This window comes from Nocardia sp. NPDC050435, assembly GCF_040655395.1.
GTDB lineage: Bacteria > Actinomycetota > Actinomycetes > Mycobacteriales > Mycobacteriaceae > Nocardia.
The window spans coordinates 115,012-568,774 of record NZ_JBFAJW010000005.1 but is presented as its reverse complement, the minus strand read 5'-3'; the positions used below and the strand labels follow the sequence as shown (position 1 = coordinate 568,774).

Annotated in this window: 448 protein-coding genes and 2 pseudogenes (1 of these 450 cut by a window edge); 224 read left to right on the top strand and 226 right to left on the bottom strand. The window is 69.4% G+C overall.

Annotation, left to right across the window (positions count from 1 at the left end):
* Positions 1–565 precede the first annotated feature (565 nt).
* Positions 566–973 (top strand): ATP-binding protein, encoded by a 408-nt coding sequence (locus tag AB0I43_RS18705; RefSeq protein ID WP_356981010.1) that lies wholly within the window; start codon positions 566–568, stop codon positions 971–973.
* Entirely contained in the window at positions 958–1,611 is a 654-nt protein-coding gene (locus AB0I43_RS18700; RefSeq protein ID WP_356981008.1) for a response regulator transcription factor, read from the top strand. Before AB0I43_RS18705 ends, AB0I43_RS18700 begins: the two co-directional genes overlap by 16 nt.
* 200 nt (positions 1,612–1,811) lie before the next feature.
* On the opposite strand, the gene AB0I43_RS18695 is transcribed toward AB0I43_RS18700, so the two are convergent.
* On the bottom strand, positions 1,812–2,891 hold the full coding sequence (locus tag AB0I43_RS18695) for a hypothetical protein (protein ID WP_357432462.1): 1,080 nt from the start codon (positions 2,889–2,891) through the stop codon (positions 1,812–1,814).
* Between the two features lie 377 nt (positions 2,892–3,268).
* Here AB0I43_RS18695 and AB0I43_RS18690 point away from each other — a divergent pair, with 377 nt between their 5' ends.
* From AB0I43_RS18690 to AB0I43_RS18675, 4 genes are all read left to right on the top strand, one after another.
* The gene (locus tag AB0I43_RS18690; RefSeq protein ID WP_357432461.1) at positions 3,269–4,537 is read left to right on the top strand and encodes a hypothetical protein; all 1,269 of its coding nucleotides are present in this window, start codon (positions 3,269–3,271) and stop codon (positions 4,535–4,537) included.
* A gap of 208 nt (positions 4,538–4,745) precedes the next feature.
* Entirely contained in the window at positions 4,746–5,318 is a 573-nt protein-coding gene (locus AB0I43_RS18685) for a dihydrofolate reductase family protein (protein ID WP_356981002.1), read from the top strand.
* A gap of 73 nt (positions 5,319–5,391) precedes the next feature.
* Entirely contained in the window at positions 5,392–6,285 is an 894-nt protein-coding gene (locus tag AB0I43_RS18680) for an alpha/beta hydrolase (RefSeq protein ID WP_356981000.1), read from the top strand.
* A gap of 217 nt (positions 6,286–6,502) precedes the next feature.
* Positions 6,503–7,459: a hypothetical protein gene (locus AB0I43_RS18675; RefSeq protein ID WP_356980999.1), complete on the top strand. Its 957-nt coding sequence runs from the start codon at positions 6,503–6,505 to the stop codon at positions 7,457–7,459.
* Positions 7,460–7,547: 88 nt separating this feature from the next.
* On the opposite strand, the gene AB0I43_RS18670 is transcribed toward AB0I43_RS18675, so the two are convergent.
* Complete coding sequence (locus AB0I43_RS18670; RefSeq protein ID WP_356980998.1) at positions 7,548–7,766, bottom strand: DUF5708 family protein; 219 nt, start codon at positions 7,764–7,766, stop codon at positions 7,548–7,550.
* A 78-nt stretch (positions 7,767–7,844) separates the two neighbouring features.
* Between AB0I43_RS18670 and AB0I43_RS18665 the strand changes: the two genes are divergently transcribed.
* The gene (locus AB0I43_RS18665; RefSeq protein WP_356980996.1) at positions 7,845–8,429 is read left to right on the top strand and encodes a TetR family transcriptional regulator C-terminal domain-containing protein; all 585 of its coding nucleotides are present in this window, start codon (positions 7,845–7,847) and stop codon (positions 8,427–8,429) included.
* A 216-nt stretch (positions 8,430–8,645) separates the two neighbouring features.
* On the top strand, positions 8,646–9,302 hold the full coding sequence (locus AB0I43_RS18660; protein ID WP_356980994.1) for a nitroreductase family protein: 657 nt from the start codon (positions 8,646–8,648) through the stop codon (positions 9,300–9,302).
* Between the two features lie 138 nt (positions 9,303–9,440).
* On the opposite strand, the gene AB0I43_RS18655 is transcribed toward AB0I43_RS18660, so the two are convergent.
* The 4 genes from AB0I43_RS18655 to AB0I43_RS18640 all read right to left on the bottom strand — a co-directional run bounded on the left by AB0I43_RS18655 (position 9,441) and on the right by AB0I43_RS18640 (position 15,279).
* A complete protein-coding gene (locus tag AB0I43_RS18655; RefSeq protein WP_356980993.1) occupies positions 9,441–11,768 on the bottom strand; it encodes a heavy metal translocating P-type ATPase in 2,328 nt (775 codons plus the stop codon).
* Between the two features lie 17 nt (positions 11,769–11,785).
* Positions 11,786–12,694: a universal stress protein gene (locus AB0I43_RS18650; protein ID WP_356980992.1), complete on the bottom strand. Its 909-nt coding sequence runs from the start codon at positions 12,692–12,694 to the stop codon at positions 11,786–11,788.
* Positions 12,695–12,740: 46 nt separating this feature from the next.
* On the bottom strand, positions 12,741–14,123 hold the full coding sequence (locus tag AB0I43_RS18645; protein ID WP_356980991.1) for an aspartate aminotransferase family protein: 1,383 nt from the start codon (positions 14,121–14,123) through the stop codon (positions 12,741–12,743).
* A 271-nt stretch (positions 14,124–14,394) separates the two neighbouring features.
* Positions 14,395–15,279 (bottom strand): patatin-like phospholipase family protein, encoded by an 885-nt coding sequence (locus tag AB0I43_RS18640; protein ID WP_356980989.1) that lies wholly within the window; start codon positions 15,277–15,279, stop codon positions 14,395–14,397.
* Positions 15,280–15,397: 118 nt separating this feature from the next.
* Between AB0I43_RS18640 and AB0I43_RS18635 the strand changes: the two genes are divergently transcribed.
* Positions 15,398–16,942, top strand: coding sequence for an alanine/glycine:cation symporter family protein (locus AB0I43_RS18635; RefSeq protein ID WP_356981036.1), 1,545 nt, complete (start codon positions 15,398–15,400; stop codon positions 16,940–16,942).
* A 137-nt stretch (positions 16,943–17,079) separates the two neighbouring features.
* Positions 17,080–17,850 (top strand): hypothetical protein, encoded by a 771-nt coding sequence (locus tag AB0I43_RS18630; RefSeq protein ID WP_357432460.1) that lies wholly within the window; start codon positions 17,080–17,082, stop codon positions 17,848–17,850.
* Between the two features lie 126 nt (positions 17,851–17,976).
* On the opposite strand, the gene AB0I43_RS18625 is transcribed toward AB0I43_RS18630, so the two are convergent.
* Together AB0I43_RS18625 and AB0I43_RS18620 are read right to left on the bottom strand one after the other, a co-directional pair.
* The gene (locus AB0I43_RS18625) at positions 17,977–18,516 is read right to left on the bottom strand and encodes a hypothetical protein (protein ID WP_356980986.1); all 540 of its coding nucleotides are present in this window, start codon (positions 18,514–18,516) and stop codon (positions 17,977–17,979) included.
* A 360-nt stretch (positions 18,517–18,876) separates the two neighbouring features.
* Positions 18,877–19,452 carry a VOC family protein gene (locus AB0I43_RS18620; protein WP_356980984.1) on the bottom strand — a complete coding sequence of 192 codons (576 nt, stop codon included), beginning with the start codon at positions 19,450–19,452 and terminating at the stop codon, positions 18,877–18,879.
* 81 nt (positions 19,453–19,533) lie between these two features.
* Between AB0I43_RS18620 and AB0I43_RS18615 the strand changes: the two genes are divergently transcribed.
* Both AB0I43_RS18615 and AB0I43_RS18610 read left to right on the top strand, forming a co-directional pair.
* A complete protein-coding gene (locus tag AB0I43_RS18615) occupies positions 19,534–20,505 on the top strand; it encodes a YafY family protein (RefSeq protein WP_356980983.1) in 972 nt (323 codons plus the stop codon).
* Positions 20,506–20,621: 116 nt separating this feature from the next.
* Positions 20,622–21,044, top strand: a complete 423-nt coding sequence (locus tag AB0I43_RS18610; RefSeq protein ID WP_356980982.1) for an ATP-binding protein — start codon at positions 20,622–20,624, stop codon at positions 21,042–21,044.
* A 147-nt stretch (positions 21,045–21,191) separates the two neighbouring features.
* On the opposite strand, the gene AB0I43_RS18605 is transcribed toward AB0I43_RS18610, so the two are convergent.
* From AB0I43_RS18605 to AB0I43_RS18595, 3 genes are read right to left on the bottom strand one after another with little or no spacing between them, the layout of a single operon-like run.
* Positions 21,192–22,259 carry a DUF3068 domain-containing protein gene (locus AB0I43_RS18605; RefSeq protein ID WP_356980981.1) on the bottom strand — a complete coding sequence of 356 codons (1,068 nt, stop codon included), beginning with the start codon at positions 22,257–22,259 and terminating at the stop codon, positions 21,192–21,194.
* Entirely contained in the window at positions 22,256–22,432 is a 177-nt protein-coding gene (locus tag AB0I43_RS18600; RefSeq protein ID WP_356980980.1) for a DUF2613 domain-containing protein, read from the bottom strand. The genes AB0I43_RS18605 and AB0I43_RS18600 overlap by 4 nt, the downstream gene beginning before the upstream one ends.
* 30 nt (positions 22,433–22,462) lie before the next feature.
* The gene (locus AB0I43_RS18595; protein ID WP_356980978.1) at positions 22,463–23,158 is read right to left on the bottom strand and encodes a hypothetical protein; all 696 of its coding nucleotides are present in this window, start codon (positions 23,156–23,158) and stop codon (positions 22,463–22,465) included.
* A 492-nt stretch (positions 23,159–23,650) separates the two neighbouring features.
* On the opposite strand from AB0I43_RS18595, the gene AB0I43_RS18590 reads away from it, so the two are divergent.
* From AB0I43_RS18590 to AB0I43_RS18545, 10 genes and pseudogenes are all read left to right on the top strand, one after another.
* Entirely contained in the window at positions 23,651–24,382 is a 732-nt protein-coding gene (locus AB0I43_RS18590) for an aminoglycoside adenylyltransferase domain-containing protein (protein WP_356980977.1), read from the top strand.
* Positions 24,383–24,584: 202 nt separating this feature from the next.
* Entirely contained in the window at positions 24,585–25,553 is a 969-nt protein-coding gene (locus AB0I43_RS18585) for a pyridoxal-phosphate dependent enzyme (RefSeq protein ID WP_357432459.1), read from the top strand.
* Positions 25,554–25,684: 131 nt separating this feature from the next.
* Positions 25,685–25,954, top strand: a complete 270-nt coding sequence (locus AB0I43_RS18580; protein ID WP_356980973.1) for a Rho termination factor N-terminal domain-containing protein — start codon at positions 25,685–25,687, stop codon at positions 25,952–25,954.
* 122 nt (positions 25,955–26,076) lie between these two features.
* Positions 26,077–27,180 (top strand): XdhC/CoxI family protein, encoded by a 1,104-nt coding sequence (locus tag AB0I43_RS18575; RefSeq protein ID WP_356980972.1) that lies wholly within the window; start codon positions 26,077–26,079, stop codon positions 27,178–27,180.
* A gap of 140 nt (positions 27,181–27,320) precedes the next feature.
* Positions 27,321–27,842, top strand: a complete 522-nt coding sequence (locus AB0I43_RS18570) for a 2Fe-2S iron-sulfur cluster-binding protein (RefSeq protein WP_356980970.1) — start codon at positions 27,321–27,323, stop codon at positions 27,840–27,842.
* Positions 27,839–28,831, top strand: a complete 993-nt coding sequence (locus AB0I43_RS18565; RefSeq protein ID WP_356980968.1) for a xanthine dehydrogenase family protein subunit M — start codon at positions 27,839–27,841, stop codon at positions 28,829–28,831. The genes AB0I43_RS18570 and AB0I43_RS18565 overlap by 4 nt, the downstream gene beginning before the upstream one ends.
* Positions 28,828–30,921, top strand: coding sequence for a xanthine dehydrogenase family protein molybdopterin-binding subunit (locus AB0I43_RS18560; protein ID WP_357432458.1), 2,094 nt, complete (start codon positions 28,828–28,830; stop codon positions 30,919–30,921). The genes AB0I43_RS18565 and AB0I43_RS18560 overlap by 4 nt, the downstream gene beginning before the upstream one ends.
* A gap of 1,365 nt (positions 30,922–32,286) precedes the next feature.
* Positions 32,287–32,595: pseudogene (locus AB0I43_RS18555) on the top strand (IS21 family transposase); the annotation flags it as partial.
* 488 nt (positions 32,596–33,083) lie between these two features.
* Positions 33,084–34,673 carry a glycosyltransferase family 39 protein gene (locus AB0I43_RS18550; RefSeq protein ID WP_356980965.1) on the top strand — a complete coding sequence of 530 codons (1,590 nt, stop codon included), beginning with the start codon at positions 33,084–33,086 and terminating at the stop codon, positions 34,671–34,673.
* Between the two features lie 123 nt (positions 34,674–34,796).
* Entirely contained in the window at positions 34,797–35,261 is a 465-nt protein-coding gene (locus AB0I43_RS18545) for a DUF4189 domain-containing protein (RefSeq protein ID WP_356980963.1), read from the top strand.
* Positions 35,262–35,390: 129 nt separating this feature from the next.
* Here AB0I43_RS18545 and AB0I43_RS18540 read toward each other — a convergent pair whose 3' ends face one another.
* Together AB0I43_RS18540 and AB0I43_RS18535 are read right to left on the bottom strand one after the other, a co-directional pair.
* On the bottom strand, positions 35,391–35,579 hold the full coding sequence (locus AB0I43_RS18540) for a hypothetical protein (protein WP_356980962.1): 189 nt from the start codon (positions 35,577–35,579) through the stop codon (positions 35,391–35,393).
* A gap of 198 nt (positions 35,580–35,777) precedes the next feature.
* Complete coding sequence (locus AB0I43_RS18535) at positions 35,778–36,056, bottom strand: hypothetical protein (protein ID WP_356980960.1); 279 nt, start codon at positions 36,054–36,056, stop codon at positions 35,778–35,780.
* 276 nt (positions 36,057–36,332) lie between these two features.
* On the opposite strand from AB0I43_RS18535, the gene AB0I43_RS18530 reads away from it, so the two are divergent.
* Complete coding sequence (locus tag AB0I43_RS18530; protein WP_356980958.1) at positions 36,333–37,190, top strand: alpha/beta hydrolase; 858 nt, start codon at positions 36,333–36,335, stop codon at positions 37,188–37,190.
* A 120-nt stretch (positions 37,191–37,310) separates the two neighbouring features.
* Here AB0I43_RS18530 and AB0I43_RS18525 read toward each other — a convergent pair whose 3' ends face one another.
* The 4 genes from AB0I43_RS18525 to AB0I43_RS18510 form a co-directional block, all read right to left on the bottom strand.
* A complete protein-coding gene (locus AB0I43_RS18525; RefSeq protein ID WP_356980956.1) occupies positions 37,311–40,883 on the bottom strand; it encodes a DUF3856 domain-containing protein in 3,573 nt (1,190 codons plus the stop codon).
* A 47-nt stretch (positions 40,884–40,930) separates the two neighbouring features.
* Positions 40,931–41,260: a trypco2 family protein gene (locus tag AB0I43_RS18520; RefSeq protein WP_356980954.1), complete on the bottom strand. Its 330-nt coding sequence runs from the start codon at positions 41,258–41,260 to the stop codon at positions 40,931–40,933.
* 318 nt (positions 41,261–41,578) lie between these two features.
* Positions 41,579–42,211, bottom strand: a complete 633-nt coding sequence (locus AB0I43_RS18515; protein ID WP_356980952.1) for a hypothetical protein — start codon at positions 42,209–42,211, stop codon at positions 41,579–41,581.
* Positions 42,212–42,282: 71 nt separating this feature from the next.
* Positions 42,283–42,774 carry a hypothetical protein gene (locus AB0I43_RS18510; protein WP_356980950.1) on the bottom strand — a complete coding sequence of 164 codons (492 nt, stop codon included), beginning with the start codon at positions 42,772–42,774 and terminating at the stop codon, positions 42,283–42,285.
* A 594-nt stretch (positions 42,775–43,368) separates the two neighbouring features.
* Here AB0I43_RS18510 and AB0I43_RS18505 point away from each other — a divergent pair.
* The 7 genes from AB0I43_RS18505 (at position 43,369) to AB0I43_RS18475 (ending at position 50,019) form a co-directional block, all read left to right on the top strand.
* Positions 43,369–44,409 (top strand): iron-containing redox enzyme family protein, encoded by a 1,041-nt coding sequence (locus AB0I43_RS18505; RefSeq protein WP_357432457.1) that lies wholly within the window; start codon positions 43,369–43,371, stop codon positions 44,407–44,409.
* A 31-nt stretch (positions 44,410–44,440) separates the two neighbouring features.
* Positions 44,441–45,139: a 2OG-Fe dioxygenase family protein gene (locus AB0I43_RS18500; protein WP_356980946.1), complete on the top strand. Its 699-nt coding sequence runs from the start codon at positions 44,441–44,443 to the stop codon at positions 45,137–45,139.
* 62 nt (positions 45,140–45,201) lie between these two features.
* Positions 45,202–47,238 carry a molybdopterin-dependent oxidoreductase gene (locus AB0I43_RS18495; protein WP_356980944.1) on the top strand — a complete coding sequence of 679 codons (2,037 nt, stop codon included), beginning with the start codon at positions 45,202–45,204 and terminating at the stop codon, positions 47,236–47,238.
* Positions 47,239–47,249: 11 nt separating this feature from the next.
* The gene (locus tag AB0I43_RS18490) at positions 47,250–47,870 is read left to right on the top strand and encodes a LysE family translocator (RefSeq protein ID WP_356980942.1); all 621 of its coding nucleotides are present in this window, start codon (positions 47,250–47,252) and stop codon (positions 47,868–47,870) included.
* Entirely contained in the window at positions 47,870–48,673 is an 804-nt protein-coding gene (gene dapF, locus AB0I43_RS18485; RefSeq protein ID WP_356980940.1) for a diaminopimelate epimerase, read from the top strand. Before AB0I43_RS18490 ends, dapF begins: the two co-directional genes overlap by 1 nt.
* A gap of 42 nt (positions 48,674–48,715) precedes the next feature.
* The gene (locus tag AB0I43_RS18480) at positions 48,716–49,156 is read left to right on the top strand and encodes a DUF2000 domain-containing protein (protein WP_356980938.1); all 441 of its coding nucleotides are present in this window, start codon (positions 48,716–48,718) and stop codon (positions 49,154–49,156) included.
* 68 nt (positions 49,157–49,224) lie between these two features.
* Positions 49,225–50,019: an LLM class F420-dependent oxidoreductase gene (locus AB0I43_RS18475; protein ID WP_356980937.1), complete on the top strand. Its 795-nt coding sequence runs from the start codon at positions 49,225–49,227 to the stop codon at positions 50,017–50,019.
* Positions 50,020–50,072: 53 nt separating this feature from the next.
* Here AB0I43_RS18475 and AB0I43_RS18470 read toward each other — a convergent pair whose 3' ends face one another.
* From AB0I43_RS18470 to AB0I43_RS18445, 6 genes are all read right to left on the bottom strand, one after another.
* Positions 50,073–50,846 carry a GAF and ANTAR domain-containing protein gene (locus AB0I43_RS18470; RefSeq protein ID WP_356980935.1) on the bottom strand — a complete coding sequence of 258 codons (774 nt, stop codon included), beginning with the start codon at positions 50,844–50,846 and terminating at the stop codon, positions 50,073–50,075.
* A gap of 31 nt (positions 50,847–50,877) precedes the next feature.
* On the bottom strand, positions 50,878–51,642 hold the full coding sequence (locus AB0I43_RS18465) for an ANTAR domain-containing protein (protein ID WP_356980933.1): 765 nt from the start codon (positions 51,640–51,642) through the stop codon (positions 50,878–50,880).
* Positions 51,643–51,679: 37 nt separating this feature from the next.
* Positions 51,680–52,018, bottom strand: coding sequence for a hypothetical protein (locus AB0I43_RS18460; RefSeq protein WP_356980931.1), 339 nt, complete (start codon positions 52,016–52,018; stop codon positions 51,680–51,682).
* Positions 52,019–52,229: 211 nt separating this feature from the next.
* A complete protein-coding gene (locus tag AB0I43_RS18455) occupies positions 52,230–53,663 on the bottom strand; it encodes a DUF1254 domain-containing protein (protein ID WP_356980929.1) in 1,434 nt (477 codons plus the stop codon).
* A gap of 11 nt (positions 53,664–53,674) precedes the next feature.
* A complete protein-coding gene (locus tag AB0I43_RS18450; protein ID WP_356980927.1) occupies positions 53,675–55,210 on the bottom strand; it encodes a DUF1254 domain-containing protein in 1,536 nt (511 codons plus the stop codon).
* 111 nt (positions 55,211–55,321) lie between these two features.
* Complete coding sequence (locus AB0I43_RS18445) at positions 55,322–55,978, bottom strand: alpha/beta fold hydrolase (protein WP_357432456.1); 657 nt, start codon at positions 55,976–55,978, stop codon at positions 55,322–55,324.
* On the opposite strand from AB0I43_RS18445, the gene AB0I43_RS18440 reads away from it, so the two are divergent.
* The 3 genes from AB0I43_RS18440 to AB0I43_RS18430 all read left to right on the top strand — a co-directional run bounded on the left by AB0I43_RS18440 (position 55,979) and on the right by AB0I43_RS18430 (position 57,518).
* Positions 55,979–56,590 (top strand): helix-turn-helix domain-containing protein, encoded by a 612-nt coding sequence (locus tag AB0I43_RS18440; protein WP_356980923.1) that lies wholly within the window; start codon positions 55,979–55,981, stop codon positions 56,588–56,590.
* A gap of 119 nt (positions 56,591–56,709) precedes the next feature.
* The gene (locus AB0I43_RS18435) at positions 56,710–56,946 is read left to right on the top strand and encodes a hypothetical protein (RefSeq protein WP_356980921.1); all 237 of its coding nucleotides are present in this window, start codon (positions 56,710–56,712) and stop codon (positions 56,944–56,946) included.
* Positions 56,947–57,047: 101 nt separating this feature from the next.
* Entirely contained in the window at positions 57,048–57,518 is a 471-nt protein-coding gene (locus tag AB0I43_RS18430) for a hypothetical protein (protein ID WP_356980919.1), read from the top strand.
* Between the two features lie 51 nt (positions 57,519–57,569).
* Here the strand turns inward: AB0I43_RS18430 and AB0I43_RS18425 are convergent, their stop codons facing one another.
* The gene (locus AB0I43_RS18425; RefSeq protein WP_356980917.1) at positions 57,570–60,074 is read right to left on the bottom strand and encodes an arylsulfatase; all 2,505 of its coding nucleotides are present in this window, start codon (positions 60,072–60,074) and stop codon (positions 57,570–57,572) included.
* Positions 60,075–60,141: 67 nt separating this feature from the next.
* Positions 60,142–61,053, bottom strand: a complete 912-nt coding sequence (locus tag AB0I43_RS18420) for a formylglycine-generating enzyme family protein (protein WP_356980915.1) — start codon at positions 61,051–61,053, stop codon at positions 60,142–60,144.
* Positions 61,054–61,284: 231 nt separating this feature from the next.
* On the opposite strand from AB0I43_RS18420, the gene AB0I43_RS18415 reads away from it, so the two are divergent.
* The gene (locus AB0I43_RS18415; protein ID WP_357432455.1) at positions 61,285–62,193 is read left to right on the top strand and encodes a DUF2268 domain-containing putative Zn-dependent protease; all 909 of its coding nucleotides are present in this window, start codon (positions 61,285–61,287) and stop codon (positions 62,191–62,193) included.
* A gap of 38 nt (positions 62,194–62,231) precedes the next feature.
* Here AB0I43_RS18415 and AB0I43_RS18410 read toward each other — a convergent pair whose 3' ends face one another.
* From AB0I43_RS18410 to hxlB, 4 genes are all read right to left on the bottom strand, one after another.
* On the bottom strand, positions 62,232–62,879 hold the full coding sequence (locus AB0I43_RS18410; protein ID WP_356980911.1) for a hypothetical protein: 648 nt from the start codon (positions 62,877–62,879) through the stop codon (positions 62,232–62,234).
* Between the two features lie 40 nt (positions 62,880–62,919).
* Complete coding sequence (locus AB0I43_RS18405; protein WP_356980909.1) at positions 62,920–65,199, bottom strand: hypothetical protein; 2,280 nt, start codon at positions 65,197–65,199, stop codon at positions 62,920–62,922.
* Between the two features lie 88 nt (positions 65,200–65,287).
* Positions 65,288–66,034 carry a triose-phosphate isomerase family protein gene (locus AB0I43_RS18400; protein ID WP_357432478.1) on the bottom strand — a complete coding sequence of 249 codons (747 nt, stop codon included), beginning with the start codon at positions 66,032–66,034 and terminating at the stop codon, positions 65,288–65,290.
* A gap of 19 nt (positions 66,035–66,053) precedes the next feature.
* The gene (hxlB, locus tag AB0I43_RS18395) at positions 66,054–66,677 is read right to left on the bottom strand and encodes a 6-phospho-3-hexuloisomerase (protein WP_356980905.1); all 624 of its coding nucleotides are present in this window, start codon (positions 66,675–66,677) and stop codon (positions 66,054–66,056) included.
* A gap of 292 nt (positions 66,678–66,969) precedes the next feature.
* Between hxlB and AB0I43_RS18390 the strand changes: the two genes are divergently transcribed.
* The 3 genes from AB0I43_RS18390 to AB0I43_RS18380 all read left to right on the top strand — a co-directional run bounded on the left by AB0I43_RS18390 (position 66,970) and on the right by AB0I43_RS18380 (position 68,876).
* Positions 66,970–67,704, top strand: coding sequence for a histidine phosphatase family protein (locus AB0I43_RS18390; RefSeq protein ID WP_356980903.1), 735 nt, complete (start codon positions 66,970–66,972; stop codon positions 67,702–67,704).
* 135 nt (positions 67,705–67,839) lie between these two features.
* Positions 67,840–68,169, top strand: a complete 330-nt coding sequence (locus AB0I43_RS18385) for a metalloregulator ArsR/SmtB family transcription factor (RefSeq protein ID WP_356980902.1) — start codon at positions 67,840–67,842, stop codon at positions 68,167–68,169.
* Positions 68,169–68,876 carry a cation transporter gene (locus tag AB0I43_RS18380; RefSeq protein ID WP_356980900.1) on the top strand — a complete coding sequence of 236 codons (708 nt, stop codon included), beginning with the start codon at positions 68,169–68,171 and terminating at the stop codon, positions 68,874–68,876. Before AB0I43_RS18385 ends, AB0I43_RS18380 begins: the two co-directional genes overlap by 1 nt.
* Positions 68,877–69,108: 232 nt before the next feature.
* Here the strand turns inward: AB0I43_RS18380 and AB0I43_RS18375 are convergent, their stop codons facing one another.
* The 3 genes from AB0I43_RS18375 to AB0I43_RS18365 all read right to left on the bottom strand — a co-directional run bounded on the left by AB0I43_RS18375 (position 69,109) and on the right by AB0I43_RS18365 (position 73,012).
* Positions 69,109–70,812 (bottom strand): SMI1/KNR4 family protein, encoded by a 1,704-nt coding sequence (locus AB0I43_RS18375; RefSeq protein WP_356980898.1) that lies wholly within the window; start codon positions 70,810–70,812, stop codon positions 69,109–69,111.
* Positions 70,813–71,054: 242 nt separating this feature from the next.
* Positions 71,055–71,540: a hypothetical protein gene (locus AB0I43_RS18370; protein ID WP_357432454.1), complete on the bottom strand. Its 486-nt coding sequence runs from the start codon at positions 71,538–71,540 to the stop codon at positions 71,055–71,057.
* Positions 71,541–71,704: 164 nt separating this feature from the next.
* The gene (locus tag AB0I43_RS18365; protein WP_356979392.1) at positions 71,705–73,012 is read right to left on the bottom strand and encodes a cytochrome P450; all 1,308 of its coding nucleotides are present in this window, start codon (positions 73,010–73,012) and stop codon (positions 71,705–71,707) included.
* A 137-nt stretch (positions 73,013–73,149) separates the two neighbouring features.
* Here AB0I43_RS18365 and AB0I43_RS18360 point away from each other — a divergent pair, with 137 nt between their 5' ends.
* Together AB0I43_RS18360 and AB0I43_RS18355 are read left to right on the top strand one after the other, a co-directional pair.
* Positions 73,150–73,800, top strand: coding sequence for a helix-turn-helix domain-containing protein (locus AB0I43_RS18360; protein ID WP_356979391.1), 651 nt, complete (start codon positions 73,150–73,152; stop codon positions 73,798–73,800).
* A gap of 331 nt (positions 73,801–74,131) precedes the next feature.
* Positions 74,132–75,088, top strand: coding sequence for a hypothetical protein (locus AB0I43_RS18355; RefSeq protein ID WP_357432453.1), 957 nt, complete (start codon positions 74,132–74,134; stop codon positions 75,086–75,088).
* Between the two features lie 104 nt (positions 75,089–75,192).
* Here the strand turns inward: AB0I43_RS18355 and AB0I43_RS18350 are convergent, their stop codons facing one another.
* Both AB0I43_RS18350 and AB0I43_RS18345 read right to left on the bottom strand, forming a co-directional pair.
* Positions 75,193–75,912 (bottom strand): GNAT family N-acetyltransferase, encoded by a 720-nt coding sequence (locus tag AB0I43_RS18350; RefSeq protein ID WP_356979374.1) that lies wholly within the window; start codon positions 75,910–75,912, stop codon positions 75,193–75,195.
* Between the two features lie 406 nt (positions 75,913–76,318).
* Positions 76,319–77,122: an alpha/beta hydrolase gene (locus AB0I43_RS18345; protein WP_356979373.1), complete on the bottom strand. Its 804-nt coding sequence runs from the start codon at positions 77,120–77,122 to the stop codon at positions 76,319–76,321.
* A gap of 254 nt (positions 77,123–77,376) precedes the next feature.
* On the opposite strand from AB0I43_RS18345, the gene AB0I43_RS18340 reads away from it, so the two are divergent.
* On the top strand, positions 77,377–78,120 hold the full coding sequence (locus AB0I43_RS18340; RefSeq protein ID WP_356979372.1) for a MarR family transcriptional regulator: 744 nt from the start codon (positions 77,377–77,379) through the stop codon (positions 78,118–78,120).
* A gap of 72 nt (positions 78,121–78,192) precedes the next feature.
* Here AB0I43_RS18340 and AB0I43_RS18335 read toward each other — a convergent pair whose 3' ends face one another.
* Positions 78,193–79,197 (bottom strand): WYL domain-containing protein, encoded by a 1,005-nt coding sequence (locus AB0I43_RS18335; protein ID WP_356979371.1) that lies wholly within the window; start codon positions 79,195–79,197, stop codon positions 78,193–78,195.
* A gap of 228 nt (positions 79,198–79,425) precedes the next feature.
* On the opposite strand from AB0I43_RS18335, the gene AB0I43_RS18330 reads away from it, so the two are divergent.
* Positions 79,426–80,295, top strand: coding sequence for a VOC family protein (locus tag AB0I43_RS18330; RefSeq protein ID WP_356979370.1), 870 nt, complete (start codon positions 79,426–79,428; stop codon positions 80,293–80,295).
* Between the two features lie 12 nt (positions 80,296–80,307).
* Positions 80,308–81,255, top strand: a complete 948-nt coding sequence (locus AB0I43_RS18325) for a Gfo/Idh/MocA family oxidoreductase (RefSeq protein WP_356979368.1) — start codon at positions 80,308–80,310, stop codon at positions 81,253–81,255.
* Positions 81,256–81,341: 86 nt separating this feature from the next.
* On the opposite strand, the gene AB0I43_RS18320 is transcribed toward AB0I43_RS18325, so the two are convergent.
* The 9 genes and pseudogenes from AB0I43_RS18320 to AB0I43_RS18280 all read right to left on the bottom strand — a co-directional run bounded on the left by AB0I43_RS18320 (position 81,342) and on the right by AB0I43_RS18280 (position 87,498).
* Entirely contained in the window at positions 81,342–81,557 is a 216-nt protein-coding gene (locus AB0I43_RS18320) for a hypothetical protein (protein ID WP_356979366.1), read from the bottom strand.
* A 112-nt stretch (positions 81,558–81,669) separates the two neighbouring features.
* Positions 81,670–81,846, bottom strand: a pseudogene (locus tag AB0I43_RS18315) (hypothetical protein); the annotation flags it as partial.
* A 201-nt stretch (positions 81,847–82,047) separates the two neighbouring features.
* Entirely contained in the window at positions 82,048–82,494 is a 447-nt protein-coding gene (locus tag AB0I43_RS18310; protein WP_356979364.1) for a nitroreductase family deazaflavin-dependent oxidoreductase, read from the bottom strand.
* Positions 82,491–83,021, bottom strand: a complete 531-nt coding sequence (locus tag AB0I43_RS18305) for a hypothetical protein (RefSeq protein WP_356979362.1) — start codon at positions 83,019–83,021, stop codon at positions 82,491–82,493. The genes AB0I43_RS18310 and AB0I43_RS18305 overlap by 4 nt, the downstream gene beginning before the upstream one ends.
* Before the next feature lie 184 nt (positions 83,022–83,205).
* Complete coding sequence (locus tag AB0I43_RS18300) at positions 83,206–83,808, bottom strand: helix-turn-helix domain-containing protein (RefSeq protein WP_356979360.1); 603 nt, start codon at positions 83,806–83,808, stop codon at positions 83,206–83,208.
* 29 nt (positions 83,809–83,837) lie between these two features.
* A complete protein-coding gene (locus tag AB0I43_RS18295) occupies positions 83,838–85,061 on the bottom strand; it encodes an FAD-dependent monooxygenase (RefSeq protein WP_357432477.1) in 1,224 nt (407 codons plus the stop codon).
* A gap of 292 nt (positions 85,062–85,353) precedes the next feature.
* Entirely contained in the window at positions 85,354–85,989 is a 636-nt protein-coding gene (locus AB0I43_RS18290; RefSeq protein WP_356979359.1) for a hypothetical protein, read from the bottom strand.
* Positions 85,990–86,199: 210 nt separating this feature from the next.
* The gene (locus AB0I43_RS18285; protein WP_356979357.1) at positions 86,200–86,988 is read right to left on the bottom strand and encodes a CPBP family intramembrane glutamic endopeptidase; all 789 of its coding nucleotides are present in this window, start codon (positions 86,986–86,988) and stop codon (positions 86,200–86,202) included.
* 159 nt (positions 86,989–87,147) lie between these two features.
* On the bottom strand, positions 87,148–87,498 hold the full coding sequence (locus tag AB0I43_RS18280) for a DoxX family protein (protein WP_356979355.1): 351 nt from the start codon (positions 87,496–87,498) through the stop codon (positions 87,148–87,150).
* Positions 87,499–87,576: 78 nt separating this feature from the next.
* Between AB0I43_RS18280 and AB0I43_RS18275 the strand changes: the two genes are divergently transcribed.
* A complete protein-coding gene (locus AB0I43_RS18275) occupies positions 87,577–88,137 on the top strand; it encodes a TetR family transcriptional regulator (protein WP_356979353.1) in 561 nt (186 codons plus the stop codon).
* A gap of 546 nt (positions 88,138–88,683) precedes the next feature.
* Here AB0I43_RS18275 and AB0I43_RS18270 read toward each other — a convergent pair.
* On the bottom strand, positions 88,684–89,580 hold the full coding sequence (locus tag AB0I43_RS18270; RefSeq protein WP_356979351.1) for an alpha/beta hydrolase: 897 nt from the start codon (positions 89,578–89,580) through the stop codon (positions 88,684–88,686).
* Between the two features lie 114 nt (positions 89,581–89,694).
* On the opposite strand from AB0I43_RS18270, the gene AB0I43_RS18265 reads away from it, so the two are divergent.
* Positions 89,695–90,330 (top strand): TetR/AcrR family transcriptional regulator, encoded by a 636-nt coding sequence (locus AB0I43_RS18265; protein WP_356979349.1) that lies wholly within the window; start codon positions 89,695–89,697, stop codon positions 90,328–90,330.
* Here AB0I43_RS18265 and AB0I43_RS18260 read toward each other — a convergent pair whose 3' ends face one another.
* Positions 90,331–91,218, bottom strand: coding sequence for an MBL fold metallo-hydrolase (locus tag AB0I43_RS18260; RefSeq protein WP_356979347.1), 888 nt, complete (start codon positions 91,216–91,218; stop codon positions 90,331–90,333).
* 509 nt (positions 91,219–91,727) lie between these two features.
* On the opposite strand from AB0I43_RS18260, the gene AB0I43_RS18255 reads away from it, so the two are divergent.
* Positions 91,728–92,873 (top strand): hypothetical protein, encoded by a 1,146-nt coding sequence (locus AB0I43_RS18255; RefSeq protein WP_356979345.1) that lies wholly within the window; start codon positions 91,728–91,730, stop codon positions 92,871–92,873.
* Positions 92,874–93,059: 186 nt separating this feature from the next.
* Positions 93,060–93,722 carry a hypothetical protein gene (locus AB0I43_RS18250; RefSeq protein WP_356979344.1) on the top strand — a complete coding sequence of 221 codons (663 nt, stop codon included), beginning with the start codon at positions 93,060–93,062 and terminating at the stop codon, positions 93,720–93,722.
* Positions 93,723–93,740: 18 nt separating this feature from the next.
* On the opposite strand, the gene AB0I43_RS18245 is transcribed toward AB0I43_RS18250, so the two are convergent.
* From AB0I43_RS18245 to AB0I43_RS18230, 4 genes are all read right to left on the bottom strand, one after another.
* Complete coding sequence (locus AB0I43_RS18245) at positions 93,741–94,178, bottom strand: hypothetical protein (protein ID WP_356979342.1); 438 nt, start codon at positions 94,176–94,178, stop codon at positions 93,741–93,743.
* Positions 94,179–94,291: 113 nt separating this feature from the next.
* Positions 94,292–94,963 carry a class I SAM-dependent methyltransferase gene (locus AB0I43_RS18240; RefSeq protein ID WP_356979340.1) on the bottom strand — a complete coding sequence of 224 codons (672 nt, stop codon included), beginning with the start codon at positions 94,961–94,963 and terminating at the stop codon, positions 94,292–94,294.
* Positions 94,964–94,992: 29 nt separating this feature from the next.
* Entirely contained in the window at positions 94,993–95,481 is a 489-nt protein-coding gene (locus AB0I43_RS18235) for a hypothetical protein (protein ID WP_356979338.1), read from the bottom strand.
* Positions 95,482–95,517: 36 nt separating this feature from the next.
* Complete coding sequence (locus AB0I43_RS18230; RefSeq protein WP_356979336.1) at positions 95,518–96,234, bottom strand: Sir2 family NAD-dependent protein deacetylase; 717 nt, start codon at positions 96,232–96,234, stop codon at positions 95,518–95,520.
* A gap of 270 nt (positions 96,235–96,504) precedes the next feature.
* On the opposite strand from AB0I43_RS18230, the gene AB0I43_RS18225 reads away from it, so the two are divergent.
* Both AB0I43_RS18225 and AB0I43_RS18220 read left to right on the top strand, forming a co-directional pair.
* Positions 96,505–97,251, top strand: coding sequence for a helix-turn-helix domain-containing protein (locus AB0I43_RS18225; RefSeq protein WP_356979335.1), 747 nt, complete (start codon positions 96,505–96,507; stop codon positions 97,249–97,251).
* Positions 97,252–97,614: 363 nt separating this feature from the next.
* Entirely contained in the window at positions 97,615–99,282 is a 1,668-nt protein-coding gene (locus AB0I43_RS18220; protein ID WP_356979334.1) for a hypothetical protein, read from the top strand.
* Here the strand turns inward: AB0I43_RS18220 and AB0I43_RS18215 are convergent.
* The 3 genes from AB0I43_RS18215 to AB0I43_RS18205 are packed head-to-tail and all read right to left on the bottom strand — an operon-like array spanning position 99,260 to position 100,635.
* Entirely contained in the window at positions 99,260–99,865 is a 606-nt protein-coding gene (locus AB0I43_RS18215; RefSeq protein ID WP_356979332.1) for a GNAT family N-acetyltransferase, read from the bottom strand. The two genes, AB0I43_RS18220 and AB0I43_RS18215, sit on opposite strands and share 23 nt — an antisense overlap.
* A gap of 6 nt (positions 99,866–99,871) precedes the next feature.
* Positions 99,872–100,198, bottom strand: coding sequence for a transcriptional regulator (locus AB0I43_RS18210; protein WP_356979330.1), 327 nt, complete (start codon positions 100,196–100,198; stop codon positions 99,872–99,874).
* Positions 100,186–100,635 (bottom strand): hypothetical protein, encoded by a 450-nt coding sequence (locus AB0I43_RS18205; protein ID WP_356979328.1) that lies wholly within the window; start codon positions 100,633–100,635, stop codon positions 100,186–100,188. The genes AB0I43_RS18210 and AB0I43_RS18205 overlap by 13 nt, the downstream gene beginning before the upstream one ends.
* Positions 100,636–100,760: 125 nt before the next feature.
* Here AB0I43_RS18205 and AB0I43_RS18200 point away from each other — a divergent pair, with 125 nt between their 5' ends.
* Positions 100,761–101,297 carry a DUF6882 domain-containing protein gene (locus AB0I43_RS18200; RefSeq protein WP_356979326.1) on the top strand — a complete coding sequence of 179 codons (537 nt, stop codon included), beginning with the start codon at positions 100,761–100,763 and terminating at the stop codon, positions 101,295–101,297.
* Between the two features lie 20 nt (positions 101,298–101,317).
* Here AB0I43_RS18200 and AB0I43_RS18195 read toward each other — a convergent pair whose 3' ends face one another.
* From AB0I43_RS18195 to AB0I43_RS18180, 4 genes are all read right to left on the bottom strand, one after another.
* Positions 101,318–102,280: a lipase gene (locus tag AB0I43_RS18195; RefSeq protein ID WP_356979324.1), complete on the bottom strand. Its 963-nt coding sequence runs from the start codon at positions 102,278–102,280 to the stop codon at positions 101,318–101,320.
* Positions 102,281–102,408: 128 nt separating this feature from the next.
* A complete protein-coding gene (locus AB0I43_RS18190; protein ID WP_356979322.1) occupies positions 102,409–103,764 on the bottom strand; it encodes a DUF1254 domain-containing protein in 1,356 nt (451 codons plus the stop codon).
* Between the two features lie 30 nt (positions 103,765–103,794).
* Positions 103,795–105,345 (bottom strand): DUF1214 domain-containing protein, encoded by a 1,551-nt coding sequence (locus AB0I43_RS18185; protein ID WP_356979321.1) that lies wholly within the window; start codon positions 105,343–105,345, stop codon positions 103,795–103,797.
* 189 nt (positions 105,346–105,534) lie between these two features.
* Complete coding sequence (locus tag AB0I43_RS18180) at positions 105,535–106,353, bottom strand: alpha/beta hydrolase (protein WP_356979319.1); 819 nt, start codon at positions 106,351–106,353, stop codon at positions 105,535–105,537.
* Positions 106,354–106,442: 89 nt separating this feature from the next.
* On the opposite strand from AB0I43_RS18180, the gene AB0I43_RS18175 reads away from it, so the two are divergent.
* Genes AB0I43_RS18175 through AB0I43_RS18165 form a run of 3 tightly spaced genes read left to right on the top strand, consistent with a single transcriptional unit; the run spans position 106,443 to position 108,391 of the window.
* Positions 106,443–106,577: a hypothetical protein gene (locus AB0I43_RS18175; RefSeq protein WP_356979317.1), complete on the top strand. Its 135-nt coding sequence runs from the start codon at positions 106,443–106,445 to the stop codon at positions 106,575–106,577.
* A gap of 9 nt (positions 106,578–106,586) precedes the next feature.
* Positions 106,587–107,744, top strand: coding sequence for a histidine kinase (locus AB0I43_RS18170; RefSeq protein WP_357432452.1), 1,158 nt, complete (start codon positions 106,587–106,589; stop codon positions 107,742–107,744).
* Complete coding sequence (locus tag AB0I43_RS18165; RefSeq protein WP_356979313.1) at positions 107,741–108,391, top strand: response regulator transcription factor; 651 nt, start codon at positions 107,741–107,743, stop codon at positions 108,389–108,391. The genes AB0I43_RS18170 and AB0I43_RS18165 overlap by 4 nt, the downstream gene beginning before the upstream one ends.
* A gap of 19 nt (positions 108,392–108,410) precedes the next feature.
* Here AB0I43_RS18165 and AB0I43_RS18160 read toward each other — a convergent pair whose 3' ends face one another.
* The 7 genes from AB0I43_RS18160 to AB0I43_RS18130 all read right to left on the bottom strand — a co-directional run bounded on the left by AB0I43_RS18160 (position 108,411) and on the right by AB0I43_RS18130 (position 115,600).
* Positions 108,411–109,928, bottom strand: a complete 1,518-nt coding sequence (locus tag AB0I43_RS18160; protein WP_356979311.1) for an alpha/beta fold hydrolase — start codon at positions 109,926–109,928, stop codon at positions 108,411–108,413.
* 97 nt (positions 109,929–110,025) lie between these two features.
* Entirely contained in the window at positions 110,026–110,553 is a 528-nt protein-coding gene (locus AB0I43_RS18155) for a hypothetical protein (RefSeq protein ID WP_357432451.1), read from the bottom strand.
* A gap of 99 nt (positions 110,554–110,652) precedes the next feature.
* Positions 110,653–111,285 (bottom strand): ATP-binding cassette domain-containing protein, encoded by a 633-nt coding sequence (locus AB0I43_RS18150; protein ID WP_356979307.1) that lies wholly within the window; start codon positions 111,283–111,285, stop codon positions 110,653–110,655.
* On the bottom strand, positions 111,285–112,178 hold the full coding sequence (locus AB0I43_RS18145; RefSeq protein WP_356979306.1) for an ATP-binding cassette domain-containing protein: 894 nt from the start codon (positions 112,176–112,178) through the stop codon (positions 111,285–111,287). Before AB0I43_RS18145 ends, AB0I43_RS18150 begins: the two co-directional genes overlap by 1 nt.
* Positions 112,175–112,999 carry an ABC transporter permease gene (locus tag AB0I43_RS18140; protein ID WP_356979305.1) on the bottom strand — a complete coding sequence of 275 codons (825 nt, stop codon included), beginning with the start codon at positions 112,997–112,999 and terminating at the stop codon, positions 112,175–112,177. The genes AB0I43_RS18145 and AB0I43_RS18140 overlap by 4 nt, the downstream gene beginning before the upstream one ends.
* Positions 112,992–113,945, bottom strand: coding sequence for an ABC transporter permease (locus tag AB0I43_RS18135; protein WP_356979387.1), 954 nt, complete (start codon positions 113,943–113,945; stop codon positions 112,992–112,994). The genes AB0I43_RS18140 and AB0I43_RS18135 overlap by 8 nt, the downstream gene beginning before the upstream one ends.
* A 53-nt stretch (positions 113,946–113,998) precedes the next feature.
* A complete protein-coding gene (locus tag AB0I43_RS18130; RefSeq protein ID WP_356979304.1) occupies positions 113,999–115,600 on the bottom strand; it encodes an ABC transporter substrate-binding protein in 1,602 nt (533 codons plus the stop codon).
* 81 nt (positions 115,601–115,681) lie between these two features.
* Between AB0I43_RS18130 and AB0I43_RS18125 the strand changes: the two genes are divergently transcribed.
* From AB0I43_RS18125 to AB0I43_RS18115, 3 genes are all read left to right on the top strand, one after another.
* Positions 115,682–116,017 carry a metalloregulator ArsR/SmtB family transcription factor gene (locus AB0I43_RS18125; RefSeq protein ID WP_356979303.1) on the top strand — a complete coding sequence of 112 codons (336 nt, stop codon included), beginning with the start codon at positions 115,682–115,684 and terminating at the stop codon, positions 116,015–116,017.
* A gap of 101 nt (positions 116,018–116,118) precedes the next feature.
* Complete coding sequence (locus tag AB0I43_RS18120; RefSeq protein ID WP_356979302.1) at positions 116,119–117,507, top strand: PQQ-binding-like beta-propeller repeat protein; 1,389 nt, start codon at positions 116,119–116,121, stop codon at positions 117,505–117,507.
* A gap of 248 nt (positions 117,508–117,755) precedes the next feature.
* A complete protein-coding gene (locus AB0I43_RS18115) occupies positions 117,756–117,980 on the top strand; it encodes an Imm53 family immunity protein (RefSeq protein WP_357432450.1) in 225 nt (74 codons plus the stop codon).
* Between the two features lie 16 nt (positions 117,981–117,996).
* Here the strand turns inward: AB0I43_RS18115 and AB0I43_RS18110 are convergent, their stop codons facing one another.
* On the bottom strand, positions 117,997–119,433 hold the full coding sequence (locus tag AB0I43_RS18110; RefSeq protein WP_356979300.1) for an MFS transporter: 1,437 nt from the start codon (positions 119,431–119,433) through the stop codon (positions 117,997–117,999).
* A gap of 112 nt (positions 119,434–119,545) precedes the next feature.
* On the opposite strand from AB0I43_RS18110, the gene AB0I43_RS18105 reads away from it, so the two are divergent.
* Positions 119,546–120,202, top strand: a complete 657-nt coding sequence (locus tag AB0I43_RS18105; protein WP_356979298.1) for a helix-turn-helix domain-containing protein — start codon at positions 119,546–119,548, stop codon at positions 120,200–120,202.
* 30 nt (positions 120,203–120,232) lie between these two features.
* Here the strand turns inward: AB0I43_RS18105 and AB0I43_RS18100 are convergent, their stop codons facing one another.
* The 6 genes from AB0I43_RS18100 to AB0I43_RS18075 are packed head-to-tail and all read right to left on the bottom strand — an operon-like array spanning position 120,233 to position 128,279.
* A complete protein-coding gene (locus AB0I43_RS18100) occupies positions 120,233–121,744 on the bottom strand; it encodes a serine/threonine-protein kinase (protein WP_356979296.1) in 1,512 nt (503 codons plus the stop codon).
* A gap of 4 nt (positions 121,745–121,748) precedes the next feature.
* On the bottom strand, positions 121,749–122,948 hold the full coding sequence (locus AB0I43_RS18095; RefSeq protein ID WP_356979295.1) for a hypothetical protein: 1,200 nt from the start codon (positions 122,946–122,948) through the stop codon (positions 121,749–121,751).
* 16 nt (positions 122,949–122,964) lie between these two features.
* Entirely contained in the window at positions 122,965–124,086 is a 1,122-nt protein-coding gene (locus AB0I43_RS18090) for a hypothetical protein (RefSeq protein WP_356979293.1), read from the bottom strand.
* Positions 124,087–124,101: 15 nt separating this feature from the next.
* Entirely contained in the window at positions 124,102–125,598 is a 1,497-nt protein-coding gene (locus AB0I43_RS18085) for a serine/threonine-protein kinase (protein ID WP_356979292.1), read from the bottom strand.
* A gap of 4 nt (positions 125,599–125,602) precedes the next feature.
* On the bottom strand, positions 125,603–126,829 hold the full coding sequence (locus AB0I43_RS18080; RefSeq protein WP_356979291.1) for a hypothetical protein: 1,227 nt from the start codon (positions 126,827–126,829) through the stop codon (positions 125,603–125,605).
* Entirely contained in the window at positions 126,816–128,279 is a 1,464-nt protein-coding gene (locus AB0I43_RS18075; protein ID WP_356979290.1) for a serine/threonine-protein kinase, read from the bottom strand. The genes AB0I43_RS18080 and AB0I43_RS18075 overlap by 14 nt, the downstream gene beginning before the upstream one ends.
* A gap of 184 nt (positions 128,280–128,463) precedes the next feature.
* On the opposite strand from AB0I43_RS18075, the gene AB0I43_RS18070 reads away from it, so the two are divergent.
* On the top strand, positions 128,464–129,303 hold the full coding sequence (locus AB0I43_RS18070; protein WP_356979289.1) for a methyltransferase: 840 nt from the start codon (positions 128,464–128,466) through the stop codon (positions 129,301–129,303).
* Here AB0I43_RS18070 and AB0I43_RS18065 read toward each other — a convergent pair.
* The 3 genes from AB0I43_RS18065 to AB0I43_RS18055 form a co-directional block, all read right to left on the bottom strand.
* Positions 129,291–129,584, bottom strand: a complete 294-nt coding sequence (locus AB0I43_RS18065; RefSeq protein WP_356979288.1) for a hypothetical protein — start codon at positions 129,582–129,584, stop codon at positions 129,291–129,293. The genes AB0I43_RS18070 and AB0I43_RS18065 overlap by 13 nt on opposite strands.
* Positions 129,585–129,684: 100 nt before the next feature.
* On the bottom strand, positions 129,685–130,452 hold the full coding sequence (locus AB0I43_RS18060) for an MIP/aquaporin family protein (RefSeq protein ID WP_356979287.1): 768 nt from the start codon (positions 130,450–130,452) through the stop codon (positions 129,685–129,687).
* Entirely contained in the window at positions 130,449–130,808 is a 360-nt protein-coding gene (locus tag AB0I43_RS18055) for a metalloregulator ArsR/SmtB family transcription factor (RefSeq protein ID WP_356979286.1), read from the bottom strand. The genes AB0I43_RS18060 and AB0I43_RS18055 overlap by 4 nt, the downstream gene beginning before the upstream one ends.
* Before the next feature lie 79 nt (positions 130,809–130,887).
* On the opposite strand from AB0I43_RS18055, the gene arsM reads away from it, so the two are divergent.
* The 5 genes from arsM to AB0I43_RS18030 all read left to right on the top strand — a co-directional run bounded on the left by arsM (position 130,888) and on the right by AB0I43_RS18030 (position 134,857).
* Positions 130,888–131,676 carry an arsenite methyltransferase gene (gene arsM / locus AB0I43_RS18050; RefSeq protein WP_356979285.1) on the top strand — a complete coding sequence of 263 codons (789 nt, stop codon included), beginning with the start codon at positions 130,888–130,890 and terminating at the stop codon, positions 131,674–131,676.
* 137 nt (positions 131,677–131,813) lie between these two features.
* Positions 131,814–132,701: an LLM class flavin-dependent oxidoreductase gene (locus AB0I43_RS18045; protein ID WP_357432449.1), complete on the top strand. Its 888-nt coding sequence runs from the start codon at positions 131,814–131,816 to the stop codon at positions 132,699–132,701.
* Between the two features lie 21 nt (positions 132,702–132,722).
* Positions 132,723–133,058 (top strand): YciI family protein, encoded by a 336-nt coding sequence (locus AB0I43_RS18040; RefSeq protein ID WP_356979282.1) that lies wholly within the window; start codon positions 132,723–132,725, stop codon positions 133,056–133,058.
* Positions 133,055–134,272: a DUF6596 domain-containing protein gene (locus tag AB0I43_RS18035; protein WP_356979281.1), complete on the top strand. Its 1,218-nt coding sequence runs from the start codon at positions 133,055–133,057 to the stop codon at positions 134,270–134,272. Before AB0I43_RS18040 ends, AB0I43_RS18035 begins: the two co-directional genes overlap by 4 nt.
* Positions 134,273–134,362: 90 nt before the next feature.
* On the top strand, positions 134,363–134,857 hold the full coding sequence (locus tag AB0I43_RS18030) for an SRPBCC domain-containing protein (RefSeq protein WP_356979280.1): 495 nt from the start codon (positions 134,363–134,365) through the stop codon (positions 134,855–134,857).
* On the opposite strand, the gene AB0I43_RS18025 is transcribed toward AB0I43_RS18030, so the two are convergent.
* Both AB0I43_RS18025 and AB0I43_RS18020 read right to left on the bottom strand, forming a co-directional pair.
* The gene (locus AB0I43_RS18025; protein WP_356979279.1) at positions 134,845–135,411 is read right to left on the bottom strand and encodes an ABC transporter permease; all 567 of its coding nucleotides are present in this window, start codon (positions 135,409–135,411) and stop codon (positions 134,845–134,847) included. The genes AB0I43_RS18030 and AB0I43_RS18025 overlap by 13 nt on opposite strands.
* 17 nt (positions 135,412–135,428) lie before the next feature.
* Complete coding sequence (locus tag AB0I43_RS18020; RefSeq protein ID WP_356979278.1) at positions 135,429–135,908, bottom strand: hypothetical protein; 480 nt, start codon at positions 135,906–135,908, stop codon at positions 135,429–135,431.
* A gap of 103 nt (positions 135,909–136,011) precedes the next feature.
* Between AB0I43_RS18020 and AB0I43_RS18015 the strand changes: the two genes are divergently transcribed.
* The 3 genes from AB0I43_RS18015 (at position 136,012) to AB0I43_RS18005 (ending at position 139,602) form a co-directional block, all read left to right on the top strand.
* The gene (locus AB0I43_RS18015; RefSeq protein ID WP_356979277.1) at positions 136,012–136,896 is read left to right on the top strand and encodes a hypothetical protein; all 885 of its coding nucleotides are present in this window, start codon (positions 136,012–136,014) and stop codon (positions 136,894–136,896) included.
* 78 nt (positions 136,897–136,974) lie between these two features.
* On the top strand, positions 136,975–137,427 hold the full coding sequence (locus AB0I43_RS18010) for a T6SS immunity protein Tdi1 domain-containing protein (protein ID WP_356979276.1): 453 nt from the start codon (positions 136,975–136,977) through the stop codon (positions 137,425–137,427).
* A 111-nt stretch (positions 137,428–137,538) separates the two neighbouring features.
* A complete protein-coding gene (locus AB0I43_RS18005) occupies positions 137,539–139,602 on the top strand; it encodes a hypothetical protein (RefSeq protein WP_356979274.1) in 2,064 nt (687 codons plus the stop codon).
* 11 nt (positions 139,603–139,613) lie between these two features.
* On the opposite strand, the gene AB0I43_RS18000 is transcribed toward AB0I43_RS18005, so the two are convergent.
* Positions 139,614–141,890 carry an MDR family MFS transporter gene (locus AB0I43_RS18000; protein ID WP_356979272.1) on the bottom strand — a complete coding sequence of 759 codons (2,277 nt, stop codon included), beginning with the start codon at positions 141,888–141,890 and terminating at the stop codon, positions 139,614–139,616.
* Positions 141,891–142,064: 174 nt separating this feature from the next.
* Between AB0I43_RS18000 and AB0I43_RS17995 the strand changes: the two genes are divergently transcribed.
* Together AB0I43_RS17995 and AB0I43_RS17990 are read left to right on the top strand one after the other, a co-directional pair.
* On the top strand, positions 142,065–142,289 hold the full coding sequence (locus AB0I43_RS17995) for a hypothetical protein (protein WP_356979270.1): 225 nt from the start codon (positions 142,065–142,067) through the stop codon (positions 142,287–142,289).
* A gap of 72 nt (positions 142,290–142,361) precedes the next feature.
* Complete coding sequence (locus tag AB0I43_RS17990) at positions 142,362–143,168, top strand: helix-turn-helix domain-containing protein (protein WP_356979268.1); 807 nt, start codon at positions 142,362–142,364, stop codon at positions 143,166–143,168.
* Positions 143,169–143,186: 18 nt separating this feature from the next.
* Here the strand turns inward: AB0I43_RS17990 and AB0I43_RS17985 are convergent, their stop codons facing one another.
* Positions 143,187–143,408, bottom strand: coding sequence for a hypothetical protein (locus tag AB0I43_RS17985; RefSeq protein WP_356979266.1), 222 nt, complete (start codon positions 143,406–143,408; stop codon positions 143,187–143,189).
* 225 nt (positions 143,409–143,633) lie between these two features.
* Between AB0I43_RS17985 and AB0I43_RS17980 the strand changes: the two genes are divergently transcribed.
* Complete coding sequence (locus tag AB0I43_RS17980; protein WP_356979385.1) at positions 143,634–143,936, top strand: HNH endonuclease signature motif containing protein; 303 nt, start codon at positions 143,634–143,636, stop codon at positions 143,934–143,936.
* On the opposite strand, the gene AB0I43_RS17975 is transcribed toward AB0I43_RS17980, so the two are convergent.
* Positions 143,933–144,433 (bottom strand): ATP-binding protein, encoded by a 501-nt coding sequence (locus AB0I43_RS17975; RefSeq protein ID WP_356979264.1) that lies wholly within the window; start codon positions 144,431–144,433, stop codon positions 143,933–143,935. The genes AB0I43_RS17980 and AB0I43_RS17975 overlap by 4 nt on opposite strands.
* A gap of 238 nt (positions 144,434–144,671) precedes the next feature.
* On the opposite strand from AB0I43_RS17975, the gene AB0I43_RS17970 reads away from it, so the two are divergent.
* The gene (locus AB0I43_RS17970; RefSeq protein WP_356979262.1) at positions 144,672–145,088 is read left to right on the top strand and encodes a hypothetical protein; all 417 of its coding nucleotides are present in this window, start codon (positions 144,672–144,674) and stop codon (positions 145,086–145,088) included.
* A 33-nt stretch (positions 145,089–145,121) separates the two neighbouring features.
* Positions 145,122–145,463 (top strand): hypothetical protein, encoded by a 342-nt coding sequence (locus AB0I43_RS17965; protein WP_356979260.1) that lies wholly within the window; start codon positions 145,122–145,124, stop codon positions 145,461–145,463.
* On the opposite strand, the gene AB0I43_RS17960 is transcribed toward AB0I43_RS17965, so the two are convergent.
* Both AB0I43_RS17960 and AB0I43_RS17955 read right to left on the bottom strand, forming a co-directional pair.
* Positions 145,460–145,879 carry a response regulator gene (locus AB0I43_RS17960; protein ID WP_356979258.1) on the bottom strand — a complete coding sequence of 140 codons (420 nt, stop codon included), beginning with the start codon at positions 145,877–145,879 and terminating at the stop codon, positions 145,460–145,462. The two genes, AB0I43_RS17965 and AB0I43_RS17960, sit on opposite strands and share 4 nt — an antisense overlap.
* Complete coding sequence (locus AB0I43_RS17955) at positions 145,867–147,504, bottom strand: PP2C family protein-serine/threonine phosphatase (RefSeq protein WP_356979256.1); 1,638 nt, start codon at positions 147,502–147,504, stop codon at positions 145,867–145,869. Before AB0I43_RS17955 ends, AB0I43_RS17960 begins: the two co-directional genes overlap by 13 nt.
* Before the next feature lie 104 nt (positions 147,505–147,608).
* Here AB0I43_RS17955 and AB0I43_RS17950 point away from each other — a divergent pair, with 104 nt between their 5' ends.
* From AB0I43_RS17950 to AB0I43_RS17940, 3 genes are all read left to right on the top strand, one after another.
* The gene (locus tag AB0I43_RS17950; protein WP_356979254.1) at positions 147,609–149,936 is read left to right on the top strand and encodes an ATP-binding protein; all 2,328 of its coding nucleotides are present in this window, start codon (positions 147,609–147,611) and stop codon (positions 149,934–149,936) included.
* Positions 149,937–150,085: 149 nt separating this feature from the next.
* The gene (locus AB0I43_RS17945) at positions 150,086–150,466 is read left to right on the top strand and encodes an STAS domain-containing protein (protein ID WP_356979253.1); all 381 of its coding nucleotides are present in this window, start codon (positions 150,086–150,088) and stop codon (positions 150,464–150,466) included.
* A gap of 23 nt (positions 150,467–150,489) precedes the next feature.
* Positions 150,490–150,894: an ATP-binding protein gene (locus AB0I43_RS17940; RefSeq protein ID WP_356979252.1), complete on the top strand. Its 405-nt coding sequence runs from the start codon at positions 150,490–150,492 to the stop codon at positions 150,892–150,894.
* 6 nt (positions 150,895–150,900) lie between these two features.
* On the opposite strand, the gene AB0I43_RS17935 is transcribed toward AB0I43_RS17940, so the two are convergent.
* From AB0I43_RS17935 to AB0I43_RS17915, 5 genes are all read right to left on the bottom strand, one after another.
* Positions 150,901–151,209, bottom strand: coding sequence for a hypothetical protein (locus AB0I43_RS17935; protein WP_356979251.1), 309 nt, complete (start codon positions 151,207–151,209; stop codon positions 150,901–150,903).
* 162 nt (positions 151,210–151,371) lie between these two features.
* Positions 151,372–153,336: an FAD-dependent oxidoreductase gene (locus AB0I43_RS17930; RefSeq protein WP_356979249.1), complete on the bottom strand. Its 1,965-nt coding sequence runs from the start codon at positions 153,334–153,336 to the stop codon at positions 151,372–151,374.
* A gap of 122 nt (positions 153,337–153,458) precedes the next feature.
* Positions 153,459–154,031 (bottom strand): TetR/AcrR family transcriptional regulator, encoded by a 573-nt coding sequence (locus AB0I43_RS17925; RefSeq protein WP_356979247.1) that lies wholly within the window; start codon positions 154,029–154,031, stop codon positions 153,459–153,461.
* Between the two features lie 64 nt (positions 154,032–154,095).
* Positions 154,096–155,097 (bottom strand): LLM class flavin-dependent oxidoreductase, encoded by a 1,002-nt coding sequence (locus AB0I43_RS17920; protein WP_356979245.1) that lies wholly within the window; start codon positions 155,095–155,097, stop codon positions 154,096–154,098.
* Between the two features lie 72 nt (positions 155,098–155,169).
* Positions 155,170–156,387 carry a cytochrome P450 gene (locus AB0I43_RS17915; protein WP_356979244.1) on the bottom strand — a complete coding sequence of 406 codons (1,218 nt, stop codon included), beginning with the start codon at positions 156,385–156,387 and terminating at the stop codon, positions 155,170–155,172.
* Between the two features lie 514 nt (positions 156,388–156,901).
* Here AB0I43_RS17915 and AB0I43_RS17910 point away from each other — a divergent pair.
* From AB0I43_RS17910 to AB0I43_RS17900, 3 genes are all read left to right on the top strand, one after another.
* Complete coding sequence (locus AB0I43_RS17910) at positions 156,902–158,146, top strand: amidohydrolase family protein (RefSeq protein ID WP_356979242.1); 1,245 nt, start codon at positions 156,902–156,904, stop codon at positions 158,144–158,146.
* 402 nt (positions 158,147–158,548) lie between these two features.
* Positions 158,549–159,070 carry a transglycosylase SLT domain-containing protein gene (locus AB0I43_RS17905; RefSeq protein WP_356979240.1) on the top strand — a complete coding sequence of 174 codons (522 nt, stop codon included), beginning with the start codon at positions 158,549–158,551 and terminating at the stop codon, positions 159,068–159,070.
* Positions 159,071–159,192: 122 nt separating this feature from the next.
* On the top strand, positions 159,193–159,918 hold the full coding sequence (locus AB0I43_RS17900; protein WP_356979239.1) for a TetR/AcrR family transcriptional regulator: 726 nt from the start codon (positions 159,193–159,195) through the stop codon (positions 159,916–159,918).
* 13 nt (positions 159,919–159,931) lie between these two features.
* Here the strand turns inward: AB0I43_RS17900 and AB0I43_RS17895 are convergent, their stop codons facing one another.
* Positions 159,932–160,933 carry a diiron oxygenase gene (locus AB0I43_RS17895; protein WP_356979384.1) on the bottom strand — a complete coding sequence of 334 codons (1,002 nt, stop codon included), beginning with the start codon at positions 160,931–160,933 and terminating at the stop codon, positions 159,932–159,934.
* Positions 160,934–161,087: 154 nt separating this feature from the next.
* Complete coding sequence (locus AB0I43_RS17890; RefSeq protein ID WP_356979237.1) at positions 161,088–161,630, bottom strand: YbaK/EbsC family protein; 543 nt, start codon at positions 161,628–161,630, stop codon at positions 161,088–161,090.
* Positions 161,631–161,772: 142 nt separating this feature from the next.
* Here AB0I43_RS17890 and AB0I43_RS17885 point away from each other — a divergent pair, with 142 nt between their 5' ends.
* Both AB0I43_RS17885 and AB0I43_RS17880 read left to right on the top strand, forming a co-directional pair.
* Positions 161,773–162,192, top strand: a complete 420-nt coding sequence (locus AB0I43_RS17885; RefSeq protein ID WP_356979235.1) for a YciI family protein — start codon at positions 161,773–161,775, stop codon at positions 162,190–162,192.
* Between the two features lie 7 nt (positions 162,193–162,199).
* On the top strand, positions 162,200–163,471 hold the full coding sequence (locus AB0I43_RS17880; protein WP_356979234.1) for a DUF6596 domain-containing protein: 1,272 nt from the start codon (positions 162,200–162,202) through the stop codon (positions 163,469–163,471).
* A gap of 19 nt (positions 163,472–163,490) precedes the next feature.
* Here AB0I43_RS17880 and AB0I43_RS17875 read toward each other — a convergent pair whose 3' ends face one another.
* Positions 163,491–164,945, bottom strand: a complete 1,455-nt coding sequence (locus AB0I43_RS17875; RefSeq protein WP_356979233.1) for a dihydroorotase family protein — start codon at positions 164,943–164,945, stop codon at positions 163,491–163,493.
* 154 nt (positions 164,946–165,099) lie between these two features.
* On the opposite strand from AB0I43_RS17875, the gene AB0I43_RS17870 reads away from it, so the two are divergent.
* The 3 genes from AB0I43_RS17870 to AB0I43_RS17860 are packed head-to-tail and all read left to right on the top strand — an operon-like array spanning position 165,100 to position 168,535.
* Positions 165,100–166,287, top strand: a complete 1,188-nt coding sequence (locus AB0I43_RS17870) for a CoA transferase (protein WP_356979231.1) — start codon at positions 165,100–165,102, stop codon at positions 166,285–166,287.
* A complete protein-coding gene (locus tag AB0I43_RS17865) occupies positions 166,284–167,111 on the top strand; it encodes a cyclase family protein (protein ID WP_356979229.1) in 828 nt (275 codons plus the stop codon). Before AB0I43_RS17870 ends, AB0I43_RS17865 begins: the two co-directional genes overlap by 4 nt.
* Positions 167,108–168,535 (top strand): MmgE/PrpD family protein, encoded by a 1,428-nt coding sequence (locus AB0I43_RS17860; RefSeq protein WP_356979228.1) that lies wholly within the window; start codon positions 167,108–167,110, stop codon positions 168,533–168,535. The genes AB0I43_RS17865 and AB0I43_RS17860 overlap by 4 nt, the downstream gene beginning before the upstream one ends.
* Positions 168,536–168,546: 11 nt before the next feature.
* Here AB0I43_RS17860 and AB0I43_RS17855 read toward each other — a convergent pair whose 3' ends face one another.
* Positions 168,547–169,440 carry a hydroxymethylglutaryl-CoA lyase gene (locus tag AB0I43_RS17855; protein ID WP_356979227.1) on the bottom strand — a complete coding sequence of 298 codons (894 nt, stop codon included), beginning with the start codon at positions 169,438–169,440 and terminating at the stop codon, positions 168,547–168,549.
* Between the two features lie 131 nt (positions 169,441–169,571).
* On the opposite strand from AB0I43_RS17855, the gene AB0I43_RS17850 reads away from it, so the two are divergent.
* Positions 169,572–170,786, top strand: a complete 1,215-nt coding sequence (locus tag AB0I43_RS17850; protein ID WP_356979225.1) for a CoA transferase — start codon at positions 169,572–169,574, stop codon at positions 170,784–170,786.
* Positions 170,787–170,799: 13 nt separating this feature from the next.
* Positions 170,800–171,417 (top strand): isochorismatase family protein, encoded by a 618-nt coding sequence (locus AB0I43_RS17845; RefSeq protein WP_356979224.1) that lies wholly within the window; start codon positions 170,800–170,802, stop codon positions 171,415–171,417.
* A 23-nt stretch (positions 171,418–171,440) separates the two neighbouring features.
* Here AB0I43_RS17845 and AB0I43_RS17840 read toward each other — a convergent pair whose 3' ends face one another.
* Positions 171,441–172,328, bottom strand: coding sequence for a hypothetical protein (locus AB0I43_RS17840; protein WP_356979223.1), 888 nt, complete (start codon positions 172,326–172,328; stop codon positions 171,441–171,443).
* Positions 172,329–172,427: 99 nt separating this feature from the next.
* Here AB0I43_RS17840 and AB0I43_RS17835 point away from each other — a divergent pair, with 99 nt between their 5' ends.
* A complete protein-coding gene (locus AB0I43_RS17835) occupies positions 172,428–173,135 on the top strand; it encodes a hypothetical protein (RefSeq protein WP_356979221.1) in 708 nt (235 codons plus the stop codon).
* A gap of 2 nt (positions 173,136–173,137) precedes the next feature.
* Here AB0I43_RS17835 and AB0I43_RS17830 read toward each other — a convergent pair whose 3' ends face one another.
* A complete protein-coding gene (locus AB0I43_RS17830) occupies positions 173,138–173,923 on the bottom strand; it encodes an IclR family transcriptional regulator (protein WP_356979219.1) in 786 nt (261 codons plus the stop codon).
* A 165-nt stretch (positions 173,924–174,088) separates the two neighbouring features.
* Here AB0I43_RS17830 and AB0I43_RS17825 point away from each other — a divergent pair, with 165 nt between their 5' ends.
* Genes AB0I43_RS17825 through AB0I43_RS17805 form a run of 5 tightly spaced genes read left to right on the top strand, consistent with a single transcriptional unit; the run spans position 174,089 to position 179,777 of the window.
* Complete coding sequence (locus AB0I43_RS17825) at positions 174,089–174,571, top strand: flavin reductase family protein (RefSeq protein ID WP_356979217.1); 483 nt, start codon at positions 174,089–174,091, stop codon at positions 174,569–174,571.
* Entirely contained in the window at positions 174,568–175,839 is a 1,272-nt protein-coding gene (locus AB0I43_RS17820; RefSeq protein ID WP_356979215.1) for an acyl-CoA dehydrogenase family protein, read from the top strand. The genes AB0I43_RS17825 and AB0I43_RS17820 overlap by 4 nt, the downstream gene beginning before the upstream one ends.
* A complete protein-coding gene (locus AB0I43_RS17815) occupies positions 175,836–177,218 on the top strand; it encodes an aldehyde dehydrogenase family protein (protein ID WP_356979213.1) in 1,383 nt (460 codons plus the stop codon). Before AB0I43_RS17820 ends, AB0I43_RS17815 begins: the two co-directional genes overlap by 4 nt.
* On the top strand, positions 177,215–178,372 hold the full coding sequence (locus AB0I43_RS17810) for an NAD(P)/FAD-dependent oxidoreductase (RefSeq protein WP_356979212.1): 1,158 nt from the start codon (positions 177,215–177,217) through the stop codon (positions 178,370–178,372). Before AB0I43_RS17815 ends, AB0I43_RS17810 begins: the two co-directional genes overlap by 4 nt.
* Positions 178,356–179,777 carry an aldehyde dehydrogenase family protein gene (locus tag AB0I43_RS17805; RefSeq protein ID WP_356979210.1) on the top strand — a complete coding sequence of 474 codons (1,422 nt, stop codon included), beginning with the start codon at positions 178,356–178,358 and terminating at the stop codon, positions 179,775–179,777. Before AB0I43_RS17810 ends, AB0I43_RS17805 begins: the two co-directional genes overlap by 17 nt.
* Before the next feature lie 40 nt (positions 179,778–179,817).
* On the opposite strand, the gene AB0I43_RS17800 is transcribed toward AB0I43_RS17805, so the two are convergent.
* Genes AB0I43_RS17800 through AB0I43_RS17785 form a run of 4 tightly spaced genes read right to left on the bottom strand, consistent with a single transcriptional unit; the run spans position 179,818 to position 182,531 of the window.
* Complete coding sequence (locus AB0I43_RS17800) at positions 179,818–180,108, bottom strand: Dabb family protein (RefSeq protein WP_356979208.1); 291 nt, start codon at positions 180,106–180,108, stop codon at positions 179,818–179,820.
* Positions 180,105–180,689, bottom strand: a complete 585-nt coding sequence (locus AB0I43_RS17795; RefSeq protein WP_356979206.1) for a neocarzinostatin apoprotein domain-containing protein — start codon at positions 180,687–180,689, stop codon at positions 180,105–180,107. Before AB0I43_RS17795 ends, AB0I43_RS17800 begins: the two co-directional genes overlap by 4 nt.
* 19 nt (positions 180,690–180,708) lie before the next feature.
* Positions 180,709–181,293, bottom strand: coding sequence for a neocarzinostatin apoprotein domain-containing protein (locus AB0I43_RS17790; RefSeq protein ID WP_356979204.1), 585 nt, complete (start codon positions 181,291–181,293; stop codon positions 180,709–180,711).
* Entirely contained in the window at positions 181,290–182,531 is a 1,242-nt protein-coding gene (locus tag AB0I43_RS17785) for a hypothetical protein (RefSeq protein ID WP_356979202.1), read from the bottom strand. The genes AB0I43_RS17790 and AB0I43_RS17785 overlap by 4 nt, the downstream gene beginning before the upstream one ends.
* Before the next feature lie 329 nt (positions 182,532–182,860).
* On the opposite strand from AB0I43_RS17785, the gene AB0I43_RS17780 reads away from it, so the two are divergent.
* Genes AB0I43_RS17780 through AB0I43_RS17740 form a run of 9 tightly spaced genes read left to right on the top strand, consistent with a single transcriptional unit; the run spans position 182,861 to position 191,124 of the window.
* Positions 182,861–184,471, top strand: coding sequence for a carbon-nitrogen hydrolase family protein (locus tag AB0I43_RS17780; RefSeq protein ID WP_356979200.1), 1,611 nt, complete (start codon positions 182,861–182,863; stop codon positions 184,469–184,471).
* 13 nt (positions 184,472–184,484) lie between these two features.
* Complete coding sequence (locus AB0I43_RS17775) at positions 184,485–185,306, top strand: oxidoreductase (RefSeq protein WP_356979198.1); 822 nt, start codon at positions 184,485–184,487, stop codon at positions 185,304–185,306.
* Positions 185,303–186,247, top strand: coding sequence for an alpha/beta hydrolase (locus AB0I43_RS17770; RefSeq protein ID WP_356979197.1), 945 nt, complete (start codon positions 185,303–185,305; stop codon positions 186,245–186,247). The genes AB0I43_RS17775 and AB0I43_RS17770 overlap by 4 nt, the downstream gene beginning before the upstream one ends.
* 10 nt (positions 186,248–186,257) lie before the next feature.
* Positions 186,258–187,379 (top strand): aromatic ring-hydroxylating dioxygenase subunit alpha, encoded by a 1,122-nt coding sequence (locus tag AB0I43_RS17765; protein ID WP_356979194.1) that lies wholly within the window; start codon positions 186,258–186,260, stop codon positions 187,377–187,379.
* Positions 187,376–188,065: a hypothetical protein gene (locus tag AB0I43_RS17760; RefSeq protein ID WP_356979192.1), complete on the top strand. Its 690-nt coding sequence runs from the start codon at positions 187,376–187,378 to the stop codon at positions 188,063–188,065. The genes AB0I43_RS17765 and AB0I43_RS17760 overlap by 4 nt, the downstream gene beginning before the upstream one ends.
* Complete coding sequence (locus AB0I43_RS17755) at positions 188,062–188,970, top strand: hypothetical protein (RefSeq protein WP_356979191.1); 909 nt, start codon at positions 188,062–188,064, stop codon at positions 188,968–188,970. Before AB0I43_RS17760 ends, AB0I43_RS17755 begins: the two co-directional genes overlap by 4 nt.
* The gene (locus AB0I43_RS17750) at positions 188,967–189,737 is read left to right on the top strand and encodes an SDR family oxidoreductase (RefSeq protein WP_356979189.1); all 771 of its coding nucleotides are present in this window, start codon (positions 188,967–188,969) and stop codon (positions 189,735–189,737) included. The genes AB0I43_RS17755 and AB0I43_RS17750 overlap by 4 nt, the downstream gene beginning before the upstream one ends.
* The gene (locus AB0I43_RS17745) at positions 189,734–190,384 is read left to right on the top strand and encodes a hypothetical protein (protein WP_356979187.1); all 651 of its coding nucleotides are present in this window, start codon (positions 189,734–189,736) and stop codon (positions 190,382–190,384) included. Before AB0I43_RS17750 ends, AB0I43_RS17745 begins: the two co-directional genes overlap by 4 nt.
* Positions 190,381–191,124 carry an arylmalonate decarboxylase gene (locus tag AB0I43_RS17740; RefSeq protein WP_356979185.1) on the top strand — a complete coding sequence of 248 codons (744 nt, stop codon included), beginning with the start codon at positions 190,381–190,383 and terminating at the stop codon, positions 191,122–191,124. The genes AB0I43_RS17745 and AB0I43_RS17740 overlap by 4 nt, the downstream gene beginning before the upstream one ends.
* A gap of 2 nt (positions 191,125–191,126) precedes the next feature.
* On the opposite strand, the gene AB0I43_RS17735 is transcribed toward AB0I43_RS17740, so the two are convergent.
* Positions 191,127–191,957: a CoA ester lyase gene (locus AB0I43_RS17735; RefSeq protein WP_356979183.1), complete on the bottom strand. Its 831-nt coding sequence runs from the start codon at positions 191,955–191,957 to the stop codon at positions 191,127–191,129.
* A 196-nt stretch (positions 191,958–192,153) separates the two neighbouring features.
* On the opposite strand from AB0I43_RS17735, the gene AB0I43_RS17730 reads away from it, so the two are divergent.
* Both AB0I43_RS17730 and AB0I43_RS17725 read left to right on the top strand, forming a co-directional pair.
* Positions 192,154–193,098, top strand: coding sequence for an alpha/beta hydrolase (locus AB0I43_RS17730; protein WP_356979181.1), 945 nt, complete (start codon positions 192,154–192,156; stop codon positions 193,096–193,098).
* A 33-nt stretch (positions 193,099–193,131) separates the two neighbouring features.
* Complete coding sequence (locus AB0I43_RS17725) at positions 193,132–193,842, top strand: hypothetical protein (RefSeq protein ID WP_356979179.1); 711 nt, start codon at positions 193,132–193,134, stop codon at positions 193,840–193,842.
* A gap of 3 nt (positions 193,843–193,845) precedes the next feature.
* Here AB0I43_RS17725 and AB0I43_RS17720 read toward each other — a convergent pair whose 3' ends face one another.
* Both AB0I43_RS17720 and AB0I43_RS17715 read right to left on the bottom strand, forming a co-directional pair.
* Positions 193,846–194,589, bottom strand: a complete 744-nt coding sequence (locus AB0I43_RS17720; protein ID WP_356979177.1) for an arylmalonate decarboxylase — start codon at positions 194,587–194,589, stop codon at positions 193,846–193,848.
* Between the two features lie 28 nt (positions 194,590–194,617).
* Positions 194,618–195,172: a TetR family transcriptional regulator gene (locus tag AB0I43_RS17715; RefSeq protein ID WP_356979176.1), complete on the bottom strand. Its 555-nt coding sequence runs from the start codon at positions 195,170–195,172 to the stop codon at positions 194,618–194,620.
* 82 nt (positions 195,173–195,254) lie between these two features.
* On the opposite strand from AB0I43_RS17715, the gene AB0I43_RS17710 reads away from it, so the two are divergent.
* Positions 195,255–196,148 carry a DUF4437 domain-containing protein gene (locus AB0I43_RS17710; RefSeq protein WP_356979174.1) on the top strand — a complete coding sequence of 298 codons (894 nt, stop codon included), beginning with the start codon at positions 195,255–195,257 and terminating at the stop codon, positions 196,146–196,148.
* Positions 196,149–196,160: 12 nt separating this feature from the next.
* Here the strand turns inward: AB0I43_RS17710 and AB0I43_RS17705 are convergent, their stop codons facing one another.
* Genes AB0I43_RS17705 through AB0I43_RS17640 form a run of 14 tightly spaced genes read right to left on the bottom strand, consistent with a single transcriptional unit; the run spans position 196,161 to position 208,267 of the window.
* Positions 196,161–196,928, bottom strand: coding sequence for a ThuA domain-containing protein (locus AB0I43_RS17705; RefSeq protein WP_356979172.1), 768 nt, complete (start codon positions 196,926–196,928; stop codon positions 196,161–196,163).
* A gap of 15 nt (positions 196,929–196,943) precedes the next feature.
* Positions 196,944–197,708, bottom strand: a complete 765-nt coding sequence (locus AB0I43_RS17700) for an SDR family oxidoreductase (RefSeq protein WP_356979171.1) — start codon at positions 197,706–197,708, stop codon at positions 196,944–196,946.
* Between the two features lie 36 nt (positions 197,709–197,744).
* The gene (locus AB0I43_RS17695; protein WP_356979169.1) at positions 197,745–197,975 is read right to left on the bottom strand and encodes a biotin/lipoyl-containing protein; all 231 of its coding nucleotides are present in this window, start codon (positions 197,973–197,975) and stop codon (positions 197,745–197,747) included.
* A 10-nt stretch (positions 197,976–197,985) separates the two neighbouring features.
* Positions 197,986–198,207: a ferredoxin gene (locus AB0I43_RS17690; protein ID WP_356979167.1), complete on the bottom strand. Its 222-nt coding sequence runs from the start codon at positions 198,205–198,207 to the stop codon at positions 197,986–197,988.
* Complete coding sequence (locus AB0I43_RS17685; RefSeq protein WP_356979166.1) at positions 198,204–199,352, bottom strand: thiolase family protein; 1,149 nt, start codon at positions 199,350–199,352, stop codon at positions 198,204–198,206. Before AB0I43_RS17685 ends, AB0I43_RS17690 begins: the two co-directional genes overlap by 4 nt.
* Positions 199,352–199,780 carry an OB-fold domain-containing protein gene (locus tag AB0I43_RS17680; RefSeq protein ID WP_356979165.1) on the bottom strand — a complete coding sequence of 143 codons (429 nt, stop codon included), beginning with the start codon at positions 199,778–199,780 and terminating at the stop codon, positions 199,352–199,354. Before AB0I43_RS17680 ends, AB0I43_RS17685 begins: the two co-directional genes overlap by 1 nt.
* Positions 199,777–200,169: a 2Fe-2S iron-sulfur cluster-binding protein gene (locus tag AB0I43_RS17675; protein ID WP_356979163.1), complete on the bottom strand. Its 393-nt coding sequence runs from the start codon at positions 200,167–200,169 to the stop codon at positions 199,777–199,779. The genes AB0I43_RS17680 and AB0I43_RS17675 overlap by 4 nt, the downstream gene beginning before the upstream one ends.
* Positions 200,162–201,379, bottom strand: a complete 1,218-nt coding sequence (locus AB0I43_RS17670) for an acyl-CoA dehydrogenase family protein (RefSeq protein WP_356979161.1) — start codon at positions 201,377–201,379, stop codon at positions 200,162–200,164. Before AB0I43_RS17670 ends, AB0I43_RS17675 begins: the two co-directional genes overlap by 8 nt.
* Positions 201,369–202,469, bottom strand: coding sequence for an acyl-CoA dehydrogenase family protein (locus AB0I43_RS17665; protein ID WP_356979159.1), 1,101 nt, complete (start codon positions 202,467–202,469; stop codon positions 201,369–201,371). Before AB0I43_RS17665 ends, AB0I43_RS17670 begins: the two co-directional genes overlap by 11 nt.
* Positions 202,466–204,007 (bottom strand): AMP-binding protein, encoded by a 1,542-nt coding sequence (locus AB0I43_RS17660; protein WP_356979157.1) that lies wholly within the window; start codon positions 204,005–204,007, stop codon positions 202,466–202,468. Before AB0I43_RS17660 ends, AB0I43_RS17665 begins: the two co-directional genes overlap by 4 nt.
* A gap of 10 nt (positions 204,008–204,017) precedes the next feature.
* Complete coding sequence (locus AB0I43_RS17655) at positions 204,018–205,067, bottom strand: alpha-ketoacid dehydrogenase subunit beta (protein ID WP_356979155.1); 1,050 nt, start codon at positions 205,065–205,067, stop codon at positions 204,018–204,020.
* Entirely contained in the window at positions 205,064–206,050 is a 987-nt protein-coding gene (locus tag AB0I43_RS17650; protein ID WP_356979153.1) for a thiamine pyrophosphate-dependent dehydrogenase E1 component subunit alpha, read from the bottom strand. The genes AB0I43_RS17655 and AB0I43_RS17650 overlap by 4 nt, the downstream gene beginning before the upstream one ends.
* An 8-nt stretch (positions 206,051–206,058) precedes the next feature.
* The gene (locus tag AB0I43_RS17645) at positions 206,059–207,462 is read right to left on the bottom strand and encodes an aromatic ring-hydroxylating dioxygenase subunit alpha (protein ID WP_356979151.1); all 1,404 of its coding nucleotides are present in this window, start codon (positions 207,460–207,462) and stop codon (positions 206,059–206,061) included.
* A gap of 43 nt (positions 207,463–207,505) precedes the next feature.
* Complete coding sequence (locus AB0I43_RS17640) at positions 207,506–208,267, bottom strand: SDR family NAD(P)-dependent oxidoreductase (RefSeq protein WP_356979149.1); 762 nt, start codon at positions 208,265–208,267, stop codon at positions 207,506–207,508.
* A gap of 143 nt (positions 208,268–208,410) precedes the next feature.
* On the opposite strand from AB0I43_RS17640, the gene AB0I43_RS17635 reads away from it, so the two are divergent.
* The 12 genes from AB0I43_RS17635 to AB0I43_RS17580 all read left to right on the top strand — a co-directional run bounded on the left by AB0I43_RS17635 (position 208,411) and on the right by AB0I43_RS17580 (position 221,017).
* Positions 208,411–209,676: a cytochrome P450 gene (locus AB0I43_RS17635; RefSeq protein WP_356979147.1), complete on the top strand. Its 1,266-nt coding sequence runs from the start codon at positions 208,411–208,413 to the stop codon at positions 209,674–209,676.
* 26 nt (positions 209,677–209,702) lie between these two features.
* The gene (locus AB0I43_RS17630) at positions 209,703–210,536 is read left to right on the top strand and encodes an ABC transporter permease (protein WP_356979382.1); all 834 of its coding nucleotides are present in this window, start codon (positions 209,703–209,705) and stop codon (positions 210,534–210,536) included.
* An 88-nt stretch (positions 210,537–210,624) separates the two neighbouring features.
* The gene (locus tag AB0I43_RS17625) at positions 210,625–211,392 is read left to right on the top strand and encodes an ABC transporter permease (protein ID WP_356979380.1); all 768 of its coding nucleotides are present in this window, start codon (positions 210,625–210,627) and stop codon (positions 211,390–211,392) included.
* A 3-nt stretch (positions 211,393–211,395) separates the two neighbouring features.
* Positions 211,396–212,664 carry an MCE family protein gene (locus AB0I43_RS17620; protein ID WP_357432448.1) on the top strand — a complete coding sequence of 423 codons (1,269 nt, stop codon included), beginning with the start codon at positions 211,396–211,398 and terminating at the stop codon, positions 212,662–212,664.
* The gene (locus AB0I43_RS17615; RefSeq protein WP_356979143.1) at positions 212,661–213,701 is read left to right on the top strand and encodes an MlaD family protein; all 1,041 of its coding nucleotides are present in this window, start codon (positions 212,661–212,663) and stop codon (positions 213,699–213,701) included. The genes AB0I43_RS17620 and AB0I43_RS17615 overlap by 4 nt, the downstream gene beginning before the upstream one ends.
* A 6-nt stretch (positions 213,702–213,707) precedes the next feature.
* Positions 213,708–214,745, top strand: a complete 1,038-nt coding sequence (locus tag AB0I43_RS17610; RefSeq protein WP_356979142.1) for an MCE family protein — start codon at positions 213,708–213,710, stop codon at positions 214,743–214,745.
* Positions 214,742–215,881, top strand: coding sequence for an MlaD family protein (locus AB0I43_RS17605; protein ID WP_356979140.1), 1,140 nt, complete (start codon positions 214,742–214,744; stop codon positions 215,879–215,881). The genes AB0I43_RS17610 and AB0I43_RS17605 overlap by 4 nt, the downstream gene beginning before the upstream one ends.
* Positions 215,878–216,972, top strand: a complete 1,095-nt coding sequence (locus AB0I43_RS17600) for an MlaD family protein (protein WP_356979138.1) — start codon at positions 215,878–215,880, stop codon at positions 216,970–216,972. Before AB0I43_RS17605 ends, AB0I43_RS17600 begins: the two co-directional genes overlap by 4 nt.
* The gene (locus tag AB0I43_RS17595) at positions 216,969–218,240 is read left to right on the top strand and encodes an MlaD family protein (protein ID WP_356979136.1); all 1,272 of its coding nucleotides are present in this window, start codon (positions 216,969–216,971) and stop codon (positions 218,238–218,240) included. The genes AB0I43_RS17600 and AB0I43_RS17595 overlap by 4 nt, the downstream gene beginning before the upstream one ends.
* 20 nt (positions 218,241–218,260) lie before the next feature.
* Positions 218,261–218,830, top strand: a complete 570-nt coding sequence (locus AB0I43_RS17590; protein ID WP_356979134.1) for an Mce protein — start codon at positions 218,261–218,263, stop codon at positions 218,828–218,830.
* A 30-nt stretch (positions 218,831–218,860) separates the two neighbouring features.
* A complete protein-coding gene (locus AB0I43_RS17585) occupies positions 218,861–219,553 on the top strand; it encodes a hypothetical protein (RefSeq protein WP_356979133.1) in 693 nt (230 codons plus the stop codon).
* A 27-nt stretch (positions 219,554–219,580) separates the two neighbouring features.
* Positions 219,581–221,017 carry a carotenoid oxygenase family protein gene (locus AB0I43_RS17580; RefSeq protein WP_356979132.1) on the top strand — a complete coding sequence of 479 codons (1,437 nt, stop codon included), beginning with the start codon at positions 219,581–219,583 and terminating at the stop codon, positions 221,015–221,017.
* 39 nt (positions 221,018–221,056) lie between these two features.
* On the opposite strand, the gene AB0I43_RS17575 is transcribed toward AB0I43_RS17580, so the two are convergent.
* From AB0I43_RS17575 to AB0I43_RS17550, 6 genes are all read right to left on the bottom strand, one after another.
* Positions 221,057–222,580 carry an aldehyde dehydrogenase family protein gene (locus AB0I43_RS17575; RefSeq protein WP_356979378.1) on the bottom strand — a complete coding sequence of 508 codons (1,524 nt, stop codon included), beginning with the start codon at positions 222,578–222,580 and terminating at the stop codon, positions 221,057–221,059.
* Positions 222,581–222,636: 56 nt separating this feature from the next.
* Positions 222,637–224,085 (bottom strand): carotenoid oxygenase family protein, encoded by a 1,449-nt coding sequence (locus AB0I43_RS17570; RefSeq protein ID WP_356979131.1) that lies wholly within the window; start codon positions 224,083–224,085, stop codon positions 222,637–222,639.
* 154 nt (positions 224,086–224,239) lie between these two features.
* Positions 224,240–224,866 carry a TetR/AcrR family transcriptional regulator gene (locus AB0I43_RS17565; RefSeq protein ID WP_356979130.1) on the bottom strand — a complete coding sequence of 209 codons (627 nt, stop codon included), beginning with the start codon at positions 224,864–224,866 and terminating at the stop codon, positions 224,240–224,242.
* Between the two features lie 63 nt (positions 224,867–224,929).
* A complete protein-coding gene (locus tag AB0I43_RS17560) occupies positions 224,930–226,909 on the bottom strand; it encodes a hypothetical protein (RefSeq protein ID WP_356979128.1) in 1,980 nt (659 codons plus the stop codon).
* 37 nt (positions 226,910–226,946) lie between these two features.
* On the bottom strand, positions 226,947–228,191 hold the full coding sequence (locus AB0I43_RS17555) for a carboxylate--amine ligase (RefSeq protein ID WP_356979126.1): 1,245 nt from the start codon (positions 228,189–228,191) through the stop codon (positions 226,947–226,949).
* A gap of 168 nt (positions 228,192–228,359) precedes the next feature.
* A complete protein-coding gene (locus AB0I43_RS17550) occupies positions 228,360–229,805 on the bottom strand; it encodes an FAD-binding oxidoreductase (protein WP_356979124.1) in 1,446 nt (481 codons plus the stop codon).
* A 173-nt stretch (positions 229,806–229,978) separates the two neighbouring features.
* Between AB0I43_RS17550 and AB0I43_RS17545 the strand changes: the two genes are divergently transcribed.
* Positions 229,979–230,869, top strand: a complete 891-nt coding sequence (locus tag AB0I43_RS17545) for an NmrA/HSCARG family protein (protein ID WP_357432447.1) — start codon at positions 229,979–229,981, stop codon at positions 230,867–230,869.
* 3 nt (positions 230,870–230,872) lie between these two features.
* Here AB0I43_RS17545 and AB0I43_RS17540 read toward each other — a convergent pair whose 3' ends face one another.
* Positions 230,873–231,847 (bottom strand): amidinotransferase, encoded by a 975-nt coding sequence (locus tag AB0I43_RS17540; protein ID WP_356978266.1) that lies wholly within the window; start codon positions 231,845–231,847, stop codon positions 230,873–230,875.
* 261 nt (positions 231,848–232,108) lie between these two features.
* Here AB0I43_RS17540 and AB0I43_RS17535 point away from each other — a divergent pair, with 261 nt between their 5' ends.
* Positions 232,109–233,461, top strand: a complete 1,353-nt coding sequence (locus tag AB0I43_RS17535) for a cytochrome P450 (RefSeq protein ID WP_356978268.1) — start codon at positions 232,109–232,111, stop codon at positions 233,459–233,461.
* 40 nt (positions 233,462–233,501) lie between these two features.
* Positions 233,502–234,746: a cytochrome P450 gene (locus tag AB0I43_RS17530; RefSeq protein ID WP_356978270.1), complete on the top strand. Its 1,245-nt coding sequence runs from the start codon at positions 233,502–233,504 to the stop codon at positions 234,744–234,746.
* A 19-nt stretch (positions 234,747–234,765) separates the two neighbouring features.
* Here the strand turns inward: AB0I43_RS17530 and AB0I43_RS17525 are convergent, their stop codons facing one another.
* A complete protein-coding gene (locus tag AB0I43_RS17525; protein ID WP_356978272.1) occupies positions 234,766–235,257 on the bottom strand; it encodes a MarR family transcriptional regulator in 492 nt (163 codons plus the stop codon).
* A 111-nt stretch (positions 235,258–235,368) separates the two neighbouring features.
* On the opposite strand from AB0I43_RS17525, the gene AB0I43_RS17520 reads away from it, so the two are divergent.
* On the top strand, positions 235,369–235,995 hold the full coding sequence (locus AB0I43_RS17520) for an NAD(P)H-binding protein (protein WP_356978273.1): 627 nt from the start codon (positions 235,369–235,371) through the stop codon (positions 235,993–235,995).
* 30 nt (positions 235,996–236,025) lie between these two features.
* Here the strand turns inward: AB0I43_RS17520 and AB0I43_RS17515 are convergent, their stop codons facing one another.
* The 4 genes from AB0I43_RS17515 to AB0I43_RS17500 all read right to left on the bottom strand — a co-directional run bounded on the left by AB0I43_RS17515 (position 236,026) and on the right by AB0I43_RS17500 (position 239,375).
* Entirely contained in the window at positions 236,026–236,583 is a 558-nt protein-coding gene (locus tag AB0I43_RS17515) for a DUF3558 domain-containing protein (RefSeq protein WP_356978274.1), read from the bottom strand.
* On the bottom strand, positions 236,580–236,969 hold the full coding sequence (locus AB0I43_RS17510) for a hypothetical protein (protein WP_356978275.1): 390 nt from the start codon (positions 236,967–236,969) through the stop codon (positions 236,580–236,582). Before AB0I43_RS17510 ends, AB0I43_RS17515 begins: the two co-directional genes overlap by 4 nt.
* Positions 236,970–237,069: 100 nt before the next feature.
* Positions 237,070–237,807, bottom strand: coding sequence for a thioredoxin domain-containing protein (locus AB0I43_RS17505; protein ID WP_356978277.1), 738 nt, complete (start codon positions 237,805–237,807; stop codon positions 237,070–237,072).
* 143 nt (positions 237,808–237,950) lie between these two features.
* A complete protein-coding gene (locus AB0I43_RS17500; protein WP_356978279.1) occupies positions 237,951–239,375 on the bottom strand; it encodes a PLP-dependent aminotransferase family protein in 1,425 nt (474 codons plus the stop codon).
* Between the two features lie 64 nt (positions 239,376–239,439).
* On the opposite strand from AB0I43_RS17500, the gene AB0I43_RS17495 reads away from it, so the two are divergent.
* The gene (locus AB0I43_RS17495; protein ID WP_356978280.1) at positions 239,440–239,778 is read left to right on the top strand and encodes a cupin domain-containing protein; all 339 of its coding nucleotides are present in this window, start codon (positions 239,440–239,442) and stop codon (positions 239,776–239,778) included.
* A gap of 206 nt (positions 239,779–239,984) precedes the next feature.
* Here the strand turns inward: AB0I43_RS17495 and meaB are convergent, their stop codons facing one another.
* From meaB to AB0I43_RS17480, 3 genes are read right to left on the bottom strand one after another with little or no spacing between them, the layout of a single operon-like run.
* Positions 239,985–241,019 (bottom strand): methylmalonyl Co-A mutase-associated GTPase MeaB, encoded by a 1,035-nt coding sequence (meaB, locus tag AB0I43_RS17490; protein WP_356978282.1) that lies wholly within the window; start codon positions 241,017–241,019, stop codon positions 239,985–239,987.
* Complete coding sequence (scpA, locus tag AB0I43_RS17485) at positions 241,019–243,280, bottom strand: methylmalonyl-CoA mutase (RefSeq protein WP_356978284.1); 2,262 nt, start codon at positions 243,278–243,280, stop codon at positions 241,019–241,021. Before scpA ends, meaB begins: the two co-directional genes overlap by 1 nt.
* Positions 243,280–245,130: a methylmalonyl-CoA mutase family protein gene (locus AB0I43_RS17480; protein WP_356978286.1), complete on the bottom strand. Its 1,851-nt coding sequence runs from the start codon at positions 245,128–245,130 to the stop codon at positions 243,280–243,282. The genes scpA and AB0I43_RS17480 overlap by 1 nt, the downstream gene beginning before the upstream one ends.
* Before the next feature lie 172 nt (positions 245,131–245,302).
* On the opposite strand from AB0I43_RS17480, the gene AB0I43_RS17475 reads away from it, so the two are divergent.
* Positions 245,303–246,067: a TVP38/TMEM64 family protein gene (locus AB0I43_RS17475; RefSeq protein WP_356978288.1), complete on the top strand. Its 765-nt coding sequence runs from the start codon at positions 245,303–245,305 to the stop codon at positions 246,065–246,067.
* Here AB0I43_RS17475 and AB0I43_RS17470 read toward each other — a convergent pair.
* Positions 246,064–246,993, bottom strand: coding sequence for a trypsin-like peptidase domain-containing protein (locus AB0I43_RS17470; protein ID WP_356978290.1), 930 nt, complete (start codon positions 246,991–246,993; stop codon positions 246,064–246,066). The two genes, AB0I43_RS17475 and AB0I43_RS17470, sit on opposite strands and share 4 nt — an antisense overlap.
* A 181-nt stretch (positions 246,994–247,174) precedes the next feature.
* Between AB0I43_RS17470 and AB0I43_RS17465 the strand changes: the two genes are divergently transcribed.
* Both AB0I43_RS17465 and AB0I43_RS17460 read left to right on the top strand, forming a co-directional pair.
* Positions 247,175–248,050, top strand: a complete 876-nt coding sequence (locus AB0I43_RS17465) for a metal-dependent hydrolase (protein ID WP_356978292.1) — start codon at positions 247,175–247,177, stop codon at positions 248,048–248,050.
* A gap of 9 nt (positions 248,051–248,059) precedes the next feature.
* Entirely contained in the window at positions 248,060–248,950 is an 891-nt protein-coding gene (locus AB0I43_RS17460) for an SDR family NAD(P)-dependent oxidoreductase (protein WP_356978294.1), read from the top strand.
* A gap of 63 nt (positions 248,951–249,013) precedes the next feature.
* Here the strand turns inward: AB0I43_RS17460 and AB0I43_RS17455 are convergent, their stop codons facing one another.
* From AB0I43_RS17455 to AB0I43_RS17440, 4 genes are all read right to left on the bottom strand, one after another.
* The gene (locus tag AB0I43_RS17455; RefSeq protein ID WP_356978296.1) at positions 249,014–249,655 is read right to left on the bottom strand and encodes a DUF6636 domain-containing protein; all 642 of its coding nucleotides are present in this window, start codon (positions 249,653–249,655) and stop codon (positions 249,014–249,016) included.
* A gap of 133 nt (positions 249,656–249,788) precedes the next feature.
* Complete coding sequence (locus tag AB0I43_RS17450) at positions 249,789–251,468, bottom strand: tetratricopeptide repeat protein (protein ID WP_356978298.1); 1,680 nt, start codon at positions 251,466–251,468, stop codon at positions 249,789–249,791.
* Positions 251,468–253,345 carry a hypothetical protein gene (locus AB0I43_RS17445; RefSeq protein WP_356978300.1) on the bottom strand — a complete coding sequence of 626 codons (1,878 nt, stop codon included), beginning with the start codon at positions 253,343–253,345 and terminating at the stop codon, positions 251,468–251,470. Before AB0I43_RS17445 ends, AB0I43_RS17450 begins: the two co-directional genes overlap by 1 nt.
* Entirely contained in the window at positions 253,342–254,664 is a 1,323-nt protein-coding gene (locus tag AB0I43_RS17440; protein WP_356978302.1) for an ABC transporter substrate-binding protein, read from the bottom strand. The genes AB0I43_RS17445 and AB0I43_RS17440 overlap by 4 nt, the downstream gene beginning before the upstream one ends.
* Before the next feature lie 176 nt (positions 254,665–254,840).
* Here AB0I43_RS17440 and AB0I43_RS17435 point away from each other — a divergent pair, with 176 nt between their 5' ends.
* Complete coding sequence (locus tag AB0I43_RS17435) at positions 254,841–255,944, top strand: 4Fe-4S binding protein (protein WP_356978304.1); 1,104 nt, start codon at positions 254,841–254,843, stop codon at positions 255,942–255,944.
* Here the strand turns inward: AB0I43_RS17435 and AB0I43_RS17430 are convergent.
* Positions 255,941–256,390 carry an ATP-binding protein gene (locus AB0I43_RS17430; RefSeq protein ID WP_356978306.1) on the bottom strand — a complete coding sequence of 150 codons (450 nt, stop codon included), beginning with the start codon at positions 256,388–256,390 and terminating at the stop codon, positions 255,941–255,943. The two genes, AB0I43_RS17435 and AB0I43_RS17430, sit on opposite strands and share 4 nt — an antisense overlap.
* A gap of 173 nt (positions 256,391–256,563) precedes the next feature.
* On the opposite strand from AB0I43_RS17430, the gene AB0I43_RS17425 reads away from it, so the two are divergent.
* The gene (locus tag AB0I43_RS17425) at positions 256,564–256,929 is read left to right on the top strand and encodes an STAS domain-containing protein (protein ID WP_356978308.1); all 366 of its coding nucleotides are present in this window, start codon (positions 256,564–256,566) and stop codon (positions 256,927–256,929) included.
* A gap of 1 nt (position 256,930) precedes the next feature.
* On the opposite strand, the gene AB0I43_RS17420 is transcribed toward AB0I43_RS17425, so the two are convergent.
* The 5 genes from AB0I43_RS17420 to AB0I43_RS17400 all read right to left on the bottom strand — a co-directional run bounded on the left by AB0I43_RS17420 (position 256,931) and on the right by AB0I43_RS17400 (position 262,044).
* The gene (locus AB0I43_RS17420) at positions 256,931–257,377 is read right to left on the bottom strand and encodes a response regulator (RefSeq protein ID WP_356978310.1); all 447 of its coding nucleotides are present in this window, start codon (positions 257,375–257,377) and stop codon (positions 256,931–256,933) included.
* Entirely contained in the window at positions 257,374–258,954 is a 1,581-nt protein-coding gene (locus tag AB0I43_RS17415) for an ATP-binding protein (protein WP_356978312.1), read from the bottom strand. The genes AB0I43_RS17420 and AB0I43_RS17415 overlap by 4 nt, the downstream gene beginning before the upstream one ends.
* A complete protein-coding gene (locus AB0I43_RS17410; RefSeq protein WP_356978314.1) occupies positions 258,951–260,186 on the bottom strand; it encodes a fused response regulator/phosphatase in 1,236 nt (411 codons plus the stop codon). The genes AB0I43_RS17415 and AB0I43_RS17410 overlap by 4 nt, the downstream gene beginning before the upstream one ends.
* Before the next feature lie 163 nt (positions 260,187–260,349).
* Positions 260,350–261,612 carry an SPFH domain-containing protein gene (locus AB0I43_RS17405; RefSeq protein WP_356978316.1) on the bottom strand — a complete coding sequence of 421 codons (1,263 nt, stop codon included), beginning with the start codon at positions 261,610–261,612 and terminating at the stop codon, positions 260,350–260,352.
* Positions 261,613–262,044, bottom strand: a complete 432-nt coding sequence (locus tag AB0I43_RS17400; RefSeq protein ID WP_356978318.1) for an NfeD family protein — start codon at positions 262,042–262,044, stop codon at positions 261,613–261,615.
* A 118-nt stretch (positions 262,045–262,162) separates the two neighbouring features.
* Here AB0I43_RS17400 and AB0I43_RS17395 point away from each other — a divergent pair, with 118 nt between their 5' ends.
* Both AB0I43_RS17395 and AB0I43_RS17390 read left to right on the top strand, forming a co-directional pair.
* On the top strand, positions 262,163–262,990 hold the full coding sequence (locus tag AB0I43_RS17395; protein ID WP_356978558.1) for a DUF3097 domain-containing protein: 828 nt from the start codon (positions 262,163–262,165) through the stop codon (positions 262,988–262,990).
* Positions 262,991–263,061: 71 nt separating this feature from the next.
* A complete protein-coding gene (locus tag AB0I43_RS17390) occupies positions 263,062–263,877 on the top strand; it encodes a hypothetical protein (protein WP_356978320.1) in 816 nt (271 codons plus the stop codon).
* 6 nt (positions 263,878–263,883) lie between these two features.
* Here AB0I43_RS17390 and AB0I43_RS17385 read toward each other — a convergent pair whose 3' ends face one another.
* From AB0I43_RS17385 to AB0I43_RS17350, 8 genes are all read right to left on the bottom strand, one after another.
* Positions 263,884–264,414, bottom strand: a complete 531-nt coding sequence (locus AB0I43_RS17385; protein WP_356978321.1) for a hypothetical protein — start codon at positions 264,412–264,414, stop codon at positions 263,884–263,886.
* Positions 264,415–264,534: 120 nt separating this feature from the next.
* Positions 264,535–265,584, bottom strand: coding sequence for a ferrochelatase (locus tag AB0I43_RS17380; RefSeq protein ID WP_356978323.1), 1,050 nt, complete (start codon positions 265,582–265,584; stop codon positions 264,535–264,537).
* Positions 265,585–265,588: 4 nt separating this feature from the next.
* Positions 265,589–266,428, bottom strand: a complete 840-nt coding sequence (gene inhA, locus AB0I43_RS17375; protein ID WP_356978325.1) for an NADH-dependent enoyl-ACP reductase InhA — start codon at positions 266,426–266,428, stop codon at positions 265,589–265,591.
* Positions 266,429–266,483: 55 nt separating this feature from the next.
* Positions 266,484–267,203, bottom strand: a complete 720-nt coding sequence (fabG1, locus tag AB0I43_RS17370; RefSeq protein WP_356978327.1) for a 3-oxoacyl-ACP reductase FabG1 — start codon at positions 267,201–267,203, stop codon at positions 266,484–266,486.
* 99 nt (positions 267,204–267,302) lie between these two features.
* Positions 267,303–268,304 (bottom strand): VWA domain-containing protein, encoded by a 1,002-nt coding sequence (locus AB0I43_RS17365; protein WP_356978329.1) that lies wholly within the window; start codon positions 268,302–268,304, stop codon positions 267,303–267,305.
* On the bottom strand, positions 268,301–269,251 hold the full coding sequence (locus AB0I43_RS17360) for a DUF58 domain-containing protein (protein ID WP_356978330.1): 951 nt from the start codon (positions 269,249–269,251) through the stop codon (positions 268,301–268,303). The genes AB0I43_RS17365 and AB0I43_RS17360 overlap by 4 nt, the downstream gene beginning before the upstream one ends.
* A 17-nt stretch (positions 269,252–269,268) precedes the next feature.
* A complete protein-coding gene (locus tag AB0I43_RS17355; protein ID WP_357432446.1) occupies positions 269,269–270,423 on the bottom strand; it encodes a MoxR family ATPase in 1,155 nt (384 codons plus the stop codon).
* 167 nt (positions 270,424–270,590) lie between these two features.
* Complete coding sequence (locus tag AB0I43_RS17350; protein WP_357432445.1) at positions 270,591–271,196, bottom strand: TetR/AcrR family transcriptional regulator; 606 nt, start codon at positions 271,194–271,196, stop codon at positions 270,591–270,593.
* A gap of 85 nt (positions 271,197–271,281) precedes the next feature.
* Here AB0I43_RS17350 and AB0I43_RS17345 point away from each other — a divergent pair, with 85 nt between their 5' ends.
* The gene (locus AB0I43_RS17345) at positions 271,282–271,680 is read left to right on the top strand and encodes a nuclear transport factor 2 family protein (protein WP_357432444.1); all 399 of its coding nucleotides are present in this window, start codon (positions 271,282–271,284) and stop codon (positions 271,678–271,680) included.
* 61 nt (positions 271,681–271,741) lie between these two features.
* Here AB0I43_RS17345 and AB0I43_RS17340 read toward each other — a convergent pair whose 3' ends face one another.
* The gene (locus AB0I43_RS17340) at positions 271,742–272,137 is read right to left on the bottom strand and encodes a pyridoxamine 5'-phosphate oxidase family protein (protein ID WP_356978337.1); all 396 of its coding nucleotides are present in this window, start codon (positions 272,135–272,137) and stop codon (positions 271,742–271,744) included.
* Positions 272,138–272,385: 248 nt separating this feature from the next.
* On the opposite strand from AB0I43_RS17340, the gene AB0I43_RS17335 reads away from it, so the two are divergent.
* From AB0I43_RS17335 to AB0I43_RS17300, 8 genes are all read left to right on the top strand, one after another.
* Positions 272,386–272,787 carry a helix-turn-helix transcriptional regulator gene (locus tag AB0I43_RS17335; RefSeq protein ID WP_356978339.1) on the top strand — a complete coding sequence of 134 codons (402 nt, stop codon included), beginning with the start codon at positions 272,386–272,388 and terminating at the stop codon, positions 272,785–272,787.
* Entirely contained in the window at positions 272,787–273,572 is a 786-nt protein-coding gene (gene modA, locus AB0I43_RS17330) for a molybdate ABC transporter substrate-binding protein (RefSeq protein WP_356978340.1), read from the top strand. Before AB0I43_RS17335 ends, modA begins: the two co-directional genes overlap by 1 nt.
* A 132-nt stretch (positions 273,573–273,704) precedes the next feature.
* On the top strand, positions 273,705–274,514 hold the full coding sequence (gene modB / locus AB0I43_RS17325) for a molybdate ABC transporter permease subunit (RefSeq protein ID WP_356978342.1): 810 nt from the start codon (positions 273,705–273,707) through the stop codon (positions 274,512–274,514).
* Entirely contained in the window at positions 274,511–275,560 is a 1,050-nt protein-coding gene (locus tag AB0I43_RS17320) for an ABC transporter ATP-binding protein (protein WP_356978343.1), read from the top strand. The genes modB and AB0I43_RS17320 overlap by 4 nt, the downstream gene beginning before the upstream one ends.
* A 118-nt stretch (positions 275,561–275,678) precedes the next feature.
* Positions 275,679–276,821: a hypothetical protein gene (locus AB0I43_RS17315; RefSeq protein ID WP_356978345.1), complete on the top strand. Its 1,143-nt coding sequence runs from the start codon at positions 275,679–275,681 to the stop codon at positions 276,819–276,821.
* A 103-nt stretch (positions 276,822–276,924) separates the two neighbouring features.
* Positions 276,925–277,407 (top strand): hypothetical protein, encoded by a 483-nt coding sequence (locus tag AB0I43_RS17310; protein ID WP_356978347.1) that lies wholly within the window; start codon positions 276,925–276,927, stop codon positions 277,405–277,407.
* Positions 277,408–277,413: 6 nt separating this feature from the next.
* The gene (locus AB0I43_RS17305) at positions 277,414–278,145 is read left to right on the top strand and encodes an ATP-binding cassette domain-containing protein (protein WP_356978348.1); all 732 of its coding nucleotides are present in this window, start codon (positions 277,414–277,416) and stop codon (positions 278,143–278,145) included.
* Positions 278,142–278,933: an ABC transporter permease gene (locus AB0I43_RS17300; RefSeq protein ID WP_356978349.1), complete on the top strand. Its 792-nt coding sequence runs from the start codon at positions 278,142–278,144 to the stop codon at positions 278,931–278,933. The genes AB0I43_RS17305 and AB0I43_RS17300 overlap by 4 nt, the downstream gene beginning before the upstream one ends.
* Here the strand turns inward: AB0I43_RS17300 and AB0I43_RS17295 are convergent, their stop codons facing one another.
* The 3 genes from AB0I43_RS17295 to AB0I43_RS17285 all read right to left on the bottom strand — a co-directional run bounded on the left by AB0I43_RS17295 (position 278,934) and on the right by AB0I43_RS17285 (position 282,652).
* Positions 278,934–280,481, bottom strand: coding sequence for a UDP-N-acetylglucosamine 1-carboxyvinyltransferase (locus AB0I43_RS17295; RefSeq protein WP_357432443.1), 1,548 nt, complete (start codon positions 280,479–280,481; stop codon positions 278,934–278,936).
* A 113-nt stretch (positions 280,482–280,594) separates the two neighbouring features.
* Complete coding sequence (locus AB0I43_RS17290) at positions 280,595–282,013, bottom strand: NlpC/P60 family protein (RefSeq protein ID WP_356978351.1); 1,419 nt, start codon at positions 282,011–282,013, stop codon at positions 280,595–280,597.
* Positions 282,014–282,193: 180 nt separating this feature from the next.
* A complete protein-coding gene (locus AB0I43_RS17285) occupies positions 282,194–282,652 on the bottom strand; it encodes a DUF6676 family protein (protein ID WP_356978353.1) in 459 nt (152 codons plus the stop codon).
* A 22-nt stretch (positions 282,653–282,674) separates the two neighbouring features.
* Here AB0I43_RS17285 and AB0I43_RS17280 point away from each other — a divergent pair, with 22 nt between their 5' ends.
* From AB0I43_RS17280 to AB0I43_RS17255, 6 genes are all read left to right on the top strand, one after another.
* Entirely contained in the window at positions 282,675–282,821 is a 147-nt protein-coding gene (locus tag AB0I43_RS17280; RefSeq protein WP_356978355.1) for a hypothetical protein, read from the top strand.
* Positions 282,822–283,065: 244 nt separating this feature from the next.
* Positions 283,066–285,882, top strand: coding sequence for an aconitate hydratase (locus tag AB0I43_RS17275; RefSeq protein ID WP_356978357.1), 2,817 nt, complete (start codon positions 283,066–283,068; stop codon positions 285,880–285,882).
* A gap of 113 nt (positions 285,883–285,995) precedes the next feature.
* Positions 285,996–286,562, top strand: a complete 567-nt coding sequence (locus AB0I43_RS17270; RefSeq protein WP_209891591.1) for a TetR/AcrR family transcriptional regulator — start codon at positions 285,996–285,998, stop codon at positions 286,560–286,562.
* A 116-nt stretch (positions 286,563–286,678) separates the two neighbouring features.
* Positions 286,679–286,891, top strand: coding sequence for a DUF4351 domain-containing protein (locus AB0I43_RS17265; protein ID WP_356978359.1), 213 nt, complete (start codon positions 286,679–286,681; stop codon positions 286,889–286,891).
* 112 nt (positions 286,892–287,003) lie between these two features.
* Positions 287,004–288,071, top strand: coding sequence for a LacI family DNA-binding transcriptional regulator (locus AB0I43_RS17260; RefSeq protein WP_356978361.1), 1,068 nt, complete (start codon positions 287,004–287,006; stop codon positions 288,069–288,071).
* Positions 288,072–288,073: 2 nt separating this feature from the next.
* Complete coding sequence (locus AB0I43_RS17255) at positions 288,074–288,283, top strand: hypothetical protein (protein WP_356978363.1); 210 nt, start codon at positions 288,074–288,076, stop codon at positions 288,281–288,283.
* Here AB0I43_RS17255 and AB0I43_RS17250 read toward each other — a convergent pair.
* On the bottom strand, positions 288,280–288,777 hold the full coding sequence (locus AB0I43_RS17250) for a GNAT family N-acetyltransferase (protein WP_356978365.1): 498 nt from the start codon (positions 288,775–288,777) through the stop codon (positions 288,280–288,282). The genes AB0I43_RS17255 and AB0I43_RS17250 overlap by 4 nt on opposite strands.
* A 69-nt stretch (positions 288,778–288,846) precedes the next feature.
* Between AB0I43_RS17250 and AB0I43_RS17245 the strand changes: the two genes are divergently transcribed.
* Together AB0I43_RS17245 and AB0I43_RS17240 are read left to right on the top strand one after the other, a co-directional pair.
* Positions 288,847–289,740, top strand: a complete 894-nt coding sequence (locus AB0I43_RS17245; RefSeq protein ID WP_356978367.1) for a LysR substrate-binding domain-containing protein — start codon at positions 288,847–288,849, stop codon at positions 289,738–289,740.
* A gap of 80 nt (positions 289,741–289,820) precedes the next feature.
* A complete protein-coding gene (locus AB0I43_RS17240) occupies positions 289,821–290,306 on the top strand; it encodes an SRPBCC family protein (RefSeq protein ID WP_356978369.1) in 486 nt (161 codons plus the stop codon).
* Here AB0I43_RS17240 and AB0I43_RS17235 read toward each other — a convergent pair.
* Positions 290,303–290,809 (bottom strand): MarR family transcriptional regulator, encoded by a 507-nt coding sequence (locus AB0I43_RS17235; RefSeq protein WP_356978371.1) that lies wholly within the window; start codon positions 290,807–290,809, stop codon positions 290,303–290,305. The two genes, AB0I43_RS17240 and AB0I43_RS17235, sit on opposite strands and share 4 nt — an antisense overlap.
* Before the next feature lie 158 nt (positions 290,810–290,967).
* On the opposite strand from AB0I43_RS17235, the gene AB0I43_RS17230 reads away from it, so the two are divergent.
* From AB0I43_RS17230 to AB0I43_RS17215, 4 genes are all read left to right on the top strand, one after another.
* Positions 290,968–291,381, top strand: a complete 414-nt coding sequence (locus AB0I43_RS17230; RefSeq protein WP_356978560.1) for a cupin domain-containing protein — start codon at positions 290,968–290,970, stop codon at positions 291,379–291,381.
* Positions 291,382–291,459: 78 nt separating this feature from the next.
* Complete coding sequence (locus AB0I43_RS17225) at positions 291,460–291,876, top strand: acyl-CoA thioesterase (protein ID WP_356978372.1); 417 nt, start codon at positions 291,460–291,462, stop codon at positions 291,874–291,876.
* A 331-nt stretch (positions 291,877–292,207) separates the two neighbouring features.
* Complete coding sequence (locus AB0I43_RS17220; RefSeq protein ID WP_356978373.1) at positions 292,208–292,594, top strand: hypothetical protein; 387 nt, start codon at positions 292,208–292,210, stop codon at positions 292,592–292,594.
* A 6-nt stretch (positions 292,595–292,600) separates the two neighbouring features.
* Positions 292,601–293,563: a hypothetical protein gene (locus AB0I43_RS17215; RefSeq protein WP_356978375.1), complete on the top strand. Its 963-nt coding sequence runs from the start codon at positions 292,601–292,603 to the stop codon at positions 293,561–293,563.
* Between the two features lie 3 nt (positions 293,564–293,566).
* On the opposite strand, the gene AB0I43_RS17210 is transcribed toward AB0I43_RS17215, so the two are convergent.
* On the bottom strand, positions 293,567–293,797 hold the full coding sequence (locus AB0I43_RS17210) for a helix-turn-helix domain-containing protein (protein ID WP_356978377.1): 231 nt from the start codon (positions 293,795–293,797) through the stop codon (positions 293,567–293,569).
* An 83-nt stretch (positions 293,798–293,880) separates the two neighbouring features.
* Positions 293,881–295,512, bottom strand: coding sequence for an ABC-F family ATP-binding cassette domain-containing protein (locus tag AB0I43_RS17205; RefSeq protein ID WP_356978379.1), 1,632 nt, complete (start codon positions 295,510–295,512; stop codon positions 293,881–293,883).
* Between the two features lie 276 nt (positions 295,513–295,788).
* Here AB0I43_RS17205 and AB0I43_RS17200 point away from each other — a divergent pair, with 276 nt between their 5' ends.
* On the top strand, positions 295,789–296,661 hold the full coding sequence (locus AB0I43_RS17200; protein ID WP_356978381.1) for a 3-hydroxyacyl-CoA dehydrogenase: 873 nt from the start codon (positions 295,789–295,791) through the stop codon (positions 296,659–296,661).
* Here the strand turns inward: AB0I43_RS17200 and AB0I43_RS17195 are convergent, their stop codons facing one another.
* The gene (locus tag AB0I43_RS17195; RefSeq protein WP_356978383.1) at positions 296,662–297,753 is read right to left on the bottom strand and encodes a saccharopine dehydrogenase NADP-binding domain-containing protein; all 1,092 of its coding nucleotides are present in this window, start codon (positions 297,751–297,753) and stop codon (positions 296,662–296,664) included. It lies immediately after the preceding gene.
* A 100-nt stretch (positions 297,754–297,853) separates the two neighbouring features.
* On the opposite strand from AB0I43_RS17195, the gene AB0I43_RS17190 reads away from it, so the two are divergent.
* The 4 genes from AB0I43_RS17190 to AB0I43_RS17175 all read left to right on the top strand — a co-directional run bounded on the left by AB0I43_RS17190 (position 297,854) and on the right by AB0I43_RS17175 (position 302,580).
* Positions 297,854–298,699, top strand: a complete 846-nt coding sequence (locus AB0I43_RS17190) for an AraC family transcriptional regulator (RefSeq protein WP_357432442.1) — start codon at positions 297,854–297,856, stop codon at positions 298,697–298,699.
* A 107-nt stretch (positions 298,700–298,806) separates the two neighbouring features.
* The gene (locus AB0I43_RS17185) at positions 298,807–299,934 is read left to right on the top strand and encodes an agmatine deiminase family protein (RefSeq protein WP_356978387.1); all 1,128 of its coding nucleotides are present in this window, start codon (positions 298,807–298,809) and stop codon (positions 299,932–299,934) included.
* A 49-nt stretch (positions 299,935–299,983) separates the two neighbouring features.
* Entirely contained in the window at positions 299,984–300,544 is a 561-nt protein-coding gene (locus tag AB0I43_RS17180; protein ID WP_356978389.1) for a TetR/AcrR family transcriptional regulator, read from the top strand.
* 194 nt (positions 300,545–300,738) lie between these two features.
* Complete coding sequence (locus AB0I43_RS17175) at positions 300,739–302,580, top strand: ABC-F family ATP-binding cassette domain-containing protein (RefSeq protein ID WP_356978391.1); 1,842 nt, start codon at positions 300,739–300,741, stop codon at positions 302,578–302,580.
* Positions 302,581–302,730: 150 nt separating this feature from the next.
* On the opposite strand, the gene AB0I43_RS17170 is transcribed toward AB0I43_RS17175, so the two are convergent.
* Positions 302,731–303,735 carry an LLM class flavin-dependent oxidoreductase gene (locus AB0I43_RS17170; RefSeq protein ID WP_356978393.1) on the bottom strand — a complete coding sequence of 335 codons (1,005 nt, stop codon included), beginning with the start codon at positions 303,733–303,735 and terminating at the stop codon, positions 302,731–302,733.
* A 134-nt stretch (positions 303,736–303,869) separates the two neighbouring features.
* On the opposite strand from AB0I43_RS17170, the gene bla reads away from it, so the two are divergent.
* On the top strand, positions 303,870–304,775 hold the full coding sequence (gene bla, locus AB0I43_RS17165; protein ID WP_356978395.1) for a class A beta-lactamase: 906 nt from the start codon (positions 303,870–303,872) through the stop codon (positions 304,773–304,775).
* A 9-nt stretch (positions 304,776–304,784) separates the two neighbouring features.
* Here bla and AB0I43_RS17160 read toward each other — a convergent pair whose 3' ends face one another.
* Positions 304,785–305,756, bottom strand: coding sequence for a LysR substrate-binding domain-containing protein (locus AB0I43_RS17160; RefSeq protein ID WP_356978397.1), 972 nt, complete (start codon positions 305,754–305,756; stop codon positions 304,785–304,787).
* Between the two features lie 48 nt (positions 305,757–305,804).
* Between AB0I43_RS17160 and AB0I43_RS17155 the strand changes: the two genes are divergently transcribed.
* Entirely contained in the window at positions 305,805–306,707 is a 903-nt protein-coding gene (locus tag AB0I43_RS17155) for a serine hydrolase (protein ID WP_356978399.1), read from the top strand.
* On the opposite strand, the gene AB0I43_RS17150 is transcribed toward AB0I43_RS17155, so the two are convergent.
* A complete protein-coding gene (locus AB0I43_RS17150) occupies positions 306,686–307,039 on the bottom strand; it encodes a helix-turn-helix domain-containing protein (protein ID WP_356978401.1) in 354 nt (117 codons plus the stop codon). The genes AB0I43_RS17155 and AB0I43_RS17150 overlap by 22 nt on opposite strands.
* A gap of 75 nt (positions 307,040–307,114) precedes the next feature.
* Between AB0I43_RS17150 and AB0I43_RS17145 the strand changes: the two genes are divergently transcribed.
* Both AB0I43_RS17145 and AB0I43_RS17140 read left to right on the top strand, forming a co-directional pair.
* Entirely contained in the window at positions 307,115–307,744 is a 630-nt protein-coding gene (locus tag AB0I43_RS17145; protein WP_356978403.1) for an NAD(P)H-dependent oxidoreductase, read from the top strand.
* Positions 307,745–307,867: 123 nt separating this feature from the next.
* Positions 307,868–308,806, top strand: a complete 939-nt coding sequence (locus AB0I43_RS17140; RefSeq protein ID WP_356978405.1) for an alpha/beta hydrolase — start codon at positions 307,868–307,870, stop codon at positions 308,804–308,806.
* A 19-nt stretch (positions 308,807–308,825) separates the two neighbouring features.
* On the opposite strand, the gene AB0I43_RS17135 is transcribed toward AB0I43_RS17140, so the two are convergent.
* Positions 308,826–309,692, bottom strand: a complete 867-nt coding sequence (locus AB0I43_RS17135; protein ID WP_356978407.1) for an SDR family NAD(P)-dependent oxidoreductase — start codon at positions 309,690–309,692, stop codon at positions 308,826–308,828.
* A 165-nt stretch (positions 309,693–309,857) separates the two neighbouring features.
* Here AB0I43_RS17135 and AB0I43_RS17130 point away from each other — a divergent pair, with 165 nt between their 5' ends.
* Complete coding sequence (locus AB0I43_RS17130) at positions 309,858–311,183, top strand: deoxyribodipyrimidine photo-lyase (RefSeq protein ID WP_356978409.1); 1,326 nt, start codon at positions 309,858–309,860, stop codon at positions 311,181–311,183.
* An 84-nt stretch (positions 311,184–311,267) separates the two neighbouring features.
* A complete protein-coding gene (locus AB0I43_RS17125) occupies positions 311,268–311,849 on the top strand; it encodes a lipocalin family protein (protein ID WP_356978410.1) in 582 nt (193 codons plus the stop codon).
* Positions 311,850–311,854: 5 nt separating this feature from the next.
* On the opposite strand, the gene AB0I43_RS17120 is transcribed toward AB0I43_RS17125, so the two are convergent.
* Positions 311,855–312,697, bottom strand: a complete 843-nt coding sequence (locus AB0I43_RS17120) for a MerR family transcriptional regulator (RefSeq protein ID WP_356978412.1) — start codon at positions 312,695–312,697, stop codon at positions 311,855–311,857.
* A 98-nt stretch (positions 312,698–312,795) separates the two neighbouring features.
* Between AB0I43_RS17120 and AB0I43_RS17115 the strand changes: the two genes are divergently transcribed.
* The 4 genes from AB0I43_RS17115 (at position 312,796) to AB0I43_RS17100 (ending at position 317,371) form a co-directional block, all read left to right on the top strand.
* Positions 312,796–314,268, top strand: a complete 1,473-nt coding sequence (locus tag AB0I43_RS17115) for an SDR family oxidoreductase (RefSeq protein ID WP_356978413.1) — start codon at positions 312,796–312,798, stop codon at positions 314,266–314,268.
* A 58-nt stretch (positions 314,269–314,326) separates the two neighbouring features.
* On the top strand, positions 314,327–314,890 hold the full coding sequence (locus AB0I43_RS17110; protein ID WP_356978415.1) for a TetR/AcrR family transcriptional regulator: 564 nt from the start codon (positions 314,327–314,329) through the stop codon (positions 314,888–314,890).
* A gap of 88 nt (positions 314,891–314,978) precedes the next feature.
* Positions 314,979–316,013, top strand: coding sequence for a medium chain dehydrogenase/reductase family protein (locus AB0I43_RS17105; protein ID WP_356978417.1), 1,035 nt, complete (start codon positions 314,979–314,981; stop codon positions 316,011–316,013).
* Positions 316,014–316,039: 26 nt separating this feature from the next.
* A complete protein-coding gene (locus AB0I43_RS17100; protein ID WP_356978419.1) occupies positions 316,040–317,371 on the top strand; it encodes a carotenoid oxygenase family protein in 1,332 nt (443 codons plus the stop codon).
* An 8-nt stretch (positions 317,372–317,379) separates the two neighbouring features.
* Here the strand turns inward: AB0I43_RS17100 and AB0I43_RS17095 are convergent, their stop codons facing one another.
* Positions 317,380–318,618 (bottom strand): helix-turn-helix domain-containing protein, encoded by a 1,239-nt coding sequence (locus AB0I43_RS17095; protein WP_356978421.1) that lies wholly within the window; start codon positions 318,616–318,618, stop codon positions 317,380–317,382.
* 168 nt (positions 318,619–318,786) lie between these two features.
* On the opposite strand from AB0I43_RS17095, the gene AB0I43_RS17090 reads away from it, so the two are divergent.
* Positions 318,787–319,695: an oxygenase MpaB family protein gene (locus AB0I43_RS17090; protein WP_356978423.1), complete on the top strand. Its 909-nt coding sequence runs from the start codon at positions 318,787–318,789 to the stop codon at positions 319,693–319,695.
* 9 nt (positions 319,696–319,704) lie between these two features.
* Here the strand turns inward: AB0I43_RS17090 and AB0I43_RS17085 are convergent, their stop codons facing one another.
* The 11 genes from AB0I43_RS17085 to AB0I43_RS17035 form a co-directional block, all read right to left on the bottom strand.
* On the bottom strand, positions 319,705–320,319 hold the full coding sequence (locus AB0I43_RS17085) for a hypothetical protein (RefSeq protein ID WP_356978425.1): 615 nt from the start codon (positions 320,317–320,319) through the stop codon (positions 319,705–319,707).
* Positions 320,320–320,350: 31 nt separating this feature from the next.
* Positions 320,351–321,535, bottom strand: a complete 1,185-nt coding sequence (locus tag AB0I43_RS17080; RefSeq protein ID WP_356978427.1) for a hypothetical protein — start codon at positions 321,533–321,535, stop codon at positions 320,351–320,353.
* Position 321,536: 1 nt separating this feature from the next.
* Positions 321,537–322,253, bottom strand: a complete 717-nt coding sequence (locus AB0I43_RS17075) for a class II aldolase/adducin family protein (protein WP_356978429.1) — start codon at positions 322,251–322,253, stop codon at positions 321,537–321,539.
* 5 nt (positions 322,254–322,258) lie between these two features.
* Positions 322,259–322,951, bottom strand: coding sequence for a dihydrodipicolinate reductase C-terminal domain-containing protein (locus AB0I43_RS17070; protein WP_356978431.1), 693 nt, complete (start codon positions 322,949–322,951; stop codon positions 322,259–322,261).
* Positions 322,948–323,211 carry an acyl carrier protein gene (locus AB0I43_RS17065; protein WP_356978433.1) on the bottom strand — a complete coding sequence of 88 codons (264 nt, stop codon included), beginning with the start codon at positions 323,209–323,211 and terminating at the stop codon, positions 322,948–322,950. Before AB0I43_RS17065 ends, AB0I43_RS17070 begins: the two co-directional genes overlap by 4 nt.
* Positions 323,211–324,641, bottom strand: coding sequence for a class I adenylate-forming enzyme family protein (locus AB0I43_RS17060; RefSeq protein WP_356978435.1), 1,431 nt, complete (start codon positions 324,639–324,641; stop codon positions 323,211–323,213). Before AB0I43_RS17060 ends, AB0I43_RS17065 begins: the two co-directional genes overlap by 1 nt.
* A gap of 5 nt (positions 324,642–324,646) precedes the next feature.
* On the bottom strand, positions 324,647–325,741 hold the full coding sequence (locus AB0I43_RS17055) for an acyl-CoA dehydrogenase family protein (RefSeq protein WP_356978437.1): 1,095 nt from the start codon (positions 325,739–325,741) through the stop codon (positions 324,647–324,649).
* Positions 325,742–325,767: 26 nt separating this feature from the next.
* Positions 325,768–327,978, bottom strand: coding sequence for an MMPL family transporter (locus AB0I43_RS17050; protein WP_356978438.1), 2,211 nt, complete (start codon positions 327,976–327,978; stop codon positions 325,768–325,770).
* A 44-nt stretch (positions 327,979–328,022) separates the two neighbouring features.
* Positions 328,023–328,463, bottom strand: a complete 441-nt coding sequence (locus tag AB0I43_RS17045; RefSeq protein WP_356978439.1) for an SRPBCC domain-containing protein — start codon at positions 328,461–328,463, stop codon at positions 328,023–328,025.
* A gap of 19 nt (positions 328,464–328,482) precedes the next feature.
* A complete protein-coding gene (locus AB0I43_RS17040; protein ID WP_356978440.1) occupies positions 328,483–329,721 on the bottom strand; it encodes an aminotransferase class I/II-fold pyridoxal phosphate-dependent enzyme in 1,239 nt (412 codons plus the stop codon).
* A gap of 320 nt (positions 329,722–330,041) precedes the next feature.
* A complete protein-coding gene (locus tag AB0I43_RS17035; RefSeq protein WP_356978441.1) occupies positions 330,042–330,815 on the bottom strand; it encodes an oxygenase MpaB family protein in 774 nt (257 codons plus the stop codon).
* Between the two features lie 188 nt (positions 330,816–331,003).
* Here AB0I43_RS17035 and AB0I43_RS17030 point away from each other — a divergent pair, with 188 nt between their 5' ends.
* Positions 331,004–331,291, top strand: a complete 288-nt coding sequence (locus AB0I43_RS17030) for a hypothetical protein (RefSeq protein WP_356978442.1) — start codon at positions 331,004–331,006, stop codon at positions 331,289–331,291.
* A gap of 1 nt (position 331,292) precedes the next feature.
* On the opposite strand, the gene AB0I43_RS17025 is transcribed toward AB0I43_RS17030, so the two are convergent.
* A complete protein-coding gene (locus tag AB0I43_RS17025; RefSeq protein WP_356978443.1) occupies positions 331,293–332,123 on the bottom strand; it encodes a SigB/SigF/SigG family RNA polymerase sigma factor in 831 nt (276 codons plus the stop codon).
* 148 nt (positions 332,124–332,271) lie between these two features.
* Entirely contained in the window at positions 332,272–333,375 is a 1,104-nt protein-coding gene (locus tag AB0I43_RS17020) for a helix-turn-helix domain-containing protein (protein WP_356978445.1), read from the bottom strand.
* 166 nt (positions 333,376–333,541) lie between these two features.
* Between AB0I43_RS17020 and AB0I43_RS17015 the strand changes: the two genes are divergently transcribed.
* Positions 333,542–337,333, top strand: a complete 3,792-nt coding sequence (locus AB0I43_RS17015; RefSeq protein WP_356978447.1) for a hypothetical protein — start codon at positions 333,542–333,544, stop codon at positions 337,331–337,333.
* 322 nt (positions 337,334–337,655) lie between these two features.
* Here AB0I43_RS17015 and AB0I43_RS17010 read toward each other — a convergent pair whose 3' ends face one another.
* Positions 337,656–338,393, bottom strand: a complete 738-nt coding sequence (locus tag AB0I43_RS17010) for a phosphotransferase (RefSeq protein ID WP_356978449.1) — start codon at positions 338,391–338,393, stop codon at positions 337,656–337,658.
* Entirely contained in the window at positions 338,390–341,695 is a 3,306-nt protein-coding gene (locus AB0I43_RS17005) for an MMPL family transporter (protein ID WP_356978451.1), read from the bottom strand. The genes AB0I43_RS17010 and AB0I43_RS17005 overlap by 4 nt, the downstream gene beginning before the upstream one ends.
* 219 nt (positions 341,696–341,914) lie before the next feature.
* On the opposite strand from AB0I43_RS17005, the gene AB0I43_RS17000 reads away from it, so the two are divergent.
* A complete protein-coding gene (locus AB0I43_RS17000) occupies positions 341,915–342,250 on the top strand; it encodes a hypothetical protein (RefSeq protein WP_356978453.1) in 336 nt (111 codons plus the stop codon).
* Positions 342,251–342,274: 24 nt separating this feature from the next.
* Here AB0I43_RS17000 and AB0I43_RS16995 read toward each other — a convergent pair whose 3' ends face one another.
* Positions 342,275–342,928 (bottom strand): maleylpyruvate isomerase family mycothiol-dependent enzyme, encoded by a 654-nt coding sequence (locus AB0I43_RS16995; protein WP_356978455.1) that lies wholly within the window; start codon positions 342,926–342,928, stop codon positions 342,275–342,277.
* Between the two features lie 315 nt (positions 342,929–343,243).
* On the opposite strand from AB0I43_RS16995, the gene AB0I43_RS16990 reads away from it, so the two are divergent.
* Positions 343,244–343,483, top strand: a complete 240-nt coding sequence (locus AB0I43_RS16990; protein WP_356978457.1) for a transposase — start codon at positions 343,244–343,246, stop codon at positions 343,481–343,483.
* Between the two features lie 118 nt (positions 343,484–343,601).
* On the opposite strand, the gene AB0I43_RS16985 is transcribed toward AB0I43_RS16990, so the two are convergent.
* On the bottom strand, positions 343,602–343,766 hold the full coding sequence (locus tag AB0I43_RS16985; RefSeq protein WP_357432441.1) for a hypothetical protein: 165 nt from the start codon (positions 343,764–343,766) through the stop codon (positions 343,602–343,604).
* 74 nt (positions 343,767–343,840) lie between these two features.
* Here AB0I43_RS16985 and AB0I43_RS16980 point away from each other — a divergent pair, with 74 nt between their 5' ends.
* The 4 genes from AB0I43_RS16980 to AB0I43_RS16965 all read left to right on the top strand — a co-directional run bounded on the left by AB0I43_RS16980 (position 343,841) and on the right by AB0I43_RS16965 (position 346,645).
* Entirely contained in the window at positions 343,841–343,978 is a 138-nt protein-coding gene (locus tag AB0I43_RS16980; protein ID WP_356978459.1) for a hypothetical protein, read from the top strand.
* Between the two features lie 71 nt (positions 343,979–344,049).
* The gene (locus tag AB0I43_RS16975) at positions 344,050–344,727 is read left to right on the top strand and encodes a HEAT repeat domain-containing protein (protein ID WP_356978562.1); all 678 of its coding nucleotides are present in this window, start codon (positions 344,050–344,052) and stop codon (positions 344,725–344,727) included.
* The gene (locus AB0I43_RS16970) at positions 344,721–345,719 is read left to right on the top strand and encodes a HEAT repeat domain-containing protein (RefSeq protein WP_356978460.1); all 999 of its coding nucleotides are present in this window, start codon (positions 344,721–344,723) and stop codon (positions 345,717–345,719) included. Before AB0I43_RS16975 ends, AB0I43_RS16970 begins: the two co-directional genes overlap by 7 nt.
* A 179-nt stretch (positions 345,720–345,898) precedes the next feature.
* Positions 345,899–346,645 (top strand): ankyrin repeat domain-containing protein, encoded by a 747-nt coding sequence (locus AB0I43_RS16965; protein WP_356978462.1) that lies wholly within the window; start codon positions 345,899–345,901, stop codon positions 346,643–346,645.
* 107 nt (positions 346,646–346,752) lie between these two features.
* Here AB0I43_RS16965 and AB0I43_RS16960 read toward each other — a convergent pair whose 3' ends face one another.
* The gene (locus AB0I43_RS16960) at positions 346,753–347,007 is read right to left on the bottom strand and encodes a hypothetical protein (protein ID WP_356978464.1); all 255 of its coding nucleotides are present in this window, start codon (positions 347,005–347,007) and stop codon (positions 346,753–346,755) included.
* Between the two features lie 232 nt (positions 347,008–347,239).
* On the opposite strand from AB0I43_RS16960, the gene AB0I43_RS16955 reads away from it, so the two are divergent.
* From AB0I43_RS16955 to AB0I43_RS16940, 4 genes are all read left to right on the top strand, one after another.
* Positions 347,240–348,808, top strand: a complete 1,569-nt coding sequence (locus AB0I43_RS16955) for an ATP-binding protein (protein WP_356978466.1) — start codon at positions 347,240–347,242, stop codon at positions 348,806–348,808.
* A gap of 117 nt (positions 348,809–348,925) precedes the next feature.
* A complete protein-coding gene (locus AB0I43_RS16950; RefSeq protein WP_356978468.1) occupies positions 348,926–349,717 on the top strand; it encodes an LLM class flavin-dependent oxidoreductase in 792 nt (263 codons plus the stop codon).
* A gap of 38 nt (positions 349,718–349,755) precedes the next feature.
* Positions 349,756–351,009 carry an SGNH/GDSL hydrolase family protein gene (locus tag AB0I43_RS16945; protein ID WP_356978470.1) on the top strand — a complete coding sequence of 418 codons (1,254 nt, stop codon included), beginning with the start codon at positions 349,756–349,758 and terminating at the stop codon, positions 351,007–351,009.
* 83 nt (positions 351,010–351,092) lie between these two features.
* Positions 351,093–351,533, top strand: a complete 441-nt coding sequence (locus AB0I43_RS16940; protein ID WP_356978472.1) for a VOC family protein — start codon at positions 351,093–351,095, stop codon at positions 351,531–351,533.
* Here AB0I43_RS16940 and AB0I43_RS16935 read toward each other — a convergent pair.
* A complete protein-coding gene (locus tag AB0I43_RS16935; protein ID WP_356978474.1) occupies positions 351,502–352,854 on the bottom strand; it encodes an MFS transporter in 1,353 nt (450 codons plus the stop codon). The two genes, AB0I43_RS16940 and AB0I43_RS16935, sit on opposite strands and share 32 nt — an antisense overlap.
* 166 nt (positions 352,855–353,020) lie before the next feature.
* Between AB0I43_RS16935 and AB0I43_RS16930 the strand changes: the two genes are divergently transcribed.
* The 4 genes from AB0I43_RS16930 (at position 353,021) to AB0I43_RS16915 (ending at position 357,541) form a co-directional block, all read left to right on the top strand.
* The gene (locus AB0I43_RS16930) at positions 353,021–354,322 is read left to right on the top strand and encodes a hypothetical protein (RefSeq protein ID WP_356978476.1); all 1,302 of its coding nucleotides are present in this window, start codon (positions 353,021–353,023) and stop codon (positions 354,320–354,322) included.
* Between the two features lie 42 nt (positions 354,323–354,364).
* Positions 354,365–355,588: a glutaminase A gene (gene glsA, locus AB0I43_RS16925; protein ID WP_356978478.1), complete on the top strand. Its 1,224-nt coding sequence runs from the start codon at positions 354,365–354,367 to the stop codon at positions 355,586–355,588.
* Positions 355,589–355,677: 89 nt separating this feature from the next.
* Positions 355,678–356,433 (top strand): hypothetical protein, encoded by a 756-nt coding sequence (locus AB0I43_RS16920; protein ID WP_356978479.1) that lies wholly within the window; start codon positions 355,678–355,680, stop codon positions 356,431–356,433.
* Positions 356,411–357,541, top strand: coding sequence for a lanthionine synthetase LanC family protein (locus AB0I43_RS16915; protein ID WP_356978481.1), 1,131 nt, complete (start codon positions 356,411–356,413; stop codon positions 357,539–357,541). Before AB0I43_RS16920 ends, AB0I43_RS16915 begins: the two co-directional genes overlap by 23 nt.
* 6 nt (positions 357,542–357,547) lie before the next feature.
* Here AB0I43_RS16915 and AB0I43_RS16910 read toward each other — a convergent pair whose 3' ends face one another.
* The 7 genes from AB0I43_RS16910 to AB0I43_RS16880 all read right to left on the bottom strand — a co-directional run bounded on the left by AB0I43_RS16910 (position 357,548) and on the right by AB0I43_RS16880 (position 366,828).
* Positions 357,548–358,735: a cupin domain-containing protein gene (locus tag AB0I43_RS16910; RefSeq protein WP_356978483.1), complete on the bottom strand. Its 1,188-nt coding sequence runs from the start codon at positions 358,733–358,735 to the stop codon at positions 357,548–357,550.
* On the bottom strand, positions 358,728–362,129 hold the full coding sequence (locus tag AB0I43_RS16905) for a type 2 lanthipeptide synthetase LanM family protein (RefSeq protein ID WP_356978485.1): 3,402 nt from the start codon (positions 362,127–362,129) through the stop codon (positions 358,728–358,730). Before AB0I43_RS16905 ends, AB0I43_RS16910 begins: the two co-directional genes overlap by 8 nt.
* A gap of 69 nt (positions 362,130–362,198) precedes the next feature.
* Positions 362,199–362,435 carry a hypothetical protein gene (locus tag AB0I43_RS16900; RefSeq protein ID WP_356978487.1) on the bottom strand — a complete coding sequence of 79 codons (237 nt, stop codon included), beginning with the start codon at positions 362,433–362,435 and terminating at the stop codon, positions 362,199–362,201.
* A gap of 197 nt (positions 362,436–362,632) precedes the next feature.
* The gene (locus tag AB0I43_RS16895; RefSeq protein WP_356978489.1) at positions 362,633–363,550 is read right to left on the bottom strand and encodes a methyltransferase domain-containing protein; all 918 of its coding nucleotides are present in this window, start codon (positions 363,548–363,550) and stop codon (positions 362,633–362,635) included.
* 26 nt (positions 363,551–363,576) lie between these two features.
* The gene (locus AB0I43_RS16890) at positions 363,577–364,605 is read right to left on the bottom strand and encodes an AraC family transcriptional regulator ligand-binding domain-containing protein (protein WP_356978491.1); all 1,029 of its coding nucleotides are present in this window, start codon (positions 364,603–364,605) and stop codon (positions 363,577–363,579) included.
* Positions 364,606–364,717: 112 nt separating this feature from the next.
* Complete coding sequence (locus AB0I43_RS16885; RefSeq protein WP_356978492.1) at positions 364,718–365,929, bottom strand: glycosyltransferase; 1,212 nt, start codon at positions 365,927–365,929, stop codon at positions 364,718–364,720.
* Positions 365,930–366,072: 143 nt separating this feature from the next.
* The gene (locus AB0I43_RS16880) at positions 366,073–366,828 is read right to left on the bottom strand and encodes an IclR family transcriptional regulator (protein ID WP_356978493.1); all 756 of its coding nucleotides are present in this window, start codon (positions 366,826–366,828) and stop codon (positions 366,073–366,075) included.
* 204 nt (positions 366,829–367,032) lie between these two features.
* Here AB0I43_RS16880 and AB0I43_RS16875 point away from each other — a divergent pair, with 204 nt between their 5' ends.
* Genes AB0I43_RS16875 through AB0I43_RS16840 form a run of 8 tightly spaced genes read left to right on the top strand, consistent with a single transcriptional unit; the run spans position 367,033 to position 374,643 of the window.
* Positions 367,033–368,070, top strand: a complete 1,038-nt coding sequence (locus tag AB0I43_RS16875) for an NrtA/SsuA/CpmA family ABC transporter substrate-binding protein (protein ID WP_356978495.1) — start codon at positions 367,033–367,035, stop codon at positions 368,068–368,070.
* Between the two features lies 1 nt (position 368,071).
* The gene (locus AB0I43_RS16870; protein WP_356978497.1) at positions 368,072–368,914 is read left to right on the top strand and encodes an ABC transporter permease; all 843 of its coding nucleotides are present in this window, start codon (positions 368,072–368,074) and stop codon (positions 368,912–368,914) included.
* Entirely contained in the window at positions 368,911–369,663 is a 753-nt protein-coding gene (locus AB0I43_RS16865; protein ID WP_356978499.1) for an ATP-binding cassette domain-containing protein, read from the top strand. Before AB0I43_RS16870 ends, AB0I43_RS16865 begins: the two co-directional genes overlap by 4 nt.
* Positions 369,660–370,685, top strand: coding sequence for an ABC transporter substrate-binding protein (locus AB0I43_RS16860; protein ID WP_357432440.1), 1,026 nt, complete (start codon positions 369,660–369,662; stop codon positions 370,683–370,685). Before AB0I43_RS16865 ends, AB0I43_RS16860 begins: the two co-directional genes overlap by 4 nt.
* Positions 370,682–371,776, top strand: coding sequence for an LLM class flavin-dependent oxidoreductase (locus tag AB0I43_RS16855; RefSeq protein WP_356978503.1), 1,095 nt, complete (start codon positions 370,682–370,684; stop codon positions 371,774–371,776). The genes AB0I43_RS16860 and AB0I43_RS16855 overlap by 4 nt, the downstream gene beginning before the upstream one ends.
* The gene (locus tag AB0I43_RS16850; protein ID WP_356978504.1) at positions 371,773–372,942 is read left to right on the top strand and encodes an LLM class flavin-dependent oxidoreductase; all 1,170 of its coding nucleotides are present in this window, start codon (positions 371,773–371,775) and stop codon (positions 372,940–372,942) included. The genes AB0I43_RS16855 and AB0I43_RS16850 overlap by 4 nt, the downstream gene beginning before the upstream one ends.
* 15 nt (positions 372,943–372,957) lie before the next feature.
* Positions 372,958–373,665, top strand: a complete 708-nt coding sequence (locus AB0I43_RS16845) for a class II aldolase/adducin family protein (RefSeq protein ID WP_356978505.1) — start codon at positions 372,958–372,960, stop codon at positions 373,663–373,665.
* 30 nt (positions 373,666–373,695) lie between these two features.
* Positions 373,696–374,643 (top strand): ABC transporter substrate-binding protein, encoded by a 948-nt coding sequence (locus tag AB0I43_RS16840; RefSeq protein WP_356978506.1) that lies wholly within the window; start codon positions 373,696–373,698, stop codon positions 374,641–374,643.
* 41 nt (positions 374,644–374,684) lie between these two features.
* Here AB0I43_RS16840 and AB0I43_RS16835 read toward each other — a convergent pair whose 3' ends face one another.
* A complete protein-coding gene (locus AB0I43_RS16835) occupies positions 374,685–375,359 on the bottom strand; it encodes a phosphatase PAP2 family protein (RefSeq protein WP_356978508.1) in 675 nt (224 codons plus the stop codon).
* Positions 375,360–375,493: 134 nt separating this feature from the next.
* The gene (locus tag AB0I43_RS16830; protein ID WP_356978510.1) at positions 375,494–377,581 is read right to left on the bottom strand and encodes an MMPL family transporter; all 2,088 of its coding nucleotides are present in this window, start codon (positions 377,579–377,581) and stop codon (positions 375,494–375,496) included.
* Positions 377,582–377,667: 86 nt separating this feature from the next.
* Here AB0I43_RS16830 and AB0I43_RS16825 point away from each other — a divergent pair, with 86 nt between their 5' ends.
* Positions 377,668–378,159 carry a MarR family winged helix-turn-helix transcriptional regulator gene (locus AB0I43_RS16825; RefSeq protein WP_356978512.1) on the top strand — a complete coding sequence of 164 codons (492 nt, stop codon included), beginning with the start codon at positions 377,668–377,670 and terminating at the stop codon, positions 378,157–378,159.
* Between the two features lie 42 nt (positions 378,160–378,201).
* Here AB0I43_RS16825 and AB0I43_RS16820 read toward each other — a convergent pair whose 3' ends face one another.
* The gene (locus AB0I43_RS16820) at positions 378,202–379,728 is read right to left on the bottom strand and encodes an NAD(P)/FAD-dependent oxidoreductase (protein WP_356978513.1); all 1,527 of its coding nucleotides are present in this window, start codon (positions 379,726–379,728) and stop codon (positions 378,202–378,204) included.
* A 251-nt stretch (positions 379,729–379,979) separates the two neighbouring features.
* Between AB0I43_RS16820 and AB0I43_RS16815 the strand changes: the two genes are divergently transcribed.
* Positions 379,980–380,177, top strand: coding sequence for a hypothetical protein (locus AB0I43_RS16815; RefSeq protein ID WP_356978514.1), 198 nt, complete (start codon positions 379,980–379,982; stop codon positions 380,175–380,177).
* 11 nt (positions 380,178–380,188) lie between these two features.
* Here the strand turns inward: AB0I43_RS16815 and AB0I43_RS16810 are convergent, their stop codons facing one another.
* Positions 380,189–381,307 carry a serine hydrolase domain-containing protein gene (locus AB0I43_RS16810; protein ID WP_356978516.1) on the bottom strand — a complete coding sequence of 373 codons (1,119 nt, stop codon included), beginning with the start codon at positions 381,305–381,307 and terminating at the stop codon, positions 380,189–380,191.
* Positions 381,308–381,364: 57 nt separating this feature from the next.
* A complete protein-coding gene (locus AB0I43_RS16805; RefSeq protein WP_357432439.1) occupies positions 381,365–382,213 on the bottom strand; it encodes a helix-turn-helix domain-containing protein in 849 nt (282 codons plus the stop codon).
* A gap of 280 nt (positions 382,214–382,493) precedes the next feature.
* Between AB0I43_RS16805 and AB0I43_RS16800 the strand changes: the two genes are divergently transcribed.
* Both AB0I43_RS16800 and AB0I43_RS16795 read left to right on the top strand, forming a co-directional pair.
* Positions 382,494–383,540: a mechanosensitive ion channel domain-containing protein gene (locus tag AB0I43_RS16800; RefSeq protein WP_356978518.1), complete on the top strand. Its 1,047-nt coding sequence runs from the start codon at positions 382,494–382,496 to the stop codon at positions 383,538–383,540.
* Positions 383,541–383,629: 89 nt separating this feature from the next.
* Positions 383,630–385,189, top strand: coding sequence for an FAD-binding protein (locus AB0I43_RS16795; RefSeq protein ID WP_357432438.1), 1,560 nt, complete (start codon positions 383,630–383,632; stop codon positions 385,187–385,189).
* On the opposite strand, the gene AB0I43_RS16790 is transcribed toward AB0I43_RS16795, so the two are convergent.
* Both AB0I43_RS16790 and AB0I43_RS16785 read right to left on the bottom strand, forming a co-directional pair.
* Positions 385,186–385,812 carry a hypothetical protein gene (locus AB0I43_RS16790; protein WP_357432437.1) on the bottom strand — a complete coding sequence of 209 codons (627 nt, stop codon included), beginning with the start codon at positions 385,810–385,812 and terminating at the stop codon, positions 385,186–385,188. The genes AB0I43_RS16795 and AB0I43_RS16790 overlap by 4 nt on opposite strands.
* Positions 385,809–386,171, bottom strand: a complete 363-nt coding sequence (locus AB0I43_RS16785) for a PEP-utilizing enzyme (protein ID WP_356978523.1) — start codon at positions 386,169–386,171, stop codon at positions 385,809–385,811. The genes AB0I43_RS16790 and AB0I43_RS16785 overlap by 4 nt, the downstream gene beginning before the upstream one ends.
* A 51-nt stretch (positions 386,172–386,222) precedes the next feature.
* Between AB0I43_RS16785 and AB0I43_RS16780 the strand changes: the two genes are divergently transcribed.
* Complete coding sequence (locus AB0I43_RS16780) at positions 386,223–387,398, top strand: FAD-dependent monooxygenase (RefSeq protein ID WP_357432436.1); 1,176 nt, start codon at positions 386,223–386,225, stop codon at positions 387,396–387,398.
* Positions 387,399–387,438: 40 nt separating this feature from the next.
* Here the strand turns inward: AB0I43_RS16780 and AB0I43_RS16775 are convergent, their stop codons facing one another.
* The gene (locus tag AB0I43_RS16775) at positions 387,439–388,407 is read right to left on the bottom strand and encodes a glycoside hydrolase family 43 protein (protein WP_357432435.1); all 969 of its coding nucleotides are present in this window, start codon (positions 388,405–388,407) and stop codon (positions 387,439–387,441) included.
* Between the two features lie 223 nt (positions 388,408–388,630).
* Between AB0I43_RS16775 and AB0I43_RS16770 the strand changes: the two genes are divergently transcribed.
* Entirely contained in the window at positions 388,631–389,749 is a 1,119-nt protein-coding gene (locus AB0I43_RS16770; RefSeq protein ID WP_357432434.1) for a metallophosphoesterase, read from the top strand.
* On the opposite strand, the gene AB0I43_RS16765 is transcribed toward AB0I43_RS16770, so the two are convergent.
* Together AB0I43_RS16765 and AB0I43_RS16760 are read right to left on the bottom strand one after the other, a co-directional pair.
* Complete coding sequence (locus AB0I43_RS16765) at positions 389,730–391,208, bottom strand: serine hydrolase domain-containing protein (RefSeq protein ID WP_357432433.1); 1,479 nt, start codon at positions 391,206–391,208, stop codon at positions 389,730–389,732. The genes AB0I43_RS16770 and AB0I43_RS16765 overlap by 20 nt on opposite strands.
* A gap of 200 nt (positions 391,209–391,408) precedes the next feature.
* Complete coding sequence (locus AB0I43_RS16760; protein WP_356978532.1) at positions 391,409–392,626, bottom strand: helix-turn-helix transcriptional regulator; 1,218 nt, start codon at positions 392,624–392,626, stop codon at positions 391,409–391,411.
* A gap of 309 nt (positions 392,627–392,935) precedes the next feature.
* Between AB0I43_RS16760 and AB0I43_RS16755 the strand changes: the two genes are divergently transcribed.
* Positions 392,936–393,085, top strand: a complete 150-nt coding sequence (locus tag AB0I43_RS16755) for a hypothetical protein (RefSeq protein ID WP_356978534.1) — start codon at positions 392,936–392,938, stop codon at positions 393,083–393,085.
* 47 nt (positions 393,086–393,132) lie between these two features.
* Here AB0I43_RS16755 and AB0I43_RS16750 read toward each other — a convergent pair whose 3' ends face one another.
* Positions 393,133–393,522, bottom strand: coding sequence for a hypothetical protein (locus AB0I43_RS16750; RefSeq protein WP_356978536.1), 390 nt, complete (start codon positions 393,520–393,522; stop codon positions 393,133–393,135).
* Between the two features lie 325 nt (positions 393,523–393,847).
* On the opposite strand from AB0I43_RS16750, the gene AB0I43_RS16745 reads away from it, so the two are divergent.
* Entirely contained in the window at positions 393,848–394,702 is an 855-nt protein-coding gene (locus AB0I43_RS16745) for a virginiamycin B lyase (protein ID WP_356978564.1), read from the top strand.
* A gap of 2 nt (positions 394,703–394,704) precedes the next feature.
* Here the strand turns inward: AB0I43_RS16745 and AB0I43_RS16740 are convergent, their stop codons facing one another.
* The 3 genes from AB0I43_RS16740 to AB0I43_RS16730 form a co-directional block, all read right to left on the bottom strand.
* Positions 394,705–395,601, bottom strand: a complete 897-nt coding sequence (locus AB0I43_RS16740) for an NADP-dependent oxidoreductase (RefSeq protein WP_356978539.1) — start codon at positions 395,599–395,601, stop codon at positions 394,705–394,707.
* A 140-nt stretch (positions 395,602–395,741) separates the two neighbouring features.
* Complete coding sequence (locus tag AB0I43_RS16735; protein WP_356978541.1) at positions 395,742–396,944, bottom strand: lipid-transfer protein; 1,203 nt, start codon at positions 396,942–396,944, stop codon at positions 395,742–395,744.
* On the bottom strand, positions 396,937–397,359 hold the full coding sequence (locus tag AB0I43_RS16730; RefSeq protein WP_356978565.1) for an OB-fold domain-containing protein: 423 nt from the start codon (positions 397,357–397,359) through the stop codon (positions 396,937–396,939). Before AB0I43_RS16730 ends, AB0I43_RS16735 begins: the two co-directional genes overlap by 8 nt.
* A 156-nt stretch (positions 397,360–397,515) precedes the next feature.
* On the opposite strand from AB0I43_RS16730, the gene AB0I43_RS16725 reads away from it, so the two are divergent.
* A complete protein-coding gene (locus AB0I43_RS16725) occupies positions 397,516–398,223 on the top strand; it encodes a GTP-binding protein (RefSeq protein WP_356978543.1) in 708 nt (235 codons plus the stop codon).
* Here the strand turns inward: AB0I43_RS16725 and AB0I43_RS16720 are convergent.
* Positions 398,217–398,498, bottom strand: a complete 282-nt coding sequence (locus AB0I43_RS16720) for a hypothetical protein (protein WP_356978544.1) — start codon at positions 398,496–398,498, stop codon at positions 398,217–398,219. The genes AB0I43_RS16725 and AB0I43_RS16720 overlap by 7 nt on opposite strands.
* 98 nt (positions 398,499–398,596) lie before the next feature.
* Positions 398,597–400,762: a catalase gene (locus AB0I43_RS16715; protein WP_357432432.1), complete on the bottom strand. Its 2,166-nt coding sequence runs from the start codon at positions 400,760–400,762 to the stop codon at positions 398,597–398,599.
* Positions 400,763–400,902: 140 nt separating this feature from the next.
* Here AB0I43_RS16715 and AB0I43_RS16710 point away from each other — a divergent pair, with 140 nt between their 5' ends.
* The 5 genes from AB0I43_RS16710 to infA all read left to right on the top strand — a co-directional run bounded on the left by AB0I43_RS16710 (position 400,903) and on the right by infA (position 404,065).
* A complete protein-coding gene (locus tag AB0I43_RS16710) occupies positions 400,903–401,226 on the top strand; it encodes a metalloregulator ArsR/SmtB family transcription factor (protein ID WP_356978548.1) in 324 nt (107 codons plus the stop codon).
* 2 nt (positions 401,227–401,228) lie between these two features.
* Positions 401,229–401,780 carry an SRPBCC domain-containing protein gene (locus AB0I43_RS16705; protein WP_356978550.1) on the top strand — a complete coding sequence of 184 codons (552 nt, stop codon included), beginning with the start codon at positions 401,229–401,231 and terminating at the stop codon, positions 401,778–401,780.
* A gap of 61 nt (positions 401,781–401,841) precedes the next feature.
* Complete coding sequence (locus AB0I43_RS16700; RefSeq protein WP_356978552.1) at positions 401,842–402,915, top strand: MAB_1171c family putative transporter; 1,074 nt, start codon at positions 401,842–401,844, stop codon at positions 402,913–402,915.
* Between the two features lie 146 nt (positions 402,916–403,061).
* Positions 403,062–403,841, top strand: coding sequence for a GNAT family N-acetyltransferase (locus tag AB0I43_RS16695; RefSeq protein WP_356978554.1), 780 nt, complete (start codon positions 403,062–403,064; stop codon positions 403,839–403,841).
* On the top strand, positions 403,838–404,065 hold the full coding sequence (gene infA / locus AB0I43_RS16690) for a translation initiation factor IF-1 (protein WP_356978556.1): 228 nt from the start codon (positions 403,838–403,840) through the stop codon (positions 404,063–404,065). The genes AB0I43_RS16695 and infA overlap by 4 nt, the downstream gene beginning before the upstream one ends.
* A gap of 68 nt (positions 404,066–404,133) precedes the next feature.
* Here infA and AB0I43_RS16685 read toward each other — a convergent pair whose 3' ends face one another.
* Entirely contained in the window at positions 404,134–405,633 is a 1,500-nt protein-coding gene (locus AB0I43_RS16685) for a molybdopterin-dependent oxidoreductase (protein ID WP_356979394.1), read from the bottom strand.
* Between the two features lie 36 nt (positions 405,634–405,669).
* Positions 405,670–406,317 (bottom strand): fasciclin domain-containing protein, encoded by a 648-nt coding sequence (locus tag AB0I43_RS16680; protein ID WP_356979396.1) that lies wholly within the window; start codon positions 406,315–406,317, stop codon positions 405,670–405,672.
* 297 nt (positions 406,318–406,614) lie between these two features.
* Between AB0I43_RS16680 and AB0I43_RS16675 the strand changes: the two genes are divergently transcribed.
* The 8 genes from AB0I43_RS16675 to AB0I43_RS16640 all read left to right on the top strand — a co-directional run bounded on the left by AB0I43_RS16675 (position 406,615) and on the right by AB0I43_RS16640 (position 414,018).
* Complete coding sequence (locus AB0I43_RS16675) at positions 406,615–407,232, top strand: alpha/beta hydrolase (protein WP_357432431.1); 618 nt, start codon at positions 406,615–406,617, stop codon at positions 407,230–407,232.
* Positions 407,216–408,517 carry an FAD-dependent oxidoreductase gene (locus AB0I43_RS16670; RefSeq protein WP_357432430.1) on the top strand — a complete coding sequence of 434 codons (1,302 nt, stop codon included), beginning with the start codon at positions 407,216–407,218 and terminating at the stop codon, positions 408,515–408,517. The genes AB0I43_RS16675 and AB0I43_RS16670 overlap by 17 nt, the downstream gene beginning before the upstream one ends.
* Positions 408,514–409,242 carry a DUF1365 domain-containing protein gene (locus tag AB0I43_RS16665; RefSeq protein WP_357432429.1) on the top strand — a complete coding sequence of 243 codons (729 nt, stop codon included), beginning with the start codon at positions 408,514–408,516 and terminating at the stop codon, positions 409,240–409,242. Before AB0I43_RS16670 ends, AB0I43_RS16665 begins: the two co-directional genes overlap by 4 nt.
* On the top strand, positions 409,239–410,504 hold the full coding sequence (locus AB0I43_RS16660) for a class I SAM-dependent methyltransferase (protein WP_357432428.1): 1,266 nt from the start codon (positions 409,239–409,241) through the stop codon (positions 410,502–410,504). Before AB0I43_RS16665 ends, AB0I43_RS16660 begins: the two co-directional genes overlap by 4 nt.
* Positions 410,501–411,775 (top strand): cyclopropane-fatty-acyl-phospholipid synthase family protein, encoded by a 1,275-nt coding sequence (locus tag AB0I43_RS16655; protein WP_357432427.1) that lies wholly within the window; start codon positions 410,501–410,503, stop codon positions 411,773–411,775. The genes AB0I43_RS16660 and AB0I43_RS16655 overlap by 4 nt, the downstream gene beginning before the upstream one ends.
* Positions 411,772–412,584, top strand: a complete 813-nt coding sequence (locus AB0I43_RS16650) for a DUF1295 domain-containing protein (protein ID WP_356979408.1) — start codon at positions 411,772–411,774, stop codon at positions 412,582–412,584. Before AB0I43_RS16655 ends, AB0I43_RS16650 begins: the two co-directional genes overlap by 4 nt.
* 86 nt (positions 412,585–412,670) lie before the next feature.
* On the top strand, positions 412,671–413,327 hold the full coding sequence (gene sigK / locus AB0I43_RS16645; protein ID WP_356979410.1) for an ECF RNA polymerase sigma factor SigK: 657 nt from the start codon (positions 412,671–412,673) through the stop codon (positions 413,325–413,327).
* Entirely contained in the window at positions 413,320–414,018 is a 699-nt protein-coding gene (locus AB0I43_RS16640) for an anti-sigma factor (protein WP_357432426.1), read from the top strand. The genes sigK and AB0I43_RS16640 overlap by 8 nt, the downstream gene beginning before the upstream one ends.
* A gap of 60 nt (positions 414,019–414,078) precedes the next feature.
* On the opposite strand, the gene AB0I43_RS16635 is transcribed toward AB0I43_RS16640, so the two are convergent.
* Both AB0I43_RS16635 and AB0I43_RS16630 read right to left on the bottom strand, forming a co-directional pair.
* The gene (locus AB0I43_RS16635; RefSeq protein ID WP_357432425.1) at positions 414,079–414,684 is read right to left on the bottom strand and encodes a helix-turn-helix domain-containing protein; all 606 of its coding nucleotides are present in this window, start codon (positions 414,682–414,684) and stop codon (positions 414,079–414,081) included.
* Between the two features lie 22 nt (positions 414,685–414,706).
* Positions 414,707–415,987: a hypothetical protein gene (locus AB0I43_RS16630; protein WP_357432424.1), complete on the bottom strand. Its 1,281-nt coding sequence runs from the start codon at positions 415,985–415,987 to the stop codon at positions 414,707–414,709.
* A gap of 171 nt (positions 415,988–416,158) precedes the next feature.
* Between AB0I43_RS16630 and AB0I43_RS16625 the strand changes: the two genes are divergently transcribed.
* On the top strand, positions 416,159–416,338 hold the full coding sequence (locus AB0I43_RS16625; RefSeq protein WP_357432423.1) for a hypothetical protein: 180 nt from the start codon (positions 416,159–416,161) through the stop codon (positions 416,336–416,338).
* Here the strand turns inward: AB0I43_RS16625 and AB0I43_RS16620 are convergent.
* From AB0I43_RS16620 to AB0I43_RS16575, 10 genes are all read right to left on the bottom strand, one after another.
* Positions 416,290–416,931, bottom strand: coding sequence for a hypothetical protein (locus AB0I43_RS16620; RefSeq protein WP_357432422.1), 642 nt, complete (start codon positions 416,929–416,931; stop codon positions 416,290–416,292). The two genes, AB0I43_RS16625 and AB0I43_RS16620, sit on opposite strands and share 49 nt — an antisense overlap.
* A gap of 6 nt (positions 416,932–416,937) precedes the next feature.
* Positions 416,938–417,954, bottom strand: coding sequence for an XdhC family protein (locus AB0I43_RS16615; protein WP_357432421.1), 1,017 nt, complete (start codon positions 417,952–417,954; stop codon positions 416,938–416,940).
* Complete coding sequence (locus AB0I43_RS16610; RefSeq protein ID WP_356979423.1) at positions 417,947–418,420, bottom strand: (2Fe-2S)-binding protein; 474 nt, start codon at positions 418,418–418,420, stop codon at positions 417,947–417,949. Before AB0I43_RS16610 ends, AB0I43_RS16615 begins: the two co-directional genes overlap by 8 nt.
* Entirely contained in the window at positions 418,420–419,298 is an 879-nt protein-coding gene (locus AB0I43_RS16605; RefSeq protein WP_357432420.1) for an FAD binding domain-containing protein, read from the bottom strand. Before AB0I43_RS16605 ends, AB0I43_RS16610 begins: the two co-directional genes overlap by 1 nt.
* 5 nt (positions 419,299–419,303) lie before the next feature.
* The gene (locus AB0I43_RS16600) at positions 419,304–420,290 is read right to left on the bottom strand and encodes a GTP-binding protein (RefSeq protein WP_356979427.1); all 987 of its coding nucleotides are present in this window, start codon (positions 420,288–420,290) and stop codon (positions 419,304–419,306) included.
* Entirely contained in the window at positions 420,283–421,686 is a 1,404-nt protein-coding gene (locus AB0I43_RS16595) for a UbiD family decarboxylase (RefSeq protein ID WP_357432419.1), read from the bottom strand. The genes AB0I43_RS16600 and AB0I43_RS16595 overlap by 8 nt, the downstream gene beginning before the upstream one ends.
* Positions 421,683–422,306, bottom strand: a complete 624-nt coding sequence (locus AB0I43_RS16590) for a UbiX family flavin prenyltransferase (protein WP_356979430.1) — start codon at positions 422,304–422,306, stop codon at positions 421,683–421,685. Before AB0I43_RS16590 ends, AB0I43_RS16595 begins: the two co-directional genes overlap by 4 nt.
* A complete protein-coding gene (locus AB0I43_RS16585) occupies positions 422,303–423,661 on the bottom strand; it encodes a nucleobase:cation symporter-2 family protein (RefSeq protein WP_357432418.1) in 1,359 nt (452 codons plus the stop codon). Before AB0I43_RS16585 ends, AB0I43_RS16590 begins: the two co-directional genes overlap by 4 nt.
* Positions 423,662–423,668: 7 nt before the next feature.
* On the bottom strand, positions 423,669–425,075 hold the full coding sequence (locus AB0I43_RS16580) for a nucleobase:cation symporter-2 family protein (protein ID WP_356979434.1): 1,407 nt from the start codon (positions 425,073–425,075) through the stop codon (positions 423,669–423,671).
* Between the two features lie 71 nt (positions 425,076–425,146).
* The gene (locus AB0I43_RS16575) at positions 425,147–426,553 is read right to left on the bottom strand and encodes an amidohydrolase (RefSeq protein WP_357432417.1); all 1,407 of its coding nucleotides are present in this window, start codon (positions 426,551–426,553) and stop codon (positions 425,147–425,149) included.
* Between the two features lie 442 nt (positions 426,554–426,995).
* Between AB0I43_RS16575 and AB0I43_RS16570 the strand changes: the two genes are divergently transcribed.
* The gene (locus tag AB0I43_RS16570; RefSeq protein ID WP_357432416.1) at positions 426,996–427,991 is read left to right on the top strand and encodes an amidohydrolase family protein; all 996 of its coding nucleotides are present in this window, start codon (positions 426,996–426,998) and stop codon (positions 427,989–427,991) included.
* Between the two features lie 31 nt (positions 427,992–428,022).
* Here AB0I43_RS16570 and AB0I43_RS16565 read toward each other — a convergent pair whose 3' ends face one another.
* Entirely contained in the window at positions 428,023–428,778 is a 756-nt protein-coding gene (locus AB0I43_RS16565) for a GntR family transcriptional regulator (RefSeq protein ID WP_356979440.1), read from the bottom strand.
* Between the two features lie 22 nt (positions 428,779–428,800).
* The gene (locus tag AB0I43_RS16560) at positions 428,801–429,796 is read right to left on the bottom strand and encodes a LacI family DNA-binding transcriptional regulator (RefSeq protein WP_357432415.1); all 996 of its coding nucleotides are present in this window, start codon (positions 429,794–429,796) and stop codon (positions 428,801–428,803) included.
* A gap of 185 nt (positions 429,797–429,981) precedes the next feature.
* Between AB0I43_RS16560 and pucD the strand changes: the two genes are divergently transcribed.
* The gene (pucD, locus tag AB0I43_RS16555; RefSeq protein ID WP_357432414.1) at positions 429,982–432,333 is read left to right on the top strand and encodes a xanthine dehydrogenase subunit D; all 2,352 of its coding nucleotides are present in this window, start codon (positions 429,982–429,984) and stop codon (positions 432,331–432,333) included.
* Complete coding sequence (locus AB0I43_RS16550; RefSeq protein WP_357432413.1) at positions 432,333–432,893, top strand: NTP transferase domain-containing protein; 561 nt, start codon at positions 432,333–432,335, stop codon at positions 432,891–432,893. Before pucD ends, AB0I43_RS16550 begins: the two co-directional genes overlap by 1 nt.
* Positions 432,894–432,901: 8 nt before the next feature.
* Here AB0I43_RS16550 and AB0I43_RS16545 read toward each other — a convergent pair whose 3' ends face one another.
* On the bottom strand, positions 432,902–433,384 hold the full coding sequence (locus AB0I43_RS16545) for a hypothetical protein (protein WP_357432412.1): 483 nt from the start codon (positions 433,382–433,384) through the stop codon (positions 432,902–432,904).
* Between the two features lie 353 nt (positions 433,385–433,737).
* On the opposite strand from AB0I43_RS16545, the gene AB0I43_RS16540 reads away from it, so the two are divergent.
* Positions 433,738–434,157, top strand: a complete 420-nt coding sequence (locus AB0I43_RS16540) for a GtrA family protein (RefSeq protein WP_356979625.1) — start codon at positions 433,738–433,740, stop codon at positions 434,155–434,157.
* 8 nt (positions 434,158–434,165) lie between these two features.
* Here AB0I43_RS16540 and AB0I43_RS16535 read toward each other — a convergent pair whose 3' ends face one another.
* On the bottom strand, positions 434,166–434,843 hold the full coding sequence (locus AB0I43_RS16535) for a hypothetical protein (protein ID WP_356979450.1): 678 nt from the start codon (positions 434,841–434,843) through the stop codon (positions 434,166–434,168).
* Positions 434,844–434,966: 123 nt separating this feature from the next.
* Between AB0I43_RS16535 and AB0I43_RS16530 the strand changes: the two genes are divergently transcribed.
* Positions 434,967–435,554 (top strand): HdeD family acid-resistance protein, encoded by a 588-nt coding sequence (locus AB0I43_RS16530; RefSeq protein WP_356979452.1) that lies wholly within the window; start codon positions 434,967–434,969, stop codon positions 435,552–435,554.
* Positions 435,555–435,672: 118 nt separating this feature from the next.
* Positions 435,673–436,995, top strand: coding sequence for an APC family permease (locus tag AB0I43_RS16525; RefSeq protein ID WP_356979454.1), 1,323 nt, complete (start codon positions 435,673–435,675; stop codon positions 436,993–436,995).
* Here the strand turns inward: AB0I43_RS16525 and AB0I43_RS16520 are convergent.
* The 3 genes from AB0I43_RS16520 to AB0I43_RS16510 form a co-directional block, all read right to left on the bottom strand.
* A complete protein-coding gene (locus AB0I43_RS16520; RefSeq protein WP_356979456.1) occupies positions 436,989–437,492 on the bottom strand; it encodes a nucleoside deaminase in 504 nt (167 codons plus the stop codon). The genes AB0I43_RS16525 and AB0I43_RS16520 overlap by 7 nt on opposite strands.
* Positions 437,493–437,647: 155 nt before the next feature.
* Positions 437,648–439,009: an aldehyde dehydrogenase family protein gene (locus AB0I43_RS16515; RefSeq protein WP_356979457.1), complete on the bottom strand. Its 1,362-nt coding sequence runs from the start codon at positions 439,007–439,009 to the stop codon at positions 437,648–437,650.
* Complete coding sequence (locus tag AB0I43_RS16510; protein WP_356979458.1) at positions 439,009–440,067, bottom strand: AMP-binding protein; 1,059 nt, start codon at positions 440,065–440,067, stop codon at positions 439,009–439,011. The genes AB0I43_RS16515 and AB0I43_RS16510 overlap by 1 nt, the downstream gene beginning before the upstream one ends.
* Before the next feature lie 261 nt (positions 440,068–440,328).
* On the opposite strand from AB0I43_RS16510, the gene AB0I43_RS16505 reads away from it, so the two are divergent.
* The 9 genes from AB0I43_RS16505 (at position 440,329) to AB0I43_RS16465 (ending at position 452,079) form a co-directional block, all read left to right on the top strand.
* Positions 440,329–440,793 (top strand): SRPBCC family protein, encoded by a 465-nt coding sequence (locus AB0I43_RS16505; RefSeq protein WP_356979460.1) that lies wholly within the window; start codon positions 440,329–440,331, stop codon positions 440,791–440,793.
* Between the two features lie 25 nt (positions 440,794–440,818).
* A complete protein-coding gene (locus AB0I43_RS16500) occupies positions 440,819–441,787 on the top strand; it encodes a hypothetical protein (protein ID WP_356979462.1) in 969 nt (322 codons plus the stop codon).
* Positions 441,784–442,866: an FAD-binding oxidoreductase gene (locus tag AB0I43_RS16495; RefSeq protein WP_356979464.1), complete on the top strand. Its 1,083-nt coding sequence runs from the start codon at positions 441,784–441,786 to the stop codon at positions 442,864–442,866. Before AB0I43_RS16500 ends, AB0I43_RS16495 begins: the two co-directional genes overlap by 4 nt.
* A gap of 16 nt (positions 442,867–442,882) precedes the next feature.
* On the top strand, positions 442,883–444,667 hold the full coding sequence (locus AB0I43_RS16490; RefSeq protein WP_356979465.1) for a carbamoyltransferase C-terminal domain-containing protein: 1,785 nt from the start codon (positions 442,883–442,885) through the stop codon (positions 444,665–444,667).
* Positions 444,664–445,284, top strand: coding sequence for a histidine phosphatase family protein (locus tag AB0I43_RS16485; RefSeq protein WP_356979468.1), 621 nt, complete (start codon positions 444,664–444,666; stop codon positions 445,282–445,284). Before AB0I43_RS16490 ends, AB0I43_RS16485 begins: the two co-directional genes overlap by 4 nt.
* 423 nt (positions 445,285–445,707) lie before the next feature.
* On the top strand, positions 445,708–447,177 hold the full coding sequence (locus AB0I43_RS16480) for an FAD binding domain-containing protein (protein ID WP_357432411.1): 1,470 nt from the start codon (positions 445,708–445,710) through the stop codon (positions 447,175–447,177).
* Positions 447,174–449,717 carry a xanthine dehydrogenase molybdopterin binding subunit gene (gene xdhB, locus AB0I43_RS16475; protein WP_357432410.1) on the top strand — a complete coding sequence of 848 codons (2,544 nt, stop codon included), beginning with the start codon at positions 447,174–447,176 and terminating at the stop codon, positions 449,715–449,717. Before AB0I43_RS16480 ends, xdhB begins: the two co-directional genes overlap by 4 nt.
* A 1-nt stretch (position 449,718) precedes the next feature.
* Positions 449,719–450,531: a xanthine dehydrogenase accessory protein XdhC gene (gene xdhC / locus AB0I43_RS16470; protein WP_357432409.1), complete on the top strand. Its 813-nt coding sequence runs from the start codon at positions 449,719–449,721 to the stop codon at positions 450,529–450,531.
* 684 nt (positions 450,532–451,215) lie between these two features.
* On the top strand, positions 451,216–452,079 hold the full coding sequence (locus AB0I43_RS16465) for a hypothetical protein (RefSeq protein ID WP_357432408.1): 864 nt from the start codon (positions 451,216–451,218) through the stop codon (positions 452,077–452,079).
* On the opposite strand, the gene AB0I43_RS16460 is transcribed toward AB0I43_RS16465, so the two are convergent.
* A protein-coding gene (locus AB0I43_RS16460) for an AMP-binding protein (protein ID WP_356979477.1) crosses the window boundary here: on the bottom strand, positions 452,042–453,763 show its 3' portion. The gene runs 234 nt beyond the window's last position; only the last 1,722 of its 1,956 coding nucleotides appear in the window; its start codon lies off the right edge, out of view; it ends in the stop codon at positions 452,042–452,044. The two genes, AB0I43_RS16465 and AB0I43_RS16460, sit on opposite strands and share 38 nt — an antisense overlap.

Here is a 453,763-nt window from a genome sequence, read left to right as displayed (position 1 = left end):
GATCCAAGCCGGCATTTCTGCGGCGACCAGGGGTGGCTGCCCTCGGATCGGCGTAGGCCGGCAGCCGGTATCCGGGGTCGATCCTGATGTTGAACCAGCGGGCGAGAAGACGGCGGAACAGGTCGCCGAGAAGCGGCGCGAACAGCAACGTCAGCAAGACGAAGTTGATCAGCAACCAGGCCCAGGACCACAGGTTGTGCCACACCCACCGTGACCCGAACAAAGCCGAAACATGCGCGCCGATCAGTGCCAGGGTCGGAACGAGCAGGGCCGCCGCCACCAGCGCCGACGCTTTGGCGAACCCGCCGAGAGTCGCCGAGAACCAGGAGCGAGACTGTCGCATGAACTCAACCTCACCGTGACGGAGTGGACGCGCCATTGCGTCACCCATCGAATCACGACGGACCAGCGGCTTCAGGGAAGTTGTTGCTGATGTCGGCTCGAGGTCGACGATGTCGGCGAGCCTGCGATGGTGCGGTGCACTCGCCACCGCGGCCGGTGCCGACGAGCTGATCTTCGCACTCACCGCCTGGGGTCGGCGCAGGACGAGGAGCGAACCTGGGCGTTGCTCGGCGAGCTGAGCAACGCCGGAACCGTGGTCGAACGAGGCATAGTCGAAGCCATCCGCGCCCTCGCACTCGACAGCCCCGTCGACGTCAGGGTCGATGCCCCCGACCAGATGAACTTGACCCTCCCGGTAGGGGCGGCGATCTACTTCGCTGTCGCCGAGCTGCTCGCCAATGTCGCGAAGACGGCCCCCGCGGCATCGGTAATCGTGCGCCTGCGCAAGCGTACGAACGGTGTCGAGGTGGAGGTCGAGGACAACGGACCAGGCGGAGCGAAGATCGTGCCCGGCGGCGGGCTGGACGGGATCCGCCAACGTCTGGCAAGTTTCGACGGCACACTCGCCCTCACCAGCCCGGTAGGCGGTCCGACCAAATTTCGATTGGAGGTACCGTGCGCATTGTTGTAGCCGAGGACCTATACCTTTTGCGTGACGGCCTCGTACGATTGCTCGAGGCCTACGGCCATGAGATCGTCGCGACGGCGACCACAGGTCCGGAAACCCTGGACATTCTGCTCGAACACCGGCCCGATGTGGCGATCATCGACATCCGCATGCCGCCCACGAATACCGACGAGGGCTTGAAGGCGGCGCTCGCCGCACGCAAGCAGATTCCGGGTCTGCCGGTGCTGATCCTGTCGCAGTACGTCGAACAGATCTATGCTCGCGAACTCCTCGGTGACAGCGCGGGAGCTGTCGGATATCTCTTGAAGGACAGTGTGTTCGACGCCGACCAGTTCATCGACACCCTGGAACGCGTCGCCGCCGGCGGCACCGCGCTCGACCCGGCCCTGGTATCGAAGCTGTTCGCCCGGCCGAAAACCGCGTCCAAAATCGCTCGCCTGACCGCGCGCGAACGATCGATACTCGCGCTCATGGCCGAGGGGATGTCCAATAGCGCTATCGCGCAACGCCTTTCACTCAGCAAAGGTGCGATCAGCAAGTACACCACGACTACATTCGACAAACTGGGTATCAGCCCCGACGAGACCGCCAATCGGCGAGTTCTGGCCGTCCTGGCCTACCTCGATGACGTCCGGCAGTAGGTGGCGTACCGGTCGACAACAGCAATTCTGGGTCCAGACCTGTAACCAGGTGACGGTGAGCCGGGAGCGTTCGGCCCAGCAGTCGAGAACGCCGGTGACCTTGTCCGGTGCCGATTCCCGCAGTGGCCTTCAGTGATGTTCGAAGTGCTCTTCCTCTGGCACGGAGGGTTTCGGGCATGCGAGAAACCTGTTGTGGCCGGCTAGCCCATCAGCTCGATGTGGGCGTGCTCCGGCGCCGTCCGGCAGACGTAGAGCTGCTGGCTGTAGCCGCTGCCTATTTGGACCGCAGTGTGGTTGAAGCCGAGGGAGGGATCGTGCGCCGGTTCCCGGTGTGGGAACCAGCTGCTGTTGGTGGCGCCCTCGAACGTGGCGATGGTCAGCAGGGCATCCATGTCGCTGTCGCAGGTAGGACAGCGCAGGGGGCTGGGATCGGCGGCGCCCCAGCGAGGCCAGCCGCCGACTCTCCAGCCGGGAGCGACGGACAACTCGAGGTCGTAGAACTCCTGCGGGTACGGCGCGTAGGCGCTGTCCACACCCGTCTGGGCTGCCTGCCACAGGCTCCAGTCGCCGATCTGCTGCTGAAGTTCTTTGCTCAACTCCCTGCGATCGGGGTATTCGGTGACCCGCTCCGGGTTGAGTAGGCACGGCTCGGGCAGGTAGCCGTCGAACTGCATCGCGGGCGGTTCGGGGGGCGCGGGGAGGATGTCGGTGACTGAAGCGGCCGAGCGCCAGAACAGCGCGGTCTTGGGCATGCCCGCCGTGTGGTCGAAGGGGCACCACAGGACCTGGAGCAGGTCTGCGCCCGCAGGTGTATGTAGATCGGGCACGTCTCGCGCGTAGAGCTGTGCGACCGGCAGCATCGCTATGGGACCCTCATAGTGGGTGATCGCCAGTGTGACCGGATACTCCTGCGGGGGGCGGATTTTGTCGAGGGTCTCTTGTTCCTGCGGAGTCAGGGTCCTGCCGCGCGAGGCGGCACGGATACGTCGTTCCAGCCGCACCTCCGCTGGGGACAGGGCCGGGTTGATTCCGTCAACCTCATGAGGTTCGTCGCAATGTGGCCACGGCTCGTCGGCGGGCCAGAGCAGCGGTCCGCCGATAGAACTTTCATGCGGTGAGGGCGCCCCGGGGCGGGGGTGCAACCGGGTTGCCGTGCGTGCCAGCGGAGCCAGTGCGGGAAATACGGTGGTGACGTCGAACGGCCTCGGCGGAGTGGTGGGGGTGCTGGTCATGGCCGCGATCTTGCCAAGGCGCTGTGCGCGCTGCCAGTCGGTCTTCACCCACTCCAACTCTGGGTCCAGACCCATACCACCAGCTTCCAGAACTTTCTACGCTCGGTGCTTGTTGTCGGGCACGCCACCAGAAGGAGGGTCATGTTCACTCGGCTGTTCGCACTCCTGTCCTCTGCTGGGCGCTCTGTGCCATTCCATCGCGGACACGTCGGCCTGAGTAGTTGCTGTCCGGACCAGGTGCGCTCTCCGCGCGCGAAGCGCAGGTAACCGGCGCCCGCAGCACGAGATTCGTGCGCGAACGATGCCAACTGGTCGCCGGAATCGGCTCTGCCTGCCGGTCGGCGTTCATGCTCGCACCGGTCAACCCCCGAACTGCGTAGGAAACGCGGGCCGGACCTCACTTCGATCCTGAACGGACAGACACAGTGCACGACGCGGAAAAAGCCGACGGAACTGTCAGCCACTGGAAAGTGGGTCTGACCTGTGCAGCGGTCGTCGCAGCCGCCTACCTGGCCGCCGGGTTGCTGTTCGACCCCGCGCCGAGCACACCACAGTCCGGCGACTCCTATGTCACCCCACCCGTACAGTTTCCGGTGCAGATTCCGGGGTGTGAAACCGTCGAACCACCACGGAACGGGAGCCCGTCCAGCGTGGTCTTCCTCGACAAGTACGGATACGACAATCCGTTCTATCCGTGGTTCTCCGGACCCAAGGCGACAGCAATGACAGAGGCACTGCACGCGGCGCTACCAGAGGATGTCGAGATCGCCTACGCCTCGCTGCAGCAGTCGCTGCTGTTCGAGCCGATCCTCGGCGAAGACCCGAAACAGGAGAACTACGGCAGCGACACCGCCGCGCACGCCACGCTGCTGCGCGGCGACCGCGCGGGCGCGCTGCGGGTGAGTGTGCGCCAGTCCGCCCAGCCGGTACCGCCGTGCGTCGCGGGCGATCTCGACGAAAGACGCACGCTGGCCGACGGCACGATCGTCGACACCCACGACACCTGGCACGAGATGAACCGGGTTCGCACACTGTCCCGGACCGCCACCGCCTACCTGCCCGACGGGACGGTCGTGCGCGCGCACGCTACCGACGAGGTCACCGGCCGGGCGGCGGCTGTCCCTTTGACCGTCGAGGAACTCGTCACGATCGTCACCACCCCGGGACTTCGCGTCACAGCGCCGATTCCGCCCGCAACGTTCGCTCCGCCCCGCTGGTGCATCACCGGAGTGAAGCAGTCCCCGCCGATCGCCGAGGCCCAGGCCCGCCGCTGGAACGCCGTGCTGGTGGGGATCCCGCTCGACGGATTGACCCTCTCCCCTCCGCTGGGTGCGCTGCTGCCTGCCTACATGGGCGGGGGTGTCTGCCAGATCGTCGGACTCGGGATACCCGAGCAGGACTCGCTGCTGAGCATCAAGATCATCATCGGACAACCGTTCCCACAACAGGATTCGCCGGACAACGACGCGACCTCGCGCCGCCTCGCCGACGGTGCGGTGCTCACGACCGAGGAATCGCAGTACACGGCATCGGGGCCGACGAAGTCCACGGCGCGTAGATCGCGCACGGTGACCGTTACCCGACCCTCCGGGACACAGATCACGGTCGACTCCAGCGTCACCGCTGCCGACGAGCCGGTCTCGCAAGCCCTGCTCGAGGCGATCGCCTCGAACCCAGGGCTCGACGTGTCGTGAGAACGGGATCATGCGACCAGCCGTCATACTCCCGGGGGTCAGCGGCGGGTCGCGGATGTGGTGTCGCTCACGCGGGCGCACCCTGATCGGCACAGTTTCTGTACATCGTTCAGATTACTTCTGGACAGTGTCCAGAAGTTATGTATTCTCGTTCTTGGACCAACGTCCAGCTAATAGCAAACCATCCGCAACACAGAAGGAAATCCTCATGCGCACTCTGATCAGCTCCGCTTTCCTCTCCCTCGATGGCGTCATGGAGGCCCCCGGCGGCGAGCCCGGCTACCGCAACGCCGGGTGGACTTTCAAGAACATCGACTTCGTCCCGGAGGCGTTCGAGATCAAAGGCCGCGAACAGGGCGAAGCCACCGCGATGCTGCTGGGACGGGTCAGCTACCAGGCCTTCAGCCCGGTATGGCCCGACATGGCGGAATTCGCCGACTACAAGCAGATGCCGAAGTATGTCGTCTCCAACACGCTGACCGAGGACGATCTGGTCACCAACTGGGGCGAGACCACGATCCTGCGCTCGCTCGACGAGGTCGCCGCGCTCAAGGAAACCGAGGGCGGCCCGATCATCGTCCACGGCAGTGCCTCGCTCAACCACGCCCTGTCCGACGCGGGCCTGATCGACCGCTACCACCTGCTGGTGTTCCCGCTGCTGCTCGGCGCCGGCAAGCGCCTGTTCTCCACCGCCGACACCGATACCCGCAAGCTCGAACTCGTCGAGTCCGCGGCGTTCTCGAACGGCGTGCAGCTCAACGTCTTCGACGTCATCCGGTGACGAACGCGCCTGGAGGGCGGCACCTCTTCGCAATCCGACCCGCCTATCACCTGCCCTCGAGAGAGACCCAGAGATGAAGATCGCCCCATTACTCGCCGCAGCCGCCCTGGCCGCAACCACACTGTTGGCCGCGTGCGCCACCGACTCCGAGGCATCGGCCCCAGGCCATTACGCCGACGTCAACGGCCTGCACATGTACTACGAGATCCACGGAAAGCCCTCCAGCGCGCCACCACTGGTACTGCTGCACGGCGCGCTGTCCGGTATCGACACCGACTTCGGTCAGCTCATCCCGGAATTGTCCGAGACCCGCCAGGTCATCGCCATCGAGCAGCAGGCCCACGGCCGCACCGCCGATATCGACCGACCCCTGCGCGACGCCCAGATGGCCGAGGACACCGCGGCCCTGCTGCACTCGATCGGCGTGCGGAATGCGGACATTTTCGGCTACAGCATGGGCGCGGGCATCGCCCTGCAACTCACTCTCACCCACCCCGACCTGATCGGCAAACAGATCCTCGCCGCGGGCAGCCTCGATCCCGACGGGCTCCGGCCGGGCCTGCTCGACGGAATCGCCGAGCTGAAGCCGGAAATGCTGCACGGAACCACCTTTCACACCGACTACCTGAAGAACGCGCCCCGCCCGGAGGATTTCCCGCAGTTGGTCGCCAGGATCCGTGAGCACGACGTGAACGCCATGACCACCTTCCACACCGAAGCGGTGCGCGCCGTCACCGCGCCGACCCTGACCGTCATCGGCGACTCCGACGCGGTCCGGCTCGACCACGGAGTGGAGATGTTCCGCGTCTTCGGTGGCGACGTCTCAGGCGACACTCCCGCCGGTCTGCCCAAGGCGCAGTTGGCAATTCTGCCCGGCACCTCTCACGTCAGTCTCGTCCATCGCCCGGAGCTTTTGCTGCCGGTCATCGAGGCTTTCCTCGATCGGCCATCGGAACCCACCACATGACATCGAAAGATCGGCATCTCCCTGTGGTCCGGCCGTCGGGCAGAGTGCTAGACAGACCATGCAAGCCGGATCTCACTCGATCCTGAAAGAAAGTGCGAGCAGTGTTCAGACTCGACGGCGAAGTGCATGTCCACTACGGCCAGCTCTATGTCGAAAGCGACCCCATGAACAACAACCCGGGCATGCGAGAGGCGTTCGCCGGGCAGAGCGTCGGCCTGTGCGGCGCCGCAGTACCCGGCGCACTTTTCTCCGCACCGGTCTGCACACCGGCCACGTCGGCTTCACCGTCGAAGTGCGCGGCCAGGCCCCCGCGCTGGACCCGGCCTGGGAAGACGTGGTGGAGGTCTCGTTCTACCCGCTCTCCGAGCAGAGCTTCCTGATGCAGTGGGCCGGTGAGGACTCCTGGGAATTGGACTTGAAAGAGGGACTCGACTACCGGGTCCGGTACTGCGCGCGCGGCATGGACCAGGCCCGCGAGAAAGACACCCGACTCGACGATGAGCCACAACTGGACCGCTACCTGCTCCAGTTCTGGCCCGCCCCACCCGAACCCGACCGCGTAGTGCGCCAAACCTCTCGGTACGCGGCCACTGCCAGCGACTGGGCCCGACAGGAACCTGATACCGAGTTCCGCGCGCGGTCCCTCATGGCCCAGCGGCGGGCACTGCTCATACCGGAGGGATCCGAATCGTCCCACGACGCCGAGACACCGGATATCGCGGCTATATCTCGTGAGGCCGAACTCCGTTCTGTCCGCGCGCAATTGACCGCGCTGAGCTCCTCTCCCGCAGCACTGTCCTGGGATTGGGTCGCCGGCTTCGTCCTGCCGGCCGACCGGCCCGGTCATGTCGAAGCGTTCCTCGAGCACGTCGGTGAGCGCGCTTTCGCCCTCGGTACCGTTCTGGCGTCACTGGAATCCGGGCAGGACTTCTACTTGGCTTTCGTGACACCGACCGAGTTCGAACAGCTCTCGCGACTTCTCACCGCACACGGGATGAGCGCGGAGAGCATTCGGGATGGCCACTGGGCGCCCCTGGCGAGTGGGTATGTCGACAAATCCGCGACTGACGCGATCAGAGCCTGGGCCGTGGCCAACGGCCACATCATCGATGCGGCAGCCTCCGGAACGGCGATCACGTACATCCAGAGTTCCGAGCCGGACCAACCCGCCTGACGCCATTCGTTCTGCTCCGGCAACCCCTCCAATGGTGTCTCATGTGCATCAGCCAGTGCGGGAAATCTCTCAGCGCGTCAAGGTTCGACTACGCCGACCGGCTCGATGTGTCGGCGTTCGCGAACCGCCGCCGGACCATGGCGAACCCGGAACTCACGACGTCGAGGCCACCGATGATGGCAACCACCACCCCTACCTTGGGCAAAGAAATCACAGGCGTCTCGATATGGCCGGCGAACAACCACAGCGCCAAACCGATAGCCAGCAGTGCGACGCCGATGAGGATCGAAATGACATGGTTGCGCATGCTTCTCCTTCCAGCTGCGGTGATCGGGCCGGCCCGCCGAGCTGTCTTTGCTAGTACGACTGTACTACCATAACCTAGGTGCCCAAACTCATCGACCATGCGCAGCGACAGCAGGAGATCGCCGAGGCGGTCTGGCGGGTGATCCAGCGCGACGGTGTGAGCGCGGTATCGGTCCGGGATGTGGCAGCGGAGGCCGGGATTTCGACCGGGTCCCTGCGCCACGTGTTCGCCAGTAAGGCAGAACTGCTGGCTTATTCGATGCGGCTGGTGCAGAAGCGAGTTCGCGAACGGGCCGAGGCGCACGTGACGATCACCGACCCCTGGGAACGAGCCCTCGCCGTCATCGCCGAGTTTCTCCCGCTCGACGCCAATCGGCGCTGCGAGATGGACGTCAATCTCGCACTGGTCGCCGAAAGTCCGGCCCACCCGCTACTGAAAGAAATCGCACTGGACGCCTACCGGGAACTGCGCGCGGGCTGTGTGACGGTGCTGACCCGACTGGCCGAATACGGGCTGATCAGGCCCGCACTCGACATCGATGCCGAGGCGATCCGGCTGCACGCGCTGATCGACGGAATAGCGCTGCACGCACTGCTCGGCGATGCCGGCGCCGTGCACACGGCCGAATCCGTCATTGTTCAACACCTGCGGAGTCTCGCCTGAAGCCCGAACCCCTGATGATGCAGTGGGGCGACACGTACGCCGCCGACCCCGAGGGCACCCTTCTGGATGTCCGCCGGGCCAGCTGCGGCGCCCCCATCCGGGCAATGGTCGAATGTAGTTACCACCACGAAGCGATCGCCCACGATCAGATCGTGGTCAGCGCGGGAGCATCGGCCCGCGAACGCTAGTCCCGCCCACCATTCGAAGGAAACAGCCATGGCCGAAGATTTCCCGCATCTGGATCTGTCCGCCGACGAGGTACTGACCACCACCCGGTCGGTGCGCAAGCGCCTCGACTTGGAGCGACCCGTGCCACTGGAGGTGGTGACCGACGCGCTCGAGGTGGCGTTGCAGGCGCCGTCGGGCAGCAATACGCAGGGCTGGCATTGGCTCGTGCTGACCGACCCGGAACCGAAGAAGATCGTGGCGGAGTACTACCGCAAGTCCTACTTCGCCTACGCCGAGGCAGGCGCGGCCGCCCGGGCGGCAAAACCGCCGAAAGACCTCGAGACGGCGGAGAAGGTGGCCTCCAGCGCCACCTACCTGGCGGAGATCATGGAACAGGTACCGGCCCTGGTGATCGGAGCCATCCACGTCCCGGGTGGCCAACTCCCGGAAGGGAATCAAGCCGGACTGTGGGGTTCACTGTTGCCGGCAGCGTGGAGTCTGGCATTGGCGCTGCGGGAGCGCGGACTGGGGTCGGCGTGGACGACGTTGCATCTCGAATACGAGCGTGAGGTCGCGCAGGCGTTGGGCATCCCCGCGAACATTCGGCAGGGCGTACTGCTGCCGGTGGCGTATACGAAGGGCACGGAGTTCAAGCCCGCCAAGCGCGCTCCACTCGAAACGGTGCTGCACGTCAACGGGTGGTAGCTATCCCCGAATCCAGGGGCGCCATGCGGGTCAGGCGGTCGCAGATTCGGATCCTGTCAGCCCGACCAGGTCGGGGGCGGTTTCCGCCCCATCTCCACCCTCGGCCGGCGATCGAGTGATCGATCGCCGGGGCACAGGTCACAGGTCCCCGAGGGTGAAGTAGTTCTCCTCCTGCTGGACAAAGTGCAGTCGCAGCACGGCATTCAACCCGTAGAGGCAAGCCAGCAGATCATCCCGCTGACCGAGACCGATCCCGCCATCGGCATCGGCCTGCTCCAGATGCGCGTGCAAACGCCTTGCGAGACGGTCGATTTCGGTATGCGACCGGACCATGGTGGCGGTCGCTTCGGCACCGCCGAGGGGGGCGGCCAGCGCCGGATACAGTTCGCGTTCCTCGGCGTCCTCGTGCGGCAGCAAGGTGTCGGACAAGAAGCTGTCCACGCGGCGCAACGCAGCGTGTGCGGCGTTCAGGTCACCGTCTGCGAGCAGGCCCGCGGTCTCGCGCAGCAGCGCCAGGTCCTCGCGCATGTCGTCGTGCTCCTCCGAAAAGCGTTGCAGCAGTTGGGTGGTGGCCTGAGGTAGCCGCTGGTTCTCCTCTCGTCCGCCGCGCAAGGCGCGCAGCGCGTTGAGGATTACCGCGATGTCGATGACCTCCTGCAGCAGCGCGCCCGCGGCGGGCGGTAGCAGTCCGAAGGCGGCGAAAACCATGGCCACCAACGACATTCCCATTCCGGCGACCGCGCTCTGTGTGGCGATCGCACGGGATCGGCGGGCGATGGTCATGGTGTCGGCGAGGTGGTCGAGGCGGTCGGTGAGGAGAATGACGTCGGCGGCCTCCGAGGCCGCGGTGGAGCCGCGCGCGCCCATCGCCACGCCGACCGTCGCCGCGGCCAGCGCGGGTGCGTCGTTGATGCCGTCGCCGACCATCACGGTCGCGGCGCGCGCGGTTTCGGCGCGCACCCGCCCCACCTTGTCGGCAGGACTCTGCTCGGAGTAGACCTCGTCGATGCCGAGGACCGCGCCGACTTCCTCGGCGGGTTCGCGCCGATCTCCGGTCAACATGACCAGGCGATTCAACCCCGTCTCGCGCAGCCGGCGCAGGGTTCGGGCGGCATCACCGCGGATCGGATCGGTCAGCAGGACAGCGCCGGTCAGCTCGGAGCCGACGGCGACCCAGGCCACGGCCGCACCATCGAGTGCGGCGCGCGTGCGCACCGCGCGGGCCCATCCCGCATCATCGCCGGGCATCCGCAGATTGCCTACTTCGACGACCCGCCCGTCCACGACGGCGCGCACCCCGGTACCCGCTTCCTCGTGCACGTCGGCGGGAACCGAGAGCACCAGATCGCGCTTGCCGGCTTCTTCCACAATCGCTTCGGCGAGCACGTGGGCCGAGAGCTGATCGGCCGAGGCGGCCATACGCAGGACCTCCAGCGGGTCGCCGCCGGGCGCGGTCAGCACCTCGATGCCCGTGGGCCGTCCGGTGGTCAGCGTTCCGGTCTTGTCCATCAGCAAAGTCGTTGCGTGCCCCAGGTTCTCGAGCGCTCCGCCGTCGCGGATCACGACCCCGAGCCGGGAGGCGCGCGAAAGTCCCGACACGATCGCCACGGGCACGGCCAGCAGCAGCGGGCACGGTGTCGCCACCACCAGCACTGCGACCGCTCGGACCGCGGACCCGCTGAACACCCAGGCCGCCCCGGCCACCACGAGTGCCAGCGGCAGGAACCAGCCGGCGATCCGATCGGCGACGCGGACCATCGGCGCGCGTTCGGAAGCGGCGTTCTGGGCCAGTGCCACGATGCCGGCGTAGGTGCTGTCCTGTGCGCTGGCGCGTGCCCGCAGCTCGAAAGCCGTTCCCGCATTGACGATTCCGCTGCGCAGCAGTTCGCCGTGCCCCCGGGTGACGGTGAGCGGCTCGCCGGTGAGCGCGGATTCGTCGAGTTCGGCGTTATCGGCGCTGAGCCAGCCGTCGACCGGCACGACCTCGCCAGGACCGACGAGCAGGATGTCGCCCGCGGCCACCGCATCCAGCGGCACCACCTCGATGCTCTCGCCGAGGCGACGGCGGGCGGTGCGCGGCGCCCGATCCAGCAGCACGCGCAGATCCTTGGCGGCGCGCCGTTCAGCTGCCGCGTCCAGCGCCGCACCGGTTGCGAGCATGACGCCGATCAGCGCGCCGGCCAGGTACTCCCCGACCAGCAGGGTGCCGATCAGCGCCAGCCACGCGATCATGTCGACGCCGAGCCGGCCCTTGCGCAGCGCCGCCACCACTTCCTCCGTCGCGGCCAGCCACGCGATGACGGTGCCGGTGATCCAGAAGACGTCGGCCGCCTTGTGCGCCCCGATCAGCCACATCAGCCCACCGAGTCCGAGCGCCAGCAGGCAGTTGGTCAGCAGGACAGCGGTTTTCGCTCGCCGCAGCCGGTCCCGTATCCGCCGGAGCCGTCCGGATGTGTTGCCCGCCATGTCGATCGTGCCCGGGCTCACTGTGGCGGAGGGACGACGACAATCGGACACTGCGCCCGGTCGAGCAGTGAACTGCTGGTCGAACCCAGCAGCAGCCGGGCGAACCCACCACGACCGCGGCTGCCGACCACGATCAGCTGGGCCGATTCCGACCTGGACAGCAGCTCGTCCTGGGGCGCGTTCTCGGACAGCTCGGGTTCCACGGTCACTCGCGGATACTCTTCCCGCCACCCTGCCAGTCGCTCGGACAACAGCGCCCGTGCCTGCGCGCCGGAATCGATGGCCTCGTCCGCGGATTGGAGCAATCGCGCGAACTTCCCGGCGAACGGGTCCGACCAGCAGTGCACGGCGACCAGTGCGGCGTTGCGCGAGGCCGCGACATCGAAGGCGACGGCCGTCGCGGCCTCGCTGACCGGGCTTCCGTCGACGCCGACGACGACCGGCCCGTCGACAGTGGGTCCGTTACGGCCTCCGCGTACCACCGCGACCGGGCCCTGCGCACGACTGGCCACCGAGAGCAGTACCGACCCGAGCCGCCCGAGACCGAGCCGGTCCTCGGGACCGCCGAGCACCACCAGGTAGGCACTGCGGGAATGCTCGATCAGCAACTCGACGGGATCTCCGGGCTCGATCTCGTGCCGGATCCGAAGTTCCGGGTCTACTTTGCGCGCGTGCGCTGTCGCTTCGGCCATGGCCTGTTCCGCCATGTCATAGACCGCTTCACGCAGCCATCGCGGCCGCGTCTTCGGTGGCCCATAGAGGGCGTCGAGGTTCAACCCACGGACGAGCAGCAATTCGCGGTTTCGCCGGGCGGCGACCTCGGCTGCCCACCGCGCCGCCAGATTCCCGGCCGGGCTTCCGTCGACCCCTACCACCACACTCGCCGAGGCCGGCGTGTGCGCCGCGCTGCCATCATCGTGGATCAACTGGTCCATCCCTTCGCTGACGTCGCCAGGGCACGCCTCGCCCGGATCAGAGGAGATCGACCGCGCCCGAGAGCGCGTATCGAAGCGCCTGTTCCATCTCGTCGAAATGCGCCTGACCACAGATCAGAGGCGGCGCCAGCTGAATGACGGGCTCGGCTCGATCGTCGGCGCGGCAGTGCAGCCCGGCTTCGAACAGCGCCTTGGAGATGTGGTCCTTCAGGACGCGCGTGGCCTGCTCGTCGGTGAACCGCGCCTTGCCGGCTCGGTCCTGCACCAGCTCGATGGCCCAGAAGTATCCGGCACCGCGCACCTCACCGACGATCGGCAGGTCGTAGAGCTTTTCGAGCGTCGAACGGAATGCCGCCTCGTGGCCGCGGACACGGCCGTAAAGATCCTCGTTTCCGATGACGTCGAGGTTGGCCATGGCCACCGCGCAGCCGACCGGGTGCCCGCCGTAGGTGGAGCCGTGCATGAAAGTCGCACCGCGGGAGAAGGGTTCGAAGATTCGATCACTGACCAGCACTGCGCCCAGCGGCGCGTAGCCCGAGGTGAGACCCTTGGCCGTGGTGATGATGTCGGGCTGGTAGCCGAACTTCTGGGCGCCGAACTCGTATCCGAGCCGGCCGAAGGCACAGATCACCTCGTCGGAGACGAGCAGCACGTCGTGGCGGTCACAGATCTCCCGGACGCGCTGGAAATACCCCGGCGGTGGCACGAAGCAGCCACCGGTGTTCTGAACCGGTTCGAGAAACACCGCGGCCACCGATTCGGGGCCTTCGAACAGGATCGCTTCCTCGATCCGGTCAGCCGCCCACAGTCCGTAGGCTGCGTAGTCGTCGGCGTGCTCGGTGGCCCGGTAGAAATTGGTATTGGGCACGCGCTGGGTGCTCGGTATCAGTGGCTCGAATTGCGTTTTGGCACCGGGGATTCCCGTGATGGACAGAGCACCCATGGAGGTGCCGTGATACGCCATGGACCGGCTGATCACTTTGTGTTTCGTCGCCTTACCGGTCAGCTTGAAGAATTGGCGGATCAGCTTCCACGCGGTCTCCACCGCCTCACCGCCGCTGACCGTGAAGAACACCCGATTGATGTCGCCGGGCGCTGCTGCCGCGAGTCGCTCGGCCAGTGCCAGCGCGGGCGGCGTCGCGTATCCCCACAGCGGGAAATAGGCGAGCTCGCGGGTCTGCCGGGTGGCGGCTTCGATCAGCTCCGCACGTCCGTGCCCGACCTGGACCGCGAACAGGCCCGCCAGGCCGTCGAGGTAGCGCCGGCCGGTTTGGTCATAGATGTAGGCGCCTTCACCACGGACGATGACCGGGACCTCATTCTCGCTCCCGGCTCCTTGCGGGGTGAAGTGCATCCATAGGTTGTCACGCACGATGCGCGCTGCCTCCGAGGCGGACATCGACCGAGCGCTCGCGGACATGCTCTCCTCCTGAGTTCTCATCGCACCGCCGCAGCGATCGCAGTGCCGGGTCACCGGGGCACGGATATTCACAGTTCAGCAACCATGCGATGCGAGCCTAAGCAGCCGAATCGGCGGCTGTCCAGCACGGACAAAGGCGGCCCTGCCTCCCGAAATCGGCTTCCGAGCAGGCCCGACCAACGCGCTCGGAGAATTATCGCAATCGAATAGCAACCAATCACGAGTCGATCGTTACCCGGTGAACGGCGCGAAGAATCGAGACGCAGATTCGTCACCGGTTGTCGGCGACAGCGAGCTTGTCCAGGGCAGCGGCGGCGAAGGAACGGCCGGCCGCGATGATCGGCGCGGCGCGATGGAAATCCATCGTGCCGCAGATGTTCAGGGGAATTTCGATGACGAGGTCTGGCGGGTGCGCGGCCAGACGCGTACGAGTCAGCGCCGCCAGCATCAAGTCGATGGCGCGTTGTGCCACGTCGATGGCGCCGACACCGGCGAGGGGGTGCACTTCGGCGGGCGAGCGAGCATGGCGATGCGCGGGCATGCGCCACCACTGACCGAGCCAGGTGGCCGGTGGCGGTTCGCGGTCGTAGGCCGGGTCCGGAGCGGCGGTGAGATCCACGCCGATGATCATGTCCGCGGGGCCGAGCGCCATGGTGGCCACGACGGGTAGCGGGTCCAAGACGCCCCCGTCGACGAGAACGCGGCCGTCGATGAGCACCGGGGTGATGAAGCCGGGGATGGCGATAGAGGCCCGGATCGCCGAATCGAGATCACCGTCCTGGAACCAGATCGAACGCCCCGCGCCGAGATCGGTGGCGACGGCGACATACGGAATATCGAGGTCTTCGATCCGGACGGAGCCCAGTAGTTCGCGAATTCGGTCGAGCACCTTGGTCGCGCGGATCACGCCGGGTTCGGTGAGCGCCGGATCGAGCAGACGAACGACTTCGAACTGCCCGAGAGTGGTTGCCCACTCGGCGAATTCGTCCAGCCGACCGGCCGCGAGCAAGCCGCCGACCAGGGCGCCCATCGAGGAACCCGCGACCCCGACGATCTCGTATCCCCGGTCCCGCAGTTCGGCGATCACGCCGATGTGGGCATAGCCGCGCGCACCGCCGCTCCCCAGCGCGAGCTTGACACGCTTACTAGTCGCCATCTCGGCCTCCTGCGGATGATCCGGATCGGTTTTCCACAGTTGTTGCTCCGAGTCCCGATCTTATCGAAGACTGCGTGTCGAGTACGGGGTTCGAAAATTCACTGGGATCGTGACCGATATGAATTCCGGCTCACCGCTCCCAGCCGCCGCAGCGGCGGTATTCGCCGCGGACTTCGAATGGTTCCGTCACGACTGGCTGACCGGTCTGTCCGACATCGTCTATCTCTGGATCGTCGCGCCACTGCTCATCGCCGCGGGCGCGTACTTCACCATCCGCACCTGCGGCGTTCAATTCCGTCGATTCCTCGCTGCCGCGCGTCTTTCGATGCATACCGGACTCTTCGCCGACGACAACGATTCGGCCCGCGACGACGCCCAGACCATTTCGGGCTTCGCCGCATTCTGTGTCGGATTGGCCGCCCGCACCGGCACCGGAAACATTGCCGGGATGGCGGTCGCGCTCGTAGTGGGCGGGCCCGGGGCGATTCTGTGGATGTGGGTGGTCGCCGCGCTGAGCATGGCGTGCTCGGTGGTCGAGAATACGCTCGCGCAAATCTACAAGGAACCGCTCGCCGACGGTTCCTTCCGCGGCGGTCCGGCCTTCTACCTGCAGAAGGGCCTCGGAACGGCACGGGTGGCGCGCGTCTTCGCCGTGCTGTTCCTCCTCGCGGTCGGCTTTGCGTTCGTCATGGTGCAGGCGAACACGATTACCGATGCGATCAGTGGTGCCACCCAGGTGGACGCCCGGGCGGTAGCGGTGCCCATGGCCGCGTGCACCGCGTGGATCATCTTTCGCGGCGCCAGTCACGCCAGCCGCTTCCTGGGCACCATAACCCCGTGGGTGGCCGGGGCATACATCGTTTTCGGCCTGACCGTCCTGTTCATCAATATCGGGCAGTTGCCGGACGTGCTGCGCGTGATCGTGGAATCGGCGTTCGGTGTCGGCCCGATGGCCGCGGGCTTGGCGGGCGGCATGATGATCGCGGTTACTACCGGTGCACGCCGTGGATTGTTCTCCAACGAAGCGGGAATGGGGATGTCACCCAACGCCGCAGGCAGCGCCACGGGCCCTCATCCTGCCGATCAGGGATTCGTGCAAGCGTTCGGTGTCTTCATCTCCACCTACGTCATCTGCACCCTGTCGGCGCTGGTTATCCTCCTTGCCGCAGGTGCGGCCTACACGCCCGGGCAGGAGGGCGGTCTGAACGGGGCGCAGTTGGTCGGGGTCGCGGCCGGTAACCAATTCGGCGCGGCCGGTGAGGTTTTCATCGTGCTGGCGCTGTTCCTGTTCGGATACCAGTCGATCATCGCCAATTACACGATGTGCGAAGGCAATATCACCAATATTTTCGGATGGGGCGCGCGTCGGCTGTTCGCATTTCGCGCTCTTCTCATCACGGCGATTCTGACCGGGTCCGTCCTGACACTGGAAACAGTGTGGGCGGTCGGTGACATATTCGTGGCCGCGATGGCGGTCATCAACTTGACAGCGATCGTTGCGCTGTTCTCCCGAGCCCGCGTAGTGATTGCCGACTGGGATACCCAGTGCCGCGCGAAACAGCGGCCGATTTTTCACGAAAGCACTCTGCCACAGCCCGTTCCCGGTGGGGTCTGGAGCGTGCCGGGCGGACACAATCCCCTGCGCAAGAGCCCTGCGAGCTGACCTCGACCTGGGAGCGGCGACGCACGACAACCTGCCGTTGTCGTGGTCAGCGAGAATTTCCCGTGCGGATTCGGCGGCGAACGGCGACACTGATCGCACCGGGCCCGAATCATGGTCCGCTGGGGAGCGAGGGTCGAATGCGTACTGCGGCAGTGATATCGGCGGCGCTGTTGGTGCTGCTCACCGTCGGATGTGGCGTTGTGGAGGAGGCGGGCAAGTCTGCCGTGCAGAAAGGTGATTGCCTGACCCAGGAGGGTACCGAGTTCAAGAAGGTCGACTGCGGGGGCGCGGCCTACGTGGTGGTCGGGCGGGCCGGAACGGGGCAGCCGCAGAAGGGGTGCATCGACGTGGCGGGCACCCAGTACGTCTACTACGAGGACGGCAGCGACGTCTGCGTCGGAACCAAGGGCGCCGACCATGCCTCCGCGGTGAACGTCGCTCAGGTCGGCGAGTGCCTGACCGAGGCCAGTGGCGACCCGAAGCGGGTGGAATGCACGGATCCGACGGCCCGGTACCGAATATTGGCCCGCGAGACCGCGAGCACCATCGGCCCGGACATGGCGTGCCAGAAGGTGTCCGGGACCGAGCGGAGCTACACCTTTCTCTTGAAAACCACCGCGGGGATCGGCAAAGGGTTGGGCTCGGATATCGCATTCTGCTTGGCGGGCAAGGACACTGACACCTCGAAGACCGTCGACAACGCCAAGAAGGGAAGTTGCTTGCAGAAAACCGGGAGCAACACCATGACGATTGTCGACTGCGCCAGCCCGGAAGCCGACTACAAGGTGCTGCTTTCCGGCATGGACCAGAGCTGGTGCAATCCCGTGTCCGGTGTGATCGCCACCTACAGCTTCAAACGCCCGGGCGAAATCTTCACCACCTACCTCTGCCTGGGCTCGCCTCGCTGAGCAGCGATCCCACGTCAGCGCGGGAGCTTCGGCCGGCCGGTGCTGGATAGGACCGGGACGCGCCGGTCGCGAAATCGCGCAACCTTGCGAGTTCGCGGCTCCTCGCGGACAGCCACGAGGGTGGCGCTACATCGCGGCTTGGAGGGAGTCCATCTCCGCGCGCAGGGCGGCGATCTCGGCGGCCAGCTGCGCGCGGAGGTGTTCTCGTTCGTGCAGGCTCGCCCGCATGCTCTCGATGGTGTCGTCCATGCCCGCGAGCTTGCGGTCCGCGCCGGTGAGGTGCCACTCGATGACGGCCCGCCGGTCCACGGAAACGCTGGCGGTGCTGACCCAGTTCAAGGCGTAGTCGAGCCAATTCGGGGCCTTGGGCATTTTCTCGGTGTCCCAACCGCGACGGTTCGCGAGCTTGGTGGACAGGATGCGATCCCCGCCCGCGTCCATCATTCGGACTTCGCCGAGTTTGCCGACACTGGTCACCATCGCAGCGAACCGGTAGCAGCCCGCCAGGTGCATGCGCAGTTCGGCGGTGCCGCGGCCGTCGACATCCAGGTCGCCCAGCCATGGCCCGTCTGCTACCTCGAGGATCGCTTCCAAGACGCTGGTCTGGCCTGCCCCACCGCGCAGCCGCGTCGTCCGAGTGCGCAGGTCCTCAGGTGTGGCAGCCATCTGATCCCAATGCATCCCACGTCACTCCACATCTACCCGGCATACGAACAGCAACCCTACGAAGATAGCGACACAGTCGGGCACAGCCCAATTCCGCCGCACCCACGGCGTGGTCGATCCGCCCACCACCCTGGCGGGCTGCTGCAGCATCCACCGACAACCTAGTCGGGACCTTCAGGCCACATATCCCTGCTCGGATCGGAGCGTACGCGGCGGTTCCCGCCGGTGAGACGATCGCGGCGATCGGTATCACGCGATCGAACCGCTCCCGGTGCCCGCGGAGACCAACTCACCGAGTATCCAGTGGAATCCGCCGGATGCCTGCGGCGCACCACGAAGCCGCAGGACATCACCGACAGGTCAGCGGGTGCGCGGATCCCGCAGCGCCGCCATCGCTTCCATGAGCGAGGAGTGAACGGCGGTCAACTCCGGTGTCGCGAACGACTCCCAGGACTGGTCCTCCCCGGCGGACTCGGCCTGCCCCCAGTCACTTTCGCCGGTGCCGTCCGCCGATTCCTCTTCCCAGGACGCGTTGCCCGGGTTGTGCTTGTACACCCACCACAGGTGGCCGAACGGGTCGGCGAAGCGGGAGAGCACGTCGCCCCAGAAATCTGTCGGCTCGGTCACGATCCGCGCACCCCGCGCGGCGGCCCGTTTCAACGTGGCGGATGGATCGTCGACGTAGACGCGGACGAAGGACGGCATATACGGCCAGTCCGGTTTGCGATCGGCGATCGTCACCGTCGAATCGCCGATCCGCAGTTCGGAATGCAGGATCAGGCCGTCGGTATCGGCGGTCCGCGTGCCGGGGACCTCGATCGCCCCGAACACATCGACGAGGAAGTCGAGCAGACCTGCGGCATCGTCGGTCCAGATGAAGGGATCTACCGTCGCGGATCCGGCGGGCGCGGCGGGGACGGCGGGAGTGGTGGACATTCTGTCTCCTTAAGTTGGTGGCCCCCAGCTTCGCCGTAGTTGCGGACAGTATGTGGCCACAAGTGCGCCTAGTCTCGAAGTGTGTCCACCAGCACCCGCACCCTGGCACTTCTCGGTCTCCTGCAAAGCCGTCGCCATTGGTCGGCCGGCGAGCTGGCCCGCCGGCTCGAGGTCAGTGAACGAACCGTCCGGCGTGATGTGCTCGGTCTCCAGCGGATCGGCTATCCGATCGTCACGACGCGCGGAACCGGCGGCGGCTATCAGCTCAGCGCAGGTGCGTGCCTGCCGCCACTGGTGCTGGGCGAGGAGGAGGCCGCCGCGACGGTGCTGGGGCTCAAAGAGATCGCCACCGGCGTCCATCCTGCCTCCGCGGAAGCCGCCATGAGCGCCATGGCGAAGATCGTCCAGGTCCTTCCCGCCGGGATCCGCCGCCGGATCGATAGTCTCCGTACCGTCGCGACCCCCGTCGGCGAGGGGTACAACCGAGCCGGGATCGACGATGTCACCGCACTGACCACGCTCGCACTCGCCTGCCGGGACGCCGACACCGTCTCGTACTCCTACCGTGGCGGCGCCACGTCACATCGCACCGTGCAACCGCATCGGATCGTCAATGTCGACGCCCGCCTCTACCTGGTGGCCTGGGATCTCGATCGCGCAGACTGGCGAACTTTCCGCATCGACCGCATCACGCAGCCATGCCGCACCGGCACCCGATTCGCACCGCGCCGACTGCCCGGCAGCGATCCGGTGGAATACGTCCGGGACCGGATCGGCTCGATGCCGTCACGATACCGGGTCCACGCCACCATCGAGGCTCCCGTCGAACGAGTCAGAGCCGAGATCGCCCGCTACGGCACCGTCACCGCCATCGACTCCGGGGCGTGCGAGGTCCACATCGCCGCGGAATCCCTGGACTGGGCGGCATTCTGCCTCGTCTCCATCGGAGCGCCTTTCCTCGTGCACGGGCCACCCGAAGCCATCGATCTCATGCGGGATTGGGGGTCCAGGCTCCGCACCGCCACATCGACCACCGGAAACGGAGTCGGCTGACACGGCCCGATCGACATCCTGCCCGCCCGAGTCGCGGGAGCGGTGTGTTTGCTGGCGAACGGGTCCGGGTAGCGCTGTGATGTAACCGTAATTCGGCGAAGGTGAGGTGATCGGCGATGACGACACTCGAACAGCACTCTCGCGAAAGCGACAGCGCGGCTCTGGAATTCGACCTCGACCTGACATTCGACCACGAGATCCGCCAGGGCGTGCGCGAGTTGCTGGCGGCCGAGGACAACGCCGTGGTCAACGATGCGGTGTTGTGTACCGACGAGTTGGTGACCAATGCGCGACGGCACGGGGATCCCCCGCGTAGTTGCCGGATTTTCCGGCGCAGCGGCCCTGACCGGCTGCGGATCGAGGTCGAGGACACCGGGGCCGCCACACCGCGAGTGCGGGCGTCCGATGATCACGGCGGACGTGGCCTGCTGCTGCTGGACCGGCTGGCGCTGACATGGGGAGTGCTGACCGGCCCGGAATTCAAAACGGTCTGGGCAGAGTTGGCGCTGAGCCCGTCGGCCGTGCCCACGAGCGCGTGACCGCAGCCCGAAGTCGCGAACTCCGACTTCTGGCCGGTGCCTGCGGAATTCATCGCGAGGCGAGCCTGTTCGCGCCCGAGCCCGATCACGGACCCGGGCCGGTCGCCGCAGTAAGCACCGGTCCGGCGCTGCGGGGGCTGGAGTGACCTACAGGTTCGACGAACGAATCCGCCTGGTCGGGGGATCGAACCGCCGGCCCGAGCCCGCGCTCCTGAATCCGAGAACCGCGCCGCCGATGAGCAGCAAGGCTGCGAGGATGCCCAGGATGATCGGCAGGGTCTTGCCGAACAGGCTGAGCTTGTCCAAGCTCTCCCGGGTGACGGCCATCTGGGCCTCGATGGTCTCCTCGTCGAAGACGAGGTGCGACTTCAGAATGTCGACGTCGACCTGGCCCGCGCTGCGACCGTAGTACATATGGATCTTCTCGCCGCCCTTGAGGATGGCGCCGGTCTTCGGCTCCACCCACACGTCGCGGGTGTTGGTGTAGAAGCGGGTCATGGTGACCGGCTCGGTGCCCTCGAGGCCCCACTTGGCGGCGGGCAGCGCGAGCTGGTGGGCCGGGTGCTTGACGACGTCCCACATGTTCGTCACCGGGATGGTCTGCCGGAAGTGATACACCGGCACTCCGTTGATCTCCGACTCCTCGACGAAGTCGATGTCGTGGGTGGCGCGGGCGTTGAGGTCGAAGTACGGGTACGTCTTCTTCTCGGTCCCGATCGGGAAGCGGTACTGCAGGCCGCGGCGCTGCTGCTCGGTGGGGATCTCGGCGCCCGATTTCGGGTCCTGAGCCACGGCGATCGAACCATTGGGCGAGGCATCGATCGGCGCGCCGGTGACGCGGTCGATGGTGACGCGGTCGACCGAGGCGGTGAGCAGACCGTCCTTGGGGTCCTGGTCGTCGCGACGCAGCGTCTGGCCGGCCTGGAGGGTCATCTCGTCGGCGTCCGAGGGTTCCTCGATCGTCAGGAAACGCTGCGACACGAGCGGCACATTGGTGTTCACCTTGGCGGCCCCCTCGGGGGCGGTGAGCGACTTCGCTTCGAGCACAAGGCTTTCCTCGCCCGGAACGCTCTTGGCGATGGTGGTGACGCGCAGGTCGAGCGGGGTCTTGGCCACCTTGCCGACCGTGTAGGTGGGGATCATGACGGCGGCCGCGAGCAGCAGCGCGCCGAGTCCGACGAGGAGGCAGGCGATGAGCCTGCGCACGTTGCTCATCGCGCGCCGTACTGCACGCTGCCGAGCAGCGACGAGCCCGGATCACCGGACTCGGAGCCGGTGGGTGCCGGGATCGAATTCTGTTGCGCGCCCGCGGTGATGCCGAGAACGGCAATCACCCCGAGGACCGCGCCGGCGAGGCCGCTGACCAAGCCGGGAACGGCAATCTTCATAGATCGAACTCCAATTGCGTGGTGCGAAAGTCAGCCGACGGAGAAGAACCCGAGGGTCGGGGCGAACGAACAGGTGCGGTCACCGTCGGCGGCGGCCGTGGTGAGCGAGCCGGTGATCACGGCCGCGACCCGGCCGGGGCCGGTGTCGGCGATCGCGGACAGGGTGACCGGGCCGTCGGAGTTGATGCCTGCCGCGTTCGTGAGCGGCTGGGTGCCCGTGCGCCGGTTGTCGAGGTTGACCCACTGCACCGTCAGCGGCCGATTCTGCACGGCGGTAGCGCTTTTCGTGCCGAGCGCGGTGAACACGAAGCCGGTCTGACCCCCGGCCGGCCCAGGCGGGGGCAGCTCGGCCGGGCCGGGGACCGCCAGCGCGGTGCCGACGGAATCCGAGGTCGGGCCGACGCAGCCCTTACCGAGGGTCGGATAAAGAAACTGCGCGATGCGCGGGCCGTCCGACGGGGGCAGGTCCGGTCCGCCGCCGCCGCTGCCGTCGAGAAAAGTGATCGCCTTCTCGAGGGTGGCCTTGACCTGCGCTGGGATGCCGGGCGTTGCCAGCAGCACACGGACTTGGGCCAGGATCGCAGCCTGTCCACCGTCGGCGATCGGGCGAGGCGCGGAAACGACGCCTACGACCGTCGGCGCCAGCGCCGCGAGCGCGTCCGAGGGGACGTTCTCGGCGATGGCCGGGACACCCGGCCGCGGCGCGGCAGACTGAGGCGCAGCCATCGTGGGCGTGGATGCCACGATGGCCGCCCCCGCCGCTAGTACGAGGGCAGGCAATGCGGTTCGCGATGCTCGAGTGCTCAGCACTGGTCGGCCATCCTTTGTTCGCTGGGTAGATGAAGCGACCCGAAAAGGTCAGTGTTATCTCGAGTTTCGTCTAATGATGTCCCGGGCCACTGCCGACGTGCTTCGTCCGCCAAGTAATGTCGTGGCCGCCGTGATCTCGATCAGCCTCGCCACCACCGAAAACGTTCCTTCGGTGACAGATAGATGCTGCATTCCAGCGACCCCGGCTCGGGACGAGCCAATAACACCATGCCATCGCGTATGGGCATCGCCATCCGGACGATTTTTGATTAAACATCAACCGCTACAACCAACTTCGTAGAAGTCTACAATTCACGATGACCACATGCGTGCGATAGTCCCTCGGTGCACCCCAAACACCTGCCATCATTCAACTCGCCAGCGATTCCCCCAGAGTTGCGTCCGTACTTGGAGGAACTCGTTCAACGCACACGCACTATCTGCGGCCCCCGTCTCCGCAGCGTTTTCGCGGTCGGGTCCATCGCGCTCGGCGATTATCGGCACGGGCGCAGCGACATCGACGTGAACGTGGTCGTCGATTCGTCGCTGCCCAGCGGCGCGGTGCACGAACTGGCCGAGTCGCTGTCGCACAGTGCATTGCGTTGCCCCGCCGCAGGTTTGGAACTTGTCGTGTACGACTCGGCATTTGTCGAGCAGGCTTCCGACCAAGCTGGGTACCTGCTGGATCTCAATACCGGACCATTGCTGCCGGAGAAGGTTGGCTTCGATCCGGCGGCGTCCCCCGCTTTCTGGTACGTCATCGATCGCTCCATCGCGTACCAGGCCGGGCGTGTCCTTTACGGGCGTCCCGTGCGCCAGGTGCTCACCGCACCCTCTCGACGTCAACTCACCGCGGCGATACTGGACTCGGTACGCGAGCACGCCACCGGCGTCGGCCATCTGACCGACAACCGAGTTCTCAACGGCTGCCGCGCTGTCGCCTACTGCCGCACCGGCCGGTGGGCAGCCAAACGTGCTTCTGCACAGATGATCTCGGAATCGGAGCCGCGGTTTCGGTCACTCATCGAAGCCGCGGTGCGCAGTTTCGAGCGTCCACGCGGGGCTGCGTTGGCGCTGCCGGCAGCGGACGTCGGAGCGTTCTCGGCATGGGTCCGCGAACGGGTCGAGGAAGCCGCCTGACATGACGAGGACCGTCTAGCGTGTTGGCGTGAGTGTGTATCAGGATCCTGTGGACGGCAGCGAATATCGCTTGGCTGAGCCGCGGTGGCGGTCCGAATCCGGTCGTCCGCTGTGGATCGCCCCGGGACCGGGAATCGGCCGATCCGATATCGATGTCTCCGTTCGATCGGTGTGGCGGTACCGCGCGGCACTGCCGGTCGCCGTGTCGGATCCGATCTCGCTCGGCGAGGGGTGGACGCCGCTGCGCGAGCAGGAGTGGGACGGCGGGCGGCCGCTGTTCAAGATGGACTTCTTGAATCCGACAGGCAGTTTCAAGGACCGCGGCACGAGCGTGATGCTGTCCTACCTGCGAAATTGCGGAATCCGGTCGGTGCTGGAGGACAGCTCCGGCAATGGCGGCTCCTCGGTCGCGGGATACGGGGCCGCGGGCGGTCTGCGGGTGAAGATCTTCGCCCCCGCGTCCACCTCGCCGGCGAAGATCGCGCAGGTGCGCGCCTATGGCGCGGAGTTGCAGTTGGTGGAAGGTTTGCGCGAGGAGTCACAGAACGAGGCGATCCGTCAGGCCGAGGGAGAGGCGTTCTACGCCAGCCACAACTGGCAGTCGTTCTTCCTTCAGGGCACCAAGACTCTCGCCTATGAATTGTGGGAGGACCTCGGGTTTCGCGCTCCCGACAACGTGATAGTCCCGGTCGGCGCGGGCAGCAGCCTGCTGGGATGCTGGCTGGGATTCCGTGAACTGCTGCACGCGGGGCAGATCGAGCGCATACCGCGCCTGTTCGCGGCCCAGCCGCTGAACTGCTCGCCGGTGGACGCGAGCTTCACCGCGGGTACGGACGGGCCGGTCGAACGCCCGGTGTCGCCGACGATCGCCCAGGGCACTTCGATCGCCCGTCCGTTGCGGTTGCCGCAGATGCTCGCGGCGCTGCGGGACAGCGGTGGCGCGACGGCCGCGATCGCCGAGGAAGACATCGTGCACGCGCTGGACAGGCTGTGCTCGACCGGCCTGTTCGTCGAGCCGACCAGTGCCTGCGCGGCCGCAGCCTACTCGGCCCTGTTGTCGTCGGGGCACATCACGCGGGCGCAGGAGACCGTGGTCCTTCTCACCGGCTCGGGTTTGAAGGCAGCGCCCGAGGTGGCCGATCTGCTGGGCGGGATGGCATCGAACGGCTGACCGGCCTCAGCCCGCGCGCACAGCGCTCTCCCCCACCACCGAGGGCCTGCTCGGAGGGGTCCGCGCGCACTCGTTTGCCCGAAAACGCCGCGGGTATGGCCGATGCGAGACCCACCGACCGAGGAGCGCGCATGCCCAAGTCAGGATCGGATCCGCATCTGAAGGATCAGGAGCTCTACGAGGATCTCCGCGAACAGGGTGATTCCAAGGAGAAGGCAGCCCGGATCTCCAACGCCGCGGCGGCCGAGGGACGTGACGCGGTCGGCAAGCGCGGCGGACGCGCGGGCAGCTACGAGGACCACACCGTCGAAGAACTTCGCGATCGCGCCAAGGAACTCGGCCTGCACGGCTATTCCGACAAGACGAAAGACGAATTGATCGATCTGCTCCGCAACCACTGACTCGCCGCCGGCCGGCTCAGGAGGGCTCCGGCGACCAGAACCCGCAACGCCGCTCACCTCGCGCGGCTGCTGAAGGCCGGGCATACCCAGCCGGTCCCGGCATGCGATGAAGGGCAGGGTGGATGGCATATCCGGACGAAACAGTCTGGCCCACTATCGAACGCTGGCATCGGGACGGTGCGGCGGTCGCCTTGGTGCGGGTGGTCGCGAGGTCGGGCTCCGCCCCGCGTGCGCTCGGCGCGGCGATGGCGGTTTCGCAGTCCGGACAGGTGGTCGGCAGCGTCTCCGGGGGTTGCGTCGAGGGCGACATCTTCGCGGTGGCGCAGCAGGTGCTCGACTCCGGAATTCCGGTCACCTGCACCTACGGCACCAGTCCAGATCCGATAGCGCCCGGCCTGCCGTGCGGGGGCACGGTCGAGGTGTTCATCGAGCCGGTCGATTCGTCGTTGATCGCGATCCTGCCCGCGTTGGCGGCCGCGCTGCGCGACGGCGAGCCGGTGGCGCTCGTCTCGGTCATGGCGGCGGCCGCGACCAGCCGCCATCTGCTGGTCGCACCGCACCGCTCTCACGGCTCGCTGGGCGACGCCCACCTGGATCACGCGGCGCTGGACGACGTGCGCGGGCTGCTGGCCCACGGAACTACCCGGGTGCTGCATCTGGGTTGCGCGGGCGAGCGCCGCCACGACGAATTAGCAGTATTCGTACACTCTTTCGCCGCTCCCCCGAGGATGCTGGTCTTCGGCGCCAACGATTTCGCGGCTGCGCTGACGAAGGTCGGAAAGTTCCTCGGCTATCGCGTCACCCTGTGTGATGCCCGGCCGGCGTTCGCCACGGCGGATGGTTTCCCCGACGCCGACGAGGTCGTCGTGCGCTGGCCCCACGAGTACCTCGCCGAGACGCCGGTGGCCGCCTCCACCGTGATCTGCGTGCTCACCCACGATCCGAAATTCGACGTGCCGGTGCTGGAGGTCGCGCTGCGCACCGACGCCGGTTACGTCGGCGTGATGGGCAGCCGCAGCACCCATCACGATCGACTGGCCCGATTACGCGCCACCGCGCTGACCGAGGAGCAACTGGCGCGCCTGGCAAGCCCGGTCGGGCTGGACTTGGGCGCGCGCACGCCCGAAGAAACGGCAGTGTCGATCGCGGCGGAGATCATCGCCGGACGCTGGGGCGGAACCGGCGCGCGGCTGAGCGAGCTCGACGCACCGATCCACCATGGATGACCGAGCCGGGGGGCGACCGGAGTGGTCCTCGCCGCACACGCTTCGGCGGCCCCAAAGCGCTCGACGGTCCCTGTGATGTGGACACTCCCCAGGATCGCGCCTGCCAGGTTCGACCATCGGTTGCCGGGTACACACCGCAAATGGATGCCACCGGAACCCAGACCGAGATCAGCCTCGAAGTCGACGGTGAGCGGCGTTCTCTCCGGGTCGACAACCGCACCACCCTGCTGGACGCGCTGCGCGAACACCTCGGTGTGACCTCGCCGAAAAAGGGCTGCGATCACGGGCAATGCGGCTCGTGCACCGTGCTGCTCGACGGCCGCCGCGCCACCAGCTGCCTCACCTTCGCCGTCGCCCAGGACGGCGCCCGGGTCGTCACTGCGGCCGGTCTGGCCGACGGCGCGCAGTTGCATCCGATGCAACAATCGTTCCTCGACAACGACGGCCTGCAATGCGGCTATTGCACGCCCGGCCAGGTGTGTTCGGCGGTCGGGATGCTCGAGGAGCTCGCGTCCGGCCACCCCAGCCACGTCACCGCGGACCTCGACGCGGACCCGGAGCCGACCGACGACGAGATCCGGGAGCGGATGAGCGGCAACCTGTGCCGCTGCGCCGCCTACCCCAACATCCTCGCCGCCATCCGGCAGGCGGTGACGTCATGATCCCGTTCGAATATCACCGCGCCACCAGCGCACGCGACGCGGTCGCCACCGTGACCGCCCGGCCGGATGCCGCGTATCTGGGCGGCGGCACCAACCTCGTCGATCACATGAAGCTCGGAATCGCGACCCCGCGGCTGCTGGTGGACGTCAGCCGCCTTCCCCTCACCGATATCGAAGAGCTCCCGGACGGTGGTCTGCGCATCGGCGCGGGCGTGCGCAACAGCGACCTCGCCGCGCACCCGCAGATCCGCTCCCGTTATCCCGCGCTGTCGCGCGCGCTGCTCGCCGGAGCGTCCGGGCAATTGCGCAACCTGGCCACCACGGGCGGCAATCTGCTGCAACGCACGCGGTGCCCGTACTTCCAGGACATCACCACGCCCTGCAACAAACGCGCGCCCGGCACCGGCTGCTCCGCGCTCGGCGGCTATCTGCGCTACCACGCGATTTTCGGCGCTTCGGACCAGTGCGTGGCGACGCACCCGTCGGACATGGCGGTGGCGCTGGCCATGCTCGACGCTCGCGTGATCGTGCACGACGGCGACGGCGCGAAATCCGTCCCTCTCGCCGACTTCTACCGGCTGCCCGGAGATCGCCCCGACCTGGACACCGTGCTGACCCACGGCCAGCTCATCACCGGAGTCGAACTGCCCGCCCCGATCCCCGCGGCGCGCTCCACCTACCGGAAGGTGCGCGACCGGGCCTCGTTCGCTTTCGCCCTCGTTTCCGTGGCCGCCGAAGTGGTTCTCGACGGTGCCGAGATCACCGCCGCCCGCATCGCCGTCGGCGGCGTCGCGCACCGCCCCTGGCGCGCGCGATCGGCCGAGGCCGCGCTACTCGGAGCGCCCGCCACCACCGAGACGTTCAACCAGGCGGCAGCGGCCGAACTCGCACAGGCCCAGCCCTTGGCGGGCAACGAATTCAAGGTCGCCCTGACTCGGCGCACGCTCGTGGCCGTCCTGCGCTCCCTGACCGAGGAGGTCCGGCGATGACCCCGATCCGAGCCAAGACGATGGGTGCGCCGCTGACCCGGCTCAACGGCCCGGCCAAGGTCACCGGCACCGCGCCCTACGCGTTCGAGCATCAGGTGCAACGGCCGACCTACGCGCATCCGATTCAGGCCACCGTCGCTCGTGGCCGGGTCCGCGAAATGGACACCGCCGCAGCGGAAAAGCTCGACGGCGTGGTCGCCGTCCTGACGGTGTTCGACGCACCCGAGCTCTCCGACACCTCCGACGGCGAGCTGAGCATCCTGCAGGACGACCGCGTGCATTTCCGCGGCCAGCTCATCGGCGCGGTGATCGCCGAATCGCTCGAAATCGCCCGGCACGCGGCAGGTCTGGTTCGAGTCGACTACGCCGAGGAACCGCACGACGCGGAACTGCGCGCGGATCACCCCCGGCTGTACGCACCCGAGACCATGCTCGAAGACAAGCCCACCGATACCGAGGAGGGCGACGTCGACGCCGCCCTCGCCACCGCGGCGGTGACGGTCGACCAGACCTACACCACTCCCCTCGAGCACAACAACCCGATGGAGCCGCACGCCTCGATCGCGATCTGGGACGAGACCGCGGGCACGCCGCAGGTGACACTGTACGACTCGACGCAGGGCGTGCACGTCGTCCGCAAGACACTCGCACCGATCTTCGGCCTCGAACCCGACCAGTTGCGTGTCATCGCACCGCACGTCGGCGGTGGTTTCGGCGCCAAGGGCGCCCCGCACGCCCACAATGTCCTGGTGCTGCTCGCCGCCCAGCGCAGCGGCGGCCGGCCGGTCGAGTTGGCGCTCACCCGCCAGCAGATGTTCGCCCTGGTCGGCTATCGCACCTCGACCATCCAGCGGGTCCGGCTCGCCGCCGACCCGTCCGGAACGCTCACCGCGCTCTCCCACGAGGTCATCGAACAGACCTCCGCGGTCAAGGAATTCGCGGAACAAACCGCGGTCGCCTCCCGGATGATGTACGCCACGCCGAACCGCCGCACCACGCATCGCCTTGCGCCACTGGATGTTCCGGTGCCGTTCTGGATGCGCGCGCCCGGCCTCTGTCCCGGCATGTTCGCCACCGAGGTCGCGCTGGACGAATTGGCCGGAGCCTGCGGCGTCGACCCCCTCGAGCTGCGCGTCCGCAACGAACCCCGCACCGATCCGGAAACCGGCAACCCCTGGTCCGGACGCCGCCTGATCGATTGCCTGCGCACCGGCGCGGAACGATTCGGCTGGGCGGATCGTGATCCGCTCCCGCGCAACCGGATCGATGGTCGCTGGCTGCTCGGCACCGGCGTCGCGGCGGCCACCTACCCGGCCTCGGCGAACCCCGGAAACGCCGCGCGGATCGCCTACCGGCCCGATCACCGGTACACCGTGCAGATCGGCGCCGCCGATATCGGCACCGGCACCTGGACGGCGCTCACCCAGATCGCCGCCGACGCGCTCGACCGCGACACCGATGCCATCGACCTGCAGATCGGCGACACCGACCTGCCCGTCGCGACGGTGGCCGGCGGGTCCAGTGGGCTCAGTTCCTGGGGCACGGCGATCGTCGCCGCCGCCCGGGCGTTCCGCGACCGGCACGGCGAAAATCCCTCTCCTGGAGCGGAAGTGACGGTCGAAGCGCCGGAGAACAAGGATGCCGACAGGTTCGCGATCCATTCGTTCGGCGCCCAATTCGCCGAAGTCGCCGTGGATCGGGACACCGGCGAGATCCGCGTCCCGCGCATGCTCGGCGTCTTCTCGATCGGCCGCGCCGTCAATGCCCGCACCTTGCGTTCGCAGCTGATCGGCGGCATGACCATGGGCCTGTCGATGGCCCTGCACGAGGAGAGCGTCCGCGACCCACGCTTCGGCCACATCGTCACCCAGGACCTGGCCACCTACCACATCAGCACGCACGCCGACGTCCACGATATCGACGCCACCTGGCTCGAGGAAACCGACGAGCACGCCAACCCGATGGGCGCCCGCGGAGCCGGCGAGATCGGGATCGTGGGAGCCGCCGCCGCGATTGCGAACGCCGTGCACCACGCCACCGGCGTCCGAGTCCGAGATCTGCCGATCACGGGGGACAAACTCCTCGACTGACTTGCCAGGTCCGGTTCTCTAACTCCAATGCCAGCGATCCGGGCCGGTCCGATGCCGCTGCACCGCCAGCACCACGGCCGCCACAACGTGCCCCCACGCGCGTTCGGGCCACCGAAAACTGCGGCAGCCCCGCCTATTTGGTTGCGCCGCCATTGCGCAGGAACGACGTATCCGGCGCATCTCCCACCAATAACTGGCCGCCACCGTAACGTAAGCGGCCACAACCCCGACGGCCGGCACCACGACCGCCACCAGCACCATGCCCGTCACCGACATCCGGCCCACACTTTCTCCAGCCGCTTCCCCGCCTCGATGCGGCTTGTAGGGCGCGCATACCCCGCCGCCGGGCAGTGGAACGCGACGGAAACCTACCGAGAATGTGACCCGCCCCACCGCCATGCGCCTCGGGTTGCCCCCGCCCCCGGCACGCCCGTTCCGAGATCGACTCCCCGCGGCCGCGTTTCACCGCCCGCTGTGCAGGGCGCACCGGGAGGGCTGTTCGGGATAGAGCAAGCGGTAGCGCGCGACTTCGCTGCCGCGACGGCCCATACCTGCCGTTCGTACCACTGTCGCGACACGTGAGTTCTGCGGGCTTTGCTGACATCGACATGAGCGAAAACTCGAGAATGGCTGTTCCGAACAGGTGTGGGAAAGTCCGCGTGCCCCCTCTCATCGCTGAGAGTACATGACGCGAGAGAAAGCATTTCATGGGAACTGCAATTCTGTCCACTAGCGGAAAAGCTTTGGTGGGTAGCCGATCCAGAAAGCTATGATAGCTAGATGAATGCTAGATAGCTTTGGATGCCAACGGCGACGTTCGGTATACCGAAGTCCGGAGTCCGCTAGCAGCAGCTGGTCCACCCTCGGCCAGAGTTAGCTACACCAGGGCCAAACATGGCTCATCTAAACCTAATAGAGATGCATAGCACTGTAATTCGATGCGCGCATCAGTCAGTGCCTAACTTGAACAGGCCATTGTCATACCCACCGACTCCAAAGCAAGCCCCGAAAACTAGTGAGAAGGTTAAGGATCGGTTAATACCGAGCGCTCACCAGGTGGACGGTTCAGGGCCCCTAGCTCGACTCACATCTGACCGGGAGAGCGACGGTCTAGCTACTTTGCCTACCGGTTGCGGCCATGATAGAAATGCGCAGCCCGGATTGGTACAGCTGCCGGGCCGTCGAACCCTGGGGACAGCCGGGGCCCGACGCAGAAGAGATGGGACACAACGGATGGAGCGAGTGATTGCCACTTCCGGGCTGTTTCCAGAATCCCCCATCAGGTGCCGTCGCGCCCTGTCCAGTTCACGGCGATTCGATATCGACCATCGTGAGTATTGGCTGTCGTGCCGGGGAGGGCGAAGAATGCTTTCTGTGCAAGATTGGGAAGAAATCCATCGTTTACGTCGATCCGAGGGTCTTCCGATTCTCACGATCGCGCGAACCCTGGGCTTCTCCCGTAACACTGTGAAGGCAGCGCTGGCCTCGCCGGTACCACCGAAATATGTTCGAGCGCCGCGAGGTTCGATCGTCGACTTCGTCGAGCCACAGATCCGCAATCTTCTGCGCGAGGATCCTCAGATGCCTGCGACCGTGATCGCGGAGCGAATCGGCTGGAAACGCTCGATTCGCACACTGTCGGCGCGGGTCGCGCAATTGCGGCCGTTGTATCTGGGCGCGCAACCTGTCCAGACCGTAACCGTCCAGGGCGACGAGGAGGGTGCGGAGCATTTCGCGCACCCCTCCGAGCGCATCGCTTGTTGACCGTCGTCCACGCATCCGCGCAACGACCGAGACTGGAAAGACTGGATCTGCCAGGCGCGCAACAGCGCACACCTTCCGGCAATCGAATAATGACCACTTCGACGGCAATCGAATTATGACCATCTTGCCAGCAACCCAAAACTGACCATTTTCTCGACACGGCAGCACAGTTAGAGTTGAGCGGTCGCGAGAACGGTTGCGCACATCGGCCGGAGCCGAAACCCGAGCCTCTTGACGCGACATCGAGCAGACTTCCAACTCCGCTCTCCTGGCAGCCGCCGTCGGTTGCCGCAACCCTTCCGCTCTGGCGGACACTATCGCCGCGCCCCCGTCCCGGGTGGCACCCCCCAAACAGAGGTAGCGCCGGGAACGCCTGCCGGAAAGTGCAGGAGCAGTTCATGACCGCGGTCTTGGAGACACCCGACGCGGCGAATCGGGTAACGGAGCCCGCTCCGAGATTCGCGCTCGGCGGAGTCGCATTGCTGGCCGCGTTCACCGCTGTCGTTCTGACGGTGACGGCCGCACGCTACGACTATTTCGGCGACGAACTCTACTTCCTCTCCGCCGGGCGACGCCTGGACTACACCTTCGCCGATCAAGGCGCGCTGGTTCCGCTGTTCGCGAGGCTTGCCGACCTTCTCGCCCCCGGATCCCTGACGGCGCTGCGGTTCCCGGCCGTCGTGATGGGTGTCGGCGCGGTGATCGTGGCGGCGCTGATCGCGTACGAACTGCGCGCCAGCGCGCGGGTGCAATTGCTCGCCGCGGGCACCTACGCGACCTCGTATCTCCTGGCCACCCAAGTCATTTTGAGCACGTTCTCCTTCGACGCCACGCTCACCGCCGTGATCACCTGGCTGTTCGTACGCTGGATCCGCACCCGCCAGGACCGGCTGCTGGTGATCGCGGGACTCGTTGCCGCGCTGGACCTGCAGGTGAAATGGATGATTCCGCTGGTCTGGGCGTGTCTGGGTTTGGCGGTGATCCTGTGCGGGCCACGCGAACTCCTGCGCCGCGGCGCACTGTGGGTGGCGACCGGCATCCTCACCGCTTCCCTGATACCGATTCTGATCTGGCAGTCCCAGCACAACTGGCCGCAGCTGGCCATGGGCAAGATCATCGGCGCCGAGCAGGACGCTACCGGCTACGGGCCGCCCGGCTTTCTGCCGCAATGGCTGGGGTTGGCCGGCTTGCTGGGCACCCTGCTGATCGCGATCGCGTTCTGGGGCGTGTACAAGCAGGAAGCGTTGCGGCCCTACCGTTTCATCGCCGTCGCGCTGGTCTTGATGACCGTGTTCGTCATCCTCACCCATGGCCGCCCCTACTACCCCACGGGCTTCTTTCCCGCCATGTTCGCCCTCGGCGCGGTCGCCCTGTGGCGGTATGACCGCAAGCGGTGGATGAACCTGGCCCTGATCCCCACGGTGCTCGCCACGGTGGCGCTGTTCGTCGCCTCGCTCACCGTGCTGCCGCTGCCGGCGGACTGGCGCATCCAGACCTACGATGCCATCGATCTCGGTCTGCGGTCGGGACTGTGGGGCACCACCAACTGGACGCACATGGTCGACGGCGTCGGCACGGCGTACCGCATGCTCCCGGCCGAGGAACAGGCGAACGCTGTCGTGGTCGCGCAAGGTTATTGGCAAGCCGGCGCGGTCGAACAGTTCGGTGCCAGCCGTCAATTGCCGCCCGTCTACAGTCCGAGCAGGGGCTTCGGGTTCTTCGGCCCGCCACCGGATTCCGCCGGCACCGTGGTGTTCGTCGGTCTGGATACCGCCGAAGACGAGTTGCGCGCCCGCTTCGCCGACGTGCAGCGGGTGGTCCGGCTCGACGACCGGATGGGCATCCCCGGCATCGACCGCATGGTCAGCGTGTGGACCTGCCGCGAGCCGAAACAGCCGTGGTCGGTGATGTGGGATTCGATGACCACGTTGTACTTCGATCTCGGGCTCTGGCAGGACCCCCGCGCCACCACCCGACCCACCCACTGAGTTCTCTTCTGCGCCTGCGGAATCGTCGGAGAGGCGCAATCCATCGCGGCCGGTTGGACGAATCCGGCCGCGATCAACAATGATTTCTCGAGTTCGAACTGAATAGTGCACGGAGGAAAGTACTTGAAGAATTTGATGGGCAAGGCTGTTGTCGCACTGGCGGCGGCGGGCCTTGCGGCCGGATCGGTGATCGGGGCCGGTGCGGCGAGTGCGGCAGAGGAGAACGGCTCGAGCCTGTTCGGCGCGATCGCTTTCAGCGAGCAGCAGTGGTTCTACGGGAGCAGCGTCGACGCGGTGAGTCCCGAGGCGGCGATCAGCGAGGCGCTCGACAATTGTGCCTGGGACGGCGCTTCGGATTGCGTTGTCATGGTGACGTGGGCCGACGGCTGCGGCGCGCTGATCTACATCGACGACGCCGATGACTTCTACGGTGTCGGCACCGGCGCGGGCCCGGACCGCTCGGCAGCACTGTTCGCCGCCCACGCGAGTCTGGGCAGCGCCTACCCGCGGGCGCTGCTGGCTAATGTCGGTTCCGCGGAATGGTCGAACACCGGGGTCACCGAGGTAATCTGCACGGCCAACGCGTAATTGGAAGATCAACGGCCCGATCCCCTCGGGCCGTTGCTCCGCACGCTGAACCGTGCGCGGGGCCGCCGCTACGTCTCGGTTTAGACCTGATTGGGGCGTGTCCAGTCCCGTCAGCTCGACACGGCGACCTCAGGAATCCAGCCAACTCTCGATCTGCGCGGGATCTCCGGCGGTCACCTCGGCCGAGTCGTCATCGATATCCAGCAGAACCCAGCGTCCGGCCCCTGCGGCGATCATCCGATAACCGGCACGACGCGCGCGCTCGATCAGTCTGCGCACACGCCGGGCCTCCAAGTCGGCAGGCGCGGGCAACCGCATGCCCAACTCCTCAGCTGTCATATCGCCGAGGACCCCGTCACTACGTCACTCGACACTAGGGATGACGCCGAGTCCGGGGAAGCGGTCAGCCGGATCGTGGCGAGGGCGCGGCCGGCGCGAACGATATCCATGACGAGCTCCTACGGCGACCGCCGATCAGAGACTGCCAGCTCGACGACGACCATCAGGTAGTGCGGTTCAGATCTGATCGCCGTGCTGGTGGATGGCGCGGCGTAGCTCTGACAATACCCGAAAACGATGCATGAACGTTGCAATGATCGCGAAGTTGACGCCGTCAGCGACCAACGGCCAGTCGATGACGTGGATGCGATGGTTCGGAATATCGGCGCTCGCCTCCGACAGCTCGCCGACCCACTGCCGCATCTCCTCGTTGGATGTGGTGATGACGCGGCGCACCAAGCGGCGACCGGGCCGCGACGCCCACGCGACGATCTGCTGAAACCGGCTCGGCCGCAACAGATCCGAAGCCGCACATCGCGATCAAAAGCACAGCCGGAACCACGGCGGCCTTCCCTCTGAGCGGCACACGACGACGATAACCGACTCCGGCCCGTACCCGGCATCACCGCGCGTGCGCAGATCTAAACAGGTTGCGGTTCAGTCGAACCAGACGTATCAAGAGTGAAGATCTGGCACGTGTACTGCCAGCTGCGGTGTCCGGCTCCGGGCACCACGTGCTCTACAAGACCGATCACGCGGCGAACTTTCGACACGACCTGCCCCGGGGGAAACATGACGCTGAATATTCGCGACCACAAGGGAGGCGGTACGCCGCTTGTGCTGCTGCACGGCGCAGGCCGTTCGCTCGCCGATTGGGATGCCGTAGGCAGTCAATTACTCCGCGCCGGCCACCGCGTCCTCGCCGTCGACCTTCCCGGGCACGGTCGCTCTCCCGGCATCGCTCCGTGGACTGTTCGCACCGTGGTGCGGCAGCTCGCGGCGGCGATGGACGCGCTCGGTGTCGGCGAGCCGGTGGTCGTAGGCCATTCGCTGGGCGGATTGGTCGCGGTGCAGTACGCGCGTGCCCACCGAGTTCGTGCCGCGGTGAATCTCGATGGATTCTGGTGGGGGCGACCAGGAGAGTATCCCGATGCCGAGCGTGTAGGAGCGCTGCTGCGATCGAGCGCTGGAGCAGTTGTTGCGCCCCAGCACATCCAGGAGGAGGTCACCCAGGCAGCCCGGTATGGGATCCCCTCAGAGAGGGCCGAGGCGGCGGCTCGCGCGGCCATGCGGCCCTTGCCCGATGGGCGCTGGCAGACACTGCCGGAAAAGGCCGCGGCGCTGGAGATGTACGACGAGCTGGACCGGCTGGGCGCACTCGGCGTCACCGCCTGGCTGGACGAGGTGAGATGCCCTTTGCTGCTCGTGCAGGCCGGCAGGCAGCCCCCGAGGTCAGTGGACTGGCTCGATGATTTGTTCGCCAGCTTCGCGCGCGGGCTCGCCGCCGAACTGGCCGCCCTTGCGCGCGAACGGGATTCGATCACCGTGGTCGAGATCGACGCCTCCCATGAAATGATTCTGGCAACCCCGGACGCGGTGGCGGCGTTGATCGCAACATTCGTCCGCGATTTGCCCGCGAGCGCGAAGTAGAAGACGAACATGCGCGAAGGGGCACTCATGCCCAGCTGGCGTCGATACCGCGGGTTACACTGCGGTGCAACCTCATTGGGCCAGTCACCGAAGTCGGCGCATCTGCTCTCCGGCGATGATTCAATCCCCGGGCTGGTCACGGTAGCCACGATCGCCTCGTTCGAGTTCTTCGTCGAGTTGCGCTGCGAGTAGCCGCAAGGTTGTCACCCGACCTTCAGCAGCACCGGGGTTTCGATCCGCCAGCAGCTTCGCATTCGCCAGTCCCTCGCTCACCACGGAACGCGCGGCTGCGTACCGATCGAGATCGCGTAACCACGAGCCACGTGTCTCGAGCAGATCGATGAGTTCCGGCAGATACGGCCGTGGTCTCGAAAGCGCCAGTGCACGCTGGATATCGATTGCTTCCGACAGTGCCTGCAGTGCCTCGTCCCGGCGTGCTGCGTGCCAGAGAATGTCGGCGTAGCCGTGCAGAGATTTCGCCAGGTCCGGCTGGATCGCTTCGGGCCGCGTCATCGCCAGTTCACGATGCAGGTCGACCGCTTCGGTCGCTGCCGCCAAAGCCTCGTCTCGGCGACCGAGGGCAGCGAGTTGGAGGGCATAATTGTCCAGCGTTTTCGCCAGGTTACGCCGAAAAGCCTCGGGATGATCTGCGACTCGATTCCGAAAGATGTCCAGCGCGTCTGCTGCGGCAGCGGCGGCTGATTCGTATCGGCCAGCGACGTTCAGCTGCGTCGCGAGCGTGTTCAACGCGCTGCCTCGCTCCGCCACATACAACTCGGGGCGACTGCGCGCTTGTTCACCAATGATCTCCACCGCCTCGACTGCCGCGGCCAGCGCTTCCTCGGACCGGCCGAGGGCGTGCAGTTGCCGTGCGGTGCAGTCCAGGGCCAGAGCGACGGCTGGAGCATAGTAGTCCGGATGCCGGCGCGCGAGTTTGCGCTGGAGTGTCAAGGCCTCGGTCGCCGCCTGCAATGCCTCGTCGTTTCGGCCCGTCTGGCCGAGCCAGATCGCGAGGTTGTTCAAGCAGGTCGCCAGATTCTGTTGTACGCCATCGGTCCTGGTTTCGACCATGCGCCGGTGCAACTCCACCGACTCGATCGCGGCGGCCAGACATTCGTCCCATCGCCCGAGCTCGTCCAGTTGCGCGGCAAGATTGGTCAGGCACACCGCCAAGCGGCCGCGATGCTCGACGGGATCAGCTGCCTCGAGGCGGCGGTAGATGTCGACGGTTTCGGTCACTGCCGCGAGAGCTTCGTCCGGTCGCCCGAGCGCGTGCAGGCGGGTGGCCATCGCGTACAGGCAGGAGCCGAGCAGCATGGGATAGACGTCGGGATGAGTGTCGTGCAGGGTTCGCGCGATGGCGACGGCTTCCGACGCGGCCGCCATTCCTTCGTCTCGCCGACCCACATCCCCGAGTTGCTGGGCGAGGCTGCCGAGCGCGATGGCAAGGTGCGAGGAGAGGTTGTCGTGGCGCCCACGTAGCTCGCGGAACAGGGTGACCGATTCGGTTGCCGCTGTCACAGCGTCGTCCCTACGGCCGACTCGGTGCAGCCGATTCGCCCACTGACTGAGAGCGCCGGCCAGATTCGCCAGGTCGAGATCGGTCTTGTCCGGTGTCGATCGGTGTCGATCGACAATCGCGTTCAGAAGGCAGACGGCGGCCGAGGCGAGGACCTGTGTCTCGCCCGGCAGCGCTTCGCGCAGAGCCGTCAACAGTGCGAGATCGGCCTCGGTGTCCGCGGCGTAGCCCTCGAGCCCAGCCAGGAGCGGATCGGGCGCTTCGACTTGGAGGGCCACCCGCAGCGCAGCGGGAAGCAGCGCGTGCGCGTGCTCCACGCACCATCGGGTGAGGTGGGCGGCGGCGGGGCCGAGGTCGGTGTGTGCGACGGCGCGGGTGCAGACGGTCAGCAGATGGTCGACACGGTCGTCGGACACGGTGGCGATGAGGGCATCGACGATGCTGCGACGATGGTCTTCCAGCATGCTGCGGCCGACTAGTTGTTCCGCGACTCGGTCCGGCGCCAAACCGACGAACACACCAGAGCGATCACCGGGGTAGAGGTTCATCAGCCAATCCCGAACCGTACTGACGACCAACGCGGTCTGATCGGCGAACTCCGGCACCTGCCGGATCGCGGCGGTGACCGAGTCGGCGTCGGTGGGCGCCAGCAACACCGACGCCGTGACGACATCGCTGAGGATCGTCAGCGGTACGTTGGGCGTGATCCCCACGGATCGGGCGGTCAGCTGCCAATAGTCTCGTTCGTGGCGCAACACACGGTCCTCGAGCCTGGCGCCTTTGTGCCCCGGGGGCACCGAACTCGCGCCGGCGGCGTCGAGGAGATCGACCAATGCGCGCATTTGCACCGACAACACCGTCAGGTCTTCCGCGAACCGCGGGATCGCCTGCCCGAGCAGTCGCGCGACGCCTGACCAGTCGGTCCTCGGCAGAGATTCGACCCGTGGGAGCGTGTCCGCGAACGCCTGTACCGCCCGTCGGTAGCTGGCATCCTGTTCATCACGCGTCGCGTCGAGTGACTGAAGTTCGTGACTGCCTGCGGTTTCCACGATCTCGGCCAGCGACTCCCCACCGGCCAGTTCCTGCCACCACGCCCCTGCGGTGCGGGCAAGCAGCAACAGCTTCACCGGATGCTTCAACAGTCGACGTCCGCACAGCTTGAATAGTTCGGTGACCTGATCGGGCCGACTCTCCGCGTAGTCGAGCACGAGCAGCAGTCTGCCCGCTACCTGCGTAAGGATCCGCAGTGGCTCGCCCCGGACAGCCGGGTCGAGCCACAGCACCGTCCACCCTGTGGCGGTCAGTGACTCGCCGAAATGGTGGGCCAGACGAGTCTTGCCCTGCCCCCCGGCACCGTACAGCAGATATGCCCCGACGCCTGGCCGGCCGACCCATCCATGCAGTTCGCGCAGTTCGTCGTCGCGACCGTGGAAGTCGACCACGGCGCGACGGGCAGTGAGCAAACTGGCCGGTGTGTTGATTGCTGTCGAACTGTTCAGTGCGGACTGTCTGTCCATCAACTGCTGGAGTTCGATCGGCTCACATCGCAGGGAGTCCTCACCCGCGTACCGCGTTATGGTGGAACAGAATTCGGGATCGAGTAGCAGTACATAGGCGGGAACGGCGCCCAGTGTCGCGTGCCCGCGGGCGGCGGGGTCGGTCGCGACCACTCCGGTCAGCAGGTCACCGCAGTACATGGCGGCACCTGACATCCCCGCCCACGGCGTGCCGTCTCCGTTGCCCGTCGGCGGGTGCGTGTCCAAGCGCATGAGGTAGCGGTCGGAAACGATCTGATCACCGGGGTTCAGCGTTCCCCGAAACTGTTCCAAGTCCATCGGCTCGCCGGCTCGCTGCGACAACGTCGGCAACCCCCAAGATCGGCAGGGAGTTCCGGGTACGTAGGTAACCGTCTTTCCCCACACAACCGGCGCCATCGTCGCCGATATCCAGCCCGGGTCATCGATCTCGACAAGCGCGGCATCTGCGCGTCCGCCGGGACGGCCGCACCACACCACCGTTCCCGTGAACGTCCCGGCACGGCCGGGCCGAAACACGTTGACAGGCTTGCCTGCCCGCCCCACCACATGAGCCGAGGTCAGCATCAACCGCGGGGCAATGAGATACCCCGATCCAGCGGTAACCGCGGACACCCCCAAGACCTGGTCGCGCTCCATACCTCACCTCGGGTCCGTGCTCTGCCACTCCTCGGCTCGGTCGGTGCTCAACGGCCGATATGCTCGGAAACGTCGCCCGGGCCCGCGTCATCGGGCACCGTTCTACCGACCAGCCAGTCCTCCCCACCTGGCTTGCGAGGGGTCAAGGTCAGCGACACCCGCTGCCGGTGCACGCGCGACCCGCTGGCCTCCACCTCACCGCTGACCACCCACGCCTTGAATCCGCCCTTGGCTTTGGCATCGGCTCGCAATTCGACCTCGAATGCCATTTCGATCGGCCCGACCACGAACTCGACCTCCGCGCCTGCTCCCCGCGCGGCCGCATTCAACAACTCGCCCCGAATCACTGCGACAGCATCCCCGAGTTCGATATCCATGACCACCTGCCCAAACCGATCGAAAGTAGCTCGAGAGACGAACGAATTCCCGGTCCTGCCGTCCGACTCGACCGGATTGCCCAACAGGACCCGGAACCATCGTGCCGTACCGATCGACGCGACGAAAGAGTCTCCACCGCAATTGGTTTCACAGCTGATGAGTCCGGGGGTTTCGAGGCTTTCCAGATCAGGTCAACTAGGGTTGAAACCGACCCTGTGTCGGGGTGGCATGAGAGTGGATATGACAGCTGACCCGCCGGACGGTCTCGCGGCCATCCTCTGGCCTACGACATGCGCCGAACACCGGCTCGCTGACACTCACACCGCCGCAGGCACTCGGCGACGTCGGCGACTCAGCCAATCGTGAAGCACCGCCTGCACTTCCGCTTCCAGTTCCACAGCTTCAGAAGAACCCGGGATCAGATCCTCGGAGAGCCCGCACCCCCAATGGAGCAGAAGCTTTCGCAGACCAGCCGACCCTTTTGCAGGTGTGACGAGACGGTGTCGTCCGCTGCGCAATTCAGATCCCAGGCCTAACAGATTGCGCCCCTCACCGAGCTCGGGTCCGCGTACCCGAAATTTTGCCTCGATCCCCAGGATCAGGGCCCGCCATGACGGATACCGGCGGTGTCCCAGGCGAACGCGACGCGCTTCCGCGTGGGTGAGGATCGCGATGTCGCACTCGTGGCATACGCCGGAACGGCCGGGGAAGACGATTCCCAAGTGCACTTCGAGCTTCTGTTCGTATCGCTGGTCCGTGGAGGGGAACGTCACCAAGGCATATGTGTACTCGGTGCCAGCGGCGAGGATGCCCGGCGCGGTCCGAAACCTGATATCGGTAGCGGGCTTCCGGCCGTCGTTGGTCAGGAGTACGCCACCCCCCGCCTGTTCGGCAGCACGCACCACGATCGCGAACAACGCTGCCTCGTAGAGGTCGTCCGGTTTCGCCACCAACGAGTACCGGCCCGACAGTGCTCGAGACAGTGCTGCCTCAACTGTGTCTCTCAATTCCTGAGCCGAGATCATCTGTCCTCGCTGAATCCGTCGAGAAGGTCGCGCAGGCGACGCAGGTCCGCGCGCACGGCGGCCCTGTTGCTGGGCAGTTCTGCGGTCTCGGGGACCGCTATGCGCTCGGGTCGAACTGCCGCAGCACCGAAGGCCACGGACCGGCTCCCCGCTCTGTACAGGAACCTCGTCAATTCCTGTTCCGACCCTTCGACCGCCTCGAGCAGCGTGATCAGGGCATCCAGGATCGTGTGCAGACTTCGATCTCCGGAAAGTCGAGCCATAAGATCAGGTTGTGGACCGGTCTTGAACGGCGGCAGGTTCGGATATCTCCTCGGGTCGGTCTTCCACGCCCAGTCGACCGGAAGTTCGCCACTTTCGGTATCGTCATACAGCTCGACCTCCGTGCCACCTCGGTCGACTTCACGCCGGATCTCGGCGGCAACTTCGGGCAGCGTTGCCTCCACGAGAGTCAGCAATTCGACATACAACTCTGCGCTGTTTTCCACCGCACCCCTCCTCTTGCAGTCTGATCGGCCGCACAGCGCTGTTCATGCACCGTCGATGCGATCTGACGATCAGGAGAATGCGCTATCGCCTTCCAACGAACCACTAAGGTGTACGTACTCGGCCGCCGCCCGGCAAGTTCACCAGCGAGTCGCTCGCTCACGGCGTGGCTCCCGCTTCCCGGAACGGCACCGAATTCGGCGGGAATCGGCCGACCTCGCGTGACCCGACCTCCGCAGCATCTTCCAAGCATGATCACGAGCGCGGACCGCCCACGCCGACGATCGGTCGGGTGACTTCGGTTGCCCGGCCGGCTGTTTCGCCGCGCCGTGCAGCAACTGTCCTGGTAGCGGGCTTACGCTCCACTGTCGCCAAACCCCTACCGAAAATCTGGCTTGCCCGAAATGCCCCCGACGCCGCGCGTGAAAATCGCAGGCAAGGCAACAAATTGGTTAAGAAGGCATTTCCGATCAGTCAACTCAGAGGGTGGCGTCCCACATGTCGAGCGTGTTACTTTTTCTCCGCGAGATCCTGAAGAGCGGCCACGCCGGGGTGATTCCGCTCGATATTCTGTACATCCTACGGGGGTTCCGACGATGCCAGAAAATCGCTTGAACTTTGCTGTCGATATCAATTCTTCCGAGCTGGTGGTAGAGACCGTCAGCGAATGGCTGCACCATCCGGCGAGCGAGGTCGATCGCCTGATGAACTCCAGCCGCGAAACGGTACTGCGCGCCATCTATTTGTTGAACGCCAAGGCGTCCGAAGGTGAACAGGAGGCGTCGTATTACCAACAGCTGCTCCTGTCCAGGATCTATAAGATTCTCACCCAGCTCCCCACCGGGCCCACCGCGGAGGGCTCGGTGCTGATCGCCGAGATCACGCGGCGACTGGAGGAGCACACGATTGCCGCCGAGGACGCCGCGATTCCCGAAAGCCTCTACGACGAGGCGCCCACGGCGCCCCGGGAATACCTGTCCTGGCTGAAAAGCCTGGCGAAAGAACACCGGGTCTACAAACACCCGTACTACGTCGATTTCATTCGCAACGACGCCACGGCCGAGGATCTGCGGCGCTACACGATCCAGGAATCGGTGGTGGACGGGCGATTCGACGATCTCCTCGCGATGATGCAGGTGGGCACCACGGGCGCGGCGAAGATGGAGATCGCCGGCAACTTCTGGGACGAGATGGGCAACGGGAACGACGCCGAGGTTCACACCCACCTCTTCGGCAAGATCTACGAGGTCTTCGACATCAGCGAAGCCGAAGTCGAGGCCGAGATGACGACCCTGGATCTGCTCTCGGGCAACCTCGCGGTCCTGGTGTCGAAGTACCGCCATCTCTACGGCGAAGCGGTCGGCCTGCTCGGTATGACGGAGTGGCTGGTTCCCGACAGATTCACGAATGTGGTCACCGGCTGGGAACGGCTGGGATTACCGGATGTCGGCATCACCTACCACCGGCTGCATATCACCGTCGATTCCCGGCACGCGGCGGGCTGGTTTCACAATGTGGTGATCCCGGCCGTGCACGATCCGGCGATGCGGCGCAGCATCGCGCGCGGCGCGATGTGGCGGCTGAATTCCTCCGCCCGCCATCTCGACGAACGACTGGCCCGCGCCGTCCACGCCTGACCGGTCGAATTCGAACGAAAGGTGAACGACAATGGAAACATTGGCACGTGAAGGCTTCAAGTTGATCGAGCTGCCGCCGGTGCCGCAGGACGTTCTGCGCAGCTACGAAAAGGTGGAATTGGATCCGTATATCGCGGGCGGCACGCGGTACAAACGCTTTTCGCAGTACCGGCTTTCGTCGGACCCGGTCGCGGGGTGGCAGTTCCAGCTCCTGCCGCATCGCGCCTATTCGGCCTACAAGAAATTCAACCCGGTCGCGGGCGGCATGTTGCGCGAATATCAGCCCATCGCGGTCGATTTCCGCCCGATCATCAAATCGGTGCTCGACGAGCACGACTTCCTGGATCGCACGGTCGATTGGCAGATCAACGTGCACCAGAACAGAAGTGTGGCCGCGAAGAACGCGGCGGCGTCACTGACCCCCGAGGGCAAGCATCAGGACGGGCACGAATTCGTGATGATCGCGGTGCTCGCCCGCACCGATGTCGAGGGCGGCCGGATGCGGCTGTGGCGCGCCCCGGCCGATACCGAACCCGTCTGGCAGGGAACGCTGCAGCCGGGCGATGCCGCCCTGCTCGACGACCGGGCGCTCTACCACGATGTCACCGATATCGTGGCCGGCCCGGGGGTCGACGCCGGGTCGCGGGACATCCTCATCGTGTCCTTCTCCCGCTGGGCCGAGAAGTGGTACGGCGAAGAACACGACCGAGCCGTCCTCACCGAATCGTGACGGGCCACCGACCGCCGCTCGAACCCGGTGCGCCGGTTTCGAGCGGCGGCACACGAGCACCCTTGCGGCTGGTCAACGGCGCCTGCCCGCTGGATTGCCCGGACGCGTGCAGTTGGACCGTCACCGTCGACCGCGACCGCGCCGTTCGCCTGGCCGGCCGCAAGGACCATCCGTTCACCGCCGGCACCTTGTGCGTCAAGGTCAATCGGTATCTCGAACAGACCAGGGCACCTGATCGGTTGCTGCGGCCGCGACGGCGGGTGGGGCCGAAGGGGTCGGGGTCGTTCGAGACCATCGAATGGTCCACCGCGATCGACATGATCAGCGACCGGATGGGCGAGGCGATCGCCCGGTGGGGCGCGGAATCGATCTGGCCCTACCAGGGCACCGGGAACCTGGGCCATCTGCAAGGTCTGCAAGGCAATGCCGGGCGGCGACTGTGGAACGTGATCGGCGCTTCCCGGCACGACATGACGATCTGCTCGATCGCGGGCCAGGAGGGCCTCATCCAGTCCACCGGCACCTCGCTCGGGATCGATCCGGAGTCGTTGGCGTCGGCACGGCTGGTCCTGCTCTGGGGCGTCAACACGGTCACCTCGGGACACCACCTGTGGCGGTTCGTCGCCCAGGCGCGGGCGCGCGGCGCGTGGGTGGTCGCCATCGATCCGCTCCGCACCAGGACGGCGAAACTCGCCGACGAGCACATCGCGCCGCGCCCGGGCACGGACGCTCATCTCATCCTGGCGCTGATCCATGAACTCCTCGAGCTGAGCGCGGAGAACACCGCGTATCTCGAGGCGATGACCAACGGCTGGAACAATTTTCGTGCCCGCGTCCGCGACTTCACGCCGGCGGTGGCCGAACGCTCCACCGGCGTGCCGGCCGCGGTGATCACCCGCCTCGCCCAGCGGATCGCCGGCACACCGCCGGTCGGCATCCGCGCGGGAATGGGCTTGCAACGGCACGCGGGCGGCGGCAACGTGCTGCGATTGCTGGCCTGCCTGTCGGCCGTCACCGGGGAGTGGAGCCGCTACGGCGGCGGCGTGTCCTATTCGACCGACGGCTATTTCGGGCTGAATCGCGAAGCCCTGGAACGCAATGACCTGCTGCGGCAGCCGGTCCGGAGTCTGTCGATGACCCGACTCGGCGACACGCTGACCGATCCGCACCTGTCGCCGCCGGTGCGGGTGCTGTTCGTCTACGGGGCCAACCCGGTCGCCAGCGCGCCGGGGCAGGCCGATGTCATCGCGGGCCTCTCCCGCACCGACCTGTTCACCGTCGTCGTCGATCACTTCCAGACCGACACCTGCGACTACGCCGACCTCGTCCTGCCCGCGACGATGCAGACCGAGCACCTCGACATCCACGATGGCTACGGCCACCTGTATCTGGCCTGGAACGAACCGGCGGTTCGCCCTGCGGGAGAGGCACTTTCGACCACGGAGATCTTCCGGCGCATCGCCCGGGGGCTGGGCCTGACGGAGCCGAGCCTCTACGACAGCGATCTCGAGCTGGCCGAACAGCTGATGGACTCCACCCATCCCTCGCTGGACGGCGTCACCGTCGATTCGCTGCGCACACGGGGCTGGCAGCGACTGAACTACCCGCGCGATTTCGTGCCGTTCGCGGACGGATTCCCCACCACCAGTGGGAAGTTCGAGTTTCCTGACGCGGCAGGATTCAGTGCCCGGCTGGCCGAGGAGTTGCCGGAGCCGGACGCGAGCTACCCGCTGACACTGCTGGCGACGGCCTCGCACTACACCCTCAACTCCACGTTCTCCAACAATGACCGCCTGGCCGGCAAGTCGGGCGGTACGGCGGTCACCATGAGCGCGGCGGACGCGGCCGCGCGCGGCATCGCCGACGGCGCCCGGGTGCGCGTCTTCAACGCGCGGGGCGAGTTCCGCACCCACGCTACGATCAGCGACGCCGTCCCGGCCGGTGTGGTCGCGATGGTGAAGGGGAGCTGGCTGAAAATCGTCGGCGGTCCCACCGCGAACGCGACGGTGCCGGAGCGGGACGCCGACCTCGGCGGCGGAGCCGTCTTCCATGACAACAGCGTGGATGTACGACCACTCGATGCGACGGAGGTCCGATGATTGACTGGAACTTGTTCTGGCCGTTCCTGCTTGCCGCGGTCGTCCTGGTGATCGTGCCCGGCCCCGACATGATCCTGATCGTCACTTTGGGAAGCCAGCACGGGCGCAAGGCGGGGCTCGCGGCCGCCGCCGGTGTCGCGGCCGGGCTCGCCGTGCACGTCACCATCGCGGTGCTCGGGCTGGCGGCGCTGCTGCACAGGTTCCCGGCGGTGTATCAGGTCTTGAAGTGGGTCGGCGTCGCTTACCTTGTCTACCTTGCGATTTCCTCGTACCGCGCGCGGTCGGAACCGCTGTCCGGTGACGGCGCCGCGGTGTCCGCGCCCGGCAACGCGGTGCTCTCGGCGTTTCGCAGCGCCGCGATCACGAACGTGCTCAATCCCAAGGTGATTCTCTTCAACGTCGCCTTCCTGCCGCAATTCGCCAACCCGGACCTGGGGCGGGTGCCCCTCCAGCTGGCGATTCTGGGCCTCGTCCTCGTCGTCGTCGATTTCGCCATCGACGGACCCATCGGCTATTTCGCCGGGGTATTCGGCAGTCGGGTCGTCGGCGCCAACCAGAACGTCAATCGTCGAATAAACGCCGGCGCGGGGGCAATTTTCCTCGGACTGGCGGGCTGGCTGGCGGTGAGCTGATGACGCGCTTCACGAAGATGCAGGCACTGGGCAACGACTATCTCGTGATCGAACCGGCCCCGCGGGATGCGACGATGGACGCGGCGCGGGTCCGCCGGCTCTGCGACCGGCATTTCGGTATCGGCGCCGACGGAATACTGCTCGGTCCCACGCGGCCCGTCGCCGATCCGCAGGCGGCGATCGGGCTGCGCATCTTCAATTCCGACGGTACGGAATGCGAGAAAAGCGGCAACGGTCTCCGAATGTTCGCCGCCTACCTCCGTCGCCACCATCTCGCGGCGGACGAATTCGTCATCGACGTGCCGGCGGGCGAGTGCGCGATTCGGATACTCGGCACCGATCCCTGGGACGTCGCGGTGGATATGGGGAAAGCGCAGCCGCTGGGTGAAACGCGACTGGTCACGCCCGACGGCGCCGATTTCGTCTTCCACCGCGTCGATCTCGGGAATCCGCACGCGGTCACCTTCGTTCCGGAGCCCACCGCGGATTTCGCGCGAACGCTCGGCCCCTGGACCGCGCACCATTCCGCCTTCGATTCCGCCGGCACCAACGTGCAGCTCTGCGCGGTGCTGGACCGCCGCACCGTGCGGCTCGAGATCTGGGAGCGCGGCGCGGGATACACCCTGGCCTCGGGCAGCAGCGCCTGTGCCGCGGCCTACGCGGCGTGCCACGCCGGATACGTCGAGGAGGAAGTAACCGTGCGGATGCCTGGTGGTACCGTCGCCGTGTCCCTGCGCGGTGACCGGGTGAACCTGCGCGGCGGTTGTGCGTTCATCGCCGAGGGGCGCGCCATCGACGGGTAAACGGCAGTCCGCGTGCGAATTTCGAGAAGTCTGCGAGGTTTGATGTCGACCGGCGACATGAAGATGTGTGTCGTGCTCAACCGCGTGCTGCGCGAGGATCCGGGGCGGGCGATCAACGTCGCGGGGCACGCGATGGCCGGACTGGTCGCGAAAGCCGCGAGCCAGTCGCCCGAGCGATTCCGTGCGATGGAGTTCATCGACTATCCCGACGCCTCCGGCGTATCGCACGACTATATCTCCGCGCACGGCCTCATCGTGTTGTCCGCCAAAGCCGGGCAGCTGCACACCTTGCGGCGCGTATTCAACCAACTGGACGTCGTCTCCGTCGATTTCTGCGCCGCGATGATCGACGGAACGACCGCGGAACAATTGGCTCGGGTCGCGGCTACGACCACGAATGATCTGGAACCGCTGTGCGTCGCAGTATTCGGCCCGGCCGAAATCATCGATCCGCACACCCGGCGATTGTCGCTGTGGCGCTGAGCCTTTCGGAATCCAGATGTCCGAATAACGCTACCCCGGTGCGGCCATTTCTTGGGTAGGCTTTATTCATGAGCTACCCGATAAGAATCGGACTACATCTCCAACCGGAACATTCTCCCGATTACGGTCCCATTCGCGACGCGGTATTGCGAGCGGAAGACGCCGGTGCCGACATCGTCTTCAACTGGGATCATTTCTATCCGCTGCACGGTGACACCGACGGCGCGCATTTCGAATGCTGGACGATGCTCGGCGCCTGGGCCGAGCAGACGGAGCGGGTCGAGATCGGCGCGCTGGTCTCCGGTGGCGGCTACCGCAATCCGGACCTGCTCGCCGATATGGCCCGCACCGTCGACCACCTCAGCGGCGGCCGGCTCATCCTCGGGCTCGGCGCGGGCTGGTACGAAAAGGACTACGCCGAGTACGGCTACGAATTCGGTTCAGCCGGTTCGCGATTGGCGCTACTGGAGACCAACCTCGCCAGAATCACCACGCGGCTGGACCGGCTCAACCCGCCGCCGTTCCGCCGCATCCCGATCCTGATCGGCGGTGGCGGTGAACGCAAGACGCTGCGGCTGGTGGCGCGGTACGCCGATATCTGGCACAGCTTCACCGAGCTCGACGGGCTGCCACACAAATCGGCGGTGCTCGCCGAGCATTGCCGCGCGGTGCGCACCGATCCCACCGCGATCGAACGCTCGACGGAGTGGCCGGGGCCCGCAGCGGCCCCGGCCTACGTCGACGCGGGCGTCTCGCTGTTCACCGTCGCAAGCGCCGGCCCGGCCTACGATCTGACCGAACTGCTCGAGGCCGTGCGGTGGCGGGATTCCCGTCGCGCGGAAGACATGTCCCGCTCGGCGTAGTCGCCGGTGGACGCGTCAGCCACGCCGCGTCCACGTTCGGGCGCCCGCACTCGTCAAGCACGGGCTGACGGGTCTCCCCGGTCAGGCTTTCCCCCGGTCGGGTGGGCGAGAACAGCGGTGACGTCGGCGGTGCGCTCGATGATCGCGCGGGCGAGATCCAGCAGGCGAATGTTGGTAGCGCGGGCGTACGCCCGCAGCACGGCGAACGCCTCGTCCATGTCCACGCCACCGTGCTCACTGAGCACGCCCTTGGCCTGCTCGATGATCACGCGACTGTTCAGCGCGCCCTGCAACTGCGCCGAGACCGTCACGGAATCGGCGAGCATGCGGGCATGCACGATCCCGATCGTCGCGACGTCCGCCAAGGCCCGTGCGACCGCGAGATCGTTCTCATCCGGCCGCTCGTCCGACCCGGTGGCGAAGAGATTGATCGCCCCGATCCGGTTCTCACGCAATCGCATCGGCAGCGCGTACACCGAGGACCAGCCATCGGCCCGGGCCCGGTCGCAGAAGGCGGGCCAGCGGGCGTGCTCGGCGCCCAGCTCGGGCACCAGAACCCGCTGCCCGCTGTGATAGGCCTCGACGCACGGCCCGGCCGCGGCCTGGATCTGGAACAGTTCCAGCAGCCGGGTCGCCTCGCTGGTTGTGGCCAGCACCTCCAGCCGATCGAGGTGATCGGCCAGCATCACACCGGCCGCCTGCACCGGCAGCAACCGCACCAGGACATCGACGAGTTCCTGCGCCAGCTCGACCGGGTCGTAGTCCGCGACCAGGGTGTCGGCCATGTGCACCAGGGAGGTGATCAACACCCGTTCCCGACTCTCCATATCTTCGTGCCCCTTCACGCATCGCCGATCGTCAAGGCCGCGACCGGCCGGGTTCTGTACTGCCGGGATCGAAACGGATTCGGCGCGCGACGATGTCGGCGGCGAACTCTACGACCGGCCGTTCCTCGGCCAGTGCTCGGGCGATCAGCCGGGCATACGCGGTGGCGATATCGACACCCAGCTGGGCCGCGACCACTCCGGTGGCCTGATGGATCTCCCGGGTGGACACCGCGACCTCCCACCACGACCCCAAACCTTCTTCGTGCGAGTGCAATCGGGTGCCGTTGCGTTCCGGAGTGCGGACCGCCGCGAGCAGCACCACGGTCACCACGTCGGAGACCTGCACCGCCGTGGCGAACCCGGCCCGGTCCAGGGTGGCGGGAGCGTCCCGGTACAGATCCAGGGTGCCCACCCGGATCGCCCCCCTGCGCAACGGGAACGAGAACACCGCGCCCTCGCGGCGACCGAGCCCCGAGGCCGCCAGCAGCGGCCACCGGTCACCGGCCAGCGCCGCACCGAAATCGGGCACCAGCACGGGCGCGTCGATCCGATACGCCTGCGGCCCGGGCCCTTCCGCGGCGGCCACCTGGATTTGCGCCCAGTCCGCCGCGGTGTCGTCGGAGGCCCCCAGCATCTCCCACTCGCTGCCGCCGACGCACACCATGATCGCGGCGTGATCGACCGGCAGCAGCCGGACGCATACCGCGCTCAGCAGATCAGCGCCACGCTTGCACGCCGGATCGGCCTCCGCGCTGCGCACCGCGGCCATGAACCGCACCCCGATCGCCTCGCTCATGCGAGCCTGGCCGGCATGGCGACCGGATCGTCGGTGGCTACCCAGTACCCGTGGGCGGCGACCCGGCGGCGGCGTCCCAGCGCACCCGCGCCAGCAACCGCGCGGAAGTCCGCTGTTCGCCCTGCTGGATGCCGACCGCGTCACGGGTGGCCAGCAGATAGCATCGCCCGGTGTCGGCGAGCGCTTGTTCGAGATGGGTACAGAGTTGCGCCGCGGCCAGATCCAGGTCCGCGGCGACCACCACGCCGCCGCCCGCCACCGGCTGGGCTCCCTCGGCCATGACCGCCGTCACCGACCACACCCGGCAGCGGACTGCGCCGGAACCGTGCTCTGCCGCCGGACTTCGGCCCTGGGCGCCGCGCCGGTCGTTCGTCATAGGGACCGCCAAACCTCGAGGAATTCCATCGGCCAACCAGGGTCCGGGGATGGCGCTCTAACCAATCGCATGATCCCGCACCGGCGAAATCACCAGGCCACCAATGATATACGCGCCGAACACCAGGATGAAGCCCCGAACCGGCATCGATCTGGCGTCCGGACGAATCAGCGATGCCGAGAACGTCTTTCGAAACCGGTATCTGTCAGGGTTACTCGACCGGTTCGAGGTTGCCGGGGATCCAGGTCTGATCGTAGAAGGATTGCCCCGGACCGTAGAGGCGCACGATGACGAAATAGCCCTTACCCGGTACCGTTCGCAGCCAGTTCTTCTCGTCGACACCCGCCGGAAGCTCGGGACCGAACGAGATGGTGTGGGAGCCATCGGAATTGGTGGCGGGCTTGTCCATGGCGTTGATGGAGGGGAACCGCTGGCCGTTGTCGAGCCCGGAGGCGGTGATCGGGTCGTAGACCGCGACCGACCAGAACAGTTTCGCGGGGATCCCGGCGGGCAGGTTCAAGGTGTAGGTCTTGGCGCCGTCGAGATAGGCGCCGTTGCTGTCACGCATCGTGACCGGGTACTTGGCGCCCTTGTCGACCAGGTTGACCACCATGCCCGGCGAATCGGAGTAGGCGGAGCTGAAGTATCCGGTGCGCTGTTCGAGGTTGGTGTAGCTGCCGGAGGCCTGGAATTCGGTGTCCTCCCCGGCGAAGACGTTCAGCCACGGCTGCCCGGAGAAGTAGGTGCCGCCGGGTTCGTCCGGGAGCAGGTCGGTGACGGTGATCTTGCTGATCGCGAACGCGGTGCGCGCCGCCTTGTCGAGCAGTTCCCGCAGCGGCGGCTCGGGGGCGAACGTCGCGCCCTTCTCGATGCCGATGGTGTGCAGAAATCCGCGCATGTCCAGGTCCTGCGGGTCGACGGCCTCGGCTTGGACGAAGCGGTCGAGCATGTCGAAATAGCTGCCGTCGCGCGGGAACAGCATGTCGAGTTCGACGCCGGAGGCATGCGGGAATTGCATGGGCTGTGCCTGCTCGCGCCGGCCGAGCGGATAGATGACGGTGGATTCGATGCGGGCGGCGGTTTCGGTGAGGTCGGCCGGGTCACTGAAGAACGAGCGCCAGAACAGGAAGACATTGTGGGTGCGGGAGCGGTAGACGAATCCGTCGCCGGGTTCGGGTCCGTCGTAGTCCGGCCCCAGCAGGATGTAGCGGCCCCCGGCTCCGGCGTCGGGTCCGACCAATCCGACGTCGCCGGTGTGCAGGTGACCGTCGATGACCGGTCCGTGGATCGGCCGCTGCCAGAAGTCGTCGAGGATGCCCTGCACCCCGGGCGGCGCTTCCACCACGAGCGGCCCGTGCTCGGCCAGGTCGAGGTAGCCCATGGCGTAGACGACGTCGAAATTCGGTGTGGTGACCAGGGTTTTGGCGTCGATGCGATCCTGCCACACCGGTAGCACGTGGTAGCCCGCGCCGAAGCGGCGCTCCGAGGCTTCCTTCATCGCCCAGATGTTCACCGCGGGCAGCGACCACAGATAGGCCTGCACCGCGCGCTGGAACAACAATTCCTCGCGCAGGGTGCGCACGGTGTCCGCGGTGGCGAAGCCGCCCTCGAAACCGGAGTCTGCGAGCTCGTCGTACCGGGTCATGGGCGTCTCCCTCAGGCCGGGGTGATGGCGGGCGGTTTCCAGCTGCCGTCGAGGATGGCTTGCTCACCCCAGTACGCGCGGATATAGAGCGAGAACGGTCCCGAAGGCGAAGGGAGCCAATTGGATTCGTTACCGTCTCCGGGCGCCTGCGGGCCGACGTAGAGGGTGAGCGAGCCGTCGGGACCACGGGTGAGGTTCTTGTTCTTGGTGCCCAGCGAATACCGGTTGAGCGGGTTGGGGTGGAACAGGTGCTTGTCGTTGTAGAGCGTCATCGACCAGAAGCCCTTGACCGGCGGTTCCTGCCCGGCGGCGAAAGTTACCTTGTAGGAGCGGTTCCCGTCCAAGGCCGCGCCGGTGGCGTCGTTGTCGGTGTAGAAGTATTGGGTTTCGGTGGGCCGGTTGTCGAACATGTTCGATTTCGCGGTGCCGGTGCGGTTGAAGTAGTCCAGGCCGAACTGGGCGTTGTTGGTCGAGCGGTTCCAGCCGTTGCCGGCGGGGCGGCCGTTGTGTTTCCACTCGAAGAACGGCTTGATCACCTCGGTCTCGGTCGCGACCGCCGTATCGACCAGCACCTTCTTGATCGCCTCGTCGTTCTTCGCGGCGTCCAGGATGCTGCGGAACTGACCGTAGAGCCCCTCTTCCCCGGGCAGCGGCGGCACCTGATCCAGCACCGAGCCGAACTCGTCGAAGAACTTCTCCGGCACGACCCATTTCGTTTCTCCGCCACCGTCACTCGGCGGCGCCGGAACCTCGGGCAGCTTCGCCCACTCGACGGTTTTGGCATTGCCGTCGAAATCGGTCAGCGGATAGATGTCGATCTGGTTGATCACCGCCTGGATCGCGGCGCGATCCTCGGGGGTGTCGTCCATGAACACGCGCGGGATGGCGTTCGCGATCGTGGTGGGACAGCGGATGACGCCGTCGATGCCCTTCGGTGTGTCCTGGTCCCATTTCGGCCCGGCCAGTAGATAGAAGCCGGGTTTGGTGCCGTAGGCCTTGCCGAGTTCGCCGAACTGGTCGGTGCGCTGGTCATAGAGCGCGTACACCCAGAAGCGCTCGCCGAAGTCGGGCACCTGCACGACGACCGGTTGCGCGTCGAGATCGAAATAGGCCAGCCCGTAGACCACGTCCTGGTTCGGGCAGGTCACGAACGTCTCGGCGGGGTCGATGTAGTCGGCGAGCATGCCGAGGCGGCCCTGGGGCGCGACCGGCAGAATTCCGCCCAGCAGCGCGGGAGCGGGCGCCGCGGTGATCTGGTCGTGGCGATTGCGCATGTTCACCAGCGGCCAGCCCCACACGTACGCGGTGCGCGCGATGGTCGCGGCATAGGAGTCGAACATCTCGATTCCGGTCGCGGGTTTGGTGAGGTCCGCGGCGGATCCGGTCGCGGTGTCGGGCTCGTTCGCGCCGGTGCCGGTCGGTGTGGTGGAACTGGTCGCGCTACCGGATCCGGAGTCGTTCGAGCAGGCGACCACCGCCATGCCCGCCCCCAGGGTGAGGGCGGCCAGACTCGTGCCGCGCAGTGCCGAACGGCGGGAAAAATCCATGATCGCTGCTCCCTCGCCCGATCGGTACGCCCGGCGGTCGCCTGAACGACGCGACGCTGGTTGTCGCGGTTCGGCTCCACGCTAATGGCCTGATCCGGCGGCTCCTTCGCCCTATGCGGGACAATCGCCGCCCGGAGACGATCCGCCCGGATGCCGCGCGACGAACTCGGCGATGGTGGCCGCGACGAGTTCCGGATTCTCCAGCGCGGGCACATGCCCGACCCCGGGCAGCATCCGCTGCTCGGTCCCGGCGGGCAGACCGCGCTGATAGAACACGCCGTAGCGCGCGATCGGCAGGAAGACATCGCGCTCGCACAGCGCCAGCATGATCGGGACCCTGATCCCCGCGAGGTTCTTGACGCCGCCGTAGCGCAGGCCCATCAACAGGACTCGCAGATAGGCGGCACAGTGCGTGGTGGCGTGCATTAGATCCATCGCTCCGGCCGGCGGCACGGCGTCGACGTCGTGGACGAGACGGCGCAGCACCTGACGCTGGATCGGGCGCACCCCGAGCACGCGCTCGCCGAGCAGATTGCCCGCGACGGCGAACGGGAAGTACGCCAGAAAACGCAGGCCGATCGCGATGCTGGCCACGGAGATGTGCCGCCAGCCACCGGCGGGAGCGAGGGCCAGCAGCGATCGGGCCCGGCCGCGCCGCGCCAATTCCAGTGCCACCCAACCGCCCAGCGAGTTGCCGACCAGATGGGCGGTCGCGAATCCGGCCTCGTCCATGGCCCGTTCGACAGCGTGAACTGGGCTGGAGGGCATATGGCAGACGTCGGCACGAAGAAGATGCCGCGGCCGGAACGCGAACGGCTCATCCTCGACGCCGCCACCCGCGGGTTCGCCGAGGACGGCTACGCCGCGACCTCACTGGCGTCGATCGCCGCCGCGGCGGGGGTGACGAAACCGTTGATTCACAGCTACTTCGGCCCCAAGGAAGCCTTGTTCGAGGCGTGTTCGGATCGGGCCAGCGCCAATATCGCCGCCCATGTTCGCGGCCGGCTGGCCGATCCGACGCCGGGCTTCACGGTGACGGAGACCGTGCTCGCCGCGCTGTTCGACGCGCTCGCACCCCGCCCCTACGACTGGCCGCTGCTCTACGACACGGTGGTCCCGGCCGACTCCGGGCTCAACCGCACGCTGCGCGAACATCGGTGGCGGGTGGCCGAACTCGCCGTCGACGGGGTGGCGCGGACCGCGACCACCATGCGCCTGAGCGCGACCGACGACATCGACGTCGCGACCCGGATCTGGATGGGCACGCTGTCGACCCTGGTGCGCTGGTGGCTCGATCATCCCGAGAACACGGCGGCCGACATGGTGGCGCGCTGGCGGCGCTTGACGACGGGCCTGGCGTTCCTGGTGCCGCGCCGCTGACGAGCGCGGATATCAATCGGATCAACGATCGGTGTGTTTGCTGGACAGATGCTAGCGTGAGCACTCGTTGCACTTTCCGGAGTCGACAGCCGTGGTCTCGATTCGAAGGAGTGAATAACATGCTCGCAGGAATCGCCCGCTCCACAGCGATCGCCGCGATCGCGGTACCGCTGGTCACTCTCGCCGCGCCCGCCGCGTTCGCCGATCAGCCCGCCGTAACCCCCACCGAGCAGCACAGCGTCTCGCGAGTGGATCAACCGCTGCGAAAGAACGTGGACGCCCCCTATATCTGGATCAATATCTGCGTTCATATCCCGACGCCGGGTTCGGCCACCCTCGACTGGTGCTTCCCCTGATCCGTAGCCCGCTCGCTGACCAGCGGCTGCCCTGAATTCATCGACGAAGTCCGGGGTCCCACCATGCCCGATGCATCCCGAATCATCCGAAGGAGCAACGCATGAGCTATCTCGCACGCGTCGCGGCCACCACCACACTCGCCGCAGGCACCCTGCTGTCGAGCGGTGTCGGCCATGCCGACCCCGAACCGGCCCTGCCGCCGCCGTCGTGCTCGGTGCCCGACGAGGTGGTGGGCAAGTTCCTGATCCTGCGCGGCACCACCCCGTCGGTTCCGCTGGCGCCGCCGGATCACTCGATGGTCGTGGTCCGGTTCCCCACCGCGGACATGTTGCAGTACATGGTGGTCGGGACCGGGGTCTGGCACGACGGCAACTACACCTACACCGTGCCCGAGCCGGGCCAAGCCGTCATCGACAGCACCCAGATCGACACCCCGGAACCCATCAGCTACTCGCTGCGACTGTGGTGCCGGGACAACGTCTCCGGTGACTACCGCTACATCATCGGCGACTCGCCGGACCCGGGGCCGGAGCATCAGGCGACCTACCGGTTCCAGAACACCAGGCCCTGAGTCCCGACCGGCCGGTGCGAGCCCGAGCGCTCGCACCGGCCGCACGGAATGCTAGTTCCTGCTCAGTGCCGCGGCCGCGTCCTTCTGCAGATCGGCATAGGAGTCCTTGCCGGTGTCGATGGTGACGCTCTGGATGGTGCCGCCGGCGAAGGTCCCCGGCGTCCGGTATTGCGAGGACACCGCATCCCCGCTGTCGTAGCCGACGCACAGTCCGTCACCGGCCAGGGTGAATTTGCCGGTCTGGGCCCGCATCGGACCGTCACCGACCGGGTTCCCGTCCAGATACAACTTCGTGGTTCCCACGGATTCGCCGTTCTCCCCGGCCTTTTCGCGGGTGAACTCCATGCCCACGGTGTGCTTGCCCGGCGTCAACGGCGCCGAGGCGGTGAAATCCTGTTCCGGGGCGATGCCGAGGAAGTTGTAGACGTAGTGCACCTGGCCGTCCTTGACGAACAGGCTGTGGCCACCGAAACGCGAACCGTGGGCGAAGATCACGCCTTCGGCGTTGTCCTGCACGTCGAGGCTGGCCAGCACCTTGTAGGACTTGCCGCGAATATTCACCGCCACGCCCTCCGGCACGGGAGATGCGTCCGGATAGTAGACGTAGCGATCGCGTGGCGGCTCGGCCTGCGGGCGTTCGACGCCGAGTTGCTCGACGGCGGTCCGGTCATCGAGTGGCAGGACATAGTTGTTCTTGGCTTCCTCGTTCCAGGCGTCGATCAGTTCTTTCAGCTTGTCCGGATTGTCGTCCGCCAGGTTCTTGGATTCGGAACGGTCCTCGTCGACGTGGTACAGCTCCCACTTGTCGTCGTCGAAGTGGCCTTTTCCGCTGATCGCGGCGTGCACCGCCGATGCTTTCCAGCCGTTCACCCAGATGCCGCGCGTGCCCAGCATCGCGTAGTACTGACGTTCCTTCTTGGTCGCGGCATCGGCGTCGTCGAAGCTGTAACGCATCGAAACACCGTTCAGCGGATACTGCTTCACGCCCCGGAACGTTTCGGGCATTTCCACACCGGTGACGTCATAGATCGTCGGCACGATGTCGGTGCAATGGTGATACTGGTGGCGGAACTCGCCCTTGGCCTTGATCCCCTTGGGCCAGTGGATCACCAGCGGGTCGGCGGTGCCACCGGCGAACTGGGCGTAGCGCTTGAACATCTGAAACGGGGTCGAGAAGGCCGCGGCCCATCCGGTCGGGTAATGGTTGTAGGTGTCCGGCGTGCCGAGCCTGTCGATGTATTTCATGTTCTCGGCCAGATCGTCGGGGTAGCCGTTGAAGAATTTGTTCTCGTTGACCGAACCGTTGGGTGAGCCTTCGCCGGAGGCGCCGTTGTCGGCGGCGTAGAAGATGACGGTGTTGTCCATCTGGCCGGTCTGCTCCAGGAAGTCGATCACGCGGCCGACCTGAGCGTCGGTGTACTCGGAGAACCCGGCATACACCTCGGCCATGCGCGCGAACAGACGCTTCTCGTCGGCGTTGAGCGAATCCCAAGGGCGCACCGCGTCGTCATCCACCGCGACGTCCTTCGGCAGCGGATTGAGCGGAGTCAGCTGTGTGCCCTGCGGCATGACGCCCTTGTCGATCATCCGTTTCAGCACCCAGTCGCGGTAGGCCTCGTAGCCGTCGTCGAACTGACCCTTGTATTTGTCCGCGTACTCGGCCGGACTGTGGTGCGGAGCGTGATTGGCACCCGGGCAGAACCACAGGTACCAGGGCTTGGACGGGTTGCTCGAACGCTGATCGCGCAGCATCTTGATCGCGTTGTCGGCCAGGTCTTTCGACAGGTGATAGCCGTCATCGGGGCTTGCGGGCTGGTCGATGAATCGGTTGTCCTCGGTCAAGTCCGGGTACCACTGGTTCGTTTCGCCACCGAGGAATCCGTAGAAGCGGTCGAACCCTTTCGCGAGCGGCCATTCCGACTTCGCGCCGCCGCTCGAGACGTCTTCCTCGGGAACGTTGTGGTTCTTGCCGACCCAGAAGGTGCTGTACCCGTTGTCTTGCAGCACCTGGCCGACCGTCGCACACTGGGCGGGTAGACGGCCCGCCGCGCCGGGAAAACCGTTGGTGGCCTCGGTGATCGCCGCGAACCGGTTCACGTGGTGGTTGCGGCCGGTGAGCATCGTGGAGCGGGTCGGCGAGCACAGCGCGGTGGTGTGCCACTGGGTGTAGGTCACGCCGTTGTCGGCCAGGCGCTGCATGACCGGCATGTTGATCCGGCCGCCGTAGGGAGACCAAGCCGCCAGCCCGGTGTCGTCGTAGAGCACGACCAGCACATTGGGTGCACCGTCCGGAGCCTTCTTGACCTCGAAGGGTTTCCAGTCCGGTTTCGAATCGCGAACATCGAGTTCGATATCACCGTCGAACCCCTCGTTGATGCCCGTCCCGTAGTCGGGCGGACCATTCTTGTCGTCGTTGCCGCACGCGCCGAGCAAAGGCAGCGCCGCCGCGCCGACACCTGCCGCCGCGAAGCCGCCCAGGAGCGAGCGACGCGACCACCGCTCCCCTGTGGGCTGACCGGACGCTTGCCCCGAATCCTGCTCATCGGACGTTGTCATAGCCGAAGACTATGATTCTGGTGTCCGGTTGGTCCGGTGCCACACCGTGCCCAAGAGGTTTCGACCCTCACGCCGGTGTGACGCAACGGAAGCCGAGATGACAGGTCGCGGTGTCCTCGGATTGGCTCTGCCGCGCGGCGGGCCGGTAGCGCAGGCAGTAATTCGGCGCGCACAGAAACGACCCGCCTTTGATCACCCGGCGCGGGAACCGTTCGCCCGGCACCAGTGGCGGCGCACAGCACGAACTCTTCGGCCCCTGGCGGTCGAAGCGGTAATAGTCGGTGGTCCACTCCCACACGTTTCCGGTCATATCGAACAGTCCGTACCCGTTGGGCGGATAGGCGCCGGCCTTGGTGGTACCCGGCTGTGCGACTTGACCTTTGCCGGGCAGGAATTCCCACGGAAAGCGGCCCATCCACGTATTGGCCATCCGCCGACCGCGTGGTGCGAACTCCGCACCCCAGACATACGTCGCAGCCTCGAGCCCACCCCGCGCGGCGAACTCCCATTGCGCTTCACTCGGCAGCGCCTTGCCCGTCCACGCCGCATACGCCGCGGCATCGGCATAGGCGATGTGCACGACCGGATGCTGGTTGCGCCCATCCAGATTCGTCCCCGGCCCACCCGGACGACGCCAGCAAGCACCCGGCACATAGGACCACCAGCGCCGCCAATCATCCAGGGGCACAGGCCCTGTCGTCGCTCGGAACACCAGCGCCCCTGGGCGCAGATCCGCGGGATCGGCCCCGGGATACTCGGCCGGGTCCAAGTCGCGCTCAGCAACGGTCAGGTACCCGGTCTCGCGCACGAACCGCGCGAACGCCGCGTTGGTCACCGCGTGGGTGTCCATCCAGAACGGTTCCACCGCCTCGGTTCGGACGGGCCGTTCCTCGGGAAAGAACTCCGCGGAGCCCATCGAAAAGCGGCCGCCCGGAACCAGCGCCATGCCCTTGCGCACGGCCACCGCCACACTGCTCATCGGCGCCACTCCCCCGGACCCGCGGATCGTTTCGGTACGCGCGGCGTCTCAGGCTGTACCGTCCACGGCCACAGCGGGATCGACGCACCAGCCCGGCGACGTGCGGAGCGCCCGAGGTTCCACGACATGCCCGAAGGGTAGTAGCTCCGAGCTATCAATCACGAGAGCGACATCACTCTCGGCGGAAAACGGTTGACCTTGTCGTAACGGCAATGTTTACGGTCGCTTGCCATGACCATTTCAGTGATCGACAGCGCCGCAGGCATGAACCGGATCCTCAGCGCGCACCCGGAGGAGCGCGCCGACCTGATCCGCGACCTGTGGGCTCCCATGGCGGGGATGTACCACTTCATCCCCGGCGGCGTGGACCTGGCGGCGGTGCACGAGCAGAACTTCGGCTTCCGTCCGGATTCCGCGATCGAAGACGTCCGCGCGGGTCTCGACACCCTGGTCGAGGCCGACGCGTGGGGTCGCATCCAGCGGGCGCTCGAGGCGGGTGTCGCCGCGCTGGCAGCCGCCGATCCCGATGTGACGGTTCCCGACCTGACGGTACTGCTGATCCTGGGCGATCCGACGAACAGGCACTTCGTCGACGAAGTGCAGGGGCTCTCCGGATTCGGGGGCATCAGCGGTTACATCGCCCTCACCGTCTGGCCTTCCGCGCGCGTCCTCGAGCGCCTCGACGCGATCGCGGTCCACGAACTGCACCACAACCTCCGCTACTCGCCCGGCGGAGTCGTGTGGGACCCGCGGACGGTGACGGTCGGCGAACACGTCATCGCCGAAGGGCTCGCCGACGTCTTCGCCGCCGAGTTGTACGGCGACGCCGGTCACACCCACTTCGTGAGCGAGGAAACCCGTTCCGACGACGCGGTTCTGGCCAAGGTCGCCGGCGGACTCGGCGTCACCGGAATGGCGGACTTCGCCGCCTGGGTCCTCGGCGACACCAGCGCCCGCCTGTTCGGCGCCACTCCCGTCGGCCTGCCCACCGGGGCGGGTTACGCCGCCGGCGCCCGGCTCGTTCGCGCGTATCTCGAGGCCACCGGCACCACGGCGGCACGCAGCGTCCGGACTCCCGCCGCTGAGATCTTGAACATCGCGCTGCCGCGACTGGGTTTGGCGGCGGGCACCGCACGGTGATCGGCGCAACGGCTGTGTAGAGCGCCTGGGGACCGAGATCAGCCGAACGAGATCAGTGTCCTGTTCGCGACCGAGACGCGGGCACTCTCGAACAGGGCCAGCCAGATTTCGCGTTCCCGTTGGAAGGGGTGGTCCTCGTCGTACCTGTGCAGAGCGGCCGCCGCCGCGTCGGTGAGGTTGCCGTCCTCGAGCTCGATACCGATATGCGGTGCGAGATAGATTAATTCACGCAGCAGCGCCACCGAGGAGCCGAGTAGGCCGCCCGCCAGCTTGATGCCGGGATCCTCCGGCACCAGCACTTGGTCGAAATCGATGGGAACGTAATAACCTTCGGCGTCCGAATGACAGATGAGGTGGGATTCGAACCCGTACATCACCTCTTCGAGCAATGGATCTTCCGTGGGCTGTCGGCCCTCGGCCAGGGGCGTGAGCGGCTGCCCGGGATGGGTGTAGGCGTGTGCGTAGGCGCGACGCAGGTAGTGCACGAAGCTGTAGGGGAAGCTGCCCGCGTGCTTCCGCATGGTGGCGGGGCCCTCGGTCTCCGCCTCCGTGTGCGGCGGTAGACCGTTGTCGGCCAGCACCCGATTGATGGTGTCGATGTCTTCCCGGAGATACTCGAGGTATTCGGGATCATCCGCGTAGGTCAGCGCGGACGCGTAGGAATGAACTGAAATCGCAAGCCCCATAGGGCCAGAGCATACGAATGCCCGGTGACAGGTTCGCCGGTCAGACTCGAACCAGCTCGAACTGCTCCCACTCCTTCGCCTCGACGCGATCACACAGCAGCCAGGAGTTACCGCCCTGGGCCGACCAGTAGTGCCCGCCCAGCGCCATCAATGTGACGAGATTGCCCGGGGCGACGGTCATTACGAAGGTTTCCCAGGGCCCGAGGTTGGTCGCACCCACGCGCAGCCATCCGCCGCCACCGTCGACAGCTTGCAGGTAGCGGCCGTCGTGGGCCTGAATGGACACGACCGTCCGGGCTCCCCACGAGTGGTAGTAGGCCAGCTCGGTGACCGTGAACACCGTTTCCGGCCCGGCGACGTACTCGTCGGCGATCAACAGATCGCGGACGAGGAAGTCGCTCCCGGTGCGGACGAAGCGCCCGCCCGAGGCCACCAACCGTACTCGGTACTGCGTGATCGCCTGGCGATCGGATTGCACCACGTCCGGGTCGAGCGAGCGGGTGATGCGGTGCACCTTGCCGTCGGCGATCGCGAACACGTCGAGCGTGGTGGCCGTGCGGCAGACCGCCGCGACACTGCGATTACGGGTGCCAGGGGGTTGGCCGGGCACCCCGATCGGCGGCCCGGCCCAGGCACCGGCGGCATACGAGCGGGCCGTCAGCGGATCGGAGGCGGCCACCAGTTCGCCGCTGCCGGGGGCGGGCCGGGCAGCCGCGACGCCGGCGTCCACCGCGATACCCGTATCCGGGTGCGGTTCCCACACGCCGGGCCAGCGCTCGGGCTGACCGACCGTGGACCACAGCCGCCCGTCGGCGGGCCCCGAGGTCACCGCGTGAACCTGAATCGTATTGCCCTGCAATGTAATAGCCGAGACACCACCGGCGTTCTGCAGCCCGGACAGCACGTCCCAGGTTCCGGCGTCCTCGGTGACCGGTGTATGGACGACGCGGCCGTCGGCATCGGAGGCGAACAGCTCGAGTCGCCCCGGCTCGGTCGCGGTGGCCGCCAGCGCCGAGCGTTCTCCCAGACCACCGCCGGTCAGCATCTGCCAGCTCGGCTCCCACTGCCCCTCGGCCGCGCGTCGCCTGCGCACGAGCTGGTCCTGGCCGAGCACGAACAGATCGATCGAACTGGGCGTGGACGACGCGGCGGCGAGGCCGGCTCGGGGGTCGAAGGACGCGCCGTCCAGCGGTCGCCACGGTTGCCACACCCCGCCGGTGAACGTGGCCTGATACACATTCCCGTCCAGCGCGATGACGAACAGGTCGATGACCTCGCCGCGCGCGACGGCCGCGATGCGGGCGGAGCGGTGCAGCGCCGGAGACTGCAGAACCGACCACAATCGCCACGGATCGACGACGACATTGACCTCGGCGACGGCGTCACCGCCGCCCAGCACATCGACCCGCAGCGGCGCCCGCCCCAACCGCGCCGACGATCCCGAACGCACCGCCAGCTGTGCGAGCAGATAGGTGGAGCCGCTACGGGCGAGTTCCTGAGCGACGACCTGCCGCTGCAGATCCTGGGCGGCCAGTTTCCGAAAACCGCGGTCCCACACGCGCGGTGACCGCAACGAGACGTAGACCGCGGCTCCGCCCGGCGCCATCCCGTAGCCGGCGATCACGACCGGGGGGCCGTTGTGGGTGTCGCCCGGTGCGCCGGCCCAGCGGGCCAGTTGCGTGCCGTTCGGCCCGAGCCGCGCGACGTCGGCGACGGCCGTCGGATGACGCGGGTCCAGCCAGCCGGTCTGCACCGTCGCCGCCGGGCACATGGCCGGGCCGGTCAGGTCGTGCCCCGGTCGCTGGTGCGCGAGACCGGCCTCCTGCGCCGCCAGGGTTCCGGTCACGCCCATGATGCAGGTGGGGTCCGAATAGTCCAGCGACAGATAGCCGTTGAAGGTGCTGGCATGTCCGCCCGGTTGATGATTGCGGCGCTGGTAGTAGTGCCCGAGCTCGTGGCAGAGCAGCGCGGGGCTGAGGCTGACGGCGGCGAACTGCCCGTCCTGCCCGAACTGTCCACCTGTCGCACCATCCCAGTCCTGAATGACGACGAGGACCTCCCCCGCCGGGAACGCCGCACCGTCGGCGGCCGCGCGCGCCCGCACCGCCGCGGCCAGCTCGTCGGCGTCGAAATACCGCTTGTCGAGTTCCACCGGGGCGTGAATCGACCAGACCAGATCCTCCCGGAACCCCGACATGTCCTGCCAGAATCGCCGCACCTCATCCCCGCAGGCCAGCAGCCAGGCGTCGGTGAAGTCGTGACCCGAACGGGCGACACCCCGGGCCGTGGCCACCACGTATACGAACCTCGTCGTCGCCATCGCTTCGATTCCTGTCGTCAAGCGCCGCACACCCGATGATGGTCAATATTGTGACCCAGAACACACCGGCGTGGGTCCTGATCGAGGTCTAATCTCGACCGGCAAACCTCGCGGCCTCGTGCAACTCCGCGAGCACCTCGGCCAGCAAGCTCTTCTCTTTGACGACGTGGCCGAGACCGAGACCGGCTATGTCCGCCCCTGCCGCCACCAGCGCGCTGTAGGTACCGGGTTCGACCCCGCCGCCATAGAGCAGCGAGACCGAGGACCGAGACCGCGCGGCGAGGTGACCTCGCACCGTTTCGCACACGCCCGCAACGTGTTCCGGCGCCGCCGCGCGGGCGCCGATCGACCAGCCAGGCTCATACATCACCGCGAATTCGGTGCCTGGATCGACCGCGTCCAGCACCGGCGCCAACTGCGCGACCACATACGCCCCGGCCTCGTCCGTCGACACGCGGTCGACCTCGCCGACACAGACCAGCGGCATCAGCCCGCCGGCGAGGGCGCCCACGACCTTTCTGGCTGTCAGCTCGTCGGATTCACCCCGGGCGCGCCGGTCGGCGTGACCGAGCATGACGTGGGTGCATCCGAGTTCGGCGAGCAAGGACGCCGGGGATTCGCCGGTGTAATCCCCCGCCTCGTACCACGCGTCTTGCGCGCCCACACCGATGGCGCTATCGCGAAGCAGGGCCCGTGTCGCCGATATCAGCGGATCCGGTACACACGCGAAGAAACCGGCGTTCGCCAATTCGTCCGAGAGTGGAAGAACTACGGACTCGAGCCATACCCGATGGTCGGCGGCACTCATCGCCGCTTTGGTGTTGGTGCACGTCATCAATTTCATCGCTGTCATTTCATTCGAAATTGGTATGCCGCTCGAGCATTTCATGCCGGTCAGCGCCGCCCAAGCGCTCCATCAGCAGGACGATGGCGTCCAGATATGCAAGAGCTGTCTGTTCGAACAGGGTTCCGATGAATTGCGTCGACTGGCCGATGGATCCGTCGGCGGAACGCTCGGGAATCGTTACCAGAGTATGGGCGAGCCGCGCCAGTCTGGACTCCGCTGTGGCAGTCACGACCACGATGCGGGCTGCGGCTCTGCGCGCTGTTTCGGCATGCTCGACAACTGTCGGCGTTTCGCCGGATCCGCTACACGCGATCAGCAGATCCGGAGCGCTGCCGATGGCCGGAGTGGTTGCGTCGGAAGTGATGTAGGCGCGGTATCCGAGGTGCACGAGCCGCATCGCGAAAGCATCCGCCATCAGTTTCGAGCGCCCGGCGGCGACCACGAATATTCGTTCGGCCGCGGCGATTTCATCGACCAGTGCCGCGGCGGAGTTGGTATCGACACGCCGGAGCGCGGCGGCGATTTCGGTCGATACTTCCCATAGTGCGCGCTCGACCTCGCCCGCTGTGGATTCCTCGGTTCGTTCCGGCCGGCCGAGATCAACCGGCGTGTCGTCATTTTGGTCGACCATAGCGTGGCTCTTCTCCAAATCTCGCAGAACGAATTTCCGGATCAGCCCCAAAACAACGATAGCCGTTGGCGATCACGGCAGCACAGCGAATTCTGGAAGTTGTGTCTCCGTTACAGGGAACCCGACGGTTCGATTCGATGGATGTCTACCGGCGGTTTCGCCCGTCCCGATGACCGGGATGCCCCGTAGTCGATCCGCGCGGATAGCTGCTTCTGTGAGACGCGACACTCCGGGTACCGATTCTTCGACATACCTGAAGTGGTGTCCGCCACGATGAAAGGCCTTCCCACCCATGCGAATCCGCTCTCTTCGCGTATCCCTCGCGCTGGCCGCGACCGCGCTCGCGGCCAGCACCGCCACCACCGGCATCGCCGCCGCCGACATCGACCTCGGCAGCTCGGGTAGCGCCGGCGGCGACATGGTCATCACCCTGGTGCGCCACACCGAGTCCGCCGGCAACGCCTCCGGCCTGATCGACACCAAGGTCCCCGGGCCCGACCTGACCGCGCGCGGCCGGGCACAGGCCGACAAACTGGCTGTGCAGCTGGCCGATAAGGACTTCGACTGCGCCTACGCCTCCAATATGGTGCGCACCGAGCAGACCGCGGCGCCGACCGTCGCCAAGAAGGGCCTGAATGTCAAGGTAGAGCCCGGTTTCCGGGAGATCGAGGCGGGTCAGTACGAGGGCACACCGGAGGCCGAGGCAATGTCCGGGTACCTCCAGGCGCCGATCAAGTGGCTCTCCGGTGACCTGAGCGCACGGATTCCCGGATCCATCGACGGCAACGAATTCGACGGCCGCGTCGATCAGGGGCTGCTCGAGGTGCAGCGCCGCAACTGCAGCAAGCCGGTGATCTTCGCGCACGGCGGCACCATCATGTTCTGGTCCATGCTGAACGCCGACAACGCCGACAAGAGCAAGCTCGGCACCGATCCGATCCGCAACGGCGGCCGCGTCGTCCTGAAGGGCAGCCCGAAGAAGGGCTGGACGATCGTCGAGTGGGTCGGCCACCCGGATCTCGGCTGATCTTCCCTTTTCCGCGCCCCGGATGTCACCGACGCTCTCGATGACACCGGGGCTGTGGTGTATCTCGACCGGGGACCACAGGGCGATATTGATTCACGGTTTTCTGAATACAGACTTACATGTACAGTCCGTGCCGTGGACACCCTGCTGTACCGTGACGCCCTGACTCGCTTCGGCCACGCCCTGTCCGACCCCACCCGCACCCAGATCCTGCTCAGCCTGCGCCAGGCCCCCGGCTACCCGTCGGATCTGGCCGAGCAGATCGGCGTCTCGCGCCAGATCCTGTCCAACCACCTCGCCTGCCTGCGCGGATGCGGACTGGTGGTCGCGGTGCCCGAAGGTAGGCGCGCCCGCTACGAACTCGCCGACGCCCGCATCGCGCGCGCCCTCGAGGACCTGACCGGTCTCGTGCTGGCGGTCGATCCCGCCTGCTGCCCGGACTCGGCGACCGAGGAGTGCTGCTGATGCCGCACTCACTCGGCATGCCTTCGGCGGTGACGCTGGGCCCGTCGCCGGATCGGCAGGCGCTGTTGGCGCGGCGGATACGGTGGTTCGTCGCGGCGACCATTACCTACAACGTCCTCGAGGCGATCATCGCCCTGACCGAGGGCGCCCGCGTGTCCTCGACCGCGTTGATCGGATTCGGGCTGGATTCGGTGATCGAGGTGTCCTCCGCGGCGGCCGTGGCCTGGCAGTTCGCCGGCCGTGATCCGGAGCGGCGGGAAAAGGTCGCGCTCCGGATCATCGCGTTCTCCTTCTTCGCTCTGGCCGCCTACGTCACCGTGGACTCCGTCGGCGGACTGGCCGGCGTCGGCGAAGCCCAGCACTCTTCCGTCGGCATCACCCTGGCCGCGGTGAGCCTGGCCGTGATGCCGGTACTGTCGTGGGCGCAGCGCCGTGCCGGTCGCGAACTCGGATCCGCCTCAGCGGTCGCCGATTCCAAGCAGACCCTGCTGTGCACCTACCTCTCGGCGGTGCTGCTGGTCGGGCTGGTGCTCAACAGCCTGTTCGGCTGGTCGTGGGCCGACCCGGTCGCCGCCCTGGTCATCGCCGCGATCGCGGTCAAGGAAGGTCGCAACGCCTGGAAGGGCGACACCTGCTGCCCGTCTCCAGCCGCACTCGGCGCGAAACCGCCTGCGGCCGAGCATGATTGCGCCTGCTGCGAGGGCTGACGCCGCTCCCGCCACTAGCCGCGTTCACGCCGGGCTGTGCGGCGCCAGCCCGTTGAGCATGCGGGTCAGCAAGGGAATACGCCGCTCGCGTTGCGCTCTCGATCGTGGCGGGACCCACGTCGGCCATCGTGTGCCGCATGGCACCCCGCGCGCGCTCGTCGGTGCGAGCGGCGACGGTCAGCTCGTATCGACTGAAGTCAGCGCTGGTTCGTGGTCGCTCGCGGGACCGGAATCAGTTGTCGGCCAGTTGCCGACGAAACTCCTTCCGCCACTGCGGGTCCTGACGGAGCACCACAACCAAGCCCAAGGCTTCCCGAACCGGCAGGCTGAGCGCGTCGGCCAGGGCGCGGGCGGCCATGGCGCGGTTCTGCCAGACGACTTGGTCGTCGTAGACGGTGCGCATCACCCGGGACTCGGCATGCACACGGCGCAGCCGTAGCTCCAAGGCTGAATCCTCGTCGATGCCGGGGCGGTCATCCTCGCCGAGCAGGGGCAGTGCGTCGATGACCTCGGCGTAGGTGTCGAGCCCGGTCTCGGCGGCCAGCGAGGCCATCTGTGTGGCGAGTACGCGGCGTAGGTGCTCGGGTGTCGCAGCGTCGACCAGTGCGGCGAACTGGTCAGGCACCGAGACCCGCTGGCTACCGTCGGCGGGGAGCAGGGGAAGAATCTGCGCGCTGTCGAGGTACCCGTCCAGGCCGGGTGGGGGCAGCGGGATGCCGCAGCGGCCAACGACCGCCGCACACACCGCCAGCAGCTGTTCCCGACGCTGCTCGGGTGTGTATGTCTGACCGAGCGGCGGCATCGGGCTGACCACGCATTGCCCGTCCGGATCCCACCGCGCCGCCCACTCGTCGTGCGGCGGCAGGCCGGGGAAGACCTCGAACGGTTCGCACGCGCCCTCGGGCACAACGGCCGAGCGAGTGTCGTAGCTCGTCACGATTTCACCGTTGTCGAAAAGGGATACCTGGATCGAGCCGGTCTGGCTCGAGTAGCTCACCGATATCGCGCGTGTGCTACGGGATACACGGCGCAGGACTTCCGCGCGCGTGCCCTCGAAACCATAGAAACCTTCCTGAAAGCCGAAGGCCCAACCGTCGTGCGTGCCCACGCAGACGACCGGCAGCTGTGCGCTGTTCCCACCCCCGGCCTTACTGCGCCCCCGCGGCTGCCGGGTCTCGGGCAACGCCCCGAACCGGCGCAACAATTCGGCCTCGTCCAAGCCATGGGCGAAAGTCAGGCAGAACGAGTCGAATCCGCCGGGCCAGTTCTTCGTCGGCGCCGCACGGGGGATCGGTCGCTGCGATGCGGGGGCACCCTGGTCAGCAGGGGCAGACGCGAGGCCGAGCCGGGGTTCCGGTCTGGACTCGGGAGCGATCTCCCACAGCAATATCCCGTCGTCGGCGACAGGCACATACGACAGTCCCACAGTCATGGCCGTTCCGTCGTCGAGCGAGTCGGCGACCTGTTCCAAGAAGGCGGCGAGGCTTTCCCAGTTCCCGAAGCTCGCGCCCTCGGATTCCTCGTACTCGCCCACCGCACCGAACGTTTCGCCGCGACGGCAGTCCACCACGACTGCGTCCACACTGGAGGTGCGGGCGATCGTGACGAAATCCTGGTGCCAGTAGTCCTCGAATGGCAGGTTCTCGCCGTGCCGGCCCCAGAGTTCGTGGTGCATCCGGCTCGAGGAGAGGATTTCGGCGAGGGCATAGGGCTGATGGCCGGGGAAGCTGAAACTCCCCTCGCCGGGTGTGACGCCGTCGTGGTGGCGCAGATAGGTGACCAGATCCGCGGGGAACTCCACGCCCAGTTCGGTAGCTGCGGCCTCGATCGCCTCCGGCGCGGCCGGCGGACGCAGGGAGGCGAAGGTCCGCGGTGCGTGTGTGGCGAGCCAGGAGTCGATCCGTCGCAGGGTTTCTTCGATCGGGGTGGCGGGCATGGTCTGATCATCACCTTCACCCCCGACATCGTTACCCTCTGTAAAGATCGCCCTGGCTGTCTCCACCCTGGTGGCGGCTGATCGGCGCGAGGCCGGACCCGCTGACGGTCGAGAACTACTCAGCCTGAATTCGAGGCATCAGGCTGGCGGGTTGGGTCGTGGCAAGACCGGACGTTCGTGAGGCGCCGAGCCGCTGTCACTGAGCATGGCGACACCCGGCTGCCGGTTGCGTCGCGGCCACGCTAGCCAGTCGCGGGCTCCTTGGGCCGGTGCTGCCGTTGGCTCAGCACGAGCGCGCCCGCTGCCAACAGGTAGAACGGCGACGGGAGCAGCAAATCCCAACCCGCCGTGTCGTTGTGCTCGAGCGCCTTCAACCCGAGATACCCGTCGACCGTGCCGAGAACAGCCAGAATCGCCGCGGCCCAGCGCGTTCCGGCCCGGACACACCTACGCGGCAACGCGAAGACGACCGCGGGCACCAGCACCACCAGGCCGGACTCCGCGACGAACACGAGCAATTGCTCGACCAGCGGCCGCGCCGGCGGATAACCCACCCCGACGACGGTCTCCGACAAGACCACCGCGGTCTCGCTGCGGTCCGCCCCGGCGTCACTGCCGGACAGCACCGGGAAACGCGTGTCCAACACCCGCGGTAACGCGACCAGGACCAGGCTCACCACACGCCAGCAGGTGACACCGCGCCACCACCGCCCCAGCGACACCACCATGCCTACATCCCCTCCGACCGAACTCCGCGCGGGCGAGGCTACCCGCGCAGCCCATCCACAGCGAATCCGGCCACGCCCCGATCGGAAACCCACAGACCGACAACGGATCCTGTGGGAAGGCAAGCCGGGATGGCGAAGCTGGAGTAGTACAGGCCGTGACGATCTCAGTTTCTTGTGGCGGCCGGCGCTTTTGCGCCGAGGTGGGCTGGTAGCCGCCGGTAGCCGTTGAGGGTGACCAGTTCGCGTTTCTCGGGTGCGGTGGTGAGGCGCAGGGCAGGGAATGTGTCGAACAGGGCGCGCAAGGCGGTGCCTCCTTCGACGCGAGCGAGTGCGGCGCCGATGCACGCGTGGACGCCGGTTCCGAAGGCGAGGTGGTCGGCGGCGTTGGGGCGTGTGATGTCGAAGCGATCCGGGTCGGTGAAGACGTGCGGGTCCCGGTTCGCGCCCGCGGGAAGGAGGATGACCGTCTCACCGGCAGCGATATGGTGCCCGGCGATCTCGATGTCGTGCAGGGCGATCCGAACCATTCGTTGTACCGGGGGGTCGTAGCGGAGGATTTCCTCGATGGCGTTGGGCCACAAGCTGGGATCCTCGTGCAGCCGGGCCAGCTGTTCGGGGTGGTCGAGCAGTGTCACGATTCCGTTGCCGATGAGATTGACCGTGGTCTCGAAGCCTGCCCCGATCAGCAGTGCCGCGTTGGCGGCCAGTTCGCGGTGGGTCAGCGTGCCGTCGAGGGCGAGTCGGGCGAATGGGGTGTCAGCGGAGTCGCGGTGGCGGATTCGGTCGAAGTGGTCGCCTAGATAGTCGTCGAGGTCGCGCAGACCTTCGACTGCCTGGCGGTAGGTAGTCCATTTGATGCCGACGTCCAACAGTGGAGCCGCTCGGTGACCGCAGGTAAGCAGGCGCGGGCGAGCCTGTACGGGTAGGCCGAGGATCTCGGCGATCACCGCCACCGGTAGCTGTTCGGCGAAGGCCGACAGCAGGTCGACCTGTTGACCTGCTTCGAAGGTATCGAGTAGTTGTGTGGTCATCTCGGTGACCCGGTCGCCGAGCCGGTCGATAGCTCGCGGGGTGAAGCTGTGGGCGACCAGTCGCCGGTAACGGGTGTGTTCGGGCGGGTCGACCATCAACATGGCCGGCGGCTCCACCGGATTGGGCAGGCCGGGATCGACGCGGGCGATCAGCGCCGTCAGCGGTTTGGGCAATCCCGACTTCGCCGGGTCGACAGCACCGAATCGGTTGTCCCGCAGCATTGTCCGGCATAATTCGTGGTCCGCGCTGACCCACACGAACGGGGTGCGGACCAGCCGCCCTCGTTGCCGGATGGCCTCGATCACCCGGTAGTGCTCGGCACCGGCGGCGCCCTTCAGCAGAAACCGCGCCAGCGGATCGCCGCGGCGCGCCTGTACCGCGAGGAAGGCGCCCGGCACGGCGTGCATGGCCGCCCACCGAATCCAGATACGTACGTCCATGGCAGCTGTTCCCCCAGCTCTCTGATACAAACATACTCGATATGTCTCTAGAGTCTCTGGACTACGATACGTTCGGCACAAGCGTTGGGCAAGAAAGGATTTCCGGAGTGACGGCAACGGAGGAGTTTCTGCGACGCATGGTCGAGCCCGACCCCGCGGTGCTCGCCCAGGTCCTCGAGCCCGATGAGATCGCGACCCGCGTGCTGCGCGGCGCCCGGGAGCAGTTCGAGCTGGTCGGCATTCGGCGCACCACCATGGAAGATGTTGCCCGGCATTGCGGTATCGCTCGGGCGAGCCTGTATCGCAGGTTTCCGACCAAGTCGCAGCTCGTCGATGCCGTGGTGCTCGCCGACGTGCGCCGCTACTTCGAGGGCAGCGCCCGCGCCCACGAGTCCGGCCATACCATCGCCGAAAAGTTGGTCAACGGGACAGTTTTCAATGTCCGGTTCCTGCGCGAGCACACGCTGTTGCAGAAGTTGCTTCGGACCGAACCCGAAGCCCTGCTACCGGGCCTGACCATCGGGGCCGCCGCTCTCCTCGACCTCGCCATCGATCGCGGCGCCGCGCAACTGGCGGAGTTGCTGCATGGTTCGCGGCCTGCGAGCGCGGCTCAGCAACGTCACCTGCGCACTGTCGCCGAACTGCACACCCGCCTCACCCTGTCGTTCGCACTCACCCCCCACACCGGAATCGACCTCGACACCGTCGACTCGATCCGGGCGTTCGCCCACACCTATCTGCTCCCGCCGATCATCGGAAACGACAGCCGGCCGACCGAAAGTTCCTGACGCGCTTGCGGTCCGGTGCAACGCGGCGAACTCGCCCGCCGCGCAGCGTGTGCGTGACCGGCATGAGCGCGCACCAGGCGATGCTGTCGGGCCGATCGGCTTGGACGGCCGTCGACGCGCGGGTCACCGGAAATAGGGCTGGCGCCAGAAGCCTCGGCCCGAAACCTTCACGCTCCGGCGTTGATCGGCTCGGAGTGCGCGGGTCGCGGCAATGCAGTGTGTTCGTCGGCCAGCGCCGCAGCTCCCAGACCAGGGCGGTCGCGGCCTTCAACTCCCCGGCTAGGGTTCCGAGCAGGATCGTTTCGGAGGGGACCTGTTGTACCGCAAATTCGTGTTGATCGCACTTGCCGTCCTCGCCATGACAGCAGTGCTGTCGAGCTGTTCCGGCGTTGACTCGTACCGCGGAGAGAAGATCGCGGCGATCGAGGCGGCGATCAAGGTGATGCCCGGGGTGGAACGCGTCGAGGTGAAGAACTCGGACCAGGACGTTTTCGAGCTGAAGTTCAGGCTGATCGTGACCATGCCTCAGGCATCGGAGCAGCAGATCGCCGACGTGGCGGTCCGGCTGAACGGAGCCAGGAAAGAGCATGTCGTCGAGGGCGATCATTCGACGACCGTGCACATCGGCGACAGATCAGCGGTCGGCTATTACGGAACGAGGCTGGAACCGGCGCTGGCCGTCGCCGACGCGCGGAGACTCAGGGCTATCCAATCTGCGCTTTCCACAGGGACGATCGGCGCAGGCCGAACACCAGATCGTGACTGGCTACTACGTGTCGAAATCACCAGTGAAGAGCCGGCCGGTCACGCAGTAGAGGCTGCCCGGACCGGCCTCGGCGACGAACCCGCAGAGCTGACAATCCCAGCCGCAGGTGGAACCGGGCCCAATTGGGCGATCATGTTCCCCTACACCGCTGTCCAGGAGCAGACCGTCCGAGAGAAGACCGATCGTCTGCCACCGAATGTCGTATTCGAGATCGCCGTCGAGGGCGGCGCGCTGTCGAAAATCTGGCTGGTGTTACCGAACACCGCGACGACAGAGATCGACCTGCGATCGGTGATCACCGAGATACACCCGACAACGAACCATCCGCTGGCGCTGGCCTGGACAGATAAGACTGGTGTTCGGGAAAAGGATGCCGTCGCTGTGTACTCAGAATTTCACGGCCTTGTGATCGTCGGCGGATGCGATTACAACGCCGAAGGAAACGGCGGAAAGAGCCCCACACCGGAGGCCGATGCTCTGGAGATGAAGCTGCGCAAAGAGTTCGACACCTGCCCTCGATAGTTACGACAGGTCGACCGGCCGGCATGATCACTGCCATGCTCGGCGGCCCGGCTCATCGGCAGATGCGTGCGTTCCTGCCGGCGGCGGAGGACACCTGCTGAGCGTCAGCTCCGACGGCCACCGCTCAGCTCGACACTCAACTGCGAGCCGAGCTCGCGGAAACCGATCGAGCGGGCAACATGCCTGGATTCCCGGGAACGGGCACGCCACTGCGGCGTCAGCTCTTGTGTAAGTGCGTGTTTCACGGCGGCCGTGGCGACCATCGCGGCCAATCCCTGCCCCCGCCACTCGGGTGCGGTCAAAACCGAGACGTGCGCGGTGCTGCTGGGCCAGCGTCGGTAGCCCGCTGCGGCGATCACCTGGCTTCCTGCCCGCAGCGTGAATGCGGGTGAGGTGATTTCGTCCAATCCACTCTCGTCCGCATCCGCCGTTCCTGCCGATCTCATCAGGGCGCGCATTCCAGGATCGGTCGAAGCCAGTTCCTCGATTGCCCGAGCTCCGACCGGAGCCGGTCGAAAACACTCACTATCGGCGTAGGCCAACGCGGCAGGGCCGAGAACCTTCCCGATAGGCAGGATCCCGCGGAGCAAATCCGGGTCCGTGACATGCTCAACCGGCAGTGACTCCAGAACGGCCTGCACCTGTTCTGCCCCAGCATAATTCGGCGCCGTCGCGATTGCCGCCCCCTGCAAGGCCACGATCCCGACCCACCCCGGCGGGCACATCAGCGATCTGGGCGAAACCACCACGCGGACGTGGCCCGCTTCGAAGGACACCGGGACGGCCGCAAGCCCCTCCCACAACGCACAAGCCTTGGCCAGCATCAACTGCTCCGCGTCTCCCCCGTCGGAATTTCTATCAGCTCCGACGGTAACCGCACCGGCAGATCAGTGCGTTCGTGGCCGACCGCGCTTGGCTTCGGGATCGCGGGTCGCGGCATGCCGTGCGTTCGAAGAGCCGCGGCAGACCGCACGATTCGGAGTTTCGTCAGGTGGTGTACTCCCCTACGAGATCGCTGCTTTGACGGGAGGCGGCATCGTTGACTCCGATGATGTAGCCGTCGGAGTCTGCGAAGTAGAACTCGCGGGTGCGTTTGCGCAGCCGCTTCGATCACTTGCTGCTGACCGTGCACGAACACCTGGGCTGATGTTCGTGCACGTCGCGAGCGGCCGATCCGGGCCTCGACCGCGGCCCAGGGGTGCGTTATTCGGCCTCGGCGCTTGACCGCCGTCAGCGTCGCGTGCGCTCGGCGCGGGCGACGACCCGGATGGCTTCGGCGATCGTCGGATAGTCCTTGCGCAGAATGCTGCCGTGGTTGCTCGGGACCTTGGCGTGGATCTCGATGTTCGGATTGCGCTCGACCACCTTGGTCAGGCTGGCCCGGATGCGTTCCTGCTCATCGCCTTTGCTGCCGAACGAGGCACCCGAAGCGTTCACGTACCGGGTCGGGACGACGATGTTGTCCATCACAGGCCCCAACTCCCGCTCACGCGCGATCTCGCCGGCCTCGATGTTGCTGTCGGCCATCTGTGCCGCGGTCATCCGCGGCGCCATCCCGAGCGGGCGCAGCACCGGCATCACCCAGCTCAACCGCCGCCACAACTTTCGCATCCCCTCGATGTCGACCTCGTCGATCCAATCGTGAGGCTGGGCGCCCTCGACCAGGACCGCGCCCACCGCGCGCTCGGGGTTGCGGCTGGTCCAGTGCGCGGCGACGAACGCTCCGTAGGACCAGCCCACCACCAGCGCCCGATCGACACCGCGCGCCGCGAGCACGGCATCGATGTCGGCGACGTTGGTCGCGAACGAATAGTCCTGCGAGGTCTTGGATTTGCCGCGTCCTCGCATGTCGTAGGTGAGGTGGCGCCACTGCGGGCCGAGTTCGCCGATCACGCGCCGCCAATTGTGCTGGGAGGCGACGTGGCCGTTGACGTAGAGCACCGGGATCCCGGTGCCGCCGGTGTCGGTGACGGCCAGCGCCGTGTCATCGACGGCCACCATGCCGGTCCACGGGGTGATGCTGTTGTGACTCATGTGTCCTGCCTTAAGTCGTCCTCGGCGTTGCACCGCCGGGATATTTCCTGATGGCAGAAACGCTACGTAGCTTTCCAAAGTTCGACAATCAGCAGATCTGGCCGCTTTCAGGATAAGACCAGTTCAAGACACATTATGTGTTGCGATGACCTTAGAGATAACGCAACGAGCACAGGCCGCCTCGTTGCGTTGATCCGCCTACGGACGCTACCGTGAGCGCACGAGGACCACCCCGGAACACTGAGGAGATCGTCATGTCGGGAGGCCGGCTCACCCAAGCCGAACGCAAGCAGATCGCGCTCGGCCTGGCCGACAACCTCCCCTACGCCGCGATCGCGCGCCGATTGGCCCGCCCGACCTCGACGATCACGCGGGAGGTGCTGCGCAACGGCGGGCCGGGGTCCTACCGCGCCGACCTCGCGCAACGTGCCACCGAACGCCGCGCCCAGCAGCGCGCACAACCCGCCACTCGCCCGAAGCCGCTCCCGGCGCCCGGCCGCGGGCGTGACGTGCGGGCGGTCCGCCGGTACGAGGAGACTTTCACCGCGCTGCTCATGCAACAGGGCATGCCCAGAACGACAGCGCGAGTACTGACATGCCTGTTCACCGCCGACACGGGCAGCCTCACCGCCTCCGAACTCGTTGCGCGCCTGCAGATCAGCCCACCGTCGGTGTCCAAGGCGATCAAATCGCTGGAAACCCAGGGGCTGGTTCGCCGGGAAACCGACGAACGCCGCCGAGTCCGCTACATCGTCGACGACAACGTCTGGTATCAGGCGACAATCGAAAGTGCGCGCGGGATGGCCGAGGTCGCCGAGGTCACGCGCCGGGGTGCCGGTGTCTTCGGTCCCGGCACCCCCACCGGTGTGCGTCTGGAGAACATGGCCCGCTTCAGCGACTTCATCAGCGAAGCCATTCTGCGGGCGGCCGCGCAGAGCCGCGAAGTTCTGCGCGCGACGCCCCGAAGCGACACGGAGCCGGTAGATCCGCATCGCTAAAACTGCCGATCGACGGCCGCCCGTTCTCGAGCGACTGTGTGCTGGAGACTTCGGGATGGCATCGCCTGCCGATTACCGCGCCGCGCGGGACTTCTCGCCCTTGGCTGCGGCACTCTCGGACGACTCGGTGGCAGCGAGGGCGCGTTCGCCGAGCCGGCGCAGCAGCGGTGCGAGTTCGGGTGGATCGAGCAGGGTGTAGGCCACCGGCAACACGGCGAGTTGGGCGACGAGATAGTCGGCGGCGTCGGGAAAGGTGGTCAGCACGCAGGTGTTCTCGTCACGGGGCTCCAGCAAGCCTTGGCGGGCGCTGAGGCGGCGTTGCGCCTCGGCCATCGGGGCGTGTAGTACGACCTTGGCCTGGCGGGTGCCGGCGGCGCGGCGCAGGGAGCGCGTCAGCCACGTCGCGGCGTCCATCCCGTCGGGCAGATCCCGGGCCGCAACGAGCGCGCCGGTGCGGTGCAGCGCGGTGATGCGGTCGAGCCGGAAGGTGCGCCAGTCGCCGCGCTCGTTGTCGAACGCGATGAGATACCACCGGGCGCCCGCGGCGACCAAGCGGTGGGGTTCGACCACCCGTTCAGTGGCCTCGGCACCGGCCTTCGTGTAGGCGAATCGCACCTTTTCGTGGGCACGGACCGCGGCCGCGAGCGCGGCGAGCGTTTCGGGGTCGACGGGCGCGCCCGTCTGCGCGGCCACCACCTCGGTGGCCGCCAGATCGGTCACGCGCCGGCGCAGGCGCGCGGGCAGGACCTGTTCGAGTTTGGCCAACGCGCGCAGACACGCGTCCTCGATTCCAGCGACCGGGCCGGTGGCCGCGGTGCGCAGGCCGAGCGCGATGGCCACGGCTTCCTCGTCATCGAGGAGCAGTGGTGGCATCGCCTTGCCCGCGACCAGCCGGTAGCCGCCGATGTTGCCCTGCAGGGCGTGCACCGGATAGCCCAGATCGCGCAGTCTTTCGATGTCGCGGCGGATGGTCCGCGGCGTGACATGCAAACGTTCAGCAAGCTCCGCTCCGGTCCATTCGCGCGGGGACTGCAACAGCGACAACAGCGCCAGCAGTCGAGCCGATGGATCACGCATAGCGTCCATCCTGGCACGCATATAGGTCTTTCGATGACCTATATGGATCGTAATGTCGAGCGCGGCAATCAGGCGGCGGCCGCTGAGGGTCGACACCTTCCTGCCGCGTGATCTGCAACGCACTACCAGCAGGGACGCCTAATAGGACATTCATCGACCTATTGGTTTCTACCGTGGCGGTAGCCGACAGAAAAGAAGAGATCCACCGATACGCGAAGGAGAATCGTCATGGGTTTCATGGACCCCGGCAACGTCGTATGGTTCGAGATCAGCACCTCCGATGCCGAACCGGCACAGAAGTTCTACGCCGAGCTGCTGGGCTGGAAATACGAGATCGACCCGGACTCCTCGATCGAGGGCCGCCGCTACATCCGCGTCATCGCTCCCGGCGCCCCGTTCCCGATGGGTGCGATCCAGCAAGCCCCGGGGTCACCGCAGCGGATGAACCTCTCGATCGTCTCTGCCGACGTGGCCGCCGATGTGCGGCGGCTGGAGAAGCTCGGCGCCGCCGTGCAGGTGCCGGCAACCCAGGTCTCCGATGTCACCTGGTTCGCGGTGCTCACCGACCCACGGGGCAACCCTTTCTCGTTGTTCTCCCGATCGCAATCCGAACGTTTCGCCGAACGCATGGAACAAGGCGAGAAGGCAATGAGCGAAGCCGCATTCGCGCCGACGCCCGGAGCGATGGGCTGGTTCGAGCTGGGCACCGCCGACCGAGAGTCCACCGAGAAGTTCTACAGCGCCGCGTTCGGCTGGAAGTTCGTTCTCGACGACACCGCCGGCGGCAAGCCTTACTACAACATCTTCATCACCGGCGAGCACCCCTCGGGCGGCCTCAGCGATCAGGGCCGTGACGGCGCCGACTACCTGATGCCCAGCTTCCTGGTCTCCGATGTCGCCGCGACCACAGCGGCAGCCGAAAAGCTCGGCGCCACCCTCGCCGCGCCACAGGACGCCGATCCCGACGGGTTGGTGTACTCCTATCCCGTCGATCCCTTCGGAAACCGGTTCGGATTGTTCTCGCTGCCGACAGCGACGAGGTCTCTCGCACCACCGAGTTCGCAGTCATCCCGAAATCGACTCACCCCGAAGGCATAAGAGGAGAGAATCATGAAGATCGCTTTGCTGGGCACCGGATTCGGGCAAGCCCACGCCGCGGTGTACGCCGCCCGCAAGGACGTCGAGGTGGTGATGTTCGGTCGCGACCCGGACAAGACCGCAAAAGCCGCCGCGCAATTCGGCTTCGCCCATTCCACCGACATCGACAGCGCGTTCACCGACCCCTCGTTCGATCTGGTCGATATCTGCCTGCCGATTCCCCTGCACGCCGAGTTCGTGCTGCGGGCACTGGACGCGGGCAAGCACGCGCTCGTCGAGCTTCCGCTCGCCGACAACCTCGACGATGCCCGCCGCGTGGTCGAGGCCGCCGAACGCAGCGACCGGCAGGTGTTCGTGGACATGTTCGAACGGTTCATTCCCGCCAACCAAGCCCTTGTCGAGGCTGTAAACGCGGGCACCTACGGTCGCCTCGAACAGCTCACCCTGTGGAATCGGACCGCGCCGCTGTGGCCGGGGGCCTCACTCGGACTGGCGGCATTACCGCTCGAGGCGATGCACAGCGACATGGACATCCTCACCCGGATCCTCGGGCTGCCGGAATCGGTTCAGGTCGCCACCGTGGCCCGTGACGACGACCACGCTTGCGTCGAAGCCACTTTCACCTACCCGGACGCGTTCGTCCGCGACACGGTGTCCGCGCTGATGCCGATGTCGTGGGGCGCGCGCGGAGGCTACACTGCCACCTTCACCGACGGCGTGCTCGAAGCCACCGCCACAATGGGTTTCGACGGCAAACCCGTTGGTGCGGTAACCGCCTACACCGCCGAGGGTGCCCAGGAACTCGATCTCCCGGCAGCCGACCAATACGCCGCCATGATCGACCACGTGCTCGCGGTGACACGCGGTACGACCGAAAATCGGATCACGCCGGGCAGCACGATCGACGCCCTGCGCCTCACCCTCGAGCTCGATCGGGTCGTCAACAAGCAGCGGCCGTAGGGGTGCGGTAGTGCCGAAAGCGTACGGGGCCAACAGGTCTGGTGGCCCCGGGCAGTCCCGACGAGGTAGTACTGCCTACCCCTCAGTCAGTTCCAGAAGCCGTCATGAACGGCCCGCGCTTCAGGAAGATCAACCGGGCCGAGGACGATCAGCTCGCGCTGGCCGCTGGCGAAGACCTGCCGGCACGGCAGTGCCATGGTGGGGTTTTCCGGGTTGGCGCCGGTGAGGGCGAGCAGCTGGTCCTCGCCGAGGGCATAGACGACGCGGCCGATACTGCCCCAGTAGATCGCGCCCGAGCACATCGCGCACGGTTCGGTGCTCGTGTACAGGCTGCAGCCGCGGAGGAACTCGGCGTCGTATTCGGCGGGTCGCCAGGCGGACCAGGTTGGTTTCGGCGTGGCCGGTCGCGTCGCGCATGCTGGTGACCGTGTTCTCGGCCTCCAGGAGAACCTGCCCGTCGGGTCCGGCCAGCAGTGCGCCGAAGGGGTGGTTGCCGTTGGCTCGGGAACGCCGCGCGATCGCGATGGCGGCGTGCAGGTGCTCGGTGTCCTGGTCGGTCAGAGCGGGTGCTGTGATCGGGACGGTGCTCATGCGGTGCGCTCCTCGCGGGGTTTGATGGTCGACGTGCTCGGCGGCTTGGGTAAGGGTGGAATGGACGAGCCCCGCGGTCGCGAAGCAACTGCGGCGGACAGAGAACCGTGGCGTTCGGCGATCGGACCGACAAGTCCTCGGTACTCCCCGTGCTCTACCTCGTTCCCGTCGGCGTTGCAGTTGGCGAGGTGAGACGCCTGGCTATCGTAGGTCGAGTGCGAGCAACGGCACGGTGTCGATCCCGCGCCCGGTGGATTCCTCGATCAGGCCGCTAAGCTTGCGGTAGGCGCGCGGGTGACGAATCCTGTACTCCGCCAGCACCTGTGCGCTCTCCGGCGGCTCCATGACCCGCGCCACCGCGGGCACGCGCCGCCGGGCCCCGATCCATACATGACACCTCGGGGTGACGCGCAGATTGCGATACCACTGGGAGGTGGCGCCGAAGCCGGAGGCGATGACGACGCGGTCGCGGCTGATATGGGCGACGGTCTCCAAGGCGACGTAGCGTGGTTCGCCGGACTTGCGACCGATGTGCTCCAGCAACAACAGTCGTGATCCGAACACGAAGCCGAGGCCGGCTCGGAACAAGCCGATCGGGGCGCGTACGAACCAGCGAGTCCGCAGCAGCCGTGCTCCCAGGCTGGTCATCCGGCTACGCTAGCAGCCTCGAACGGCGCGCCGCGCAGGAGTCGGGTGCGGTAGATCCGGAGGGCGGCCACTACGGCGAACAGGGCGGTGAGCGCACCCAGGATGATCCGGATGGAGTGCGCGACTTCGATTTCCTGGACGGTGCGGTGCAATTCCTCGACGGTATACCGGTCGCGATCGTCGAACAGGATGGTCCAGCGCTCCCACAGGTACAGCGCCGACAGCAGGAACAGTCCGGACACCAGCGCCGCCAGCGAAGCGAGCGTCCATGCCCGCGCGGTGCGAGCCCACAGGCTCGCCGCTGTCGCCACGACCGCACTCAGCGTCAGCACCGCGCCGAGCGGGCGCATCACGCTGCCGACCGAGACCGCCGCGGTGAACTCGTCGGCGACGATCAGCGAATGCGGTATGTCGTGAAAGTAGTTCGGGTACAAGAAGACTGTCTCGGCGATCATGGTGCAGAACACCAACGTGGCGAGCGCGGCATAAACAGTGGCGGCAGACAGTGCGACGGTCAGCTTCGGCAAGGGATTCCCTCTGCAATTCCGGTGAAGGGGGCTTCAGGAAAAGCTAGGCCGCACCGCCCCCGGGCACATCCGGGCTCGACCCTGACCCGAGACCGGGGTGTCCCCGAGACGGGGCTTCCGAAGCCGCGAACGACCCGGGCGCGTCAAAGCGCCCAGCGGGCAGCGAAACCCACGGATTCGCGCCTCAGATCCCGTGTTCGACGGCGTCGAAGGCCTGGTTCAGGCGCTGACGGTGCGACATGGCGATGCCGGTGAGGTCATCTCCGGCAAGTCGACGCCGCACCGTCTCGACCGCGACCGTCCGGTACGCGGCCACCAGCAAGGCCGCGGCCAAGGTGCCGTCGCCGGAAAACGTGGCGTCCGTGTCGAGTTCGGCGGCCAGCGCCGTCTCGACCTCGTACGCGAAGGCCCGGAGCCGCGCGATCAGGGCGGGCGAAGCCGTGATGGTCCGCATCATCGGCTCGATGTCCCCGTCCAGGCCCGAGAGCACGTGCCGCTCCCCCGCGAGCGCGAGGGCGGTCCGGCGGAGCGTCTCGACGGCGCCGATGTCGTCGGTTCGCTCGCGCAGTGCGGTGCGCACGATGTCGACGACGTCCGGAAGACGATCGAGCAGGAGATCTTCCTTCCGCTCGAAGTGTGCGAATACCGTCACCTTGGACACGCCGGCGGCCGCGGCGACCTCGGCGATCGTGACGTCCTCGAAGCCGCGCTCCAGGAACAGTTCACTCGCGACCTCGGCGATGCGCGCTCGCGTCTTCGACCCTCCGCGATCTCCTCGATTCGGCATGTAAAAATTGCTCCTCGCTGTGCTGATCTCTATCCACTATTTCTCACGGACACGGCGGCCGGGCTTTCGGGGAGCCGCCCGCCGCCACCTCGATCCTCCTTGGCGAACCGCGCGACGAGGTCGGGGATGCGCAGGAACGTGGCCAGTCCCGTGACGGCGAGAAAGGCGTCGATTCCGAACCGGCTCATGGGCATACCGAGGCGCAGCAGACGCGGATTCACCTCAGCCTGGCTCTCGTCGACGAACGGCCGCAGTGTCGTGTCGTAGTTCGCGAGCGCACGCGGCAGATCGGCAGGGTGCGCGTTGATCGCACCGGCCAGAACGTAGGCGCCGACCAGACCGCCGGAGACGCCCATGCCGCTGTAGGGGGATGCGCAATGCGCGGCATCTCCGACAAGGACGACGCGTCCCTGGGACCAGGTATCCGTTCGGACCTGGACGACCTCCTGGGAGTAGAAGCTAGAGGTCGTCTCCATGCCCTCGAGGAAGCGGTCGGTCTGCCATCCCGCGCCACGGAAACGCCCGGCCCAGAACTCTTTCTGGCGCTCGATCGGTTCGCGATGGATCGCCGAGGCTTCCTCCGATGCCTCCCGCAGCACGAAATACACCTGGGTCTCGTCCGCGTTGTGGCTCCTGCGCATGACCATGCGGCCGCCGGGAGCGTTGTAGGTGTCGCGGATATTGCTGTCCGAGGCGATGCGTGGAACGAACCAGTACGCCATGTGCATCCCCATTCGCCAGTACGGCTCCGGAGCCCCGTTGGGCAACAGTGCCCGGCGAATCCGCGACCCCTGCCCATCGGCACCGACGAGCAGGTCGAACTCGTCGGACGAGCCGTCGGAGAAGTAGGCGACGACCCTGTTCTCGTCCTGCTCGAAGTGGTCCACGCTGGTCCCGAAGACATAGTCGACGTCGCCGTTCGTCGCGTCGTGGAGAATGCGCACGAGATCTCCGCGCATGATTTCGTACTCGGAGGTCAGCGTCTGACGCCCCCGGCCCGATGTGTTGGCCATGATCGTCGCCCTCGCCCTGCCCTGCGCGTTCACGAAGGCGACGCCGGCCTCGTCCACGAGCTTGCTCCGCACGACCTCGAGAAGCCCCATGGCCCGGACCGCCTCGATGCCTTGCCCGCGGAGATCGACCTGGGCGCCGGTGGCCCGCAGCGACGGAAATCGCTCGACCACGACGACTCGATGACCACTTCGCGCCAGCCAGTAGGCCGTCGCCTGTCCTGCGATACCCCCGCCGCACACAAGGACTTTCAAGCAGCGAGTTCCGGATGCGGATGTCACGATCTCGATTCCGATCTGTCGTACCGGGAGGATCGAGCAGCACACGTCTCGGTCGGCACGATCACATTTACTCAGTAAGCTTACCGGGTAAATTCAACGAGTTCGAGCGTCTGGGCATCCGGAACGAGGTCAGAAAGCCGCGAATACGCGGGCGAGTGAGGTGAATCACCCACTCGTCTGCAGGATTCGACGCGTTCGCTCTCGCGAGCCAACGGACGGAGCCTGACCGCGTCCCGCCGACGAGTGCGGTCGGCTAGCAGGCATCCAATTCGGCAAGCCATCGATGGTGCGGATGAACGCGGGTCAGCCATTCCGTGAGCCGGGCGATACGGTGGTCGGGCAGCAGTGGTACGACTCGCGCGAAGTCGCGGTCGTCCTTCGGTCTAGGCGCTTTGGCCTTGAAAAGTAGTGCCACCTCGGGGATTACATAGGGAATTGCGTCGTCGTCGAAGGCGATCAGTTCCGCGTAGGGCAGGGTGATGGTGCGATCCCGGCGACAGATCCACCGGTCGCCCTGATGCGGTTCACGAAAGACGTCCAGGTGGTATCGGCCGGTCCGACTGTCCCGCAGCCAGGTTTGGTGCAGCTCGGGATCATCGGCAGCCTCGGGGTACGGCCATACCATCCCCGCGCCGACGACGTCCCATTCGAACTCGTGCAGAGCTTCGGCCACCTCGGTGAATGCGCCTCGCGGAACGGCGATTTCGATGTCATCGTGCTGCCGGGTTGTTTCACCGATGAACAGGTCCAGCGCCCAGCCGGCAACGACACACCAAGGCGCCGATACCCCGGCCAGCCGCGTGGCGACCTCGGCCGGCGACCACGGCGTCCATCGGCGCTCACATTCCTCCGCGCTTAGTCGGCGACCGCTCGGCAGATCATCGCTCATGTCGCTAGAGCCTACGAACATTCTGCGAATCGCCGCAGCAACCGGCGAGGGATGCGGGCGGGCGTCAGGTCTACGCGTGAGCCTCTGTACGCGGGCCGACCGCAGGGAGCCGAGATCGGATATCAAGCGCGGCAGGTGATCTCGCGCCCTCGCCGAGACCCCTTTCGAGCACCCGACGTGACGCGGGCGATCGCTCTCGTAACCTCCCGGTCAGCGGGTCGTGGAAGGTTCGATCGTGCGTCGCTTGACCAGCAGGATGATCGCCAGGACCGGATAGACCAGAATCGGCAGCAGCGTGCCTGCGTAGAAGGCTTGGTCGGCCAGGATCGCGGTGCCGGTGAGCAGGGTGAAGTCGAATAGTCCGTGGATGACGGAGTTCGCGACGTTACCCCGGCTGACCCGGCGGATCAGATAGAAGAAGTAGCCCGCGAGGCTGACCATGATCGCCTGCGGAAGCGCCGATACTCCGTGGGTGAGGCCGTTGCTCAGGTGCACCGCACCGAAGATGATGCTCGACCACAGCGCGACTCGCCCCTCGCTGAGTCCGTGCTCGCGCAGAACCACGACGCCGATACCGCGGAACATGCCTTCCTCACCCCAGCCCACGAACTGGGTGGCGACCAGCAGGACCACGACATACAGCCAGCCCTTCTGCGACAGCGCGCTGTAGCTGATTCCGCCGGCGATGGCGACGAGGAAAACGATCGGCACGATCCGCACCCAGGATCGGGTAGGTCGGTCGTCGTGCAGGACAGGGCGTACCCAGCCGAGGTAGGCGATGACGGCGTAGGTGAATGCCAGCGCCACGCCGAGCGGGATGATCATGCCGTAGACGACCCCGCGGGTAGTCAGGAAGTCGTCCTCACCGCTGAGGTGATTCATCGCGATCCCACCGGCTTGGATGATGGCGAGGTAGACGATCACGACGACAGCAAACATCGGATAGGACAGACGGCGACCACTCAGAGAGGCCGTCAGCCGGCTGCGAGGCGCGCTCATGGGGGTAAACATAGATGATTCACACCCCGCGTCACGCGTGTTCGGTCGGGACTCGGACTTCGCCATCAGCCCTGGTGGATTCGGGTGCGGCGCGTAGAAGCCGCACGGTGCGCGCCGCCGCACACGGGGTGTGCGGCGGCTGACGGGATGGCTGGGCGCTCAGGCCGCGACGTACCCCAGCACAAGGGCGGCAACGACCGGCACCAGATACAGCAGCGGGTAGGCGATGTGTGCGTACGCGCGGGCTCGCAGCACCGTGGCCACGGCCCCGAGGAAGTACACGATCAGGCCGATCGCGGCCGCAACACCCAGGGCGGGCACGAACAGCCCGGCGAGCATGCCCAGCGCGCCTGCCGTCTTCACCGTGGCCAGACCGGGCCACCACGCGCGGGGCACGCCGTAGTCGGCCAACGGCTCCACCACCCACGCGGCGCGGGTGAAGGTCGACACGGCGGAGAAGCCGACCCAGAGGGCGGCCAGCACGGTGACGACGACGAAGGCGATGTTCATGGGGTGCTCCTCAGCAGACATTTATTCACTACGTTATAGTACTAATTTGTAGTACTACGATGTAGTAGTGTCAAGTGCATGCCCAAGAAAACCTCCCGTCGCGAATTGCTCGCCGACGCCGCCCTGACCCTCATCGACCGCGAGGGCCTGAGCCAGGTCACCCACCGCGCCATCGACACCGCCGCCGGAGTACCGGCAGGCACCACCTCCAACTACTTCCGCACCCGGGCCGCGCTCTACCAGGCCATCGCCCAGCGACTGCTCGAACTTCAACTCGCCGAGATCGACCGAATCGCCACCCCTGCCGACACCGACCCGGCCGACCTACTCGCCGCCCTGGCCGATCCCGACTCCAGCGTGGCCCGCAACCGCCTGCTGGCCCGCACCGAACTGACCCTGGCCGCTGCCCGCGACCCCGAACTCGCCGAGCTCATGCGCCGACTTCGCGCCAGCGCGTTGGCGCAACTCACCGCCATCCTGCGTGCCCGCTATCGGAATTCCACCGACGCACAGATCGACGCCCTCGGCTCTGTCTTCACCGGCATCGCACTGGACCGCATCGCCCTGGGCGTACCCGGAATGGATCCGCGCGTACTCTTCGATGCCGTCTGCGCCGGCCTACTGCACTCCGGCGAGTGAACACAGAACCCATGTGCCACCGGCGACGTGACGCGGGTCGGCCGCACGTCCGAGCTTCGTGAATGTCGGTGGTTCATGGCAGTGTCGGCCGCTGTGCTTGCTTCACCTGATGACGACGCCTGGATCCATGATCATGGATTGCGTTTCCCGACCTCGTTCGCGATCAACAAACCGAGGGCGTTGTGAACACGGTGACCGGTGGTCTTGGGTGGATGCACGGGAGGGATCTGCCGGTGGTCGCCCCCCCCTTTGCGCGGCAGATCAACGCCCGGGAGTTGTTGAAGCGGATGGGCGTCGACCAGGGCACCGTGACGGATATGTGGTCACGGCAGGGCATTACCGAAGCTGGGCCTGGGTTCAGGAGCACAGTTGGCGGAAGTCCCTGCATGAACCATGGACCTCGTCAAGCGGACAGGCAGCGACCCACACCGCTTCGACGCCGAGATGCAGGCCCTCGGCGCCCGTCCTGAAGAACACGAGTACGGTCCCTCGGGGTCGCGCGGCATGTTCTACAGGCTCGCAGAGAGCCTGGGTGTCGGGGGTGCGCTACGCCCGCACAGGATCGTTGCTCTCGACGAATTTCAAAAAGCGCGGAATCACTTGGTCCGGGTTGGCCCACATCAGATCGTGCCCGACGCCCGGGTAGGTTTCGACCTCCACCGTGGGGATATGCGCGCGGACCCGGGCGGACCCACGCACCGGATCGCTGACGACAGTTTCGGCACCGTAAAGGATCAAACTCGGCGCGGCGATCGCGGACAGTTGCTCGTCGGTGAACGGACGATCCCACGGCACGCCCGATCGGAACTTCAGCGTCGCCATGGCCACCGCGAGTTCTTCCTCGGTCAACTCGAATCCCGGCATCAGCCATTTGTTGAGCTTCCGCATCTTCTCCGGGGTCGGCCGCATGCCCGCTTTGAGGAATTTCAGCAGCATGCCCCAGCTCGGCTTGGCGAAGGTGGCTCCGCTGGGCTCGATCATGGTCAGACTGGCCAAACGTTCGGAGTTATATACCGCGACGACGCCGGCCAACCAGGAACCGTAGGAATTTCCGGCGAGGTGCACACGGTCTTCGCCGAGACCGTCGAGCACCGCGACCATCCACCTCGCGATGTCGCGCGCGTCGACCAAGGGCGCGGTCTGTTCGCATCGCCCGGCCCATCCGATGACATCGGGGGTGTAGACCACACGCTCACGCGACAGATCCTCGATGAACCGGTGCCACACCATCCCGTTGCCGCCGATGCCCGGCAGCAGCACGATCGGCGCGCCCTCGCCGGCTCCGGATCTGCGCACTCGCGTTGTCCCGAAGGGTGTTTCGACATCGAGGTCGGCCGAGGGCACCGGCCACCGCGCGGCCACGGAGTCGTACGCGGCCAGGAACGTGGTCTTCGCCTCGGCGTTGGTGAATCGCCCGATCTTCGGCACAGGCCTCCCCTTCATCAGTTTCATGGTATCGACATACCATTTACATGGTATGAACGTACCACATAATTGGTATGTGCGTACCATCAAGGTCCGTCAGGTTCCGCGATCCGGAAGAAAGGGGCAGATCTCGTGCCACGGCTGGTCGACCACGAGGTCCGGCGACGTCACATCACCGACGCCGTCCGGCGAGTCATCGTCGCGGGCGGCCTGGAAGGGGTGACCTTCCAGACGGTCGCCGCCGAAGCCGGGCTCTCGGTTCGACTGGTGCAGTACTACTTCGGCACGAAGAAGGAATTCCTGCTCGCGACGCACCGGTCGGTCATGCAGGACGCGGGCGCGCGGTTCACGCAGCGGTGGGCCACCCTCGGCACGGACGCCACTCCTCGCGAAGTTCTGCGGGCGGTGCTGACCGAACTACTCCCGCTCGACGACCAGCGCCGGGAGGAAGCTCTCGTACTCGGCGCATTCGGCTGGGCGGCCATCACCGGCCAGGGCATCACCGCGGAGGAAACCTTCGCCGCACCACGAGCTTTGGTCACGATCGTGGCCGATCAGCTCGGACGAGCGCAGCCGGCAAAGGATTCGATCCCGAGCGACCCCGACCAGGACGCCGAACTCGTCGCGATGGCGATCGGCGGACTGGCGCAAGGGATGCTTCAGGGCTACGGCACCGCGCAATCCGCGGTCGCGCTCGTCGACCGGCTGCTCGATCGCATCCTGGGGACGACTACCGGGTCGGCCGGAGCTGTCAGCCGGCGACAGTGATCAGCCGCGGCATCTCGACGAAGATCGGTCCGCGGCTCGAAGCTGCTGGGTTGCCTGATGGTCGTGGGTCGGGACGATGCGCGCGAAGTGGCGGGCGAGGTGGAGCCGGTGCAGGGTTTCGAAGGCGCGGTCGCGGTCTTCGTCCAGCAAAGATCCTGGGTAACTCGACTTCTGGCGGATCTCCTCGACCTGCAGGGTGTGCCAGGCGGCATCGCCCGCGAGCAGGATCCAACCATCACCGGTGTGGGCGAGGACGCCCACGCTGCCGGGGGTATGTCCGGCCAGATCGACCAGGAGCACCGTCGAATCCCCGAACAGATCGTGACTGCGGGTGAAGGTGAGGATCGGTGGGCCGTCCAGCTCGTAGTCGACGATCGCGCGATCGCGCAGCGCGTCGCGGACCCCGCCGGTCGGGGCCACCGCCCCGCCCGAGATCCATTCCCGCTCCGGGCGGTGCAGATGCACCGGGAGGTCGCCCAGATCCAGCAATCCGCACACATGGTCCCAGTGCGCGTGTGTCGGCAGCGCGAAGTCCAGCGGCGAGGGCCCGGGCAGTTCGCGCAGGGCCTCGACAGTGGCGATCACGTCGGCCGGCGGGCGAACCGCGATCCGCACCACGGCCGGTAGCTGGGCGAGCGCGCGGCGTCCGACATCCAGGCAGATGCTCGGATCGACGATGAATCGCGCCTTGGGATGCTCGACCACGAAGGAGGTCAGCGAATTGGTGATCCGCCAGGGCGTGAACCGCCCTTCCACGACACCGGCGGTCGGCGCCGACCGCGACACCTGACGCAAGGCGGTCACCGACACCACGCCCTGCGGCACAGGCAGTCCCGCGTCGGTGATCGTGCGCAGCAGCCGCTGGTCAGGGCGACGTGGCCGGATCATTCCGTGCACGATTCCCGCTGCGGCAGTGCAACATTCGACAAGACTCGGCGTGCGTGCCCGATCGGCCATATCGGTGTTCCCCCCGGCTTTGCGGTCTTCATTGCGACTCCACGGGCCGCTCGGTGGGACCGTAACACCGGAGGCGGGCAGGAAGAATCGGACCGGGGCAGTAGCTGGTGTCCTACTGCGGTAGGAAGGCGAGCCACCGGTTTCCGAGTGCGTTGCGGAATCGGCCTGCCAGCCGGTGTCATCCCCAGGTCAGTGGGTCGAGGTGGAGGTAGAACCGCCGCCGGTCGTGGTCGAGGTCTATTCCGTATGTCCGCGCGAACATTTCATCCGCAGTAGTTGCCACGCCCTCGTCGGGCCAGGTTGCTCTGGCATTGGCCAGCAGCAGCGCGATGTCGGCGTAGGGGTCACGGCTACATGTGGGACCGTAGGCGAACATTCCGCTGTGGGGACGGCCGTCGCCCCTGGTCGCGGATCCCGCGACTATACGGTTCGATGGTGCCGTGGATACTGCGGATTTCGCCAGAGTCGTCGCCGAATTCGGCGCCGGCGCTGCTTTGCTCGTCGAACCGGGCTCCAGCGCGGTCGCGCATGTGCCCGCGGCATGGGCGCGGGTCGCGGCAGGGCGCGAGGCGGCCGAGCGGCGCGCCGCCGCGCGAGCCCTGTGGCGGGTCGACGGGCTCGCCGAGCTGCTGCCGCGGTTCGATCTCGTGCTGGCGGAGTGTCTCGAGGATGTGCGGATCTGTCTGCTGCGGGGCGACTGGGTGCTGCTGTACGCGTTCCGGAAACCGTTCCAGCCCTATGAGTTCCGTATCGGCTGGGATCCGCAGACCTTCGGACGCGATCAGCCGCCGCACTGGGAGTTGTTGCCCGACGCGCTGCGCGGGTTCCTCGCCCGGGTGCACGCCGGGTTCACCGACCTCGACGGCATCTCCTACGGACCCACCCGCCCCCGGGACATGCTCACCTATGCCGATCTCGGTCTGCCCGCGTCGATTCGCGATTGGCAAGCGTCCGAGGACATTTCGGGCGACCGTGCGACGTTGCTCAGTCAGGGCCTGGGCGGTACCCGGTACTTCGTGTCCCCCGAGCTGCCGGCCGGGACCATCGGCTGGGAAGCCGAGGGCCAGCTGGATCGACCACTGGATTTCGCCGAGACCTTCGACGAATTGATGAGCTACGGCTTTCAACTCGAAAGCGAACAGCCACCGGAGTCCGCCCCCATCAGCGCGGTGCTCGAACCTCTCGAGGTCGCTCAGGCCGCGCTATGGGTCCCCGAACTCACCGAGCACGCCGCGCGTGACCGCGTTCGCGCCCTCATCACCGACCTCTTGGCGGCACTCGGCGGCCAGGTGCGTCTGTGCACGCGGGGAGACCACAACGGCGAAGACGTGCTGCCGCACGACGACGGGTTCAGCCGGGTCGAAGCCCGCTATCTCCTCGAACCCCCGGAATTGGATCGCCCGCAACTCTGGGTACCGCCGATCGCCCGGATCTGGGAACAGAACGGCTGGCCGATCACCCTCTCGGGCGACAGCCACGGCGTCCACGTCACCGCTCGCACTCCGGACTGGTTCGAACTCACCCTGAGCTACGACGCCGAAACCATGCGCCTGAGGCTCACCTCCCCCGGCTTCACCCGGGTCTAGCGCGCCGCGACAGACAACCGTCCCGCTTCGCGCACGCGACTTCGGCGACGGTGCGGAACCCCTTGGCCAACAATCGCTACCGGTGTAGCCTTTGTTTCGGATCGACTGTAAGCCAACGTGTTTCAGGCCAGCCCTCCGCGCTCACTCGGCGCCCACTCACCCCGGGCTTCAGGAATCGAGATCCGCATGCTCCACCTTTCCCGCACCCGCCGCGCCCAAGCCCTGGTCACGCTGGCAGCACCGCTGCTGGCAATGCTCACCGTCACCACTCCCGCCCAGGCCGCTCCCGACCAGGCCGAGGCGGCCTGGAATGTCACCAATCCCAATGCCAACGGGGCGTTTAAGGCGGTATCGGGCCTGGTCACGGTCAAGAACAAGGCGGGCACCACGCTGTTCACCTGCGCCGGGCTGACCTCGACCGGCACGCTGCTCCCGGGGCCCCGCAGCGGAACCGGACTGGGCAGCATCGATACCACCGCGGCCACCACGTGCACCGCCCCGGACGGCACGATCTGGAACGCCACGGGCGCGATGACCGGCGACTCTCTTCTGGTCGGCAAGAGCTACAACGCCGCGACCGGCACCAGCTCGATCATCAACGGCCCCAACAGCACAGCGGTCAATATCACCTTCACCAGCCGTAACACTACGCGCCGATGCGGGTTCTTCACGCGATCGACCGCGATGACCTACACCAACGCCACCGCCACGCTGAAGGCCACTACGGCAGTGGTCAAGCTCGCCACCTCCTCCGGCACCCCGGTGTGCCAGGGCCTGCTCACCCCGGACGAAACGATCACCTTCGACGCCGAGTACAAGGTGACCCCGGCGGTACAGATCACCGGATGACGAGTTGACCGAGCCCCGCTAGCCCCGGCCGAGCCCGCGACGAAACCATTCCGGCATCTCTTCATCCGACCGCGGAAACCACCGGTTCTCGGTTTCGAAGTGTTCGGCCGTCGGCGGTGTGGCGAAGGCCGGCAACCGATCTCGGCCGTAGTCGACGGTGAAGTGGCCGGGCGGGTCCAGGATGTACTCGAATTCGTTCCACGATCCGCGGTCCTGGACGTACATTCCCTTGCGCAGCTGCTGGAATTTCCGCCAGACCTCGGGCGGGAAGGACCAGGATCGGATGCTTCCATCGGGCATTCGCACGCCGGTATCGGATTCGGCGTGCGTGCCGATCATCCGTGCGCGCACCACGAGCCGGGTCCACCCGCTCGGCAGCGTGGGAAGCACCTCGCTGGTGATCTCGAGGAGTTTGTCGCGCTGTTCGACCGGGTCCAGTGTCGGCCAGTTCGGCATATGGTCGATCCTCCTGCGGGGAATAGGCCGTCGAGAGCGCATCCAGCCTGCCCTGCCCGCTCGTCCGGGGCAACACAGGGCGCATCCGACTTGCCCGGGACCGCCCGGCAGACCTACCGCCGGGGCCCGCGCGCCGTCCAGAGCGCGACCGATCCTCGCACCGTGATCACCACTTCGGCGAACGCCTGCGACAGGGCTCGGCGCAACCCGTCGAGGTCGTCCTCGCCGTTGTGAAAGATTCCCAGCTGGTTGTAGATGCCGCGGACCGCCCAGGCCAACCGGCCGCTGGGCACGCCCTCGGACAGCACGGTGGAGCCGAAGAACACGCCGTCGTCGGCGGTGACGGCGGCGATGTGCTCGAACGCGACGCCCTTGGCGTCCCAGCGGCCGGGCACACAGTGCAGGACGGAATTCGCGGCGACGGACCCGAAGCGGTGATCGATCGGCAGCGGGTGCAGGATGCTGCCGCTGTGCAGATGCGGGCTGATGCCGCGGCGGCGCAGGCGGTCGGCGGCCATGGCCAGGGAGTTCTCGTTCAGGTCGAACAGCGCGACCCGCGGGTCCGGCGGGAAGGTGGTTTCGCGGAGGTACCAGCCGGTGCCGGGTCCGATGTCGAGATGGTCGTCGGTGGTGTGCTCGGTGTAGAGGGCGAGCATGTGATCGGTGTGACAGCCCCAGACGTAGGGGTTGCTGAGGGTCAGGACCACCGTGTCGTAGATCGACAGGCCGGTCTCCGTGTAGACGGCGGCGCCGTCCAGTTCAGCGCGGGTGACGTTCGAGCTCAACGCATTTCCTCATCGGTAGTTCGGGTGGATCACGCTCGGTAGACATCGCGAGGCTGGATCGCCGCCCAGCGTGCGATGTCCACGGCGACGTTGTAGACGTCGGCCGCGGCCACGCCGTGCTCGGTGGCGACGGTGCGCGCCCAGCGGCAGGCTTCGGTGTGGGCGTCGGCCCGCGCGCCGGGCGGGGTCGTGACATCGGCGGTGCGCGCGGCGATTTCACGCAGACGGGCAGCGGAGCCGCTGTCGCCGGTGACCGCGTCGACCACCGCCGCCGGCGGTGCGGCGGTACGCACCTCGATCATCCGGACCGCGCCGGTCAGAACCTCGGCCGCGGCGGACTCGTCCGCGGCGAAGACCCGAAGCAGTTCGGCCACTGCGGCTTCCAGTTCACCGGCGCGATAGGCCAGCACGTCGTTGCCACTGTCGGGGATGCCGTGGAGGTGCTGCCGCAAACGGCTATGGATGACGGCGGCGGCGCCGTCCCGGGCCGCCAGCACGTCGTGGACGGTAAGACTCACTGCACGAACAACTTTCGGTCGATCCGACTTCAGACGCTACACAACGAGCTGCGGCAGCACCTCGCTGATCGATCCGCGCACGACGAGATCGGCGACGTCGTCGAGCCGGGTGACGCTGCGGTTGACGATGACCAGCCGGCCCCGGGCAGCGGCCAGCCGCGCCAGCCCGGCGACCGGGAACCGGGACAGGCTGGTGCCGACGGCGATGAGCAGATCGGCCCGGCGTGCGGCCGAGACGGCCCGGTGGTGGGCCTCGGGGTCGACTTGGCCGGCACCGGAAAGCACGGCGGGCCGCAGGATTCCGCCGCACACGCAGCGTGGGTCGTCGTTCCCGGCGTCCACGACGTCGAGCACGAGCCGTGTGGGGATGCGGCTGCCGCACGCCAGGCAGAGCGCGACGCGGCGATCGCCGTGATACTCGATGAGGCGGTGCCGGCTGTTGCCCGCCACCAGGTGCAGGCCGTCCACGTTCTGCGTGATGAGCGTGCCGAGGCGGCCCGCTCGTTCGAGATCGGCGAGGGCGTGGTGGCCGGCATTGGGCAGGACGGCGCGGAAGAAATGCGCCAGCGCGCGCCACATCCGGCGGCGGCCGCAGACGTTCTCGGTCCAGTCGAGGGCTTCCCGGCGGGCCGGAGTGGGGACGCCGGAGTCCGTCGAGATCCCGGCGCCGGTGAGCACGAGCACGTGTTCAGCGCTGTGGATCCACTCCCGGGTACGACTGATCGCTGCCGCGAGGTCCACCGGCCCCTGCACCGACAAATCCGCACACCCCTCCCGATTCGCTGCTCGAGCAATCTTCAATGATGCTGTGCCACCGGATGTCCCGATACCGCCCCGGCCGTGATTCGGGTCACACACAAGCGCTCGAGCGGGTGCGGAACATGACTCCGAACAGGCGTTATGCCGGACGCCGCGCCGATGCCGGACGTTGCTCTCCGGCAATGGGTTCCTGTAACAGTGGCCGGTGGCGTGGGGGTCGTCTCGTTTCGGCCGCCCCGGAGCGAGAGGTGAGGAGTGGAGCGGATGACGGCGAGCGCATCGACACCGGCGCTACCGTCGCTCGGGGAATTCGTCAGAGTCCGCCGGGTGGCGCTGGGCATGTCGGTCAAGGAGCTGGCGCAGGCAATCCATGTGGCCGACGGGTACATCCGGGCTATCGAATCCGGTGAGCGGACCAATCCCAACGACCGCATCCTGAACGGCCTGAGCGAGATATTCGCGCTGCGCGGCGACGAGCACAACCATTTGCTCATGCTTGCCGGGCGGCCGATCACATCGATGACCACCGTGCCGATCCCGGAGGGCATGCTGCCGCAAACCCTGGACGCGCTCGCGCCGCATGCGGCCGGTCGCGTCCTGGATTGGAAGTGCACCCACGCCAACAGCCAGTTCCGCCGGCTGTGGCCGGGCCTGCTCGAAGCGCCGAACATGCTGCACTGGTGGCTCAGCGAGCAAGCACGCAGCTGTCATCCCGAATGGGAGCGGGAGATCGAAGTCATGGTCGGCTTCTTCCGCGACTACGCGGCCCGGCCCGGGTGCCAGGACAGCGCGACCGAAATCCTCGACACCGTCAAACACATGGACCATTTCTGGCCGCTCTGGAATTCCGGGGTGGTCTATTCGGCGCGCCCCGATGTCTTCCGCCGCGTCCGGCCGGCGGGCGAGCAGCGTGAAGTACTGGTCCAGGACGCGATCCTGATGTGGCCGCAGCTGCACGAACGCCCCGGCATCCTGATCATGGGCATCGTGCACGGCGAGCGTGCCAATTAGGCCATCCCGCCGCGAAAGTCAAGCATCTCGCCGTCACTGCACCGTGTGATCGCCGCGAGCCCGGATGAGTGGACACGTGACCAGCGACTCCGGTTGGATTCAGGGATCGAGCTGAAACCAACGCCGCTCCGAAGCTCGGAGGGGAGTTTCGGATCGGCACTCCCCTGGCGCCGCCGAACACAACGGCGTGTTCGGCGGCGCCCTTTCGGCCGTGCGCCGGCGCTCCGGCTCACGGCCCCCGGGGCAGGGTTTCGGCGGCAGCCGAATTCGATTGAACGGGGTTCGGCACCCCGCTACCGTGAATACCAGGATTCGAACACGGGGGCTCGTTGTGATTTCGTCGACTTGTACGTGGGCGTTGCCATGAAATGGCGTTGGAGGCAGCGCGATTCGAGGCCGCCGCAAGGGCCTGCGGGCTGGGCGCCCCTGCCCGCGACGGCCGACCCGCGCGAGCACGCGCACCAGCAACTGGCGCTGATCGAAACGTTTCTGGAGCAGGGCGAGCACAGCGCCGTGCAGCGGGCGCAGCAGCAGCTGTCGGCCGAGCTGGCCACGGCCGCCGAGTTCTACCCGGAGCAGGCTCTTCGGATACTGCCGCTGGCCGGGCGGCGGTTCCCGATTGCCGAGGCCGTCGTGCAGCGCGTCCTCGGCAGCTGGCTGCGCCGGCCCGATCCCGGCTCCTTCGCACGGACCTGGACCATCGCCGAGCAGTTGATGCGAGCCCCGTCCAGGAACTCCACGCCCTCGGCCCTGTGCCTCTGGTGTGCCACCGTATTGCGGACCGGCGACCCGGGCGAGTTCGCCGAATTCCGCTCCCTCGCACGGGAACATCTGACAAGACAGGTGGACGACGACTTCGAGAAGCTCGCGTTCGCCGGCGGCGGCTCGGTGATCTGGCAACTGCTCTACGCGCTCGGGCCGGGTAGTCGCAGCGAGTGGCTGCGACTACTGGGTGAGCGCGCCGCCGAACGAGGCGAGAAGGACGTCGCCCGCCGCCGCAACCAGCTCGCCGACCGGTTCACCCCGGAGCCGGACCGCAATCGGCTCGTCGGGCAGCGCCGAGCCGAATCACGCTACGACGGCATCTATTTCGGTGCCGGACGCGGCTTCGGCAACCGTGGCCCGGCAGCCGGGGCCGGAGTCGGTTCGGTGGAGACGCCGTTCGGGTTCCACCCCGTAGATCCGAACCACCCACCAGCCGTGGACCTGCCGACGAGCTCGACACCGATCGGGTTCACCCCGGTCGTGCACCAGCCCCCGCCCCCACCGGCACCGCCCGGCTACGCCGCCATCACCCGGATGATCCTGCGTGGCGTCGCCGACCTCGGACAAGGAAGAGCGCCAACCGATCTCACCGAACTGCTGCAGCACGCAACCGATCCCGTGCAGCGCCGCACCGTGCTGTTCCTGGCCGCGCTCGCCGCGCTGCGTGCGGGCGAACTCGACCGGGCACGCGCCCGGCTCGGCGAGGCGATCGCCGGTTCCGCAGAGGCGGGCACGCATGCTCTGGTGGCGAACGCGCACCTCGTCCTCGGCCTGCTCGACGGGCACGGCGCCCAGGTCGCAACGGGTCTGCGCACGCTCCGCGACGAGCATGGTGACGACTGGGCGAGCCGTTGCCTCCTGGATCCGGACGAGATCCGGGCGAGGCTCGTTTCCTCCGAACCGCAGCAGCTGGCGGAATTGGTGTCGACCGAAGCTCCGGAGCTCGCGGCGCTCGACCCCGAGGGCAACGCCGCAGCCCTCTGTCTCCAGGCTGCGCGTAGCCTACTCGCGAAAGCTGCGCGGGCAGTGCATGTTTCGGACCACGACGACGCGGCGCAGCTGCTCGCGCAGGCGATCCGGATCGTCGAGCGGGTGAGCGTCCCCGGCGATCGAGCCGAAGATCCCGACCTCGCCGAGTCGCTGCGACTCCTGCCCGAGGTGCAGCCACATCGCACCGGCCACGCAGCCCCGGCACCGCCCGAACTCCACTACGACCGTCTGCCTCGAATCCTGCCGACGAGTCTCAGTCCCGCGCCCGAGCGTTGACAGCCAGCTCCCACACCACATCGATTCCGATCTCTCCGGGAGTCAGCGGATCGCGCGCGGGCGAGCGGCGGTCGATCTCCGCGAAGCCCAATCGACGCGGCACCACCGCGCTCGCCAGATTCGCCGCGTAGTGCCAGATCTGCACGCGCTCGGCGTCCGGGAGGGCGAAGGCCCGATCGACAAGTGCCGCAGCGGCATCGGTGCCGTACCCGCGCCCGGTGTGCGCGGGATGCACCCAGTAGCCGATCTCCCACACGCCCGGCTCGACGCCTCTCCGCAGCCCTGCCGATCCGATCGCCCGCGCCTCCGCCGTTATCGCGTATCCGTAGGCGTCGCCCGATTCCCAGGCCGCGCCCGCCTCCGCCAGCGACCGCCGCACCGCGGCTCGCGGATGCGCCCCGGTCTGCGCCACCCAGCCCATCCACGGCCGCAGATGCTCCAGCGACTCGTTCACGATCCGGTGCAGCGTGTCCTCGTCACTGCGCCGCCATCGACGCAGTTCGATTCCGCCGCACCGCACCGATTCCGCCGGTCTCGCCATATCGATCATCGTCCCGATGCCGACACCGATACGCAACGGCACCCGGTTTCACCTCGGCGGAGGCGGCGCCTGTGTCGTAGGCACGCTCTGCTCCGCCTTGCGCGTGAGAGCGATCAGGGCGGCCTGGTGCTCGCGATAGGCCAGCCGGCCGGCGTCGGTCAGCGACAGCCAGGTCTTCGGCCTGCGCCCCAGATAGCCCTTGCGGACCGTCACGTAACCCGCGTCCTCGAGCGTGGTCATCGCCTTCGAGAGCGTCGACTTGTTCAGCTCGCACAGTTCGGCGACGGTGCCGAATTCGGCTTGCTGGCAGCCCTCCAGGAAGGCGACCAGTTTCAGGCGCGGCAGCGAGGCCAGCAACTCGCTCAGCTCGGGCACGTCGTCCTGCGCTCGAATTCCAAGCCCCACCAGACCCAGGCGGTGAGCGCAAGGGCGAAGACGGCGTGTGCCCATCCGTGGAGAAAGTTCTGCACGAGGGCGGGTACGAGCACGATCAGCACAAGCAACGAAATTCGCTGCCAGCGTCGCACGGGCACATCTAGCAAGCGCCGAGGCACGACACCTCTCTTGCGTTGCGCGTGCCATACCCAACTCATCAGAGCGACGAACAGGCAGGCGATGCCGCACCCGGCAGCCATGACGGACCAGAACTCGTCGGACCCGGGATCGGCCCGTCCGACCACGAGGACGCTCGCGCCGCCCAGCAGCGCCACGGTAGGCGGCACCCACCTGGGCATGCTGTTCGCGCGCTGCGCGGCTCGTGTGGCGGAGGAGGCGATGCCGAGCATGTCCTGCGAGGACGGTTCATCGTTCACGAGCGTTACGATACGCTAATAGGTTTCCATTAGTAAACCTGTTTCCACTATCGAGCGGACAGGCTTGCGTCCCGCCGCGCAGTAGGGAAAGGTTCTCCGGTTCGGTTCTGTGCGAGGAGGTTTCGGTGGGGTTGTTCGGACGCAAGCGGAAATCCGGGCCGGGTGACGAGCGGCCGGATCTGGCCACGTTGCTGGCGCAGGGCGAGGAGCTGGTCACGCAGCTGGCGAACGCGCATATGTCCTGGGGGCTGGGCTCGGCGGACCGGTGGGACCTCGACCAGCGCACCGGCCAGATTTCCTGGACCTTTCCCGACCGGATCGCGACCGCGCCCGCGCAGCTCCTCGGCAGCCACAATCCGCGAGCGGGAACGTGGATGTGGGCCTGGTTCAATCAGAGCATCCTCCCCCACATGAGTCGCGACTCCGAGGTCGTCTGCGATTGGGCCGAAGCCCACGGCTTCGCGGACCTGGCGGAGCCGGTGATCGACGCCGACGAGGAGCGGGCCGCCACGCTCGCCACCTTCGCCGTGCGCGTATCGGAGGCGACCGGCTTCTATCGCGCCCCGGGCGGCGCGTCGACCTCGTTCATCACCTTCGGTCCGGTCACGCTCACCGCGCACGACGGGACGACGTCGAATTTCGCGATCGAGATCTCGGCGTAGACGGCGGATCCGAACTGGTGCTAGCCGCTGTTTCGAGGCAGCGCGCCGCAATCGACCGGAACCGCGTTCCCGGGGTCGAGCGCGTTCAATACCAGTTGGCCCACAACCGGATCGGCGGCGACGAACAGATGCTCACTGAAGTTCGAGGGGCACAGATCTTGCAGCACGATATTGCCGATATTGGGCCCGGGCGGCGCGAATCCACTGGTGTAGGGCACGACTGCCTCGTCGTAGCGCGTCATGATGTTGGTGTAGGCGATGCCGTCGGGGAACGCGTCGCCGGCGTTGACGGCGTTCAGGAAGTCCGAGCCGGTGATGAAGTCCAGCACCGTATGGCTGACGAGGCCGGTCAGGCCCTCGACCACCGGTCCCGAACCCATCGTGTCCAGACCCCGCACCAGGTGGCTGAGGCCGTAGAGGGTGGTTCCGTTCCACAGCGGGGTGATGTTCACCGATTTCGCGACTTTCGATTCCCCGCCGAGGAATTTCACGTACCAGCGCGGCATCACGGTGCCCTGGGAGTGACCGATGAGGTCGACCCGCTCCGCGCCGGTCGCCGCGAGCACCCGGTCCACGAAGGGGGCGAGTTCGTTCGCCGCCGACAATCGCATGTCGGCGTGACCCGGCAGCGACAGCCCGCCCAGCATGCCGCTGAGCGTGCTCGGGTCCAGGCCGTAGGTGAGGGTGTACACGCAGTAGCCGTTGTTGGCCAGCAGCGGTGCGAACCAGCGGAAGTTCTGCGCGGGCCCGGCGCTGGTCCCGGAGATCAGGACGACCGGCTCGGGATGCTCGGGGGCCGGCCGGCAGCTCCAGTCGTTCGCGCCCGGTGGCGTGCCGCGGAAATCGACGGCGTGCGGCACGATCGCGCCCAGGTTCTCCACCGGACCCCAGGGGACGTGGAACTGCGGTGCGGCGGACGCGGTCCCGGCCGCGAGCACGGTGACGAGCGAGAACAGCGGGGCGGCAAGGAGTTTCCAGCGCATGACCACCTACCAGAGTTAGGAATCAATAGTTCCCTTACTGTAGGTGTGGTGCCCGCCACAGCAATAGGTGCGGCTGCACAAGGTCGGCGTCCAAAGCTGTTGTGCACGCGCACAAACCACCGCGGGGATCAGCGACCGTGGTGCCGGGTGAAGTCGGAGGGCTGCCAGGTTCCGTCGAACGCCGCCGCGCTCGGACCGTAGATGCGGAAATAGGCGAACCAGCTGTTGCCCGGATTCGTTTGCAGCCAGGGCACTTCGGCGTCGGGGCGGTCGGGGCCGAAATGCAGGGTGATGTTCCCGTCTGCGTCGGGCGTCAGATGATCGCGCAGCGAGGTCAGCACCGGTTTGAACTGGGGCGTGTTGATCTCGGAGCGGGTGTCGAGGTCGTAGAGGGTCACCGACCAGAACTGGGCTGCCGGGACCGGCGACGGAACCGTCAGCGTGTAGGAGTGCGCTCCGTCGAGGGGCGCACCCTGGGCGTCCACGTTCGCCAGCCAGTAGATCGACCCCGCTCCTTCGGAGTGCCGGAACATGGCCGGCGTCTCCAGGGTGGCCTGGTAGAACCAGCGTTCACGCACCGACAGGTGCAGGAAATCCTGTTCGTAGTAGCCGTTCTCGCCGTCGGAGTAGACGACCCATTCCCAGCGCCGGTCCGGCCAGACCAGGCGTTGCGGGTCGTTGTCCGCGAAGGCAGCGACCACCAGTTGCTCGTTCGCCTGCACCGCCGCGGTCGTGAGCACCTCGACCATCTCCGCGTCCGGCTCGAACGGTCGGTCCTTGCGAAGCCCGAGGTCGGCGAGCATGCCGAGTTCGTTGTAATACGACCGGGAGGGGACGTCCTGGTGCAGAGCCCGCGCGAGGACGTTCCAGTATTCGAGGGTGCCGTCGACCACGCACGGGTTGGCGACCGCCTTGCCGTCGGACATGTCCTGAAAACTGTTGTCGGGCACGCGATCGGCCACGGACAGCGGATAGAGCCGAAGGGTCCGCAGCAGCGCTTTGCCTTCTTCCGGATCGGGGAACGGCGCTCGCGCGCAGACCAGGAATCGGTTGGTGCGCATGCGCTTCACCAGGTAACCCTCGGGCGGGTCGTCCGCGTAGCCGGGTCCGACGAAGAGATACTTCGCGCCCACGCCCGCTTCCTCGCCGACGAAGCCCATGTTCGTGACGAATTGGAAGTATTGGTCGTCGACCACGCCCATGATCGGGCCGGGCGGCACCTCCACGACGATCGGACCGTCGGCGGCGTCACCGTAGGCCAGACCGTACGGGGTGTCGGAGTTCTGCGTCAGCGTCACCAGATCCGGGGTGGTGAGCTGGATCAGGAAGCCTCGGTTCACCGGTGCGCCGAGTTCTTCGAGCGCCTCGAAATTGAGCTGCATCGACACCGTGGGGTAGAAGAACTTGTACGCCTCCACCGCCCGGTTGCGCAGCGCTTCCTTTCTGATGCGCGCGATGATGTCGGGTGCCGGCAACTGTCTCATCGGGTGTCCCTTTCTGCTGCGACGGTGTGGCTAGTCGGTCACTTCGATCTCGCCGGGTCGCCATTTCTTGTCGAAGAAGGCAGGCGTGGGACTGTAGAAACGCAGGATCGCGAACCAGCTTCGGCTCGCATCGGTCTGCACCCAGTTTCCGATTCCCGCTTCCGCCGGTTGTTCCGGCGCGAACCACAAGACGGTGCTGCCGTCGGCTCCCGCGGTAGCGGCGGGCGTGGGGTAATTCTGGGAGCCGGCGCGGGGAAAGCGCTGTGGGGTATCGAGCATGGATCGGGTCTGGTTGTCATAGAGGGTGATCGACCAGAATTTCGCTGCCGGAATCCCGGCGGGAAGCCGCAGGCGGTAGCGCCGATCGCCGCGTAGCGGCGCGCCGGTCGCGTCGACGGTGGTCGCGATGTACTGGGACCCGATGCCGGGCAGATTCATGCACATGGCAGGGGTGATCCCGGTGGCCATGTAGAAGAACGACGACCGTGCGTTGAGCAATTTCGCGTGCCGATCCGGATACGGCTCGACTCCGGCAGCGGTGACCTGCGGGGGCGGCGTCTGAAAGGTGTATCCGCCCGCGAAGAGCGGCGAGGTCCACTGGGATCCGGTGCCGGGATAGTAAGCGAATCCCTCGGCCTCCCGCGGCGCCATCGCGACAGACCTGACCAGCACGTTCGCCGTCGCGGCGGCGTCGGCGAGCAGTGCCGTCCGCTCCGCGTCCGGAGCGAAGGTGACGTCTTTGCCCAAGCCGACCGCCGCGATCGGCGCGACCACCTCGGGATCCAATGCGGAGGCCGGTTCGTTTTGGATTGCGGCGTCGAGCAGGTCGAAGAACCGGACGTCGTTGGGATAGATGGTGTTCATCGACAAGCCGCTGCCCTCGACGAAGCGGGGCGCGGGCAGCTCACCGGCCGCGGCCAGCGGTGCCTCGCCCGCGAGAAACAACGCGACCGAGGTACCGGTGCCCCCAGGTGTGTACGGACCGATGCGCAGTTGGTCGCGGATGCGCGCCACGGCGGGCGCCGGGTCGTCGTTGTCGAGAAAGGCCCGTCCCAGCAGCGATATTCGGTTCGTCCTCACACGGTGGACGAACGCGCCGCCCTCGGGAAGCGGGCCGCGATAGGCGGGGCCGACGAAGACGTAGCGCCCACCGAGCCCTCGGTCCGCGCCCGGAACTCCGACATCGGCGACCCAACGCCACCACATGTCGTCGACAACGCCCAGCACGCCCTCGGGCACATCCATCGCGACCGGACCGTCCGACAGATCGAGAAACGTCCAGAAATACACGGTGTCGGCGTTGGCCGTGAGAAAGAGCGAACGGCAGTCCATCAGGTCGGAGAAGATCAGCACGTCGCCGTCGTGCACACCGGCGGCGGCGAAACCCTCGCGCAGCGCCCACTGCGATACCGCGGGCAAGCCCGCGATGAACGCGTCGATCGCGTGGATTCGATCGAGTACGGCATAGGCGGCGGCACGGGATCCGGGCGTCGGAAATCCGCCCTCGAATCGGAAATCGCCCCACGCCGTGCCGACGTGATCCGGGGTCGAGATGGCCGCGGAAGCATCGTTCTCGGTCATCGGGACGCCTTTCGGATCGCGATGGTCGCGGGAACTCCGCGCCGAAGGGCGAGCCGCGACCCGTGTGATCTTCACGCTAAGGGCAGATCCAGGGCACCGCTGTGCCCTGGCCAGGGCACATCGAGATCGCTCGATCCGGCCGAGGGCGCGGCTGTGCGACGATACGCGCCCCGCCGGGGCGACGAACGATCAGGCGCTGCCCGCCAGCAGAACGGTGCTGATCAGCGCGGGATCGTCGGGCATCGGCACGTGTCCGAGCCCGGGCAGGGTCAGCATGGTGGCATCCGGGAACAGCTTGCGCGCCCGGCGCGCCTGGTAGACCGGCAGGATCAGATCGCGCCGGCCCCAGGCGATGGTGACCGGGCAGTCCACGCCCGCCGGATCGGTGAACATCGGAGTCGGGGTGCTGGTGGCCCGATCGATGACGGCGTTCTCCAGCAGCGAGCGCACGTCGATGGCGGCTGTGACGGGGTCGGCCTTCCAGCCGCGAGCGTAGAAGGCAGCGAGCAGCGCCGCCCGGAGCGGGGCGCTGACGAGTGCGGCGCTGACGCGGTCGGCGGTCATCAGGCGGACCGCGGCGCGCAGGCCGGTGAACATCGCGACCGAGCGCCGGTGATCGAGCGCGCTCAGGGCGAACCCGGCGGGCGAGAGCGCGGTCACCGAGCGCGCGAGGCCGCGGCAGGCGAGTTCCAATGCGAGGTAGCCGCCCAGGGAGTTCCCGGCCAGATGCGGCTTTTCGCCGGCGGGGGTGATGGCCTGCACGAAGTGGCTCAGGCGTTCGATCGAGGCCTCCAGGACGTCCGCGTCCTCGGGCAGATCGGGCGAGTCACCGTGGCCGGGCAGGTCGACGGTGACGACCCGGCGATGGCGGGCCAGCCGTTCGGCGACCGGATCCCAGGCGTGGCGCCGGTGCACGAGCCCGTGCAGCAGGATCAGCGTCGGGCCGTGTCCCCGAACGTCGTAGGCGAGATCGAGCGCGTCCGAGCCCAGATCGAATGCGTGGGACACCGATGTCCTCCGGATCCTCGCGTTGCGCCCTCGCCGGTTTAGCGAGACCCAACGTCACATACAAGTTGCTGCAACAGTCTGTAACACCAATGCCGGGATACGCAACCCACACCTCGGCGACGCGCGCCCGGATCGGCATGGCGATCCGGCCCGGGACAGGTATGCCGCAGGTCGCACCGGATCTCATCCCCGGAGGTGAGGAGCGGATGGACGGCTCGATCTAGGGTGAGCGGGTGGTCGACGAACGGGTGGTGCACTGGCTGCGCCGGCGGCCCACGGTGGTCGACGCGGCGGTGGCCGGCGTGCTGGGTACGGTGTGCGCGCTGATCGGGATGCTGGTGCACGCCGGGCTCGAGTACTTCGTTTTCACGGCGGCGTTGACGGCTCCCCTGGCCGTCCGGCGACGCCTGCCGGAATGGTCGGCCGTGGCCGTGGCGGTGGCCGCCGGCGCGCAATGGCTGACGGTGCGCGACACCACGGGGGCGGTCTTCGCCGATGCCGCGGTGCCGATCACGGTGTACACCTTGGCCGCGCACGGGCGCGGGTCCTGGAGCCGGCTCGGGCTGATCTTCGGGCTCGGCGGCGCGGCGCTCGGCGGATGGAGTTGGCCGCAGTTGCCGATGCCCGCGCTCGCGCATCTCCTGGTCGGCGCGTTTCTGGCCAGCACGGTGGTCGCGGCCTGGCTGGGCGGGGCCTGGCAGCGGGCGCGCCGTGGTGAGCTCACCGCGCTGGCCGAGCGGGCCGAGCTGGCGGAGACCGCCCACGAGCAGCGTGTCCGCCTGGCTGTGCTGTCCGAGCGGACCCGGATCGCCCGCGATATCCACGACATACTCGCGCACACATTGAGCGTGATCATCGCGCAGGCCGATGGCGGCCGGTACGCGGCCGACGCGCACCCGCAGCGGGCGGTGGACGCGCTACGGGCCATCGGGCAGCAGGGGCGCGCCGCGCTCGCCGAAACGCGGCGCGCACTCGGTGTGCTGCGGGACGACTCGGCGCCGGGAATCCCCGATCTCGTTCCGCTGGTCGAGGATCTGCGTGCGGCGGGGCTGCCGGTGGAACTCACCGTCGACCTGCCGGGCGTCGAACCGGATCCCGCGCTGGGACTGCTGGTGTACCGCATCGTCCAGGAAGGCTTGACCAACGTCGTCAAACACGCCGGCCTCGACGCACAAGCCGTCGTCTCGGTTCGACGGGAACGGCAACGGCTGCTGGTCAGTGTCGCCGATGACGGCCGGTCCCCTGCCCCGGATCACGAAACCGATTCCGTTCGTAGCGGATTCGGCCTGATCGGAATGCGCGAGCGCGTGTCTGCGCACGGCGGCGTCCTCGAGTTCCAGCGACGCGAAGCGGCGCCGGGGCATCTGTTGCGGGTCCGGATTCCGCTGTGATCACCGTGCTACTCGTCGAGGACCAGGTGCTGGTACGCGCCGGTTTCCGCATGGTGCTGGAATCACAACCGGACCTGCGGGTCGTCGGCGAAGCCGGAGACGGTGTGGCCGCCCTCGCGGCGGCGGCCCGGACCACCCCGGATGTGGTCGTCATGGATGTCCGAATGCCCCGGATGGATGGCATCGAGACCACTCGGCGGCTGCTGGCCACCGAGCGGCCGCCGAAGGTACTGGTGCTCACCACCTACGACCTCGACGACTACGCGATGGCGGCGGTGCGGGCCGGAGCCAGCGGATTCCTGCTCAAAGACGCGCCGCCGGAAGACTTCCTGTCCGCGGTGCGCACGGTCCACGCCGGTGATGCCATCTTGGCCGCCTCCACCACCCGTCGTCTCCTCCACCGGCTGGCTCCGCCCCTGGACCCGGCCGCGCGACGCCTGGTCGCCACGCTGACCCAGCGGGAGCTCGAAGTGCTGCGGGTGATGGCGCGCGGGCTGTCCAACGCCGAGATCGCGGTCACGCTGGCGGTCGGCGCAGGCACCGTCAAAACCCATGTGCGCCATATTCTCGCCAAGCTCGGTGTGCGGGACCGGGTGCAAGCGGTCATCCTCGCGCACGAAGCCGGGCTGGGCCGCCCAGGGGCGTGAGCCCCGGGCGGCTTTCCGATCAGCGTCGGCAGTCCACGTCGGTGGTGGGCAGTCGCCCGTCCACCAGATAGCGCGCCACCGCGTCGTCGACACACACGTTGCGCTCGAAGAGGTAAACGCCGTGGCGGACCGCGTGTTTCAGCGTCACGGTGCGCGAGCCGGTCAAAGCCTGTCGCATCGCGTCTTGTCCTGCCCGGGGCGCGACCGGGTCGCCCTCGGCTCCGATCAGCAGCGCGGGCGTGGGGTTGGCGACCTCGGTGGCAGGCTCGGCGGGCCCGGCCGGCCAGAGCGAGCACGGGGTTGCGCGCCGGGCCAGCGGGCCGTAGATCGGTTCGGCGGCCCGATGGGCCTCGATGTCGGTGAAATGGTCTTCCGGATCGCGGGCGGGCCGATCCGCGCACTGGTTGGCGACCGTCGCGCTGAAGCCGAGTTCCGGAAGCACCGAATCGTCGCCGTACAGGGCGAGTTTGGCCGCGGTGCCCGCGGGCAGGTCGACGGGGCGGCGCTGGGTGGCATCCGACAGTGCGCGCAATTGAGCGGCGAACTCGGTGTAGGAGGTGTCGGAATCGTCGACGGTCAGCAGCAGTCCCGGCATCATCTCGCTGGTCACCGTGACCCCGGCGAGGGTCACCGGCTCGGCGGCGATCGCCTGGAGTACGCGGTCGACCTCGGCCAGGACCTGCTCCGGCGTTGCGCCCCAGCCTACTTCGGGATGCGCGGCGGCCCAGCGCGCCCAATCCTCCAGTGCGGCCGCTCCGGCGGGTGCGCTCGCGCGGGTCAGGTCGGGTCCGGGGGCACGGGGGTCGAGGGCGCTGTCGAGCACGACCCGCCCCGCATGGTCGCCGAACATCTGCGCATAGACCGCGCCGACGTAGGTGCCCCAGGACCATCCCAGAAAATTCAGGTCGCGTTCGCCCAGGAGCGTGCGCAGCAGATCGAGATCTCGTGCGACGTTACGGGTGGAGGCGTGCGGCAGCAGGTCGCGATACGGCTCGCATCGTCTGGCCAGGTCGGTGGCGAGCGAGACCGTCCGGTCGAAGCCTGCGCGATCCTGCGGGGCAGTCTGCGCGAGGCCGAGATAATCATTTGTCGGCCAGCCACATTCGAGCGGGGTGCTGGCTCCGAAGAAGCGCGGATCCAGCCCGACGATGTCGTAGCGCTGCGCGATCTCCGCCGCGGCCGGGTGACCGCCCTCGGGCCCGTCGAGCAGCATCGTTACCCCGTCGCGCGAGGGTCCGGGTCCGCCGGTCTGCACCACGAGCGTGCCCAGCCGCCGGGCCGGGTCGGTGGCCGGTCGCCGAGCGACCGCAAGGGTGAGGGTGCGGCCGTCCGGATCGGCGTAGTCCAGCGGAGCGTGGAACTCGCCGCAGCGGGCCCCGGCCGCAGCCAGTCGCGCGCCGATCTCATCCTCCGGACCGGTGCGGCAATCGTGCCAGGCGATTCGCGGCGGTTCGGGCACGGGGGCGCCGCACGCCGCCGACCCCACGACCGCCCATGCGGCCACCACCGCTGCCAGTACTTTTCTGCTCTCAGTCACCGCATCGACGCTAGGCAGCGGAACCCGGTCCGGCGTCTACCGAGCGGACGACTTTCCCCGCACTGGGATCGGTCGCACGAGAGACTTCACCCTGGGATCACCAGATATCGAGCCATCCCGGGCGGTCCGGAAGATCGAATGCCGCGTATCTGCCGTACAAGAGCACGGGTATCGTTGCCCCCGGGGAGAATTCGGCGTGCAGCGCTCTGGCCCGCCGGGCCCTGAACTCGACGAAGCAGTACTTCTTACGTACCTGAAATGTCTCGCCGGTCTCCGGATGGGTCACCGACGCTTCGATGCTCACCTCGCGCTGGGTCACCACGCTGGTGCGGAGAGTCTTCCGGTAGCTCGAATCCACCACCGAACCGGTGGCGTGTGCTGCCTTGCGGTGCAGGTACTTTCGCCGAAACCGCCACGCAACCCGCAGCAACAGCGACCAGGACACCAGCCCGGCGACGACGCCACCCAGCAACCCGAAGATCGGGCCGACATCAGCATCGACATGCTGACCGACCCGCATCCCCTGCCCGGTCACCAGCAGCACGTACGCGACAGACGCCGCGCTGACCCCGAGCATCCACACGAGTGTGAGCGGCCCACCCACCACTTTGCGTACCTGACTCACCGCACACCTCTCGACCTCGAGATCTACTTCTACCGCACCTCGACGGTGGAGCGCTGTCCGACTACCCAGCCTTGGTCGCGAGACGAGCCCGGCACGCCATCAGGAGGCCCCGAGCCCGGGTGCGTTCAGGGTGGTGGTGCGGGTGCAGCAGGCTGCGAGGAGGTCTTCGTCGTGGCTGACCAGCAGGACACCGAGGGCGGCGGTGGCGGCGCGGGCGGTGATCGAGCGCAGGAGGGCGGCGGTGGTGGCGGCGTCGAGCATGGCGGTGGCTTCGTCGCAGAGCAGGTAGCGGGGGTTTTGGGCGAGGGCGCGGGCGAGGCAGGCACGTTGGAGTTGGCCGTCGCTGACCTCGTGGGGGCGGCGGTCGAGCAGGTCGGGGGTGAGGCCGACTTCGGTGGCGAAGCGGGTGGGGTCGGGCGGGCGTTCGCCGCGGATGCGGGCGGGCTCGGCGATGATGCGGGCCAGGGTGAAGCGGGGGTTGGTCGCGGTGCGAGGCGATTGGAAGACGACGGCGATGTCGGTGCCGCGCTTCGGTAGTGGCGCGCCGTCGAGGGTGACGGTGCCGGCGGCCGGGGTGAGCAGGCCCGCGAGCAGCCGCACGAGAGTGGTTTTGCCCGAACCGGAGTCGCCGCTCAGTCCGACCACCTCGCCGGGGCGCACGGTGAAATCGAGGTCGGTGAACAGGGTTTCGGACTTGCCATAGGCGGCGGTGACGGCGGTGGCCGCGAGCATCAGTGCGCCCTTTCGCGAATCATGCGTGACCCCTTGGGGATCAGCGTGCCGGGGCCCAGATAGGGGCGGTCGACGGTCAGGTTCGTCAGTACCGGGGGCGGGTGCGGCAGGGGATGCATGCCGCGCGCGGGCAGGGCGGCCAGCAGGTCCCGGGTGTAGGCATGCCACGGGTCGTCCAGCACGTCGGCGGCGGGGCCGACCTCGAGCAGATGGGAGGCGTACATGACCGCGAGCCGATCGGCGACGCCGGTGCGCAGCAGCGCGCCGAGGTCGTGGGTGATCAGCAGGACCGCCGCCCCGTCGGCGGCGCAGCGCCGCAGCAAGAGCAGCGTGCGGTCGGTGCGGGCGCGATCGAGCCCGGAGGTCGGTTCGTCGGCCACGATAACCTCCGGGTCACCGGCGAGGGCCGCGGCGATCGCCGCGCGCTGGGCCATGCCACCGGAGAGTTCGTGCGGGTAGCGGGTCAGCGCCGAGACCGGAAAGTCCGCCCGCGCGGCGAGTTCCGCGCAGCTGTAGCGGGAGCCGACCGCGTGGATCGTTTCCGCGAGCTGCGCGCCGACCGTGCGCACCGGGGTGAAATGCGTTGCCGGAGACTGTGGTACGAGGCCGATGCGCCGACCGCGGACAGCTTCCACGGCATCGAGCACGTCGATCGAGCCCAGCGTCACCGTGCCGCGCACCTGCGCGTGCGCCGGCAGCATCCCCAGCACCGCCGCGCCGACCATCGACTTCCCGCACCCGGATTCACCGACCAGCGCGGTCACCGTGCCCGGGGCCAGATCCAGGCTCACCTCCGACACCGCGTGCACCACCGCGCCGGGGCGCAGCGGAATCCGCACGGTCAGGTCGCGAATGCCGAGCCCGGAGGCGGCGGCGAGATCGGTAGCTGTCATCGCGGCACCCTCGATGGTTTCGGTGGCGTGAGCAGGGTGCGCAGCGCCGAGCCGCCGACCGCGACGGCGAGGGTGGCCAGCACCAGGACCGCGGCGGGGAACACCAGCGTCCACCATCCGCCGAGCAGCAGCGCACCGCGCGCCTCCGCGAGCAGGGTGCCCAGGCTCGGTTCGTGCGGCGGCAGCCCGAATCCCAGGAAAGACAGGGTGGATTCGTGCCACACGGCGTGCGGCAGCAGCAGCACCACCGCGATCAGCGCCTGCGGCGCCACGGCGGGCAGCAGGTGCCCCGTCAGCAGGTGTGCCCGGCCCGCGCCCGCCAAGCGCGCGGCCGCGATGTACTCGCGCTCGCGCAGACCCAGCACCTCCGCGCGCACGATGCGCGCCACCTGCACCCAGTGGGTGAGGCCGATCGAGAGCACCACCGCGACAACATTGCCCCGGAAGAGCGCGACGATCACGATGCCCAGCAGCAGGTGCGGCAGTGCGTTGGCGGTGTCCGCGATCCGCATCACGACACGATCGGTCCAGCCCCCGGCCAGCGCCGACAACGTCCCGACGAGCAGGCCGAGCACCGTGGCCAGCAGCGCCGAGCCCGCCGCCACCAGCAGCGAGACCCGGATCGCGGCCGCGATCCGCACGAACAGATCCCGGCCCGCGGCGTCGGTGCCGAACCAGTGCCGCGCGGACGGCGCCTGCCGGGCGAGCGCGAAATCCGTGATCCGGTCGTCGATGTCGCTGAGCCAGGGCACCAGCACCGCATAGCCGGCCACCACCGCGAGCACCCCGATCGCGAGCCCGAGCCGTCGGCGCTCAGCCATCGGTACGCACCCTCGGATCCAGTGCCGCGCAGGCGATGTCGGCCAGCAGCGACCCCAGCAGGACCGCGCCGGTCGCGCCGATCGTCAGCAGTGCGAGCAGCGGCAGGTCCAGGTCGGTGGCCGAGCGCACGAACGCGCCCGCGATACCCGGCCACGAGAAGATCTCCTCGACCAGGACCGCGCCCACGACGATCTCCGGGAGCCGGACACCCAGGATCGTGACGAAGGGGGCCAGCGAGGTCGGGAGAATGTGGCGGCGCACGATGGTCGCGGTGTCGATCCCGCGGGCCGCCGCGCCCGCGACGAAGTCCTCACCCCGATTGTCCGAGACCGATTCCCGCACCGCCAGCAACAGCCACGGCAGCTGCGACAGCGCCAGCACGACCGCGGGCAGAATCAGGTGCCGCGCGACCTGGGCGAGCCCGGGATCGACCCCGGCGTCGGTCGCCCCGGCCGGCGGCAGCCAGCCCAGACCGACCGCGAAGACGCCGATCGCGCCGAGCGAGAGCACGAAGGGCGGCAGGCCCTGCACCGCGACGCACGCCGCGGCCAGCAGCCGATCGATCGGTCCCCCGCGACGCATGCCCGCCCACACCCCGGCGGCCAGGGCGAGCAGGACCGCCGCGGTCATTCCGACGGCGACGAGCAGGATCGTCCACGGAAGACGTTCGGCCAGTACCTGACTCACCGGCTGACCGTAGGTGCGCGAGATCCCGAGGTCGCCCGAGAACAGGCCGCGGACCCAGCGTCCGTACAGCTCGTACCAGGGCAGGTCCATGCCGAGCCGGCTCGCGAGCAGATCCCGGTCGGCGCGGCTGGTCGTGACGTAGCGGTCGCCGAGGTAGCCGACCAGCGGATCGAAGGGCGAGGCCGCGGCGGCGGCGAACAGGCCCAGCGACACCAGCGCGAGCACCGGCGGCACGGCGAGCAACCGCCGGCCGACCATGGGGCCCAGCCCACGCTCGCGGAACCGGCTGCGCCACAGCGTGATCGGTGCTGTCACGGGCGACGGGTCCAGGTCTGCAGCGACCACCACGGCCCCCAGGTGACCCCGTGCGCGTGCGGTTCCAGCACCGGGCCCGACATCGTCCAGCCGGAATCCTTCGCCACGTAGGCGTGATCGAGGAACACCAGGAAGACATAGCTCGGATCGCCGAGGTAGGCCGTCTGCAAGTCGCGGTAGGCGGCCGCGCGCTCGTTCGCGTCGGTGCTGCGCCGCGCCTTGTCCAGCAGCGCGTCGAAGGCCGGGTTGGCGTGGCGGCTGGCGTTGTCGTACGGGCTGCCGACATCGGGTTTCAGGTAGGACGAGTGCAGGGTCTTGTAGGCCTGGGTGTCGGGATCGTAGGGCTCGTCACCGCCGCCCAGCAGGATGCCGTCCCGATCGACCCGGGGTTCGATGCGATCCCAGGACAGGGCTTCGAGGCTGACCTCGATGCCGACGCGCCGGGCATCGGAGACGAAAGCCTGGGCCAGATCCCGCCGCAGGGTGTCCGAGGAGTTGTACATCACGGTGAAAGCCGCACGGCGGCCGTCTTTCTGGCGGATCCCGTCGGCTCCGGCCCGCCAGCCCGCCTGGTCCAGGATCGAGGCGGCCAGCGCGCGGTCGAAGGCGAAGACCGCGCCCGGGTTGTAGGACGCGCCGTAGACCTCCGGGAACGGCGTGGACGCCGCGCGCCCGTAGCCGCCGAGCACATTGTCGACCAGGGCCTTGCGGTCCACCGCGTGATTGAGGGCGCGCCGGACGGCGGGGTCGCCGGCGACCGGGTCGCCCTCGGGCAGGGAGACGCCGCGCCAATCGGCGGAGGTGTTGGACGAGACCCGCATGCCGTCGCGCGCCTCGAACGTGCGCGCCAGCAGCGGTGGCAGCGAGGTGCCGTCGAGTTCGCCCGCGGCCATGCGCTGGGCCCGGGTGTTGTCGTCCGGCACGTACAGCAGAGTCAGCTTTTTCACCTGCGGGGTTGGGCCCCAATAGTTTTCGTTCGCCTCGAGCACCGCGCGGTCCGGTGTCAGCCGGGTCAGCCGGTACGGGCCGGTGCCGATCGGTTCGGTGTTGAGCCGGGATTCGGCCGCGGGGCCGGCGGTGGCGACGGCTTCGGCGGGCACGATGCCGATCAGCAGCTTGGTCGGAAACGCCGAGTACGGGTAGCGCAGTGTGAAGCGGGCCGTGCCCGGGTCGAGGGCGTCGACGCGGTCGATCATCTCGAAGGACGAGCGCGCCTCCGACGCCGAGGCCGGGTCCAGGATCGCGCGATAGGTCGCCACCACGTCGTCGGCGTCGAAGGTGGACCCGTCGCTGAATTTCACCCCGGAGCGGAGTTTGACGGTCCAGGTGGTGGCGCTCGGGTCGGGGACCGGAGTCTCGGTCGCCAGTGCCGGTTCGAACGCGGGCAGACCGGCTCCCCCACTCGGTCGCAGCAGTCCGTCGTACATCTTCGCTTCGCCGGCGGCACCGTATCCCGCGATCGGGTTGTAGCCGCCCAGCTCGTGGGCGTCGGCAAGGATCAGCGAATCCCCTTGGGCCGCACTGGGTGTACCGCACGCCGGTAGCGCCGCCGCCAGCAGCGCCAGCGCGCCGAGCAACAGCCCGGGTCTTCCCCTCATCAGGAGCCCTCTCATCCGCTTACCTGTTCAGATAGACAGATGATATCCGGGCAGCTCGTGCCCGCTACGCTGAACCTCATCATGGGTGAACCGCAGTCCATACAGGGATCGCCGGTCGAGCGCGGACGGCACGCGATTCGAAACGTCGATATCCACGCCTGGTCGCGCCGCTTCGGCCTGCTCGCCGACCCGAACCGGCTGGAAATCCTGCTGTGCCTGCACCGCTCCCCTGGCATCACCGTCGGCGAGTTGGCCGAGGCCACCGGCCGCAGCGAGAACGCCGTCTCCCAGGCGCTGCGCATCCTGCGGCACGAGGACTGCGTCACCTCCACCCGGGTGGGCCGGTCGGTCGTCAACCGTCTCGACGATCCGATCATCCACGAGATCCTGCACACCATCGGCGCCGGGCACGAGTAACGATACCGCCTGCCCACCAGGCTGATCCGCGACGGTAACCGCGCGGCCCGCACCCACGATGCTCACTGTGCGCGTTCGGTGAGGGTGGATGAGGAGGCCCGGTGCACAAGGTGGGGAGCCGCTGGCTCGTGGCGGTGGCGTTGGTCGTGGCGGTGGCGACGGGTGTCACGGTGGTCGTGTGGATGAACCGTTCCACCCCGGCGACGGAGGAGAATTCCGCAGGTTACGGTCGCTTCCGGGTTTCCGCTCGGCTCGATTCGACCCCGGTCCCGCAGTGGACGTTACGTGCCTCCGACCTGTCCGCGGAAGCCGGAGCGGTACTGCTGGCGGCACCGCAGGGCCTGGGTCGGTACTACGGGTACGGGGCTCCGATGGACGGGGGCACGATGATCGTCGCCGCCACCGCGGTACCGACGCCGCCACAGCCGGGCGAAACCAGCGGGCAAAACATCGGGCCGGTCCGGCTGCACGGCCTCGATCCCGGCACCGGGCAGGTGCGGTGGACCACCGAGGTCGGCGAGCTCGACGGCTGCACCGAGCAGCTCTTCGACGGCAAGCTCGCCTGCCGAGGCGCGCGGCGCGTGCTGGTTGTCGAGGTCGTGACCGGGGCCATTCTGGCCGACCAGGCGACCGACTTCGAGGTCACGGACGTGGCGCTGTGGGACGGCGTCGTCTCGGTCACCGGCCGTACCCCGGATTGGATGACCGCCGTCGTGACCCGGGGAACTCTCGCCGATATCGCCGCGACCTGGCGACAGACCTATCCCACACCGGTGCCCGGCGATCCGGTCACGCCCAGGATCAGCACCCGCGACTATTTCCTGGACGGGCACGACCACGCCGTTCGCCTCTACGATCTCCGCACCGGCGATCCGCTGTTCACCGCGCCCATCGTCACGACCTTCGAAGGCGGCTTGATCGCCGAGCAGGAGAACATCTGGCGACCGGACCGCGTGCGGTTTCTCGACCGGGGCGGCAATCCGGTCGGCGAGGTCGGCAACCCCAGCTACATCTTCGACTGGTATCCGACCGTGACCGCGGCCATGCCGCCGATCCTCACCGGCGCGGGCGCCTACGACCGATCCACCGGCCGGCCGCTGTGGACCAACGATCGGATCAGCGTCGACGACAGCACCGGCCGGACGCCCGCCATCGAGGGAATCGTGGGTGACACGGTGATCGTGCGCACCCGCGACTACACCGAGCTGATCGCGTTGGATCTCACCGACGGACACCAGATCTGGCGGCGGCCAACGCCTTTCGCGAACCCGTCGCGGTACTCCCGCTTGGACGGCGTCGCCGACTCCCGGCACCTGATCCTCACCGACGGCGCCGTCGTGCACGCGATCGACGTCTCGGACGGCTCGACAACCTGGTCGATGCCGCTACCGCCGAGCGGGCGGCCGAACTTTTTCACAGCGGTCAAGGCGCTCGGCGGCCGCTTGGTGACGACGACCGCGCAGGAATTCACCGGATATGCCGCCGGCTGAACCTCGTCTCGTCGGTGGAATACACCCGCAGTCTGTAGCGGCGCGCGACCGTCGTCTTGCCCGCGCCGCTACCCCGCCGATCCACCGGGCATGCCGAAGTCGTTCGCACAGTCCGGATGCGGATGTCACCCCGAGTATTCAGTGCTGCCGGGTGGCGCGACTACCCTCGGCGACCATGCCCGATGTCCTCGCCTGGTTACAGCACTGGTACGCCGCACAGTGCGACGGCGGATGGGAACACACCTGGGGTGTCCATCGATACGCTCGACAACCCGGGCTGGCGGGTCGAAATCGATCTCGCGGAAACGGACCTGGCCGACCAGCAGCATCCCCGCCGGCAGATCGACCGCACCGAGGACGACTGGGTGCACGCGTGGACCACCGGCCAGAAGTTCCACTTGGCTTGTGGGCCGGGCAATCTCACCGAGGCACTCACCCTGTTCCGCACCTGGACCGAGACGATCGAGCACTGACGCGACTACACACCGCTCACAGGGGTGCGTCGTTGTTGCGGGTGTTGAAGGTGCGCAGGCCGATTGCGGCGGCGGCGAGGAGGGCGATGCTGCTGGCCAGGAGTGCGCGGCCGAAGCCTGCGGCGAGGGCTTCGGGTGGGGTGGTGCCGCGGGAGAGCAGGGTGGTGGTGTGTGCGGTGGCCAGGGTGGTGAGGATGGCGAGGCCCAGTGCGCCGCCGAGCTGCTGGGAGCTGTTGAGCAAGGCGGCGGCGAGGCCGGCTCGGTCCGGCGCGACACCGGCGTTGGCGGCGTTGGTGACCGCGACCAGGACCGTGCCGAGACCCAGAGACATCACCATCATGCCGGGCAGCAGGTCGGTGCGGAACTCGCCGTCCACCGGCAGCCGGGACAGCAGGAACACCCCGAGCGCGGCGAGCAGGCAGCCGCCCACGATCAGCGGCTTAGTGCCGGTCAGCGGAATCAGTTTGGTCGTGGTCCCGGCGCCGATTCCGACACCGAAGGTGAGCGGGAGGTAGACCAAACCCGTTGTCAGCGCCGAATATTCGAGCACGTTCTGCATGTAGAGGGTGAGGAAGAAGAACATCGACATGAACCCGGCGATGGCGATCAACTGGGTGGCGTCGGCAGCGGCGAGCCCGCGGACCCGGAAGATCGACAACGGCAGCAGCGGATTCGGATGCCGGTGCTCGTTCAGCACGAATGCGGCCAGCAGCAGCGCCGCGCCGGCCAAGCGCGCGATCGTGCCCGGCGAATCCCATTCCGCGCCAGGTGCTTCGACCACTGCGTAGACCAGCAACAGCAGTCCGGCGGTGCCGAGAACAGCGCCCGCGGCGTCGAAATCCCGGCTCGACGCGCGCCGCCGGTCGTCCGGCAGCAGCCGGTAGATGGCGGCCAGGAGCAGCGCGCAGAGAATCGGGTTGATCAGCAGAACCGAACGCCAGCCGAAGAATTCGGTCAGCACCCCACCGAGCAGCACACCGGCGGTCGAGGCGAGCCCGATCATCGCGCCCCAGGCGCCGAGTGCCCGATTGCGATCGGAGCCCTCCTCGAAGGTGGTCGTCACCAGCGACAGCGCCGCGGGCATCATCAACGCCGCGCCCGCGCCCTGCACCAGGCGGGCGCCGACGAGAAGCGGTGCGGTAGTGGCGAATCCGCCCACCAGCGAGGACAGAGCGAAAACGACCACGCCGACGACGAGCACCCGCCGACGCCCGAGCAGGTCGGCCGCGCGCCCGCCCAGCAGCATGAAGCCGCCGTAGGTCAGCAGATAGCCGGTGGCGACCCATTGCAGCCCGGGCTCGGAGAAGCCCAGCCGATCCTGGATCGAGGGCAGCGCCACGTTGACGATCACGGCATCCATGAAGTCCAGGAAGCCGATCGCGCACAGCAGCGCGAGAATCAGCTTGCCGCGCCAAGTGGACAGAACAGAAGGCTTGCTCACCGCACGAGTCATGACGAGGTGCTCATTTCAGGTCGTGTCCGCCGAATCAGGTGGCCCCGATATGTGTTCGAACCGGCGCGCATACAGCCCCCGCCGCCCGGTGCAGTTGATAGAGTAAACCACGATGGATAAAAACAAGCAGGAATCGAGGGCCGCGCGCTCCTACGGCCAGTTCTGTGCTCTCGCACGCGCGTTGGATGTCGTCGGCGAGCGCTGGACCTTGCTCATCGTGCGCGAACTACTCCCCGGCCCGATGCGCTACACCGAGCTGAAAACCTCGCTGTCCGGCATCGCGACCAACCTGCTGGCGGAACGACTGCGAGCACTGGAGTCCAACGGGCTCGTGCAGCGGGAACTCGGCGATTCGGGAGTCCGCTACGCCCTGACCGAGCGCGGCGCGGCACTGCGGGAGCCCATGGAGTCGCTCGGCCGCTGGGGTGCGCCGCTGCTGGCCACCGGGCGCGACGACGACGCGTTCCAGCCCCGCTGGCTGACGCTCGCCCTGCCCGCTCTGCTGCGGGGCAGGACCGCGACGCCCCCGGTGGAACTGGGCATCGAGACCGACGGCTTTCGCATGGTCCTGCGCCTGGCCGAGGACGGCCCGGAGGCGACCGTCTGGACCGGCCAGCAGCCGGACACGAGCATCCGCGCCGAGCCGGAGATCGTCGTCGGGCTCGCGGCAGGCGGACTCACGATCGATCAGGCGCTGTCGGCGGCAGAACTGCACGGCGACAAGGAAACTCTCGCCCGGATCTTCGATTCAGGGCGGACCATCGCGTAGACGGACGGCAGGACTCGGCAACGCAGTCGCTCACACCGGCGCGGCCGCCCACCACCGGTCGACCAGATTCTGCCCGGAGTCGCCCCCGTAGATCAGCAGCTGGCAATGCCTGCGCCCGACGTCGTCGAAGACGACCGTCGCGGCCCCCGCCGGAGCCCCGTTCGGGCCCCGGACATCACGCCAGACGATGCGGCCGGTGCCCGAAATGCGTTCCCACGGCTGCTCTCCGATCACCACGTCCTTGACGCCGATCACCGGTTTCGTATTGGAGCTGCGGTCCACATTGCACAGCACCACCAGCAGATGCAGCGGGTCCTTGTTGCCGTTGCAGGACAGCTGCACCTCCCCTGCGGCGGGCACGCCGAGGTCGACCGGGCGGCGATCGGAATCGAGTGCGACACAGCGCATCCCCTGAAATCCGGTCGTATCCGGTGCCGTGGGAAGCAGCCCCGGGAACGCGCGCACCACGAAGGTGTGACTCCCCCAGGAGGCCGGGGCGGGTGTGGTCGTAATGGGTCGGACGACGCTCGTCGCACTCGGCGGGGTCGCCACCGTCGTGCCCGAATCCTTGTTCGCGACAACGATTCCGGCCCCGGCCAGCACCGCGACCACGCCGAGAACTCCGGCGATCACGCCGCGGCGCGCCCGCCGAGGCCGGCGCACCGGTGGCTGTGGCGGCGGTTGCGGGGCCACTACTCCGCCGCGCCAGGCGGCGATCGCGGCGGCGGCCAGTGCACCACAGGAACCGAAGCGCGCCTGCGGCGACTTGGCCATGGCCTGGGCGAGCACCGCGTCGAGCGCCGGGGGCAGCTCCGGACGCACCGCGCTGGGCCGGGGCGGCGGCTCGTTCACATGGGCGTTGACGATCGCGGCCGGCGTGGCCCGCGGAAACGGCTTCGCGCCGGTCAGCAGGTGGTAAAGGGTGCCGCCGAGGGCGTAGACGTCGGCGCGGTGATCCACCCGCTCGCCGATCAACTGCTCCGGCGCGGCGTAGGCCAGGGTCGCGAGCACCGTCCCGGCCTCCGTGAGCGCGGTGGTCTCGCTCGCGGATCGGCCGATTCCGAAATCGGTGACCAGCACCCGGTCCGGACGGCCGTCGCCGGAGTCGATCAGGATGTTGGCGGGCTTCACATCCCGATGCACCATGCCGGCCCGGTGCGCTTCATCGAGTCCGCGGGCCGCCTGCTCGATGATGAACAGCACCCGCTCGATCGACGGGCGGGCGACAGGGCGCAGCAACGCCTCGGCGTCGGTACCGTCGATGTACTGCATGGCGATCCACAGCCGCCCGTCCTCGACACCGCGATCGTGCACAGCGACGACGTTCGGGTGATTGAGGCGCGCGGTGAGCTCGGCTTCCCGGATGAACCGGGCGCGGAACTCGGGGTCGGCACTGTGCTCGGCGGCGAGCACCTTCAGCGCGTCGCGCCGCGGCAGTCGCGGATGCCGGGCGGCGTAGACGGTGCCCATGCCACCGCCGCCGAGCACCTCCTCGATCAGGTAGCCGGCGAAGACGGTGCCGGGACGCAGTTTTCCGGTCATCGGCTCACTCGTCGCGGAGCAGCAGCGCGTACTGCGCCGCGGCTTTCTGATGGACCAGGCGCAGCGAGCGTCCGTAGAGGATCGCGCCGTAGCGGCCCGCGAGCAGGCGGCAGCCGAACTTGAGACTGTTCACCACCGCGATCTGGCCTTCGTAGCAGATCACGTCGGGCAGTCCGGCCGGCGGCGGCGCGGCGCGCAACTCGGGATCTGTCGCCTCCTCGGCGGCGGACTCGGTGTAGTCCTTGCGCGCGGTGACGGCGTCCGGATACCGGCGCACCGCGTGCGAGCCATTGAGCGCCATCCGAATGTCGGTGGAATCCTTCCTGCTGACCCGATGCGCGGCGCGTGGACCGTAGACCACGCCGCTGACCTGAAAAGACGAGCGCCAGCCCGCGTTCTCGTCGCCGGCCCGGGCGAGCACCGTCGGGGCCGGCCAGACTCCGGGCGCTTCGGGCAGCACCCGGCCCAGCAGTCCTTCGGCATCGAGGGGCAGGGTCGCGAGCTGCGCCTCGGGCGTCGGGGTGAACCCGCGCAGCCGCGCCACCTGGGCGGTGAATGCCGCGCGGGCCAGACCGGTGAGGGTGGCGAGATCCGGCGAGGTGGCACCGGCGAGCACGCTGATCACGAACGGGCCGTCGGCCATCGTCGCCGCCAGCGTCGGCACCGCCGGCCGCCAATGACTCTGCGCGCCAGTGTGTTCGGGAATCGGGACCGCCACGTTGTCCGGACTGACCGCCTTGTCCACCGCGTCGATGTCCGCGGCCGCCCGCTCGGCCGCGCCCTGGTCGGGGAAACGCAGCAGCAGAACCGTCAGCAACCGGGCTCGCCCCACCGCGACCGTGCTGTCCATCTGCTGGTCCATGCCGCCCACGGAGAACCCGGCCAGCATCCCGTGACGCTTCAGCACCGCGCGGACCGGCTGCGCCAGGAAACCGGCCTTCTCCGGCACCGGGATCGGCACCGACGCGATGGTGCCGAGGCCGAACCGCAGCGTCGCGTCGGCCTCGACCGGATCGATCACCGCCTCGCCCATCCGGATGGATTCGAGCACCCGGCCGTAGTCCGGGTTGTCGTTGCGCGGTGCGGTTTGCGGCTCCGAGGCGAAGGGCCCGAGGTCGAGCGCGGCCAGGTCGGGGCGGGCCGGGATCGGATGTCCCGGATCGGCGCAACCGGCGGCGACGAGCAGCGCCGCCGCGCCTGCCACGATCCGAATCCATTTGTCACAGTGGAGCATCGGCGAACCACCCGTCGTAGACCTCGGCCGCGGAGCCGAGCGTGTCGACCTCGAGATAGCAGTGGCTGCGCCGCGGATTGTCGAAGTACACCTCGACGGTGCCGACCACCTGCCGGTTGCTGCTGACGAAGCTGCCCCACCGCATGTACCCGGTGCCCGAGGCCCGGGTCCAGCGCCGCTCCCCCACCAGCTGCCTGCGTGTCGGTACGACCGTCATCCGGGAGCGATCGGCGTTGCAGACGGCGATCAGCAAGGTCACCGGTCGTTGATCGCCGGTGCAGATCACCCGGCCCACCCGCGGCGGCTCGTCCACCGAGACCTCCTCGATGCGCTCGTCGACCGGGCTGCACGCGAACAGCTCGCGGTAGCCGATGCCGTCGACCGACACCGGCAGTAGATCCGGAAACGCCTCGGCGACAAAGGCATACGCGCCCCACAGTGCGGTGTCGAGCTGGACCGAGCGGGTGCCCGGGGTCGCGCTCGTCGTGGTCGCGGGCGTGGCCGTGACATCCGGGTCCGGGTCGCGGCCCGCGAGCACCGCCGCGCCCACGACCAGCGAGACGACGACCACCAGCGCCGCGCCGAGCGCGAGCCGTCGCCGTCGCGGAGGGGCGGGAGGATTGGCGGCAGCGGCGGCCGCGGCCGCCAGCGTCGCGCAGTCCGGGAAGCGCGGGTCACCGGCCAGGGCCGCGGCGACGATCCCATCGAAACCCGCTGGCACCCAAGGATTTACCTGTGTCGGAGCCGAAGGCTGCGCCGTTGCCGGTGCGCCGGTGAGCATTTCGTAGAGGACCGACCCCAGCGCCCGCACGTCGGCGGCGGCCGGTGCCGCACCGAGACGGACGGTCTCGCTGTCGAAGTCCGCCGAGCCGCCCGGGAGTCGTGTCGTCTCCGCCGGTGCCGGGTCTGCCACCGTGACCCGGTCCGGGCCGCCGGGCTGTTCGACGACCCGGATATCGGAGGCCCGCAGGGTGCCGGTCGCCCGGCCGTCACGGCGGCGCTCGTCGAGCACCCGTGCCGTCTCACGCACGATGTGGACCGTGCGCGCGATGTCCAGCGTCCCGCGCGGGATCATCGCGGCTACGGTGATGCCGTCGTCGACGTGCACCGTGTCTCCCCTCGGTCACAGCGGCGCATCGCGCCACCAGCGGTCGAAAAGCTCCTGCCCGGTCGCGCCGCCGTGTGCCGAGAGGCCGCAGAAATTCCGGGCGACGTCGTCGAACTGCACGTACATCAGCCCCTCCGGCCGACCGGCGGCATCGACGGTGTCGCCCCAGATCACCCGGGCCCGCCCCGCGGGACCGTCCTCCTGCTGATCGCCGGCGATCGTCATCGCCTCCGCCAGCACGGCCGGGTCCACGGGCAACGTGGTGGGTACGAGGTTCCAGTTGCAGGTCACCAGCAGCCAGCGCAGCGGATCCTGGTTGCCGGTGCAGGACAGGCGCGCGCTCTTGTCCGGTCGCGCGTTCAGGTCGATCTGCTTCATGTCCACGTTGACCGGCACACACCGGATCCCCTGGTAGCCACTGCCGATCGGGGCGGCGGGCAGCAGGGTGGGCAGTGCGTCGGCGATGAAGGCATAGCTGCCCCACGACACCGCCGCCGGCTTGACGGGCGCGCTGACCGGTGCCGAACTCGGCAGCGCGACCGGCGTGCCCGGAATCGGATCGGGCGCGCGCAGCGCGACGAATCCGGCGGCCGCCAGCACACCCACGATCAGCGCGGCCGCCGCGATCAGCGGCCGGGTGCGGCGGGCCGGAGCCGCGGCCACGGGCGCACCGAACGCGTCGCGCGCCGCCTCGGCGAGCTCACCGCAGGACCGATAGCGCCGCTCCGGGTCCTTCGCCAGCGCGGTGGCGAGGACCGTGTCGATCGCGGCGGGTAGCCGGGGATCACGGGCGCTGGCCCGCGGCGGCGGGTCGTGCAGGTGGGCGTGCATCACCGCTACCGCGCTCGCGCGCGGGAACGGCTTCGCCCCGGTCAGCAGTTCGTACAGGGTGCAGCCCAGGGCGTAGACGTCCACCCGGTGGTCGAGGGCGCGGGCCGCGATCTGCTCGGGCGCCGCGTAGGCCAGCGTCGCCAGCACCGCTCCGACTTCGGTCAGCGCGGTCGATTCGGTGGCGGCGCGGGCGATTCCGAAGTCGGTGACATACACCCGGTCCGGCTGGCCGGGACGCGGCTCCAGCAGGATGTTGGCCGGTTTCACGTCACGGTGCAGCAGCCCCGCCCGATGCGCGGCGTCCAGCCCGGCGGCCGCTTCGCCGATGATGTGCAGCGCCGACGCGGGAGCCAGGCCGGTCGGTGCGGCGGCGATCAGCGCGGCCGCGTCCTTGCCGTCCACCAGCTGCATGGCGATCCAGAGTCGCCCCTGCTCTTCGCCCCGGTCCCGGACCGCGACGATATTGGGATGATCCAGGCGCGCCACGAGTTCGGCCTCGCGCGCGAACCGGGCCCGGAACTCGGGGTCGGCGCCGTGCTCGTCCGCGAGCACCTTCAGCGCGTCGTAGCGCGGCAGTCGCGGATGCCGGGCCGCGTAGACGGTGCCCATGCCACCGCCGCCGAGCACCCGATCGATCCGATATCCGGCGAATACCGTTGCCGGGGTCAGTTTTCCGGACATCGGCTCACGCACCGTTCATGAGCAGGCCGTACTGGGCCGCGGCCTTGTGCTGTGCGTTGGTCAGCTCCCGGGCGAACAGCGTGGTGAAGTAGCGGCCGTAGACGACACGGCAGACATACCGCAGCACCCCCAGCGTGTCCGGGTCCGGCGATTCGACGCATCGCACGTCGTCCAGTCCGGCCGGGCCCGGAACGGGACGCAGGCCCTCTTCGCCGTCTTTGCGCACGGCCCGGTCGAAAGCACGGCGTGCCGCTACCGGGTCGCGCATGCGGAACAGCGGGTTGAAGCCGTTGAACGCCATGGCCTCCGCCTCGAGGGGTTTGGTCCGATCCAGGTAGAGGTAGGCGCCGCGGGGTCCGAAAACCAGGCCGCTGGGCTGCAGCGTGCCGTCCCAGCCCGCGTTCATCCGCAGGGTGTAGGAGGTGATCGCGGGAAAAGGCCAGCGGCTCGGCGCCTGCGGCACCATCATCCGCAACATTCCCTGCGGATCGAGCGGCATGGCGGCGAACTGTTCCGGTGGCGTGGGCCGGAAGTCGCGCAGCCGCGCCGCCTGCGCGGTGAACGCCTTGGCCGCCACCTCCGTCAGCACCACCGGATCCGGGGCGGTGTGGCCGACGAGCAGGCTCATCACATAGCTTCCGGTGGCCAGCGTGGCCGCGAGCGTGGGCACGTTCGGACGCCAATGCGCCAGCGCCGCGGCATGACCCGGGATGGCGATCGCCACGTTGTCCGGGCTCACCGCGGCGTCCACCGCGTCCATCTCGCGGGCCGCCCGCTCGGCGGCCGGCGCGTCGGCGAATCGGGTCACGACCACGGTGAGCAGCCGCGATCGGCCGACCTCCGGGCGGCGCGACTCCTCCACCCGGTCGGTGCCGCTGACCGAGGCGGCCACCACCATCCCGTGGCGCTCGAGGACCTCGCGGACCGGGTGCGCGAGCACCGTCGTCACCCGCGCCGGTGAGGGCAGCGCGGCCATACCGGACGACGTGGGAGCGCGGTTGAACGCGGGGTCCGCCTCGACGGGATCGATCAGCGCCTCGGTGAGGCGCGCCGCTTCCATTGTCCGGCCGTACTCTTCGCTGCCGGCGGGGACCTCGAGCGGGACGACGCTGTAGGCGCCCACCCCGAGCGAGTTCGGGTCCACCCGCTGCGGCCGCGCCTCCCCGGCGACGGTGCAGCCCGTCAGCAGCGCGACCACCACCACCGTCCAGAGCACCCTACAGCGGCGCATTCGCCCACCACCGATCGCGCAGAAGGGTTCCCGTCGGCCCCTCGCCCAGCACCCGGATCCGGCAGAAGTTGCGGTCCGCGTCGTCGAAATACACGTCGAGCACGCCCCAGACCCGGCCATCGAGGAAGGTGCCGGTGCCGGAGTACAGGTCGCTGCCCCAGAAGACGTGGCCGCTGCCCGAGGGCCTGCTCCAGGGCTGGTCGCCCTCGACCTTCGCATAGGAGCGAGTGGGGGCGATCGGCGAACGATCGGCGTTGCAGACCACTTCCACCGAGCCCGCGGGATCGCGATCGCCCAGACAGAACAGTTTGCCGATCGGCATGGCGACATCCAGCGAGTTGTTGCTGGTCTCGGCCTGCGGGGTGCAGGCCGTCAGGTTCTGGTACCCGGCTCCGTACGGGAATGCGGGAAGCAGCGTCGGAAACGTCTCGGGGATATAGGCATACAGGCCCCAGTTCGCCGGATCGACACTGTCGGCCACCGGTCGGTGCGGGCCCGCGGACACCGTCGGCCGCCCGATGCCGACGAACCACACCGTCGTGACGACCAGCGCCAGCACCGCCGCCAGCGCCCCCGCGACCAGGACCGGGCGGCGGACCCGGGGCTCGGCTCCCTGCAGCGCGGCGGCCGCGGCTTTCGCCAGTGCGCCGCAGCTGTCGTATCTGTCGCCCGGCTCCTTGGCCATGGCCTTGGCGATCACCGCGTCGAAAGCTCTGGGCACCTCTGGGTTTCGGGCCGTGGGGCGCGGCGGAGGCTCGTGCAGATGCGCGTACATGACCGAGCCGGGACTGTTGCGCGGGAACGGAACCGTGCCGGTCAGCATGTGGTAAAGCGTCGCGCCCAGCGCGTAGACATCCGCGCGCCGGTCGACCGGGGTGCCGCTGATCTGCTCGGGTGGGGCGTAGGCCAGCGTGGCGGCGATCGCGCCCGGACCGGACAGTGTGGCGGAATCGTCGGCGGCCCTGGCGATTCCGAAATCGGTGACGAGCACCCGGTCGGGTGCGCCCGGCTGTTCGGCGACTAGCAGGTTGGCGGGTTTCACATCACGGTGCAGCAGCCCGGCACGGTGGAGTTCGTCGAGGCCCTGGGCCGCTTCGGTCAGGATGTGCACCGCGCGTGCCACGGTCAGGACCGCGGGGCCGCGTTTGATCAGCACACCGAGGTCGACGCCCTCGACGTACTGCATCGCGATCCATAGTCGGCCGTCCTGATCGCCGCGGTCACGGACGGCCACCAGGTTCGGATGCTGGACGCGCGCAGCGATTTCGGCCTCCCGCAGGAAGCGGGCGCGGAATTGCGGGTCGCCGCTGCGTTCCTCGGACAGGATCTTCACGGCGTCGACCCGCGACAGGCGCGGATGGCGTGCCGAGTAGACGGTGCCCATCCCGCCGCTGCCGAGCTTCCGCTCGATGACGTACCCGCCGAAGGCGGTGCCCTCGACACCGACCATCCGGGCCTCCCTTCCCGAAATGCAGCCGAAAACATGGCGCAGATCTGGAAAATCCCGTAGTGCGGCCCCGGCTAGGCAGGACTATATCAGCGCGGCGGGGGCCATTTCCGGGGTCCGGTCCGGCTTTTCACCCGACCGGAAAAGAAGTGGGATCGGCGCGGGTCGCTGTGTCACAGTGGCGAGCGTGACCGAGGACTATCGCAGCCTGAACAAGGCGAAGTGGGACGAGCGCGCACCGGCACACGCCGCGTCACCCGACTACGAAGTGAGCCGCTTCCGCGCCGACCCCGAGTTCCTCAGCGCGGTAGTCCGTTTCGATCGTCCGCTGCTGGGGTCGGTGCGCGGGTTGCGCTGCGTGCATCTGCAATGCCACATCGGCACCGACACGCTGTCGCTGGCGCGACTGGGCGCGCAGATGACCGGGCTCGACTTCTCGCCGGTCTCGCTGACCCAGGCCCGCCGGCTCGCCGAACAGACCGGGACGCCGATCGAATTCGTGGAATCCGATGTCTACGAGGCCCACACCGCGCTCGGCACCGAACGGTTCGACCTGGTGTACACGGGCATCGGCGCGCTGTGCTGGCTGCCGAGCGTGCGACGCTGGGCCGAGACCGTCGCGGGCCTGCTGCGGCCGGGCGGCCGCCTGTTCCTGCGCGAGGGGCACCCGGTGCTCTGGGCCACCGACGAAACACGCACCGACGCACTGGTTCTCGGCTATCCGTACTTCGAGCTGCCCGAGCCGATGGTGTTCGCCGAAGCGGGCACCTACGTCGAGACCGACGCCGAACTCACCGCCGCCACCACGCACGAGTGGAATCACGGACTCGGCGAGATCGTCACGGCCGTGCTCGACGCGGGCCTGACCGTGACCGGCCTCACCGAGCACACCAGCGTGCCGTGGAACGCGCTGCCCGGACGGATGCGCCGGGACGCCGAGGGAGAGTGGACCCTGTCCGCGCATCCGGAGCGGCTGCCGCTGAGCTACACGCTGCAAGCGGTCAAACAACTCGCTCAGTCGAGCTGATCGACCTCGACCCGGCCGCCCTCGGCGTGTTTGGCCCGCAGCGCGGCTCGCCGTTCGGCGTCGCGGGCCGCGCGGCGTTCACGGGTGCCCGCGGTGCGGCGGGTGGGCGACGGCGCCGCCCGTTCCTCCTCGAACTCCTCGTCCTTGCCGAAGCGGTCCCGCAGCCAGTACACCGGCACGCTCACCGCGTCCCACGCCAGCGCCGCGAGCACCAGCAGGACGAAGCCCCCGATCAGGAACCACTTCAGGTCACCCAGCAGCAGGTCGATCCCGAACTTCACCAAACCACCCACGAGAATCCCCCAGCACAGGCGCGAATGCGCCGAACCATCTGAACCGGCTGATGGTAGCCGTTCGGAGGCGAGTACGCCGAAAGCCGGTTCAGCTATTCGGGGTTCGGCCGATGGCTGTCGGGTTGGTCCCAGGCTCGGCCGGGGCCGCGAGTCGGAGACGATCCCGATCCGCGCTCGGATACAGGTAGGCGATCAACGCCGATCCCAGAGCCGCGCCGAGGATTTGGGCGGCGATGTAGCCGGGTGCGGAGGCCGGGGCGATGCCGGCGAAGGAGTCGGAGAACATCCGGCCGACCGTGACCGCGGGGTTGGCGAAACTGGTGGAACTGGTGAACCAGTAGGCCGCGCCGATGTAAGCGGCGACCGCCGCGGCGGACAGCGCGGCGCGACCGGAGCGGGCCAGAGCGAAGACGACCACGATCAACCCTGTCGTGGCGACGATCTCGCCCAGCAGATGTCCGCCGGTGATCCGGTCACGCGTGGAGATCTGCCAGACGGCCGAGTCGAACATGGCGTTGGCCAGGACTGCGCCGCAGACGCCGCCCAGCACCTGAGCGACGAGATAGGCGCCGAGTCCGGGCAGCGAGAGCCCGGTGCCGTGCCGGCGGCCCGTCCACCAATCCGCTACCGAGACAACGGGATTGAAGTGCGCACCCGAGATCGGCCCGAAGACCAGGATCAGCACCCCGAGTCCGAGGACGGTAGCGGTCGAGTTCTGCAGTAACTGCAAACCGGCGGCACCGGGCGAAAGCCGCTGGGCGGCGATCCCGGAGCCGACCACGATGGTCACCAGCGCCGCGGTGCCGAGGAATTCCGCGAGCACACGCCGGTCGAGCGTGGGAGTCGCCGCACTCATACCGGCACGTCGGCCGCGGCGGGCATCAGCACCGCCGAAAGGCGTTGCAGCGCCTGGGGAATCACCCAGTAGTAGACCCAGGTGCCGCGGCGCTCGCAGTCGATCAGCCCGGCTTCGCGCAGCACCTTGAGGTGGTGGGAGATGGTGGGCTGGGACTGCTCGAACTGCGGCGTCAGCTCGCACACGCAGACTTCCGCCCCGCGTCGCGAGGCGATCAGCGACAGCAACCGCAGCCGGACCGGGTCGCCCAGGGCTTTGAACGCCGAGGCGAGCTCGGCGGCGGCGTCCTGCTCCAAGGGTGCGGTCAGGCTCGGGCCGCAGCAGCCGGAGGGGGGCGACAGGTCTTGGTTCGACACCTTTCTATATTGACAGCTGTCGATACTAGGGCGCAAGCTGTATTGGTATTCATCAATACAGCCAGTTCAGGGGCATATCATGACAAAGCAGCAGAACCAGCTCCGCGAAACCGTTCGCGCCCGCTATGCCGAGACCGCAGTGACCGTCGCGGGCGGCGGTATCGCCAACGATTGCTGTGGCAGCACCGAGATCGCCGCCGGCTTCGGCGCCGGCCGCTACGACGCCGCCGAGCGCGACCAACTACCGATTCAGGTCACCGCCGCGTCTCTGGGCTGCGGCAACCCGACAGCGGTCGCCGAGCTGCGCGAAGGCGAGCGGGTGCTGGATCTGGGTTCGGGCGGCGGCATCGACGTTCTCCTGTCCGCGCGCCGCGTCGGCCCGGCAGGCAAGGTCTACGGGCTGGACATGACCGAGGAGATGCTGGCCTTGGCGCGGGAAAACGCCGCTGCCGCCGAAGCGACGAACGTCGAGTTCCTGCAGGGCACGATAGAGTCGATCCCGTTGCCCGCCAACAGCATCGATGTGGTCATCTCGAACTGCGTGATCAATCTGTCGGTCGACAAGGCCGCAGTGTTCACCGAGATGGCGCGAGTGCTGGTGCCGGGCGGGCGAATCGGGATCTCCGATGTCGTCGCCGAGGACGATTTGACTCCCGAGCAGCGAGCCGAGCGCGGCGACTACGTCGGCTGCATCGCCGGTGCCCTGTCGTTCGCGGAGTACCGCGCGGGCCTGACAGCGGCCGGATTCACCGGCATCGAGATCACGCCGACCCATTCGGTGGCCCACGGGATGCACTCGGCGATCGTGCGAGGCGTCGGGCCCGCGGCCTCGGCGACTCCGTGCTGCGGGCCGAGTTGCTGCTCCTGACAGCGCGCTTCACCGAGCGCCGGTCGAATGAGGTGCGCCTTCGGAGGGCTGAGCGAACACCGCGGCCAATGACAGTGCGGCCTGCTCGGATTCCGAGATCGCCTGCCGGGGCCCCGGTGATCTGACAAGGTCGCCTTATGAAGATCGGTGTCGCACTTCCACAAATGGCTCCCGGCTACGGACCGGGTACAACGCTCGATTGGGCCCGGCGCATCGACGCGGGTCCGTTCTCGAGCGTCTCGGTGGGCGAGCGGGTGACCTTCCCGAATCCGGAAATGGTTGCGACGCTGGGTGCTTGCGCCGCGGTGACGGAGCGGGTGCAGGTGCTGGCGAATCTCTGGGTGCTGCCCCAGCATCCGATGGCGATGGTCGCCCAGCAGATCGGCACGCTCGACCAGCTCGCGAACGGGCGCCTCGAGGTCGGCGTGGGCGTCGGCGGTCGCGAGCACGATTACCGTGCGCTGGGTGCCGATTTCACGCGACGGCACCAGCAGCTCGATGACAAGGTCGCCGAGTTGAAGGCCCTGCTCGCCGGGGAGCCGCCGTTCGAGGGCGCGGACCCGGTCGGCCCGGCGTGCGTGCAGCCGGGCGGTCCGATCATCCTGGCGGGCGCGATGGGCCCGAAGGCGATGCGCCGGGCGGCGCGCTGGGCAGACGGCGTCTCCGGCTTCAGCATCTCCGGTGACGCCGCGGAGATCGCTCAGGCCTGCGCTCTCGCCGATCGCTGCTGGTCCGAGGCCGGTCGTTCGACGCCGCCACGTAAGGTCAGCGGCTGTTTCACCGCGCTGGGCGTCGCCGATGCCGACCAGGCGCTGCACGCGTTCACCGCGCGCTACCTCGGCTTCCTCGGCCCGGAGCTGGCCGAGCTGGTGGCCGCCGCGACCAGGGCGTCGAGTCCCGAGGTGCTCGCGGACATTCTCGACGGCGCGGAACGGGCGGGCTGCGACGAGTTCATCCTGGTGCCGGCCGTCACGGATCCGAAGTTTCTCGAGGTGGCGGCCGAGGTGGTGGCCGCACGGTCGTGAGCGTGGGGCATATTGGAGGGCATGAAGTATGTCTTGCTGATCTGCGATGACGAAGCTTCCATACCCAGCCCCGCCGAGATCGGCGCGGATCCCGCGCATCAGGCGTACTCCCGCGAGGTGGAGCGGCGGCAGGCGGGGCGCGGCGGCGCGCGTCTGCGGCCCGCCGCCGAGGCGAAAACGCTGCGCGTCCGCGACGGTGAAACCCTGATTACCGACGGCCCGTTCGCCGAGACCAAGGATTTCATCGGCGGCATCGACATCCTCGAGTGCGCGAACCTGGAGGAGGCGATCGAGCTCGCCGCGCGTCACCCCTACGCGCAGCACGGGTCGATCGAGATCCGTCCGGTGTGGGAGTGACTGCGCCGCACCTGGTTCGGGACGCGGTGGACGCGGCCTATCGCACGGAGTGGGGCCAGATCGTCGCCACACTGATCGGGTCGACCGGGGATTGGGACCTGGCCGAGGAATGCGCGCAGGAGGCTTTCGCGACGGCCTTGACGACATGGGCCCGCGACGGCGTCCCCGACCGGCCGGGTGCCTGGCTCACCACCACCGCGCGCAATCGCGCCATCGACCGGTTACGCCGTGATTCGGTCGCCGGCGCGAAGCTGCGCCAGGTCGCCGTGCTCGGCCGGGATCCGGTGCAGCCGTCCACGGAACCGATTCCCGACGATCGGTTGCGGCTGATCTTCACCTGCTGTCATCCGGCGCTGCCGCTGCCCACCCGGGTCGCGCTGACCTTGCGCACGCTGACCGGGCTGAACACCGCCGAGATCGCCGCGGCGTTCCTGACGGCGGAATCGACGATGGCGCAGCGTCTGGTGCGCGCCAAACGCAAGATCGCCGACGCGCGGATCCCCTACCGGGTACCCGCGCCGGAGGAGCTCCCGCAACGGCTGCCCGCGGTCTCGGCGGTGCTGTACCTGATCTTCAATCAGGGCTACAGCACAAGCGACGACCAGCGGGATCTGGCGCCGGAAGCGATCTTTCTGGCGCGGTTGGTCGCGCGGTTGCTGCCCGCCGAGCCGGAACCGGCGGGCTTGCTGGCCCTGATGCTGCTCCTGGAAGCGCGCCGGCCGCAGCGGGTTGTCGACGGAGTGCTGATTCCCCTCGAGGAACAGGACCGATCACGCTGGGACCACGCGTTGATCGCCGAGGGCGTCCAGATCCTGGATGCGGCCTTGGCCACGCAGCGACCCGGCCCGTACCAGGTGCAGGCCGCGATCGCGGCCTGCCATGCGACCGCCGGCGAGGCCGCCGATACCGACTGGCCCCAGATCGCCGCCCTGTATCGTGAGCTCACCCGGCTGGCCCCCTCGCCCGTGGTCGAGCTCAACCGTGCCGTGGCGGTCGCGATGGCGGACGGAATCCCGGCGGGGCTCGCGCTCATCGATGAGCTCGCCGCTTCCGGGCATCTGGACGGTTATCACCTGCTGCCTGCTACTCGCGCCGATCTCTTGCGCCGGGCCGGGCGTTCCACGGCGGCCGCCGCCGAGTACGCCGCGGCCTTGGAACTCGCTCCCACCGACGCCGAGCGGCGTTACCTCGAGGGCCGCCTGAACCGGCTCTGAACTGGCACTTCAAGAAATTTCCGCAGTGTTGTCGATCCGGCCGAGCCTGATTCGTCGGTGGGGTAAACCACCCGAGGAAAGGACAAGACAATGCCGAACACCGAGCACCTGACCGCCACGATGTCCATCGACCGAACCCCGGCCGAGGTGATGGCGGCGATCGCCGACGTGCGTGGCTGGTGGAACGCGAACATCATCGGCGACACCGCCGCCGTGGGCGACGAGTTCGTTTTCACCGACGACAGCAAGTACCCGGGCGAGACGGCCAAGGAGAAGCAGGGAATCCGCTTCGCCCGCTTCCAGATCACCGAGGTCGTGCCCGGCGCGCGGGTGGTGTGGCAGGTCGTCGATTCGGAACTGACCTTCATCGACGATCACTCCGAATGGACCGACACCACCGTCGTCTTCGACCTCGGCGCGACCGACGAGGGCACCACCCTGCAGTTCACACACATCGGCCTGTCCGCGGGCGAATCCGAGTGCTTCGAGGAATGCTCGCGCGGCTGGACCTTCTACATCACCAAGAGCCTGCCGCAACTCCTCACCACCGGAACCGGCGATCCCATCCCGCGCTACAGCAACTGAGCGCGACCGCCGCGGCGCGTGGCCTTCCCCGCCACCGCCGCGGCGAGGTAGCCGCCGCCACCCGCGACCGCCAGCACCCAGTACAGCCCCGCGCCCGCGAAACAGAGCGCCACCGCCGAGGCCATCGCCAGCCAGACGCCGAGCACATACTGTGGCAGGTCGCGATAGGCGATACCGCCTGTGAGATAGAGCATTCCGACGACCAGACCCGCGCCCGGCGGCCACAGCAGGGTTTGCACCTGCGGCTCGTCCAGGGCTGTGCTCAATGCCCAGATGAGCACGCTCAGCGCCGCGAACCCGATCACCCAGGCCCCCGCCAGCAGATTCCCCGTCAGCGCCCCGCGCACCCCGCCCTTGACGATCGCCGCGGCGGTGACCACCAGACCCGCCAGCAAGCCGCCGAACAACAGCACCGCCGCAACGGAATCCGGCACCAGCGGGTCGGCGCCCTCGGCCAGCGCGAAAGCGCCGTACCCGAGTAGCCAGGCGAACCCGAAAATCAGATACGAAAGTCGTTGATCCGGTGGGGATTCGCGGTTCTGGTCTGCCGACATGGCGTCCTCCTGGTCGATTACACCAGTAGAACCCGCATCAACGCCGCTTTCCATAAGCGAGGCTCTCGCCCCCATGTCCCCGCGTCCACGCCCGATTCTCGGTGATCAGGTCGCACGACGATCTGATGGCCATCCTCGTAGAGAATGCCGCCCGGGTCCACGGACTCCAGCCGAGTCCACCCGACACCGTGCGCGTCCAGTATCGCCGTGTAACCGTCGACCCGAGAGATCATCTCCCCCGCCGTCGCCTTGAACCACGCCGCCGCCCCGGGATGCGCTTCCCGATCGTAGACAGCGGGATCCGAAGCACTCGGATCGAGCAGATTCTCCCGATACCAAGCATTCTCGCGCTGCCGGTAGCGCTCCTGCCCCTCCGTCAGCCGACCGGCCCACGCCAGACCGTTCACCAACGCGAACACCCCCGGAAACCAGCCACCGCGATTCGGCGCAGCCGCTTGGAAGCGAACGAACAACCCCTCGACCCCACCGCTGCCCACGAGACCACCTCAACATCACATCGTCAACGTCGCAACAACGCATCTCAGCGCAGGCTGCTCGGCGCGTGCGGCGAAAACGGGTGAAAAACGGCAGGGTGGGGGCATGACGACGTATATCGGTTCGGGGCCGTACTGCTATGCGAGCACGGTCAGCATGATGATGGGTGGGCAGTGGGCGCCGGCCTTGATCGAGACGTTGACCGGGGCGGCGTTCGGGTTTCAGGTGGTGGAGGGGGTGCCTTATTTCGATCCGGTGGGGTGGGATCCTGATCAGGGGGTTGATCAGGCGCTGGGCCTGCTCGGTTGGAGTAGTGAGCGCCGCACCTATTCCGATGCTGAGAGCGCCTACGCGGATCTGGTGCGGCTGGTCGCGCGGGGGCCGGTATTCGTTGGTCCGATCGAGATGGGGTTGCTCGCGCATCAGCCCGGGCCGGATCGGCCGATGGGGGCCGATCATTTTCTGACTGTCCTGGCTGCCGATCACGAGGGGGTGCTCATGCACGACCCGGAAGGATTTCCCTACGCATGGCTGCCTGCAGAGGTGTTCGTGTCGGCTTGGGGTAGCCCGATCAGCTACTGCCACGGGCGATTTCCCCTTCGTACGGGCTTCCATCAGAATGCCGCGATCACCGAGGCCGACGCTATCTCGGCGCTGCTCCCGCTGGCTGCACGGTGGGCCGATCAACCGGCGAACAGCCTCGGATTGCGCGCATTCGGCACCGAGGCCGCTGCCGGACTGGAGGCGGGGACCAACGCCGTGCTGACCGAGTTTTCGCTGCGGCTGGCGGCGCGGCGGCGGATCGATGCCGCTCAGGCGCTGCGCGAATATCCGCGGCTGGCCGAGCTACTCGACCGCCAGGCGCGGCTCCTCGGACGCGCGCAGTACGTGGCGCTGCGTTCGCGGGGCGGCGATCTGGCCGCGCTCTTGAACGAGACCGCCGATCTGCACGAAGCGATCACCCGGGAACTGCGCGCCGCCGTTTCCTAGCGCGCGATCAGGACTCACCGGAATCCGAATGTGTTGCCGCGCATGGTTGAATGCCCTGTGACCGACGACTGTTTTCGATTGATCGAGCCCACGCCGATGGCCGAATCCATGCCTCGCTGGGCTCCGCACTTCCCGCAGTTCGACACAGTCGTCGGAAATTCGGATCTCGGGCATGTCTTCGTCGCCAACCAGACGACCGGTGAATACGGCGTGCTGTACCCGTACGACGCCGCCGGGAAGAATTACGGACAGTTCGCCGGCACAGCGGAGTTCGTCGACACGATCGTCCGCGACCAATATTTCTCGTCGGTGATCCTGCTGTCCGGCCATGTCGCCGAAATCAAGAACATCCTCGGTCCACTGGAGGCCGAACAGGTCTACATCGCCACGCCGTACCCGTTCCTGGGTGGCACCGAGGAGCCCGATACGTACCAGATCGGCGATCTCTGGGTGTTTCTGGACATCGTCGGACAATTCCAGCTCGCGGGCGAGGATGCGCCGAAGCGACGCTGGTGGTCCCGACGCCGATAAGCGATCCACGCACCTTGCTCGCGGTCGACACGCGCGGCGCCGCCGGTTAGTGTGACGCGGGTGTTCGGGGTGAGAGATGAATTTCGCACGGCAATAACCACTTTCGAGAACATGGTGGGTGGGGACGAGACGGGGGAACTGGCGGCGGCATACAGCGAGCTGGCACGGCTGCTGCTCTCGGACCCTTCGCCCGAGGAGTACGCGTTCGCCGGTCCGGCGATGGCCGCGGTGCTGAACGACGTGCCCGCCTTCGCGCGTGGTGAGATCGCGATGCTCATCGGCATGTGCGTGGAGTCCGGGGCGGATCCGGTGGCATGTTCACCGCAGGTGCTGGGAAATCTCTACGACAGTTTGGAGCGCGCACGGGAGTTCGCGCGGGTGTGGTCGGAGCGCAGGGGTGGCGAGTTGCCCGATCCGGAGGCGGGATTGGATACCAGCCTGATCGGGGAATTCGAGAGCCCGGCGCTGGTCGCCTGGTTCGACCTGCCCAAGTATCGGTTCGCGGGCGTGATGACGCTGCTGTCTCGCGAGGTGCTCGACAGGTTGGGCCCGACGCTGGAGACGCTGCGCGCCAGCCACGAAGCCTTTGTCGCGCAGGCAGGCGAACAATACCGGTATTCGAGCATCGACCAAACCTTGAAGTTGCTCGTCGACGAGCCCCTGGTGGTCCTGCACCGCGCGACCAGGACCGGCTTTCGGTTGCGGATGTCGGGCATCGGCAGTAATGCACAGTTGCACACCATGCTGGCGCAGGTCTTGATCGGCGGCGGTCACCTCGAAGGCAAACCGCCCGCCGCGGCGGCGGTGGCGGCCTGCTGGGACGGCGGCGAGCCCGTGCACACCTCCGGGTCGTTCGAACTGGTCGCACCGCACGGCGCGCAGATCTCACACGAAGACGCACCATGGGACATTCCGGTGGTCGACGGCGTCCGAGTACTCGTGCTGGATCCGTTGTCGGCCAAGCGATTGTGGCCCACCGGACGCCATCTCCCCTCCCTCGCGGCCGATCTGGTGCTGGAGGAGGTGTTGTCCGCCGCGGAGACCGACGCCTGGTTCGCGCATATGCGAACCGACCATCCCGGCTCCGGCCGGAACGAATTGCTCACTGCCATAGCCGATCTGCGCCAAGCGATGGACGGCGACGACTTCGATGCGCTCCTCGCCGCCGACAGTCGCATGGTCGAGAGCTACCAAGGTGCGTCGCCGGACGAGCTCAGGGCGGCCGCCGAACCCTTGACCGCGTTGCTGCCCGAGGTGATGCCGCTCGAGCGCGGCCGGATTTCGGTCCTGATCGGCGGGTGCGTCGAGTTCGGCGCGGATCCGGTGCCCTGCGCACCCAAGGTGCTGGCATACCTGGCGAAGGCGCTCGAACACGGCAGAAGCTTCGCCGAGGCCTGGGCGGCGCGGCAGGAAGCACCCGGCGCAGGCTCGGCGGCGGAGATCACCTTCCCCGACCCGGAGGACGTACCACCGCTTCCCTTCGACGAACTGTTCGAGGAATTCGGCATGGACGCGGTCATGGCCTGGTGGGCGCTGCCGGACCTGAAACTGTCGGCCTTGACCATGCTCCGGTTCCTCGAGGTGCGCAAACGACTCGGTCCGATCCAAGCAATGCTGCGCGAGCGGCTCGACGCCTTCGACAGCGTCTCCGGGCAGTACTACAAACCCCTCGATTACGTGCTGAAGCTGCTGGACGACGAACCGCTCATCGTGCTGCACCGCGACACCCGCACCGGGTACCGGATGCGAATGTCGGGCCTGTCGATCAACTTTCAGCTGCACACCTTGCTCGCCGACGCGCTCATCGGCGGCGGGCACCTGCCGGGCGAAGCGCCCTCGGCCGAGGCCGTGGCGATGTGCCGCGACGTCGAGGGCAGAGTGCCGACCTGGGGGTCGTTCAACCTCGTCGCACCCGACGGGTCGTGGATCTGGAACGAGGGCACCCCGTCGGACATCCCGGTGATCGACGGCGTCCGGTTGCTGGTGCTGGACCAGGAGCCCTATCGGCGCACCTGGCCGGCGGGCCGGTATTTCCCGGAGGTGCCGGGCGATCTGGTGCTGGAGCGCACGCTCACCGACGCCGAAACCGAGTCATGGTTCGCCCATGTCAAACCGTCCGAACGATCCGGCGGCGACGCGCTGGAGTGGCCCTTCGACGACGAACCGGAGGCCTGACCGGGCAGCGGCTAGGAGTCCACCGGTCCGGGCCGGGTGAACAGCAGGACGATCAGCAGACCTCCGAAGGAGGCCGCGCCCGGCAGCAGCGCGGTGTGCAGGAGGGTGGTGTCCACATTGCCGCCGGTTCGGTTGAGCTGGTAGTTCAGCCAGATGGTGGTGGCTGTTGCGGCGATCGTCGCGCCCAGCAGCCGGGTGGTCATGTGGATGCCCGCGCCGACACCGGCGCGGTCCGGTGGAAAGGCGCGCGTCGCGACGACGGCGAGCGGACTCCACAGGCAGGCCGCGCCGAAGCCGAGCAGCGCGCTGACCACCGCGAACAGCAAGCGCGGGTAGCCGATCAGGTTCTCGGCGAGCACGGCTGCCGCGGCGAGACCCGATACGGTGAAGCCGAGCGCCGGCAGTAGCGCCGGATGCGTACCGTCGGCCAGGCTGCCCAGCAAGGGGGCGCACACGATGGTGACGAGACCACCCGGCAACAGCACCAGCCCGGTCTCCACCGGTGACGCGTGCACGACCAATTGCAGGTACAGCGACATCGCCACCAGGGTCGCGGCCATCGCGCCCGTCGCGGCCATGGTCGCGGCCCCGGACAGCCACCAGGTGCGGTCGCGCACCACGGCTGCCGGTAGCAGCCCGTCACGACCGGACAACGGGAGCAGCAGGAACAGTCCACCGGCCAGCAGACCCGCGGCGATCAGCCCGAACGCCCACGTCGGCCAGTCGCTGTGCCCGCCCGCCAGCAGCCCGGTGAGCACGAGCAGCACCGCCGACCCCGACAGCAGCACCCCGCCGGGATCGGACGCCGGGCGTTGCGCGGGCAGCGCCGGGATGAGCGCCGCGCCCAGGACGAGCGCGAGGATCCCGAGCGGCAGATCGATCAGGAAAACCCAGCGCCCGCCGAGCATTTCGACCAGCGCGCCGCCCAGCACCGGGCCGAGCAGGGTGGCCGCGCCGCCCGCTCCCACCCACAGCCCCATGGCCATGCCGCGCCTGCCGGGCGCGAAGGTGCGCACCACGACCGCGAGCACCTGCGGAACGACCAGCGCCGCGCCGAGGCCCTGGATTCCCCGCGCCAGGACCAGCGCGGACGAGCCCGGCGACAGCGCACAGACCAGCGCGGCCACGATGAACACCGCCAGACCCGCGAGGTAGATGTTCTTGGGGCCGAACCGATCTCCCAGCCGACCGGCGAGGATCAGTGGCGCGGTGGCGCCCAGGGTGAAGGCGCTGAGCACCCAGGTCACCTGCCCCATGGTGATGTCGAGCTCGCGCGTGAACGTCGGCAGCGCCACCGAGACGATCGGCGAGTCCAGCATCATCAGGAAGAAGCCCACCGCCATCGCCCACACGGCCGGCCACGGACTCCGCTGCGGCGGATACGCCGGCGGCCGAGGCTGCGGCGGCATCGCGAGCTGGTAGTGCCGAGTCGGTGGAGGCTGGTGCCGGGCGGGCGCGGCCCCGGAGACGGCGTCCAGCGCCGCGGCGGCGAATTCGCCCGCACTGGCATATCTTTCGGCCGGGTCCTTGGCCAGCGCCCGGGCCAGGACGGCATCCAGCCGCACCGGCACATCCGGGCGGCCCAGCGGCGGAACGGATTTGACCAGATGCCCGGCCACCACCTGCCCGGGGTCGCCGGCCGCGAACGGCGCTTGGCCGTCGAGCAGCGCGAATAGTGTGCAGGCCAGGGAGTATTGATCGGACCGATGGTCGACCGTCGTGCCGGACAACTGTTCGGGTGAGGCGTAGGCCAGTGTGGCGGTGAAGGTTCCGGTGGTGGTGAGCTGGGTGTCGGAGACGAGCATGCGCGCGATCCCGAAATCGGTGAGCATCGCCCGCTCCACCCGCCCCGCCTGCTCGGCCGTCAGCAGGATATTGGCGGGTTTCACGTCACGGTGCAGGACGCCTCGGCTGTGCGCGTAGTCGAGGGCGTCCGCCACCTCGCCGATGATGCGCACGGCGCGCGCCGCGGTCATGGTGCGCGCGTCCAGCGCACTCGCGTCCTCGCCTTCGATGTATCGCATGGCCAGCCACAGCTGCCCGTTCTCGACGCCGCGGTCCTCGACCGCCACGATGCCCGGATGATCCAGGTGCGCAACGACATTGGCCTCACGCTCGAACCGGGCCCGCAGCTCCGGGTCGGCGGACACGTCGCGATGCAGCAGTTTCAGGGCCACCGTGCGCGGCAAGCGGGGATGCCGGGCCCGGTAGACGGTGCCCATTCCGCCTTGCCCGAGCACCCCTTCGACCACGTACCCGGCGAAGGTCACGCCGTTGAGAGCGTCCACCAGATTCCCTCCCCACTCCTGTGCAACGCGTCGACTATAGGGCCAGCGGATATCGCGCCGCATTCCCGTGCGAGGGCTGAAGGTGCCGATCATCCCCCGAAATGTCGGGGCTATCCGCGAGTTCGACGCTGATCACATACTGGGCCACCGACATCCAGAGCAAGGGAGCAGCACATGATTTCGCGGAAAACTCTTGGCACCGTGGCCGTCTCGGCCGCCTTGATCGCACCGGTCACCGCGGCACCGGCCTACGCCGAAACCCCGAAGACACAGGTGCAGTACATCGACGATTCCGGCTCCAGCACCGGTTCGGCCGGTGTGCTGCTGCGCGATGGCCTGGAGCTCGTGGTCTGCCTGCTCAAAGGCCAGTTCGTCGGGTCCAAGTATCCGCTCTGCTGACACGCCGGGCGGCATTCTCGTTCGGGGCTAGGCTGGCGGGACGCCGCTGCCAGCACTGGAGGACGCCGACCGATGCCGCACCCGCAGGTCAAGATCCACCGCATGTTCGAGCTCGTCGAGCCGATCGCCACCATCACCTTCTCCGAGGTGGTGAACCAGGAATTCTCGGCTCTGGGCATGCGCAACTACTGGGACGGCTACTTCGCGGGCCGGGCCGCGCCGCTGGGGTACGCGCCGGCCGAGGTGGTGCACGCGGTCTTCTACAACTTCGCCCCCGGTGAGGTGGCGCGCCATATCCCGTGGGTCTGGGGCAAGCTCACCCCGCGGGAAGCGATCGCCGTGCGGGAGAGCGGCTCCGCCGCCGCGCTGCGCGCGCGGATCGGGGAACCGAGTGGCCTGGCCCGGGTCGCCGAACTGGCCACCCGGGCAGCGGTGAGCGCGCCGGTCGAGGGGCGGGTGTTGTATGCCGGGCTCCGCGCGCTGGCGGTGCCCGAGGATCCGGTGGCCGCGGTGTGGCACGCGGCGACACTGCTGCGCGAGCACCGCGGCGACGGCCACAACATCGTTCTCGCCGCCCACGGGATCGGCGGCACCGAGGCACACGTCCTCATGGCGCTCGGCCTCGGCCTGCGGGCCGAGGAGTTCGGCCGAGTCCACCACCTGCCCCGGGCACAGCTGGCCGCCGTCGTGGACGGACTGCGCGAGCGCGGCCTGGTGGACGCCGCCGGCGGATTCACCGACTCCGGCCGCGACATCAAGCAGCGGATCGAGACCGGGACCGACGAGTTGTCGGCACCGGCCTACGACGTGCTCGACGCGGCGGAACTGGACGAACTGATCGCGGGACTCGAGCCGATCGCCGCCGCTCTGGACAGCTGATCGGGCTCGATTACCGCCTCAGGACTGAATGCCGCCGCTGAGGCTGGAGGACCCGCTGGTCAGCAGGCACCACAGCTGCTGCATCGGCTGACCGTGACACACGATCCCGACCGGGGCGGCGGACTCGAACAGTTCCGCGGAGCCGGAGTTCTGACCGGGGATGGATCCGGCGTGCGCGGTGGCCATCGGGGCCAGCACCAAGGCACCGCCCAGGACGGCGGCGGCAATCGATCGTCTCATCGAGAATTCCTTTGTCTCTAGCGTTTTCGACGCCCGCGAAGCAGGCGACGATCACGCTATTCGGGCTGCCGCCGAACCCGAAGACCCATGTTTCGCGGCCCCTCGTTACGGGGGCAGACATCCTCGCGCGGGCTCAGTGCCCGTTGCCCGCGCACGGCGTATCCTCACCGTGTGCCGACTGGCGGTAGCAAACGGGTTCGTGCGGCGCGTAAGCGCAAGAAGCGGATGCTGCGCGTCTCCCATGACCTCACCGACGCGCAATGGGACGCGCTCCGGAGCTCCTGGGGCGGCTGCGCCTACTGCGCCTATCCCGCCACGGCTTTACAGAAAGACTGTGTCCAGCCCATTTCCCGGGGCGGTCGCTACACCCTGGCCAACGTCGTGCCCGCCTGCGCCTCGTGCAATGCGAGCAAGTGCAATGCCGAGGTCACCGGTTGGCTGCGGCGCAAGAAACTGGACGAGCGTTCGTTCCTGGTGCGGCACTACGAGATCTCGGCCGAGCTCACCACCCGCTTCGACGAAGCCTAGTGCTCGGAATCCGCGGTCCCGCTCTCGGAGAGATCATCGCTTCCGGACCCGAGAATCATCTGATCCAGACGCGGCTCGCCGAGCTGGGCCGCCATCGGGCCGTCCAGCGGAAATTCGGCCCAGACCGTTTTGAAACGCCCGTAGTGCACCACACCCCAGGACGCCGCGACCTGGTCGAGCACGAGCAATCCGCGACCGCCACTGTCATCGGGCTCGCGATGCTCGGGATCGGCGGGACTGCTGTCATCGATCTCCACGCGCAGGCGCGACGAATCCGCGAGCCGCTGTAGTCGGCAGCGCCACGGCGGACTGGTGTGCTCGCGGGCGTTGGAGACGAGCTCGTCGACGCCGAGCACGGCGTCGGTGACGACCGGCCCGTCCGCCGGTGCGAGGAGATCGCGGACCGCGTCCCGGATCCAGCGGTTGGACGTCGTTTCCAGATCGAACTCCCGGCTTTGCTCCCTACCGTAGGAGGCCTGATATTCAGGCGTCGTCATCGGCTTCACCTCCGCTGGTCGATGACCTCGGTAAATAGTCGGCTACCCGTTGGTCGCGTGCCCAAACGCCGCTGCGGAGTAAGACGGGCCACACGGCGCGGCATCCGTCGATTACTTCGCCTTCTCAGGAACCGGCCGGTTTGATCACCACGGATCGGGGCAAAGCCCCAGCATCCCGCAACACCGGAAGCTCTCTTGGCGATCTCTTCTGCGATCACACCGAAAGGGTCCGACATCTATGAGCGCTCCGCCCACCGGCATCCGTCAACGCAACGCCGTCTCCGAGGGCGCGGCTCTCGGGCTGCTACTCAACGGCCGGATCTCCCTGCCGCACGACAAGGTCGGCGTGGCCGCCGCCTTCGAAACCGCCTGGCAGGCTTGGCCGTTCCGCTCCCGGTTCCCGCAGATCGGCATCGACCTCGGCCACGGGCTGAACGGGCTGCACGCGATGACCACCGCTCGGTCGCACACGCCGGTCTGGGCCGTCTACTGGCGCACCTACAGCGACGCGCTGCTGGTCCACTCCCGCGAGCCGGACTGGGACATCGGCAACCGGCACGACCTCGACTACGTCGCCCGCATGATCGCCCGGCAGATACCGATCCGGGGCTGGAAGAATCTGGCTGCGGATATCCTGCGCCTGCTGCCCGGATAACCACCGAGCACCATCCGACGCGGAGGGAACACGATGAGCGACCCCGACACCACGCCGATCAGCCGGGCCCAGCTCGAAGCGCTGCGGCGTGACGAGGACCGCAAAGCGATCGGTGCGGATCTGCTCGCCCGAGCCCGCGCGGTGCGGACCCACGGCTGGCGCGACTACCAGCGCGTCTGGGCAGACCGGGAGGTCGCCGCGGTCGCCTATCTGCTGGCCGCCGAGGGGTCGGCGCCCGATTCCGCAGCGGTACTCGACGACTACGCCCGCCTCCTGTTCGGCGACGACGGCCGCCGCGCCGACGCCGTCGACGACTACCCCCTGACCCGGGCCTGGTTCACGAGCCTGCGCGGCGAATTCGCCCCCGAGCGCTAACCGTCGGACGCCGCGCCGGTCCAGTAATCCACCGTGCCCTGCAGCACGGTCCGGAACAGCGTGAAGTCGACGGGTTTGTAGATGTAGCTGTCGGCACCGGCCGCGTAGCAGCGATCGATGTCCTGCGCGGTGGTCGAGGAGGTGAAGACCACCACCGTGATGTCGGCCAGGCCGGGTTCGGCCCGAATCTGTTCCAGCACACCGAGACCGTCGATGCCGGGCATGTTCAGATCGAGGAAAACCAGCCTGGGCCGTTCCAGACCGGGATCGCGCAACCGGGCGAGCGCGGCGCCGCCGTCGGTGACGAACTCCAGGCGCAGGTGCGGATGCGAGGCGTGCAGCGCGCGCTCGATGGCTTCCCGGTCCTCGTCGCTGTCCTCGACGAGGAGCACCGGATGTTCGGTCAATCGCTCCATGGCGAAACTCCGTTCGAGGCGGCCGGATTCGACGCTGTGCCGAGGTAGCGCAGGAATACCACGGCCGTATCGTCGTGCACCCGGAAACGGCCGTCCCCACTGGTCAGGATGTCGGTGACGCGCGCAGGCGGCAGGTCGCGCAGCCGGGCGAGGCTGTCGGAGAGTTCCGGCTCGAAGAACCGCCCGGCCTCGTCGCGCGCCTCGGACAGCCCGTCGGTGTAGAGCAGCAGGCCGTCGCCCGGACGCAGCCGGACGGTCGTGGGCACGAGCAGCAGATCGGGCTTGTACCCGATCAGCAGGCCCGAGCAGTCGGCCTCCTCGACCGTGCCGTCGGCGCGCGCGACCAGCGGTCGCGGATGGCCGGCGGTGTGGATCTCGACCTCGCAGGACGTGCCGCCGGGGTCGGCCCGCAGGCTCACGACCGCGAGGGTGAGGAAGCGGGTGATGTTGTCCCGCAGCATCTTCGCGTTCAACGCGTGCAGCGCCCGGGGCACGGTGTGGCCCGCGGTCAGCAGGGTCTCGATCGTGTGCCGGGCCAGACCCGTCAGCGCCGCCGCCGCGGCCCCGCGACCGCACACGTCGCCGATCAGCCCGTGCAGGCGCTCGTCCGGGCCGAGCACGGCCCCGTAGAAATCCCCGCCCACCTCGAGGGTGTGCTCGGCGACCCGGTAGGCCGTGGCGATCTCGACGCCGGGGACCGCCGGGAGCGTGGCGGGCAGCAGATGCTGCTGCAGCATCAGCATGTCCCGGCGTTGCCGATCGTGCAGGGCGGCGTTGTCGATCGCCGAGGCCGCGCGCCCGGCGAGATTGCGCATGAATTCGGTGGTGAAGCGGCGGCGCGACCGCGGCCGCTGGAAGACGCTGAGCAGCCCCACCTCCCGGCCGTGCGCGCGCAGCACCGTGGTGGCCGCGGTCTCGAGATTGGTGTCCTCGGGCAGCCCGGCCGGCTCGAGTTCGTCCTCGGCCACCCCGCCCGACCAGCGCCCTTCCCGCAGGTACTCGGCCAGCCGGTGCTCGCGGCGCGCGTCGACGTGGGCAACCGCCACCGGCTCCAGCATGCCGTTGCGCGCGACGTGCACCGCCGCGCCGTCGGCGATGGCGGGCACGACCATCCGCACGATCGCACGCAGGGTCTCATCGATGTCGAGCGAGGAGCTCATGCGCAGGGACGCTTCGGCCAGAATGGCGTCCTGCACCTCGCGGGCCGTGCGTTCCCGATGATCGGCCTGGCGATTGCCCGCGGCCGCGGCGATATCGCGGACCTGCCGTACCTCGGCGATCACCTCGGGCGGGGTGGGCGCGGCGGTGAGCACACCGACGACGGCCGGGTCACCGGAGCCCTGGGCGCAACTGGCCAGCACCACGCGATCGGCGTCGAGTTCCAGTTCGACGAGTTCGCCCGCGGCGGCGGCGCGGTGCAGGCGCAGCGCCGTCTCCGGCGGGCACGCGCGCAGGCCGTGCTCGTCGGCCCACAGATTGCCGACCGTGCCGGCGCCCAGCGCGAAAGCCGCCAGCACGCCGGGCTGCTCGGACAGCGCCGTCACCATGTCCGCGATGTCCGGAGCGCCCAGATGCAGATGCATCCACCACTCGTGTATTCGCGCCGACCATGACGGCTGCTCCATGCGTCTCCTGCTCCCTCCGGGGAGTCCTGGACGCCCGCAGACCTACTGTAGGGTGCGCGAGGGTAGCGCGTTCGCGCGGCTCACTCGCCCGGAAGGAGCCGCTCGTGGACCCCTCGCCCGCCCCGGACGCACACCGGCAGCTCGAAGACCGGATGCGCGCGGCCGAATCCGTGACCGGCCCGAGTTTCGACTTCACGGTCTGTGTGAACGAGCCCATCCACCAGCTCGGCGGCATCCAGTCCTACGGCGCCTTGATCGCCGTGGACGACACCGACGTGATCCGGGTGGCCAGCGCCAACTGCGGCGACGTGCTCGGGCACTCGACCGCCGAGCTGCTCGGCTCGGAGTTGGCCGCCCTCATCGGGGCCGAGGGCGTGGCGGCCGTGGCGGCCACCCTGGCCGCGCCGACCGGCGATCGCGGCCTCACCCCCCTCACCGTGCGCCCTTCCGGCGCCGAGTTCGACGTCACCGTCTTTCGCGCCGACGACTACCGCGTACTGGAATTCGAGCCAGCCTCGACCGAGCGGCCCTTCACCTTCGCCCGCTTCTATCCGAGTCTGCGCGCGACGCTGACCCGGTTGCAGGACGAGCCGGGCGTGCTCGAGGTCTGCGCGACCGCAGTCACCGAAATCCGTGCGCTGACCGGCTACGACCGCGTGGTCGCCTATCGATTCGACGGCTCCGACGGTCCCGGCGAGGTGATCGCCGAATCCGTGTCGGATCGACTCGACCCCTGGTACGGGCTGTGGTTCCCGGCCACCGACATCCCGCCGCAAGCGCGCAAACTCTACGAACGCAATTGGATTCGCGTCATCGACGACGTGAACGACGCGACCGCCGCGCTGGTCCCGCCGGTCCTCCCGCACACCGGTCGCCCGCTGGATCTGTCGAATTCCACGCTGCGGACGGTGTCGGGATTCCATCTCGAGTATCTGCGCAACATCGAGGTCGGTTCCTCGATGTCGGTATCGCTGCTGCGCGACGGGCGGCTGTGGGGGCTCATCGCCTGCCACGGGCTCGCCCCGCGCCGGCTGTCCCCCGAGATCCGCGCGGCCTGCGAGTTGTTCGGTGTGATGCTGTCGCTGCAGCTGGCGGCCCTGCAGGATGCCGAGACCGCCGACGCGCGCCAGCGCGCGCGACAAGCGTTGTCCCGGTTGGTGACCGCCCTGGACGCCGACATCGCGGCGTCGCTGTCCGGTCACGGCCGGCTGCTGGAACAGCTGCTCGACGCCGACGCGGTCACGCTCTTCCTCGACGGCGAGTCCACGCCGGTCGCCGGGGACACGGCGCTGATCACCCCGGCCCAGCTGGCCACGCTGCGCCGGTATCTGCCCGAGCTCGGCACCGGTCAGGTGTGGAGCAGCGACTGTCTGGGCGCCCACGCCGCCCGGCTGGCCGGGCTGTCGCCGGCCGTATCCGGCGTGCTCGCACTGGGTTTGAACGGCACCGACGATCTGATCCTGTGGCTGCGCCGGGAACGCCCGTCCTCGCGGGTGTGGGCCACCGATCCCGCCGCCCCCGTCCAGCTCGGACCACACGGCGAACGCCTGACCCCGCGCGGCTCGTCCGCGGTCTACCGCGCTACCGTGCGCGGGCACAGCATGCCGTGGACATCGATGGACATCGCCGTGGCGGAGGAATTCGGCAGCGCCATCACCGATGTCGTGCTCCGCCACAGTGCCCGCCTGGCCGCGCTGAACGCCGAACTGCGCCGGCTCAACGACGATCTGCAAACCTTCGCGCATGCCGCCGCCCACGAGCTCAAGGAACCGCTGCGCGGCATCGCCAACTCGGCCACCTTCATCACCGAGGACGCCGCCGGCACGCTCGACGCCACCACCGTGCGCCGCCTGGACACCATCCGCGGCCTGGCCCAGCGCATGGACGAGCTGATCAACTCGCTGCTGCACTTCGCTCAGCTCGGCCGGGCCGAAATCCGGCGGGAGCCCATCGACCTGCGCGCCGCGACCGAGCGCGCCTTGGAGATCGCCGGCGAGCGGCTGCGCGAGCAGCACGTCCAGGTGACGCTGCCGCAGGCCGGGCTCGGTGTCGTCGCCGACCCGGACCGGGTCCAGGAGATCCTGATCAACCTGCTGGTCAACGCCGCCAAGTACACGCGGGACGAGCATCCGCGCCTGGTCACCGTGGGTGCCGTACCGCAGCACTCCGGGGAGCTGGCGATCTTCGTCTCCGACAACGGCATCGGCATCCCGGAGGAAGGCCAGAAGGACGTGCTGCGCCTGTTCCGGCGGCTGCATTCGCGCGGAGCCCACGGCGGCGGGCACGGCGCCGGGCTCGCGATCGTCGACCGGATCGTCACCCGCCACGGCGGACGCCTGTGGCTGGACTCCGAGGTCGGCGCCGGCACGACGGTGTGGTTCACGCTCGAACCGGACGATGGGCGTAACGGTCCACCCGACCGGGTCGGATAGGATTACCGGGCGGGTGTCGTGATCAAAAAACTGTCGCGGCGCCTGGACCGTTAGTGGTGGAAGCTCGCCACGCCCGATGCGGATGACCGACACATGCCGCCGCTCAGCGCGCGGCCTGGCGATGTGCTGCCGCGAAGAAAGGTCTGCACGTGCCTTTGACAGATCACCATAGAGATTTCGACATCGACGTCCGTACTCTGGGCGCGGCCGTGGTTGTCATGGTCAGCGGAGAGATCGACATGGTGGCCGGCCCGCATCTGCAGCAGTCCTTGGAGCAAGCCCACGATCAGGCGCCGGAGCGCGTGGTGATCGATCTCTCCCGCGTCGAGTTCTTCGACTCCACCGGCGTGAACACCCTGCTCCTGGTGAGCCGGCGCACTCCCACGGCACTGCGCCTGGTCCCCTCCTTCGCGGTGACCAGGCCGCTGGACGCGCTGGGCTTGAAAACCGAGTTCGAACTGTTCGACACTGTCGATGCGGCCGTCGCCGCTGTCGATCGATCCGGCGGGGCGGGTCGAGGCAGACGATGAGCGCTCCCGATTCAAGGAAGTCAATGGACACCCTCGCCTTCGACGCGCACACCCTGGACATCGATGCGCGCGCGGTCCCCGACGAGCTACGGCGCATCCGGCACACACTGCGGACCTGGTTGCGCACGGTGCTCGCCGACGAACGCCGTGTCTACGACCTGGTTCTGGCGGTCAGCGAGGCGTGCACCAACTCCGTCGAACACGGCCACCGCGGTGACGGCGGCCTGCTACGGGTGCGGGGCGTCGTCGAGGGCGCCCGGATCCGGATCCGCGTCTCCGACAGCGGAACCTGGCTGGTTCACCAGGGTCCCGCCGAGACCGATCGCGGGCGCGGGCTCGAATTGATGCGGAGCCTGATCCCGGATGTCCAGATCCAGACCGGCCAGGGCGGCACGGTAGTCGAGTTCAGCGCGCCGCTCTCGGCGTAACCGGCCTCACTCGTTGGACGAGGCGGCGGCGCAATAGTCTTCGGCGCGCGCCGCGGTGGCCAGCAACGCGGTCACCACCTCCGACACCGCCAGCAGCGCCGTGTGCTCGTGGATCGATGTCCCGAATTCGTCACGGATCTGGCATTGGTACCGGCACCACTGCGCGTCGTCGGCGGCGAGCGGATCGCGGCCCAGCCGCGCGGCGAGTTCCCGCAGCGCCGCGGCGATCTGGCGCCGCCGGCCCGCGCGCGAGATCGTCCACCAGGGCCGGTGCAGATCGCCCGGGTAGGTGATCTCCAGCGAGTAACTCCACATCAGGTGTGAGAACAGAACTGCCTCCGATCGCCGGGTAAATCTATGAGTGCATCCCGAAAAACGGCTCAGCGGCGGCTTTTTTGACCGTGAGGCGAGCCGATCTTAACCACGGCACAGCCCATTTCGGCGCACCGCCGAGGACACGCCGGGTAACCGCGGTGCTCACCCCGGCGGTCGCAGCTCGAGCGGCGACGTCGGATCCACGGTGTTCTCCAGCTTTTCCCAGCGGGTCACCAGATCGGCGATCATCAGCATCATGACTTCGGGGAAGGCGAAGAGAAAAGTCTTGTAGCGGTAGTGATCCAGGTAGTAGGCCCGCACCGCGGTCACCGCCGACGCGGTGCTGGTTCGGGCGTCGAAGAACAGGTCGTGGCCGCCCAGGACGGTGCCCGCCGGCAGTGTCGTGCGGGCGTAGATCCCGCCGAAGTCCACCTCTACGGCGCCCTGCGCGATCACGAAGATGCCGTGCGCCACGTCGTCTTCCCGGCAGACGAGATCGCCAGGGGAATAACGGATCTCGTCGAACATCGAGGCGAGGGTTTCCAGGTCGGCGGTCACCAGGGAGCGGAACAGCGCGACGCCGAAGGGGTCCGTGCTCGCGGCCAGAATCTCCATGCGGCACTGCAGTTCCCGCGGCGCGAGATGGCTCATACGCATTCGGGCGAACCGCTTCATGCGATCGATGTCGCGGCGCAGCCGGCGTGACATCTCGGTGGCGGGCGGGGTGTAGATCGAGGCGTCGCCGCTGATGCGCGCGGCCTCCCGCAACCCCGACTCGTAGGCGCTGTGCACGCAGCCCCAGTGGTAGCTGTTGGTTCCTTCCCCGGCGAAGAACAATCGGTCGTCGACGGGATCGGCCAGGATGTCGAGGTCCTTCGCGGAGCCGTGCACGCCGATGCAGGTGTAGGAGCCGCGAGCGAAAGGGTCCGACGACCACGCGGTGCGCGAAACCCGCTGAGCGGCAGGGGCCGCGGAGCCGAAGAGGTCGCGGACGACCGTCTCCGCGTACTCCGTGACCGCTCGGTCCGGCCAGCTTTCCATCGCCCGCCCCAGCGAAGCGCCCAGCAGCAGCACCAGAATCGGCTTGCCGTGCGACTTCCACAGATTGATCACCACGGTCGGGTATTGCTCGGTGTCCCGGCACAGATAACCGAAGACATACTGGTCCGCGGGCCAGAAGCAGGTCCGGTAATGCAACGCGATCTTGTTGAGCGTGCCGAAACCCAGGTGGCCCAGAGCGGTCCGCTTGGCGGCCGGGAGCACCGGATCGAACACCACGGACTCCGCCTTGAGGACACCGACCGGCAGCGTGACCAGGACCTTGTCCGCTTCGAACGTCGTGTGATCGGTGACCACCCGGACCGGGCCGTCCGCCGCGCCGTACTCGATCCGGTGCACGATCTGCCCGGTTTCGATCCGCAGCCCCGCGGCCAGGGCGTCGACCAGGGCCCCGTATCCCTCCCGCAGCACACTGTCGCCGTACCCGTAGACCCGGTAGCCGTCTTCCCAGCACTTGAACGAGAGCTTGCCGGGATCTTCGGCGACATCCTCGCGCAGAATGATGTTCAGGTGGTATCGGACGGCCTGTTCGTCGTCCGCCGAGAGACGCGCGTCGCCGAGGATTCGATCGAGCGACTCCTGGAGCGAGCTGTCGGGCTCGTTCCGGCGGCGAGCGATTTCCGCTCGCCGCTCCAACTCGTGCAGGATCCCGTCGGCGAGTTCGAGCGTCCGGTTCTTTCTCGTCGTGCCGACCGCGCGTCGCTCCGAGCCGAACAGATTCAGGCAGTCGAATCCGCCGGTGTAGGCACTGTCGCCGCCGACGTAACTGAACGGGAGTTCGAAGCGTTCCAGGACCTCGATCAGCGGATTTCCCTCGGTGCCGTGGATCCAATGGGCGCCGAGGTCGACCCCGTCCTCGTCGGTCCAGATCCGGCCGCCGACGCGCTCCCGGGCCTCCAGCACCACGACCGCGTGACCGCGATCCCGCAGGGCGCGGGCGGCGGCCAGCCCGGCGATTCCCGCCCCGACAACGAGCACACGCGACCTCGGCAAAGCGCCCCCTGCGAGCACACCGCTGTCCAATGATCTGGAAAACTCATGTGCCAGATGAGGATTCGAATCGCCCATGTCGCGAGTATGACCATCCGGTGCGCGTTCCGGGCGGAAAATCCCGGCAATAGCTAACAACCAGCGTGGCGTTCAGCGTGTCGCACGACCGGTCGGGACGGTATGGGCCGGGCGCTGAGTGCCTACTCCGCTTCGCGCGCGGTCGCCGCGAGCATCGCGGCCGCCGCCGATTCGACCTGCCGGGCCACGACCTCCGGGGCGGACGCGTCCAGCTTGCCGTCGAGGTGCAGGAAGGCCAGGCCGTGCACCAGAGCCCACACCGCGGCCGCGAGCGGTTCCGGCTCGGACTCCGGGAAGGCCTGCTGCACAATCATTTCGACGTAGTCGCGGATGGCCGCCGCGGCGGCGTCACGCTCGGGGATGGCGGGGTCGGCGAACATCACGCGGAACATGCCCGGGCGGCTGAGGGCGAAGCGCACATACGCTTTCGCGACCACGGCCAGGCTCTCGGGCGTGGCCCGGGCGGGATGGGCCGCGACCAATTGTTCGGCCAGTTCCCGATATCCGACGGCGGCGACGGCCGAGAGCAGGGCGTCCCGGTCGGGGAAGTGGCGGTACGGCGCGGCCGTGGACACCCCGGCCCGCCGCGCCGCGGCGCGCAGCGACAAGTCGGCGGACCCGCCCTCCTCCAGTAACTCCACCGCCGCCCGCACCAGGGCATTGGGCAGATCTCCGTGGTGATACGACGCGGCCATAGCCCATCACCTTAGGGGAGGACCCCGACAGCGATCGGGCAGCGAAGGGCCCGACCGGCACCGCCTATCCGGATTCGAGCGCGGGCCGGACCTCCTGGACGAACAGGCGCAGGGTGCGCCAGCCTTCCGCCACGGGCAGCCCGCCGATCAGCGGGTTGATCACGAGTTCGGTTCGGCCCGACCGGATCCCGTCGACGCACTGGGCGGGGGTGAGGATTTCGTATTTGCCGCTGCGGCGTAGCCCCTCGAGTGAGTCCGAGGCGAACTCCCCCGGCCGCCGCAGCCCCTCGACCCGCCACTGCCAGTATTCGGCCGCCTCGGCCTGGAGGTACGGAAAGTACTGCGGCCACGCCGAATCCGGGTCGGGATGCAGCAGTGTCATGGTGTTGCCGCCGGGCCCCGGACGGTAGACGAAACCGTGGTGGCCGCGTGCGCGGGATTCCTCGCGGTATCGGCGCTCGAGCTCCGGCATCGGCATGGGCGGGTAGAACGGCAGTCCGAATCGCGCGGCGCGCGACGCCGCGCGCTCGCTCATGCCGCCGATGAAGCACAGCGGGTGCGGTTTCGTCCGCGGCTTGGGCGTGACATCGATGGTGCGCCCCCGGTATTCGAACGGCTCCGCGCCCCACGCGCGCAGCATGACGTCGAGGCATTCGTCCATCAGTTCGCCGCGGCGACTCCACTCCCGGCCCAGCGCCTCGTATTCCTCGCGGCGGTACCCCAGACCGGCGACGAAGCTGAACCGGCCGGCACTGAGGTTGTCCAGCACCGCGATGTCCTCGGCCAGGCGAACGGGGTCGTAGAGCGGGACCAGCAGCGCCGCGACATTGACCCGGATCCGGCGGGTCCGTGCCGCGACGGCGGCGGCCAGCAGCAGCGGCGACGGCAGCCAGCCGCCGCGCGCGAGATGATGCTCCTCGCAGTTGATCGCGGTGAATCCGTGCGCGTCCGCGTACTCGGCCATCTCCAGCGCTGCGAGATAGCGCTCCTCGTGCTCCCCGCCGGGCTGATGAGTCATGTTCAGCCGCAAGGCGGTAACCAACTCGGAGTACCCGTTGTTCGCCATGTCCCGCCGTTCGATCGCGCCGATGCCCAGACAAACAGTAGTCTAGACAGCTGTACAGTCCGGCGGAAACGGTCAGCTTCCCGCTCGGACCGGCAGCGGCGGGGTGCGAGGGAAGGTGACCGGCAGCGATTCGAGGGCGCGATGGAACGGCCCCGGCCGCCAGAGCAAGTCCTCGACGGGGACGGCCAGCGCCAGTTCGGGCAGGGCGTCGAGCAGGTAATCGATGGCGTCCTGGGCGATCTGGTAGCCGAGCAGGCGGGCCGGGCACTGGTGCGGCCCGAGACTCCAGGCGAGATGTGACCGGTTGCCCGTCGGGTTGGCGCGATCGCCCTGGATGGCCGGGTCGGCGTTGGATCCGGCCATGCTGATCACCACCGGCTGATGCGCCGGCAGCCACACGCCCTCGACCAGCGTGGGCTGACGCGGGTAGGTGACCGCGTAGTTGGCCAGCGGCGGGTTGGTGAACAGCACCTCGTCGAGCGCGTCGCGAGTGGAGAGGCTGCCGCCGAGCAGATCGCCCGCGAAGCGCGGGTCGGTCATCATCAGCAGCAACGTGTTCGAGATCAGGTGCACCTGCGGTTCGCTGCCGCTGCCGTGCAGCGTCACCAGCTGATGAATGAGTTCCTCGGTACCCAGATCGGTCGCGGTGATGAGATGGGAGGTCATATCGCGGCCGGGCTTGGCGCGTTTGCGGGTGATGTGCTCGCCCAGCGCCTCGTGCAGCAGTTCGTTGCCGATATTGGCGTCACCGGCGGCATCGAAGATCGCGGCCATGCCGGCGCCGACCCGGGCGCTGGTGTCGGCGTCGAAGCCCAGGATGTGATCGAGCACCGAATACACCAGCGGATAGATGTACTGCGAGAGCAGGTCGGCCGCGGCCATCGGGGTGCGCGCGGCGCTCTCCTCGGCGGGCCCGCTGCAGAAGGTGTTGATCAGCGGGGCCGCGAACTCCTCGACGACCGTGTGCATACCGCTCAGGTTGACGGTGCCGATCGCCGCGACGTTGGCCGCGCGATAGCGGGCGTGCTCCGGGCCGGTGCTGCGTTCGGCGTTGGGGCGCCATTCCATCATCGGCAGGATCGGGCAGCCCGCGGGTACCCCCGTCTGCCACTGGCGCGGATCGGCCGGGAAACGGTCCGGGTCGTTGAGGATGTGCACGGCAGTCTGATAGCTGAGTACCAGAGTGGCAGCAACCCCCGGGGCAAGCTCCACCGGGGCGAGCGGGCCGTACCGCGCGCGCAGGCCGGCGTAGGCCGCGTGCGGATCGACAGCGAATTCGGGGCTATACATTGCGAAGCGGGGCTCGTCGTCGCCGATTCCCGGGCCGACCGGATAGGCCGGTGTGGATGCCCGTTGCGGTATGTCGGGTGAGTGCGAGGCGGTCACGGATCTCCCAGATCGGTGTGTCGAGAAACAGGCAGTGACAGGTCCGCACCGGGCGCGGTCGAAATGCCAGGCCGCTCGGCATATTCGGGAGGGGGGAAACAGCGGCGCCACAGAGTGCTGGCGTGCTCAGAAACGCGAAACCCCGAACTCCTGTACCGATGTTGCCGTCGGCCTCGCAGGCCATAATTGTTGCCCCAGAGCGGCTTTCAGAACGCTGGTACCTTTATACCGCATCCGTCCGGCATCCGGCGGCCGCATCACGAAACGGTCGCGTCCACGCGCGGGTGATGGCACCCGACCCCGGCTGATGCCGATCCCGCGAAACGCGATAGCGAATATTCAGCTAATGGTGTGCCGGTTGTGTTCGAATGATTCGGACCGCTCGTCGACCGCTCGGCCACCCACCTGAGGATCACCGATGCCCACGCTACTGACCGGCGCGCACATCTGGGACGGGCTGACCGACACCCGCGGCGACCGCCGCGACCTGTTGATCGAGGGCGACCGGATCACGAAGATCGACGCCCGCCTGGACCCACCTGCGGGCGCGACGGTCATCGATCTGAGCGGGCACACCGTGACGCCGGGATTCATGGATTGTCACACCCACGTCACCGTCACTCCCGACCTGGTCTCGGCCCTGACCCGCTCCCCCACCGCTGTGGCGTTCCGCTCGCTCGCGATTCTGAAAACGCTGCTGCACAACGGATTCACCACGGTGCGCGATCTGATGGGCACCGACCCCGGATTCAGCGTGCTCGACCTGCGCGACGCCGTCGCCGCCGGGATCGTCCCCGGACCGCGCATGCTCGTCGCCCCGCACCTCATCTCCGCGCGCGGCGGACACGGCGACTTCAGCGGTATCCTCGCCGCCGCCGTGCAGGGCGGCGGACGGCCGCTGGAGATGGCCGCCGCCGACGGCTGCGACGAGATCCGCACCCGGGTGCGCCAAGAGATCCGGGCCGGTGCGGACTGGATCAAGTTCGGCGCCACCGGCGGATTCTCCAGCCCCTCGGATGATCCCGCGCATACGACCTACAGCCAGGAGGAGATGGATACCCTCGTGGCCACCGCGCGGGATCTCGGCCGCCCCGCCACCCCGCACTGCTACGGCGACGAAGGGATCAAACGGGCGGTCCGGGCGGGCGTCCGCAGCATCGAACACGGCAACCTGGCCGGCCGCGAGGCGTTGCAGATGATGACCGACCACGGCGTCTATCTGATCCCGACCCAGTTCACGGTGCTCGAGGACGCCGAACGCGTCGACGACGACGCCTATTGGGCCGACAAGCCCGCCTTCAAACGCCGGAAATTCCGTCAGCATCGCAAGGCCCTGCTCGACGGTGCGGAATACGTCGCCGCCAGTGCGGTCGAGATCGCCTACGGCACCGACGCGGGCATGTTTCCGCACGCGGAGAACTGGAAGGAGTTCCCGGCGATGGTGAAGAACGGGATCAGTCCCGTCCGCGCGCTCCGCGCCGCCACCAGCGTCGCCGCCGAATTGCTCGGCCTCGATGAGCTGGGCGTGCTCGCCGTGGGCAGGATCGCCGATATCATCGCCATGCCCGGGGACCCGTTCACCGATATCGCGGTGACCGGGAAGGTGGATTTCGTCATGAAAGAAGGCGTCGTCTACCGGCAGCCGTCCGGGGTCGCCGGATAGCGCGCGTGGGCCGTTTGCCGTCGCCGCAAGGGCGGAATGGTGCGGCTCACATCAAATTTTTGTCTCGGCAAACTCCCCGCGCATGTCCGCCTTCCGCTCGGGAGTCCAGGCGTTTCCTGATCGAAAACACCTTTCGTTCATCTTGCGTTCACTTTCTATTAACCGGTCGTGATCACCCTGTAACGAGGTCGCAAACAGACCTCAAGTTCGTAAGTTCGTGAACGAGCTACAACATCGTTCGGAAAGAGCCGTTGAGCCAGGACCACCTGCCGCGGCCGGCGGAGCGAGCATCCAGCTCGCGATCCCCAACTCCGACTCCCCCTATTCGATGGCACAGAGCCATGGATCCGGGCTGCCGCGCAGCTGGATCGCCCCTGCTCCCGAACAAGGAAAGACGACACGATGAAGTTTCCCACCCTCCGACGACCGAACCTGCGCGAAGACATCGGGTTCGCCCTGGCCGCCGCGGGCATCGCGGCCGTGACCGCCTCCTCCGCGGTGGCGATGGCCGACACCGGCGCGCCCGCCCCGGCCGCCATGGCCGCCGAAGCCAAGACCGCGCACACCGCCGCGGCCGTCTCCCCGAAGGCGGGCGGCGACTACCCCGACAACCTCGACGGCTGGATCCGCGAGGCGCTCGAGGTGCTGAAGGCCAACAAGATCCCCGCCACCTACGAGGGCATCCACAAGAACATCATCCGCGAATCGGCCGGTAAGCGCGACGCGATCAACCAGTGGGACTCCAACGCCGCCATGGGCATCCCCTCCAAGGGCCTGCTGCAGGTGATCGACCCCACGTTCCAGGCCTACCACGTCCCGGGCACCCCGAACGACGTCTGGGATCCGGTCGCCAACATCGCCGCGGCCTGCAACTACGCCGCGCACCGCTACGGCTCGATGGACAACGTCAACTCGGCGTACTGATCCGTCGTAACCCTGCCCGTCGCCCGCCGCACCGCCAGCCCCGCTGGCCGAGCAGCGGGCGACGAGCGTGTCCGGCGCCCGACCAGCGCGGCGCCGCCCCGCGGGTGTTCTAGACTCGGGCCGTGCCGAGTGCCGAATCCGCAGCGTCCGCCACCCTGGGCGGTCGGCAGGCGCGCTGGCAGCCGCACAACGAGAGCCGGCGGGAGCTGATCGTCGCGGCGACCATCGCGCTGATCGAGCAGACGCCGGGCGGCGCGGAAATCTCGATGCAGCAGATCGCCGAGCGGGCCGGATTGGCCAAATCGGTGGTGTACCGGCAGTTTTCCGGGCGTGACGACCTGGATCGCCGGGTGCGCACGGCCATCGGGGAACGCTTCACCGACACCCTCGACGAGGCGCTGGACGTGGCCGTCGGATCGATCCGCGAGATCATCCTGCGCGCCATCGCGGCCGTGGTGGACTGGTTCGAAAACCACCAGCGCCTGCACGATTTCCTGCGTAAGGGCCCGGCGGTCGGCGATCCGGACGAGGTCGACGCCGCCACCGGCCTGGCCACCGCCGTCGCCGCGCGCACGCGCGGCCTGGTCTCGGGGCTGGCGGGCGTGGTCGGCGTCGTCGACGAACCCGCCGTCGACACCATGACTTTCGCCATCGTGTCCATGGTCGAGGCGACGGTGACGCGCTGGACGCGGGACCCCGCGCCCGCGCTGCCCCGCGCCACGCTGATCACCACCGTGGCCGGTTACGCCTGGAGCGTGGTCGACGCCGTCGCCCGCGAGCACGGACTCACCCTGGACCCGGACCGGCCGCTGCTCGACGTGCTCCAGGAACTTTCCGAACCGCGCTGATCCGAGCGAAAAATCAAGCGGTGCGGCGCATTCCGCGTTCCGGTTCGCTCCGGTACCGCGACGGCGCGCCGCCGATGTGCAGCAGCGACCACAGCGGCCTGGTGACCGGGTTCATCAGGCCCAGGTCGGTGGCGAGCTTGCGCATGTCGGCGAAGTATCCGGACAGGATGCGCCGCGACTGCGGTGCGGCCCAGAACGCTTCGCGCATGACCTCCTCGGGGATGTCGAACTGCCGCGCGAACGAGCGGGGCGGAGACATGATCTCACCCGCCAGCCAGCGCATGGCGAGCGGAAACGCCACGGCGCATACCGCTTTCGACGCCGCGCTCATGTGCGCGAGGTGCGCCGCGAGGAACTCCCCCGCGAACGAGATGTGCCGCGCCTCCTCGGCGATGTGGATCTCCATGGTGCGCAGCACCGCGGGCGGTACCGAGTCGCCGTCGCGGATCAGCGCCTTCTGATAGTGATCGATCGGCTCCTCACCGCCCAGGATGCCGATGAACAGGATGACGTGCGCGTAGCCGCCGGCGACGCCGATGTAGGGCGAGAGCGCCTTGAACAGCCGCCGCATCCCGGGCACGTCCACGCCGATGCGGTTGACCAGCTCCTGGAACATCTGGATGTGGTTGCACTCTTCGGTCATCTCGTGCAGGCAGTACCGGAACTCGGGAGAACCGTTGGGCAGCTTCATGATGTACTGCATCATCCCGCGGATGAGCACGCTCTCGAAGGCCGCGCCGACCTTGATGACGTTGGCGATCCGCCACTTCCCGATCTCGATCTGCCGCTCCAGCGGCAGTTCCCGATACCAGCGGGTGGCGCCGAGCGGGTCGTATTCCGGGGACAGGACCCAGCGTGGATCGTCCGGGTCGATCGCGAATTCCGGTGCGTCCCAGTCGATGTCCCGGTAGGGATCGAAGCTGCGGTGAACCGAGCCCTCGGACAGGGTCGTCAGCGCGTCCCGGTAGTCCTGGTCGAACAGTTCCCCAAGCGATCGCGACAGCGTCATCGGTATCTCCTCGTTCGGGCCGACCGGCGCGCGGTCGGTGCATCTCTACCGAGGATATATGGGACTCCGAGTCTCACACAATGGCCGGAGCCGCCCTCATCGACGCTGAACTACAGACCGGGGCTCCTGAAGTCCGATAGGCAACCGGCCTGACCGCCGCTCAGGCGCCGAGGGCCTCGATCACCTCGGCGCCGGGCAGCCGCGCGAGCAGCGCGCCGGGGAGCAGCAGTTTCGAGCGGCGCAGGCCCGAGCCGATGATCGCGACGTCCATCGACAGGACGCGGCTGTCGATCAGCAGCCGCCAGTGCGCGGGCAATCCGATCGGGGTGATGCCGCCGTATTCCATGCCGGTGTCGCCGACCGCGCGCTCCAGCGGCAGGAACGACGACTTGCGGACGTCCAGGGTCTTCTTGACCACGTTGTTGACGTCGACGCGGGTGTCCGCGCGCACCACGCACGCCGCGACGCGTTCCGCTCCCTCGCGTTTACCGGCGACGACCACGCAGTTCGCGCCCGCGGTCAGCGGCAGCGCGAAATGCTCCATCATGGTCGCGGTGTCGGCGAGGTCCGGGTCGATCTCGACCACCGCGACCTGATCGGCGGCCGCCCACGCCGCCACCGCCGCGGCGACCGGCGCAGCCAGCAGCTCCGGGTGCTGGTCGGCGGGCATCGAGACGAGGTTCTGCACCCTCGGCAAAGTCATACGCACATCTTCCCCTCGGGCCCGGATCCACGCCCGCCGACGTAGGCTGCGAAAAAAGTTTTCGGTTGGTTGTCGATCTGTGCCGTATCCCGTTCGACCTAGGGATGTACGAAGGCACCACACCTACCCGAGGAGACAGACCATGAAGTACATGCTGATCATGCGCGCGACCGACGAAGCCTGGGCCTCGATCGGCGAAGTCGATTTCGACGAGATTCTCGAGACCATGGGCAAGTTCAACGACGAACTGATCCGGGCGGGCGTTCTGGTCGCCGCCGAGGGGCTCGAGGACGCGGCCGAGACGGTGGTCGTCGATTACGCCTCGGAGACGCCCGTCGTCACCGACGGACCCTACGGCGAGACCAAGGAGCTCTTCGGCGGCTACTACATCCTCAACGTCGCCTCCAAGGAAGAGGCCGTCGAGTGGGCCAAGCGGATGCCGATGACCGGCCCCGGCGTCAAGACCGAGATCCGCCGGGTCACCTCCATCGACGAGTTCCCGCAGGACAACGAGTGGATCAAGAAGGAACGCGCCTGGCGCGAAGCCACCGGCCAGCTCTGAGGACGCGATGACGCACCACACCGGCCGGGAAGCCGTCGCCGCGGTCTGGCGGATCGAATCCGCGCGGATCGTCGGCGCGCTGGCCCGCTACACCGGCGACTTCGCGATGGCCGAGGACCTCGCCCAGGAGGCGCTCGCGGAGGCGCTGGTGACGTGGCCGCGCGACGGCGTGCCACGGCAACCGGCCGGGTGGCTGCTCACCGTGGGGCGGCGGCGGGCGATCGACGCGTTCCGGCGGCGCGCCGCCCTCGACGACCGATACGTGGCGCTGGCGGGCGCGCTCGACGAGGGCGAGCTGTCGACCGGTGGGCCCGCGCCCGAGGCTCCGGTCCTGTGGGATCCCGATCAGATCGATGACGACGTCCTCGCCCTGATCTTCATCTCCTGCCATCCCGTGCTCTCCCGCGAAGCGCGGCTGGCGTTGACGTTGCGCGTGGTCGGCGGCCTGTCCAGCGACGAGATCGCCAAGGCGTGCCTGGTGCCGACCGCGACGGTGCAGGCCCGGATCACCCGGGCGAAGAAGACGCTCGGAGCCGCCGGGATCGCGTTCGAGGTGCCGCCCGCGACCGAGCGGCCCGCCCGGCTCGGTTCGGTGCTGGGAGTCCTCTATCTGATCTTCACCGAGGGTTCGTCGGCCAGTACCGGCAGTGATCTGATCCGCTTCGATCTGGCTGGGGAGGCGGTGCGGCTGGCCCGGGTCCTGGCCCGTCTGATGCCCGGCGAAGCCGAGGTGTACGGCCTGCTCGCCCTGCTGGAACTCACCGCGGCACGGTTCCCCGCCCGCACCGGACCCGACGGCGAACCGGTCCTGCTCGAGCAGCAGGACCGCCGCCGCTGGGACCGCTCCGCGATCCGGCGCGGCCGGGCCGCGCTGAGCAAGGCCGCCGAAGTCGGCCGCGGACTCGGCGCCTACGGTTTGCAGGCCGCGATCGCCGAGTGCCACGCCGTCGCCCCCTCGGTCGAGGCGACGAACTGGGAACGCGTGGTGCTGCTCTACGAAGCCCTGGGCCGCCTCGCCCCCTCGCCGGTGGTGGACCTGAACCGCGCCGTGGCGGTCTCGATGGCCACCGGCCCCGCCGCCGCCCTTCCCATCGTCGACCAGCTGGCCGCCGCGGGCGCCCTCCCGAACTCCCATCTGCTACCGAGCGTGCGCGGCGAACTCCTGATCCGTCTCGGCCGCACCGCCGAGGCCCGCGCCGCCCTGACCGAGGCCATCCACCTTTGCGGCAACGACCGCGAAAAGGTAGTCCTCACAAGAAAACTCGCTACTCTGCCCTGAGCAGCTACCTACCCCGGCATTACCCGGGAGACCGGCGTAGGTAGCGGCCGCGCGGGTCCCCCTGGACCTTGCCGTCGCCGAAGATGCGGTGGCCGCGCAGGTAGACCTCGGTGACGCGGGAGCGCAGCTCGAAGCCCTCGAAAGGAGTGTATTCCTGGGCGGATTCGGAATCGGCGGCGCGCACGGTCCAGCGGGCCTCTGGGTCGAGGAGGACGATGTCGGCGTCGTAGCCGGGGGCGATCTCGCCCTTGGTGTCCAAGCCGTAGCGCCGGGCGGGGTTGGTCGAGGTCAGGGCCGCGATACGGGAGAGAGGCAGGCCGCGGCGCAGGCCCTCGCCGACCAGGCCGGCGAGCAGGTATTCCGCGCCGCCGAAACCGGATTTGGCCGCGAACACGTCGTCGCGGTCGGCTCCGAACTTCTGTTCCTCGCGGCAGCAGGCGTGATCGCTGACCACCCAGTCGATCTCTCCCGCGAGCAGGTGCCGCCACAGCGTCTCGACGTCGTCGCGTTCACGCAGGGGCGGGTTCACCTTGCCGCCGAGGCCGTGCGCGGTGTCCACGTCGGCGAGTAGATGGCCGATGGTGACCTCGCGCCGGAAGTCGATGTGCGGGAAGGCTTTCGCCATGGTGAGCGCGGCCTCGACCGCCTTGCCCGAGGACAGGTGCAGCAGGTTGATGCCGGCCAGTCCGGTCTCGTGGGCGAGGTAGGCGGCCATGGTGATCGCCAGACCTTCGGAATGCGGTGGGCGCGAGGCGCTGTAGGCGCGCAGACCGGTGAGTTCACCGGCCTGTTCCACCAATTCGGTGTAGGCGGCCATGATCTCGGCGGTCTCGCAGTGCAGCGACAGCGACAGCCGGTCGCCGAAGCGGGCCCGGGCGGCCTGGATGCCGCGCATCACGAACTCGAAGTGGGCCAGGTCGTAGCGTTCCCGGGGCGGGATCATCAGGAATTCGGCTTGATCGGCCGAGCGCCCGTGCAGGCCGTGGCCGCCGTAGAACATGAATATCTTGAACGAGGTGACACCGAAATCCGTGACCAGCGCGGGGATCTCGGCGATGTGCTCGGCTGTCATCGGGGCCAGGTGCAGGGCGTGGTCGACGAAGGACCGGCCCGCCATGCGCTCGAGCACCTCCGGAACGAACTCGCGATAGGACCCGCCGCGATTGAGGTAGTAGCGGCCGGTGCGCATGTAGGTGATCGAGGTGGTGACACCGCCCTGGGCACAGGCCCGGCTCTCGGTGTCGGTGTCGGCGGACAGCTCCTGGTAGATCCCCCAGTGCTGGTGCGCGTCGACCACCCCGGGGAAAGCGAGCAGGCCCCCGGCGTCGACGACACGCTCCGCGCCGCCCGCGGCCAGCCCCGGGCCCACCTCGGCGATCACCCCGCCGGACACGGCGATGTCCACGGGATCGCTGCGGTCGTCGGTGGAACGCACCACCCGGGCGTTGCGAATAAGCAGGTCGATCGCCGCCATGGCCGCTCCAGACTCTCGGTTCCGACAGTTTCTCTATGCGAAACAGCGTTCCTATTTTGGCGATCATCGCAGTAGGATGCGCTGACAGTCAATGCCGCAGAGGCGTTTTCACGTTTCTCGATGGGAAACGATTGCTCGAGCAGGGAGTAGCGCGATGGACGGTCCACTGTCGGGAATCCGGGTGCTGGACGTGGCGACGCTGTTCGCCGGGCCGCTGGCGGCGACGCTGCTGGCGGACTTCGGCGCGGAGGTGGTGAAGATCGAGCATCCCCGGGGTGATCCCGTGCGCAGCCACGGCGCGCAGCGCGACGGCGTCGGCCTGTGGTGGAAGATGCTGGGGCGCGGCAAGCGATCGATCACCCTCTACCTCGGCGCACCCGAGGGCCAGGAGATCTTCCGGCGGCTGGTGGCCGACGCGGACGTGGTGATCGAGAACTTCCGGCCCGGCACCCTGGAACGCTGGGGGCTGGGCTACGACGAACTGCGCGCGATCAACCCGCGCCTGGTGCTCACCCGGGTCACCGGATTCGGCCAGATCGGCCCGTACGCGCATCGGCCGGGTTTCGGCACCCTCGCCGAGGCCATGAGCGGCTTCGCCGCCATGACCGGCGAGCCCGATGGGCCGCCGATGCTGCCGCCCTTCGGGCTCGCCGACGGAATCGCCGCGCTGGCAACGGCGTTCGCCGTGCTGACCGCGCTGCGCGCCCGTGAGCGGGACGGGCGCGGCCAGCAGATCGACATGGCCATCGTCGAACCCATCCTCACCCTGCTGGGCCCGCAGCTCACCGCCTACGACCAGCTGGGCGAGCTGCCGCCGCGCACGGGTAATCGCTCCACCAACAACGCGCCGCGCAATATCTACCGCACCGGTGACCAGGGCTGGGTCGCGGTCTCCACCAGTGCCCAGTCGGTGGCCGAACGGGTGCTCCGACTGGTCGGGCGCCCGGATCTGATCGAGTTCCCGTGGTTCGCCACCGGGGCCGGGCGCGCCGAGCACGCCGACGAACTGGACGCCGCGGTGAGCGCGTGGATCGGCGCGCGCACGACCGCGGAGGTGCTCGACGCCTTCGACAAGGCCGAGGCGGCGGTCGCGCCGGTCTACACCGCCGCCGACATCATGACCGATCCGCAGTTCCAGGCCCTGGGCACCGTCGCCGAACTGCCGGACGCCGAACTCGGTCCGATCAAGATGCAGAACCTGCTGTTCCGGCTTTCGGAGACCCCGGGGCGGCTGCGCTGGACCGGGCCGCCGCTGGGCGCGCACACCGCCGAGGTGCTCGGCCGCTACGGGGTGGACGCCGCCCGGCTGGCCGAGCTGCGGGCCGCGGGGGTGGTCCGGTGAACGGGCGCGATCCGCTGGTCGAGGCGGTGCGGGGCGGGGTGCGGCTGATCGAGCTCGGTCAGCCCTTCTTCACGGGAATGCCGTGCTCGCCGAACCACCCGGGTTTCCGGATGACCCTGGCGCGCAGGCACGGTGACATGGTGCGGCCCGACGGCGGCTCGGCCGCGAACGAGGTCATCGTGACCGGCGGGCACGTCGGCACCCACATCGACGCGCTGAGCCATGTCAGCCAGGACGGGCTGCTGCACGGCGGCCTCGATGCCCAGCAGGCGCAGCGCGGTGGCCGATTCACCGTGCACGGAGCCGAGCACCTGCCCGGTTTCCTGTGCCGCGGCCTGCTGCTCGACATCGCGGGCCTGCACGGCGCCGAGACCCTGCCCGGCGGTTACGAGATCACCGCCGACGATCTGGAGCGCGCGGCGGAACTGGCCGGGGTGCACCCGGAACCGGGCGATGTCGTCCTGATTCGCACCGGCTGGGCCCGCCTGTTCGACGACGCCCCGGCCTATCTGGGCGGGGCCTCCGGTGTTCCGGGCGCGGGCGTCGAGGCGGCCCGCTGGCTCGCCCGGCACGGCGTCGCCGCCACCGGCGCGGACACCACCGCCTACGAATGCCTCGCCCCCGGCGCGGGCCACAGTGTGCTGCCCGTGCATCGGGTGCTGCTGGTGGACGCCGGAATCTTCATCCTCGAGCACCTGGCCCTGGAGGAGATCGCCGCCGCCGGGGTGCGCGAGTTCGTCTTCGTGCTCGCGCCGCTGCGCATCGTCGGCGGGACCGGGTCACCGGTGCGCCCGCTGGCCGCCGTGAGCGAGGCACGGTCATGAGCGAGCCGACCGTCGTGCAGCGACTGGCCGAGTTCGCTTTCACGGCAGGGGAACTCGGCGTCGGCGCGGACCTGCGCGCCGACGCCGCCCGGCGGGTGCTCGACGTGCTCGGCAACAGTGTGGCCGCGCGGACCACCCCGGCCGCGGCCGCGGTGCGCGGGGTGATCGAGGACTGGGCCGGTCGCCCCCAGGCCAGCGCGCTCGGGCTCGCCGGGCGCCATCCCGCCGCCGGCGCCGCCCTCTACAACGGAACCCTGGCGCACGCCATGGATTTCGACGACACGCACCTGCCCTCGGTGCTGCACCCCTCGGCGTCGGTGGTGCCCGCCGCCCTGGCCGTCGCCCAGGCCGCGGGCGCGTCCGGCGCGGCGCTGCTGGACGCGGTCGCGGCCGGCGTCGAGATCACCGTTCGCCTCGGCATGGCCGGTTACGACGCGGCCCTGGGCAATTCGGTGTTCTTCGAGCGTGGTCTGCACGCCACCGCGATCTGCGGCACGCTCGGCGCGGCCGCGGCGGCGGCGATGCTGAGCGGCCTGGACCGCGCCGGGATCGCCCACGCCCTCGGCATCGCCGCGAGCATGGGCGCGGGCCTGCTGGAGGCCAACCGCACCGGCGGCACCGTGAAGCGCACGCACTGCGGCTGGGCCGCGCACTCGGGTGTCACCGCGGCGCAGCTGGCCCGGCACGGGCTCACCGGGCCGCCGACGGTCATCGAAGGGAGATTCGGTCTCTTGCAAGCGTTTTGCGGTGCGCAGGCCGACCCGGGGAGCGTCACGAACGGCCTCGGCGAACACTGGGAGCTGCCGGGGGTCTTCTTCAAGCCCTATCCGTGCAATCACTTCACCCACGCCGGGATCGATGCCGCCCTGCGGCTGCGCGACCGCGGGGTCACCGCGGCCCGGATCGACCACCTCGTGCTGGGCGTTCCCACGCCGGTGCTGCGCACCATCGCCGAACCGGCAGAGGCCAAGCGGCGGCCCGAATCCGGCTACCATGCGGCGTTTTCCGGGCCGTATACGCTCGCGGCCGCCTTGCTCGGCGGCGGCGGACTCGGGGTCTTCCACGAGGACTTCACCGATGCCGCGGCCCGGGATCCCGAACGACTCGCCTTGGCGGCGCGGGTCCGCTGCGACGCGGACCCGCACTGCGACACCATTTTTCCGCACCAGTTCCCGGCCGTTCTGACCGCGCACCTGTGCGACGGCAGTGTGCTCGTCGAACGCGTGGACCACAACCGCGGCGGCCCCGGCAATCCGCTGTCCGCCGCCGAGCTTGCCGCGAAGTTCCGGCTCAACACCGCGCGCACCCTCAGCGCGACCCGCGCCGCGCAGATCAGCGACCTCGTCTACGGACTCGCCGAGTGCGACCGGATCGATCACCTGCTGGCGCAGTTCGCTACCACGGACCCGGCGCCGGTGCCCTGACCGCTCGCCGGTCAGGGCACCGGGAAGTCGCCTGCGCGACCGAGCAACGCCGGGACCGGCGCGCCCAGGACCCCACCCAGCCACCGGCCGGTCTCGGCCACCGACGCCAGGTCGACGCCGGTGCGCAGCCCCATCCGGTGCAGCGTGTAGAGCAGGTCCTCGGTGGCGATGTTGCCGGTGGCGGCGGGAGCGAAGGGGCAGCCGCCGACACCGCCGGTGCTCGCGTCCAGCACGGTCGCGCCGGCTTCGAGCGCGGCGAGGGCGTTGGCGTAGCCGGTGTTGCGGGTGTTGTGGAAATGGCAGCGGGCCAGCGCATCCGGGGCCCGCTCGCGCAATCCGGCGACCAGCGTCCGCACCCGGTCCGGGGTGCCGACGCCGATGGTGTCGGCGAGGGCGATCTCGTCGGGGTCCGACGCGGCGACCTGACCGATCAGGTCGAGTACCCGGCCCGGATCGACCTCGCCCTCGAAGGGGCACCCGAAGGCGGCGGCCACGGTGACGGTGCGGTGCAGACCCGCCGCGGCCGCCCTGGCGGACAGGGCACGCCAGCGTCGCACCCCCTCGGCGGTGTCGCAGCCCTGATTACGACCGCTGAACGAATCCGTCGCGACGACAACGACATTGATCTCGTGCACGCCCGCGGCCAGCGCCCGGTCCAGCCCGCGTTCGTTGAACACCAGCCCGGCGTAGGAGACACCCGCCGGGCGCGGCACACCCGCCATGACGGCTTCGGCGTCGGCCATCTGCGGAACCCGCCCCGGATGCACGAAACTCACCGCCTCGATCCGCCGCAGACCGGCGGCGACCGAGCGCTCGATCAGGCGGATCTTGTCGGCGGTGGCGACGGTCTCCGCCTCGTTCTGCAAGCCGTCGCGCGGCGCTACCTCGACCAGCGTGACATCCACCGGGGCCTCCCGTTCCACCGGCGCGGGCACCGATCATGTTGCCGCACCGTTTCACTCAGGGATACAGTGTATCCACTTTGCGCTACACGCTACCCGGTCGTCCGGGCCGCCGACAGAGGGAGATCGCTCCGATGCCAGCCGAAACCACCACCCCGACCGGGCCGCTGGCCGATCTCCGCGTGATCGAGATGGGCCAGTTGCTCGCGGGTCCGTTCTGCGGGCAGCTGCTCGGCGACTTCGGCGCCGAGGTCATCAAACTGGAGGCGCCGGGCAGCGGTGATCCGATGCGGCAGTGGGGGCGCGAGCAAGCCGACGGCAAGTCGCTGTGGTGGCCGGTGGTGGCGCGCAACAAGAAGTCGGTGACCTGCAATCTGCGCGATCCGGAGGGGCAGCGCCTGGCCCGGGAACTGATCGCACGCGCCGACATCGTGATCGAGAACTTCCGGCCCGGCACGATGGAACGCTGGGGCCTGGGCTACGAGCGCCTGCGCGAGTCGAACCCCGGCCTGATCATGGTGCGCGTCACCGGATACGGGCAGACCGGGCCCTACGCCCCCCGCGCCGGCTACGGCTCGATCGGCGAGGCGATGGGCGGAATTCGCTACACGACAGGCGATCCCGAGCACCGCCCGGCACGCACCGGCATCTCGATCGGCGATTCGCTCGCGGCCGTCTTCGCGACCATCGGCACGCTGGCCGCCGTGCACCATCGTCACCGCACCGGCGCCGGGCAGCTGGTGGACTCGGCGATCTACGAGGCGGTGCTGGCGATGATGGAATCCCTGCTCCCGGAGTACGCGGTCACCGGCTACCAGCGCGAGCGCACCGGATCGGTGCTGCCGAATGTCGCGCCCTCCAACGTCTATCCGACCGCGGGCGGGGAGATGATCCTGATCGCGGCCAACCAGGACACCGTCTTCACCCGGCTCGCCGAGCTGATGGGCCGGCCCGAACTGGCCACCGACGAACGGTATTCCAGCCATACCGCCCGTGGCGCGCGCATGACCGAACTCGACGAGCTGATCGCCGCTTGGACCTCGGCCGCCGACGCGGAGCAGCTGCTCGAGCGCCTGCACGCGGCGGGCGTGCCGGCCGGGCGCATCTACACCGCCCGGGACATGTTCGCCGATCCGCATTTCGCCGCGCGCGAGGCGATCGTGCGCGTCGCCCACCCCGAACTCGGCGAGCTGCCCATGCAGAACGTGGTGCCGAAACTGAGCGCGACACCCGGCTCGGTCCGGCACGCGGGACCCACGCTGGGGCAGCACAATACCGACGTCTACCGGGGCCTGCTCGGCCTCGACGCCGACCGCCTGACCACACTCGCCGCCACCGGCGTCATCTGAGAGGCGCTGTGCCATGCAGGATCTCACCGCCGACGCCCGCAGCGCGGGCTATGGCTCACGGCTGGGCGCGGGCAGCAGTCCGGCCGTCCTGGTCATCGACGTGTGCGCGGCCTACGTGACCGACGGCTCGCCCCTGCGCGCACCGGTCGAGGCCGCGGTGCGGGCCACCACGCGGGTGGTGCGCCAGGCCCGCGACCACGGCTATCCGGTGATCTTCACGCGGGTGAGCTACCGCCCGGGCAGCGCGGACGGCGGCCTGTTCCGCCGCAAGATCCCGACCCTGAGCGTGTTCGAGGAGGGCAACCCGCTGGCGGAGTTCCTCGCCGACCCGGCCCCGCTCCCCGGCGAATCGGTGGTGACCAAGCAGTATCCGAGCGCCTTCCACGGCACCGCGCTGGCCGCCAATCTCACCGCCGACGGTATCGACACGGTGCTCGTCACCGGTCTCACCACCAGCGGCTGCGTGCGGGCCACCACCACCGACGCACTACAGCACGGCTTCCGGCCCCTCGTCGTCGCCGACGCCTGCGGTGACCGCGATCCGCGCCTGCACGAGGCGAACCTGTTCGATCTCGACGCCAAGTACGCCGACGTGATCGATCTCGCGGAGGCCCTGCGGGTCCTGCGCTGAACCGTGGTCACCGCCAGGAGTAGCTACCGCCGTTCGACCGCTACCGCGACGTCCAGCGCGGCACCGGCGCCGTAGACGAAGTCCCGGGCAGCCTCGTCGCCGAGGCTGGCCAGGAACCACATCGCGGTCCAGCGGGCGGTGGTGGCGATGGTGTCCGGCCAGGCGGTGGTGGCCGCGAGCGGGTCCGGCGCCGCGCCGGGCGGATTGTTCGCGTCGGTGAGCCCGAAATGGTTGGCGCCCAGCAGATCGACGAAGACCGCGGCCGGCGCGCCGGTGAGCCGGGCGAAGCTCTCGCGGGCTTCCGCCGGCTCGCTGACGCCGTCATTGGTGCCGTTGACGAACATGACCGGAATCCCCTTCACCGCAACCGGATCGACGGCCGCGCCGACGGTGGTGTTGGCACCGTGGCCGACCACCGCGCGCAGCTCCGCGGGATGGGTGAACGACAGGCCGAAGCAGAACGGCGGCTGGCAGCGGTCGGCCGCCGCGTACAGCGCGGCGGCCGCGCCGTAGGAGTGCCCCGCGACCACCAGGGTGCCGGGATCGATCATGCGCCCGAGCGCGGAATTCCGGTCGGCGGCCTCGGCGCGGGCCCAGGCGACGACCGCGTTCAGCTGATGCTCGCTGGGCAGCGTCACCTCGGCGAACGGCAGTACCCGATGCTCGGCCACCACCACGACGAAGCCGTAATCGGCCAGGGCGGAGGCGAATCCGGCGTAGTAGCGCCGGCCGACGTTCGCGCCGGGCAGTACCAGCGCGACCGGCAGCCGCCGGTCGGCTCGCGCCGGCGCGAAGACAGAGGCGGCGTCGCCGTCGATGACGACCTGCCGCACAGGCGGATTCGCGGACGCGACCGGAGGGGTGAGCAGCAGACCGAGCAGACCCGCGATGGCCACTACGAAGGCTCGCATGGCACCTCGTTTCGATTGTGGAAACACCGTTTCGGTGTGAAACTATCGGCGAAGCATAGCCCGCGAAACGCTGTTTCGCACAAGAGAACAGGGGAAGAAATGGGCCCGCATCCGCATGGCTGGTGGATCCTGCTGCACCTGGTGTTGTTCGTCTTCTGGCTGGGCGGCGACCTGGGCGTCTACTACTCCAGCCGCTTCGTCATCGACCCCGAACTCACTCCGGCGGCCCGCGGGACCGCGCTGTCGATCATGAGCGGCCTGGACCTCGGCCCTAAGGTGTGCCTGGTGCTGTTCCTGCCCAGCGGCGTCACGCTGATGGCGCTCGAGCCGCACGGCGCGCACGCGTTCGGCGTCGCACTCTTCCCCTGGTGGACGCTGGCTCTGGTCTGGGCCGGCGCGGCGATCTGGCTGGCGCTGACGGTGATTCAGCATCGGACGCACGGCCGGATTCCGGTGGTGCGCCGAACCGATCTCACGATCCGGTGGACGGTGATCGCCGCCATGACGGGCACGGGGCTCTACACCGTGCTCGCGCCGGAGCCGTTCGGGGTGACCACCAATCCGAAATGGCTGGGCCTCAAGGTGCTGCTGTACGCGACCGCGATCGGTGCGGGCCTGGGCATCCGAATGATGTTGCGGCCCTTCGGCCCGGCCTTCGCCGCGGTGCAGTCGGGCGGATCCGGCGGCCCGGCCGAGCAGACCCTGCGCCGCAGCATCGACGGCTGCCTACCGTATGTCTGGGCGATCTGGGCGAGCGTGCTGGCCGCCGCGGTGCTGGGCGTGCTCAAGCCCGCGGCCCGGCTGTGAACTCAGCCGGTGTGCCCCAGCTGCGCGGACACCGCGTTCGTGGCCTTCTGCAGCATCGGCACGTATTCGCTCAGGCGCGGCTGGAAACGCGAGAGCGGGCCGCAGACGCTGATCGCGGCCACCACGCCACCGTCGTGATCGAGCACCGGCGCCGCGATCGAGGCCGCGCCGATCTGCCGTTCGCCCAGCGAGATCGCGTAGCCGCGTTTGCGCACCTCGGCCAGTTCGGTGCGCAGTTTGCGCGGGGTGGTGATGGTCGCGTCGGTGAAGGGGGTGAGTTCGTGCCGGTCCAGGTAGTCGTCGATCTCGGTCTTGCGCAGGAAGGCCAGGATCGCCTTGGACGAACTGCCCGCGTGCAGCGGATAGGGCACGCCCAGTGCGACTTCCATGCGCAGCTCCTGATCCGGCACGACCTGGTCCACGTACATGCGGGTGTCGCCGCGCCGGATGGACAGGGTGGCCGTCTCCCCCGTGAGGGTGGCCAGGCGGCGCAGTTCCGGGCCGGCCATCACGCGCAGATCGGTGCGGGCCAGATAGGCGCGCCCGAGCGCGATGGCGGCGTGCCCCAGCGCGTACCGGCGCGTGGTGGGCTCGACCGTGATCAGCTCGCGGTTGCGCAGCGCGGTGAGGATGCGGTGCACCGCGGCCTTGGTGAGACCGAGTTCGTTGGCGATCTCCGTCACCCCGAGATCGGGGCGGCCGGTGCGCCCGAACAGCAGCAACACGTCCATGGCTCGCTCGACGGCGGCGATGGAACGACTGGAATTCTCGCCTTCGGTGTCCGACACGCCCCCAGCTTAGGTCACACGATTTCCCGATGGGAAACAACCTGCCGAAGCCGGCGGGCGCGACCGGAAATCGGTGTGCGACAGCCGCCTTCCCTATTGCGCGCCGCCCGCGACAGCCGTTACCGTGTGCGTAACAGTGTTTCCACTGTCGAAACGGAGGTTCGGGTGGAGTCGACGTATCTCCGTGCCGTGATGGCACAGTGGGCCAGCGGCGTCGTCGTGGTCACCACGCTGCGCGACAAGCACATCCGGCACGGGATGACCGCCAGCTCGTTCACCAGTGTGGCCCTGCGGCCGCCGCTCGTCTCGGTATGCCTGGCCACCGACAGCACCACCTGCCGCGCGGTTCGCGCCAGCGGCGTCTTCGCCGTCAACGTGCTGGGCCGCGACCACGAGCACCTCGGCCGCCGCTTCGCCGCGCCCGGCAACGGCGACGACCGGTTCGCCCTTGGCCGCTGGGAAACCGCCACGACCGGCGCGGCCGTCCTGGCCGAGGCCGTCGCCTGGGTCGACTGCGTGGTCGCCGCGTGCCACCCCGCCGGGGATCACACGATCGTGCTCGGCCTGGTCCAGGACGCGGCCACGCCCCGGCCCGCTCCCCCGCTCATCTACCACGACCGCACCTACTACGAGGGGATCGACCGATGATCGGCGCACGACTCGTCGAAGACATGACCGAAGCCGAACGCGCGCGGGCCGAACGGGTGGAATCCGTGCTGCCCGCGCTGCGCGCGGCCGCCGCGGCCGCCGACCGCGACGCCACCTTCCCCGCCTCGCACGTGCCCCTGCTGCGCGAGGCCGGACTGCTGGGCCTGGTGGTCCCGGAGAAATTCGGCGGGCTCGGCGGCACGCTGCGCGACCTCGCCGCGGCCACCTTCGCCATGGGCACCGCCTGCCCGTCCACCGCGCTGGCCTACTTCTTCCACAACACCAGCGCCTCGCGCGGGCTGCTGCCGCTGGACGCCATCGATGCCGGCCTGTTCGCCGACGACGAGGTGCCGGTGGTCCGGTCCTTCGCCGAGAAGGTGCTGACCCGGATGGCCGAGGGCACCTGGCTGGCGAACTTCGCCTCCGAAGCGGTCAAGACGGCACAGGCCAACATCACCATCGCCACCACCGCGCGCAAGGTCGACGGCGGCTGGATCCTGCGGGGCGAGAAGTCTTTCGGCTGCGCCACCGGCGTGGCCGACTACTACCTCACCTCGGCCAAACTCGAGGGCTACGACACCGCCGAGGGACTGGCCACCTTCTTCGTGCCCCGCGAGGCCGCCGGGGTGAGCGTGCGCGCCCCGTGGGACGGGCTCGGCATGCGCGCCACCGCCAACAACGGCATCCGCCTCGACGAGGTGTTCGTGCCCGCCGACGAGGCGCTGACCATCCCGGGCGCGTTCACCAAGATGCTGACCCGCAGCCGCGGCAGCTTCGTCGGCAATCAGCTGGCGATCGCGGCCGTCTACACCGGCTGCGCGCAGCGGGTGTACGACGAAACGCTCGCCGTCACCACGCGAAAGACCTTCGCCGACACCGGAGAACCGATCGCCTCCTCGCCGGTGCACCAGGTGCTCATCGGCGAGATGACCCGGCAGTTGCAGACCGCGTACCTGTGGCTGCGCTACCAGCTGGAGATCGAGACCGTGGAGCCGCCGATCAAGCCCAAGCAGGAAGTCTTCACGCAGTGGCGGCTGGGCAAGGGCGCGGTCACCGAGGCGTGCTTCCAGGTCGCGCTGGGCGCGCTGAAAGCCGGTGGCACGTCGGCGGCCTCGATGGACGGCATCGCCGGGCGCGCCCTGCGCGACCTGGCCATGGGCCTGGTGATGACCTTTCCGGCCGAACGCGGCATGCTCGAGGTGGCCCGGATCGTCACCGACGCGAAGGCCAACGAATTGTTCACCACCGCACCGGAGGTCGCGCGATGACCATCCAGCTCCCCGCGATCAGAGATCTCGTCGACGGCGAATGGTCCGCTCCCGCACGTCATCTCGGCTTCGCGCTGGAGGATCCGGCGACCGGCGCTCCGGTGGCGCGCGCGGCGCAGACCACCCTCGGCGCGGTCGAGCGCGCGCTCTCGGTGGCCGACCGCGTCACCGGCGTGATCACGCCCGAGGTCCTCGACGCCATCGCCGACGACCTGACGCCGCTGCTGCCGCGGATCGCCGAACTGGACGCCTTCGCCACCGGGGTGCCGATCCGGCAGACCGAGCTGCTGGGCATCATCGTCACCGGGTCGTTCCGGTTGGCGGCCGAGCAGCTGCGCGCCGGCATTCTGCGCGCGGATCGCGACGGCGTGCAGGTGCACCGGCTGCCGCTGGGCCCGGCGCTGTGCCTGGTGCCCTGGAACGCGCCCGCGCCGATGGCCGCGCACAAGGTCGCCAACGCGCTGGCCGCCGGCTGCCCGGTGATCCTGAAGGTCAGCGAGCTCGCGCCCTACAGCGCGATCCCGCTGGCCGAGGTGATCGCCGAGCACGTCCCCGCCGGGATGTTCCAGCTGGTGCACGGCGGCGCGGATATCGGCGCGCACCTGGTCACCGACCCGCGCATCAAGGCGGTGTCCTTCACCGGCGGGCTGACCGGCGGGCAGGCGGTGGCCACCGCCTCGGCTCCGCTGTTCCGCCCCTGCCAGCTCGAGCTGGGCGGCAACAACCCGCTCGTGGTGCTGCCGGACGCCGACACCGACACCGCCGCGCGCATGGCCGCCGAACTGCTCACCACGCTCAACGGCCAGTGGTGCCGGGCGCTCGGGCGCCTGGTGCTGCCCGCCGACCGCGCCGGCGAGTTGCTCGAGGCCATCGGCAAGCGACTGGAGACGCTGCGGGTGGGCCCGCCGCTGGACCGCGACACCGAATTCGGCCCGCTGGTGCACTCGCGCCAGGTCGCGCTGCTGCGTAATACCGTGTCCGCCCGTCGCTTTCAGAGCTACGGCCGGATGCCGGAGGGCGGCAACTACTTCGCGCCCGTCCTGCTCGACGACGACCTGACCGACGAGGTGTTCGGGCCGGTGGCGGGTGTGGTCACCTACCGGACCGTCGAGGAGGCGGTGGCCCTGGCCAACGCCGTGCCCTACGGCCTGGAGGGCTACGTGTGCGGCACCGAGCAGGCGCTCGAGGTGGCGCAGCGGATCCGGGCCGGTGAGGTGAAGGTCAACGGCTCCTCGATCCTGAGCCTGCACATGATGACGCCGCGTCCGGCCTGGGGCCTGTCCGGGCTCGGCGAGGAGGGCACCGCCGAGACGCTGCGGTTCTTCACCGGCGCGCGGGTGGTGGGCGTCGAGGGCCGCTTCGCCCTGCACACCTCATGACCGCCGTCGTCGTGGTCGGGGCGGGGCCCGTGGGTCTCACGGCCGCACTCACGCTGGCCCGGCGCGGCGTGGCGGTGACGGTCCTCGAGCGCGGCTCCGAACTGGCCGCGGAATCGCGGGCTTCGACCTTTCATCCGCCGACCCTGGAGATGCTGGACGCGCTCGGGGTGGTGGGCCCGCTGCTCGACGGCGGTGTCATCGCACCGACCTTCCAGTATCGCGAGCGCGGCGGCGGGGTGATCGCCACGCTCGATCTCGCGGTCCTGGCCGCGGACACCCGGTATCCGTTCCGGGTGCAGTTCGAGCAGGGCAAACTCACGCCGCTGCTGCGGGCGGCCCTGCCGCCGGACACCCGGGTGCTGTTCGACCACGCCGTGCACGGCCTCGACCCCGGCGGCGACGGTGTCACCGTGCACACCACGCGCGGACCGATCCGGGCCGACTGGGTGATCGCCGCCGACGGCGCGCACTCGGCGGTCCGGACCGCGCTCGGCGCGGGATTCGACGGCAGCACCTATCCGGAACGGTTCCTGGTCGCCTCCGTCGCGGAGGATCTCGCCGCCGCGCTGCCGGGGATCGCGGCCATCAACTATGTCTTCGATCCCGGCGAGTGGCTGGTGCTGCTGCGCACCCCCGAGCACTGGCGGGTCCTGCTGCCCACACCGGCCGATACCGCCGACGACACCGAATTACGCCGTCTGCCAGGCCGTCTGGACGGTGTCGCGGACCTCGGCCGGCCCTGGCGGGTGCACCACGCCTCGCTCTACCACGTGCACCAGCGCGTCACCGAACGCTTCCGGGTGGGGCGGGTGCTACTCATGGGCGACGCGGCCCATGTCAACAATCCGCTCGGCGGCATGGGTATGAACAGCGGCATCCACGACGCGGTCCAGCTCGCGGACGCGCTGGCCGACGTGCTGGCCGGCGGTCCGGAGTCGGGCCTGGATCAGGCGGCGGCCCGGCGGCGCACCGTCGCCGTCGAGCACGTCCAGCGCGCCAGCCACGACAACTGGCAGCGCCTGCGCGCGCACGACGCGTCGTACCGCGACCACCTGCGCGGGCTCGCGGCCGACCCGATCGCCGCGCGCGCCCACCTGCGCCGCGCCTGCCTGCTCGACTCCCTGGAGCCCGCCGATCATGCGCATCGATCGTGAAAACCCCGCTCATCCCGCCGAAGTCGTCGGATCGGTGCCGGTGACGCCACCTGATGAGGTGGATCACGTTGTCCGGCAGGCACATCGGCAATTCCGCGAGTGGTCGGATCGGTCGCTCGCCGAGCGGGTTCGCGCGCTCGGCGACGCGGCCGAGCAGCTGGACGCCCGCTGTGCCGCGCTGGCCCGGCTACTGGCCCGGGAAAGCGGCAAACCGGTGGCGGACTGCCGCGGCGAGATCGGCTTCGCCGCGGCCTATCTGCGCTGGGTGCGCGACCACGCGGCCCAGGTGCTGGCCTACCCGCCGCTCGACGACGCGCAGGGCCGCCTGCTGCGCACGCCCGCGCCGTTCGGCGTGGTCGCCGCCATCACCCCGTGGAACGCACCGATCATTCTGGCCATGGTGAAGCTGGGCCCGGCCCTCGCGGCCGGAAACACCGTGGTGCTCAAGCCTTCTCCGCTGGCGCCCCTGGCCGTCGCCGTCGCGGCGAGCTTGCTGCCCGGTGTCCAGGTGATCAACGGCGGACCCGAGACGGTAGAGGCGCTGATCGCGCATCCGCTGGTCCGGAAGGTCGCCTTCACCGGCGGGGAGCAGGCCGGGCGCAGCATCGCCGCCGCGGCGGGTCGGGCGCTGAAACCGGTGGTGCTAGAGCTCGGCGGCAACGACCCGGCGCTGTTCCTCGACGACTTCACGCTGAGCGCCGCCGACTACGACCGCCTGGTGCTGGCCTCCTTCGCCAGTGCCGGGCAGGTGTGCATGGCCGCCAAGCGACTCTACGTGCCGCGGCGTCGCCTGGACGAGTTCGTGGAATCGTATCTGGCTGCCGCGCAACGCATCCTGGTTGTCGGGGACCCGCTCGAGGAACAGGTCACGATGGGCCCGGTGGTCACGCGCGCGGCGGCCGAGCGGATGACCGCGCTCACCGCCGACGCCTGGAGCCGGGGCGGCTGGCTGCTTCCGCTCGCCGAAATCCCCGACAGCGACGGCTATTACGTCACCCCGTCGCTGGCGATGGACCTGCCCGACGACGCCGATCTGGTGCGGCTCGAACAGTTCGGGCCCGCGGTGCCCGTGCTCGCCTACGACACCCTCGACGACGCCGTGGCGCGCGCCAACGACTGCGAGCTGGGCCTGGGCGCCTCGGTGTGGTCGCCCGACGAGGATCGGGCGCTGGCCGTGGCCGCCCGCCTGGAGGCGGGTTTCACCTTCGTCAACACGCACAACCGGACCGGTATGTCGCTGCGCGCGCCGTTCGGCGGCACCAAACTCAGCGGCTTCGGCCGCGAGTACGCCGAGGACGGGCTGCGTGAATACGCGCAGACCACCGTGATCCACGCGCCGGCGGCCTTCCGGGCGAACGGCGGCGGCATGCCCGCGCGCGCCTATCCCGGCACGGCACCGCGCTGAGGCGAGCCGGGCTCGCACCGCCCGGGCGGTGCGAGCGCGCTCAGCCTTGCCAGTAGTCGACCACCGCCCGGTGCGCCAGCCGCGGCACCAGCCACTCGCGCACCGCGTGATGGGCCGGATGTTCCTGATAGCCGGACAGTTCCGACTCCGAGGCGTGGGTGGTGCTCAGGTAGAGGTCGTAGGCGGCCGGGGTGCGCAGCGCGTCGACGGCGACCGCCAGGGAGCGGATCTGCGGAATCGATGCCGTGAGATCGGCCAGCAGCCGCGCCGCGGGTGCGGCGTCGGCCGGGTCGTGGAACTTCATCAGCACCACGTGGGTCAGGACGCTCATCGACCGGACCGGCGGCGGCGCAGCAGCAGGGCCGCCGCGACCACCACGACCACGACGACCGCCGCGATGCCGAGGATCATCGGGGTGGAGTTGTCGTCGTCGTCGTCGACCGGTTGTGCGGCGGTCGTCGCCGGGGCCGCGGCGGTCGTCGCCGGGGCCGGGGCCGCGAAGGTCAGTGGCGCGGAGGCCAGGATCTGCGACGGGTTGGTGAGACTGGTGACGCTGATGGTGCACGCGCCCGGGGCCGCGGTGCAGTCGGTGCCGCCGACCTTGGCGACCAGGGTGACGGCGCGGTTGCCCGAACTCGGCTGCCAGACGCCCTGGGCGTCGGCGGCGCCCATCAGCGCGCCGGGCAGATTGCAGTCGGCGGGCGTGATCACCTGGGGTTTGCACTGGCCCACCGCGACACCGGCCATGCCGGCGTCCAGGCCGTCGAGGGTGACGGTGACCTGCTGACCAGCCGCAAGCCCGGTGTTCTGGTTCAGTGTGAGCGCCGGAGCGGCCGCGGCCGTGGGCGCGCTCGCCAGCAGGGCGCAGACCGCGCTGACGCCGAGCGCCGAGCGCATTGCGAATTGGTGCATGGTGATACTCCTTCGAGGGTCAGAGCCGTCGCCGGTCGGCGAGGGCCACGGCGGCGACGACCGCCAGCAGGACGGCGGTCGCCGCCCACAGCGGTAGCGACGGTCCGGAAACATCGCCGGCGGCGGCCGGGGCGCTCGCGGCCGGAACGGCGGCGGGTGCGGGCAGGGCCGAGCCCGCGAACCGCACCGGGATCTCCGCCGAGTTGGCCGCGATCACCGCGGGCGGCTCACTGCCGGGCAGCGGCGCGGCCGCGATCACGCATTCCCTTGTGGCGCAGTCGATATCGCGGAAGCGGGCGCGGGCGCTCAGGGTCACGGTCGGGAAGGTGCCGTCGTCGGAGATATTGACGAAGGTCGCGCCGCCCTCCAGATCGCAATCCTTGATCCCGCTGGTGAATCCCTTCTTGCACAGACCGACCGCGACCGCGGCGAGCCCGGCGCGGAACCCGCTGCCGTCCACCGTGATCCGCTGCCCCTCGGTCAGCTCGGTGCTCGCGCTCACGCGCAGGGTCGCGGTGGTCTGGGCCGAGGCCGGGGCGGGCGCGAGCGGGGCGGCGGTCAGGACCGCGGCGGCGGCGAGCGCGGCGGCGAACAGGCGGATCATGGCATTTCCTTCACGAGAGGTGTGCTGGTGACGCGCCGCAGGCCGAGCACCGCGAGCAGACCCGCCGCCGCGAGAACGAGCAGGCCGGAGCCGGTTCCGAACAGCGGTGCGCAGACGGTCACCAGCCCGAGACCGGCCAGCCCGGCGGCGATCGGAGCGAGCAGTGTCGCCCAGGCGGTCGCCGGGTGCGGCACGACGTCCCCGAGCAGGAGATCGACGCCCCGCAGCGTGCGCACCACCGCCACCAGCGTGACCGCGATCCCCACCGCCAGACTTGCCCGTCCCGGCGCGGTCGCGACCAGAATCGGCCCGCCGCAGGCGATCACGAGCAGCATCGGCACAGCACCCGGATCCGGCCCGGGCAGCGCCACGGCCAGCAGCGCGGGCAACGTCGCCCAGAGCAGCCAGATCGTCTGCTCGGAACCGACGGCGTCGAAACGGAACAGCAGCAGGTGCAGCCCGGGCAGCACCGTGCCACCCGCCAGTAGTCCGGCGACGGCTCCGGTCGCCAAGAACCGGCACGACCCGGCCAGCTTCATTCGCCACGCCGCTAGCCGCTGCGCCGCAACAGCTTTCGATGTTCGCGCGGCGACCTCCAATACCCGGCCTGGCAACATCGAGGTAGGCGCGGACTCCGACGCGGGTGCCACCCCGCCGATAGCCGACTCCGACGTTCGCACGGCGGTCTCCGATCCAGCCGGAGCTGATCCCGGTGCGCGAGCCGCCGACTCCGAAGTGAGCACCGCGAGTAGTCCCGTGCCCGCGGCGAGCGCGCCCACGATCAGCAGCGCGGTGCCGGGTCGCCGGTCGCAGAGCACAGCGGTCCCGGCGGCCAGTACCGCGCCTGCGACCATCGCGCCGTGCCAGGCGGTGCGGGCTCGGCCGCCGCGAGCCAGTGCGAGGGTGCGGCCGGCGGCCAGCGCCGGGCCCGTGGCGGCTCCCGCCACCAGCACGGCGGCGGTGAACAGCCAGGGGCGTGCGGTCAGGCCCGCGGTCAGGTATGCGAGACCGGCCAGCAGGGCGCAGACTCCAGCCGCTCGGTATCGGCCGCCGGTCACCAGGAACGCTGTCGCGCAACCGATTACCAGTGCGGTGATGGCCAGATAGCCGACCACCTCGCCGGGGACGCCGAGGACGCCGCCGAGCGGTTTGCCCAGCAGGGCGAGTTGACCACCGGCGACGGGGCCGAGGAGCGCGCCGCAGAGGACGAGCGCCGCAAGGTTCGCGTCGCGCCGCATCTCAGCGCTCCGTCCGTGTGAATGGAGCTGCCGGGTAAGAAATCTCGGCCGTGGCCGGGGGTGACGATTCGCAGGTCGTCATGCCTACCTCCCGCGAATGTTTCTCTCATGGAAACGCGGTTTCGGAATTGCCATATTGAACCCGCGCGGTCCGGCGGTGTCAAGACGTGCGGACACGTGACCGCCCCCGGGGCAACGACATTCGCTTCCGACCTGGTCGGCAGGCGGCAATCCCGGCCGAGCGCTGGACAGATCGCGCCCCCGGGTACAGAATCACGTTGAGGGAAACAGTGTTTCGATGTACGAAACGCGGAAACGGGGTCGTCACCATGATTCGAGTCGCCGCCGCACAGCTCGCCGCCGGCTCCGACGTCGCGGTCAACCTCGCCGCGTGCCTGCGCCTGCTCGACGAGGCCGCCGCGACCGGGGCCGACCTGGTGGTGCTCCCGGAGTTCTGTAACCACCTATCCTGGTACGACGACCGCGAACACGCTCGGCGAATGGCCTGCACGCGCGGAGATTCGTTCCTCACCGCCATCGCCGAGCGCGCCGCCGGGCACGGAATCCACGTCAAGATCGGCGTCACCCTGGCCCGCGACGACGGCCGGATCACCGCCACCAGCCTGCTGTTCGGGCCGGACGGCGCCCTGCTGGGCACCTCGGACAAACAGATCCTGATGGGCGCGGAGAACGACCATCTCGATGCCGGGGACGAGGATTCACCGGTCCTCGACACCGCCCTGGGCCGGATCGGCATGTACGCCTGCATGGAGGGCGTGATCAACGAGGTCACCCGATCGCTGGCGCTGCGCGGGGCGCAGTTGCTGCTCAACAGCCTCAATTCCTTCGCCGTCGACGAGGCGAGCCTGCACGTGCCGGTGCGCGCGGCGGAGAACAAGGTGTGGGTGGTGGCCGCCAACAAGGTCGGGCCGCTGCTGCCCGCCGAGCAGTTGCCCGCGATCGCGCGGCGACTCGGCGTGCCGGCGGATCGGCTGCACGGCGCGGGCGAGAGCCAGATCGTCGCGCCCGACGGCGGCTGTGTGGCCAAGGCACCGCGCACCGGCGAGGCGGTGATCGTCGCCGACATCGACCTCGCCCGCGCGGCCGACAAGCGCCGCCCGGACGGGACCGACCTGTTCGCCGCCCGCCGCCCGGAACTCTATGCGCCGCTGCTGATCTCGGCACCGGGGCGGCGTGCACCCGCGGGCGCGCCCGAGATCACGGCCGCGATCACCGTCCCGGACGCCGCGGCGATCCGCGCCCTCGCCGCCGGTGGCGCGGAGCTGCTCGTATTGCCGGAGCTCGCGCCGATACCGATCCCCGAAGTCATCAGCGCCCTGGCGGACTCGACGGCGCACGCCGTCCTGACGGTCCGCGACGGCGACGCCCACCACGCGGTGCTGGTGCACGCCGGCGGTGTGCTCGGCCGTCAGCCCCAGCTGCACCCGACCGCCCGGCATCCGTGGCTGCGCGCACCCGGCACGGAGCTGCGGGTCTTCGAATTGCCGTGGGGCAGGCTGGCACTGGTGGCCGGCGACGACGCCCTGTTCCCCGAGACCTTCCGGCTCGCCGCGATCCAGGACGCCGACGTCGTCGCCGTCAGCTGCACCCCGGCCGAGGACTGGGAACTCGACCTCGGTCTGCCCGAGCGAGCCGCGGAGAACCGCCTCAACGTGGTGGCCGCGGGCCTGGTGTCCGGCGAGCTGACCGGCGCGATCTGCGCTCTGAGCCCCGACTTCACCCTGTGGACCGCCTGGCAGGGCCCGTTCACCGGCGTGATCAGTCACCCCGAGGTGCACCGGGTCGCGCCCGGGGCGGTCGGCGTGCGCGCGCCGATCCGCCCCGCGCAGGCCGTGAACCGCACGGTGTCTCGCGGCACCGACCTCGTCGACGGACGGCCACGCCGTCCGCTCGACGCCCTGACCCTGACCGCGCACTGAAGGAAGCCGCCGTATGCCACCCTCACCCGGGGAAACCGTCCAGCACGTCGAGCAGATGGTCGACGCCACCGAGCGCACCGACGTCACCGCGACGTTCCAGCAGTGGCGCGAGCTGCTCGGCGAGTTGAAGGACCGGATCGCCACGCGGTTCGAACTGACCCGCGATCCCAGCACCACCGCGCTGGAAACCTACGGCGACGCCGCGTCCGGCCCCGCCGGCAGCCTGGCCGCCTACAGCGGGCCCGAGATCGACTGGCTCGTGCACTCCTGGATCGGCGATCCGCGCACCGGGTTCGTCAACCTGCATCTCACGGTCTGGCTCGGCCCGCAGTACCGGGTGCCGCATCTGGGCTGCGCGCTGCTGCTGTGGCCGCAGGGCTGGTTCTACGTCGACGCCGTGCCGCGCGGCGACCTGGTCGGCGACGGCGCGTATTTCGATCGCTACTACGCGCCCAACGACGCGCCCTGGCTCGAATTCAAGGAGCAGCACCCGGATTTCACCTGGTTCACCAGCCGCACGGGTTTCATCCGGGCCAGTCTTTCCCCCACCGCCTACTGCTACTCGTTCCCGCCGACCCAGCCGAATCTGGATACCGTGCGCGAGATCCTGACCGCGCGGGTGGAACAGTGGCTGGGCTGGGTCGACGCCGCCGAGCCGGTGCCCGCCCTCGAGCAGGCCGCACTGGCCGACCGCGACCTGGCGGTGCGGCGCAACATCGCCGAGCGCGATCCCGCGAATGTTATGGGCGAGCGCATGTTCGGCGCGGAGCTGACCCAGCGGCTGGTCCGCGCACTGTGGGGCGGCGACCGGGAGCTGCCGAGGCCGGGCCTATGAGACTGATTCGCTCCCTGTGGCATTCGGTCCGCACCGACGGTGCGGCGCCGTTCGACACCGCCCACCTGAAGGTCTACTACCCCGCCGTCGCGACCGGAACCGACGCCGAACGGCTGACCGGGGTGTTCGCGCCCGATCCCGGCGCGGCACCCTATCCGGTGGTGCTGTTCCTGTCCGGGGTCAATGTCGGCCAGGAATCGTATCGGCGCTTCGCCGTCGAGATCGCCGCCGCCGGATTCGTCGTCGTCACCATGGATCGCGTCGCCGAATTGTTCGGCGGGCAGCGCGGTTTGACGCCCGGCGTGGATCTGGACGCGGCCCGCCCGGACGCCTACGGCACCCGCCCGACCTGTCCGGCGATCGGTGCGGTGCTCGCGGGGCTGGCCGAGCTGAACGAGCAGCCGCCGCTGGCGGGCGCACTGGATCTGAACCGGGTGGCGCTCGGCGGGCACTCGGCCGGTGGGACGGTGGTGTTGCAGTCGGCGCGCTACTTCGAGGCGGTCTCGGCGGTCTTCGCCTGGGGCGCGCACACCATGGTGGCGACCATGCTCGGCTGGGATCCGGGCACCGTGCTGCCCGCCCAGGTGACCTGCCCGGTGCTGCTCGGCGTGGGCGGCAACGACGGCGTCATCCAGGGCAGCGCGGACCGGTACGGCGAGGACGGCGCGGACCGCCCCGACCCGGTGCGCCGGACCTTCCTCGAGGCGCTGCCCGAGGGCGATCATCTGCTGGCGGTGGTGCCGGGGGCCAATCACTTCGGCATCGCCGACGCCGACCCGACCGCCGCCCGCGCCTTCCTGGACGGCCCCGCCGACGCCGATGCCCTCGCGCCGTTCGCCAGGGTGACCTCGGCCTTCCTGCGTACCCACCTGCGCGGCGACGCGGCCGCCAAATCCGAGCTGGCCGAGTTCGACGACGGCCTGCGGCTGTTCCGGCGATAGGAGCCCGACGATGTTGAAGAATTTCTGGTATGCGGTGGAGTTCGCGGACCGGGTGACCCGCACGCCCCGCAAGGTGACCTGCCTGGGCCAGGATTTCGTGCTGTATCGCACGCAAGCCGGTGCGGCGGTGTGCCTTTCGGACCTGTGCGTGCACCGCGGCGGCGCGCTGTCGCTGGGCACGCTGCACGGCGACTGCCTCGCCTGTCCCTATCACGGCTGGCAGTACGACGCCGAGGGCGTGTGCGTGAAGATCCCGGCCAATGCCGAGGAGCGCAAGATCCCGCGCAAGGCACGCGTCGACGCCTATCCCACCCAGGAGCGCTACGGGATGGTGTGGGCCTACCTCGGCGATCTGCCCGAAGCCGAACGCCCGCCGATCCTCGACATCCCCGAGCACACCGACCCGTCGTTCCGGCGGGTGGAGTTCGAGATGGAGATCCAGGCCAACTACGAGCGCGCCTTCGAGAACGTCGTCGACGCCGCGCACACCCCGTTCGTGCACGGCACGGCCTTCGGCAACCCCGACAAGCCGCAGATCCCGGATTTCCGGATCACGCAGACCGATTGGTCGGCCTCGGCCGACATCGAGCTGAGCCCGCCGCTGCCCAAGGGGCTGTGGGGCTGGCTGGCCCGGCGCAAGCCGCGCGCGGAGTACGTCACCGTCACCAACGCCTGGTATCTGCCCAACATCGTGAAGCTGCACATCCGCCTGCCGATCGGCGATCTGCTGCTCTACGACTTCAATATTCCGCTGTCCCAGGAGCGCACGCTGATCAAGATCCTGGGCTACCGCAACTTCTTCACCGGCGCGTGGGCGGATGCCAACGCGCGCAAGCGGATCGAGCGCATTCTGCTGCAGGATCGCCCGGTGGTGGAGTCGCAGCGCCCGGAACTGCTGCCGTTCGATCTGTCCGACGAACTGCACGTGCGCAGCGACGCCCTCCAGGTCGCCTACCGCCGCCGGCGGCTGGAACTGATCAAGCAGGGCTGGTGGGTCGGCGGCGACGACATCATCACCGGCGACGGCCCGCGCCGCACCGCGACCGTCCTGGCCTCGCCGGGCCGCCGCGACAATCCCGAACTGGCCAGTGCCTGGGTGCACAAGGCCCGCACCGGAGGAAATCCGCAATGAGCTTGCCCACCGCGCTCGCCGAGCGCACCCTCACCACGCTGTCCGCGGCCCTGGGTTTGGCGACCGCCGAGGACGTGGCGCTGACCGGCACGATGTCGCCCGAACCGGTCGGGCGGCTGCGGGTGCTGCGCGGCGGACCCGTCGCGAAGGTGGTCACCGTCGATCTGGTGGTGCCGCCCATCGGCCTGGACAGTCACATGATCTTCGCGTTCACCGGAAGCGATTCGGCGATACCGCATTTCACGCTGGATTCGGTGCGGGCGCCGGAGTACCACGCCATGCACCTGGATCTGATCCCGCGCGCGGATCTGGCCGTCAACCTGACCTATCTCGACGCGGCGTTCCTGCCCCTCACCCCGCTGCTGGAGCAGGCGTGGCAGGTCGAGGGCATTTCCCCGGCCGCGATCGAGCCCCGGCAGCGAGCCATGATGTCGCCGTGGATGCTGGTGTGCCGCGCCACCGACGCGGGCTTCCGCGCCCTGGACGCCACCGTGGACCGCTACCTCGATCATTGGCTCGAGCTGGTGGACAAGGGCGTTCCCGCCGTGGACGCCGATCTCCCCGCCCGGGACCGGGTCAACCGCGCGAATCTGTTCAGCCCGGAGGTGGATCCGGTGTGGGCGCAGGTCACCCGCCTGCTCGGCGCCGAACAGGCCGAGCGGGTCCGCACCGAGTTGGCCGGATGAGCGCGCCGAGCGCGTTCCAGCAGCGCATCGCGGGTGAATGGGTCGGCCGCCCTTCGCTTTTCGACGAACGCGGCACCTGGCGCGGGTACGAGGACATTCGGCGATCCTCGGTCTTCGCCGACGGTAGGACGACCTACTACATGAACGGCGGCCTCACCGGGGGCGGCGAGCTGGCGGGCAGATTCGCGCTGGGCGCGCCGTTCGCGTTCGGGGTCCGCGATTCCGACGGCGATCGCGTGTACACCGGGCCGGACTTCTTCGGATCCGGCCAGCCCTACGGCGGTTTCGTCGACGCCAACTACTACGGTCCCGGCTGGCAGGTGTCGTTGAACACCTGGAATCAAACCCTGGGCGACACCCAGGTCTACTCCTCGGTGCTCTATCAGGGTCCGGCCATGGTGGGGGTGTTCACTGGTCTCTACACCCGCGATCCGGCGCTGGCCGAGCAGCGCGTCGAAACCGAGACACGGTGCGGTCAGGTCGTTTTCACGGTGCCGACCAAGGAGAAGTCGCGCTACGCGGGCGAGCTGGAGCTGTGGAGCGCGGAGCAGCGGCCGCTGGGCGGTCTGCACATGGCGCTCGAGATCGACCCGGTGAACCTGCTCGTCGCCGAACACCACCTGATCATGTCCGGGCCGGTGGCCTCGGATTCGCGGATCACCGTGCGCCGCGACGGCACCCGGTCCTTCCATGAGGGGCCGGACGTGTGGGGCAACGGAAACTCCTACGGCCGCGCCAATTTCGTGCGGCTGCACACCGCCGACGGCCGCCGGTTGATCGGCCGCGAATTCATGATGGACGCCGAGCCCGGGATGGGGGCGGGCACGACCCTGGCCGTGGTCTACGAGATGTTCGAACACAACACCCTGGTAGCCGTGATGCACGGCGTATTGGAGCGAGCATGAGCACAGTGGTCATCACCGGCGGCACCCGCGGGATCGGATTGGGGATGGCCCGCGCGCTGCTCGGCGCGGGTCATCAGGTCGCGGTGTGCGGCCGGAATCCGGAGCAGGTCGAGAAGATTCGGGCCGAGCTGTCCGGACCGGCGCTGGTCACCGTCGCCGACATCAGTGATCGGGCGCAGGCCCAGCAGCTGTGGGAGCACGCCGCCGAGCGTTTCGGCAAGGTCGAGGTCTGGATCAACAACGCCGGGATCTCCCACGATCGCCGGCCGCTGTGGGAGCTGCCCGCCGACACCGCGCGGGCGGTGCTGGAAACCAATCTGCTCGGCGCGCTCAACGGTTCGGCGGTCGCGATCGCCGGCATGAGCGCCGCCGGTGGCGGCCACGTCTGGAACATGGAGGGCCTGGGCAGCGACGGCCGGACCGTACCCGGCCTGACCACCTACGGCGCGAGCAAGCGCGGGGTCACCTACCTGACCAAGGCGCTGGCCAAGGAGGTGCCCGAGGGCGTGTCGGTCGGGCTGCTCAGCCCGGGCATGGTGGTGACCGACCTGCTCACCCACGGCTACGACGATCCCGAGGAACTGGCCAAGGCGCGCCGGATCTTCAACATCCTGGCCGACCGGGTCGAGACGGTCGCGCCGTGGCTGGCGCGACAGGCGGTGACCCGCACCCGCAACGGTGCGCACGTGCGCTGGCTGACCACCCCCAAGGTGATCGGCCGCTTCCTCAGCGCCCCGGTGCGCCGTCGCGATCTGTTCACCGAATGAGCGCGGTCGACTATCCGGTGTCGCTGGCACTGGAGGACTTCGTCCCGGTACTGCTGACCACCGGCGGCGTCCTGCTGCTGCGGCGGATCGTGCCGCGGACCGCCGCGCTCTACGGTGCGGCGGCCCTCATCGGCGGCGGCGGATTCGCCAAGGCGACCGCGAAACTCGTCGCGGCGCTGGGCGGGCCCGATCTCGTGTGGTTGCGCGAAGCGCTGTTTCCCTTGCTGAGCATGGGTTTCGGCGGACTGTGCGTCCTGGTGGCGGGCGCGCACCTCGGGCGGATCCCGCGGTGGCTGCGCTACCTGGTCCCGAGCCTGCTCGTCGCCTGCGCGCTGGGGGCGCTGGCGGCACGGGACGCGATCCCGATGCTGGTGAGCACGACCGTGTTCGCCACGCTCACCGGCGGCTATCTGATCGCCATGGCGCGCGCCCGCGGCGACGCCGTCGCCGCGGGCCTGTTCGGCACCCAGCTGCTCGGGTTCTTCGTGCTCGGCCCGCTGGCCGCCCGGCCCGACCAGACGGTGGCGCTGCAATGGGTCGAGCAGCTGAGCAATACCGCGGCGCAGGCCGCCTTCGCGGTCGCCGCCTGGCGGCTCTCGGCCGCCGCCCCGGCGGCCGACACCGAGCACGAGGAGTTGATCCGATGACCGACGCGCTGGGCTGGCGCCGCAAATTCGGCGTGATCGCGCCGTCCACCAACACCATCGTGGAACCGGACTTCTACCGGATGGGCGTGCCGGGGGTGACCGCGCATTTCGGCCGCATCCACATCCGGGACCAGGACATGTCCGACGACGCGGGGATGGACCGGCTGCTGGAGCAGATCCGCGCCGAGCTCGGCGCGGCGTGCGAGCGCGTGCTGACCTGCGAACCCGAGTACATGGTCATGGGCATGTCGGCCGAAACCTTCTGGGGCGGCGTCGAGGGCAACCGCCAGTTCGTGAAACAGATCCACGACGTCACGGGCTTGGCGGTGGCGACCGGCGCCGAGGCGTGCCGCCGCGCCCTGGAACTGTTCGGCGCGCGGCGCATCGGCGTGGTCACCCCGTACCAGCCGATCGGTGACGCGAACGTGGTGCGCTTCTTCGGCGAACTCGGCTTCGAGGTCACCGCCATCAAGGGCCTGCGCTGCCCCACCGCGGTGTCCATCGCGCACGTCACCGAGGACGAACTACGCGCGGGCCTGCTGGAGGTGAACAGCGCCGAGGTCGACGCCCTGATCCAGTGCGGCACCAACCTGTCCATGGTCCGCCTGGCCGACGAGGCCGAGCGCTGGCTCGGCAAGCCCGTCATCGCCATCAACGCCGCCACCTGGTGGATGGCGTTGCGCGACAACGGGATCACCGACCGCGTCGAGGGCGCGGGACAACTGCTCCGCGAGCACTGAGCTCAGCCCTCGGGCGACTCCGCGAGAACGCGCCGGGCCTGCCTGATCACCGCCAGATCCACCATGCGCCCCTGCGCGTCGAGCACCACTCCCCCGGCGGCGGCCTCGAAGCGGCGGACCAGGGCCCGCGCCTGCTCGACCTCCGCCGCGCCCGGGGTGAAGACCTCGTTGACCACCGGCAGCTGAGCGGGGTGGATGCAGGCGCGGCCACGAAATCCCAAGCGGCGCAGCGCCTGCGTCGAGACGCGCAGCGCGTCGAGATCACGGAAATCGGTGCGCACCGGGGCCAGGGGGGCGGCGATGCCCGCGGCCGCGCTGGCCAGCACCACCTGGGTGCGCAGGGCCAGCATCTCGGGTTCGCCGGGGCTGGTGACGATGCCGAGTTCGGCGCGCAGATCCGTCTCGCCGATCTGCAAGCGCGCCGTTCGGGGCACGGCGGCGATGGCGGGCGCGGCCAGGATCGCCCGGGCGCTCTCCAGCAACGCGCAGACGGCGATCGCGCCGGGGCGGTCCTCGTGGCCGCGTAGCAGGGCGTCGGCCTGCCGGACCTGTTCCGCGGACTCGGTTTTCGCCAGGCAGAGGGCAGCGAGCGCCGGGTGCGCGACGGCGGCGATGTCGGCGGCGGCCAGGTCGCCGGAATTCACGCGCACCCAGATCGGTTTCGGCGGGTCGATCAGCGAGCGCAGCCACGCGGCGACCAGCGCACGCGCGGACTCCTTGTCCCGCAGCGGGATCGAGTCCTCCAGATCGAGCAGAACGACATCGGCCGGCCCGGCCATCGCCTTGTCGAACAACTCCGGCCTGTTGCCGGGTACATACAGCGCGGACCGCACCGGGCCTCCTCGTCGTGCGCCTTGGGACATGTCAAAACGAAACAGCGTTTCTCTCATGGAAACTATCGGCTGCCGCGCATCGTTGTCCAGGATTTCCGGTTCCGCTTGACACAGTCTCCGGCATGCGAGCTAATGATCACCACAGATATGAAACGTCGTTTCGCTAGAGGGAACGGCGTGCTTGCGGGAGTCACCCATGAACGTTCGAGCCCCCTTCCTGGCCGTCGCCGCCGCACTGCTCACCGTCACCGCCGCCGGACCCGCCGTCGCGGACCGCTGGCCGGCCACCGTCGACATCCGGTGCGCGGCGGACACGCTGCACCAGGACGCGGACTGGTATCTGCCCGCCGGCCGGCCCACCGCGCTGGTCTGGATCCAGCACGGCTTCGCCCGCAGCGGTGCGCAGGTCTCGGCGCTGGCGCAGAGTTTCGCCGACGCGGGCTACCTGACGTTCGCACCGAGCCTGCCCTTCATGCAGCTGTCGGGCTGCACCTTGCAGAACCTCGGCGACAACTCCGATTTCCTCTACAACGTGGCCGAATTGTTCGGCACCGCCACCGATCCCGGCGCCGCGCTGAGCGCCAGCCTCGCCGCCGCCGCGCGCCGAGCGGGCGCGCCGGTGCCCGAACTCCCGAGCGAGCTGGTGTTCGTCGGGCACTCCGCGGGTGCGGAAGCCGTCGCCTTCGTGGCCGACCGGATCCGCAGCATGCACAGCCGGACCTGGCCGGGCCTGCGCGGGGTGATCCTGCTGGACCCGGTCAAATCCTTCGTCGGGGACAATATCGCGCGCGCACTCAGCGGCCTGGACCCCACCGGCCTGCCGGTGCTGACCATTTCGGCCCCGCCTGCTCTGTGCAACAGCTTCGCGCTGGGCACCACCGCGGTGCAGACCCAATTGCACCGGCCCTTCGTCGGCGTGCGGCTGCGCACCGGAGCGCACACCGACGCCGAGGGCGCGAGTTCCGACGCCCTCGGCACGGTCTTCTGCGGCGTTCCCGCCCCCGCGAACGCGGCGGCCGTGCGCTCGCTCGCCCTGGGCTGGACCGAGGACTTCCTGACCGGCGCCGCCGCCACCACCCGCGCCCGCGCACAGGCCGCGATCGACGCCGGTCTCGCGGGCGACATCCTCCCCGGCTCCTGACCACCGCCGACCTGGAAAGGCAGGAATCCCAGCATGTTCCGACTCCTCCGCACCACACTGCTGAGCACGGCGTTGCTCACCGCCCTGGGCGTCGCACCCGCCGCCGCCGAACCCCTCGACCCCGAGCTCGAGGTGCCCGGCGCGGCCGCGACCGAGGGCGAGCAGTACCCGCAGATCTGCCTGCGCGCCCAGGTGCAGACCGCCAACCTGCGGGTGGCGAAGTTCGTGCGGCAGGGCGGGAGCCTGTCCGAGCAGAGCTATGCCGATCTCGCGGCGTTCGCCGCGTCCAAACCGGAGGTCCAGCCGCTCACCGTCACCAGTTACACCACCTCGGCTGACGGCGTCCCGAAACAGTTGCGCTGCAAGGGGAAATCGGCGGACCACCTCACCGCGGTCTACGGTGAGCGCATCGCGGGGCCCGAGGGGACCTGCGCCGAGGTCAATCGCGTCACCTTGCGGCAGGTGGCTCGGTCGCTGACCAGCGAGGAACGCCGCGCACTGGTGTTCAAACCGCGCCGGGTGGTGATCGACCCGGACCTCCCGGCGGCTACCGGCCAGGACTGGCTGGCCGACTTCCCGGTCGCCGTTGCCGATCCGGCCGGGACCCTGCACCTCCCGTCGAAGTCGCTGTACGTGCCGCTGGACACGCCCGGGATCCCGGAGGCGTTCAAGGGCCAGCACTACTGCACCCTCATCACGCACGACTACCTGAAGCAGGTGCTGCTCGGCAAGGTCGCGCCGTAGCGGTCAGTGCTCGCGCAGCAGCCGGCCCGCGCCGTCGACCCGGTCGTCGAAGCCGTGCTCGCGCAACGCGTGCCAGAGGGTGGCGGCGTTGATCGCGACGACGGGCTTGCCGAGTTCGGCTTCCAGTTCGTCGGCGAGCGCGACGAAGGACAGGTTGGTGCCGACCTGGACGATGGCCTCCACCTCGGGCCCGTCCAGCTCGGCCACCACCGAGCGCAGCCGGTCGGACTCGACGCGGGCGATGTCCATCGCGGTGGGGCAGCGCAATCCGGTGATGGCCGCGACCTCGAAGCCCGCCTCGGTGAAGAACCGGCCGACCTCCTTGTCCGCGATCGGCTGATACGGCGAGAACACCGCGATCCGGCGGCAGCCGAGGGCGCGCAGCGCGGCCCGGCAGGAGCCGGCGCCCGTGGTGACCGGTAGCCCGGTCCGTGCGCGGAGCCGGCGCTCGAAGGCCGCGTTGCCCTCGACGCCGCCCCAGAACGTCTCGGCCGACATGCCCATGACCATCCGGTCCGGTTCGGCGGTCAGCACGTCGCGTACCGCCGTGTCGATGGAGGCGCGGATCTGCCCGAGCAGTTTCTGGAAGTGCTCGTCGTCGCCCATCACCGGATCCGGGATGTACATCGAGCCCGCCCGGTAGGCGATGCCCGGCACGCCGGACCGCCAATAGTCGTGCTCGACAACGGTATTCGTGCTGGGAACGATCACGCCGAAGACGGCGCGGGTGCCAACGGCGTTGGTCATGCCTACCCCTGGTGGTGCTGTAATGGAATCATCGTGCCGCGGTACGGGCGAGCAGTTCGTCGACCGCGCGGTGCGCACGGGCCCGATCGACCGGGCGGTCCAGCAGCAGAACGTCGACCAGCAGCGGCGCGGCGATGCGCATCGCGCCGTCCTCGGCCGCCTCGGCGTCGAGCACCCGCAGCGCGCCACGGAAGGGCGCGAGCAGATCGGCCACGTAGCGCTGCCGCAGCTCGGTGCAGGAGGAATCGCTCGCCGACGCGGTGACCAGCGCGCGCAGGAACGCGCCGACCGGCTTGTCCCGCAAGCGATCACAGAGCAGGTCGACTTCGGTGTGCAGATCCGCCGCCGGATCTCCGCTGGGGCGCGAAGGCTCGTGCGGCGCCACCGCGATCAGCGCCGCCAGGAAATCCCGGGGCGTGGGCCAGTGCCGGTAGACCGTCGTGCGGGCGACGCCGGTGATCGCGTGCAGCCGCTGCGGTGTCAGCGCCGCCGCGCCCTCGGTCAGCAGGAGCTCCAAAGCCGCTGTCAGCACGAGGGTTTCGGTCTCGGTGGCGGGTCCGGCCGGGCGCCCGGGTCTGGTCATGCAATTAACGATACACCTTGTGTTGGTTATTCATAACCGATACATTCTGTAGTAGAAATCCGCTCAGCTACGAGGAGCCCCGATGCGCCCGCACGTAGAACTCATCGACGAACAAGACCTGATCTGGCATCTCGCCGAATTCGACAACGCCACCGGCACCGCCGAACAACGCAACCTCAGCTACGACGAGGAGGACGGTTCCGCCTCGGTGAAGGTGCGCTTCACCAGCGACTGGTCCCGCCCGGCCGGCGTGCACGCGGCCGACACCGAATGGTTCGTGCTGTCCGGGCAGGTCGTCGTCGGCGACACCGCCCTCGGCGCGGAGGGCTTCTGGATGGCGCCGAAAGGCGTTCTGACACCGCGGCTTTCGGTGACGGCGGGCACCGAGATCCTGCTGTTCCGCGAACACGGCGACTGGCACTTCGAACCCGCCGCGGCCGACCGGGATTTCGTCCGCCCCGACCAGCACCTGATCGTGCGGGACTCGGCCGCGATGCCCTGGATCGACGTCAAGGACGGCAGCCCCATGCGCTTCGATCTGGGCGGCACCCCCGTGCCCGGCCTCTACATCAAGCTGCTGGCCCGCGATGCCGAAACCGGCTTCTACACCCGCCTGATCAAGGCCAAGCCCGGCTGGCGCGAGGAACCGCTGGCCCACCATCCCTGCTCGGAGGAGGCCTACTGCCTCGCCGGCGGCTTCGACTACAACTTCGGCAAGATGTGGCCGGGCACCTACTTCTGGCGCCCGCCCTTCATCCGCCACGGCGATTTCACCGCCGACGCCGAGCACGGCTGCACGTGGATCGTGCGCTCCGACGCCGACCTCGTCGACTGGTACACCGACAACGCCAAGGTCGTCATGACCGGCGACCCCACCAACTGGGGCCCGGACTTTCCGCAGAGCCTCGCTCCGCGCTTCGTCGAGCCGGTGCGTTCCCGGTCCATCGGGACCTGGGCGGATCCGGCCTATCAGTAGGCCGCCCCGCCGTCAGGGGGCGGCGAATCGTCCGGATACGGCCCAGCGCAGACAGCGTCGCAGGATGGTGCGGTAGGCGGGCACGGTCCAGCTACCCCGGTCGGTGACCCCCAGATCCTCGACGCCGAGATCCTGGAGGTCGAACCGGCCACGGCAGTGGCCCAGCGTGAAGTAGCACACCGTGCCCGGATCGTGCCGCTTCAGATAGAGCACCGGGCGCGGCTCGTCCACGGTGGTGTGCCCCTCCTCGAAACCCGTCGACTCGCCCACGAATCGGGTGTGCGCCAGCACCTCCAGGGGCGGGTGCAACTCGCTGATGTAGAGCTCGTCGGTGACCACGAACGGTTCCAGGCCGGCCACCAGCGGATGCCGCGGCTGCGACAGTTCGACCAGATAGGGCGCGATCGGCGGGTGCCCGAGGAACTGACTGCCGAGCAGCCGCGGCAGTTCCCCGAGTGCGCGCGGTGTCGCGAACCGGTTCGGCCCGACCGGCTCGATGGCCGAGTTGGTGCCGTGCAGCGCCAGCCAGCGCCCGCCACGGGCGAGGAAATCCGACAACTGCCCGCGCTGCTCGGCGGTGGGCACTCGGGCACAGGTGTAGGTGACCAGCAGGTCGGCCGCGCCCAGCGCCGCGGCACAGTCGTAGTCCTCGAACACGCGCGTCCGCACGTGCTCGTAGCCGGCCAGCTCGGTGAGCAGCCGCAACCGGGCATAGTCGAAATCGTGCCAGCGCCCGCCGCACACCAGGACGGCGTCGACGCGGCCCGCGGGTCCGGACACGCCGGCCGCCGCGCGTCAGAAATCGAAGCGGTTGCTGAAACCGCCGTCGACGACGAGATTGGCGCCCGTGATGTGACCGGCGGCCGGTCCGGCCAGGAACGTCACGGCGTTGGCGATGTCCTCGGCGGTGGCGAGTTTGCCCAGCGCGGTGGCCGCCACCGCGCCCTCGAACAACTGCGGGACGCTGGTGCGGAGGTGATCCCAGACGCCGCCGTCGAAGAAGACCGGTCCCGGCGAGACCGCGTTGACGCGTATTCCCGAGGGCCCCAAGGCCCGCGCCTGGGCGCCGACGTGCTGCAGCATGGCCGCCTTGAGTGCGCCGAAACTGTTGGCGGTGGGCAGTATTCCGGCCTCCAGGGCCGAGGTGCTGGCCACCGCGACGACACTCGCGGCGGGGCTGCGAGTCAGGTGCGGGGTCGCGGCCTCCACCAGGGTCACCAGGCTCATCAGGTCGGTCCGGAAGTTGGCCGGCCAGGCATCCGGGCCCTCGCCCACCGACGCCGAGGCATTGGCGACCACGATGTCCAGGCCGCCCAGCGCCTGCGCCGTCTCCGCGACGAACTCGGTCAGCGCGGCGGGGTCGGCGACGTCGAGCGCACGATGGAAAACGGTGCCGCCCTCCGCACCTAGTTCGGCTGCGGCGCGGGCGAGTTCGTCCGCGCCGCGGGCGCAGACGCCGACCGACGCGCCTTCGGCGAGCAGGGCTCGGGCGATCACGCGCCCGATGCCGCGGCTGCCCCCGGTGATCAGGGCCCGGCGGCCTTCGAGATCCAGATTCATGTTGCGCTTCCTTCCGGTGAACTGCGCTGCCGCGGTTCAGAATTCGAGCAACCCGAGGGTGGCGCCCACGGGGTAGTCGGTGTCGTGCTCGGCCGCGCCGTAGCGCAGCACGCCGTCGGCGGGCGCGGGGATCTCGGTCTCGACCTTGTCGGTGGCCACCGAGTAGAGCGGCTCCCCCGCGGTGACAGCGCTGCCGTCGGGCACCAGCCATCCCAGGAAGGTGCCCTCGGTCATCGAGACGTCGAGCTTGGGCATCTTGAGTTCCACTGGACGTTCCTCACTGATTCGCTGAGTCGGACAGGCGCAGCGCACGGCTCGGGCACTCGGCCACCGCGGCCCGCGCGGCGTCGGTCAGTTCCGGCGGGATCCGGTCGAGCAGGATGCCGACCGTGCCGTCGACGCCGACCTCGAACAGGTCCGGCGCGATCGATTCGCAGATGCCGTGCCCGACGCACAGCTCGCGATCCACGCTGATGTCCACGCGATTCCCCTCGCTCATCGGATCAGGACGGTGCAGCCGCTGAGGCCGGGCGCACCGTAGACGTGCGAGAACGCGACCCGCGGCGCGCCCGGCACCTGGCGCGGCCCCGCGGCGCCGCGCAGTTGCAGCACGTTCTCGTGGAGCTGGCGCAGGCCGGACGCACCGATCGGCTCGCCGTTGGCCAGGCAGCCGCCGTCGGTGTTGACCGGCAGCGCGCCGCCGATTTCCGTTGCGCCGCTGTCGATCAGCGCGGTCTGCGCGCCGTGCGCGCACAGTCCGGTCTCGGCCAGATGGATGAGTTCGGCGCCCGCGTCGGTGTCCTGCAGCTGCGCCACGTCCACCTCGGCGGGGCCGATCCCGGCCGCCTCGAACGCCGCGCGCGCGGCCTCGACCGAGGGGCTCGCACCGCGCTCGATCGACAACGAGGGGCTGAGCACCTCGAAGGAACCCGGCCTGCGGGTGCGGACGGTGGCCGCGGCGATATAGACGGGGTCGGGCCGGTACCGGCGGGCGATGTCGGCCCGGCACAGCACCAGCGCGCACGCGCCGTCGCCCGGCGAACACAGCATGAACTGCCGCAGCGGATCGCTGAGCAGCGGCGAACCGTCGATGTCGGCTTCCGACAGCGCTTTACGCCGCCAGGCGTTCGGATTGCGGGCGCCGTTGCGGAACGCCTTGGCCGCCACCGCCGTCAGCAGGCGCGGCGGCAGGTCGTACTCGTGCAGGTAGCGCTGGATCTTCATGGCGAAGAACTGAGAGGTCAGGGCCAGGCCGGTGGTTCCGTACCACTGGCCCAGGCCCATCGATTCCGGGCGAATCGCGAACGCACCGCGCGGATGCGAATCGAAGCCCACCACCAGCGCCAGGTCGGCGGCCCCGGCGGCGATCGCGTGCGTCGCCGTGCTCAGCGCGGCCGCGCCGGTCGCGCAGCCGTTGAGCACATTGACGAAAGGCACACCGGTCGGACCCAATTCCGAGACCAGCGTGTCGGCCGGGCCGCCGGACATGCTCCCGCCCACCGCGTACTGGATATCGGTCCAGGCCACCGACGCGTCGGCCAGCGCCGCGCGGATCGCGCGCACCGCCTCCCGGCGCACCGAGGTGTCCTGATACCGGCCGAACGGCGTGCAGCCCACGCCGAGGACGGCCACCGCGGGCGTCATCACCGGACTCCTTCCGGCAGCGGCTCGAAGGCGAAACCCGTTGTGCGCTCGCCGCAGTGCGTGAGGACCTCGACCGTGGTCAGCCGCATCGGCATGCCGATGCGCAGGGTCGCCGCGTCGGCCGTGGTGAGCACGGACTCGACGATCACCTCGCCGGGCAGTTCGACATAGCCGACCCCGAAGGCCGAGAACTCACCCGTGCGCGGCACGTAGGGCGGACTGGGCGGCGGGAACCGCTGCACGGTCCAGCTCCACAGCGTGCCCCGCGTGCCCAGCCGGACCGGATCGATCCGGTCACCGCCGCAGCGGCGGCAGGAGTCCCGGGCCGGGAAGTCGGTCTCGCCGCAGTCCGCGCAGCGGCACCCGAGCAACCGGATGCCCGCCGGGCTCAACTCCATGAGACCGGCGTCGATCGGTCGTGCCGTCATGTCCGGTCACCTCCTCCGATGTTCCCGCGCGGTGCGGGCCGCACCCCGCGCTTGTGCACCACGACATCACCCAGCACGGCGGCCTGGCAGGCCAGCCGCACCGGCCGCGGGTCGCGCCCGAGCGTGGCGGTGAGTTCGGTAATCGCCCGGCGTTCGGCGGGTTTCGGCTCGGACAGCCGCTCCGGGTGCTCCAGTACCTCGACGAAGCACACCCGGCAGTCGCCTTTGCCGCCACAGATCGTGGGCCAGCGGTAGCCCGCGGCGAGTCCGGCGGCCATGATCGGCTGGCCGGGCGCGGCGAGGAAGCGCACGCCGGAGGGCCGCACCGTCACCACGCACCGGCGCGCGGGTGCGCCCGCCGCGGACTCGATCGCGCCTGGCTCAACCACGGCGAGTATCCCGCCAGGCGCGCCCGCGGTCCGGGTCGGGTTCGCGCTCGAGACCGAGGACGCGCTCGGCGATGATGGTCCGCTGGATCTCGGAGGTGCCGCCGGCGATGGTGAGCCGCCGGCTGTCGAGCAGCGCGTAGGCCGCCGCTGCCGTCGGCTCGGCGCCGGTCTCGATGACCTCGACGTCCTGCGCGTCCCAGTAGGCGGCTCGCGGTCCGGCCAGTTCGTAGTCCAGTTCGGCGATCCGCTGGGACAACTCCGACTGCGCCAACTTGGTGATCGACCCTTTCGCCGCGCCCTGCTCCGACGCCGCGCGCAAGCGCAGGTTGGTCAGCGTGAGCGCCCGCTCGGTCACGAACAGACCGGCCATCCGGTCGCGCATCGTCTCCTCGCCCCAGCGGCTCCCGGCACGCGCGAGCACCGGTGCCAGCGCGACGCCGCCGGCCGCCGAATCCCCGGACAGCCCGGATCGTTCGGCGTTCAGCATCGACAGTGCGACCCGCCAGCCCTCGTGCACCGGGCCCAATCGGGCCTCGTCCGGCACGCGCACGTCCTCCAGGAACACCTCGCAGAAGTGCTCGCCGCCGGTGATCTGCCGCAGCGGGCGCACGGTGACCCCGGGCGCGCGCATGTCCAGCAGGAAGCAGGTGATCCCGGCGTGCTTGGGCCGTTCCGGGTCGGTGCGGGCGAGCAGCAGCCCGTAGTGCGATCGGTGCGCGAACGAGCTCCAGACCTTCTGCCCGTCGACAATCCAGTGACCGTCGCCGGCGGCCGTCGCGCGCGTGGCCAGTCCGGCCAAGTCCGAGCCCGCGCCGGGCTCGCTGAACAGCTGGCACCACATGTGCGCGCCGGAGGCTATGGCGGGCAGATACGTCGATCGCTGCTCGGCGGTGCCCCAGCCGATGATTGCCGGACCGGCGAGCATCGTCGGCACGAAGTGGTACGGGGGCAGTCCGGCGCGGTAGCGGTCGAGCACGGTGCGCACCACCGCGCAGCGCTCGTCGTCCAGGCCCGCGCCGCCGTGTTCGCGCGGCCAGTGCGGGACCGTCCACCCGCGCGTGCTCAGTGCCTGGAACCAAGCCCGGGCAGCGTCCGGATCCAGCGCGGCGAGATCGGTCGTGGTGTCACCGGAGTCGATGGCCGCCAGCCATTTCGGTGGCAGCGCGCCCCGGACCCAGCATTCGATCTCGTCGTGGAAGCTATCGGTCATGGCGGCCGTCCCTGGGCTCGAGGAGGTCGGCGAGCCGGCGGCGGTGCGCGGCGGCCCCGCCGGTCAACGCCGCCACCGCATGCGCGCGACGCAGATATCGATGCGCCCAGTGCTCCCAGGTGATGGCGATGCCGCCGTGCAACTGCACCGCTGTCCGGGCGGACCCGACCGCGGTCTCGGCGGCCACGGCCGCGGCCACCGCGAGATCGACCGCGGTGCCGGGCCGCTCCGGAGCCGCGGCCAGCGCCCACGCCGCGCCGTAGACCGCCGAGCGCGTCAGCTCGACCTGGGTCACCAGGTCCGCCAGCCGATGCTTCACGGCTTGGAAGGACCCGATGGTCCGGCCGAATTGCACACGGCTCCGGGCATATTCGACGGTCCGGTCCAGTGCGCACTGAGCCGCGCCCAGCGCCTCGGCGGCCAGCACCAGATCCGCGCGCCGGCGCATCGCGGCCGTCACCCGCCGGGCGGCGTCGCCGCTCAGGACGAACTCCGGCGTCACCTCGGCACAGTCGATTCGGCCGATCCCCCGCGACAGATCCAGGCACGTCATCCGCTCGAGCTCGACTCCGGTGGCCTCGGCGCGCAACACGGCAAGGACGTCGTCCGAGCCGTCGGCGCGCACCGCGCAGACGATCAGATCCGGACAACCCAGGTCCCAGACCGGCTCGATCCGGCCCGACAGTGTCGCCCCCGCGGCCTCCCCGTGCAGACGCGGGTGCGCGACACCGGTCCTGCCGAGAACGCTGTCGGCGACGGCCACGGTCATCGTTCCCGCGCGCAGCGCGCCCACCGAGGGCACTTCGGCCAGCGCTCCCGCCACGGCCATCGAGAGCACCGGACCACCGAACAGCGCGGCGCCCGACACCTCCGCGACCGTGGCGATATCGATGGCGGTGCCGGCGAACTCGCCGGTGGCGTCACCGAACAGCAGCTCGCCGACCCCCGTCTCCGCGCACAACCGACCCCACTCCGCCGCGGGACCCGCCTGCTCGAACCACCGCCGCAGCAGCTCTCGCAACGCGTGGTGCTCGTCGGTGAATTCGAACAACGGCGGCAGTTCCGCCGCGCCGGACCGCACCGGACTCACGACGCACCCCTGGCCGACTCGGCGGCCCGCCCGGCCAGATAGCTCGCTCGCAGCCGCCGCTTGTCGATCTTGCCCATGGCGGTGCGCAGGTCGGTATCCACGAACTCGATCAGCGCCGGGCACTTGTAGTGCGCCAACCGGTTTCGGCACCAGTGCACGAGTTCGGCGGCGGTCAGCGCGGACTCCGAGGCCACCACCAGTGCGCAGAGTCGCTCACCGAGATCGGCGTCCGGGATCCCGATCACCGCGACGTCGGCCACGCCGGGATGGGTGCGCAGCACCGCCTCCGCCTCGGCGGGATAGACGTTCACCCCGCCGCTGACCACCATGTCCGACGCGCGGTCGGTCAGATACAGATAGCCTTGGTCGTCCAGGTAGCCGATCTCGCCGATCACGAACACGTCCGGGGCGATATAGCTGCGGCGGGTCTTGGCGGGGTCGTTGTGATACACCGGGTGCGCACCGATCGTGGAGCGGACGCACACGAGTCCCGGTTCGCCCGCCGGGAGCACGGTGCCGTCTTCGGCCCGGATGCTGAGTTCGTAGCCGGGCAGCGCCCGGCCGACCGATCCGGGATGGGCCAGCCAATCCTCCGAGGAGATGAAGGTGACGGTGCCGACCTCGGTGGAGCCGTAGGCTTCGCGCAGCACCGGGCCGAACCACTCGATCATGGCCCGTTTGACCGCCACCGGGCAGGCCGCGCCGGTGTGCACGACCGTGGTCAGACTGCTCAGGTCGTAGCGCTCGCGGGTCGCGCGCGGCAGGGCGAGCAGCCGCGAGAAATGCGTCGGCACCATCATGGTGCTCTGCACCCGGTGCGCCGCGATGAGCCGCAGCACTTCTTCGGCGTCGAACTTGCGCAGGATGACCAGCGGCACACCGACGCACAGCGCGCGCACGCCGCCGATCGGCCCGGTGTGATGCATGGGCCCGACGATCAGATGGCGGCCCACCGGTCGCACCGGCGACCGATCGATCTTGTCGACGTGCTCGACCATGGAATTCCCGCCGGGGAACATCTGATCCGGCAGCCGGACGCCTTTGGGCAGTCCGGTGGTGCCGGAGGTGTAGTACAGCGGCGGGGCGGGCGCGATCGACGCGGCGACCTCGTCCGCGGGCTGGGCGGCGAGCAACCGCTCCAGCGCCTGCACACCGTCGGATTCGGCGGCCTCCCAGGCGATCACGCGGACCGTCCGCGAGGCCGCCCGTGCGGTCGCGGCCGTCCGCGCGCTGCACAGCACGGTGTGCACCGCGCCGTCGGTGAGCAGGTGCGCCACTTCGTCGGCGGTGAGCTGATAGTTCACCGGCACCACGGACTTCCCGGCGAAGGTGACGGCCAGGTGGGCGAGCGCGGTATAGGCGCTGTTCTCCGCCATCACGGCGACCCGCTGCCCCTCGGGGATGCCGGCCGCCAGCAGCACACCCGCGAGCCGATTCACCAGCGAATTCAGCTGCGACCACGTCCATTCGGTGTCGCCGTCGGTGACGGCGACACCGGCGGGATCCCGGCGCGCGACCGCTGCCAGACCATATGCCACGACCAGCTCCTCAGCTCGCCGTGCGCGCCCGCGAGCGAGCCAGGGCGGCGTGCGCCGCGGCCACGATCGCCGCGGGCTGCGGCAGGAACGCGTCCTCGAGCGGTTTGGCGTACGGGATCGGAGTGTCGGCTCCGGCCACCCGGCCCACCGGAGCGCCCAGGGTGTCGAAGAGCCGCTCGGTGATCAGGGCCGCGAGTTCCGCGCCGAACCCGTTGCGGCGCACCGCCTCGTGCACGACCACCGCGTGCCGGGTCCGCGCCACCGACTCCAGCACCGCGCGCTCGTCCAGCGGCACCAGCGAGCGCAGATCGATGACCTCGGCCTCGATGCCGTCACCGGCCAGGATCTCAGCCGCGGCCAGCGCGTCGTGCACCTGTCGGCCGTAGGAGATCAGGGTGAGGTCGCGACCCGGCCGCGGCGTCGCCGCGACCCCCAGCGGAACCACGTGGTGCCCGACCGGAACCGGTTGCGGCGGAGCGAAATACAGCAGGCTCTGCTCCACCACCACGCACGGATCCGGATCGAGGATGCAGGCGGTCAGCAGTCCCTTGGCGTCGGCGGGATTGCTCGGCACCACCACCTTGAGACCCGGGATGTGGGTGAGCCACGCCTCGAGCATCTCCGAATGCTGGGCGCCGAACTGCATGCCCGCGCCCGCCGCGCAGCGCACCGTGAGCGGCACGCCGGTCTGTCCGCCGGACATGTACCGGAGTTTGGCGGCGTGATTGGCCAGCTGGTCCAGGCACACGGCGAGGAAGTCCATCAGCATGATCTCCGCGACCGGCCGCATCCCGGCCACCGCCGCGCCGACCGCCGCGCCCATGATCGCCTGCTCGCTGATCGGCGTGGCCCGCACCCGGTGCGCGCCGTATCTGCTGGACAGCCCCGCGGTGACCTTGAAGACCCCGCCGCTCGGATCGGCGATGTCCTCGCCCAGCAGGAACACCTCGGGATCGCGCGCCAGCGCGTCGTCGAGCGCGCTGCCCAGCGCTTGGAAGCCCAGCATGGGCTGGGTTTCCAGCGTCGCCGCGGCGGTCTTCTGCTCGGTCGCCTCGCTCATGCCGGCACCTCCTGGTAGACATCGGTGCCGGCCTCGGCGAGGTCGGCTACGGGACTCTCGTTCGCGAACCGGTACGCGTCGGCCACGGCCGCGTCGATCTCGGCCTCGATCTCGGCGAGCCGCGCCTCGTCGGCGATGCCCTGACTCGTCAACCACCCCCGCATCGCCACCACCGGGTCGGCGGCTCGCGCGGCGTCGAGCTCACCCGGCTTCATGTATTCGTTCTGATCCGACATCTGATGCCCGTAGAAGCGGAACGTCATGGCCTCGATCAGGGTCGGCCCCTCGCCCGCCCGCGCCCGGGCGATCGCCTCGGCCGCGACCCGCTGCATCGCTACCGGGTCGTTGCCGTCGACCCGGACGCCGGGGAAGTTGTAGGAGGCCGCCCGATCCGCGATGCGCGCGACGCTGGTTCCGTCGGCGAACGAGGTGTGCTCGGCGTAGAGGTTGTTGTGACAGCAGAACACCACCGGCAGCCGCCACAGGCCGGCCAGGTTGCAGGCTTCGTGGAACGCGCCGATATTGCTCGCGCCGTCACCGAAATTGACCACGGTCACCTGATCGGTGCCGCGCAATTGCGCCGCCAGCGCCAAGCCCGCCCCGATCGGCAGCCCGCTGCCGACGACGCCGGTGGTGACCATCAGCCCGGACTCGGGGTGGGTGATGTGCATCGGCCCGCCCTTGCCCTTGCACACCCCGGTGGCCTTCCCGAAGAACTCGGCCCAGAGTCCGCGCAGCGGAACCCCTTTGGCGATCTGGTCGTGCAGGCCGCGATAGGTCGTCACCACCTGGTCGTCCCGGCGCAACAGGGCCCCGATCGAGGCGGCGACGATCTCCTGGCCGCGCGGGGAGTAATACTGCGCGCTCACCTGACCGGCCAGGACCAGCGCGCGAAACTTCTCGTCGCACTTCTTGATCCGGGTGGCGAGGGTGAACACCTCGAGCAGCGTTTCCGGGCCGGGGCCCACGTTGGCGTCATCCACGACCGACCTCACTCTCCGGAATCCAGCTGGGCGTCGAGATCGCGATGGAACTGCCGGATCCGCACCTCCTGGTAGTTGGCCAGGGTGACACCGGGTTTCGTCATCGCCTTGAGTCCGCGCTGCACGCGCGGCAGGTTCGCCAGATCCTGGTTGTAGACGGCGGCGAGCGCGCCCAATTCGGGTGCGGCGCCGAAATCCTCGTCCGGCCCGAGCCAGTGGATCGGCGGCGCCTTGGGCTTGGGGACGCCCGCCGGGAACGGGTAGAGCATCATGATGTCGAAGACGCACCGATCCGGATCGTTGCCGTAGGGCCGGAAACGATAGGTCAGCGGTGCGCCGACGCCGCCCCACGGCACGAAGTTCGGAAACACGAAATACTCGATGGCGTCGACGATCTCGGAATCGCTGGTGCCGCTCAGATCCGCGCCGCTGGCCTGCTCCAGTCGCCGGCGCAGCGCGCCCGCCACCGTCGCCCGGGCCGACTCCCCCTCGGGCACCTGGAAATGGCCGATGCCCTCCGGATAGAAATCGCGGAACATCGCCTCCAGGACATCCTGCGGCTCGAGCTGATCGCCGAGGTTCGGGCTGCTGACGGCCTGCGGTGTGATCATGCGATTGAAGCCGGGCAGCCCGTCGTCGCGGGTGTAGATGTCGTATTGAGTGTTGCTGTCGCCCAGGTAGTCCAGCAGCTGCGGATGTGTCGCCACGACGTGGTAGGACTCGATGAAAGCTTCGAGCGCCACCTTCCAGTTGCAATCCACCACCTTGGCCACGTGCACGGCTTTGAACCGGTCCTGGAGCCGGAACGGCGACAGGTGCTTGTCCACCTCGCCGAGGTAGGTGTCCAGCGGCACGGCGTCGGGGTCGGGATTGACGAAGACGAATCCGGCCCAGACGCCGGTGCGCGCCTGCGGCAGCGCGAATTTCGCGTCGTCGACGTGCGGGAAATCCCAGCGCCCCGGCACATCGGTGAGCGCGCCGTCCAGATTCCAGGTGAAACCGTGGAAGGGACAGCGCAATTGCGCGGCCTGGCCGGCCGCGTCGCACAGGCGGGTGCCGCGGTGCAGGCAGGCGTTGTGGTAGGCGCGGATCTCGCCGGCCTCGGTGCGCACGACCACCAGCGACAGGTCGGCGATGTCGTAGACGACGTAGTCCCCGGGCTCGGGGATGTCCTCCACCCGGCAGGCCGGCTGCCAGGTCCGCTTCCAGACCCGCTCCACTTCGCGCCGATGGAAGTCGGGGCTGAGATAGCGCTGGACGTCGATGTCCTGTGCGCCCAGGAATTCGTAGGACTCCTCCAGCAGGGGCGGGGGCACCGCCCGGGTATCGGTGGCCAGCAGATCCTGTACCGAGGGTCCCGCCGAGCGCGCCTGCCCCGGCGCGACGGCCCCGGGTGTCTCGAGATCGGTCATGAGTGTTCTCCTGATCTTGCGAATCACAGTGCCGGACCGGCGCTTACGACGCGGTCAGCTGCTCGACGTAGCGCTGCGCGGACATGGCGATGAACGCCGATCCGTTGATCGACCAGCCGCCGTCGACGAACAGGGTCTGCCCGGTGACATAGCTCGCGCCGGGCGAGACGAGGAACTCCACCGCCGCGGCGATGTCGTCGGGTGTGCCGAGCCGCCCCAGCGGCATGGCCGCGCCGATGGCCGCACCCAGGCCGGGATCGCCGAACTCGGCGCGGGTGCCCTCGGTCAGCACCAGGCCCGGGCCGACCGCGTTCACCCGGACGCCCCGCGCGGCGTATTCCGCGGCCATCTGCTTGGTGAGGGCGACGAGGGCGGCCTTGGAGGCGGGGTAGGCGCCTCGTCCGGCGCCGCCGGTCTCGGCCAGGACCGAGGTCAGATTGACCACCGCGCCGCCGGTGGCGGGGAACTTGGCGAGCAGCGCCCGGGTGACGAGCCAACTGCCGATCACGTTGGTGCGCAACACCTCGTCCATCTCGGCGAGCGTGCTGTCGTCGAGGGTGCGGGAGCGCCAGATGCCCGCGTTGTTCACGACCACGTCGAGCGCGTCCACCGCGGACGCCAGCGCCTGGACCGACTCCGGCTGCGCGACATCGCATTCCAGACCGAGGCCGCCGATGTCGTGCGCGGTCTTCGCGGCGGCCTCGGCGTCGATGTCCACCGCGAGCACCTGCGCGCCGCCGGCCGCGAGCCGCTGCGCGATCGCCCGGCCAATGCCGTTGCCGGCACCTGTCACCAGAGCTTTCACGCCAACCTCCGATCCCGGGTCGCCGACCCGTCCTTGCGTATGACCTGTATCACTATTATATTGATGGACTAATTAGTCAAGCACGAGCCGATCGGCTCACTGCACCCGAATCACACTGGGTGACAACATTTTTGGAGGCCGCCTTGACCGCGAGCCCGTCGCTCTCCATCGGCGAATTCGACCCCCTGGACCCGCAGACGCTGCAATGCCCGCACCCCTGGCACCGCGCCCTGCGCGCGGCGGCGCCGGTGCATTTCGTGCCGAGTCGCGGGATGTGGTTCGTCACCTCGCGCGACCTGGTCGCCAAGGCGCTGGCCGACCACGCCACCTTCTCCTCGGCATTCGGGTTGCCGCAGATGCCGATTCCGGATTCCATCAAGGCCGAGGTCGAGCAGATCCAGGCCGAGGGCTGGCCGCCGGTGCCCACGCTGCTCACCGCGGACCCGCCCGAGCATCACTACTACCGTCGCATGCTGGCCAAAGCCTTCACACCACGCTTCATCGCCCAGCTCGAGCCCGAGATCCGCGCCATCGCAGCGGAATTGGTGGCCGCCGTGCCCGACGGGGAGCCGTTCGAGGTGGTGCGCGGGTTCGCCGCACCGCTGCCGCTGCGGGTGATCGCCCGGGTCCTCAACGTCCCCGACGACCGCATCGACGACTTCAAACGCTGGTCCGACCAGTTCACCGCCACCGTCGGCGGCCAGCTCGACGACGCCGGCCTGCTCGAGCAGGCCCGCAATATGGTCGAGTTCCAGAAGTACTTCGCCGCCCAGCTCGACGACCGGCGCGCCGACCCGCGCGCGGACCTGCTGAGCGGGCTGGTCACCGCGCATCGCATGGACGACGCCGACGAACCGCTCGACACCGGAGCGATTCTCAACATCATCGTGCAACTGCTCATCGCGGGGAACGAGACCTCGACCAAGCTCATCTCCGGGGTCCTGCACGAACTCGCCCGGGCACCCGAGTACTGGGCGCAGCTGCGCGCGGATCCCGCGCGCTCCGCCGACCTGATCGAGGAGGGCCTGCGGCTGCTGACACCGGTGCAGTCGATGTTCCGGATCACCAAGGCCGAGGCGAAGCTGGGCGACTACACCATTCCCGCCGGGCAGCTGGTGGTGCTGGTGTTCGGCTCGGCCAACCGGGACGAGGAGACCTTCACCCGCCCGGACGAGTTCGATCCCGATCGCGGTAACGCCAAGGCGCACATCGCCTTCGGCGCGGGCATCCACGCGTGCCTGGGCGCACCGCTGGCCCGGCTGGAAAGCCGCGTCGCGCTCGAGGCGCTCGCCGCCCGGTTCCCGGCGCTGCGCCTGGACCCGGACAACGACTTCGCCTACGACCCCAGCTTCATGCTGCGCGGATTGCACCGGCTGTCCCTGACTTTCAGCGAGGGCGGCGCCGAGTGAGGGCCGGCGGCACCGGCCCCTCTCCCCTGCCGAGCCCGGCCGCCGCGGCGGTGATCGCCTGGTCGCGCGGCTATGCAGACCGGCATCCGCTGGCCGCGCTGCGCACCGTCGGCGGCCAGATCCTGCTGGGCCTGCGGGCCTTTCGCTACCTGGGCACCGATCTCGCGCGCCGCCGCTTCCCCTTCGGGGAGTTCGTCGAGCAGGCGACCTTCATGGCCCGCACGGCGGTGGTGCCGACCCTGTTCGTCTCGGTGCCGATCAGCGTCACGCTCTCGATCCAATTCGGCCTGTTGGCAAGTCAATTGGGTGCGACCTCGATGGCGGGCGCGGCCAACGGCCTGGCCACCATCCGGCAGGGCGCGCCGCTGGTGGCCGCCATTCTCATGGCGGCGGCGGTCGGTTCGGCGATCAGCGCCGATCTCGGTTCGCGTGCCATCCGCGAGGAAACGGCCGCGATGGAGGTGATGGGCGTCTCGGTGATCCGCAGGCTGGTGGTGCCGCGGCTGGCGGCGGCGGTGGTGGTCGCGGTGTCGCTGACCGGCTTCACCTGTTTCATCGGCTTCCTCGCCGGTTACGCGTTCACCGTGACGCTGCAGGGCGGCACGCCGGGCAGCTACACCGCCACCTTCTCCTCGTTCGCGACCGTCGCGGACATGGTGCTGACGCTGATCAAAGCGGTCGTTTTCGGCGTGATCGTCGCCGTCGTGTCCTGTTACAAGGGATTGGACACCAGGCACGGCGCGGCCGGGGTGGCCAACGCAGTCAATGCCGCTGTGGTGCAGTCGATTCTGCTGCTGATGGTGGTGAACGTGCTGTTCACCCAGATGTATCTGATCCTGTTCCCCAAAGCGAGCTTCTGAGATGGCGGCCACCTATCACCCACCCGGAACGCGGCAGCTGGTCGCGGCGGCCCGGCCGCTGACCTACCAGCTGTTCCGGACCGGCCACATGGTGGCCTTCTTCTTCCGCACCCTGGCCGGGCTGCCCTGGGCGGTGACCCGGTATCGCCGCGAGTTCCTGCAACTGCAGTCCGACGTCACCTGGGGCAACGGCTCGATCGTCGTCGGCGGCGGCACCGCCGGCGTCGTGCTGATCGTGGGGGCGGCGGCGGGCGCGGTGGTCGGGCTGGAGGGCTACAACGCGCTCAGCCTGCTCGGCCTCGGCCCGGCCACCGGACTGATCACGGCGCTGGCGGCGGTCCGCGAACTCGCGCCCCTGATGGCGGCGCTGGCCTTCGGCATCCAGGCGGGCTGCCGGTTCACCGCGCAGCTGGGCGCGATGCGGATCGCCGAGGAGATCGACGCGCTGGAGTCGATCGCGATCCGGCCGATCCCCTACCTGGTGACGACCCGGGTGCTGGCCTCCACGCTGGCGGTGGTGCCGCTGTTCGTCCTGTGCCTGGCGCTGAACTTCCTGGTGTGCCAGCTCGTGGTCGGATTCTCCAGCGGCCAGCCCGCGGGCAGCTACCTGCACTACTTCCAGCTGATGCTCAGCGGCCACGACATGCTCCTGGCGGTGCTCAAGGTGACGATCTTCGTCGCGATCATGGCCACCATCCAGTGCTATTACGGCTTCTACGCCGGCGGCGGGCCGCGTGGCGTGGGCATCGCGGCCGGGCGGGCGATGCGCGCCGGCATCACCATCATGACCATTCTGAACATGCTCCTGACCATGGCGTTCTGGGGAATAGACGCCGGTGGCAGGCTCGGGGGTTGAACTGTGGCGAACGATTTCGAACTCGACGGGCGCGGCCCGTCCTCGACTGTCCTGGGACTCACCGGCACGGCCTTCCTGCTGGTGTGCGTGGTCGTCGCCTGGTTGCTGGTGGCCGAGTCACAGGGCCGCTGGGACGACCGCGTCCAGGTCACCGCGGTGCTGTCCTCGGTCGGTGACGGCCTGCCCGCCAAATCCGACGTGAAGTTCCGCGGTGTCCTGGTGGGACTGGTACGCGACCTCATCCCGGCCGGACCGGGCCGGGCGAACATCGTGCGCATCGATCTCGAACCCGAACACGCACAGGGTATTCCGGAGACCGTGACGGCGCGCATCGTGCCCAGCAACGCGTTCGCGGTGTCCTCGGTGCAACTGGTCGACAACGGGGCCGCGCCGCCCCTGCGCACCGGGGCGCGGATCGCCGAGGACCGTTCCCAGCCCACCCAGCTGTTCCAGACGACGCTGGCCAAGGTCCGGGAACTGCTCGCCACGGTCGCCCGGCCGGAATCGGCGCAGACCCTCGGCCTCATCCGCACCCTCTCCGACGCCACCCGGGACCAGGGGCCGACGCTGGCCGCGGCCGTCGACGGACTCAACCGGATCACCGCGGAGCTGAACGCGTTCGGCGTCGAGGACACCGGCCCGGCCACCCTGCGAACCTGGGAGTCCGCGATCGGAGCACTGCGCGGCACGGCGCCGGACCTGGTGGACGCGCTACACGCCGCGGTAGCGCCCATGCGCACGGTCACCGAGCGGCAAGCCCAGCTCACGGCGCTGCTCACCGGCGCGCAGGGCACCCTCGGCACGCTGGGCACGGCGGTCGACAACCACATCGATCAACTCGTGGGCATCACCACCGATTTCACTCCGGTGATCGGTGTCCTGGCCGACAACCACACCGTGTATCCGGCGCTGATGGTGCGGCTCAGCAGTACGGTCGACACCTTCTTCCAGGAGCTGTGGACGCGCACCGGCAGCAAACAGGCCTTCACCTTCAAGCTCGTGGTGTCGCTGACCCCGTTGCGGCTCTACACCCGGTCGGACTGCCCGGTCTACGGCCCGCTGCGCGGGCCGAGTTGCGAGACCGCGCCGGAGAGCACCCCGATTCCCGAATCCAGCGGCATCCCGGATATGCGCGGCTATCAGCCGCCGCCGGGCACGGTGGCGGCGCCGGCCGCGACCAACCCGGCCGAGCAGATCCTGCTCGGCCCGCTCGGAAATCCGCCGCCCGCACCGTGGTTCGCGCCGCGTCCGGACCAGGCGGTCCCGCGATGACCGCACATCGCCGCCAACTGCTGTGGCTGAGCGGCTTTCTCGCCGTCTGCCTGACGCTCACCTGGACGATCCTGGTGACGCTGCGCCGTGACGTGGCCGGGCCCACCAACAGCTACAGCGCCGTCTTCACCGATATCTCGGGCCTGCGGGCCGGATCGGACGTGCGGATGGCCGGGGTCCGGGTGGGCCGGGTGGACGCCGTCGAACTGGACGGCGCGCTGGCGCGCGTGCGGTTCCGGGTGCAGCGCGACCAACCGATCTACGGCGACACCAAGGCGTCGGTCGTGTACCAGAACCTGGTCGGGCAGCGCTATCTCGGCCTGGCACTGGGCCGGTACGGCCGGCCCGAGCGACTGCCCGGCGGCAGCGAGATCCCGCTCGAGCGCACCGAACCGTCGTTCGACGTGACCGCGCTGCTCAACGGATTCGAGCCGCTGTTCACCCTGCTGGACCCGGACAACCGCGGCAACATGTCCAACGCGCTGATCAAGGCGTTGCAGGGCGACACCGCCGCCGTCGCCACCCTCGTCGTCGAAACCTCCCGGCTGGCAGCAACTCTGGCCGGACCGGACGAGGTGCTCGGCCGGGTGCTCACCGGCCTGAGCGAGGTGACCCGGACCCTGGCGGCCCAGGGCGGCCGGCTGGAGACGACGCTCACCCAGGTTCGGGCCGTCGTCGCCGGGATCGAGCAGCACCGCACCGGCCTGGTCGCCTCGGTCGGCTCTATTTCCGTTGTCGTACAGCGGCTCTCGGCCATCATGTCCGCGGTCGAGCCGGACCTGAACGCCCTGCTCGGTCGCCGGCCGGGCTTCCTGTCCACGATCGTGGCGAACCCGGACGCGGTCGCCACGCTGGGAGCGAACATCCCGGCGGTGTTCAAGGGCCTGGCCCGGGTCACCGGCGACAGCACGGCCATGAGCGCCCAGGCGTGCGACTTCAACATCACGATCGCCGACTTCGTGGCACCCGTCATCCCGGCGATCATCGACAGCGCCACCCCGGGCGGGCAGCGCCGGTACTCGGCGCAGTGCAGGTGAGGACCCATGAGCGAGAACATCTTCGGCGACCTCCAGACGCGCGACCCGGCCTGGCTGGGCGCGCTCGCGATCCTCGTCACCGCCGCGCTCGTCGCGGCGACGACCGCGATCACCCAGCTGCACCTCGGGCAGACCGAGATCGCGGCCGAGTTCCGCCAGGCCGCGGGCATCCGGGGCGGGGACCAGGTCACCGTGGCCGGAATCCCGGTCGGCACGGTGGCCGATACCGCACTGGACGGCGATCGGGTGGTGCTGACGATGAAGATCGATCGCGAGGTGTTCCTGGGCGCGGACACGACCGCGGCCATCACCCTCACCTCCGTGCTCGGCGCGCGGGAGGTCGTGCTGCGGCCGGCCGGGCTCGCGGGCCTGGCCGACCGCCGGATCCCGTTGCGGCACACCAGCGTTCCTTATGATCTGCAGCAGGTGCTGCAGGATTCGACCAGCACCTTCGAACAGGTCGACGCCGAGCAGTTCGCGCGGTCCATGCAGGCTCTGGCCGCACAGTTGCAGGACGTACCCGCGGTGCTGCCCGACGCGCTGGGCAATGTGCGTGCGCTGTCGCGGGTGATCGCCGATCGCCGCGACCAGATCGGGGCACTGCTGCGCGATACCGCGCGCCTGACCACCATTCTCGAGGGTCAGCACACCGACATCGGCCTGCTGATCACCGAGGGCGGCACCCTGTTGCGCGAGATCCTGGCCCGCCGCGACGCCGTCGTGCGACTGCTCGACGCGGCCACGACCCTGGTGCGCACGGCCGAATCCACGCTGCGGGTCAACCGCGGCGACATCGACCGGATGCTCACCGACATCCGCGCCCTGACCGCCATGCTCGGCGACCACGACGACTTGCTGCGCAACACCTTTCAGGTCATGCCGATCGCACTGCGCAACATCGCCAACGCCACCGGCTCCGGCCCGTTCCTGGATTTCCTGCTGCCCGGCGGCCTGATGGTCGATTCCTGGATGTGCGCGATCAGCGCTCAGGCGGCCCAGGGCACGGTGCCCGAGCACTTCCACTATTTCGAGGACTGCCAGTGAGACGACCGTCAGGCCCGGCACGCCCGCGCCGCTTCCGCCATCCGGCCCTGGTGGCCGTGCTGCTGTTCGTCACGGCCTCGGTGCTCGGCGCCGGTTACGGCCTGCTTCCCGCGCGTTCGGACCAGCAGACCCGGATCACCGCGCAATTCGACAATGCCGTCGGCCTGTACGAGGGCAATACCGTCGCGGTGCTGGGCATGCCGGTGGGGCAGGTCGAGCGGATCACCGCGCGCGGCGGATACGTCGAGGTCGTCCTGAGCGTCCGGGGCGAGGTGCGGATTCCCGAGGGCGTGCGCGCGGTGACGGTCGGCACCTCGATTCTCACCGACCGCCACGTCGAGCTCACTCCCGCCTACACCGGCGGGCCGACCCTGCCCGCCCAGGCCGTGCTCGGCCTCGATCGCACTCGCACACCCGTCGAATTCGACCGCGTGATCGGCATGGTCGACAAACTCGGCGTCGCCCTGCGCGGCGACGGAACCGGCAACGGTCCGCTGGCCGAGGTGCTCACCGCGACCTCCGGGGTCGCCGTGTCCAGCGGCGCGGAACTGAAAGCGGCACTCGCGCAACTGGCCGAGGCGTTGCGCACCGGCGCCGACGGCGGCGCCGCGACCCGCGAGCACCTCGAGACGATCGTGCGCAATCTCGGCACGCTCACCGAGGCCGCGGCCCGCAACGAGGAGGCGATCACCGCCTTCGGCAGCGGGGTCGCCGGGCTCAGCGCGCTGCTCGCGGCCGAGAACGTGGGCCAGGGCGCGACCGGGCAGCGGCTCGATACCGTGCTCTCCCAGTTGAATACGCTGCTGAGCGAGCAGAGCGGCAATCTGCGCGCCACCGTGACCAGCAGCACCGCGTTCACCCGGGCACTGGTGGACTACCGGCGCGAGCTCGCGGAGGTGTTCGACCTCGCCCCGCTCGCCGTCGACAACGTCTACAACGCCATCGACCAGAAGAACGGATATCTGCGCGTGGGCGCGCATTTCGACAATGTCTTCTTCGACAGCTCGATGACCAAGGAGGTCTGCAACATTCTCGGCCTGCGCCAATTGGGCTGCGCCACCGGCGAATTGCGGGACATGGGACCGGATTTCGGCATCACGGCGGTGCTCGAGGCGATGACGAGGACCGGCCGATGATCCGCCGCCGCGTCCTGACGCTGCTGTGTGCGGCGCTGCCGCTGACCGGCTGCACCGTCACCCTCGAGGATCTGCCGCTGCCCGCGCCGGGAGTGAGCGGCCCCGGCTACCGGCTGACCGCCGTGTTCGCCAACGCGCTGAACCTGCCCGACCGCGCCAAGGTCCGGGTCGGCGGCGCGGACGTCGGCGAAGTCGAGGGGATGCGGGTGCGCGACTACACCGCCGTGGTCACCCTGCGCGTGCTCGACAGCGTGCGGCTGCCGGTCGGCACCACCGCCGAATTGCGTTCGGCCACACCGCTCGGCGATGTGTTCGTGGCGCTGCGGCCCCCGGAGCGCGGCTCCGGCGCCGAGCCCCTGCTCGGCGACGGCGACACCATCGCCCTGCCCGACACCCGCGCCGCCGCCACCGTCGAGGAGGTGCTCGCCTCGACCGCGCTGCTGGTCAACGGCGGGGTCATTCGCAACCTCACCCAGGTGCTCAACGGCATGGGCAGCGCCATGGGCGACGACGGGCAGCGATTGACCGGGCTGATCCAGCGGTCCCGCGATCTGCTCGCCACGCTCTCGGATCGCTCCGGCACGCTGCACGGCGTGCTCACCGAGACCGCGGCGCTGGCCGACGATCTGGGCGCGCGGCGGGCGGCCCTCGACGACATCCTCACCGCCACCGGCCCGGCGCTGGCCGTGATCGCGGGGCACACCGCGCAGCTGGCGGGGCTGGCCGATCAGGTGGCCGCCATCACCCGGCAGCTGGAGAAATTCCCCGCGATCGCGGGCACCGACAACCGCAGCGTGATCCGGGATCTGAACAACCTGGCCGCGGCGTTCAACGAGTCCGCCACCGATCCGCGGGTCACCGCGGCGAACCTGATCCGGATGCTGCCGCCGACGCTGAAGTTCTTCAGCGCCAACGCCGCCCACGCCGATGTCGAGCTGACGCAGGTGGTGGCCGGGCCGGTCGACGATCCCGGCCACTGGGCCGACGCCGCGTTCAAGCTGCCCGATCAGGCGGACTGGGCGAACTTCGTGGGATCGCTGACCTTCGTGCTCGCCCAGCTGGGCGCCCGGGTGGCGGAGCCGCCGCGATGAGGCCGCTCGAACTGCTGGCCGGCGGCGTGGTGCGGACCGCGCGCGCCGGGGTCGCCCGCAAGGTGCTGCTGTCGGTCGTGGCCCAGTTCGCCCTGGTCGCGATCGGGGCGAGCTATCTGATCTTCGGCGCGCTGCGCACCGACCCCTTCGCCGAGCAGATGCGGATCCGGGTGCTGCTCACCGAATCCGGCGGTCTGCTCGCGAACCAGGACGTCACCCTGCGCGGCGTGCCGATCGGCCGGGTCCGCGCGGTCGAACTGCGCGAGCACGGGGTGCAGGCGGTGATCGAGATCGACGCCGCGGCGCGGATTCCCGCCGACACCCTCGTCCGCGTCTCGGCGCTGTCCCCCGCCGGCGAGCAGTACCTGGACTTCCAGCCCACCGGCGCCGACGGGCCGCTGCTCACCGACGGCAGCGTCATCGATCAGGATCGGACCACCACCCCGATCCCGCTGTGGCGGGTGCTCGGCAACGCGGACGGCGTACTCGCGCAGGCGAAGCCGGAGCACCTGCGCGCCCTCGTCGACGAACTGGGCGTCGGCCCGCAGGGTCCGGAGCGGCTGCGCACCCTGCTGTCGAGCATGCGGCTGCTGTTCACCACCCTCGACGGCGTCCTGCCGCAGACCACCGCGCTGCTGCGCGCCAGTCGCCCGGTGCTCGGCCTGGTGAGCGCGCACGCCGCGGGCCTGCGCACGGCCACCGCCGACCTCACCGGTGTGCTGTCCGGACTCGGCGCGAAGGACGCGGGCCTGCGCACGTTGCTCGACACCGCACCCCAGGTGCTCGGCGACGTGGACCTGCTGGTCGCCGAGAACTCACCGACCATGGTGCAGTTGCTCGGCAACCTCGCCACCGTCGCGCAACTGTCGGCCGTGCGGGTGCCCGCGCTCGAGCAGCTGTTCCGCGACGATCGCGGCTCCCTGCTCGAGGCGGTGCGCTCGATCATGCACGGCGGCGGCGTCTGGGCGGTGGCGAGCCTGTATTTCCGCCGCTTCTGTGACTACCCGCATCCGCGCGACGTGCCCTTCGATCCGAGCTATCCCGAGCCCTTCGTCAACACCTACTGCCTGAACGACGACCCCGCCCTGCTGGTGCGCGGCGCGCGCAACGCACCGCGCCCGCCCGGCGACGACACCGCCCATCCCCCGGCCGGATTCGATCCGCTGGAGCGCACCGATCCGACGCCGATCGGCCCCTTCACCATTCCCCTGCCCTACGGCGGCCCGGCCATGCCGCCGGAGTCGCGGCCGCAGCGGCAGGGCAACTGAGTACGACCCGAGGAGAAACCATGCCCGAGAACCCCGTGCAGGAACGCGACGCGGACGCCGACGTGGTCACCGAAACCACCGAGACCGAGACCGCCGCCGCGCCGCGGACGCCGCTCCGGCGGCGCGTGCTGGCGGCCGCGGTGGTGCTCGCGATGCTGGGCCTGACGATGTCGACCGGCGTACTCGGCTGGAAATATCAGAGCAGCCGGGACGTCGACGCCGCCGCGGACGCCGCGCTGCGCGCCGCCACCGCCTACGCCGTCACCCTCACCTCGGTGGACACGGCCGCGATCGACAGCAATTTCCAGGCGGTGCTGGACGGCTCCACCGGCGAGTTCCGTGAGGTCTACACCAAATCCAGCACCCAGCTGCGCCAGCTGCTGATCGATCACAAGGCCACCGGGCACGGGGTGGTGCTGCAGGCCGCGGTGCGGTCCGCGTCCGAGGACGAGGTGGTGGTGCTGCTGTTCGTCGACCAGACCGTGTCCAACACCGAGATGCCCGATCCGCGGATCGATCGCAGTCGCATCGTCATGACCATGCAGAACGTGGGCGGCCAGTGGAAAGCCGCCCAGGTCGACATCCCGTGACACCCGGTCCCGGGGAGAAGAGGTACACCCATGAAGACACCACCGGTCGCGACCCGCGCCGCCGGCGCGCTCGCCGTCCTGCGCGACGATCTGATCCTGCGCTCCATGCTCCGCCGGGTCGGCGACATTCCCGAAGCGGTGCTGCTGCCGGTGCTGCGGATGGTGCGCACCGACCGCGCCGAGGTCGAGGCGGAATGGGCGGCCCTGACCGCCCACCGCGTCCGCGGCTTCACCCTGGAGCCGCCGGGGCGGTCCTATCGCCGCCGCTACGGCCAGTTCGTCACCGAACTGGAGTGGGCGGCCACGGCGTTGGCCGAGCATCTGCCGCGGGAAGCGGTGACCGAACTCGTCGCCGGGGCCGTCTCGGCGCGGTTGCGGCGCTGGCTACGGTTCCTGCTGCCGGCGTTCGGCGCGGCGCGGCTGATCCCCGGGGCCCTGCAACCGGCGGTCATGGACGCCGGGGTGTCCTTCGCGACCTTCCTGGTCGGCCCCATCCATCGCACGGCGACCGAGGCCGACGGCACCCTGGTCTACGAGATTCCCGAGTGTGCGATGCATTCCTGCACCGGCACCGGTGTCGCCCAGCAGAACTCGTGCCTGATGGGCTGTAAGGCCGCGTGCGAGAGCGTCTTCGACGCCTCCGGGCCCATCGCGCTGCGGTTCGAGCCGCACCTGCCGGGGCTGTCCTGCACCCTGCGGGTCACGCCCGCGGCCGCCGTCTGACCGATCCACTATCCATCAGGAGGGGCCGTGACCAGCCCGACTCAGACCGATGTCTACGACGACTACATCCCGCTCTACGACGAACACGATTACGACATAGACGAATTCGAGGGCAAGATACCCGCCGGCCTCCGGGGCGCGCTCTACCGCAACGGCCCCGGCAAACTCGACGCCGGGGGCCAGCGCCTGGGCCACCTCTTCGACGGCGACGGCATGATCTCCAAGTTCGCGATCGGCGACGGCGGCGTGCGCTACCGCAACCGCTTCGTTCGCACCAAGCACTATCACAAGTCGCTGACCTCGACCGGGGGTGCGCCGTACCGGGCACTGGGGACCCTGCGGCCCGGCGGCGTCCTCACCAACGCGCTGCAGTTTCCGGCCAATGTCGCCAACACCGGCGTGGTGATGCACGCCGGGAAACTGCTCGCGCTGTGGGAAGGCGGGCCGCCCACCGAGATCGACCCCGATACGCTGGGCACCCGTGGCGTGCATCGTTTCGGCGGCGCGCTCAAATGGCTCGGCGCGTTCTCCGCGCATCCCAAGTGGGACACCGCTACCGGCGATATGTACAACTTCGGCCTGGCGATGGTGCCCAACCCCGGGCTGGTCTGCTATCGGGTGGATCGCACCGGCAAGCTGAGCACGCTGGGCCGGGTGCCGTTGCCGCGCCCGATGTTCAACCACGATTTCGGGCTGACCCCCAAGCATCTGGTGTTCGCGACCGCGCCGCTGGTCTTCCCGGCCGGCAAGATGATGGCCGCGGGCCTGGGCCTGCGCAATTACATCGAGGCCATCGACTACGAAGCGCAGCGCGGCACGATGATCGCCCTGCTCCCCCGGTACGGTGGGCGACCGCGCATCCTGCACACCGACCCGCTCATGCATCTGCACCTGGGCAACACCTACGAGGACGGCACCGACACCGTCATCGAACTGGTCAACTACCACGCCTCGTGGGAGCAGCTCAACGGGCGGCTCTCCGGCGCGCAGGACGGCAGCCTCGCCGCGCTCGGGCAACCCTACGGCGGCACCCTGCTGCGACTGCGGATCACCAAATCCGGTCGCGTCCTGCACGAGCACCTCTCCGATCTGCACGGTGACTTCCCCACCTTCAACCTCGGGTACACCAGCAGGCGCAACCGCTACACCTATCTGGCGGTCGGCGCGGACGGTCACCACTACCCCAACGCGATCGCGAAGGTGGACAGCGTCTCCGGCCGGCAGGAACTGCATCGTCTGCCCGAGCGCCATTTCGCCCACGAGGCCATCTTCACGCCGCGCCCCGGCGCGACGAGCGAGGACGACGGCTGGCTGCTCCTGGCCACCCAGGATCGCCCGAATTCGCTGGCGCACCTGCGTATTCTGGACGCCGAGCACCTCGAGGCCGGTCCGGTCTACGTGGGCAGCCTGCGGCACCATCTGCCGCTGAGTTTCCACGGCAACTTCACCCGGCACGCCGCGTAAGCGCGGTGGGCGGCCGTTCCGGTCGCCCACCCCCAGCGCTTATCTCTTCCCGGAGTGGTTGCGGCGCAGCGCAATCGGCAGGCGTCGCCGACCACGGGCGTCGACCGCCCGCATCAGGGTGGTCACCAGGCGCGAGCGCAGGCGGGAGGCCGGGTACCAGAGCGGCTCGCGGCGCAGTTCCGGCCCGCGCGGCACCGTGATGGCCTGCTGACGGCAGTACTTGCGAATGCCCGCTGCCCCGCCCCAGCGCGCGCCGACGCCGGAGCTCTTCCACCCGCCCATCGGCAGGGCGAAGTTCACCAGGTTGGCGAAGGCGTCGTTGATATTGACCGCGCCCACCTCGAGCCGCCGCGCGACCCGTTCACCCCGGCGGCGGTCGCCGGTCCACACCGTCGCCGACAGCCCGTAGACGGAATCATTGGCCAGGCGTACGGCTTCGTCCTCGTCGGCGACCCGCATCACCGGGATGATCGGGCCGAACGTCTCCTCGGTGACGCAGGACATGGAGTGGTCCACATCCACGAGGACGGTCGGCTCGAAGAACGTGCCGGCACCGGTCGCCCGGCCGCCGGTCAACACGCGCGCGCCCGCGGCGACGGCCTGCTCGACGTGTCGGGTCACCAGGTCGCGCTGCGCCGCGGTGGCCATCGCCCCGATGTCGTAGTCGAAACCCCGGCCGTCCTGGCCCTGGCGCAGGGCGCGCACCCGCTCGGTCAGCCCGGCCACGAACCGGTCGTAGACCGGCGCCTCCACATAGACCCGCTCCACCGAGATGCACACCTGGCCGGAGTTGAACAGGCCGCCGTAGGCGATGCCCGCCGCCGCGCGATCGATGTCGGCGTCGGCGAGCACGATGGCCGGATCCTTGCCGCCGAGCTCCAGACTGTGCGGGGTCAGGGTGCGACCGCAGGCGACGGCGATCTCCCGGCCCGTCCGCGTCGATCCGGTGAACTGCACGTAATCGACGGAGTCCACCACCGCGCGCCCGGTGTCGCCCCGGCCCGTCAGCACCGAGAAGACTTCGGGCGCACCGATTTCCGACCACCCGGCGGCCAGCTCGACCGCACTGAGCGGGGTGACCTCGGAGGGTTTCACCAGCACGCTCGCCCCGGCCAGCAGCGCCGCGAACGCGTCGAAACACGGATTGAGCAGCGGCAGGTTCCACGGCGTGATGATCCCCACCACCGGATAGGGCCGGAACGTGGTGACGAGTCGCTTGGTCCGGCCGATCGGACTGTGCGGGGCGGGCCGCTCGTCGGCCAGGAAGCGAGCGGCGTTGCGAGCCCAGTACTTGGCGAGATCGATGGCGGCGGGCACCTCGATCTCGGCGTCGAAGCGGGTCTTGCCGGTCTCGGACTGAATCAGGTCGGTCAGCCGCGCCTGATTGTCGATCAGCCAATCCTGCCAGGCCAGCAGCCATTTCGCCCGGCCATCGACGCCGAGGGCCGCCCATTCGGGTTGCGCGCGGCGCAGGTCGGCGACCGTCGCCGTGACGACGGCGGCGGGCTGATCGGGCACCGAGCCCACCACGCGGCCGTCGGCCGGATTGCCGACCACGATCATCGGCGCGCCTCGGTCACCCGCAGCGCTGTCAACGGAATTTCGCACGGCCCATCCCCCTATGCCATCGCCTGCCGGTACAGCGGGCTGTCCACGCTGTAGTAGTTGCAGTGGAAACCACTCGGGATCCGGAACGGGATACGCACCCGGGCCAGCGGGCCGCCGCTCAGATCCGCCGCGTCGAAGACCTCGAGGTGGGTCTCGGCGGCCCCGGCCCGGTGCACCAGGGTCAAGGCGTAGCCGTCGAGTTCGGTTGTGCCGCCGACGCGCGGCGCGAAGATCAATTCACCGGCCGCGGCGCCGGCGCCGAAGTGGTAGAGGTCCTCGGCTCCGGTGCGCGTATCGACCCGCAGGACCGAGTCCATGCCGTCGGCGCGGCCGTCGGCCGAGTGCAGATTGCTGTTGGCGAAAGCGAAGTCGGTGCGCCTGGTCATCAGGCGGTCGTCCGGGCGCGGGAACTGGATGTCGCGGTCGTTGAGGACCTGCTCGCGCACGACGTCCGTGCCGGCCCGCGGGTCGATGGTCCAGCGGCGCAGGCTCTGCCGCGTCTCGGCGTGCGACCGGCGGCGGCCGTGCAGATCGGGAAACAGCGCGGTGCCCTCGGCCGCCGCGACGTCGGCGACGATCCGGCCGTCCTGCTCCCAGACGTTCGCCTCGTGCATCATCTGCCGCGGCTCGGCCTCGAACCAGCGCACGTCGGCCGCACCGCCCGTGCGCGGCATCAGGCCCAGCTTCGTCGGCCGGTCCGGATCCCAGGCCACCATCGGCCCGCCCGACATCGCCCGTCGCACACTGACATCCAGCGGAGTCACCGGGAACACGACGAAGTTCTCGGTGACGAAGAAGGTGTGCATCATGCTCTGATGCGGGACCGGAATGACCTCGGTCCTGGTCACAACGCCCTCGAGATCGATGATGTCGTAGCGAATCTCGGGTTGCGCGCCCTTCGCCCGGGCGAGTACCCCGATGTTGATCAGTTCGCCGGTGGCGTGGTCCACCTTCGGATGCGCGGAGAACGTCGTGGTCACCACGCCCCCGTAGTGCTCCTCACCCAGCGTGTCCAGGGTGCGCGGGTCCAATTCGACCGGCGGCGCGCCCTCCATCAGCGCCAGCAGCTTGCCGCCGTGGATGACGATGTTGGTGTTGGCCGTGTTGTAGCGCGTGCCCGCCGCCAGGGGGTCGGTGGTGGCGGGATTGCCGTGTACCCCGAAAAGCCTTCGGCCCGCCCGCATTTCCAGCAGCAGCTTGTCGGTGCGCACCCAGCGGTTGCGCATCGACACCCGGCCGCCGGCCAGGAAGAAGGCGTACACCATGCCGTCGCCGTCGAACCAGTGATAGTCCTCGTCGAGCGGCGGGTAGAGTGGTTCGGCGCCGTTGCGGTAGAAGACGCCGGCCAGGTCCGTGGGCAACTCCCCCTCGACGAACAGGTCCGGGGCGTCGACCTCCATCCGAGTGGGCCGGTGGTGCCCGGCGAGGAACGGGCTCTCGCGATAGTGCGCAGTCGCCATCGCCTTCTCCTACCGCGAAACCCGTTGCCGCGCCGAGGATGCGGCGCTCCGGATCGACGCACTATTAGTTGGTCAGATAATTATTAATTACACGCGTCGGTTACCCCTGTCAACGACGGTCCGGCGCGGGACCCGCCTGGCTAACGATCAGCGGTCAGGACTCCGCGTCCAGCAGCAGGCGTTCGAACAACCGGTCCAGCACATCCATCTCGATCGGCTCGGTCGCGGCGGCCGCGTGCGCGAACCCGTCCACCACCGCGAGGATCAAACGCGCGACCTGTCTCGAATCGAGTTCCCGGGGAATACGTTCCGCGTCCTGGCCGCGAACCACGGCCTCCCGGACCCCGTCCACCATGGCCTGGTCGACGGCGGCGAACGCCTCGTTGAGCTCCTCGTGCCGGCGCGCGTCGATCGGCGCGGTGGCGACGAATCCGGCCAGGTCCGGAAATTCGTGATTGATCTGCATGGACACGGCCAGCAACGCCTTGAGCAACTCGCGCACCGACATCGCACCGGCGATGGCGGCCGCGGCGCGCTCCTGGATCCGGCCGTACACCTCGGCGCACACGGCCTCGAACAGCTGACTCTTGGTACCGAAGTGGTAGTACACCGCGCCGGCGGTGACGCCGGCCGAATTCGCGATCACGCTGTTGGCCGCGGGGCCGTACCCGCTCTGCGCGAAACAGCGGATCGCGGCATCGATCACGCGCTGACGCGTATCGACGCTGTCGACTCCGGCCGGGCGGCCCGGACCCACTTTGCTGCGCTTGATCTGAGTCACCCGCCAATTATCAACCAGCGGGCACCGCGACCGATGCGCAGGCCGGTTGCCGGCAACCGTCGGCTACTGCTCGGGCAAGCGGTCCGCACCCCAGCTGCGGTGGACATAACCGATCACGCGATCGAGTTCGGCCCGATCGACCGAGGCCAGTTCGCCGGGCTCCAGGGGATCGAAGTGGAAAATGTAGAGGCGCGAGGCGAATTGCTCGAAGGGCAGCGAGGCCTCGCCGAACCGTTCGCCGTGCCCGGCCGTGCCCACCACGACGCCGTCGCCCCAGTCCTGCCCGCTGTCGTTGTTGGGGTTGTAGAAGTAGACCCGCATCTTCTTCTCCGGGTCCAGGGCGACCCGCAGGATGGTGATCGCGTGCCAGCCGACGAACCGGGCCGCGCTGTCGGTGACGGCAACGCCCGCGGGCTGGGGGTGGATCAGCGGCTGGTTGCCGTTGTGCATGGGGTGATAGCTGGCGTAGAAGTGGCGGAGGAACTCGTCCAGGTCGGTGAGCGCCCCGGTGGCCACGTCGACGTTGATGCGGAAGCCGCGCCCGGACCACCACCCGTGGAATTCGGGATTGATCCAGCGGTGCGGGTCGCCTTCGCGGCCCAGGCACCGGCGGCCCATCTCCGCGTAGATGCGGTCCAGATGCGGCACCAGCAGCAGCGACACCGGATCCAGATCGTGCGGCAGCGTGGTCGCCAGACCTTCGTTGACGTCGCGTGAGGAGATCGACTGGCCCTCGAAATGCATGACGATCTCGTCGTCGCGGGCCGCCCAGACCAGCGTCTGCAACAGGTAGTCCGGGTCGTTGTAGGCCCACATCGACAGCGCCCGCGCCGATTGGCACGTCGGGTTGTCGCCCTGCCCGACGCCAAGGGGCAGTCCGAGAATCGACAGCATCCCGGCCAGCAACCGCGCCCGCGGCTCGGGGGTCGGCCCGAAAACCTCGGTCAGCCGCCGCCGGGAGTGCGGCGACAGATGCAACCCCACCTGCCGCCACAGCGCGGGCGCGACCGGCGGCTGATAGAGGATCCCGCGTTCCAGCAGCAACGCCAGACCATAGATGCACTGTGCCGTCTCGACGTGCACGGCCGCGTCGATCAGGCTGCGTGTGAGTTCGTGATAGCACAGCAGGCAGTCCCGGCCGGTGCTGGACAAACCCATCGCCTCCGCCAGCAGGTACTCCCCCTTGCCGAGCAGGAAGCGCAGCAGGACAGCGTGATACGGCGAGACCAGCCCGGTGTCGTGCATCGACCGGGCGAAGCCGGCCGCCTCGAATTGCAGGGTGCTGTCGTCCATGGTCTCCAGGCGCGCCCGGTAGACCTCGATGCCCGGATCCTCCCGGCAGGCGTCGGTGGTGCCGTAGAGGCTGCTGATCAGCCGATCGGCCCCGAGCCCGCTGGAACCCAGATCGATGTCCGGATTGCTGCGCGCGACGGCGATCTGGGTGATCATGCGCTGCACCGTTTCGACCTGGATGGGCCGCTGGCGCAGGATGCGCCAGATCTCGTCGACGAGATTCTCCAGCACCTTCTCGTAGCCGACCTCCTCGACCAGATAGCCGAGCAGGTGGCGCGAGACCTGGGCCATCCGCCCCTGCTGCTGGCGCTCGGCTTCCGACGGCGGGCTGAGCAGCATGGTGAGATTGACGGCCAGTACCTGCGAAAGATGGCTCTGGGCTTGCTCGGCGGAGATCATCGGGTGCGCGTAATCACCCTTGGCGACGGCCAGCAGCCGCAGGTTGCTGACCGTCTCGAGCACCACGGTGTCGGCGTTCGGGCTGCGCAGCGACCCGGCGCTCAGCGACGGGATCAGGATCTGCGGCGAGGCCCAGTCCGTGCCGAGGAACAGGCCCGCGGATTCCAGCTCGGCGGCGCGGGACCGCACGACGGCGCAGCCTCCCGGTAGCAGCAGCACCCGGCGCACCGCGGCGAACACCTTGGCGAGGTTGACCTGCTTGCCGAAATCGCTGGCGCCGGCGAGGGATTGCGTCGCGTCGTCCAGCGTGGCGAGGCGCTTGTCGAGCGTGGCGCCGCCGAGTGAACTCAAGAAAGGATCCTCCCGTGAGCCGTTTCCGTCGAACGGATCAGATATAAAAGTCGAGTTCTTCCTGTCGCTTCAGCAGATCCCGCATAGCGTAGGGGTCGTCACCGAAGAAGTACAGCAGTCCCCAATGGTTACCGAAGGCCGTGCGCTTGGACACTTTCTCCGCCAATGGCGCCGTGAGCTCGTGGGATTCGTAGTATTCGTGATCTTCGGTCTCCTCCGGGAGCACCAATCGACTGACCACACGCCGACGCGGATACACGCCGAAACTGCCCGCGTGCCCTTTCGCGTCCACGACCTCGCGCGGGAAGAACGCCGTGATCTCCTCCTCGGTTGTCTTCGGATCGAATGCCAGCACCAAGGCGTGGTAGGCGTTGAATCCGTAAGCGCGCTCCAGGAGTTCGAAGACCTTGAAACCCGGCGGCCGGTACGCGACCTCGCCGAAGTACATTTCCCCGTCGCTGGTGACGAAGTATTCGGGATGCACGAACCCGAATTCGATGTCGAACGCCTTGATCAACTTCTCGACCTGGCGGGTGATCTCCGGCCGGTACTTCTCCAGCTCCGGCGTCGCGGGCACGAACACCGAGTAGCCCAGGCGCACATACTCGGAGATGTTCAGGAAGCGGATCTTGCCGTCGTGGATCCACGCCTCCACCGCGAACTCCCACCCGTCCAGGTGGGATTCCATCAGCACCGGGAACTCCTCGTCCGGGATCGAGTCGATCTCGTCCGCCGTCCGGATGACGCGGTGCCCGAGGCAGCCGGCCTTGTCGAAAGCCTTGACGTGGATGGGATCGTTGGGGTCGCCGTCGAGTTTCAGCAGGGTCTGATTGACCCGCTTGAGGAAGCGGACCACGTCACCGCGGTCGTGCGCCTCCTCGAAGATGCCCACCCGGATTCCGCCGAGCTGGGCGCGGCGCTTCATCAGCGACTTGTCGCGCAGCAGCATCGCCTGACCGAGCAGGCGCGGATTCCCGAGCAGGACCGAGTTGATCGCCCCGGCCCATTCCACGGTTTCCTCGAAGATCGGAATGGCGACGTCGACCCCGAGCTGTTGCAGCGTCTCCGCAATTTCCATCGATCGATCGTTGAGCCGCTCGAAATCCCATGGAATAAGCGGGATTCCGTGCTCCTCACAGTATTCTCTCGTCCATTCCGGAGCCACCACGATATACCGGCGATCAAAACGATCGACTGCTTCGATGGCATTCAGGCTCCACCCCAACAAGGCGACATAGCCTTTATCGGCGTCTCGAACCGGCGACTTCCGCTCTGCAGGCAAACCGTTTCCCTTCTCGCCACCTCAGGTCACAGTTCGCTGATTCCGAGGCAAATCCTTGCTACGACTTCACCATTGCCGGATACCCCGCGAATCCCATTGTCAAACAGGCACATTCCGCCCCCGCGACAAGGATCACAGCGATCGCGGCCGGGCTCATTCCGGCGGAGTTTACGCGTCCAGCCCCCACCGCAGCCGGTGGTCCGGGTCGACCGACCGGCGGAGGGCGCGCAGCCGTTCGAGATTGCCCGCGAAGCAGCGGGCCAGGGTGTCCGCGGGCTCGACGTGATTGAAGTTCGCCCCCGTCGAGCACCGGCCCAGGAGGTGGTGCGCGCCGATCATCCAGGCCAGGGCTTCGTCCGGAGATTCCGGCTGCTTGACGATCCACTCCAGGGCCGCGGCGTGCCTGCGCCAGGGGAATACCGTCGCGTCCGGGGCGACGGTCTGCACCGCCCCGTCGAGCGGTTCGACCAGCAGCACACCCGTTGCGCCACTGCGGAATCGAGCCGCGATCACCTCGACGGCGAGCGCGGCGAGTTCGGGCGTCAACTCGGCGACGACATCCGAACCCGCGACCCGGGTCGAGGCCGGGCCGGGTTTGTCACCGCCGATGTCGAGGACGGCGTCCAGGTGCCGCAGGGTGCGGCGTTCCATGGTCGCGGGCGCTACCCCGGCCGCCTCGGCCAGATCCGCCGCCGCCTCGGCCCCGGCGCCCGCCGGGGCTACCAGCAGCACCTGGCACCGGAGGGTCTCGGCCGCTTCCACCGCCACCCGGGCGTAGACGGCCGGATCGGCCGCGGGCATCCACCGCGCCCAGCCGGTCAGCACCCGGGCCGCCGCATCGCCCGGGAAGTCAACGCGGACAACATCTTTCGCGATCGCGGGGATCGCCCGACAGGTCAGCGAGGTGACGATGCCCGCGCTGCCACCGGCGCCGCGCAGCAGCCAGAACAGGTCCGGCGTCGCGGCGTCCACGCGCACGGCTTCGCCGCTGGGCAGCACCAGATCCGCCGCCAGCAGCCGGTCGCAGCTCAATCCGTAACGGCGCACGTCGGTTCCGATGCCGCCACCGAGGGTCAGGCCCGCCAGGCCGACGCTCGGGCAGGTGCCCACAGGCAGGGCCAGGCCCGCCGGAGCCAGGTCGCCGAGTGCGGAGAAGGCGGTGCGGCCCGCGCCGACGGTCACCTCGTCGCCCTCGATATCGAGGCGGTCCAGGGCACGTACGTCGACGACCAGCGCGCCCGGGCTGGCGGAGGCGCCCACGAACGAGTGGCCGCCGGACCGCGCGGCGACCGGCAGATCGTGCATGCGCGCGAAGTCCATCGCGGCCTGGACGTCCGCCGGCGTCGCGACCCGGACCACGGCGGCCGGTGTGCTGCTGTCGAATCGGGCGAAGAACACTCGTTTCGCCGCCGCGTAATCGGGGTCGCCGGGCCGGACGAGCGCGCCCCGGAGGCGGCGGCGCAGGTCGTTCCAGTCACGATCGGCGACGGTAGCGGACGCCCGCGCGGCGGGCAGCGTCGCGGCCACGGCCAACCCGCTCGCGGCGCGGATCAGCGCACGCCGCGAGAGTCCGGCCGGTTCCCGCTCCGGCACCACAGCGTCTCGGTCGGGCACAGCGCCAGCGTAGGGCCGGGCGCGACGGTCGGCGCGCGTCGACATGCGGTCGGCTTTGCCCTGTGCAGACCCCCTCCGGAACACCTCAGCATTGCAATGATGCTGTGGCATAATTCGATCCCGGCATGCCGGAGCCATCTCCGGCCCGGTGCTGTAGCGACAAGGGATAAGGCATGAGTAGTCACAAGGGATCGATCCTGGTCATCGGCGCGACCGGACAACAAGGCCGCGCCACCACCCACCACCTCCTCGACCACGGCTGGAACGTCCGCGCATTCGTCCGCGACCCCCACACACCCACCGCCCAAGCCCTCCACGACATCGGCGCCGAACTCACCGTCGGCGACCTCGACGACACCGACACCCTGCGCACCGCCATGACCGGCGTCCACGGCGTCTTCCTCATGCTCACCATGATGGAAGGCGTCCACATCACCGACGCCGGCATCACCGCCGAAATCCGCCGCGGCACAACCGTCGTCGAACTCGCCGAGGAACTCGGCATCACCCACCTCGTCTACAGCTCCCTGCAAGGAGCGGCCGACCCGCACTCCGGCGTCGACTACTACGCCGCCAAACGCACCATCGAACAAGCCATCACCGACGCCGCGCTCCCCGCCACGATCCTGCGCCCCACCTTCTTCATGGACAACTTCCAAACCTTCAACCGCCCCGTCCGCACAGACAACGGCGACATCCAGCTCAACCTCGCCGTCCACCCCGAGATCCCCATGTCCCTCATCGCCGTCGACGACATCGGCGCCTTCGCCGCCCTCGCCTTCGACCGACCCGGCGACTACATCGGCAAAACCATTCCCCTGGCCGGAGACCGGCTCACCCCGCCGCAAATCGCCGAGGTCTTCGCCCGCGTCACCGGCCTGGCCACCCACAGCAACCAGATCCCCGTCGAACAGGTCAAAGCCTTCGACGAACAAGTCGGCAAAATGTTCGCCTACTTCAACCAGGGCCCCGACCACCCCGTCGACACCACCACCCTGCGCGCCGAGCACCCCGAACTCCACGACCTCGAAAGCTACCTGCACGCGGTCAACTGGAAACCGTGAATCTCAGGCGGCGCGCAGCAGCGGTTGCGTGGAGCAGCGGAACGCGCCGCCGAAGAGTCGGGAGACCGAGAAGTCGATGTACTCCACGGTGATTCCGCGCGCCTCGAGTTCCTTGCCGACCCGCTCGAACGCCGGGTCGGTGATGTAGGTGGCGGCGTCGATGGGCAGCCCGTTGGTCGCCATCGCCGCCGCCTCGTCCTCCCCGACCTCGATCTGCTCCCATCCGCGCAGCGGCTCGGGCAATCCGGCGGGCAGGCGCTCGGGGCACGAGATCATCAGGCCGTCCCGGACCAGGCCCATCGCGCAATCCAGATGCAGCACGTGCGACGGCAGCTCGACCCGGGTGACGGTGTAGCCGAAGGGCTCCAGATACTTTGCGAGCCAACGGTATCCGAGCTCGTTGGTGGCCATGCCCGAGCAGCCGACGAAGACCTGCGCGCCCAGCACCAGCACGTCACCGCCCTCGAGGAACGGACCCGCGCCGGACGGGGCCACCTCCGGCTGCGGCACCGCGACGTAGCGGGCGGGCGTGGGCAGCACCCGATCGACCAGCAGGTGACGGCTGGTCAGGACCTCCATTCGGCGATGCGGGAACTGCAGGACGCCCTCGATCACGTGCTCCCCCACGGTGAACCACGGGTCGCGAACGAAGAAGTTGGCGTAACCGGCCGGACCGGCCGCCGCCTTTTCCGCCTCGGTGAACAGGCGCGGGCGCAGCACGTCGACGCCGTAGCGGGTCAGCACCGCCGCCAGCTCGTCGCGTTCGGCCTCCCACGCGGCCTGCTCGGCGGGGTAGACCTCGCCGAAGTCCTTCCCCCAGACCGCCTCGAGGATCTCGCGCGCGGAGTCTTCGACGGGCATGGAGGACCCGAGCATCGCGGCGTCGGCGGGCCCGCGGAATTCGCATTGCGACACGACCACCCGACGCAAGGGCGCGAACTCGCTGTCCACCCGGACGTCATTGTTTGCGGCACTCATGAGACTGGAGCCTAAGCAGGCCGATCTGCGGCTGTCCACCAATGACGCACGCCACATAACCTGCGAAAACAGCACTTCAGACGGCCTGAACTCGGCAAAGGGCGTCGAAATCCGCAACCGTTTGGCAATCGTTTGTAGAGGCGTTCGTTATCCCCCGCTCCGGGTGGCGGCATCGTTCCCTTGTCGCACCGGGACGACCGTAGTACTGTCCAGACACATGTCCATTTTATGTCTGGACAGCTTTCTCGGGAAGGATTTCCAATGACGCTGGTCAAACCACAGCGGGTGTCCGGAGGCGAAGACGAGCACGGGCATCTCCAGGAGTTCCGGACCGATCCCATCGCCCTGATGCGACGCGTGCGGGCGGAGTGCGGCGACGTCGGCGCGTTCGTGCTCACCGGGCGGGACGTGATCCTGCTGTCCGGCGCCGAGGCCAACGAGTTCTTCTTCCGCGCCGGCGACGAGGACCTGGACCAGAGCGCGGCCTACCCGTTCATGAAGCCGATCTTCGGCGCGGGGGTCGTCTTCGACGCACCGCCCGAGCGGCGCAAGGAGATGCTGCACAACCAGGCGCTGCGCGCCGATCACATGCGCGGCCACGCCGCCACCATCGCGGGCGAGGTCGATCGCATGCTCGCCGGCTGGGGCGAGGAGGGCGAGATCGACCTGCTCGAATTCTTCGCCGAGCTCACCATTTACACCTCGTCGGCGTGCCTGATCGGCGCCAAGTTCCGCAACCAGCTCGATGCGCGCTTCGCCCATCTCTACCACGAGCTCGAGCAGGGCACCGACGCGCTCGCCTACGTCGACCCCTACGCGCCGATCGACAGCTTCCGCCGCCGCGACGAAGCCCGCGCGGCGCTGGTCGATCTCGTGCAGGCGATCATGGACGACCGCGCGGCCGATCCGCCCACCGGCAAGAGCGACCGCGACATGCTCGACGTGCTGATCTCGGTGGTCGACGAGCACGGCGTCGCGCGCTTCTCCGCCAGCGAGATCACCGGCATCTTCATCTCGATGATGTTCGCCGGGCACCACACCACCTCCGGCACCGCGGCGTGGACGATCATCGAACTGCTGCGGCACCCCGGCACGCTCGCGGGCGTGGTCAGCGAGCTGGACGACCTCTACGCCGACGGTTCGGAGGTCAGCCACAACGCGCTGCGCCAGATCCCGAACCTGGAGGCGGCGCTCAAGGAGACGCTGCGCCTGCATCCGCCGCTGATCGTGCTGATGCGGATCGCCCGCGGCGAATTCGAGGTGTGCGGCCACCGGATCGCGCCCGGCGACATGGTGGCGGCCTCCCCCGCCATCTCCAACCGGATCCCCGAGGACTTCCCGGAGCCGGACGCCTTCGACCCCGGCCGCTACCACGACCCGCGGCAGGAGGACACCGTCAATCGCTGGACCTGGATCCCCTTCGGCGCGGGCCGGCACCGCTGCGTCGGCGCGCCGTTCGCGCTCATGCAGCTCAAGGCGATCTTCTCGATTCTGCTGCGGGACTGGGAATTCGAACTCTCCCAGCCATCGGACACCTATCGCAACGACCACTCCAAGATGGTGGTCCAGTTGCAGCAGCCCTGCCGGGTCCGCTACCGCCGCCGGCGGCGGTGAGCATTCCGGTCCACAACGACGTCGACCGCAGGAGGAAGCTGTGTCCGCGCCATCCCTACCCACTGGATTCGATTTCACCGATCCGGCCCTCTGGGAAATCCGCAATCCCACCGCGGAATTCGCCGAGCTACGCCGCACCGCCCCGGTGTGGTGGAACCCGCAGACCGACGAGCAGTCCGGCGGCTTCCGCGACGGCGGCTACTGGGTGGTCACCAAACACGAAGACATCAAGGAGATCTCGCGCAACGCCGAGCTCTTCTCCGCGCAGGAGAAGGGTTCGATCATCCGGCTGCCGGGCCAGGTCACCGCCGACCAGATCGAGGTCACCCGGGCGCTGCTGGTGAACATGGATCCGCCCAAGCACACCAAGATCCGCCGCATCATCTCGCGGGGTTTCAGCCCGCGCGCCGTTGCCGGACTGCGCGCCGCGCTCGCCGAACGCGCGACGGCCATCGTGCGCGCCGCCCGCGCCGCCGGGCAGGGCGATTTCGTCGAGCAGGTGGCGTGCGAGCTGCCCCTCCAGGCCATCGCCGAATTGCTCGGTGTGCCACAGGAAGACCGGCGCAAGCTGTTCGAGTGGTCCAACCAGATGCTCAACTACGACGACCCGGAATACGGCGACGCGACCACCACGGACGCCTCGACGAACGCCTCCGTGGAGATCCTCGGTTACGCCTGGCAGATGGCGGAGCAGCGGCGGACCCGTCCGCTCGACGACATCGTCAGCCAGCTCGTGCACGCCGACCTCGAGGGCGAGGCCCTCGGGTCCGACGAGTTCGGGTTCTTCGTCATCCTGCTCGCGGTGGCGGGCAACGAGACCACCCGCAACGCCATCACGCACGGAATGAAGGCGTTCATCGACCATCCCGAGCAGTGGGAGCTGTACAAGCGGGAACGGCCCCGCACCGCCGTCGACGAGGTCGTGCGCTGGGCGACCCCGGTGACCGCGTTCCAGCGCACCGCCACCGCGGACACCGAGCTCGGCGGGCAGCGGATCCGCCGGGGGCAGCGCGTCGGATTGTTCTACAGCTCGGCCAATTTCGACGAGGAGGCGTTCGAGCGGCCCTTCGAATTCGACATCCTGCGCGACCCCAATCCGCACCTGGCCTTCGGCGGCACCGGCGCACACTTCTGCGTCGGGGCGAACCTCGCCCGGCTGGAGATCGACCTGATGTTCAACGCGATCGCCGACGCGATGCCGGATCTGTCGCAGGTGTCCGAGCCGGAGCGGCTGCGCTCGGGCTGGATCAACGGCATCAAGCACTGGCAGGTCCGGTACGAGTGAGCCGGTGGCAGCTGACGAATCAGACTGTGTCACCCAGGGTTTCGAGCAGGGTGCGCAGCGTGCCGGCGAGGCGGGCGCGCTGCGCCGGCGTCAGCGGAGCCAGCAGACGCTCCTCGGTGGCGACGTGATCGGGTAGCGCGGCGTCGATGAGGGCATGCCCCTCGGCGGTGAGAGCGACCCGGACGCCGCGGCCGTCGGAGTCGCTGCGGGACCGGGTGACCAGGCCGCGTTCCTCCAGGCGGTCCAGGCGCTGGGTGATGGCGCCGGAGGTGACCATGGCCGAGCGGGTGAGCTCGGTGGGGGTGAGCGGGTGCGGATCGTTGCGGCGCAGGGTGGCCAGCACGTCGAAGGAGGCGGGGTCGAGGCCGTGGGCGGCAAAGGTTTTGCGCAGTTCGGCGCCGGCGAGCTGGCTCAGCCTGCTCAGGCGGCCGAGCACCGCCATGGGCGAGACGTCCAGGTCGGGGCGCTGGGTCTCCCATTGGGCGAGGACCCGGTCGACGTGATCGGTCACCGCCGCAGCCTAGCGAATGCCTCAGCGGTGAGCTATCTCATACCGGGACTTTTCTTAGGGCTAAGCTATGTTCCTTAGAGCTAAGTAATCAGGTCCAGGAGAGGAAAGACCATGCGCATCACAGTGTTCGGAGCGGCGGGTGCGGTCGGCAGCCGGGTGGTCGCGGAGGCGCTGGGCCGCGGGCACGACGTCACCGCGGTGGTCCGCGATCCCGCCCGGGCGGCGGCCGTTCCTGCCGGGGCACGCCTGGCCGTCGGTGACGCGGCCGATCCCGTCGACGTCCAACGGCTCAGCGCTGGAACGGATCTCGTCATCACGGCGACGCGTCCGCCCGCCGGGGCCGAGGCCGAGCTGGTGCGGGTCACCGCCGCGCTGCTGGACGGCGTGGGCGTCACCCGGCTGCTCGTCGTCGGCGGAGCGGCCACGCTCACCGTGCCCGGCGGGGTCACCCTGCACGAGACTCCCGATTTCCCGGCCGATCTGCGGCCCATCGCGCAGGCGTGCTCCGCCCAGTGGAGTCTGGTGGCGGCGGCCGACCGCGACTGGACCTATCTGAGCCCGCCCGCCGAACTGGTGCCCGGTGTCCGCACCGGCAGCTACCGGCTCGGGCGCGACGAACTGCTCACCGACGACACGGGCGCGTCGACCATTTCGATGGAGGACTTCGCCGTGGCGCTCCTCGACGAAGCCGAATCGCCCGCGCATCGGCGGGTTCGGTTCACCGTTGCCGCCGCCTAGCTTTGCCGCACGTCGGAGATCGACCGGTGGTCAGCTCCCTGCGGGGAGCAGGGGGGCCACCGCGTCGGCGATCTCTTTCGCGTTGTCGCACGGGGTCAGTTTGCGGGGGTGGGTGCTGCGCGGGTCGTCGACCAGGATGGACAGGGAGCCGGATTTCAGTTCGATGTTGATGGTGCAGCCGCCGGGGACGTCCGGGCGGGCCTCGTAGCGGAGGGCCTTGCGGGTGTCGATGGTGAGGGCGGTTGCGGTGGGGAACTTTTCGCGGACCTGGGTGAGGGTGGCATTGCTGGTCTGCACGCGGAACGTGTAGGTGGCCTGAGCGACATACAGGCAGCCCTTCCAGGTGACGTCCGCGACCTGGTCCTGGCGCTGGGCGGGAGGACGTGCGTTCCACTGGTGCTGCGCCAGGAACGGAGTGGTCAGCGCGGTGCACGGGTCGAAAGCAGCAGCCGTGGCGGTCGAGGTCGCCGACGCCGCCGGACCGGTGGACGAGGTCGTGACCGGAGTGTCGGGAGTGTCGCCACCGCAGGACGTGAGCAGCGCGAGTCCTGCTGACGCACAGGCGATTCGAAGCAGCGCGGTCTTCATACGCGCAGCTCGCGGATGCGGCGGGCGAAATCCTCGTCGGTGCGTTCGTAGGTTTCCTGGATCGCCTTGAACAGCGCCTGGATCTCGGTGGCGACGTTGATGTACTCCGTGAGGATGTCGTAGGCGTTGTTGGGGCCGCCGAAAGCTTTCTCCCGGAACAGCTTCACCAACTCGATCGCCGACCACAGCCGGGGATTGGCCTCACCGAGGCCCCAGGACGCCCGCTCCCCGAGAGCACGCGCGTCGTTCTGCACCGTCGAAAATTCGAGAATCAGCGCCTGGCAGGCCTTGTCGATGTCCAGGAACACCTGCGGTTCCATGCGCACCGCCAGCGCCCCCGACTTCGCGTCCTCGATGTATGCCCCGAACGGGCTTTCTTCCGCCACCGTGGCCCCTTCCGCTGGTACCGCTCGATCATAGAGACGCACGGGCGAGCGCACAGGTTCCCTGGGCGGCGAAATTCGGCCGAATCTGTCGGTGCCGCGGTCAGGGGGCGGCGGTGATGGCGGCGGCGAGGCCGTCCGGGGTGGCGAGCGCGCTGTTGGCGACCTTGGCGCCGTTGATCAGGACGGTCGGGGTGGAGTTGACGCCGCCGGCCAGGATCTCCTGGGTCTTCTGGCGCAGGTAGCTGTCGTAGGTGCGCTCCGTGATGCACTGCGCCACCGCCGCGTCCTGGTATCCGGCGGAGCGGGCGATCTCGATCAGGGCGCTGTCGGCCAGGCCCGCGCCGCCTTCGCGGGGCTGCCGGTCGAACATCGTGGCCAGCCATTTCTGGTAGTCGCCCGTGCCGGAGTCGGCGATGCAGTACGCCGCGTTGCCGGCGCGCGAGGAGTACTGATCGGTCGAGGCGCGATCGAGGAAGCTGATGATGCTGTACTCGACGGCGGCCTCGCCCTTGGCCACGGTCTGCTCGAGCACCGTGCCGTGGATCTTCTCGAAAGCCTGGCAGGCGGGGCACTGCAGGTCCGCCACCAATCGCACGACCACCTTCGAGTCCTCGGGCCCGACCCGCAGCGCACCGTCGGCACCTACGTTTCGCGGCAAGACGGGCAGGGCCTGCCCGGCCACGACGGTGTCAGTTGCCCCGCTCTCGCGCAGTACCAGCACCAGCCCCACCGCGGCGATCACTGCGACCAGTCCGACCGCCACCAGTACCTGGATCAGGACCTTCCGGTCGTTACGCGGAGCAGGGGTCCCCGCACCCGGATCGGGATTCACCGTCACAGCCCATCTCTTTCGCTAGCCGAAGCAGTCGCCCGCCACCCTAGCGCTGTCCAGCGGGTCGCCTTCCGTACGGGGTTTCAACCCAGCAGTGCTGGGCGCGCCGGGCGTTCCCGCTATCGCTCGGGTCAGCGGGCGACGACAGCTCAGATGGCGAAGGCCGGCACCGCCCCTTGTTTCCGGACCGGCGGCTGATAGGCCCGCCACGCCGTCGCGAGCCGCGAGACCGCCTCACGCAACACCTCCGGCGGATGACGGAAGTGGATGCGAATGTATTCGTCGCTCGCACCGCTGGGATCGAGGCCGCTGCCGGCGAGGATCGCGACGTGGTGCCGGAGGGCGGTCTGGGCGAAGGAACTGCCGTCACCGTGGGGCAACCGGATCCACAGCGATTGGCCGCCACGCACCGGGGTGATCCGCCAGTCCGGGAGGTGCTCGGCGAGTGCGGTGAGCAGCAGGTCGTGGGCGGCCTTGCGGGCGGGGGCGTGCGCCCGGCACAGCGCGTCCAGGTTCGCGACCAGGTGGGTGGCGGCCATCTGGGCGGGCAGGTTTCCGCCCAGATCGCCGACCGCGCGCAAGCGGGACAGCCGGGCGATCAGGCCGGGGTCGGCCCGAATCCAGCCGACGCGCAGGCCGCCCCAGAGGTTCTTGCTCAGCGAACTGATCGTGATGACGGAATCGACGTCGGCGGCGACCGGCGGTGGGGTGGTTTCGCCGGGGAAAGCGAGATCGGCCAGCACCTCGTCGACGATCAGCGGCACGCCCGCGCGCTCGGCCTCCTCCGCCAACCGCCGCCGCACCAGCACGGAAAGGGTTGCGCCGGTGGGATTGTGGAAGGTCGGAGTGACGTAGGCCAGCGCCGGATGCCGGGCGCGGACCGCCGCGCCGAACCCGTTCAGGCCGATCGGCAGCGCGTGCAGCAGTGCCGATTGCTCCTGGAAGGCCTCCAATGCTCCAGGGTAGGTGGGTGTTTCGAGCAGCACCCGGTCGCCTGGTCGCAGCAGGGCCCTGGCCAGTAGGGTCAGCGCCTGCTGGCCACCGTTGGTGACGAGGATCTGCTCCGGTCGGGTCGGTGCGCCGAGACGGGTGTAGCGGTCGGCCAGGGCAGCGCGCAGTGGGCGATGACCTGCCGGGTGATAACCGATTTCGCCGGTGAGCGCGGCCAGCTCCGGCACGATCGCCGCATAGGCCGCGGCGATCTCGGGCGGCGGCGCGTCGGGTGCGGCGCAGGCCAGCGACACCACCTCGGGCCGCGGCTCGAGCAGGTGCAGGAACATGGGCGCGCCGGTGGTACCGGGCCCGGCGGGGCGAGCGGAACCCGCGACCCGCGTGCCGCTCCCCTGCCGCCGCACGATCCGCCCCTCGGATTCGAGTAGGTCGTAGGCGGCGACCACGGTGCTGCGCCCCACGGCCAGGCGCGCCGCGAACTGCCGGTCCGGCGGCAGCGCGGTGCCCGGCGGCAGTTCCTCGTCGTCGATCAGTTGCCGCAACCGCGCGGCCAGCAGGACATACAGCGGCCCGCGCCCGGCCGACCACCGGCCCAGCCGCTCCGGCACATCAATTGGATCCATAACCAAACCAATTGTGCCGGATTGGCTCTGTGACCGCTCGTCGGCCGATCGCAGGATTGCTCATATGAGCGAAACCAGCACCGCCCCGACCGCCTCGATCCCCGCGGCCCTCGCCGCCCTGCCCGGCCCCTACCAGCCGCGAGACCTGGCGCTGGTCAACGACGCCGTCGTCCGTCTCGCCCGGCTGGACGGCGCATTCCCCTGGCATCACCACGACGAGGACGAGCTGTTCCTCTGCTGGGACGGCACCTTCCGCCTGGAACTCGACAACCGCCCGCCGGTCGTGCTCACCGCGGGCGATCTGTTCGTCGTCCCCCGGGGCCTGCGGCACCGCCCGGTCGCCGACACTCCCGCCCACATCCTGTTGATCGAACGCCCGGAAACCGAGCAGTACGGCAACTGAGGCGTGTGCCAGGGGGCGCGAAACCCCCTGGCACACCGACGGTCATGGTGGTGCCGACCGGTTTTTTGAGGCTGGTATCCTACCTGGTTGGACGACGGGAGCGGTGCGCCCCCGGACGGGATTCGAACCCGCAACCTCCAGCTTGGCGATAACCGATCGTCGCCGGCCCGTCACCGATCACTCTACGGGCCGCCGCAACCGAATATTCAGCTGTCGAAGGCGTCGAGGAGTTGTTCGGCGGCCAGGGCGGCGGTGAGGGTACCCGCCCGGACCTCGCTTTCGACCTGTGCGCGAATGGCTTTGACGTTCGGGTTGTCGGCGAGGCGGCGCAGCAATTGGTCGTGCACCATGGTCCAGGTCCAGTCCACCTGCTGGCGCCGGCGCTTCTCGTCGAACTCACCGGCGTCGGTGAGCACCCGGCGGTGGTCGAGCACGGTGGCCCAGAACTTGTCCAGGCCAACGCCTTCCAGGCCGCTCATGGTGAGCACCGGTGGACGCCAGAGGGCGTCGTGCGGGTGGATCAGGCGCAGCGCCCCGGTCAGCTCGCGCGCGGCCGACTTGGCCTCCAATTCGTGCTTGCCGTCGGCCTTGTTCACGGCGACCAGATCGGCGAGCTCGAGCACGCCTTTCTTGATGCCCTGCAACTGATCTCCAGTGCGCGCCAGCGTCAGGAAGCAGAACACGTCGACCATGTTGGCCACCGTCACCTCGGACTGGCCGACGCCGACGGTCTCCACCAGGATCACGTCGTACCCGGCGGCCTCGAGCAGCACGATGGTCTCGCGGGTGGCCTTGGCGACACCGCCGAGCGTGCCCGCGGTCGGCGAGGGCCGGATGAAGGCGTTGCGCTCCACCGACAGTCGCGCCATCCGGGTCTTGTCGCCGAGAATCGAGCCGCCGGTCCGGGTGGAGGACGGGTCGACGGCGAGCACCGCGACCCGGTGCCCCTGCTCGATCAGGCGCATACCGAGGGCGTCGATGAACGTCGACTTGCCGACACCCGGAACACCGGTGATGCCCACCCGATTCGACACCGCGGTGCGCGCCGAATCCGACGCTGCGGGCATCAGGCGCAGCAGCAACTGCTGCGCCTGCTGCCGATGATCGGACCGGGTCGACTCGACCAGGGTGATGGCGCGCGCCAGGGCGGCCCGCTCGTTGTTGCGGACCGCCTCGGCCAGGGCGTCCACGTCGATGACGCGCTTGGCCCCCGCGGAATCGCTGCGCGATGGTGCGGTCATTACGCCCCGTCGCCGCCGATCTCGTGCCCGAGCGACGCGCCCAGCTTCTTCAGCAGGTCGATCGCCGCGTCCGCGATCACGGTGCCCGGCGGGAAGATCGCCGCCGCGCCGGCCTCGTACAGCTCGGCGAAATCGTCGGGCGGGATCACGCCGCCGACGATCACCATGATGTCGGGCCGCCCGACCTCGGCCAGCGCCGCGCGCAGGGCGGGCACCAGCGTGAGGTGACCGGCCGCGAGCGAGGAGACGCCGACGATGTGCACGTCGTTGTCCGCCGCCTGCTGGGCCACCTCCTCCGGGGTCTGGAACAGCGGGCCGACGTCGACGTCCATGCCGAGGTCGGCGAAGGCGGTGGCGATCACCTTCTGGCCGCGGTCGTGCCCGTCCTGGCCCATCTTGGCGACCAGGATGCGGGGACGGCGGCCCTCGGCCTCGGCGAACTCCTCGACCAGCTCGATCGCCTTGCTGATGTTGGTGACCTTTCCGGCTTCGTCGCGGTACACACCGGAGAGCGTACGGATTTCGGCCTGATGCCGGCCGTACACCTGCTCCAGCGCGTCGGAGATCTCGCCGACGGTAGCCTTGGCTCGCGCGGCGTCGATGGCGAGGGCGAGCAGGTTGTTCTGCATGCCGCCCTCGGAAGAGCCCGCGGCCCGGGTCAATTCGGCCAGCGCACGGCGCACCGCGTCCGGATCACGTTCCGCGCGCAGCCGTTCCAGCTTCTCGATCTGCTCGGCCCGCACCCGGGAGTTCTCGACCTTGAGGACCTCGACCTGCTGGTCCTCCTCCACCTGGTACTTGTTGACGCCGATCACCGGCTGCTGGCCGGTGTCGATGCGCGCCTGGGTCCGGGCGGCGGCCTCCTCGATGCGCAGCTTGGGAATGCCCTCGCCGATCGCCTGCGCCATGCCGCCGTGCGCCTCGACCTCGGCGATGTGCGCGCGGGCCCGGTTGGCCAGCTGGTGGGTCAGCCATTCCACGTAGTACGAACCGGCCCACGGGTCGATCGGGCGGGTGGTGTTGGACTCCTGCTGGATCAGCAGCTGGGTGTTGCGGGCGATGCGCGCGGAGAAGTCCGTGGGCAGCGCCAGCGCCTCGTCCAGGGCGTTGGTGTGCAGCGACTGGGTGTGGCCCTGGGTGGCGGCCATCGCCTCGATGCAGGTGCGCGCGACGTTGTTGTAGGCGTCCTGCGCGGTCAGCGACCAGCCCGAGGTCTGCGAATGGGTGCGCAGCGACAGCGATTTCGCGCTCTTGGGCTCGAACTTCGCGACCAGCTCGCTCCAGAGCAGGCGGCCCGCACGGAGTTTGGCGACCTCCATGAAGAAGTTCATGCCGATCGCCCAGAAGAACGACAGCCGCGGCGCGAACTTGTCGACCTCCATGCCCGCGTCGATGCCGGCGCGGATGTACTCGACGCCGTCGGCCAGGGTGTAGGCCAGCTCCAGGTCGGCGGTCGCACCGGCCTCCTGGATGTGGTAGCCGGAGATCGAGATCGAGTTGAACTTCGGCATCTTCGCGCTGGTGTAGGCGAAGATGTCGGAGATGATCCGCATCGAGGGCTTGGGCGGATAGATGTAGGTATTGCGGACCATGAACTCCTTCAGAATGTCGTTCTGAATGGTTCCGGCCAACTGCTCGGGCGTGACGCCCTGCTCCTCGGCGGCCACGACGTAGAGGGCGAGAATCGGCAGCACCGCGCCGTTCATCGTCATCGACACCGAAACCTGGTCCAGCGGAATGTGATCGAAGAGCTGGCGCATGTCCAGGATGGAATCGATCGCGACACCGGCCATGCCGACGTCACCCTGCACGCGCGGGTGATCGGAGTCGTAGCCGCGGTGCGTGGCCAGGTCGAAGGCCACCGACAGGCCCTTCTGGCCGGCCTGCAGGTTGCGGCGGTAGAAGGCGTTGGAGTCGGCGGCGGTGGAGAAGCCCGCGTACTGCCGGATCGTCCAGGGCTGGTTCACGTACATCGTCGGGTACGGACCGCGCAGGAACGGCGCGATGCCGGGGACGCTGTCGAGCGGATACCCCTCGGCGGCAACGGCATCGCGGTCGGCCTTGGTGAACACCGGCCGCACGTCGATGCCCTCGGGCGTCGACCAGGACAGCTGCTCCGGCGCGTAGTTGTTGGCCGCGGCCGCGCCCGCGACGTACTCCTGGACCCGCGCCGCGTCGACGGCGGCCGCCTCGGGCGCACGCTCGTGCAGCGGCACCTCGGCGAAATTGCCGATCACATGCTTGATTTCCGACATCGTCATCAGGCTCCCACCTTCTCTAGCAGGCCGGACAGGGCCGCGACCGCGTCGATCTTCGCGGCCAGGTAGCCGTCGGGGCGCTCGGATTCCGCCAGTCCGGCAACGGCTTTCGCCGCACCGGCCAGCAGCACCGTCGTCACCCCGGCCGCGCGCAGCTGCGCGACGGCCGCGCCGGCCTCCTCGCCGTAACGCTTGTCCGCACCGCACAGCACGGCGATGGCCGCCCCGGATTCGGTTGCGGCGGCGGCGATGCCGTCGACCGTCAGCGGGCCCGGGTTGCTCGATTCGATACCGCCGGAGGCGAGCAGGTTCGCGATGAAGGTGACCCGCACATTGTGCTCGGCGACCGTGCCCAGCGGCACCAGCAGCGCCTTCGGCCGCGCGCCGTGCGCGGCGAGATAGGCGTCGGAGCGGTTGCGCAGCTCCTCGAAGGCGGCGCCGTAGCGCGCGACCCGCCCCGGCTCGCGGGCCGCCTCCGACAGCGGCTTCTCGGCCAGGTTCGGGAACTCGTTGACGCCGGTGACGGCCGTCTTGCGGTGTGCCACATCGGCATCGCGCGCGGCCTTGGTGGCGGCGATGCGCTCGGCGAGCAGTCCGGATTCCAGCGCGGCCAGGTAGCCGCCCGCGGTCTCCAGCTCCTGCATGAATTCCCAGGCCTTGGCGGCCAATTCCGATGTGAAGCTCTCCACGTGCCAGGAACCCGCGCCCGGGTCCTGCACGAATCCGAGATGCGATTCCTCGAGCAGCAGCAGCTGGGTGTTGCGAGCCATGCGGTCGGAGAACGACTTCGAGACGCCGAGCTCGCCCGCGGGCAGCGCGGAGTCGAAGGGCAGCACCGTCACGGTGTCCGCGCCGCCGACGCCCGCGCCGAATGCGGCCAGGGTGGTGCGCAGCAGGTTCACCCACGGATCGCGCTGGCTCATCATGGCCGCGGAGGTCACCGCGTGCTGCGGTGCGCCGCCGAAGTCCGGCAGGCCGCACACCTCGGCGACGCGCGCCCAGAGCTGCCGGGCGGCACGGAATTTCGCGATGGTGGCGAACTGGTCGTCGGTGGCGGCGAAGCGGAACTCCAGCTGGCCCAGCGCCGCCGCGGTGTCGTGTCCAACGGCGGTGAGCTTGCGCAGGTACTCCAGGCCCGCGGCGACGGCCGCGCCCAGCTCCTGGGCGTCGGCGGCGCCGGCGTCGTGGAAAGCCGTGCCGTCCACCGTGATCGCGCGCACGGTCTCCGGGCGGGCGGCGGCCGCACCGGCCAGCTCGACGGCCGCGTCCAGCGCGATATCGTCGGCGCCGGTGAAGCGGCTGGTCAGCGGGGCGGCGCCGAGCGCGACCCGGATCGCCGCGCGATCGGGGCTGTCGTAGCCGTCGAGGGTCGCGTAAACCTGTGCGGCGGCCTCGGTGACGGCGCTGCCCGCGTCCAGGGTCAGCGGCGCGAGTTCGAACAGCAAGCCGGACAGCGCCGTCGGCAGCTCCGCCACCGGCACGCCGCGTTCGCCGGCGCCGAGCCAGACGGCGCTGAGGCCGTTCTCCAGGCCGACCAGGATTTCGCGGTTCACCGTGGCGGCGTCGCCGGCGAAGTGCGCGCTGACATACCAGCCGCGATGCACGTCGCGGGTGGCGTCGGCGCCACGCACGAACGGGAACGCACCCGGCAGCGGCTGCTCGGGCAGTTCGTCCCGGCTGGTGTACAGCGGGGCGATGGTCAGCCCGTCGTAGGTGGTTTCCGCGAGCAGCTGCTCGGGCTCGTCCGGCAAATCGGCGATCTCGACCCTGCGGGCCTTCGCCAGTACCCCTGCCACACCTTTACGCCACGCGGCGTATTCCGGCACCGGATCTGCATTCGGCATAGCTGCCATCCCTCTTCCACTCGCCACGAGCACACCAGTGGTGCGCACCCGATACCGCCGCATTCGCCCAGCTCAGCGAGCACTTTGGTTAACGAGCATTCGTCCCGTCTCTCCTGATGCTAGCTGGAGCACGCACCGCGGTTGACCGAGGCCGCCAATACCAACCGGTAACCTGGCGCCGGTGAGCGAGCCGATCGACGGGCCCGGACCGCAGGTCCACGAGGCGCGGCACCCTGCCGGAGCGAGTCCCGCGCGTGCCCGCCTCGCGACGGCGATCCGGCTGCTGCGCCGCCCGCGCAGCCTGGCGCTGTTGCTGCTCGTGGGCGCGCTCTTCGCGGCGGCGCTGTTCGCGCCGCTGCCCACGCCCGCCGAGATCCAGCAGTGGGCAGGCTCGTTCGGGCCGTGGTTCCCCTTGCTGTTCTGTGTCGTCTACGCCGTGGCCACGGTCGCGCCGCTGCCCCGCTCGGTGTTCACCATCAGCTGCGGTGTGCTCTTCGGCGCGGGGCTGGGCCTGCTGGTCGCCCTGGTGGCGACGACCGCCGCGGCGGCCATGGCGCTGCTGCTGGTCCGCGCGCTCGATCAGGATCGGGTCGCCGCCCGGCTCACCCATCCGGCGGTGCGCGAGGTCAACGAGCGGCTCGCTCGCCGCGGCTGGCTCGCCGTCGGCTCCCTGCGCATGATCGCCTTCGCCCCGTTCTCCATCGTCAACTACTGCTGCGGCCTGTCCGCGATCCGCTTCTGGCCCTACCTGATCGCCTCGGTCCTGGGCTCCGCCCCGGGCACCATCGGCACCGTCGTCCTCGCCGACTCCCTCACCGGCGGCACCCACCCCGCGATGTACGTCATCACCGCCGTCTGCATCGCCCTGGGCATCGCCGGCCTGATCCTGGACGCCCGCTGGAAGCCCGCGCCGATTGCTCAGGAAGCCCTGGCACCAGTGCGCTAGTCGACGGTGAGTTCGATCGGGATGGCGAAGACGTCGACCATGGCGCCGTTGCGGAGGACGGTGACGGGCATGGTTTTGCCGATGGCCTCGCCGAAGAGCTGGCGCTGGATGCCCTGGGCGTCGCGGACTTCGGCGCGGGCGACGCTGAGGACCAGGTCGCCGCGGCGCAGGCCGGCCTGCTCGGCCGGGCCGCCGCGCACGACCTCCATGATGCGCACGCCGGCGCGCTGGCCGGTGCGCGCGGCCACGGTGGCGGGCAGGGGTGCGGGGACGCCGACCAGGCCGAGGTAGGCGCGGCGGACGCGGCCCTCGCTGTGCAGGGTGCCGATGATGCGGCGGGTGGTGGCGTTGATCGGAATGGCGAGCCCGACGCCGATGCCCGCCACGGCGGTGTTGACGCCCACCACCTGACCGGCCGAATTGGCCAGCGCACCACCGGAATTGCCGGGGTTCAGGGCGGCGTCGGTCTGGATGACGTCCTCGATGACGCGGCCCGCGCGCCGGGAGGCGACGGGCACCGCCCGGCCCAGCGCGCTGACCACGCCCGCGGTGACCGAACCCGCCAACCCCAGCGGATTGCCCACCGCGACAACCAGTTGCCCGACCACGAGCTTGTCGGCGTCACCCAGCCGGACCGCCGCGGGCGCACCACCACGGGCGCGCAGCACCGCCAGATCCGAGAGCGGGTCGATGCCGACCACGTCGAAGCGGGATTCGACGCCGTCGGCGAACACCACCTCACCCCCGGGCGCCGAGCCGACGACGTGGGCGTTGGTGAGCAGGAAGCCGTCGTCGGTGAAGACCACCGCCGACCCGCTACCGCGCCGGGTGCGCACGCTGGCCACGTGCGGCGTCACCGATTCCGCGACCTGGATCACCGTGCGGGAGTACGCGTCCATCGCAGCGTCGTCCACTTCGACCACCATCCTGCCCGCCCGGGTGCACCTCTTCCAGCATGCCTGCGAACGCACTCTGGCGCATCGTGTTCGCCAGAGGCACAACAGAATTCATGATCATGAACGGCGAATTACAGGCTTCCCACCGGCTGTCTGAGACGGTAACGTAGAGCTATCCAGTACCACGGGTACCGATACAACGAGGTGTCTCATGACCCATCCGAGCATGCGAACCAGCGAGCGCGCCGCCACCTATCCACGGGCCAGGCGCATCCGATTCACCTTCGGCGAACCACAACCGCTGTCCAAGTACTACGCGGGCGGGGACATGGTGTTCAGCCATTTCATCTCCGGCCTGTCCGCCGCCTTCCCGCCCGGCGAGGAATCGTTCATCCGATCGGTGGTCCGGGTCGCGGGCAAAGTCACCGATCCGGAGCTGAAACGCCGCGCCACCGGCTTCACCGCCCAGGAAGCCACGCACGGCCGCGAGCACCGCAAACTCAACGCGAAACTGGTCGAATTGGGCTATCCCGTGGGCTGGATCGACTCCCAGGGCGTGCAGAACCGCATCAAACAGCTGGAGAATCTGGTCCCCGCGCACCTGCACCTGGCCGCCACCGCCGCGGCCGAGCACTACACCACCGTGCTCGCGGTGCGGGTGCTGAGCAAACCGGAGATCCAGGCGCTCGCGGGCGACGCCGAGGTGCGCAACCTGCTGAACTGGCACGCACTGGAAGAAGTCGAGCACAAGTCGGTGGCCTTCGACGTGTACCGGGCCGTGGGCGGCGGTGAAACCGTCCGCATCGCCACGATGGTCGGACTGCTGGCGCTGACCGTCCCCCTCACCGCGGGCGGCCTGACCGCCGCGCTCGCACTCGATCGCTATGCCCGCCGCCATCCGCTACTGGTGGCCCGGCAGGCACGAACCCTGTTCACCGGCCCCATCTTCCAGGGCATCGCCGGTGAACTCGCGCGCTATCTGCGCCCCGGTTTCCACCCGGACGACTACGACACCACCGAACTGCTGGCGCACTGGCAGTACGAGCTGTTCGGCGAGGACGGCCAACTCGTGGACCACCTCCGCTAGGGAAACGCCGTGAAACTCAACGACATGCGCCCGCGCCTGGTGATCGTCACGGGGGCGGGCAGCGGCATCGGCCGGGCGACCGCGCTGCGCTTCGCCCGGTCCGGGGCTTACGTCATCGTCTCCGACATCGATCTGACCGCGGCCAAGGAGACCGTCGACCTGATCGAGCACGGCCGTGCCGCGGCCGCCCGGCTGGATGTCACCGATGCCGACGCCTGGTCCGACTTCGCCACCGAAGTCCGCCTCACGCACGGGGTTCCGGATGTGCTGGTCAACAATGCCGGAATCGCGGTCTCCGGCGCTTTCGTCGACCTGACGCCGGCGGATTGGGAAAAGCAGCTGGCCGTCAACCTTTTCGGCGTCGTGCACGGCTGCCGGGTCTTTGGCCGGCAGATGATCGAGGCCGGAAAGCGCGGGCACATCGTCAATATCGCCTCGGCCGCCGCGTTCACGCCGACGCCGGTGATGTCGGCGTACTCGGTGTCCAAGGCCGGGGTGAAGATGCTCACCGAGTGCCTGCGGCTGGAGTTCGGGCCGAAGGGCGTCGGGGTGAGCGCGATCTGCCCCGGGGTCATCAACACCAATATCGGCGAGCACGCCGAACTGGTGGGTGTCGACCCGGAATTGATCGCTCGCGGTAAGGAATTCACGCGGCGGCTCCAGGAGCTCGCGGCGCGGCTGCCCTTCGATCCGCTGAGCCCGGACCAGGTGGCCCGGGCCGTGCAGCGGGCGGTGCGCTACGACCTCGCCGTGGTCCCGGTGCGGCCCGAGGCCTGGCTCGGCTATGTCCTGCTCCGGGTCGCCCCCGGGCTCAATCGCCGTGTGACACAGCCGTTCTCGATCGACACGCTGGAGCGCCTGGCGGCGCGGGCGTGGCGGCCGAGCGGCGGCACGGGCTGACCGAATGGCCGCCGTGCGGGGCGCGGGAAAGCCGGCGACGACCCGCGCCACCGCACGGTGGGCTCAGAACAGGTACTGCTGGTCGGCGGCGATGAAGAAGCCGTGGCCGCCCTGGTCGCAGCGCACGCCCGCCTCGAGCGAGGTGCAGGCGGTGCCCCGCACGATCAGGGTTTCGCCGTAGTTCAGGATCTTGCCGCCGCCCTCACCCGGACCGCCGCCGGTGTTCTGCGGAATCCCCACGAATACGCCCTGGCTCAGGCAGATGAACTGCGCCGTCGTACCGTGCACATAGGCGGCGACCTTGCGGGCCGGGCTGTTGTCGCAGCCGGGCTGTAGCTGCGCGGGGATGACCTTCGCGTCCTTCAGCTGGCAACCGGTGCCGAAGGTGTTGTCGTTGATGAACCCGCACTTGATGTTTCCGCTCGGCGACTGGAAGTAGAACTGATCGCCGATCTGGTAATCCCGGGCGTCGACCGTCGCGTCGTCGCGGGACGGGAGCGAGGTCGGGGCGGCGGGCGGGTTCGAGGCCGGCACCGGCTGGGACGCCGGCTCGCGCGGCGACCCGGGAGCGCCCGACTCTGACTGTGCCGTGGTACCGCCCGGCGGCGTCACCGGGGACGTTCCCGTGCTCGCGGCATCGCTGCCGCACCCCGTCAGCCCCACTGCCGCCGCGATCGTCGCGACCGTCATCACCAGCGACTTCATGTCGTCTCCTCCTGTATCGCCCCGACGAACTGTGCTGTTCATCGATCGCCACAGAGGTCGCGTTACGGCGTTGCACAACCGTAATCTATTGCGCCACACGGAAATACGGTGTATCCAAAACCACCGCAACGACTCAGGGGCGGGGCGGCTGACCGAGCAGACGCCCGGCGGCGTCGTAGTAGTCTTCGGCGAACCGGGCCTGCGGATGCAGAACCTGTGCCTCGCGAAGCCGCCGGCGCGCCTGCTCCAGCACCTCCGCGGGCGCCGGCCCGACCTCGGCATCCAGCACGGAGGCATGCTGCGGCGCGACGACCAGCGCCGAACCGAGATGCTGCTGACAGCGACCCGCCCCGACCTGATCGGCCAGCGCGCTGTACATCTCCAGCGCCTCGTTCCACGCGATCAGCGCACGCCGCGGTTCGCCGCGCGCCCAGTACAGCACACCCCAGATCTCACGCGCGTGCGCCAGCCCGCCCGGATCACCCCGCCGCGCCAAGGTTTCGGCCAGATCGAGCCGGTCGGCCGCCGCCTCGAAACGACCCTGCACGAGGTGCACGACGGCCAGATCGATCGCCGTGCAGACCTCGCCCACCAGATCGGTGCGCGGCAGCCGCCACCACGCCCTGGTCAGCTTGCGCACCACTGGGTCGAATTGCCCCGGCGCCGGATTCTCCTCGCGGCCGGCGAGCGTATCGAGCTGCTCGAGCGCTGCGTGATGGAGCGCGCGCGCCCGCCGACCGGGTGCCATCGCGAACCGACCGCGATAGCGCGGACGTTCGTTGAGCCGGCCGGCCCGCGTCCAGGCCAGATCCCGGGCAGTCAATCTGCCCTGCAACGCTTCCGGAACGCTGTCCTCGTATCGCGGCTCCCCCAGTACCGCCTTCCACACATCGAGGGCGTCCACCAGGCGAGCCACCGCCGGAACGGCGTCCCGGGGCAACTGTTCGGCCCAGCTGCCAGCCACGCCGACCAGCTTGTACAGATGGTCCTGCCGATACTCGAACCAACGGCGGGCGCCGGCGGCCAGCTCGTCGTGATTGAGGCCCAGCGCCCAGAGCCCGGCCAGATCGGCCCAGTGCTGCAGCAACACCGATATCGTCACGCGCCATTCGGGCGTACCCACCGCTTGTGCCGCCCACTCCGCCGTCGCGGCCGCATGCTCCTCGGGCGCGAGGTGCGCCACCACGGCGTCCGGCGCGCGGGCGTCCACGCAATAGCCCTGCCGCCCACCGAGATGCACCGCCCGCGACTCGCGCAACTGCCGCAGCAGCACCTGGGCCGGGTCGGGCTCGGTCACCGTCGTGTCGGAGAGCTTCAGCGGAATCTCCGCGACGGCGGCGATGACGGCCAGCAGGGCGGCGGAATCGTATTCCTTGATGCCCAGCGCACTCAGCACCCGAGGCAGTTTCGCGATGGCGTCCGGCAGTCCGCGCGGATCGGGTCTCAGCTCCGATCCGGGGCACGCGTGCGGCAGGGGCTCGATCTGCGGCCCCGGCGGCACCAGCCGCTCGAGCACCTCGACCTCGCGCGCCGACCGGATGCGCGCGCGGCGGGTCTCGAACCACCGGTACAGCGCGAACAGGGCGGCCACCGCCAGCAGCGCCAGCCACACGCCGGACAGCGCGCGACCGACATTGGCCAGGACCGAATCCTCGGTGAGCGACTTGACCATCATGTCGCCGAGCAGTTTGGTGACCACGCCGGTGCCGATCAGCGAGGCCGCGGTCACGGTCCGCCGCCACGCCGAGGAGCGCGTCAAACCGACGGCGGCCGCGGCGTCGCCGTCGCGCCCGGAGGAATCAGGGGCGGTCATCAGAGCGCCTTGCCGATCAGTCCGGGCAGCAGCCACCGCCGCCAGGTGAGCAGCACCAGCACCACCGGCGGAATCGAGGACACCAGCGCGTTGGCCGCCAACTGCCCGATGTTCTCGGTGAATTGGCGGGCTTCGCCCCACAGCAGCAGCGACCACGGGCTGGTCCCCGCGCCGCTGATCATCAGGCCGACGACGAAGTCGTTCCAGACCTGCACGAATTCCAGCACCGCCACCGCCACCAGCGCGGGGCCCGCGGCCCGGCGCACCCGCTCGCGGACCCGGCCTGGGCTCGCGAGGCCGCGCAGGCTGTCGGCTTCCGGGCTGCCCTTGTGCGCGAGCAGCGCGCCGCGCAGGATCAGGATCGAGATCGGCAGACCCGCCGCCACGTGCAGCACGATCAGCGGCACGCGGGTGCCGGCCAGCCCCTGGCCCTCCAGAAACTGGTGCAGCGGCCCCAGATAGCTCTGCACCGGCAGCACCGCCAGCACCACGATCGCGAGCAGCACCGCGCGCCGGGCATGCGGCTGCCCTTGCCGCAGCCATCTCATGACCGGACCACCCGACGTGTCCGCCGGCGCGTTCGGATCCCAGGCGGCGAGTTGATGGGCGATCGGCAGGGCCAGTGCCACCACCAGGACGGTGGCGGTCCCGGCGACCACCGCGGTCGTCGTCAGCGACCGCCACAGCGCCGTATCCTGCACGGTGCGGTCGAGTGCCCCGAGACCGAGGCCGTCGGGCAGCCCGATGGCCACCGCCGACAGCGCCAGGATCGGCGCGAGCGCGAGCAGCGACACCGCCCCGATGAGCAGCACCTCGCCCGGCTTCGGGGGATCGCGGATGACCTCGGGCCCGGGTTCCGGCATCGCGATCAGACTGCGCTGCTGCTTGCCCAGGAACGTCTGCAGCATCCACGCCACACACCCGACCAGCACGGCCAGCGGCAGCGAATACGCCGCGGCGGCAGCGGGTTCGGCCTCGGTGGCCAGCCGCCACCACTGCACGGTCGCGGTGTCCACCTGGTGCTGCATCGATCCGGGCACGCCGATCAGGACGATGTCGAAGACCCGCGCCGCCGCGATGCCGACCACCATGACCACCACGACGACGGCGGGAAACAGCAACCGCAGCAAGCGCTTCCAGAACTCGTAGGTGCCCGACCACCCCGGCCAGATCAGAGTGTCGGCGTAGGCCGCATCCGCCTCCAGCGCGCGGAAACCCGCCCGGAAGACTCCGACCGCGAACCCGAGCCAGGTCCACAGGAACGCCGAACCGAGCATGCAGACGAACAGGATCTGATACCCGGCCAGACTCTCGATGCCACTGCCCAGCCGCTGGAAAATGAGCCGGAACGCCACGCCCGACACCAGCGCCGAGATGCCGAACGCCACCAGCAGCGGCAGCCACAGCCAGCGCATCCGGCGCGCGGGCAGCCCGAGGCCGAGCCCGCAGATCACCACCACGAGCACGCCGCCCACGCCGTAGCACAGCGTCCGCAGATATGACCACAGTCCGAGGTCGGTCAACGCCACACCGGTGATCAGCGCCCCGGCCACCGCGACCGCCAGGGGCAGCGCCACGAGGACCGCCGACCGCGGGGTCCGGCCGGAGTTGACGCGGTGACCGGCGCGCAACCCCACCACGCCGGCGAGGAAGAGCCCGCAGCCCAAGACCATGCGCGGATTGCTGTCCGCCGCGATGCCCACCGTCCAGACGAACGGCGTCACCAGCAGTCCGACGATGAGCGCGAACGCGGGTACCCGCGCCGCCCACGCGGGCCACTGCCACGGCGGGCGGCCGAGCACCAGCGGCCCGCGCATCCGCCGGGTGGTCAGCTCCAGTCGCAGGCCGTGCGCCTCGAAGCGCAGGGGTGGTGTCACCGCTGCCGTCCTTCCAGCTCGGCCAGGTCGGCTATCGCCCGCTCGGCCGCGACCGGCACCGGCGTCGACCCGCCGACGGCCACCAGGAATTCGGTGAGCGTGCGCCACAATCCGTTTCGGCCGCCGACCGCGCCGATGCGGTCGGAGAGGTCGAACGCGAGCTGTTCGGTGCCCGCGGTCTGCTTCGCGTCCGGCGGCGCGGTGCGGGCCGCCAGCGCCGCGGCGCGGGGCGCCAGCCAGGCCGAATAGGCCGCGGGCGCGAGCTGATTCGCCGCCAGGAAGCCACCGTGTCCTTCGATCCAGGGCAGCGGCGCCCGCGGCCCCGCCAGGCGCGCGGCGATCGCTCGCGCCGACTCCCCGGCCCGCTGCGTCAGCACGATGATGTCGCCGCCGATGATGTGCGGCCGGGCCTTTTCCAGCGCGACGCGCGGAAAGTCGGCCACGCCGACCACGTCCATGGGGCGCCGGGAACGAACGAGGCTGCGGCGCACCACCGGTTCGGCGAAGTCGGGACCGATGAACAGCACCGCGCGGCGGCGTTCGAAGACCTCGTGCACCGCGTCCGGGAACTGGCGGGTCAGGCTGGCGCCGACGCCGCCCAGCAGCGCCTGCTCACCACCGCACAACCGGCCGAAATGCTCGAGGGCCTGCGCGATCCCCGGACTGCGCCAATCCCGTTGGCCCGCGGCCGCGTTCGCCAGGCGGTCGTAGGTGGCCGGGTCCGCCGAGCGCAGCAGGTTCTCGAACAGGTCGGTGAGCACCCAGCCGTCGGCGGCGGCCAGCGCGAGCAAGCGCCAGGAGGTGCCGGCCAGCCGGTCCCGCGCCGTACCCGTCAGGTAGGGCAGCGTCCAGGTTTCCGGGTCGCCCAGGCCGTGCTCGGCGACGGCCTCGCGGTCGTACCAGACCATCGACTTGTCGGCGACTTTGAACGGCACCCCGTACAACCGGCCGTGGTGGGTGAGCAGCGGCCGCCAGTAGTCCGGGTACTCCCCCGCCCACCATTCCGGCGGAATCGACTGCAGCCGACCGCGTTCGGCCAGATCCTGCACCCGCCCGGCGCGCGGCAGCATCACGATGTCGGGCGCGGTGGTGCCGCCCGCGGCGAAGGCCGTCTCGATCTCGTCGCCGAGCGGGATCACCTCCACGGGAGTGGTGCCGGCGACGCCGTCCAGCAGGTCGCGGAAGGCCGCCAGCTCGGTTCCGCTCCAGGACACCGCGATCCGCACCACCCCGGAGCGACCGAGCAGCACGCTGGGCGCGCACGCGGTGACCAGCGGGAGGATCGCTCCCGCCTGCAGCACCGCTCGCCTGCTCGCCATGTCCTCCCGCATCGCAGGACCCCACTCTAGGCCGTGCGCCCGCGCGACGTGCGGCGTTTCGGCGCACATCCTTTCCGCAGCAAAGGAATTCATCGGATCTCGACCGATGAATTCCGCGGCCGGGCCGGGTCTACCCCAGTGAGACCGGAGCGGTCTCAGCGACACCAGGAGGGCCGATGCCGGAATCGGACAACGAAGCGACGGGCCGGCGGCGGCTGGCCGACCACCCGACCGTGATCAAGATGCGCGAGCGCGGCCGGACCGAGCCCCCGCCGGTGCTGACCACCGCGCGACTCCGCGAGATCTGCGCCGCCGCCGGGGCGGACGACGTGGGTTTCGTCGCAGTCGAGCACCCGCAGGTCGCCGCGGAACTGGAGCACGCGCGCGCGATCCTGCCCAGCGCGCAGACCTACATCGCGTTCTGCGTGCGGATGAACCGCGACAACTTGCGCGCACCACACCGCAGCCTCGCCAACGCCGAATTCAACCACGCCGACGACGACACCAACGAGGTGTCGCGCCGCATCACCCGGGCGCTCCAGGACGCCGGCTATCGCGCCGTCTATCCCGCGCCCGGCTATCCGATGGAGGTCCAGCAGTTCCCCGGCCGGATCTGGGTGCTCGAGCACAAGGTGATCGCCCAGGCCGCCGGACTCGGGGTGATGGGCATCCACCGCAATGTGATTCATCCGAAGTTCGGCAACTTCATCCTGCTCGGCACCGTCGTCACCGACGCCGTGGTCGAGGAGTACACCGCCGCCCTGGACTACAACCCGTGCCTGGAATGCAAGCTGTGCATCTCGGCCTGCCCGGTCGGGGCCATCATGGAGAACAATTTCGACTTCCAGGCCTGCTACACCCACAACTACCGGGAGTTCATGGGCGGCTTCACCGACTGGGCCGAGACCGTCGCCGACAGCGACAGCCGCGCCGACTACAACGAGCGCGTCACCCGCGGCGAATCCTTCTCGATGTGGCAGAGCCTGTCGTTCAAGCCGAACTACAAGGCGGGCTACTGCATGGCCGTGTGCCCCGCGGGCGAGGACGTGATCGGCGCCTTCCTCGACAACCGCAAGCAGCATCTCGACGAGGTGGTGCGGCCGTTGCAGAACAAACCGGAGCCGGTCTACGTGCTGGAGGGGTCGGCCGCCGAGGAACACGTCAGCAAGCGGTTCCCGAACAAGACGCCCACCGCGGTGGGCAACGGCTTCGGCGACGACGTCAACGCCTTGCTGGACGCCATCGGCCCCCGGCCGCGCCCGCGCGACCCGGCGGACTAGTGCGCGACCAGGCCGCGAGCCCGGTCGGCGCCGTGCCGGGCGGGATCGGCCAGCCTGGTGTGCATGTCGACGGTCGTCCCCCGGGCCGTGGGCTGCACGTTGACCTGGTCCATCAGGCTGCGCATCAGCGACAGCCCGCGGCCCCGGTAGTTGTCGTGCTGGACGACCGGCGGCCGCCAGTGGCCATTGTCACGTACCGTGACGCGCAGACAGCGGGATTCCTCGGACACCCGCAGCCGCACCGCGCCGTCGGGCCGATCGCGGCAGCCGTGTTCGATCGCGTTGGCACAGGCCTCGTCGGTCGCGGCCAGGATGTCGTAAGCTTGATCGGCGTCGACAGCACGGTCCGAAAGCCATTGGCGCAGTGCGCGCCGGGCTTCGGCCAGCCGGGTCGGCTCGGCGGGGAAAGTCACGTCCAGGGGCGCCGGTCGGTGTGGATTTCTCATGGTTCACCTCCCTGCTCGAACAGGGGGTACCCGATTCCCGCGCCGTCATACCTGGGGGTCGTGATCTTGGACTGCTTCCGTCCGAAAGCGTTCCCGGGGTCCGGCAGTTGGCGATTAGGTTGCCCGCGATGGGGTAAGTTCACCGCGGAGTTACGCGTCACAGGAGGTGGACAGTGAGTGCTGAAAGTGTTTCGGGGTCACTCGAGATCGGTTCGCGCACGGTAGCGACCACGGTGATCGTGGCGGTCCGCGGCGAAATCGACATGGCCTCCGCGCCGCAGCTGGAGGCCGGGCTGGATGAGGTGCTGCGCGAAGCTCCGGCCACCGTGGTGATCGACATGTCCGAGGTCGGTTTCCTCGGGTCCGCTGGCCTGAGCGTGCTGCTCGGCGCGTCCCGATCGCATCCGGAAGTCGACCTGCGGATCGTCGCGACGGCAGCCGCCCGCCGCCCGATGGAACTCACCGGGCTGGACAAGATGCTGGCGGTCTTCGATTCGCTGCAGGATGCCCTGGCGGTGGGGGAAACCTCCCCCAACTAGGTCAGCGCGGCTGCGGGGGCAGCCGCACCACCTGGACGAAGAAATCGTCGATCTGCTTGATCGCGGCGACGAATTGATCCAGATCCACCGGCTTGGTGACGTAGGCGTTCGCGTGCAGCCGGTAGCTGCGCAGGATGTCCTCCTCCGCCGCCGACGTGGTGAGCACCACCACCGGGATGTGGCTCAGGTCCGGATCGGACTTGATCTTCTCCAGCACCTGTCGGCCGTCGTACTTGGGCAGGTTCAGATCGAGCAGGATCAGATCCGGCTGCGGCGCACCGGCGTGCACACCCTCGCGGTAGAGGAAATCGAGCGCCTCCTGACCGTCGCGCGCGACGTGCAGGGTGTTACCGATCTTGTTGTCCTCGAACGCCTCCCTGGTCATCAGCTCATCGCCCGGATCGTCTTCGACGAGCAGGATATCGATGGGGCGTCCGGGATCGGTCATACGAGAACTCCTTGGTCTATGACAGCGGTGTCGAGCGTGAAGTGGAATCGCGTACCGCCGGTGTACTCGGTGTCGATTCGGATGGTGCCGCCGTGGAATTCGACGATCTTCTTACACAGTGCCAGACCGATGCCCGTTCCACTGTATTCGTCGCGGCTGTGCAGGCGTTGGAAGATCACGAACACCTTGTCCGCGAACTCGGCCGGGATGCCGATGCCGTTGTCGGTCACGGTGAACCGCCACTCGCCGGACTCGCCCGCCGCGCAGTCGATGGAGATCACCGGCGGCTCGTCGGGCCGGGCGAACTTCACGGCGTTGCCGATCAAGTTCTGCCACAGCATGGTCAGCAGCGTGGGATCGCCGGAGATCTCGGGCATCGTCTCCGGCCGCTCGATGCGCGCCCCCGAATCCTCGATCACCGCGGCAAGATTACTCAGCGCCTTGTCCAACGTCTGCCCCAGGTCGGTGGGCACCTTGGAATCGTTGACCCGGCCGACCCGGGAGAAGGTGAGCAGATCGTTGATCAGCACCTGCATGCGCTTGGCGCCGTCGACCGCGAAATCGATGTACTGCTTGCCGCGCTCGTCGAGCTGGCCACCATAGCGCTTCTCCAGCAGCTGACAGAACGAGGCGACCTTGCGCAGCGGCTCCTGCAGATCGTGCGAGGCGACGTAGGCGAACTGCTCCAGCTCGGCATTCGAGCGCCGCAACTCGACGGTCTGCGCGTCCAATTCGATGGTCTGCTGGGCCAGCACCGCTTCCTTGGTGCGCGCGGTGGCCAGCTCGTCGACGACCCGGCGGCGCATCGCCTCCACGGCCTCGGCGACGGTCGCCAGATCGGCGGGGCCGTGCGCGGAGATGTGATGATCGAAATCACCGGCCGCGACCCGGGCCGAGCCGGACTCCAGATACTTCAGCGGCCGCGCGACCAAGCGGCGCACCAGCACCAGCATCACGATGCCGAGCAGCACGAAGCCCGCGACGATGCCGGCCAGCACCAGGTCGCGGCGCTCCCGGGTCGCGGCGAGTTCGGCGCGGTCGGCGGCGACCGCGACGGCGAGATCCTCGTTCTGGGTGGTGAACCGCGCGCGGAGGCTGTCGAACATCTCCTTGCCGCGCACCACGTCGGGCGGAGCGACGGGCCCCACCGGCGCGGCCGCGACGACCGGATCGGCGTAGTCGGCGCGCCAGCTTCGCGCCGCGGCTTCGACGGCGTCCAGATCGGCCAGCAGGGTCTCGCGGCCGGCGAGCAGTTCCTGTAGTCGCGTGACCGCGTCCGCCTCGACCGCGATGCCCTCGGTGTAGGGCAGCAGCAGCTCCCGGTCCCGGGCGATGGCGAAGCCGCGCAGGCCCGTCTCCTGGTCGACCAGCGCGCTCTGCAGCCGATAGGTCTCGGCGGCGGCGGGCAGCGAGCGATTCAGCAGCCGATCGGTGACGTGGTTGGTCTGCTGGATGACCTGGGCGCCCAGCACCGTGCCGACCGCGGCCAGCAGAATCATCGAGGCCAGCACCACCTGGAACCAGCCTTGCACGGTCAGCCGGCCGACGCCTCGGGGTCGCTCCACGGATGGGCTCATCGGTTCTCGGAACTCCTTGCGGTCCAGTGCAGATACATCACGGCGAGGTCGTCGTCCCAGCCGTCACCGCCACCGGTGGCGAGTTCGACACGGTCGATGAGTTGATCGACGAAATCCTCCGGCGCGCGCCCGGCGAGCGTGCGCGCCACCTCCAGCAAACCCTCCTCGCCGAGCCGCTCGGAACCCGGGCCCACCCGGCCCTCGAACAGCCCGTCGGTGAACAGCACCAGGCCCTGGTCGGAGCGCAGCGGCACCTCGTGACTGGTCCACGACGCCTGCCCGGGCAGGAAGCCCAGTGCCGGGCCGCCCGGCACCTCCAGCCACTCCACGCCATCGGCGGAGCAGCACAGCATGCCCGGATGACCGGCTCGGATGATCTGTACCCGCTGCCGATCCGGATCGAACACCAACGTGCTGGCCGTCACGAAGGTCTGCGCGCCGGTGCGCTCGGCCAGCAGCATCTGTTCCAGCAGCCGCAGCTGGCCGGTGCCGCTGATGCCGCTGAGCACCAGCGTGCGCCAGGCCAGGCGCAGGGCCACCCCGGTGGCGGCCTCGTCGGGACCGTGGCCGGAGACGTCGCCGATCACCGCGTGCACGGTGCCGTCCGGCAGCTGGACCACATCGTAGAAATCGCCGCCGAGCAGCGATTGCGCCCGGCCCGGCCGGTAGCGGGCGACCACGTCGACCCGGCGCGGGCCGTGCACCAGCGGCGTCGGCAGCAGGCCGCGTTCCAGGCGCGCGTTCTCCCGGGCCCGCATCTGACTCGCGCGCAACTCGGCCGTGGCCTTCTCGGCCTGCTTGCGCTGAATGGCGTAGCGCACGGCGCGACCGAACAGTTCGGGTTCGACCCGGCCCTTGACCAGATAGTCCTGTGCGCCCGCGGCGACGGCGGACAGGCCGGTCTGTTCCTGATCCAGACCGGTCAGCACGACCACCGCGACCTCGTCGTTGCAGGCGCGCACCCGGGCCAGCGCCTCCAGGCCGTGGGCGTCGGGCAGGTGCAGATCGAGCAGCACGCAGTCGGGCGCGCCCGCGGCCAGCCGATCCGCGGCCTCGGCGAGCGTGCGCGCCCACTCCAGGCGCAGTCCGGGGCCGACGTCGGCCACCAGCTCCTCCACCAGGAGCGCGTCGGCCGGATCGTCCTCGACCAGCAGCAGCGATGCTTCCCGGTCCCATCCGACACCGACAGGTCGGTCGAGGTCTCCGCGCTCCGCGCGGCGCTCGTCGAGCATCGGCCACCGGCCCCTTTCCCTCATGCGTGCGGTCAGTTCGAGGCCTGAGCCGAGGGCGTCATACCCAGCGATGCGCCGACTATGCGTGGGGTACGTCACATTCGCCGCGAACCTCTGATCGCATTGTCTCGCACCGCGATCCGATCCGGTCCGCGCGGTGTGATTACTGCCGGTAATTCTCCGGTGGCTGCCACGGCCGGCCGTACCCGGGGCGGTCCTCGTGCCCGGGCTCGGCGGGCGGGCGTTTCTCCAGCTGCGGCTGCTCCTCCGATTCCGGCAGCACCGACTGGTGCGGCGCCGGCTCCCGGGCGAGACCGGGGGTGACGCCGAGGCCCTCCACCGGCGTGCGGGCGGTGGCCTCCGCGGCGCGGACCGCCTTCTCGATGGTCGGGTCGGGGGCCGTGTCGAACCAGTCGGCCACCTCGGCCTCGTCGTCGGCCTTGGCCTCGGTACCGTCCGGTTCCGGCGCCTCGTACCGGAACACGCCGTCCTCGCCCCGGGTGCCGAAGCTCTTGGCGAACCCCTCCAGCGCCTTGCCGAAATCGCTGGGCACCAGCCACACCTTGTTCGCGTCGCCGCGCGCCACCAGCGGCAGTGTCTGCATGTACTGGTAGGCCAGCAGTTCCGGGGTCGGTTTGCCGGATTTGATTGCCGCGAAGACCTTCTCGATCGCCTTGGCCTGGCCCTGCGCCTGCAGGTAGGCGGCGGCGCGCTCGCCCTGGGCGCGCAGGATCCGGCTCTGGCGCTCACCCTCGGCCTCGAGGATCGCGGACTGCTTGCCGCCCTCGGCGGACAGGATCTGCGCCTGCTTGGCGCCCTCGGCCGTCTTGATCTGCGATTCGCGCTGGCCCTCGGCGGTGAGGATCATCGCGCGCTTCTCGCGGTCGGCCTTCATCTGCTTCTCCATCGACTCCTGGATCGACGGCGGCGGATCGATCGCCTTCAACTCCACCCGGGCCACGCGCAGGCCCCAGCGGCCCGTCGCCTCGTCCAGCACCCCGCGCAGCTGATTGTTGATCTGGTCGCGGGAGGTCAGCGTCTCCTCCAGCGTCATGCCGCCGACCACGTTGCGCAGGGTGGTGACGGTGAGCTGCTCGACCGCGGAGATGTAGTTGCTGATCTCGTAGACCGCCGACTGCGGGCTGGTGACCTGGAAGTACACCACCGAATCGATCTGCAGCGTCAGATTGTCCTGGGTGATCACCGGTTGCGGCGGGAACGAGACCACCCGCTCGCGCAGATCGACCTTGGCGCGGATGCGATCGGCGAAGGGCACCAGGAAGGTCAGCTGACCGGACGCGGTGCGCGAGTATCTGCCGAGACGCTCGATGACCGCGGCCTCCGCCTGCGGCACCAGGGCGATGGATTTGACCACCACCACCACGAACAACAAGATGAGGACGGCAGCGACGATCAGTACGGTCATTTACGGTCCCTTCCATACGACGGCGGTGGCGCCGTCGATCTTCCAGACGGAGACGGTGGCGCCGGGCTCGTAGACCTCGGCCGGATCCATCGGCCGCGCCGTCCACCGCTCACCACCCAGTTGCACCAGGCCGGCGTGCGCGCCGACCTGCTCCAGCACCAGCGCCTGCTTGCCCAGCAGCGCGTCCACATTCGTCGGGATCGGCGGCGGCGTCCCGAATCTGCGCCGCAGCATCGGGCGCAGCCCCAGAATCAGCACCGCCGAGATCCCGCCGAAGATCAGCGCGTCGGCCACCACCGAGGTGCCCGCCACGGCGCTCACCCCGGCCGTGCCCAAGGCAGCGACACCGAGCATCAGCAAGGTCAGATCACCGGTGAGCATCTCGGCCGCCGCGAGCAGAACCCCCGCGACCAGCCAAACTATTGCGGCCACGCCACCACTGTAGAGCGCCGCCGATGATCTCGGGGAGTGCGCGGATATCGGGATTGTGACGATGAATCCCCCAGCGGCCCGGCACGATCGGCGCGCCGACGGTGCTACCTTCGGCGGGGTGAGCGGACGCGACATCTACGGCGGCGACATCTTCTCCGGGCACGCCCGATCCAGGAAACGCGCGGTGCCGACCGTGCCGGCCGAGCGCGATCTGGTCGTCGAGGACGCGGCGACCGGATTCTGCGGCGCCGTAGTCGGTTTCGATCGCAGCTACGACGGCGAATTCGTCAAACTCGAGGACGCCCGGGGCGCGGTGCGGCTGTTCGCGCTGCGCGAGGCCGCGTTCCTGATCGACGGCGAACCGGTCACCCTGGTCAAACCCGCGACGGGCGGGCCCGAGCGGCCCACGCGCTCGGCGTCGGGCTCCACCCGGGTCGAGGGCCTGCGCGCGCGGGTCGCGCGCGGCAGCCGGATCTGGGTCGAGGGCGTGCACGACGCCGCCCTGGTGGAGCGGGTCTGGGGGCACGACCTGCGCGTGGAAGGCGTTGTCGTGGAACACCTCGAGGGCCTGGACAATCTCGCGCAGCGGCTCACCGAGTTCGAGCCGGGGCCCGGGCAGCGGGTGGGCGTGCTGGTCGATCATCTGGTCACCGGCTCCAAGGAGACCCAGCTGACCACCGGGCTCGGGCCGCACGTGCTGGTGACCGGCCATCCCTACATCGATGTGTGGCAGGCGGTGCGCCCCGCCGCCGTCGGGATCGACGCCTGGCCGACGGTGCCGCGCGGCGAGGACTGGAAGACGGGCATCTGCCGCCGCCTCGGCTGGGGCACGCCGCAGGAAGGCTGGCGCCGGGTGTACAACGCCGTGGAATCCTTCCGCGACCTGGAAGCCCCGTTGATCGGAGCGGTGGAGCGCCTGATCGACTTCGTCACCGAGCCCGAGTAGGAAGGGACCAGCTCACAAGGGTTGTGCAGGCGCTGCCCGCCAGTGGCGCGGACCCTTTATGCTCGATGATTATGTGCTCTCCAAGTGCCACCCTGACGGTGTGGGCCGGCTCCTGGCTGGCCGGCTGCAGCGCGCCCGACGACGTGCTCGAGGCACTACACGCCTGGGCCCCGCGCCACACCATCGCCGCGGGCGATCCGATCACCGGCGGCCGCACCGACCTGCCGTGGTCCGCGCACGGCAACACCGCCGGCAGCGGAGTCATGGCTCTGCTCAAGGTGATTCGCGAGGCCATGGCCGAGCCGGGCGCCCAGCTGCGGCTGGTACTGCCGGTCCCCGGCGATGTGCGCGGGTTGCCGGTCGGCACCGAGTTCGCCGCCGACGCGGTGGAAGCCGAGCAGGGCCTGCTGATCGGTGTGCCGGGCCGTCAGGGCACCGGCCTGATTCCGCACCTCGCCGACGACGGTGCCCTGCAGTGGACGGTCTACACCGCGCCGATTCCCGCGGCCCCGGTGGACGAGATGCCGCTCGGCGAAGCCGAATACACGATGCGCGAGGCCGTGCGCGACGCCGCCGACGCTTTGATGAAGCTGCACACCACCGCCGCGGGCGCGGCCGATTCCGACCCGCGCGAGCTGATCGAGGCCGAGCTCGCCGCCTACTCCCGCCACGACTACCCCGAGTCGATCCCGTTGCGCGCCAAACGCATCCTCGATTCGGCCGACCACGTCGCCGCGATTCTCACCGTGGCGCAGCGGGAACCGGCCTCGGCGCCCACCTCGGTCACCGCCATCAGCGCTCAGGAAGATCTGCTGCGCCCGCTGTGGAACGCGATCCGCGCCGCGCGCCTGGTCGCGGTGCACGCGGCGGCGCGCGGCGGTCAGTGATCGGCGCTAGGGCCGGTACTGACCCGGCGGCGGGTATTGCTGCGGCGCATAGCCCGGCTGCGGGTAGCCCTGGGGCGGGTACTGCGGGGGCGGCTGTTGGCCATAGGGCTGCTGTGGATAACCCTGCGGCGCGGATTGGCCGTATTGCTGCTGCGGATGGCCCTGCGGCGCGGGCTGCCCGTATTGCTGCCGGCCGTACGGCTGTTGCCCGTATTGCGGCTGGCCGAACTGCTGCTGACCGAACTGCTGGGGTGGGAACTGCTGCTGCGGCGGCTGGAACGGCGGCGGCGCAGGACGGTTGGCCTGCTGGCGCAGAATCCAGCGGATGAGGAAGAACAGCGCGACCGCGACGACAATGGCGAGCAGAACCCAGAAGATCCAGCTGTTGTCGTCGCAATCCTCGTAATCCGGATTACAGGACGAGCCGCTGCTACTGCCGCCGCCACCCCGGCGCGCCTCGAAGGTCTCCGTGGCCGAGGTCAGCTGAAAAGCCTGCACGGCCAGCAGATTCGCATTGGTCAGGACGTCGCCGAACAACGATGGGCCTCCCCCGTCGAAAAGTGCTGTGGCCCAATGGGCCGAGGAACGCACCGATGCTAGCGCACGCGCGCGGGACTCGGGCAAACCACCCAGAATACCCAGCGCGCGTGCGGCGAGCTAGTCGCGCGCGGGACGGCTGACGGCACAGCAGCCGACGGCGCACGGTGCGCCGTCGCGGGTGCAGCCGTAACCGGGCACCTCGCCGAGCCGCCGAGCCGCGACACCGCCCACGTGCTCGCGGACCAGCTCCACGACCAACCGCGCGAAACGCGGATCCGTGCCCGGCGTCGCCGCCCGTGCGAAGGCCATGCCGAGCTCGGCCGCCTTCTCCCGCGCCTCGTTGTCCAGATCCCAGATCACCTCGAGGTGATCGGAGACGAATCCCACCGGGCACACCACCACGGCGTCGATCCCCTTGCCGGACAACGCGTCCAGATGATCGACGATGTCGGGCTCCAGCCACGGCACCTGCGGCGGACCCGACCGGGACTGCCAGACCACGTCGTAGTCGTCGAATCCGGTGGCCGCCGCGCACAGGCGCGCCGCCTCCGCCACCTGGCGGCTGTAGAGGTGACCGCCGTCGGCGGGCGGGCCCGCGGCCACATCGGCCGAGACCGGGATGGAATGCGCGGTGAACACCAGCCGCGCCCGCTCCCGCCGCTCCGCCGGAAGCTGCCGCACCGCAGCGCGAATCGCGTCCGCGAACGACTCGATCAGCAGCGGATGGTCGAAATACTGCCGCAGCTTCATCAGGTCCGGCGCGTCGGCCCCCACCGCCGCGCGGGACCTGGTGATGTCCTCCTGGTACTGCAGGCAGCCCGAGTAGCCGCCCCACGCCGAGGTCGGGAAGACCAGCGCGGAGCGCACGCCGTCGGCGGTCATCCGCGCGACGGTGTCCTCCGCCATCGGATGCCAGTTCCGGTTGCCGAAATACACCGGCAGTTCCAGCCCGGCCGCGGCCAATTCGCGCTCGACCGCGGCGATGATGTCGAGGTTGAGCGCGTTGATCGGCGAGACGCCGCCGAAGTGCAGGTAGTGCTGTGCGACCTCTTCGAGACGTTCCCGCGGCACCCCGCGACCCCGAGTGACGTTCTCCAGGAACGGCATCACGTCCTCGGGGCGTTCCGGGCCGCCGAAGGACAGCAATAGCAGCGCGTCGGCAGTCATCGGGTCAGTTGGCCTCGAAGCCCTCCGGCGGGAACCACATGTTGTGGCTGGCGCCGCCGTCGACGTAGATGATCGAACCGGTGGTGGCGGGCAGCCAATCCGAGAGCAGCGCGCAGATGGACTTGCCCACCGCGCGCGCGTCGGCGCCGTCCCAGCCGATCGGCGACGCGCCGTCCCAGTACATGTCGAGCTGACGCAGCTGCTTGGCGTCGTCGGTCGCGGTGCCCGCGATCGCCTTCGCCGCGAGCGTCTTGACCGGGCCGGCGGCGATCAGGTTGGAGCGAATCTTCTTGGCGTAACCCACTTCCCGGGCCACGTACCGGTTCACCGACTCCAGGGCGGCCTTGGACACGCCCATCCAGTTGTAGTACGGCATCGCGGTGCGCGGATCGAAATCCATGCCCACGATCGAGCCGCGCTCGTTCATCACCGGCAGCACGGCGCGCGCCAGCGAGGCGTAGCTCCACGCGGAGATCTCGAAGGACTTCGCCACATCGGGGCCGGGCCCCTCCAGGAACGGCACCGCGTCCGGGCCCATGAGCGTCTTGGGCGCGAAGGCGATCGAGTGCAGCACGCCGTCGATGCCCTCGGGCGCGAGCTCACGCAGCTGGTCGGCCAGCGCCGCCAGGTTCTCCTCGTTGGTGACGTCCAGCGGGATCGCCGGGGGCACCTCCTGCGGCAGCCGCTTGGCGATCCGATCGATCAGCCGCAACCGTTCCGGGATACCGGTGATGATCACCTTCGCCCCCTGCTCCTGCGCGACCGCGGCCGCGGAGAAGGCGATGGAGGAATCGGTGATGATGCCGGTGATGAGGACGGTCTTGCCCTCGAGCAGTCCACTCATGGGTTGGTCGGTTCTCCTGTTGTCGTCGTTGTGTGCGCGGACCGGGTCGAACCGGTCAGTGGCCCATGCCCATGCCGCCGTCGACCGGGATGATCGCGCCGGAGATGTAGGAGGCGTCGTCGGAGGCGAGGAAGCTGATCGCCGCCGCGACGTCCTCGCCCTGGCCGATCCGGCCGGCGGGGATGAACTCCAGCGCGGCCTTGCGCATCTCCTCGGTCATGTCCTCGCGGGTCATGTCGGTGTCGATCAGGCCGGGGGCCACCACATTCGCGGTGATGTTGCGCTTGCCGACCTCACGGGTGATGGCGCGCGCCATGCCGACCAGGCCGGCCTTGGCCGCCGCGTAGTTGACCTGACCGGGCGCGCCGATCTGGCCGACCACCGAGCCGAGGAAGATGACCCGGCCCCAGCGGCCCTTGAGCATATTGCGGTTGGCGCGCTGGGCGACTCGCCACGCACCGGTGAGGTTCGCGTCGATGACCTTGGTGAAGGACTCCTCGCTCATGCGCATGAACAGCGTGTTGTCCACGATGCCCGCGTTCGCCACGACGACCTCGACCGGACCCTGGTGCGCCTCGACCTCGCTGAACGCCTGATCCACGGCGGCCGAATCGGTCACGTCGCATTTCACGCCGAACAGCCCGTCCGGCACCCCCGAACCACGATGCGTGACAGCCACCTTGTGGCCGTCGGCGAGCAGACGCTGCGCGACCGCGAGACCGATGCCGCGGTTACCGCCGGTCACCAAGACCGACCGGGATGTGATGTTCGACATGGGCTTCAACCTATCTGTTCGAGTTCGCGCGGCAGCGCCCGGGCACCCCAGACTTTCCGGGCTTGCCTTGTGCGGAACCACAATGCGAGACCGGGGAAATTACGGAAGGCGCTGGCGCAACAGCAATCCGCTGATGACACCGGCGGCGGTGATCAGCAGGCCGAACAACAGCCACGGACGACTGGCGTCGCCCCGGGTCAGTTCGTAGCCGATCTGCTGTTCCAGCGTGTCGTACACCTTGGTGAGTTCTTGCAGCGAGGCCGCGGTATAGAACTCGCCGCCGGACAGCTTGGCCAGCTCGCGCATCGCCTCGTCGTCCACCGGGACCCGCACCTCGTCGTTGCCGCCGCCCTCGCGCGGGATCTCCACCGCGCCCCAGCTGGTGCCGAACGAAATGGTCGAGATCGGAATGTTCTTCGCCTTCGCCAGGCGGGCCGCGACGTATTCGTGCCGCGGATTGTCCACGTCCTCGAACGAGGGCACCGTCTGCTTGCCGTCCGACATCAGCACGATCCGGGCCGGCGGCGGTTCGGAGCCGCCGCCCAGCACGGTGCCGAGGGTCTCGATCGCCTGGATCGCGGTCAGGATGCCCTCACCGGTCGCGGTGCGCTCGGCCAGGCGCACATTGTCGATGGCGACCTTGACGGCTTCGTGGTCGACGGTCGGGGACACCATCACCGACGCGGTACCGGCGAAGGTGACGAACCCGATGTTGAGGCCCTGGGGCAGACCGTCGACGAATTCCTTGCCCGCCTTCTGCGCCACCTGCAACCGGCTCGGCTGCACGTCGGTGGCCTGCATGGACAGCGACACGTCCATCACCAGCATGACCGTGGCCCGGTTGCGCGGCACCTTCTTGACCGCCGTCGGGCCGGCGGCCGCGATGGTGAGCAGGATCAGGCCGACCAGCATCAGCGCGATCGGCACGTGCCGCATCGGCGAGGGCCGCGCGGGGGCCACCTTCTCCAGCAACTCCATATTGGAGAAGGTCAGCATGCGTTTGTGCCGGCCCCGCTGCACCAGCACATAGCCGAGCAGGATGAGCGCGATCACGACGAGGAAACCGAGCCAGATCAGCGCGGTGAAATGCGAAATACTCACTGACGCGGGGCCCGTCCGCTCGGGGCGCCGAAGCTGTGGCGCCGGGTGGACACGAACCGGACCACGTCGGCGATCCAGTCCCGGTCGGTCTGCAAGGTGAGCACCGGCGCGCCGCAGGACCGCAGCGCCTGCTCGACCTGCTGACGATGGCGCTGGGCGGCGGCCGCGAAATCGGCGCGCAGCGTGGGCGTCACGCTGAATTCGCGGGTGCGCCCGGTCTCGGGATCGTGCAGCACCACATCGCCCACGTCGGGCAGTTCCAGATCGCGCGGATCGAGCACCTCGACGGCGAGCAGATCGTGGCGCGCGGAGATGGCGCGCAGCGAGCGCTGCCAATCGATGTCGCCCAGGAAATCGGAGATGATCACGGCCAGACCGCGTTTGCGCTGCGGCCGGCGCAGCGACTCGATGCCGCCGCGCAGATCGCCGCGCACACCGTCGCGGGCGTGCGGGGTGGTCGCGATGCCGCGCAGCAGTGACTGCGCGTGCACCCGGCCGCTGCGGGCGGGGATGCGCACCAGCTGCTCGCCGGTGGCCACCACGGCGCCGATCCGGTTGCCGCCGCCGCTGGTCAGGTGGGTGATGGCCGCGGCGGCCGCGATCGCGAGATCGCGTTTCTGGCAGTTCGCGGTGCCGAAATCCAGGCTGGCCGACAGGTCGACGACCATCCAGGTCTCCAGCTCGCGGTCGGCGATCATCTGCCGCACGTGCGGATGGGTGGTGCGGGCGGTGACCGACCAATCCATCTGCCGCACATCGTCGCCCGGCTGGTAGGTGCGCGCCTCGCCCGGTTCCGAGCCCGGGCCGGGGATGAGCCCGAGGTGGTCGCCGTGCAGCACGCCGTCCAGGCGGCGGCGCACGGTCAGTTCCAAGGTCTTCAGCGCCGCCGTCAGCTTCGGGTCGGTCAGCTCACCGGCGCGGAAGGACGGTGGTGCGTGCGTGGGCATGGGTGTCCGCGCCGCCGTCACTTGGGCTGGTTGTTGCCGGACGCCTGCGACATGGCCGGCGCGGCCTGCGGCGGCTGCGGGATCTGCTGCTGCGGCGCGGCATTGTTGTTCGCCGGGGGCGCGGCCGGAGCGGGCGTGGCGTTGGGCGCGACAGCCTGCGGGGCTACCTGCGGCAGGCCGACGGTCTGCAGTACGCGCTTGATCACGTCCTCGGGGGTGACCTCGTCGGCCAGGGCGTCGTAGGACAGGACCAGGCGGTGCCGCAGCACATCCGGGATGACCTCGACGACGTCCTGCGGGACCACGTAGTCGCGGCCGCGGATCAGCGCGACCGCGCGGGCGGCGGCGATGATGCCCAGGCTGGCGCGCGGCGAGGCGCCGTAGGAAATCCAGTTCGCGACGTCGGGCATGCCGAATTCCAGCGGCGTGCGGGTCGCGGCGATCACGCGGACGACGTAATCGACCAGGGCATGGTGCACGAAGGTGCCGGCGGCGACCTTCTGCAGGCGGACCAGTTCCTCCGGGTTCAGGATCGCCTTGGCCTCCGGCGGGGTGACGCCCATCCGGTAGATGATCTCGCGCTCCTCCTCCACCGAGGGGTAGTCGACGACGACCTTGAACAGGAAGCGGTCGCGCTGCGCCTCGGGCAGCGGGTAGACGCCTTCGCTCTCGATCGGGTTCTGGGTCGCCATGACCAGGAACGGATCGGGCATCGGGTAGGTCTTGCCGCCGATCGAGACGTGCCGCTCGGCCATCACCTCGAGCAGCGCGGACTGCACCTTGGCCGGCGCGCGGTTGATTTCGTCGGCGAGCACGAAGTTGGCGACGACCGGGCCGAGCTCGGTGTCGAATTGCTCGCGACCCTGCCGGTAGATGCGGGTACCGATGAGGTCGGTGGGCACCAGGTCGGGCGTGAACTGCACGCGCGAGAACGATCCGCCGACGACCTTGGCGAAAGTCTCGACCGCAAGGGTTTTGGCGATACCCGGGACACCCTCGAGCAGCACGTGACCGCGCGCGAGGACGCCGACGAGCAGCCGCTCGACCAGGCGATCCTGGCCGACGATCACCCGCTTGACCTCGTAGATCGCTTTCTCCAGGGTCTGGACGTCACGTTCCAGGGTGCCCGACGCGGGCTCCGGCGTACCTTTCGCCAGATTCGCCCCGCTCACACTGGGCTTCCCCACCCCGCCGGCTACGCCGTCTGCCGTCCCCGGTCCCGTCGAAGTCACCAACATCCCCGCTTTCGCTTTGGTCCTGTGCGTGCCGCACCAACTATTCCATTGAATGGCGTTACTTGCCGCAACCGGCTCCGCTATCACGGGAATTCGTAATGTTTTCAGTCGACGGCGAGACCGGAAACGAGCTGTTCGACGACGCCGCGGATGGCGGCGGTATCGGCGTCGGCGGACTCGGAATGCGCGATTATCTGCGCGGCCTCGTCGAGCGCGCCGACGATCACCAGCGCCAGCGGGCGGACGGGCTGCGGCCGTACCTGATTCGCGGCGATGGCGGCGCTCAGCGCGTCCTCCACCAGGGCGATGGTGTGCCGGAGCTGGATGTCGCGCCACCGGCGCCAGCCCAGCACCGCGGGTGCGTCGAGCAGCGCGATGCGCCGCACGTCCGGGGCGGTCGAGGCCTGCAGGCAGGCCAGGCAGCCCACGATGAGGCCCGCCAGCGGGTCCGGGGCTTGCGCCCGGTCCACGGCCTCCTCGATCGCGGCGACCACGCCGCGTTCCAGATCCTCGAAGACGGCCTCGAACAGGTCCCGCTTGTCGGCGAACTGGTGATAGAGCGCGCCCCGGCTGACCCCGGCGGCCGCCGCGACCGCGACCGTGCTCACCGCGCCATATCCGTGGCGGCCGAACAGGTCTCGGGCCGCGCGCACGACGGCGGCGCGGGTCGTGGCCGAGCGTTCGGCTTGGGTGCGGCGGTCGGTGTTCATGGCGACGTCGAAGTCTAGTGGGAGGTCTTGACCGGGGCCGCCGATGTCCGGGAACATACAGTCAGCCTGTTTGTATCTTAGAAGGATGACCGCCATGTCCGAAGCCGTCCGAGATCTCTTCGAGCGCTATCACGCCTGCTGGGCCGATCGCGACCCCGACCGCATCGCCGCATTGCACGCCCCCGATTCGATCTTCCACCTGCACTCCGGCGGCAAGCCCGCGCGCGGGCGCGCCGAGATCCGCGCCGCGGCGGCCGCCAACTTCGCACTCGTCCCGGACCTGACCTTCGAACTGGTCAACCTGCGCGTCGGCGATGACTTCTGGACCGTGCAGTGGACGCTGACCGGCACCTCGGTCGTCGGCAATCCGGTGGACGTGGACATCATGGATCTGGTGCTGGTCGCCGATGGCGAGGTGCTGGAGAAGCACACCTACGTCGACGGCGTGGCGATGCAGGCGGCTCTGACTCCCCCGGCCGTCTGAGCGAAACCCGCAGGGCCGCAACGACCACGGCCCGGAGCCACCTGGCGGCTCCGGGCCGTTCTCACGACCCGGTGCGGCCGAGCAGGTGCGGCGGCGCGAGATTGAAGCGGCGACAGTCGGCACACTTGCGGGTGGCCGATTCGGGCTCGCCGGTGTGGTGCAGGACGGCCTGGGCCGGAATCACCTCGAGGGTGAAGTCACGCAGGACGGCGTGGCCATCGATGATCAGGACGTGATCGTCGGCGCCCGCGGGCGGCCACAGCAGGGTGACCGCGGGGGTGGCCGTGATGTTCCGGCAGGTGACCGGCCCCGGCCCGGAAATCAGGAAGCGGCCGTTGTCCAGGGCCGGATGCTGCGGGGTGGTGTGCGGACCCAGGTCGCCGACGGTGACCAGGAAAGCGAGTTCGAACCGGGCGATGATCTCGATCAACTCCGGCGGTAGATCCTGCGCGCTCATTTCCTCAGGGTAGGTGAGATGCGGAGCCTTCGAACTGTATTCTCCGCGAATGAGGTCCTGTTTTCCATGTTTTTCCGTATCCGCGCTTGGGTGGATCGCGGATCGTGGCGCGCCTGGCCGACGGCCGAGTCCTCCCCACGCTGCCCGGCAACCCGCTGGCACCGGTCGCGGCGCCCGCGTAGAAATGATCCGGTTTTTCGGTGACCTGAGTACTTGTCAACCGCATCGGCGGCAATATCATCTGACATGTGACGAATTTGCGGATCAGTGAAGCAGCGGCGCTGCTCGGCGTCAGCGACGACACTGTGCGGCGCTGGATCGACCAGGGGCGGCTCGACGAGGTCAAACTCGACAACGGCCGCAAGGGTGTGCGCGGCGCGGACTTGGCGGCGCTGCTGCGCACGCACCACTCCGAGGTGCACGACCCCGGCGTCACGGTGGCCGCTTCGGCGCGCAACCGCATGCGCGGCATCGTGACCCGCATCGTCAAGGACACCGTCATGGCCCAGGTGGAGATGCAGGCCGGTCCGTTCCGGCTGGTCTCGCTGGTGAGCCGGGAATCGGTGGACGAACTCGGCCTCGAGGTCGGCAGTATCGCCGTCGCCTCGATCAAGTCGACCAATGTCGTGGTCGAAGTACCAGAAAGTTGATGAGGATGAAGACATTCCGCACACTCGGCGCTACGGCGGCGGCCCTGGCTCTCACGGCAGGCCTGGTCGCGTGCGGGTCCGACGAGACGAACAACGCCGGCGGCGAGATCGGCGGCACGGTCACGGTGTTCGCGGCGGCCTCGCTGACCGAGACGTTCACCAAGCTCGGCAAGGATTTCGAGGCCGCGCACCCCGGCGTGACGGTGAAATACAGCTTCGGGGCGAGTTCGGCGCTGGCCGAGCAGATCAAGCAGGGCGCGCCCGCCGACGTCTTCGCCTCCGCCGCGCCGGCGAACATGCAGCAGGTCGTGGACGCCGGCGCGGTACAGGGTCAGCCGGCGACCTTCGTGAACAACCGGCTCGAGATCGCGGTGCCCAAGGGCAATCCGGGCAAGATCACCGGACTCGCCGATTTCGGCAAGACCGAACCGCGGATCGCGCTGTGCGCCGAGCAGGTGCCGTGCGGCGCCGCCGCCAAGAAGGTGTTCGAGGCGGCCGGGATCACCCCGCAGCCCGACACTCGCGAGCAGGACGTGAAGGCGGTGCTGACCAAGGTGACCCTCGACGAGGTCGACGCCGCGCTGGTCTACCGCACCGATGTGCAGGCCGCGGGCGCCAAGGTAGAGGGGATCGAGTTCCCCGAGTCGGCCAAAGCGGTCAACGCCTATCCGATCGCGCCGCTGGCCAAGGCGCCGAACGCGAAGACCGCCGCGGCGTTCGTGGAGTTCATCAAGTCGGAGCAGGCCAAGAAGGTGTTCGCCGACGCCGGATTCGACGCGGCATGAGTGCCGCCTGCGGCGTCGTGCGCGAGTCCGCACCGTCGGCGGTGCGAAAGCGCGCACGGGGCATAGGCACGACGCTTAGGCGTCGCGGCGCGGCCACGGTGCGCGGATGACGACGCGGCGCACGGTGCGCGGGTGAAGACGCGGCGGCGGGCGGCATCGGGACGACGACCACTCGTCCTGGTGCTGCCCGCCCTGTGCGCGCTGGCGTTCCTCGTCGTGCCGCTGATCGGGTTGCTGGTGCGCGCGCCCTGGCCGACGCTCACCGACCGCCTGTTCAGCGCCGAAGTCGGTACGGCGCTGCGCCTTTCGCTGGTGTGCGCGACGCTCGCGACGGTCATCTGCCTGGTGCTCGGCATCCCGCTGGCCTGGCTGCTGGCCCGCGCGGACCTGCCCGGGCGCGGCCTGATGCGCGCCCTGGTCACCGTGCCGCTGGTGCTGCCGCCGGTGGTCGGCGGCGTCGCGCTGCTGCTGGTGTTCGGGCGACGCGGGCTGATCGGGCAATACCTCTACGACTGGTTCGGCGTCGCACTGCCGTTCACCACGCCGGGCGTGGTCATCGCGGAAGCCTTTGTCGCCATGCCGTTTCTGGTGATCTCGGTCGAGGGCGCGCTGCGCGCCGCCGACACCCGCTACGAGGAAGCGGCCGCCACGCTGGGCGCGAGCCCCTGGTACATCTTCCGCCGGGTCACGCTGCCCTCGGTGCTGCCCGGCGTGATCGCCGGATCGGTGCTCTGCTGGGCGCGCGCCCTCGGCGAATTCGGCGCGACCATCACCTTCGCCGGAAACTTCCCCGGCACCACGACCACCATGCCGCTCGCGGTCTACCTGGCGCTGGAAACCGATCCCGACGCGGCGATCGTGCTCAGCCTGGTGCTGCTGCTGGTCTCGGTCGGGGTGCTGGTCTCGCTGCGAGAACGCTGGATTCGAGGAACCACGGTATGACGCTGCGCGCCGAATTACGGGTCGAGCGCGATCGTTTCGCGCTCGACCTCGAGCTCACCGCCGAGCCCGGGGAGGTGGTGGCGCTACTCGGCCCCAACGGCGCGGGCAAGAGCACCGCGCTGCGCGCGCTGGCCGGGCTGCTGCCGCTCACCGGCGGCCGCATCGCGGTCGGCGAGCAGGTGTGGGACGCGCCCCCGGCGACCTTCGTCGCGGCCGAGCGCCGCCGCGTCGGCGTGGTGTTCCAGGATTATCTGCTGTTCCAGCATCTTTCGGCGCTGGAGAACGTCGCGTTCGGGTTGCGCGCCCGCGGCGTCGGGCGCGGCGAGGCGCGCGCCCGGGCCGCGACCTGGCTGGAGCGCGTCGGCCTCGCCGAGTTCGCCCAGGCCACGCCCCGCGCCCTGTCCGGCGGTCAAGCCCAGCGCGTGGCCCTGGCCCGCGCTCTGGCCACCGACCCGCAGCTCCTGCTGCTCGACGAACCCCTGGCCGCCCTAGACGCCAGCACCCGCCTGCAGGTCCGCGCCGATCTGGCCCACCATCTGCGCGACTACCCCGGCCACATCGTCCTGGTCACCCACGACCCCCTCGACGCCATGGTGCTGGCCGACCGGCTCGTCATCCTGGAGCAGGGCCGCATCGTCCAGCAGGGCCCGCCCACCGAGGTCGCCCGGCGCCCCCGCTCCGACTACGTCGCGAACCTCGTCGGCCTGAACCTCTTTCGCGGCACCGCCACCGGTGCGACCGTCGCCCTCGACACCGGCGGCCACCTCACCACCGGCGCCACCGCCACCGGCCCCGTCTTCGTCGCCTTTCCCCCCTCCGCGGTCAGCCTGCACCCCACCCAGCCCTCCGGCAGCCCCCGCAACTCCTGGCCGGTCACCGTCAACGGCCTCGAACAGCACGCCAACATCACCCGCGTCCGCCTCGACGGCGCACCGCCCGTCCTCGCCGACGTCACCCCCGCCGCCGTAGCCGACCTGAAACTCCAACTCGGCACCCGGCTCTGGGCCGCCGTCAAAGCCACCGAGGTCCACGCCTACCCCGCGTGACCCATGGCGGCCGGGCCGCTCGGACAGAAGCTCTCGCCCGGCTCGCCGATACCCCGTGCGGTAACGTCACCGTCGTCGACAGGCGTTGGCCGCCTGTGGAATTCAGCTGGGGGAGCATATGTTCGGTCGATCGACCGCCGTGATCGCGGCGCTGACGATGCTGCACGCGGGAACCGCCTGGGCCGAACCCGCGCCGAGCGTGCTCCCCGCACCGGGCGGCGCGTTGCCGGTCGGCACCTCCACGATGCATCTGGTCCAGCACGGCCGGCCGGATCCGTTCGTCGCGGGCAGTGAGCGCGAGCTGATGGTGTCGGTGTTCTATCCGGCGGCCGATGTCACGAACGCTCCTCGCGCACACGCGTTGTCGGCGGTGGCGCTGCCGGCGCTGGAACGGCAGGTGGGCGTGCCGCTGCCGGTGCTGCTGTCGAACTCCTACCAGGACGCCCCGGTGGCGGCCGGGTCGTTCCCGGTCGTGCTGTATTCGCCGGGGCAGAGCACGCCGCGATTGCTGGGCACCGGCACCGCGGAGGAGCTCGCCAGCGGGGGTTATGTCGTCGTCGCCATCGATCACACCGGCGACTCCCCGGCCGTCGAGTTCCCCGGCGGCCGGATCGCGGGCGCCGCACCGGAATTCACCGCCCTGCCGGGTGGTCGACGCCGGGACCTGCAAGTCGACGACCTGACCTACGTGCTCGACGCGCTGACCGCCTGGCAAGCCGGCGGCGATCCGGATGTCCAGAGCCGGCCGCTCCCAGCCGGTTTGGGAACAGCCCTCGACCTCACGCGGCTCGGAGCCTTCGGCCATTCCCTGGGCGGCATCACCGCCGTCGAAGCGGCGGCCCTGGACCCGCGCATCGACGCGGTCATCGATATGGACGGCGCCATCCCGGACAGCGACGACTGGGGCCGGTCCGGCACCGAGGGCGTGCGCCAACCTTTGCTGATCCTGCGCAGCGCGCAGACGGTCGACAGCGGAGCCGGGCGCGAGGCGTTCGAGGCGATGCTGCGGCACGCCCGGGGCTGGAAGTCCCAGTTGATGCTGCGGGATTCCGCGCACATGGAATTCACCGACCTGAACCAGCTGATCCCCAGCCCGATGTCTCTGAACGGCGCTCCGCTGATCGGCCCGATCGCGCCCGCGCGGGCCGACGACGCGGTGCGCACCGTGGTGACGAGCTTCTTCGACAAGTTCCTGCGCGGCGACGCCGGCACCGCGCTGGAACATCCGGAAACGATCCCGGATATCTCCGTCCTGCGCTGACCTCGCAAACTTAGGTTTGACTAACCTTATTCTGAAAATGTAGCGTTCGGAGCGCTATCGGAGGTCGACGGCAGAGGCCGTCCCGATTCCGCGGAGGAATGCCATGAAGAAGATCGCAGGGGTGCTCGCTGCCCTCGGACTGGCCGGTCTGCTCACCGTCGGCGCGGCGGCTCCCGCCCTGGCCGACCGTTCGGTGCGCGACGCCGTCGTCGCCGATCTGTATGTGCGCGACGCGGATCCGTCGCTGGACGCGATCGCCGGACAGTTCGGCGCGCTGTGGAACCCGAACCTGCCGATGAAGGCCAAGGAAGAGGTCAGCTACCGCGGGTCCTCGGTCGGCCCGGCCCTGCAGGGCATTCTGTCCCAGGGCGGCGTCTACGACTTCCTGTCCATCCAGGGCCGCGCGACGTCCAAGACGATCACCGGCAACCGGATGACCGCCACCCTCTCCGGCGTGATGGCCGGCTTCCCCGCCTCGAGCGCCACCTACTCCTACATTCGCGAGGACGGCCTGTGGAAGGTCGACTGGAAGGCCACCTGCGACGCCATGGGCGGCTGCACCGGTGACCCGAACTTCGGGTACTGACCGGCGATGATCCGAGTTTCCGGCCTGTCCAAGCGATTCGGCGACAAGGTCGCGGTCGGCGAGGCCGGTTTCGAGGCGCCCGCCGGGTCGATCACCTATCTGCTCGGCCCCAACGGCGCCGGCAAGTCCACCACGATGCGCATGATCGCCGGGCTCACCACACCGGACGAAGGCACCGTGGAAATCAACGGCCGGCCGCTGCGCCGCCTCGCGCACCCGATGCGCGAGGTGCGCTTCAACCTCGACACCTTCGCCCGCCATCCCCGGCACACGGCGACGCAGCACCTGAAATGGCAGGCCCGCCTGGGCGGCATCCCCGCCGCCGAGATCGGGCCGGTGCTCGCGCGCGTCGGCTTGGCCGAGGTGGCCGGCCGCCAGGTCGGCCGGTTCTCGCTCGGCATGCTGCAGCGGCTCGGCATCGCGACCGCCCTGCTGGGCGACCCGCGCACCCTGGTCCTGGACGAGCCGGACAACGGCCTCGACGTCGACGGCATCCTGTGGCTGCGTGAACTGCTCACCGGGTTGGCCGCGCAGGGCCGCACCCTGCTGGTGGCCTCGCACAATCTCACCGAGGTGGAGATCACCGCCGACCGGATCGTCATCATGGGCCGCGGCCGGATCCTCTCCGACGCCGACCGGGACGCGACCCTGGCGCTCGGCTCGGGTCCGCGGCGGCTCGAGTCGGCGTATCTGGCGGTCACCCGCGGCAGCGTCGAATACCAGGAGGCGGAACTGTGAGCGCGGCAAAGGAACTGGGCCGCGCGGTCGCCAGCGAGTTCGCGAAGCTGTCCTGGCGCAGCCCCGTCTGGCTGGCCGTGGTGCCGATCGCGGTGCTGCTGCCGGTCGCCGTGAACGCGAGCCTGGCCATCGCCACCCAGATGAACAAGGTCAACGGTGGCGGCGGCATGGACACCAACAACGCCGGCTACTGGGTGATGATCTTCTCCACGATCATCCTGATGTCCGCGGGCGTCACCTCGCTCAGCAACGAGTTCAAGTACGCGACAGTGCATTTGGTCTACAGCGCGCAGCCCCGGCGCTGGCTGCTGCCGGCCGCGAAGCAGATCGTCTACGGCCTGATCGCGGCCGCGACCACCCTGTTCACCGTCCTCATCCTGCTCGGGCTCTTCCCGCGCGTGTTCCCCGAGGTGTGGGGCCGGGTCGACCTCACTTCCGCCGCCGGTCTCCGCCTGCTCTGGGCGCTGCCGACATTCGCCTTCTTCGTCACCGCCCTCGGCCTCGGCCTCGCCGCCCTCGTCCCCCGCCCCGGCGTCGTCCTCGGCACGGTCCTGCTCTGGAAGTTCGGCATCGAAACCTTCTCCGCCATGCTCCCGGTGAAGATCGCCAACCAGGTCCAACGCTGGATGCCCTTCAAGAACGGCGAACTCGGCGCCGGCCAATACCCCACCAGCAAACCCGCCTTCGGCACCCCCAACGGAGCCCTGCTCTACTTCGCCCTCCTCGCCACCGCCCTCCTCCTCCTCGGCGCCTACCGCCTCACCCGCCGCGACCCCACCACCGACTGATCAGTGGTCCCGGAACGTCTCGATCTGCGCGCCCAGACGTTCGAGACGTTCGGCGAGTTGCTCGTATCCCCGGTTGATCACGTAGATGTTGCGCAGCACCGACGTGCCTTTCGCGGCGAGCATCGCGAGCAGGATGACCACCGCGGGCCGGAGTGCCGGCGGGCAGATGACCTCCGCGGCGGACCAGTGGGTGGGGCCCTCGACGTACACGCGGTGCGGGTCGAGCAGCGTGATGGACGCTCCCAGTTTGGTGAGTTCGGTGAGATAGATCGCGCGGTTCTCGTACACCCAGTCGTGAACGAGGGTCTTGCCCTCGGCCATGGCCGCGATGAGGGCGAAGAAGGGCAGGTTGTCGATGTTGAGGCCGGGAAAGGGCATGGGGTGCACCTTGTCTCGCGGCGCACGCAGGCGTGAGGGCCGGACCGTGATGTCGACCAGGCGGGTGTGACCGTTCTCGGCGGCGTATTCGCCGGACAGGTCGAATTCCTGCCGCATGTGTTCCAGCAGCGCGAGTTCTACTTCCATGAATTCGATCGGCACGCGCCGGATTTCGAGCGTCGATCCGGTCGCGACGCCGGCCGCGATCAGGCTCATGGCTTCGATCGGATCCTCGGACGGCGCGTAGTCGACGTCGACATCGATGTGCGGCCGGCCGTGGACGGTCAGCGTGGTGGTGCCGATTCCCTCGACCCCGACGCCGAGCTCGGCCAGGAAGAAGCAGAGATCCTGAACCATGTAGTTGGAGCTCGCGTTTCGGATGACAGTCGTCCCGTCGCGTCGCGCGGCGGCCAGCAGCGCGTTCTCGGTCACGGTGTCTCCGCGCTCGACGAGCACGATCGGTCTGGCCGGCGTCCGGCGCTGGGCAGCCTGAACGTGGTAGCTGCCGTCGGTGGCGTCGATATCGATTCCGAAGGGCCGCAACGCCGCCAGGTGCGGTTCGACGGTGCGCGTGCCCAGAGCGCAGCCACCCGCGTAGGGCAGGTCGAATCCGTCGTAGTCGTGGCTGAGCGGGCCGAGGAACATGATGATGCTGCGGGTGCGCCGGGCGGCTTCGACGTCCATCGACTCCAGATCGAGCGTGGGCGGCGGGATGATCTCGAGATCACCATTGTCGCCGAGCCATTCGACACCGACCCCGATGCTGCGCAGCACCTCAACCAGCCGGTTGACCTCCTCGATGCGCGCGACCCGGCGCAGCACGGTGCGTCCCGCGTTCAGCAGTGCCGCGCAGAGCAGGGAGACGCTGGCATTCTTACTGGTGTTGACCGTGATCGATCCCGACAGGGGCCGGCCGCCGACGATCCGCAAATGCGTTGGGCCGGTGGCCTGCCCGACGGAGACGAGTTCGGTGTCCAGCGCCCGGCCGACCCGCGCGAGCATTTCCAGACTGACGTTCTGATGGCCGCGTTCGATCCGGTTGACCGCGCTCTGCGAGGTACCCAGCGCCGAAGCCAATTGCGTTTGAGTCCAGCCTCGCGACTTCCGGGACTCGCGAACGAGTCGTCCGATCTGCTCGAGCTGATCAACTTGCCGGTTTTCCGTGCCCACGAGCGAGAAAATATCACCTCTGAGATTTCTCGTAAATATCGAAACCGCCACGGCGCGCTGCAATCTCACATGCGATATTTCATCGCGGAGCTTCGCTCGGCTCGAGCCGCACCTCAGTCGATGAGGCGGACGGCGTAGGGCATGATGCCGCCCTCGCGGACCGAGGTCACCTTGACGACATCACCGGATTCGGGGGCCTCGACCATTTGACCGTCACCGAGGTAGAGGGCGACGTGCGCGGATCCGTTGGCGCCCCAGAAGAGCATGTCGCCGCGCTGGCGCTGGTCGACGGGGACGCGGGTGCCCATCGTGTACTGGTAGCCGCTGTAGTGCGGCAGGGAGAGGCCGACGCCGGCGAAGGCGTAGATCATCAGGCCCGAGCAGTCGAAGCCGATCTTCTCGAAATCGCCGTGCGCGTCGGCGACGCCGCCGTCCCGGATGCCGAGGGTGGGGCCGTTCTCGTCGCCGCCGCCCCAGGCGTAGATGACGCCGAGCTGGGACAGGGCGCGGTCGACCACGATCTCGATGGCGGCGGCCCCGGTGACCGAGGGCGAACTGGGCCGGGTCTTGCTGCGACGGGGCGTGCCGTCGTCGTCGAGCGAGGTGTGCGGGCGACGGCCGTCGGCGAGGGCGGCGGCGCGGTCCTGGGCGTCCTGGTCGGTGCCGGCGCGGTCGCGCGCGGCCGCGGCGGCCTGGCGCATCGCGGCTTCCTCGGCTTTGCGGCGGTCGTCCCACGCGATGAACGCTTCGCGCTGGCCTTGCAGCCCCGCGACATTGGCGCGCGCGGCCTCCAGGCGGGATTGGGCGGCGGCGTGGTCGCGCTGCAACTGCTCGCGCCGTGCGGTCTGCTGCTCCAGTTCGGCTTTGGCGGCGGCGACGGCCGCTTCGGCCTCGGCCTTCTTCTGTTCGGCGGCGGCCGCGGCGGCGTCGGCCTCCGCTTTCGCCTGGCGGGCACTGGAATTCTTGTTGCCGAGATCGATCTGGGCGCGGCGCAGCTCGGTGAGCAGCTGCTGCTTGTTCTTGGTGACCAGGCCGATGATCTGGGATCTGTCGATGGCGTCACCGGGGCTGCGGGCGCTGAGGTGCGAAAGCATCGAGTTCATGCCCGGCCGAGTGTAGGCCTGGGTGGCGAAACTGTCGAAGTTCGTCCGGGCCGCGTCGACTTCGCTTGCGGCGGCCGACAGTTCGTCCTGGGTCTGACGGACGCGGGCGGCGGCCGCGTCGGCGGCTTCGCGGGCGATCTGCAGGTCGACGAGCGCCTTGTTGACGGCTTCCCGTCTGGCCGCCACCGCCGCGTCCAGTTCCCGCAACTGCGCTTCGACCCCGGCGACCTCGTTGATCAGGGCGCCGACCTCACCGACGCGGGCGTCCACCTGCGCGCCCGCCTCGGCGATCTGACCGTCGCTCGGGTTGGGCGGCGCGGGCGGCGCGGCACCGGCGGGGCCGGCCGTGGCGACCACGATCGCACACATCAGCAACCCGAGGGCGACCGAAACCGGGCGTCGGCGGGCGGGGTCGCCGTTCCTGCGCATCGCACCTCCATGGATCCGAAATCCAGCCTGGCGGTCTTGAGCTCACAGGAACCGTACGACACTTCAGTCACTAAAGAAACTCTAGTAACAGAATCACAGCGATGTAATTAGCGCAGGTCAGCGCGCTAGCAAACCCCGAAATCGGTTATCTCGCAGTAAACGGACCGACCGTTCGGATAATCAGGAACCGGAAGAACCGGACACCGGCAATTCGGGCCCGGAATCGGCCCGGCGCCGCCGCGACTTCACCAGATAGAGGCCACCCACGGCCAACACGGTGCCCGCCAGCAACACGCCGGTGATGGCGGTCCAGGACAGCCCGTCCCCGGTCGCCAGCCGGTGGGTGAAGATCTGCGCCGCCTCGGTGGTGTGCCCGCCGCCCTTGTACTTCGCGGCATCCTCGGCCCACTCCAGCCGGACCCGGCTGATCGAATCGCTGTAGGTGCCCACCCAGTCGTCGCTGAAGACCACGACGGTGCCCTGCTCGGCCTTGCCGACCTCGGTGGCCAGGTCACGTAGGCTCGAGTCGTGTCCGGGATTGCCGGGAACGACGACGATGCTGAGCTCGATGCCCTGCGATCGGGCCTCGGCGGCGATGCTCGCGAGCTGCGGCATGGGTTTGGTCGTCAGATTGGCCACGTGATCGTCCGCAAGATCAGGAATGATTGTGTTCCTGATGGTCTTCTCGGTGACAGGCGGCGGCAGCTCCGCGGCCATGGGCGTGAAAACCGAGGTGTGCGAGACGGTCATCTTCCATCCGGTCTGTCGAGCCGCATCGGCAGGCGAGGCGACGGGCATCCATCACTAAGGGGTGCACTCACCCCGAATAGCTCGAAAGCACAGTACGCGAGGGAGTGTCGCATTCGCGGCTCGACGCCCGCTATCCGGCCGCCCCCTTGCTCAGCTCGCCGCCCCCGGCGTTTCACAGGACAAGCGTACTGTTAGGATCAGGCAAGCGAGGAACAGCACCTGACGGGGCTGCAATCCTCCGGAAACGTAGGCCGACGGCACAGCCCCGCCGACGGCCACCCTCACAGACGAGTGGAGCTGACGTGACGAAGAGTATCGATACTTTCGGCGCCAAGGGCACCCTCGAGGTCGGAAGCAACTCCTACGAGATCTTCCGTCTCTCGGCCGTGCCGGGCACCGAAAAACTCCCCTACGCCCTGAAGGTCCTCGCCGAGAACCTGCTACGCACCGAGGACGGCGCGAACATCACCGCCGACCACGTCCGCGCGATCGCCAACTGGGATCCCTCCGCCGAGCCGGACACCGAGATCCAGTTCACCCCCGCCCGCGTGATCATGCAGGACTTCACCGGCGTGCCCTGCATCGTCGACCTCGCCACCATGCGCGAGGCCGTCACCACCCTGGGCGGCGACCCGAGCAAGGTCAACCCGCTCTCCCCCGCCGACATGGTCATCGACCACTCGGTCATCCTCGACGTCTTCGGCCGCGCCGACGCCCTCGAGCGCAACGTCGACCTGGAGTACCAGCGCAACGGCGAGCGCTACCAGTTCCTGCGCTGGGGCCAGGGCGCCTTCGACGACTTCAAGGTCGTCCCGCCGGGCGTCGGCATCGTGCACCAGGTCAACATCGAATACCTCGCCCCGACCGTGATGGTCCGCAACGGCCAGGCCTACCCCGACACCTGCGTCGGCACCGACTCGCACACCACCATGGTCAACGGCCTGGGCGTGCTGGGCTGGGGCGTCGGCGGCATCGAGGCCGAGGCCGCCATGCTGGGCCAGCCGGTCTCCATGCTGATCCCGCGCGTCGTCGGCTTCAAGCTGACCGGTGAGATCAAGCCGGGCGTCACCGCCACCGATGTGGTGCTCACCGTCACCGACATGCTGCGCAAGCACGGCGTGGTCGGCAAGTTCGTCGAGTTCTACGGCAAGGGCGTCGCCGAGGTGCCGCTGGCCAACCGCGCCACCCTGGGCAACATGAGCCCCGAATTCGGTTCCACCGCGGCGATCTTCCCGATCGACGAGGAGACCATCAACTACCTGCGCCTGACCGGCCGGTCCGACGAGCAACTCGCGCTGGTCGAGGCCTACGCCAAGGAGCAGGGCCTGTGGCACGACGCGGACAAGGAGCCCGCGTACTCGGAGTACCTGGAGCTGGATCTGAGCACCGTGGTGCCGTCCATCGCCGGCCCGAAGCGCCCGCAGGACCGGATCCTGCTGTCGGACAGCAAGACCGCGTTCCGCAAGGACATCCACAACTACACCAACGACGCGGAGTCCGGCCCGGCCTCGGTCACCCCGCACACCAACCTGGACGAGGCGATCGAGGAGTCCTTCCCGGCCTCCGACCCGGCCGTGCTGTCCTTCGCCGAGGACGACGCCGTGCTGCCCTCGGCCGCCAACGGCAATGTCGGCCGTCCGTCCAAGCCGGTCAAGGTCTCCGACCCGGAGCGCGGTGACTTCGTCCTGGATCACGGCGCCGTCGTGGTCGCGGGCATCACCTCCTGCACCAACACCTCCAACCCGTCGGTCATGCTGGGCGCGGCCCTGCTGGCCCGCAACGCGGTGGAGAAGGGCCTGGCCTCCAAGCCGTGGGTGAAGACCAACATGGCCCCGGGCTCGCAGGTCGTCGCCGACTACTACGAGAAGGCCGGCCTGTGGCCGTACCTGGAGAAGCTGGGCTTCTTCGTCGGCGGCTTCGGCTGCACCACCTGCATCGGCAACACCGGTCCGCTGCCGGAGGAGATCTCCAAGGCGATCAACGACAACGACCTCTCGGTCACCGCGGTGCTCTCCGGCAACCGCAACTTCGAGGGCCGCATCTCCCCCGACGTGAAGATGAACTACCTGGCCTCCCCGCCGCTGGTCATCGCCTACGCGCTCGCGGGCACCATGGACTTCGACTTCGAGACCGACGCCCTGGGCCAGGACACCGACGGCAACGACGTCTTCCTGAAGGACATCTGGCCGTCGCCGCAGGAGATCGACGACACCATCAAGTCCGCGATCAGCCGGGACATGTTCACCAAGTCCTACGCCACCGTCTTCGAGGGTGACGAGCGCTGGCAGGGCCTGAGCACCCCGGAGGGCGACACCTTCGCGTGGGACGAGAACTCGACCTACGTCCGCAAGGCGCCGTACTTCGACGGCATGGAGATGGAGCCGGCCCCGGTCGAGGACATCAAGGGCGCGCGCGTGCTGGCGCTGCTGGGCGACTCGGTCACCACCGACCACATCTCCCCCGCCGGTCCGATCAAGCCGGGCACCCCGGCCGCGCAGTACCTGGACTCGCACGGCGTGGAGCGCAAGGACTACAACTCCCTGGGCTCGCGTCGCGGTAACCACGAGGTGATGATCCGCGGCACCTTCGCCAACATCCGGCTGCGCAACCAGCTGCTGGACGACGTCTCGGGCGGCTACACCCGCGACTTCACCCAGGACGGCGGCCCGCAGGCCTTCATCTACGACGCCTCGCAGAACTACCAGGCCGCGGGCATCCCGCTGGTCGTGCTGGGCGGCAAGGAGTACGGCTCGGGTTCCTCGCGGGACTGGGCGGCCAAGGGCACCAGCCTGCTGGGCGTCAAGGCCGTCATCGTCGAGTCCTTCGAGCGCATCCACCGCTCGAACCTGATCGGCATGGGCGTTGTCCCGCTGCAGTTCCCGGCCGGTGAGTCGGCCGCGTCGCTGAAGCTGGACGGCACCGAGACCTTCGACATCGAGGGCATCACCAAGCTGAACGAGGGTTCGACTCCGAAGACCATGAAGGTGACCGCTACCAAGGAGAACGGTGAGAAGATCACCTTCGACGCGGTGGTCCGGATCGACACCCCCGGTGAGGCCGACTACTACCGCAACGGCGGCATCCTGCAGTACGTGCTGCGCAACATGATCCGGGGCTAGTCCCGGATCCGCTCCGCTGAAAGACAGGTCCGCGCACCGCATTTCCGTGCGGTGCGCGGACCTCTCCAGTTCCACGCTCTCGGTACTGCCCGTTCCGCTCGGAGGAGTCCGCCATGCCCAAGGTCAGCGATGATCATCTCGTCGCCCGGCGCAACCAGATCCTCGACGGCGCCCGCCGCTGCTTCGGCGAATACGGCTACGACGGCGCCACCGTGCGCCGCCTGGAAGAGGCCATCGGCCTGTCCCGCGGCGCGATTTTCCACCACTTCCGGGACAAGGACGCGCTGTTCTTCGCCCTGGCCCAAGAGGACGCCGAGCGGATGGCCGATGTCGCGGCCAATCAGGGCCTGGTGCAGGTCATGCGCGACATGCTCGCCCACCCCGAGCAGTTCAACTGGCTCGGCACCCGGCTCGAAATCGCCAGACGCCTGCGGACCGACCCCGACTTCCGCGCCGGCTGGACCCAGCGCTCGGCGGAACTGACCGCCGCCACCCTCGCCCGCCTGGAGCGCCGCAAAGCCGCCGGCGCCCTGCGCGACGACGTCCCCACCGACGTCCTCCTCGGCTACCTGGACCTGGTCCTGGACGGACTCATCGCCCGCATCGCCTCGGGCCACACCAACGAAAACCTCTCCGCCGTCCTGGATCTCGTAGAAGCCTCCGTCCGCCGCAAGGACTGAACCGCCGGGCCTCCACCGAAACCCCGCGTGTCGCAACCGGTTCACGGGTAGTTTGCCCGACCGTGGCGGGGTTATCCGTCGCCGACCAACTCGGCCCCGACGCGAGAGAGGTCATCATGACGACAGCCGAACAGCTCCGCGCCGAGGGACGGGCTCAGGGACGTGCCGAAGGAACTGCGGGCGTGCTGATCAAGCAGCTGACACTGAAATTCGGTCCGCTGTCCGAACCCGTGGTGTCGGCTATCGAGAATGCGAGTCCCGAGCAGTTGGATCGCTGGGTCGCGCGGGTGCTCACTGCGGACTCCTTGCATCAAGTGCTCAGCGCGTAGTCCGCTTCCACACCGAAATCTCCCATCCAGATTCGCCCTGGCGTCTCGCCATGGGCTTCTGTATCGTTTTACTAGAACGATTTAGTAGAACGATTCAGAGGGATGGAGCGGCATGTCTCCCAAGGCGACCATGAAAGCTGTCGCGGATGCGGTGGGGGTGTCGCTGTCGACGGTGTCGAATGCCTACAACAGGCCCGAGCAGCTTTCGAACTCGTTGCGCGAGCGGATTTTCGAGGCGGCGAGCGCGCTGGGTTATTCGGGGCCGGATGCCGCGGCTCGGACGCTGCGGGGGCGGCGGGCGGGGGCGATCGGGCTGTTGCTGACCGAGGAGCTGTCTTACGCTTTTTCCGATCCGTTCGCGGTGGGTCTGCTCGCCGGGCTCAGCGAGGTGGCCGAGCGCACCCGCACCGGGTTGCTGCTGATCCCGCTGCCCCGCTTCGAGCCGGGGGCGGACGCGGAGGCCATCCGCGACTCGGTCGAGACCGTGCGCAACGCGGTGGTGGACGGGGTCGCCGCCTACTGCGTCGATCCGGACCATCCGGCGCTCGCGGTGATCGCCGCCCGCGGGTTGCCGTTCGCGCACTCCGAGGAGGATTTTCCGGGCCGCTGCGTGGTGATCGACGAGGTCGGCGCCACCCGGGCGGTGGGTGAGTACCTGGCCCGGCTCGGGCACACCGATGTCGCGATGGTGATCGACTCCGGCCGCGCCGCGGGCATCCCGGGCGCGATCACCGACACCGCCCTGCTCTGGCGCAATGCGCGGCAGCGCGTCCAAGGTGTCCGGGAAGGTCTGGGCCCGGGGGCGCGCCTGCGGGTCGTCTCCGGCGGCCACAATTCGATCGAATCCGGTATCGCCGCGGCCGAATTGGTGCTGGACCGCCGAGACCGCCCGACCGCGATCGCCGCCGGCGGCGACGTACTCGCCCTGGGTGTCCTGGAAGCCCTGCGCCGGCGCGGGCTCACCCCCGGCCGCGACATCTCGGTCACCGGTTTCGACGACATCCCCGCCGCCGAAGCCGCCGGGCTGACCACCGTGCGTCAGCCGATCCGCACCAAGGGACAACTGCTCGGGCGCATGCTGCTCGACCCCTCCTACACCGAAGAACGCGTCGTGCTGCCCACCGAGCTGGTCATCCGATCCAGCAGCGGCCCGGCGCCCCGACTATCCGGAAAGGGCTAGCCATGCAACCCATCGCCACCCGATTGGCCGTCGACGCAGTTCGGGCCCAAGCGAATTCGGCCCGGCCGAGCGCGCCGATCCAGCCCGATCGACCGCAGCCGCCCGGCTTGCTCCGGCTGCGCGCGGCCGCGTTTCTGCGGGCCTCCGCGCAGCGCCGGGCGCGCTGGGCGGATCGACTGGAGCACGCCCCGGTCCGGCTGGCCCATCGCTAGTCGAGCAGGTCGTACCTCATGAAGACGTCGGCGCGGGTGTACGGGCTGTGCCGGACGCTGTCCGGCGGCACGTGCACGAAGCCCACCGATTCGTAGAGGTGCACCGCGTTGGCGAGGCGCTTGTTGCTCTCCAGGTACAGGGTCCGCGCACCCTGCGCGCGGGCGTAGGCGATCACGCCCTCGAGCACGAGCCGCCCGATGCCGCGGCCCCGATGCCGTGGCGAGACGCCCATTTTCGAGATCTCGTAGACCCCGTGGCCCTCCGGCACCACCGCGCCGCACCCGACGATCTCCGCGCCGTCGCGGGCGATCAGGACCTGCCCGCCCTTGGCCACGATCTCGGCTTCCGGATGATCGAGCAGGTGCGAGTCGGCGGGTTCGAGGGTGAAGTAGGCGCGGATCCACTCCTCGCTGATCTCCTTGAACGCCCGCGCGTGCGCGGGCGTGCTCATGGGTTCCACGACAATGGACTTGGGTTCTGCTGGCGAGGACACGACTCCAGCCTGCCCGCCCGCGAACCATAACGTCCAATACTTGATCCATTCGATCAATATCATGGTCTTATGAATGACGCCGTGGAGTTGCGCCACCTGCGCTACTTCCTCGCGGTCGCGGACGAACTGCACTTCGGCCGCGCCGCCGCCCGCCTGCACATCGCCCAGCCCGCGCTCACCCAGCAGATCCAGCGCCTGGAGACGCTGCTGGGCACCCGGCTGCTGGACCGCACCTCCCGCAGCGTCGCACTGACGCCCGCGGGCGCGGTGCTGCGCGAGCGCGCCACCTCGGTGCTGGGCCACGCCGCACGCGATCTACAGGAGGTAGCGCGCGTCGGCCAGGGCGGGCAGGGCCGGTTGCATCTCGGCTTCGTCCCCTCGGTGCTGCCGCTGGAGCCGCTGCGTGGTGTGCGGCTGTTCCGCGAGCGCTATCCGCTGGTCGAGGTGGATCTGGTGGAGGGCTACACCTCCCGGATGATGGAGCAGCTCAGCCACGGCGCCCTGGACACCGCCTTCGTGCGGGACCCGGACGAGCTGCCCGGCATCGTCACCACGCCGATGATCACCGAGCCGTTCGTCGCCGTGCTGCCCGCCGACCATCCGCAGGCCGGCCGATCGACGCTCACCGGGGCCGAGATCGCCGAGCATCCGCTGGTCTTCTTCCCACGGGCCGCGGGCGCGCTCGCGCACGACAAGAACCTCGCCCCGCTGCTGGAGGCGGGCCGCCGGCCGCGGGTGGTGCAGGAGGGCAACACCTGGACGACGGTGCTGTATCTGGTCGCCGAGGGACTCGGCGTCACCATCGCACCGCGCAGCGCCACCTTCACCGCGCCGGCCACGGTGCGCATCATCCCGCTGTCCGGCACCGCCGCCGACACCACGATCTACGTGGCGCACCGCCGCGACGACGACCGGCCGCTGATCCGGAATTTCCTGGAGCTGCTGCCCGGTCACGGCGGCTAGGTTTCGGCCTACCGTGGAGAGGTAGACGATCCACACCCCGGCCGTGCGGCCGAGGGCCGAGCCCAGAAAGCGGTGCGCCGATGGTCGAAGTCCGGTACGTGGTCAACGCCCCGGCGGAGCAGGTGTTCGAGATCCTGGCCGACGGCTGGATGTATCCGAACTGGGTGGTGGGCGCCTCGCACATCCGCGCGGTCGATCCGGGCTGGCCCGAGGTGGGCACCCGCATCCATCACAGCGTCGGCCCGTGGCCGCTGACGATCAACGACACCACCGTGGTACGAGTGGTGGAGCCGCCCCGGCTCCTGGAACTGGAGGCCCGCGCCTGGCCGTTCGGGACGGCCGCGATCCGCCTGGAGCTCGTCGGCGAGGGCTACACCGAGATCCGGATGACCGAGACCGTCAGCGGCGGGCCCGGCCGGATGCTGCCCGGCCTGGGGCAGGCCGCCCTGCTCGCGCCGCGCAACCTCGAATCCCTTTCCCGCCTGGCCGATCTGGTTCTCGGACGCGGCGGCAGACCCGAGGCCCGGATCGCCGCGGAGCCGGAGGATCCCAGCGCCGCGCCCTAGGCATCCGGCTCCAGGCTGGCCAACAGGGCCCGCGCGATGCGGTCGAGTTCGCCGCGATCCCGGGCGGAAAGCACGGCGAGCAGCCGGGTTTCATTTTCGACATGCTCGGCGACGACCCGGTCGATCAACTCCCGACCGGCCTCGGTCAGCGCTACGCGGATCGCGCGCCGGTCGACCCCGTCGGCGGCGCGCCGGACCAGGCCCGCGGACTCCAGGCGATCCAGCCGCCCGGTCATGCCCGCGCGCGACAGCATCAGCGTGTCGGCGATGACGGAGGGGTTGAGCTCGAACGGCTCGCCCGAACGGCGCAGCGCCGCAAGGACATCGAACTCGCCGCGCTGCAGGCCGTGCGCGGTGAACACGGCCTCGATCTTCGGCATGGCCAGGGTGAGCAGGCGGCCGAGCCGGCCCAGGATCGCCATCGCCTCCAGATCCAGATCCGGTCGTTCGCGCCGCCACTGCGCGGTGATGAGGTCGACCGGATCCTGCTTCGCTGCACCCATGGACAGGATTCTATTCGCTCATATATAGTTCGGTAGCGAACTATCAAGTAGCGAATCATTTGGAGATCCTCGTGAGCACTCTCGCCGCCCGCCCCGCCGTCATCCGCCACCCACAGGACGCCGAAACCCTCGCCAACCCGAACGTCCGCGTCCGCCTGCTGATCGACTCGAACGAAACCGGCGGCGCGGTCAGCACTTTGGAGGTCACCCTGACGCCCGGCGCGGACGGCGCCGCACCGCATTTCCACACGAAATCCGACGAGTTGTTCTACGTCGCGGACGGCGAACTCCAGGTGCTCGCCGGGGACGAGATCGTCACCGTGGGCGCGGGCGGCTCGCTCGTGGTGCCCAAATTCATGCCGCACGCCTTCGGTGCTACCCCGGACAGCTCGGTTCGCCTCCTGATCGCGCTCATGCCGGGCGTCGAACGCTTCGAGTACTTCCGCCTGCTGGACCGGATCGGCAAGGGCGAGGCCGGGTTCGAGGACCTGGCCGCGGCACAGGAGGAATTCGACAACCACTTCGTCGACGCGCCCGCCTGGTGGGCCGAGCGCAACGCCCACCGGGGGTAAGAGCGACAGCCCGGGATTGTGGCCCAGATATCACCGCGAACGGGAACAAATCCGGATCCGGAAAAGGTTCGCCAATACATGACCTTCTCTGTCCCGATCACCGTGCGCGGTTACGAGCTCGACAGCCTGGGCCACCTGAATCAGGCCGTCTATCTGCAGTACGCCGAGCATGCCCGCTGGGAAATGCTGCGGGCTGCGGGCGTGGGGCAGGACAAACTCCTGGCCACCGGCTTCGCCCCGGTGGTCCTGGAAAACAACATCAAATATCTGCGGGAACTGCGCAGCGGCGACGAAGTCACCGTGACCTGCGAATTCCTCTGGGGCGAGGGCAAGGTCTTCCGGATGCGGCAGGAGATCCGCAAAATCGACGGCACGGTCGCCGCCGAGGTGACCGTGACCGGCGGAGTGATGGACCTGACCGCGCGCAAGCTGGTCGCCGACCCGCGCGAGCGTTTCCGCACCATCGCCGAGCAGCCGGAGCTGTTCGGGCTCTAATAACACACCCGCTCCCGAAATCACCGCCAATTCCGGGCAATTCGCGACGGCAATTTTCCATACGGAAATAACTCCCAGGTTGCCGTATGCCCTCGGGTTTGTTACCGAAAATCTTTCGGCGCAAGCCATCCGGACCCGCAACCCGGTTTGCCACCGGCCGTGAAATCTTTCGATCCGGGCCGGACGGGGAGTCGCCCGCGTTATGATCCAGTTCCCGCTAGGGGCCCTGGCAAATCGCGAGCAGATCGGAGAGCACCCGATGACCGACGCAATCCACTCCCCAGGTTCCCGGCCGTCTGGCGACCGCGTTCCCGCGCTCCAAGGCGTTCTCGTGGCGGAATCGGCCCGCGATGTCAGTGTCCGCGTCGACGAGGGCACCTGGACCTTCCGCCGCGCGGATGTCCTGCGGATGCGTGATTCGACCACCCCGGACGCGCCGGCGCACGCGGGCGATTCGGTCCTGGTGGACATCCGCCCCGGCGCCCTGGCCGACTTCACCCGCCGCCTGCGCGTCGATCTGGTCGACCGGCCGATGACGCTCGCCGCCGAGCCGTCGCAGGCGCTGGGAGACGAACTGCTGCAACAACTCACGACGTCCTGGGCCGATCGGCTGCAACTCGTCGATGTGGCCCGCGGCAACGGTGCGACCTTCACCTACTGCCAGACCAAATCGCACGACGGCAACGACGACGGCATCAGCTGCGACAGTCTCGACTGACCCGCCATGGTGGCGCGCCGCCCCGGTTCGGTCCTCATCGTCTCCGAAACCGACGATCTGCACGCCACCGCGATGGCGGCGACGTTGCGAGACCACCACGGCCTGAACCCGATTCATCTCGACCTGCGTGACTTCCCGCGCGAGTCCGGCAGTTTCCGCCTCGACCGCGACGGCACCGCACGCTCGATGTCGCACGTGCTCGGGCTGGACGACGTCCGCTCGGTGTGGTGGCGGCGCCCGCATCCGGCACGCGTCCCCGCCGGCGTGCGCGCCTCCGACGACGCGTTCCGGCAGGCCGAGTGCGACGGCTTTCTCCAGGGTCTGCTCTGGTCCATTCCGGCGGCCTGGATCAACGACCCCGGCGCCGACCGCACGGCCGGCCGCAAGATCGTGCAGTTGGAGACCGCACTGCGGGCCGGGTTCGCGGTGCCGGAGACGCTGATCACCAACGACCCCGACGAAGCCCGCAGCTTCGCCGAATCCCGGCCGGGCGCAGTGGTTTACAAACGCACGGGGACCGGGCGCGGCGAGTTCGCCGAGACCCGGATCATCACCCGGGCGGATTTCCCGAAGCTCGCGGGCATCCGATCCGCGCCCACCACGTTCCAGGACTACATCGACGCCGACTGCGATCTGCGCGTCGTCTGGGTGGACGGGGTGGAGTGGTCGGTCCGCATCGATTCCCAGGCCGGGGTCGGCCGGGTCGATTCCCGCCTCGACACCTCGGTCGAGTTCAGCCGGGAACAGCTGCCCGCCTCGGTCAGCAAGTCTCTGGCCACCCTTATGGGCGCGCTGGGCCTGAGTTTCGGCGTTCTGGACCTGCGGCTCGGCCTCGATGGCGAGTACTACTTCCTCGAGGTCAACCCACAGGGCCAGTTCGCGTACTTGGAGATCAAGACGGGCCTGCCGATGTTCCGCAGCCTCGCCAACCTGCTGGTCGAGGGCGAGGGAACCGTTCCGGGGTACTGACCGCTATTGCGCCTTGCGCCGATTGGCGCCGCCGCGGCTGCGGAGCTGCACGTGCGACTCCACCAGCACATTGTGGATGAAGCCGTAGGAGCGCCCCGTCGCCCGCGCCAATGACCGGATGCTGGCACCCGCCTCGTACTGCTTCTTGAGTTGGGATTGCAGACGGTCACGTGACTTACCCGTGACGCGTGTGCCCTTACCCAATGTGGACTTGCCTGATTGCCGATCGCTCATGGCTTCCTCCGAGTCGCCGAGCAGCGCGTCATTCCAGGCTAAGCAACTATGCGGCCGTGATCAACGGGTGTTTGTGATGAAAATCACGCAAGCTGAATAAGTTCCAAGTATTCGGCGGACCAGTGATCCTCCGTGCCATCCGGCAGTAAAATGACCCGCTCCGGCGACAACGCCTCCGCCGCGCCCGGATCGTGGGTCACCAGGACGACCGCGCCGGCGTACGTGCGCAGAGCATCGAGCACCTGTTCGCGTGAGATCGGGTCGAGGTTGTTGGTCGGCTCGTCGAGCAGCAGCACGTTGGCCGAGGAGGAGACCAGCCCGGCCAGCGCCAAGCGGGTCTTCTCACCGCCGGAGAGGGTGCCCGCGGGCTGCTCGAGTTGCGGACCGGAGAACATGAACGCGCCCAGCAGGCTGCGCAGCTCCTGCTCCCCCGCGTCCGGCGAGGCATGGCGGATGTTCTCCCACACGGTGGCGTTGTCGTCCAGGGTGTCGTGCTCCTGGGCGAAGTAGCCGACCTTGAGGCCGCGCCCGGGCTCCAGACCGCCGGCCGTGGGCGTCTCCACGCCAGCCAGCAGTTTCAGCATCGTCGTCTTGCCCGCGCCGTTGAGGCCCAGGATGACCACGCGGCTGCCCTTGTCGATGGCGAAGTTCACGCCGGTGAAGATCTCCAGCGAGCCGTACAGCTTGGTCAGATCCTTGACCATGAGCGGCGTCTTGCCGCAGGGCGCGGGCTCGGGGAACTTGATCCGCGCCACCTTGTCGGCGACCCGGACCTCGTCCAGGCTCGCCATCAGCTTGTCGGCACGCTTGGTCATCTGATGTGCGGCGGCGGCCTTGGTCGCCTTCGCGCCCAGCTTCGCGGCCTGCGCCTTGAGCGCGCTGGCCTTCTTCTCCGCGTTGGCGCGCTCGCGGACGCGGCGCTGCTCGTCGGTGGCGCGGGCGTCGAGGTACTTCTTCCAGCCCATGTTGTAGACGTCGGCCTCGCCGCGCACGGCGTCCAGGAACCAGACCTTGTTCACCACGTCGGCGAGCAGTTCCACGTCGTGGCTGATCACGATCAGGCCGCCGTCGTGGCTCTGCAGGAAACCGCGCAGCCAGGTGATGGAGTCGGCGTCGAGGTGGTTGGTCGGCTCGTCCAGCAGCAGCACCGTGTCGGAGCGGCCGCCGCTGCCGTCGGAGGCGGCGAACAGGATGCGGGCCAGCTCGATCCGGCGGCGCTGACCACCGGAGAGGGTGCGCAGCGACTGCCCGAGCACGCGATCGGGCAGGCCCAGGCTGTTGCAGATGCGCGCGGCTTCGCTCTCGGCGACGTACCCGCCGAGCGAGGAGAAGCGCTCCTCCAGGCGGCCGTACTTGCGGACGGCCTTGTCGCGTTCGTTCTCGTCGGCGACCTCGGCCATCAGCGCCTGCTGCTTCTCCATGTCGTGCAGCAGTGTGTCCAGACCGCGCGCGGAGAGCACCCGGTCGCGCGCGAGCACGTCCAGGTTGCCCTCTTTCGGGTCCTGCGGGAGGTAGCCGATGTCGCTGGAGCGCAGGATCTTTCCGGCGTAGGGCTCGCCTTCACCCGCGAGGATGCGCAGCGTCGTGGTCTTGCCCGCGCCGTTGCGCCCGACGAGACCGATCCGGTCGCCCGCCTGCACCCGCAGCGCCGGGCCCGGCGCCGTCAACAGGGTGCGGACTCCGGCCCGGACCTCCAGGTCGGTCGCGGTGATCACAGACGGGCTCCTCACGAATTCAGCGGTGCTGGACGGTTGCTGCTCGATTGTGCGGCGAATCGAGCACAAGAACCACCGATTTTACCCGTACGCGGGGGTAGCTCCGACATCGCTCGCGCCCGTAGTGAACCAGCTCACGCGACGCGGCTGTCGCGGCCCCGAGGACGGGCGAGTGCGCGCCCGGCCCGGTGCCGTGCGGCGGCACTACTGTCGACTGGCCGGCCCGATGTCGCGCCGGCCGATTTCGGCGTCCCCCACCGTGAAGGAGACAGTTCGATGGCGATCGACATTCGGCGAGTGACCGTGCTCGGGACCGGCGTCCTGGGCTCCCAGATCGCTTTCCAGACCGCGTTCCGCGGCTTCGACGTAACCGGCTACGACATCGACGACAAAGCCCTCGAAGCCGCGCGGAAGCGCTTCGAGAAACTCGCCGCCACCTACGCGCAGGACGTTCCCGAGGCCGGCGACGGGAAGGCCGCGGCCGTGGCGAAGAGCATCACGCTCACCGCGGATCTGGCCGAGGCCGTCGCCGACGCCGATCTGGTGATCGAGGCCGTGCCCGAGATCCTGGATCTCAAGCGCGAGACCTACAAGAAACTCGGCGAGGTCGCCCCGGAGCGCACCATCTTCGCGACCAACTCGTCCACCCTGCTGCCCAGCGACATCGTCGACTTCACCGGCCGCCCCGACCGGTTCCTGGCGCTGCATTTCGCGAACCTGATCTGGATCCACAACACCGCCGAGATCATGGGCACGCCCGCGACCGCCCCCGAGGTGACCAAGGCCGTGGTGGAGTTCGCGTCCGCCATCGGCATGGAGCCGATCGAATTGCACAAGGAGAAGGCGGGCTACGTTCTCAACTCCCTGCTCGTGCCGTGGCTCAACGCCGGGCTCGCCCTCGTCGCGGGCGGTTACGCCGAGCCCGCCGACGTGGACCGCACCTGGCGGATCGGGACCAAGTCCAACGCCGGGCCGTTGCAGAGTCTCGACATCATCGGCCTCGAGACCCCGTACAACATCCTCGCGGCGGGCGGCGAGAAGGAGCAGCAGCTCGCGGCCTGGTTGAAGGAAAACTACATCGACAAGGGCAAACTGGGCATCGCGACCGGTGAGGGCTTCTACAAGTACCCGGCCGACGGCAAGCGGTAGTCAGCGCTCCTCGATGCTCCACCGCACGCCGGAGGAGGCGAGTTCGGCCAGGAACTCGGCCGCGTCGAAGGCCTGCGCCGGCGCCAGCACCCCGGCGGCGGCCGGGCCCGCGGCCAGGCGGACGGCCGCGCCCACCGCGGTGCGGGCGGTGGTGCCGTAGGTGTCGACGCCGGACACCACGCCGCGGGCCCGGCGGCCGTCCACCGCGACCGCGTCGAGCACGATGGTCCAGGTGCCCGCCGCGCGCCGCGCCGGGTCCGGGCCGACCGGCAGGGCCGCGATCATGTCGTCGGTGAGCGGGGTCGCGAACAGGGCGCGGGTCGACTCCTCCACCGCGCCGCGCACCGTGCGCACCGGCAGGTGCCGCGGCACGGAGACCACCTCTTGGAGCGGGAAGGACACCAGCGCGACGGGTTCGGTCTCGCCGGGCAGCGGCACCCGCGCGGGCGGGTCGAAAGGTCCGGGCCGCCAGGCCTTGTCGAGGTAGGCCAGGCCGCCGTCGACCATGGTGGGGGCGACGCCGAGCATGGTGCGCAGCGATCCGCGCGACATCGCGGCGTCACCGCCGAAGCGGTGCACCGAGGTGAGTTCGTCGAGCGGGCCCAGGCGCTGCCCGAGCAGGTGGGCGAGCAGGTCGCCCGGGACGCCGCCGTCGGTGGCGGCGGGCACCACCGTCACACCGGCGGATTCCGCTGCGGCGGCATACTTCTCGTACACGTGCTGGAGGACCAGCTGCTCGCCGCAGGTGTCGACGTAGTGCGCGCCTGCCGCGAGCGCGGCCGCGACGACTCGATCGCCGGTCGGCGTGAACGGTCCCGCGCAGTTGATCACCACGTCCACACCCTGGAACGCGGCCACCAGGGCGGCGTGGTCGGTGACGGCGGCGACGCGCGGTGTGCGGACAGGTGCCGCCGAGGCGTCGAGCATGCCCGACGTGGATGGGGTGGCGGTAAGCCGGCGGACGGCGGCTTCGAGCTTGCCGATGTCGCGGCCGACCGGAACGCAATCGATTCCGCGGCGGGCGATTTCGGCGAGCACGAGCTCGCCCTGGAAGCCGCTCGCGCCGTACACGGCGAGGGTGGTTTTCGTCATGAACTCAACGTAGGCGAGGGCAGTGAGTCGACCAATGATGCAGTAGCTCAACTAGATACGTGAGACTCTCGAGCACGAGCGCTGTGCCATCATGGTTCTCGTGGATGTGCTGAGTGACGTGATCGCCGCGATGCGGGTCGGCGTGCCGCACTCCTCGCACACGCATCGCACCGCGCCTTGGCACGATCAGTTCCCGGCCGCCCCCGGGGCGGGGTTCCACATCGTCCTGGGCGGGTCCTGCCTGCTCACTCCCGACCACGGCGCACCCGTCCCGCTGCGGGTCGGGGACGTGGCGTTCCTCGCACACGGCACCGGGCACGCACTGTCCGCGCCACCCGGCGATCCCGGCACGGTATTGCTCTGCGGCGCTTACCAACTCGATCCGGCCCGCTCGCACCCGCTGCTGGACGGCCTGCCCGAGGTCCTGCACCTGCCGGCCCGTCTCGGCGAGGACGCCGCACTGCGCGCGACCGTCGAATTGCTGGCCGCCGAGCTGCGCGACGACCTGCCCGGCAGCGGCAGCACCGTGGTGGCGCTCCTCGACGTGCTGCTGCTGTTGATCCTGCGCACCTGGCTCGCCGCCGCGGAACATCCGGCGACCGGCTGGGCGGCGGCCCTGCGGGATCCGGGCATCGCGGCCGTGCTGCGCGCCATGCACGAGGACATCGCCCGGCCGTGGACCGTCGCCGAGCTGGCCGCGACGGCGGGCATGTCGCGCGCGACGCTCGCCCGGCGTTTCACCGCGCTCACCGGCCGCGCTCCCCTGTCCTACCTGTCCTGGTGGCGGCTCACCACGGCCGCGCGCCTGCTGCACGATACCAGCGTCACCCTGGCCGTGGTGGCGGACCGGGTTGGCTACTCCTCCGAGTACGCCTTCGCCGCCGCGTTCAAGCGCCAGCACGGCGTGGCGCCCGGCCGCTACCGCGCTCCGGCGAGCGCCGCCTGAATTTCGCCATGACCGATGACCTGCTGTGATCCGCGTTTCATGGTTTGACTAAAAATTCAGTCAGGATCTAGTCTGGGCCTACGGCACCCCGAACAGAGGAGACAAGAATGCGGCGGCGCTCGTTCGTACAGACTTCGATGACCGCGATCGGCGGGCTGCTGCTCAGCGCCTGCGGCGGATCGGATCCGTCGGCGGCGAACACCGGTTCCCGCGGCGCGCACGCCGACGGCGAGCAGTGGCTGATGCCCGAGGAGGGCGATCCGCACGCGCGCACCTGGATGGCCTTCGGCGCCGCCGAGCGCATCTGGGGTGCCGAGCTGGTCCCCGAGGTGCAGCGCAATCTGGCCACCATCGCCGCCACCATCGCCCGCTTCGAACCCGTGTCCATGCTGGTCCGGCCCGAGGAGATGGAGCTGGCGCGCCGCCTCACCGCGGGCGCGAACGTCGAATTGATCCCGGCGGCGATCGACGATCTCTGGATGCGCGACACCGGCCCGGTGTTCGTGCGCGGCGCGAACGGGCGCGCGGGCGTCGACTTCAACTTCAACGGCTGGGGCGACAAGCAGCGCCATCGCGACGACGCCGAGGTCGCGCGGATCGTGACCGAGCGCGCCGGGGTCGAGCGGCTGCGCACCGATCTGGTGCTCGAAGGCGGCGGAATCGAGGTCGACGGCGAGGGCACCGCCCTGATCACCGAGAGCTGCGTGCTCAACAACAATCGCAATCCGGGCTGGAAGAAGCACGAGGTCGAGGACGAGCTGGCCTACCTGCTCGGCATCGAGAAGGTGATCTGGCTGCCCGGCATCGCCGGGCAGGACATCACCGACGGGCACACCGATTTCTACGCGCGGTTCACGGCGCCGGGCGTGGTCGTCGCGGGCCTGGACAACGACCCGGATTCCTTCGACTACGACGTCACCCGCCGCCACCTGGACATCCTGCACTCGGCCACCGACGTGCACGGACGGCCGCTGCGGGTCGAGGTGCTCGAGGGCCCGGACACGGTGCGCGAAACCTTCGCCGACGACGATTTCGCCGCCGGATACATCAACTTCTACGTCTGCAACGGCGCGGTCATCGCGCCGGAATTCGGTGATCCGCGCACCGATTCGGCCGCCCGCGACACCCTGCGGCGGCTGTTCCCGGGCCGCGAGATCGTGCAGATCAACATCGACGGCATCGCCGCCGGCGGCGGCGGTATCCACTGCACCACCCAGCAGGAACCCGCCGCCTGACCCGGCCGGGCGAACCCGCTGCCCGCCGCGCACCCTACTGTGAGGAATCGTGTCCGATCGTCAATTCCAGATCCTCGAAGCCGCCGTCCGGGTCATCGCCCAGGACGGGGTGCGCGGCCTGCGGGTCGACAAACTCGCCGCCGCGGCGGGTGTCTCGACGGCGCTGATCTATTACCACTTCAAGGATCGGGCGGGCATTCTGGCGGCCGCGCTCGAGCACATCAATCACCGCGCCCAGGTCTACACCGACCAGGCGTTCGGCAGCGCGGATCCGCGCGCGCAGCTCGAGGCCGTGCTGCTGCTCGAGCTCCAGGACACCGAGCACGCCCGGGAGACCAGCGTCGCCTGGGGTGAGCTGCGGGCGAGCGCGGTCTTCAACAGCGATCTGCGGGGTCCGCTGCGTTCGACCACCGAATCCTGGAACCGCGATATCGAGGCGCTGATCCGGGCGGTGCGGGGCGATGGCCCGCCCGATGCCGCGGCGAGTGCGGAGCGGCTCACGGTGCTGGTCGAGGGGCTGAGTGAGCGGTGGCACAGCGGGTCCCTGAGTTTGGAGCGGGCCCGTGAACTGCTCACCGGGGCAATCGCTCTCGAAATTGGGAGATCGTAATCGGGGGTTGACAGGCTCGGCGGGGAGCCGCTAATTTGGTCCACCTCATGGGTATCTTCTTGATTTTCTCCTGATCGCGTCCGGCGCGTAGAGCTCCCGCTCCGCGCCCTTCCGCACAATCTCCGGCTGTGTAAGGCCGTGCTGTGCGATCCCCTACGCCACCCGGCCCATTCGGCCGGGACAGGAGGCTTTTCATGCTTACCGCCAGTCAACTCACCCTCACCGACGTCACCGTGCGATACCCGGAACGCGCTGTGCTGGAGAATGTTTCGCTCACCGTGCGCCCCGGGGAGACCGTCGGCGTCATCGGCGAGAACGGGTCCGGAAAATCCACCCTGCTGAAACTCATGGCCGGGCAGGCGCGTCCCGACCACGGCGAGATCGTCGTGGTCGCGCCCGGCGGCATCGGTTACCTGCCGCAGGCCCTGGAGTTCCCGGCGTCGGCGACGGTCGCCGACGTCATCGACCTGATCCTGGCCGATATCCGGGCGCTGGAACGGGAACTGCGCCGCGCGGAAGGGGAACTGGGCGAACCCGGAACGCTGGCGGCGCGCCTCGACGCCTACGCCGAACTGTCGGCGCGGTTCGAGGCGCGCGGCGGGTACGCGGCCGACAGCCGCGTCGACGCCGCACTGGCCGGTCTCGGTCTCCCCCGCCTGGACCGAAACCGCCCGGTGGCAACGCTTTCCGGCGGTCAGCGGTCCCGGCTCGCGCTCGCCGCCACACTGGCGGCCGAACCGGAGCTGCTGCTGCTGGACGAGCCGACCAACGACCTAGACGATCAGGCCGTCGCCTGGCTGGAACGCCGCCTGCGCGACCACCGCGGCACCATCGTCGCGGTCACCCACGACCGAGTCTTCCTGGAACGCGTCACCTCCACGATCCTCGAACTCGACGCGGGCGCCGCCACCCGCCACGGCGACGGCTACACCGGCTACCTGCGCGCCAAAGCCGCCGAGCGCCAGCGCAGGCAGCAGCAGTACACGGAATGGAAGGCCGAACTGGCCCGCAACCAGCGCCTCGCCGAATCGAATGTGCGACGCCTGGAAGCCATCCCGCGCAAACTCCCCCTCGCGGTCTTCGCCGCGGGCCCCTTCCGCGCCCGCGGCCGCGACCACGGCGCGATGTCGCGCATCCGCAACGCCAAGGAGCGAGTCGCCCGCCTGACCGCCGACCCGATCGCACCACCCGCGGAGCCACTGCGCTTCGAGGTCGCGATTGCCAGTGGTGCGGGAGCGCCGGAGTCGCTGTCGGGCAACGAGAGTGGGGTGCGACCGGAGCCGGTGGCGGAGTCGACCAGCATCTGCGGCGGCGCGCGACCGATGCCGGCAGCAGAGTCGCCCGGACCCGACGGTAGGACGCGACCAGAGCCGACAGGATCGCCCGATACGGGCAGTGGGACGCGACTGGCGGGAGCTGCGGAGCTGCCCGGCACCGGAGTCCGACCGGATCCGGTGGCGGAGTTGGCCGACATCGTTGTCGCACAGCGGCTCCGGTTGGCGGGGCTGCGGCTGGGTGTTGGGGAGCGGTTGCTGGTCACCGGGGCGAATGGTGCGGGGAAGAGCACGCTGCTGGGGGTGCTGGCCGGGGAAATTCGGCCTGACGCGGGGTCGGTGCGGGTGCGGGGGCGGGTGGGGCTGCTGCGGCAGCATGCTGGCCGGTGGGCCGCCGATACCACGCTGTTGCAGGCGTTTTCGGCTGGGCGGGCCGGGTACGCGGACGAGCACGCGGAGAACCTGCTGGCGCTGGGGTTGTTCCACCCGCGCGATCTCGGGAAGCGCATGGGCGAGTTGTCCTATGGGCAGCGCCGCCGGGTGGAGGTCGCTCGGCTGGTGACCGAGCCCAGCGAGGTGTTGCTGCTCGACGAACCGACCAACCATCTCTCGCCCGCGCTGGTGGAAGAGCTGGAGCAGGCCCTGCTCGACTATCCGGGCGCGGTGGTGATCGTCACCCACGATCGCCGAATGCGGCAGCGGTTCCAGGGTTCTCGGCTGGAGTTGCCCGAACGGGGCGGGCCGGTGGCACGGGCGGCCTGACCGTTCCGGAGGCTGGTCGCACGAGGGGTTCGCAGCGCGCGGCCAGGCACGGACGAGTTCGGAGCCGGTCGGCAACCCGGGTGCCGACCGGGCCGAGCGCTGCCGGTGGCCCAGTTGCTGCTGGGGCCGAGCAACTCCGGCCAGTGGCGGTTACGGCTGGGCCGGCTGCGCCGCCATGATCTGGCCGGTCAGCTCGACCGAACGCACTCGGTCCTCGGCGTCCTGGGCGTGGTGGGTGGTGATCAGTTCGTCGGCGGCGATGGAGGCGGCGAAATCCTCGAGGTAGGTGCGGACCTCGTCGGGGGTGCCGACGGCGGTGTAGCGGGTCATGCCGGCGAGCTGGCTGCCGTTGGGGGAGGCGAGGAAGGCGTCGATCTCGGCGTCGCTGAAGTCACCGGCGGCGGGTCCGCGGGCGATCATGGCGCGGGCTCGGGCGCGGTAGGCGACGGTCTTCTGGTCGACGGCGGCGGCGTGGTCGTCGGCGGCGAAGACGTTGATGCCGGCCATCACGTAGGGCTCGGCGAGTTGCTCGGAGGGCTTGAAACCTTCGCGGTAGACCGCGACGGCCTCGTGCAGGGCGTCCGGGGCGAAGTGCGAGGCGAAGGCGTAGGGCAGGCCGAGGTGCGCGGCGAGCTGGGCGCCGAACAGCGAGGAGCCCAGAATGTAGAGCGGGACAACGGTTTCCGCGCGCGGTACGGCCTGCACACCGGCTACGCGGGTGTCGCCGGTGAGGTAGCCCTGGAGCTCGAGCACGTCACGCGGGAAGTTCTCGGCGGTGGCCGGGTCGCGGCGCAGCGCGTACATGGTCTTCTGGTCGCTGCCGGGCGCGCGGCCCAGCCCGAGGTCGATCCGGCCGGGGAACAGCGATTCCAGGGTGCCGAACTGCTCGGCGATCACCAGGGGCGAATGGTTGGGCAGCATGATGCCGCCGGCGCCGAGCCGGATCTTCTCGGTGTGGGCGGCGACATAGCCGATCAGCACGCTCGTCGCGCTGGAGGCGATGGAGCGCATGTTGTGGTGCTCGGCGTACCAGACGCGCCGGTAGCCGCTGCGTTCCGCGGCCTGTGCCAGGGCGACGCTGTTGTGGAAGCTGTCGCGGGCGGTTTGGCCGCGGGAGACGGTCGCCAGATCGAGGATCGAGAGTGCGAAGGGCATACGAGTGTGCAACGCCGCGGCCCCGGCCCGATATTTCGCCGGGTACCGCACGCTGGGGTGATAGGCATCCGGATATCGGCCGACACCCGGATTGGTCTTGGACAGGCGTGCCGCTCGCGTGTTGTCGTTTCGGCATGATCAAGAACAAGAAGTTCGCGGTGCTGTTCGCGGCGCTGCTCCCCCTGGCGGTCGCCTGCGGGACCGAGTCGGCGGCCCAGGTCACCCCCACCCCGTCCGCCGCACCGGCGACTGCCCCGCTGGCCGGGCTCGAGGCCCAGCACCAGGCCCGGCTCGGCGTGTTCGCCATCGACACGGGCTCCGGCAAGACCGCCGGCCACCGCTCCGAGGAGCGATTCGCCATGCTGTCCACCTTCAAGACGCTCGCCTGCGCCGCGCTGCTGAAAGCCCATCCCCTGGCCGGCGGATACTGGGATCAGGTCATCCGCTACACCGAGGCCGACGTGACCAAGGCCGAGGGCTCGGCGGTGACCGGCAAGCACGTGGCCGAGGGCATGACCGTCCGCGCCCTGTGCGACGCCGCGATCGCCTACAGCGACAACGCCGCCGCCAACGAGATCCTGAAACTGCTCGGCGGGCCGCAGGCCGTCACCGACTTCCTGCGCGGCATCGGCGATCAGGTGTCCCGGCTGGATCGCTGGGAGCCCGAACTCAACTCCGCCGTCCCCGGCGACGAGCGCGACACCACGACACCCGCCGCGATCGCGCGCGACTACCAGGCGCTGACCCTCGGCGACGCGCTGCCGGCCCCGGAACGCGAGCAGCTGGTGGCGTGGCTGAAGGCCAGCACCACCGGCGGCAGCCGCATCCGGGCGGGCCTGCCCGCGGACTGGACCACCGGCGACAAGACCGGCACCTCCAACGCCTACGGCTCGGCCAACGACGTGGCCGTCACCTGGCCGGCCGGTGGCGGCGCGCCGATCGTGATCGCGGTGCTGTCCACCCACGCGCAGGCGGAGGCGGAGCTGGACAACGCGCTGGTCGCCGCGGCGACGAAAGAAGCTGTGGCCGCGCTGCGCTGACCGAAGGCACTATCGCAGCGGATCGACCGGGTTGCGGGCGTAGACCACCGACCAGGGCTGGTGTGCGCCAGGCGTGCTCAGCGAAGTGGGCTGGTCCTCGCCCGCGATGACCGCCGCCGCGGCCCGCGCGAATCGCGGCACCGCCGGGTGCACCGCGCCGCCCGCCCACACGGCGGCGACCCGGTGCGCCAGCGGGCGATCGGTGAGCGGCCGCCACGCGGCTCGCGGTTCGCGCCGGGCCAGCGCCTCGGGCAGAAACGCCACCCCACTTCCGGCCAGCACCAGGCCGAGCGCGAATTCGGGATTGCGGGCGTGCCGGATTCGCGACGGCACGAAACCACCGGTCCGGCACACCTCGAGAACGTGGTCGTGCCAGCCGGGGGCGGTGGCGCGCGGCGGCAGGATCAGCTCGTGGCCGGCCAGGTCGGCCATACCCACCTCGGGCAGGCGGGCCAGGGCGGAGGTGCGCGGCAGCACCACACCCAGGGGCACGCTCGCGACCGGCCCGCACACCAGGTCGGGAGCGTCGACCGGTTGCAGCACCAGTCCCACGTCGAGGTCGGCGGTGGCGAGCAGCCGGAGTTGTTCCGCGGTGGTCAGTTCCTGCAGATCGACGCTCAAGGCGGGCGCCTGCTCGGCGAGCAGGCGCAGCAGCGCCTGCAAGGTGGGTGCGGGCGTTTCCGACAGCACGCCGACGCGCAGCGCGCCGAGATCGCCCTCCCCCGCCTTGCGCATGACGGTCCGCAGCCGCTGTTCGGCGGCCAGCAGCGCTCGCGCCTCCTCGACCAGCAGCTCCCCGGCCGCCGTGAGCGCGATGGTGCGGCGCGAACGGTCGAACAGCTGGACGCCGAGGTCGCGTTCCAGGCGCTGGATCGATTGGCTCAGCGGCGGTTGCGCGATGCCGAGGGTCTCCGCGGCCCGGCCGAAATGGAGTTCACCGGCGACGGTGAGGAAGTAGTGCAGATGCCGGGCCAGGTCCACCGGGTCCACGATATTCGATCGCGTATGGGTGCCGGTTATCGTGGGCGGGTGGCAGCCGAGCACATTCAGCAGATCTTCGACGCGGTCCCGGTGCGGGGCACCCTGCACGCGGTCGACCTGGCCGACGGCCGCGAGGTCGCGCTCGGCGCCGACGAGCAGGTGGTGATCGCCTCGATCTTCAAGATCCTGCTGGTGCTGGAGTTCTGCCGGCAGGTGGACGCCGGGCAGGTCGATCCGACCGAGCGGGTGCTGATCCGGGCCGCGGACCGCCTGGGCGGGTGGGGCACGGCGGGCTGCGCCGACGATGTGGAGCTGTCGCTGCGCGACCTGGCGTACTTCGCGATGTCGGTCAGCGACAACACCGCCGCGGATCTGCTGCTGCACCGGATCGGCGGGGACACCCCGGCGCTGCTGGCCGCCGAACTCGGACTGGACCGCACCCGCGTGATCGGCGGCCCCCGCCAGCTGCTCGAATCCATGCTCGCCGACGTGGGCGCCCGCGACGGCGGCGAGTTCGCGGCGATCTATCCGACGCTGACCAGCGCTCAGGTGGCGGGGATGCGGGTCTTCCAGCCCGAGCACACCACCTCGAGCACCGCCCGGGAGATCACCCGCCTGCTCGGGCTGATCTGGCGCGACGCCGCGGGCACTCCGGCCGCGTGCGCCGCCGCGCGAGACCTGTTGCGGCACCAGATGTTCTGGACCCGGATCGCCGCGGGCTTCCCCGACGACGTGCGGGTGGCCTCGAAAACCGGCACGCTGCCCGGCCTGCACATGGAGGCCGGTGTGGTCGAGTACCCCGACGGCGGACGCTACGCGCTGGCGATCTTCGCCCGCACCGACGAACTGGGCTCGCGGCGCATCGACGTCGACCTGGCGATGGCGCGCGCCGCCCGCACCGCCGTGGACGCGCTCAGAACCGAAGCGGTTCAGCCCGCTTCGCGGATCTGATCGCGCACCTCCACGAGATAGCGTTCCCCCCAGGACTCCATCAGCTCCAGCAGCGGGCCCAGGCTGCGGCCGAACGGAGTCAGCTCGTATTCGACCCGCGGCGGCACCTCCGGATAGACCGTGCGGGTGATCACACCGTCGCTCTCGAGTTCGCGCAGTTGCAGCGTCAGCATGCGCTGGGTGGCGCCGGGGATGACGCGGCGCAGTTCGTTGAAACGGGCGGTGCCCTCCATCAGCTGGTAGAGCACCATGCCCTTCCATTTGCCGCCGATCACGTCGAGGGTGACCTCGATCGGGCAGTCCAGGTGCAGGTCGTCTTTGCGTCGAGTCATGGTGTCAAAAATGGTACCGAGTCACAGAATTGTGCGTTCTTACGCGCTGTGTGCGGCTGCGGCACGCTTTCCGGTATGACCACGTTGCTTCATCTCGATGCCAGCCCACGCGCCGCGCGCTCGCACACCCGCAGCCTCACAGACGATTTCGTCACCCGCTGGGTGCGGCAGCACGCCGAGGTGACCGTGGCGCGCCGCGACCTGGGCACGCAGCCGCCGCCGCACGTCACCGAGGATTGGATCGCGGCCGCGTTCACCGCGCCCGATCAGCGGACGCCGCGGATGCGCGCGGACTTGGCGGTGAGCGACGGCCTGGTCGACGAACTGCTCGGGGCCGACGTCCTGGTGCTCGGTGTTCCCATGTACAACTTCGGGATTCCGGCCATGCTCAAGGCCTACATCGATCAGATCGTCCGGGTCGGGCGTACCTTCTCCTTCGATCCCGAGGCCGCCGATCCCTACGCGCCGCTGCTGCCGCCGGGCAAGCGCGCGTTCGTCATCGTCTCCACCGGCGACAGCGGCTATCAGGCCGACGGGCCGCTGACCGCGATGAACCAGGTGGAACCGTACCTGCGCACGGTGTTCGGGTTCATCGGGATCGACGACCTGCAGTTCGTCTATGTCGGCAACGACGAGTTCGGCGGCGATCGGCTGAGCAGTTCGCTCGCCGCGGCGCACGCGCGGGTGGCCGAGCTGGCGGCCTGACCGCGCCACCTTGGTGGCGATCCGCGCCACCTCCGGGGTGCCGCTCCCAGCACTCGGGGCCCTGGGAGCGGGGGCGCGGACGGCGGATGGTTGAGGGACCTTCCAGCGAAACCGGAGCATCCCATGCCGAGCACCGTCACCCTCGCCACCCCGGTGCAGCGCCGGGTGCCGACCAGCGACGGTGTGCTGCTGGCGGTGCGCGAGTACGGGCCGCGCGACGCCGCGCTCACCGTCGTTCTGCTGCACGGGCATTGCCTGCGCAGCGAATCGTGGACCGATGTCCGCGACGCGCTGCTGCGGCAGTACCCCGGCGCCCGGGTCGTCTGCTACGACCATCGCGGTCACGGCGCCTCCGGCATCGCCGCGCGCCAGACCTACCACCTCGAGCGACTCGGCGACGACCTGGCCGAGGTGCTCGACGCCGTCGCCCCCGCCGGCCCGGTCATCCTGGTCGGCCATTCCATGGGCGGCATGACCGTGCTGAGTTACGCGGCCCGGCACCCGCACCAGATCGGGACCCGCGTCGCGGGTGTCGCGCTCATCGCGACCGCGGCGAGCGGACTGGCCGACGCAGGGTTCGGCCGTCTGCTCCGCAACCCGGCCGTCTCCGCGTTCCAGACCGCCGTTCGGGTGGCGCCCACCCTGATGCGGCACGTGAAACTGCTGGCCGCCAAGGTTTTCGCGCCGGTCATCCGCACCGCCGAGTTCGGCAACCGCAAGGTCAGCCCGCGCGTGCTCACCCTGGCCAACGCGATGCACAACCAGACCCCCATCGTGACGATGGCGAGCTTCCTGAGCGCCTTCATGACCTTCGACCGCACCGACGCCCTGCCCCTGCTGTCCCGGATCCCGACCCTGATCCTCTGCGGCTCGGCCGATCTGATGACCCCGCCCGCGCATTCGGTCGCCATGGCCAACGGCGTCGACTACGCCGATCTGGTCCTGCTGGAGGGCGCGGGCCACTCGGTGATCATGGAGCAGCCGCACCACGTCACTGCCGCCCTCGCCCGCCTCCTGACCCGCGCCACCGGCACCCGCGCCCGCCTGACCCGCGTCGCCTGAGGCGGCGGAAAGTCCGGGGCTACAGACCTTTCCGGAAGAACTTGGAGCGGATGCCGTCCAGTTTTTCCGGGATGAGGTGATCGAGGATGGCGGTGACCCGGCCCAGAATCGGGGCGACGCGGCGGGGGCGGTCGATGACGGCGCCGGCGATGGCCTTGGCCGCCTGGTCGGGGGTCAGGGCTCGTGCGTCCTTGTAGATGTCGTTCGGGGCGATCATGGCTGTGCGCACCATCGGCATGAACACCGAGGTGAAGCGCACGTTGTCCGGGCGGGCCTCGACCTGGAGGTTGACGCAGAGCGCGTCCAGGGCGGCCTTGGAGGCGGTGTAGGCCGCGTAACCGGGCGCACCGGCCAGATTCGCGATCGAGAGCACGTTGACGATCGAGCCGAACCGGCGTTCCCGCATGCCGGGCACTACGGCGAGCATTAATCGCACGGGCGCCAGATAGTTCAACTGCATGGTGCGGTCGTAGTCGTGGAACCGGTCGTAGGACTCGTCGAGTCTTCGGCGAATGGATCTGCCGGCGTTGTTGATCAGGACGTCGACCCCGCCGTGATCGGAGATGACCTGGGCGGCCATCGCGTCGAGGGCCGCGAAATCGGTGAGGTCGCAGGGGTATACGTGCGGCTTGCCGCCCAGCGCCTCGACCTCGGCGGCGACCGAGCGCAGTTCCTCCTCCCGGCGCGCGACCAGCGCGACGGTGGCGCCCGCTCCGCCCATGCGCAGGGCGGTGGCGCGGCCGATGCCCGAGGAGGCGCCGGTGATCAGCACCGTACGTCCCGCCACCACGTCTTCGAGGGATTGCTTGCGCCGCAACCGAGCCAGGCTCAACTCGGTGTCGAGGCAGCGGACAACTGTGTGGAGGAACTCCCGAATGCCGAACATAGTGAGCGATGCTAATTTATGGAACTGACGCCGTATAGTGCTGAAATCGACGCCGCCCCAGTGCATCTCAGAGACCGGGATTGGGTATAGCGCTGCCCGGCGACGGACCCGAAACGCCGGGGCCCGTGCATCGTTTATGCATCGATGCACGCGTATGCTGACGCTATGTCGACCGCCATCGCGCTGTTCACCCGTGACCTGCGTCTGCGTGACAACCCCGCACTGACCGCCGCCGTTCGGGAAGCCGACGAGGTACTTCCCCTGTTCGTCCTCGACGACGAGATCATGGGCCGCACCGGCCACGCGCCGAACCGGCTACGGTTCCTGCTCGCCGCACTGGCCGAACTCGACGAGGAACTGCGCGACCGAGGCGCCCGCCTGATCCTGCGGCGCGGCCACACCGTGGACGCGGTCGCCGAACTGGCGGCCGAGGTCGGCGCGCAGACGGTGCACATCGCCGAGGACGTCAGCAAATACAGCCGGACTCGGGAAAGCGAGCTGTCCGAACGCCTTTCGGAGCTGGACTGCCGGCTGCGGACGCACCCGGCCTCGATCACCGCCATCGATCCGGCCGAGATGAAGCCGGACACCGGCCGCGGCCACTACGCGGTGTTCTCCCCGTACTTCCGGCGCTGGATCGAGACGCCGATGCGCCGCCCGCTGCCCGTGCCGGACAAGTTCCCGGTGCCCGATGTCGCGAGCGAGTCACTGCCCGCTCTCGCCGACCTCACCGATGACCCCGGCTCGCCCGAGCTGGCGGTCGGCGGCGAGACCACCGGGCGGAAACTGCTGGCGCACTGGCTCTCCGACGGCGTCGAGGGCTACGCCGAAGACAATGACAAGCTCGACGTCGAGGGCACCTCGCGGCTGTCGCCCTATCTGCATTTCGGCTGCCTGTCCGCCGCCGAGGTGGTCTTCCGCACCGATACCGCGACCACCGGCGGCTACGCCTTCGCCCGCCAGGTCGCCTGGCGGGATTTCTATCACCAGGTGCTGGCCGACCGCCCCGAGTCCGCCACCCGCGATTACCGGCCCGAGCGCCGGACCTGGCTGAAACAGCCCGAGGGCCTGAAAGCCTGGCAGGAGGGCCGCACCGGCTACCCGGTGGTCGACGCGGCCATGCGCCAGTTGCAGGCGCAGGGCTGGATGCCCGGCCGGGCACGCTTGGTGGTGAGCAGTTTCCTGAGCAAGACCCTGGAGGTGGACTGGCGCCTGGGGGCAGCGCATTTCGAGCACTGGCTGGTCGACGGCGATCTCGCCAACAACCGGATGAACTGGCAGTGGATCGCGGGCACGGGCACCGACACGCGGTCGAGCCGGGTGCTCAATCCGCTGCGCCAGGCCGACCGTTTCGACCCCGACGGCGCCTACGCGCGGCGCTGGCTGCCCGAGCTCGCGGACCTGCCCGGCGGCGACATCCACCGGCCCTGGCGGGCCGAGGTGCCCGCGTCGGTGTATCCGCCGCCGATCGTGGAGTTCCGCGGCATGTAGCGATGCATCGTTAGCGCATCGTTTCAAGGGCGGTTTGCCGGGTATGCCGTCCGCGTCGATCGGCTCACCGAATTCGGAGGAACGATGAACAGCACTCGCATCCAGCGGACGGCCTACGCCGTCCTGGCCGTCGCGCTCGGCGCCATGGTCGCCCCCGCCCACGCCGCGGCCGACCCGGTCACGCCCGTGCCCCGGCTGGAGGTGGACCGGTACCTGGGCACCTGGCAGCAGCTGGCGGCGATTCCGCAGCCGTTCAACCTGGTGTGTGCGCGCGACACCAGCGCGAATTACAGCCTGAACCCGAACGGCGATATCACCGTGCGCAATTCGTGCTCGACCTGGACCGGTGGCCGCAACGAGATCACCGGCGTGGCCAAGGTCACCGATCCGGTCAGCCAGGCCCAGCTCGCGGTCAGCTTCCGCGGCGAGGCCGAGCCGCGCACCAATTACGTTGTCACGGCCCTCGATCCGGACTACCGGTGGGCGCTGGTGGTCAATCCGGAGCGCACGGCCGGTTTTGTGCTCTCGCGCACACCCGCGCCGGATGCCGGGCAGTGGAACGATATTCGCGCCGCGATCGACGCGGCGGGCGTGGACCCGTGCCTGCTGCTGACCTCGCCGACCACCGGCGGCGACGAACGGATCGTGCCCCTGTGCACGGTCTGATCGGCTCAGCCGAGCAACTCCACCGCCTCGGCGAGCCCGGCGACCCGGGTGACCGTCGTGGGCAGGATCAGACTGTCCCAGCCCGGACCGCCGACGTAGACGGCCGCCTCCGCCGCCGCGCACTCGCGCAGCGCGGAGGTCAGCGCCGTGGCCTCCTGCTGGGACCACAGCAGCACCGCGGCGGGAGCGGGCAGGCGGTCGAGGGTGTCGCGCAGGGCCGTGGCCGGGACATCCGGGCCGAGCATGTGCGCGCCGACGCCGCGCTCGGCCAGCGCGGCGCGCAGCACCTCCAGCGGCAGCGAATGCGTCTCGCCGCTGGTGCAGGCGAGCACCAGCGGGATGGGCGGGCTGCTGGGCGGCGGCGCGGCCCGATGCAGGGCGGCGCTGATGCACCAGGACAGCAGATGCTCGACATCGACACAGCCTTCACCGCCGAGCTGGCGCGCGACGATGTCGGCGAAAGCGGGGCGGCACAGCCGATCCCACGTCTCGACTACGCCGTGGTCGCGCAGGTGCCGCTCCAGCAGCGCGCACACCGACCAGCTCTCCAGCGCGAAGGCCGCGGTCAGCAGCGCGGCCTTGTCGCCCAGCGGCAGCACCGGACCGCGCGCGACCGCGGCGGCGCCGGCGGGCGAGGCCCCGGCCCGGATCAGGTCCACCATCCGGGTGAGCACCGCGATGTCGGCTTCGGTGTAGAGCCGGTGCCGGCCGGGCCGCTCGGGCTGCGGGCCGATGCGGTAGCGCCTGGTCCAGCTGCGCAGGGTGGCGGTCGGGACGCCCAGCCGCTCGGCTACCGCGCGAACCGGGTAGCCGGCGGCGTCGGATCTGGGCGGTGGAGCAGCGGGCATGTCTCGATTGTGCCTCTTACGCCGCGCCGAGCCACCCCTACCCGGGCGGAGTGTCCGGTCGCGGAAGCGACTATCGTCGAACAGGAGAGGTGAGCCGTATGCGCTGCGTCGTGTTCGGAGCCACCGGATACATCGGTGGCCGGCTGGTACCGGAGCTGCTGAGCGCGGGTCATTCCGTGCGCGTCCTGGCGCGCGATCCGCGCAAGCTGCGCGATGCGCCCTGGCACGATCGGGTCGAGGTGGTGGCCGGCGATGTCACCCGCCCCGAGGACGTGCGGGCCGCGCTGGACGGCCAGGAGGTCCTGTACTACCTCGTACACTCGCTGACCCGCGCCGACTTCGACACCGTGGACCGCGATGCGGCGCGGATCGTCGCCGCGGCGGCCGACGCCGCCGGGTTGCGGCGCATGATCTATCTGGGCGGCATCACGCCCGACGACCAGACGCTCTCGCGCCACCTGGCCTCGCGGGCCGAAGTCGGCGAGATCCTGCTCGAGGCACGCACGCCCGCGGCCGTCCTGCGGGCGGCGGTGATCATCGGATCCGGTTCGGCCAGCTTCGAGATGCTGCGCTATCTGACCGAGCGCCTGCCGGTCATGGTGACCCCGCGCTGGGTGCGCAATCGCATCCAGCCGATCGCGGTGCGCGATGTCCTGTACTACCTGGTGCAGGCCGCCGGACTGCCGGACGAGGTGGACGGCGCCTTCGACATCGGCGGCCCCGACGTGCTGACCTTCCTGCGCATGATGCGCGGCTACGCGGCGGTGGCCGGCTTGCCGCGCCGGGTGATCATCCCCGTTCCGGTGCTGACGCCGTGGCTGTCGGCGCAGTGGGTGAACCTGGTGACGCCGGTGCCGAAGGCCATCGCGGTGCCGCTGATGGAATCCCTGATCAACGACGTGGTCTGCGCGGATCACCGGATCGCCGAGCACATTCCGGATCCGCCGGCCGGGCTCACCCCGTACCGCCGGGCGGTCGAGCTGGCGTTGCAGCGGATTCGCGACGTGGACATTCCCACCCGGTGGTCGGACGCCAGTTCGGCGGGCGCGCCGTCGGATCCGATGCCCACCGACCCGGACTGGGCCGGCGGTTCGCTGTATTCCGATGTGCGCGAGCAGGAAACGAGCGCGGACCCGGCGACGCTGTGGTCGGTGCTGGAGGCGATCGGCGGCGAGAACGGCTGGTACTCCTTCCCGCTGGCCTGGTCGGTGCGCGGATGGATGGACCGGCTGGCCGGGGGCGCGGGGCTGCGGCGCGGCCGCCGCGACCCGCACCGGCTGCGCGAGGGCGAGGCGCTGGACTGGTGGCGGGTGGAGTACCTGGACCGGCCGCGGCTGCTGCGCCTGCGCGCCGAGATGAAGGTGCCGGGGCGAGCCTGGCTGGAGCTCTCGGTCAGCACCGATCCGGCGGGTGTGACCCGGTATCACCAGCGTGCGCTGTTCGAACCGCACGGGCTCGCGGGCCATCTGTACTGGAAGGCGATCTCGCCGTTCCACGCGCTGATCTTCGGCGGCATGGTGCGCAATATCGTCGGTGCGGCCGAACGCACCAGCACGTCGATATCCAGCTGACCTGCCCGAACATGGCGGTCATTGCGCGATTCCAAAGAGTGAGTGTACAGTCACTCACATGACGAACCGAGCCACCCTCTCCACCTCCGACGCCCGCCGCGAAGCGGTCGTCGACGCGGCGGTCGCGGAGTTCGCCAAGACCGGCTTCCACGGCACGCCGATCAGCACGGTGGCCACGAGCGCGGGCATCTCCACCGCCTACGTCTTCAAGCTCTACCCCAGCAAGGTGGAGCTGTTCGTGGCCGCGCTGGATCGGTGTTTCGACCTCGTCCAGCGGTCGCTGGCCACCGGCGCAGGCCGGGCCGGGGAGGGCGATCCCGAGCGCGTCCTCTACGAAATGGGCGGCGCGTACGCGGAACTCATCGCGAACAAGAGCCTGCTCACCTTGCAGGTGCACGCCCTGTCCGCCGCCGATGTCCCGGAGATCGCCGAGGCCATGCGCCGCGGCCTGGGCCGGGTCACCGAGTACGCCAAGTCGCGCTCGGGCGCGGCCGACGCCGACGTGCAGCGGTTCATGGCCTTCGGCCAGCTCTGCCACCTGGTCACCGCCCTCGATCTCGATGACAACCAACAGCCTTGGGCCACAACTCTTTCCGCAGGGATCCGGCACGTGAAACCCTGAATCAGACCTTTATCGAGCCCCGCTCCCGGGGCTTTTCTTCGACCCATGGAGTGATTGACCAGTCACTCACTACGAAAGGAACGCGACCATGTCGACCACCACCGCTCTGGAGATCGTCCTGCCCGGCCGAGTCGAGCCCGACGGCCTGCTCGTCACGCACCGCGAACTGCCCGCCCCCACCCACGGCCAGGCCCTGGTGCGCGTGGCGGCCACCGGTGTCTCCTTCGCCGAGCAGCAGATGCGCCGGGGCAAGTACTTCGACCAGCCGCCCTACCCGTTCGTGCCGGGCTACGACCTCGTCGGCACCGTCGAGGCGGTCGGGCCCGACACCGACCCGGCGCTGATCGGCACCCGGGTCGCGGCGCTGACCAAGATCGGCGGCTGGAGCAGTCACGTGCTGCTGGCAGTGGCGGATCTGGTGCCGGTGCCCGCCGGACTGGATCCGGTGGCGGCGGAAACCTTTGTGGTGAACGGGATCACGGCCTGGCAGATGCTGCACCGCCGGGCGGGCGTGCGCGCCGGGCAGACCGTGCTGGTGCACGGCGCGAACGGCGGCGTCGGATCCACCCTGGTGCAGCTGGCGCGGCTGGCGGGCGCGCGGGTCATCGGGACGGCCTCGGCCCGCAACGCCGATCAGGTGCGGGCGCTGGGCGCCGAGCCGGTCGACTACCGGGGCGACATCGTCGCGCAGGTGCGCGCGCTCGCGCCCGGCGGCGTCGACGCCGTCTTCGACCACGTCGGCGGGCCCGGCATCGTCGACTCGTTCGGGCTGCTCGCGCCCGGCGGCACCCTGGTCGCCTACGGCACCGCCGCCACCAAGGACGAGTCGGGCAATTCCCGGCTGCCGGTGCTGCTGCTGATCGGCCGGCTGCTGCTCTGGAACGCGCTGCCCAACCGCCGCCGGACGCACTTCTACAACATCTGGGCCGGCAAGCGGCGCCTCCCGCGCTTCCGGGCCCGGCTCGCCGCCGATCTCGGCGCGGTGCTCGCGCTCGCCGCGCGTGGCGAGCTCACCGCGAAGATCGGCGCGCGGTTCCCGCTCTCGCAGGCCGCGCAGGCCCTCGCCACCGCCGAATCCCATTCCGTCACCGGCAAAGTCGTGCTCGTCGCCGACCCCCGCTGATCCACCCCGACCCGAGGGAGTCTCCCGTGCTGTCCAAGCCCTACCTGACCGGCCACTACGCACCCGTCGCCGACGAGGCCACCGCGCACGACCTGACCGTGCGCGGCACCATCCCGGCCGAACTCAACGGCCGCTACTTCCGTAACGGGCACAATCCGCGGCCCGGCGATGTTCCCACGCACTGGTTCAAAGGGGCGGGCATGGTGCACGGCCTGCGGCTGCGCGCGGGCCGGGCCGAGTGGTACCGCAACCGCTGGGTGCGCACGCCCGCACTGGACGGCGCACCCTACGTCCGCCCGGACGGCGGCGTCGATCTGACCGCCAGCGTCGCGGGCACGCACATCATCGAGCACGCGGGGCGCATCCTGGCCCTGCAGGAGGCCAACCTGCCGTTCGAGATGACCGCCGAACTCGCGACCGTCGGGCCCTACGACTTCGGCGGCAAACTCACCACCGCGATGACCGCGCATCCCAAGCAGGATCCGGTCACCGGGGAACTGCACTTCTTCGCCTACTCCCCCGTCGAGCCGCATCTCGTCTACTACGTCGCCGACGCCGCGGGCGAGATCCGGCACCAGCGCGTGGTCGAGGGCGCGGGGCCCGCGCTCATGCACGATTTCGGCCTGACCGCGAATCACGTGGTGTGGCTGGACATGTCGGTGGTCTTCGATCCGGCCGAGACCTCCGGCATCCCCTACCGCTGGAGCGAGACCTACACCCCGCGCATCGGCCTGCTGCCGTGCTCCGGCACCGGGCCGGTGACCTGGTACGACGTGGAACCCGGTGCCCTGCTGCATGTTTCCAACACCTACGAGGACGCCGCGGGCCGCGTCGTGGTGGAGGGCCCGCGCTACGACCGCGCGGCCTGGGAGACCTCGTGGAAGTGGTGGATCGGCGCACCCGGGTACCCGGTGAGCCCGAACGGCGGCGCGGTGCAGTCCCGCTACGTCCTCGAGCCCGGTCGTTCCCGCGCCCGCGAGGAGCTGCTCGACGACCTGGTCACCGATTTCCCGACGATCAACGACGACTATCTGGGCCGGCCCAACCGCTACAGCTACGCCGTCGCCTTCCCGGGGTCCGGCCACGACGGGGTCGGGATCGTCAAGTACGACAACGCCACCGGCGCTCGCCGGCTCGCTCGCACGGGCGCGGGCCGCATCCCCGGCGAAGCCGTCTTCGTCCCCGCCGCGGGCGCCACCGCCGAGGACGACGGCTACCTGCTCACGCTGGTCGGCGACGACTCCGGCTCCGAACTGCTGATCCTCGATGCCCGCGACCTCGGCGCGGAACCCGTTGCCGCCGTGCGACTGCCGCGCCGTGTTCCGGGCGGCATCCACGGATCCTGGATCGCCGACTGACCAGGCGCTCAGTCCCGCGGTTCCGCGGCCCACCGGTCGGGCGCACCGGCGAAGGTCCGCGAACAGCGCAGGGCGACTTCGAGTTCCAGCCGCCGCCCGCCGATATCGTGTCCGAGCAGCTGCTCGATCTGATCCAGGCGGTAGCGCACGGTGTTGCGGTGCACGCCGAGGGTGCGCGCGGTGGCTTCGATGCCGCACTGCTCGCGCAGATAGACGCCGAGGGTCTCGCGCAACCGGGTGGCGCCGGATTCGGCCAGCGCACCGAGCGTGCGATCGGTGAACGAGCGCAGCGCCGCGGCGTCGTGGCCGATCAGGTGCTCCAGTTCGATGTCGGCGAATCCGGTCACCGGGCGGCGGTCGGCGGTCAGGCGGGCGATGCGCTGGGCCGCCAGCGCCTCTCCGTGGCTGCGCCGGAAACCGTCGACGCCGACGCGCGGCAGCCCGGCGGCGACGCGGACACCGGGCGTGATCGCCCCCGAACCCGGTGCGGCGAGGTCGAATCGGTGGGGCGTGCGGATCCAGGCCCACACGGTGCGCGCACCACGCTCCAGCGTGAGCACGCCCCGCGCGGTCACCGCCGCGCCCAGCCGGCGCGCGTCCTGTTCGAGCCGGCCGGGCTCGACCTGCGCGGTGTCGACCCACAGCACCAGCGCGGTGTGAAAGCCGTCCAGCGCGTAGCCCAACCGGGTTTCGGCGGTGCCGAGGTCGTCGAACGCCCCGGCGAGGATCGCCCGCACGGTCTCCCGGCGGTGCGCGCGCAGCCCGGGTGGTTCCGGGTTCCGTTCGGCCAGGAACCTGACGCTGAGGATTTCGGTCGCGGTCCCCGCCCACTCCGTGACGTAGGTGACGACGCGCAGGATCAGCAGACGCGCTTCGGCGTCGTCCAGGTTCGAGCGCCCGATCTGCTCACTCAGCGCGGCGTGCACGGCGTGCTGGCCCGAGCGGCAGACGCGCAGCAGCACGGTCAGATCGGCGCCGCCGCGCACCAGCAGTTCGGTGAACTCGTGTGCGGCGCCGGGCAGTTCGACCGGTGTCCGGCCGGTGCGCAGGCCGGGCAGCATGACTCGCCCCAGCTCCGTGGTCGCCGCGGCGAGCGCGGCCCGCAGGTCGCTCGCGCCGATCTCCGGAACATCTGCCACGATGCGGTCGCACACGTACTCGACCAGCCGCGCGAGCCGGGACTGCTCCAGCAGGTCGTCGACCAGCCGATGCAGCCATTCCTCACCGGCCGAAACCACCGCGATCACCTCGCATCCCCTTTGAACGAGCGATAACTTACATCGTTTCACCTTCTGGTTCAACTAAGTCTGTGACACCGGCAAGCGCAGATCAACCTAGTGCAATCGTTAAGAATGTTCAGTAACATATTGGTTCGAGAGGCGGCACGGCCCCGGCCGTATCGAGAGAGGACGCGTATGACCACGACATCGGAGCGGTACGAGCCGGAGATCCTGCCGCCGCTGACCCTCGAGCAGGTGCGCATCCCGATCCCCGACACCTATCGCTCGCCGCGCAAACGGCCGGCGAAGCTGGCGGACTCGCTGGACTTCTGGATGTTCGCCGGGGCCGCGGCCAACGTGGCCATGCAGTTCTCGCATCCGGGGGTGGCCGCCGGGGTGATGGAGAGCACCGTCGAGTCCGGCGCGCTGATGGTGCATCCGTGGAAGCGGTTGCGCACCACGTCGTCCTATCTCGCGGTCGCGATTCTGGGCACGCCCGAGGAGAAGGCGGAATTCCGCGCGGCCGTCGATGTCGCGCATCGGCAGGTGCGGTCCCGGCCGGACTCCAAGGTGAAGTACAACGCCTTCGACCGCGAGCTGCAACTGTATGTGGCGGCCTCGATCTACATCGGCTTCGAGGACTCCCACCAGCTGATCAACGGCAAGATGAGCCCCGAGGAACGCGAAGCCTTCTATCAGGGCGCGGAAACCTTCGGCACCACCTTGCAGGTGCATCCGGACATGTGGCCGGCGACCCGGGCCGATTTCGACGTCTACTGGCTCGAGGCCTGCCGCCACGTGGTCATCGACGACGACTTCCGCGCCTACGTCAGCGATCTGCTGCACCTGCGGATGGTGGCCTTCCCGCTGCGGCTGGTCTTCGCGAACCTGCTGAACTTCCTGACGGTCGGTTTCCTGCCGCAGCATTTCCGCGACCAGATGGGGGTGGAGTGGTCGGCCGCCGATCAGCGCCGCTTCGAAAACCTCTTCCTGTTCGTGGGTTTCGTGAACCGGTTCATCCCGAGGTTCATCCGCTTCGCCGGCACCAAGTCGATGATGCGCGACGTCCAGCGCAAGATTCGCAAGCAGAAGGCGCTGATCTGAACCGGCCCGTCACCGGCCCGGGGGCGTCCAGCGGGCCGGAGTGACGGTGCGGCCGTATCCGATGTCCACCGGCTCGGCGATCTGCCAGCGCAGGATCCGCAGCATCTCCAGCATCTGCGGGGACTTCGCCTCGCCGTAGAGCGGAAGCTGCTCGCGGGTGGCCATTTTCATCAGTCGCCGGACCAGTACGGCCCCGCCGCCGAGGGTGACCGAGCCAGCGTAATAGGCGTAGAGGTGCGGGCTCGCCGGCTGGCTCGCCTCGGCCGCCAGCGCCATCCGGGCCGACTGGACCGTGCGCGACCAGCCGAGCAACACCATGACCGGGATCCGCAACAGCGCTGTCCACCAGGGGAATCCGCGCGCGGAGCGCCGGTAGACCATGGCGACGGCGGACACCTCGTGCCGCTCGTCGTAGGTCAGGGCCAGATAGCCGCGCAGGAGTACCGCGAGGGCGATCTCGCACCGGAAGATCCAGTGCAGCGCCCGGTCCGCGCGCGCGGCGCGGCGTGGTTTCAGCTCCACCCACACCGGGTCGTCGGCGAAGGCCGCCGCCAGCACCCGCGCGGCTTGCCGCCGGGTGGCGCGCGGCACCCGGCGGGCCGGGGCGATCGGTTCGATGGTCATCTCCGTGTGCCTCCACAATCGTTGGTCGATGTCATCCGTGTGCGCCCGGATACAGCGCGTCGCGCTTGGTTCCGTCGACCGCGCGGCCCAGCCCGAGCAGGTACAGGGCTTGCCGCCCCGGCTCCAGGGCGCGATTCCAGAACTCCGGCTCGATGCCGCCGATGCCGGTGACGGCCACGCCGTGCCTGGTGGCGCTCAGGTAGACGGCCTGGCCGACGACCCCGGCGGCGATCAGCAGTGATTGCCGTGGCCCGTCGATCGTCTGGTCCGCGCCACGCGGCGCGCTGAGGACGAGAAAGGCGTCGGCGCCGAGCAACTGCTCCTGCCCGCCCAGTCCGGTGAGCAGATCGCCGTCCGGCAGGTTCGCGCCGATGCCGGATCGGCTCAGGACACGCACGCCCGGCCAGCGCAGACCCAGCTGCGCGAGGACGCTGTGCGCGTCGGTAATCGCCTCCGCGACAACAGCGTTCAACACTTCAGCCGCCACGCCCGGCACGAACGCCGCCGCCGACCGGCGGCTGCCGACGGCGTCGCGGGCATGCCGCGGCACGGTGCGCACCCGGTCGAACCGGACCACGTCCTCGGGTCCGGCCGGGCTGATGCGATCGGCCCATTTCTCGAACGCGGTGCGCCCGGCTTGGATCCGGCCGTCGTCCACGCGGACCAGCCGCCAGTCCCCCGCGCCGTCCGGCGGTGGCTCCGACAGCGGGACGCGCCCGGCAGCGAGCACATCGCCGAGTATCGCGTCACGCGGCAGATCGAGTTCCGGGGCGGTAACCGATTGCGCGCCGGCGTCATCGGCGCTCAGCAGCGCGAGATTGAACACCGCGTGGCCGCAGTCGAGCAGATGATAGAGGTAGCCGCGCGGCCCGTACTTGCGCATCGACAACCACGGCCGCCCCACGAGCAGGCAGTGGTACTCCCCGGCCGCGAGCGGGAAGTCGTCCGCCGCCCGGACCACGACCTGTCTGCGCGCCGGGTCGACCACCGCCAGCGCGCCGGAACCGCCTGCGGTGAGCAGGATTTCGTAGGGGTAGGTCGCGCCCGCCGAGGGCACGCGCCGGGCCTGCGTGTCACCGCCGCGTCCGATCATCCGCTCCAGGCACACCGCCGCGGCGGCGATCGGGCCGGTCAGCGGCTCGATGCCCGCGATGGGGCGCGCGACCGGATCGATCAGGTCGGTCCAGGCCATCGGCGAGATCGCGATGGAACCCATGTCAAGTCCAGCTTTCGAGTTCGGGGTGGGTCCGCTGGACCCGGCGGCGGGTGTGCTCCCAGTACGAGCGCACCGACAGATCGGCGAAGATGTAGTCGCGCTTGGCGGCGACGTCGAGCGCGCTGGACACCGCGTAGGGGCGACCGGCGGCGAGCGCGTCGAGTTGCAACCGGCAGGCGCGCTCCAGCATGAGCGCGAAGACCACGGCGTGGCGCACGCTGCGACCGGCGATCACGCTGCCGTGGTTGACGAGGAAGACCGCGACGCCGTCGCCGAGACAGCGCGCTATCGCGGCGCCCACCTCGATGCTCAGCACGGTGTTGCTGGTGTCCCGGAACCGGTGCACCGCCCCGGCCAGCAGCGCGCCCTCGTGGCTCAGCGGCTCGAGTTCGGCGTCGAGCGCGCCGAAGACCAGCCCGGCCGGCGCGTGCGAGTGCACGATGCCGCCGATCTCGGGCCGGGCGGCGTAGATGGCCTGGTGCAGCGGTAGCTCCGGCGGCGCCTTGGCGTCCACCAGGGCCGCCGGGTCGACCCCGGCGGCGACGAAGTCGCCCGGGGTCACCTCGTCGAACCCGGTGAGCGCCCCCTTGATCGCGAATTCCGCGGCGCCCGGCCGGCGGCAGGAGATCTGGCCCTGGTTGAAATCGTCGTGCCCGCCCGCGGACAGTGCGCGGGCGCCGACGCAGGCTTGGACGACGAGCGGGGACGGCCCCGGCATGATCCTCACTCTCCTCGGTCCGGTTCGGTCATTCGGGTGTAGAGCTGGTCGGCGGTGTAGAAGCCCGGCGCCGAGCCGGCCAGCCGGGCGGCCAGCCGCAGCGCCGCGCGGGCGGCCGACTCCAGATCGCGCACCGCGTGGGTGAGTTCGAGGCTCTCGCCGCCCGTGGCGAACAGCACCCGGTGGTCGCAGACCCGCACGCCGAAGCGTTCGGAAACCACCTGCGCCGATTCGGGCAGCACGCCCGCCAGCCGGCGGGCCGTCGCCGAGGGCGCGTCGCGCTTGGCGGCGGTGTGCCGGTCGATCACGGTGATCTCGGCGGTCAGGTCCAGTGCGGCGGCGAGGCGGCCGGCGAGCTGCGCCGATCGAGTCTGAATCCATTGCAGTGGGCTGAGATTCGGGATGAGCGCGACCGGCGCGCCGGCACCCAGCGCGTGCAGCCGTTCGAGATCGGCGGGCGCGGGATCGGATACGCAATAGAGCAGGGCGCACCGGTGCGCGCGGCAGAATTCGAGCGTGCCGGTCAGGGCGCTGGGATGGCTGGCGTCGATCAGGACGGCCGGTGTGCCGGTGCGCGGCCGCCATCCCGTGGTGCGGGCGGTGGCGACCACGGGGACACCGCTGTCCGCACACGCCTGCCGGATCGCCGACCCCAGGCGCCCGGTCACGCCGACGATGCCGATGCTGTCGAGTGTCACTCGATCCCCTGGGCCCGCAGGTACTCGACGATCAGCGCCACGGTCCGCATCGAGGCCAGATCGTGCTCCAGGTCGATCTCGATGCCGTAGGTGATCTCCAGGGCGTCGACCAGGCGCAGGAACGACAGCGAGGTCATCCCCGCCTCGGCGAAGGTGTGTTCCGAACGCCCTGCGGTCGCGGCGTCCAGGGTGCCGTCGGTGGCGGTGGCCACCAATTCGGCTACGGCACGGGTGGTTTCGGCGAGACTGACAGTGGTCATCAGGAGACCTCCTCGGCGGATCGGAAGACGGCGGTGAGCAGGGCGAGCGCTTCGGCCGCACGCACCTTTCCGGTGCTGCCGCGCGGCAGTTCGGGGACCACGACGATCACCTCGGGCACCTGGTAGTCGGCCAGGCGCTCGCGCAGATGGGTTTTCAGGGCGGCGATCTCGACGGCGGGATCGGCGGCCACCAGCGCGCCCACGCACGCGCGGCCGCTGGGTGTGGTGAGTTGCGTGACGTGGCAATCGGCGACGCCCGGATACGCGCGAATCGGGTCGGCGACCGATTCGAGGGTGAACTTGCGCCCCCCGATCTCGAGGCCGGGCCGGGACCGGCCGGTCAGCCGCAACCGCCCCGCGGTGAAGACACCGGTATCGGCGGAGATGTAGCTGCCGTCCGCCGCGATCGCCCGTTCGAATTCGCCCGGGTAGTTCAGATATCGGGTGCCCATGGACGCCGTGCGGACGTGCAGCACCGGCAGACCGTCCGCCGGGCGGGGCTTCATCCGCACCAGCACCCCGGGCAGCGGCCTGCCGTGGGTTCCCCGCTGCGGCACGAGATCGACGGTGACCGGGCCGGTTTCGGCGAGGCCGTAGTAGTCGCATACCGGCCCCGACAGTTCCTCCATACGCGCGGCAACCGCATCGGGCAGCGTCGCGGCCGAGGACAGCCGCAATCGGATCGCCGCGAGCGCCGCGCGGGTTTCCTCGTCGCGGACCGGGTAGGCGGCCAGTCGTTCGTAGGCGGCGGGGAAGGCGACCAGGATGCTCGGCCGGGACGCGGCGATGTGCCGCAGCATGGACCCGCCGGTCGGCAGCGTGCCGGGTAGCACCAGTTCCGAGCCGGTGAGCAGGCTCGGGATCAGCGTCGTGTTGAACGCCAAGCCGTTGTAGACGCCCGCGAAGCACAGCGTCCGATCGCGCGGGGTGAGTTCGACGGCGGCGGCCCAGCCGGTCGCGGCGTTCAGCACCGCCTCGGCCGAGAATTCGATGCAGGCCGGTGTCCGAGTCGACCCGGAGGTGAGCCGGCAGAGTTCGGTGCCGGGCGCGGTGGCGGGCGCCGGACCCGCAAATCCGGTGCGGTGCAGCCCGGTTCGCTCATCGAGCGCGGCGTCGCCGGAGGTCTCGGTGATCAGCGCATCGATTCCGCAATCCCGGGTCAGGGTGTCGATCGTGGGGGCGGACAGGGCGGGGTCGGCCAGGACGGGCAGCGAGCCGTGCCCCAGGATCGCGAGCAGGGTCGAGATGTAACCGGGATAGTTCCGCGCGGCGAGCAGCATTCGCGCGCCGCCGCCGGGGAATTCCGCGTCCAGTATCCGCCGCTTGGCCGCGTGCTCGTCCAGCAGCTCGCCGAAGGTGCGCGCCCCGGTGCCGACCGGGGTCTCCGGGTGCCGCCGCATCGCGTCGACCAGCGTGTCGTACAACAACATTCGACTCATTCCCCCTCGGGTTCCGGGACGGCGTTCGCGAGTCCGGCCACGATGCTCAGGCGCTGGATTCGGTTGGTGCCCTGCAGGGTTTGCAGCAGTTTCGCCTGGCGCAGCCAGCGCTCCACCGGCTCGTCGGGCAGATAGGCGCTCGCGCCGAGGATTTCGACCGCGTCGCCGGTCACCCGGGCGACGGTGTCGGTGGCGAACAACTTGGCCTGCGCGCACGCCACGGTCGCGGTCACCGGGTCGCGATCGAAGACGGCGCAGGCATGGAAGAGCAGTTCGCGGGCCGCCGCCAAGGCGGTGGCCATGTCGGCCAGGGCGAACCCGACGCTCTGATGGTCGATGATCGGCTTGCCGAACCTGGTATGGGACCGGGCGAAACCCACCGCCCGCTCGAAGGCGGCCGTGCCCAGCCCGAGCGCGCACGCGGCCAGTCCGAGCCGACCCTGGGTGAGCAGGAGGTCGGTGACCAGCGCCCCGCGATCGCGCCGGCCGAGTATCCGGTCGGCGGCGACCTCGACATCCCGGAACGTGAGGGCGGACACCGGAACCGCGATCCCGTCCAGGTGCGGGAACGGCGCCGAGACGCCGACGCCGGGCGCGTCGGCGGGCACCAGGAAGGCGGTGATCCCGCCGAGACCCGCGTCCCGGGTCCGCGCGTAGACGATCAGTTCGTCGGCCGCCGCCGCGTGCGCCACCCAGTTCTTGTCGCCGTCGAGCCGGTAGTGCGCGCCGTCGCGGACCGCTTCCAGCGCCACCGCGCCCAGGTCGGATCCGGCGTTCGCCTCGCTCAGGCACGAGACGGCGAGTGTGCTCCCGGCCCGCAAGCCCGGGCCCAGTTCGGACCACAGCGACTCGGGCGCGTGCCGCCGAATCGTGGTGGCGCAGAACGCTTGCACGTGCACGGCCTCGGCCAGCTCCACCGAGTGCGCGGCGATCGCCGCCAGGCCCCGGCAGAACGTTGCCATCGGCCGGGCCGACGGGGCGAAGACCGGATCGAGGACGCCCGCCGCGAACAGCTCGGCGCCGCTCGCTCGTGGCTGCCCGGCGATCGAGGACACCCGCGCCAGCCACTCGGCGTCATTGGTGTCGAACATTGTTGTCCCCAGATCCATCGACGGCCTCAATGGGTGATCTCGAAGCGCGCCGACAGCGACCGCAGCGGTGCGGGTGTCCACCAGTTCCACGCTCCGGCCAGGCGCATGACCGCCGGCACCAGCAGCAGCCGGATCAGGGTCGCGTCGATCAGGACGGCGAGGGTCAAGCCGACACCCACCGCCCGGATGATCGCGACCTCGCTGGTGATGGTCCCGGCGAAGGCGACCACCATGACCAGCGCCGCCGCGGTGATCACGCGGCCGCTGCGCGCGGTGCCCACCGCGACCGCCGCGTCGTTGTCGGCGCGGGTCCGGCCGTTACGCCGCCGCCACTCCTCCTGGAACCGGGACAGCAGGAACACCTCGTAGTCCATCGAGAGCCCGAACGCGCTGCAGAACAGGACGATCGGCACCGTCGCGATGGTCACGCCCGTGGCCTCGGTGCCCAGGCCGCCGAGGTGGCCCTCCTGGAAGATCCACACCAGCGCACCGAAACTCGCCGACAGCGACAGCAGGTTCAGCACCACGGCCTTGATCGGCAACAGCACGCTGCCGGTCAGCAGCAGTAACAGCAGCAGGGTCGAGCCCACGATCCAGGCGAGGGCGGGGCCGAGCGCCGCCGCGATGCCCTCGGCCGTGTCGCGGCTCTGCTGACCGAGGCCGCCCACCAGGACCTCGGTGGGCGCGGCGACCGCGTGGACCGCGGACAGCAACCGCTCGCCCTCCTCGGAGTGCGGGTCGTGCGGGGTGAGGACCGCCAGATACGCCGGGCCGGGCAGCACCGGATCGAGTACGGATCGCCCGACGCCGGCGGCGTATTCGCCCAGCGAGCCCGAGACACCCGCGGCGCCGTCCAGCGCCGACAACCGCGCCGCGTACTCACGCACCGCCGCAACGGATTCCGGCCGGACCTCCGGCAGCGCCAGATAGATCGTGCCGGCCGCTTGCAGCGCGAAATCCTCGCGCACCGCGTCGCCGACCGCGTGCACGCCGGTGTCGGCGGGCAGCACGCGATCATCGGGCAGGCCGAGCTGGATATCGCGCAGCGGCAGGCCGAGCGCCAGCAGCGTCAGCACGATCACGGCGGTCACCGGCACCGCGCGGCGCTGGGCGAAGCGGGCCAGCCGGTAGAACCGGGTTTCCTCGATCGGGCCGCCGCGGCGGCGGTTGCGCTCGATCCGGTCCCCGAACAGCGCCAGCATGGCGGGCACGCAGGTGAGTGCGAGCAGCACCGACAGCCCGACCACCGCGATGCCCGCGATCGCGATCGACCGCAGGAACGTCATCGGGAAGAACATCGCGCCGGCCAGCGACAGCGCGACCGTCAGCCCGGAGAAGAGCACCGCCCGGCCGCTGGTCGCGACCGCCGCGACGATGGCGGCGGGCCGGTCGAGGCCGTCGTCGAGGAATTCCCGGAAGCGATTGATGATCAACAGCGAATAGTCGATGGACAGCGCGAGTCCCATGGCCATGGTGACGTTCAGCGCGAAGACCGACACCTCCGCGGCCAGCGCCAGCAGCGCGAGAATGCCGACGGTGCCGGCGATCGCGATGACGCCGGACACCACCGGGATGGCGGCCCCGATCCCGCTGCGCAGTAGCAGCGCCAGCAGCAGCAGGCTCAGCGGCACGGTGATCAGCTCCGCGCGCGCGACATCCGCGGTCGCGATCTTGTTCACGTCGTAGAACGTCAGGGCCTGGCCGCCCGCGGTGACCTCGGCGCCCGCTCGCTTGCCGATATAGCGCTCGGCCAGCCGATGCGCCGTGTTCATCGCGGTGTTGTCGTCGCCGCGCAGGTTGACGATGATCGCCGCGGTCCGGCCGTCGGTGCCGATCAGGGTGGCCGGGCCGCCGTCCCAAGGACCCTGTGCCCCTGCGACATCCGGGTCCGCGCGCAATTCCGCCACGATCTCGCGCCCGGCGGCGGGCACGGTGTCCGCCGTCGCGGTCTCCGGGGCCGTGACCAGCAGCACCATCTGCATACCGGTGAGACCGAAGTTGTCGGTCAGAACCCGTGCGGCACGGGAGGATTCCGAGTCCGCGTCGAGAAAGCCACCGGCGGAGAGCTTTCCGGTCAGCGATCCGCCGAGTGCGCCGCAGAGCGCCACCAGCACGGCGGCCAGCACCAGGGTCACGCGGGGTGCGCGCGAGGCGGCGGTGGCGAGCCGGGCGACGATCCCGCGCGGAGCGGGCGCCGATGCCGTGGTGGGTGGGCCGGATTCGTCGACGGCGACCATCGGTTGTCCCTCGGCTGCCCGAGTCGCCTCGGGCCGATCGCCGCTCACGACGCCCGCGTCGCGTAGGCGGCGAGGCGGGTGAGCGTCTTGTCCAATTGGGCACGGCCCTGCTTCTCGAGCGCCGCGGCCAGCAGGCCGGTGATGAGCGGGCCGCTGAAGTCGCCGCCGGCCGTCACCTCCGTGCCGGTGTCCGTCGGGCGCAGCTGATACACGAATTCACAGGTGACACCGGCCATCCCGCGACCGTGCAGGACCAGGCGGGTCGGAGCCTGCGCCTCGCGCACGGTCCATTCGACGGTGTTCGTCATGCCCAGCAGCACCACCTTCGAGGTCAGCGGCGAGCCCGCGCCGAGTCGTTCCGGCGGGTCGCCGACGAAGTGCCGGTGGATGGTGAACCAGTGCTGCCAGGTCACCGGGTGGGTGATCGTGTCGAACAGGGCGGCCGGCGTGGCGGGCAATTGCCTGGTGACGACTATCGTGCCCATGGGTCGGTTCTCTCCTCGGTCAGGCGCGCGCGGTATGCAGTGCGGGGCTGTGGGTTTCGGCGACGACGTCCGCGACGTAGGCGAGATCGGCGGCGGAATGCTGGGCCTGCACGCACAGCCGGAGCGTGGGGCTGCCCATCGGCACGCCGGGGAACACGCTGATGCCGCTGAACACGCCGCGCTGATAGAGCTGATTCCACTGCTCGATCAGCGCCGGTTCGTCGGCGACCGGGACCGGCACGATCGGGCCGACGAGATCGCTGCCCCACGGGGTGCGCGTCGCACCGCCCGCCGGAATTCCACGGTCCACCAGCAGGTCTCGCAGGTGCCGGGAGTTGACCAGCAGACGCTGGGCGAGTTCGGCGCCCTCGGCCGAGCGGATGACGCGCGTCGCCGCGAGCGCGGCGGCGACCGCCGCGGGTGCGGCCGAGGTGGTGAACTGGTAGCCGCGAGCGTGCGTGCGCAGGTAGTCGATCAGATCGCGGGTGCCCGTGACGTAGGCGCCGATCGACCCGATGCCCTTGGACAGCGTGCCCATGCGGATGTCGACCTGGTCGGCGACACCGTACAGCTCCACCGCGCCGGTGCGCCGCTCGCCGAGGATGCCGACGCCGTGCGCTTCGTCGACCATCAGCGCGGCACCGAATTCGCTACAGAGCGCGGCGATCTCGTCCATGGGCGCGATGTCGCCCTCCATGGAGTAGACGCTGTCCACGACCACCAGCGCGGGTGTCTCCGGCGCGGCCGCCAGCTGCGCGCGCAGTTCGGCGACGTCGTTGTGCGCGAAGCGGCGGACCGTGGCGGCGGACAGCTTGGCGCCGTCGTGGATCGAGGCGTGCGCCGACCAGTCCAGCAGGACGCGATCCCCCGCGCCCGCCAGCGCGCTCACCACGCCGACATTCGCCTGATAGCCGGTGGTCACCACCATGGCGGCCTCGGTGCCGTGCCATGCCGCCAGTTCGGCTTCCAGCTCGGTGTGCACCTCGTAGCTGCCGTTGGCGACCCGGCTGCCGGTGCTCGCCGCGCCGAATCGATCGATCGCGGCGTGCGCGGCCTCGATCACCTTCGGATGGTTGGCCAGCCCGAGATAGTTGTTGGAGCTCATCATGAGCCGGGCGCGGTCGCCGACACGGACGTGAGTTGTGCTGGCGGACTGCACTGTTCGGAATATCGGCGATCGGTCCAGCTGTTCGAGATCGCGGACGAGCAAGGTCATGCCGGCGAAATCCAGCCGGTCGCGGAAACGGTCCAGGGTCATGGATGTCCTTCGAAAGATGTTGTCCAGCAGAGCGTTCAGCCTCTTCGACAGGGTGGACTCGACCCCGGGGCCGTCGGCAACTCCACCTCGCCGACCTGCCCGTCGCCTCTTCGATGAGACGACTCCGACCGCTCACCCCCACAGCGGCTCGAACACTATGTTAATGGCAATTCTTGCTTGTATCGCGCTCTGAACTCGAGATATACGGTACTAAGTTGCCGATGAAGCTATAACAGCTGGCCGGACAGCGCAAGCGCTCGACGTCGCCGGTCGCCGACCAATGCTGTTGCACAGGAACATGTTTCAGTCATGCGCGCGCCCTAGAGGACGCGGGTTTGCAGCAGATACCGCCTGCGCCGGGACGAGAGCGCGGCCGTCGTGCGCACGGCCGCGGCGTAGGCGGTGAAGGCATGCCGATCGGTCGCATCGGGCCGGCTGTCGAACAACTCGGCCGCACGGGGATGCAGCAGCGCGCGCACCGCGAACGAGGGCACCCGCCGCGGCAGCCACGCGTCCGGCCGCAGCACCTGGGACGCGAGGGCGTCCGCGTGCGGTCCGCGGGTCAGCGTTGTCGCGCAGGCTTGTTCGAAGTATTCGATGAACTCCGGCCAGGTGACGGGCAGGTGCCGGTCGGAGATGCCGTGCCCGCGGAACCAGGCGCAGCATTCGGCGTAGAGCCGTTCGCGGCGCGGTGCGCTCAGCCCGCCGCCGAACACCTCCACCGAGTGCACGAGCGCGTCCACATAGGTCGCATGCTGGAAGAGGAAGATCTCCGGATGCAGCGCGTGATAGCGCCGCCCGAAACCGTCGACGCCCCTGAGGTGCTCGTGCCCGTTCCGGATGACCGGCGCGGCGTCGCGGCCGCTGTAGACCAGGTAGATCATCTGCGAGACGGTGCGCTTCTTGTGATGCCACAACCGGCTGCTCGCATGCTCGGCCAGCGCGGCCCCGATCGCGGGGTGCAACGCCTGCAAGGCGATCGCACGCGGCAGCGTCAGCACGAACCGGCGATCGCCGAGGTGCTGCCGCAGCAGCGAATCCTCGTGCGGCCCAGGGCGGTCCTTCGCTTTCGCAGGGTAATGCGCAGATGACACGCTAAGTTCCTCACAGTTCCGAAGGATATGCACGGTGTATACCATTGACATTGGTGTCACACACCTTCTAAGTTACTGAGAATTCTAGTATTATCGCAAGGATAGACCGGTGCGGATCAGACAGTGCGTCGGCGGGGCCTGCCCCAACTCCGCCCTGGACCGGCCGCCGGGGATTATCGTCCTAGGGCATGGCGACCAGGGATGTCACGGTGACCGTGTCCATGGACGACGCCCAGTGGGGCAACCTCGTCGACGCGGCGGAATGCGCGGGCATGAGCGTGGAGGCGTATCTGAGCTGGGGGGTGCGGATGGTGGCGGCACAGGCGGGGCCGGGGAAGAATCTCGCGGGCGCGGCCCGCGGGCAGCGTCCCGTGCGGCGCAAGCGGGCCGCGGTCACCGAACCCGCCGAATCGGCTTGGACCGAAAGCTTTTCCGAACGGCTGTCGCTGCGCGCGGAGCCGTACCGGGAGGTCTGAGTCAGCGGGCGGGCACCGCTTCCGGCGGCGCGAACGCCTGTGTCCGGATGTGGGCGAGGATGCGCGCGAGCACGCGGGAGACCTGCATCTGCGAGATCTCGAGACGCTCGGCGATCTGCTGCTGGGTGAGCGAATCGCAGAAGCGCCAGATCAGGATCTGCCGGTCGCGCTCGGGCAGTTCCGCGATGAGCGGCCGGACACTGAGCGCGTCCTCGATCAGGCCGTAGCAGTGCTCGTCGGCGCCGATCCGCTCGACCAGCGGCAGCGCCGCGCCGGACTCGTCGGGGACGGTGGCATCCAGGGAATCGGCCTGATAGCAGTTCGCCGCCAGCATCCCCTGAGTGATCGTGGCGAGATCGGTGCCGAGTTCCGTGGCGAGCTCCCGCATGCTCGGGGTGCGGCCCATGCGCTGGGCGAACGCCTCGATCGCGGGCGCGAGCAGGCTCTGCGTCTCCTTGACCGTACGGTTGACCCGCACCGGCCAGGTCCGATCCCGGAAATGGCGGCGCACTTCGCCCATGATCGTCGGGACGGCGAAGGCGAGGAATCCGGACCCGCGCGCGGGGTCGAACCGGTCGACGGCGTGCAGCAGGCCGACCCGCGCGACCTGGAGCAGGTCGTCGAAAGCCTCACCGCGCCCAGCGAATCGGCGCGCGATGTGCTCGGCCAGCGGCAGCCCCAGATGGATGATCCGCGCGCGCAGCTCCTGCCCCGCGGCGGTCGCGGCGCCGAGGTCGGCCAGCTCGGCGAGCAGCGGCTCCAGGTGTTCATACCTGTCGTCCCGCGTGCGCCCGGGCTCGAGTTCGCCATGAACGACTCGCGAACCTGTCATGGACAACCTCCTCGCCCTCGCCTGTGGCCCGTGGATCCGATTCGTTTGCCAGGCTAGGCGTGGTCGAGGCCGGGTTTCGACTACAAACCCGTAACGTTAGCTATCAGTCAGCTAATTGATGTCGAGGCGTACCCGCGCGGGGCGACGGCTAGCGCGCGACCAGGTGCGAGCGCTCGATGTAGTGGCGCACGATCAGCGACGAGCGCAGGCGCCACAGGTCGGCCGGAGTGGCGGGATCGCAGCCGGTGAGCTGGTGGATGCGCTTGAGGCGGTAGTCGACGGTATTGGTGTGCACGTGGAGCTGACTGGCGGTGCGCTGGCGGTTCAGGTCGTTGGCCAGGTGCAGGGACAGCGTCTGCAGCAGTTCGGGGTAGCCGTCGAGCGGGGTCAGCAGCGCGTTGAGCGCGTCGCGGGCGGGCCCGGGGCGGGTGAGCTGGAAGTGCAGGCCCAGGTCGCCCATGCGGTACAGCCCGGGGTCGATGCGCAGGGACATGGCCGTGTCCAGCAGTTCGTGCGCCTGCCGGCCCGCCGCCGGAATGCCGGCCGGGTCGGCGTCGACGACCACGGCGGTCAGCGGACAGATCCGGGACAATTCGCGGATCACCTGGGCGAGCGCGTGGTCTTCGACCAATTCCTGTGGCAGCAGCAGTGTTCCGCCCGCCGCGCCGAGGATGGCCAGCGCGGTCTCGCCGCACCGGGCGGTCAGCGCCGATTCGAGACGGGAGGCGAGCATCGGCGTCGCGGCGTCGCGCGTTTGCAGACCCGCGATCCCCACGGCGATCACGTGATAGTGCGCGCTGATCGGGATGCCGCAGTGCCGGGCGAGCGGACCGGCGAGTTCGCCGCGCAGCAGGGCGACCGCGAGGTTGCGGGTGGCCGCGTGATGGAAGGTGGTGGGCGCCGGGAGTTGCCGGGTGTAGGCCCGGGTCAGGCGCACGTGCACCGACTCCAGAATGTCGAGTTGCCGGCGCGCGGCGACGATCCCGGCCGCGACGTCGGTGGGCGTGTCCAGCGCGTAGGCGCTGTCGGATCCGAGCCGGTAGCCCTGGTGCACCGCCTGCTGGAGCCGGTCGAGCCCCAGGCCGAGTTGCGCCCAGCGCCGCGCGATCTGCTCGAGTTCGGCGATCCGCTCGGCCACGTCCGCACCGCGATGGCCCTGCAGCGCCAGGTCCATGCAGGCGCGCACCACCTCGGCGGCGGGGTCGTCCGGATCGGTCTCCGGCGCCCTGCGGGACTGAACGGAATTCGTCATGTGCCTGGACTCCCTTCCCACCGGGCGTCGAAACTACCTGTGACCGGCGGTCGCAGAATCCTAGCCCAAGAGTGAACACTTGTACACTGAAATGCCCTCCGCGCACGGCCGTACCATCGAGAAGCGGTAACCAAACCGATCGGTACGCACTCAGGGGTGTGACGCGGTGACGACGAGCGCACGAGACGAGCTGGCGCAGCGGCTCGACACGCTCTACACCACGGCCGGATCACCACCGCTGCGCGCGATCAGCGCCCGCGCCACCCGGGAACTGCGGGCCCGCAATCCGCAGGGCCGGGAGATCAGCGCGCAGCGCGTCTCGGACTGGCGGCTCGGCCGCAGCGTGCCGGCGAAGTTCGACGGCCTGTCCGCGGTGATCGGCGTGCTCCTGCCCGCCGCACGGCAGCGCCGCCCCGAGCCCGAACCGCCGGCCCTCTACTCGATGATCGAATGGAACCGGCTCTGGTCCCGGGCGCAGCAGGAACGCGCCGCCGCCGCGCCCGCCGCACCGATGATCTGCCCGTATCCGGGCCTGGCCGCGCTCACCATCGACGACGCCGACTACTTCGCCGGACGCGACAGCCAGATCGACCTGATGCAGGCCCGATTCGCCCGCAACCTCGGCAGCGGCGAACCGCTGATCCTGGTCGGCGACTCCGGCGTCGGCAAATCCTCGCTCCTGCAAGCCGGCTTCGCGGCCCGGGTCCGCGACGAGTTCGACGTGCTGCTGGTGACGCCCGGTGCGGTCGCGGCCGACGACCTCGCCGCCTGGACCGCCGAGCGGGCGGCGCCGGCCAAACCCTTCGTCCTGGCCGTGGACAAGCTCGAGGAACTGTTCCTGCCGCCGTTCGACGACGCGTCCGCCGAGCACTACCTGCGGGTGCTCGACGACCTGACCGTGCACGGGCGCGTCGAACCCGGCCGCTGCGCGGGCGTGGTGGCGACGCTGCGCGCCGACTTCTACACCCAGGCCGCCCGGCATCCGGCCCTGGCGCATCTGCTCGAGCACAACCAGATGCTGCTCGGGCCGCCGACGACGGCCGAATTGACCGCCGCCATCGTCGAACCCGCGCACCGGGCCGGTCTGCGCATCGGCGACGGCCTGGTGGAGTTGATCCTGGCCGATCTCGGCGTGCGCGGGGCCGCGACGGTCCGCGCCGGCACCTTTCCGCTGCTCGCGCACGCGCTGCGCAGCGCCTGGCAGTTCCGCGACGGCGACCTGCTGGGCGTGCGCGCCTACGAGCAGGCCGGCGGCGTGCGCGGTGCGATCGCCACCAGCGCCGAACAACTGTGGGCCGCTTTCGATCCGGCCGAGCGCGAGACCGCGCGCGTCATCCTGCTGCAACTGGTGACCCCGGTCGCCGACGGCACCGCCGTGGGCCGCCACGTCGACCGCGAGACGCTGATCCGGCGCTGCCCGGACCCGAGCACCGCGGGCACGGTCCTCAACGCGCTGGCCGAGGCGCGCATCATCACCCAGGACGCCTACGGCACCGCGCTCGCGCACGACGCGGTGCTCAGCGCGTGGCCGCGGCTGGCCGAATGGATCGACGAGGACCGCGAGGACGCGATCGTGCGGCATCGCCTGCACACCGATGTCGAGGAATGGGTGGCCGCCGGGCGGGACCGGTCCCTGCTGTATCAGGGCGCGCGGCTCGCGGTGGCCGACGACCTGCGGTCGCGCACGCCGCTGCCGCCGCGGAGCGTGGAATTCCTCGACGCGGCCGTGCGGGTGCGCCGCCGCCGCACCCTTGCCACGCGGGCGCTGGCGCTGTTCCTGGTGCTCGGCGCGGTGGTGACCTCGGCGCTGGCGGTGCTGTCGCTGCGGCAGAGTCAGCGCGCCGATCGCGAACGAGCGGACGCGGAGTTCGCCGCGCTGATCGGCGCCGCGCAGCACGACCAGTCCGCCGACCCGACAGAGTCGGCGCAACTCGCCGTGGTCGCCGAGACCCTGCGGCCGGACGATCCGCAGGCTCGCGGTCTGCTGCTGGCCGCGCAGTCCGCGCCGCTGGCCGCCACCGTCCCCGCCCATGAAGGAGCGATCTACGGCGTGGCGCACTCACGCGACGGTGTGGTGGCCTCCGGCGGCTACGACAACGCGGTGCGGCTGTGGCGGCGGGACCCAGTGCGGGGGCTGGTCGCGCTGGGCGCCGCGCTACCCACCGCGTCGTGGGTGACCGCGGTGGCGTTCTCCCCCGACGGCCGGATGTTGTTCGCCGCCACCGGTTCCGGGCTGGTGCACCGCTGGGACGTGTCCGACCCCGGGCAGCCGGCGCGCGGCGCGGATCTCGACTTGGGACATCGCGGTGCGGTCTACGCCGTCGCGGTGCGCGCCGACGGCCGGTGGCTCGCCACCGCCGGTGACGACGGCACGGTCCGCCTGCACGATCTGGTCACCGGCGCGACCGTCACCCGGACCGGGCACACCGGGCCCGTTCGCTCGGTCTCGTTCAGCCCGGACGGCGACACACTGGTCAGCGGTGGTGACGACGCCACCGCACGGGTGTGGGACGTCACCGACCCGGCCGCGAGCCGGTCACTCGGTCCCCCGCTCACCGGCCAGGAACTGACGATCCACGCCCTGGCTTTCAGCCCGGACGGCACCGTGCTGGCGACCGGCAGCGACGACCAGACCTTCCGGCTGTGGTCGGTGCGCGAGCGCGACGCCGTCGTCGCGCTGGGCCCGCCGGTGCAGACCCGGGAGGCGGCGGTGTGGTCGCTGACCTTCGCCCCGGACGGGCGGACCCTGGTCACCGCCGGACGCGACGGTACCGCCGATCAGTGGAGTGTCCTCGATCCCGGTCGGCCGGTACCCGCGGGCACGGCGATGAACGGCAGCCGGGGCGCCCTGGCCGCGGCCCTGTTCCTGGACGAGAGCCACGTCCTCACCGGCGGGCAGGCGGGCAACCTGCAGCTGTGGAATCTGTCGCCGGCCGAGGTCACCGGGCACACCGGCCTGGTGCAGGCGCCCAGCTTCGACGCCTCCGGCAAGCTCATGGTGACGGGTTCGTGGGACGGGCGGGTGCTGCTCTGGGACACCGCCGCCGCGACGCCGCGCCTGCTCTCCGCGCTCACCCCGCCCAGCGGCGCGCTGCGCGTGGAGAACGTCGCGCTCGCGCCCGACGGCCGCACGGTGGCGGTGACCTCCTCCGGCACCGGTGACGCGCTGCTGTTCGACACCAGTACGCCCACCGCGCCGGCCAGGCTCGCGACCCTGGCCATCCCCGGCGCGCGCTACGCGCACGAGCTGGCCTTCTCCCCCGATTCGCGCCTGCTGGCCACCGCGTTCGGCGACTCCAGCGTGCAGCTGTGGGATCTCGCCGATCGCGAACGACCGGTCGCCCGGCCCGGCCCGCTCACCGGGCCGGGCGGCTGGATGAACGCGGTCGCCTTCGCGCCGGACGGTGCACGGCTGTACGCGGTGTCGGGCGAGGGGCGGCTGCACAGCTGGAATCTGGCCGCGGGGCAACGGATCTCGACCGTGCTCAGCGATCACCGCCGGGCGGTGAACGCGTTGTCGATCAGTCGCGACGGCACGCTGATCGCCACCGGCGGCGACGATCAGATCGTGCGGATCCTGCGCATCGACGGGGACCGCGCCGAGGAACTGGCCGCCGTGGGCGGGCACGCCAGCGCGATTCGCTCGGTGAGCTTCGATCCGGTCTCGCGGTTGCTGGCCACCGGCGCGGACGATCAGACGGTGCGGCTGTGGTCGGTGGCGGACCCGGCCGCTCCGGCGGCCATCGGGTCCTCGATCGTGCCGCGCGGCACCGAGCGCTGGCGGGTGCAGTTCAGCCCCGCGGGCATGCTCGGCGCGGGCGGGGGCAGTGCGGTGCTGCGCTGGCTGACCACGGACGCGGAGGTCGCCGCGCGGCGGGTGTGCGCCGCGACGCACGGCACCGAACTCGGCGCGGACTGGCGGCGGCTCGACGGTACGTTCGCACGCGCCTGTTCCTGACAGGCGGAAAGCCCGCACAGCCGGATGAGGGGACGACCGTGCGGGCTTTCCGGAGTCGGGGCTCAGCCCAGGCTGAGGTGGAAGCCGAGCAGGTCGCCACCGAAGAGGTACAGGTTGTTGAACAGCTGCGTGAATCCAGAGAGCATGTCGGGTGTTCCTTTTCGTTCTGTGGGGAGTCGCACCGTGCGTTTCCGGTGCCGACACAGATTTGCATCAACCGTCCAGTTTGTTTTTGCTCGAATCGCCTTTTCCCGAGCTCGAGGCCAGAAAACGAACTCTCCGGACCGGACGTTTCCGGGCCCGGACCGGACACGCGCCGCCCTCAGAGCTGGGCGCGCAGCACGTCGACTTCGCAGCCCGGCAGGGTCGGATCGAAGCCGTGCTCGACCAGCCAGCGGATCCCCCGCAGGCTGCGCAGCGACCACCAGCCGCGAATCACCTCGCGGTCGGCGTCGGCGCCGTAGCCCGCGAGCACATTGTCGAGACGATCCGGGTTGCCGAGGGTCAGGGTGGCCAGGTCGTAGAGGGGGTCACCCCGGGCCGCCTCGGTCCAGTCGATGACGCCGGTGACCTCGTCACCGTCGACGAACACGTGGGACAGCTGCAAATCACCGTGGATGAAGGCCGGGGTCCAGGGCCGGAGCGCGGCCTCGGCGATACGCCGGTTCCCGGCGACCAGGTCCGCGGGCAGCACCTCGTTCCTGATCAGCCAGTCGCACTCGCGGTGCAGTTCGGCCGTGAGCTCGTCGACGGTGCGGCCGGGCCAGGGCGGCAGCGGGGCGTCGTGCAGCTTGCGGAGGGCGGCGCCCGCCGCCGCCCAGGCCGCCGGCCCGGTGGTCGGCGGGGTGCCGAGGCGGCCGAGGGCTCGGCCGCGGAGCGCGGCGAGCGCCAGCACGGGCGGCCGGCGCCACAGCACCTCCGGCGTCGGGATCGGCGCCGCCCGCATCGCCGCGACCTCGACATCGCCGCGGCGCTGATCGGTATCGATCTTCAGGAACACCGCGCCCGCCCGCACCGTCACGCACTCGTGGTGGGCGGCGACCACCTCCACCCCGGTCACGACAGCTCGGCGTGTTCCCCGAGCGCGAAGCCGAGCCGGACGTCGTGGTCGACGTCGCTGCCGTTGATCGTCACCTCGCTGGTCACCAGCGGGTAGCCGCGCGTGACGACGGTGTACTCCCCCTCGGGCAGATCGGGCACCACGTAGCGGCCGTCCGCGTCGGTGTGCACGACGTCGACGAGGACACCGGCCCGGTCGAGGACGGTGACGCGGGCACCGTGGACCGTGCGCCCGTCGGCGTGCACCGTGCCCCAGAGCAGCGCCATCGACGCCATCTCGACGTCGAAACGCAACTGGCCGGAGGGCGGAACGGTCAGGGTGGTCGCGGTGGGCCGCATGCGGTCGGCGACCACGACGAGGGTGTAGGTGCCCGGCGGCACGCTCTTGCAGGCGTAGACGCCGTCGGCCGCGGTGACGGCGGCGCCGACCACCTCGCCGTGCCGGTCGGTCACGGTGACCGTGGCGTCCGGCACCGGCTCTCGCGACGCGGTGCGCACCACACCCGACAGGGCGCCGGACCAGTGCAGCCGGATATCGACCTGCTGCTCGCCGCGCGGCACGGCGGTGACGTGCACCGCGGCCGGTTGGTAGCCGTCCGCGGAGACGATCAGGACATAGCCGCCCGCGGCGGGTGGTTCGAGGCGGTACGCGCCGTCGTGGTCGCCGGTGACGCGCGAATGCTGATGTCCGTGTTGATCGACCAGGGTGAGTACGGCGTCCGGGAGCGGGTGGCCGTCGTCGCGGGTGACCCGGCCGGTGATCGCCGGGGTGCGGCGCGGCTTGCCGAGACCGTTGCGGGCGCTCTCGGCGCGCGCCCCGGCGGTCACCGGTTCCGCGAGGTCGGCGGCGTGCGTCAACTCCACCGGCACGGCGGGGTTCGGCGACCGCTGCGGCTGAGCGGGGCTCGGCGACCGCTGCGGCTCGGCGGGGGTCGGCGACTGCCGCGGCGGAGCCTGCTCGGCGACCGCTTCGGATTCCGGGCGCAACGCGGGCGTGATCACAACCTCCTGGAACAGGGGACGCTTCGGCTGCCGCAGCGCCCGCAGCTTCGCGCCTTCGACATCGATATCGGGCAGCACACGATCGAGCCATCGCGGCATCCACCACGACCACTTGCCCATGATCACCAGCAACGCGGGCACCAGCACCATGCGCACCACGAAGGCGTCGATGGCGACACCGGCGGCCAGGGCGAAGCCCATCGACTTGGCGGTGACGTCGGATTCGAGCAGGAACGAGCCGAAGACCGAGATCATGATGATCGCCGCCGACGTCACCACGCGGGCGCCGTGGTGATATCCGGCGATCATCGCGTTCTTCGCCGATTTCCCGTGCACGAATTCCTCGCGCATGCGGGTCACCAGGAAGACCTGGTAATCCATCGCCAAGCCGAACACCAGCCCGATCAGCATGATCGGCAGGAAGGAGATGATCGGCTGCGGATCGGCGATCAGGCCGAACGCGCCCTCCTGGAAGATCAGCACGGTCGCGCCGAAGGTGGCCGCCATGGACAGCAGGAAGCCGAGCGCGGCGGTGAGCGGAACCAGAATGGAGCGGAACACCAGAATCAGCAGAACGAAGGCCGCGCCGGCCACGATGGCCAGGTACGGAACGATCTTGCCGAGCAGTACCCGGTCCATGTCGGCGTAGATGGCGGTGGTGCCGGTGATGCCGTACTCGATCCCGTACCGCTCGGTCAGTTCCGCTTCGGCGGCGCGCGCATCGCGCACCAAGTCTTTCGTGTCCTGGTTGTTCGGCCCCGATTTCGGGACACCGTTGAACATCACGCCGAGCCCGTTCGCGCTGAGCTGCGGTTCGGTGAGGTAATCCAGCTCCGCGAACTCCTCGAGCCGGTCGCGCAGCGCGGCCACCGCCGCCGCGCGGTCACGTTCGGGCACCCGCTCGAGATCGGCGGCCACCGTGAGGATGCCGTTGCTGCCTTCACCGAAGCCCTCGGTCCGGATGTCGTAGGCCTGCCGGATGGTGGAGTCGGCCGGGAAGCTGTCCTCGCCCGGCAGGCCCAATTGCAGATGCAGCGCCGGAACGGCAAGGGCGGCAAGCGCGGCCACCGAAAGCAGCAGGGCGGCCCCCGGTCTGGCGCCGATCAGCCGGGCGACGCGCATGCCGTTGCTTGCTGCGCCGTCGTCCTCGGGATCGTGGCGGGCGATCAGCGGCAGCTTCGGCGTGAACAGGAAGCGGCCGAAGGCCCCCAGCAGGGCGGGCATCAGCGTGATCGCGGTGAGCACGGCGAAGAACGCCGCCATGGCACCGCCCAGTCCCATGAAGGTCAGGAAGTTCACCCCGACGATACTCAGCGCACCGAGCGCGACGATGACGGTGAGACCGGCGAACACCACGGCGGATCCGGCTGTCCCGACGGCGATGCCGGCCGCCTCCTCCGGATTTCGCGCCACCCGCAGTTCGTGCTTGTAGCGGGACACGATGAACAGCGCGTAATCGATGGACAGCGCGATCCCGATCATCGAGGCCAGGAACGTGGTGAAGCTCGGCACCTCGATGACCGCGGTGCCGAGCGCGATCACCAGCATGGCGGCGCCGAGGCCGGCGAGCGCGGTGACGATGGGCACGAACGCCGCGACGACGGCGCCGAAGGCGATCACCATGACCACCAGTGCGACGCCCATGCCGATCAATTCGGCCTGCCCGCTGGGCTGTTCCTGCTTCTGCTGGATGGCGCCGCCGATCTCGACGGTCAGCCCCTGGGCGCGGGCGGGATCGGCCACGGCGTAGGCGGCGTGCCGGTCGGCGTCGGTGATGTCGGCCGCCGAGGCGATGTCGAACGGAACCGTCAGCACGGCAACGGTCGCCGGGGCGTCCCGGTTGAGCACGTTGAGCGGGGCGCCCGAGCATCGGGCCGGGTCGGCGGCGGCCAGGCAGCCCATCTTCCGCGTGACCTCGACCGGGTTGCGCAGGGCCGCCGCGTCGTCCGCGGCGACGAGCGCGCGCTCCTCGACCGTGAGCGCCCGCAAGCCGGCGATGAGGGCGTCGACGGCGGCGACGTTCGCCATGTCGGTGAGTTTCGTGCCCGCGGGCGCCTTGATGACGTAGGCGCCGCTGACCGCGTCGATCCCGAATTGCTCGGACATTCCGGGGAACTGCTTGTCCAGAATGTCGGTGGCGCGTTCGGACGGTAGCGCGGGCATGCTGAACTCATCGCTCATCGGTTTGCTCAGCCAGCTGCCCGCGACGCCGAGCAGGACCAGCAGGACCAGCCACACGGGCAGCACGACCCATTTGCGGCGGAAGGCGAATTTGCCCCAGCGGTAGAGATATACGGACACGAATGACTCTCCTGGAGTTAACCGGGTTGTGCAGAGTTCAGGGCCCGTATAGAGCACGGTCGCGGCCCGCAACGCATAAAAGCGGAGGAGAAACCTCTAGTTATCGGAGCTTACCTCGAGGATCGGCGCCACGAAATTCCGCTCCGGCCAACGAAGTCAGGCGCGACGCGCCTTCCGTTAAACTGGACCACTTGGTTCGTTTCTGGAAACGTGTCCGGTATGACCGCCCCGGATCAGGCGCCACAGTTGATCTATATCGTCGAGATCAATCGCGGTGGCAAGCTTTTCGAATGCTGGTGGCAGGTCGGCAACTCCGGCAGCCCCGCCCAGGTCGCCGCCGCGCTCGACGAACTCGCGCACCGCACCCAGCGCGATCTCCCCGAGCCCAGCGCGCTGGACCCCCAGCACCGCTACTGGCTGCGCTATCACGTGTGCTGGCCGGACGGCGTGGTGCTGGACAGCTTCGAAGGCCGCCGCACCCCCTACCTCATTCCCGCCGAATTGCGCGGCCTGGCCTGCACGGTCACCGCCGCGGCCCAGTCCAGTAAATCGTGAGTCGGCGGAGACCGCGGGGGCGGGTCACGGAGCGGGCGTGGACATCCGGGCGCGCACGCTGGCTACACCCGGTCCGGTGAGTTCGGCGCAGTAGCCGGCCCGGCCCGCCATGACCATCGTCAGCGCGATCGTCGTTCCGGTGACGAGCGGGCCGGATCCGACGGCGAACGGGCCGTCGGTCGCTTCCAGCCGCAGGCCCTCGATCAGAGTCTTCCCGGCAACGGTGAAATCGCGGGCGGCATAGAAGCGGGCAACCTCGGTGACCGCCGCCGGCGCAGGCGCGCTCGCCAAGCCGAGCGGCTGCCGGATGTCCTGGCCGTGGACGACCACCTCACCGAGCCAGGCGGCCGTGTGGCCGGAAGGGGCGGTGGTGCTGTCGACCACCGCGCGAAATCGGGCCAGCGTTTCCGCGGGCGTGGCGCCGCGGTGCCGCGCGAGTTGGCGACTGTTGTGCTTGTCGAAATCGAAGCCGGCGCGCAGCACGCTGAGCAGCCACCGGCCGCGGCCCAGACTCGCACCGGCGGTGAGGTGGGCGACCACGTCCTCGACCACCCAGTCCCCGCACAGTGATCGGTGGCGCCACTGCGCTTCGTCCAGGCCGGCGAGATCCGCGGCCAGGGCCGCGCGTTCGGTGTGCGCCATGGTCCACAGGCCGGCGCGGGAAACGATGTCGGTCACGGAATACCTTCGCGATCGGAGTTACCGGATGCCTTCGATAGTCCTGACGAGATCGCGGCGGCGGATTCATCGGTGCCCGAGCGGCATCGGCAAACAGGCACGCAGACCGACCAGTCGTTAATTTGTTTAAACGGACCGAATTACTCTAAATGCTTGACCGGTCAAGGCGGGAATACCTATCGTGTAGGTAACGCTTCCGCCTAGAAGCAGCCCCGAGCAACATCGGAAATGCTTCGGCAGGCGCGCATTTCGCGATTCTTCGCCCCCGCTTCACCCTCTCGTTGAGCTATTCGTATCGCCGAAGGAGAAGTCTGTATGCCCAAGCGCTATTCCCAGCAGGTCCGCCGGAAAGTACTGGACATGGTGGAAACCGGCCGCCCGGTCGCTCGCGTTTCCGCCGATCTGGGCATTTCCGAGCAAACGATCTACAACTGGCGGCGGCAGGAATTGATCGCCACCGGGCGGGCGATTCTCACGCGCGCCGAGCTATCCGAACTGCTCGCCGCGCGCCGGCGCATCACCGAACTCGAGCGGCAGCTGTCCCAGTACGCATAGCGATCGGGGGCGGCGATGGCACGCATAGCGATCGGGGGCGGCGATGGCCGGCTCGGTTCACCGCCCCCGGTCACCCGGAGGGAGCCGAAACACGAACTCCCTGAGGTTCATCGGGACCTCAGCGGCCCGGCGTGGAGAAGTACCGCAGCGCGGCCGTGATCACGATCGGCGCGGTGACCAGCAGCGGCCCCGCGAGCGTGGTCAGCGCACCGGAACTCAGTTTGCTACGGAGTCTCCAATAACGAAGGCGCACAGGCTCGTCGGCGATCGTGACGCGAAACACTCCGGAAGCTGGTGCGGCACCCGGGATCCGGGTATGCCCGGAGCGGAAGCGCAGTTTCGGGAAGGAGCGAGCTCGTGAAGACGAACGACATACCCCGCCACCGCCCCATCCAGGTTGCCCCGACCTTCGGCGGCGAGCGCTCGGCGCTCGGTGTCCTTGCGGTATGGATCACGCTGATCATCGCGATCAGCGCGGTCCTCGTCCTGCTTTAGGGCCCGCCCCGCCGCCGCACTTGACCTTGTCACAGTGCCAAGGTCTTCACTGGCGGTCGGAGGTGGTCCCCATCAACACGACACAGCGGAACCCACAGCACACCCGGCTGCTCGGCGCACTGACGGCCGAGCAGTCCTCGATTCGACTGCAGGCGGCCTTGGCGCTCGGCACCGAGCCCGAGGCGGCCTTCGCCCACGCGCTCCTGGAACGGTGCGCGATCGAGCCGGACTTCTTCGTGCGCGACATGCTCACCTGGGCGCTCACCCGGCTCCCGGCGCAGGTCACCGTGCCGAAGCTGCGCGCGGAACTGGCTTCGGCACGCCCGCAGGCCCGCAGCCAGGCCCTGCACACCCTGTCCAAGATCGGCGACCCGGATTCGTGGCCGGCGATCACCCCGGCCTTGCTGCGCGACGCCGACGACGAGGTCGCCCGGGCCGCGTGGCGCGCGGCGGTCGTGCTCGTGCCCGACGCCGAGCGCGACACGCTGGCCGCCGCGCTGGCCACCCAGCTCGGCCGCGGCGATCGGGAGACGTGGTTGAGTTTGAGCCGGGCCCTGGTAGCACTGGGCGCGGAGCTCGAGCCCGTGCTGGAACAGGCGCTGGCCGCGCCCGACCCGGCGGTGCGCGCGCACGCGACAGCGACGCGGGAGCTGCTGCTCGACCCCGACGGCGGAGCCGGTTTCGCCGTCGACGCCGCGCGGCGGGCCGTCGCGCTCGGTCCGAAATGGGAGGAGAAGCCCAGGTGCTGATCGGTGAGGTCGCCAGCCAGTCGGGGGTGAGCGCCAGGATGCTGCGGCACTACGACGCACTCGGGCTGGTGCGGCCCACGGGCCGCACCGTGGGCGGCTATCGGGAGTATCGCCTCGACGACATCCGGCGGATCTTCCACGTGGAGGGTCTGCGTTCGCTGGGTCTGTCCCTGCGCGAAGTCGGGCAGGCCCTCGACGATCCGGGCTTCACACCCGCCGCGCTGGTCGCCGACCTCACCCGCAAAACCGAACAGCGGCTCGCCCAACAGCAGGAGTTGCTGGGCCGGCTCCGCAAGGTCGACGCGGCCCGGCCCAGCGACTGGCAGGACGTACTGCGCCTGGTCGCGCTGATGCGCGACCTCGGCTCGGACGATGCCGCGCGCCGCCAGCAGGCCGTCCTCGCGCCCGGCGAGGACGCCCCGCTGCCGGCGGACCTGCTGGCCGAGGCGGTGCTCGCCGAAACGGACCAGAACGTCGCGGGCGCGCTGCGGTGGGCACTGGCCCGGTCCGGGGCCGACGCCGTGCCCGCGCTGGCCTCTGGCCTGCGGTCCGGGGAGGCCGAGATCCGGCGGCGCGCGGTGCTGGCGCTCGCCGAGCTACCCGGCGCGGCGGCGACCGCATTCCTCACCGAGGCTCTGGCCGACGACGACCCGGCCGTCCGCCGCCGCGCCGCCCTCGCGGTGGGCGCCCGGGGCGGCACGGCCGCGATCCCGGTGCTGGTCGAGGCGGTGGTCGAGGGCCGCAACGACGTCGAGGCCGCTGAACTGCTGGCCGTCCTGGCCCGGGAGCCGGAGTGGGGCGAGCGGATCCTGCGCGCCCTGCTCGACGAACTCGACGCGCCCGCAACGGATTCGGCGATCCGGGTCCGGCTGACCCAGGCGCTCGCCGAGATGCCCGCCGACCTCGCGCTGGACCCCCTGCGCCGCCTGACCCGGGATCCGGATCGATCGGTCGCCCTGCTCGCCACGACCCTGGTCGACCGGCTGCCCTGACGAGCGGCGCGCCACCCCTCGCAGGGAAGTGCGTCCGGGGAGCGTGGCGGGTCATCCGATCGGCCGACCCCGGCATCGTCCGGACGATCCGCGCGACCAGCCGGTACGCCGATTCGCCGGTCGACGGAATCCCGAAGCATGGATTCCGTCAGCCTTCCCCGACGAACGGAGCAGCGGGCATGAACATCTCGCGGCGACCCCGGCACTACGGCTTCGCGCTACTGACCGGCGCTCTGCTGATCAGCGCGTGCGCCACCGAGCCGGGGACGAACACCCCGGCAGAACCCGAGATGACCGTGTCCAACACCGATCAGGCGCCACCCGATCTCCCTGCCGGACAGGCGAACAGCGCGTTGCTCACCGCGACGACCGCCGGAGACACCGCGGCCGTGCGCGCCGCGCTGACCCGGCGAGCCCAGGTCGACACCCGGGACGACGCCGGTCGCACACCGCTGATGCTGGCGGTGCTGGCCGACGATGTGCCGGTCGCGCGGGTCCTGCTGGAATACGGGGCCGATCCCGACGCCCGGGACGACCGCGGCGAAAGCCCCTGGGTGAATACGGGGGTCACGGGCAGCGTCGCCATGATGGAGGCGCTGCTGCCGGCGCGACCGGATCTGACGCTGCGCAACCGGTTCGGCGGCAACGCGCTCATCCCGGCGGCGGAGAAGGGACATCTGGACTACGTGCGAGAGGTGCTGCGCCAGACCGAGATCGACGTCGATCATGTCAACGACCTGGGCTGGACCGCTCTGCTCGAGGCGGTCTACTACGGCGACGGCAGCACGGTCTATCGCGACATCGTCCAGGTGCTGGTCGACGCGGGCGCGGACGTGGGCATCCGGGACGCCGAGGGGCGCACCGCCTACGACCACGCGGTCCGTCGCGGCTTCACCGACATCGCCGCGCTGGTGCGCCCGCGTTGAGACTGCCGGTCGAAGCATCGGCGGAACTCCACTGTGACGATTTCCCGCGCGGCTGACCCGGCCGGGCCCGGCACGCCGAGGTGACGTGCCGGGCGGCGGGTAGACGCTCAGTCCGGGGGTTCCTGCCCCGCCTCGGGCACCTCGGCGGCCAGTTTCTCCACATCGATGCCGCCGGGTTGCGGCGCGGCTCCGGCTCCCGCGAGACCAGTTTCCTGTTCACGGGCGTTCTCCGGGCTGCGGTCCGCGGCGTCGATGGCCGTGCTCAGGTCCGCCCGCAGCCGCTCCGCGGCCGCCTCGTCCCCGGCGTTCTCGGCGGTCGTGATGTCCTGGCGAAGCTGGGCGATGACGTCCTGGGAAACCATGGCTTCTCCTCACTGCTGGGTGGCATCGGCGCGGGCCGGGGTCCTGCTGTCGGCCCGCACTCCCGCGCCTACCCGGCAACTCGGACACTAATCACGCGCAGGTCGAAGTCCGGCGCTTGCGCGGCCGCATTCCCGGATAAGATTCGCACGCCTCCCGGCTCCCGACGGGCCGCGGGAGGCCGATGGCACCCGCGCGAGGTGCCCGCAATGGAGTGGGAAGGCGGGTGCCGCGGTGACAGCGGTGCAGAATCGGCGGCGGATCATCGGCCGCTTCTCGGTGCAGACGTGGTTCCAGCTGGTGGTGGCGGTCATGGTGATCGTGGTGCTCTTCGGCGCCGCGGCGGGCGCCCAGGTGATCGCCAACACCAACAACGCCACCGACCGGGTGATGAACCACACCCAGCCGGCGCTGACCCGGGCCTACCAGCTGCAGGCCGCGCTACTGGATCAGGAGACCGGTGTCCGTGGCTACGCGATCACCGGCGACCGCCAGTTCCTCGAGCCCTATCTGGCCGGGCAGCAGGACCAGACGGTGGCGGCGGACCGGATCCGGGTGCTGCTGGCCGGGAACTCGGCACTGCTGGCGCAGCTCGACGCCGTCCAGACGGCGGCGGAGCAGTGGCGCAGCGGCTACGCGGCCGGCCGCGTAGCCGATCCCAGGCCGACATCGTCGGGCGCACCGGCGATTTCGACACAGGGCAAGGCCCTTTTCGACAGTGTGCGCGCGAGTTTCGAGGCCCAGAACGCCGGCTTGGCCGCCGCGATCGCGGAGGACCGTCGCGGCCTCGAGCACGCCCGCACCCTGCGCAACGGGGTGCTGATCGCGATGGTGGCGCTGTTCCTGGTGATCGGCGTCGTACTGACCGTGCTGATCCGCCGCCTGGTGACACGGCCACTGGCGGCGCTGAGCCGGTCCTCGCTGCGGGTCGCGGGCGGGGATTTCGACCATTCCATCGATGCGCACGGCCCCGCCGATGTCGCCTCGGTCGGCAGCGCGGTGGAGGACATGCGCCGCCGGATCGTCTCGGAACTGTCCAGCGCCCGCGCCCAGGAGGCGACGCTCGCGCGGCAGAAAGCCGACCTGGACATCCAAACCGAGGAATTGCGCCGATCCAATACCGAACTCGAGCAGTTCGCCTACGTCGCCTCGCACGATCTGCAGGAGCCGCTGCGCAAGGTCGCCTCGTTCTGTCAGCTGCTGGAGAAGCGCTACGGCGACAAACTCGACGAGCGCGGCAAGCAGTACATCGATTTCGCGGTCGACGGCGCCAAGCGCATGCAGGTGCTGATCAACGATCTGCTCACTTTCTCCCGGGTGGGCCGGATGAGCGAGCGCAACGAGAAGATCGCCCTCGGCGCGACGCTCGACGAGGCCGTGGCCAACAACTCCGCGGCGATCGAGAGCAGCGGCACCGAGGTGCGCCGGCCCGCGGAACTGCCCGAGGTGCTCGGCGATCCCACCCTGCTGACCATGCTGTGGCAGAACCTGATCTCCAATGCCATCAAGTTCCGCAGTCCGGATCGGCCGCCCGTCATCACCGTCGAGGCCGAGCGGCAGGCCGACGTGTGGGAGTTCACGGTCACCGACAACGGGATCGGCATCGCGCCCGAGTTCGCCGAGCAGGTCTTCGTCATCTTCCAGCGCCTGCACAGCCGGGACACCTACGGCGGCACCGGAATCGGGCTGGCGGTGTGCAAGAAGATCGTGGAGCACCACGGCGGCCGGATCTGGATCGACACCGACTACACCGAGGGCGGCACCCGTTTCCGGTTCACCCTGCCCGCACTGATCGAAGGCTGACCGCTCAAGAGATGAGCGTTTCAGGCAGAGTTTTGAGTAATTCATGCATTGGAACGCTCCGAGATTCGCTTTAACGTTGCTTGCACAGCAACCGCTCGCGAACTCGGAGGAACACCGATGGCCGTTCAGCTCGGCGTATTTCTGCCCACATCCGGATCCGACCCGGCCGGCATCCGCGACGCCGCTCGCCTGGCCGAGCGGTCCGGTCTCGAATCCGTGTGGGCGACAGACCATTTGATCGCGAGCCAGCCGATGCTCGACAGCACCGTGGCGCTCGCCACGGCGGCCGCGGTGACCGATCGGCTCCGGGTCGGCTACGGGGCCATGCTGGTGGCGCTGCGCCCGGTGGCGTGGGCGGCCAAGGAGATCGGCGGCCTGCAGCAGGTGAGCGCGGGACGGGTACTGCTCGGGGTCGGCACCGGCAATCCCGCGCACGGCGACCTCGGCTGGCGCGCGGCGGATGTCCCGTTCGCCGAGCGTGGCGTCCGGACCGACCGAGCGCTCGCGGCGCTGCCGCATCTCCTGGCGGGCCGCCCGACCACGCTGAGCGACGGGCTCGAGATCACGTTGTCGCCGAGCGCGCCGGTGCCGCCGGTGCTGGTGGCGGGCAACAGCGCCCGGGCACGCCGCCGGGCGGCCGCCTACGGCGACGCCTGGATGCCGATCGATCCCGGCCTGGATCGCCTGCCCGCCCTGCTGGCCGAACTGCGCACCCTCGCAGCGGCTTCCGGGCGTCCGACGCCCCGGGTCACCGTGGTCGCGCCGACCTTGGCCGCGGACCCGCGGGCCGCCGCCGCGGAGCTGACCGCCTACGCCGCCGCCGGTGTCGAGCGGGTCATCCTGGCTCCCACCGGACCGGACTGGCGACCCGGCTACGCCTTCGCCCGCGAACTCCGCGCCGCCCAATAGCGCCGCCCCCGATTCACCTCCGACAGAACGGATTCGACATGCGCTCCACCCGCGCCGTCACCACAGTGCTCGCACTGATACTCCTGCTCGTCCTCCCGAACGCCCGCACCAGATCCGAAGCGGCGCCCGTCGTGCCGGGCTGGTCGGCGGCCTGGACCACTGCCCTGTATCGGGCGGACCAGCATCCCACGCCCAGCTGGGCGGCTTCCGGTTTCGCGAATCACACTCTGCGACAAGTGGTTCGAGTGTCGCAGGGCGGAGCGGCGAGCCGGATACAGCTGTCCAACCGCTACGGAACGGCACCGTTGCGCATCACCGGCGCTACGCTCGCCCGATCCGGCTCCGGTGCGGCGATCGTCCCGAACACGGTGCGCACGTTGACATTCGGCGGACACCAGGCGGTCGACATCCCGCCCGGCGCCGAACTCACCACCGATCCGGCACTGCTGCCCGTCGCGGCGTTCGACGCACTGGCGATCACCCTGTACCTCGCCGAGGCCCCCGGGCCGGTCACCCAGCATTCCCAGGCCGTCGAAACGGCCTATCGCGGCGTCGGCGACCACCGCGCCGACCTCGACGGCACGGCCTTCACCGAGACGACCCGGTCCTGGTACTACCTCGCTCGCGTCGAGGTGGCCGATATCGTCCCCCGCCCCGCGGGCATCGTCGCCTTCGGCGACTCGCTCACCGACGGCGTCGGCTCCACCCCGGACACCGACAGTCGATTCCCCGACGAGCTGGCCGAACGTCTTGCGGCCCAGGGCAACCCGCGCGCCGTCCTGAACCAGGGCATCGGCGGCAATCGCGTCACCGTGGACTCCGGCTGGCTGGGTGCGAGCGCGCTGCGCCGCTTCCGGCACGACGTGCTCGAGCAGCCGGGAGTGTCCACCGTCCTCATCCTGGCCGGGATCAACGACATCGGGCTCAGCGCGGGCGCGGCCGACGTCGGCGAACCCGCCGTGCCGGTCTCGGCGGCCCAGCTCATCGCCGGGCATCGCGAACTGATCCGGCAGGCGCGCGCCCACGGGTTGCGGGTGATCGGCGCGACGCTGCTGCCCATGGCGGGCTCGCCCTACTCCACACCCGCCGCCGAGGCCGACCGGGTGACGGTCAACGAGTGGATCCGCACCTCCGGCGAATACGACGCGGTGGCCGACTTCGACGCCGCCCTGGCCGATCCGCAGGATCCGCGACGGTTGGCCCCGGCCTACGATTCCGGGGATCACCTGCACCCCAACGACGCCGGATACACCGCGATGGCCGCCGCGGCCGCCGCCGTGGACCTCGGCTGAGCGGCGTCCGATTCCTTCAAGACGAGTCGCCGCACGCCCGGATCTACTGGACACCCATCACGTTCGAGCAGAGGAGAACTCCCGTGCCGGCCAACATCACCGCCCTCACCCTGGGTGTCGACGACCTCGAGCGCGCGCTCCGGTTCTATCGTGCGGCGCTCGGGCTGACGTCGCCGGGCATCATCGGCACCGAATACGTCGGCGACCAGGACAACCCGGGCGGGGCGGTCGCGATGTTCACCCTCGACAGCGGCTTGATCCTGTCGCTGTACCAGCGCGTCGATCTGGCCAAGGACGCCGGTGTCCCGCCCGAGCGGATCAGCGGTTCCCCGATGAGCCTGGGCTATTTCGTCGACACGCGCGCGGAGGTCGACGAGGTGCTGGCGCGCGCGCAATCCTGCGGCGGCACGATCGTGCGCGCACCGCTGACCCGCCCGTGGGGGATCTACGCCGGTTATTTCGCCGACCCCGACGGCCACCTCTGGGAGGTCGTCAACTTTCTCGGCGGACACCCTCCGGCGTGATCGGCGCTTCCCGCCGCGGCAGCACGGAGTGCCCCCGGTAGCCGAGCGCCGATTGCAGCAGCGCCACCGCCAGCACGATCGCGACGACGGTGAAGCCGGTCCGGTAGACCGTCGGCAGCAGCACGCCCAGCGCGCCGCCCAGCACCCAGGCCAGTTGCAGGACGGTTTCGGTGCGGCCGAAGCCGGACGCGATCGATTCCGGCGGCAGGTTGCGCTGGATGGAGGCATCCAGCGACACCTTCGCCAGTGCCGTCGAGGCCGAGGCGACCAGCGTCGCCAGCACCGCGCCGAGCAGACCGTTCTGCACCGCGGCCACGATCGTGACGGCCAGGCAGGCGCCGCCGCAGGACAGGATGATCGCGGCGGGCCGGCCGAGTTCCACCCGGGCCCCGGCGAAGTTGCCGCCGAAGTTGCCGATGCCCGCGGCCGCTCCGGCGGCGGCGAGCATCAGCGCCTGCCGGAACGCGGACTCGTCGCTGGATTTGGCGACGAAGGCGATATAGAAGGTGAGGAAGCCGGTCAGCACCCGGACCGCGCCATTGCCCCACAGGCCCGCGATGACCACCCGGCCCAGCGGCCGCCGCAGCCCCAGCGGCCGGCGGGACCCGAGCGTGGCGGGCACCTCCCCCTCGGTGATCTCCACCCAGGGCGGGATGCGCGCGCTCAGGTAGGCGCCGGCCGCCGCGAGCAGCGCCGCCACCACGAGCGCGCCGGTGGAGTGGAAGACCAGCGCGGCCGCCGCGGCGACGCCGCCCGCGACGATCGATCCGCCGACCAGGCCGAACACGGTCAGCCGGGAGTTGGTGCGCACCAGGTCGATTCCGGGCGGCAGCACGCGGGGCGTGACCGCGCTCTTCAGCACCGAGAACGATTTGCTGAGCACCATGCTGCCGAGTGCGAGCGGATACAGCGCCCAGCTGTCCAGGCTGAAGATCAGCGCGATCGCGATGGCCACCCGCAGCGCGAAGGTACCGGCGAGCGCGAGCCGCCGCCCGTGCTGCAACCGGTCCAGCAGCGGACCGATCACCGGGGCGATCACCGCGAACGGCGCCACCGTCATGAGCAGGTACAGCGCGACATTGGTGCGCGACTGGGTGGCTGGGCTGGCGAAGAACAGGGTGTTGGCCAGGGCGACCGCGATCGCCGCGTCGGTGGCGAAGTTCGCGACGGTCGCCCGGACCAGCGCGGTCAGGCCGGATTCGTAGGCGCCGTCGGCACGCGCGGCTCGGCGCACCAGACCGACGCCACGCTGGGCGAGGTGCCGACACCCCGCCGCCACGCGGCGGGCGCGGCGTGGTGACGGCTCCTCGGGCGTGGCCATGGCCCGATTCTCGCAACGCCCGCGCCGGTTCGCGGGATCCCACGCACGACGACCGCCCGGCGATTCGCCAGAGCGTTGCCATCCTCCGGGTAGAGCGCGAAACGGACCGGCGAATCGAGCCGCAATGTGATTGCTGGAAGTTCGCCGCTGCCGTAGCGTCACCCGCATGGATCGCCGAATCGTCGCGGCGCGCACGCACGTGGACCGGCGCTCGCTGGTCCGGATCGCGGCGATCTACACCGCGATCACCGCCGCCGGTCTGGCGATCATGATGCCGATCAGCTACGGCTGGTTCGGATTACCGACCTACAAGATCGATCTGATGATCCGCAACGTGCCCCGCGCGATGGAGACCGGGGCGATGGTCGCCGTGCTCACCGCGGCGATGATGGTCACCGCGGGCAGCGGCCGGGCCGCCTGGTACACCACCCTGCTGGGTTTGCTGGGCATGCTGGCCAACCACGCGGGACTGCCCTGGATCGAGATCGACTCGCTGACCACCCTGAACTACATCGACGCGCTGTGGGCCGGGGTGATCGTCGGCAGTCTCGCGACGGTGGCGTGGACGAGTGCGACCGGTACCGCCGTCTACCTCTTCGGCTTGGTCAGCGCGGCGGTGCTCGGCGACATCGTCCAGGGGCCCACCGACGGCGAGCCCGCCAATCCGCTGGAGCGCGCGCTCGGTGGCGCGCCGCCGATCTGGCTGATCCTGGCCGCGCTGGTGCTGGTCACGCTCTGTGTCCTGCTCCGGGTGATCGACGCACCCGTGGCCGAGGCGGAGCATCAATTCCCGCTGCGGAAGATCCTTTCCGGCGTCGTGCTCATCCTGAGTGTCGCGTCGATGTCGCGGTGGCTGGCCGAGGGCGCCGATCGCCTGCCGATCGTGATCGCCGCGGTGGCGCTGACCGTCGTGGGCGCGGGCATCGCCGCGTTCCTGCTGCCGGACCGGGACGGCGTCGCGGTGCTGCTGATGGTGGCCTTCGCCGCGGCGGCCAGCGCCGTGGTGACGGTGCCGCGCCCCTGGTGGGCCGACGTGCTGGCGTTCCTCGCGGTCGGCGTGGGCGTGCTTGCGGCCCGCCGCCGGCCGCTGCCGCCGGTCTCGATCGCGATGTCGCTCGCGCTGGCCACGGCCACCGCCCTGCTCGTGCTGCACGGCACCCCGACCCAGCTCACCTCCGTGCTGGGCGTCGTGGCCATCGGCCTGGTCGGGGGCTACAGCGCCGCGGCCGCGATACCGCCGCGGGCGGGCAGTGCCGTGGTGAGCCTGACGGCGCTGTTCGTGCCGTCGGCCGCGGTCGCGCTGCGCGGCCGCCCCTACGGCCGGGTCGGCTACTCCCACGAGTGGTACCGGTTCGCGCCCTTGACGCACGATCCGAAACCCGCCTACGCGGCCCTCGGCGTCACGGTCGGCGCCGGGCTGGTGATCTACCTGCTGTACCGGCTCCGGCGAGCGGACGCGGTGCGGTGAGCGGGCTCCCGGACGAAAGGGCCGCGCGCCATGGATGATCCCGTGACGACCGCGCTGCGGAATCTGCTGCACCGCTTGGCGCCCGACGACTCCGGCGCGGTCGCCGACTACATCCCCGAGCTGGCGGTGGTCGATCCGAATTCGCTGGGCGCGGCGATGGTCAGCGTGCAGGGCGACATCTACGACGCGGGCGACAGCGACATCGAGTTCACGATCCAGTCGGTGTCCAAGCCGTTCGTCTACGCGCTGGCGCTGAGCGATCTCGGCTTGGACGCCGTCACCCGCTACGTCGGATTCGAGCCCAGCGGTGAGCCGTTCAACGCGATCAGCCTGGAGCCCGATACCGGCCGCCCGGCCAATCCGCTGATCAACGCGGGCGCGATCGTCACCACCGCGCTGGTCGCCGGCGCCGATCGGGCGGAGAAATTCGAGCGCATCCAGCGCACGCTGTCCGCCTTCGCCGGGCGGGATCTCGCCGTCGACGAGGCGGTGTACGCCTCGGAGTCCGCGACCGGCGACCGCAACCGCGCGCTGGGGTATCTCACGCTCGCACAGGGTGTGCTGGCCGGTCCCGTCGAGGAGGTCACCGACACCTACTTCCGGCAGTGCGCGTTGCGGGTCACGGCGCTGGATCTCGCCGTCATGGCCGCGACGCTGGCCAACGGCGGGGTCAACCCGGTCACCAAGCGGCGCGTGATCGATCCCGAGATCGCGCGCATCACCCTGTCGGTGATGTCGACCTGCGGCATGTACGACGACAGCGGCGAATGGATGGTGCATGTCGGACTGCCCGCCAAGAGCGGGGTCGGCGGCGGCATCGTCTCGGTGCTGCCGGGCGAGTTCGGCATCGGGGTGTTCAGCCCGCGCCTGGACGCGCAGGGCAACAGCGTGCGCGGCAAGGCCGCGCTGGTCGAGATGTCCCAGCGTTTCGGCCTGCACGTGTTCACCGCGCCGACCAGTCACCGCTCCCCCATCGCCGCCTCGGCCATTCACGGGCAGGTGCTCACGGTCCAGTTGCAGGGCGAGCTGGATTTCGTCGGCGGCGAGCGCGTCATGCGGCATCTGCAGGAGATGGCGGCGACCTGTCCGCTGGTCCGGATCGATGTGGACCTCGCCCATGTCACCACGGTGCGCCCCTCCGGCGCGGTGCTGCTGACCGCGACGTTCGCCGATCTGCGGGCCCGGGACATCGCGGTGCGCGCCATCAGTCCGGAGCCCTCGCCGCTGCTCGAGCTGGGCACCGAGGCGCCGGGTGCGAGCACCTGAAGTCGGCATCCCAAAACTACTGGTACGTAAGCAGATTGCCGCGTTCGTTCGGTTCCCGGCGGCACGTCCGAAGCGTAGTGTAATGAGGCATGGACGCAGGTCAAGAACATTTCGACAATGCTCGTCCAGCCGCTCCGATCACCGGCACCTGGGCGCTCCGATTCGCGACAGCGGGTGAGATCGTCTCGCTCACCCTGCGCCGGACGCCGGGCCGGGAACTGGCCGCCAGCTCGATCGAAGTTCCCCTGACCGCCCTGCCGGGCCTGTCCACCGGCGATCTGCTCGCCCCGCGCGCACAGGTGCGCTTCGCGCTCACCCGCGACCCGGGCGCACTCGCCTTCGAGGGCCGGGTGGGGCAGGGCCAGGGCAGCGGCGGCTTCGAGTTCGAGCCCGGGGCGGCCTTCGGGGCGGCGCTACCCGGCCTCGGCTACAAAGGGCTCACCGCCGACGAGCTATACAGCTTGACGATCCACGACATCGGCCTGGAGTTCCTGCGGGAGCTCGGCGCCCTCGGGCACGAGGGCATCGCGGTCCCCGATCTGCTGGAGATGCGGATCCACCGGATCGGCGCGAAATTCGTTCGGGAGCTACAGGATCTGGGCTACCGCTATTCGACCACGGTCCAGCAGATGCTTCTGCTGCGCATCCACGGCGTCACCGCCGCCTTCATCCGCCAGCTACAAGACCTCGGCTATGTGGGCGTATCCGTAGACGACCTACTGGAACTGCGCATCCACGGCGTCACTCCCCGCTTCATCCGCCAGGTTCGCGACCGGGGGCATGCGGATGCCCCGGTCGCCGATCTCCTGGAAATGCGCATTCATGGCGCGGGCGCCTATCGCTAGCGGTTCCGACCTGCGAGCGGCCACCGTCGCGATCGCCGACGCGCTGCTCGGCGCGGCCCGGGTGGGCCGGGACAGTGGACTGCACTGGTGTTATCCGGATACCGGCGCAGGTCCGACCGCGCTCGGACCGCACCTGTTCGCCGGAAGCAGCGGAATCGCCGTGTTCTTCGCGGCGCTGTCGAAGGTCGACGACACCGGCCGCTATCGCGAGGCCGGCTTGCGGACGATCGCCGCGCTGCGCGCCGACCTCCGGGCGATCACCGCCGATCCGGCGCGGGCGCGCCGCCTCGAACAGCCGATCGGCGGCCTCACCGGCCTCGGCTCGCTCGTCTACGCGCTGGTGCGGATCGGCGACCTTCTCGGTGACGACTCCCTTCTCGACGACGCCCAGCGCGCGGCGACGCTGCTCACGACGGATCGCCTGACCGCCACCGAGGCGCACGATGTCATGACCGGTAGCGCGGGTGCGGTACTGGCCCTGCTCGCCCTGGCCGAGCGGCGGCCGGAGCCGGTTCACGGCGGCGAGCGCCCGATGGATCTGGCGCTGCGCTGCGCCGAGCGCCTGGCCGGCTCCGAGGGCTGGACGACCGCGAAAGGCCCTGCGGCAGCGGGCTTCTGCCACGGGCGAGCCGGTATCCGGGCCGCGTTGGCGCGGCTCGCGGAACGCACGGGCCACGGCGCACCGGCGCTGCTCGCCGCCGAAATGCCACACGCCGAGGCATGGCGGCACTCGTGGTGCAAGGGTGCGGCGGGCATCGCGCTGGGATGCCTCGCGATGCCCGGCGATCGCCCGATACCGGCCGAAGCGCTCGACCTCGCCGCCGCACCGACCCTGTCCGGAACCGACGATCTCTGCTGTGGAAACAGTGGCCGCATAGACGTTCTCGTCTACGCCGGTATACGACTGGACCGGCCGGACTACCTGGACCGGGCGGCGCGGTTGGCCGCCGAGATGATGCGGCGGGCACAGGCGCAGGGGGGCTACTCCTTCAAATCGGCGGCGGGCGGCCTCGACCCGCGCCTGTTTCCCGGCCTCGCCGGAATCGGCTACGCGCTGTCGCGGCTCCAGGCTGCCGAGCGCGTCCCGTGCGTGACGGCCATGGAATAGGACGGATCACGTCGTTCTCAGCAGCCCGTCGCGAATCAGACGCCGCACCAGCGTGATCCGGCTGTCCTCGCTCAATGAACCTGGCAGGTCACAGATTCGGAAGCTCGGGTGATCGCGGATGTACTCCAACGCCGGCGACATCGCCGCCGGGCCCTGTACCCGCTTCGGGCCGAACCTGATGGCGGCCTTCCCGCCGGAGTTCTCCACGACGCAGACCAGGCCGCGTCGCCGCTCGACCACCGAATCCGGGCCCAGGTCACCCAAACCGGCGAGCACCGCGAAATGCCCGTCCGCGGGGAAGGTCCGGGCGCCGACCTGCTCGTCGACCAGCGAGTCCAGCGCCGCGTCGAAGGACAGGGTGTCGCCGAGCCGGCCGAGCAGTCGCGCGAAAACGACAGACATGCGCTGTTGCCTGTCGCGGTCGGCGACGAAGCCGGGCGGCAGGTCCTGGCGGAGTTCGACATCCGTCAGCGCGGCCAGTTCGAGGGCCCGGGTAAAGAAGTCCACCCAGCTGAGCGGGTGGAAGGAGATCGTCAGATGCAGCGAGAACTCCTCGCCCGCAACGGCTTTGTGGAAGTAGCCGCGCGGCAGGTAGACGACGTCACCGGCCTCCAGCAGCGGCTTCTCGCGCAGGGTGAGCTGCTCCTCGGTCCAGTTCAGCCGCTGGATGTGCTCGTGCGACCGTTGCGAGCCCAGCGGGCGCTCGTAGATCTGGTCCCAGATGTACCACTGTTTGCTTCCGGCCAGCTGCACGATCAGCGAATCGAGGGTATCGACGTGGGTCGGAAACCCCTGCGTCCCAGGCGGTGTCAGGAAAAGGTTGAACCCGATCTCCATGTCCAGGGCGGCCTGCAGGTCGGCCGCCAGCGCGCCGAACGCGGGCCACACTTTTTCCACGCCGATCAGGCGGAGGGTGTCGCCCGCCAGGTACGCCTCGTACAGCCGGTCCTTGGAGATCGCCCCTACCGCGGTGAGCGTCGGGGCGCGGCCGCTGCCCTGGGCCGGGACGATCTGCAGGATCTTCGAGGATCGGTTCGCCGCCGTCAGCAGGCAGGCGTCCAGGTCGGCGAGGGTGAACAGGTCCGAGAAATAGGCGCGGTCCTGCCGATGCAGCACCAGTGTGGACTTCCCCCAGTGGTTTTCGATGAATTCCTGGCCGGTGACCGGGGCGAGCAGGCTCTCGAAGCTATGCATCGGGTGGTCCTTCCATCAGCAGTATCGAGGGGATCCGGTCCGGGGCGGCCAAGCGCAACAGCTCGTAGCCGATGCCCGCGAGGCCGTCCATCAGGCCGGGCGTCCGCACGTCCAGCGGCACGCCGCAGCGCGGGCCGTGCTGCTCCAGACCGGCGAGGGTGTTGGAAAGGCGTTCGGCGAGAAGGGCTCCCCATTCGCTGCCCGGAGTGCGCAGGTCGGCGGCAAGCAGGAGTTCCAGGGCACCCAGATCGCCGTGGCAGAGCGAGTGGTTCGTGCCGAAACCGTCGGCGCAGGTGGTGCGCAGGGCGGTGTCGAGGTCTTCGTCCAGGGTTTCGGCGCCGAGGATGTCGCGCATCCGCAGGCGGCTCAGGCCGATGCCGGTCGCGCCGTGGCACCAGGCGGTCATCGTCCGGCCGCCGGGTCCGCGCGAGCGCCGGAGATCCGTCCAGTTGCCCGTGGTGGTCCGGTGGTCGCGTTCGAAAGCGACCGCGCGCAGGGCGGTTTCCGCGTAGACCTCCGCGCCGGTGCGGGCGAAGAGTTCCGTGAGCGCCCAGGCGAATCCCGAAGCGCCGTGCGAGAATCCGGTCAGCGGCTGTTCGGGGAACAGTGTGCCGAGCCAGCCGACGCCCTCGCCGCTGGGGTGCGCCCGGGCGACCAGACGATCGCCCAGGCGCCGGGCGAGGGTGAGCGAGCGCGTATCGCCGGTTGCCCTGTGCAGCAACAGCAACGGGACGATCGCGCCCGCGATGCCCTGCACGACATCCAGGTGCTCGTCGGCCTCCGCCAGGTCCTCGATCCGCGCCACCATAGCCTCGGTCTCGGTGAGCAGGCCCTTGTCGTGCCGCGCGAGCTGGACCCACGAATAGACCAGCCCGCCCCAGCCGTCGAATCCGCCCACGGAAGTGATCGCTCCGGCCCGCCGCTCCAACTGCTTTCGCAACGTGATCAGCGCGTCCGCGGCCACCGACTCGAACTCGCCGCGACCGGTCAGTTCCGCCGCATAGGACAGGAACAGGATGACCCCCGGCAGACCGCTGTACAGATCGGCCCGCAACGGATGCAGCTGCCAGCCACGCTCTTCCCCGTAGCTGAGCCCCAGCCAGGACGCGCTGTCACCACCGCGGCGCGCGAGCCCCACAACCTGTTCGGCCATCGCCTCCCCCTGAGCCAGCAGCCGATCCCGCACCGTGCGCTCGCTCACCCTCGCATCGCGCGCGGGCCGGTCCCCTGATTCGGCTGCCTCCGCGTCTCGCGCCGACGACAGATCGCGCCCGGTGCGCGCGAACGCCCTCGCACCTCGGGCCGCGGCCCGGTCCGCCGATTCGGCCACCTCTCCGCTCCACGCCGACAACTGATTCCGCACGGTCGCCGTCTCGCCTCGGGCGACGGACCGATCCCCCGCGCCCGGTCCGGCCAACTCCTCGCCCGGAGCCGGGTGCCCGTTCGCCTCGCCCCGGCGAGTCTCGGCCGGTGCGGGGTACGGCTGGAAGGTGGTCTCGTAGTTGAGCGCCAGTGTGCTCAGCGAGGCCCGGATGTACCAGAGTTGCCGGTGCAGGTCGTCCGGGCCGAGTCCGTCCAGCCGCCGCTGGATCATCTCCCAGCCGGAGTGGGCGAAGAAGTCGTCGAGGCGGACTCCCTGGCTGGTCCACAGGTGCCGGGAGCCGATCCGGGTGCTGAAGTAGGGCACCTCGCCGCGCCACAGGTCCTGGCGTTCGGCGGGTAGGAGCCGGCGGGCGATGTCGGGAAAGCGCGTGCGGTCGATGCCGAACCACAGGCGGTCGAAGAGCCGTTCCCGGTCGAGGGCGTCGCGCAGGTGGTCGGGGTGAAAGCTGTGGTGCAGGATCTTGCCGTAGAACTGTGTGGCCCGGAAGACCACCCGGACCTCGTCCGCGCGCAGGGCCGCAAGCGGACCCGCTGGCAGCTCTTCCCGATGCGCCTCGAGCACACGGTACATCGCCGTGAAACCCGATTCGATGTCCGCGGCGAAGTCGAAGGCGTTCAGGGCGATTCCGTCGAGTTCGGGCCGATTGTGCGCGGCCCGCAGTGCGCGCCGCCGGAACGACAGCCGGGCGTCGGCGGTGCCGAGGTGCTCCCAGCGCGGCACCGGATCGGGTGTCAGCTGCCCCGCGCGGGAGCCGAGCGCGCTGCGGTCCACCGCGCGGCCCGCCTGTTCCGGAAAGAACGGCAGCAGCATGGTGTTGACCACCGAGTTCGCCAGCTCGTATTCCGCGTAGGAGTCGTACGCGGATTCGTGCGCCTGCCCGAAATCCGGTCCGCAGAGCGTCTCCAGATCGACCGGGACCGGATCCGCGCCGACCGCGAGCAGGTTCGCATAGTGGAAGTCGTTGGCGTTGAGCACGTACAGGACCGCGAGCAGCGCGCCCTGGCTCCGATAGAACCGGCGCGCCTGGGCGCGGTCCCGACAGGGCGACGCGGTGACGAACTCCGACCACCCGTAGGCACCGCGGCTCAGGGTGCGCGGAACTCGCAGCGCCGGTGCGCCTTTCGCGTGCAGCCAGGCCAGCAGATCGGCGAAGTGCTGGTCGACGCCCAGTGACCGCGGTTTGCAGAGCAGACGGCGGGCCGAGCCGAAGTGCAGGACGCACACCTCACGCCCGCCGCGGTGCAGATCGCCGAGCCCGAGATCGATCCGCGTCAGCGGCTCGGGCGCGCCGTCCGGCCAGAAGGTGACGGCGAGGCTCGCCCAGTCCGCGCACAGCCGCTCCAGCAGTTCGAGCGCGGCGGCGGTCCAGTCCGCGGCGCTCTCGATCAGCACGCGGGCGAGTACGGGGTATCGCGCCAGGAAACGCAGGGCCTGCTCGGGTTCGCGCAGCCGGTCCACGAAATCGGCGAACCGCGCGCTCGCGTCCGCGCCGGTCAGCTCGCCCCGCAGGGTCGCCAGCCGTAGCTGGAGCACGACCGCACGGCTGATCCGTTCGTCGATGCGGGCGACCATCGCGGTAACCAGCTGGTCGATGACGGCTTGCCACTCGATCGCGGCCTCCGGCCACGCTTGCGCCAGCGCGCCCGCGCCGCGCGCCAATTCGGCTCGCGCGCCGGCGATCACGGGGCCTGCCACCGGCAGCCCGCGCGCGGCCGGCGACGTGTAGGCGCGCTCCAGCGCGATCAGCCAGGCGGGCGGGCCGGGGAGCCGCTGCCGCAGCGCATCCGGTGATTCGCCGAGCAGCGCGCGAAAGGCTCCGGCGTCCAGGTGATCGAGTGCGAGTCGGCGGTCGAAGAATTCGTCGCTGCGAAAAGGCGATTGTGCCCGCCATTGTTCCCAGCGGCGGTTCGCCCTCGCGGGATTGCCGATGGGAGAGAATCGCGGCGGGCGCCCCCGCTCATTCAGCGTAAGAGCTGTCCACCAGGCCGCATCGGAAGACAAAGAATCCATGAAAGCGCTTCCTCGGCACAGGAAGTGCTGCGGATGGCGGCGCCATCCGCAGACATGGTCGTCGAAGGCTCAGCAGGTGCAGATCACCAGAGCCTGCGTCGTTTCCTCTTCCGTCGAATCGGTACCGGTGTAGAGCATCTGCGCGCCACCCTCGAGCCCGCTGCTGACAGATTCGAGACTTTCGTCGCTGATTTCGCTGGGACCGATTCCACCGGCCGCTACCACGGCCGCGCGATCCGCCGGCTGTAGCGAGTCGAAATATTCTTTATCTTCGAGTGCGCGAACGGTTTCCATCTGGTCGAGCACGGCTCCTCCTAGGATGTTGGATTCGGGCTCCCCGTCTCCGATTCCGCTCCCACGGGCCGCCCGCTGACAGGACACTCAGTATATGGCTGCCGCACCGGATTACGGGAGGTTGTCACAGGTATTACGCCACCCGATCCCGGCGCGTCCGCCGGTGTCGGCGGGTCGGCCGAAATCGATGATCGGTAACCGAGCACACTTCAAGATTTCCTACCGCCGACGATATACACCGTGGCCCCGCCCGCCGAATGAAAGCTGTTTTCCGCGATATTCATCCGCTGTTTCCCGGCTTCTTCGCGCATCGCGGCGAGCTGGGCTTCCAGCAGCTCCGGGGAACCCCCGCCTGCCAAGAAGTAGCGCCGCAGTTGCGCGTGGTCCCACGGCCCGTACACATTCGTTTCCCACGCGAAAGTCGGTTCCAGCGTCGCCTGCTGCTCGGGACCCGCGTACGGCGAAAATACCGGAAACGCCGTGTCACGCAGATAAACTCGCACCTCGGCCAGCCCGGCCTGCGCGAACATTCCCGGCAGCTGTTCGCCGACGGAAAGATCACCTTTGCCCAGCGCGACGCGCCCCCGCTGGAAACGCAGCCAGAACTCGAAATCGCGCACCAGCGCCGCCGTGGGCCGTTCCGGCGTGCGCGAATCGAAGGCCATCAGGTTGAACAAATTGCTGGGCTCCACGCAGAGCACCAGCCCGCCCGGCTTGGTGACGCGGATCATCTCCCGCAGTCCCCGGGCCGGGTCGTCCAGGTGCATCAGCAGGGTTTGACAGGTGACCACATCGAAGGCGTCGTCGGCGATATCCAGGGCCAGGACGTCGCCGCGACGGAAGTCCACGCGCCCGGCGGTTGTCGCCTCCGGATATTCGGCCTCGAAGGCCAGCCGGGCCCGCCGCAGCCACTCGGGCGCACAGTCGACGCCGAGCAATCGCGCCTCCGGTGCGAGATGCGGGTAGAGCAGCCTTGCCCAGTGCCCCAGGCCGCAGCCGATATCGGCCAGGGACCGGGCCTCCGGCAACCGCCACCGCGCGGCGAGCAACGCCAGGAAATCCTCGTTCCACCAGAAATCCCGCTGGTCGCGGAACCAGGCGGAGTCACGGTCCGGCGCTTGCGTCACGGTACGGCCCTCTCGCGCAGTCTGTGTCAGACCGGCGCGAGCCCGCGTTTCACCCGGGCGAAGTTGCCGGGCGACAGGCCGTGCCAGGCCCGGAACGCCGAGGTGAACGCCGAGACGCTGGAATAGCCGAGGCGGTCGGCCACATTCTCCACGGTCAATCCGGCGCCGAGCAGTTCCTCGGCCAGCAGCCCCAGCGTCTCGTTGCTGAGCTCCCGGAACGAGGTGCCCTCCTCGGCGAGGCGGCGGCGCAGCGTGCGCACGCTGAGATTCAACGCCACGGCGATGCGCGCCTGCTCGGCCATCCCGCCCTCGCGAACCAGCAGCTGGCGCACCTGCTTGCTGATGCCGACCCGACTGCGCCTGCGCTGCACCAGATCCGCGCACTGCTGCTCGTACATCCGCGCGCCCGCGACGTTGGCCTGCGGCAGCGGCAATTGCAGCACGCTCGCCTGCACCACCAGCGCCGTGCGGGGCGCGCCGAATCTGATGTCCTCGACGCCCAGTACCGCGCCGAACATCTCGTAGACCGGATGCGCGTCGAACGGAACCTCCACCCGCTCCACCGGAATCCGGGTGGACAGCAGGTCCTGCTGGATCGTGGAGATCGCCGCCAGATCACGCTCCAGCGCGAAGCGGCGGATCTCCGGCGGCAGCGCGCTGTCGTCCCGGATGATGTGCAGTTCGCTGCCCGCGTCGTGCAGCGCGTGCGCCGCGGCGGTGAACGACAGGTCCGCGTAGCGCAGGCCGATCTCCAGCGCGTGCCGCAGGTTCGGGCTGGTCAGCAGCGCGAAGCCGAGCACGCCGAGACTCGGTGGATGACAGAGCAATCCGGCAAGGAAGCCCATGCCGGGTTCGTCGTCCAGCCCGGCGACGATATTGCGCAGTACCCGCAGTTCCTGGACCAGCATCACCTCGCCCGCGGGCTCGGTCAGCTGCGCCTCGGTGATCTCGGTGTCCCGCAGGACGTCGGGCGTGGCCAGGCCACGCCCGACGGCGTATTCCACCAGCAGGGCGACACTGGTAACGGGACGCAGACTTACCAGTTCGTCCGCCACACGGCTCCTCGCAAACGGTTCCCTCGGCCTAGCGCCGGCTCCCCCGGCCAGCCGATCAATTCTAGAACGAGAGCCCGGATGACTTGCCGTTTCAGCGAATCGAACCCGGGGTCTACCGCGCGTCGCCGGATTCCAGCAGCAGCTTCGCGGCGACGATGGCGCCGTCGGAGCGGACCGTGGCGGCCACGGCGGTCGCGCGTTCGCTGGCGGCCAGGGCCGTGGCCAGCGCCGCCGACAGCGAGTCGACGGTCGGGGCCGGACCGTCGTGGGCCGCGCCGATGCCCAGCTCGGCCACCCGGCTCGCCCAGTACGGCTGGTCGGCGATCTGCGGCACCACGACCTGCGGCGCGCCCGCGCGTGCGGCGGTCGTCGTGGTGCCGGCGCCGCCGTGGTGCACGACGGCGGCTACCCGCCCGAACAGCGCCTGCTGATTGACCTCGCCGACGACGAAGCAGTCCGGGGCGTCGTCGACGGCGGCCAGCTCGGCCCAGCCGCGGGCCAGCACGATCCGGCGGCCCTGCGCCCGGACGGCCGCGACGGCCACCTGCGCCATGTCTTTCGGCAGGTAGGCGGCGATGCTGCCGAAGCCCACGTACACCGGCGGCGCGCCCGCGTCCAGGAACGCCGCGAGGTCCCGGGGCAGCGGACGATCGTCGGGCAGGATCCACGCGCCGGTCTCGATCAGGTCGTAGTCGGTCAGGCCCGCGGCCGGGCACAGCGTGGGATCGGCTGCCAGCCAAGGCTGTTCGGTGAAGACATGGTCGCGGACGTTGTCCACCGGCGGCAGCCCGAGTTCGGCCCGGTGGGTGTTCAGCGGCCCGCCGTAGAGGGCGTTCACCCGCTCGGCGTCCTGCCGCCAGAGCGCCCGGTTGTCGGTCTCCTCCGCCGGCGAGGGCGTGCCCGGGCGCCGGCCCGGCGCGAAATGCCGCGACGGCAGACCGTAGAGCTGGAAGCAGGCGTACACATAGCGCAGGCCCAGGTGCTCGGCCACGTCGCGGGCACCGGCGGGCATCAGCCCCGAGGCGACCAGCACGTCGCACCCGGCCGCGGCCGCGGTGAGCGTCTCGAACCGGGCGGCGACCAGTTCGGCGGCGAACCGGAACGCGTCCTCGGCCGTCGGCGGCTTCGACCCGGCCACCACCGAACGCACCGACGGGCCCAGCGGCACCAGCGGCACGTCCACCCGGGCGAGCAGCTCCGCGAAATCGTCATCCGGTGGCGCGCACACCCGCACCTCGGCGCCGAGCCCGCGCAACGCCACCGCCAGCCCGGCCACCGGTTCGACATCCCCGCGCGATCCCACCGTCGTCAACAACACACGCATCTCGTGACCCTCGTTTCTGCAGGTTGTGGCTTTGCGAGGGTCGAGTGTGCACCACCACCGGGGTCTTGCCGCAAGCCCGGGTGTGCGATATACGTTGAAGGGGGAAGAAAACACCGGCGGCGTATTCGCGCCTCCCCGCGGGGTTACTCCGCGGCCGTCCCCTCGAAGCGCGCGGCGATATCGGCGGCGCTCACCCTGGCCAGCTCCACCAGGAACGGCACGCGCTCGGGGATCATCAGGGTGATCGGCCCGCGCAACCCGAGTGCGAACCGGCAGCGTCCGGCCGGATCCAGGATCGGCACGCCGATCGTGCGGAAGCCCGGGTCGAGTTCTTCGTCGTTGTACGCGTAGCCGCGCTCGCGGGTGACGGCGAGCTCGCGGTCGAGTTCCGCGGGCCCGGAGACCGAACGATCGGTGCCTTCGTCGTAAGGCAACGCGCGCAGCTCGTCGGCCGTGGCACCCGACCATGCCAGCAGGGTCTTGCCGAGAGCGCTGGCGTGCAACGGGAGCCGGACGCCCTGCAGGCGGTGCCCGTCGGTCTCGCGCCAGCGACTGGTGCCGAGCAGCACGGCGTGAATGCTGTGCCGGATCGCGAGGGAGGCGCTGGCCCCGGTGGTGTTGGCGAGCTGCTCCAGAGCGGGTTCGGCGAGGTAGATGCGGTGCTGGCGGTAGGCGATCTGACCGTACTCGGCCAGCGCCCCGCCCATCCGGTAGCGGCTGGATTCCTCGTCCTTGTCCAGGAACCCGGCGGTCACCAGAGCGTTGAGCAGACGGTGCGTGGTGCTCACGGCCAGCCCCTGCTGCCGCGCGACCTCCGAGACGCCGCGCTCGTCACCACCGCGGAAACATTCCAGGACCGACAGGGCACGGGCGACGGTCTGCACACCGGAGGCTTCCACGGCAGCGACGGTAGCACAGCTCCCCCAGGCGAATTCGGCAAACTTTCCACTATTCGGAAAGCTCCGTAGCCTCTGCGAGCCTGTGCTGTCAAGCCTTCCGATCCTCGGAAAGGATTACCTCGCCGCCGCACCTCGGGATCCCTACTGTCGCATGGCATCGGACCGCTCTCGCGGCCGATTCTCGACTCGGAAGAGGTGCCTCACATGTTCCGCACGCGCCGGCCACACCGTTGGCGTCTCGCGCTCGCGCTCGCCCCCCTCGTCGCCGTCGTGGCGGCCTGCGGGTCCGGCTCGGCCCCGGACGCGGCCGCCTCCGATCTGGTGCTCAAGGTGGTCGACCCCGGCAACTCCGGTCCGATCGCCGTCGGCAAGCGCGAGGGCACCTTCGACAAAGCGCTCGCCCCGCTCGGCGCGCGCATCGAATGGGTCACCACCACACCGGGTTTCAGTTCGATGCTGAAGCTGTTCAACACCGGGGAACTCGATGTCTCCGGCGCGGCGTTCAGCCCGGTGGTGGGCGCGCTGTCCAAGGAGGTGGGCGTGCGCATCGTGGCCGTGCAGGACCCGGCGGGCAAGGACCAGAGCGGCATCATCGCCCATCCGAACTCCGGTGTCCGCGCGATCGCGGATCTGGTCGGCAAGCGAGTCGCGGTCAATCCGGCCGGCAAGGGTGAGTACATGCTGCTCAAAGCCCTCGCCCAGGCCGGGATCCCGGCCGAGAAGGTGACGCGGGTTCCGTTGCAGCAGAAGGAAGCCGCCTCCGCCTTCGCCACCGGCAAGGTCGACGCCTGGGCCTCGTTCCTGGTGCCCTACCAGGAGGCCAAGGCCAACGGCGGCATCGAGCTGGCGACCGAGCAGACGCTGGGCTCCAAGGACAACTCGGTGGTGGTGTTCCGCACCGAAATCCTCGACAAGCGACCCGATGTCGCGGCCAAATACCTCGAGGTGCTCCAGGGCCTGAGCGCCCGGCAGCGGGCGAACCCGGCCGGCTTCGAGAACGTCTTCGAGCAGACCGGCCCGCGCGCGCTCAGCGGGCAACGACTCTCGGACGCGCTGCGCGTCGGCGCCGAGGCGACCCAGCCCCGGCTGCCCCGGGAATCCGATGCCGCCGACCTCGCCGACGTCGTGAACCTGTTCGCCGACAACGGCGTCATCGGTCGCCGGATCACCGCCGCGGACATCTTCTACGACCTGAAGGCCAAGCTCACCCCCGACCAGCTGACCGCCCTGCGGGAGCGCTGAGATGGCCGTTCTGCTCACCGCGGCCGCACCGCCGGCCGCCACCCTGGCCGCACCGCGTGCCCGAATCCAGAAGTCCAGGCCCGCTTGGCTTTCGGTGCCGCTGCGCTTTCTGCTGCCGGCGCTGCTCTTCGCGGCCTGGTGGATCGGCTCGGCGACGGGCGCGCTCTCGCCGCAGGTCCTGGCCGGGCCGCCGAAGGTCTGGTCGGCGTTCACCGAACTCGCCGGCACCGGCCAGCTCGCCGATTTCGCCCTGGCCTCCTTCACCCGGGCCGCCCTCGGCGTCGCGCTGGGCGTCGGCCTCGGACTGCTGCTGGGACTGGTGGCCGGCCTGTCGAGCCTCGGTGAGGAACTGGTGGATTCGACGATGCAGATCGTGCGGGCGGTCCCGTTCCTGGCCCTGGTGCCGCTGTTCATCGCCTGGTTCGGCATCGACGAGCTATACAAGGTGCTGCTCATCGCGGTGGCCACCATCGCGCCCATGTACGCCTACACCTACCTCGGCGTGCGCAACGTGGACCGCAAGGTGGTCGAGGCCGCGCGCGGTTTCGGGCTGACCGGAGTGCGCCTGGTGCTCGAGGTGATCCTGCCCGCCGCGCTGCCCGGCGTGCTGATGGCGCTGCGGGTGTGCCTGTCCATCAGCATCACCGGACTGATCGCCGCCGAACAGGTGGGCACCACCGAGGGTGTCGGTTACCTGGTCACCCTGGCGCAGGAATACAACCGCACCGACTACATGGTGCTCTGCGTGGTGCTCTACGCGGCGCTCGGCCTGATCTTCGACGGGCTGGTGCGCATCGCCGAGAAGTACGCCATGCCGTGGCGCGGCGCGGTGGCGATCCGATGACGACCGTGGAGTCCCGTACCGACAGCCCCGTCGCCGTCTCGATCTCCGCCCTGCACAAGAGCTTCGGCGACAAAGTGGTGCTGGACGGCATCGATCTGACCATCCGGCGCGGTGAGTTCGTGGTGCTGCTCGGGCCGAGCGGCACCGGCAAGACCACCCTGCTGCGCCTGCTCACCGGCCTGGAACGGCCGGACAGCGGGCAGGTGCTGGTGCCCACCGCACGCACCACGGTCTACCAGGAGCCGCGGCTGATTCCGTCCAAGCGGGTGCTGGCCAATGTGGTGCTCGGTCAGCCGCGCTCGCGCGCCACCCGGGCGGCCGGGGTGCGTGCGCTCGCCGAGGTGCATCTGGACGGCAAGGCCCGGCAGTGGCCGGCCACGCTGTCCGGCGGCGAGGCCCAGCGCGCCGCGCTGGCCCGCGCGCTGGTCCGCGAGCCCGAATTGCTGTTGCTGGACGAGCCTTTCGCCGCGCTGGACGCGCTGACCCGGTTGCGGATGCAGGACCTGGTCGCCGATCTGGTGGCCCGGCACCGGCCGGCGGTGCTCATGGTCACCCACGACGTGGACGAGGCGGTGCGCCTGGCCGACCGCGTGCTCGTCCTGGATCGCGGCCGTTTCGCCGTCGACACCGAGATCGACCTGCCGCACCCGCGCGACCGCACCGATCCCGCGGCGCTGCGCTATCAGGCGGCCTTCCTCGCCCAGCTGGGCGTCGGCCGCACCACCGAAAATCCCAGGAGCACTTCATGACCGACACCCTCTGGTACACGCGCTGCCCGGTGCCCACCGCCAGCGGCCTGGCGCACAGCCTCGGCTGGCTCGGCGCGACGGCGGCCGACAGCGGCCTGAAGTTCGAGGTGCTGCAGGACGCCGGGCCGGAGCTGGCCGGATTCCACTTCTCGCACGAGCTGGCCGGACTGATCCGCGAGGGCGGCAATGTGCCCGCGCTGGCCGCGCGGGCACAGGGATCGCCCACCCGCCTGATCGGCCTGACCTGGATCGACGAGGCGCAGGCCATCCTGGTCGGGCCGGATTCCCAGGTCGCCACGGCGGCGGAGCTGGCCGGACTCCGGATCGGTGTGCCCGCGTGGGCGCAGGACCGGGCCCGCAGCTTCCCGCGCGCCATGGCGTTGCACGGCTTCGCCAACGCGCTGCGGTCCGGCGGGCTCACCCTCGCCGACGTCCGGGTGACCGAGATCGGCGTGGAGCGAGATCCGCAGGTGCGCACCGAGATCCAGCAGCGGCGGCGCAGCGTCACCTGGGGTGTCGAGGAGTTGCTGGACGGCTCGGTCGACGCGATCTACGTCAAGGGGGCACGCGCCCAGGAGGTGGCGCGTGCGCACGGCCTGCGGGTCGCGATCGACCTCGACGCGACCGCGACCAAGCGGCTGCGGGTGAACAACGGCACCCCGCGACCGATCACCGTGCATCAGGAACTGCTCGACACCCGGCCGGAGGTCGTCGTCGGTTTCCTGGCCCAGAGCCTGCGCGCCGCGGACTGGGCGGCGGGCAATCTCGACGGCGTCCGCGAGGTACTGCAACGCGAAACTCTCTCCGGCCCCGAAGGAGTCGCGGCCGCCTACGGCGCGGACTTCCATCGGGACCTGCATCCGTCGCTGTCGGCCGAGCGGCTCGAATTGCTCGGGGCGCAGCAGCAGTTCCTCTATACCCACGGCTTCCTGGCCACGGACTTCGACCTCGAATCCTGGGTCGAGCCGGAGCCGCTGGCCCAGGCCCGGGCGCTCGTCGCCGCCGGGACGGTGGCGGCGTGACCGAATACCTGTGGCGGCTGCCCAGCCGGGGCGACGGCCGCCGGGCGGACCCGGACCTGCGCCGACGCGGCGGATTCCACGGTGCCGCCCCGGCGACACCGGCCACCGACCTGCGGCCCGGCCGCTTCGGACCGTTCGACGACCTGCACCAGATCATCGACGCGGTCGAGCTCAACGGCTTGGACGGCGTGCTCGCGCCGTACGATCCGCTGGGCGAGGAGTCCTGGATCGTGGCGGCGGGCGCGCTGCGAGCCACCCGTTACGCGCGGGTGGTCGTCGAATTCTCGCCCGCCTTCGGCACTCCCGTCTACGCGGCCAAGCTCTCGGCCACGCTGCAACGGCTTTCGGCCGGACGGCTGAGCTGGCGGCCGGCGGTGGACACCGACGCCGCCGACGAACGCGCACGCGGCGAACGAATCTCCGGCGACGACCGGTACGCGCGGGCCGCCGAGTTCCTCACCGTCGCCAAGGGCGTCTGGAACGAGAACCCGGTCGCGGGTGCGGGTTTCCAGGGAACCGGTTTCGACTACGCGGGCGAGTTCTACGACGTGATCGACGGCGGATTCCGTGGCATCCTGTCCGGACTGCCCTTCCCGGAGATCCAGCTCACCGGCAGTTCGGCCGCGGCACTGGAGCTTTCGGCGCAACACGCCGATCTGCACGTCTTCACCGAGACCCGGGACGGGGTCACCGGGCCCCTGGGCGAGCTGCGCCGCCGCGCCGCCGCGCACGGCCGGGCGGTGCGCGCCGGGCTGGAGTTCCCGGTCATCGCCCGCGAAACCGAGGACGAAGCCTGGGAACGCGTCGAAAGACAGTGGCGCGAAAGGCATCCCGAGGGACCCCCGGCCGCCACCCGGAGTCTGGGCGACGGACGCTGGTCCGGGTTCGCGGCCCTGGGCTACCCGCAGGAGATCGGCCTGGTCGGCAGCTACGCGCAGGTGGCCCGGCAATTGCAGGTCTACGAGTCGATCGGCATCGACAGCATCGTGCTGTCCGGGCACCCGCACATCGAAGAGGTGCATCGCACCGGCGAACACCTGCTGCATCTCGCCGATCCGGCCGGACGCGTACTGAAGGAGGTCGGCGCGTGACCATCGATATCTACTGGCGCATCGGCATGGAAGGCGACCACGCCTCGCTACGCACTCCACGCCGCTACAACCGCGGCCACGCCGGCGGCTACGGGCCGGGCAATATCGCGCCCGCGATCCGCGCCGGCGCACTCGACGACTACGGCTACATCGACCATGTCGCCGCCGTCGCCCGGGCCACCGAGTCGGCCGGGTTCCTCGGCGGGCTGCTGCCCTCCTTCCCGGTCACCGAGGACCCCTGGGCGGTCGCCGCCGCGCTGGCCCGCGAGACCACCACCTACCGGTTCATGGTGGCCTTTCAGCCGGGCTTCCTGCATCCGGTGCAGGCCGCGCGCATGTCGGCCAGCTTGCAGCGCGCCACCGGCGGGCGGCTGGTCTACAACATCATCAGCGGTGGCGGCGGCCCGGCCCAGTTGTGGTGGGGCGACAAGGTTTCCCACGACGATCGTTACGCCCGCACCAGCGAGTTCCTGGACGTGCTGCGTGGCGTGTGGGACGGAACGCCGTTCACCCACGACGGGCGCTTCTTCCGCACCGAGCAGGCCGCGCTGCCGCCGGGCCTGGCCGGGCAGCCGTTCCCGGAGGTCTACTTCTCCGGGTCCTCCGGCGCGGCGGTGCAGGCCGCCGGACGGCACGCCGACTACTACCTGTCCTGGCTGGAACCCTTCGCCGACCTGCGCGCCAAATTCGACGGGGTCCGCGCGAACGCCGAGCAGACCGGGCGCACACCGAAATTCGCGGTGCGCATCGACATCGTGGCCCGCCACACCGAGGAGGCCGCCTGGGCCGAGATCGAGAAGGGCTGGGCCTTCGTCGATCGCGCCGCCGCCGACCGCGCCGCCCGGGGCGACTCCGTCGGCGCGGCCCGGATCCAGGGCTGGGTGCCCGAGACGATCACCGGATACCGGGATCTGGAGGTGCAGCCCAATGTCTGGTGCGGATTCAGCCTGATCCGCGGCGGCCCGGCCTTCGGCCTGGTCGGCAGCTACGAACAGGTCGCCGAGCGCCTGGATCAGCTGACCGAGCTCGGTGTCGACGCCTTCATCCTGGCCGGCAATCCGCACCTGGAGGAGGCGTACCGGGTGGGCGAGGAGGTGCTGCCCCTGCTCGGCCGCTCCCGTCTGACCCGGCCCGACCCCGTCTCCGCTCTCTCGCCCGCGCACTGACCTCTTGGAGCCCCCATGACCACCACCGAAACCCTTCTCCCACAGTCCGTCACCGATTTCGTCGCCGCCGCGACCCGCGCCGCCGAGACGGCGTTCCGGGTGCTGCGCGAGACCGGCACCGTGACCGGCAACGGCACCGTCAACTTCGTCGAACGCGTGCCCGGCGAAGACCTCGCCGTCGCGCTCGATGAACCCGGCCCCTGGGCCGAAGACCGCACCCTCACCCCCGTGGTCGCGACCTTCGACGGAGAAGTGCTGTCCGGCACGGGATCCGCCGGTTTCGTCACCGGCTACGCCAAGGTGTTTCGCGCCCATCCGGAGATCACCTCCGTGGTACACGTGCACTCACCGTGGCTGGGCGGCTGGGCGCAGACCCACCGCACCCTGCCCATCCGCTACGCGGCGGTGCAGCGCCTGACCCTGTCGCGGGAGATTCCGCCGCACATCGATCGCAGCGTCGGCGCGGGTGAGTTCATCCTCCAGCGCCTGGCCGCCGACCCCGACCTCATCGCCATCTTCGAGGCCAACGGCGGCGCCAACGTCCTCGGGCGCGGCGGGCTGCTCCAGCTGGCCAAGCTGGTCGTGCTGCTCGAGGAGGGCGCGCAGTACCAGGCCATCGCCGAAACCCTCGGCGGCTCGGCCGAATTCGATCCGTCCAACCTGGCGGTGCAGTGGGGCCGGACCGGCCTCGCCGACGAGGCGCGCCGCCGCGGCCTGCTCTGACCCCGTCCACACTCTCGAAGGAAATCTGGCATGGCTGTTCGCATCGGCTACTTCCCGCACAACAACTCGCTGTTCGTGCTGCGCCATCGCGGCATCGTGGAGCGCACGATCCCGGACGTGGAGTGGGTGGATCTGCGCGCGCTGCCCGAATCCCCGCGCGTCGACGTGAAAACCGCACTGCCGTCCCTGCATTCGGACTGGCTGTTCGCCGACGGCGGGTACGACGTCATCGGGACCGGCTTCACACCGCCGGTCACCGCGCTGGCCAACGATCGCGACATCGTCTACCTCGGCATCTCCGGGCCGCGCGTCGAGAACGGCCGCCTGGTCGCCAAGGCGGACAGCGGCATCGAATCCGTCGCGGATCTGCGCGGCAAGCGCGTCGGCATCGCGCACGGCTCCTGGCAGACCACCCTGCTGCTGTTCGCGCTGGACCGGGCGGGTTCGACCTGGGCCGACATCGAACCGGTCGACACCGACGTGAACGGCGGAACCGCCCTGCTGGACGGCGATCTCGACGCCTGGGTGGGCGCCTATCCCGGTTTGGCGGCCATCGAAGCGGTCGCCGAGTTGCGCACCCTGGTCGACACCGAATCCGTGTTCAGCCATCCGTCGCTGTGGTTCACCCGCCGCGACTTCGCCGAGCAGAACCGGGAAGCGCTCACCGCGATCATCGCCGCGCTCCAGGAATCCGACGCCTGGATCACCGAGAACCCCCGCGCCGCGGCGCAGTACTTCGTCGACGACATCGTCGCGCGCGGCGGCAGCGCGGACCTCGACGCGTGGGAGGCGGCGCTGCGCGGCCGCCCGTTCGGCATTCATCCGGTCTCGGACGCCTTCCTGGACGAGCAGCAGCGCGCGGCCGATCTGCTGGCCGCCAACGGGCTCATCGCCAAGAGCGTCCCGGTGCGCGCGGCGGTGCTGCCGTGGATCGGGGAGGCGGTCGAGGCCACCCGGTCCGCGACGGTCGCGGGCTGAGGCTCGCCGCGTCCCCGGCAGCCCGGTGCCGGGGACGCGCGCTATCCGGCGGCGGCGGCGCGCGCAACCGCGGCCCGGTAGCCGAGCAGGCACAGCCCGAGCCACAGCGCGCCCAGCAGCCAGCCGCCGAGCACGTCGGTCGGCCAGTGCACGCCCAGGTAGACACGCGAAAAGCCGACCGCGACAACGAAGATCGCGGTCCCGGCGGCGAGGGCGAGGCGCTGCGACCGCCGCCGGAGCACGGCCGCCAGCGCGACGGCGACGATCACCACGACCACCAGGGAATTGAGGCTGTGGCCGGAGGGGTACGAGCGGCTGGCCACGCCGACGAGGTGCTCGCCGACCGGCGGGCGCGCCCGGCCGATCAGCAGTTTGCTCAGATTGCTGATCGGCTGCGCACCGGCGGCGGCCACCAGGATCAGCCCGGCGACCCAGCGGTGCCCGCGCCGGGCGAACAGCACCGCGGCGAGGATCGCGAGCGCGAGCATCGCCGTGCCGCTGCCCGCGTGGGTGACCACCGTGGCCAGGTCGGTCGCGGTGGCGGTGCGCCGGGCCAGGGCCCAGTCACGCACCGAGTCGTCGAAGGCCGTTCCGCCGTTTCCGGTGCACACGGCCACGGTCAACCCGGCGAACAACACCGCGAGCACGATCAGCGACCACGCCGGGGGCGTGGGCAGCGCAAGGGGCGGACGCGCGGGTGTGCCGAATCCGATCATGCTCGACCCTATCGCCCTCACCAGTGACAGTTCGGCGACCAAACCTCGGCGCGCCGCTCAGCGAACTCCCCTCGGCGACGGTCCAGCAAACGTGCCGGAGCCGGGAGTGCCGAGCGCACTCCGCAGGTAGGACGTCACCGGCCGACAAGCATCCCCCGGCCTCGGCCGGTGACCCTCCCCGGCGCGCCGACCGTGCCCGGCCACCAGATGCGATCGTCGAGGATCGCGAACAGGGCGGGCACGGCGACGGTACGGACGACGAAGGTGTCGAGCAGGATGCCGATGCCGACCACGATGCCCAGCTGGGTCAGGGTGATCAGCGGCAGCACGCCCAGCACGCAGAACACCGCGGCCAGCACGAGGCCCGCGCTGGTGATGACCGAGCCGGTGGAGGCCACGGCGCGCACCATGCCCTCGGTGGTGCCGTGCTCCGCGGCCTCCTCGCGGGCCCGGACCACCAGGAAGATCGTGTAGTCCACGCCGAGCGCGACCAGGAACAGGAACCCGAACAGCGGCACATTGGTGTCCAGGGCGGGATAGCCGAAGACGTGCGCGCTGATCCAGCTGCCCAGTCCCAGCGCCGCGAGCGCGCTCACGACGGTCACCCCGACCAGGATCAGCGCGGCCGGTATCGCGCGCAACAGCACCAGCAGCACGAGCAGCACCACCGCCAGGATCAGCGGGATGACAAGCGCCTGATCGCGGCGCGCCGCGTCGCGGATGTCGAGGGCCTGCGCGTCCGAGCCGCCGACCAGCGCCTCGGCTCCCGCGACACCGGCCAGCCTGGACCGGATGTCCTCGATCGCCGCGAACGCCTCGCCCGAGGCCGGCGCGCCCTCCAGCACGACCGACCAGCGGGTCAGTCCGTTGCCGGCCGGACCGATGGTCGCCCGGGATACGCCGGCGGCCGCGTCGAGCTCGGCCTGCACCTGCTCGGACCGTTCGGTCCGGGCCAGCACGAACGCGGGGTCCGAGGCGCCCGAGGGGAAGTGCTCGGCCAGGGTGTTGACCCCGTCCACCGATTCGGCGCTGACCCGGAACTGCTCGGTCTGCGCGAGCCCCACATCGGTGGTCAGCAGACCACCGGCGCACACCGCCAGCGCGGCCAGCACCGGAATCAGCACCCGCACCGGACGGCGCACCACGCGGCGCGCCACCTCGTACCAGACACCCGTGCGGGCCTGATCCCGGTTGTCGACGCGGGGCACGAAGGGCCAGAAGATCTTTCGGCCGCACAGCGCCAGCGCGGGCGGCAGGGCGAACAGGACGAAGAGCAGGGCGACCACCAGGCCCGCCGCCGCGAACGCGCCCAGGCCCCGGGTGTTCGGCAGCAGCGCGAGCAACAGGGTGAGCAGCGCCATCACCACCGTGGCATTGCTGGCGAGGATCGCCGGCCCCGCCCGGCGGACCGCCGCGCGCAGCGCGTCGCGGTGTTCGGGGTGCCGGTGCAGTTCGTCGCGGTAGCGCGAGACCAGCAGCAGCGCGTAGTTGGTGCCCGCGCCGAAGACGAGCACGCTGGTGATGCCCGCGGTGGAGCCGTCGAAGGCCAGCCCGGTCGGCTGCGCCAGACCCGTGCCGACGGCGGACGCCACGCGATCGGCCAGTCCGACCACCGACAGCGGCAGCAGCCACAGCAGCGGTGAGCGGTAGGTGACGATCAGCAGCACCATCACGACCACGGCGGTCGCGGCGAGCAGCAGAATGTTGGCTCCGGAGAACGACTCCGAGATGTCCGCGCCGAAGGCGGGGCCGCCGGTGAGCTGCAAGCGCAACTGCTCCGGAGCGCCCTGCGCGACGGCGGCGCGCAGCTGCGTCACGCGCTCGGTGAGTGCCGTGCCGTCCAGTTCGGCGGGAACCGACGCCGGGGCCAGGGCCGCGCGGCGGTCCGGGGCGACGATCGTGGGGGCCTGCGCGGCGGCGCCGTCGCGCAGGCGGGTGGCCCCGGCGTCGATGTCGGCCAGGTCGGCCGGGGTCAGCTCGCCGCCGTCGACACGGGTCGCGACCAGCACCACCGAGGCGGTGTCCCCGCCCGGGAAGTCCTCGGCCAGCGCCGCGGCGCGGGCCGATTCCGCCGAATCCGGGAGTGAATTCGGGGCCTGCCCGGCGGTGTCGTTGCTGCCGACCAGGCCGATGGTCAGCGCGCCCGCCACGATCACGAGCAGCAGCACCGCCCACGACCTGCGGCCGGTGACCAGTGCGGCGTAACGATCCCAGGCACTCATGTCCTCACTATTTCAGAAACTTAAATATCTCGCAAAAGCCCTGCGCGCAGGCACTACGCTGAGGCCCTGGAGCGAAGGAGGCACCGATGAGCGACCCAGCGCGGACCGAGCGCGGGCTCCTGGAGACCGAGATCGCGCGCGACCTGCGCGCGCTGTCCGCCGTGTCGGAGCAGATCGGGCACACCTTCGCCCGCGCGAACAGGCTGCGCCCCAACGACTTCCGCGCCCTGATGCACGTCGCCACGGCGCAGGCCGAGGGCGCGCCGCTCACGGCGGGCCAGCTCGGCGCGCTCAGCGGCGTCTCCCCCGCCGCCGTGACCTACCTGGTCGAGCGCATGATCGAGTCCGGCCACCTGGAACGCGCCACCGACAGCAGCGACCGCCGCCGCGTGCTCCTGCACTACAGCGACCACGGCATGGGCGTCGCCGCCGCGTTCTTCACCCCGGTCAGCGCCCGCATGCGGGCCGCCCTGGCCGAACTGCCCGACACCGACCTCGAAACCGCGCACAACGTACTGGTCCGCGTGATCGGCGCGCTCCGGGAGTTCGCCACCGATCTGGACGAACACCCGGAATAGCGGTCCGGGCCGCGGCGTCGCGACCCGGACCGGCAGCCTCGATCAGTGCGCGCCCACCGCGCGATCCGGCTCGGGCTCGCGCCGGATCACCTCGACGGGATCGGTGCGCACCTCCGCCAGGATGAAATCGTGCGCCGGGTGCCGGCGCAGCATCCGCTCGAACTTGCGGCTCGACGCGGGCCACGGGCTGGTGACGCGGCCGCTGGCGTGCTTGTACCAGCTCCAGCCGGTGGCCGGCCAGACCGTTTTCGCCAGGTTGCGGCGCAGCCACTGCTGATAGTCCACCATCGCCTCGTCGCTGAGTTCGATGGTGGCAGCACCGGTTTGGGCCCGCCAGCGCAGGCACTCCAGGATGTAGCCGATCTGGTGTTCCTTCATGTCGGGATTGCTGCCCGCGGGATTGAACGAGTTCGGCCCGGCGATCAGGAACGCGTTGGGGTAGCCGGGCACGGCGACACCCATGAACGCGCGCGCACCGGTGGACCACTGTTCGTGCAGCAGCACGCCGTCGCGACCGCGTACCGTCACCGGCACCAGGAATTCCGGGGCCCGGAAACCGGTGGCGTAGACGATGATGTCGGCGTGATGCCGGACGCCGTCGGCGGTTTCGATGCCGTCGGGTGTGATCCGGGCGATGCCGGCGGTGACGAGATCGACGTTCTCGCGCTGCAGCGTCGCGTAGTAGCGGCTCTCGAACAGCACCCGCTTGCTGCCGATCGGGTACTTCGGCGTGAGCCGCGCGCGCAGCACCGGATCGGCGACCTGCGCGCGCAGGTAGCGCCGGGCCGCCCACTCCGCGGGCCGGGCCGACCAGCCGCGGCGCATGATCGGCGCCAGCAGCGTGTCGGCGCCGAAGCGCAGGGCGCGCCGGTAGAGCCGGTGCGCGCCGGGCAGCCGCAGCGCCCACCGCCCGGCGGCGCCGAACTCGGTGGACGGTTTCGGCAGCACCCAGTGCGGCGTCCGCTGGAAGACGCGCGCGGAGCGCACGATCGGCGCGATCTCGGGCAGGAGCTGCGCGGCGCTGGAGCCGGTGCCGATCACCGCGACGTCCCGCCCGCGCAGGTCCTGGCCGTGGTCCCAGCGCGCCGAATGGAAAGCCGCACCCGTGAATTCCGCCTGCCCCGGCAATTCGGGCAGGTACGGGCGATGCAGTTGCCCGACGGCGAAGACCACCACGTCGGCCATTCCGCGCTCGCCGGTGGCGGTGACCAGCTCCCACCGGCCCAGGTCCGCGCGGAAGGTCGCGTGGGTGATCGCGGTGCCGAAGCGCAGATGCGGCGTCAGGCCTTCCTCCCGCGCGACCCGGCGCAGATACTCCAGAATCTCCGTTTGTCCTGGATAACGGGTTTTCCGACTCCGATAGGGTGCGAAGGAAAAGGAATACAGGTGCGCGGGAACGTCGCAATTACACCCCGGGTAGGTGTTCTCCCGCCACACTCCGCCGACGTCGTCGCCTTTCTCGAAGATCACGAAATCCTCGACTCCGATCCGCCGCAGCGCAGCACCCATACCCAGGCCGCCGAACCCAGCTCCGACGATCGCTACTTGTAGATCAAAGCCCTTCTGCATGACCGCCCTTCATTTCACGACAGCGTCCGATTGGTTGTGTTCGCCACCGCCGGCACCCGGCGGGCAGGCAAAGGCTAACTGATAGCAAACACAAATCAAGCAGGCGCGAAAACGTGTCTGGGCGTGCATATTTTCGGGATATTGCGGATTATTCGGACCGCATTGTCGGCACTTCAGCAAACCGCCATTGCGAATCGCCGGGAGTACCGCAATGCGCCGGTCCGGCGCCGCGCCGTCGGATGATGCGGCGCATGGCCATCAACTTCGGACCCCCGGAAAGCCAATCGGACGAAGAGTTGCTGCAGCACCTGGCCTTCTGGCGCCGGAAAGTGCAGGAGTATCTGCGCACCGGGCAACAGGACAATATGAGCCAGGGCCGCCGGCAGGAAGAGATCTACAAGGCCGAGGCGATCCGGCGCGGTCTCATCCGGCCGGCCGAGCAGTTCTGACCGGCGGGCCGTCAGCCACCCAGCGCCACCCGGGTGAAAGCCCCCAGCGCGTGATCGATCGGGTGCGGCTGCGGCCTGCCCGCGGCGTCGAAACGATTCCAGCGCTGCATGTTCACCACGACCGACAGCTGCCGGTGCCCGTCGTCGCTGATCATCGAGAGGGCCCCGCCGCCCCAGGCGGAACCGTCGTGACCCCAGTGCACGCCGAGACCGGGCACCGTCCACCGGTGCAAGCCCAGGCCGTACTCGATGGTCGTGCCGTCGAAGGCGACGACCGGCCCGGTGTGCCGCATCTGCGCCAGCGACGCGGAGCCGACGACCTCGCCGGCGAGCAGCAGCCGGTAGAAGCGGTTCAGATCGGCGACGGTGGAGATCAGGGAAGCTGCCGGTCCCACCCAGGACATGTCGAAAACGCTGAAATCGCGTGGCGGATCGAACATGCCGAACCACGATTCGTAGTGCAGCGAATGCAGACCGGCGATCTCGGGGCCGGTCGGCAACTCGCTGTCGCGCAGCCCGGCGGGTTCGAGCACCGCCGCGGTGATGTACTTCTCGGCGGAGAGCCCGGTGACCAGCTCCAGAAGTTGGCACAGGAGAAGGTAATTCGTGTTCGAGTAGATCCCGGGTGCGCCGCCGGGCGGGCCGACCGGCGGAGCCGAGACGCCCAGCGCGATCAGCTCGGCCCGGTCGAACCGGGTGAATCGGTTGTCCTCCAGGCTTTTCGGCGTCGTGTTCGCAGCATCGGGCAGGGCGGCCAGCGAGGGATAGGCGCGCGGCAGATAGTCGGCCAGGCCACTGGTGTGGTTGATCAGCATGCGCACGGTGATCGCCGCACCGCGGTCACCCGGGACCGATGCGGGCAGGTAGTGGGCGATCGGTGCGTCCAGATCGATCGCGCCGCACTCGACCTGCCGCAGCACGGCCGCGGCGGTGCAGGTCTTGGTGACACTGCCGACCCGATGCCGCAGCTCGGGGGTCGCCGGGCGGCCGGTGCCGAGATCGGCGAATCCGGCCGCGCCGCACCAGGTTCGATCACGATCGCGGACTTCGGCGAAGACGCCGGGCAGGCCCGCGCCGTGGATGGCGTCCAGGGCGGACTGTAGTTTCGCGGGATCCAGGGGGTTGCGCACGACAGGGTCCTCTCGTCGTCGATAGGGGCGTGGACGCACACCACTATCGACCGGCGATCACCAGCGGTCTTGGAAAAAATTTCCCCACGCCCGGTACCGGTAGCGCGCGATGTCGGGCTGGTAGTGCGCCGCCAGCAGGCCCGGGGTGCGGGCGGCGAACAGCGCGACATCGCGGGCGAGATGGGCCTGATCGGTGTATCCGCCGTCGGCGGCGACCGCGGCGGCGGAGCGCCCCGCCAGCAGGCCGTCGACCGCGTGGCGGAACCGGACCAGCATCGCCGTGCGCTTGGGCGTCAGGCCGATCTGGGCCTCGAACCTGGTCAGCAGCCGCTTGTGACTCCAGCCGACGGATTCGGCGATGCTGCCGATCCGCACCCGGCCGTGCGAGGCGAGGATGCGGTGCCATCCGGCGAGTACCTCCGGATCCGGGGTGCGCGTATCCCGGTCGCACTGCGACAGAAAGGCTTTCGTCAGGCCGAACCGTTCGTCCCAGCTTCCCGCCTCGGCCAGCCGCTCACGCAACCGCCGGGCCCGCGCTCCCCACACGTCCTCCAGCGCGACGACGCCGCGCCCCAGTTCCGTCGGCGCGATCCCCAGCAGCGAATACGCCCGGATCGGCGACAAGCGCAGCTCGACGCATTCGGCCCGGTCGCTCCGTATCCGCATGGCCGCGGCGGGCAACCCCACCACGAAACCGTCGAGCGCCCGGTGCCCGAGTGCGTCATCCACGCGCACAGGCTGCTCCCCGAACCCGATCACGATCGTGATCGAGGACGCCCCGGCGGCCCGCAAATCCAGCCCCGCCCCACCCACATCCCGATACCCGATGAGTGCGCCACCCAGGCCCGCCAGCCCGACCGGACCCGCGAAATCCCATGCCGCGTCTGCCGAATCCACTGGGTCCACCTGTCCAGGCTACGGAACAGACCTCGCTGTGCAGCCAGGCGGATACTGGCGGGCCGTGCGGCCGCCGAGCCGAACAGATCGGCGAGAGCGGGCGTGAGTCTTTTCACTGCTTTCGCGGTTCGATCATGAATCGGAATCGCCACGAAATTCACTGCGGTGCAGCGCTTCTGTTCAAACATGGGGCGCCGGGCGGGCGCGGAGCGGCTTGCGCGGGCACCGGCATCGATGGGTACCGTAGCCGGATAGCTGTCGAGTCACCGAAGGCAAGGAGTTGGACGCCTTGGAGCAGATACTACGGCCGCTCATCGTGTTGGGCGGCACCCTGCTGATCACCATCTCGGCCGGTCTCCTGATCGGCCGATTCCTGCGCTACAGCGCGAACCAGGAGCACCCGCGCAGGCTGGCCCTACTGCTGAGCCGCCTGCAACTGCCGTTACAGGCGCTGCTGGCGACCGCCACGCTGCACTTCACCTATCCGCTGGCCGAACTGCACCTCCGCCAGGACGACGTGATCCGCAATGTGCTGGCCACCATGGCGATCATGTCGGCGGCCTGGCTCACCGTGCGCGGAGTGGACGCGTTCGCGGCGAACACCCTGGACAAATACGCGCACCGCACCAGCGACACCGCCCGGGTGCGCCGCCTGCGCACCCAGCTGCTGCTGGTCCGCCGGATCGTGACCACGGTGCTCGTGGTGACGACCGCGGCCATGGCGATCCTGCTGCTGTTCCCGAGCCTGCGCGTGCTGGGCACCTCGATGCTGGCCTCGGCCGGTGTCATCGGCATCATCGCCGGTGTGGCCGCGCAGTCGACGCTCGGCAACCTGATGGCCGGTCTGCAGATCGCCTTCGGCGATTCAGTGAAGATCGGCGACACGGTCGTGGTCGAGGGCGAATGGGGCACGGTGGAGGAGATCACGCTGGCCTTCCTCACCGTGCGCATCTGGGACGACCGCCGGCTCACCATGCCGGTCTCCTATTTCAACAGCATGCCCTACGAGAACTGGTCGCGCGGCGGGCCGCAGATCACCGGCACGGTATTCCTCTACCTCGATCACAGCGCCCCGATCGCGGAGCTGCGCGAGTACCTGCACGAATATCTCGGCACCCGCGAGGACTGGGACGGCCGGAGCTGGAACCTGCTGGTCACCGACAGCACACCCACCGGAATCGTGGTCCGCGCGTCGATGTCGGCGCGCAACGCCGACGACGTGTGGACCCTGCGCTGCGCGGTCCGCGAGGAACTGCTGGGCTGGGTGCGCCACCAACATCCCTACGCACTGCCGAAGCTTTCCATGGCGGAGCCGTCGCCCGCGCTGGCGCAATAGTTCCGACACGCCTCGGCAGAAGCTGGTTTCTCCGCTGAATTCGAGCGAGGCTGGGTCGGCTACCAGCCACTTTCGCCGTGAAGGAACCCATGCCGCTGTCTCGTCGCAGTTTCCTGACCGCCTCGGCGGCGGGCGCCCTCGCGACGGGATCGGCGGTGCCGCCCGCCGCAGCCGCGGGGCCGCAGGTCCTGCGCGCCGGCGATCCGGCGTACGCGGAACTGGCCGGGCGTGGCTACAACCGCCGCTTCGCCGCCCGTCCCGACCGCATCTTCGTGCCCACCGACACCGAACAGGTGCGTGCGGCCGTGGCCCGATCGGTGGGCGAGGGCGCGGCGATGGCCGTCCGGTCCGGCGGGCACTGCTTCGAGGACTTCGTCGACGACGAGCGCACGCGGGCGATCATCGATCTGCACCGCATGACCGCGGTGACGTGGGACCGCGAGCACAACGCGTTCTCGGTGGCGGCGGGTGCCGATCTGGGCGGCGTCTACGAGCACCTGCTGGCCGCGGGCGTGACGGCCCCCGCCGGAATCTGCAAGGGCGTCGGCGTCGGCGGATTCGTGGCGGGCGGGGGCTACGGTCCGCTGTCGCGCAGTCTGGGCCTGATGGCCGATCACCTCTACGGGGTGGAGGTCGTCACCGTCGATCGCGCGGGCACGGCGTCGACGGTCCTGGCCACCAGGGGCGGTCCGCACGCCGACCTGTGGTGGGCGCACACCGGCGGCGGAGGCGGCAACTTCGGCGTCGTGACGCGGTATCTGCTCCGTTCCCCCGACGCCTCGGGCGATGAGCCCGCACGGGCGCTGCCCGCGCCGCCCGGCGCCATGCTGCACACCCGGCTGCTGCTGCCGCCGCTCGGCGAGGAATCGTTCGGCCGCTTCGTCGGCAACTATCTCGCGTTCTTCGAGCAGCACAGCGCACCCGGGGACCCGTTCACCGAACTCTATGCGCCACTGCACATTCGGCCGGGACTGGCCGGGCCCTCCGATATCCTGATCCTGCTCCGCGCCGATCGCCCCGATACCCAGGCGCTGTTCGACGAATTCGTCGCCGCGGTCTCGCAGGGCGTCTTTCCCGCACCCATACTGCTGCCGGCCACCCGTGCCTCCTACGCGGACACCGTCGCGAATGTCTACTACCCCAAGGGCATGCCGGGCGCGCGGGTTAAAGCCAAGACGGCCTATCTGCGCCGCGCCTACTCGGCCGACCAGCTCCGCACGCTGCACCGCTCTCTCACCGACCTCCGGTTCCTCGGTGAATCCCAGGTGGAGTTCATGCCTTTCGGCGGCGCCGTCAACGCCGTGGCGGCGGACGCCACGGCGATGCCCGCCCGCGACAGCTTCATGACGATGCTCGTGCACGCAACCTGGCGGCTGCCCGGCGACGACGAGCGCTACCTCACCTGGGCGCGAGAACTGTTCCACGACCTGCACGCCGACAGCGGCGGCGTCCCCGTTCCCGGCGGCGTGTACGGCGGCAGCTATATCAACTATCCGGATCGGGACCTCACCGACTACCGCTGGAACACCTCCGGCGTGCCGTGGCACGGCTTCTACTATCGCGGCAACTACCCGCGACTACAGGAGATCAAGGCCCGCTGGGATCCCAATTCCCTATTCCGGCATCGGCTTTCGATCGATCCCGGCTAAGCGCCCCGATCGATGCCGAGCGTGGCGATCAGGTCTTCGTGCAGTTCGAACCAGACGCGATGGGCCGAATCCATCCCGGTGCCGGTGATCATCTCGGGCCGTCCGGGCGCTGCGGCGAGCGCCGCGGCGAAACGGGTGTCGTAACCGGAGAATCGAGCCAGCGCGCTGGTCAGCCGATCCGTCAGCGGCACCAATTCCGCTGCGAGAAAGGCGAGTTCGTCGAGAACGCGGTGATCGCGGTCGGCGTCGGCGTGGTCGTTGTCGCGCAGGCCGCCGCCGGGCAGGACGATCAGCTGCCAGTCCGTGCAGGCCCGCACCACTCGCGCGTTGAGCGGCAGGAAGTCCCGGTAGACGCTCTCCACCACGGTTGTCGCGCCGCTCGCCGACAGCTCCGCGGCCAGCTGCCGCTCGTTCTCGGCGCGCCCGCTCTCGGTCAGCGACCAGCCGGCGTCCGGGCCGAAGCGGTATCGGCTGATCCACCCGCGGGCCCGGCACTCCCGCACCTGCGATTCGGCGAGGCCGACCGGCATTCCGAACCGGTCGGCCACCGCCTGGGTGTCGACGAAACCGCCGAGGCGGATCGCGTGCAGGGCGAGCAGCGAGCTCGGCGAAACATGGGTCATCGCAGGCTATTACCTTCCGCGTGGAGCGCGCGCACCTGCCCGGTGGCGCCGTCGACCGCGACGATCCCGTGTCCGACCAGGGCCGTCATCGCGCCTTCGGCCGCCACCACGGCGGGAATCCCGTACTCGCGAGCGACGATCGCCGCGTGCGCGAGGATTCCTCCGGTTTCGGTCACCACCGCGGCGACGATGCCGAACAACACGGTCCAGGCCGGGTCGGTCGTGCGGCAGACCAGGACATCGCCCGGCCGTACCGCATCGAAATCAGCAGGGCCGCACACGATTCGAACCGGACCCGTGGCCGTGCCGAGCGAGGCCGGAGAGCCGGTGACGAGCGGCGGTTCCATGGGATCGAGCATGCGTCAACCATAGGTTGACGATCGACAGATCGTCAACTACTAGTTGACGACATGACACACCATCACACGGCTAAGCGAGCGACCGTGGTCGGCGCGGGGATCGCCGGACTGGCCGCCGCGCTGCGGCTGCACCAGGACGGCTGGCACGTCGTCGTGCTCGAGCAGGCACCGGCGCGGCGCAGCGGCGGATATCTGGTGAATCTGCACGGCCCCGGCTACACCGCCGCCGAGCGACTCGGATTGCTTCCCGCGCTGCGACCCCGCGATATCGGCTTCTTCGGCTCGATCCTCGTGCACGCCGACGGCCGGGAGAAGTTCCGGATTCCGGCCGAGGTCGCCGCGGCCGCGGTCGGCGATCGGGCCCTGAGCGTGTTCCGCGGCGACGTGGAGGCCGCACTGTACGACGCGGTCGCCGAGCACGCGGACCTGCGCTTCGGCAGCATCGTGCAGGGCATCGACCAGACGGCGACGGAAGTCGTGGTCACCCTCGGTGACGGCACCCGGGTGCGTTCGGACCTGCTGATCGGCGCGGACGGCGTGCACTCCCGCGTGCGGGAGCTCGTATTCGACGCGGGGCCCGCCGCTTTCGTGGACCTGGGCCACATGGTCGGCGCGTTCCCCCTGGCCGCGCCTCCCGGGCACGTGCCCGAGGGCGCCGGCACCACCTATCTCGGACCGGGCCGCACGGCCGCGGTGATGAACCTCGGGCCGGAGCGTTCCTCGGCCTTCTTCACCTACCGCTGCGCCGATTCCAGCGCCGAGCTGTCGGCCGGCGCCGGGCCCGCGCTGCACCGGGCGTTCGGCGATCTGGGCGGCGGAGTCGCCGACGCGCTGGCTCAAATGCCTTTCGACACAGCCTATTTCGACTCGGTCGGCCAGATCGTACTGGACCGGTGGAGCCGGGGCCGCGTCGTCCTGCTCGGCGACGCGGCCTGGTGTGTCACGGTTTTCGCGGGCTACGGCGCGGCCCTGGCCCTCGACGGCGCGGACCGCCTCGGCAGCGCCCTGGCCGAGTACGGCGCGGACCTCGCGGCCGCCTTCGACGCCTGGGAGTCCGCACTGCGCCCCGAGGTGCGCAAGCGCCAGACCCTCGCCCGCCGCGGCATGAGCCGATTCGCCCCGTCCACCCGAGCCCAGGTCTGGGCGAACGAGATGACATTGCGCGCGATCCAGCTTCCCGGTATCCGCGGACTCGTGCGACGCGCCATCCAGCGCGCCAACAACTAACCGCCACGGAAGAGGCTGGTCGAGGAGCTGTCCTGAGGCGTCAGCGGTATTCGGCCAGCACCGTGCCGTGCCGGATGAAGCCCGACACTCCCGGCAGGGGTTCGGGCCGGGTCCAGCCGGTGAAGTCGGCGTAGCTGTCGCTGTAGAGGTAGGAGCCCTGGGTGGGGTCGTCGAGGTTGTAGGCGTCGAGGAAGATGCGCCAGCCGCCGTTGGGCAGGGGAATGACGCACTGTCCCTCGCGCGGGCCGCCCCAGCCGGCCCAGTCGCCGGTCTGCTCGAAGGTGTAGGGGCCGTCGAGCTGGTCGGCGACCGCGAGTTCCACGAACTTGGTCTGCTCGTTCTTGACGAAGGCGTAGTAGCGGCCGAGGTGGTGCACGACGGTGGTATCGATGTAGCCGAGTTCGGTGCCGGGATTGGGGTTCAGGCCCGCGAGCGGCGTGGGCGTCGTCCAGGTGCGCAGTTCGGGGTCGGCGGCCGTCATCACGTGCGGTGTGAAGCCCGCGCCGGTGTTCAGCGAGACCAGCACGGCGATCCGGCCGCTCGGGTCACGGAACCATTCCGGAGCCCAGGCGTGCCGGACATCGGGAATCGGCACCTCGTAGTCGTAGAGGTGGGTCCAGGTCAGCAGGTCGTCGCTGCGCGCGAATCCGAGCGAGTTCCCGTCCCAGGCGGTCGTGTGGACGACGTAGTAGCTGCCGTCCTCGTGGCGGAACAGGCTCGGATCGCGCAGCAGCGAGCCCCGGTCGGTGGGGTCGGTCGCCGGGGTCGACGGGTCCGCGCCGGGCGGGCGGTACGCCGCGCCCCGCAGCAGCTGAAAGGTGGTGGCGTCGGCGGACTCGTAGACGTACAGGTCGATCTGGCTGTTGTTGGTGAACGTCACCATGGTGTAGCGGACTCCGGGGGTGGTCACGGGCGCCACCGTCGGCGCCGCTGCCGCGCGACCGAGGACGAGGGTCTGCAGGGGCAGTGCGGCGGCCACGGCCAGCAGTGATCTCCGGTTCAGTTCCACGTGCGGAATTATCCGATGAAAGTTTGCCGAAAGATTGCCGACACTCCCGAGTCGCCGTGCGGCACGGGGCGGGGCCCGGGCTTCGATCGCCCGGCCGACGTCCGTCCGCTGATTGAGACGGCGTACGGACTACGCTTGTCGACCTGGATTCGTCTGCGATACCCCGCGCCGAAATCGTCGGTGTGGGGACCGCTCCGGCGTGGAAGTACCGAAAGGGCGGCTCGTGCTGCGAATTGTCATCGGCGGCATAGTGCTCGCTCTGATCCACTGGCTCTTCTACCGTCGTCTCCTGCGCGCCACGGCGGTGCCCGGGCCCGTGCGGAAGGCCGGCGCGGTGCTGCTGGCCGGGTTGTGGTTGACCGTGCTCGTCGCGCTGGGCGCGGGTAGCGCCTACTCCCCCAGGCCGATTCGGCCGATCGTGTGGCTCGGGGCGACCTGGGCGGCCGTGATGTTCTATCTGCTGCTCGGGTTGCTGGTGCTCGGGCTGGTGCTGCTGATCGCCCGGCTCGCGAAATTCCCGCGACGGCTGCGCCTGGTGCGGGTGCTGTCGGCGGTGCTGGTCGTGGCGGCGGTCGGGACCGTCGCCTACGGCGTGTACGAAGCGAACCATCCGCGCGTCGTCCAGGTCGAGGTGCGTTCGGCGAAGCTGCCGGCCGAGCTGGACGGGCTGCGGGTGGCCGTGGTCTCCGACATCCATGTCGGCGCGGCGCGCGGCGCGGCGTTCACCCGGCGGGTCGTCGACCTCGCGAACGAGCAGCGCGCCGACGTCATCGTGCTGCCGGGCGATCTGATCGACGGCTCGGTCGAGTTCGTGGGCGCGGACATCGCGCCGATCGCGGACCTGCGGTCGAAGTACGGCACGTTCGCGGTCGCGGGCAATCACGAGGGCTATGTCGACGGTGTCGCCGAGTGGATGAACTACTGGGAGACGCTCGGTGTGCGGACCCTGCGCAATCAGCGCGCCGAGATCGCCGTCAACGGGGCGACACTGGAGATCGCGGGCGTGTACGACTTCGCCGCGCCGGACCCGTACGGGCCCGACATCGACGCGGCCGTCGCCGGGCACCGGCCCGATCGGTTCCTCATGCTGCTCGCACACCAGCCGCTGCAAGGACCCGACGCGGCCGCGCACGGCGTCGACCTGCAGATTTCCGGCCACACCCACGGTGGGCAGATGTGGCCGCTGAATTATGTCGTGGGCTGGGTCAACGGCACCGTGTTCGGGCTCGACCAGGTCGGCGAGATGCAGCGCTACACGACGCGCGGCGTCGGTGCGTGGGGCCCGCCGGTCCGGGTCGCCGCGCCGCCGGACATCTCGATCCTCACGCTTCGCCACGACTGAGCCCGGTGGTCGGCGCCGGTCGCGAGAAGGCCGCTACGCGTGCGCCCAGCACGCCCGCGTTGGCCACGACCGCCACGGCGAGACACACGACCAAGGGGAACGAGAAGTAGGTCAGCTGCTCGAAGGTCAGGTCGCGCCCGCCCCCGAAGACCAGGCCGAGCAGGGCCGGCAGCGGGATCAGCAAGGCCAGGGGCAGCAGCTGTAGCGCGAGTCGGAGCACGGTGCGCCACAGCGGCTTTCCGGACCGCGCGTTCGCCCAGCGCCGGGCCCGGCGCACCGCCCGGATACCGAACGCCCCGCACACCACCGTGCCTACGACCAAGAGCGCGTCCACGATCGGCCGCATCGGCGGGAACGACCCCGGTGCACCGCCGGTGACCAGTCGGGCCAGCGCGTCGGCCAGCTGGTCGGTGCCCTCGTTGCCCAGGCCGATGCCGCTGTTGCCGAGCACGGCGATGCCGTACCCGCCGGGCAGCAACAGTTGGCTCGCGGTGAAGGTGAACCACACGCAGCTGTGCCGCACCCGCCCCGCCGAATCTCGTTGCCAGCCCAGCCCATAGCTCCGGCTCGGGTCCGACGCCTCGTGCATGAGCGCCAAGTTCTCCGCCGAGAGCAGCCGGTGGCCGTCCGGCGCAAGGCCCCCGGAGTTCTGCATGATCAGCCAGCGTGCCAAATCCGCTGCGGTCGTGATGATTCCGTCCGAGCCGCCGACGAACCGCAGCGGTTCGGCGCGCGCGATCGACGCACCGTACGCGTATACGTGGCCCTGGCGGACCTGCGGCGGCAGATCGCGCGGCGTCTGATCGATGCTCAGTGTGTCGCGCATGCCGAGCGGCCGAAATATCCGGTCGCGCAGGTACTCCGCGAACGGCACCCCGGCACTCACCTCCACCAGACGCGCCGCGAGGTGAAAGTTCGTGTTGGTGTAGGCATGTTCCGCGCCGGGCTCGGCGCTCAGCTTCGCCTGCCGCGCGCGCACGACGGCCTCCGCCAGCGACTCCGGCTGCGGCAGGCTCTTCTCCCGCAGCGTCTGATCGGTGATGCCGGAGGTCTGGTTCAGCAGCTGACGCACGGTGATCCGCGCGCCGCGCCCATCGGCGAGCCGAAACTCCGGAAGGTATTGCCGCACCGGATCATCCAGGCGCACCCGGCCCGCTTCCACCAGCTGCAGCACCGCCAGCGCGGTGAACGCCTTGCTCACCGAGGCAACCGGCATCGGCGTCCCTTCCGACACCACCCCACCGGCCGAATCACGACCGTATCCCCGTGCGTACAGCACCCGATCCCGCTGCGTGACGGCGACCGCGACCCCCGGATATCCCGCCTTACCCGCGAAATCGGCGACCACCCGCGCGACAGCCTCCCCCGCCACCCCCTCCTGCGCCCTGCACATCGGCGCCACCACCACCACGACCAGCCCGAACACCACGGCCACCAGCCACCGCCACCCGTGCGCCACCTCATCCTCCGATCATTCGACCGATGAGATCACGCTACGAAACCCCCGACCCCCACCGCCTCCCCCGACCAACCAGAAGTACCCCCGACTTTCGTCGGGGCTCGTCGTGCGCATCCGAGGAACCGACGGACATGGCTCCGCGAGCCATATTGGCAACAAAGCGAAACGGTGATGCAGTCGGACGAACATACGGATGCGACTTAAACAGGCACGACCCCGACTCGCTGCGCCAGCTTTCCGAGTTCACCAGTCGTGAGGTCGCGGCGCGTAGTTCGCATCATATGACCGACGAGTTCGCGCACGGCGGACATAGTACGAATATGCTGCGGCGCTGTGTGTTCTGCTCGCAGGAGCGCATACAGCGATTCTCGATAGTTTCTCTCCATCGCGTGAGCTTTGCCGATTTCCACGAAGTACTGAGCGCGCCGGCCCTGGTTGGGCAGATCGTCCGGCGACAACGTCGGCGCAAGGGTCAGCACCTGCCCGGGCTCCTGACGTTCCATTGCAGCCGACATCCGCCACAGGACAACGTTCGCAGGGCCGAAAGACTCATTGCCTGCCGCAGAGGTATTGGGTTCGGCTGTGGCGAGCCTGGCTGCCTGCTCTGACGCTTCGGCAAGGTGTGGAGCCGGATCGCGCCCCATCGTGGCCGCAACGATGCTGCCTTGGAGATGCAACATCCCGTAGGTCTCGACCTCCCCCTTTGTGCGGACCCCGGGGGCGATTTTCTCAGCCGTCTCCAGTGTTGTGGCCAATGCGGCGGGTAGCGCGCCGGGCCGCGACAGCAGAATCTGTCCCTGACTGAAGGCTGCGGCGGCAATCGCGGCGGCACTTCCCGTATGTATGGCAGCGCGTTCGGATTCCTGCGCCGCCGTCCAAGCGAGCGCATGGTATCCACGTGCCCTCAAGGCCGATGCGACGCCGTAAGCGATCGTTGCGAGTATGTCCCACGATTGCTCGGAATCGGTATCTCTGACGTGCCGGTAGGAGTCCACCAGCATCGGCACGAGCAACGGCCCGAGCGCAGCGTAATCACAGTCATTGCGCAGCCGAGTCGCTTTGCGGGCGAGTGCTGCCAACCCTGACAGGTCGACCGGCGGCCGATCGTCGGTGACATTGCCACGCGCCCACAGCACCGTTTCTAGTTCTGGAACGACTGTGTGGAACCCAGCGGTGGCGGGGTCGAGCCTGTCCTGTTCGTGTCCGGTCAGGTCGCCGGTGGTGACCCGTAACGCCGCAGCCAGGGCGAGCAAGGTTCGGCGTGAGTCGATCGGCCGTTCGCCGTTTTCGAACTTCGCGATCGCGCCGCGACTGAGTCCAGTCCGGTCGGCTAGCACTTGCTGCGAGATTCCCCGCCGCGCTCGGATCTGACGCACTCGCTGCCCGATGTATCGGTCCGCGTTCTGGTCGTCGCTCATCAGTGCGCTCCCTCGATGGCATGGACAAAGCAATGCTACGTGCGTTGTCCCAGTGTGGGACACCGAGTGATGCGCGCACTGGCAGGCTCTTTTCAGCTACGGCGCCGGTGGCAGCGGATATGGGCCATGCGACCGACCATTCCGGACGGCGGAAGGGCAAGGGATGAGCCCCGCACCATGCGAAGTTGAAGATGCGCAGAACCCGGCGCTCGCAGGCGAACTCCACGCCGGTGCTCTACTGGTTGTTGCGGATGCGCCCTGCAAAGCGACGTTCGTCGAGCTGAAATCCATTTCGTACAGCGAGATTCGATGACTGGCGCTTGGCTCCTCCTCGGATGGATCGTGGTGTTCGGTCTGCCGCTGGTGGTGGCCATCGCAGCGATTGCGTGGCAACCGCGCATCCCCAAAGACCGGTCCGTCGACGGGATCCGGCGGCGGATCGACGAGGAGGACGTCTAGTTCATGAGATTCGAACCTGCACCTCGCCACCAGCGGGACCGACCAACTCAGGCGTCGAGGGCCGCGGTGATCTTGGCCGCCATCGCCGCCACCGCCGGGTTCGACTTGCCCTGCCCGGCGGCCTCGACAGCCACCAGCACGGTGCCGCGGAAGTTCTCGGCCTCTCCCGGATACTGCGCCAGCGCACCCATCGCCGCGGTCAGCGCCGGAAGCACCTGATCGGCCAGCTCGGCCACGTTCTTGCCCGGCAGGCGAATATCCTTCGCCTTCGCCGACAAGACGTGCCCGACCAGACCGGTCGCCGAGGTCAGCGCGATCGAACCCCGACCGATGCCCTTGTGCGGTGCGCCCGCGGCGGCCAGCAGCCCGACCGCGCCGTAAGCGGCGGTCCGCACGATGCTCTTGTCCTGATCGGTGACGGTGACGGTGATCGACATGATGTTCTCCTCGGTGGGGTCCGGAACCGCTGGGGTTCCGGTCGTTTTCTTCGATGCACCTACTTTCACCGCACCCACTGATGCCGAGCTGACACCCGGCTGACACCACCGCTGACATCACCGTGTGTGCCGTGGGTCCATTCGATATCGCTGGCGCACAATCGGCTTCCGTCGCGACGGTGGCGTGCGAAGAGCGCGATGACCCTGCTGCGCGAGATCACCGATCCCTACGCGCCCGCGTGAGTCCGATAGCGTCGGTGGCGAGATGACGCCGAAGACAGGGAGAGCAGTGAGCAGCGCAGCCGACCGACCGAGTATCCGGGAGATCCAGGTCTCCGAGGCCGAGGCCGGGCCCTACGGCATCACCACCGGCCCGGATGGCGCGCTCTGGCTCACCCTGGTGCAGAGCGCCGAGATCGCCCGACTGACCGTGGACGGCGCGCTGCGGCGGTTTCCGGCCGGAGCCGCCGGATGCCGGCCGACCGTGATCGCCCCCGGCGTGGACGACGCCCTGTGGTTTAGCCGTTACGGTGACGACCGGATCGGCCGCATCACCACGGAGGGCGAGGTGACCTCGTTCGAACTGCCCTCGGGCAGTAGCCCGTACGGCATCTGCGCCGGGCCGGACGAAGCCATGTGGTTCACCGAGATGAGCACCGACCGGGTCGGCCGGATCGACGCGCAGGGCCGGATCACCTACGTCGATCTTCCGGTTCAGGGCGGATTCCCCTCCATGATCACGCGCGGCCCCGACGACGCCCTGTGGCTGACCCTCAACCAGGCCAACGCCGTCGCCCGCGTCACCGTCGACGGCGACACCACCCTGTACCCGCTGCCCGAGGCCGGCGCACCGGTCGGCATCACCAGCGGCCCCGACGCGCTCTGGTTCGTCGACATCGCCGCGGGCCGCGTCGGCCGCCTCGAGCCCGACGGCGCGATGCGCCTGCACCAGCTGCCCGATCCGTCCGCCAAACCGCACGCCATCGTGGCCTCGGCCGGTGGCGACTGCTGGTTCACCGAATGGGGCGCCAACCGCCTCGGGCGAATCACCCGCACCGGCGAAATCACCGAATTCGAGCTGCCCACACCGGCATCCGAACCGCACGGCATCACCGTGGGGCCCGATGGCGCGGTGTGGGCCGCGCTGGAAACCGGCGCCGTAGCCCGCCTCGCGCCCTGACCTCAGCCCACCAGCAGGACCAGCTTCCCGCGCACCTGCCCCTGTTCGCCCACGCGGTGCGCCTCGGCGACATCGGACAGCGCGAAGGTCCGCGTGCGCGGCACCGCGAAACGCCCGGAGGCGATCAGTTCGCCCAGCGTGTCGAGGGCGTGCAGCGCCCGGCCGCTGTCGCCGCGGCTGAACCGGACGCCGTGCGCCCGCGCTCCCTCGAAATCGGCGACCGTCAGGACGTGCTCGGCCCCGCCGGTGAGATCGATCAGCTCGGGCAGCACCCCGCTGCCCGCCACGTCGAGGGCGAGACCGACGCCGCCGAGCGCGCGCACGCGCTCGGACATGCCCGGGCCGTAGGCGACGGGTTCCGCGCCGAGTGCGCGCAGGTACTCGTGATTGGCGGGCCCGGCGGTGCCGATCACGCGCGCGCCGCGCGCCACCGCCAATTGCACCGCCGCACTGCCGATGCCGCCGGAGGCGCCGTTGATCAGTACCGTGCTGCCGGCGGTGACGCCGAGCTGATCCAGTGCGCGCGTGGCCGTTTCGACGGCCGCCGGGAGCGCTGCCGCCGCGGCGAAATCCAGCGCGGCCGGTATCGGCGCGTAGTGCGCCAGCACCGCCAGTTCGGCCTGCGCGGCCCCGGCGGCGGAGAACCCGTAGACGCGGTCGCCGACCGCGACATCGGTGACGCCCGCGCCGAGTTCGTCGACGACACCGGCGGCCTCGTACCCCAGGGTCTGGGGCAGCTCGGGGTCCATCAGGCCCTGGCGTTTCTTCCAGTCACTGGCGTTGACACCGGCCGCGCGCACCGCGATCCGGATCTCGCCGGGTCCCGGATGGGGATCGGGCAGCTCCACGAGTTCGAGCACCTCCGGACCACCGAACCGGGTGAAACGCACTGCCTGCATCATCGCCTCCTGTCCCGAAATGTGTGCCGCAAGTGTGCGCGGCCACCGGACCGGATCGGCGCAGGGCGGCTTCGCGATTCACTCCGCGCGCCGAACATCGCAGACCGATCCCCTCCGGCCGGGCCGGAGGGGAGGTGGCCTCAGCGGGTGGCGATTACGGCCGAGCCGTGCCCGAACAGACCCTGGTTGACCGCGATGCCGGCCCGGGCGTCCGCGACCTGACGGCCGTCGGCCTGCCCGCGCAACTGCCAGGTGAGCTCGCAGATCTGGGCGATGGCCTGGGCCGGAATGGCCTCGCCGAAGCAGGCAAGGCCGCCGCTCGGGTTGACCGGCACCCGGCCGCCGAGTGTGGTGGCCCCGCTGCGCAGCAGCTTTTCGGCGGCGCCCGGCTCACACAGGCCGATGTCCTCGTACCAGTCCAGTTCCAGCGCGGTGGACAGGTCGTACACCTCGGCGAAGGACAGGTCCTCGGGGCCGAGCCCGGCCTCCTCGTAGGCGGCCCGCGCGATCGCGGACCGGAACGCTTGCGGCGGAGTTTCCACCGCCACCGCGGAATCGGTCGCGAAATCGGGGAGATCGAGCACGGTCTTCGGGAACGTCGGCGTGACGGTCGAGAGCGCGCGGATCCGGACCGGATCGGCGATGCCGTGGCGGCGCGCATAGTCCATCGAGGTCAGCACGAGGGCGGCGCCGCCATCACTGGTGGCGCAGATGTCGAGCAGGCGCAACGGATCCGAGACGACGGCCGAGGCGGCGATCTCCTCCGCCGTCACCTCCTTGCGGTAGCGGGCGTAGGGGTTGTTCAGGCCGTGCTTGGCGTTCTTGACCTTGACCGCGGCGAAATCGTCGAGGGTGGCGCCGTGGATGGCCATGCGGCGGCGCGCGTAGAGGGCGAAGTAGATGGGATTGGTGGCGCCGAGCAGGTGGAAGCGCAGCCAGTCCGGATCGTCGCGCCGGTCGCCGCCGACCGGCTGGAAGAAGCCTTTCGGGGTGGCGTCCGCACCGATGACCAGCGCCACGTCCGACAGCCCGGCCAGGATCTGGGCGCGCGCGTTGGCGATGGCCTGCGCGCCGGACGCGCACGCGGCGTAGCTGCTCGAGATCCGGGCGCCCGACCAGCCCAGGGCCTGGGCGAAGGTCGCGCCGGCGACGAAGCCGGGGTAGCCGTTGCGGATGGTGTCGGCGCCGGCGATGTAGTCGACGTCGAGGTGGCTCAGTCCGGCGTCGGCCAGGGCCGCGCGCGCCGCGACCAGGCCGTATTCGACGAAGTTGCGGCCCCACTTGCCCCACTGGTGCATGCCCGCACCGAGGACGGCGATGTCGCGATCGTTCGTGTCAGTCATTGACCGGCCTCCACATCCACACGGTGTGCTCTGCTTCCTCGTCGGTGTAGAGCGTGCCGAGGGCCAGCTCGACCGGCATCCCGACGGCCAGGTCGTCCACCGTGAAGCCGGGCACCACCTGCCCGAGGATCACCATCTGCTCGACCTCGAGCTCGACGGCCGCGACCACGTACGGCTCGAAGGGGTCGGGCGAGACGTAGGGTGCGGGCGGCTTGTAGCGCGCGTCCGCGTAGGACCAGATCCGGCCGCGGGTGGAGAACAGGTATTCGGCGAGTTCGGAACCGTCCTTCGGGGCCGCGCAGTACGGGTTGCGACAGGCGAGGGTGTTCCGGGGGAAAAACGGCGTGCCGCACTCGTTGCAGCGGGTTCCCCGGAGACGTATCGCGCCGTCTTCCGTGGTGAACCAGTCCGCCACGGCGGGGCGTTGTTCTTTCTGCACGGAGTCGATCGTAATAGGAACACGTTCTAATTGGGGGCGGAAACGGGCTCCGGAGATCCGGCCGCGGCGGTACGGTGAGGACCGATCGAGGATGCGACGGCATTCCCATGTCGACCTGGAGTACCGAACCCGATGGGCACCAAAGCTGTTGAACCGCAGTCGATCCGCAATGTCACCCTGTTCGGGGCGACGGCCGGGCCGCTACACCGGCTCGGCGGCCCGGCGGCGGCCGAGACCCATTGGGCGACAGACGGAGTCGAGCACACCATCCGGCTGACCGCGGTGTCCAGGCAGACCTCGGTCGCGGAGCTGGAGCGGGAAATCCGGGTCGCCGACGGGGTGATCGCCGTCATGGACGCAGCTGTCGGCCCCACCGCGCGGCTCGCCACCATGTTGCGCGCCGCCGACGACCATCAGGTCGCGCGACTGTGCCTGATCGAGGGCCTGGATCGGCCCGGCGCCGACTTCGCCCGCTGCGTCCGGGCGCTCGCCGACATCCGCGGCGCGGTTCCGGTGCTGCTCCAGGTGCCGCGCGGCGGCGCGGTCATCGATTTGACGCGGGTCTCGGCGTTCGAACCGCAGGCGGTCGAAATCTACGGGCCCGATTGGGAACTCGCCGAGCGCTCGTATCGCACGCTGATCGCCGCGGTGACCGCGCCGGGCGCCGTGCCCGAGATCCCGCCGGCCGAGCTGCACCGGCGCCTTCGCCGGCTCACCCGGATCGGCGACGTCGTACCGGTGTTGTGCGGGGCCGAACTCGGCCCGCTCCTGGACGCGATCGCCCGCTATCTGCCGTCACCGATGGACGTCTGCCAACCCGAGCACGCACTCGACTACTGACGCTCCTCCAGCGGGCACTCCGCGTCGCCCTCGCCGGTGCGCACGGCATCGATGCTCTGCTGCGCGCGCCGCCGTGGATGACAGCGTTCGGAACATCCCAGGTGGATATCCGCTGCGCGCAGCGCATCGAACAGATCGAGTTCACCCGGGTCGGATAGGCAGTCGTAAAGGTTCTGGTACAGCCGTATGGTGTGCGGGTTCGGAAAGGTCATCGGCGTTACCCCTTCGATACTCGAAGCCTCGTGGCCTGTATCAGTGGCGATCGCGTCAGCCATGCCGGAGGGGTACCCCAGTTGATCTTCGCCGAATCTTCGGGGTTGCGAGAACGGCCGACCGCCCGTCCGGGACACCGGACGGGCGGTCGATTCCCGAATCAGTTCGGATATTCGGCGGCGCGGGCCCAGACCCGGTGTTCGGGAAGCAGGGCCGCGAGGGCGTCGAAGGCGTCGGCGACGGTCGCGGCGGACTGCACGCCCGCCGACTTGCCCGCGATGCCGGCCGCCGAGATCGCCGCCTCGCCCGCCGGGGTGTAGGCGATGGCTTTGAGATGGCGGTGCGCTTCCTGGATCAGCAGGCTCAGGCGCGGGTCCGGAACCGTGCTCGCGACGAGGATCGCGTCGAACTCGATCGAGCGGGCGGTGTCGAGCGTGCGCGAGATCACGACCTGCTTTGCGCCGGAACCCAATTCACCGCCGTGCGGGGCGATGACCAGCGGCGTCATCGACTGCCCGGCGATGGTCGCGACGGTCGCGGCCAGGTCGGCGAGATCGGTGGATTCGTCGGCGAAGACGCCGATGAGGCGGCCGTCGGCCGGCCAGGTCCGCCCGAGCTGGGACAGCGCCGGGGAGGCGGTCACCTTCGCCCGCTTCGCGGGCTTGCCGCTCAGCTTCAAGCCCAGGCCGGTCGCCACCGTGCGGGCCAGATCCTCATCGATTTCGCGCAGCACCGCCACGGCGCGTTCCTTGATCGCCTTCTCGTAGCACTTGCCGAGCTCGAAGGTGTACGCCTTGGCGACGTGGTCCTGTTCGATCTCGGTGAGGCTGGCGTAGAAGAGGCGCGCGGAACTGAAGTGGTCGTCGAAGCTGGCCGCCGCCGCGCGCACCTTCTGGCCGCTCACCACCTCCGGGAACTCGATTTGCACCGCCTCTTTCGAGCCCGCCAGGAACGGGCATCCGCCGTCGAGACTGTTCGGCCGGTACGGCGCGACGCCGGTGTGCACCGCGGTCTGGTGCATGCCGTCGCGCAGCATGTCGTTCACCTCGGCGTGCGGGCGATTGATCGGCAGCTGAGCGAAATTCGGGCCGCCGAGCCGGATGATCTGGGTGTCGATGTAGGAGAACAGCCGGCCCTGCAGCAGCGGATCGTTGGTGACGTCGATGCCGCGCACCAGGTGACCGGGATGGAAGGCGACCTGTTCGGTCTGGCTGAAGTAGTTGGTGGGGTTGGCGTTCAGCGTCATCGTGCCGATGATCTGCACCGGAGCCAGTTCCTCCGGCACGATCTTGGTGGGGTCGAGCAGGTCGAAGCCCTCGAACATCTGCTCTTCGGTGTCCGGGAAGACCTGGATGCCGAGGTCCCATTCCGGGAACGCGCCCGCTTCGATGGCATCGGCCAGATCCCGGCGGTGCAGATCCGGATCGATGCCGCCCGCGAGCTGCGCCTCCTCCCACAGCAGCGAGTGCACACCGAGTTTCGGCTTCCAGTGGAACTTCACCAGCACGCTCTCCCCCGCGTCGTTCAGCAGCCGGAAGGTGTGCACGCCGAAGCCCTCCATCATGCGATAGGAGCGCGGGATGCCGCGATCGGACATGTTCCACAGGGTGTGCGCGGTCGCCTCGGTGTGCAGGGTGACGAAATCCCAGAACGTGTCGTGCGCGCTCTGCGCCTGCGGGATCTCACGGTCCGGGTGCGGTTTGGCGGCGTGCACGACGTCGGGGAACTTGATCGCGTCCTGGATGAAGAACACCGGGATGTTGTTGCCGACCAGGTCGAAGACGCCCTCGTCGGTGTAGAACTTGGTGGCGAAGCCGCGGGTGTCGCGCACGGTGTCGGCGGAGCCGCGCGAGCCCAGCACCGTGGAGAAGCGCACGAAGACCTTCGTCTCCTTGCCCTTGGCGAACAGGGACGCGCAGCAGATCTTCGAGGCGGCTCCGTTGCCGACGAACACGCCGTGCGCCGCCGCGCCGCGCGCGTGCACCGCGCGCTCGGGGATGCGCTCGTGGTCGAAATGGGTGATCTTCTCGCGGAGATGGTGGTCCTGCAGCAGGATCGGGCCACGCGGGCCCGCCTTCAGCGAATGATCGGTGTCGGCGGGCCGGGCGCCCTGCGCCGTGGTCAGGTAGGCGCCGCGCTGGGCCGCCACGTCCTGCGGGAGCCCGGTCGAACTCCCGGTCGGCGAGACGGTGTCCGGTCCGGTCTGATCGGGTTTGGGCGGCAGGGGCAGGCGTGGCTTCGTCGGTTCGGTCGCCGTGGCCGCGGCACTGGCGGGCACGCCGGGGACCGCGGGCGGGGTCTTCGAGCGTCGGGTGGATCCGGCCATCGAGCTACCTCCTGAAATCGCACAAACGTCGGTGAGTGCCTGCGGGCTTCCCTGGATCGCCCGGGACAAACACGCGGTGCCGGAGACCACACTCGCATATGCCTTGACAGGAATATGCCTAGAGGGGAATTATTGCCGTCGTGGCACGAGACGTTTTCGAAGTGCTCGCCGACCCCACCCGGCGGCGCATTCTCGACCTGCTCCGCGACGGTGAGCGCACCGTCGGCGAACTGGCCGGCGCGCTGGGCACCGCCCAGCCCAACGTGTCCAAGCATCTGCGCATGCTCGGCACGGCGGAGCTGGTCCGGATCCGGGTGGACGGCCCGCGCCGCCACTACGGGCTCGCCCCCGCGCGCCTGCGCGACATCGACCGCTGGCTGGCCCCGTTCCGGGAGATCTGGGCCGACCGGCTCGACGATCTCGAACGCTATCTCGACACCATGCCCGACAACCCCGAGGAGTGAGCATGACCGACATGAACGAACGGCTCGGCGAGATCCTGCGCGACGGTGAACGCCTGGGAATCCGCTACGAGCGCGCGATCACCCACCCGCCCGCCAAGGTCTGGCGGGCGCTGACCGAATCCGAGCATCTGCGGCACTGGTTTCCCGCCGACATTCTGGGCGAACGCCACAGCGGCGCGGAGATCCGGCTGCGGTTCTGGCCCGAGGCGGTCGAGCGCGCCGAAACCGAACTGGCGGAGTCGGGCGTCGATCCCGGCGATCCGGAGCTGCCCGGCAAGATCCTCACCTGGGAGCCGCCGCGGATCTTCGAATTCCTCTGGGACGACGAACAATTGCGCTTCGAGATCACCCCCGACGGCCCCGGTTCGCAACTGCTGTGCACCATCTGGTTCGGCACGCCGGGCCCGCGCGGACAGTCGGGAACCGCTGCCGGATACCACTTCTGCCTCGACGCACTGCTGGACGCTCTGGACGGGCGGCCCGAGGCAGCGCCCGAACCCGAGGTGATCGATCGCCTGGAACGCCGCTACGCGGAGGAGATCGGCGACCTCTGAGGCGAGCGGCAGCGTATGGTGCGCGGGAAGACATTCCGCTCGGTACCGAGGTGCACGCCGCTTGCCATCGTTGATTCCCGCGGCCATCGGCTGGGCGGTGACCGTTTGGATCGCACTGCTGGTGGCCGGCCGCGCCCTGCTGTTCCGCGACACACTCGTCGATCGGCTGGTCAACCGGTTGTTCGCCTGGAGCGTCGCGGGCCTGCTGCTCTATCGGCTCGCGGCCGCGACCGCGGCCCCCTCTCCGCTCACGGATCTGGCGCTGGGCTGCGTCGTGACGGCGACCGCGTACCTGAATGTGCTCGGCGGGGTCCGCCGCGGCGATATCGACTCCGAGGCCCTGCGGCGACGCGAATATCGTTGCCTCGCAGCGGCTCTACCGGCCATGGTGACCATCCTGATCGCCGGTGCGGGTGCGCGCGAGGCCGGGCGCGCCCTCGAGATCGGGCGCACCTGGGACGGAATCCTGCTGGCGATCGCCTTCGGAGTGCCGATCATGATCAATACGGCGGCCTTCGTCCGCATGGTCGGGAGCGAATACCGCCGCGGTGATCTGCTGCCGGCCGAACAGGTCGTCGGCGCGGGCATGGTGCTGAGCATGGTGATCGTCTGGGGCGCGCAACTGATCTCGATCCTCCAGATGACCACGGCGTGGCCGGCGCTCGGACCACATCTGCCCCGTGCCGAGCTCGCGTTCACCCTCGCCGTCGCGATCAACGGCATCGCACCGGCTTTTCCGTTGTCCCTGGCGCTGATTCGCGCGGCGCGCCTGGACCGGGACGGCCGCGCCTGCCGCCGGCTCGAACCGATGTGGCGGGATCTGACCGCGGCGGTGCCGGAGATCGTGCTGCACCCGACCGGCACACCCGGCACCCAGGTCATCCGGATGTCCGTCGAAATCCGGGACGCGCTCATGCAACTCGCGCCCTACCTGCCGCCGGGCGCTGGAAACGGCGTGCGCAGAATGGATTACGCGCTCGCGGCGAGCGCCCGCCGAGCAGGCGCCGCACCCGCCGCCGTGCCACGCTCCCCCTTCGGCGCGGGCGACTTCGACGCCGATCTCGAACAGCTGATGACACTGGCCCGCGAATGGAGCGGGAAAAATGGCTGGCAGCGGTGGCCGGTGCGCGATTAAGCTGCCGAGGACCGTGACGTCACCGGAGGAGGTGAGACCCATGAACGCTGTATCGATGTGGGAGCTCCCTCTCCTCAGCACGGTCGGGCGCACGCTGTAGACGTCGCCGGGAGCACCTGAACCAGGTCTCCCGGAAGGCGACGACAATGCATACACAACCTCAGGCACCCGACAGCGGTGCGACGATCACCCGAATTTCCGACAGCGAGTGGCAGGCCGAGGCCGCGGGCCGGGTGATCGGCCACGGCGGCGCCTGGCAGCGGCCCGACGGCCGGGTCTTTCTCGGCATCGATGTCTGGCAGCGGGAGCGGGTTTTCGACGCCCTCGCCCAGGCGATGCTGGCCGCACTGCCGCGTCCCCTGTACACGCTGGTCGACGCGGCCGACCCCACCCTGACGGCGGGCTGGCAGCGTACCGGTTTCGCCACCGAGCATCGGGAATGGCACCTGCTGCTGCGGACCGACCCGCAAGTCAGCGGGCTGGATTCGCCGCCCCCGGCGGATCTGACCATTCTGCCCGCCGGGGCCGCGGAACCCGGTCCGCTCGGCGAGCTGGATCGCGCGATCCGCTCGGAACTCGGCTCGTGGCGGGACATGCCCGCCGACGTGTGGCCCCGGCTGGCCGGGGATACCGTGCTGGATCCCGAGAACTACGCGGTAGCAGTGCGATCCGGTCGATACGTGGGCCTGATCCGAAGCGTCGCGGTCCGGCGGTCACCGCGGATCGCGCTGCTCGCGGTTCGCGCCGAGCAGCAGCGTCAGGGCATCGCCCGCGCGCTGCTGACCCATACGCTCGACAGCCTGCACCGTCGCGGAATCGATTCGGCCACCACCGATGTCAAGGAAGCCAATGCGGCGGCGACCGCGCTGTTCGACGGCATCGGCGCGCGGCGCGCGACCTGCACCCTCGAGCTGGTGCTGCGATGACCGGAAAGATCAAGGGCGGCATCGAGATCGAGGGCACCGTCGTCGAATGCCTGCGCAATGCCACCTTCACCGTCGAACTCGACAACGGGCACCGGGTGCTCGCGCACATCGCGGGTAAGATCCGCAAGAACTACATCAAGATCGTGTTGCAGGACCGGGTGCTGGTGGAACTGAGCCCGTATGACCTCACCCGCGGCCGGATTCTGTTCCGCTACCGGACCTAGGGATTCCGGTGAACGGTCCCGGTGCGCCCGGGGCCGTTCACCGGCGCACCCACCCCTGCGCGACACAGTCAGCGGATGGTGACGACGCGGTTGTGCCAGCCGGTGGAACCGTCGGGGAAGGGGGTGGTGCGCTGGTCGGTCTGGACCTGGCCGGAGCCGTCGGTGGCGCGGACGCGCAGGGTGTGGGTGCCGGGGGTGGCGGGCCACTGCCAGGTCCACTGGCGCCAGGTGTCGCGGGAGTATTCGGCGGTGAGGGTGGCCTGCTGCCAGGGCTGGTCGTCGACCTGGACTTCGACGGCGGTGATGCCGCGCTGCTGGGCCCACGCGACGCCCGCGACGGTGACCGGGCCGGCGGGCAGGGTGGCGAACGCCGGCGGGACGTCGACGCGGGAGGCGGTTTTGATGGGGGCGCGGGCGGCCCAGCCGCGGTCGGTCCAGTAGGCCGTGGCCCGGTCGAATCGGGTGACCTCGAGATCGATCACCCATTTGGTCGCCGAGACATAGCCGTAGAGGCCGGGGACGAGGAGGCGGGCCGGGTAGCCGTGCTCGATCGGCAGCGGCTCGCCGTTCATGCCGATCGCGAGCAGGGCGTCGCGACCGTCGAGAATCTCCGAAAGCGGTGTGCCCGCGGTGAATCCGTCGACGCTGCGGGACAGCAGCATGTCGGCGTCCGGGCGCACACCGGCCTCGGTGAGCAGATCGGCGAGGGGGTAGCCCAGCCAGGAGGCCGTGCCCGCCAGGTCGCCGCCGACCTCATTGGAGACACAGGTCAGGGTGATGACGCGTTCGACCGCCGTGCGACGGCGCAGGTCGTCGAAGTCCAGTTCGACCGGGCGATCGACCATTCCGTGGATGCGCAGGCGCCAGTCGGCGCTGAGCAGAGCGGGCAGTTGCAGCGCGGTGTCGACCCGATAGAAGCGATCGTTCGGGGTGCGGAACGGGGTGAGCCCCGCGACCCGCGGTTCGGCCCGCAGCGGGGCCGGCGGCGCGGCGCGCGGCAGCAGGAACCGGGCACGATCGGCCACCACGTCCCGCAGCCGGGTGCTCAACCACTGCCCGGCGACCCCGGCGCCGACCGCCAGCACACCGAAACCCGCTGCGGCGACCAGGAATCGGCGGCGGGATAGGCCGTCCGAAGCGACGTCCAGCCCGGGCCGCAGGACCCGCAGCACCACCACACCGGCCACCGTGCCGACGAGCGCGGGGATCGCGAACACCGCTGTGGCCGTGGGTCTTTGCAGGGCGGCCACGACGGTCACGCCGCCGAGCACGAGCAGCAGCGCGCTCCCGAGCGGCCGCCGCCGCTCCAGCAGGCCCGCGAGCACCGCACCCAGCACCATCACCACGGCCATGCTCGCGAACAGGACCTGCTTGTCGTGGCTGCCGAACTGCCGGATCGCGGCATCCTTCAGCTGGTGCGGGGTGAGATCGACCATGGTCGCCCCGAGTGCGTAGAAGGGCGACGCGGCGGGCGCGAGGAACACCGCGACGAGGTGCCCGACACCGAGCACCGTCGCCGCGGCCAGCACGCCCGCCAGGGCCGCCCGGCGCCACGAGATCGTGGTCACGCGTGGATGTTCCGGCATCGGGGCACCAGCGACCGGTCAGGCCGGCGGCATCAGGACGGTGTCGATGAGGTACACCGTCGCGTTGGCCGTCTTGACACCGCCGCAGATGACGGAGGCGTCGCCGACCTTGATGGTGTCACCGCTGCGGGTCACGGTCACCTCCGAGCCCTCGACCGTCTTCTGCGTGCCCGCGATCTTGTCGGGCGCGATCTGGGTGGGCACCACGTGGTAGGTCAGGATCTTGGTGAGCGTGGCCGAATCGGTCTTCAGCGAATCGATGGTCGCGGCGGGGATCTTCGCGAACGCGGCGTCGACCGGCGCGAACACCGTGAACTGGCCGCCGTTGAGCGTGTCGACCAGGTTCACCTGCGGGTTGAGCTGCCCCGAGACCGCCGCGGTCAGCGTCTTGAGCAGGGGGTTGTTGGAGGCCGCCACCGCGACCGGATCCTGGGCCATGCCACTGACCGAACCCGCACCGGTCGGCACCTGCTCGGCGTACTGCTGGCAGCCGGGGCCGACCAGGCCCGAGGACGCGGACGCGGAGGTACTGCTGCTCGCCATCGCCGAGGTGGTCGCCGAGGTGGAGCTGCTGGACTCGGAGGTGTCGTCGGAGCACGCCGTGGCGCCCGCGGTGACGGCGGCGAGAGCGATCGCTACGGCGATCGAGCGCTGCATGAGTTTCATGATCGTTTCCTCTGTGTGGGCGGGCTCCGGGTGAGCGCGCGACTTGGTGAGGCAAAGGGATCTGCGAGCGCTGGGCAGGGTGGTCACCCGTCCCTGGGACGCGGACGGGTGACCACACCGCGGGGCGGCGTCGGTGCCCCTTGCGACGCTTCGGCGTATCCGAGAAGCGACGGAAGGACTTCGCGAGGCCGACGGGCGGGGTTTGGTGTTCGTCGAGAATTTTCTTCGGAACCGCCCGCGACCGACGGACTCCGCCGAACCACCAAACCTCGCCGACGGGCATATCGAAGTGCGGGTATGCGCCCTGTTCGCCACCCCGCCACCGGCGGCCGCGTCCTCGCCCTCCCCGGGGGCAAGGTCAGCAGCCGGCGGTCGTCCAGACCCTGGCACCTGGCCAATCTCCGCATCGACGCGCTCGCGTGCGGGCTACGCCACCGGCTGGGTGCCGAGCATCAGGTCACACCGGTGCGCTACAGGCGGCGCGGCTGGAATTCCCCCGGGCTGGACGCGCTCAACGACGCCGACCGCGCCCTGCGCGAACTGATCGAACGCGACGGCCGCCGCACGACCTTCCTGGTCGGGCACTCGATGGGCGCCCGGGTCGCCGCGCACCTGGCCGCCGTGCACGACATCGCCGGCATCGTGGCGCTCGCGCCGTGGTGGCCCGACGACGACGCCGACCGCATCCCGCCGAGCTGCCGCCTGCTGGTCCTGCACGGCACCGATGATCGCTGGACCGATCCGGAATCCTCACGCCGCCAAGTACAGTCGGCGCGGGCACGTGGCCTCGACGCGACCTGGTCGGGCCTCGCGGGAGCGGGTCATTTCATGCTGCGGCACCCGCGCGAGTGGCACCTGCGCGCCGCCGAATTCGTCACCGAGACCGAGCGGAGCCGTCGTGTCCGGCCGGCGTGAGGTGGCGGTGATCGGCAGCGGGGCCGCCGGGCTGACCGCCGCGCACGTACTGGCCAAGGCGGATCGGGTCACGCTGTACGAGAAGGACTCCCGGCTCGGCGGGCACGCCCACACCCACGATCTCGAATTCGCGCCCGGCCGCCGGGTACGCGTCGACTCGGGGTTCATCGTGCACAACGACCGCACCTACCCGACGCTGGTGCGCCTGTTCGACGAACTCGGCGTGCAGACCCGTGACACCGACATGTCCATGTCGGTGCGGGCCGATCACGTCGGGCTGGAGTACGCGGGCGCGAAAGGGCTGACCGGACTGTTCCCCGCCGCCCGGATGCTGGGCAAGCCGCGCTATCTCGGCTTGCTGGCCGAGGTCACGCGGTTTCATCGCGCGGCGCGAAAAGAGCTGCGGCAGAACGATTCCAGCACCACCCTGGCGGAGTTCCTGCGCCGGCACCGGTTCGGCGGGTATTTCGTCGACTACTTCGTCACCCCGCTGGTCGCCGCGGTCTGGTCCTGCGACCCCCGGCTGGCCACGGAATATCCGGCGCGGTATCTGTTCCGGTTCCTCGAGCACCACGGCATGCTCACCGTCTACGGCTCGCCGGTCTGGCGCACGGTGGTCGGCGGTTCGGCCCGCTATGTCGAGAAGATCGCGGACGGAGTGGACGAAGTCCGCACGGACACAGCGGTACTGGCGTTGGCCGAGCGGTCCGACGGCGTGCTGGTGGTCGAGCCGGGCGGCACCCGGCGCTTCGACGCCGTGGTCGTGGCGACCCATCCGCGGCAGGCCCTGGCGCTGCTCACCGAGCCCGCGCCGCCGCTGGCCAGGTCCGTCCTCGAGGCGATGCCGTATTCGGTGAATCGCGCCCAGCTGCACACCGACGAGTCCCTGCTGCCGCGAGCGCGCGGCGCTCGCGCGTCCTGGAACTATCTGGTTCCGGCCGAGCCGGCCGATGGTGTGGTGGTCACCTACGACATGACCAGGCTGATGGGCCTCGAGCACATTCCCGATCGCCGTTTCCTGGTCACCCTCGGTGGCGCGCACCTGGTGGATCCGGCCAGCGTGCTCGCGGAGATGACCTACGAGCATCCGATCTACACCCCGGAATCGGTGGCCGCCCAGCAGCATCTGCCCGAGCTCGGCACCGACCGGCTCGCGTTCGCGGGCGCCTATCACGGCTGGGGTTTCCACGAGGACGCGGCACTGTCCGGCCTGCGGGCGGCGCAACGGGTGGGCGGGTCCTGGCCGGAGCGCAGTCCCGCGCCGCTACGGGTGGGGGCCCGATGACCATCGCGCCCGCCCTGTATTTCACCCGGATCCACCACCTCCGGCGGGCGCCGGTGCGGCACGCGTTCGAATACCGCTCCTACAGCTGGTTTTTCGATGTCGACGCGCCACCGAAGCTGCCGCTGCCGCTGCGCCCGTTCGGCTATTTCCGAGCCGCCGATCACCTCGAGGGGCCGGGGGCGGATCTGCGGACGCGGGTGCGAACATTTCTGTTGGACAACGGTATCGACAGTGACGGCCCGATCACCGCGCTCATGAACGCCCGCGCACTGGGCTATGTCTTCGATCCGCTCACCCTGTTCTGGTGCCACGACCGCGACGGCGCCCTGCGGTGCGTGATCGCCGAGGTGCACAACACCTACGGTCAGCGCCATGCCTACCTGGTGCGGCCCGACCCGCACGGCCGCGACGAGGTCGAAAAGCGTTTTCACGTCTCGCCGTTCAATCGGCTGGAGGGCCGCTACGAGCTGCACGTGCCCGAACCCGCCGACGACCTCACCGTCCGGATCGCGCTGCTGCGCGACGGGCAGCCGCCCTTCCACGCCGCCGTCACCGGGCATCGCCTGCCGGTCACGCCGCGCACGATCCTGCGCGCCCAGCTGCGCACGCCGCTGAGCCCGTGGCTCACGGCGGCCCGCATCCGGCGGCACGGGATCGCGCTGTGGGCCCGTGGCCTGCCGGTCGCGCCCCGCGCCTGCTCCCCCGCACCAAGGAAAGTCCAGTGACCAGCTCCTGCCTCGACACCACCTCCGACGACCTGCTGCCCCCGCCGCCCACCGGGTGGCAGACCCGGGTACGCGCGGGCGGCGCGGCGATCCTGTTCCGCCACGCCCTCGCCCGGCTGCCGCTGCGCGTCGAGTTCCCCGACGGATCCGTGCTGGGCGCGGGCTCGCGCCAGGAGCCGTTGCCGCGCATGATCATCCGTGACGCCGAGGCCTTCTACGCGCGGCTCGGACAGCACGGGCTGATCGGATTCGGCGAGTCCTACACGGCGGGCGAATGGACCGCGACCGACCCGGCGGCCGTGCTCACCGTGCTCGCCGCGCAGCTGCCCCGGCTGATTCCCGGTGCACTGCAACGCTTCCGCTCGCTGCTGCCGCGCCCACCGGCCGGCGAGATCGGTACCGCGGCCCAGGCCCGATCCAATATCGAACACCACTACGACCTGTCCAACGAGTTGTTCCAGCTGTTCCTCGACGAGACCCTGACCTACTCCTCGGCCCTGTTCACCGCGCCGGAACTGGCCGGCGGCCGGGCGCGGTGGGAGCACCTGGCGCGGGCGCAGCAGCGCAAGATCGATCGCCTGCTCGACGCCGCCGGGGTGGGGCCGGGTACCCAGCTGCTCGAAATCGGCACCGGCTGGGGCGAATTGGCCTTGCGCGCGGCGGCACGCGGCGCCCGGGTCCACACGGTGACACTCTCGGCCCGGCAGCTGACACTGGCCCGGGCGCGCGCGGCCGGCTACGGCGAGCAGGTGCGCGTCGAACTGTGCGACTACCGGGACGTGCGCGGCGAGTTCGACGCGATCGTCTCGGTGGAGATGATCGAGGCCGTCGGATTCCGGCACTGGCCCGCCTATTTCGAGTGCCTGGACCGGCTGCTCGCGCCGGGCGGGCGGGTCGCGATCCAGGCCATCACCATGCCCGACGATCGCATGCGCGCCTCCCGGCACACCTACACCTGGATCCAGAAGTACATCTTCCCCGGCGGTTTCCTGCCCTCCACCGAGGCGATCGAGACCACCGCGGCCCGGTACACCCGCCTGCGGGTGCGCGAGCGCGCCGGTTTCGGCCCGCACTACGCCGAAACCCTGCGCCTGTGGCGGGAACGATTCGACAGCCGCGCGGCCGAGGTCGGTGCGCTCGGCTTCGACGCGCGGTTCCGGCGGCTCTGGCAGTTCTATCTCGCCTACTCCGAGGCCGGGTTCCGCTCCGGGTACCTCGACGTGCAGCACATCGTTCTCGATCGAACCGAGGAGCACCCGTGACCGTCGCCCAGCACCTCGAATCCGCGCTGCGCCCGCTGCTGCGCGGCCCGCTTCCGGTCCGCCTCGACGCCTGGGACGGCAGCGCCGCCGGCCCGGTGGACGCGCCGCGGGTCAGTCTGCGCAGCCCGCTCGCGTTGCGCCGAATCCTCTGGCGGCCGGGCGAACTCGGCGCGGCACAGGCCTACGTCCGAGGCGAGATCGAGATCGACGGCGATCTCGCGACCGCGCTCGGCGCGGCCTGGCGCACCGTCGCCGAGCGCGGGATTTCGGGCGTGCGCGCCCGGGACGTGGCGCGACTCGCCCTGACCGCCGCCCGGCTGGGTGCACTGGGCCCGCCGCCGCCCGCGCCGAGCACGCAGGCGCGCCTGCGCGGCCGCCGCAACGAGCGGGCCCGCGACCGGGCCGCCATCAGTCACCACTACGACGCCTCCAACGAGTTCTACGCGCTGCTGCTCGATCCGGAGATGGCCTACTCCTGCGCCTACTTCACCCGGGGCGTCCCCGGTGCGCCCGCCGACCCGGAGTACGGCCTCGCCGACGCCCAGCGCGACAAACTGGACCTGGTCTGCGACAAGCTCGAACTCGCCCCCGGCGCCCGGCTGCTCGACGTCGGCTGCGGGTGGGGGTCGCTGAGCTTGCACGCCGCGGAGCACTACGGCGCGCAGGTCGAGGCGATCACGATCTCGCGGGCCCAGCAGGAGTTCGTCACGGCCCGGATCGCCGAACGCGGGCTGGACCGGCGGGTGCGGGTGCGGTTGCTGGACTACCGCGAACACACCGGAACCGGATTCGACGCGGTCGCCTCGCTGGAGATGGGCGAGCATGTGGGCGAACGCAACTACCCGCGTTACGCCCGCGCGCTGTTCGACGCCGCCGCACCGGGCGCGCCCGTGCTGGTGCAGCAGATGTCGCGGCAGGGCAAGCATCCGGGCGGCGGGCCGTTCATCGAAGCGTTCGTCGCGCCCGATATGGCGATGCGGCCCGTCGGCGCCACCCTGGACCTGCTCGCGGGCGCGGGCCTCGAGGTGCGCGGGGTGCAGGCGCTGCGTGAGCACTACGTCTGGACCGCGCACGCCTGGTCCCGGCGACTGGAAGAACGCTGGGACGAGGCGGTCGCGCTGCTCGGGACGGAGGGGGCGCGCACCTGGCGGCTGTATCTCGCGGGCGGAGCGCTCGCGTTCGAGCACGGGCGGATGGGCGTCGATCAGATCCTGTTGCGGCGGCCCGTCGCGGCGGCCGTGCGTTCCCGGACCGAGGAGCTGGTCGCATGAGCGCGGAACTATGGGTCGGTCTCACGGCGCCGCTCGTGCTGGCGCTGCTGCAGGCCGCGACCTTCCTGGTCGCGCGGCGCATCGGCCGCTACAACGTGGTCGACGGGGTATGGAGTCTCGGCTTCGTCCTCGTCGCCCTGTGCGGCATGGCATTCGGCGACGGGCCGCTGGAACGTCGTGTGCTGCTGCTGGTTCTGGTGTCGGTGTGGGGAATCCGGTTGAGCTGGCACATGTTCCGGCGCACCGCCGGGCACGGTGAGGATCCCCGATACACCGCGCTCCTGGAACGGCACGGCAATCGCCCGGGCGTGGCGGCCACCCGCATCTTCCTCACCCAGGGTCTGGCGCAGTGGTTCATCTCGCTGCCGCTGCAGGTGTCGGCCGTGGCCGGACCCACGCGGGGGCCCGGCTGGATCCTGCTCGGCGCCGGCGTCGTGGTGTGGGCGATCGGCTTCGTGTTCGAGGCCGTCGGCGACCGGCAGCTGGCCCGGTTCCGCGCCGACCCGGCCAACCGCGGCAAGATCATGGACCGCGGGCTCTGGGCCTGGACCAGGCATCCCAATTACTTCGGTGACAGTTGCGTGTGGTGGGGTATGTGGTTGATAGCGGCCGGCGCCTGGCCGGGCGCGCTGACCGTCCTCTCCCCCGTGCTCATGACCTACGTACTGGTCCAGGGCACAGGGGCGCGACTGCTCGAACAAGCCATGGGCGAGCGGCCTGGTTACCGTGACTACCAACGGCGCACCGCCTACTTCCTACCGCGCCCACCCCGCTCCACCCAGCCCCACCACCCGAAACGCTCCTCGTGACTCGGCCGACGGCACTAGGCTCGGCGGCAGTAACCGTCAGACCCGAGCCACAGCCGAGCTACCTCGATCAATGGAGACGGACCGCCATGGCGGATGAGCAACGCTTCCTGCCGGTCGACACCGGCCGTACCGGAGCACGCGCGACGGCCGCGTGCCCCACCGACCGCCCGCGGGCCGACCCCGAGGCCGCCCGCCGCCTGGCCGACATGCTGGCCGAGATCGCGCGGCACGACCGCGACGCGTTCACCCGGTTCTACCGGTCCACGCACGACCGGGTGTTCGGTCTCGCGCTGCGGGTGCTCCGGCGGCCCGCCGCCGCCGAGGAGATCACGCAGGAGATCTACCTGCACGTGTGGAACGCCGCGGACAAGTACGACGCGCGCCTGGCGAGCCCGATCGGCTGGCTGATGATGCTCACCCATCGGCGCGCCGTCGACCGGGTGCGGGTCGAAACCTCGGCCACCACACGCGATCTCGCCTACGGGCACCGCCACCTCGGGCGCGACCACGATATCGTCGCCGAGACCGTCGGCCAGCGTTCCGAGGAGCGCGCCGTCGTCGAATGCCTCGGTACGCTCACCACCACCCAGCGCGAAACCCTCGCCCTGGCCTATTACGGCGGGCGGACCTACGCCGAGGTCGCCGACCATCTAGGGATTCCGCTCAACACGGTGAAGACCAGGATCCGGGACGGCCTCAAGCGCTTGCAGAACTGTTTGACAGGATCGGTGCGCGATGCCTGATATCCACCCCCACGACGAACTGCTCGACCTCGCCTACCCGTACGCGCTCGACGCGCTCACGGACGCCGAGCGAAAAGCGGTGGAGCACATGCTCGCCCACGCCGACGAGGAGACGGCCGCGGCCTTCCGCGCCACCGTGCGCGACGTGGCCGAGACCTTGGTCGACCTGACCGCGGTCGACGCGGTCCCGGCGCCCCCGAATGTCGAGGCCGCGCTGCTGCGGGCGATCGGCGTGCCGGAGAAGCCGGCCCGGAACCGGCTGCGCTGGCTCGCCGTCGCGGCGGCGATCGTCGCCGCCATCGCCCTCGGAGCCGGAATCGCCGTGGTGCGCAACGACTCCGGAGCACCCGGCCTGACCGCCCAGCAGGTCCTCACGCACGAGGACACCCGCTCGGCGTCCGCGGCCGTCGCCGGCGGCGGCACCATGACGGTCAGCACCTCGCGCGAACTCGGCGCCGCCACGGTCGCTTTCGACGCCGTGCCCGCCACGCCACCGGACCGCACCTACCAGATGTGGCTGATCGGCCCCGACGGCAACCCGCGCTCCGCCGGCGTCCTGGCCACCCTCCCCACCGGTAACGCCCCCATGCTGGTTCGCACCGACAACGCCGACAAGGTCGCCATGTCCATCGAACCCGCCGGCGGCTCCCCCGCACCCACCGACGCCCGCGTCATCGCGCCCCTGGGCTGATCGGCTCGCACCGATCGGAGGCGGCCACGGTGCGGGCAATCGAACTGCGCGGCGGGTCGTTCAGCGCAGGATGATCGGGACGATGTGGGTGCGGGCGAACTCGGTGAGGGCGGGCTCGGTGGTGAGGTCGAGGGTGCCGATCGGCTGCAGGATCAGGGAGTGCACGACCCGGCAGGCGACTTCGACGCGGGCGCCGAGGCCGGGGATCTCGGGCAGACCGCGCTCGACCCGTGCGGCATCGAGGATCTGGATCGTGGCCAGCACCGACATCGTGAAGACCGAGCCGCCCTCGGTGGTCAGTTGCGGCAGCAGCCGATCGGGTTCGAGGACGAGCATCCGCTCGACGAGCCCGTGGGCGCGCCAGCGCGTGACGACGGTGACGAAGGTGGCGACGACGACGTCCTCGAGCAGTTCGTGCCGGGACGGGATGTCGTGCAGTTCGGCCAGCAGCCGCTGTACTTCGCGGCCGGTGACGGCGCGCACCACGTCGTCGCGGGAACCGATGCGCCGGTAGACGGTGACGCGGTCCACCTCGGCCTGGCGGGCGATGTCCTCGATGGTCGTCTTCTTCACGCCGACGCGCTCGAACTGCACGAGCGCGGCGTCGAGGATCCGCGCTTCGATGGACACGTCAGCTTTGGCTGCGTCTTCCGAGGTGGAGGGCACGTCTCGAAGTTAGCAGGGGCCGCTAACCGAGAGTCGGGCCGTGCGGCTTGCGCTGGGTCCACCGGTGTTTGGGCTGTTCGGGGCGCGGCGGTTTCGCCCGCTGCCGGGGATCGTGTTCGACGCGGTCGGTGAGGCGCGGGCCGATCGGGGTGTGCGGGATCGGGCCGTCGATGCTGCGCGGGGCACCGCCGTAGCCGGGGCTGGGCCGGTCGGCGGTGTGCTCGCGCAGGATTCGCGCGGCGGCGCCGGTGGTGGACAGGCCCACCGTGGGGCGGCCGTTGTAGAAGTAGTCGTGGAAGTCGGCGGGCACCATGGTGGTCAGCAGTTCGAGGGTGCGATCCCAACCGCCGTCTGGGCCCCGCCACAGATCCAGCAGCGAACTCGACACCCGGCCCTGGGTCGCACTCCCGGAATCCCAGTTCGGGGTGAACGCGTCGTTCTCGAAATCGGCGGATTGCCCATTGCTCCAGACATATCGATTGTCGCCGAGGGTGTAGGCGGCGACGGCGTCGGCGAAACCCTCGGTGAACGCGCACGACGGCGAGGACACGAGATTGATGTAATGCGGCGAGCAATTATTCACCTCGGCCCACTGTTTTCCCTGCCAGAGCCACTGGAAATAATGGCCCGCCTCGTGCAGCGTCACATGTCTGGTGTCGGCGTCCGCCGCGGTGAGATAAACGAATCCGAGGGTGGTGAAATAGGAAACGCCACCCGGCTGACCGCTGACCGAGGGCCAGACGAACGAAATCCGTTCGCAGGACTCGGAATCGTCGTGCGACGTCCAGCAGGATCCGGCGGCGGCGGGCCGGTTCCACCACAGCAGGTTCATCGTGTCGACGATCTTCCAGGCGCCCGCCAGCGCCGCGGGCACCGCGATGTCACCCAGCTCGCGGGAGCCGCTCACCGCGAGCAGCGGCACCGTGAACGTGTGCGGTTCGCCCTCGGCGCCGTCGTCGTCGAGCACCTCCCACAGCGTGGAGCTCTGTGCGCGGAACACCAGGTAGAGGTCCGAGCCGGCGACACCGGTCGCGCAGGCGCGGAAACGGCCCGCGGTGTCGGTGAGACTCGCGGCCAGCGGCACGTCGTCGGGACTCGGATGCGCGCTGTCGTAGAGGGCCCAGTTCGCGTTGCGCGCGGGCGCGGTCACGACCGGCAGGTGCGGTCCCGCCTCGGCGTCGGGGCGGCTGTAGGTCAGCGTGCCCGTCAGACACGTGGGAGCGGCGGGCACGGCGGCCACCGCGGGCACACCGGCGGCCGCGCACACCGCCGCGAGGATCGATGCCCAGCCTGCGCGATTCACTCGGACCTCATTTCCGCGAATTACTCCGAAGAATTGACATCGCAGAAACTACACAGACATTGCGGAATATGTCCGATTTGCGATTACCGGCGGCGTTTTCCCCATTCCGGATCGACCTGCATACTGGATGGGTCGGTAATTCCCGAGCAGAACTCGCGGAGGTATGTCGAAATGGAGCGTGAGCAGGATCTGTCGCAGGACGCCCGGCGTAAGGCCGGTGCCGAGAACGCCGCCGCACACCGGGCCGAACGGCACGATCAGATGTCGGATCTGAACCGGATCCGCGACGAATCCGGCGGGGATTACGAGCCACCCACGCGGACGGACGCCCAGCTCGACGAGGGCGACTGACCGGCTAGCCGGCGGGTCGCCGCCACCAGGGCGGCGAACAGGACGGCTTCGCCGAGATTGCCCAGCGGGGGCACGGCGAAGGCCGCCGCCGAGGCGAACAGCAGCACGACGGTCGCGAGCGCCAGCCAGGGCCAGCGCTCACGCCGCCAGAGCAGGATCCCGGCGGCGAGCAGCACGACGGAGACGACCAGCGCCGGGATCGGCGGTCCCGCGGGCGCGGCGTGGGCGTAGCGCAGCGTGCCGGCGTAGTGCTTGGGCACGAGGTCCAGGTGGACGAGGTCGGCGAACACGCCCCAGGCGATCAGCGCGCCCGTGAGCGCCCAGGCCCAGCGCCATCGCCAGTGGAACACCTGCCGCGCGGCCCAGAGCAGCAGCAGCGGCGTCAGCAGCGCGTGGGCCACGAACCGGCCGACGCTCAGGGCGTGCAGCGGCTCGCCGGTGCCGAGCGCCGCGCCCGCGCCGAAGACGATCGAGTCGTAGGCGAGCCCGAGGCCGACCAGGGCCAGGCACCAGCGCGGCGGCCCGGCACCGCGCAGCAGGAACACGCACGCGAGTTGGAGACCACCGAGCAGCAGTAACGCGACGGACAGCATCGGAGATCAACTTACCCCCTCCGGACACCGATAGCCCTGCGTCCCAGCGGTTTGCCGGTGGATCGCGCCGCCGGTCCGCCCCAGCGGCGCCGCCGACCCGCCCCGCACCACGGCGACGATCTCCGCCGCGATCGACACGGCGGTCTCGGCGGGGGTCCGCCCGCCCAGGTCCAGCCCGATCGGCGAACGCAGGCGGGCCAGCTCGCGCTCGGTCAACCCGTGCTCACGCAGCCGGCGCAGCCGTTCGGCGTGGGTGCGCCGCGACCCCATCGCGCCGACGTACCCGACCGGCAGGCGCAGGGCGACTTCCAGCAGCGGGATGTCGAACTTGGCGTCGTGGGTCAGCACGCACACCACCGTCCGCGCGTCCACCGGGAGCGAACGCAGGTAGCGGTGCGGCCAGTCCACCACCACCTCGTGCGCGTCGGGAAAACGCTCCGGCGTCGCGAAGACCGGCCGCGCGTCGCACACCGCGACCCGATAACCCAGCATCCGCCCGACACCGGCCAGCGCGGCGGCGTAATCGATGGCCCCGAAGATCAGCATGCGCGGCGCCGATCCGAAGGCTTCCACGAATTTGCCGCCCCGCCAGCCGGTTTCGTCCACCGGTTCGCCGGGCACGATGGTGGTGCGCGGCTGTGCGCCGAGCGTGCGCAGCACCGTCACCGGCTCGTCGTGGGTCAGCGCGTACAGCGCGGGCGCGAGCTGCACCCCCGGCGCCGGGTGCACGAAGATCTCGACCTCGCCGCCGCAGGTCAGCCCGACCGCGAACGCGTCGTCGTCGCTGTAGCCGAATCGCCGGCGCACCGCCCGGCCCGAGCTCAGCGCGTCCAGGCACAGCTCGTGCACGGCCGCTTCGACGCAGCCGCCCGACACGCTCCCCAGCACCTGGCCGTCCGCCGAGACCGCCATCGTGGCGCCCGGCGGCCGGGGCGCGCTGCCGCTGGTGTCGATCACCGTCGCCAGCGCGTATTCGACGCCCGCGCACTGCCATTCCCACAGCTGGTGCGCGATATCACGCACGGTCGAGTTTCCGTTCGGCCGCGAGCCGCACCGCGTCCAGGATCTTCTCGTATCCGGTGCAGCGGCACAGGTTTCCGGCCAGGGCCTCGCGGATCTCCACGTCGGAGGGCTCCGGGTTGCGCTCGATCAGGTCGGTGGCCTGCACGATCAGACCCGGTGTGCAGAAACCACACTGGACCGCGCCGGCCTCCACGAACGCCTGCTGCATCGGGTCCAGCGCTCCGCCGGCCGCCAGCCCCTCGACGGTCCGCACCGAGCGACCCTCGACCTGACCGGCAGCCACCAGGCACGCGCAGACCGTCGCGCCGTCCAGATAGACCGTGCACGAACCGCATTCGCCTTGCTCGCAGGCATTCTTGGAGCCGGGCAGGCCCATTCGCTCACGCAGGATGTAGAGCAGGCTCTCGCCCGGCCAGACATTGTCCACGGTCGTCGGAGCGCCGTTGACGGTGAAGGTGACGCGCATCAGGCCGCCTTCCTTTCTCTCGCATAGTCTTTCCAGGCCCAGGTCAGGGTGCGCCGAGCCAGTACCGACAGGGCGTGGCGGCGGTATTCGGCGGTGCCGCGCACGTCGTCGATGGGTGCGGCCGCCTCGGCGACCAGCTGTCCGAAGCGGGTGACCACGGCGGGGTCGAGCCCGGCGCGGGAATCCCAGCGCCCGGACGCGGCCAGCTCCGCGGCCAGGAACTGCTCGGCCGCGGTGGCCCGGCGCGGCGTCGGAGCCGCCGAACCGAACCCGGTCCCGACCTCGCCCCGGTCCGGGTGCAGCGACAAAGCGAACGCGGTCACCGAGATGACCATGGCGTTGCGGGTGCCGATCTTGGCGAACTGCTGCGGTCCGGCCGCGGGCCGGATCCAGTACGCGGCGATGAGCTCGTCGGCCGCCAGCGCGTTGCGCTTCACCCCGAGATAGAAGTCGGTGATCGGGATGTGCCGCACCCCGCGCACCGAATGCGCCTCCACCACAGCGCCGTTGGCGAGCAGCGGCGGATGCGCGTCACCGGCGGGCGAGGCCGCGCCGAGGTTGCCGCCGACGGTGCCGCGATTGCGGATCTGCGGCGAGCCGACGGTGCGGGCCGCCATGGCCAGCCCTGGCGCCGCGGCGCCGAGTTCGTCGATGATCCGGCTGTAGCTGACGCCCGCGCCGACCCGCAGCGCGCCGCCCGCGGGCGCCCACTCGGCGAGCTCGGCTACGCGGGTCAGATCCAGCACGGCCGCGGGGCGTTTGACGTCGAAGTTGAGTTCGACCATGACGTCGGTGCCGCCGGCGATCGGCAGCGCTTCCGGGTGGGCGGCCTTGGCGGCGAGGGCTTCGGCCCAGGTTCCGGGTCGCATGAATTCCATGGCGATCACCCGGCCAGGCAGGACCGCAGGCCCTGGGTCAGCGCGGCGCGGTCGAGGTCACGGCCGATGAAGACGACCTTGCCGGGCTCCTTGTCGCCCGGCCACGGCGCGGACGGGCGGATCTCGAACATGGTGTGAATGCCCTGCAGGACGTGCTTGCGGCTGTCGTCGGCGACGGCGAACAGCCCCTTGATCCGGAACACGTCCTCGCCGCGCTCGGCCAGGTGCGCCGTGAGCCAGGACTCCAGCGCGTGCTGGTCGAAACTTCCGTCCAGTTCGATGCCGACGGAGGTCAGGCTCGGATCGTGCTGGTGGTTGTCCTCTTCGAGCCAGTGCGGATCGCCGGCCATGGTCCTGGCCATGTCGAAGGCGCCGATGCCCAGCACGTCGGCCAGGTCGATCGCGGCGTACTGCGAGGTGATGATGTCGGCGGTCGCGTTGATCGCGCGCACCGCCGCCTCCACCTCGCGCACGTCCTCGGCGGCCACCAGATCGACCTTGTTGATGATGATCCGGTCGGCGAAGGCGATCTGATCGACCACCTGGTGGCCGACGCCGTCGTCGCCGACCTCGGTGAGGTGGCCGCGCACATGCTTGGCGTCGACCAGGGTGACGATGGCGTCGAGGGTGAAGTTCGCGGCGATCTCGTCGTCGACGAAGAAGGTCTGCGCGACCGGATTCGGGTCGGCCAGCCCGCTGGTCTCGATCAGGATCCGGTCGAACCGGTCGCTGCGTTCCAGCAGCGAGCGCAGGATCTCGATCAGATCGGTGCGCGCCGTGCAGCACAGGCAGCAGCCGTTGCTCATCTCGATGATCTTCTCGTCGGCGTTGAGCACCAGATCGTTGTCGATCGGGATCTCGCCGAACTCGTTCTCGATCACCGCGATCCGGTGGCCGTGATTGGCCGTGAGGATGTGATTGACCAGCGTGGTCTTGCCGGAGCCGAGGAATCCGGTGAGTACGGTGACCGGGATCTTGCCGTTGTCAGACATGTGTCTCTCCTTGTGCCGTAAGGGAATTGAGAACGCGCCGGGCCTGGGCCAGGGCGTCCGGGGCGATTTCGATGCGGCGGCCCTCGAAGTCCGGGCCGCGGGTGGCGTCCAGCCCCATCCGGGAGGTGGTGCCGTCGCTGGTCGAGGAGGGGTCCAGGGGCGAGCCCGGCAGCCCGTCGACGGTGAGGATGTCGCGGTGCGGCTGGAAATGCGTGGCCAGCGCCCACAGCACCGCGGAATCGTCGGTGAGGTCGATATCGCTGTCCACCGCGACGACGGTCTTGACGTAGGGGTCCCAGCCGAGCAGGCCCAGCATCACCTGGCGGGCCTGCCCGGGCCGGCGCTGCCGCAGCGCCACATAGCAGTGGAAGTGCGTGCCCGAGGTCGGATAGTGCACGGCGGTGACGTCGGGAAAGCGCGACTTGAGCTTCTCCGCCATCTCCGATTCGCGCGGGATCCGGGCCAGATTGAGATGCTCGGCGGTATTGCCGCCCTCGACGTCGAACAGGATCGGCTCGCGCCGCCGCATGATCGAGGTGACCCGGATCAGGTTGTTGGTGGACCGATTCGAGGAGTAGCCGGAGAACTCACCGAAGGGCCCCTCCTCGGCGTGCGCGGCCGGATCGATCGTGCCTTCGAGCACGAAATCCGACCAGGCCGGCACCCCGATCCCGTGTTCGGGCGTGCCGACGACCTCGAGCGGCTCCCCCAGCAGGCCGCCGGCGATCGCGCGCTCGTCGACCTCGTACCCGACGCGGGCGGAGGCGGCGAGCATGAACAGCGGATGACCGCCGATCACCATGGCGACCGGCATCGGCCGGCCTAGTTCGGCGTATTTGCCGAGCATGCGCCACAGATCGCCGCGCGAGTGCAGGCTGGTCGCCAGTTCGGTGGGCGAGTGCGCCATCGAGCGGTGATAGCTCATGTTGCCGACGCCGGTCTCGGGATCCTCGGCGACGATGATGCCGCTGGTGATGTAGGGCGCGCGGTCGGAGGCGAAGTGCCGCAGCATGGGCACCGTGGCGAGATCGACTTCCGTTCCGCGCTGGACGATTTCGAGGATCGGCCCGGTCTGCACGCGCCGCGGCGCGACCGGCCGCGCGGCCCGGGCGGCGAACGCCTCGTGCAGTCCGCCCGGCTCGGTGTCGAGCAGCCGGGCGATCCGCCGGCGGGAGGCGAAGACGTTGCTCACCACCGGCGTCGCGACGCCGTCCAGCTTGCGGCACTCCAGCAGGTCGTCGCGGCCGCGCGCGGTGAGCTCGTAGATCAACCCGGTCACGCCCTGGTCGGCGGGCACCACGTCGTCGATCGTGAGCACGTCCTCGGGGTGGGCGGTGCGGTAGTCGGCGAGGAAGGCGTGCGGGTCCTGCCGCCGGGACAGTTCGGGATACGTCATCGGGTGAGACCTCCGGTGAGTTGGCGCGCCGACTCCGGCCCCTGCCACCGTGGCGACAGATCGTGCTCGATCCCGAACTGGTCGAGGATCTTTCCGCTCAGGTGCGCGAGGAGGTCCTGAATGGAAGCCGGCTGCTGGTAGAAGGCGGGCACCGGCGGCAGCACGATCGCGCCCGCCTCGGTCACCGCCGTCATATTGCGTAGATGGATCAGGCTCAGCGGTGTTTCGCGGGTGACCAGCACCAGCCGCCGCCGCTCCTTCAGGCACACGTCGGCGGCGCGCGCGAGCAGGTCGTCGGAGTACCCGTGGGCGATCGCGGCCAGCGTTTTCATCGAGCAGGGCACCACGACCATGCCCATGGTGAGAAACGAGCCCGAGGCGATGCTCGCCGCGATGTCACCGCGCTGATGGTGCACGTCGGCGAGGGCGATGAGATCCTCCGCGCGCAGCCCGGCCTCGAGTTCGAGCGTGCGATGCGCCGCCCGCGAGACGACCAGGTGCGTCTCCACGGTCTGCAGTCGCTGCAGCGCGGTGAGCAGATGGATGGCCAGGTGCGGCGCGCTGGCGCCGGTGATGCCGATGAGCAACCGCGGTCGCTCGGGCACGGAACGTGTGGTCATGACGGACTTTCCGAGGGTCGAGCGGGTCTGCGCAGTTCGTGGAAGACCACGTTCAGCACCAGGGCCAGCAGGGTTCCGGTGGCGACACCGCTTTTGAAGAACATCTCGGCGAAGGTGGGCAGCTGGTGATAGAAGCGCGGGGCGTAGGCGGGAATCAGCCCGACGCCCAGCGACAGCATCACGATCATCAGATTGCTGGGCCGGCCGAAATCCACCCGCGCCAGAATCTGGATCCCGGCCACCGCGAGCGCGCCGAAGGTGACCAGCGCGGCCGCGCCCACCACCGGCTCCGGAATGGCCGCGGCGACCCGGCCCACGGGCTGCACCAGACCGAGGACGAGCAGGATCACCCCGCCCACGGCCACCGGGAATCGGCTGCGCACGCCGGTCAGCGCGATCAGGCCGATGTTCTGCCCGAAGGTGGTGTAGACGAAGCCGTTGAAGACGCCGCTGAACGCCGTCATCAGGCCGTCCACCCGCAGCAGCCGCGCGATCTCGTTCGGGCCGACGGGCTTTCCCACCACCTGTCCGACCGCCAGCCCCTGCCCCGCGCCCTCGACCATCAGCACGAAGACGATGACGAGGAACAGCAGGATCGAGGGGACGTGGAACTGCAAGGCGCCGAAGTGGAACGGGCGCATCATTCCCACGATCGGCCCGCCGCCGATGCCCGACAGGCTGCCGATGCCGGTGACCCAGCCCGCGATCGCGCCGATAACCAGCGCCAGCAGAATCGACAGCTGGCCCAGCAGCCCGGTGAACAGGCGCCGGAACAGCACCATCAGCGCCATGGTCGCGGCGGCCAGCGCGATGTGACCGAGATTGCCGTAATCGGCAGCGCCCGCGTCGGATCCGGCGATCAACCGGATGCCGACGGGGATCAGCGTCAGGCCGATCAACGCGATCACCGTGCCGGTCACCACCGCGGGGAACAGTTTCAGCAGCATGCTGAAGTACGGGGCGACCACGATCCAGACCACGCCCGCCACCAGCAGCGAGCCGTAAACCGTTGCCATGCCCTGGTTCTGGCCGACCAGCACCATGGGCACGATCCCGCTGGAGGCCGCGCCGACCACCAGCGGCATCCGGATGCCGAACTTCCACAGGCCCAGCGCTTGCAGCAGGGTGCCGATGCCGGCCAGCACCAGATCGATGCTGACCAGGTTCGCCAGCTCGGCGTCGGAGAGTCCGATCGAGGTGCCGAACACGATGGGCACGACCACCACGCCCGCGTACATGACGAGCGTGTGCTGCAAGCCGAGCAGCACCATCTGGAGTAGACCGGGACGCTCGTCGACCGGGGCGGTCACGGTGTCCGGCAACTCCACGTCGCGATTGACTTCTTTGTCGGTCATGGCGAACTCAGCTCGCGGCCTGCGGGTCGGCCTGGTCGGCGCGCAGTTCCTTCGGCTGCTCCGCCGGCTCCGGTGCGAGCTCCGGCTCCGGCTCGGGCTCGACGCCGTTGAGCAGCAGGTTCAGCAGGAAGGCCGCGATACCGCCCGCGGCGATGCCACTGGAGAGCACGGTCTGCAGCGGTCCGGGCAACTGGTCGTAGAAGTCCGGCGAACCCACCGGAATGAGCCCGAACCCGAACGCGATCGCGACGACGAGGTGGTTGCGCGGCCGGCTGAAGTCCGCGCCCAGCATCAGTTTGATGCCGATCGCGCCCAGGGTGCCGAACATGACCACGCCGATGCCGCCGAGCACCGGCCCGGGCAGCGAGGCCACGACGGCCCCGAGCTTGGGCATCAGGCCGATGAGCACCAGGATCACGCCCGCGGTCGCCACGACGTAGCGGCTCATCACCCGGGTGATGCTGACCAGCCCGACGTTGCCGCCGAAGGTGACGAACGGGAAGCTGCTGAACAACCCGGCCAGCGCGGTGCCGACGCCGTCGGCGCGCAGCGCGCGGGCGATGTCGGTCGCGCCGACCTTGCGGCCGACCACCTGACCGACGGCCAGGGTGTCACCGGTGGACTCGACCATGTTGACCACCTGCACGATCAGCATCGGCAGGATCGCGGCCAGCACGAAGGTGGGCGCACCGAACGAGAACGGTGACATCACACCGAAGATCGGCGCGTCGGCGGTGGCCGAGAAATCGGTCAGGCCGAGCGGCCAGGCCACCAGCGTGCCCACGATCAGCGCGATCAGGATGGCGAAGCGGCCGATGGAGGGTCGCATGACGCGCTCCAGGACCACGACCAGCACGATCGTCGCGGCGGCGAGCAGCAGGCGTTTCGGCGCGCCGTGGTCGGCCGCCGCAGCCGGTCCGGCGATCATGGTGGCCGTCTTGGGCAGCAGCGAGAACCCGATGATCGCGATCGTCGTGCCCGTGACGATCGGCGGGAAATACCGGGTCAGCTGGGCGAACCAGGGCGCCACCAGCCAGGTGATGAGCCCGACGACGATGGTCGCGCCGAACACCGCGGGCAGGCCGGATTCGGTGCCGACGATGATGGCGGGCGTGATGCCGGTGAAGGTCGAGCCCATGACGATGGGTAGTCGCACACCGATGTTGAAGATGCCGAGGGTCTGCAACAGGGTCGCCAGGCCGCTGACGAACACGTTCGCCGTGACCAGGGTGGTGATCTGCGCGGGTGAGAGGCCGATGCCCAGGCCGATCACCAGCGGCAGGGTGACCATGCCGGAATAGGCGACGATCACGTGCTGGAGACCGAGCGGGATCAGGTGCCGCAGTGGGGGAATCGAATCGACGGCATCTCTGGGTGTTGCCGACCGGCTGCGTTGTCGGGTAAAGATTTTCATTGCTACTCTCCTGGACCGGCGGTGCGGTGCGGATGGGTGGAGACGGTGGGCCGCGGCCCGATGGAATGGATTCAGTGGGTCCAGGGCGTCAGCAACCCGTGCATGCCCGCACGGGAGATCAGCCGTTCGGCGTGGTGTGCGGCGTGCTCGGCTGCCGCTTCCTCGTCGACGAGCAGGCACTGCCCGTCGCGGTAGACGATCTGCCCGCCGACGATCGTCATCTCGACGTCCGAACCGCGTGCGGTGTAGACCAGTGAGCTGACCGCGCGGTGCACGGGTTGCAGGTGCGGCTGGTCGAGGTCGACGACGATGATGTCGGCCAGGCGGCCGGGTTCGAGCACACCGGCGTCGATGCCGGCGTAGCGCGCGCCCTCGCGGGTCGCGAGTTCGAGCGCGTCCTCGGCGCGGGCGCTGGTCGGGTCCAGGGTGGACAGCCGCTGCGCGTAGACGGCCAGCTTCATCGCCTCGAACAGGTCTTGCCGGTGGCCGCAGCTCGGCCCGTCACTGCCCAGAGAGACTGCGGCACCGTGGTTTCGGAGTTCGCGCAGCCGGATGGTGCCGGAGGCGAGGTAGGCGTTGGAGGACGGATTGTGCGCGACGCCGGCGCCCGCCGCACCGACCTGCTCGACCTCTTCGTCGTCGAGCCAGATGCCGTGCGCCAGCGTCGCGCGCTGATCGAGCAGGCCCTCCTTGGCCAGCCACTGCACCGGGCGCACGCCGTAGCTGTCGAGGTAGCCCTCCGGGTCCTTGCTGCTCTCGCAGCAGTGGGTGTGCCATTTGGTGTCGTATTCGCGCGCGAGTTCCACGCAGCCGCGCACCAGATCCTGGTCCACATAGGTGAGATTCAGTGGCGCCGGCCAGATTTCGACCTTCGAGCCGCGGGGGCGGTGCTGGATCGCCTCGCGGGTCATGAGCAATTCGTCGGCGGCGCTGTAGCGGAACAGCGACTGCGGCTGACCGCGCCGGGCGGCGATGTCGGTGCGCACGCCGAGCACGCCCCGGGCCACCACGCCGCGCAGCCCGGCCGCCTCGATGACATCGGCGACCGCCAGGGTGGTGGCCAGATCGCTGGGGGCGTAATGGTTGTCGACGATGGTGGTGGTGCCCGCGCGCAGCGCCTCGACCGCGCCCAGTCGCGCGGCCGCCAGCGCGGCCTGCGGGGTCATGGCGATGGAGTAGGGCCACATGAACTCGCACAGCCAGGGCACGATCGACATGCCCTCGCCCAGGCCGCGAGCCAGGGCCTGATAGAGGTGATTGTGGCCGTCGACGAATCCCGGCAGCACGACCTTGCCCGCGCAGTCGATGACGGTGTCCGCGCGCCAGCCGGCGAGTTCCTGCGGCGTGCCGACCGCGACGATGCGGGAACCGGTGACGGCGACCGCGCCGGTGCTGTGCACGGTACGGGCGTCGTCGACGGTGACGACGGTTCCGCCGGTGAGGAGTAGATCGCAGTGTTGAAGAGGTCGGGGTGCCATGGCCGCCGCTGCCTTCCCAGGGCGGCCCGAGCCGCCCCAAATCCGTTGGCGTACAGGGAGATATCTCCCTCAGGCCAGGCCGAGGCCTGGCGCGTGCCGAACGGTTTAACCCAGGATCGGGAGGTCACCGGCAGTGTGACCTGGCACACATGCCGTGGTCACGAGTACATGTAAACGGCATGCCGCAACGCTTGTCAACCCTCAATCGCGGCGCACTCGAATTCCGGAATTCGGCGAATTGGCCCGTGAACTGGCCGAACCCGAGTGCACGGTGATCAGGAATTACATGCAATCCGTTGACACGCCGGAACCGCTGTGCTGAACTCGGTCCCATCGAGCCGGCAGTCGGGCCGGCCCGCCGCGGTTATCTCCACCGCGGCCCGTAGGTGCGGTTGATGCGCGGCCGGGGATCTGATCCCGACCTGATCAAGGAAATTCACACATGATCATCGATACTCACGTACACCCAACGAATCTCGTCGACGAGGCATGGCGGCACACCGGTGACCCGTTCACCGGCGAACGCACGCTGGAAATGATGGACGGCCCGTTCTGGATCAACGGCAAGCCGCGCCGGGTCGACGTCAGCTGCATCATGCCGCCCCCGGGCAACACCACCTGGCGCGAAGGCAGCCGGGGCGGCCGCGAGGGCATCCGCGACTACCAGGCCTACGTGACCTCCCTGGTCCAGAAGTACCCGAACCGCTTCGTCGGCAACTTCATCTACAACCCGCGCTTCGGCCCCGAGAACGGGGCCGCCGAACTGGCCTTCCACGTCCAGGAGCACGGCTACAAGATGATGAAGCTGCACGCGAACATGCACTCCTACCGCCCGGACCGGGCGCTGGACTGGCTGCGCCCGGCGCTGCGCGTGTGCGACGAGCTCGGCGTCACCGTGCTGATCCACACCGGCGACGGCCCGTACTCCATTCCCACGCAGTTCTATCCGATCATCCGCGAGTTCCCCAACGTGAACTTCATCCTGGGGCACTTCGGCATTCAGACCGGCGGCGTCTACTGCTTCGAGGCGTTCTGGATGATCCAGGACTCGAACAACGTCATCGGCGAATCCGGCTGGCTGCTGCAGTCCCGGATCGTGGAATTCGCCAAGGAGATGAAGAAGTCCAAGATGGTCTTCGGCACCGACTCCCCGCCGAACGAGCCGGGCATGTGGGCGCGTGAGCTGGAAGTGCTGTGCCACAAGCCGCCGCAGGGGCTGGACCTGTCCGAGGACGACCTCGAGGGCTACCTGGGCAACAACATGGCCAAGCTGCTCGGCCTGGCGCCCACCCCGCCGCCGAAGGACAAGGCCGAGGCGGAGGCGTACCTGCGCGGCGAGATCACCCAGGCCTCGGCCACCAACTCGCACGCCGACCACTACAGCGGGTACACCCCGTCGGCGTGGGCCGAGGAGGCGGCGCTGGACGCCGCCAAGTAGCGTCCGGTCCGGGAACCCCGGCGGCGCGCGGTTATTCCGCGCACCGCCGGGGTTCGGTCGTTTCACCGGCCAGCAGCGAGAAATCCCGGCGGCGCGCGCCGCCCGTCCCGTCCTCGCGGGTCGTGGCCTGCGAGAGCCGCACGCGCAGGCGGGAGATGTGCCGCTGCGCCACGGTTTCGGCGTAGGCCGGATCGCCCGCCGCCATCGCGTCGACGATCTGGATGTGCTCGTCGAGCGCGAATCTGGGCGCGTCCATGCTGCGCCACAGCGAATGCAGAGCCAGATGCGACCGGCCGGCGATGGGCTCCAGGGTGGCGGTGAGATGGGGGTTCGCGGCGATCTCCCGCACGGTCCGATGGAATCGGATGTCCAGCTCGACGTGTGCGGCATGGTCGGTGCCGCTGCCCAGCACGCGCTCGTGGTCGGCGAGGATCTCGCGCAGCGCGGTCAGCCCCATCGCGTCCAGCCGCTCGGTCGCCAGCCGGGCGGCCAGGCCCTCCAGCATCTCCCGCACCACATACAGTTCGCGCAGGTCGGCGATGTCGACCTTGCTCACCTCGGCGCCGCGGTGCGAGACGTGGTTGGCCAGCCCCTCGTAGATCAGGCGCTGCACCGCCTCGCGCACCGGAGTGCGGCTGACATTGAGCTGGCGGGCCAGCTCCGGCACGCTCAGCGCCGTGCCGGGCGGCAGCTGATTGCGCAGGATCGCCGCCTTCAGCGCTTCGTAGGTGCGGTCGGTGAGCAGCGCACCGGAGGCGAGACTCGGCGAGATCGGCGACTCGGGCATGGCGCAAATATTACATGTAATCCTACGGGCAGCCGCAGCTAAGGCCCGGTACCAGCCGCACCGCGAGGGTGCGGTCGGGTTGCCGGACGCCGGTGTCCTGCACCGCCTTCAGCGTCGTCACCGCGACCCGGCCGAAATCGTCGAAGGATCGGCCGATCGTCGTCAGCGGCGGCCAGCTGTGCGCGACGGGTTCCGTCGCGCCGAAACCCAGCACGGCCAGGTCGTCGGGAACCCGCAGGCCCGATTCCTGGGCCGCGGCAAGCACATCCAGCGCCAAGCCGTCGGCGGCGGCGAAGATCGCCTGCGGGCGGGCGGGTTCGCGCAGCCAGGCCCGGATCTGCTCCTGGGACGCCCGCCGGTCCAGGCCGGTGCGGCGCAGCGCCGAGGCGTCCGCGCCGGCCGCGCGCATGCCCTCGGCCCAGCCGCGCGCCCGATCGGCCACCGGGCCCGACCGGGAGGTGCCGGCCAGACAGGCGATGCGCCGGTAGGAATGGCCGAGCAGATGCTCGGCCGCCAGCCGCCCGCCGCGGTGATTGGCCAGCGTCACCGAGGTCGCGTCCGCGCCGCGCGGCGCCCGATAGTGCAGGTAGACCACCGGAACGCCGAAATCGACGGTCCCCGCGCGCGGCGCGCCGACCTCCGAGCGCACCAGCAGCAGGCCGCTGACCTGCATGCCCGCCAGGGTCTGCGCGTAGCGGATCTCCTGCTCGGTCGAGTAGCCCGAATTGCCCAGCAGCACCAGCGAATCGTCGGCGAAGGCCGCGCGCTCGACCCCGTGCACCAGTTCGGTGAAGAAGCCCGCGCTGCTGTCGGGAACGACCAGCCCGAGGGTGTTGCTGCGGGTCGAGCGCAGCGCCCGCGCCACCAGGTTGGGCTGGTAATTGAGCTCGGCGATGGCCGCCAGCACCTTCTCGCGCGTCGCGGCCGCGACGGGCCGGGGGCCGTTGTTGATCACGTAGCTCACCACGGCCGGTGAGGTTCCCGCCAGCCGGGCGACGTCGTTGCGAGTGATGGGCACTCGGTCAGCGTACGGTGCGCCGATTCCGCACCGGGATCGTTCTACACGTGTAGACTCGGCGTGGGTTCCGGTCGGGAAGTACCGATGGCCGCGCGTCGGCCGAGTGGGAATGGACCGCGGCCTCGATCCGTCGCCGGCGTCGAAAACGCCGCAGTTCCAAGGAGACAGCTCATGCGTCGAGCGCCATGTCCACCCCGCTCCCCCGGCACCCGGAGGTCCCGATGACCACCCTGGTGCACAGCGCGCAGACCCGCGAAGGCAAGGGCGTCGGCAGCAGCGCGCTGCGCCCGGACGGCACGCTCAAGGTCACCGGCGAGTTCGCCTACTCCTCGGACCTGTGGATCGACGGCATGGTGTGGGCGACCACGGTCCGCAGCCCGCACGCGGCGGCGCGAATCCGCTCGATCGACACCAGCAAGGCCGTCGCTCTGGACGGCGTCCGCGCGGTCCTGACCCACGAGGACGTCCCGGGCGCCAAGACCTACGGGATGAAGGTCGCCGACCAGCCGGTGCTGGCCATGGACGAGGTTCGCTACCAGGGCGAGGCCGTGGCCCTGGTAGCCGCCGATCATCCCGAGACCGCGCGCCGGGCCGCCGAACTCGTCGTCGTCGAGTACGAGCCGATCGAGCCCGTCACCGACTCCGAGCTGGCACTGGATCCGCGCACCCGGGTCATCCACGAGGATTCGAACCTGGTGCGGCACGTCAAGATTCGCCACGGCGACATGGCGCAGGGCCGCGCGCGGGCCGAGGTCGTCGTCACCGGCGACTACGAGGTGGGCATGCAGGACCCGGCCTTCCTCGGCCCCGAATCCGGTCTGGCCGTGCCGGATTCGGACGGCGGGGTCGAACTCTACGTCTCCTCGCAGTGGCTGCACAAAGACCTGGAGCAGATCGCGCCCTGCCTGGGCCTGCCGGTGGACAAGGTCCGGCTGACCATGGCGGGCGTGGGCGGTGCGTTCGGCGGCCGCGAGGACCTCTCGGTCCACGTGCACGCCTGCATGCTGGCGCTGCGGCTCGGCAAGCCGGTGAAGATGATGTACAACCGCCACGAATCCTTCTTCGGGCATGTGCACCGGCATCCCGCCAAGATGCACTACGAGCACGGCGCCACCCGCGATGGCAAGCTCGTCTACGTCAAGGCGCGCCTGGTCTTCGACGGCGGCGCCTACACCTCCACCTCGCCGGTGGTCATCGCGAACGCGTCGTATTTCGTAGCGGGCGCCTACGAGGTCGCACATGCCGAGATCGATGGCCTGGCGGTGTTCAGCAACAACCCGCCGTGCGGCGCGATGCGCGGCTTCGGCGCGGTGCAGTCGGCGTACGCCTGCGAATCCAACATGGACAAGCTGGCCCGCGCGCTCGACATGGATCCGATGGAACTGCGGCTGAAGAACGCCATGACGGTCGGCACCATCCTGCCGACCGGTCAGCCCGTGGACGGTCCGGCCCCGGTCCGGGAACTGCTCGAGGCCCTGCGGACGCGACCGCTGCCCGCCGCCGCGACGACGACCGATCCGCGCACCCTGCCCGGCGGCGTCGGCAACACCACCCGCGGCGAGGGCATCCGGCGCGGTGTCGGCTACGCGATCGGCGTCAAGGCGATCGGCTACTCCGGTGGCGTCGACGACATCTCGACCGCCCGGGTGACGCTGTCCATCACCGGCGGCGAGCCCGTGGTCTCGATCCACACGGCGGCCGCCGAATGCGGGCAGGGCATCACGACCGTGCAGTCGCAGATCGCCACCACCGAACTCGGGGTCAGCCGGGTGGTGGTGCTGCCCGCCGACACCCAGATCGGCGACGCGGGCTCGGCTTCGGCCTCCCGGATGACCTGGATGTCCAGCGGCGCGGTGCAGGGCGCGTGCCGCCTCGTCGCACAGGAGATCCTGCGGCGCGCCGAGAAGGCGACCGGCCGCATCGCCTCCGGGCTCGCGCTGCGGGACAACGCGGTCGTCGACGTCGGCACCGGGGCGGTGGTAGCGCCGCTGGCCGAGGTGGTCGGAGCGGATACCCTGGAGCGGGTGCACGAATACCACCACCGGCCGACCGAGGGCATCGATCCCGAACGCGGCCAGGGCAACGCGCACATCGCCTTCGCGTTCTGCGCGCACCGGGCGGTGGTCGATGTGGATGTAGAACTCGGGCTCGTGCGCGTGGTCGAGCTGGCGGTGGCCCAGGATGTCGGCAAGGCGATGAATCCGATGGCGGTCGAGGGCCAGATCGAGGGCGGCAGCGCCCAGGGCCTGGGCTTGGCACTGATGGAGGAGGTCGTGGTGGACGAACGCGGACAGGTGCGCAACCCGTCCTTCACCGACTATTTGATCCCGACGATTCTCGATGTGCCGCCGATGCCGATCTCGCTGTTCGAGTTCCCGCATCCGGATTCGCCGTACGGGCTCAACGGGGTCGGCGAGCCGCCTACGCTGTCCTCCACCCCGGCCATCATGAACGCGCTGCGCGACGCCACCGGTTTGGCGCTGGCACGGGTGCCGGTGCGGCCCGGTGACATCGCGCTGGAGACGGCGTCGGTCTGATGGTTGCCGACTGCGCCGGTATCGTGCTCGCCGCGGGTGCGGGCCGGCGCTTCGGCTATCCGAAAGTTCTTGCCGCCGAAGGTAATTGGTTGCGCACCGCGGTTTCCGCGCTGCGCGGGGGCGGCTGCGCGCCGGTCGTGGTGGTGGTCGGCGCGACCGGTCCGGCGGCCCTCCCGCTGCCGGACGGTGTCCGGCAGGTCTGGGCGGCGGACTGGGCGACCGGGCTCAGCGCCTCCTTGCGCGCCGGGCTCGGGGCCGTGGCCGCCGGAGACGCCGAGTACGCGGTGATCATGCCGGTGGATACCCCCGATGTCGGGGCCGCCGTGGTGGCCCGGGTCATCGCCGCGGCGCACGGCGCGCCGAGCGGGTTGGCGCGTGCCGTCTTCCGGGGGCGGCCCGGCCATCCGGTAGCGCTCGCCCGCGCGCACTGGCCCGCGATATCCGCTGCGGCCGTGGGTGATTCGGGTGCGCGCGAGTATCTGGCCGCGCGCACCGACACGGTCGGCGTCGCGTGCGACGACCTGGCGACGGGAATCGACCACGATTTCCGCGCGCCCTAGCGGCTCCGCTATCCCTTCAGTTCGTCCATGACGCGGCGGGCCTGCTGCTGTGCGACCGCCGCGGCCTCGGCCTCGGTCACCGGCGCGGCCACGCTCAGCACCAGGTGCAGCTCGAGCGAGCCCGAGAGCAGCGAAACCTGGTACGAGGACGCGGAATTCAGCATGCTGGCCGCGGAATACTCGCGCTTGGACCACACGAAGGAGGCGTCCGGACCGAAGTCGGGCAGCGGGCCGTCGGAGGTGGCGCCCGAAGAGTTCTTGGCGAAGCGCATGCCCATCTCGTAGCCGGACCGCGCTTCGCCGCTGTTCTTGTGAATCGTGACCCGCAGGAAGAACGCCGCCAAGCGGGCCGCGGGGCTGGATTCGTTCTCCGCGTTGCAGCTCAGCTCGGTGCCGAGGATGTTTTCTTCCTTCTTCGGCTCCCGTTTGCCCGGGGTGGACTCCCACTTGTTCAGCGCCGAGAGGTCGAGCAGATCGCATGCGTTGCTCACCGCCGACGCGTCATACCTCGATCCGGTAGACCCACCCGGACTCTCCCCGCCGCCGCACCCCATCGCGCCGAACACGGTCAGTGCGCTGAGACCCGCGATCATCCACCGTCGCATCCGAAATCCTTCGCCGAGCAGCGACCCCCCGTTGCGATCGCCTGCGAAACGCTAGCACGGGAGAGTCCGGTGATTCGTCCCGTTTCAGCCCACCGTCACCGATGCGAGGGGCGTGTCAGTGCGACGTCAGTGCGGTGTCAGTCGCGCGGGCGACAGTCGTTCTCGTGAACAGCACAGCAATCGCCGCCTCCGGAATCGACATCGCCCTGCCGTCGGGCGCCGAACTGCGCACGCGGGGGCTGGCCGGGCTCGGCCGGGTCGGCGGGTTCCTGCGCGGTGACCACGTTGTCGCGCAGCTGATCCGCTTCGCACTGGTCGGCGGGTGCAGCAATATCGCCTATGTGCTGCTGTTCGTGGCCGCGGGCGCCTGCGGCCCGCTGATCGCCAATGTCGCCGGATCGATCGCCAGCACGGTGATCGCCAACGAACTGCACCGGCGGCTGACCTTCCGCGCGGCCGGCCGGGTCGGCTGGTTCACCGCACAGTGGGAAGGCGGCGGGCTGGCGCTGCTCGGCTTGCTGGTCAGCACGGCGGCGCTGGCGGGCCTGGAATTCTGGGCGCCCGGTCTGGGCGAGATCGCCCAGGCCGGAGCCGTCCTCGGCGTCATGGCCGCGGTCGGCGGCCTGCGCTTCGTGGCGCTGCGCGGCTTCGTCTTCTGAGCGCGCGGTTATTTCAAGACGTTCACCGCGCGGGCGATCACCAGGACGCCGGTCAGCAGGGAGATGGCGGTCTCCGCGGTCATCAGGAGCTTGGCCCAGCGCGACATCGGCATGACGTCGGTGGGGCTGAAGGCGGTGGCGTTGGTGAAGGCGAGGTAGAAGTAGTCGACGAACTGCGGGCTCCATTCCGGGTCCGCGAGGTCGGGGTTCTGCATCTGCGGGAAGATGAAGTCGGGCACCAGGGTGTCGGCGCGGGCCCGGGCGGCCGGGCCGCCGCGGTCGAATTCCCAGAACCAGAGGGCGAAGACCAAGACGTTGCTGGTCCAGATGGCGCCGCCGGAGGCGAGCAGCACCGTGGCCCGGTCGCTGAATTCGCCGTCCACCAGGCCCGCGACGAGCTGGTACACCGACCAGGCCACGGCCAAATGCAGCACGCCGGTGGCGATCAGGCTGCCCGCGCGCAGCCAGTACGCGCGCCGGTCCAGCTCGGTCGGGCGGCCCACCAGCTGCCCAAACAGCAACACCAGGGTTACCAGCGGCACGAGCCAGGCGGGCTCGGCCGCGAGCTCCGCGGGCAGCGTCCATTGCAGAACCAGGACCGCGAGCACCGCGCCCAGCGCTGCCAGCCGGGACTCCTGCGCACCGCGGCGCGCCCAGGCGGGAACGTCGCTGTCGGCGGCAGTCACGGCAGCAAGTATCACCGGATCGGCACCCGAGGCCGCGACATGCCGTTCGATCGGGGCACATCGTGACCTCCCCGCAACACAGCAAATGATCCGCTATCACTCGTTGGCTCGTATTCTTCGGACATGACTACCAGCGAAGCAGGACTTTACGAAGGCCCGCTGCATCAGTTGGCACGCAGTGCGTGGCAGTCGGTACTGGTCACGGGCATTCTGTCGATCGTGCTCGGCATCCTCGTGCTGATCTGGCCCGGGCCGACGCTCGTCGTCGCCGGCATCCTGTTCGGCATCTACCTGATCGTGTCCGGCATCCTGCAGATGGTCGCCGCCTTCGGCACCCATGCCAGCGCGGGCCTGCGCGTGCTGGCGTTCGTCAGCGGCGCGGTCTCCTTCGCCCTGGCGTTCTTCTGCTTCCGCAGCATCGGCAATTCGGTCCTGCTGCTGGCCATCTGGATCGGCGTCAGCTGGCTCTTCCGCGGCATCACCCTGCTCGCGGCGGCCATCTCCGACTCCGACATGCCCAGCCGCGGGTGGCAGATCTTCTACGGCATCGTGCTGGCCATCGGCGGCGGTGTGCTGATCAGCTGGCCGATCGAATCCATCGCGACCCTGACCATCGTGACCGGATGGTGGTTGATCTTCCTCGGCGTCTTCGAAGTGTTCGGGTCCTTCCAGATCCGCTCGCAGGCCAAGGCCACGCCGAGCGCGCTCTGACCACACAGCCAGTCCTCGATGGCCGTCTCCCACGGGAGGCGGCCATCGCCGCGCTGCGCGCCGAGATGCTCGACTGACGCCCCCGCTTCACCCGGGATCAGCGGGGTACTGCTCCCCCATGACCGGCCCTCTGAAGCGTGCGGTGACGACCCCGTTGCTGTACTTCTTCATCCTCGGCGACGTGCTCGGGGCCGGGGTCTATGTCCTGGTCGGCTCGGTCGCGGCCGAGTCGGGCGGTGCGGTCTGGCTGCCGCTGCTGATCGCGCTCGGGCTGGCCACGCTCACCGCCGGTTCCTACGCCGAACTGGCCACCAAGTATCCGCGGGCGGGCGGGTCGGCCCACTACGTGACCAAGGCGTTCGGGCCGGCGGCCGGTTCGTTCATCGGCTTCTGCATGCTCGCCGCGGGCGTCGTGTCGGTCGGTGCGCTGGCCCGGGGGTTCGCCGGTGATTACCTGCGGGCCCTGGTCTCACTGCCGACCGTGGCCGTCGTGGTGGTGTTCCTGGCGCTGCTGGCCGCGCTCAATATTCGGGGAATCAAGGAATCGCTCGGCGCGAACGTGGCCGCCACCCTGGTCGAGCTGAGCGGGCTGCTGCTGATCATCGGTCTCGGCGCGTGGGTGATCCTGCGCGGTGACGCCGATCTGGACCGCTTGACGCAGGTGGGCACCGCCGAGCACGGCGCGGTCGCGGCCGTCCTCGCGGGCACGGTGCTGGCGTTCTACTCGTTCGTCGGCTTCGAGACCTCGGTGAATCTGGCCGAGGAGGTCCAGGATCCGCGGCGCTCGTACCCCACGGCGCTGTTCGGGGCGCTGCTCACCGCCGGTGTGTTGTACGCGCTGATCGGTGTCGTCGCCAGCGCCACGGTGCCCACCGACCAGCTGAGCGAATCCAGCGGGCCGCTGTTGGAGGTCGTGCACGTGGCAGGCGGGATTCCGGATCGGCTCTTCAGCGTGATCGCCTTGGTCGCGGTCGCCAACGGCGCCCTGCTGACCGGCATCATGGCCTCGCGCCTGGCCTACGGCATGGCCCGGGACGGTCTGCTGCCCGCGGCATTGAGCCGCACGCTGCCTCGCCGGCGCACCCCGTGGGTCGCGATCCTCGCCACCGGCACGGTATCGCTGGTGCTCGCCCTCACCGGCGAGGTCGAGTCGCTGGCGGCGACCTTGGTGCTGTTGCTGTTGTTCGTCTTTCTCAGCGTCAATATCGCGGTGCTCGTGCTTAGGCGCGACGCGGGCGAGCCCGAGCACTTCCGCATCCCGACTCCGATCCCGTGCCTCGGCGCGGCCTCCTGCCTGTTCCTCTTCACCCGGATCGAAGGCGACGTCTGGCTGCGCGGAATCATCCTGGTCGCCCTGGGTGCGGTGCTCGCGCTGGTCAACGGCGTCCGGATGCGGACCGGCGGCGGGCCCGGGGACCGCGCCGCCGGTGGGGCTCAGTAGTCGATGCGGTCGGTCTTGGCGAGCCAGGCTTCGAACGGCGCGTTGCGGTTCGGCAGGTCCAGCTGCTCGACGCGGGTCGGCCAGGACGACTTCGGCTTCAGTTCGAACAGGTCGTAGAACTTGAGGTCGTCGAAGCCGGCCATGGCGGCGTCGTGCCGGTCGGCGGCGAAGACGATGCGGTCCACGCGCGCCCACAGGGCCGAGGACAGGCACATCGGGCAGGGCTCACACGAGGTGATCAGCACGCAGCCCTCGAGGGAGAAGGTGTCGAGCTCCTTGCAAGCCGCGCGCATCGCGGTGACCTCGCCGTGCGCGGTCGGATCCAGGGTGGAGGTGACCTGGTTGTGGCCGATCGCGACCACCTCGGTGCCCTTCGCGATGAGCGCGCCGAACGGTCCGCCGCCGTTCGCCACACTGGTGGTGGCCAACCTGATCGCCTCGTCCATCCAGGCGCGTTCGAGCTCCTGGATGTTCATCTCTTGCGTGTGCGCGGTCACGGTCACTCCATTCGGATCACAGGCACTTGCGGTATCGCAACTGATGTGAAGCAGTACACATCCGCGAGCGGTTCGGCAGCTAGCGGCGGAAGCCATGAACACCGGCGCACGGTCCGTCCGGCTTTTCGTAGACTCCGCCAAGCGAAATCCGCCGGTCAGCGGCGCACGGTCTTGGTACGCATCAGGAATTCGGCGAGATAGCCGTCGTGCGGCAGGCCCGGAGCCACCTGGGGCGTCGGATGATCCCCCAGGAACACGTTGGCGATACTCGGTTCGGCGACCAGCTGCTCGATCAGCTCCGTGTCCGCGGTGGCCGCGGTGAGCACGAGGGTGTCGCGCAGCGGGCCGATCCCGGCCGCACGGTCCCAGGGCGCCACCCACACGCACGGGAAACCCAGCTCCACGCCGAGCTGGTCGGCGAACGGGCTGTCGAGCTGGTGGACGGCGGGCCGCAGCACGGCGCTGCCGTCGCCGAGATCGGCCACGATGCCCGTGCCGCCCAGCCACGCCTTGGTCCCGGCCGCGCGCTGCCGCAGGTAGGCGTCCCAGCGCTGGGCCAGGCCGAGCGGCGCGACGGGCAGCACCGCCGCTGGATCGGTCGGAGGCAGTCCGGGCAGCGCGGCCAGCCGCTCGGCGAGCGCCGCCGCCACCGGCGCGGGGTCCCCCTCGACCAGCACACCGGTGGCGTTCACGCACCCGACGCCCCCGCCGCCGCTGATCGACTCGACCAGCGTGTCGAGCATCGGCTCCCAGGCGGTGTCGGCGGTGAGCAGGATCTTCGACCGCCCGGGCCCCTGCGGCAGGATGCGCGGGTCCTCGGCGTATTTGCCGATCACCTCCGCACCGCCGTAGACCATGCCGAGATCGGCCTGCCGCAGGATCTCGCCGGCGGCGGCGTGATCGGTGGGCAGCAGCACGATCCGGTCGTCGCCGAACCCGGCCGCGCGCAGCGCGGTGATCATCCGGTGCGGGGTGAACGGTTCGCGCCGGGACGGCCGCACCGCGACCCGGTACCCCAGCGCCAGCGCGTCGAGCCAACCCTGGTGCACCGCCGGGTGATTGCCCGCCGCGTGCACGGCGAACACCGCGCCCCGGCGGGTCCACACCGCCGTGCCCGCCCGCGTGCGCGGATCGCGCCAGGAGTCGGCCGCGCCGCCCGGCCGGGCCTGCCGTACGGCGTCCGGGATGGCCGCCATCGCGCGGGCGATCTCCCCGGTGGCGTTGCGCACCACCGTGATCGGAATCCCGGTGGTGGCGCTGACGATGCGCTGATACTCCGCCGCCGTCAGCCCCGCGATCGTCTCGGTGGCGAAGGCACGGGCCGCCGCCGCGAACAGTTCGGTACGGGTGTCCAAAGGTAGCGGCGGCGCCGCGCGCAGTGCTTTCATCGCCCGGCCCACATACAGCGTGGGCGCGAGACTCAGTGTCGCGACCGGGTTTCCGGTGACCTCGCGCAGGGTCTCCACGCGCCGCGATCGGTAGCACCCACCGGGGCCGAGCACATCGAGCGCGCGCATCAGTACACGCCCTCGAACACCGGCATGCCGCTGAAGGATTCCACCGGCGCGATATCGGCGACGGCATCGCCGAATCCGCCCGCGAGCGGGGCGACCCTGGTGGCGACGTCGCGCTCGATATTGTTGACCAGCAACGCCGTCCGGCTCAGATGATGCACCACCACCTGGCCGCGCGTGCCGTAGGGCACCACCTGCCCGGTGTCGGGATCGATCACCTGAAACGTGGTGTAGGGCGCGAAGGAATCGAAAACGCACGGTTCGTCCGGGCCGAGCCCAGGGCGCTCGACGGAGGTGCCCAGCATCATGGTGCTGCCGTAGCCGCCCACCAGCCGCACGCCGGGGAAGACTTCGCCGCGCAGCAGGTCCCGGGTATCAGGGTCCAGATGCGTGCCGCCCCAGATGATCGTGCGGATCTTGCGGTTCACCAGCGCGACGAGCTCGTCGTCCTGGGCGAGCCGCTCCAGCATGGGCGGGGTGGCGAAGAGCACGCCGACGTCCTGACCGGCCAGGATGTAGCCGATCTGCTCGACGAGGTGATCGGTGTACCGGCCGACCAGCTCCGGTAGCCCGTCCGCGAGCAGCTTCTTGACCCAGCGCGGGTCCAGATCGATCGCGAAGTTCATTCCGCCGCGCAACGCCGCGGTGTCGACGGCCATCGCACCCACGTTGTGCGGCCCGGCGGGAACGGCGCTGAGCCAGTTGACATCTCGCGGCACACCGTGTGCGTCGAGCCGCTCGCTGAACCACGCGACGCTGCGCCGCTGCCACTCGGCGGTGAACACCACCCGCTTCGGCGCGCCGGTGGTGCCGCCGCTCTCGTAGACCGCCGCCGCTGCCGCCGCGCCGAAGCCGCGCGGGATCAGGTCCTGAACACGGACATCGCGCAATTCGTCCACCACGTTGGGGAAGCGGGTGAGGTCGTCGTAGTCGCGGATGTCGGTGAGCGGATCGAAATCCAGAGTGGCCGCGCGCCGCAGCCAGAACGGCGAGCCGGTGTCCGGGCCGAAGTGCCACCGCATCATCTCGCGCACGAATTCGCCGCTGTTCCGCTCTGCCATGAATCATCCTCTCGCCAGCCCCCACGAGCGCCCACTCTGCCTCGAGGGCGCTAGCGTTTCAAGGCGGACGAAGATCGATTCTTGTTGCGCCACAACATATTTCACTCAGCGTCGAGCTTGTGTTTCCCTACGAAATATCGGCCCGCCCACCCCGCGCTTTTCGTGGCTTCACTCGGTGGCCGACGCCACACCGGGGGTTGTCTACTCGCTGGGGAAGTTTGCAGCGGGGTGCGGAACACCCGTGCCGGACAAGGAGTTTGCGTGACCATCCAGCGAAAGCACACGATGTATCACTCCACCGTCGTGGACGCCGATCCCGACACGGTCTGGGCGGTCGTGCGCGACGCCCTGCAGGTGGTGTCCATCGTGTCCGGCTCGGCGGCGAAGCACGTGCACTGGGTCGAAGGCGGTGGCCCGGACCGGGTTCCGGCGCCCTACAACTTCACGCTGGTCTTCAGCGACGGACTGGTGCAGCAGGAGGTCGCGGGCCGCAACGAGGTGGAGCGCTCGCAGACCTACCGCTCGCTGACCCCGACGATGGGCGTGGACGCCTACCACGCCACCATCCGGGTCCGCCCGATCACCAACGATCCGCTCCGCAGTTTCTTCGACTGGACCCGGGAGCTGACGATCGCCGAGGACGCCGACCCCGGCGTGGTCACCACGATCATCGACCTGATGGCCAAGCAAACCGACTCCGTCCGTGACCATTTCGCGCAGCGCTGACCTGCGACGACCGAAGGAGAACACCGTGACCGAGACATTGCCGGCCCGGCAGCTCGACATCGCCTGGCCCGAACTCGGCCTCACCGTCACCGCGGAACTCGACGGCCGCAACGCCGAATTGGCGGACGCGCTGTGGGAGGCGCTGCCCTATCGCAGTCTGCAGGGCCACGCGCTGGTCGCCGGACAGCACCTCTACCACGTGGCGCCGATTCCCTCACTGCTGCACCTGCCCGCGTCCACCCGGATCCCGGACCGCCGTGACGCACCCGACGGCACCGTATTCTGTTCCGCGCTCCAGCATCTGGGCATCAAATACGGTCCCCTGACCGAGCCGATGCCGGCCTCGCCGGTGGGCCGGATCCGCGACGCCGACCTGCCCGCGCTGCGCGAGGCCGGTCAGGCGATCTGGGAGTCGGTCTACTCGACCAAGCAGCCACTGGTCGCGGAGGTGCGCCGGGCGGGCGCGGCGGGCGGGCACCGCATCCCGCACCTGACCGCCGCGGATCCGGAGGCGAACCGGCTGATCCACGACGTCTACACCGAGACCGAGCGGATCTGGCTGACCGCACCCGAGGCGCTCGCCGACCTGCATCGGGGTGTGATCCCCTCGGGCGCGGGCAGTTTCGACACGGTCCTGCCGACCCTGCTGTTCGTCAACGGCGAGACCCGCCCGCTCGGATACGCCACCTACGGCGGCCTGGTCCGCGCGGCGGTGTCGGAGATGCCACTGGACTCGCTGCGCCAGATGGCCCGGCTGCTGGTCGGGATCCCGGCCGAATTCCTGGGTTACTGCGGCCTGGAGCACCTCTGGGCCTGCACCCAGCGCTTCCTGGCCTGCCTGGACCGGCTGGACCGCGACGACTTCCTCGCCGTGGTCAGCCAATTCGCGCTCTACGTCAACTGCCTGGGCGCCTGGAATCTGCACCTGTTCCCGTGGAACGCCACCGATCAGCTGCGCCAGCAGCGCCCGGCCGAAGTGGCGCGGAGCTCGTGACCGAGCACGCCGACGCCCTCGTCATCGGCGGGGGCGTCATCGGGGCCTCGATCGCGTGCCGGCTCGCCGAAGCCGGCGTCGGCACCCTGCTGCTCGACCGCGGGGCGCTCGGCTCGGGCTCGTCGGGGACCACCGCGGGCGTGCTCCGGACTTACTTTCCCGGCCGCCCGTTGATCAGCGGTCTGGCGGTGCGCAGCCTCGCCGCCTACCGCGCCTTCGGCACGCACACCGGAGTCGATCTCGGGCTGCGGCGCATCGGCTTCCTGGTGCTGTTCACCGACGAGCGGCAGGTACTCGACTTCGAACGCACCCTTGCCGCCCAGCACGCGGCGGGCGTATCGGTCGAACTCGTCTCCCCCGCCCGGGCGGCCGAGCTCAATCCCCTCGTCGACGAGCACACGATCGTGGCGGCGGCCTGGTCGCCGGAGGCGTACTCCTGCGATCCGGCCGCCATCGTGCGCGGCTACGCCGCCGCGGCGCGGCGGGCGGGAGCCGAGTTGCGCACGGACACCCCCGTCATCGGCATCGACGGTGACCTGGTGCGCACACCGGCGGGCGACATCCGCGCCGGAACACTCGTCTGCGCGGCGGGGCCGTGGGCGGGCACGGTCGCGGCGATGGCCGAGGTGCGTCTGCCGGTGCTCACCTACCCCGTCGAAATGCTGCTCGCGGACCTGCCGTCCGGGACGGCGCACAGCACGCTGCCGATGACCCTGCACCCGTCCGGCCTGCGCATCCGCAGCTGGGGCGAGCGGGTTCTGGTCGGGATGGGCAGCCCCGCCCCCGGCGAGTCCCGGGCGGACTGGCTGGACCGGGTGACCCGGCAGCTGGGCGCCGTCTTCCCGGCTCTGGCGGGCGGGCGGCTGGAGCGCGGCTGGTGCGGCGATCTCGATGTCAGCCCGGACGGCATGGCCTTCCTGGGCCGCGAGCCCGGCCGCCGCTTCGTCTACGCGGCCGGATTCTCCGGCCAGGGGCTGTGCCAGGCGCCCGCCGCCGGCGAACTCGTGCGCGACCTCGTGCTGGGCGAGCCGTCCTGGCTCGACCCGACCGCCCTCAGCACCGGCCGCCGCGCCGGTTAGCACCGAAGGAACTGTCATGATTGTCCTGGCCTGCAATGGTTTCAGCCGCGTCTCGGAATTCTTCGCCACCACCTTCGGCGCGGTCGGCGCCGACAAGCACTACCTGCTCGGCCACGACGCGGGCGCCGCGCTGCTGGTGGACGGCGAACTCGTCGCCGCCGTGGAGGAGGAGCGGCTCAACCGCGAGAAGAAGACCACCGACTTTCCGCTCGGCTCGGTGCGCTGGGTGCTCGAGCAGGCGGGGCTGACCTTCGCCGACGTCGATCTGCTCGCCGTGCCCTGGAATTGGTCCGAGCAGGTGGTGGACGAGGTCCTCGCCGATATCGCCGCCGCGCCGATGGCCCCGGAGGCAAAGCTCTTCCTGCTGAGCAACATTCGCAAACTGGCTGCCGAGATCGTGGGCCCCGAGGCGATTCTCGCCGACTTCGCGGCGCGCACCGGGTACACGCCCGATCCGGGGCGGGTGGTGTTCGTGCCGCACCACTTCGCCCACGCCATGACCGGCTACTACCTGGCCGGGATGCGCGACAGCGCCTTACTGGTCAGCGACGGTCGCGCCGAACGGTTCTCGGCGCTGCTGGGCGAGATCCGGGACGGCCGGATCCGGGTGTTCGAGGAGTCGACGATCGGGGCGGAGTACTCGATCGGGATCCTGTTCAGCGCCATCACCCGCTTCCTCGGCTTCGTGCCCAACAACGACGAGTACAAGGTGATGGGACTGTCCGGCTATACCGCACCGCCCGCGCCGAATCCCTTCGTCACCGACTTCGTCCAGCTGCGCCCCGATGGTCGATACACCTTCGCGCAGCCCCTGGAGACCGACAACCCGCACAGCCTGGACGCCGTCTTCGAGCGCTACTTCGGGCCCCGGGAGGACACGCTCGAGTACCGCGCCCGGGTCGCCGCCGCCGCCCAGGAGATGCTGAATGTCGTTACGCGCCATCAACTTCGGGCGCTGGAGGGCAAAACCGAACTGGATCACCTGTTGTTCGAGGGCGGTGTGGCGCTCAACTGCCTCAACAACACGCCCCTGTTCGAGGGATCGCGCTTCGAGGACATGGAGGTCAGCTTCGGAGCCAGTGACACCGGCATCGTCATCGGGGCGGCGGTGTACGCCTGGCTCGGCCACCGCGAAGGCCCGCCGGCGAATACGCCCGCGGTCACGCCCTATCTCGGACCGGAGTACGACGACGAGGACATCGAGCGGGCACTGCACGCGTTCGGCGAGCACGTCGGCTGGAGTCGGCTCGGCGACGCCGAAGTCGTCGAGCAGGTAGCGGAACTGCTCACCGGGAAGGTGGTGATCGGCTGGTTCGAGGGGCGGCTGGAGCACGGCCCGCGCGCGCTGGGCCACCGCAGCATTCTGGCGAATCCGAATTTCCCGGATATCAAGGACGTCATCAATATCCGGGTCAAACATCGCGAACCATTTCGGCCGTTCGCGCCGCTGGTCCTGGAATCGGACGCGCCGAAAGTGTTCGACATGGGACGTAAAATCCGTTCGCCCTATATGACATTCGTGTTTCCGGTGCGGCCGGAATTCCGGGACGTGATCCCGGGCGCGACGCACGTCGACGGCACCGCCCGCATTCAGACGCTGTCGGAATCCGAGACCCCGCGCCTGTCGGCGCTGCTGCGGCGATTCACCGCGCTGACCGAGGTGCCGTGCCTGATCAACACCTCGTTCAACGTGGCCGGCGAGCCGATCGTCTGCACACCCGCCGACGCGCTGAACTGCTTTCTCGGCACCGAGATCGACTACCTGGTGCTCGGCAACTACCTGGTCACCAAGGCCCGATGACGCTCGAGCCACCCACCACGCTGCTTCTGCTGCGGCACGGCGAAACCGCGCTGACGCCGGAGAAACGGTTCTCCGGCAGCGGCGCGGACCCGGCGCTCTCGGCGACCGGGCAGGGTCAGGCGGCCGCGGCGGCGGAGTTGCTGGCGACGCGCCGCACGGTGCACGCGATCGTGTCCTCACCACTGCGCCGCTGCCGGGAGACGGCCGCCGCGGCGGCGCGACGGCTGGGCCTGGAGGTCGGCATCGACGCGGATCTGCGCGAGGCGGACTTCGGGTCCTGGGAGGGCCGCACGTTCGCCGAGGTCGGCGAACACTACCCGGACCAGCTGCGTTCCTGGCTGGCCTCGCCGAACGCCCGGCCCGGCGGCACCGGCGAGCCGATGACCGCCGTGACCCGGCGGGTCAGCCGGGCGCGGGACCGGGTGCTGCGCCGGCACGCGGGGCGGACCGTACTGGTGGTCGGGCATGTCGCGCCGCTGCGCACGCTGATCCGGCTCGCCCTGGCCGCCCCGCCGGAAACCCTCTTCCGGATGGAACTGGCCGCCGCGTCCCTGTCCGAGGTGGCGTATCACGCCTCGGGCAACGCCACGCTGCGGCTGCTGAACTACACCCCGTGACCGCCGACCCTTTGTGTGGAAAACCCATGCCCGCAGCGGTCTGCGGACGGCCGGTCAGAGCTTCGTACGAACTGTCCGCACCCGCCGCGAGCTGGCTTGACCCGAGTGGCGCAGGACACGTACTTTCGAACGGAACCGACTCGTGAGCTGCGGAAAGGAGGCGATGTCGGATGTCCGATCTGCGCCGCCTCGCTCGCCGGTCCGTCTGGGTCCCGGGTCGTGTAGCGCACGGCTCCTGAACAGCCCTCTTCCCGGGCGCCCCATCGCGGCCCCGGTCTCCCGATCTCTGGCACCGGCTGCGGCCTGCCGCTGTGTGATTGATCCGCGCTCCGGGTTCTCGGAACGCGTCAGCAAAAAAGAGAAAGCTCCGTAAATGGCGACTAGGATATTCATGACGACCGCGCACCGAAATGAGGTTGTGCCATGGTAGAGGCGCGGATCACGGTCAATGGGAAGTCCACCCCGATTTCCCCGGCCGCACCACATACGACGGTTCTGGATTTCCTGCGGGATCGCGGATTCACCGGAAGCAAAGAGGGCTGCGCCGAAGGCGAATGCGGCGCCTGTTCGATCATGGTGGCGCGCCCCGGCATCGAACAGCCCACCGACTGGGTCGCCATCAATGCCTGCCTGGTGCCGGTCGCCGCGCTCGACGGTCAGGAGATCGTCACCGCCGAGGGCCTGGGCACCCAGGACGCGACGGGCGCGCCGACAGCGCTGCATCCGGTGCAGCAGGAGATGGCGGTGCGCGGCGGTTCGCAGTGCGGTTACTGCACGCCCGGCTTCATCTGCAGCATGGCCTCGGAGTACTACCGGCCCGGCCGCTGCGGCGGCGCGGCGCAGCCGGAGGCGCCCGAGCACGACGCCGAGCACGGCCCCAACGGTTTCGATCTGCATTCGCTGAGCGGAAACCTGTGCCGCTGCACCGGTTACCGCCCGATCCGGGACGCGGCGTTCGCGCTCGGCGCACCCGAGACCGACGATCCGTTCGCCCAGCGCCGCGCGGCGGACGCGCCCGCCGCGGTCGCCACCGAGTACACCCAGGACGACCGCACGTTCCGCCGTCCGGAAACCCTGGCCGAAGCGGTCCAGTTGCTGCGTGAGCGCCCCGACGCGGTGCTGGTCGCCGGCTCCACCGACTGGGGCGTCGAGGTGAACATCCGTTCCCGGCGGGCCGACTACGCGATCGGCATCGACCGGCTCCCCGAATTGCGGGAGCTGCGGGTGGAATCCGAGCACATCGAGATCGGCGCGGCCGTGCCGCTCACCGAGATCGAGCGCCGCCTCGACGGCAGCGTGCCGCTGCTGGCGCAGCTGTTCCCGCAGTTCGCCTCCCGGCTCATCCGCAACAACGCCACCTTCGGCGGGAACCTCGGTACCGGCTCCCCCATCGGCGATTCGCCGCCGGCGCTGCTGGCGCTGGGCGCGTCGGTGCTGCTGGCCTCCGCCGACGGCGAACGCGAGATCGACCTGGCCGACTACTTCACCGGCTACCGCCAGAGCGTGCGCCGCGCGGACGAGTTGATCCGGGCTGTGCGCATCCCGCTGCCGCTGGCGCCGGTGACGGCCTTCCACAAGATCGCCAAGCGGCGTTTCGACGATATCTCCAGCGTCGCGGTCGCCTTCGCGCTCGACCTGGAGGACGGCGTCGTCCGCGCGGTCCGCATCGGCCTGGGCGGCGTGGCCGCCACCCCGATCCGCGCCCGCGACACCGAGGCGGCGCTGCTCGGCAAGCCCTGGACCACCGAGACCGTCGAGGCCGCGGCCCTGATCCTGCAGTCCGAGGGCACCCCGATGAGCGATCACCGAGCCAGCTCCGAGTACCGATCCGCGATGCTCGGCCAGAGCCTGCTGAAGCTGTACGCGCAAACCACCGAGGCGGTGTTGTCATGAGCCAGCTGTCCGAGATCCCCGAGCGCCCGGTAGTCGGCGTCCCGTTGCCGCACGAGAGTGCGTCGCTGCACGTCACCGGTACCGCGCTCTACACCGACGACCTGGTGTACCGCACCAAGGACTGCCTGCACGCCTACCCCGTGCAGGTCATGAAGGCGCACGGCCGGATCACCGCGCTGCGCACCGAGCCCGCGCTCGCGGTGCCCGGCGTGGTGCGGGTGCTCACCATCGCCGACGTGCCCGGCGTCAACGACGCGGGCATGAAGCACGACGAGCCGCTGTTCCCCGAAGAGGTCATGTTCTTCGGCCACGCGGTGGCGTGGGTGCTGGGCGAGACGCTGGAGGCGGCCCGGCTGGGCGCGGCGGCGGTCGAGGTCGACCTCGAGGAGCTACCGGCGATCGTCACCGTGCGCGAGGCCATCGAGACCGAGAGCTTCCACGGCGCGCGCCCGACGATGATCCGCGGCGACATCGAGACCGGCTTCGCCGACTCGGCGCACGTGTTCACCGGCGAGTTCGAGTTCAAGGGCCAGGAGCACTTCTACCTCGAAACCCATTGCGCGCTGGCGCAGGTCGACGAGGCCGGGCAGGTGTTCATCCAGTCCAGCACCCAGCATCCCTCCGAGACCCAGGAAATCGTCGCGCACGTACTGGGCCTGCACAGCCACGAGGTGACGGTGCAGTGCCTGCGCATGGGCGGCGGTTTCGGCGGCAAGGAGATGCAGCCGCACGGTTTCGCTGCCATCGCCGCGCTCGGCGCCAAGCTCACCGGTCGCCCGGTCCGGTTGCGGCTCAACCGCACTCAGGATCTGACCATGTCCGGCAAGCGGCACGGCTTCCACGCCGAGTGGAAGATCGGCTTCGACGCCGAGGGCCGCATCCAGGCGCTGGCCGCCACGCTCACCGCCGACGGCGGCTGGAGCCTGGACCTGTCCGAGCCGGTGCTGGCCCGCGCGCTGTGCCACATCGACAACACCTACTGGATCCCGAACGCGCACGTCGACGGGCGCATCGCCAAGTCGAATACGGTGTCCAACACCGCGTTCCGCGGCTTCGGCGGTCCGCAGGGCATGCTGGTGATCGAGGACATCCTCGGCCGCTGCGCGCCGCTGCTGAACCTCGATCCGGCCGAGTTGCGCGAGCGCAACTTCTACGCACCCGGCCAGAGCACGCCCTACGGTCAGCCAGTCGGCCAGACCGACCGGATCGGCGCGATCTGGCGCCAGGTGCAGGACGGCGCGGATTGGGCCGAGCGGCAGCGCGAGATCGCGGCCTTCAACGCCGCGCACCCGAACACCAAGCGCGCCTTGGCCCTGACCAACATCAAGTTCGGTATCTCGTTCAACCTCACCGCCTTCAACCAGGGCGGGTCGCTGGTGCTGATCTACAAGGACGGCTCGGTCCTGATCAACCACGGCGGCACCGAGATGGGCCAGGGCCTGCACACCAAGATGATGCAGGTCGCCGCGACCACGCTCGGCATTCCGCTGCACAAGGTGCGCCTGGCCCCGACGCGGACGGACAAGGTGCCCAACACCTCCGCGACCGCGGCCAGCTCGGGCGCCGACCTCAACGGCGGCGCCATCAAGAACGCCTGCGAGCAGTTGCGGGACCGGCTGCTGCAGGTGGCCGCGACCCAGCTGGGCACCGCCGCCGCGGACGTGCGCATCGTGGAGGGCGTGGCGCGCGGACTGGGCAGCGACAAGGAGCTGGACTGGGACACTCTGGTCCGCACCGCGTACATGCAGCGGGTGCAGTTGTCCGCCTCCGGTTTCTACCGGACCGAGGGCCTGCACTGGGACGCGAAGATCTTCCAGGGCTCGCCGTTCAAGTACTTCGCCTACGGCGCGGCGGCGACCGAGGTCGAGGTGGACGGGTTCACCGGCGCCTACAAGATCCGGCGCGTGGACATCGTGCACGATGTCGGCGACAGCCTCTCACCGCTGATCGACATCGGTCAGGTCGAGGGCGGCTTCGTGCAGGGCGCGGGCTGGCTCACCCTCGAGGACCTGCGCTGGGACACCAGCGAGGGCCCGGGCCGCGGCCGGCTGCTGACCCAGGCGGCCAGCACCTACAAGCTGCCCAGCTTCTCGGAGATGCCCGAGGTGTTCAACGTGCGGCTGATGGAGAACGCCACCGAGGAGGGCGCAGTCTACGGCTCCAAGGCGGTCGGCGAACCGCCGCTGATGCTGGCGTTCTCGGTGCGCGAGGCGCTGCGGCAGGCCGCTGCAGCGTTCGGGCCCAGCGGGACCAGCGTCGATCTGGCCTCGCCGGCGACGCCGGAGGCGATGTACTGGGCGATCCGGGCGGCCCGGCAGAGCGTGGCTGCGAGCAACGGGCATGCGATCACCAACGGGCACAACGGGATCGCGAGCAACCGGCACAACGGCAACGGGCACGCGGGCAACGGACACGCGGGCAACGGGTACCCGGGCGCGGCTGCCGGGAAAGAGCTTGCGGGCCAAGGAAACAACGGCAACGGGCACAACGGCAACGGCAAGCACGTCCCCGCCGACGCGCACACCGCGAGCGGTGCCTGACATGTCCTGGGTGGCCGCGGTCGCACGGTTACGAGCCCGCCGGGAGCCCGGCGTGCTGGTGACCGTCGCGACCGTGCGCGGCCACGCCCCACGCCGGGCGGGCGCCAAGCTCGTCGTGGGGCGGACGGAGTCGTGGGGGTCGATCGGCGGCGGCAACATCGAGGCCGTCGCGATCGATCGGGCCCGGGAACTGATGGGCGAGCCCGATCCCGCGACGGAAGTGCTGGATTTCGCGCTCAACGACAAGGTCACCAACCGGCACGGCGTGCAGTGCTGCGGCGGCACGGTCACCGTGCTGCTGGAGCCGCTGCCGGTGGTGCCGGCGGTGGCGATCTTCGGCGTCGGGCACGTGGGCTACGAACTGGCCCGGATCCTGGCCCGGCACAACCTGGATCTGCACCTGATCGATACCCGCCCCGAGCAGCTGACCGAGGAACGGCTGGCCGTGCTCGCGGACGCGGAGGCGCAGGTCCACGTCCACCGCACCCTGCTGCTGCCCGAGGAGGTGCTGGCCGAACTCCCGCCCGGGGCCCATGTCCTGATCATGACTCACGATCACGCGGAGGACGCCGCGCTCTGCGACACCGCCTTGCGCACCCTGGGGCTCGGCTCGATCGGCCTGATCGGCTCGTCCGCCAAGTGGGCTCGCTTTCGCAAGCGGCTGTCCACCGAGGGTGGCCATGACGAGGCCACCATCGACCGGATCAAAACCCCGATCGGGCTGACCGAGATCACCGGCAAGGAACCCGCCGTCATCGCGATCAGCGTCGCAGCTGATCTCCTGCTCGCGTTTCAGAAGGACCTCGGCCACTGAGCCTTTTCGAGGCGAGTGTTGTTGCGTCTCACTCTGAGCGACAACGCTCGACCTTCCTCGAGGTTTGTCGCTCAGAGTGGGACGCATCTGTGTGCCGGGGCAGCTCCGGCAGGCGGCCGAGCAGCTGCTGGGCGCGGCGCAGCGAGTACGGGCCGAGGGCGTCGGCCACGGTGTAGGTAGGGGATGCGGTTTTCCATCGGTCCTAGCTCTGAGCGCGGGTCGTCGGACAGGGCTCATTCCGGGCGGGGTGGCAACCCAAACAGTGCAGGGCACGCCGGGAGCCCTACCGGACTTACCAATCGCCCCCAGCACGAACGCATCCAGTGCCTCCCCGCCCCGCTGTGGTCCCGTTTCAGGCCGCATTTCACAGGGATTTTCGCCACCTCACGAGAGAAGCAGCCGAACCTCGTAGTCATATTGCGGTCCCTATCCGGCGTGTCGACCGCAATTCGCCTACGCGGTTCCTCTGTCACTTTCTGAAACCGGACCACAGCGGGGCACCCTGCGCCCACGTCCAGCATTCGGCACCCACTGCGGCAGGTAAGCCCGGTAGGAAACCCGGCGCGCCCAGCACATTCGGGTTTGCTCGGGCTAGTCACGAGGCCGTCCGCACGCTCAGCCGCAGGGCGAGCCGACCGCGCCGCAGACGGCGAGGCACACCGCCTTCACCTACAGTGAGCGTCGATGCACGCAGAGCAGGCCGCTGACGAGGCGGCAGACCGGATCGCCGCGGTCCAAGCGGAACCGCATCGGCGGTTGAGCGCGGCGGCGGAGTTCTATCCGGCGCATGTGCGCGGTTATCAGCGCGCCGAATTGTATTTCCTGCGTTGGGCTTTGGCGCGCGGGGTGCTGCATCCGGAGACGGGCAGCGGGTGGTGGCGCGCGGTCAACGATCGGCTGCTGCGCGACAAGCTGACCGCGCGCCTGCTGTGGGACGCGGGCGTGACCGAGGCGCCGCCGGGGGCCCGGCACTGGCTGGAGTTCCTGGCCGCGCCCTCTCCCGCCGCCTGGTACCGGGCCCACAATCGCAGCGTGGTCAGCGGCTACCTGGACAGCGCGGCGCTGACCGCATCCGAGTTACCCGCCGAGCGTTTCCTGATGAACGTGACCCTCTCGCGGGTGCTGCTGGCCCACGCGCTGATCGAACGGCCCGCGCTGGCGCTGGGCCGGCTGGGCCGCCTCGGCGGGCGGGTGGGCGATCCGCGCGGCGAGGCCGTGCGGGTCTTCCTGGATCTGCGCAACGTATTCCCGGAGCCCTATCCGCTGCACGCGATGACGATCGAGCAGATCCTGGCCGAGGAGGGCCGGGCCGCGCGCGTCATCGACTACGGCCTGATCCTGCCCCGGCTCACCGCGCTCTACGACTTCGCCGCGGACCGGCTGGACGAACCCCGACTACCGGCGCTGCTCGACGACGGCATGTTCGGCTACGGCGACCACAGCGTGCCCCGGGACGCACTGCGCCCGGACACGCTGAGCCGGATCACCGCCGCCCTGCTCGGATTTCGCCCTAGTGCGCCCCGTCGGCCCCGGCCAGGAACCGCTTGAGCACCTTGCCGGTCTCGCCGCGCGGCAGCTGACTCAGGAACGCGACATCCCTGGGCACCGACACCCGGCCGAGCCGGTTGCGGATGTAGTTGCGCACCATCTCCGGATCCAGGCCCACGCCGTCGCGCTTGACCACGAACGCGGCCAGGCGCTGCCCGAAATCGCGATCCGGGACGCCGACCACCGCTACCTCGCTGACCTGCGGCAGCAGCGCCAGCGCCTCCTCCACCGGCCGCGGGAAGACGTTCTCGCCGCCGGAGATGATCATCTCGTCGTCGCGGCCGGCGATGTAGAGCTTCCCGGTGGCGTCGAGGTACCCGACGTCGCCGGTGTCGAGCAGGCCCTCGACCTCCTCGGGCGGTGCGGCGCTGACATACCCGTCGAAGAGCATGTGGTTGCCGACGAAGATCCGCCCGACCACGCCGATCGCCACCGGACGCCGATCCTCGCCCAGCACCGCCACTTTCGTGCCCAGCGGCGGGCAGCCCGCCGTCATCGGCGAGAGCCGCAGGTCCGCGGGTGTGGCGATGGTCGCCCAGGACACCTCGGTGGAGCCGTAGACGTTGTAGAGGATGTCGCCGAAGGTGTCCAGGAACCGCAGCACCGTCGCGGCCGCCAGCGGCGCACCGCAACTGGCCACCACGCGCAGGCTGGACAGGTCGTAGCGGGCGCGCACCGCGACCGGCAGGTCCAGGATGCGTTCCACCATGGTCGGCACCACCAGCAGGCTGGTGACCTGGTGCTCGGCGATCAGGCGGAGCGTGTCCTCGGCGTCGAACTGGGCGGGCAGCACCGTGGTCGCGCGCAGCGCCGTGCTGATCTGCAAGCCGGCCAGACCCCAGGTGTGGAACAGCGGGGCCGGGATCAGCATGATCTCGTTCATGCGCAACGGGATCCGGGACAGCAGCGCGGCGATCGTGGCGAAGCCGCGCGGGTGCGGGCGGCGCGCGCCCTTGGGCGAGCCGGTGGTGCCGGAGGTCAGCACCACCAGCCGCCCCGGCTGCTGCGGCATCCGGAACTTGTTCTCCCCCAGCGCGATCAGTTCCTCGAGTGTGGAACGTCCCTCGGCGGGCGGGCAGTCGTCGGTGGCGATGCGGGGGATGTCCACCCGCAGATACTTGACCAGGTCCTCGAGATCGCTGTCGACGAACAGCGCCATCAGGCGGTCGCGTTGCACGATCTCCTCCAGCGTGCGCCCGGCCAGACCGGCGTTCATCAGCACCACGTCGACACCGAGTTTGCCTGCGGCGACCATGGTTTCGATCATGCCGCGATGGTTGCGGGCGAGCAGGCCGATCGCGTCACCGGAACCGAGCCCGAGGGTGGCCATGCCGCCGGCCAGGGCGGTGGTGCGGGCGTCGATCTCGGCGAAGGTCCGGCTGCCCCACCCGTCGATGACGGCGAGCCGGTCCGGCGAGTGCGCGGCGCCGGCGGCGTATCCGCCCGCGAGGTTGAAGCCCCAGCGCACCAGTCGCCGCACCTGCTTGATCCCGAGATCGGGCCGGCTGGCCACCACCCGGCTGACGATCATCTGCCGGGCCACCCCGGCTCGGCGCCGGACCGGAGTGTCCTCGCCGTTGGTCACCACCGCGGTGGGCTTGGCGCGCACGATGTCGACCATCCGGTCCAAGCCACCCTGAACCCACTGCGCCAGGATGGATTTGGTGATATCGCTGAGTCCGGG

Bases quoted from the DNA above. Each gene is read 5' to 3' on its own strand.
- meaB (WP_356978282.1), bottom strand. From the start codon at position 241,019: ATGACCGCACCATCGCGCAGCGATTCCGCGGGGGCCAAGCGCGTCATC.
- AB0I43_RS17805 (WP_356979210.1), top strand. From the start codon at position 178,356: ATGCGCATCGATCGTGAAAACCCCGCTCATCCCGCCGAAGTCGTCGGA.
- AB0I43_RS16485 (WP_356979468.1), top strand. From the start codon at position 444,664: ATGACGCTCGAGCCACCCACCACGCTGCTTCTGCTGCGGCACGGCGAA.
- AB0I43_RS17175 (WP_356978391.1), top strand. From the start codon at position 300,739: ATGCTTACCGCCAGTCAACTCACCCTCACCGACGTCACCGTGCGATAC.
- AB0I43_RS17045 (WP_356978439.1), bottom strand. From the start codon at position 328,463: ATGGGCACGATAGTCGTCACCAGGCAATTGCCCGCCACGCCGGCCGCC.
- AB0I43_RS16815 (WP_356978514.1), top strand. From the start codon at position 379,980: ATGGCCATCAACTTCGGACCCCCGGAAAGCCAATCGGACGAAGAGTTG.
- AB0I43_RS17040 (WP_356978440.1), bottom strand. From the start codon at position 329,721: ATGACCCTGGACCGTTTCCGCGACCGGCTGGATTTCGCCGGCATGACC.
- AB0I43_RS17105 (WP_356978417.1), top strand. From the start codon at position 314,979: ATGTCGACCACCACCGCTCTGGAGATCGTCCTGCCCGGCCGAGTCGAG.
- AB0I43_RS18480 (WP_356980938.1), top strand. From the start codon at position 48,716: ATGTCGACCGGCGACATGAAGATGTGTGTCGTGCTCAACCGCGTGCTG.
- AB0I43_RS18565 (WP_356980968.1), top strand. From the start codon at position 27,839: ATGATCCCGTTCGAATATCACCGCGCCACCAGCGCACGCGACGCGGTC.
- AB0I43_RS17350 (WP_357432445.1), bottom strand. From the start codon at position 271,196: ATGAACACCGACCGCCGCACCCAAGCCGAACGCTCGGCCACGACCCGC.
- AB0I43_RS18080 (WP_356979291.1), bottom strand. From the start codon at position 126,829: ATGCGCCGCTGTAGGGTGCTCTGGACGGTGGTGGTGGTCGCGCTGCTG.
- AB0I43_RS17810 (WP_356979212.1), top strand. From the start codon at position 177,215: ATGACCGCCGTCGTCGTGGTCGGGGCGGGGCCCGTGGGTCTCACGGCC.
- AB0I43_RS16680 (WP_356979396.1), bottom strand. From the start codon at position 406,317: ATGAAACTCATGCAGCGCTCGATCGCCGTAGCGATCGCTCTCGCCGCC.
- AB0I43_RS18005 (WP_356979274.1), top strand. From the start codon at position 137,539: ATGGTGGGTGGGGACGAGACGGGGGAACTGGCGGCGGCATACAGCGAG.
- AB0I43_RS18360 (WP_356979391.1), top strand. From the start codon at position 73,150: ATGGTCGAGCCCGACCCCGCGGTGCTCGCCCAGGTCCTCGAGCCCGAT.
- AB0I43_RS17495 (WP_356978280.1), top strand. From the start codon at position 239,440: ATGAGCGAAACCAGCACCGCCCCGACCGCCTCGATCCCCGCGGCCCTC.
- AB0I43_RS18405 (WP_356980909.1), bottom strand. From the start codon at position 65,199: ATGGCGACGACGAGGTTCGTATACGTGGTGGCCACGGCCCGGGGTGTC.
- AB0I43_RS17990 (WP_356979268.1), top strand. From the start codon at position 142,362: ATGCCGCACCCGCAGGTCAAGATCCACCGCATGTTCGAGCTCGTCGAG.
- AB0I43_RS17405 (WP_356978316.1), bottom strand. From the start codon at position 261,612: ATGACCGTACTGATCGTCGCTGCCGTCCTCATCTTGTTGTTCGTGGTG.
- AB0I43_RS16945 (WP_356978470.1), top strand. From the start codon at position 349,756: ATGCGCTCCACCCGCGCCGTCACCACAGTGCTCGCACTGATACTCCTG.
- AB0I43_RS17940 (WP_356979252.1), top strand. From the start codon at position 150,490: ATGGACACCCTCGCCTTCGACGCGCACACCCTGGACATCGATGCGCGC.
- AB0I43_RS18655 (WP_356980993.1), bottom strand. From the start codon at position 11,768: ATGGCGGGCAACACATCCGGACGGCTCCGGCGGATACGGGACCGGCTG.
- arsM (WP_356979285.1), top strand. From the start codon at position 130,888: ATGACAAAGCAGCAGAACCAGCTCCGCGAAACCGTTCGCGCCCGCTAT.
- AB0I43_RS17115 (WP_356978413.1), top strand. From the start codon at position 312,796: ATGCGCTGCGTCGTGTTCGGAGCCACCGGATACATCGGTGGCCGGCTG.
- AB0I43_RS17995 (WP_356979270.1), top strand. From the start codon at position 142,065: ATGATTTCGCGGAAAACTCTTGGCACCGTGGCCGTCTCGGCCGCCTTG.
- AB0I43_RS17270 (WP_209891591.1), top strand. From the start codon at position 285,996: ATGCCCAAGGTCAGCGATGATCATCTCGTCGCCCGGCGCAACCAGATC.
- AB0I43_RS17670 (WP_356979161.1), bottom strand. From the start codon at position 201,379: ATGACCGATAGCTTCCACGACGAGATCGAATGCTGGGTCCGGGGCGCG.
- AB0I43_RS17440 (WP_356978302.1), bottom strand. From the start codon at position 254,664: ATGGCGAGCAGGCGAGCGGTGCTGCAGGCGGGAGCGATCCTCCCGCTG.
- AB0I43_RS18595 (WP_356980978.1), bottom strand. From the start codon at position 23,158: ATGGCTGCGCCTCAGTCTGCCGCGCCGCGGCCGGGTGTCCCGGCCATC.
- inhA (WP_356978325.1), bottom strand. From the start codon at position 266,428: ATGAGTGGACTGCTCGAGGGCAAGACCGTCCTCATCACCGGCATCATC.
- AB0I43_RS17745 (WP_356979187.1), top strand. From the start codon at position 189,734: ATGAGCGCGGTCGACTATCCGGTGTCGCTGGCACTGGAGGACTTCGTC.
- AB0I43_RS18390 (WP_356980903.1), top strand. From the start codon at position 66,970: ATGCGAATCCGCTCTCTTCGCGTATCCCTCGCGCTGGCCGCGACCGCG.
- AB0I43_RS16530 (WP_356979452.1), top strand. From the start codon at position 434,967: ATGACTACCAGCGAAGCAGGACTTTACGAAGGCCCGCTGCATCAGTTG.
- AB0I43_RS16580 (WP_356979434.1), bottom strand. From the start codon at position 425,075: ATGAAAATCTTTACCCGACAACGCAGCCGGTCGGCAACACCCAGAGAT.
- AB0I43_RS18190 (WP_356979322.1), bottom strand. From the start codon at position 103,764: ATGAGACAGTTGCCGGCACCCGACATCATCGCGCGCATCAGAAAGGAA.
- AB0I43_RS16870 (WP_356978497.1), top strand. From the start codon at position 368,072: ATGGCCGTTCTGCTCACCGCGGCCGCACCGCCGGCCGCCACCCTGGCC.
- AB0I43_RS17050 (WP_356978438.1), bottom strand. From the start codon at position 327,978: ATGGTCGCCGTCGACGAATCCGGCCCACCCACCACGGCATCGGCGCCC.
- sigK (WP_356979410.1), top strand. From the start codon at position 412,671: ATGGCGGATGAGCAACGCTTCCTGCCGGTCGACACCGGCCGTACCGGA.
- AB0I43_RS17420 (WP_356978310.1), bottom strand. From the start codon at position 257,377: ATGACCGATCCCGGACGCCCCATCGATATCCTGCTCGTCGAAGACGAT.
- AB0I43_RS18525 (WP_356980956.1), bottom strand. From the start codon at position 40,883: ATGGAGCGCGACCAGGTCTTGGGGGTGTCCGCGGTTACCGCTGGATCG.
- AB0I43_RS18285 (WP_356979357.1), bottom strand. From the start codon at position 86,988: ATGAGCGCGCCTCGCAGCCGGCTGACGGCCTCTCTGAGTGGTCGCCGT.
- AB0I43_RS18630 (WP_357432460.1), top strand. From the start codon at position 17,080: ATGCGTACTGCGGCAGTGATATCGGCGGCGCTGTTGGTGCTGCTCACC.
- AB0I43_RS17840 (WP_356979223.1), bottom strand. From the start codon at position 172,328: ATGCGAGCCTTCGTAGTGGCCATCGCGGGTCTGCTCGGTCTGCTGCTC.
- AB0I43_RS16605 (WP_357432420.1), bottom strand. From the start codon at position 419,298: ATGGAATTCATGCGACCCGGAACCTGGGCCGAAGCCCTCGCCGCCAAG.
- AB0I43_RS17140 (WP_356978405.1), top strand. From the start codon at position 307,868: ATGCCGAGCACCGTCACCCTCGCCACCCCGGTGCAGCGCCGGGTGCCG.
- AB0I43_RS16695 (WP_356978554.1), top strand. From the start codon at position 403,062: ATGCATACACAACCTCAGGCACCCGACAGCGGTGCGACGATCACCCGA.
- AB0I43_RS16720 (WP_356978544.1), bottom strand. From the start codon at position 398,498: ATGGCTGACGCGATCGCCACTGATACAGGCCACGAGGCTTCGAGTATC.
- AB0I43_RS18185 (WP_356979321.1), bottom strand. From the start codon at position 105,345: ATGACCGAGAACGATGCTTCCGCGGCCATCTCGACCCCGGATCACGTC.
- AB0I43_RS17055 (WP_356978437.1), bottom strand. From the start codon at position 325,741: ATGTTCGACACCAATGACGCCGAGTGGCTGGCGCGGGTGTCCTCGATC.
- AB0I43_RS18350 (WP_356979374.1), bottom strand. From the start codon at position 75,912: ATGCTGGCCAAGGCTTGTGCGTTGTGGGAGGGGCTTGCGGCCGTCCCG.
- AB0I43_RS18340 (WP_356979372.1), top strand. From the start codon at position 77,377: ATGTCGGGAGGCCGGCTCACCCAAGCCGAACGCAAGCAGATCGCGCTC.
- AB0I43_RS17850 (WP_356979225.1), top strand. From the start codon at position 169,572: ATGCCAGCCGAAACCACCACCCCGACCGGGCCGCTGGCCGATCTCCGC.
- AB0I43_RS17955 (WP_356979256.1), bottom strand. From the start codon at position 147,504: ATGGAGCAGCCGTCATGGTCGGCGCGAATACACGAGTGGTGGATGCAT.
- AB0I43_RS16845 (WP_356978505.1), top strand. From the start codon at position 372,958: ATGACCACCACCGAAACCCTTCTCCCACAGTCCGTCACCGATTTCGTC.
- AB0I43_RS17245 (WP_356978367.1), top strand. From the start codon at position 288,847: ATGAATGACGCCGTGGAGTTGCGCCACCTGCGCTACTTCCTCGCGGTC.
- AB0I43_RS18430 (WP_356980919.1), top strand. From the start codon at position 57,048: ATGAGCTATCTCGCACGCGTCGCGGCCACCACCACACTCGCCGCAGGC.
- AB0I43_RS16790 (WP_357432437.1), bottom strand. From the start codon at position 385,812: ATGACCCATGTTTCGCCGAGCTCGCTGCTCGCCCTGCACGCGATCCGC.
- AB0I43_RS16905 (WP_356978485.1), bottom strand. From the start codon at position 362,129: ATGGATTCTTTGTCTTCCGATGCGGCCTGGTGGACAGCTCTTACGCTG.
- AB0I43_RS17320 (WP_356978343.1), top strand. From the start codon at position 274,511: ATGACGCTGCGCGCCGAATTACGGGTCGAGCGCGATCGTTTCGCGCTC.
- AB0I43_RS17590 (WP_356979134.1), top strand. From the start codon at position 218,261: ATGCCCGAGAACCCCGTGCAGGAACGCGACGCGGACGCCGACGTGGTC.
- AB0I43_RS16755 (WP_356978534.1), top strand. From the start codon at position 392,936: ATGACTGGCGCTTGGCTCCTCCTCGGATGGATCGTGGTGTTCGGTCTG.
- AB0I43_RS18030 (WP_356979280.1), top strand. From the start codon at position 134,363: ATGCCGAACACCGAGCACCTGACCGCCACGATGTCCATCGACCGAACC.
- AB0I43_RS18575 (WP_356980972.1), top strand. From the start codon at position 26,077: ATGGCATATCCGGACGAAACAGTCTGGCCCACTATCGAACGCTGGCAT.
- AB0I43_RS16825 (WP_356978512.1), top strand. From the start codon at position 377,668: ATGAGCGACCCAGCGCGGACCGAGCGCGGGCTCCTGGAGACCGAGATC.
- AB0I43_RS16935 (WP_356978474.1), bottom strand. From the start codon at position 352,854: ATGGCCACGCCCGAGGAGCCGTCACCACGCCGCGCCCGCCGCGTGGCG.
- AB0I43_RS17225 (WP_356978372.1), top strand. From the start codon at position 291,460: ATGACCTTCTCTGTCCCGATCACCGTGCGCGGTTACGAGCTCGACAGC.
- AB0I43_RS18150 (WP_356979307.1), bottom strand. From the start codon at position 111,285: ATGCTCGCGGCCACCGCCGTCACCGCCGCCTATGGCAAGTCCGAAACC.
- xdhB (WP_357432410.1), top strand. From the start codon at position 447,174: ATGAGCCAGCTGTCCGAGATCCCCGAGCGCCCGGTAGTCGGCGTCCCG.
- AB0I43_RS17975 (WP_356979264.1), bottom strand. From the start codon at position 144,433: ATGACGACGCCTGAATATCAGGCCTCCTACGGTAGGGAGCAAAGCCGG.
- AB0I43_RS18325 (WP_356979368.1), top strand. From the start codon at position 80,308: ATGAAGATCGCTTTGCTGGGCACCGGATTCGGGCAAGCCCACGCCGCG.
- AB0I43_RS18345 (WP_356979373.1), bottom strand. From the start codon at position 77,122: ATGAGTCACAACAGCATCACCCCGTGGACCGGCATGGTGGCCGTCGAT.
- AB0I43_RS17025 (WP_356978443.1), bottom strand. From the start codon at position 332,123: ATGACAGGTTCGCGAGTCGTTCATGGCGAACTCGAGCCCGGGCGCACG.
- AB0I43_RS18560 (WP_357432458.1), top strand. From the start codon at position 28,828: ATGACCCCGATCCGAGCCAAGACGATGGGTGCGCCGCTGACCCGGCTC.
- AB0I43_RS18425 (WP_356980917.1), bottom strand. From the start codon at position 60,074: ATGACAACGTCCGATGAGCAGGATTCGGGGCAAGCGTCCGGTCAGCCC.
- AB0I43_RS17280 (WP_356978355.1), top strand. From the start codon at position 282,675: ATGATTGTGTTCCTGATGGTCTTCTCGGTGACAGGCGGCGGCAGCTCC.
- AB0I43_RS18330 (WP_356979370.1), top strand. From the start codon at position 79,426: ATGGGTTTCATGGACCCCGGCAACGTCGTATGGTTCGAGATCAGCACC.
- AB0I43_RS18635 (WP_356981036.1), top strand. From the start codon at position 15,398: ATGAATTCCGGCTCACCGCTCCCAGCCGCCGCAGCGGCGGTATTCGCC.
- AB0I43_RS17085 (WP_356978425.1), bottom strand. From the start codon at position 320,319: ATGACCATCGAACCGATCGCCCCGGCCCGCCGGGTGCCGCGCGCCACC.
- AB0I43_RS18145 (WP_356979306.1), bottom strand. From the start codon at position 112,178: ATGACAGCTACCGATCTCGCCGCCGCCTCCGGGCTCGGCATTCGCGAC.
- AB0I43_RS17970 (WP_356979262.1), top strand. From the start codon at position 144,672: ATGAGCGCTCCGCCCACCGGCATCCGTCAACGCAACGCCGTCTCCGAG.
- AB0I43_RS17345 (WP_357432444.1), top strand. From the start codon at position 271,282: ATGACCGCCATGTCCGAAGCCGTCCGAGATCTCTTCGAGCGCTATCAC.
- AB0I43_RS16760 (WP_356978532.1), bottom strand. From the start codon at position 392,626: ATGAGCGACGACCAGAACGCGGACCGATACATCGGGCAGCGAGTGCGT.
- AB0I43_RS17020 (WP_356978445.1), bottom strand. From the start codon at position 333,375: ATGACGAATTCCGTTCAGTCCCGCAGGGCGCCGGAGACCGATCCGGAC.
- AB0I43_RS17235 (WP_356978371.1), bottom strand. From the start codon at position 290,809: ATGGGTGCAGCGAAGCAGGATCCGGTCGACCTCATCACCGCGCAGTGG.
- AB0I43_RS16930 (WP_356978476.1), top strand. From the start codon at position 353,021: ATGGATCGCCGAATCGTCGCGGCGCGCACGCACGTGGACCGGCGCTCG.
- AB0I43_RS16840 (WP_356978506.1), top strand. From the start codon at position 373,696: ATGGCTGTTCGCATCGGCTACTTCCCGCACAACAACTCGCTGTTCGTG.
- AB0I43_RS16750 (WP_356978536.1), bottom strand. From the start codon at position 393,522: ATGTCGATCACCGTCACCGTCACCGATCAGGACAAGAGCATCGTGCGG.
- hxlB (WP_356980905.1), bottom strand. From the start codon at position 66,677: ATGGTCGACCAAAATGACGACACGCCGGTTGATCTCGGCCGGCCGGAA.
- AB0I43_RS18125 (WP_356979303.1), top strand. From the start codon at position 115,682: ATGGGTGAACCGCAGTCCATACAGGGATCGCCGGTCGAGCGCGGACGG.
- AB0I43_RS18025 (WP_356979279.1), bottom strand. From the start codon at position 135,411: ATGTCGGCAGACCAGAACCGCGAATCCCCACCGGATCAACGACTTTCG.
- AB0I43_RS18045 (WP_357432449.1), top strand. From the start codon at position 131,814: ATGAAGATCGGTGTCGCACTTCCACAAATGGCTCCCGGCTACGGACCG.
- fabG1 (WP_356978327.1), bottom strand. From the start codon at position 267,203: ATGTCGAACATCACATCCCGGTCGGTCTTGGTGACCGGCGGTAACCGC.
- AB0I43_RS16640 (WP_357432426.1), top strand. From the start codon at position 413,320: ATGCCTGATATCCACCCCCACGACGAACTGCTCGACCTCGCCTACCCG.
- modA (WP_356978340.1), top strand. From the start codon at position 272,787: ATGAGGATGAAGACATTCCGCACACTCGGCGCTACGGCGGCGGCCCTG.
- AB0I43_RS17265 (WP_356978359.1), top strand. From the start codon at position 286,679: ATGACGACAGCCGAACAGCTCCGCGCCGAGGGACGGGCTCAGGGACGT.
- AB0I43_RS17595 (WP_356979136.1), top strand. From the start codon at position 216,969: ATGAGGCCGCTCGAACTGCTGGCCGGCGGCGTGGTGCGGACCGCGCGC.
- AB0I43_RS18570 (WP_356980970.1), top strand. From the start codon at position 27,321: ATGGATGCCACCGGAACCCAGACCGAGATCAGCCTCGAAGTCGACGGT.
- AB0I43_RS17575 (WP_356979378.1), bottom strand. From the start codon at position 222,580: ATGATCGTGGTCGGCAATCCGGCCGACGGCCGCGTGGTGGGCTCGGTG.
- AB0I43_RS16740 (WP_356978539.1), bottom strand. From the start codon at position 395,601: ATGCAGGCAGTGCGTTTCACCCGGTTCGGTGGTCCGGAGGTGCTCGAA.
- AB0I43_RS17655 (WP_356979155.1), bottom strand. From the start codon at position 205,067: ATGAGCGAGGCGACCGAGCAGAAGACCGCCGCGGCGACGCTGGAAACC.
- AB0I43_RS17110 (WP_356978415.1), top strand. From the start codon at position 314,327: ATGACGAACCGAGCCACCCTCTCCACCTCCGACGCCCGCCGCGAAGCG.
- AB0I43_RS18015 (WP_356979277.1), top strand. From the start codon at position 136,012: ATGACGACGTATATCGGTTCGGGGCCGTACTGCTATGCGAGCACGGTC.
- AB0I43_RS18110 (WP_356979300.1), bottom strand. From the start codon at position 119,433: ATGACTCGTGCGGTGAGCAAGCCTTCTGTTCTGTCCACTTGGCGCGGC.
- AB0I43_RS18605 (WP_356980981.1), bottom strand. From the start codon at position 22,259: ATGAGCAACGTGCGCAGGCTCATCGCCTGCCTCCTCGTCGGACTCGGC.
- AB0I43_RS18280 (WP_356979355.1), bottom strand. From the start codon at position 87,498: ATGAACATCGCCTTCGTCGTCGTCACCGTGCTGGCCGCCCTCTGGGTC.
- AB0I43_RS16620 (WP_357432422.1), bottom strand. From the start codon at position 416,931: ATGCTGTCCGTCGCGTTACTGCTGCTCGGTGGTCTCCAACTCGCGTGC.
- AB0I43_RS17820 (WP_356979215.1), top strand. From the start codon at position 174,568: ATGATCGGCGCACGACTCGTCGAAGACATGACCGAAGCCGAACGCGCG.
- AB0I43_RS16525 (WP_356979454.1), top strand. From the start codon at position 435,673: ATGACCGGCCCTCTGAAGCGTGCGGTGACGACCCCGTTGCTGTACTTC.
- AB0I43_RS18610 (WP_356980982.1), top strand. From the start codon at position 20,622: ATGACGACACTCGAACAGCACTCTCGCGAAAGCGACAGCGCGGCTCTG.
- AB0I43_RS17185 (WP_356978387.1), top strand. From the start codon at position 298,807: ATGCGGCGGCGCTCGTTCGTACAGACTTCGATGACCGCGATCGGCGGG.
- AB0I43_RS17030 (WP_356978442.1), top strand. From the start codon at position 331,004: ATGGCGACCAGGGATGTCACGGTGACCGTGTCCATGGACGACGCCCAG.
- AB0I43_RS17535 (WP_356978268.1), top strand. From the start codon at position 232,109: ATGACGCTGGTCAAACCACAGCGGGTGTCCGGAGGCGAAGACGAGCAC.
- AB0I43_RS17570 (WP_356979131.1), bottom strand. From the start codon at position 224,085: ATGGCGACTGCGCACTATCGCGAGAGCCCGTTCCTCGCCGGGCACCAC.
- AB0I43_RS18135 (WP_356979387.1), bottom strand. From the start codon at position 113,945: ATGGTCGGCCGGCGGTTGCTCGCCGTGCCGCCGGTGCTCGCGCTGGTG.
- AB0I43_RS17120 (WP_356978412.1), bottom strand. From the start codon at position 312,697: ATGCCCGCTGCTCCACCGCCCAGATCCGACGCCGCCGGCTACCCGGTT.
- AB0I43_RS17310 (WP_356978347.1), top strand. From the start codon at position 276,925: ATGAAGAAGATCGCAGGGGTGCTCGCTGCCCTCGGACTGGCCGGTCTG.
- AB0I43_RS16820 (WP_356978513.1), bottom strand. From the start codon at position 379,728: ATGCAGAAGGGCTTTGATCTACAAGTAGCGATCGTCGGAGCTGGGTTC.
- AB0I43_RS18275 (WP_356979353.1), top strand. From the start codon at position 87,577: ATGCCCAAGAAAACCTCCCGTCGCGAATTGCTCGCCGACGCCGCCCTG.
- AB0I43_RS17770 (WP_356979197.1), top strand. From the start codon at position 185,303: ATGAGACTGATTCGCTCCCTGTGGCATTCGGTCCGCACCGACGGTGCG.
- AB0I43_RS17480 (WP_356978286.1), bottom strand. From the start codon at position 245,130: ATGGCAGCTATGCCGAATGCAGATCCGGTGCCGGAATACGCCGCGTGG.
- AB0I43_RS16705 (WP_356978550.1), top strand. From the start codon at position 401,229: ATGACCGACATGAACGAACGGCTCGGCGAGATCCTGCGCGACGGTGAA.
- AB0I43_RS16950 (WP_356978468.1), top strand. From the start codon at position 348,926: ATGGCCGTTCAGCTCGGCGTATTTCTGCCCACATCCGGATCCGACCCG.
- AB0I43_RS18440 (WP_356980923.1), top strand. From the start codon at position 55,979: ATGGCAGACGTCGGCACGAAGAAGATGCCGCGGCCGGAACGCGAACGG.
- AB0I43_RS17885 (WP_356979235.1), top strand. From the start codon at position 161,773: ATGAAGTACATGCTGATCATGCGCGCGACCGACGAAGCCTGGGCCTCG.
- AB0I43_RS16650 (WP_356979408.1), top strand. From the start codon at position 411,772: ATGAGCGCGGAACTATGGGTCGGTCTCACGGCGCCGCTCGTGCTGGCG.
- AB0I43_RS17260 (WP_356978361.1), top strand. From the start codon at position 287,004: ATGTCTCCCAAGGCGACCATGAAAGCTGTCGCGGATGCGGTGGGGGTG.
- AB0I43_RS18130 (WP_356979304.1), bottom strand. From the start codon at position 115,600: ATGAGGGGAAGACCCGGGCTGTTGCTCGGCGCGCTGGCGCTGCTGGCG.
- AB0I43_RS17610 (WP_356979142.1), top strand. From the start codon at position 213,708: ATGAGCGAGAACATCTTCGGCGACCTCCAGACGCGCGACCCGGCCTGG.
- AB0I43_RS18500 (WP_356980946.1), top strand. From the start codon at position 44,441: ATGGAAACATTGGCACGTGAAGGCTTCAAGTTGATCGAGCTGCCGCCG.
- AB0I43_RS18580 (WP_356980973.1), top strand. From the start codon at position 25,685: ATGCCCAAGTCAGGATCGGATCCGCATCTGAAGGATCAGGAGCTCTAC.
- AB0I43_RS16865 (WP_356978499.1), top strand. From the start codon at position 368,911: ATGACGACCGTGGAGTCCCGTACCGACAGCCCCGTCGCCGTCTCGATC.
- AB0I43_RS17915 (WP_356979244.1), bottom strand. From the start codon at position 156,387: ATGTATAGCCCCGAATTCGCTGTCGATCCGCACGCGGCCTACGCCGGC.
- AB0I43_RS17150 (WP_356978401.1), bottom strand. From the start codon at position 307,039: ATGACTCGACGCAAAGACGACCTGCACCTGGACTGCCCGATCGAGGTC.
- AB0I43_RS17075 (WP_356978429.1), bottom strand. From the start codon at position 322,253: ATGCCGGGGCCGTCCCCGCTCGTCGTCCAAGCCTGCGTCGGCGCCCGC.
- AB0I43_RS18505 (WP_357432457.1), top strand. From the start codon at position 43,369: ATGCCAGAAAATCGCTTGAACTTTGCTGTCGATATCAATTCTTCCGAG.
- AB0I43_RS17930 (WP_356979249.1), bottom strand. From the start codon at position 153,336: ATGGGCGATTCGAATCCTCATCTGGCACATGAGTTTTCCAGATCATTG.
- AB0I43_RS17410 (WP_356978314.1), bottom strand. From the start codon at position 260,186: ATGCTCGACGAGCGCCGCGCGGAGCGCGGAGACCTCGACCGACCTGTC.
- AB0I43_RS17690 (WP_356979167.1), bottom strand. From the start codon at position 198,207: ATGAGCGAGGGGAATCGCGTGGACATCAGCGTGGATCGCGAGCTGTGC.
- AB0I43_RS18335 (WP_356979371.1), bottom strand. From the start codon at position 79,197: ATGCGTGATCCATCGGCTCGACTGCTGGCGCTGTTGTCGCTGTTGCAG.
- AB0I43_RS16490 (WP_356979465.1), top strand. From the start codon at position 442,883: ATGATTGTCCTGGCCTGCAATGGTTTCAGCCGCGTCTCGGAATTCTTC.
- AB0I43_RS16480 (WP_357432411.1), top strand. From the start codon at position 445,708: ATGGTAGAGGCGCGGATCACGGTCAATGGGAAGTCCACCCCGATTTCC.
- AB0I43_RS16585 (WP_357432418.1), bottom strand. From the start codon at position 423,661: ATGACCGACAAAGAAGTCAATCGCGACGTGGAGTTGCCGGACACCGTG.
- scpA (WP_356978284.1), bottom strand. From the start codon at position 243,280: ATGACGATGTCGGAAATCAAGCATGTGATCGGCAATTTCGCCGAGGTG.
- AB0I43_RS17710 (WP_356979174.1), top strand. From the start codon at position 195,255: ATGCGCCCGCACGTAGAACTCATCGACGAACAAGACCTGATCTGGCAT.
- AB0I43_RS17985 (WP_356979266.1), bottom strand. From the start codon at position 143,408: ATGAGACGATCGATTGCCGCCGCCGTCCTGGGCGGTGCCTTGGTGCTG.
- AB0I43_RS18225 (WP_356979335.1), top strand. From the start codon at position 96,505: ATGACGGCGAGCGCATCGACACCGGCGCTACCGTCGCTCGGGGAATTC.
- AB0I43_RS17600 (WP_356979138.1), top strand. From the start codon at position 215,878: ATGATCCGCCGCCGCGTCCTGACGCTGCTGTGTGCGGCGCTGCCGCTG.
- AB0I43_RS16735 (WP_356978541.1), bottom strand. From the start codon at position 396,944: ATGACTGACACGAACGATCGCGACATCGCCGTCCTCGGTGCGGGCATG.
- AB0I43_RS18300 (WP_356979360.1), bottom strand. From the start codon at position 83,808: ATGCCGAATCGAGGAGATCGCGGAGGGTCGAAGACGCGAGCGCGCATC.
- AB0I43_RS17360 (WP_356978330.1), bottom strand. From the start codon at position 269,251: ATGCCCACGCACGCACCACCGTCCTTCCGCGCCGGTGAGCTGACCGAC.
- AB0I43_RS17415 (WP_356978312.1), bottom strand. From the start codon at position 258,954: ATGAGCCCATCCGTGGAGCGACCCCGAGGCGTCGGCCGGCTGACCGTG.
- AB0I43_RS16610 (WP_356979423.1), bottom strand. From the start codon at position 418,420: ATGCGCGTCACCTTCACCGTCAACGGCGCTCCGACGACCGTGGACAAT.
- AB0I43_RS17390 (WP_356978320.1), top strand. From the start codon at position 263,062: ATGTGCTCTCCAAGTGCCACCCTGACGGTGTGGGCCGGCTCCTGGCTG.
- AB0I43_RS18245 (WP_356979342.1), bottom strand. From the start codon at position 94,178: ATGCCGAACTGGCCGACACTGGACCCGGTCGAACAGCGCGACAAACTC.
- AB0I43_RS18250 (WP_356979344.1), top strand. From the start codon at position 93,060: ATGCTCCACCTTTCCCGCACCCGCCGCGCCCAAGCCCTGGTCACGCTG.
- AB0I43_RS18625 (WP_356980986.1), bottom strand. From the start codon at position 18,516: ATGGCTGCCACACCTGAGGACCTGCGCACTCGGACGACGCGGCTGCGC.
- AB0I43_RS17785 (WP_356979202.1), bottom strand. From the start codon at position 182,531: ATGCGGCGCGACGCGAACCTTGCGGCGCTCGTCCTCTGCGGCGCGCTC.
- pucD (WP_357432414.1), top strand. From the start codon at position 429,982: ATGTCCACCCCGCTCCCCCGGCACCCGGAGGTCCCGATGACCACCCTG.
- AB0I43_RS17000 (WP_356978453.1), top strand. From the start codon at position 341,915: ATGACCGCCCCGGATCAGGCGCCACAGTTGATCTATATCGTCGAGATC.
- AB0I43_RS16715 (WP_357432432.1), bottom strand. From the start codon at position 400,762: ATGGCCGGATCCACCCGACGCTCGAAGACCCCGCCCGCGGTCCCCGGC.
- AB0I43_RS18660 (WP_356980994.1), top strand. From the start codon at position 8,646: ATGGCCGAAGATTTCCCGCATCTGGATCTGTCCGCCGACGAGGTACTG.
- AB0I43_RS17195 (WP_356978383.1), bottom strand. From the start codon at position 297,753: ATGACGAAAACCACCCTCGCCGTGTACGGCGCGAGCGGCTTCCAGGGC.
- AB0I43_RS18100 (WP_356979296.1), bottom strand. From the start codon at position 121,744: ATGACCGGAAAACTGCGTCCCGGCACCGTCTTCGCCGGCTACCTGATC.
- AB0I43_RS16915 (WP_356978481.1), top strand. From the start codon at position 356,411: ATGGCGCGGGCGCCTATCGCTAGCGGTTCCGACCTGCGAGCGGCCACC.
- AB0I43_RS17215 (WP_356978375.1), top strand. From the start codon at position 292,601: ATGGTGGCGCGCCGCCCCGGTTCGGTCCTCATCGTCTCCGAAACCGAC.
- AB0I43_RS16575 (WP_357432417.1), bottom strand. From the start codon at position 426,553: ATGGCACCCCGACCTCTTCAACACTGCGATCTACTCCTCACCGGCGGA.
- AB0I43_RS18175 (WP_356979317.1), top strand. From the start codon at position 106,443: ATGCCGGGATACGCAACCCACACCTCGGCGACGCGCGCCCGGATCGGC.
- AB0I43_RS18455 (WP_356980929.1), bottom strand. From the start codon at position 53,663: ATGACCCGGTACGACGAGCTCGCAGACTCCGGTTTCGAGGGCGGCTTC.
- AB0I43_RS16550 (WP_357432413.1), top strand. From the start codon at position 432,333: ATGGTTGCCGACTGCGCCGGTATCGTGCTCGCCGCGGGTGCGGGCCGG.
- AB0I43_RS17980 (WP_356979385.1), top strand. From the start codon at position 143,634: ATGCTGCGCGTCTCCCATGACCTCACCGACGCGCAATGGGACGCGCTC.
- AB0I43_RS17740 (WP_356979185.1), top strand. From the start codon at position 190,381: ATGACCGACGCGCTGGGCTGGCGCCGCAAATTCGGCGTGATCGCGCCG.
- AB0I43_RS17725 (WP_356979179.1), top strand. From the start codon at position 193,132: ATGTTCCGACTCCTCCGCACCACACTGCTGAGCACGGCGTTGCTCACC.
- AB0I43_RS16570 (WP_357432416.1), top strand. From the start codon at position 426,996: ATGATCATCGATACTCACGTACACCCAACGAATCTCGTCGACGAGGCA.
- AB0I43_RS18600 (WP_356980980.1), bottom strand. From the start codon at position 22,432: ATGAAGATTGCCGTTCCCGGCTTGGTCAGCGGCCTCGCCGGCGCGGTC.
- AB0I43_RS16590 (WP_356979430.1), bottom strand. From the start codon at position 422,306: ATGACCACACGTTCCGTGCCCGAGCGACCGCGGTTGCTCATCGGCATC.
- AB0I43_RS17965 (WP_356979260.1), top strand. From the start codon at position 145,122: ATGAGCGACCCCGACACCACGCCGATCAGCCGGGCCCAGCTCGAAGCG.
- AB0I43_RS16515 (WP_356979457.1), bottom strand. From the start codon at position 439,009: ATGCGCGCGCTCGATGTGCTCGGCCCCGGTGGGTGCTACCGATCGCGG.
- AB0I43_RS16910 (WP_356978483.1), bottom strand. From the start codon at position 358,735: ATGCATAGCTTCGAGAGCCTGCTCGCCCCGGTCACCGGCCAGGAATTC.
- AB0I43_RS17240 (WP_356978369.1), top strand. From the start codon at position 289,821: ATGGTCGAAGTCCGGTACGTGGTCAACGCCCCGGCGGAGCAGGTGTTC.
- AB0I43_RS16780 (WP_357432436.1), top strand. From the start codon at position 386,223: ATGACACACCATCACACGGCTAAGCGAGCGACCGTGGTCGGCGCGGGG.
- AB0I43_RS18380 (WP_356980900.1), top strand. From the start codon at position 68,169: ATGCCGCACTCACTCGGCATGCCTTCGGCGGTGACGCTGGGCCCGTCG.
- AB0I43_RS18465 (WP_356980933.1), bottom strand. From the start codon at position 51,642: ATGAGCGAGGCGATCGGGGTGCGGTTCATGGCCGCGGTGCGCAGCGCG.
- AB0I43_RS17380 (WP_356978323.1), bottom strand. From the start codon at position 265,584: ATGACTGCCGACGCGCTGCTATTGCTGTCCTTCGGCGGCCCGGAACGC.
- AB0I43_RS16465 (WP_357432408.1), top strand. From the start codon at position 451,216: ATGCACGCAGAGCAGGCCGCTGACGAGGCGGCAGACCGGATCGCCGCG.
- AB0I43_RS18365 (WP_356979392.1), bottom strand. From the start codon at position 73,012: ATGGACGTACGTATCTGGATTCGGTGGGCGGCCATGCACGCCGTGCCG.
- AB0I43_RS17540 (WP_356978266.1), bottom strand. From the start codon at position 231,847: ATGAGTGCCGCAAACAATGACGTCCGGGTGGACAGCGAGTTCGCGCCC.
- AB0I43_RS18270 (WP_356979351.1), bottom strand. From the start codon at position 89,580: ATGAAGGGGAGGCCTGTGCCGAAGATCGGGCGATTCACCAACGCCGAG.
- AB0I43_RS17645 (WP_356979151.1), bottom strand. From the start codon at position 207,462: ATGACCGATCTCGAGACACCCGGGGCCGTCGCGCCGGGGCAGGCGCGC.
- AB0I43_RS16785 (WP_356978523.1), bottom strand. From the start codon at position 386,171: ATGCTCGATCCCATGGAACCGCCGCTCGTCACCGGCTCTCCGGCCTCG.
- AB0I43_RS17470 (WP_356978290.1), bottom strand. From the start codon at position 246,993: ATGGTGGTCGAAGTGGACGACGCTGCGATGGACGCGTACTCCCGCACG.
- AB0I43_RS17625 (WP_356979380.1), top strand. From the start codon at position 210,625: ATGGTGGCCTTCTTCTTCCGCACCCTGGCCGGGCTGCCCTGGGCGGTG.
- AB0I43_RS17845 (WP_356979224.1), top strand. From the start codon at position 170,800: ATGCAGGATCTCACCGCCGACGCCCGCAGCGCGGGCTATGGCTCACGG.
- AB0I43_RS18085 (WP_356979292.1), bottom strand. From the start codon at position 125,598: ATGTCCGGAAAACTGACCCCGGCAACGGTATTCGCCGGATATCGGATC.
- AB0I43_RS18370 (WP_357432454.1), bottom strand. From the start codon at position 71,540: ATGGTGGTGTCGCTGGGGCGGTGGTGGCGCGGTGTCACCTGCTGGCGT.
- AB0I43_RS17685 (WP_356979166.1), bottom strand. From the start codon at position 199,352: ATGACGCCCGCGGTGGCCGTCCTCGGCGTGGGCTGCACGCCGTTCGGC.
- AB0I43_RS16595 (WP_357432419.1), bottom strand. From the start codon at position 421,686: ATGACGTATCCCGAACTGTCCCGGCGGCAGGACCCGCACGCCTTCCTC.
- AB0I43_RS17715 (WP_356979176.1), bottom strand. From the start codon at position 195,172: ATGACCAGACCCGGGCGCCCGGCCGGACCCGCCACCGAGACCGAAACC.
- AB0I43_RS17755 (WP_356979191.1), top strand. From the start codon at position 188,062: ATGAGCGCGCCGAGCGCGTTCCAGCAGCGCATCGCGGGTGAATGGGTC.
- AB0I43_RS18320 (WP_356979366.1), bottom strand. From the start codon at position 81,557: ATGTGCTCGGGCGCGATCTACTGGGGCAGTATCGGCCGCGTCGTCTAT.
- AB0I43_RS17890 (WP_356979237.1), bottom strand. From the start codon at position 161,630: ATGACTTTGCCGAGGGTGCAGAACCTCGTCTCGATGCCCGCCGACCAG.
- AB0I43_RS18195 (WP_356979324.1), bottom strand. From the start codon at position 102,280: ATGCGCTGGAAACTCCTTGCCGCCCCGCTGTTCTCGCTCGTCACCGTG.
- AB0I43_RS16725 (WP_356978543.1), top strand. From the start codon at position 397,516: ATGGGCACCAAAGCTGTTGAACCGCAGTCGATCCGCAATGTCACCCTG.
- AB0I43_RS17305 (WP_356978348.1), top strand. From the start codon at position 277,414: ATGATCCGAGTTTCCGGCCTGTCCAAGCGATTCGGCGACAAGGTCGCG.
- AB0I43_RS17925 (WP_356979247.1), bottom strand. From the start codon at position 154,031: ATGGCCGCGTCGTATCACCACGGAGATCTGCCCAATGCCCTGGTGCGG.
- AB0I43_RS16960 (WP_356978464.1), bottom strand. From the start codon at position 347,007: ATGGTTTCCCAGGACGTCATCGCCCAGCTTCGCCAGGACATCACGACC.
- AB0I43_RS17860 (WP_356979228.1), top strand. From the start codon at position 167,108: ATGAGCGAGCCGACCGTCGTGCAGCGACTGGCCGAGTTCGCTTTCACG.
- AB0I43_RS16565 (WP_356979440.1), bottom strand. From the start codon at position 428,778: ATGCCCGAGTCGCCGATCTCGCCGAGTCTCGCCTCCGGTGCGCTGCTC.
- AB0I43_RS17775 (WP_356979198.1), top strand. From the start codon at position 184,485: ATGCCACCCTCACCCGGGGAAACCGTCCAGCACGTCGAGCAGATGGTC.
- AB0I43_RS16625 (WP_357432423.1), top strand. From the start codon at position 416,159: ATGGAGCGTGAGCAGGATCTGTCGCAGGACGCCCGGCGTAAGGCCGGT.
- AB0I43_RS17760 (WP_356979192.1), top strand. From the start codon at position 187,376: ATGAGCTTGCCCACCGCGCTCGCCGAGCGCACCCTCACCACGCTGTCC.
- AB0I43_RS17090 (WP_356978423.1), top strand. From the start codon at position 318,787: ATGACCACGACATCGGAGCGGTACGAGCCGGAGATCCTGCCGCCGCTG.
- AB0I43_RS17060 (WP_356978435.1), bottom strand. From the start codon at position 324,641: ATGTTGTTGTACGACACGCTGGTCGACGCGATGCGGCGGCACCCGGAG.
- AB0I43_RS17465 (WP_356978292.1), top strand. From the start codon at position 247,175: ATGACCCATCCGAGCATGCGAACCAGCGAGCGCGCCGCCACCTATCCA.
- AB0I43_RS17720 (WP_356979177.1), bottom strand. From the start codon at position 194,589: ATGACCAACGCCGTTGGCACCCGCGCCGTCTTCGGCGTGATCGTTCCC.
- AB0I43_RS18415 (WP_357432455.1), top strand. From the start codon at position 61,285: ATGACCATTTCAGTGATCGACAGCGCCGCAGGCATGAACCGGATCCTC.
- AB0I43_RS17920 (WP_356979245.1), bottom strand. From the start codon at position 155,097: ATGGCGAACAACGGGTACTCCGAGTTGGTTACCGCCTTGCGGCTGAAC.
- AB0I43_RS18640 (WP_356980989.1), bottom strand. From the start codon at position 15,279: ATGGCGACTAGTAAGCGTGTCAAGCTCGCGCTGGGGAGCGGCGGTGCG.
- AB0I43_RS17500 (WP_356978279.1), bottom strand. From the start codon at position 239,375: ATGGATCCAATTGATGTGCCGGAGCGGCTGGGCCGGTGGTCGGCCGGG.
- AB0I43_RS17815 (WP_356979213.1), top strand. From the start codon at position 175,836: ATGACCATCCAGCTCCCCGCGATCAGAGATCTCGTCGACGGCGAATGG.
- AB0I43_RS16675 (WP_357432431.1), top strand. From the start codon at position 406,615: ATGCGCCCTGTTCGCCACCCCGCCACCGGCGGCCGCGTCCTCGCCCTC.
- AB0I43_RS17835 (WP_356979221.1), top strand. From the start codon at position 172,428: ATGGGCCCGCATCCGCATGGCTGGTGGATCCTGCTGCACCTGGTGTTG.
- AB0I43_RS17080 (WP_356978427.1), bottom strand. From the start codon at position 321,535: ATGGGTTCCATCGCGATCTCGCCGATGGCCTGGACCGACCTGATCGAT.
- AB0I43_RS16510 (WP_356979458.1), bottom strand. From the start codon at position 440,067: ATGGCAGAGCGGAACAGCGGCGAATTCGTGCGCGAGATGATGCGGTGG.
- AB0I43_RS17615 (WP_356979143.1), top strand. From the start codon at position 212,661: ATGACCGCACATCGCCGCCAACTGCTGTGGCTGAGCGGCTTTCTCGCC.
- infA (WP_356978556.1), top strand. From the start codon at position 403,838: ATGACCGGAAAGATCAAGGGCGGCATCGAGATCGAGGGCACCGTCGTC.
- AB0I43_RS18220 (WP_356979334.1), top strand. From the start codon at position 97,615: ATGAAATGGCGTTGGAGGCAGCGCGATTCGAGGCCGCCGCAAGGGCCT.
- AB0I43_RS18620 (WP_356980984.1), bottom strand. From the start codon at position 19,452: ATGTCCACCACTCCCGCCGTCCCCGCCGCGCCCGCCGGATCCGCGACG.
- AB0I43_RS17210 (WP_356978377.1), bottom strand. From the start codon at position 293,797: ATGAGCGATCGGCAATCAGGCAAGTCCACATTGGGTAAGGGCACACGC.
- AB0I43_RS17750 (WP_356979189.1), top strand. From the start codon at position 188,967: ATGAGCACAGTGGTCATCACCGGCGGCACCCGCGGGATCGGATTGGGG.
- AB0I43_RS17515 (WP_356978274.1), bottom strand. From the start codon at position 236,583: ATGAAGACCGCGCTGCTTCGAATCGCCTGTGCGTCAGCAGGACTCGCG.
- AB0I43_RS18475 (WP_356980937.1), top strand. From the start codon at position 49,225: ATGAGCTACCCGATAAGAATCGGACTACATCTCCAACCGGAACATTCT.
- AB0I43_RS17730 (WP_356979181.1), top strand. From the start codon at position 192,154: ATGAACGTTCGAGCCCCCTTCCTGGCCGTCGCCGCCGCACTGCTCACC.
- AB0I43_RS17435 (WP_356978304.1), top strand. From the start codon at position 254,841: ATGCCGGAATCGGACAACGAAGCGACGGGCCGGCGGCGGCTGGCCGAC.
- AB0I43_RS18445 (WP_357432456.1), bottom strand. From the start codon at position 55,978: ATGCCCTCCAGCCCAGTTCACGCTGTCGAACGGGCCATGGACGAGGCC.
- AB0I43_RS17935 (WP_356979251.1), bottom strand. From the start codon at position 151,209: ATGTGGAGTTACTCGCTGGAGATCACCTACCCGGGCGATCTGCACCGG.
- AB0I43_RS18460 (WP_356980931.1), bottom strand. From the start codon at position 52,018: ATGACGAACGACCGGCGCGGCGCCCAGGGCCGAAGTCCGGCGGCAGAG.
- AB0I43_RS18075 (WP_356979290.1), bottom strand. From the start codon at position 128,279: ATGGTCGGTGTCGAGGGCACCGCCTTCGGCGGGTACGTCATCGAGCGG.
- AB0I43_RS18040 (WP_356979282.1), top strand. From the start codon at position 132,723: ATGAAGTATGTCTTGCTGATCTGCGATGACGAAGCTTCCATACCCAGC.
- AB0I43_RS16885 (WP_356978492.1), bottom strand. From the start codon at position 365,929: ATGCGTGTGTTGTTGACGACGGTGGGATCGCGCGGGGATGTCGAACCG.
- AB0I43_RS17680 (WP_356979165.1), bottom strand. From the start codon at position 199,780: ATGACGGCACGACCGATCGACGCCGGTCTCATGGAGTTGAGCCCGGCG.
- AB0I43_RS17255 (WP_356978363.1), top strand. From the start codon at position 288,074: ATGCAACCCATCGCCACCCGATTGGCCGTCGACGCAGTTCGGGCCCAA.
- AB0I43_RS17905 (WP_356979240.1), top strand. From the start codon at position 158,549: ATGAAGTTTCCCACCCTCCGACGACCGAACCTGCGCGAAGACATCGGG.
- AB0I43_RS17700 (WP_356979171.1), bottom strand. From the start codon at position 197,708: ATGAATCTGGATCTCGAAGGCCGCCGGGCCCTGATCACCGGGGGCAGC.
- AB0I43_RS18450 (WP_356980927.1), bottom strand. From the start codon at position 55,210: ATGGATTTTTCCCGCCGTTCGGCACTGCGCGGCACGAGTCTGGCCGCC.
- AB0I43_RS17790 (WP_356979204.1), bottom strand. From the start codon at position 181,293: ATGATCCGCCTGTTCGCCGCCGCGCTCGCCGCCGCCGCGGTCCTGACC.
- AB0I43_RS17875 (WP_356979233.1), bottom strand. From the start codon at position 164,945: ATGGCGGCGATCGACCTGCTTATTCGCAACGCCCGGGTGGTGCGTTCC.
- AB0I43_RS18420 (WP_356980915.1), bottom strand. From the start codon at position 61,053: ATGAGCAGTGTGGCGGTGGCCGTGCGCAAGGGCATGGCGCTGGTTCCG.
- AB0I43_RS17960 (WP_356979258.1), bottom strand. From the start codon at position 145,879: ATGGAGCGATTGACCGAACATCCGGTGCTCCTCGTCGAGGACAGCGAC.
- AB0I43_RS16875 (WP_356978495.1), top strand. From the start codon at position 367,033: ATGTTCCGCACGCGCCGGCCACACCGTTGGCGTCTCGCGCTCGCGCTC.
- AB0I43_RS18260 (WP_356979347.1), bottom strand. From the start codon at position 91,218: ATGATCCGGCCACGTCGCCCTGACCAGCGGCTGCTGCGCACGATCACC.
- AB0I43_RS17290 (WP_356978351.1), bottom strand. From the start codon at position 282,013: ATGCGCAGGAACGGCGACCCCGCCCGCCGACGCCCGGTTTCGGTCGCC.
- AB0I43_RS17910 (WP_356979242.1), top strand. From the start codon at position 156,902: ATGCCCACGCTACTGACCGGCGCGCACATCTGGGACGGGCTGACCGAC.
- AB0I43_RS18645 (WP_356980991.1), bottom strand. From the start codon at position 14,123: ATGTCCGCGAGCGCTCGGTCGATGTCCGCCTCGGAGGCAGCGCGCATC.
- AB0I43_RS17455 (WP_356978296.1), bottom strand. From the start codon at position 249,655: ATGAAGTCGCTGGTGATGACGGTCGCGACGATCGCGGCGGCAGTGGGG.
- AB0I43_RS17430 (WP_356978306.1), bottom strand. From the start codon at position 256,390: ATGAGAAATCCACACCGACCGGCGCCCCTGGACGTGACTTTCCCCGCC.
- AB0I43_RS18105 (WP_356979298.1), top strand. From the start codon at position 119,546: ATGGATAAAAACAAGCAGGAATCGAGGGCCGCGCGCTCCTACGGCCAG.
- AB0I43_RS17520 (WP_356978273.1), top strand. From the start codon at position 235,369: ATGCGCATCACAGTGTTCGGAGCGGCGGGTGCGGTCGGCAGCCGGGTG.
- AB0I43_RS18140 (WP_356979305.1), bottom strand. From the start codon at position 112,999: ATGGCTGAGCGCCGACGGCTCGGGCTCGCGATCGGGGTGCTCGCGGTG.
- AB0I43_RS17880 (WP_356979234.1), top strand. From the start codon at position 162,200: ATGACGCACCACACCGGCCGGGAAGCCGTCGCCGCGGTCTGGCGGATC.
- AB0I43_RS17795 (WP_356979206.1), bottom strand. From the start codon at position 180,689: ATGCACCAATTCGCAATGCGCTCGGCGCTCGGCGTCAGCGCGGTCTGC.
- AB0I43_RS17340 (WP_356978337.1), bottom strand. From the start codon at position 272,137: ATGAGCGCGCAGGATCTACCGCCGGAGTTGATCGAGATCATCGCCCGG.
- AB0I43_RS16600 (WP_356979427.1), bottom strand. From the start codon at position 420,290: ATGTCTGACAACGGCAAGATCCCGGTCACCGTACTCACCGGATTCCTC.
- AB0I43_RS16860 (WP_357432440.1), top strand. From the start codon at position 369,660: ATGACCGACACCCTCTGGTACACGCGCTGCCCGGTGCCCACCGCCAGC.
- AB0I43_RS18060 (WP_356979287.1), bottom strand. From the start codon at position 130,452: ATGAGTGCGGCGACTCCCACGCTCGACCGGCGTGTGCTCGCGGAATTC.
- bla (WP_356978395.1), top strand. From the start codon at position 303,870: ATGATCAAGAACAAGAAGTTCGCGGTGCTGTTCGCGGCGCTGCTCCCC.
- AB0I43_RS16665 (WP_357432429.1), top strand. From the start codon at position 408,514: ATGACCATCGCGCCCGCCCTGTATTTCACCCGGATCCACCACCTCCGG.
- AB0I43_RS17545 (WP_357432447.1), top strand. From the start codon at position 229,979: ATGAGTAGTCACAAGGGATCGATCCTGGTCATCGGCGCGACCGGACAA.
- AB0I43_RS17145 (WP_356978403.1), top strand. From the start codon at position 307,115: ATGACCACGTTGCTTCATCTCGATGCCAGCCCACGCGCCGCGCGCTCG.
- AB0I43_RS17170 (WP_356978393.1), bottom strand. From the start codon at position 303,735: ATGCCCTTCGCACTCTCGATCCTCGATCTGGCGACCGTCTCCCGCGGC.
- AB0I43_RS17870 (WP_356979231.1), top strand. From the start codon at position 165,100: ATGGACGGTCCACTGTCGGGAATCCGGGTGCTGGACGTGGCGACGCTG.
- AB0I43_RS18550 (WP_356980965.1), top strand. From the start codon at position 33,084: ATGACCGCGGTCTTGGAGACACCCGACGCGGCGAATCGGGTAACGGAG.
- AB0I43_RS17450 (WP_356978298.1), bottom strand. From the start codon at position 251,468: ATGACCGCCCCTGATTCCTCCGGGCGCGACGGCGACGCCGCGGCCGCC.
- AB0I43_RS18520 (WP_356980954.1), bottom strand. From the start codon at position 41,260: ATGGATATCGAACTCGGGGATGCTGTCGCAGTGATTCGGGGCGAGTTG.
- AB0I43_RS16835 (WP_356978508.1), bottom strand. From the start codon at position 375,359: ATGATCGGATTCGGCACACCCGCGCGTCCGCCCCTTGCGCTGCCCACG.
- AB0I43_RS16830 (WP_356978510.1), bottom strand. From the start codon at position 377,581: ATGAGTGCCTGGGATCGTTACGCCGCACTGGTCACCGGCCGCAGGTCG.
- AB0I43_RS18670 (WP_356980998.1), bottom strand. From the start codon at position 7,766: ATGCGCAACCATGTCATTTCGATCCTCATCGGCGTCGCACTGCTGGCT.
- AB0I43_RS18310 (WP_356979364.1), bottom strand. From the start codon at position 82,494: ATGACCAGCCTGGGAGCACGGCTGCTGCGGACTCGCTGGTTCGTACGC.
- AB0I43_RS17780 (WP_356979200.1), top strand. From the start codon at position 182,861: ATGATTCGAGTCGCCGCCGCACAGCTCGCCGCCGGCTCCGACGTCGCG.
- AB0I43_RS17065 (WP_356978433.1), bottom strand. From the start codon at position 323,211: ATGACCACTGTCAGTCTCGCCGAAACCACCCGTGCCGTAGCCGAATTG.
- AB0I43_RS18400 (WP_357432478.1), bottom strand. From the start codon at position 66,034: ATGACGTGCACCAACACCAAAGCGGCGATGAGTGCCGCCGACCATCGG.
- AB0I43_RS17765 (WP_356979194.1), top strand. From the start codon at position 186,258: ATGTTGAAGAATTTCTGGTATGCGGTGGAGTTCGCGGACCGGGTGACC.
- AB0I43_RS18685 (WP_356981002.1), top strand. From the start codon at position 4,746: ATGCGCACTCTGATCAGCTCCGCTTTCCTCTCCCTCGATGGCGTCATG.
- AB0I43_RS17125 (WP_356978410.1), top strand. From the start codon at position 311,268: ATGAACAGCACTCGCATCCAGCGGACGGCCTACGCCGTCCTGGCCGTC.
- AB0I43_RS18290 (WP_356979359.1), bottom strand. From the start codon at position 85,989: ATGAGCGATGATCTGCCGAGCGGTCGCCGACTAAGCGCGGAGGAATGT.
- AB0I43_RS17800 (WP_356979208.1), bottom strand. From the start codon at position 180,108: ATGAGCGTCCTGACCCACGTGGTGCTGATGAAGTTCCACGACCCGGCC.
- AB0I43_RS18470 (WP_356980935.1), bottom strand. From the start codon at position 50,846: ATGGAGAGTCGGGAACGGGTGTTGATCACCTCCCTGGTGCACATGGCC.
- AB0I43_RS16990 (WP_356978457.1), top strand. From the start codon at position 343,244: ATGCCCAAGCGCTATTCCCAGCAGGTCCGCCGGAAAGTACTGGACATG.
- AB0I43_RS17135 (WP_356978407.1), bottom strand. From the start codon at position 309,692: ATGTTCGGCATTCGGGAGTTCCTCCACACAGTTGTCCGCTGCCTCGAC.
- AB0I43_RS16920 (WP_356978479.1), top strand. From the start codon at position 355,678: ATGGACGCAGGTCAAGAACATTTCGACAATGCTCGTCCAGCCGCTCCG.
- AB0I43_RS18435 (WP_356980921.1), top strand. From the start codon at position 56,710: ATGCTCGCAGGAATCGCCCGCTCCACAGCGATCGCCGCGATCGCGGTA.
- AB0I43_RS18530 (WP_356980958.1), top strand. From the start codon at position 36,333: ATGACGCTGAATATTCGCGACCACAAGGGAGGCGGTACGCCGCTTGTG.
- AB0I43_RS18410 (WP_356980911.1), bottom strand. From the start codon at position 62,879: ATGGGGCTTGCGATTTCAGTTCATTCCTACGCGTCCGCGCTGACCTAC.
- xdhC (WP_357432409.1), top strand. From the start codon at position 449,719: ATGTCCTGGGTGGCCGCGGTCGCACGGTTACGAGCCCGCCGGGAGCCC.
- dapF (WP_356980940.1), top strand. From the start codon at position 47,870: ATGACGCGCTTCACGAAGATGCAGGCACTGGGCAACGACTATCTCGTG.
- AB0I43_RS17585 (WP_356979133.1), top strand. From the start codon at position 218,861: ATGAAGACACCACCGGTCGCGACCCGCGCCGCCGGCGCGCTCGCCGTC.
- AB0I43_RS18540 (WP_356980962.1), bottom strand. From the start codon at position 35,579: ATGCGGTTGCCCGCGCCTGCCGACTTGGAGGCCCGGCGTGTGCGCAGA.
- AB0I43_RS17315 (WP_356978345.1), top strand. From the start codon at position 275,679: ATGTTCGGTCGATCGACCGCCGTGATCGCGGCGCTGACGATGCTGCAC.
- AB0I43_RS17200 (WP_356978381.1), top strand. From the start codon at position 295,789: ATGGCGATCGACATTCGGCGAGTGACCGTGCTCGGGACCGGCGTCCTG.
- AB0I43_RS17130 (WP_356978409.1), top strand. From the start codon at position 309,858: ATGTCGACCGCCATCGCGCTGTTCACCCGTGACCTGCGTCTGCGTGAC.
- AB0I43_RS16965 (WP_356978462.1), top strand. From the start codon at position 345,899: ATGAACATCTCGCGGCGACCCCGGCACTACGGCTTCGCGCTACTGACC.
- AB0I43_RS18375 (WP_356980898.1), bottom strand. From the start codon at position 70,812: ATGCCCGCCACCCCGATCGAAGAAACCCTGCGACGGATCGACTCCTGG.
- AB0I43_RS18680 (WP_356981000.1), top strand. From the start codon at position 5,392: ATGAAGATCGCCCCATTACTCGCCGCAGCCGCCCTGGCCGCAACCACA.
- AB0I43_RS16795 (WP_357432438.1), top strand. From the start codon at position 383,630: ATGCCGCTGTCTCGTCGCAGTTTCCTGACCGCCTCGGCGGCGGGCGCC.